Source organism: Dyella sp. SG562 (genome assembly GCF_011759495.1).
In the GTDB taxonomy this organism is placed as follows: Bacteria; Pseudomonadota; Gammaproteobacteria; order Xanthomonadales; family Rhodanobacteraceae; genus Dyella_D; species Dyella_D marensis.
On record NZ_JAAOYS010000001.1, the window covers coordinates 1 to 461,373 of the forward strand.

Genomic DNA, 461,373 nt, shown 5'->3' on the forward strand with positions numbered 1-461,373 from the left:
CTTTGGTTACTTTCTCTTTGGGCCAGCAAAGAGAAAGTGACCCGGGCGCCGGCAGGCGCACGGAATGCCCGCTGCATAAGCGGCCAGTTCGCGGCACCGCAAAAACCAGGCGTGGTCGCCACTGGATCCCGGCCTACACCGGGATCACAACCATCACCCCAACATGAAATCCACAGCGGCCGCTGCATGCAACGCAGCCGTATCAAACAGCGGCACCGGGCTATCCTCCCGCCCAACCAGCAACCCAATCTCGGTACACCCGAGAACCACCCCCTGCGCCCCGCGCGCAGCACAATCCACCATCACCTCCCGATAAAACTGCCGCGAGGAATCGAGCACCACCCCCGCGCACAACTCCTCGTAGATGATGCGATGCACCTCGCGCCGCTGCCCTTCGTCAGGCACCAGGCACCGAATGCCATACCTCGCGCGCAAGCGCTCCCGATAGAACTCCTGTTCCATCGTAAAAGCGGTACCCAGCAACGCCACTTGATGGCAACCCGCCGCGCGCAGCGCCGCCCCCGTCGGATCCGCGATATGCAAAAACGGCAACGGCGTCGCCGCCATTACGGCATCAGCCACCTTATGCATCGTGTTGGTCGCCAGCACGATGGCCTCGGCGCCGCCGGCCTCCAGCCGCCGCGCCGAGGCGGCCAGCAGCTCCCCCGCGTGATGCCAGTCACCTTGCCGCTGCAACGCCTCGATCTCACCGAAATCCAGGCTGTCCAGCAGCAGCCGCGCCGACCGCAGCGGCCCCAGCCGCTCCCGCACGCCGCGGTTGATCAACTGATAGTAGGCAAGCGTCGATTCCCAACTCATGCCGCCGATCAGGCCAACCGTGCGCAGGCGGCGTTCCATCCTCATGCCGCCTGCGGGCCGAGCGCGCGCATCCGCGCACCGATGCCGAGAAACCGGTAGGCCAGCGACAGCAGCACCACCCAGCCGGCGCCCACGTACAGCGCCACCCGCGTGTCGGGGCTGTAGCCGAGCATGAACAGCACGAAGGCCAGGAACACCAGGCACACCACGCTGGTCAGCGGCCACGCGCGCAGCGGGAACTGCGTGGCGCCGTAGCGGCGGCGGAAGCTGAAGTGGGCGATCAGCACCATCATCCAGGTCCACACCGTGTTGAACGCCAGGATCGACATCATCATGGCGAAGATGCGCTCCGGCAGCAGGTAGTTCAGCACCACGCCCAGGACCAGGCACGCCAGCGTCACCAGCACCGCGCGCACCGGCACGCCGTGCTCGCTCACCTTGCCCAGGAAAGCCGGCGCCTGCGCCTTGGTCGACAGGCTGTACAGCATGCGGCTGCCGCTGAAGGTGGTGCTGTTGAAGCCCGACAGCGCCGCGGTGATCACCACGAAGTTGATCAGGCCGGCCGCCTGCGGAATGCCCAGCTTGCCGAAGGTGGTGACGAAGGGGCTGCCCTGCGTGCCGAGCTGGTTCCACGGGTAGATCGCCATGATCACGAACAGCGCGCCCACGTAGAAGATCAGGATGCGCCACAGCACCGAATTCACCGCGCGCGGAATGGTGCGCTCCGGCTGCGCGGCCTCGCCCGCCGCCATGCCGATGGTCTCGATGCCGCCGAACGCGAACACCACCACCGGCAATGCCAGCACCATGCCGGTAAAGCCGTGCGGGAACCAGCCGCCATGCCCCCACAGGTTGGACAAGCCCACCGGCTGGCCGCCATTACCCCAGCCCAGCCAGATCATGCCGGCGCCGCCGAGGATCATCAGCACCACCGTCACCACCTTGATCAGGGTGAACCAGAATTCCATCTCGCCGTAGACCTTCACCGCCATCAGGTTCAGGCCGCCGATCATCGCCACGCTGCCGAACACCCAGATCCACTGCGGCAAGTCGGGAAACCACTGGCGCATGTAGATGCCCACCGCCGTGCTCTCGGCCATGCCGACGCCGACCATCAGGATCCAGTAGTTCCACCCGGTGAGATAACCGGCGAACGGACCCAGATAACGGTGCGCATAGGTGCTGAAGGACCCGGCCACCGGATCGTGCACGGCCATCTCGCCCAGCGCGCGCATGATGATGAAGATCATCGCGCCGCCGAACAGGTAGGCGAACAGCACCGAGGGGCCGGCCAGGTTGATCGCATTGGCCGAGCCCAGGAACAGGCCGGCGCCGATCGCCATCCCCAGGGCCATGAAGGTGATATGGCGCGGGGTGAGCCGGCGCTGCAGGTGCTGAGTCATGAAGAAGAACCGCGAGGTGGAAAGGTCAGCGCATCAAGCGCCGCTTCGGTTTGACCGGCAGCTTGCCGCGCCAGTACTGCAGCAGCACGAAGCCGCCGAGCATGCCGCCCAGGTGCGCGAAGTGGGCGATGCCCGGCGCCCAGCCGGTGGCGCCGGAGATCAGCTCCAGCGCGGCGTAGCCGGAGACGAACAGCCAGGCGGGGATCTGCGCCGGGATCGGGAACAGGATCAGCTTCTCGTGCGGCCACAGCATGCCGAAGGCCAGCAGCAGGCCGAAGATCGCGCCCGAGGCGCCCAGCGTCGGCGTCTGGAAATCCTGCTCGATAAAGCGCAGCCACAGCAGCTGCAGGAGCGAGGCGGTGATCAGGCAGACGAAGTAATAGATGGTGTAGTTGCGCGTGCCCAGCAGCCGCTCGATCTGGCTGCCGAACATGAACAAGGCGTACATGTTGAAGAACAGATGCAGGAAGCCGCCGTGCATGAAAGCGTTGGTCACCACCTGCCAGGGCTGGAAGTAGCCGCTGCCCAGGGGCCACAGCGCCAGGGGCACCAGCAGCGAAGGCATCAGCTGCTGCAGCAGGAAGACCGCCACGTTGGCGATCAGCAGGTTACGGGTTACCGGAGCGAGGTCGTAGAACATGGGCGGTTCCGTGGGCAACGGCCAAGGGTAGCGGCTGAGCCGGGGCGCCGCCATCGGCGCCCGATGGCGCGGCGCAACATCCTGCGACAACTCGCCGCACCCATCCGGGGAACCTTGCGGGGCGCGGCCCGGCCGCGTGCCGGCAGCCGTTTTGCGCCGCCGGCGGCGAACGCGCATCGTCACCTCGGGTTGACATCGCCGCGCGGCGATGCACAAATAGCCGTCCATACGGCCGAACCCCCAACGCGCCGTTCCGTCCCCAGCAGGAATGCCACCGCTCGTGACCATCCAGGGTTATCGCCAGCTCGCCAGCACCACGCATCGCATGTGCGCGATGTGTTGCTGCTGTTGTTGTTGCTGATCGCGCGCTTTCCCTGTTGCCGGGCGCCAGTCCGGAATCCCCAAGCAAGCCAGCGTCCACCGGACGCCGCCGGGCCGGATATCACGATGCACTTCCCGCTGTTCTCCTCTTCGCCACGACACCGCCATGCCATCGCCGGCACGGGCTGCTGTTGTCGTTGCTGTCGAATGTGTCGCTGCGGCTGATCCCGCGACCCTAGGCGTTTTCCCGCGCCGCCATTGACGCCATCCCCACGGCGATCCCACGAACGCAGCTCCCCCGCTGCATCCCGCGCATCCATCGCACCTGGCCAGGAGCCGGGACGGCTGCGCCTACAGGAATGCTTCCCGCCATGAACACGATCCGCCTGCTTCCCTTCACCATTGCCACGGCGCTCGCGCTGTCCCCGCTGCACGCGGAGGAGGCCGACGACAAGAAGGCCACCCAGCTCGAAGCCGTCAGCGTCACCGGCTCCAATATCAAGACCACCGACCTGGAAGGCCCCAGCCCGGTGCAGGCCATCACCGCCGAACAGATCCGCAGCAGCGGCAAGACCACCCTCCCCGACCTGCTGCGCTCGATCTCCGCCAATACCGGCAACAGCGTCAACGAACAGCTCACCGGCAGCTTCTCCGCCGGCACGGCCGGCATCTCGCTGCGCGGCCTGGGCCAGAAGAACACCCTGGTGCTGGTGGACGGCAAGCGCGTGGCCAACTACGCCACCGCCTACGAACTGCAGGACACCTTCGTCGACCTCAACGCGCTGCCGCTGGCCGCGGTGGAGCGCATCGAAGTGCTGAAGGACGGCGCTTCCGCGGTGTACGGCTCCGACGCCATCGCCGGCGTGGTCAACATCATCCTCAAGCAGAACTACCAGGGCGCCGAAGTCGGCGCCAACGTCGGCGGCAGCACCGAAGGCACCGGCCAGCGCTCGAATAATTTCCATCTGCTGCTGGGCCAGGGCGATCTGAAGAAGGACGGCTACAACGTGTTCTTCGCGCTGGACGGCACGCGCAGCTCGCAGCTCAACCAGGACGACGTGAGCTGGCTGCGCGACAACGACTTCCGCGACAAGCCGGGCGGCCGCCTCAACTGGACGCCGACCAACTACTACAACAACGATCCCACCCAGGGCTTTGCCAGCGCCGTCGGCCCGGTGCGCAAAGTGCCTTACGGCGCCATCACGCCCGGCAAGAGCGGCGACACCTGGGCCTACAACCCGGCGCAGTACACCTCGCTGATTCCCGGCGTGGAGCGCTACCACGCCGTGCTGAAGGCGACGGTGAAACTCACCGACCAGATCGACGCCTACGGCGAGGCGATCTACAGCCGCAGCCACGCCGCTTTCGTGTTCAGCGGACCGCTGGCGATCGGCAGCGGCCTGCGCGCCTGGGACAACGCGAACCAGAAGCTGGTGAACATCGACACTACCTTGCCGGCCGGCAACCCAGCCAATCCCTATGGCGTGCCGACACCGGTGAACACCAACCTGTGGGACGTGGGCCAGCGCAACAAGCGCGACCGCACCATTTTCACGCGCTTCCTCGGCGGCGTTAAAGGACGTACCGGCGCATGGGACTGGGATGTCTCCGCCGAGCATTCCGAGAGCAGCCTGAAGGAATACGTCACCAACTTCGGCAACCGCTATGCGTTCCAGTCGCTGCTGGCCAATGGCGGCTACAACTTCGCCGCCAACAACCATTCGCAGCAGGCGATCGATGCGCTGCGCCTGTCCACCATCCGCCCCGCCGTATCGCGCCTCACCGCGGTGAATGCCACCGCCAGCACGCAGCTGTTCGACCTGCCCGCGGGCACGGTGGGCTTTGCCGCGGGCTACGAGTTCCGCAACGAGTCGATCAATTCGCGCACCTCGCAGGCGGTGCTGTCCGGCTCCGAGCTGCGTCCGGCCATCGACGTGATCCGCGGCTCGCGCGACGTGCACGCCGGCTATGCCGAATTCAACGTGCCGATTCTCGCCACGCTGGAAGCCGGCATCGCCGGTCGCCTGGACCACTACAGCGATTTCGGCAATGCCTTCGCGCCGAAGTTCTCGCTGCGCTACCAGCCGCTGGACTGGCTGCTGCTGCGCGGCTCGTACTCGCGCGGCTTCCGCGCGCCGTCGCTGCCGGAAATCACCCACAGCACCGCGGTGAGCTACAGCACGGTGGTCGATCCCTACGATCCGGTCACGCCCGGCCAGCGCCGCGGCTATACCGATGTGTTCGCCGCCAACCCGAAGCTGCGGCCGGAGCGCTCGGAGAACTACAACGGCGGCTTGGTGATTTCGCCCAGCGCCGACACCAGCTTCGGCGCGGACTACTACCACATCGTGCAGCGCGGCATCATCGGCCCCGACGACGACGCCACCCTGGTGCAGCGCAAGGACCCGCGCGTGCAGCGCGACGCACAGGGACGCATCAGCATCATCACCAACCAGTACCGCAACCAGCAGAGCCTGACCACCGACGGCGTGGACCTCAGCTTCCACCAGGCACTGCACACGGCGAACGCGGGCGACTTCGCGCTCGACGGCAACTGGACGCGCCTGCTCAAGTACAGCCAGCCGCGCGTGGCCGGCGATGCACCGGTGAACGGCGCGGGCACCAATATCTTCGGCTCGCTGCCGAAGTGGCGCGGCAGCACCGGGCTGACCTGGAGCTACCGCGACTTCGCCAGCACGCTGACCTGGTACTACGTGGGCGGCTACCAGCAGAACCCCGATAACCGCCTCACGCCGGCGTATCCGGAGCGCGTAAAAGCATGGAGCACCTTCGACCTGAGCATCGCCTACACCGGCCTGCCCAAGACCACGCTCACGCTCGCCCTACAGAACCTGCAGAACCGCCGGCCGCCGTGGGATCCATCCAACACCTACTACGACCTGACGCAGGCTGATCCGCGCGGACGCTATGTCTACCTCGGTGCGGACTATCGTTTCTGACCGGCTCGCATAGCGCAGAAAAGGCGTGCAGGCAGGCATCGGAGCGATGTCGTCCTGCACGGCCGTCCCGATTCAAAGATGGCCCGGCGCCCGCGCATGAATCGACACGATGCTCGCGGGACGAGGGCATCAAGCGTCAGAAATTTGCGCGCACATTGAAGTTGTAACGCGTGTCATTGCGGAAGAAACCCTTGGGCACGCTCAATCCTTCGGTGCTGATGATTTCCCGGGTACTGAATGTCGAATTCAAGATGTTGGCCGCTTGCAGCGATACCTTCAAATGATCATTGATCGCATAGATTAACGAAGCGTCCAACTGGCCTTGCGAGGCTGCCATGACGGGAAGGAAAGGGTAGATCGCCTCCCTGCCGGTAATCAGGTATTTCGAACGCCAGTGATAGGCGATGCGCGCGGACAGCGCACCATGCTCGTAGTACGCGCTGAAATTGTACGTATGACGCGATAGCTCATATGGCGGCAGCTTGAGCTGATTGATGCATTGCGTGGCCGGCGCATAACCGACGGGACAATAGCTGGCGGCGCCATGGCTCAAGTTGCGGTGCTCAATGTACGTGTAATTCAGCTGAGTGCCAAAGCCGGAAAGCCAGCCGGGCAGAAATCCATATTTCTGTGCATAAGCGAGCTCCATGCCACTTATGCTGCCCTTCTTCTTCAAATTCGCCAGACCGATGGTGTACTGCTCAGGATAGGTCACGCCATTGTTCGTGACCGTCGTTTCGACCACGCGCGTAATGGTCTGAATGGTGTCGTCCAACTGTTTATGGAACAGCATGGCGGACATCGCGCCCGTGGCGCCGAAGTACCATTCCAGGGCTAGATCGAGACTGTTTGCGGTAACAGGCATCAGATACGGATTACTGCCGCTATACCCATTCCCGACCGTCGGCACAGAGCTGCCATGGGTGCCATAGGGCAGCAATCCGCTGATCGACTGCCCTGCCCGCAATTGGTCCAGCGTAGGCCGATAAATCGACTTGGAGAACGCCAACCGGGTGATCAGATCGTCTGCCCAGCCGATGGACAGGTTGAAGCTCGGCAGCCAGTGGCTATAGGAGTTGCGCGCCTTGATCGGGGTGTATCCGCCATTGGCGAAGTCCATATACCGCCGCTGCTGCGCTGGTGTCAGCGCGCAGAACGTTCCCGGAGACGGTGCCATGCCTCCCCTCCCCTGGTCGAGGCAGTACTGTTCGACGCCGATGCCGTTGAGGATCGCCGCCTGGTTCGGCAGCACCAGGTAGCCCGCCGCCTCATCCCGGGTATGCACGTAGCGCATGCCGATATTGCCGCTGATCTGCGCGCCGTCAAGAAAATCGATGTAGCCATTGCCGAAATTTACGCGAAGGTAGGCCGCACGGGTCTGCTCCTGGTTGGAGGCAATCTCCTGCGGGAGGTAGTACGTACCCGGAACAAAGACATCGCCCGGGACGTATCGCGTGCGCTGACCGAGGGTGTAATACGGCCCTACCATGCCCGGCGGATTCAGGACCATGGCCCGCCGATTGACCTGCCTGATGATGGCCGCGGCCTGTTCGAACTGCATCAGGGGATGCAGCTTGAAATACGGTGCAACGAAGCCTGCAAAGTTGCCGCTGCCGAAACCCGGGAGCGTGAGTTTATGCAATGCCGCGATATCGGGCGTATCGCCGACAGTTACTGCGCTCTGCCCGTATGGAGAGCTGATGGTCTTGTAGTTGTAGGCCGAGTTCCGCGTCACTTCGCTCCGGCTGGAGTTACGGACGCCGAACTGGAGACTGTCGAGAAAACCGGCATCCACGCCGAATGTGCCGTCGAGGCGAAAAGCATGCTGGTCGCCGCGGGACTCCGCAAAATGGTCCTGCGCTGCCGCCCAATACATGTTGTCGGGGTTTGCGTAATACCGGGCCGCCGTTACACCGGGGTCAGGCGAAAGCAGGCTGACCCGGGGTGCCTTGCTGCGGTGCAGGGTAATCCTCCAGTCAGCCTGGGTCGTTTGGCGGATGTAGTAATAGAAATTCCTGAATGTAGAACGCGTGGCCTGCAGCTCGGCGCTCAAGCTCAGCCTCTCGTTGACCTTCCACTTCATGCCCAGGCTGTAGTCATCGGTGAGATAACGGTTCCTGAAAGCCGTACTGTTCAATAGCGTCGGCACGCCGCCGTGAGTGATCGGCGGGAAGTCCGATGAACGCGGCGCGCCCGAGATGACGCCCGACCGCAATACGCCGTTGGAATCGTACGTGGGTGCCGTACCTGCCAGAGGCACCGCGCAACCGGCAAGCGAAACGGAAAAGGCGCAGCCATCCGCTGCGGCTTGCAAAGTGCGCTCGTAGGTGGTCTCGGTGTCCGAGGCGCGATGCCACTCCAAACTGGCCTGCCAAGCCTTGCCTGGGCTTTCCCATTGCGTGGAAACGACATGGCCGAAGCGGGTGCTGGTCCGAGCCTGCACGCGCAGATCGGCGCCCACAGGTACGTAGACATATTGACCGGGCGCCAGCCCTGGATAGCCGTCAGTCCTTCCGCCAGGAAGCGAGCAACCTGCGCAACGCCGCTGAAAGTCGACCAGCGAGATCGCGTTTGCCTGCTGATCGGTGCGATCGTAGGCCAGGTTGAGCAGCACGCCCAAGCGGCCGATGCCGACGTCGCGGTTACGCCTGAACAAGGCGGAGATCTGCGGCGTAGCCCGCTGGTCCAGGCTGCCCCAGTAATTGCCAAGCATTGCCGATAGTTCCGTATCCTTGCTGCTGTCCAAGGGCTGACGTGTCCGGAGGTCGATCGAACCGGCGATACCACCTTCGATCATGTCCGCCGTCTGGTTCTTGCTCACCACAACCGAGCCGATCAGTTCCGGCGATACGGTGAAGAAATTCAAACCCTGACCACCGGCGGAGAACACTTCACGGCCATTGAACAGTGTGCTGACGTACGGCAGGCCCTGCAGGCTGATGTTCGAGCCCTGGACGGAGAAATGATCCGGGTCGGCAGCGACGCCAAAAGCGCTGACCGCTACGCCCGGCAGGCGCTTCAAAGCCTCGGTGACCGAGATGTCCGGCAGGGCGACTGCGTCCTGCGCATGAAGCGCATCGACCACCGTATCGGCGTGGCGCTTGATCTGCAGTGAGCGCCCCAGGCTCTTCGAATAGCCCTCCACGGTCACGCCATCGAGGAGCTTCGCTTCCTTTTCGTCGGTCTCTGGGGATACAGCTTCCTCTCCGTATCCCGGTTTCGCGACCGGCACTCCCGCGAATGGGGCCTGATCGCCCGATCGCGGCCGGAGAGGTTCGGACTGCGCATGCAAACGCTCCGTGGCGATCAACGCCATCGCAAGCGCGAGCAGCAATCGGCTCGACGGGATGACCCCGCGTACATGCGGATGGATTGGCGGCCCCATTCCTTCCTGCCTCCCAACATTCGGTACGCGCTGGTCGGCGCGTACTTTGGCCGCCTCCTGTCATGGAGGCCGCGGGAGCACAGCAAAGCGCACGGAAGCCTCCCTGATCTATAAGGAAAGCTCCCAAATTTCCTTACCATCGTGCGCTGCGGTGTGCCGATCGGCATGGCCAGCGGAACCGGCGCACGTGGACTTCTTTATTCCAGTGAGCGCTCGACGAGCACGCCGTACGAAAGGTCGGCGCGATGGCCGCTCCTGAGTCTTTCACGGTCGATCGCATGAAGCTGCCGCGCCCGCTGCTGAACGCGAAAACTTGCGCGTTTTCAGCGGGCCGCGGCGCGGTTACAGTCCTGCCGGTCCCTTACAGGGAGCCGGGGGAATGCGCCGTTTTCTATCCATCGTTGTGCTAAGCACCATGCTTGCTGCCTGCCAGCAGCATGCGTCGTCGTCGCGCGACGGCGAGATCGCGGCGAACTTTTCACCCGGCATCATGCCGGAGGATTTGGCCGTCCATTTTCACGCGCTGTCCGCGCCCGCGCTGCGCGACCGTTCGCCCGGCAGCGCTGGCGAGCGGCATACCGTCGATTACCTGATCGCGCAGTTCCAGCGCATGGGCCTGCAGCCCGGCGCCGATGGCAAGTGGACGCAGGACGTGCCCTATGTGCGCGGCAGCGTGATCCATCCCGAACGGATGACCCTGCAGATCGAAGGCGGCGCGCAGCCGCTGTCGCTCGCCTACGGCATCGACATGGTGGCCAACTCGCCCGCACAGCATACGAACGCGGCGATCGAACATGCACCGGTGGTGTTCGCCGGCTACGGCATCGACGACCCCGCGCAGGACTGGGACGACTACGCCGGCGCCGACGTCAAGGGCAAGACCGTGGTACTGCTGGCCAACGACCCCGGCTGGGGCAGCCAGGATCCGGCGCTGTTCCACGGCCGCACGCCCACCTTGTTCGGTTCCTGGCGCTACAAGCTGGAGCAGGCCGCGCGCCACGGCGCGGCGGCGGTGTTCGTGGTGCATGACGAAGCGGCGTCGGGCTATCCATGGACCGCGGTGCGCCAGCACTGGAGCAGCCCCTGGTACACCCTGCCCGGCGATGCGAATGCAGCGCCCGCCATCGCCGGCTGGCTGAGCGATGCCGCCGCGCGCCGGCTGTTCGCCAGCGCCGGCCAGGATTTCCAGGCGCTGCGCGCCGCCGCGCACCGGCGCGGCTTCCGCGCGCTGACGCTGGCGGCCAAGGCCAGCCTGGCATTCCAGAGCAGCATCAGCCAGGGCATGTCGCCCAACGTGATCGCGCGCATGAACGGCAGCAAGCAGCCCGGCGATGCGATCGTCTACACCGCGCACTGGAACCACCCCGATGCGCGCGACAGCCAGTCGCTGCACGGCGTGGCCGAGAGCGCGGCGGGCCTGGCCGGCCTGCTCGAACTGGCCGAGGCCTTCGCGCACCGCGCACCCAAGCCGCATCGCAGCGTGCTGTTCGTCGCGCTGACCATGGAGGAATCCGGCCAGCTCGGTTCGCGCTGGTACGTCGACCATCCGCCGGTGGCGCTGGAGCACACGGTGGCGGAAATCCAGCTCGACGCCTTGCCGTGGCTGGGGCCGAGCCGCGACCTGGACGTGCTCGGCTATGGCCAGTCGCAGCTGGACGATTACCTCGCCGATGCGCTGCAGAGCCAGCACCGCCGCATGCGCTCGGGCGACGAGCGGGCCGGCATGGAACTGTTCCGCTCCGACGCGCTGAGCTTCGCCACGCGCGGCGTGCCGGTGCTCTACGCCCGCTCCGGCCTGGACCTGCGCGACGGCGGCGACGCCGCCGGCCGCAAGCGCTACGGCGACTACCTCGCGGCCAGCGCCAGCGCCCCGCCCGCCGGTACCGCGCCGAGCTGGGACCTGCGCGGCCTGGTGGAAGACCTGCGCGCGCTGTTCATGGTCGGCGGCAAGCTGTCGACCGAAACCACCTATCCGCAGTGGAAGCCGACCGCGAGTTTCCACCGCCCTGTGACGGTGGTCGCGCGCTAGCGTTTCGGTCCGCTCGCGTTACGCGCAGCAAAGATGCGGCGTGGCAAGCTGTGCGCGTCAGGTCTCCATGCCGCACCCATGACCGCTGCGCCCCTCCACGTCCTGCTCGCCGGCGCCACCGGCCTCACCGGCGGCGCCGTGCTGCGCGAACTCCTGTCCGACCCCGCCGTCGCCCGCGTGCTCGCCCCCACCCGCCACGCCCTGCCACGCGCCCCCCGGCTGGAAAACCCCATCGGCATGCTCCACCGCACCCTCCCCACCCTGCAGCCGCCGCTGGACGTAGCCCTTTGCTGCCTCGGCACCACCATCGCCCAGGCCGGCTCCCGCGAAGCCTTCCGCATGGCCGACTACGACCTGCCCCTGGCCGTGGCGCGACGCGCACGCAAGCTTGGAGCGCGGCATTACCTGGTGATGAGTTCGCTCGGCGCGAGCGCCACGTCGCGCACGTTCTACACGAAGGTCAAAGGCGAGCTGGAACAAGCATTGATCGAACATGACTGGCCACAGCTGACCATCGTCCGCCCATCTCTGCTGCTGGGACCACGCAAGGAGTTCCGCTTAGGCGAGGCAGTCGCGGGACCGCTGTCGCGCCTGTTGCCCGGACGATGGCGCGGGATTCACGTGGAGACGGTTGCGCGCGCGTTGTGGAAATTGGCGCGAGAAGCGGGCGAAGGAGTGCGGATTGTCGAGTCGGATGAGTTGCGGCGCTTGGGTCGGGCAAGCTGACCTGCGTCATCGCGGGCGAATAGCGCCCAAGCGGCCCAAGGAATAACAGGCGTTACGCTCCGCCCGGCCCCTCACCCTGCCCTCTCCCCGGAGGGGAGAGGGGTGATGGCGTGAGGTAAGCAGGAACGAAGAACAAAAGCTGGCCTCAGTCCTTGAACATCCTCTTCGCCACGGCACGTTGAAGCACCCGCTACGTAAACGCACTGCCGTTTCGTGTAGACCCAGGTTAATCAGACTACCGCAGCCGCCCACTGCTCCTTCTAGTCGCGTCGCGAGCCGTTGCTCTCAGGCCATTCTCTCTTTGGTTACTTTCTCTTTGGGCCAGCAAAGAGAAAGTGACTCGGGCGCCGGCAGGCGTCCGAAATGCCCGCTGCATAAGCGGCCAAATCGCGACAACCGCCCCTAGTCGCTACTGGATCCCGACCTACACCGGGATGACGAATACAGCACAAATAAAAAAGGCCGCCCTGCAGGCGGCCTCAAACTGCCGAAAGCGCTAACGCTCAACCGTTCTGCGCCATGCCCTCAGGCCGCTTGGCGCCAGCGAACCGCTTAGCCCAATAACTCTCATCGAGACTATCGACCCGCACCGTCTTCCCCCGCGAAGGCGAATGAATAAACTGCCCATTGGCAATATAAATGCCCACATGCGAAATGCGCCCACCACCCCGGCGCCCGCCGGCAGTGCGGAAAAACACCAGATCGCCAGGCTGCATCTCGGTACGGTTGACCTTCAGCCCCGCAAGAAACTGCCCCGCCGAATTGGTCGGCAGATCCAACCCCACCGCATGCGAAAACACGTAACGGACAAAGCCGCTGCAATCGAAGCCGGTCGACGGATCGTGCCCGCCGCGCACATAGCGGATATCCCGCAGCTGCATCGCCAGATCGATCAGCGTCTTGCGCAGATCGTCCGCATTGCTGGCCTGCTCCTCGATCGCCGGAGCGGCCGGCAGAGCCGACTGGGAAAGGGCCTGGGCCGGAGCGAGCGCGGCGAACTGGCTCATCAGCGGCGGAGTGATGGTGGCGACAGCAGGGGCGGCCTTGGCCTGTCCGCTGGGGCTGGCGAGCACGGGACCGGAGACGAGCGCGGCGGCGGCCAGCACGGAGAGGACGGTCAATCGCTTGATTGGCATGCGGGAAAAATCCCCTTGCTGTTCACGGGATTGGCCGTCGGATGTGTCGACGACCGTGACGAAGCCGTGAACTTAGCAAAGCGATATAGGCCGTATGTTCGATCCGGGTTAACTAAACCCCGCGGTTTCGAAAAGCTGAAGGGATCAGCAACGTCCGGCATCCCCATGAAAGCAGTGGGAAATCACTGCAAGCACCTGGCCTGGCTAGGAAAATTTCCTAGAAATAACCGTGGCGGAAGTGTGACGGAGGTCCGTAACAGGTCTGCAAGGTAGCTGAAGCGCAATTCAGCCGCGGCGGCCGAAAATCGCCGTCCCGATACGCAGTTCCGTAGCACCCTCGGCCACCGCCAGCGGGAAATCCCCGCTCATGCCCATGGACAGCCGCGGCAGTGCGTGGCCCTCCCCCGCCATGCGGTCGCGCAGCTCGCGCAGCAGGCGGAAGCAGGCGCGCACGGGAGCGGGGTCGCCGGACTGCACGGCCATGGTCATCAGGCCGCGCACGCGCAGGGTGTCCAGGCCGCGCAAGCGGGCCAGGAAGGCCGGCAGCTCCGCCGGATCCAGCCCCTGCTTGCTCTCTTCCGGGGAGGTCTTCACCTGCACCAGCACGTCGATGGCGCGGCCTTCGGCCTGCAGGCGGCGGTCCAGCGCCTCGGCCAGCTCCCAGCGGTCCAGCGACTGCACTTCGGCGGCGAGCCGGGCCACGTCCTTGGCCTTGTTGGTCTGCAGGTGGCCGATCACCACCCAGTCGATGGCGCAGTCGGCCAGCGGGCCGGCCTTCTCGCGGATCTCCTGCACCTTGTTCTCGCCGAAGCGATGCAGCCCCAAGGCGGTGGCGGCGCGGATGGCGTCCGCGCCGAAGGTCTTGCTCACCGGCAGCACGTCCACCTCGGCCGGCGCGCGGCCCGCCTCGCGGCAGGCCGCGTCGACGCGCTCGCGCACGGCGGCCCAGTGGGCCGCGAGATAGCCGTAGTCGTCGCTCAAGCCTTGCCGCCCTGCGCGTAGTGGCCCGCCACCACCTCGGCCACCACCATCGTCACCTTCTTGCCGGTGGGGATGTGCAGGAATTCGTTCGGGCCGTGCGCATTGGAATGCGGGCCGAGCACGCCGGTGATCAGGAACTGCGCCTGGGGGAATTTCTCGCCGAGCATGCCCATGAAGGGAATGCTGCCGCCTTCGCCCATGTAGGCCGCCGGCGCACCGAAATGGTTCTGCGAAGCCTGCGCGACGGTCTGCTCCAGCCACGGCGACAGCTGCGGCGCATGCCAGCCGCCGCCGTCCTTCTCCAGCTTGAAGCTGACCCTGGCGCCGTAGGGCGGATCCTTCTCCAGCAGCTGCTTGACGAACTGCCCGGCCTGGCTGCCGTTGAGCGTGGGCGGCAGGCGCAGGCTGAGCTTCACCGAGGTCTTCGGGCGCAGCACGTTGCCGGCGCTTTCCAGCGGCGGCAGGCCGTCCGCGCCGGTCACCGCCAGCTGCGGGCGCCAGGTGCGGTTGAGCACCAGCTCGGTGAGGTCGTCGGTGACCGGATGCATGCCTTCGACGAAGGGAAACTTCTCGTAGATGGCCTTGCCCAGCACGTGCGAGGCCTGCTTCGCCTGCTCGATGCGCTGCGCGGGAATCTCCACGTACAGTTCCTTCGGCTTGACCGTGCCGGTCCGCGGGTCCTCCAGGCGCGTCAGCAGCTCGCGCAGGATGCGGAAGCTCGACGGCACCACGCCGGAGGCGTCGCCGGAATGCACGCCTTCCTCCAGCACCTGCACGCTCAGCTCGCCGCCGGTCATGCCGCGCAGCGAGGTGGTCAGCCACAGCTGGTCGTAGTTGCCGCAGCCCGAATCCAGGCACACCACCAGCGAGGGGCTGCCGATGCGCGTGGCCAGGTGGTCCACGTAGTACGGCAGGTCGTAGCTGCCCGATTCCTCGCACGCTTCGATCAGCACCACGCAGCGCGCGTGCGGGATGCCCTGCTCGCGCAGCGCCAGCAGCGCGGCCAGCGAGCCGAAGATGGCGTAGCCGTCGTCGGCGCCGCCGCGGCCATAGAGCTTGTCGCCCTTGAGCACCGGCGTCCACGGACCCAGGCCCTCGGCCCAGCCGGTCATTTCCGGCTGCTTGTCGAGATGGCCGTAGAGCATCACGGTGTCGTCGCCCTGGCCGGGCACGTCGATGTAGATCAGCGGCGTGCGGCCCTCCAGGCGCACCACTTCCAGCGTGGCGCCGGGCAGCGACGGCAGCTTGGTGCGCGCCCAGGTCTCCATCAGCTTGACCGCCGCATCCATGTAGCCGTGTTCCACCCACTTGGGATCGAACATCGGCGACTTGTTGGGAATGCGGATGTAGTCCATCAGCTGCGGCACGATCTCGTCATCCCACAGGCCGCTGACGAAATGCGAAAGACGGGCGGTATCCATGGGCGAGCTCCGGCGATGGGGAAAGCGCCGATTGTATCAGCGCAGGCCGAAACGCCGCCGACAGCGCGTAGGCGCGCACCCACGCCACGCGGCGATGCAGGCGCACCGCAGCGCGATGGGAGCGCCGACTGCGGCGCCTTCGCGCCGGCGGCATCGTGGCTGGGCGGCGCACGGACGCCGCGCTGTCCCATCGCTGAAGCCCATCACTGAAGGAGCATCCCCATGCTGCGCAAGCTCGCTACTTTCATGTCCGGCCTGGCCGTGTGCCTGTCGCTGCACGCCGCCACGCCGGTCAACGTCAACACCGCCGACGCCGCCACTATCGCCAAGGCGCTCGACGGCATCGGCCCGGCCAAGGCCGCCGCCATCGTGGCCTGGCGCGAGGAACACGGCCCGTTCAAGACCGTGGACGAAGTCGGCCAGGTCAAGGGCGTGGGCGCCAGCACGCTGGACCGCAACCGTGCCGCCATCCTGATCACCGAGGAAGGCGCCAAGCCCGAATCCGGCGCCACCAAGGCCAGACCCAAGGCCAAAAAGGACGAGGACTGAGCTCCAGTCCGCTCGCCGGCCCGCGCCGGCGCGGCCCTGGCAGGTCGCGCCGGTTGCGCCTACACTCCGCGTTCACGACCGCCCGGTCACCGCCTTCACGACCCAGGCCGGAGCCGTCACAGGGGCCATGTACCTGATTCAGCAGCACAAACATTTGCGTTCCACGCCATGATCCTGCCACGTTACCGCATCGCCGCCTCGGGTATCGGAGGCGCCGGCAAGGGGCTGTTCCTGGAGGAAGACGTCGCCGCCGGTCGCATCGTGACCGCGCCGGATGCGATCGACCGCACCTGGAGCCTCGCGCAGATCACCGCCTCGCCCGAGCTGCAGGTGCAGCTCTATGCGGCTGCGCGCTGGTTCGAGGACCGCTACACGCTGTCCCCCGACTGGCCCGACGAGTGCTACATCAACCACAGCTTCGAGCCCAGCGGGCTGTGGCACCTCGGTTTCGTGTTCGCCGCGCGCGACCTGCCCACGGGCACCGAGATCACCGTGGATTACCGCCACCTGCTCGCACCCGGGCAGGAAGAAGATTTCATCGATTCGGCCACCGGCGAGAAAATCATCGGCCTGTCCTGGGCCGACAGTCTCGCCACCAGTACCCGTGCCCTCGCCAGCCTGCTGGCCGGCGCCGCCATCTGACACTGCAATGTTCGACATACCCACCCTCGAAACCGCGCGCCTGCGCCTCACCGCTCTCTCCGCCAGCCATTTCGACGACTACGCCGCGATGCTCGCCGACCCCACCAGCACGCGCTGGGTCGGCGACGGCGAGCCGCTGGACCGCGGCCATGCCTGGCGTTCGCTGGCGATGCTGCTGGGCCATTGGCAGTTGCGCGGCTACGGCATGTGGGCGCTGGAACTGAAGGACAGCGGCGTCTTCGCCGGCCGCGCGGGATTGATGTATCCGGAAGGCTGGCCCGATATCGAACTGGGCTGGATGCTGAAGTCCGAGTACCGCCACCATGGCTACGCCACCGAAGCCTGCCAGGCCATCCTCGATTTCGCCTGGAACCAGCTGCGCGCGCAGCGCGTGATCAGCCTGGTGCGCGTGGGCAACGAAGCTTCCGACCGCCTGGCCGAGCGCCTCGGCGGCGAGCACATCGAAGACATGGATTTCTGCGGCAGCTACAACCACGTGTTCGCGTACTACCCGCCGTACCGCGAATCGCGCCGCGCGGCCTACGCCTGAGCGCATGAGCGCCTTCCACCGCGTGCCAGCGGAAAGCCTGCGCGCGGAGCCCTGGGCCAACGGCGCCGGCACCACCATGGTGCTGGCCAGCGGTCCGGATTCTTCTGCATGGCAGTGGCGCCTGAGCATCGCGCAGATCGACCGCGATACCGATTTTTCCGCACTGCCCGGCGTGCGCCGCCAGTTCACCGCGCTCGACGCTTCGCTCGCGCTGCGCTTCGCGGACAGCGAACGACATGCATTGCGCCTGGCCGTGATCCGCTTCGACGGCGCCGACGCCCCGCACGCGCGGCTCACCGACGGCCCCACCCGCGCCTTCAACCTGATGCTGCGCGATGGCGCGGAAGGCGAACTGATCGCACGTCCCTTGAACGGCGCCATGCTGCTGCCACCGTCGGCCGGCGCGCACTGGTTCCTCTATCTGCTCGCCGGACACGCCGAACTGCGCAGCGGCGGCGAAAACCTGGCGATGACGCAGGGCGAATCGGTGTGGATCGAAGCGGCGGGCACGCTGCGCATCGAAGGCGGCGGCGAAGTGGTGCTGGCGCGCATCGAGCCCTGAGCACGCCGCGGCATCGCATCGCCGATTCTGCCGGACACAAAGACACCGCACGCACGGATCGCCGAATGCCACTCGTCAAATAGGGGCATTCGTAATCTCCCGCACTTGCTTGACGCGTCATGCGGGTGGCGCCGGGGATATGTGGCGGTGGCGCCATGGAGCGAAAAGCATCGGCGCTTCGGGCAGACAGGGATGGCTATATCCGGAATGTCGCTGGCTTGCTTGCGACGTTGTTTGCGCTTGGGATCAATGTGGGTGGGGCTGGATCTGCTGACTGCAGTATCGAGCGATATCGCTAGAGCGGCCCCTCACCCCAACCCTCTCCCCGGAGGGGAGAGGGGGATGCAGGGCGCGGCGAAAATCGAGCGCAGAGCTCGCGGCGCAGCCGCGGCGTTCCGCTGGCGCGCTTTTGACGTTGCTCTTGATCTACCGGGTCCCCTTGGCGCCGGCGGTGAGGGCTGGACGAAAAGGCCCCCGCAAGGGGGGCGAGGACAGGAGTCCTCGCCTTTTTGATCAGGGCATGGATGCCCTGTCAAAAAGCCCGGCCAGCCCTCACGTACCCTCAGCAGCTGCGCTGCTGAGGGCGCCAAGCAGGGTGCCCTTTCTTCTTGGTTACTTCTTCTTTGGGCAACCAAATGATATCCAATATAGACTTCATAACTTGCTCAAGGATCGATGCTTCACGTGGACGCAAACATCAAGGTTTATAGCTATTTACGCTTCAGTGACGCTCGACAGTCCACCGGCAGTAGTGCCGATCGCCAGACCGAGTATGCGGCCAACTGGGCCAAGCGCCAGCAGCTACAGCTCGATGATTCGCTCTCCCTCCGCGACGAAGGATTGAGCGCCTACCACCAGCGTCATGTAAAGCAAGGCGCCTTGGGCACCTTCCTCCGTGCCGTGGACGAGGGCCGCATTGGCGCCGGGTCCGTGCTGGTCGTGGAGGGCCTGGATCGCTTGAGCCGTGCCGAACCGCTCCAGGCCCAGGCACAGCTCGCCCAGATCATCAATGCCGGTATCACGGTGGTGACCGCCAGCGATGACCGGGAATACAACCGGGAGGGACTCAAAGCCAACCCCATGGAGCTGGTCTACAGCCTGCTGGTGATGATCCGGGCGTATGAGGAAAGCGATACCAAGAGCAAGCGGGTCAAGGCGGCCATTCGTCGTCAGTGCGAGCAGTGGGTGGCCGGCGCCTATCGCGGTCGCATCCGCAATGGCCAGGATCCCCAATGGCTCACCTGGCAGTCGGGTAGCTGGCAGCTCATCCCGGAACGGGTCGACGCTGTCCGGATGGCCATCGACTTGTTCCGGGCCGGGCATGGGGCGGTGGCCATTGTCGATCGTCTCAATGCTGCGGGACTCTCCGTCTCGGACAAAGGGACCCGGGCGACGCACCTGTATAAGGTGTTTCGCCTACCCGCCCTGCGAGGTACGAAGACCCTGTCGGTCGATGGCGTCGAGTACGCGCTGTCCGACTACTACCCAGCCATCCTGAGTCCGGAAGCCTTCGACGAACTGCAAGGCCAGATCCGGCAGCCTGGTCGGCGCAAGGGTAAAGGCGAACTGCCGGGCATCATTACTGGGCTACGCCTCACCCAGTGCGGGTATTGCGGGTCGGCCATGGTGGCCCAGAACCTCATGAGCCGGAAAAAGGACGACGACGGCCGGGTCCATGACACCTATCGCCGCCTGTCTTGCGGCTCCGGGCAGGCTTATCGTCGTTGTTCGGTGGGTGGCAGCACGAGCATCGCACCGATCGAACGGGCGCTGCTGGAGTTCTGTTCGGACCAGATCAACCTGGATGCCCTATTGGATCGCGGCTCCGTCGATCCGCCAGCTCGTCAGAAGCTCACCGCCGCCAAAGCACGCGTCGCCGACATGGAGACGCAACTCAAGCGCTTGACCGATGCTTTGATGCAGGATGACGGTGCAGCGCCGGCGATCATCCTTCGCAAGGTCCGCGAACTGGAGGATGAAGGGGAGCGCCTGCGGCAGGAGATGGCCGAGGCCGACGCGGAATGGGCGGCTGTGTCTCGAAAGGCACCGACGACCGCCGATGCTTGGCGTGAACTGGTGATCGGCGTGAAGAGCCAGGATTACGATGCACGGCTGAAAGCACGGCAACTCGTGGCCGATACCTTTGCTCGCATCGTGGTGTATCGCGTGGGTGTCGAGCCCGGCGAGGCTGCCAACTCTGCGCTAGACCTGGTCCTCATACCGCATGGCGGTCACCCTCGTGCGCTAAGCATTCACCGCAAGACAGGGCAATGGCTGGGCGCGGAAGAGGTAAGTACCCAAGCGTTAGGCTACTGATCTGCATAGTCGCTACGTCACGAAACGCAGTCGACTCGAAGTCAGGTGCACGTGTAGATGGTCACCGTGGGTATCATGATCCTCATCAGTAAGGCGGCCATTGTCATGATCAGCGGTCGCCTTGCCGTGCCAGTGAACATCAATAATAAGCCATGCCATCTTCAGCAGCTGCTTTCGGTCCGCTGATCACAGAAACCCGGCCCTCGCGATCAACTTCATCAGTGCACGCAGGCGGAAAGCCGAATACGTCCGGCCCATCTGCCCAGGCATCTATGGAGACGATCGACATGACGGTTTTTAGCGAAATACCGCGGCAACGCTAGTCCTATGGGGGGGCTTCGGCGTGAATCGGCGCCGAAACTCAATCCTATGCTCCTTGCCGTCATCCACCAGCGTGATTCCCTGCCCAGCTTGCGCCTTGCCGTCGAGACTGACTTGATCGCCCGGCTCAAGGCTCTCTTCTTGCAGGATGGCAATGTGATAGTCCGTTTCGCGAAACCGGTAGTCCATCGTGAATGAGCGCCACACCGCAGGCAGAACGGGCCTGATGTGCAGGCGCTCACCCTCCAGTTGCAAGCCAAGCAGCGACTCCACGATGAGCCGGTACATCCAGCCAGCCGATCCGGTGTACCAGCTCCAGCCTCCGCGTCCGGTGTGCGGAGCTACGCCATAGACGTCGGCGGCTACCACGTAGGGCTCGATCTTATAGATATCTACGGCCTCGGCCGTCAGGCAGTGGTTGACCGGATTGATCATCCGCAGCAGCTCCCATGCACGCTCGCTGTCACCCAGCTTGGCAAATGCCATCGTTGCCCAGATCGCTGCGTGGGTGTACTGACCTCCGTTTTCCCGAACGCCGGGCACATAGCCCTTGATATAGCCCGGATCAAGCGCGGACTTATCGAATGGAGGCTCCAGCAGCTGCACCAGTCCAATATCCCGCCGCACCAGGTGCCGATCCAGTGAATCCATCGCTTGGTGCTGACGTTCCGCGTTGCCCGCCCCTGACAGCACCGACCAGCTTTGCGCAATGGAATCGATCTGGCACTCCTCATTGGTGGCCGCCCCCAAAGGGGTGCCATCGTCGAAGTACGCGCGCAGGTACCAGGCGCCATCCCAACCATCCCGCTCGATGTTGTCGCGCAGCGTGGCCGCCTCGGCCTCGCAGCGCTCCGCGAATGCCTCGTCGGCGTGCAGGCGCGCCACAGGCGCGAACTGCATGAGCACGTCGTAGAGGAAGAAGCCCAGCCAGACACTCTCGCCATCGCCATGCTCACCAACACGATTCATTCCATCGTTCCAGTCTCCGCTACCCATGAGTGGAAGTCCGTGACTACCACGAGGCATGCTGCGTTCGATGGCGCGCACGCAATGCTGATAGAGCGTCTCTTGCAGGCCCGAACGCGCCGGCAGATCGTAATAGGACTCTTCGTCGAGTCCGACCTGGCGCCCCTCCAGGTAACCCACCATTTCATCGAGCACACCGTAGTCGCCCGTGGCGACCACATGGCGGCAGGTCGCCAGCGGGAGCCATAGATAATCGTCCGAGCAGCGCGTGCGTACGCCATGATCCAGTGGCGGGTGCCACCAATGCTGGACGTCGCCTTCGACGAACTGATGCGAGGCACACAGCAGAAGATGTTGGCGCGAGCTATACGGCGAGGCATGAGTCATCGCCATGGAGTCCTGCAGCTGATCGCGGAATCCGTAGGCTCCGCCCGACTGGTAGTAGCCGCTGCGCGCCAGGAAGCGGCAGGCAATGACTTGATACATCAGCCACCCATTGGCAAGAACATTGATCGCCGGGTCCGGCGTCTGCACTTGCACCTTCCCAAGCGTCCAGCGCCAGTGCATGCGTATGGCCTCCAGGGTATTGGCGGCGGTGCCACGGCCACGGAACCTTTGCACCATAGTGCTTGCCGCCTTGGCGTCACTGGCCACGCCAAGGCGGAAAATGATTTCGTGTTCATCGCCATCGTCCAGGTCGAAGCCGAGCTGGATGGCGCCACAAGGGTCCAGTCCTGCTCCCACCCTCCCCGACAAACGCGCCTGCGACATGGCCGCTGGAGCCCGCAAGCTGTTATTGCGCCCAAGGAACTCGCTGCGGTCGCAACTGACCGTGCGGGCGGGGTTGTCGACATCGAAGAAGGCCACCCTTCCCGGGAAGTCCGAGCTGTAGGCATTGCGGGCAAACAATGCTCCGGTCGCCGGATCCGACTCGGTCACTACATGCATGGCCGTTTTGCTGCGCAGCTCACCCAGCACCCACTCGACATAGCCCGTGGCGGAAAGGCGGCGCGTGCGTCCGGATACGTTGTGCACCTTGAGCACCGATAGTTTCACCGCCGAATCCGGCGAAACGTAAACCCAAAGTTCGGTGCGAAGGCCTTCCTCCGTGTGTTCAAATACCGAGTAGCCGAAGCCGTGGCGTGTCACATAGAGCCCTTTGCCGCGACATGGCAGCGGTGTAGGCGACCAGTAGTGTCCGGTTTCCTCATCGCGCAGGTATATCGCCTCACCACAGCTGTCGGTCACCGGGTCGTTCAGCCATGGGGTAAGTCGGAACTCATGCGCATTCTCGGCCCAGGTATAGGCGCTTCCGCTTTCGGAGACCACGGTACCGAACTGTGCGTTTGCCAGCACGTTGACCCAGGGCGCGGGCGTCGTCTCTCCTGCCTCGAGCGCGATGACGTACTCGGTGCCATCCGCGCTGAAGCCGCCATAGCGATTGCTCAGCAAAAGCGGGGCGGCCGACTGTTCTGTTACGACGCTGTCGAAGTTCTCGGCGAATGCAAGTCGGCCCGCCGTTGGAGTGAACGGCATCGGTGAGGACCTCACCCGCCGTCGATTGACTTGCTCGACCAGTGAGCCGCGGTTGTCGTCGATGATCAGGCGCGCGACGGCCTGCACCAGAATACGGTCCTCTTGGGAAATCTGCTGCGCGGGTCGTACGAAGATGCCGCCGGGTCGATCCAGCAGGCTCGCCTCAACGCCGGACGCGATCAGGCCCATGATCATGTCCTGCAGTTGCTGTCGATAGCCGGCACGATCCTCATTCCATATCACCAGGTCAACTGCCAGCCCCTTCAATCGCCAGTAGGCGTGAGCCTGCACCAGCTGACGTACCAGATCGATATTGGCCAGCTCCGCGATGTGCAACAGCACAATGGGCAAGTCGCCAGAAATAGCTTGTGCCCATAGCCCCGATTGGCCGCGCCGATTCGCCATAAGAATCCTGGCGTCGGCGCGCATCGACGCATTTGCGTAAATAATGGACGCAGCCATGCGTTCGTACAGTTGCGCGTCCGTCAAGCGTGCATTCAATTGGCTCAGCAGTACCTGGCTGTGTGTCCACGCCAGGTCGAACACGCGATCGGCCAGGTGGCGATCGCGATACTTCGCCAAGAGATGCATGCACGCATCGCGGCTATCATCGATACCGGTCACCAGATCGACCACGGCCGACTGCTCGGCTTGCAGCGTGATCCGGCAGCGGATGGCAACGATCGGGTCGAGCACCGAACCTTCGCTATTCGAAAGGCGGCGATAGGCATCGGCGCTATCCATGACTTGAGGTGACGCGGCGCTGCGGCCTCGGCCAATAAATCGGGCGCGATCGGTGTCGTAAGAGATTTCGTCGATATGGGCATCATGCACGGCCAGCAGATGGCACAACCATGGCGACGTCTCCTGACTGGAGCGAGCGCGCCGGGTGCATACGATGGCCTGCAATGAGCGCACCAATTCGGTTTGCACGAACAAATTGCTGAAAGCCGGATGTACCGCATCGGCCGTCGGTGGCGCCAGCACCACCTCAGCATAGCTGGTGATTTCGATGACCCTCTCCGTGCGTCCGCGATTGGTGATGCGGAGACGACGAAGTTCGATGTCGTCTTCGGGCGACACCACGATTTCGGTATGAGCGACGAAATCACGTTCGCGCACGCGAAACTCAGCGCGCGCCTCGGAGAAGATCGCTTCGTAGAACTCGGGCTTCTTCAGGGTCGGCTGGTAAGCGCAAGACCAGAAGTCACCGCTGGCGACATCGCGCAGATAGCAGAACGTGCCCCAGTTGTCAGAACTAATGTCCTCGCGCCATCGAGTCACCGCCATATCGCGGTAACGGCTGTATCCGCCACCGGCACTGCTCACCATGACGTGGTAGCGTCCATTGGAAAGCAGCTGTACAGCGGGATCCGTACGATTTGGTTCGGTAAAAACACGCAACCGAGGCTCGGGCACCAGTGACGACGCTTCCAGTGAAGCAAGTCCTGTGGCGTGCTGATATTCCGTCGCTATTCGTGGCACTCGCTCCTGCAGCAATAGCAGCGTGGCCTGAAAACCTGGGTCCGCCTCGAAGCGCTTCTGCATCGGGCGTCGTCGCAATACGTAGTTGAAAGCCAGGAGATTCATGCCCTGGTGATGCGCCATGAAAGAATAGATAACGGCTGAACTCTGTCCGCGTGGCAGGCGCGAGGGGGTGTAGTCGACCGCCTCATAGAGACCGAAGCGTCCCTCCATGCCCTCGTCCGCGAGGCGTTGCAGATTTTCGCAAGCCGCTTCGGGTGCGACCATTAGTGCCAGGGCCGATGCATAGGGCGCAACGATCAGCTCCTCGCCCAGGCCGCGCTTGAGGCCAAGGCCCGGGACGCCAAAGGCCCGGTACTGATAGTTGTAATGGATATCGCGCGCGTTATACCCGCACTCGGAAACGCCCCAAGGGATATTCAGCTGACTACCGTACTCAATCTGCCGATTGACGGCAGTGCGGCAAGTCTGGTGCAGCAACGTGCCTTCATAGCTTGGCATCACCAGCAGTGGCATCAGGTACTCGAACATCGAGCCTGTCCATGACAGCAGCGCCGGCTCGCCTCCGACGCTCGTCAGCAAGCGCCCGAGCGTGAACCAGCTTTCCTGAGGCAGCTTCTGCTGGGATATCGCCACAAAATTCGTGAGTCTCGCCTCTGATGCCAGCAAGTCGTAGAAGCCCGTATCGAGCCGACGCTCGTCCACGTTGTAACCGATGGAAAGCAGGTGGCGATGGGAGTCATAGAGAAGCCCGTAATCCATCTCGGCCCGCTCGGCGGCCTGCTGAGCCAGCCGGGTGAGCGCAAGGACCAGCTCTATGGCCCGTCGCTTCGCTACGACGGCCGTCGCCTGTGCACGGACGGCTTGCTCTGCGTCGATTGGCATATTCGCCGCCTGTCGAAGCGTTGGAATGCCTTTCTTTCCGCCCCCTTCTCTCGCGTCGGACAATCCGGCAAACACGGCTAGGTAGTCCGAGGCGTCACGACATTGCAACAGCAGCAGTTGCAACCAGAAACCGACGTCATCGCCCACAACGCCACCCAGCCCGATCGCCACTTTCTCGACTCTGTCCAGCATTTTTTTCACGCTATCGGCTGCAGCTGGCAGCGTTACCGGTGGCGTGGTGATGGCAGCATCGAGTTCGGCCACGATGGTCAACAGCATATCTGTGTTCTCGGGCTGCTCCGTGGTCACCGCTTCGCGCAGAAGCTCCAGCGTGTCATGCAGGCCGTCGAACATGCGCTTGTCATATACCGGATCATCCGGCAGTGCGATCAGGCCGGAACGAAGGGTCAGCAAATGCCCTGCAAGATTGCCGCTATCTACCGCGGACACGTATCGAGGCCGCAAAGGTTCCAGCGATCGCGTGTCGTACCAGTTATAGAAGTGCCCCCGATACCTTTCCATCCCTTGCATGGTTTGCAGCGCCGCAGCGGTGCGATCCACCAGTCGTGCGGCGGTCAAGTAGCCAAGATCATACGCCGCAAGGTTTCCCAGGAGTGCCAGCCCCATATTGGTCGGCGATGTGCGGTGCGCAATCGCGATCTCTGGCTGCTCTTGCATGTTGTCAGGGGGAAGCCAGTTCTCCTGTGGCCCGACATGCACTTCAAAAAATGCCCAGGTTCTGCGCGACAGGCGGCGGAGCAAGCGCTGCTCGTCCGGCGAAGGGGTGAACACGTTGAAAAGAGGCGGCTTGCTTATCCACCATGCGACGACGGGCGAGGCGAGCCAAAGCAGCAAGAGCGGACCAGCAATCGCCAATGCATCCGGTCGCCGCCATCCGAGAATTACCAGGGTCGTGATGGCGACGAGCGGTCCGATCCACATCGATCTCAGCAGCGCCAATACGCCATTGGCGACGGCGCGGCCCGCTTCTCTTGATGGGTTCCATTGCAAGAGCCGCCGCCTACTGATGATGACGCGCCAAAGCGTGCGCAGTATCGCGTCCAGGCTATAGAGCGCCTCGTGCGGCAGCCATATCAAAGCCAACATAGCACGAACGAAGTGTTGGCCTATGGAGTACATGGTACCGTGCAGATGCCGGCCAAGCATGATCTCGGATGGCTTCCGGAGCAGGTCCAGCAGTGACGCGAGAATCGGCGGTACGAGCACGACAGCCAAGACTGCGAACGTCCACGATGTCACTCGCGACACGTTCATCCAGCCGATCAGAAGAAGCGCAATCAGTGACGGTGGAACCAGGCTTCGACGGAGGTTGTCGATGATCTTCCAGTGCGACAGTGCAGAGAGTGGGTTGCGTTCGCGGCGCTTGCCCCGCAAAGGAACCCACGGCAGAAGCCACGGCAGCAACTGCCAGTCGCCGCGTATCCAGCGACGACGACGCTTTACATCAGCGTCGTAGCGAGATGGATATTCCTCATAGAGCTGGATATCGCTGATAAGCCCGGAACGGGCATAGCAACCTTCGATCAGGTCGTGGCTCAGGATACTGTTGTCAGGAAAACGCCCGGCGATCGCCTGCTCGAAGGCGTCGACATCGTAAATACCTTTACCGATGAATGAACCTTCGTGAAAGAGATCCTGATAGACGTCCGATACTGTTCGAGTGTAAGGATCGACACCGGCTTCGCTACCAAAGATTCGCGCATAAGACGACCGCGTCGCGCTGGTCAGACTGATACCGACGCGCGGCTGCAAAATGGCGTAGCCGGATACGATGCGACGCTTGCGTGGATCATAGACAGCGCGATTGAGCGGGTGCGCCATCGCCCCGATGAATAGCCGGGCGGAATCTCTCGGAAGCTGCGTATCGGCGTCCAGCGTGATGACGTATTTGACCTCCCGCAGGATTTCCGTGCGCCCCACCACAAGCATGAATCGCTCTCGACCGATGCCACGCAGCAATGCGTTGAGCTCGGTCAGCTTGCCTCGCTTTCGTTCGAAACCCATCCATATCTTATCGGCCGCATTCCAGCAGCGTGGCCGGTGAAGCAGAAAAAACCGGTCCGCGGTTGCATTGGGATAGGCGGCATTGAGGCTATTGATACGTTGCTTGGCAAACAGCAGCAAGGCGGCGTCCTGTTCCAGCGTCTCGATTGGCGCATCCGTGAAATCCGTCAGCAGGCAGAAGTGAATATGTTCGTCGCGATTGGCGAGAAAACGCACTTCGATACTTTCAACTAGTTCGTCAATGTCTTGAAAGCTTGAGAACAATGAAGGAACGACCACCAACGTGCGAGCTTCTGCAGGCACGCCCTTGCTGAAATCCATGCGCGGCAACATCTCGGGAGGTAGAGCGATGGTCGCCAGCCAGTTCACCAGGCTGGTTGCCAGCTGGCTGGTCATCAACACTATGGGCACGGCGATCAGTGCGGCCAGCCAGCCGTGCAGGCCATTGCGCCCGATATCCAGCACCAACGGACGAGCAAGCAGGAGAGTTAGCAGCGCGATCAGGCCGAGATAGATCTCCAGCGGGGCCGCTAAGATGAGCCGCCGAAGCCTTTGCGCAAAGGGTGCTCGGACGAGCATGTTGCGCTCCAGGGTCACCGCCCCTTTGCCCACTAGATAGAAGCCGACGTGCGACTGCGCACCTCCTTGCTTAACTCCGCCACGGGCTAACTCGACGGCCGCTCGGGCGACCTCCGTTTCAGAGTGGCCACTGTACTTGGAAAAGGCTTCGACCACATGGCGATAGCGGTCGCGCGTATCGAAATCCATGGTGGAGTGGACACCAGCCGGGTCCTCGCGAAGGGTGTTCTCGACCGAACTGGTGCTCTCGACGAAATCGCGCCAATTCATGGCTGACAGCGTGCGAAGACTGCCGATACTGTTGCCGATGGATACTTGGTCCGCTGCTTGCTGCTGCGCCTCCAGTTGCACCAGATGTTCGACGCTCAGCCCGGACTCCGAAAGCCGTTGCTCGATCCATGTCAGTGGCAGCGCCAAGGCTGCGCCCTGCCCTTGCAGTCGCCGCGTCAGTTCTGCGACGAAGGAGCAGGCCATCGGCGGATCGGATCGCGCCATGTCTGCTACCGCGAGCACCACATTCTTGGGGTCGCGCTCGGCGATATCCGCCATTATGTTGGCCCACTCGTCTGCCAACTTGCGATCACGCCAGTGAGTCATGACGCGCATCGCTATGCGACGAAGATTGTCGATGAGGGCGAGCCGGAGCATGATTGGGATGGCCCATAGCTCGCCAAGCGTGAGGGGGGACACCGTTTGATAAGAGGCCACGAAGCGTCGCAGGCCTTCGCTATCCACCCTGCCGTCGGAATGACAGATCGTTTCCAGGGCAATGTCGTAGACCCGCGGAAGTCCTGCGGACGGCCCGCCGCGAAGATGCGTAAGTTCGTGGCTGTAGCCCTTCGGGAAGTGCTTCTGTGCAATGCGGATCTGCTCTTCGACCAGATAGAAATTATCGAGGAGCCATTCGCCCGCCGGCGTGATGCGCAGTCCGTCTTTCAGGGAGCGCGTGAGCATTTCATAGGCTCGCGAAAGGATGGCTTCGTTGTCGGCCAGACGCGCCAGCAAGGTATTGGCTTTGACGTGCTGGCTCGCGTGATGTCGACTTGCCAGATCCGCCCCGTACAGTTCCATCTGCTCCGCGCCATACAGCTCCGAACGCAACGTCGGCTCAAGCACGTGGCTGGCGCGGCGCGGCATGATCCGCTTGCGAAAGGCCGCCTTCAGGAGATGTAAGCTCCGCAAAGCCAAGCGTCTTTGTATGGTCAAAAGCGTGGCCTTCCGGTTGTAGTGTAGGCTGTGTCTGCCAGACCCAGAGCCGATCACGCTGGGCTTTTCGCCATATGGTTTTACGCCAATCCGTGAGGCAGTGACGTGAAGGTGGATGAGAGGCGGCGCGACGCCGCCTACCGCCAGATGCCCGACTGATCTCGCCTCGGCAGGCATTCCATGCCGGAAGCTGTTGGTCTTTATCCGGTCGCGCAGAAATGGGGGTATGCCATGCAGATAGGTATCATCGGGCGCAAGCCGGCCAGTGCCCTCGTCGCCAAACGATGGCTACAGGCCGGATACCAGGTCGTCGGCTTCGATCCACATCACGAACCGGGCAAAGTGGCCTGGCCTACGGGCGCGACGCCGGTCGATCGTTTCGACGATCTGGCTATCGTTCTTTCACCGCCTCGCACTCTGTGGATGGCGATGCAGAGCCGCGCGGAGACCGAGTGCGTCTACAATACTTTGCTGCCTCTTCTCGACAGGGGCGACACGGTTATCGATGCAGGTCGCTCCTATTACAAGGACACGCTTCGTCGGGCGCTTGTGTTCTCCCGATTTCAGTACTGGCTCATCGATGTAGGCATATGCGGAGCATGGCCGCTGACAGACGGCTGCTGCCTGGCCATTGGCGGAGACCGGTCGATGGTTGAGCGGCTTAGCGGCTTAGCGGTATCTTCGATGCGCTCGGAGCTTCGGGCGCACAAAGCTGGGGCAGGATCGGCCGGGAGGGAGCGGGCCATTTCGCAAGGATGCTCCATCAAGCCATGAAGTGGGCCATGGTGCAGGTGGCCGACGAAGGTTTCACGATCCTTGGCCTTAAGGCTGAACCTGCCGTCGATCTTCGGTAATTGGCGACGCTCTGGGACCATGGCGATAAGGCGCGTAGTTGCTTTTTGAATCTGGCGGCCCCTGACCGCGTGACGAAGCGTGGTCGAATGGGTGCGCAGGATGCGGCGCTCGATGAAGCTCCCGACGCCAGATGGGTCCTTGAGGAAGCATCTGAGCTGAGGGTGGCCATACCCCTGCTTGCGGGGTCGTTGCTCAGTCTTCTGCGCGAGACCTCCCCCTGATCCGTGCAGGCGCGCCAGCTTGTCAAGTCGCGACCCGCGCTCCACTGAGTTAAACAAAATATTCACAGCAGGATCGCTGTAGATGGGTTAACCCGTTTGTGCAGTTTTCTGGAACCCGATCCGGGACCTAAGATGTATCGAGCCGTAGAGGAGAAGCCTATGCCCCAGGCATATGGTCCGCGACAGAATCGCCTGCTCGCCGCATTACCTGAAGCGGAGTTGGCGCATTGGCTACCGCATCTTGAGGCGGTGGACATGCCACTCGGCAAAGTGCTTTATGAACCTGGTAGCCGATTGGCTCATGTGTACTTTCCAACCACCTCGATTGTGTCATTGCTATACGTGATGGAAGACGGGGCCTCGGCGGAGATTGCCGTCGTCGGCAACGAGGGGATTGTCGGCATTTCGCTCTTCATGGGAGGGGAGTCGACGCCGAGTCGTGCCTTAGTGCAAAGCGCGGGCCAGGGATATCGGCTTAAGGCCGACCTCATGCTGCAGGAATTCAGTCGCGCCGGTGCCGTCATGCACCTCCTGCTTCGTTACACCCAGGCCCTTATAACGCAGATGGCGCAGACGGCAGTATGCAATCGCCATCACTCCCTAGATCAACAACTGTGCCGATGGCTCCTTCTGAGTCTGGATCGACTGCACTCCAAAGAACTGGTGATGACGCAGGAGCTGATTGCCAACATGCTAGGCGTTCGTCGTGAAGGTGTCACGGAGGCCGCTGGCAACCTGCAGCAAGCCGGGCTGATCCGGTATCAGCGCGGCCATATCACGGTGCTCGATCGCGAAAAACTGGAGCGTCGAACTTGTGAATGCTATGCCGTGGTCAAGAAGGAATACGACCGCCTCCTTCCCCCGATGGCGATTTAAGGGATGCGCCAGCATCGCCTATTTGTAGTCGATGCCCGGGTTGGCGATCCGCCGCACCAAGCCGGCTCGACCTCCTGCCTGGAAGCCAGTCGTTTTATGCAGCGCTTCAGCCACGGTAAGAGCCTTGAATGCCCTTCATTGTCGGGACCTCTAGCGGCAAGCATGGATTGATGCATGAGATACGCCTGGGAAACGCTATCTACCCACGTCAATCTTTTCCGAGAGGCTCACTATTGGCTGACAATCCATCGGATTCGGTGGAACCGGTCTGCCGGTATGCCCGGCCCAAAGAGCGTTCCACGGATCGAATCTGCAGAGCGCCGGACGGATGCCGTAACAACGCCTGCCTCAACAGCGCGTTCTCTTTCATGATGCGCTGATTCTGATCGAGAAGGGTGTCAAAACGCCCTTCCAGACCGGTGACGTGGGTATCGCCGGATATCGTCATAAGTATTCCGATGGATGTAATCAGTAAACCGACTTGGTGTCATCGCATATTGCCTTTCACGTTAGCATCTTACGTCGCTCTGACGACCGCGTCAGTACGGTGGCGCACCGACGACAAACCTCGGCATGCGTACGATTTCCATTGAAAGCCACGCCGGAAGGAAAGCAGACGTTCCTTCCGGCCGGTAATCACTGAAGTTACCCAGACGCTTTCCGAAGATGGCATATCACGCTGTCAGCGCCTGTACAGACCAGCACTACGCTTATAGCGTGGCGGACACCCTCGGCTGCCACAGGGTTCATCATGCTTTATTACGCACTCATTTTTCTTGTCATTGCGTCGATATTCGGCACCCTTGGCTTTACGGGTATCGCCGGAGTCGCCACTGGTGTCGCCGAATTCATTTTCTTCGCGTCCTTGGCCTTGTGCATTACGTTGCTCACCTTCAACAGGCACGGGAACGAAGTCACGACCACGCACCCTGTTGACGGCAAGTCATAATCCTTTCTGGCACACGTTTGCGTGACGTGTAAGGTACAGCTCATGTGCCAGTGCGTCCCACTGAAGAGTCACCGCATATCAGGAGACGAATATGAATGGCCATCGAGCAGAGCTTCAGCGGACTCTAGAACAGTTGGAACGCTCTGTTTCCAGATTGCGTAGCGAGAGCCTGGACGATCTCGACTTTTGGTGCAGGTATGCGCCTCTAGCTCGTCAAGCCCTTGCATGCGCCAGCGCTTCTGACAATCAATGGATGCGCGATCGCATTGCCGACATCGAAGGCATCAGTGGCATCATTAACCCCAACTGGAGCCGACCAAGCCATAGTTGGCCAACGCTACCTGGTAGCGAGCAGTGACATAGCCATAGCCAGGGAATTCATCATGTATGTCATGGATAAGTGCCACCAATCGGGCGTCGCCCAGCCCCACGGCTTTGGCGGTTGGGCGACGGTAGAACGTACTGCGGGCGAGGCCGATCACTTGGCAAGCCCTTCGAATGGAACAGGCCGCGGGCCGCTGACGACGAAGAAGTCGTCGTCGCTGCTCGAGTGATCGCGTTTTTGCGTTTTTTTGAGCAGATCCGCTTCCATGGTCAGCTGGCCAACTTTCCGTTCCAACTGGCTTTGGGCGTCACTTTATTCATTTTCAGTAGGCACGGGCGCTCCGTTGCGGCTAGCGTGCATAACATTGACGACAAGTCATAGCCCCTCATGGACACCCCATCTACTTCTCGCGGATAGCACTTATGGGGCTGACCAATGAGTCTCACCCCATGAATGGCACGACGCCAGGCAATGATGCGATCACCGAACAAGGGCGGCAATGCCCCCATAAGCCGCTTGGCCCTAGCGCTTGGAAATACGCAACTAGGTAGGCTGGACATGCCGCGCAAGCCTGAGACGCGTGTCGATAGCTAATGCATCAAGCTTTGCTGACCCAGGCACATTCAATATCGTCCTTAATGACCTGCTGAAGATCGGTTATCGACAGTTCCGAGACCTCGAAGACTCTCCCATGCCGTGCTCCCCGATAGTCGCCATCAAGGCGAAACGTCGCCGCCCAGACAACACTGTTCAGGACAGCTGCGACATACATGGCGGTGTAGTCGAAACCGTCGCTCGTCGTCCCTGCAATGTCAGACATGGTTGCAACCTCTTCGGGTGAGATGCGGATAGATAGCCTCGCGGTCTTAGAGGTTTGGCTCACGGACTGCGGCACTGACTCAAAGCATCGACTCCCAAACCTCAGCGTGCGTAGCAGCTAGGTCGCCGATTCCCTTTCGTGTAATGCCCACACCAAGACTCTTCATGCCGATCACCTTGGTGATCATCAAGTGTGTCGAGCGGCTCAAATGTCGGCTTGACAAGGCCGCGCGCATTATTCGATCAATGTTCGGCATGGACATGTTCGTCAGCTCGAAGTGGCTAATATGCCGAGCTTAACTTCGCTGACCAGCAGCGTCGCCCCCCCCGAAAGCTATGCTTCAGTTAGATGCGGTGTGCTGGTTCGATATAACGTTGGCCGGCGAACGACAGAGCGTCTTCCAGTCATTGTCGCTATGACAAGCTAGTCGCCAAAGCAGGCTGCTTGCCAGCTATACGTACCGTGCATATCAGAGCTCCTTGACCGAGACCGCTTATCCGGGCTTCGCGGATATCTGGCTTAGTCTAGGCGGCACCACCTCATCGTCAGAAGCAAGTGCATGACCGCCCTCTGACACAAGGTCATTCAACGCGCTGGCCAGGCTCCACTCCGCCGTCTTAATAGCTCTAGGATTGTCTTCGGCCTTGGTGTCAACTGGGGCATGGATTGAAGTCGATTCATCGGCGTCGCCATGGCTTTCATCCGCATGCACGGTCGCGCGATGCGCGCCTAGCGCCCATGCGAGCGCTGATACAGGGTTCATGCTATCGACCATTGAACTAGGAATGAGGATGGTGGTTCCGCGCTCCTTCGTCGTCTCATAGATGATATTCATAGCGCGCAACTGGAGTGCAGTCGGCTGATCGGAATAGACCTTCGCCGCGCTGACGAACTTGCTCGCAATCTCGGCCTCGGCTGACCCAAGGATAATGCGAGCCTGCTTCTCTCGTTCGGCTTGAGCCTGCCTCGACATAGCGTCCTGCAGCGCCACGGGAATAGCCACATCGCGTATTTCCACTGATCGCACCGTCAACCCCCATTCGGTGGTCTTATTTCCGATTTCAGTGCATAGCGCTAGGTCGGCGGATTGGCGGTCCGATAGCAGGGACGCGAGCATCGATGAGCCAATCATTTCGCGCAGTGAGGTTTGAGCTACACGGGCGATGGCCTGCTGGTAGTCGGTAATGGCCAGTGCAGCCTTCCTGGCATCGTGCACGTGCCAGAAGATAATGGCATCCACGTTGACAGGCACCGTGTCGCGCGTGAGCGCCTGCTCAGCGTTGAAGGCGGTGGTCTGAATACGCTCATCAACGACCGCGACCACTCGATCGATCACCGGAATGATGAGAAATAAGCCAGGCCCACGCACCCCCAGTAGTTTTCCTGCGCGCAGAACAACAAACTTCTGCCACGTGTTGGCCATTTTAAGCGATTGCGAAACGATTGCGGCGGCGCCCCAAAAACCAATCGCCACGCCTATATTGCCGCGATACATAAACAGGCCGCCCACGGCAGTCAAGGTGGCGACGATGAATAGGGTAATAGTGTTCACGACGTCACCCCGCTTGCCAGTGGCGAATGAATGGCGATGACTCACATTGGGGTCGAAGCGGTTCCGTGTCGGTGCGTTGGCGCACGCACGCGATTTCTCTTGCATCGATTCAAATAGATCGTGTCACGGCCTCGGGTTATTGCCCCCCTCCTCGCCGTTGCACTTATCCGATGCATCAAGCCCGGTGACTGCATCGGCCATCCGAGTGAGAAATCATCCTCACCACCCTTGACGGATGGTGGTCCTTCAATGACTACAAGGGACTCGCTATAAACCAAACGCATTCACCTCGCCCATGGAACTGAGGACGTGAACGTCCACATTGGCCACTGAGGAGAGTCAACAGCGCTCGATCGGTAGAGCCTGCAATCGATGCTCAGCAAGGTACTGCACTTCGTCTAATTGGTACGGACCCAGACAAGCTCGATGTCCTCCATGACGGCTTCTCGAACCTCATTCAGCGATACGCCGAGAAGTTCATTGATGCCGCCATGTCGCATGCCAAAGAATATTCCATCACGCCGATAGGTGGCGCTCCACCTGACACGATCCGAGCGAGTGAGTTCGTAATCGCCGTCGTACGTAAAGCCATTCGTAGTTTTGCCAGATATATTGGTCATGATGACTTCCTTCGACGGTGATCACCAATGCCCTCAGATTCTCTCGACAGGTGCGGGCGCAATGATCAACCATCGTATGGGGATGCGAGCGCTCATCGATCACGATGAGCCACGGGTTGTGTTGGTCGCTCCATCATTGTCCGTGCGATCCGAATCGATACAATCTCGATCACTGAACGATTCCGACAGGTCGAGCTTGAGTGCGCCGTCATCTTGTCGAGGCAGCGGCAGAGGCTTTTCTGGAGAATGTGCCGCCCACACCGAATGGCCCGAAAATCGCTGAGTACAGCGATCACTGTGAGCAACATCGGCGGCCGGCGAGAAGCGCATCTTGTGAGGGTAAAAATAGAGCAAGTTGAGCTGATTGAGGATGTACATGGAAAGGCCTCGAGTGCGAACCTGCATCCTGCAGGGCGTGCGCGTGCATCACCCACAACTCCGATCAGTGCGGAGGAGGCTCAGAGAGCTTGGAAGAAAAGTCACGGATAGTCTGAGGCGCCGGAGGCATGATCACTTGAGCCGCGGCGCCTCCCCAACATGCGCCTTCTTTCGTTACGCCGCCGTAACGTGTCGTCAAACCCTTGCGTCCGAAGCCCCCGACAGGCATCCGAATACGACCGGGTTAGATATTGTGTCCGCCTCGTCTTCTCGCGTTACCCCCACCTAACAACCGCAGGCGCATGCTGCGTTGGCGCCAGGAATAAAGCCTTCTCTTGGCAGGCGCCTCAGTCACGCGGTCCTATCCCTAACGCCACCTGAGTACTTCTCCGACTCTTATCGGAGTTGCGGCTTCGGCCGCCCCAGATCCGCCACTCGGATCACCACTCAAGGCACATATATGTCCAACCATGACGCCAATACTACCCACGCCCCTGGCAAGAACATCATCGAGACAGCGGCTGCGAATGGATCCTTCCATACGCTAGGCAAGGCCCTCGAAGCAGCGGACCTCACCCAAACCCTGAAGGAATCAGGCCCCTATACCTTCTTTGCGCCGACGGATGCGGCGTTCAAGAAGCTGCCGGAAGGCACCCTGGAGAACTGGCTGAAGCCAGAGAACAAGGCGGAGCTTATCTCCGTACTGAAGTACCACGTGATGCCCGGTCGAGTACCGGCGGTTGACGTCGAGAAGCTGACCACACCCAAGATGATGCAGGGCCAGACGGCAGCGGTCACGAAAGACGGCGACAAGCTCCGCATCGGCAGCGCAATCATCACTGGGCGAGACATCACCTCGAGCAACGGCATCATCCATGCCATCGATGCGGTGAACGTGCCCGCCAAGAAGTAACTACCAGGAACTTGTGGTGGGGCCATCCCCGCCACCGGTTTCATCACACACCGGCCTACCGTTTGACTTCGACTGCTGTTTCGACTTGTAGAGGCTCATTATTTGAGGCGACCGCTATGATCACCCTTCTTTCACACATCGCCCATCGTCCTGTGTCACTGCTTGGCAAATGGATAACACACCTAAGTGATCTGTTCGATCATCTTATCAAGACACCTCCTTTGAAGCCCTTGCAAGTGATGTCTCGAAGGCAAAAGCTCGCTGCAGCAGTAGACGCCGCGAAGCATATAAAACGAGGCATGCGTCGATGATTCTTGGCACGTTTGCGAGATTCATCTACTTCTTCCGCCCTTTCCGGCGGGGCGCATACCGCCACGCGCCATCCATCGAAGAGTTAGCTCTGATGCATCAAGAGCACACGGGATGGATGCGTCGGGCGATTCGCATGTATCAATCACTATGGCGCCGGCCACCTTTAGATTCCGTGCGCTTCGTGAAATCGAATCGCGAATGAGAACAAAGGAAGGCTTAGTTCAGTCGAAGGTGCTTTAAGGGAAAGACGTCGCCATGCTAAGTCATTTCTACTCGATGCCATCCAGATGAATCGTCATAGTTCTTCCGGCTGATATCTGCACTTGACCGACCTGTCATGCGCCATCTTTATAATGCCAGGTGTCCAGATCGTTAGCTGGTTCGTCCCCACGGCGGATGGAGGCCTCTATGAACGGCAATCCACTGATTGATTGGTGTGAAAAGGTGGCCGCACCGGTCCTGGAGGCGGCGGCGGCCGGGCAGCCGATTAACTTTGCAGCGAAGCAAGCACTTCTTCGCCTATCGGACATACTGGCATCGCCAGGTATAAACGAAGGCGAATCATCCGCCGCAAACGATCAACACCCGATTGATCAGCTTAGTGCTCTAGAGCGGGTATCTGGCACCTGCAAAAGCTGAGTGGCCTGCGGACTTAACACGCGACACATGTCGATAGGACTACACCAAGAAAGGGCTTGACGCCTACGGGCCACCTGTCACGCGCATGATCAATAACTGGGATGCCTGACTCGTCTTTGCTTCAGTCACTGGAGGTATCGATCATGACAGGCATTCAAGGCTCTTACCGAGGATTGATCTACATCGCCATCTACCGCCGTGAAAGGGACACCGTGAGCTGGTCGGCGAGTCTTGAAGACGATGACGGGGAAGTGACGTTTGTCGCAAACCATTTCCCCTGTAGCCTTGGGACAGTCGACTGCGAGAGTGCCATTCGACAACGAATTCTGACAAGCATCGACGATTACCATCGCCGCCACGAGACGCCGATCCTTCACTAGTGCCAGAGCCGAAGGTCGGCAATGCTTCGCGCGGCGGTGACATCACCAGCATCATTCTCGTGGACGGCATGGTTGACCACGAGGTCACCCTGAGCGAAACCGCAATGTATTATTTACTTGGTGGCCAATGCTGAGTTCCAGACCGGTGGAATAGGTTGGTGCGCCCCCGGTTTCGTCGTCGGGGCGACACTCCCGCCTTCAGTAGCGGGACGAATTAGGATCCATGGTCACTTTAGCTGCTTCGCATAGTCAGCGGGCGTGAGCCCGCCCAAGGCCTTCTTTGGCCGCTCTTCGTTGTAGTCCCGACGCCAGGTTTCGATCTCAGTGCGTGCCGCAAGTTCGGAAGCCAGTGTTCGTTGAGGCACTCATCACGCAGTGCGTCCGTTGAACGATTCGATGTAGGCGTTCTGATTGAGTTTTCCTGGCTCGATCAACCTCAGTTGCACGCAGCGCTCATGGCGCTGCGCCAGGCCGACGATGCGATCGCGGAGCACCACATTGCGATCGGGACGACCTTTATAGTGATAGACGCTTGCGCTCATGCCGACGATGACCAGTGCTCGACGCTCGCTAAGTTCGTTGCCCACCATGTAGCGCACAAGCTCTGCTCTAGGCGTGCGCAGTGGTTTCCCGCAAGCCTCGCATGGCGGGCCGAACAAGCTGGCCCGGTGATGCAGCAACGCTTCGGGATCTGACTCTTCTTCACCAGTTAATTCTTGATAGCGCGACAGAGCGTCAGCACCGAACCGCTGATCGAGCGCCTGGGCCACCGAGGCGCCTTCTACTCGCCGAAACTCCTGGATCCTGGACACCATCGCAGAGAGTAGGGACGCAATCTCGGCCCATTCTTGCTCATCGAGCATTGGCGCGTTCCGCTTGCATCTCCAGCAGTAGAGTGTCCTTGCCATAAGCCCCTGCTCCTTGGTCAGGGAGCGGCCATCAGCCGCCCTGTCTATCCATCGACTAGCTCAACTTCGCGAGACACGGCGTACCTAGCGACTTAGTCCGGCATGTCTGCTTCGGGTCGAAAGCGGACTTTACTGAACATCTGGACTAGCCAGGAAAAATGGTCACCACGCCGAGTTCTGACCTTCTGCCATGGCTCCGGAAGAGGTCGTGTGTCATGCCATGCCCGCCGACACTTAAATAGGTCGCCAGGGGGCTTATCGGGCAACCGTTACACTTGCCGATGGCCTTTCCTTTAAGGTGGCTCACTGGCGTGCTCCCTAGATCCCCAGACACGCCCCCCTTCGCCGGAACCGGCAGCACGGCGCCGACCTTCCCGCCGTCACCGGTACCCGACACAGCATGCGCAAGCACGTATCCGACGATATCTGGCAGCAATTCCAACAAGAGCTGGCCGCCTTAGACAGAAAGCCGGCCGAGCCATTGAACTCTGAGGAATTGGCCATGCTGACGCCGGCGCAACGGCTCGCACTGGCCAAAACCGAGTTCCGCGATCTGCAGCGAAAGCACCGACTTCACCTCGATGACGTGCTGACCTTCTTTCCTGAAGAGGAAGTGGTTTCGTTCCTGCAGAGTCTTATGAACTAAGGCATGGTGCTTTGGGCTTACTCTCCCTCGCAGATGAGCACGACCTGCGGCGAGCGCCAGATGATCTGCCTGGCATTTGAGCGGATTTGGCGGCGCTCGGTCCAGCCCCAGGGACTCACTTCTGGCGCGCATCAATCCGCATCACTTGCCACTCCACAGAAATCCTTCCTCGGACCAAGCAGGGCGCGGCTCGACGCCCTTGCATCTATTGCATCAAAAGTGCGGAGAGAAGTGCCCTGGCGAGGAGGGGGGACGACCGCGCGCGCTGAGGGCAAACCCTCTTTGCTCATGCACTGACCAGGGCCGTGGCCGCGACAAGCGCCCGTCTGGGCGCCGCACGCCGAGCCCCTGCTCGGATCCCATTTCAACCGCCGGAGAACGCCCCGAGCGACCGGCGAGGCCTGCTCATGCCACTTTCACACCTCAGTGCTAGATTTCGGTATCCGTTGATCGGTCGATTTCATCCACCCAATAAAGGGTCGCGTTATATGCACCTGCTCTCACGTGCAATCCTCGGCGTCGGCCTCGTCGCCGGCCTTTCCGGCACGGCCATGGCCGCGTCACCCAGCAACGGGCTTGGCCAGGCTTGGCCCAATGCACCCGACGTGAGCACGAACCCCAACTTCCATGTCTACGTCTTCGACTTTGGCGGGGTTCGGTACATCCAGGTCAATGACGCCAACGGAAACGTACTCGGCAGCGTCGGTAGCGCTGGAGGCATCTTCCTTACACTTCCCATTGGCCGGTACGCGAATCTCGTCGACACGCCATCCCAACCGACCGCCCTTCCGGCAGCAACGCAACCAGCTGCCGCACCCAAGCCGGTCTACAACGATGGCACCACGGCCATCACGGCGACGCCACTGTCCAACGGCGCCATGCAGTTGCGCGCCGCCGATGCCTGTGGCGACCCGGTCACCTGCAATATCAAGGTGCAGTAAAAGGACGGGCTAACTCCACCTAGGCGTGGGGTTGGCCGGGATGCTGTAGCGAGATCATGAGCCGCCGACCGTGAGGCAATGGGCGCTCACGCGTTGAACCTTGATAGGTCGCTGCGCGGTCCTCGATAGCACGGCGGCCCAGGCCGCTGGACAGCAGCCGCAGGGACGGCAGCAGCTTCTCCCAACCAATGTGCGCCAGGCGCTCCACGTCACCGACCGTTTGCACCAGCAACGTCATGCGTAGTGGGCGATGCGTCCCGCAGCGGACCTTGACCAACACTTCGCTGACGTTCTGTTCCATGCAGGCGTCCGTGACGGCATCGCAGATGAGGCGATAAGCAGCGAGGTGCATCGCTGGGGGAAACACGCTGGCCGGTCCCCGGACATCACACCAGAAGGCGATCCCGGCCGCCTCAAGGTGTCTCGCTAAGACACCCTGCGCTACCATCCCCGGCAGTCCTCTATCGCGGTACATCAGCGGATGCATGGCGTCGCTCAGGAGGTGGAGTTCGCCTTTCGCCGCCTCGGCAAGCCGACGATAACGACGATCCTCCGCCGCCGGCAGGTAGAAACTCACTCGGGAAAAAAGGTGGCTCAACATCACATCAAACGCTTCGCGCGTACGCTCAAGCGAGACCGCCGCACTGCGCAGCTGCGATTCACCCAGCTCCACGTTCCGCTGCGCGAGCGCCATCGCCGTGCGTGAGTCCACGCGCTCCTGCTCGGCCCGCCGATGAAGTCCCGCCACATGCTCGCCGACGAGCAGCATGGTGGCGATAGCCAGTGCCACCAGAACCTCCGCTTGAAGCGTGTTCGGATCATCCTGCGTCGGCATCAACAACATGATCCCCACGCTGGCGAGCGTCCCGGCCAATGCCGCGCCCCTCCAACCATGGCGGAGCGCCAAAAACACGACCGGCAGGAACATCGCCATCTGAGCGACCGGACGACTTTGTGCATCCTGGAGACCCGCCCACCCGACGAGCAGCATCACGGGAATAGCCACGAACACGGTCTCGAACAGGAGCCGACTATCCGCCACCTCGTGAAGCCAGGCATGCCATTGGCCGCGGGCCTCACTCGCTAGCTGGGCGAGGACCATCGCCGTAGGTGCAATCGTCAGCACGCCTAGCAGATTACCCAGCACCAGCCGCGGCACCACCTGGCTGTAGTCAAGGACATAGTTTGGTGGCAGCGGAGTAAAGAGCAACTGGCCAAGCGTGATGCCCGTGGCCATCGTCGCCACCACGAAGGAGCACAGGACAAGGCCAACGACCTGAAACGTCCCCTGCTTTGGAAAAAGCAGCCCGCGCTGACGGAAGGCCCAAACGACGGGCATGTAATACGCAATCGCCGGCACCAAGTTTATCGTTGCCCATACAGCGCCATATTGCGGATAGCAGTCGATACTCACGTAGACCATGCGCGCCAAACCGCCGAGTGCCAGCGCCGGCCAGTAGCGATACCGCGCCAGAAGCAGCGCACTCAGATGAAAACCGGTAACGATGATCCAGTGGGTAAAAGTCACTTTGCTAATGAGAAACAGCGCAGCGCAATACAACGCGCCGAGTGCAAAGTGTCGAATCAGGGCGTCCGCCCTTGGCCCAACCCGCATCGTTCTTCCCCTTGCCCAATCCTTGTGGTGTACCGCTCGAAAGCCGGGATCACACCGAGCCCAGCGTGAAACGCCTGTGAATCCTACTCGAAGGTCCGGAAGACGCGTAGGCGGCTTCGCCACACACTTGGTATCGATGCCGGTCAGCCTATTCGATATGCTTTCAGCACAGGAAAATGGAACTCACACAGGGAATCTATGAGCGGCATATGGGAGAAGGTCGGCTTTGGCGTGGTGTGGACGATCGTAGGTGCCGGCGCAACAGCCTTGGGATCAAGTACCTAATTTCACGGAAAGGCATAAAGGCGATACGGACGAAATTACCTATCTGAGCGGCCGTGTCCACGATCTCGAAAATAAGAATGATGAGCTTCGCAAAGAAGCCGGGGACTCCAAAGCATCGAGCCAAGCCGCCAGCGATCTAGTTACGTGCCGCGCGCAGCTGGAAGATATGCGACGCGTCCAGAACACGGCAGTGATCCAAGAAATACGACGACTTGAAGAAGCCGTAACTCAGGATGAGCGTCGTCTACCGGGCTTTGTTATTTATAACTGGACGGACGGTCAACCGAGTAAAGATAACGAGTCGTCAAGCGCCTATGTATTGAAGGAACGACTGACCAGAGAACGCTCAGACCTTTCAGCCATGCGTTTAAAGCTGGTATGCGCGCCCTAACCTTCTTCCACATTGGTCGTCTCATTTAGACGTCTAAATCCAGGCCAAAGCGCCCCTGCCAAGTCTTCACATTTCCTTGACATGATCTCCTGAGATGCTGCTGTGCTGGTCCGCGGCTTGCCCGACCGGAAGCATGCACACGGCTTTACGGATGACGCCGCGCCGCTGATGGACCGCAGCGCGAACTTAGGATCGAGACAACAACGGCGAGGGAACAAGGATGGCCGCTAGACAAAGGTGTCATAGCCGCACGCGCCGCGTGTGGTTTTCAGCGTGGGCGCTAGCCCTGTGTTTGGGATGGGTGGGCGCGACTAGCGCCACGACCTACTACGCCATCCCGTTCTACATAAAAGACTTCGATACGAACAACAACCCCGTACAGTATTCGTGGGGGGAAATCAGCCTAGCGCTCGATGGGACGAAACAGTTCCTCGCTGCCCGCTACCCCGCCGGCACGAATTGCCAAGTCGCCTCAGCCTATGAGAACGCGACACAGCAGGCCCAGGGCAACGTCGCGAAGGTCTACTACGTATCGACCGACCCGAGCAGCTTCGTCTGCCCAAGCCATGTCATCGAGATTCAGTTGTCGGCCTACGACAACAATCCCGAAAAGAACACCGGTGATGCGGGCAACTGCAACGGCGGCGACGGCGTGCAAGGCGGCGACGGCATCGTCACCTGCCCTGGCACCCCCTTGGTCTTGGACCCGATCAATCTGGCGACGGGTAATAAGTACGACCAAGAATCCGATTTCGATGCCCTGCCCTGGCTGACCTTTCGGCGCTTCTACAACAGCCAGGCCAGCGTGCGACCGGCGAGCATGGGGCCACAATGGCGCCACTCCTTTGACCGCTCCCTGCTGTTCCAGAACACGCTCGTGGGCGGCGGCGGCACGTCGTATATCCAACTACTCCGGGCTGACGGCCGCAGCGAGCGTTTCATGCCTACGGCCAATGGCGGTTGGGCAGCCGACCCCAATATCCCGGACACGTTGACGGCCGACAGCACGGGCTTCACCGTCTACGTGGCCGGCCCGAATCAGTTCGAGCGCTACTCGACCTCGGGCCAGTTGCAATACATCGCCGACGCCACCGGCCAAACGACGACGCTCACCTACAGCGGCGGCAAGTTGCAGACGGTGACCGACCCGTTCGGTCGCACCCTGCAGTTCGCCTACGACGGCGCCGGCTTGCTGCATACGGTGACACTCCCGGACGGCGGCGTGCTGACGTACGGTTACACCAACGGAACGCTGACCTCCGTCCAGTATCCGGATAGCAAGACCAAGCAATACGTCTACAACGAACCGACCTACACCGGCGGAGCCAACTTACCCTACGCCCTGACCGGCGTCATTGATGAAGCGGGCGTTCGCTACGACACCACGGGCTACAGCGCCACCAATGGTCGCGCGGTGTCGTCGTCGCATGCCGGTGGCGCCAATGCGGGAAGCGTGACAGGCGGCAGCAGCTCGTTCGCCACCATGACGTTTCCGCTGGGCGCGTCGGGCAACGTCTCCATGAAAGACGATGGCTATGGCGCCATCAAGCTGACGGGTACGTTTGCGGCCTGCAACACCGACTGGTGCAAGCAGAAGTATCAGACGATTCAGTACGACACGAACGGCTATCCCAGCCAGTACACGGACTTCACCTTCAACGTCACCAAGCTCACCTACAACACGGCGGGCCTGGAAACGCAGCGGATCGAAGGCTACAACCTGGCGTCGCTCGGGCAACAACGCACGATCAATACCACCTGGGACACCACGCTTCGCAACCCCTTGACGCGAATCACGCTCGACAGCAACAACAATCCCATCACGCAAAGCGCCTGGGTGTACAACAGCACCGGCCAAGTCACTGCGCGTTGCGAGGTTGATCCGGCTGTCAGCGGCGCATCTAGCTATACCTGTGGGAGTAACGCGCAGGCGCCCGGAGGCGTGCGTCAGTGGACTTACACCTACTGCACCAGCGTGGACGGCACCCAATGCCCCGTCGTCGGCCTAAAGCTGACGGAAGACGGCCCGCGCACCGATGTCTCCGATATCACGCATTACAGCTATTACCTGACGACGGATACGTCTGGTTGCGCCACTCCGGGCGGCGCGTGCCATCGGGCGGGCGACCTCTATCAGGTCGCCGACGCGCTGGGCCACGTGACCACGAACACCGCCTACGACCAAGCGGGGCGGCCGACCCGTCTGATTGATGCCAATGGGGTGATCACCGATCTGACCTACACACCCCGCGGCTGGCTCAAGACGCGCACGGTTGCCGGAGCGACGACAACGTATACCTACAAGCCTTATGGCGCCGTCGAATCCATTACCGATGCCGATGGCGTGACGATCACCTACGGCTACGACAACGCGCATCGGCTGACCGACATCACCGATGCCCAAGGCAACCACATTCACTACACGCTGGATGCCGCGGGCAACCGTACGGACGAAGCGACCTATGCCGTGGGCAGCTCCACCCCGAGCCGCCACCTGTCCCGCACGTTCAATAACCTGGGCCAGCTCACCAAGATCATTGACGGCTTGAACCACACCATCTTCGACGCCAGTGCCAGTGGCGGCTACGATGCGAACGGCAACCTGGTGACGTCGGTCGATGCGCTCGGCGTAACCCAGACCCGGAGCTACGATGGCCTGAATCGCTATTCGGGCCTCCAAAGCAGCGCCACAGTCAACGGTTCGACGGTGGTGTCGTCCACCAGCTACACCTACGACGTGCTGGACAACCTGACCCAGACCCTCACGCCGGACTACAAGTACACGACCAGCGCGTACGACGGCCTGAGCAACCGGAAGACGTTGACCAGCCCCGACACGGGCACAACCTCCTCCACGTTCGATGTCGCTGGCAACGTGCTGACCCGAACGGACGCCAAGAACGTTGTCGCCACGTCCAGCTACGACGCGCTCAACCGCGTGACGGCGACCACGTACGTCGATACCAGCCTCAATGTCGCTTACCACTACGATGAGGCCGACAGTGTTACCGGCTGCGTGGGCTCGTATCCGGTGGGGCGCTTGACCCGCATGGTCGAAGCCAGCGTCACCACGGTGTACTGCTACGACGCCCGCGGCAATGTCACGCAGAAGAGCCAGACCGAGGGTTCGGTGACCGACGTGACGGGCTACTCGTATACCTCGGCGGACCGGCTCGCCAGCGTCGTCACGCCGAGTGGCACGTCCGTCCAGTACCAGCACGACACCGTGGGTCGCATCAGCGCCATCACGGCGCTCCCGCCCGGCACGACGGGCGCCGGCACCGGCAACATCGCGACCAGCATCACCTATCTGCCCTTCGGCCCCGTTGCGAGCTACACCCTGGGGAACGGCCAAACCGTCACGCGCACCTACGACCTGAACTACCAGGTGACGGACGCCACCAGCCCGGCGCTCAACCTGCACTTCGCCCGTGATGCCATGGGGCGCATCACGGCCCTGGGCAATGTGCCTGGCGCCAACCCCGCCACGGAGACCTACGGCTACGATTGGTTGTCGCGACTCACCGGCGTGAACAACGCGGCTGGCACGAGCGTGGAGTCCTATACGTACGACGCCATCGGCAATCGCACGGGCAAAACCGGTAGCGGCCTCGCCACAGGCACATATAGCTACTACCAGTATCCCCACAACTGGCTGAGCTACATTGGCAGTGCCGCCCGCACCTACGACAACAACGGCAACACGACCGCTAGTTCGGTGGGTGGCGAATCGTTCGGCTTCGGCTACAACGGCCGGAATCGGATGACCATCGCGCAGCGCAATGGCAGCACCGTCGGCACCTATACCTATAACGCCCTGGGCGAGCGCGTCGCTAAGGTGGCCACGCTGCCGGCGTCGCTGAGCCAGCGCTTCGCTTATGACGAGAGCAGTCAACTCATCGGCGAGTACGGTGGGACCACCCGCGATTACATCTGGCTGGAAGATCTCCCGTTGGCCGTCATCGATACGCAAGGCACGGTGAGCACCACCAATTACGTGCATGCCGACGGCCTCAACACGCCGCGGGCGGTCGCCGACAGCACTGGCGCAACGGTATGGCAATGGGCGTATCAGTCCAATCCATTCGGCGAGGCTCAACCCAGCTCCACCAGCGGCTATACGCTTAATGTGCGCTTCGCAGGGCAATACTACGACGCCGAATCCCGCATCGCCTACAACATCAATCGTCACTATGAGGCGGCGACAGGTCGCTACCTCCAAAGTGATCCGACCGGACTGGACGCCGGCCCGAGCACGTATGGTTATGCCAATCTCAGCCCCCTGACTTTCACTGACCAGCTTGGCTTGCTCCCGACACCCCTACCTAAGCAACGTCAGCGAACCGTGCCATGCAAAACAGCGGAATTGGAACAGTGCCAAGAAATGTGTGCTCAGAATGGCACTACCGTCCAAAGTTGCAGAATGAATGAACTATTTAAGGTGACGAGAATAGTGGATGACAAATCCCTCTATGGATGGGTACCAAGCAAGCTAAGTTGCTCCTGCAAAGAACCGCCGCGGAGACCTTGGATCGTGCCCGAGCCCGAGCCAACTCGCTCTCCCGCCGCCGTCTCACCGAAATGCGACTGCACCGACCCGATAGAATGTGCAACTCACTAGGAAGCATCCCGTGATCACCTTTGATAAGCGCGAATTGCCGGAAGGCGCAGACTCAGTCAATCCCGAAAAACTGACTATCGGAGACACCTATTTCAAGGTTTCGTATGCCGATGAAGGCATGACCATTCCTTTGATGGATTCCGTGACTTATATCGGTCGAAATTTGGTTGATGATGATGAAGACACCCTCTACTTCCAAGACGTGGAATCCTATCGCGAAGGAGTTCGTTTCTCCGATACCGATGTGGAACCGGGTTCGGCCATGTTTTACGCTAACCCTGCCGAAGAGCTTCGATCGATGTTCGACTTTGAGGGTGCGCTCGAGGAACTAATGAGATGCTCTATTCGCCGAAAGAATAGGTGAGCGCGACACATCTCGAAGAGAAGGCGGTTAGTGGCCGCCTTCTCTATTGCATGAACCCGTCAATGACTTAAGCAGCTCACACACGCAGGCTGACAAACACCACCAAAGCTAATGACGATCACTTTTGATAAACGCGAGATACCTCCGTATGGCCAGTTCGTCAGCAATGACAAGCTGGTCATTGGCGAAACCTACTTCCATGTCACCTACGTCGATCAAGACATGTTGATCCCCACAGTCAGCTCACTGGTATACATCGGAAGGAATTTGGGCAATAACGAAGTAAACAGGCTCTACTTTCAGGACGTCGATTCCTACTTCGATGGCTTGCGAATCACCGACGAGAACCCTGACCCCAATAGCATGCGGCTCGAAAGCTTCCCCGAAGATAGTCCTTCCGTCTTTGAATTCGACTATGCACTCGAAAGCTTGATGCTCTGCTCCCTTCGTCGAAAAGCAAAGTAAGCAGCGTCCTCCTGCATCCAGGTGCTTTCTCTAAACAGAGTGATATGCCGTTCAGGATTTCTCGCGACTAATGACCCAACGCCACCGGTTTTGAGTAGCGCTTCGATTTGGAGTCCAATCCCTCAGCCGAAGGAGATTGGACGTGAAGAAGCGTTTTACCGAAGAGCAGATCATCGGGTTCCTGCATGAAGTTGACGCGGGCATGCCGGTCAAGGAGCTGTGTCGCAAGCACGGAGCTGCGTGCGGGTCTTCATGGTTCTCAAGAATGGCTGCTGTCTTATTCGGGCTCGTCAATCTGCTCCAGACGCAGAAACCCTTCCCTATCCTCGCCAAGACTGCGCAGGCGATTGCGTCGCCCACAGACCGGGCACATAAAGTGCAGGCCGAAGCTGTCGAGGTTGGCCTCGGCACCTCCCGTGAACTCCGGGAATTCGGTATGGCAGCGGATGCAGATCCACATGCCGGCGAGCATACGCCAGCCGAGCGTCAATGGTGATAGGTCGATCGCCACAAAACGACGTGGCCCGTCGTCATTTGGGGTCCAGCGGGACCATGCCTACGAACAGGTGTAGGCCTCCGCGCTGCAGAAGGCGAGACCCGTTTATCGGCGTTGATAGACGACGCCTTGAATCAAGACCTGATCCGGCTCCGGTTCCTCGTCAAAACGTTTATGCGCTTCGGCAATGGCGAGTTGGTTCTTGTTTGCCCAGTTAACCAAAGCCATGACCGGCTCCAGCAGCGTTCTTCCCATGTCAGTGAGTTCGTAATCAACGCGCGGAGGAATGGTTGGGAACATCGTTCGCGTCACCAGTCCATCGCGCTCCAACCCGCGCAACGTCAGCGTCAGCATCCGCTGGGAAATGCCGTCGATGCCGCGCTTCAATTCGTTGAAGCGCCGTGGGCCATTAGCCAGCATGACGACGATGTAGAGGCTCCACTTGTCGCCGATGCGATCCAATATTTGGCGGGTTGCCACACAGCCGCCGGCATTCGGTGCAGGCATATCGGTGGGCAGCTCGATGTGACCAGGTGACATGCGTGTGCCTTCTTGTGAGGACAGGGCAGAAGGCACCATCCTAGGTATGAATTAGTAAGTCAGGACAATTAGCTGACTTAGTTCTTATTTTATACTTAGGAGCCATCATGAGCCATACCCTGCTTGTCACCTCCAGCCCGCGCGGGGCTGACAGCCTGTCCACTCGCTTCGCCACCGAAATCGCAGAGGGCATCCAGGCCCGCTCGGGCGGCCCGCTGACCGTGCGCGACCTTGCCGCGAATCCTCCGCCCCATATCGCACCGGCCTATATCCAAGGCAGGACCACCTCGCCCGGAGAGCGCACGCCGGAACAGGCAGAGGCAGTGAAGGTCGCGCAAGCGTTGGTCGATGAGTTGAAGGCCGCCGATGTGATTGTGCTCGGTTCGGGCATGATCAACTTCGGCCTGCCCTCGCAGCTAAAGGCTTGGTTCGATCACGTCACCTGGCCGGGTGTCACTTTCGGCTACGGCGATACTGGGCCGAAGGGGCTTCTGACCGGCAAGAAGGTCTATCTCGTTACCGCTGCCGGCGGCGTGTTCTCGGAAGGTGCTTGGGCACCGTTCGACTTTCAGACCAGCTATTTGCTGCACCTCCTCGGTTTCATCGGCCTAACCGACGTTGAAGTGGTGCGTGTCGAAGGCACAGTTCTGGCCCCCGATGTGGCGAAGGCCGCCATCGCCAACACGGAAACAGCCATCAAAGCTTTGATGACGAAGGCTGCCTGACCTCATGGCCGGGGAAAAACCATCGCACTGTGCAGCGCGACCGGGCCGACCGGGAGGCACATCATCGAGGAAGCCTTGAAGCAGGGCTACAACCTGTCGGTCTATACGCGCGACGCCAAGAAACTCGCGCCGTTCGCAAGAAGGGTCGAAATCGTTGTCGGTAGCGCGAAGATCAGATCACGAGATGGTTATGCAAATAGATCTCTATACTGAAATCTCATGTCCGTGGTGCATCGTCGGACATCACCGTCTCGACAAAGTGCTGGCGGAGCGTTTTCCCGACTTGGTTGTTGATATCAGGCAGCACCCCGTCCTGCTGCTGCCTGATGCGCCGGCAGGTGGCCTTTATATTCCCGACTTGCTGCGTTCGCGCTACGGCATAACCGATCCGAAGGCCGCCTTTGCTCGCCCCGAGGGAGAGGCTCGCGCTTCGGGCTTCGACTTGGATCTTAGTCGTCAGCTCTGGGCCTATCCGACCCAGGCAGCTCATGCCTTGATTCTGGCAGCCACTGGGCGTAACACGCAGCATAGGCTTGCGGTTGCAATCACCGATGCTTACTTCATCGCAGCGAAGAATATCTCCGATGCGAATGTGCTGGCCGACATCGCAGCCGACTACGGCTTCGACCGCGATCAGGCGCGTGCCATTGCACTTGATCCCGAACAGCACCGCCGCGTCGAGCAGGAAGCGGCCAAGTCGGCCGATGCCGGTGTCCGTTCGGTTCCTCACTTTGTCTTTGGAGGAGGCATTGCCATCAATGGAGGGCGCAGCGAAGACGAAATTGCTGCGGCAATACATGCTGCTTTTGGCGCAATCTCTCTCTGACGCGGCTTCCCCAAATCCAATGACTCGGAACTTGGCGCAGGTCAAGTCGATAAGGTCCGGCAGTGCCGTCATACGTTCTCTAGCAGGCGCCTCACGCGAGTTCCAATATCGTCTCGCACAGCGCGATAGCCGGCATCGTCCATATGCTTAGGATCGGGCAGGTTCCAATCCTCACGTCGCTTGGCAGGAACCCACGGACAGTTGTCGCCGCAATCCATGGTTACCACGGCGTCGAACTCGCCGCCGACCTGATCTAGCGATTTGGAGGCGTGCGTGCATAGGTCGTAGCCAAGCTCCGCCATGAAGCGAACCGCCTTCGGATTGATGCCCGGATAGCTACCCCTGGTCGTCAGAGTCACAAGAACCCGGGCGGCTGCGAAGAGGAGTGATCCAGCAGGCTTCTCCTCCAAGCGCGGAACTGTACCTTCGGGATGGCACCCGTCCGCCCTGAGGCATTAAGACCTGCGCACTTACTAGACCGGCTATAAACGACTATTGGTCCGGCTGGATGACTTACATCCAAAAACCAGCCAACGGCGTACAGTGACACTGCCCTCCGAGGCGACCATGGAAGGCGCCGTCACAGAGTAGGTATAATGAGCGCAGAATCACCCAATGCCGATATCGGTGACCAGCAACCTCCTAGGCCGCGGGTGCTGGTGGTGGAAGACCAAGACGACGTTCGAGCCATACTTTGCGCGATGCTGGAAGAGCTTGGCTTTGAGGTCATGAGCGCGATCAACGCCGATGTCGCCCATGCTCTGCTTGCCGCTGGCGGTCGCTTTGACTTGTTGCTTACTGACGTCAACATGCCCGGCTCTTTCGACGGAGCGCAGTTGGCCTTCCTAGCACGGGAGATCGATCCAAACATGATGATCGTCGTCGCCTCTGGACGCATTGATGAGGCGGCTGGAAGGCTACCAGCCGACTTGTCGATCTTGAGAAAGCCATTTGGCCTGGAAGAGCTAGTCGCCGTGGTCGGAAACCGACGTCACCGCCCCGACGAGCAAGCGAGCGACGTCGTTGCCTAGAAGACTCCCGAAGCGTTACAGCAGGTCTGCTAGCGTCGTCACCTCACCAGCACACGCCACCGCGGCGATCAACTGCCGAATGCTGATATTAGCGAGGAAGTTGGCGTCCCAGCGCATCATCGACATCGTTTCGCCGGGCTCGCCATCGGGTACGGGAACCTGTGTGGTCCCCTCCCCCAGCACGGCGAGGACATGCTCCTTCGTGAGCGCGTCGGCACCGTAGTTCTGGATGGCTAGCGAACTTATAGGAGTAGTAGCCGGTCACTTCACTGCGCGAGAAGCTGGTGTCCGCGGCTTTCTCGCGATAGTTGTAGAAAACCTCGATGTAATCGAACAGGTCGCTACGTGCTTCCTCGCGACTGCCGTAGACGCGACCTCGTACCCTCTCCTTCTTCGAGCTGCTGAAGGACGACTCTGCCACGGAGTTATCCCAGCAATTGCCACGCCGGCTCATGCGGACCTCCAGACCATGCTCGCGACAGAATCGACGCCAATCGTCACCACCGTATTGCACGCCTTGGTCAGAGTGGATCACTACGCCTGATGGGGGATGTCGCCTCCAGATCACCATCAACAGCGCATCCATCGCCAGCTCACGTGCCAGACTGGGTTTCATTGACCAGCCAACGGATGCACGTCCACATGAAGGCAAGCATGCGCCCACGCCTGCCAAGCTAGTAGACATACCTAGTTATTTGCTTCCCACCGTCCTGGTGACAGCTCTACTCATGCCCCATTCCAAGTCCATGGCTATTTGGACTGGGCAGGAGGGTCGAAATGACCTTCAGCCACTGTCATTCGAAGCAAGCAACCTACGCGCGAATTTGCTGGCGTACTCAGAAAGAGCCTCTCTGTCGACACTGTGTCCGGTGTCAAGACACCAAAGCGCGAAAGATTCGGATTGCACCTCCACCTTAAATGCGAGGACGCCAGCACGTCGTTGTTGATCCAGAACCTTCGTAGCGGCGGCCTCCCACTGACCGAACGTGGTGTGCCAACTGCGCTGGGGAACGAGCCGGCGAAATGCCTCGTAATCCTCCTTTATGAACCAAGGAATGCCAACCGGGTGGCGCATTTTGTTCATGTCCTGCTCCAGCAGCGAACGCCAATCGCGCATGCGTTCCCACAAGATGAGGCGTGAGAGAACTTAAATGCGCGCTTGGCAGCGACGCCCCGCTACGTTATAAGCCTCCGCGTGAGCCTCCCGTGCTCGATAACCTACAGCATGTGGTAGCCGGACTTGCGCCTTCTGACCCATAGGACTAACGTCGAATAGGTCTGCTGTTAGGAATCCCTGTGCCGACGATCACAATCGATGCCTGGGCAGACGGTCCCAACGCCTTTGGTCTATGGCGTGGACACTGGCGGCTGTTACGCGACGGCCTGGCGATCAAAGGGCGCTTTGGTGTCACCGGAGAGCGCTTTCTTACCCGGGTTGATGCTGTAGATGCCGCCATTAGGTGTGGTGTCTCGGATCAGCGAAACGTCCCTGAGGGTCAGCCAAATCATGGATGGTGATCGGGACACACATCCTTCGACTCCGCATCAGTCATAACAGCGCTCCTTGAAGGAAACGCAGTCTGCCGATTGACTTTCTCAAACAACAAAGTCAACAAGCGGCGTGTCATATTCAACCATGAGCGGGTGGCAAGGATCACCACCTTTGGTGATGCCAAGGCATTTCACGGGCTTGCCGCTAGCCAGCAGCAACCCAGACAGCCATGCCACGCGTGGACGGAGGCGCTCCGGCAACTTCGATCGCGTCCCCCAGCACGGAACGAGCACATCGGCGCACTGGATGATGTTTTCCAGCTCGACCGCATTGCGCGGCCCAAATGGGTCAGCACACTTGCCAAGAACTGACACACTAGCAGTACGAAACGCAAAGATGCTCCCGGCAACGCACTGCGATCCGCCCCAGCGCCTCGTAAATCCAATTTTCTTACGCATGCCGGCATCGCCAGCTTCCGCATCGGCGACAGAAGGATAGACCCCAAAGAACGCGAAGACCGGCCCGCTCGCCGCCAACTTCTGAGTGAGGCAGTAGCGGTATCGGCCGCAATCGGAAATGATGGCCACGCTCGGCATATGGAACTGGATTACCGCCTCGCTGGCTCATTTGTCACGTGACCGCTTTCCGGTGACGCGATAAAGAAGTCATCGACATGATCCGACCGGCCTCTATTCCTCACCAATGAATTCCCTGCCAGCGGTCCATGCCGCCGCCTTAGACAGAAAGCGGCGTGCATGCTCGCCAATCTCTTTCGTGAAGCGACCACCACCAAGTGACATTCGCGCACCGAATCGATATGCAGTCACTCTCGCATTTGCGGGATGTTTGATCTCTGTAAGAGATAATTCCCAGCCCCCGATCATCTCACGACGAACGATACTGCTCACGACGCCACCCTCATAAGTCTGGATTGTGACCGACGCTACGGCCTATGAACGAGACTGCCATGAAAGCTTCGCTTCGCACCGCATCGACATAGTTCCTCGGCCTTCTTTTATCCTGGTCAAAGATGAGCACTACAAGACCGCCGGGTACGGGACGCTCTGGCGCGTGCATATCTGGTCGATCAAATTGAAAAGCCAATCATCGTCTTCGTGCGCGCACTGCGTTCGCACACCGTGAAATACGCCATCCGTCCACCGGAAGAAATCCGGTTCGCTGGGGTTGCTGGAATGCAGTTGCACTATCCCCGCTTCAATGCGGCTCAGCATGCTTCGTAGCTCTTGTCTCGATTTCAACATGACGTCGTCTCCCGGTCAGTGCAAAGGGCGAACCTTGAGCAGCCCATGCCGTAACTCCGAAACGAATCGGGGAAGTGCTCGGGTAGCGTCAGGAACAAAGCCGCGTGACTGAGGCACTTGCCAAGACTGGAATGTCTTCATGCCCCAACGCAGCATGCGCCTATAGTTGTTAGGTGGCGGTAACGCGGAGGACGACGGAGGCATGTATTGTGTAGTGATCGCCTCGGATGCCCATCGCAGCTGCAAGCGCGATAGCTTTACGACATGCTACGGTAGCGTAACGGAGGAAAGCGCATGCTTAGGGAACATTCTGCTCGGACGGCAATGTTCCGACATCTCAGACCATTCGCAACCTCTCCTCCAAGACCCTGTGACCCGGCTCTCTAACAGAGATCGCTGATGATGCGTATGCGCCACGCATCCTTGCCTCTGTGACGCCAAGTCGTGCTCGGCATCTATGCACTTTAGTCTTCGAGAGATCGTGAAGTGCACCACTGCGCTCTCACCAAGGAGGTCGCCATGACCAATATATCCGGCAAAACCACGAATGGCTTTACGTACGAAGGCGAGTACGAACTTATCCACGCGGATCGCGTCAGATGGAGCGCAACCTACCGACGCGATGGCATCTTCTTCGGGATGCGTCATGGCGGCATCAACGAACTTCTAGGCGTGTCGCCCGGAGAGGTTCAACAGGTCGTCATGGACGATATCGAGTTTACATGGACCCAAGCGGGCTAAAAGCATGGCCCTTTGGCAGCAACGCTCATATATCTGAGCTCGATGATGGATCTTAGGATCAACCGCTTGTCCTTGACGCACGACGTACGACGATCGCTCTACGGAGCCGATGCCCCATCACCACAACTGAGAACGCTCCATTGGTAAAGACCAACTACTCTTTCGAAAAACGCCAGCGGGAAATTGCAAAGAAGAAAAAGCAAGGCGACAAGCAGGCCAAGAAAGTGGCATCCCGCGATGGCGCCAGGATGGAGCCCATGGCTGGAACAGCAAATGCCAAGAGCATCTGATCCTGCCGCCGTTCCAGGAATGCGCTGAGCACCGCAAGTGCGCTTAAGGCAAAAAGCCCGGCACAAGGCCGGGCTCTTTTCCTTCAGGCAAGGATCCTTAGATCGCCTGCACCTGTTCCGCCTGCAAGCCTCGCTGGCCTTTGGTCACGGTGAAGGACACCTTCTGACCCTCGGCCAGGCTCTTGAAGCCTGCAGACTGGATCGAGCGGAAGTGGACGAACACATCGTCACCACCCTCGTCTCGGCTGATGAAGCCAAAACCCTTGGCATCGTTGAACCACTTGACGGAACCAGTTTCAGTCTGGGCCATGTCTATTTCTCCTTGAAACGAGTAAGGCCGCATCGCGGCGGAAAAGCTGGTCGCAAGGAGGAAGGGGAACAACGGTGTAGTGAAAAGCTATCTACAGCATCAGGCCACAATTCATGGTGACCCTCGAAACTCAGCCGCTTCACACTACAGGGTAATTCGCCAAAGAGCAAAGCGCGCATACGCCCCGCTCAGACTGAGTGTCTTCCGTTACCACAGCATGAGGGAGCTGAGTCGATGCCATCATTCAAGCAAGCGCAAGCCTGCGGTGCTGATTGCCAGGCTTGAAAACGGCAACTCCCTCATCGATGGGTGCGAGCAAGTCGCCTCGCCGGCCTTACGGGTAACAGCAGTGGGGAAGCCGATACGCTATGCTGGCCCAAAAGCGCTATTCCGCCTGTCAGAGGTGCTCGCGTCGCCAAGCGTATACGAAGGTCATTCTCGACCTGAAAAGCAGATTCCGCCTGCTGTATCCGAGTAGCCATCCCCGGCTCGGCGATTTGTCCCCGGCATTCGTTGCCGGCACCCTCCTTACTCAGAGAATCCCATGACGCACCCTCCGAAGCCCTTCACGGCGGCAGATATTCATGCCGTCTACGCCACTGTGCCGGCGAAAAAAGACAATTCCGGCGAAAACGATGCGTCGAAGTACACCCGGTCACCGCACTTCAAGCGTGATCCGAACCACCCTGGAAGAGCACCGAACAAACTGGATCTCGTTCCTGGATCGCGCCGAGAGTAGACGAGCGATCAGGGGCAGTTGTCCCTTTCCATGTCGATGCCATTACTGGACTTAACATTCTTCATATGCTCCTAGGGCTACACCACGTGAAGCCATGAAGCACATCGGCCACCTGTCACGCGCATGACCTGCGACTGGGTCCCTGACTCGTCTTCGCTCCAGTCGCAGGAGATCGCCATTGTGTCCGACGAAATCAGAGGTTCGTATCGAGACTTGATCTACATCGTTGCTTACCAGCAAGAAAGCGGCAACGTGAGCTGGTCGGCGAGCCTAGAAGATGATGAGGGGTCAGTGACTTTCATCACCAGCCACTTCATTTGCAGCCTCGGAAAGGTCCATTGCGAGAAGCTGATCCGACAACGGGTCTTCGCGAGCATCGACGAATACCATCGCCGCCATGAAACCCCTACGCTTCACTAAACCAGGGAGACAGCGCCGATCTCATTCCGCGCCAAAGACCTCACATACCAACTCGAACAGCTAGTCCGCCGGCATGGCCTCGCATGATCGCCGCTGCGCATTGCTCGTCATGTGACGCGGCCTGCTGCCGTCGCACGGTCGTTCTTCGACCAGACGACACCGTTCCCGCGCATCTCACCATGGATCTCGCCAATGGGCTGCGCGTCATGTAGCGGAATGAAGAAGCCTGGTGTGTGGCCCTGAATAACGGCCGCATGAACTGCGGCATCTATGAAAGCCGCCTGGCGGAACGCGGTCGATTTGTCATGGGCGGCCCTATTGCAAAGCGGTTTGCGCTGACTCTTTCAAACAGGCAGGGAATACGTAGAGCTTGCGCCACGAATGGCTGCGAAGAAATACCGGCGCCCCCTGGCCACCGCCCAGCGCACACTCTGGCCTCATGTCCAGTTGCCACGTGCACGAGTCGAAGCGTTCTTGCTCATTTGACCTTGACGACGACCTTGCCCCTGGCGTGCCCCGCTTCGACGTAGGCCAAGGCCTCGCTGACCGATTCGAATAGGAACACCCGATCCATGACGGGGCGGATGACCCCAGCCTCGACAAGCCGGGTGATCTCTCGCAACTGAGGCCCGTTGGACCGCATGAATAAGAACGCGTATCCCAGATCACGGCGGGCTGCCTTCCTCCTGACACCAGAACTCAACAGGCGGGCAATGAGCACGACGAACCATGGCGCCTCGATACCTTTTGCGAATGCTGGATCGGGAGGGCCGGAGATCGAGATGAGATTTCCGCCGGGCTTCAGCACACGCAAGGACTTCTCCAGCGCTTCCGCGTTCTGGCTATGCATGACCAGGTCGTAATCCTGCAACACGTTCTCAAAATCGTCTTTCCGGTAGTCGATGACGACATCCGCCCCAAGGCTCTTCACCAGCTTTGCATTCGCGCTGCTCGTGGTGGTCGCCACGGTGGCTCCCATATGCTTGGCCAATTGAATGGCGAAGCTGCCTACGCCACCGGATCCAGCCTGGATGAATACGTTCTGGCCCTTTTTCAGGTGAGCTTTTTCAACCAGGGCTTGCCAAGCGGTCAGGCCGACCAATGGGATCGACGCCGCCTCTTCCATGGTGAGATTCCCGGGCTTGGGCGCGACATCGTTTTCGTTCACGGCGATGAATTCCGCGAATGTGCCGATGCGGTGATCGGGCGCCCGTGCATAGACTTCGTCGCCTATGTTGAATTGCCGAACGCGCGATCCAACTTGAACCACGATGCCGGCCACGTCATGGCCCAATACCAGTGGCATGCGATAGGGCAGGATGAGCTTGAACTCGCCGCTCTTGATCTTGAAATCCAGCAGGTTCACACCCGCGGCGTGGACTTCGATCAACACATCGTCATCCCCGAGCAAGGGCTTCGGCATGTCGCCGAGCCGCATCGTCTCGGTTTTGCCGTATCGGTCTACGATGAACGCTTTCATGGTGTACGCCTTGCCCGCACAGCATCGAGCTGAAGATCTTTTCGAATCCCGGCGTCCATCACGCTGGCGGGTGCGTATTTGCGAAGGAGCTGCAGGCCGCGCGCTCGGCCGCCGGCGGTGTACCGCAGCTTCGGATGGGGCGCCAGAGCAGCTTTCAACACAGTATCGGCAACAACATCGGGTTTATCTCCCGCCTCGACGAGTTTCTTCGTTCTTTCGGCCAGTGCCGCACGAATCTCACGGTACTCGTCGAGCTTGGCATCGGGCTCCAGAAAGTTGGCCTCGAATTGCGTCTTCGTGTACGCAGGCTCGACGACGGAGACCCGGATGCCTCGCGTGCGCAGTTCGTGGTCGAGTGATTCCGAGTAGCCTTCGACCGCGTGCTTGGTGGCCGCATAGAGCGCCCCGTATGGCATCGGCAGGAAACCAAGCACGGAGCCAATATTGATGATGCGACCGCCGCCTTGGCGTCGCATGTGAGGCACGACGGCGCGAGTCATACGGATGAGACCGAAAAAGTTGGTATCAAAGATCGCCTGCGCCTGCTCGATCGAACTTTCCTCCGCTCCGGCGGGAGCAACGCTGAAGCCGGCATTGTTGACGAGTAGATCGATGCGGCCTTCTCGCCGGATCACTTCTCCGACTGCGGCTTCCGCCGACTCGTCCCGCGTCACGTCCAGCGGCAGCATCGCAAAGGGCAGCTGACCGACCTGCGCTACGCGTCTACTGGTGCCGTAGACCGTATAGCCGGCGGAGGCTAGGCGCTCCGCCGTCGCCTTGCCGATGCCCGAGGAGGCACCCGTGACCAGCGCGATAGATTTCTTAGGTTTCATGGGAATGCCTTTTGACGTGTAGCCGTGAACTCGATGAGGTGAAGCGGTGCGTTATCAGGTCGACGCGGTATTGCCTTCCAATGCTCTGATTATGATGTTCATCATATTCATGCTCACAAAAAGGCTCAGCCGCGGCGCCGCTCAGGCTGTGGCCGGGACGAGGTGATTCAACGCAGCCTTCAATAACGCATCGGAGAGCGTGGAATCATCCACAGCACGAGCCATGACCAGGGCGCCAACCATCGTGGCTGCGGTGACCAGGGCATGCTCATGCGCGCCCGGCTGCCCCCAATCGGGCGATTGACGAGCAATCACATCGATCATCTCCTTGATCCGGCGCGTGGCGGCTCGACGCACCTCCTCCGCCTGGCGCGGCATCTCCGAACCAAGCGCCGCGACGGGACAGCCCATTTCTGGACTTTTAACGTGCTCTTTTGACAGGTAAGCGCTCAGCAACCGCTGCAATGCCTGCTCCGGCGGCACAGAGGCAGCGATCTGTGCCGAGGCGGCGACAGCCTCGGCGCCTGCGCGATCCGCCGCCTCAGCCAGCATCGCCTCACGTGAAGTGAAATGAGCGTAGAACCCACCGTGCGTCAGGCCAGCTTCCTTCATGATGTCGGCAACGCTAGTGCCGTCATACCCGCTGCGGCGGATGGCGCGCGCGGCAGTTTCGACGATGCGCTCGTGCGTCGCTGCCTTGGATCGAGTGGCAGTTCGTCTCATATGATCGTCATCATATTATTTCTCGACTGAAATGCAAGAGATGCCTGATCGGGGATGCGCTTGCCCCCTGAGCTGCGCAGTTACCCCCGCCTCACCCGCGCACCCTTTAGAGGTCGATTTCGACGCAGCTATTCACAGCCCTCCAGGGTCCGTCTGACGCGGTCTGGCGGGCATGAAAAGTGAGGCGGCAGCGACGCGCTTTGACGCACGCCAACAGGTCCCGTGTGATCGCTCGCGACGGTGGATGCCCTGGCTTATGCACGCGCCAGCGAAAGCGGCCACGTTGAGGGAGCGTATCGAGAAGCGGAGCCCCAGCACCGCCCAGCACTAACTCTGCGGTGGCGGGTTTTCTATGCCCGCCAGCTCCTACCTTCCGCTGGAAAGTCCGGCTATACCGGAGACAGGTAATCGAGGTAATCCGTCGCTTTTTGGCGTCCAAGTCATTGATCTTACGAAGATCAATGGTTACCTCAAAAAGTGATCAAAGGTAACCCTAAAGGTAATCACCTCCTAAGTCATTGATTTTTCGTGGCCGGCTCCGTCCGCGCCATTACCTTCTAAGGAGGTAATCAGTGACCTTCTCATCACCTCAAAGATTACCGTGGGGATCAACCTCTATGGCATTGATCCAGCGCGAAAAACATATCTATGAAAAAGCATGATGACCGTGATTACCTTTTTCCGATGGGGCCAAACATTTTCGAGCCCAAGAGCGACACGTCCCTCTCCATTGGGATCGACAATCATCTCCATGATCGCGCAGCTGCGTGCCGGCGTTGGTGCATCGGATAGTGCTCGTCAAAACGCCGCCGCACATTGCACCAGCCCAGTCGGTCGTGTAGCCGCTCTCTTGGGTGGCTGTTTGTACCTATAGCCCGCCCCGCTATGGACAGAGGCTTGCCTTCGTCTCCATCGCAGAGCCGTCGCTTGTGTACTCGTCCACTCATACACCACGACAAGATTGCTCATGTGCCCCGCCTTGCCGACGATAGTGGCCTCTTTCGCCACGCTTGGCCGCCTATGCAGCACCCACGTTGTTCTGCGAGACCTCGTTCAGAACGGCCTCTCCTTGCCCAACCTCAAGACGAGCGTGATGCTGCTGATCGTCGCCATGACCACGCTCGTGGATATCTCCGCACCGTCTTGGCGACCTTCTCCGAAACGCTCGCGTCCCATCCCTTCCTCTTGCTGGAGCATGCATGATTGGTATTCCCTCAACCGGCGGCCTGACTCAGGCCACCCTTACCGCGGTCTGCTTCGAAGGCCTTTCTGCTGAGACCCGAGAGGGGCAGAAGGCGACGTTCGCTATCATCGATGAGAACGAAAAGGTCATCGAAAGAGGCCCCGTCGTTGCCCGGGAGGCCTGGAATGTCATGCTCGCTTCCTACAAGAATTTCCTTGTAGGACAAGGACACCTTCGTGTGTTCTCCGGTCCGCCAAGCACGATGAAGTGAGACACTACCAAGCGGCCTAACGGCCGCTTTTTTTCGCACATGCGAGAAGTTTATATAGGCTTGACTTAGGGCACGCAAAGAAGAAGTAACTCGCCCCGCGGCAGCGGGGCGAAACCCTCGCCAAAGGCGAGACCCATACGCGCCAACGCAACAACCAGGCGATACCGCCACTGGATTCCGGCCTACGCCGGAATGACGATCAAAAAGCGGCGCGCCGCCCACCACCACCAAGTGAGCGCCCCACCTCCGCCAACGCAAACACCCTCCCCACCCGCGCCCAAGCCATCGCCATCACCGCCACCTGCATCAGCAGGAACCCCAGCAAAACGCCACCCCCCACCGCAGTGACATGCACCCGCGCCACCCCCAACGCAAACGCAACCCCAAACCCCACCACCGTCACCACCACATAAACCAGCAAACTGCTGAAAGGCCTGCGCACCAGTTGCACAAACCCGCGCCACAACGCCTTGGTCGCCGAGCGCAAGCCAACGTCGGCGATAAACGCCGCGCGCCCCGAATCAGCGATCACCTGCGCCAGCACCACAAACAACACCGCCAGCGCCAGCAGCCAATGCGTCGACGCCTGCGCCTGCGACTCCAGCACCGCCACCTCGGTCTTGTCGTCCAGCAGATCCATGCTCCACTTCACGGCCCACAGCGCCGCGGCATACGGCAGCGCCGTCCACAGCATCAGCCGGAACATGCGGCCGTACTCCACCACCCCGCTCTGCAGCAGATGGCCGAAACCCAGCGGCCGCCCGGCGCGGCCGGCGCCCACCGCCATGCCGTTGAGCAGCGGCGCCAGCAGCACGGTCAGCACCGCACCGGCGATAAAACCGCCCTGCACGCCGCTGCCGTTGTTCATCACGCTGCGCACGGTGTCGCCGAACATCAGCGCATCGAAGTGCTGCGCCCAGGCCTCGGCATGCACGGAGTGATCCAGCAGTTGACTGAGCGTGCGCAGCAGCGGCAGCGCCGCCACCACGGTGGGCAGCAACAGCAGCAGCGTCCATAGCAGCAACAGCCGCCACTGCAGCGCGGCCACGGGAGCGCCGAACAAGGCGCCCAGGGAAACCCGACGGGAGTTCTTGAAGGCCATCACAGCGTCACCAGGAAGGAGTAGAAAGCCTGCAGCAGCGCTGCCATGTCGGACGTCCAGCGGCGCGAGGCCGCGGCGTTCGCCTTGGTGGTGCGGCTGTCGTTCAATTTGTCGGCGTCGAGCAGGATCTTGTGTTCCGGATCGAGCTCGGCCGAGACCAGCTTCGACGGCTTGTCGAACACGAAGCGCGCCCAGCGGCGGTTGTCGTTCCAGCGCACGTCCTCGTGGCTGCCGTCGGCAAACGTCACCCGCAGCAGCTGCGGCACCGGTGCGCCCTCGCGCACCACCGTCACCGTGCCGCGCCAGGGGAACGGCCCCTCCCACGACTTGGCGTTCTTATGCGCCTTCTCCCAGCTCTCGCGCTGCTTGTCGAGCTGCTTTTCCAGGTCGTCCGCGACGACTTCGTCGCGCTTGCCGTCCTTGTCGAACACGCCGGCCTGCGGCAGCACTTCGTCGTTGTCGATCGAGGCGATGCGGTCGTCGATGAACGAGGTGCCGTAGACGTACTGGTCGAAGATCTCATTGACGTTCTTGGCGTCGCCGGACACATCGATCAGCACGGCACGCAGATCCGCCACCGACGGATGGCGGAAGTGCCAGCGCCGGTAGTACTCGCGGAAGGCCTTCTCCATCACCGGCTTGCCCAGGCGCTCTTCCAGGTCGTGCATGGCCGTGGCGGTGCGCGAATACACCGTGCCGTAGCTGCTGCTGGAGAAGCGGTTCCACGCGTTCTCCGACAGCGGGTCGTACGGCGACTTCAGCCCGGCGCCGAGGCGCTCCTGCACGAACACGTCCATCGACGGATGGATGCCGATGCGCGCGGCGAAGGAGCTAGGCACCAGGATCGGCTGGTTGCGTTCGCGCAGCATGCGCTCGTCCCAATACTCGTTGAGGCCTTCGTCGAGCATCGGCTCCTCGAATTCGTTCGAGGCGAGCAAGCCGTAGAAATAGCCGTGGCCGAATTCGTGGATGGTGACGAAGTCGATTTCCCACTGGTCCGAGGTCTGCGCGTCGATCTTGGAATAACCTTCCGCGGTGAAGAAGGTCGGGTATTCCATGCCGCCCGCTTCGGCGCCGTTGTACGGCGGCACCACCGCGGTGACGGTGCGGTACGGATACGCGCCGAGCGTGCGCGAGAAGAACTCGAGCGAATCGGTGGTCGCCTTCAGCACCGGCTGCGCGCTGGCCTTGTATTCCGGCGGATAGATCACGCGCACGGCAACCTTGGGCACGCCCGGCCCGGTGAAGCTGCCGTCCAGCGTCTGATAGCCCTTGGCGGCGACCCAGGCGAAGTCGTGCACGTCGCCCTGCACGAAGTGATAGGTGCTCTTGCCATTGGCCTGGGTCGGCGCACCCTGCTGTTCGCCAACCGCGCCGACGGTGTAGTCGGAGGGCACGGTGAGGCGCACGTCGTAGCTGCCGAAGTCGGCGTAGAACTCGCTATTGAAATGGAATTCGTGGGCGTTCCAGCGCACTTCCCCGGCGCCGCGCTCGCCCGGCAGTTCCAGCACCGCGATCTTCGGGAACCACTGCGCAACCAGATTGAAATCGCCCCACCAGCCGGTGCGCTCGACCACACGCGGCAACTGGCTGAGGAAGTCGATATCGAGGGTAAGCGTTTCGCCTGCGCCGACCGGCTGGGCCAGGTCCACACGCACCACGGTCTGGTCGGTCTTCGGGCCGCCGTCCGGCTGCACGAAGCTCCACTTCAGCACCGCGCTGCCCTGCTGCACGCGCTTGAGATCGATATAGCCCCACTGCCCTTTCTTCAGCGTCGCCGCGCCGCGCGAGCGGCCGTGTGCGGTAAGCACGTGGCGTTCGGTGAAGAAGGTGCTGCCCTCGTTCTTGAAAGCGTTGAGGTACAGATGCAGGTAGACGCTGCGCACCGGACGGTCGCTGCGGTTGCGCCAGGTCATCTGCTCGCTGCCGGTGACGGCGTGCTTGGTGGCATCGAGCTCCGCGTCGATGCGGTAGCCGACCACGCGGTCGGACAGCGTCGGCTCATTCCCGCTGCGTTCGCCACCCCATGCATTCGGCGCGCTGGCCTGGCGCGCACCGGCGGCGTTGGCGCCGGCGAGCGGAACCTCCGCTGGCGCGGCGGGTGCCGGCGCCGCTGCCGGCTGCGCTGGCGGGCTGCTGCTCGCCGGTGCCGGTGCGTCCTGTGCGAGCACTGCCCATGCGGCGGCCAGCGCCAGCAGCAGTCCTATGGTCCTGCCCCCTCGTCCCACCATCTTTGTTTCTCCCCAGGTGATACGGCAGGTTGCGCCATGGGCACGGGTCGAGGCATAGGCCAAAGGTCACGCTTAAGACACGCAGGTTGGGGTGAGCCACAGGCGAACCCCAACAGGCCCACCCTTGGCGCATCGCATGATTGGGGTTCGCCTGCGGCTCACCCCAACCTGCGCCTTCAGTAGACGTCTCTTCGGTAGCGTCCATCCATGCGCATCTGCTCGAGCCGCTCGTCGCCCAAGACCTCGCGCAGGGCTTCGTCCACGGCCGGCGCCATGCCGGCGAGGCTGCCGCATACGCGGATCGCTGCGCCTTGTTCGACCCAGCTCCGCAATAGCGCGGCGGACTCGCGCACGCGTTGCTGCACATAGACCGGCGCCGCCGGTTCGCGCGACCAGGCCAGGTCCAGCCGTTCCAGCCAGCCTTCGCGCTGCCAGCGTTCGAGTTCGTCGCGGTGAAAGAAATCGCGATCGGGCTGGCGCTCGCCGAACAGCAGCCAGTGGCGCCGCGCGCCAGCGGCGATGCGCGCCTTCAGCAGTGCGCGCAGGCCGGCCAGGCCGGTGCCGTTGCCGATCAGGATGAGTGGCAACTCCGCGGCCGGTGGGCGGAACGAGGGGTTGGCGCGGATGCGCAGTGCGATGGGCGAAGCCAACTGCGCATGTTGCGTCAGCCAACCGGAGCCCAGGCCCGCGCGCCCGTCGCCGTGTTGCATCCGGCGCACCAGCAGGTGCAGCGCACCGTCGGCGGGAATCGAGGCGATGGAGTATTCGCGATGCGGCAGTGCCTGCAGTTGCGCGGCGAGGCTTGCCGCGTCGAGGCCGGCGACGTCCGCGGGTTCGGGGAGATGGCTGCGCGCGAGGCGGTCGAGCAAGGTTTCGTTGCCGGCCACGGTCGTGCCATCGAATCCGGTGGCGGCCAGCCATCGACACACCGTATCCGCGGCATGGCGCGGTTCGATCTCCGCGATGTCGCCGGCTTCCCATGCCAGCGCGCCATCTTCCGGCCGCAAGGCGAGATGGAAGCAAGGGCCACCCAGGCTGCCCGGATTGAGCAACCGGCGCTCGGCCAGCCGCCAAATTCCATACGGCGCCCGTTGCCAATCGGGCATCTCGGTGGCGCCGCTGAGCATGGCCAGATGGTGTTGCCAATGGCGCAGCGCGCCGGCGTCGCCGTTGTCCACTTCCACCGGATCGAACAGCGGCTGCGCGCCGGATTGCGCCAGCCAATGGCGCAGGCGGCGGCCGAAGCCGCAGAAGTCGGCGTAGTCGCTGTCACCCAGGGCGAGCAGGCCGTAGCGCAGGCCAGCAAGATTGCCGATATGGGAGAGGCAGCCACGTTCGAAGGCGGCTGCTTCGTCCGGTGCGTCGCCCTCGCCCGTGGTGCTGACGATGAACAACGCGCGACCGGCGCTGCGCAATGCTGCTTCGTCGAGCGTGCCCAGCGGCACCAGACGCGCCGGCATGCCGGCAGTGCGCAAGCTTTCCGCGGTCTGGCTCGCCAGCTGCGCGGCGAAGCCGGTCTGGCTGGCGCAGGCGATCAAAAGCGCGTCGGCGCTTGCCGCATCGTTGGCATGCGGCTTGCGGCGATGCCAATGCAGCGCAGCGATCAAAGCCAGCCATGCGAGCACGCTCGCCGATGCTTCCAGCCAGCGCCGCGCTCCGGGATCACGCCACTGCAGCGCGCCGGCATGCAACGAAAACAACCACGCCGCCAGCGCGAGCAGCGGCAGCAACACCAGCGCATGGCCTAGCGCCTCGCCCCGGCTGGCAGCCACCGGCTTCGTCACGCGCGCAGTGCCGCTTCGAAGGCCGGCGACATGCGCGTCTGCCAACCGCGCTCGCCATGCAGCACGAACAGCACGGCCAGCTCGCGCTCGCGTGCGAATGCCAGGCCGTCGTCCGGCCCCAGCAAGGTCATGGCCGTGCCGAGCGGATCGGCATCGATGGCGCATGCGGCGAGAATGCTCACCGACGCCACCGCGCTCGCCACCGGATAGCCGGTGCGCGGATCGATATGATGCGAGCGCAGCGCGCCGTCATGCCTGTAGCTGCGCCGATAGTTGCCGGATGTGGCGATGGCGCCTCCACGCAAGGCAATCACGTGATCGTAGGCGCCGGAACCATCCGGACGCTCGATGCCGACACGCCAAGGCGATCCGTCAGGCTTTGTGCCGCGCGCCTTCATCTCGCCACCGACTTCCACCAGCCACGCCTGTGCGCCGGCCTGGTCGAGCCAGTCGCCGATGCGATCCACGCCATGGCCCTTGGCGATCGACGAGAGATCGATATAGACGCCGCCGGGCTGGAAGATCTGCCGCGCCGCTTCGTCGAGTTGCGGTTTCCACCAGCCGATGCGTTCGCGCGCGGCGGCGATGGCTGCGTCGGATGGCGTCTGCCCGGGCTGCGCGTCCGGACCGAAGCCCCAGAGATTGACCAGCGGTCCAACGGTCGGGTCGTAGGCGCCTCCTGTCGCCTGCGCCAGCCGCAAGGCATGCGCGATCACCGCGAAGCACTCCTCCGGCAAGGCCTGCCAGGTGCCGGCTGGCGCCGCGTTGTAGCGCGACAGCGCGGAGTCCGGCTTGTAGGTGCTCATCTGCGCGTCGACGCCATCGAGACAGCGCTGCACGCCGTCCTGCCACTCGCGCATGGGCAGACCGGCCGGCGCGACGACGCGCGCCGACCAGGTGGTGCCCATGGTGTGGCCGTGCAGCTCGTGCACGGCGTGCGCCGCTACTGTCATGGCGCGGTTTACTGCGGCAGCACTTCCAGCGTCGCCGTATACGACAGGCGGCGCTGCTTGGCCTGCTTCACGCTGGTCTTGTCGTCCTGCGTGCTGGCGTTGATCCAGTACATGCCGGCCTTGGGCCAGGTCAGGGTGAACTTGCCGTCCTTGCCCGTGGTGGCGTCGAACTCGTCCTGCGCGTTGCGGTAGCGCGTGGCACCCGCGATGGCGGTGACCTTCACGTCGCCGGCCGGCTTGCCGTCCAGCAGCAGCTGGAAAGTGGCGCCTTCGCCCGCGACGAGGTCAGTGACGTGGGTGACCGGCACCAGCTCCAGGCCCTTGCCGCCGGGCTTGAGCGCGGCGTCGCTGGGTTTGCCGTTGGTGACGAAGGTTTCCACGCGGTTGACCGATTCGTTCACTTCCACATTCTTCGCACCGGCGGGAAGCTCCTTCGCCAGGTTCGCCGCGTCGCCGCGCCAGCGCTTCTTCTCGCCGCCCAGCTCGTAGCTGGCGAACACGCCGGCGTTCACCAGGGCCAGCTTGTAGGTGCCCTGCTGGGTCAGATGCACATCGAACACGCTGCGGTACTTGCCGGTGACGCTGTTCTCGGGCTTGGCCATCTGGCCGTCCGGCGCGGTGATGACCAGGCGCGACAGGTCGCCCGGCACGTGGTCGGGAAAGAACAGGTCGTTGGATACGGCGGCATCCACCGTCACCCACGGATCGGCGCCGGAGACATTGGTGGCCGAGGGCAGCATCCACATCTTGTGCGCCTGCGCAGCGAATGGCAGGCAGAGAGCCAGGGCGAGCGCGGACAGGGAGAACGAACGAAGCGACATGAGTGACTCCTTGCAATGAAGAGGGAAACGCCGCGCTCAGGGCGCCAGATCGAGCTTGACCGCGCCCAGTTCGGCGCTGCCCCTGGCATCGAGGTGCTGCGGCGCGGCGGCCGGCCAGGTGAACGGCACGCGCACCACTTCGCGGCCACCGACTTCGCGCGCCGCTTCCACCACCAGCTCGTACTTGCCGGGCGCCAGCTCGCCCAGCGGCGCCTTGCCCTGCTTGAACTTCAGCTGCTGCGCGCCGGCCGGGCGCGTGGCGCCGGAGACGCCGTCCACCGGCATCTGCAGCTCGCGGCCGGCGCGGCGCCACCACTGGCGCAGTTCAGGCAGCCACTTGGTGCCGGCGCCTTCCTTGCTTTCCTTCTGCGCGTACCACACGGCCAGCTGCGCGGCGACGCTGTGGTCCTCGCGCTCGATCCACACCGCGGTGTAAGGGCGGTGGTACTCGGCGACGTCCAGTTGCGGGATCTGCACGGTGACGTCGAGATCGGCCGCCGCCGCCGGCGCGGCGAGCAGCAGGACGGGCATGGTGTAGAGCAGGCGGCGCATCGGGCGCTCCTTCGGTGTCAGTGAATAAAGATGAGGGCCAGCACCAGCGGCAGCACCAGCCCGAACGCGATCAGCGGCCAGGTGGCGCCGCGCTGGGCGGCATGCATTTTCAGCAGGAGCAGGCCGGTGACGGAGAACACCACGCAGGCCAGCGCGAACAGATCGATAAACCAGCCCCACACCGGGCCGGCGTTGCGGCCCTTGTGCAGGTCGTTGAGATAGGAGATCCAGCCGCGCGTGGTGCGCTCGTATTCCAGCTTGCCGCTGGCGCGGTCGATGCTGAGCCAGGCGTCGCCGCCGGGGCGCGGCATGGACAGGTAGATCTCGTCGGCGGACCAGTCGGCGGGGCGGCCGGCGACGTCGACGTCCACCGCGCCGCGGACCCAATCGGCCACGACGACGGGCAGCACGGCGCCCTTGCGTTCGTCCTCGCCGGCCAGCGCGCGCAGCAGCGGCGCGGGCAGTTGCGCCGCGCGATGTTCGGTGCGCGGCTTCGCCTCGATGCGGGCGGCGTGATTGAGGGTGATGCCGGTGACGGCGAACAGCAGCATGCCGACCAGGCACATGGCGGAACTGATCCAGTGCCAGCGATGCAGTTGCTTGAGCCAGAACGAACGTCCCGCCCGATCCTGTGAGACCCGGCTCCGCCCGTCGTGTGCCCCTGTTGCCGCCTGCCTGCCCATGCGTGTGCCCGTAAAGAAGTGCGGGTATCGCTGGCCGGCGATGAACGGCGCCGCGTGCGATCTGTCCCAGTGATCGGTCCGGGCGCTAAGCTGCCGGGCGATCGGGCCGCCGAGATGCGGCCGGGCACGGATACTGTCACAGATGAGAATGACTCGCAATTCACTCAAGCCCCCGCGCCGCCCGGCGCATGCCGACAGGAGCCCCGCATGCGCATCCTGATCGCCGAGGACGACCCCGCCATCGCCGCCGGCGTCTGCGCCTCGCTGCGCCAGAGCGGCCATGCGGTGGACCACGTCAACGACGGCGCGCGCGCCGACAGCGCCTTGCGCGACACCCCCTACGATCTGCTGATCCTGGACCTGGGCCTGCCCAACCTGGATGGCAGCGAAGTGCTGCAGCGCCTGCGCAAGCGCGGCGCCAGCCTGCCGGTGCTGGTGATCACCGCGCGCGAAGGCCTGCGCGAACGCGTGCGCGTGCTGGACCTGGGCGCCGACGATTACCTGGTCAAGCCCTTCGCCCTGGCCGAATTCGAAGCCCGCGTGCGCGCCCTGCTGCGCCGCTACACGGCGCAGGGCGCGCCGGAAATGAGCATCGGCCGGCTGCGCCTGGACCTGCCCGGCCATCGCGCCTGGGTGGACGACGCGCCGCTGGAGCTGACCGCGCGCGAATTCGGCCTGCTCGAAGCGCTGGCCGCGCGTCCGGACCGCGTCACCAGCCGCGCGCAATTGGTGGAAGCGCTGTGCAACTGGGACGAGGAACTGACCGACAACGGCCTGGACATCGCCATCTACCGCCTGCGCCGCAAGCTTTCCGGTTCCGGCACCCAGGTGCGCACCATCCGCGGCCTGGGCTATCTGCTGGAGGAATCGAAGGAAGGCGCCGAGTGAGCGAAGCGCCCGACGCGCAGCCCTGGCTGTACCGCCTGCTGGAGCCGGATGGCCGGCAGAGCCTGCGCCGGCGCCTGCTCGCGTTCCTGCTGGTGCCGCTGATGCTGATGCTGCTGCTGGAAAGCCTGGTCACCTACACCGGCGCCCTGGTCTATTCCAACCACGTGCACGACCGCGACCTGGCCGGCGGCGCCGAAACCGTGGCGCGCATGCTGCAGATGGGCATGGACGGGCCGATCTCGGAGCAGGCCAAGTTCCTGCTGCAGTACGACCCCGAGGGCCACAACAACATCAATTACTTCAGCATCGTCAGCGAGCACCACGGCCTGATCGCGGGTACCTCGACCCTGGTGCCGCCCTCGCGCCTGTCGCTGGCGGTGAACGGCGAGCCGAAGCTGTTCGATGCGGTGGTGGACCGCCGCAAGCTGCGCGCCGCCAGCGTGGTGATCGACAGCACGCACGAAGCCGGCGACACGCTCACCGTCACCCTGGCCGAGACGCTGCGCGATCGCCGCCAGAATGCGCGTGAGATCCTGCTGCTGAGCATTCCCGCGCAGGCGCTGCTGATCGCGTCGGTCTTCGTGCTGGTGTGGTTCGGCGTGCGCATCGGCCTGCGCCAGCTCGACCCGCTGACCGCGCGCCTCGCCGCGCGCGAGCACGATCTGGCGCCAATCGGCGATGCCGACGTGCCGGTGGAGATCCTGCCGCTGACCCGCACCATCGACGGCCTGTTCGCGCGCCTGCGCGCCATGCTCACGTTGCAGGAGCGCTTTATCGCCGACGCCGCGCATCAGCTGCGCACGCCGCTGGCGGGCCTGCGCGTGCATGTGGAGCGCGCGCAGGCCGACCCGTCGCGGGAAACGGTCAACGATGCGCTGGACCACATCCTGCGCCTGACCCAGCGCGCCACGCGCACCTCGGGACAGCTGCTGGCACTCACCCGGGCGCAGTCGCCCGATCAGACCGGCGACCCGCACGGCTTGATCGATCTCTGCCGCCTGATGCCGGAACTGCTGGCCCTGCGCGTGCATGAAGCGCTGGCCGCCGGTGTGGACCTGGGCTACGACGGCCCGCAAGGTCCGGTGTGGATCGACGGCGACCGCATCACCCTGCAGGAGCTGCTCGACAACCTGCTCGACAACGCACTGCGCTATGCCGGCCGCGGCAGCATGGTGACGGTGGGCGTGGCCGACGACGAGGACAGCGCCTGCCTCAGCGTGGAGGACAACGGCCCCGGCGTACCGCCGGCCTTCCTCGCGCGGCTTGGCGAGCGTTTCTTCCGTGTGCCGGGCTGCAACGAGGAAGGCACCGGGCTCGGGCTGGCGATCGTGCAGCGCATCGCCCAGCGCCATCGCGCGCAGGTGCGCTACATGGCGGGCAACGAAGGCGGCCTGCGCGTGGAGGTGCGGTTTCCGCATGCACGCACCGCGAGGAAGGACGGCGACGCCTGAGGCCTCGCCGTCCCGTTCCTGGCCGTGGCCGCGGCTACCAGGTCATCGCCGCGCCCATGCCCACACCGACATCACCCTGCGTATTGCCGCTCAAGCTGCCTTTGAACACCCAGCGGCCGCCCGGCGTGATCGTCGACAGGCCTACCGCCAGCGCCGACTGTCCCTTGAAGCTGCCGATGCCAGCACCTAGCGCGCTTTGATCGGGCGCATAGGCCTGCGGCACGTTGGTCGCCGCCAGCGCCGCTGCCGTACCGGCATTGGCCAGCCGGCTCGCCTGCCGGAAGCGGTCGCGCACCCAGTGCTGCACTTCACTCACGGCGTCCTGGACCTGGCCCCAGTTCGCCGCGTCGGTGCGCGCCGTGCCGGCGGCCACGTTGGCGATCTGGCGCTCGTTGCCGGCGGAGCCGACCGAGACGGTGTTGTCGCGGTCGGCCACCGCGTGGGCGCCTACCGCCACGGCACCATTGCCGCTGGCGGTGCTGTTCGAGCCGAGCGCCGTGCTGTCGGTACCCGTCGCGCTTGCGCCCGTGCCCACCGCGGTGCTGCCGCTTCCGGTAGCGCCGGCGCCGGCGCCGACGGCGGTACTGCCAGGTGCCGTGCCCGGCGCGATGGCGGGTTCGTTCCTGCCCCCGGCAACCGGGTCCTTAACCAGCACCGGATGGAGCGCGTCGACTTTCACGTTGAGCGTATCGACGCGGCCATTCAACACGCCGATCTGATCGCCCAACTCCACCCGCAGGTCGTAGAGCTGGCCGCCGTTGACGGCCTCCATGCTGCCCAGCGCCACCGTGCCCGACGCGAGATTGCGGATCACCGTGCCATGCGTGCCGCCCAGGGTGGCGCTGCCCAGCGCGAGGTCGTCGTACAGCAGTGCGGCCAGCGTGTTGCCCTCCGGGCCGACCAGGCCTACCGCCTTCAATTGAGCGATCGTCACCGCATCATGATCAGCTTTGCCGTCGGCGACGCCGCTGAGCACGCGCACGCCGTCGGTGCCAGTGAAGTCGACCGCGCCGCCATCGCTGGCGGCAGCCACGGTGACGGTTCGCGTGGCTGCGTCCTGCAGCACCAGGCCGGCGAGGCCGTTATCGATGCGGTTCTGCAGCAGGCTGATGTCGCTGCGGTTGCCGGCGACGTTCTGATTGGTGGCGTGGAGCTGGGCGCCGGTCACCGCATCCGTGCTGATGCTCGACAGGGCGCCTTCGGACAAGCCGGTCAACTGGCGTGTCTGCGTCCTGCCGCCGCTCTTGCTGGACAGGTCGACCGCGTTGCCGCCCAGCGTCCCGCCCAGGCGGATCGTCCCGCTGAGCGCATCCTGCGCGATCAGGCTCTGCAAGCCGGTGATGTTGTCCTTGTTGTCGGTGATGGCGCCATCGAGCCCGCTCAAGGCACCGCCTACCGTGGTGCGCGTGCCGCCATTGGCCAGTACATAGGCGGGACCGGACACTGCACCGCTGGAGGTATCGAGCTTCGCTCCGCCGCCGAGCGCATCCACCATCGGCGACAGCTGGCCGACATTGGCGGCGTCGGTGGCCAAGGTGCCGGCCTGCAGGGCGTGGATCTGGTTCGACCCCACATCGAACGCGCCGCCGATCGAAAGCCCGCCGTTGACGAACGTACCCTTGCTGTTGACGACCATCGCCCCGACCACCACGCCCTGCGCGCGCAGCTCGGCAAGGCTGCCGATATTGCAGACCGCGCTGGCTATCTGGCTGCCGAGGGATTCGTTGAACACGCCGCAGCTGGTGTCGTCGTTGTCGTTGATATAGAGCATTTCCCTCGCGCGGCCAGCGGGCGCATGCGCTGCCAGCGCGGCCCCGATGAGCCACAGGCCTGCCCCTGCCAAGGGAAGGCGCCGTCGCTGCCGAAAACCTCTTCGCCGGTCTCCCTGCCCTCGCTGTGCCGGCGCAAGCATGCTCCGTGTATTTCTTGTATATCGAAAAGCGCGATAAAACCCATTCATTCCAGATCTCCCGTTATTAGCGTGCACAACTCCACATCCGGCCTTTTTGATGGACCGGTGCAACCCCGCCGTGGAAACAGATATCGCGCCCCTCCGCGCATCCCGGCGCATGTGGAGACTCGATGCTAGGTGGGAAAGGAACGGGAAAAAATCAGAAAACCGCTCACCGAATGCGAATTCGGATAATTAGTAAAAACGCGCCCATGCGATGGACGAATTCACATATCGCTCTCAGCGAGAAAACTCGCCATGGAAAATAAGGCGTCCACTCGCGCACAAAAAAAGGCGGCACCGAAGCGCCGCCTTGCTTGCCAGCTTCCCCTGCATGGGAAATATCGACAAAAAAACTTCTCACCCACCGTCGCGGACGCGCATGGCGCATCCGCGGCGGCAAAGCCTTACATCGACTTCTTGGCCTTGGTCAGCAGCTGATCCAGCAGCGCGATGGCCAGGTCGATCTCTTCGTGCGTGATGTCCAGCGAGGGCGCGAAGGTGATCACGTTCTTGTACCAGCCGCCCACGTCGAGCACGAGGCCGATCTTCTTGCCGTTGTGCTCCAGGTCGCCGGCCAGGCCGATGTCGACCATCTTGTCCAGCAGCGCCTTGTTCGGGGTGAAGCCGTCGTCGGTGCAGATTTCCGCGCGCAGCGCCAGGCCAAGACCGTCGACGTCGCCGATTTCCTTGTGGCGCTTCTGCAGGTCCTTCAGCGCGTCCAGGAAGTGCGCGCCCTTCTTCGCCACGTTGGTCTCGTAGTCGAGCTCGTAGCCCATCTTGATGACTTCGAGGCCCAGCGACGTACCGAGCGGGTTGGAGTTGAAGGTGGAGTGGGTGGAGCCCGGCGGGAAGATCTCCGGATTGATCATCTCCTCGCGCGCCCACAGGCCGGACAGCGGATTCAGGCCGTTGGTCAGTGCCTTGCCGAACACGATCACGTCCGGCGTCACGCCGAAGTGCTCGATCGACCACAGCTTGCCGGTGCGCCAGAAACCCATCTGGATTTCGTCGACCACCATCAGGATGCCGTACTTGTCCAGCACCTTCTTCAGGTCCTTGAAGAAGTTCTTCGGCGGAATGACGTAGCCGCCGGTGCCCTGGATCGGCTCCACGTAGAAGGCGGCGTATTCGGCCTGGTTGACCTTGGGGTCCCACACGCCGTTGTATTCGGTCTCGAACAGGCGCTCGAACTGGCGCACGCAGGCGTCGGAGTATTCCTCCGGCGTCATGCCCTTCGGGCGGCGGAACGGATACGGGAACGGGATGAACATCGCGCGCTCGCCGAAGTGGCCGAAGCGGCGGCGGTAGCGGTAGCTGGAGGTGATCGACGACGCGCCGAGCGTGCGGCCGTGGTAGCCGCCCTCGAAGGCGAACATCAGGCTCTTGCCGTTCTTGTAGTTGCGCACCAGCTTGAGCGAATCCTCGACCGCCTGCGCGCCGCCCACGTTGAAGTGCACGCGGCCCTTCAGGCCGAACTTCTGCTGCGCGTCGACGGCAATCGTCTTGGCCAGCTCGATGCGGGTCTGGTGCAGGTACTGGCTGGCCACCTGCGGCAGGGTGTCGATCTGCGCCTTCAAGGTGTCGTTGAGGCGCTTGTTGCCGTAGCCGAAGTTGACCGCGGAGTACCACATCTGCAGGTCGAGGAACGGCACGCCGGCGGTGTCGTACATCCAGCTGCCCTGGCCGTGGCGGAAGATCTTCGGCGGGTCCACATAGTGCACGGTGTCGCCGAAGGAGCTGTACTGGGCCTCGTCGGCCAGCAGCTGCGCGTCGGGAATCACACCGGTGGCGGCGTTGGGGTCGTAAGCGTTCATCGAGAAATCCGGAATGGGGAAAGGCAGGGTCTTGCTAAGTCAATGACGGGCGCAACCGCGGGCCTCAGCCCGCGGCGACGGCCGGCGCCGGACGGGCATGCTCGGCGAGCAGGCTGCCATCGAGCAGACGCGGCAGCAGCTCCAGCGCGTCTTCGAAACCGGTGATCGGCACGTAGGGGATGCCGGCGGCGCGGCAATGCTCGATCAGGCGGTGCTTGGCGAATACGAAGTCGACGCGGTCGGCCGCGCAGAAGTCGGAGGCGCCGTCGCCGATCAGCAGGGTCTTGGCGCCGCCGCTGCGGGCCTGGGCCACGCAGGCGCACTTGCAGGTGCCGCTGCGGCAACCCTCGGCCTGGAACGGCGAGGTCAGCTGCCACTGGCGCGGCGGCTCGGCCGGGGCCAGGTGGTTGGCGGCCAGCGGCAGGTCGTCCAGGCCGTAGCGGCCGAGAATCTTGTGGATGGCGTAGTCGAGGCCGTCGCTGACCACGCGGATCGGCGTACCCAGCTCGCGCGTCCTGGCGACGAAGGCCGGAAAGGCGTGGTCGATCCACAGGCCTTCCAGGTGCTTGTCCAGCTGCGCGCGGCTCATGTCCAGCAGGTCGACCTGGCCGCTCATGCACTCGCGCGAACCGATGCGGCCCGCACGCCAGTCCTGCTCCAGCGCTTCCCAGCCGGGACGGCCGAAACGGTCCAGCAGCGAGTCGATCACGTCCTCGACGGAAATGGTGCCGTCGAAGTCGCAGAGGATGTTCCAAGCCGTCACGCGGTGACTCCAGGGTTCACGATACCTGAACCTTAGGCGTGCACCCCTTTCGGCCCCCTTTCCGGATTCACCCCGCCGGAAGTCTTGTATCCGAAGCCCAACATAAGACACCGGACGTTATGCTCGCCGCTCATGCCATTGCTGTCTGTCACCATAGGCCGATACCCTGCACGGCTTGGCTCGCCGGCCCCACCCGGCCGGGCCGCCAGGCGCGGGTTCCCAGGCGGCCGCGACCAGGCAGCCACCCTCCGCCGATGACCGGGAAAGACGTGTTCTCAACCGCTATTCCACCGTCGAACGCGCGTATCGGACGCCTCGCGCCGGTGCTGCTTTGCGCGCTTCTCGGTACCTTGCTGGCCGGTTGCTCGGTCGCGCCCGTGCCGGCGCTGAAACCGTCCCTGCCCGAGGCCTGGCGCAACGCCCCCGCCAACGTGGCGCCGCCCGCAGCCGACCTGCGCGGCTGGTGGCAGGCGCTGGGCGATCCGGCGCTGGACGGGCTGATCGACCGCGCGCTGGCCAACAACCTCGACGTGGCCCAGGCCGCCGAACGCCTGCAGGCGGCCCGCCAGCTCAACGGCCACTCGCGCGACGGCTACCTGCCCAACCTCCACGCGCGCACCAATGACGTGGTGAATCCGGACACCAGCGCCTCCTATTTCATGGTCGGCTTCGACGCCAGCTGGGAATTCCCGCTGTTCGGCGCCTGGCAGAGCAGCAGGCGCGTCGCCGACGGCCAGCTCAACGGCACCCAGGCCGCGCTGCGCGGCGCCCAGGTCTCGCTGGTGGCCGAAGTCACCCGCCGCTGGGTGGAACTGCGCTCGGCGCAGCGCCAGGAAGCCCTGCTGCTGGGCATCCGCGACGCGCAGCAGGAAAAGGCCCGCCTGCTGCAGACCCGGGTCGACCTGAAGCTGGCGCCGCCCATGGAAGCGGCGCGTGCGTCGGCCGAGCTGGCCCGCGCCGAGGCCGCGCTGTCCGAGCCGCGCCAGGCGATCAACGCCAGCGCGCAGCAGCTGGCCGTGCTGCTGGGCCAGAACGAACCCGACCCGGCCTGGCTCGAAGCCGGCACGCAGCCGCGCCTGGGCGCCTGGCAGCTCACCGCCGCGCCGGCCGACCTGCTGCGCGCGCGGCCGGAGATCGCCGGCGCCGAGGCCGAGGTACTGCGCGCCGCCGGCGAGCTGGGCCTGGCGCGCAAGGACATTTACCCGCACATCGGTTTCGGCTCGTCGATCCAGTGGTCGATCAACATCGCCACCAACCACCGCGCGCGCAACCACGAAGGCATCTTCTCGGCCGGCCCGGTCATCGACATTCCGCTGTTCGACTGGGGCCAGCGCGTGGCCTTGGCGCACGCCAAGGACCACGAACTCAACGCCGCCCTGCTGGCCTACCGCCAGGCCGTGCTGCAGGGCGTGGCCGAAACCGAAGTGGCGCTGGGCGACCTGGAGCAGCTGCGCGGCCGCGAACAGGCGCTGCAGCAGGCCGCCGACGCCTCGCGCGGCGGCGGCGACGCGGTGCGCAAGCGCGCCGAGCTCGGCCTGGGCAGCAAGCTGGACGTGCAGGACAGCCTGATCGAAGGCCACCGCGCCGAGCTGGAACTGGCCAGCGCGATCGCCGCGCGCGACCTCGCCTACGTCTCGCTCTACAAGGCCCTGGGCGGCGCGCCGATGCCGCCGCCCCCGCCGCCGCGGAGCACCAACTGATGGTGGCGCTGGCCCGCAAGACCCTGGTCTACGAATGGCGCCGCTTCCTGCCCGCCATCCTCGCGGTCGGCTTCGCCGGCCTGCTGCAGCTGCTGCAGGCGGCCCTGGTGCTGGGCATCTTCGGCAGCGCCAGCGTGTACATCACCGGCTCCTCCGCCGACCTGTGGGCCGGCTACCCGGGCACGCAGAGCGTGAACCTGGGACGGCCGATCGACGCCGGCGTGGAAATGCGCCTGCGCATGGATCCGGCGGTGACCCAGGTCGAGCCTTTCCACTGGGTCGACGCCGACTGGCGCGGCCCCAGCGACACCGGCGGCGTGTCCGTCTTCGTCTCCGGCATCGACACCCGCGCCGACGGCATGATGTTCGCGCACGCCCTGCCCGCCGCGCTGCGCGCGCGCCTCAACGAGCCCGGCGCGGTGATCGTCGATCGCGCCGACCTCGGCAGCCTCGGCGTGCAGGTGGGCGACAAGGCGGTGATCAACGGCCACCGCGTGCGCGTGGTCGGCGTCAGCAGCGGCCTGCGCGCGCTGGGCGGCGTCAACGTGGTGGCCTCGCTGGCCACCGCCGCCGAGCTCGATACCGACCCGGCCAATGCCACCCGCATGACCTACTTCGTGGCCAAGGTGCACGACCCCGACCAGGCCGCCGCGGTGGCCGCGCGCCTGCGCGGCACCACCTCGTTCGGCAGCTACGACGTGTGGACCGCGCGCGATTTCGCCCGCCGCTCGCAGCTCTACTGGATGTTCGACACCGGCGCCGGCGCCGGCGTGCTGTTCCTGGCCGGCATCGTATTCCTGGTCGGCGCGGTGATCACCAGCCAGACCCTGGTCGCGGCGGTGATCGGCTCGGTGCGCGAATACGCCACGCTCAACGCGCTCGGCGTCGGTGTCGGCGCGCTGCGCAAAGTGGTGATGGAGCAGGCGTTCTGGGTGGGCGCGATCGGCCTGGTCGGCAGCGCGCTGCTGGGCGGCATCTTCTTCGCCTTCGCGCGCAGCCGCAGCGTGCCGGTGGCCTTGGACCCGATCACCGTGGCCGCCTGCCTGCTGCTGGGCATGGGCCTGGCCATCGTGTCGGGCCTGGCGGCGATGCGCAGCCTGCGCCGCGCCGATCCGGCGAGCCTGCTGCGATGAGCATGGGCACGCCCTCCCCCACCATCTCGCTGCAGGCGCGCGGCGTCAGCAAATCGTTCGAATCCGGCCGCGTGCGCAGCACCGTGCTGCACGACCTCACGCTGGACATGCGCTCCGGCGAACTCACGCTGATTTCCGGCCCGTCCGGCTGTGGCAAGAGCACCTTGCTGGCGATCCTCAGCGGCCTGCAGCGTCCGGACAGCGGCCGGGTCACCGCACTGGGCCAGGACCTGGGCCAGCTCGACATCCGCGCGCTGGAACGCTTCCGCCTGCTGCATACCGGCTTCGTGTTCCAGGGCTTCAACCTGTTTCCCGCACTCAACGCGGTGGAACAGGTGGAGCTGCCGCTGAGCTATCTCGGCCTGGCGCCGCACGAAGCACGCCGCCGCGCCATCGCCTCGCTGGAAGAAGTGGGCCTGGGTCCGCGCATGCGCCTGCGCCCGTCGGAACTCTCCGGCGGCGAGAAGCAGCGCGTGGCGATCGCCCGCGCGCTGGCCAAGGAACCGGAGCTGCTGTTCGCCGACGAGCCCACCAGCGCGCTGGACGCCGCCAACGGCCAGACCATCATCGACATCCTGCACCGCATCGCCCGCGCGCACGGCACCACCGTGCTGTGCGTCAGCCACGATCCGCGCCTGGTCGGCCATGCCGACCGCGTCCTCGCCATGGAGGACGGCCGCATCCTCAGCGACCGCAGCCAGCCCTCGCTGCCGGACGCCGTTCCGGGCCTCAAGGAATCCGCATCATGAGTTCGCGCCCGCTCTTTTCGAGCTCCCTCCCCCTGCTCGCCCTCGCCGCCGCGCTCGCGCTGGCCGGCTGCTCGCGCGACGACGCCGACACCGGCAAACCGGCGCCGGCCGTCTCGCCGTATGCCGCGGTGGCGCGCGGCAAGATCGATATCGAAGGCGGCCTGCTCAAGCTGAGCATGCCGCGCGACGGCGTGGTCGCCGAGATCAAGGTGCACGAAGGCGACCGTGTGAAGAAGGGCCAGCTGCTGGCCATGCTCGACACCGAACCGTCGAAGCTCGCCGTCACTTCGGCCGAGGCGGAACAGAAGCAGGCCCAGGCCCAGGCCGACCTGCTCGAATCGCGCATGAAGGCCGCCGACCAGCGCGCCGAGCGCCTGGAAGCCGCCGCCAAGGCCGGCGCCGGTGACGCGCAGAGCGCCGACGATGCGCGCGAAGCCTCGCGGCAATTGCAGGGCGAGCTGACCAATGCGCGCGCCAATGCCGCGCTGGCCGCGCAGAAGCTGGCCGGCGCGCGCTACGAGCTGGCCCAGCGCAGCCTGCTGGCGCCGGTGGACGGCGAGATCGTGCAGCGCCTGATCCAGCCCGGCGCCACTGCTTCGCCGCAGGGCGGCCCGGCCTTCGTGCTGCTGCCGGAGCAGCCGCGCCTGGTGCGCGCCGAGCTCAACGAATCCTTCGTGCGCGCGGTGAGCACCGGCATGCGCGCCGAGGTGGTGGACGACAGCGGCAGCGGCATGCCCAACCTCAGTGCGCACGTGCTGCGCATCGGTACCGTGTTCGGCGCCAGCGCGCTGGAAGACGACCCACTGGTGCGCGCCAACACGCGCACGGTGGAATGCGTGCTCGCCTTCGACCAGCCGCCGCCGGCCTCGGCGCGCATCGGCCAGCGCGTGCTGGTGCGTTTCAGCGCGGGCGATGCGGGCGCGAAGAACGCGGAGCCGAAACAGCCGTGAGTGCGTTCGCCCGCTGGCTCGCGGCGTCCGCCTGCGCCGCCCTGCTCGGTATCGCCGCGCCCTGCCGCGCGGACGACGCCGTCGCCTCGGCCAGCGACGCCGACCTGGTCGGCGCCGGCTTTATCCGCCTGCCGGCCTGGCAGGGTTCGCGCGCGCACCGCGACCAGCTCGCGCCCTACGTGCAGGCCAAGCTCGGCGACCGCATCACGCTGTCCACCGACGACGGCGCCACGCTCGACCTGATCATGGGCGAGCATCTGCACGGCGGCCTGTACGGCAACTACCAGTGGGGCCGCAGCCACGAGGATCTCGGCCGGCTCGGCGGCAAGGTCACTTCGCTGTCGCCGCGGCTCAACGCGGGCGGCTATGCGGAATACGACTTCAGCGAAGCGCAGAACGTTGGCATGAATGCCGCGCACGACACGCTGGGCGCCGGCGCTTATTTCAATCTGTACGCCTTTACCGCGCTGCCGCCGATCGGCCGCTACGAGCACGGCCTGCAGTTGCAATGGCAGTGGATGAACGGCCCGGCGATGCGCCGCTTCTTCGGCCTGTCGGCGGTGGAAGCCGCCGCGCTGGGCGTGGCGCCGTGGCAGCCGGGCGGCGGCAGCCAGCAGATGGGGCTGGAATACGACGGTCTGATTCCGCTGGGCCGCCATCTGGCCACGGTGTTCTCGCTCTCTTATGCGCGCCTGCTCGGCAACGCGGAAGACAGCCCGCTGGTGCGCGGCTTCGGCACGGCCGACCAGTTCACCGGCTCGATGGCCCTGGTCTACCGCTTCGCGCCGTAGGTTCAGGCCGACGGCTGCCACAGGCGCGTCAGCGCACCATCGCTTCCCTGCACCGGATCGGACGCGGGAAACGGCAAGGCCGCGATACGGTGCAGCATCACGTCCGTGGCCGCCTCGCGGCAGATATCCCAATCCTGCTGCGGCGGATACGCGCCGACCACCAGGAAATCCTCGCTGCCGGACATCTTGCAGTGCCCGGTGCCGGCGGGCAGCACCGCGACGTCGCCTGCCTCGACATCCACTTCGCGCGCACCCGGGCCGCCCAGCAGCAGCCGCGCGGAACCGCGGGCGAAACCCAGCACTTCGTGCGCGGTGGAGTGGTAGTGATGGAAACCGTATACGCCGTTGCGCCAGCGCGGCGGCCAGCCGTGGCGGCTGAACATCGCCTCGAACGCGGCGGCGGCGGCCTCGCCATCCATCGCTTCCAGCACACTGCGATAAATCAACACCGGCAGGCGCGGATGGTTGGGCACCCAGTCGTGCGGGTCGAGCATGAAGCTGTCGGGTTCGCGCATGGATCGCTGCTCCTGCTGCGGAGTGTCGGCCCATGCTAGGCAGCGCGCGGACAAGAGCGCATGAAAGAAACGCCAGCGCGGCGTGGACGCGCTTATCCGCGGTCGCCGCCCATGTTGTATTCACGCCGTAGGTTGGGGTGAGCGCAGCGAACCCCAACACCATGCCTGGCAGCGCCGCGCAACGTTGGGGTTCGCTGCGCTCACCCCAACCTACGCCAGCTTCGAAGCGTAAACCTCACTCGCGGTCGTCGCGCGTCCAGATCCCGCCGAGGGCTTCGCGTACCGGAAACTTCGCGATCGGCTCATAGGCCGGCGGGCACAATGCCGCGCCGGTACGCAGGTCGAAGCGTGCGCCGTGGCGCGGGCATTCCACTTCGAAGCCATGCACGTCGCCGCCGGCGAGGTCGCCGCCATCGTGCGTGCACAGGTCCTGCACCGCGTAGAGCTCGCCATCGATGTTGTAGATGGCGATCGGTTCCTGGGTGACTTCGTCGTACACGACCTTGAACTCGCCGGGCAGCAGTTCCGCGCGCGTGCCAACGTAGGTCCAGCCGCTGACGTCCTCGCTCACGCCGTGCCTCCGGCGAGCGTCTTGACCAGCCATTCGAAGCGCAGGTCGTCGCGGCGTGGAATGCCGAAGCGCTCGTCGCCGTAGGGGAACGGACGGTATTCGCCGGTGCGCTGGTAGCCGCGGCGCTCGTACCAGGCGATCAGTTCCGCGCGCTGCTCGATCACCGTCATGCGCATGGCCAGGCACTGCCAGCACTCACGCGCGTGGCGCTCGGCCTCGGCCAGCAGGGCCTTGCCGATGCCGCCATTCTGCAGCAGCGGATTGACCGCGAACATGCCGAAATAGCCGGCCTCGCCCTGGCGCTCCACGTGGCAGCAGGCCAGCAGCTCGCCGTCGCGCTCGGCCAGCAGCACCACGCTGTCGGCCTGCACCAGCAGCTCGGCCACGCCTTCCACATTGGTGCGGCGGCCGTCGAGCAGGTCCGATTCGGTGGTCCAGCCGAGCCGGCCCGAATCGCCGCGGTAGGCGGATTCGACGAGGGCGACGATGGCGGGAACGTCGGCCGCGAGGGCCGGGCGGAACACGGGGGGAGAGGTCGTGGGCATGAGCGGAATCATAATGCCGCGACGCCCTCTCCGGCCATGGCGCCGCGCTCAGTGCGGCGCGGCGACCAGCACCTGAAAGCCCTCCACCGGCTTGCCCTTGCCGCTGGCTGTCGCCGCGGCGAGATAGACCTCGTGGGTGGACGGATCCAGCACCATGGTGCGCGCGCTTTTCTGCGTGGGCAGGTTGCCGAGCAGGCGGTAATGATCGGCATCGTCCTGCGCCACCACGCTGAGCACGCCGTCCTCGCCCGCCGAACCCAGCACGGTGTGGCGCGCGGCATCGTAGATCACCGCGTCGGGGCCCTTGCCCATCTCCACCTTCGCCACCTGGTGGCCGTCATGCGCGTCGGTGACGATCAGCCAGCCGTTGTCGCATACCGAGAACAGGCGTCCATGCGCCGCATCGAGCGCAAGGCCAGTCGGCCCGTCGCACGGCGCCATCGCCCATACCGCGGTGACCTTGCCGGCCTTGAGGTCCACGCGCGCCAGCGCGTTCTTGTCTTCCAGATTCAGATACAGCAGGCCGTTACCGTCGGCCACCGCGAATTCCGGCCGGCCCGGCAGCGCGACGGTGGACAGCTCCTTGCCGGCCTGCGCGTCGATCACGCTGAGGTTGTTGCTGCGGCCGTTCATGGTCAGCAGATGGCCGGAAGCGCTGTCGAACAGGATCGCATCCGGGTTCTTGCCGCTGACCGCGATATGCCGGGTGACTTTGAGCGTCTGCGTATCGAACACGGTGACTTCGTCGCCGCGCCCGCTGCTGACGAAGGCCTCGTGCGTGGACGGCGACAAGGCCACGCCGTGCGCATGCTGCATGCCGGCCACTTCGCCGGCCAGCTTGCCGCTGGCGGTATCCATCACCATCACCCGGTCGTCGCGGGCGATATAGAGGCGGTGCGCGGCGGCATCGAGGCTGAGGTAGTCCCAGCCGCCCGGCCCGCCCAGCGCATGGCGCGCGGCGACGGCATACGGCGCTTCGGAAGGCGCGGCCAGCGCGGGCAGCACGGTGGCGGCGAGCAGCAGCGGCAGCAGGCGGATGGACGGCTTTTTCATGCGCAAAGTCCCGGCAAGGTGGCGGTCGACGGCTGAGCGTAGCGACCGCACCTTATGGTTCTTTTAGCGTGTGGTTTTCTTGGTGTGTAGTTTTCCCGGCGCGCCGCTCAGGCCAGGTTGTCGGCCGCGAACTCCCAGTGCACCAGCTGCCAGAACGCCTGCAGGTAGTTCGCGCGGGCGTTGCGGTAGTCGATGTAGTAGGCGTGTTCCCACACGTCGGCCACCAGCAGCGGGCGGTCGGCGCCGGTCAGCGGCGTATCGGCGTTGGCGGTGTTGACGATGGCCAGCTGGCCTTCCGGCCGCTGCACCAGCCAGGTCCAGCCCGAGCCGAACTGCGCGGCGCCGGACTTGGCGAACGCTTCCTTGAACGCGTCGAGCGAACCGAAGTCGCGCGCGATCAGGTCGGCCAGCAGGCCGTGCGGCGCGCCGCCGCCGCGCGGGCTCATCGAGTTCCAGTAGAAGCTGTGGTTCCAGGCCTGCGCGGCGTTGTTGAAGATCGCGCCGGAGGCGCGGCGCACGATCTCCTCCAGCTCCAGATTTTCGAGTTCGCTGCCGGCGATCAGCATGTTGAGGTTGGTGACGTAGGCGCGGTGGTGCTTGCCGTAGTGGTATTCCAGCGTTTCCGCGGAAATATGCGGCGCCAGGCCGTTGAGCTCGTAAGGCAGCGGCAGCAGTTCGATAGCCATGCGTAGCGTTCCTTGGGGTGCTTCGTTGGGGGAGGAATTCAGGCGCGGGCCGGCGCCGCGCGCCGCGCGACCGGCAGGCCCAGCGCGACCAGCAGCGCGAAGCCGCCGAGCAGCCACAGCGCCGCGGCGCGCGCACCGGGCACGCCGCCCGGCTCGCTGAGGCCGGCGGCATTCGCCACCCAGCCGGCCACCGCAGCGCCAAGCGACATCGCATAGAGCTGCACGGTCGAGATCGACGAAGAAGCCAGCGCGCCCTCTTCCGCCGGCGCCGCTTCCAGCAGGCGCGTGAGCAGATGCGGCCAGGCCATGCCGATGCCGAGTCCGACGCAGGCGAGGAACACACAGAGCGCGCCGAAACCGATGCCTTGCGCCGCAGCGGCCGGCCGCTGCAGCTGCCAAGCGAGCAAGGCCAGCGCCATGGCCATCAGCAGCGGCCCGAAGCGGATGCAGCGCGCGCCGAACGCACGGTCGCGGCCGGCGCTGAGCATGGAACCGAAGCTCCAGCCGGCCGCCATCACCGCGGTGAGATAGCCCGCTTCCAGCGGCTCGTGGCCGAGGATGGTCTGCAGGAAATACGGCACGAAGATCTCGACCGTGCTGCCGATCACCAGCAGCGCCATCACCAGATAGAGCGAGCGCAGACGCGAAGGCGCATACGAGCCGGTCGGCAGCAGGCGTACCTGCGCATGTCGATCCGCGCGCACGATCAAGGCCGCCAGCGCGAGGCTGATGCCGATACCCAGGCATTGCAGTGCGCGCGACGCGGCGAGGCTGGCCATCGACACCGCCAGCACCGACAAGGCGAGCAACGCCAGGCGCCCGCCCGGCACCGCCGCGCGCTCGCCGCCCGCCGGCGCGGAGGGCAGCCAGGCCAGCACGATAGCGCCCAGCACCGCCACCGCCGGCAGCAGGCTCCAGAACGCCCAGCGCCATTCGCCCAGCTGCGCGAACACGCCGCCGATCGCCGGCCCCGACAAGGTGGCGATGCCCCACATCGCCGAAACCAATCCCATCGCGCGCGGCCACAGCGCCGGCTCGAACACCTGGCGGATCAGCACATAAGCCAGCGACACCAGCACGCCGCCACCCAGCCCCTGCAGGCTGCGGCCCGCCAGCAGCCACGGCATCGACGGCGCGACCGCGCAGACCAGCGCGCCGACGGAGAACACCGCCAACCCGAGCAAGTACGCGCCCTTTCCGCCCAAGCGCCCCGCCAGCGCCGCCGCCAGCGTGGCGCCGATGATCGAAGCGACCACGAACAGCATGGTGTTCCAGGCGTAGTACGCCAGCCCGCCGATGTCGCGCACGATCGACGGCATGATCGTGGTCACCACGTAGATATTGACCGCATGCAGCGCCGTGCCGCCCGCCAGCGCCACCGAACGGACGCCGTTGCGCCCCGAAAGAAGATCCGCCCAGGAGGCGGAAGCCGCAGCCGTTGCCATGCTTTCCTCGACAATGCGCGCCGGGCGCGCCAATATCCAAGTTATGACTTGGGATATTAAACCCGACCACGGGAATTAAACAAGCATGAACTTGGATAATATCGAAACCAGCGAACGCATCCTGCGCCAGCTCAAGACCTTCGGCCCGCAAGGCAGCACCGCCCTGGCCGAAGCCCTGGGCGTCAGCACCGAGGCGATCCGCCAGCAGGTGCAGAAGCTGCTGGACGAGCAACTGATCGCCGGCGAACAGGAACGCTCCACCGGTGCCGGCCGCCCCCGCCAGCTGTGGTCCCTCACCGCCACCGGCCACGCCCGCTTCCCCGACGCCCATGCACAACTGGCCGTCGACCTGATCGCCTCCGTCCGCGCCCTGTTCGGCGAAGCCGGCGTCGACCAACTGGTCGACGCCCGCCGCGAAGAAAACCGCCGCCAGTACCTGCAGACCACCGCAAGCGCACGCACCCTCGCCGACCGCATCCGCCGCCTCGCCGCCATCCGCGATCGCGAGGGCTACATGGCCCGCGCGGAAAAAGACGGCCGCGACTGGCTATTGATCGAAGACCACTGCCCGATCTGCTCCGCCGCGCGCGCCTGCCAGGGTTTCTGCCGCGCGGAGCTGGAGCTGTTCCAGGAAGTGCTCGGCGAAGAAGCAAGCGTGAAACGCGAACAGCACCTGCTCGCAGGCGCCCGCCGCTGCGTCTACCGCATCAGTCCGCGCAAGCCAGTGCTGACGCCAGTCAAACTCAGCTAATTCATCTGCAGCCGCTTGCCGCGACCTTCAGCGCACCACTCCGCCCGGCCCCTCACCCTGCCCTCTCCCCGGAGGGGAGAGGGGGGAAAGCGTGAGGTAGGCAGGGACGAAGAGCCAAAGCTGGCCCCGGTTCTTGAACGTCCTCTCGGCAACGGCACGTTGAAGCACCCGCTACGTAAACGCACTGCCGTTTCGTGTAGACCCAGGTTAATCAGGCTACCGCAGACGCCCACTGCTCCTTCTAGTCGCGTCGCGAGCCGTTGCTCTAAGGCCATTCTCTCTTTGGTTACTTTCTCTTTGGGCCAGCAAAGAGAAAGTGACCCGGGCGCCGGCAGGCGCACGGAATGCCCGCTGCATAAGCGGCCAAGTCGCGGCATCGCGACAATCACGCGTGGTCGCCACTGGATCCCGGCCTACGCCGGGATGACCAGCGTGAGTGACCTTCGACACTGTCGAACACTTCCCCAGGCTGCCTAGCCTGCGCGGCTAGCCGCGCCCTCCCGCCGCACCCGCCACCCAAGGGGACCCACCATGAAACACATCAAGCTGGCCCTGGCCATCTCCCTGGCGCTGTCCACCGTCGCCATCGCCGGCCCCGCCGGCAACCTCGACATCAAGGAACTGGACAAGAAAATCGCCCCCTGCGCCGACTTCAACGGCTTCGTCAACGCCAAGTGGGTCGCCGCCCACCCCATCCCGCCGGACCGCACCCGCTGGGGCTCCTTCGACGCCCTGCGCGAAGACAGCCTGAGTGCGCAGCGCACCATCGCCGAAGCCGCCGCCAGGCATCCGGCCCAGGCCCAGGCCGGTTCGATCGAACAGAAGATCGGCTACCTCTACGCCTCCGGCATGGACGAAGCGGCCATCGAGAAAGCCGGCTACGACCCGATCAAGCCGCAGCTAGCGCGCATCGATGCGCTGAAGAACAGCGCCGACGTCGCCGCCTATATCCGCGACAGCTACGCGCGCGGCGACGGCGTGGCGTTCCGCTTCTCCGGCAGCCCGGACTTCAAGGACTCCAGCCGCCAGATCGCCTACGCCGGCCAGGGCGGCCTGGGCCTGCCCACCGCCGAGTACTACAGCAAGCCGGACTTCGCCAGGATCCGCGAGGCCTATGTCGCCCACGTCGCGCGCACGCTGCAGCTGGTCGGCGTGAACGCCGCCGATGCGCAGGCGCAGGCCAAGGCGGTGATGGCGTTCGAGACACGCCTGGCCTCGGCCTCGCTGCCGCCGGTGGAACTGCGCAAGCCGGAAAACCGCTATCACTACGTCAGCTTTGCCGACGCCGGCAAAGTCACGCCGCACTTCGACTGGGCCGCGTTCTTCCAGGCCCAGGGCGCCAACGTGAAGGACGGCTTCTCGCTGTCGCATCCGAAGTTCTTCGCCGAGTTCGACCAGATGCTGGCGCAAACGCCGGTAGCCGACTGGCAGGCCTACCTGCGCTTCCACGCGGTGGACAGCGCCGCACCCTACCTGTCCACGGCCTTCCAGCAGGAAGACTTCGACTTCAACGCCAGGACGCTCAACGACCAGAAGGAAATGAAGGCGCGCTGGAAGCGCACGCTAGACGCGGTCAACGACAGCATGGGCATGGCGCTGGGCCAGCTCTACGTGGCGCGCTATTTCTCGGCCGAATCCAAGCAGCGCGCGCAGGGCCTGGTGGACAACCTGCGCGCCGCCTACAAGTCGCGCATCGAGAACCTGGAATGGATGAGCGCCGAGACCAAGCGCAAGGCGCTGGAGAAATGGGCCAGCTTCACGCCGAAGATCGGCTATCCGGACCAGTGGCGCGACTGGAGCGGCCTCACGCTGAAGCCCGGCGATTACTTCGGCAATGTGCAGGCGGCGGCCAAGTTCAACTACGACTACATGGTGGGCAAGATCGGCAAGCCGGTGGACCGCAGCGAATGGGGCATGACGCCGCAGACGGTGAACGCCTACTACAACGCGCAGAAGAACGAGATCGTGTTCCCCGCCGCCATCCTGCAGCCGCCGTTCTTCGACGCCAAGGTGGATGACGCGCTGAACTACGGCGGCATCGGCGCGGTGATCGGCCACGAGATGGGCCATGGCTACGACGACCAGGGCAGCAAGTTCGACGCCCAGGGCAACAACGTCAACTGGTGGACCGACTCCGACCGCAAGGCCTTCGACGAGCGCACCGCCAAGCTTGCCGCGCAGTTCAACGGCTACGAGGCGCTGCCCGGCAAGTTCGTCAACGGCCAGTTGACCATGGGCGAGAACATCGGCGACCTGGGCGGCCTCAACGCCGCCTACGATGCGCTGCAGATGGCACTGGCAAAGAACCCGGCCGAAGCGAAGCGGAGCATCGACGGCTACACCCAGGAGCAGCGCTTCTTCCTCAACTGGGCGCGCGTGTGGCGCGGCACCATCCGCGATGCCGCGCAGCTGACCCTGCTCAACACCGATCCGCATGCGCCGGCGAAATTCCGCGCGATCGGCGCGCCGTCGAACATGGCGGCGTTCGCGCAGGCGTTCCAGTGCAAGCCGGGGGACAAGATGGTGCGGTCGGGCGAGCAGCAGGTGAAGATCTGGTAAGCCCGAACGGCATGCATATGAAAACCCCGCAGGTGCGAGCCTGCGGGGTTCTCTTTATCGACTGGCGGAATCGCCCGAAGCGTCGTCATCCCGGCGCAGGCCGGACGAGCGCGTAGCGCGAAGAATTCCCGAAGGGTGGCCCCGAAGGGGTGAGCGAAGCGAGTCATCCGGTAGCGAGGCGCTACAACGATGCGTGGCGCGAAAAGGCACTGCCTTGGAGCGTTGGCATATCACCGGGCACTTCCGCCACTGGATCCCGGCCTGCGCCGGGATGACGAGCGAAATGCGCAGCGCCATTTCTCCTCGCATTACAGCAGCAGCTTGCGCACCTTCAGCAGCGCGGTGATGAAGGCGTCGATCTCTTCGCGCGTGTTGTAGAACGCCAGCGAGGCGCGCAGCGTGGCCGGCACGCCGTAGAACTGCATCAGCGGATGCGCGCAGTGGTGGCCGGAGCGCACGGCCACGCCCTGCAGGTCCAGCAGGGTGGCCAGGTCCGTCGCCTGCGCGCCGTCGATCAGGAACGAGATCACCGGCTCCTTCTCCCGGGCCTCGCCGAAGATGCGCAGGCCGGGAATCTCGCGCAGGCGCTCGGTGGCATAGGCCAGCAGTTGCTGTTCCCACGCGTGGATGGCTTCGAAGCCGACCGAGCCGTAGTAGTCGATCGCCGCCGACACGCCGGCGAAGCCCGCGATATTCGGCGTGCCCGCCTCGAAGCGGTGCGGCGGCTCGGCGAAGGTGGTGCCGCTGAAGCGCACCTCGCGGATCATCTCGCCGCCGCCGAAGAACGGCGGCATCGCCTGCAGCAGTTCCTTGCGCGCCCACAGCACGCCGGTGCCGGTGGGCGCCAACATCTTGTGGCCGGTAATCGCATAGAAATCGCAGCCCAGCGCCTGCACGTCCACCGGGCGGTGCGGCACGGCCTGCGAGCCATCCACCAGCAGCGGGATGCCGCGCTTGCGGCATTCGCGCGCCAGCTCGCGCACCGGGTTGACCGTGCCCAGCACGTTGGAGACATGGCCCACGCAGGCCAGCTTCACTTCGGGCGTGAGCAGCTTGAGGTATTCCTCCACGATCAGCTCGCCGCGCTCGTCGATCGGCGCCGGCTTCACGGTGGCGCCGCTGCGCGCGGCCACGATCTGCCACGGCACGATATTGGCGTGGTGATCCATCACGGTGGTGACGATGGCGTCGCCCGGCTGCAGCTGCGGCAAGGCGTAGCTGTAGGCCACCAGGTTGATCGCCTGGGTGGTGCCCGATGTCAGCACGATCTCGTTGCGCGAGCCGGCATTGAGGAACGCCGCCAGCTTGTCGCGCGCGCCCTCGTAGGCGGCGGTGGCTTCCTCGCCCAGCAGATGCACGGCGCGCGAGACATTGGCGTTGTGCAGCCGGTAGTGCTGGTCCACCGCCTCGATCACGCTGTGCGGCTTCTGGCTGGTGTTGGCGTTGTCGAAATACACCAGCGGCTTGCCGTGCACGCTGCGCGCCAGCAGCGGGAAGTCGGCGCGGATGCGCTGCACGTCGAAGGCGGTGGGAAGCTGGGCTTGGGCGTTCATCGGCTGGGGATCCGGTGGCGTGGGCTTCATTCGGCCGGCAGGTGGGCCAGCAGCAGCTGCGAGACGTGCTCGCGCAGCGCCTCGTTCGGCATCGCCTGCAGCACCGCGCGGCAGAACGCGGCGGTAAGCATGGCGCGCGCCTCGGCGTGCGGGATGCCACGCGAGCGCAGGTAGAACAGCGCGCGCTCGTCGAGCTGGCCGACCGTGGCGCCGTGCGCGGCCTTCACTTCGTCGGCGTAGATTTCCAGTTCCGGCTTGGTGTCGATCTCGGCCAGCGCGGACAGCAGCAGGTTCCTGCTGCTGAGCGAGGCATCGCTGCCGTCGGCGCCTTCGGCCACCACGATGGCGCCGCGGAACACGCCGCGCGAACGCTGGTCGGCCACGCCGCGCCAGATCGATTCGGAAACCGTGTTCAAGGCCGCGTGGCGCACCGCCAGCTGGGTGTCGACGTGCTGGCGGCCGTGCAGCGCGAACACGCCATGGGTGGCGAGGCGCGCTTCGTCGCCGGCCAGTTCCGCGCGCAGGTCGTGGCGCACCAGGGCGCCGCCGAGTTCCTGCACGTGCATGGCCGCCTGCGCACGCGCGCCGAGGCGGAGCTGGCTGCGCCGGATCAGGGTGGCGTCTTCGGCGGCATCCTGCACGATGGCATAGTCGAGCCGGGCGCCGTCGCGCAGCACCACGTCGCTGACCACGGTGGCCAGCTGCTTCTGCGCGCCGAGGGAAACGTGGTGTTCGACCAGGGCCAGTTCGGCGCCCTCTTCCAGCTCGACGATGATACGCAGGTGCCAGGCCAGGTCGCCCTCCGCGGGCGCGCCGGCGAACAGCAGATGCACCGGCCTGGCGATCGCTTTACCAGCGGCGACGCGCAACACCACGCCATCGCCGGCCAGCGCCGCATTGAGCCGCGCGAACGCGTCGCCGGCTTCGCGGTAGCGATGCGACAGCGCGAAACGCAGGCCTTCGGCATCCTCGCCCAGCGCCTGCGACAGCGGACGCAGGCTCAGGCCCGCGGGCAGCGCGGCCAGCGAAGAGAGATCGGCGCGGAACGCACCGTTGACGAACACCAGCCGCGGACCGTCCACACCCGGCAAGGCCAGCGTCGCGGCATCGACCGCACGCGTGGCCGCCTGCGCGTCGCCATGCGCGAAGCGGCGCTGCGCCAGCGCGCGCAGCGCGGTGTATTTCCAGGCTTCCACGCGGGTGTCGGGCAGGCCGGCAGCGGCGAAGGCGTCGAGGTTCTCGCGCCGCGCCGCGTCCAGCCAGGCGACGCCGCTGCCGGGCAGGCGCTCGAGCGCCTCGGCGGCGGGCAGCGAGGCGACGAACGGCGTGCGCGCCGGCTCGCTCATGCCTGCGCTCCGGCGGGGCTGCGCTCGTTGACCCAGGCGTAGCCGTGTTCTTCCAGCTTCAGCGCGAGCGACTTGTCGCCGCTCTCGACGATGCGGCCGTCGGCCAGCACGTGGACGAAGTCCGGTTCGATGTAATGCAGCAGGCGCTGGTAGTGGGTGATCATCAGGAAGGAGCGCTCGGCCGAACGCAGCGCGTTCACGCCCTGCGCCACCTGCTTGAGCGCATCGATGTCCAGGCCGGAGTCGGTCTCGTCCAGGATCGCCAGCTTCGGTTCCAGCACGGCCATCTGGAAGATCTCGTTGCGCTTCTTCTCGCCGCCGGAGAACCCTTCGTTCACCGCGCGGTGCAGCAGCTCGTCGGAGATCTGCATGATCTTCAGCTTCTCGCGCACCAGCTTGAGGAACTGCATGGAATCGAGTTCCGCCTCGCCGCGCTGCTTGCGCTGCGCATTGAGCGCGGCGCGCAGGAAATAGGTGTTGTTCACGCCGGGGATTTCCACCGGATACTGCAGCGCCAGGAACACGCCGGCGGCGGCGCGCTCTTCCGGCTCCAGCGCCAGCAGGTCGCGGCCTTCGAAGCTCACCGAGCCTTCGGTCACCTCGTAGCCGTCGCGGCCGGAGAGCACATTGCCCAGGGTGGACTTGCCGGCGCCGTTCGGGCCCATGATGGCGTGCACCTCGCCGGGGTTCACGGTAAGCGTGAGGCCCTTGAGGATGGACTTGCCCTCGACGCGGGCGTGCAGGTTCTCGATCTTCAGCATGTCACTTCAAATCCGCGGAGTTCTTGATGGAGCCGGAGCAGGTGTCGCCTTCCTGGGCGCCGTCCAGCCAGACCTTGAGTTGTTCGGTGCGCTGGCGGGTGAGCTTCGCCTTGGCGCCGGTGTAGCAGGTGGGATACATGCTGCCGTACTGGACGCGCGCGTCCTGACCCTTGGCCACCGGATAGAGCGCTTCCAGCTCGGCGTCGCGGAACTGCAGCCACAGGCGCTGCGAGGCCTTGAGCTTGTCCAGGAACTGCGGCTGGTCCTTGTACTTGGCCAGGATGCTTTTCCACACGCTGTTGAGTTCGGCGTCGGCCTTGCTGAAATCGGCGCCGGCGCAGGCGTCGATCTCCAGCTGCGTACCCGGCGCCTTGCAGTCGGGCTGCTGGGCCACGGCCGCCAGCGGCAGCGCGGCGCAGAGCAGGAAAACCAGCGCGCGCTTCATCCGACGGCTCCTTCCAGCGATACCTCCAGCAGCTTCTTCGCTTCCACCGCGAATTCCATCGGCAGCTCGCGGAACACCTGCTTGCAGAAACCGTCGACGATCATCGACACGGCGTCTTCCTCGCTGATGCCGCGGCTGCGGCAGTAGAACAGCTGGTCGTCGGAGATCTTCGAGGTGGTGGCCTCGTGCTCGACGATGGCGCTGGGGTTCTTCACTTCCATGTACGGGAAGGTGTGCGCGCCGCAGCGCTTGCCGATCAGCAGCGAATCGCACTGGGTGTAGTTGCGCGCGCCCTCGGCGCCCTTCTCCACCTTGACCAGGCCGCGGTAGGCATTGGAGCTGCGGCCGGCGCTGATGCCCTTGGAGACGATCTTCGACTTGGTGTGCTTGCCGATGTGGATCATCTTGGTGCCGGTGTCGGCCTGCTGGCGATGGTGGGTGAGCGCCACCGAATAGAACTCGCCCACCGAGCGGTCGCCGCGCAGCACGCAGCTGGGGTATTTCCAGGTGATCGCCGAACCGGTTTCCACCTGGGTCCAGGAGATCTTCGAATCCGCGCCGCGGCAGTCGCCGCGCTTGGTCACGAAGTTGTAGATGCCGCCGACGCCGTTCTCGTCGCCCGGATACCAGTTCTGCACCGTGGAGTATTTGATCTGCGCGCGTTCCAGCGCCACCAGTTCCACCACCGCGGCGTGCAGCTGGTTCTCGTCGCGCATCGGCGCGGTGCAGCCTTCCAGGTACGACACGTAGGCGTCGTCCTCGCACACGATCAGGGTGCGCTCGAACTGCCCCGTGTTCATCGCATTGATGCGGAAGTAGGTGGACAGCTCCATCGGGCAGCGCACGCCCTTGGGCACGAATACGAAGGAGCCGTCGGAGAACACCGCGGAATTGAGCGCGGCGAAGTAGTTGTCGCCGGTGGGCACCACGCTGCCCAGGTATTGCTGCACCAGGTCGCCGTGCTCGCGGATCGCCTCGCTCATCGAGCAGAAGATCACGCCGGCCGCGGCCAGCTCCTTGCGGAAGGTGGTGCCGACGGAGACCGAGTCGAACACCGCGTCCACCGCCACGCCGGCCAGCTTGGCGCGCTCGTGCAGCGGCACGCCGAGCTTGTCGTAGGTTTCCAGCAGCTTCGGGTCGACTTCGTCCAGCGACTTGGGGCCGGCCTTGGGCGCGGCGTAGTAGCTGATCGCCTGGTAGTCGATCGGCGCGAGGTTCAGCTTGGCCCAGTCCGGCGACGGCATGGTCAGCCAGTGGCGATAGGCCTGCAGGCGCCACTCGGTCATCCATTCGGGCTCCTGCTTGATCGCGGAGAGCTGGCGGATGATGTCCTCGTCGAGGCCGGGCGGCAGGCTGGTGGTTTCGATGTCGGTGACGAAGCCGGCCTCGTAGCGGCGGCCTAGCGCTTCCGCTACTTCGGCGTTGTCGCGCAGCAGCGTGGCGGCGCTGGCTTCGACGGCCGTGTTGCTGGGTTCGTGAGTCATGCGGTGGTCCTGCTTTTCAGGGTGCTGAGTGCGACGGTCGCCACCGGCGGCGCGGGTTGCGGCTTGAGCATGTCGGCGAGGCTGACGGCGCGCAGGGCGTTGTCCACCACGTGGCTCACCAGCCGCCAGCTGCCGCGCACGTTGCATTGCGATTCGCGCTCGCACTGCCCCGTGGCGACGCCGCATTCGGTCATGCCGATCGGTCCTTCCATCGCTTCCACAATCTGCGCCAGCGAGATGGCTTCGGCCGGACGCGCCAGCCGGTAGCCGCCGTTGACGCCGCGGAACGATTCGACCAGCCCCGCGTGGCTCAGCGACTTCAGCAGCTTGCTCACGGTGGGCAGCTCCAGCCGCGCCTCGTCGGCGATCTGCGCGGTGCTGAGCACGTCGTGCGGATGCACGGCGATGCAGGTCATCACCACCGTGGCGTAATCGGTAAGGCGGCTGACGCGGAGCATGGGGACGGAAGGCGGCGGGGATCGGGGAATCGGGACCAAAATGGTACGGATTAAGCGGGTTCGGGTCAATCGAGCGGCGTTGCACCAAACACGGGCAGCCGGCGTCGCGGACGCGCCAAGGCGGAGCTTGATCGGAGAAGCCGCTGCTCTAAGTCATTGAATCTGCGCATGCCGATATTGCTGATCCGGCTGGCACGCAACGTGCTGCGCTGCCACATATCAATCCGCCATGGGGAAAGCGCCGGATGAAGTGGCTTACCGCGATCATCAAACCCTTCACGCTGGACGACGTCCGGCAAGCCCTGTCCGAGGCCGGCGTCGCCGGCATGACAGTCACCGAGGTCAAGGGCTTCGGCCGCCAGCACGGCCACACCGAGCTGTACCGCGGCGCCGAGTACGTGGTGGATTTCCTGCCCAAGCTGAAGATCGAAGTGGCGGTGGCCGACGAGCAGCTGGAGCAGGCGATCGAGGCGATCAGCGGCGCGGCGCGCACCGGCAAGATCGGCGACGGCAAGATCTTCGTCAGCGAGCTGGAACAGGCGATCCGCATCCGCACCATGGAGGTCGACACCGATGCGCTTTGAGAGGCGGGTAACGGGGAATGGGGAACGGGGAGCGGGACGCCTCCTCGCGCTGGGAGCATTGCTCGCATCGGTCGCGCTGCCGGCATGGGGGCAGGCCGCCGCGCCTGCGCATATCGACAGCGGCGACACCGCCTGGATGCTCACCGCCACCGCCCTGGTGCTGCTGATGACCATTCCGGGCCTGGCGCTGTTCTACGGCGGCATGGTGCGCGCGAAGAACCTGCTGTCGGTGCTGATGCAGTGCTTCGCCATCACCGCGATGGTGACGGTGCTGTGGATCGTCTACGGCTATTCGCTGGCCTTCAGCACGGAGGGCATGCAGGCCGGCAGCATCGGTTGGCATTCCATCATCGGCGGACTCGATCGCGCGATGCTGGCCGGCCTCAAGCCCGACTCGCGCTACCAGACGGTGCCCGAGGCGGTGTTCGTGATGTTCCAGATGACCTTCGCCATCATCACGCCCGCGCTCATCGTCGGCGCCTATGCGGAGCGCATGAAGTTCAGCGCCATGCTGTGGTTCAGCGGCCTGTGGCTGACCTTCGTCTACCTGCCGGTGGCGCACATGGTATGGAGCGGCCCCGGTTCGCTGCTGGGCGACCTGGGCGTGCTGGATTTCGCCGGCGGCACGGTGGTGCACATCAATGCGGGTATCGCCGGCCTGGTCGCCTGCCTGGTGATCGGCAAGCGCCGCGGCTTTCCGCACGTGCCGATGCCGCCGCACAACCTCGGCTACACGGTGGTCGGCGCCAGCCTGCTGTGGCTGGGCTGGTTCGGCTTCAACGCGGGTTCCGCGGTGGCCGCCAACGGCAGTGCCGGCATGGCCATGCTGGTGACGCAGATCGCCACCGCCGCCGCCGCGCTGGGCTGGCTGGTGGCCGAGTGGGTGGTGCATGGGCGGCCCAGCGTGCTGGGCATCGTCTCCGGCGCGGTGGCGGGACTGGTGGCGGTGACGCCGGCGGCCGGCACCGCGGGGCCGGGCGGATCGCTGGTGCTGGGCTTTGCCGCCGGCATGGTGTGTTTCTTCAGCGCCACGCGGCTGAAGCACAAGTTCGGCTATGACGACTCGCTCGACGTGTTCGGCGTGCACGCGGTGGCGGGCATTCTCGGCGGCCTGCTCACCGGCCCGCTGGCTTCGCCGGCGCTGGGCGGCTTCGGCACAGTCACCTCGCTGTGGGGCCAGCTGTGGATCCAGGCCAAGGGCGTGGGCTTCACCATCGCCTGGAGCGCCGTGCTGAGCTTCGTGCTGCTGAAGCTGATCGACAAGACGCTGGGCCTGCGCGTGGATGACGAGCAGGAAATGGTGGGGCTGGATATCGCGCTGCACGAAGAGAAGGCTTACAACCTCTCCTGATTAACCAGCTGGCCTCGGTCTACAAACTGGAATCCTTCTCCCTCCGGCGACCCGAAGGTAGTCCCCGTGGGAGAGAAGGTGGCGGCAGCCGGATGAGGGTACGGGCGGAGCGATACACATCACTCCTACGCTCCGACCGCACCCTCACCCCAACCCCTCTCCCGAGGGGAGAGGGGCTTAATAGTTGCGATGCGTTGGGTTCGCTGCGCTCACCCCAACCTACGCGGCTTGTGGCTTGGCGAGGTCCGGCGGCGGCCGCTAAGCTGCCCGCCATGACCGACCGCTCCGCCGCCCGCCTCGCCTGGGCCCGCTCCGTTCTCGACGATGCCACGCTCACGCTGGAATCGGCTTCCTCCGACGCCAGCTTCCGCAGCTACTGGCGCACGCACCATCAGGGCAGCAGCTGGATCGTGATGGACTCGCCGCCGGACCGCGAAGACCCGCGCCCCTGGCTGGCCATCGGCGAACGCCTCGCCGCCGCGGGCCTGCATGTGCCGGCGGTGCGCGCGAAGGATCTGCAGCAGGGTTTCCTGCTGATCGAAGACCTCGGCCACCGGCTGTACCTGTCGGCCTTGAACGAGCGCAACGCCGACGCGCTGTACGGCGATGCGATGGATGCGCTGCTGCGGATGCAGACGCGCATGGACTACCGCGACCTGCCGCCGTTCGACCGCGAGGTGCTGGTGCGCGGCCTGGAAGTGATGCCGGAGTGGTTTCTCACCCGCCACCTGGGCCATACGCCCAGCGGCGAAGAACGAGAGGTGCTGCAAGGGGCGTTCGAACTGATCGTCGGGAACGCACTGGAGCAACCGCGCTGCTTCGTGCACCGCGATTACCACAGCCGCAACCTGCTCGTCGTCGAACGCAACAATCCCGGCGTGATCGACTTCCAGGGCGCACTCGCCGGCCCCGTCACCTACGACCTCGCCTCGCTGCTGCGCGACGCCTACATCGTGTGGCCGCGCGAACGCATCGAAGCCTGGGTGGAGTCGTACCGCCAGCGCCTGCTCGGCGCAGGGATGATCGATGCGGGCGTGGATGCCGCGCGCTTCCTGCGCTGGTTCGATCTCACCGGCCTGCACCGCCACGTGCGCGTGCTCGGCCAGTTCTATCGGCTGTGGTATCGCGACGGCAAGCCGGGCTATCTCGCCGACGTGCCGACGGTCTATCGCTACGTCAGCACGGTGGCGCGCAGCTATCCGGAACTGGCCGGCTTCGCCGCACTGCTGGAACGCCACGCGGCCGGCCGCGACCTGACCCAGGTGGCCGCATGAGGCACGCGCTGATCTTCGCCGCCGGCCTGGGCGAGCGCATGCGCCCGCTTACCGACCGCACGCCCAAGCCCTTGCTCATGGCGGGTGGCAAGCCGCTGATCGTGTGGCACCTGGAAAAGCTCGCGGCGATGGGCGTGCACTACGTGGTGATCAATACCTCGCATCTGGCGGACCAGTTCCCGGAGGCGCTGGGCGATGGTTCGCGCTGGGGCCTGCGCATCCGCTACGCCTACGAAGGCCCCACCCCGCTGGAAACCGGCGGCGGCATGCTCAATGCGCTGCCGCTGCTGGGGCCGGAACCGTTCATCGCGGTCAGCGCCGACATCTACTGCGATTACGACTACGCGAGGTTGCCATGGGAACCCGCCGGCCTCGCCCATCTGGTGATGGTGCCGAATCCGGATTGGCATGCCGCGGGCGACTTCGTGCTGCACGATGGCCAGTTGCAGGAACAAGGCGCGGGCGAGCGGCTCACCTTCGGCAATATCGGCGTGTACCGGCCGCAGTTCGTGCACGGCCATGCGCCCGGGCGCTTCAAGCTGCTGCCGCTGTACCAGCAGGCGATGCGCGATGGACAGCTCAGCGGCGAACGCTACGACGGTTTCTGGCGCAACCTGGGCAACCCGGCCCAGCTGGCGGAGCTGGACGCGCACTTGCGCCGCGGCTGAACCTGGCGTGCCCGCAAAATCCTGCCGGCCTTGGAGGGCGCCGCCGCCGGGCGCTATTCTGTACTGACCGGTTCTGTAGCAAGTCCGCATTCCACCTGCAGGATCGTCCGTCTTTTCTTGCAAGGTTTCGCCGATGGCCGAACTCTGGTCCCGTCTCGTCGATTGGTTCGCCGGGCATGGCGTGCTCCCCGTGCTGCAGCTGCTGCATCTGCAGGGGCTGGCGGGCGACCCTAAGGACATCGCCGAATCGCTGCTGATCGCCACCTTGCAGCTGGGCATCATCGGCCTGGTCTTCCGCCCGCTGGAAACCCTGCTGCCCGCCGAGCGCTGGGCCGACCGCAAGCTCACCCGCGTGGATTTCCAGTACACGCTGATGATGCTGGTCGGCATCTTCCCGGTCTTCAGCTTCCTGGTGCTGACGCCGATCGCCAATTACTTCGGCGGCCCGGACACCGGCCCCTCCGACGCCAGCGTCTCGCCACTCGCCATCACGCACTGGGTGCCGTGGCTGAAGCAGCATCCGTGGCTGCTGTTCGGCTGCTATTACGTGGCCTACGACTTCGTCTATTACTGGATGCACCGCCTGCAGCACGCCCTGCCCTGGTGGTGGGCACTGCACAGCATGCATCACAGCCAGCGCCAGATGAGCTGCTGGACCAACGACCGCGGCAGCCTGGTCGACGGCTTCCTGCAGTCGATGGTGCTGGCCACGGTCGGCATCGTGATGGGCGTGGAGCCGGACCAGTTCGCATGGCTGGTGCTGCTGGGCGAACTGGTGCAGAACTTCTCGCACGCGAACGTGCGCATCGGCTTCGGACCGGTACTCGGGCGCGTGTTCGTCGATCCGAAATTCCACCGCTTGCACCATATGCTGGTGGATCCGGAACGCCCGGGCCTGCACAACTGCAACTTCGGCCAGGTGCTGTCGGTGTGGGACGTGCTGTTCGGCACCTCGCTCTACGGCATGGCGCCGCGGCCGACGGGCGTGGGCGACCCCACCGTCGATGCCGACAACGAGCATGGCCTGATCGGGCTGCACTGGGCCGCGTTCAAGCGGTTCTGGGGTGCGGTGCGGCGGCCGGCGGGATGGAGGCTGGGCGAGGTGGCGTTCGGGCCGGGGTATGAGCCGATACCGGTGGAGCAATGGGACGGCCATATGCGTGACCATGCCCACCCGTCGGAGCCGCCTGCCGATCCGCTGCCGGGCGACACACGGCCGGTTCCAAGCACCAGCTGAAACCGGTGCTGAGAAAAAAGCCCGCCGAAGCGGGCTTTTTTAGTGCAGCGAGTTACTGGATCAACCAGGAAAGGCAATCGCCGCCTTCCGCCTGGCAATCATGTTCGTTCGGCGGATAACTTTCGCTGCCGGCGACATGCACGCTGGACTGCAAGGCCGGAAGGAACGTTGGCGTGGGATTGCCGCAGGCGGCCAGAGAACAGGAAACCGCATCCGTCATGCCGGGCGGCAGATGGTCGATGCGGGTATTGCGCACCCCGCCCGGCTGCGTGGCGATCTGTTGGGGCACGCACACCCAGCCAGGGCCGTCCGTACCGCTGTAGCACAGCTCACCGACGATCTTGACGGTCGTCATGCACAGGGTGACGTCTTCACGCCAATAAATGCTTGTAACGCCCGCAGCCTTGCGCGGAGTCGCCGTACTGCAGCTGAGCAGCGATTGTCCGACCACATTGCCGGAGGCATCGAAATACGTGAAGTTCTCAGCGTACGCCCAGGCGGCGAAAGCGCTGCTAGTGAAGAAGGTAAAGGCCAGGCCGCACAAGATGCTTATCACACGAAGCTTCATCGCTTATCCCTCTGCTGATGTTTCTGTGATGGGGGGACGCCCGATTGATCAGTGAGCCGTATAGCCGTCTATTCGAGCCGTTCGACTCTAGTCGCGACCATGGGCAACAGCAAGCCACGACATTTACTGCACCGCCACCCATGGCCCGGGCAATAAAAACGTCGAACTAATCGACTGCACAAAAAAAGCCGCCGGGATTTCCCCGGCGGCTTTGTGTTGCTGCAACTGATCGCTCGATCAGAAGTCGTACGTCACACCGAAGCGGACATAACGCGGGGTCTGCGAGCTGATCGGACGCAGGTAGCTCGAGCTGGTCGAGATCGCGTAGACCTGCGTGGTGGTCTGCTTGTTCAGCACGTTGTAGACCATCACGTTGAAGCCCAGCTTCTTGTCCGCCCATTCCGGACGGTACTCGGCGCTGACGCTCAGCAGGTAGGTCCACGGGTTGCGGGTGGTGCCAGGCGACCACGGCTTGCCGTCGCAGAAGTGGTAGTACGGACCGTAGCCCAGACCCGGATTGGTCTCGTCCGCGCCGTACAGGCCAAGGCAGGTGCGCGGCGTGCCGGACAGGATCGCGAGGTTACCGGAAACCATCCACTCCGGAGCGATCTGATACGAGCCGTAGGCCTTGATCTGGTGACGGCGGTCGTTCGAGAGCGAGCCGTTGGCGTAGTCCATGACCTGGGCGTAGTCCCAGTCCACCGTCGCCGAGACGTCGGTCTGGCCGATATCCGAACGCACCTGGCCTTCCGAGTTGCCGAAGCTATGCGACCACACGTAGTCCACGCGGCCGTACCACTTGCCGTCGAACGGATGCTCCAGGAACAGGTTCAGGCCGTAGTACTTGCGCTTCATCGTGGTGTTGAAGCCGAAGTCCTTCTGCCAGTCCATCGGGACGCTGTAATAGCCGCCGGCGAGCTTCGGAATCAGGAAGGTCGCGCTCTTGCCCGGATTGATCAGGATGCTGCCCGGCACCTGGGTGGCGTCGTAGGTGGCCGGATCGATGCCCAGCTCGTTCATCTTGCGGATGATCGAAACGTTGTCGCCGATATCGTCGATCGCGTTGCGCAGCTTGCGGTAGGTGGCCTTGGCGCCGTAGACCCACGAGTCGCCCAGCTTCTTGTCGAAGCCGAGGATGAACTCGTCCTGGTACTCGGACTTCAGGTCACGCGCGGAAGCGACGTTCGGATCGCGCGGCTGGCCGTACTCGCCGTTGGCGGAGAACGGAGCGCCCGCGCCGCGGCTGGTGTCGATCGGGGTCAGGCCGGTCGGCACGCCGTTGGCGTCGATACCCGTGTAGGTGAAGTACTCGCGGGTGTACAGCGAGGAACCCGCCGAACGCAGGGCCACGCTGGTCGGCATCGCCAGGTAGTAGCGGCCGGCGTTGCCGTAGACCTTGAAGCTGGAGTCGCCGTAGACGTCCCAGCTGAAGCCCACGCGCGGAGCCCACTGCGGCTTGGTCAGGCGCAGGTAGGGCGCACCGGAAGCACCGAAGTTGGTGAACTGGTCGTTGCGCAGGCCGATCTTGACCAGCCAGCGGTCGTTGATCTGCCAGTCGTCCTGCAGGTACTGGGCGCGCTGCTGCACGCGGACCGAAGCGTTGTCGTGGTAGCGGTAGCGGGCCACGTAGTAGCCGGTTTCACCGCCCGGCTGCGAGCCGGTGTTGGCCACCCACGGCGAGTTGTGCCAGTCGGCACCCGGCTGAGCGGTACCCGGGCCACCGATGATGTAGGTGTCCGGATCGCCGTCCATGGTGTTGTATTCCCACGCATAGCCGAGGCCAGCGGCGGGGAATTCGGTACCGGCGTCGGTGTTGCGCACGTCCTGGTTGTCGATACCGCCGGTGATGGTGTGGTCACCGAGCTTGTAGGTCAGGTCGACGCGCAGGTTGGTGTTGGTGGTCTTGTGACCCGGCAGGTTGATCGTCGAAACCGTCTGGTTGTTCGTGATCGGATTGCCGCCCGTGATGTCCGGGTTCTGGTTTTCCGTGGTGAACAGGTACGGGTTGGTCGGATCGTAGCCCGGGGTGTTGGTGTAGTACTTGCCCTTCATCTTGCCGTACTGCACCGACAGGGTCAGGTCATCGGTGATGTAGCTGGTGAACTTGGTCGTGTACAGATCGAACGAGTTCTTGACCGACGTGTCGTAGCTGTTGAAGGAGCCTTCCTTCAGCGTGCCGTAGTCGAAGTTGTTCAGCGTGCCGTTGTACGACGTCTTGTTGGAGACGCCGGTCACTTCGAGGATGTTGCTGTCGGTGATGTTCCAGTCCAGCTTGCCGTACCACTTCGGGCTGTTGATCTTGCCGTGGTCGACGAACGGAGCGGTGTTCGGGCCGACGCCGGCAGCCGAGCTCAGGCTGGTGTTCTTGCCCTGCTCACGCTCGTATTCGGCGGCCAGGAAGAAGAACAGCTTGTCCTTGACCAGCGGACCGCCGACATAGGCGGAGTACGTGGTGGTCCAGGACTTGTTGTCGTTGCGGTACTGGCGGAGCTTGCCGTTCGAACCGTCCTTGTTGACGTAGTAGTAGTTCTTCGGGTCGCTCTCGAGCGAGGTCGGGGTCCACAGGACCTGGCCGCCGAAGTGCCACTCATTGGTGCCGCGCTTGCCGACCTGGCTGATCACGCCGCCGTCCGAACGGCCATAAGCCGCGCCGTAGCCGCCGGTGAGGATTTCCTGCTGGTCGATCGCGCCGTAGGGCAGGCTCAGGCCGCCCAGGCCGCTCAGCGGGTCGGTGGTGTTGAAGCCGTTGATGTAGTACGCGTTCTCCGTCACCGACGAACCGCCGAACGAAACCAGCGGGCCGCCCATGTTGCCGGAGAAGTAGCTGCTGCCCTGGACCACGCCCGGGGCCAGCAGCGCGATCGCTTCGGCGCTGCGCGCGAGCGGCAGGCGAGCCAGCTGCTGGGAGGTGATCACCGTGCGCGAGTCGACGCCGGAGACGTCGATGGCCGGCAGCGCGTTGGCCGTCACCGTCACGGCGGACAGCGACGAGGCGTTGTTGGCCGAGGCGAACGAGACTTCCGTGGTCGAACCGACGGTCAGGGTGACGTCCTTGCGGGTGTCGACCGTGGAGCCGCCCTTCTGCAGGGTGACGGTGTAGGAACCGACCGGCAGGTTGGTGGCGCTGTAGCGGCCGCTGGCGTCGACCGTCACCTGGCGGTTCAGGCCGGTGGCGCTGGTGATCGTCACGATGTCGCCGGCTTCAGCCTGACCGGTGATGTTGCCGGTGGTGGCCTGGCCGAACGCAACGCCGGACACGCCGGCCATGATCAGCGCAGCGGCAAGCGCCGTATGACGCAGATAGCCGCGATTCAAGGAACGAAAACTCATTTGGATCTCCCCGAAAACGCCCACGTGGGGTGTGGGCAAAATTGAGCAAAACCGCCCGCAATGCGGGCGATAGGCCAAAAGTTTGCAAAGACTGCGCCTGTAGGTAACTCCCCCTGCAGACTGCCCCTCTGCGTTCCCCTCTGCGGCGACGATTTCTTGCGGGCCTCCCGTGGCTGTAAGCAAGCTGTCGTCTGACTGTCGCATCAGGAACATCCCGAAAATAACGTCGACCGTTACATCAAGTCAACATTTACTTAATGAATCGCACAGCGCTGCGGTTTTCAAGCCATCGCCATTCCCCTCTTCCGCGCCCGAATCTGCGAACGCCGGAAATAGCGCCCGCAATACATTGAGCCGCTTCGCAATATCTTGCGTGGCAATGCGGCAAGTAATCGCGACTCAGCGATTAATCTCAATTGGGAATAGGCAATCGGGGATTAAGCCGCTAATCGAATGGCCGCACTCAGCGCCAGTGCCGCGCATAAAAAAAGCCCGGCGCGAGGCCGGGCTTTCCGAGGATGCTGGCGCCATGCCTTACGGGCGCCGCGCCAGCTCCGGGTTCTCCCTGGTCTGCGGCATCAGGTCCTGCTTGGACACGCCCAGCCACAACAGGATCGGGCTGGCCACGAAGATGGACGAGAGCGTACCGACCAGGATGCCGATCAGCATGGTGATGGCGAAGCCCTGCACCACCGCGCCGCCGATGAAGTACAGCGCGGCCATGGTGATGGCGGTGAACAGCGAGGTGATGATGGTTCGCGACAGCGTGCTGTTGATCGAGCGGTTCAGCACTTCCACCGGCTCGGCCTTGCGCGCCAGGCGGAACAGCTCGCGGATACGGTCGAACACCACCACCTTGTCGTTGATGGAGTAGCCGATCACCGCCAGCACCGAGGCCAGCACGGTCAGGTCGAACTCGCGGCCGGTGATCACCAGCACGCCCAGGGTCACCAGCACGTCGTGCACCTCGGTGGCCAGCGCGGCGATGGCGAAGCGCCGCTCGAAGCGCACCCACAGGTACAGGCCGATGCCCAGGATGACCAGGCCCGCGGCCATGGTGCCGTCGCTGCGCAGTTCGTCGCCGACCTGCGAGCTGACCGAGGAGCGGCTCTTGAGCTGGGCATCGGGACGCGCGGCCTGCAGCGCCCCGCTGACGACGGCCGAGACCTTGTCCAGGTTAACCTTGCCCTGGTCCAGCATGGCCGCGGTGGGCTGCATGCGGATCGAGACTTCCTTGGTGCCGCCCAGGCTTTGCACCACGGCGTGCTCCATGCCCGCCTTGGCCAGCGCCTCGCGCACGTCGGCCACGGCCACCGGCTGCTGGTAGCTGATCTCGGCGGAAATGCCGCCGGTGAAGTCCAGGCCGTAGTTGAGGCCGCGGGAAGCCAGCAGGGCGATCGACACGAGCATGAGCAGCACGGCGATGCCGATGCTGACCTTGCGCATGCCCAGGAAGTTGACGTTCGCGTTGTGGTTGAAGATTTCCATGATTGCCAGTTCCTCTTCAGACCGACAGCGTCTTGAGTTTGCGGTGGCCGTGGATCAGCAAGGTGATCGCATGGGTCAGGGTCACCGAGGTGAACATCGAGGTCAGGATGCCGATCAGCAGCGTCACGCCGAAGCCGCGGATCGGGCCGGAGCCCATCGTGGTCAGCGCCAGCGCGGCGATCAGGTGGGTGACGTTGGCGTCCAGGATGGTCGCCCAGGCCTTCTCGTAGCCGGCGCGGATCGCGGCGTGCGGCGAGGAACCGTTGCGCAACTCTTCGCGCACGCGTTCGCAGATCAGCACGTTGGCGTCGATCGCCATGCCCAGCGTCAGCACGATGCCGGCGATGCCCGGCATGGTCAGGGTCACCCCGACCAGCGACATCACCGCCACCAGGATCACCAGGTTGAAGAACAGCGCGATGTCGGCCACCAGGCCGAACAGCTTGTAGTAGATGGCCGCGGCCAGCAGCACCAGGCCCAGGCCGATCAGCACGGCCTTCATGCCCTTGGCGATGTTGTCCTGGCCCAGGCTCGGGCCGATCACGCGCTCCTCGACGATGTCGATCGGCGCGGCCAGCGAACCGCCCTTCAGCAGCAGGGCCAGCTCGGAAGCTTCCTTGGCGCTGCGCAGGCCGGTGGTCTGGAAGTTCTTGCCGAACACGCCGTTGACGGTGGCGTAGTTGATCACTTCCTCGGTGATCTTCGGCGTGCGCACTTCCTTGCCGTCCACCACCTTGGTCTCGACCACGCGCTCGACGTACACCACGCCCATCGGCTTGCCGACGTTGCTGGTGGTGAAGTCGAGCATCTTCTTGGCGCCGGCGGCATTGAGCGTGACCGACACCATCGGCGAGCCGCTGGTCTGGTCACTGCCCGAGGACGCATCGACCAGCTGGTCGCCGGTGACGATGATCTTCTTGCTCAGCAGCACCGGGTTGCCGCGGGTGTCCTTGTACAGGCGCGCGTCCGGCGGCACGCTGCCGGTGTTCTTGGCATCCACCGCCTGCTGCGGGGTGCCGTAGCCGGCGCGGTATTCCAGGGTGGCGGTGGCGCCGATCAGCTTCTTGGCCTCGGCGGTGTCCTGCACGCCGGCCAGCTCGACGATGATGCGGCTGTCGCCCTGCTGCTGGATGATCGGCTCGGACACGCCCAGCGCATTGATGCGGTTGCGCAGGGTGCCCAGGTTCTGGCGCACGGCGTTGAGCGAGAGTTCGCGCAGCTTGTCCGGGCGCAGCACGGCGTTGAGCACGAAGCGGTCGCCGGTGACCTGGCCGTCCTGGGTGCTGAGGTCCGGGTATTCGGTGGCGATCGCATTGGCCGCCGCGGTGCGGTCGGCGGCGGAGCGCAGCACCACGGCCACGCCCTGGCCGCGCACGGCATTGCGGCTGACCGAGTCGTAGCGGATGTTCTTCTCGCGCAGCATGCTGCGGATGTCGTCGGCGTAGCGCGTTTCCTGCTTGTCGACCACGTCGTTCTGGTCCACTTCCATCAGGAAGTGCACGCCGCCCTGCAGGTCCAGGCCCAGCGGCATGGAGCGCGCATGGATCATGGACAGCCAGCCCGGCACGGTGGACTTGAGGTTGAAGGCCACGGTGTAGTCGTCGCCCAGCGCCGCCTTGATGGCATCGCCGGCGCTCTTCTGCACGTCGGGGTTGCCGAAGCTCACCAGCAGGTGGTCGTTCTGCAGCTCCACGCTCTGGTAGGCGATGTTCTGCTGCTTCAGCGCGTACAGCGCCTTTTCCTGCAGCGCCTGGTTGACCACGCCGTTGCGGTTGGCCGTGACCTGCACCGCCGGCTGCGGCAGGAACGCGTTAGGCAACGCGTAGACGATGCCCAGCACCAAAACGATGGCGACCAGGAAAAATTTCCAGCGAGGAAAATCACTCATGCCTTGCATCCGTCAAAAGCCGCGGCACGGGGGCCGCGGCGGTAGCATCGTTCGCGTTGCGGCGAGGCCGTCCGCCCCCGCGGGACGGCCTGCGGCGGGGCATCCCGCCGGATGACCTCAGGACGACTTCAGCGAGCCCTTCGGCAGCACCTGGGACACGGCGCCCTTCTGCACCTTGATCTTCACGTTCGGCGCGATCTCGAGGGTGATGAAGGACTCGCCCACCTCGTCCACGCGGCCGGCCAGGCCACCGTTGGTCACCACTTCGTCGCCCTTGGCCAGGGCCGTGACCATGGCGCGGTGCTCCTTCTGCCGCTTCATCTGCGGGCGGATCATCAGGAAGTAGAACACCACGAACAGCAGGATCAGCGCACCGAAGGTCATCAGCGGGTTCGGCGCCTGGGCACCGGCGGCCGGCGCGGCCTGGGCGATCAGGAAAGTGCTGGGAAAGTTCATCTTCTTGTCTCGTAAGTAGCGGTCCCGGCTGAAATTTCTGCCAGAGGCCTGAAAAAGATCGTGGATTATGCCATGCGCCCCGGTGCTCACGCACACGGGCCGGATGGCCCTGGCTCGGACAGGAGCAGGGTTTATGGGGTTCCCCAGGGGCCGCTTGCAAGCGGGCCGGCGCGTTTTACCCCGCCCTCTTGTTCCAAATGAGATTCGCGCCACGGTGCCGCGTAGGTTGGGGTTCGCCTGCGGCTCACCCCAACCTACGCCGCCATCAGGTGCTGCCGTTCGGCCGCGCCCGCTTCGCATAGAACTCCACCACGAACTCCTCCAGCTTTCCGGCGGCGATCGCCTCGCGCAGCCCCGCCATCAGCCGCTGGTAATGCCGCAGGTTGTGCATGGTGGCGAGCTGGCTGGCCAGGATCTCGTTGCAGCGGTCCAGGTGGCGCAGGTAGGCGCGGCTGAAGCCGCCGGCGCAGGCGTAGCAGTCGCAGCCTTCCTCGATCACCCGCGTGTCCATCGCGTACTTGGCGTTGCGGATGCGCAGGGTGCCTTCGTCGGTGAACAGGAAGCCGTTGCGCGCGTTGCGGGTGGGCATCACGCAATCGAACATGTCGATGCCGCGGCGCACCGCCTCGACGATGTCCTCCGGCCGGCCCACGCCCATCAGATAGCGCGGCTTGTCCTGCGGCAGCAGCGGCACGGTGAAGTCCAGCGTGTGGTTGCGCTCGGCCTCCGGCTCGCCCACCGCCAGGCCGCCCACCGCGTAGCCGTCGAAGCCGATGCCGACCAGGCCCTCGGCGGAGCGGCGGCGCAGGTTCTCGTACACGCTGCCCTGCACGATGCCGAACAGCGAATTGGGGTTGCGCAGATCGTCGAAGGCGCGGCGCGAGCGCTCGGCCCAGCGCAGGCTCAGCTCCATCGAGGTGGACGCCACCTGCTCGGTGGCCGGATACGGCGTGCACTCATCGAAGATCATCACCACGTCCGAATCCAGCGTCTTCTGGATGCGCATGGATTCCTCAGGCGAGAGGAACACTTTGGAACCATCCACCGGCGAGGCGAAGGTCACGCCCTCTTCGGTGATCTTGCGCTTGTGCGCCAGCGAGAACACCTGGAAGCCGCCGGAGTCGGTGAGGATGGGCTTGTCCCAGCCGATAAAGCGGTGCAGCCCGCCAAACTGCTCCACGATCTCCAGCCCCGGCCGCAAATACAGGTGGAAGGTGTTGCCCAGGATGATCTCGGCGCCGATCTCCACGATGTCGCGCGGCGTCATCGCCTTGACCGAGCCATAGGTGCCCACCGGCATGAAAGCCGGGGTTTCCACCGTGCCGCGGTCGAAAGTAAGCCGGCCACGCCGGGCCGCGCCGTCGGTGGCGGAGATGTCGAAACGGAGGGAAGTCATCGGGGGATTATCGCTGGTTTGGCCTCAAGCTCCCAATCAGGAGCCCTTCTCCCTCCGGGAGAAGGTGGCGGCAGCCGGATGAGGGTTCGGCCGGAGCAGTGCGCATCACTCTTGCGCTCCGCCCGCACCCTCACCCCAACCCCTCTCCCGGAGGGAGAGGGGCTCAAGCGTCAGCTGCGGGGCAGGATCATCATGGCGTCCCCATACGAGAAGAACCGATACCGCTGCGCCACCGCATGCCGGTACGCCTGCAGCACGAACTCCCGCCCCGCCAGCGCGGACACCAGCATCAGCAGGGTCGACTGCGGCAGGTGGAAGTTGGTGATCAGGCCGTCGATGCTGCTGAACTTGTAGCCGGGGAAGATGAAGATCTGCGTCTCGCCCGCGAACGGGCGCAGCTCGCCGTCGCGGCAGGCGCTCTCCAGCGCGCGCACCACGGTGGTGCCCACCGCGATCACCCGCCCGCCGCGCGCCCTGGTGCGGCGCACCTGTTCCACCAGCCCCGCGCCGACGTTGAGCCATTCGCGGTGCATCTGGTGGTCCTTGATGTCGTCCGCGCGCACCGGCTGGAAGGTGCCGGCGCCGACATGCAGGGTCACATAGCCGAACTCCACGCCCAGCTCGCGCAGCTGCGCCAGCATGGCCTCGTCGAAATGCAGGCCGGCGGTGGGCGCGGCCACCGCGCCGGGCTCGCGCGCAAACACCGTCTGGTAGCGCTCCAGGTCGCTGGCATCGGCATGGCGCTCGATATACGGCGGCAGCGGCATCTCGCCCAGGCGGCGCAGCAGGCGTTCCAGCGGCTCGGGCGATTCGAAGCGCAGGCGGAAGAACTGGCCGTCGCGGCCCAGCACCACCGCGTGGCTGCCGTCGGCCAGCTCGATGCGGCCGCCCTCTTTCGGCTTCTTGCTCACGCCCAGCTGGGCGATCGCCTCGTGCGCGCCGGTGACGCGCTCCAGCAAAATCTCCACCGCGCCGCCGCTTTCCTTGCGCCCGTACAGCCGCGCCGGCAGCACGCGGGTGTCGTTGAGGATCAGCAGGTCGCCCGCGCGCAGCAGCCCGGGCAGGTCGCGGAACATGCGGTCCTGCAGCGACTGCGCCTGGGTATCCAGCAGCAGCAGGCGGCTGGCCGTGCGCTCCGGCAGCGGGGCCTGGGCGATCAGTTCGGGCGGCAGCTCGAAATCGAAATCTGACTTCTTCAACGGTGGGCTCGGCAGGGGCCGCGGGCGGCGGGAAACGCCGCATTATCCCGCAGCCCGGCCGCGCCGGCACGCTTCAGGCGGTTCGGGCCGCCTTTTTACGGCGGCGCACGATGGCAAAACTGGCGATGCCGATCAGCAGCACCAGGCCGCCGGCAAGCAACGGCACGTTATGCCGCAGCGCGCGCCTGGCCTTCATCACATAAAGATGCCGCTGCATCACCCGGGCGCTGGCGAAATCCGGCTCCGGGCAGCTTTCGCCGAAGTTCTCGGCCCAGGGCACGTACGGCCCCTGCTTCACGTAGCGGTCGTACAGCGCCTTGGCCTTGAGCAGCCGCTGCGGCACCACCGGCGGCGTGCCGTCGCCGTTATCGCCGTAGTCCGGCGGGCCTTCCAGCATCCAGCCGCTGGCTTTGCACAGCACCGCGGCGAAGGCCTGCGAGCGCGGCGGCAGCAGGTCGGCTGCAGTAGCCGCGCGGTCGGCGGCCAGATAGCGGTAGTGGAAACGGCGGTCCGGCTTGGGCGCGGTGTCGGCGTAGCGCTGGCGCTCGCCGTCGGTGACGAAGGACTGCTTCAGGTCGTCCGCGCTGTGCCCGCTGCCGCCCTGGAAGCCGCCGCCCATGTCGTTGTAGTCCGGCCCCTGCTCATAGCCGAACAGCTCCATGCCCAGCTCGCGCTGGATCGCCGCCGCGCGGTAGCGCGCCTCGGCCTTGCCGATATCGGTCCAGGCGTGCTCGGCGTCGTGCAGGTCCTGGGCGAACTCGCGCGCCTTGGCGCGCAGGTCGTCCTTGCCGAAGCGCTCGTCGCCGCTGGCCGGGAGATAGTTCTGCGCTTCGTCGTAGCGGCCCGCGCGCATCAGGCGCCGCGCCAGCGTCCAGCGCAGGGTGTCGCCGAACGGCGCCGAGCCGGGGTAGTAGCTGGGCGCGGCGGAGCCCGCCTTGGCCGGGGCCGGGGCCGGCGGCGCGGACGCCGGCACGCGCGCGTCGACGAAGCTCTTCAGCTCGTCGATGGTGAGCACGCGCTCGGCCAGGTAAGTCACGTCGTTGCCGAAACCGATGCCGCTGGTTTCGTCGTCGGGATAGAACACGTTGCCGCTGCCGCCCACCGCGATCGCCGCGTCGTACAGCCGCCCCATCGCCTCGACGTATTCGCCGCGCGCCAGCGCCAGCACGCCCTGCTCGCCGACCAGCAGATGGGTGTTGTCCGGGTCGATGCTGGCCTTCGGGTCGTTCGCCTTGGGGAAAGCCTTCACCGCTTCGGCATAGGCCGCCGTCGCCGCGGCGAGGTCGCCCTTCTGCAACGCCAGCTTGGCGCGCACCCAGCTCGACAGCGGGCCGGGCGCCTTGTCGACCAGCTTGGCGGCGAGGTCGTAGCGGCCCGCGCGATAAGCCAGCGCGGCCAGGCGGTCGGCGCCTTCCACATGCTCCAGCCCGCGCTGCTCGATCGCCGCCACCAGCGCCACCAGGTTGGGATTGGGCTTGGTGGTCATGCTCTTGCCGTCGGCCGCTTCGCTGACCACGTCGTCGACGCGCGCCAGCGCATAGATCACCAGCAGGCGCTGCGCGATCGGATGGTCGATCAGGGCGGCGGCGAGCGTGTCGTCGCGCAGCGCCGTATTGGCCAGGATCGACAGCGACTGCACGGCGCTGCCCGAGCCATGCCCGGCCTGCGCGGCATACAGCGTGATGGCGTGCTTCAGATCGTCCGGCGCAAGACGCACGCCGCAGTCGTTGTCCGGCCCCGCGATCTCGTTCCAGCCGCAGCGCTTGCCGTCGACGAACAGATGCAGGCGCGCCTCTTCGCCGAAGCTGGACAGCGCCAGCCCCTGCGTGTCGCTGCCGCCGTCCAGCGCACGCGCGCGCGCCTGCTGGAAGGCCTTGGCCGCGGCCTCGCGCTCGCGCTTGAACGCAGCGGCATCGCCGGCCTGGTCGAGCGCGCGCTCGGCATGGATGCGGCCGAGCATGTAGGCCGCCCACACCGAGCGCAGCTTCGCCTGCTCCGGCGGCAGGGCCAGCACTTTTTCGAAGCTGGCCACGGCCTGGTCCATCGCCGGGCCGCTGGACACCATGCAGTGCGCGGCGGCCGGCGGCGCGTCTTCGCTCGCCGCACCGTCGCCTTCGCAGGCGCCCTGCGCGATCTCGAAATCCGCGGCACCCGCGGCGTACAGACGCAAGTCCTCCGGCAAGCCCTTGCCCTTCTCGTAAACCTCGGCGCCGCTCTGCAACTGGCGCAGCTCAGCCAGCTGCTGCCACTGCGCCGGCGCCAGGCCCAGCCACCTGGCCATGGCCGCCGCGTCGTCGGCCTTGGGCGCCTCGCCCTGCTCGTCGCCCGGTAGCTTGTCGGTGGCCGGCAACAGGCTGGCCGCCTCGAAGGCGAAGCTGTTCTGCGGCGTGGCCTTCAGGGTGAGCTCGCGATGGTCCAGCAGCTGGCTGGGGAAATCCGGGCCGCAGGCCCATACCGTGGCGGCGGCGATGCCGGCGAGCAGGCCGGCGGCAATCCATTGGCGCTTGTACATCGGAACTCCGTCCCCTCAAGTAGACGGTGAATGATGCGGGGAAAGACGCCGCAGCGGAATAGCCGGATCAGGGCGCCAGCGTGGGTTGTTCCGAAACGCCGCCGCAGCGCGCCCAGCCGATTGCGCGCTGGTAATGCGCGCGCAGCCAGCCGTCGCGCTCGCGTCGCAAGAAAGGGCGGCCGTCGCGGCGATCCAGCACGTAGCCGTTGACGCCGTCGGCGATGCTGCAGGCCGCCGGCAGCTCGATGCGCGCCGGCAGGCGCGCATCCACTTCGCCGTCATTGCGCAGCACGACGTCGGCCGCGCCCGGCGCGGCGCCGGGCTGGAAGAACACCGCCAGCATTTCCTTCAGCGGCGCGCCGGCCATCACCGCACGCCAGGTCGGCAGGCTCCAGGCGCGCGCGTCCTGCACGGTGGGCAGGCGGAACCAGACGATGCCGGCCATGCCCTTGGGCGGGTCGCCGCGCAGCCCCGCCAGCAGCTTCGCCACCTCCGCCGGCGCGGCGACCAGCTCGCTCGCCTCCATGCCGCCGGCGAGCAGCGGTGTTTCGCTTTCGATGGCGACGACGCGGCCGTTCTCGTCCCAGGCCACGCGCGAGCCGTAGGTGGGCAGCGCGACGCGGAACGGCTTGCTGGCGCGTGCGGCGTAGCGGTCGATCCAGGCGCGGGCGAGCGCCGGATCGAACAGGCCGGCGCGGGGCGATTGCACGGCGTGGACTTGCAGCACCACTTCGTCGACTTGCGCCGTGACATGTTCCAGCTGATCGGAGGCGAGCCACGCAGGCAAGGCGGTGATCGACAGCGGCGTGATGCCAAGTGCGTGCTTCAGTCGAGCGAGAAATTCCGCGTATGCAGGAAGGCGCGCCGTGCCGCAGTCGTGGTCGATCTCGATGCCGGCCAGCGGCACGCCATTCCACGCAGCGCGCAGCGCCAGCGTCTGCGCCAGCAGCTTGTCCGCATCCCACTGCGGCAGCTGCCCATCGATACGCACCACCAGCACCACCGGCCGCTGCGTTGCCGCGAGCGCGGCGCGATCGATCGTCACCGGCTGCAGCTCGCCGCGCGCATCGGTCTGCGCCGCGAGCACGCGCCATTCGCGAATGACGTCGGCCGATTGCGCCAGCGCAGAAGTGACGGCGGGGTTCCATTGGCGTTGCCAGACGTAGGCGTCGTGCTGCAGCGGCGTGGACGGTTGGCAGGCAGCAAGCGCGCCAGCAAGCAAGGCTGCCATCAGCCAATGCCCTGCCCTTGTCCAATTCAAATGCATCGAACGCTCCTCACCATCCCAAAGGCACCCCACGCAGCAAGTGTGCGCACACCTTCCTACTCCGTCATTCCGGCGCAGGCCGGAATCCAGTAGCAGGGCGCCACATCGAGCGCCATGTCCCAAGGCATATTCTTATGCGCTTTTGCGACAACCGGACGTTGTCGTCACTGGATGATTCGCCCTGCGCCGGAATGGTTGGGGTGAGCCAAAGGCGAACTCCAACACCAGCACATCGACGCGCCACGCATTGTTGGGGTTCGCCGATGGCTCACCCCAACCTACGCCACATGTTAGCAAGCAGGACGAAAACCAAACGTAGGTTGGGGTGAGCCGAAGGCGAACCCCAACACCGGCACCGATACGCCACGCCATGTTGGGGTTCGCCGATGGCTCACCCCAACCTGCCGGGCTGGCGATCGGCCCTACCCCTTCACACACAACACCTGCCGCAACGTATGCACCACCTCCACCAGGTCGACCTGCGCGGCCATCACCGCATCGATCGACTTGTACGCCGCCGGCGATTCGTCGAGCACGCCGGAGTCCTTGCGGCATTCCACGTGCGCGGTGGCCTCGCGGTGCTGGGCCAGGGTGATGCTCTGCTTGGCCATGCCGCGGCTCATCACGCGGCCGGCGCCGTGGCTGCAGCTGTGGAAGCTGTCCGCGTTGCCCTTGCCGCGCACGATGTAGCTCTTGCTGCCCATGCTGCCGGGGATGATGCCCAGCTCGCCCGCACGTGCGCTGACCGCGCCCTTGCGGGTGACCAGCAGCGATTCGCCGAAGTGCGTCTCGCGCTGCACATAGTTGTGGTGGCAGTTCACCGCCTGCTTGTCGAGCTGGAACTTCGGCAGGCGGTGGCGCAGTTCGTTCAGCACCCGCGCCATCATCGCCTCACGGTTGTGGCGGGCGTAGTCCTGCGCCCAGGACACCGCTTCCACGTAATCGTCGAACAGCGGCTCGCCTTCCATGAAGAAGGCCAGGTCGCGGTCCGGCAGGTGGAAGCCCAGCACGCGATGCGCCAGCTGTTCGCGCGCCCGCTCGATAAAGTACGTGCCGATCAGGTTGCCGGTGCCGCGCGAACCGGAGTGCAACATCACCCACACGCGCTCCTCTTCGTCCAGGCACAGCTCGATGAAGTGATTGCCGCCGCCCAGCGTACCCAGTTGCCGCTCGATCTTGTCGGTGCGGATCTTGCGGTGCTTCGCCTTGATCAGCTCCAGCCGCTGCGCCAGCCCGGACTGCACCAGCCGCGTGCCGATGCCGTCCGGTATCCTGCGGTGCTCGCCATTGCCCACCGGCACGCCGCGCTCGATGCTCGAACGCAAATGGGCCAGGTTGTCGGGCAAGTCCGCTGCGCGCAGCGTGGTCCGCACTGCGGCCATGCCGCAGCCGATGTCCACGCCGACCGCGGCCGGAATGATGGCACCGCGCGTCGGCACCACCGAACCCACCGTGGCGCCCTTGCCCAGGTGCACGTCGGGCATCACCGCCACCCACGGACCGACGAACGGCAGCGCCGCGATGTTGCGCAGCTGCGCATGCGCCTGCGCTTCCAGCGGCACGCCGTCGACCCAGCCCTTGATCGGCTTGGCACCTTCGGCGTGCAGTAATTGATATGAAGTTCCGCTACTCATGCTTATCGTTCCTTAAGGGCCGCTGCGGCGATTCCTTTCGCCGCACCGGCTGTTTTACTCCTTGAGGGTCACCAGCTGTTTCAGCACGCCATCCAGGCCGCCGAACACGGTCAGCTTGTCGATCTTCTCGGTGACCTTCTCCAGCGCCTCCAGTTCTTTCAGGCGCATCAACACCGGGCTTTCCTCGATCAGCCTGGCGGTGTTGAGCAGGGAACGCGTGGCGTTCGCCTCCTCGCGGCGGCGGATCACGTTGGCCTGGGCCGCCTTCTCCGCCTGCACCACGCTGTTGAGGATGTCCTTCATCTCGCCCGGCAGGATCACGTCCTTGATGCCGACGCCCAGCACTTCCACGCCCAGCTCGGCCACGCGGCTGTACACGTAGGCGAAGATGTCGGCATCGAGCGAGGCCTTGTCGCCGAGCAACTCGTCCAGCGTCTTGGACGACACCGCCTTGCGCAAGCCGTACTGCAGCTCGCGATAAATGTAGTCGCCGTACTTGGCCACCTTGGTACGCGCGGCGACCGGGTCGGTCACGCGCAGGCTGGCGGCCAGGTTCACGCGCAGGCTCACCTTGTCGCGGGTCAGCAGTTCCTGGCCCGACACTTCCAGCGACTGCACGCGCAGCTCGATCACCTCGGCGGCCACGTTCTTCCTGAACTGCCAGAACGCGTAGCTGCCCGGCGCCAGCGTGCGCACCAGCTTGCCGTCCAGGAACAGCAGGCCCGCCGATTCCGCCGGTACCTCCACCACCAGGGCGATCTTCGACAGCACGCCGAGCTGGCGCAGGCGGTTGGCCACGTCGGCCGGAACCTCCAGCGTGCCGGCCAGCGGCAGCAGGCGCACTTCCACCGGCACCAGCTCCTTCCAGTACAGCTTGCGGGTACCCGGCGCGAGCACGTCTTCCAGCTTGCCGTTCTTCAGCACCAGGCCGACCTGGTCCACGCCGACGTCGGCGATCAGGAAGCGCGGCGCCAGCCGCGTATCCATCCCCGCCATCAGCACCTCGGCGTCGCTGCCGGCGTATTCGGCCCGCGCCACGTTGTGCAGCACCACAGCCACACGGTTGAGCGGATCGAAATAGCGGTACAGGCCCGGGGCGAGCACGCGCTGCAGTCGACGGTTGCGGTACAGCAAACCGCGCTCGCCGTCGCCGACCACGATTTGCTTGATCCAGAACATGGGAATGACTCCTTTATCCCTTAATGCGGGCCGCCTTCGATTAATGCCTTTCGCACGGACGGACCGGGGCGCGCGAAAATCCTGTTTGATAATCCGCGGGGCGTAGAAAGCCCTCCCTCGCGGGATAATCGGCCATAAACCTTTTCATGGCCGATGTCATTAATAGGGTGGAAGCACCCCTGGCGCTGGCGACGCGGGACCGTCGCGCCTCCTTCGGGGCGACGGACACCGTCCGCGGCACGGCGAACCGGCCGCTTGCCGGCGGCCATCGGCCCGTTATCGGGACGACGGTCCGGCGTGGCTGGCGCTGCGGCGCCGATGGCTCATCGTCCTTGATGAAACCATCCGCGCCGCGCGGGGCGCTTCCTGGTGAGGGAGCTTGCGCTCCCGTGGTTTTGGAGCGGGATTCGAACCCGCGACTACCGACATCTGTTGTCAGTGCTCTATCCCGACTGAGCTATCCAAATCAGCGACGTACCGGATTCGAACCGGTGTCACATGGCAACCGAAGCCACTGCTCTACCCGACTGAGCTAACGTCTTTGCGAAACACCGAACGTGCAGGCCCGGCATACGCTGCCGGCATAGCCGCGCGCACCGGACGGGGCTTGGAACCCGTACCGCTGGAGCCTGTCGTGGCGATGCTTCGTATGGCCGGCTGTCGCCAACCGGTCATGCGTGTGGGTGCCACGCACCCGAATGCTGTTGAGACCTTGCCGATCACCCGTCCGCCCGTGCCGAAGCATCAAGGCACAGCGCATCCTGAGCGCCGCTCGCGGCCGCCCCTGCCTCGGCCGGGGCGCGGCCGGATGCTTCAGGGCGGAAGTGGTCTTCCGATGATCAGTGCCGTCATCACCTTTCGGTGCATGAACGCTTCCTTGCGAACGCCGAAAACAAAACGCCCCCGGGTATGGACCCGAGGGCGTTCGCCTTGCCTCGGGAGATCGGGGTGACCGATCTCCGCGCAAGCGTGGGATCAGTCGGTGTGGATGAAACGGCCTTCCTTCGTCCGCACGCACGGCAGCGCGCCGCGGCGATCGCGCGAGGGCAGCTGGCGGTGAATGACGTGGAACGACATGGTTTGATCCTGGCCTTTTCAGTTAATGCTTGTCGCCGGTATTGGCGAGGCGCGAACATTACGCGAGCAAGATTATTCGTGCAAGCACTTTTTTAATGCGTACGAATAATTCTTACAGCCAGCCTTTCTGGCGCGCGAGGCGATACGCCTCGATGCGATTGGCCACGCCTAATTTGCCGATCGCTTCGGAAAGATAATTGCGCACCGTGCCGTGCGAGAGATTCAGCTGCGCGGCGATCTCGCTCGCCGACTGCCCCTCGCCCGCCAGGCGCAGCACCTGCCGCTCGCGGTCGTTCAAGGGATCCGCTTCGGACCACGCTTCCAGCGCCAGCTGCGGATCGATCGCGCGGCCGCCGCGGTGAACCATGCGCAGCGCCTCGGCGAGGTTTTCCGCCGGCGCGTCCTTCAGCAGATAACCGGACACACCCGCATCCAGCGCGCGGCGCAGAAAGCCCGGACGCGCAAAGGTGGTCACGATGATCACCTTCATCGGCAGCTCGTGGCGCTGGATGCGCTGCGCCAGTTCCAGGCCGGTGATGCCGGGCATCTCGATATCGGTGACCAGCACGTCGGGCTTCAGGCGCTGCACTTCGCGCCACGCCGCCTCGCCGTCCGGGGCGGAACCGAGCACCTCGATATCCGATTCCAGATTCAAGAGCGCCGTCAGCGCGCCGCGCACCATCGCCTGGTCTTCGGCCAGCAGCACGCGGATCATGCGGCGCCCTCCGGCAGTCCCCGCGGCGCGGCCACGGCGGCTTTCGCCAGCGGCACGTCGATGCGCAAGGTGGTGCCGTGCCGCCGCGGCGAGTCGATCTCCAGGCTGCCGCCCAGTGACCGCACGCGCTCGCGCATCCCGCTGACGCCGTTGCCGTGCGCGGCGAGTCCGCCGCAACCGTTGTCGCTGATCTGCATCTGGAACCTTGTCTTGTCATGGACGAAACGCACGCTCGCCGCGGTGGCGCGGGCGTGGCGATGGATATTGGTGACTGCTTCGCGCAGCACCAGGGACAGCGGCGCCTCGACGGCGGCAGGCAAGGCGATGCCTTCCGGCCACTCGCCTTCGAAGCTGACGCCGGAGGCTTCCAGCATCAGCCGCGCGGAAATGATTTCCGAGGCCAGGTCGCTGCGGCGCATGCCGGTGACGGCCGCGCGCACTTCGGCCAGCGCGTGGCGCGCGACGCGCTCCACTTCGCTCATTTCCTGCTGGGCGCGCGGCGGATCTTCCAGCGCCAGGCGGCGCGCCAGCTCGGACTTGATCGCCACCAGCGACAAGGTATGGCCGAGCAGGTCGTGCAGGTCGCGGCCGATGCGTTCGCGCTCGGCCAGGGTGGCCAGGCGGCGTACTTCGATCTGCGACAGGCGCAGGTCGGCGTCCTTGCGCAGGTTGTTGATGTAGTGAAAGTTGCTGAGGCCGCCGAGCACGCCGGCCACGACCACCACCAGCATGATCCACAGCGGTGCATCCACCCATAGCCACGCCATCGTCATGGACAGCACGGTCAACAGCGCGACGCCGCGCAGCCACAGGCGGAAGTTCGGCGTGGCCGACAAGGCCGTGCAGGCGGTGATCACATAGCCGAAGCCCATGGGATTGACCATCCACAGGCCCAGCCCCATCGCCGCCATGCCCGCCACGTACCAGGGCAGGCGCTGCGGCGGCCCGAAATACACGTGCAGGTGCAGATAGAGAAAGACCAGCACGCTCAGCAGCGTGGGCGCGAACCACGACCAGGCGAAGCCCTGCAGGCCCAGGGGGATCAGCGGCAGCATCACGATCCACGCCGCCTGGCCCAGCGCCGAGCGCGCGATGAATACCGGCGAGCGCAGCTGCACGTACAGCGAATCCGGCGCGGGCTGGAACGGCAGGCGCATCACACGCGCGTCGGCTGGCGCGGCGCCGTTTCCGGCGCGGCGGTGGGCAGCAGCTTCGGCTGCGGCAGGGGCACGGTGACCAGCAGCACGGTACCGCGGCCGCGCGGCGATTCGATGGTCAGATGCCCGGCCAGCGCGCGCACGCGCTCGCGCATGCCGCACAGGCCGTTGCCGTCCTCGCCCACGCCGCCGCGGCCGTCGTCGCTCACGCGCAGGCGCAAGGTGTAGGCGTCGCGTTCGAACTCGATCCGCGCCTTGCTCGCATGCGCATGCCGGGCGATATTGGTGGCCGCCTCGCGCAGGACCAGCGACAGGCCGCGCTCGATCTCCGTCGGCAGATCGGCCGGCGGCGCCACGTAGTCCAGGTGCACGCGGGAGGACTCCAGCAGCAGGCGCGCCGAGGCCAGTTCCGCGGCCAGGTCGGTGGCGCGGATGCCGGTGACCGCCGAACGCACTTCGGCCAGGGCATGGCGCGCGACGCGCTCGGCTTCCGCCACTTCGCGCTTGGCCGCGTCCGCATCGCGGTCGAACAGCTTGCGCGACAGCTCCAGCTTCAGCGTGATCAGCGAAAGCGTATGCCCGAGCAGGTCGTGCAGGTCGCGGCCGATGCGCTCGCGTTCGGCGGTGGCGGCCAGCCGGCGCACTTCTTCCTGCGACAGCTTGAGCGCTGCGTCCTTCTCGTGCGCGATGCGTTCGACGTGGGTGATGATGGCGATGATGATGGTCATGCACGGCACCGACACCAGCGCCTGCCACGGATAACCCACGGTGCTGGCCACCGCGACATAGACCACGTTGACCAGCATCAGGCGCAGCAGCAGCGGCCCCACCCGCTTGGCGCTGGCCATGCTGTACGACACGCAGCCGTAGATGAAGTACGCCATGCCGCTGGGGTACCACGGCGCCAGCGCGATGCTCATCGCCACCAGCCCGAGCGCGTAGCGCGGGGCGACCCGGCGCGAGGCGAGCATCGACTTGGCGAACATCAGCAGGAACAGCGGATACGACAGCAGGGTCAGCAGCACCCACCGGAGGTCGTAGTGGCTGCCCATGGCCGGCGTGATGAACACCCACACCGACCACAGCAGGTGCACGCCCTCGGCCCACACCGACTTGCCCTGGCGCTGGATCGCGGCGACGCGCGAATCCGGCGCCGGCGTCAGCCAGGAGCGGAGCAGTTGGAGCATGGCGGTGACCCTCCCCGCAGGTCGCGTGACAACGAACGTCTTCATGGCATCCGGCTGCGCAACCGGCGGTTGCGCAGCCCTTCGCATGCTACTTCAACCGTGGCGCCGCAGGCGGCGCACGGCGATGGCCAGGAACACCGCCGTGAAGGCCGCCAGCGCCGCCACGTGCGGCCACACCGGTTCCAGCCCCAGCCCTACCACGTTCAGCGCCACCTGGTTGAGGTGATACGGCGGCAGCACCAGCGCGATCTGCTGCACCGCCTTGGGCATCAGCGACAGCGGAAACCACAGGCCCGACATGAAAGCCATCGGCAGGTAGATCAGGTTGACGATGCCAGGCCCGCCGGTGCCCTTGATGAACATGCCCAGCATCAGGCCCATCGCGCAGAACGGCAGCGCGCCGAACAGGTTGGTGGCGAACAGCCCGGCCGTCTGCGCCGCCGACAGCTGCACATGGGCCACCAGCGTGGCCAGCAGCACCAGGATGCAGGACACCACCGCCGCCGCGAAGATCGACATCACTACCTTGCCCAGCAGATACGCGCCCGGCGGCATCGGCAAGGCGCGCTTCAAGGTCAGCAGACCGTTGTCGCGCTCCATCGACAAGGCCACGCCGAAGCCGAACAGGCCGGGCGACATCACGCCGAAGGTGCCATACGCGGCGAGCAGATAGCGCGGCGCATCCGGGCCATTGGCGCGGCCGATCAGAATGCCGAACATCAGATAGAACGCGGTGGGCAGGATCAGGGTCGGGATCATGAAGCCCGGGTTGCGCAGATAGCGCAGGCATTCGGCGCGCGCTTCCTGCAGGTAGGCGCCGAGCACCCGGCTGAAACCCATCTCGCGCGAGGCGGATGCGGCAGGCATGGCGGAAGAGACGGCGTTCATCAGGCGGCCTCGCGGTTGTCTTCGGTGGGCGCCTCGGCGGCGCGAGTCAGTTCGGTAAAGGCTTCGGCCAGGCCGGCGCGCTGGACTTCCAGTTCGCCCAGCTGCGCGTCGGCGTCGAGCAGGCGGCGCACCACGATCTCCGCGCTGTCGGTGGACAGCCACAGGCGTTCGCCTTCGTCGCGCGCCTCGGCCACTTCCGGCCAGGCGGCGACGTCGGCCGCGCGCAGGCGGGTGATGCAGCGGATGCGCTTGAGCGCCACGCGTGCGCGCAGGTCGTCCACGCTGCCCTCGCTCAGCACACGTCCGCGCGCCATCACGCAGACGCGGCTGGCCAGCGCTTCGGCTTCTTCCAGGTAATGCGTGGTGAGCACCACGCCGGCGCCCTCGGCGACCAGGTGGCGCACCGCGGTCCACAGCTTCTGGCGCGCTTCCAGGTCCATGCCGACGGTGGGTTCGTCCAGGAACAGCAGCTCCGGGCGGCCGCACAGCGCGAGCGCGAACTGCACGCGGCGCTGCTGTCCGCCCGAAAGCGCGGCGTAAGGACGCTTCAGCAAGTCGGTGACGCCGGCCAGTTCCGCCGTTTCGTGCAGGTCGCGCGGCGCCGGGTAATAGCTGCCGGTCAGCCGCAGCAGCTCGCCGACGCGCAAGGTCGGCGGCAGCGCCGCGCTCTGCAGCATCACGCCGATGCGGCGGCGCGCCACGAGCTGCTGCGGATCTTCGCCGAACAGTTCGACGCGGCCCGCATCGGGCCGCACCAGGCCGAGCAGCATCGAAATGGTGGTGCTCTTGCCGGCGCCGTTGGGGCCGAGCAGCGCGAAAATTTCGCCGCGATGCAGCATCAGATCCAGGCCGTTGACGGCGGTGTGATTGCCGTAGCGTTTCACCACGGACGACAGGCGTGCGATGGGTGAAGCATTCGTGTTCATGGGTCTCCCTCCTTTGCCCGGAATGCTAGGCATCGCAAGGGCTGGCGGGCATTCGCCAACGTCAGCCCGCGCACGTGACAGCCGTCATCCGGCCCCTCCCCCCGGGGTTACGGCGCTGACGAAGGCGGGTTATCCTCGGTGAATCGCTGGCGCAGAAACATGCGCGGCGCGCTCGACTGAGCGGGAGTTTCCGATCGCCGCAAGATGATCGTCATCGGCTCCCGCCAGAGCATTCATCGCGATGTTGGCAGGAAGCGCCATCCCCGACGGCGCTTGCGTACCTTGAGGAGGAGTCATCATGGGTGTGATCGATCAGCTGCGCGAATTGCGCGATTTCGGCGGCGCGCCGCAGACCACCGGCCTGGACGACGCCACCGTCGAACGCTTCGCCGCCAGCCACCCCGAACTGGCGCAGGCCATCGGCGAAGCGCTCGAACAGCATCGCGCGCTGCGCGCGGAGCTGGCCGACTTCCTCAAGCTCGACGAAGCCGAGCAGCTGCAGGTGGCGCAGGCGGGCTTCGTCAATTTCTATCCCGACGACGGCATCAACCGCTATCTGCCCGCCGCCGCGCGCGGCCCGTGGGTGGTCACGCTGAAGGGCGCGGTGATCCACGACAACGGCGGCTACGGCATGCTCGGTTTCGGCCACAACAACGAGGCGATCCGCACGGCGATGAGCCGTCCGCAGGTGATGGCCAACGTGATGACGCCGAACGTCTCGCAGATGCGCTTTGCCAAGGCGCTGGACCGCGAGCTCGGCCGCCACCGCGGCGGCAATCCGTATGCGCGCTACCTGTGCCTGAACTCCGGTTCCGAATCCGTTTCGCTGGCCTGCCGCATCGCCGACGTCAACGCCAAGGCGATGACCGAGCCGGGCGCACGCTACGCCGGCCGCACCATCAAGCGCCTCGCGGTGAAGGGCGCGTTCCACGGCCGCACCGAGAAACCCGCGCTGTATTCGGATTCCACGCGCAAGACCTACCAGCAGCACCTGGCCAGCTATCGCCACGAGGACACCCTGATCACGGTGGCGCCGTACGACGTGGCGCAGCTGGAAGCCGCGTTCGCCGATGCCGACCGCCACGGCTGGTTCATCGAGGCGATGTTCCTGGAACCGGTGATGGGCGAAGGCGATCCCGGCCGCGCCGTGACGCCGGAGTTCTACAAGGCCGCGCGCGAACTCACCGAAGCGCACGGCTCGATGCTGCTGATCGATTCGATCCAGGCCGGCCTGCGCGCGCACGGCGTGCTGTCGCTCACCGACTATCCCGGCTTCGAGAAGCTGCCGGCGCCGGACATGGAAACCTTCTCCAAGGCGCTCAACGCCGGCCAGTATCCGCTGTCGGTGCTGGCGGTGAACGAGCGCGCCGCCGGCCTGTACCGCAAGGGCATCTACGGCAACACCATGACCGCCAACCCGCGCGCGCTGGACGTGGCGCTGGCCACGCTGCACGAACTCAACGACGAGGTGCGCGCCAACATCCGCGAGCGCGGCAAGGAATTCGTCGACAAGCTCAACGCGCTGAAGGGCGAGCTCGGCGGCCTGATCACCAAGGTGCAGGGCACCGGCCTGCTGTTCTCCTGCGAGCTGTCGGCGGAGTTCAAGTGCTACGGCGCGGGTTCGATCGAGGAATACATGCGCGAGCGCGGCGTCGGCGTGATCCACGGCGGCGTCAACTCGCTGCGCTTCACCCCGCACTTCAAGGTGACCAGCGCCGAGGTGGACCTGGTGGTCGCCCACGTGCGCCAGGCGCTGCAGCAGGGCCCACGCAAGCTGAAGGCCGAAGCGGCCTGAGCTTGCCGCATGAACGCCGGGCGCGGAGCCCGGCGTTCCCCCTCTACCCAAGCGCGGCAAGCGGCATAGACTTGCGCCCACCGGCACTCGCCGGTCCATTCCAGGAGGGTACCCGCATGTTCTTGCGTTTCAGCCTGACCGCCGCCAGCCTCGCCCTGGCCCTCGCCATTTCCGCCACCGCTTTCGCCGCCCCGCAGGCCAAGAAGGAACTGACCCCGCAGCAGCAGCGCATGGCCGACTGCAACAAGCAGGCGACCGGCAAGAAGGGCGACGAGCGCAAGGCCTTCATGAGCAGCTGCCTGAAGGGCGAAGCCGCCGCACCGGCGAAGATGACCCAGCAGGAAAAGATGAAGGCCTGCAATGCGGATACGAAAGCCAAGACCCTGAAGGGCGACGACCGCAAAAAGTTCATGAGCTCGTGTCTGAGCGGCGGCGCCGCGGCGAGCCCGTAAAACTCCTGCACCGGTGTATCGCCGCAAGGCGCCGCTTCGAGGAAGCGGCGCCTTTGCTTTTTGGGGGAAACGAATCATTCCCGCTGCGCCATAATCCCCGCATTCCGCCAAGCAGGACGCCCCCATGAAGCTCGTCGAAGTCCGCCACCCGCTCATCCAGCACAAGCTCGGCCTGATGCGCCGCGCCGGCATCAGCACCAAGGAATTCCGCGAACTCGCCTCCGAAGTCGCCGCCCTGCTCACCTATGAGGCGACCAAGGACCTGGAGACGGTGGACAAGCACATCGACGGCTGGGCCGGCCCGCTCACCGTGCACCAGATCAAAGGCAAGAAAATCACCATCGTCCCGATCCTCCGCGCCGGCTTAGGCATGCTCCCCGGCGTGCTGGACCTGATCCCCGCGGCGAAGGTGAGCGTGGTCGGCCTGCAACGCGACGAGGAAACCCTCAAGCCCATCGCCTACTACGAAAAACTGACCGGCCGCATGGACGAACGCATCGCCCTGATCGTCGACCCCATGCTCGCCACCGCCGGCACGCTGGTCGCCACGGTAGACATGCTCAAGGCCGCCGGCTGCAAACGCATCAAAGGCCTGTTCCTGGTCGCGGCACCGGAAGGCCTGAAGCGCATCGAGGCCGCCCACCCCGACATCGAGATCTACACCGCCGCCATCGACGACCACCTCAACGAACACGGCTACATCCTGCCGGGCCTGGGCGATGCGGGCGACAAGATTTTCGGCACCAAGCAGCTGCCAGCGGGTTGAAAGGAAAAACGCGAACGCTTTTGCTCAATAAAAATCTGGGCGAGCCCCGGCCCCTCCCCCTGCCCTCTCCCCGGAGGGGAGAGGGGTGATGGCGTGAGGTAGGCAGGAACGAAGAGCCAAAGCTGGCCGCGGTTCTTGAACGTCCTCTTCGCAACGGCACGTTGAAGAGCGCGTCACGTAAACGCGCCCTGGCCCGTGTCGACTCTGGTTAATCCGGTTACCACAGACGCTCACTGCTCCTTCTAGTCGCGTCGCGAGCCGTTGCTCTAAGGCCATTCTCTCTTTGGTTACTTTCTCTTTGGGCCAGCAAAGAGAAAGTGACCCGGGCGCCGGCAGGCGCACGGAATGCCCGCTGCATAAGCGGCCAGTCCGCGGCACCGCAAAAACCAGGCGTGATCGCCACTGGATCCCGGCCTGCGCCGGGATGACGAGCAAGAGGCACCCCTCCCTACTGAGACCCCCATTAGCAATTCTGTCGCAATAAATTGCTATTTTCCCCGGAAGGATCCATCCGGATCCTTCAACAAGGGAGTGGGTCAATGGAAGCAAAGCACGCCCGGCGCGCCCTATGGGCCGCGTTGCTAGCAATCGCGTCGATCGCCACCGCCCAGGCGGCCGACCTCAGCATCAGCCAGTTCCGCGTCCGCGGCCCTGCTGGCGGCAATGACGAATTCGTCGAACTGTTCAACGCCGGCGCCACCGCGCTGGACGTCTCCGGCTACAAATTCAATGCATCGAACGCGAGCGGCACCACCGGCACGCGCCTGACCTTTCCGAGCGGCACGTCGATCGCGCCGGGCTGCCACCTGCTGCTGACCAACAGCGCGAGCGGCGGCTACTCCGGCAGCGTCGTGGGCGACCTGAAATACAGCACCGGCGTCACCGATGACGGCGGCCTGGCCCTGCTCGACGCCAGCGGCCAGCTGGTCGACCAGGTCGGCCTCTCCGCCGGCTCCGCCTACAAGGCCGGCACGCCGCTGACCTCGCTGGGCAGCACCAATGCGGACAAGGGCTACGGCCGCAAGACCAATGGCGCCGGCCTGCCGCAGAACACCGGCGACAACCAGTCCGACTTCGTGGTGGTCACGCCCACCGCGCCGCACAACGCGGCCAGCGCCTGCGCGGTGATGAACCTGTCGCTGTCGATCGCCGACTCCAGCGCCACCGTGCACGGCGCCGCCAACGTCACCATGCCGTTCACCGTCACGCTCAACCAGCCGGCCCCGGCCGGCGGCGTGAGCGTGCATGCGGCGACCCAGGACGACAGCGCCACCGTCGCCGCCGGCGATTACGAAGCCGTCGACACCACGCTGAACATCGCCGCGGGCCAGACCCAGGCCAGCTTCAACGTGCTGGTGCACGGCCGCAGCACCGGCTCGCCGGACAAGGCCTTCCTGGTCAAGCTCGACCAGGTCACCGGCGGCGCCACGCTGGCGCGCGACAGCGCGATCGGCGCGATCCTGTACGACATCCCGGTCGCCGCGGAAATCTGGCAGATCCAGGGCCGCGAGCAGAGCTCGCCGCTGCTGGGCAAGTCGGTGATCACCAGCGGCAACATCGTCACCGCGGTGGGCCCGGCCGGCTTCACCATGCAGACGCCGGACAACCGCGTGGATGCCGATCCGCTCACCTCCAACGGCGTGTACGTGTTCACCTCGTCCAAGCCGGCGGTCGCTGTGGGCGACGTGGTGGACGTGGCCGCCAAGGTCGACAACTACTACCACCTGACGGAACTGAAGAACGCTACCGTCACCGTGACCGCACATGGCGCGCGGCTGCCGAAGGCGGTGATCTTCGGTGCGCGCACGCCGTCGTCCGATCCGAACCAGCTGTCCTGCGGCGCCACCAACTTCCAGTGCTTCGTGGGCATGCGCGTGGTGATCGAGGACGGCATGATCAACACGGGCAACAAGCGCTTCAGCACCGAGCCGTTCGCCGAGGTGAGCATCACCGCCAACGGCAAGCGTTCGCTGCGCCAGCCGGGCGTGCGCTTCGGCGTGCCGGTGCCGGCCGGCGTCAGCCTGCCCAACTGGAGCGGCAATCCGGAAGTGTTCAAGATGAACACCGACGACTTCGGCGCCGTGCCGGTCAACACCCCGTTCGTCGCCGGCACCACCTTCCGTGCCGAGGGCATCATCTCGTACGACTTCGGCGCCTACACCTTCATCCCGACCAGGATCGAAGTGAAGCGCGCCGCGCCGATGCCGCGCCCCGTGCTGCCGAAGCCGCCGTTCGCGCTGCGCATCGGCGCGTTCAACATGGAGCGCTTCTGCGACAGCGAGTTCAACACCACCTTCACCTGCAGCGGCGACAGCAAGGAGCCGACGCCGGACCAGGTGGCGCTGAAGACCCGCCGCCTGTCGGCCTATGTCGGCAGCGTGCTGAAGCTGCCGGACGTGCTGTCCACCGAAGAGGTGAAGAGCCTGGCCGTGCTGCAGGGCCTGGCCAAGCAGCTGGGCGACGACTATCCGGTGAAGTACGACGCCTACCTGCTGCCGGGCCATGACCCCAGCGGCATCAACGTCGGCTTCCTGGTGCGCGCCGACCGCGGCATTCGCGTGCAGTCGGTGCGCCAGCTCGGCGCGGACGAAACCTGGAACGACAACGGCAGCACCGCGTTCGTCCACGACCATCCGCCGCTGCTGCTGACGGCCGAAGTGCGCGGCATGCGCTTCCACGTGATCTCGGTGCACCCGAAGGCCCGCACCAATGTAGACAAGGACAACGCCACCGCCGTGCGCGATCGCCTGAAGCGCTACACGCAGGCGGTATCGCTGGCCAAGCAGGTGCAGGAACTGCAGACCCGCTATCCCTCGCAGCCGCTGCTGGTGGTGGGCGACTTCAACGCCTACCAGTTCAGCGATGGCTGGGTGGACGTGGTCGGCCTGGTCTCGGGCAAGTACAAGGACAGCGAGAACCAGCTCAAGCTGGGCCAGAACATCGTGCGCCCGGCGCTGTGGAATGCGGTGGAATCGGTGCCGGAGAACGATCGCTACTCGTTCCTGTTCACCGAGAACTTCGGCGAGATCCAGGGCTATACGCAGGCCGGCAGCGGCAACTCCGGCCGCGAAGTGCCGACCGTGCAGGTGCTCGACCATGCCCTGCTGAACCGCGCCGCGCAGTTCCGCTTCCTGCACATGCAGTACGGCCGCGCCGACCTCGACGCACCCGCGCAGACCGAAGCCGACGCCGCGAACGCCCCGGACTGGACCAAGGCGATCGGCGCCTCGGACCACGACGGCTTCGTACTCGACCTGTTCGCGCCGGCGATGTTCGATCCGCATGGCGATCACGATCATGGGCATGACGACGACCATGGCCATGACGGCCACGGCAAGCAGCACTGAAAATGCAGGTTGGGGTGAGCCACAGGCGAACCCCAACGATGCGATACGCGTGACGGCGGTCGATGTTGGGGTTCGCTGCGCTCACCCCAACCTACGCTGCCGGCAATAACGGAAAGGCCACGCCCGGCGAAGGGCGTGGCCTTTTTCTTTTGTGGCCGACTGAATGGCCAACCGCACACGTGGCTTCCGCCCTACCTACCGCCGTCATTCCGGCGCAGGCCGGAATCCAGTAGCGACGCGCTCGGGCAAGCGTGAGCGCCCAAAAAAGCGCCTTTAAAGTTTCGCGACAATCAAACGGTATCGTTACTGGATTCCGGCCTGCGCCGGAATGACGAGCATTAGTGGCGGAAGCGGTCGGTCGCCTCCAGCAGCTCATGCGCGATCCCCGGCTCCAGCGCCGAATGCCCCGCGTCCGCCACCACGCGCAGGTCCGCTTCCGGCCACGCACGGTGCAGGTCCCAGGCGCTGCGCATCGGGCACACCACGTCGTAGCGGCCCTGCACGATCACCGCGGGAATCTTGCGGATGCGCTCGACGTTGCGCAGCAGCTGGTCGTCGTGCTCGAAGAAACCGCCATGCACGAAGTAATGGCATTCGATGCGCGCGAAGGCCAGCGCGAATTCGTCCTCGCCGCTGGATTCGATATGCGCCGGGTCCTGGTACAGATGGCTGGTGGCCGCTTCCCACACCGACCAGGCGCGCGCCGCTTCCACGCGCACCTTGGGATCGGTGCTGGTCAGGCGGCGATGGTAGGCGCTCATCAGGTCGCCGCGCTCGGCCTCGGGAATCGCTTCCAGATAGCTTTCCCAGGCATCCGGGAACAGCGCGTCGCAGCCCTTCTGGTAGAACCACTCCAGCTCCCAGCGCCGCAGCATGAAGATGCCGCGCAGCACCAGCTCGGTGACCTTGTCCGGATGCGTCTGCGCATAGGCCAGCGCCAGCGTCGAACCCCAGGAGCCGCCGAACACCTGCCAGCGATCGATGCCCAGATGCTCGCGGATGCGCTCGATATCGGCCACCAGATGCCAGGTGGTGTTGTCGGTCAGCTCCGCATGCGGCGTGGACTGGCCGCAGCCGCGCTGGTCGAACAGCACGATGCGGTAAACCTTGGGATCGAAGAAGCGGCGGTAATTGGGATTGATGCCGCCGCCGGGGCCGCCATGCAGGAACACCACCGGCTTGCCGTTCGGGTTGCCGCACTGCTCGTAGTACAGCGTGTGCAGCTCCGACACCTTGAGCATGCCGCTGTCGAACGGCTCGATCTCGGGGTACAGCTGGCGGCGTGGCTGGGTCATGCGGGCATCTCCGGCGATTCAAAGCGCCGAGGATACCGCAAGCCCCTAAAACAGCTTGCCGGGGTTGAGGATGCCGCTCGGATCGAACACCTGCTTCACGCCCCGCATCAGCGCGATTTCCGCCGCGCTGCGCGTGCTCTCCAGATACGCCTTCTTCACCAGGCCGATGCCGTGTTCGGCCGAGATGCTGCCGCCATGGCGCTTGAGCGCTTCGGCCAGCAGCTTGGTCACCTGCTCGCACTGGGCGATGAACTCGGCATCGGCCAGGCCTTCGGGCTTGAGCACATTGATATGCAGGTTGCCGTCGCCGATATGGCCGAACCACACCACCTCGAAGTGCGGATAGGCCTGCCCCAGCAGGGCCTGGATCTCGTCCAGGAAAGCCGGCAGCGCGCCGATGCGCAGGGAGATGTCGTTCTTGTAGGGCTTGTGCGGCGCCAGGCTTTCGGTGATGCCTTCGCGCAGGCGCCACAGCGCGGCGGCCTGGGCCTCGCTCTGCGCGATCGCGCCGTCGGCGATCCAGCCCTCGTTGACGCCGTGCTCGAACGCGGCCAGGGCGGCGTCCTGCGCGGCTTCGTCGGCGGCGTCGAATTCGGTGACCACGTAGAACGGATGCTCGCCGTCGAGCGCGCGCTGCGCTCCGTGCGCCAGCACGTGGCGCAGCGCGACGTCGGTGAAGAATTCGAAAGCCTGCAGCTTCAGCCGCGCGCGGAACAACGCGAACACCTGCATCAGCGCGGCCATGTCCGGCAGCGCCAGCAGCATCACCTGCGAAGGCGGCGGCGGCTCGGCCAGGCGCAGGGTGGCTTCCACCACGATGCCCAGCGTGCCCTCGGAGCCGATGGTGAGATGGCGCAGGTCGTAGCCGCTGGAATTCTTGATCAGGCCGCGATTGAGTTCGAGCAGCTCGCCGTTGCCGGCGATCACCTTCAGGCCCGCGATCCATTCGCGCGTATTGCCGTAGCGGATCACCCGGATGCCGCCGGCATTGGTGGCGATATTGCCGCCGATGGAGCAGGAGCCGCGCGCGGCGAAGTCGACCGGATAGATCAGCCCGTGCGTGCGTGCGGCGTCGTGCACGGCCTGCAGCGCGATGCCGGCCTGCACGGTGAGAGTGCGGTCGATCGGGTCGAAGCCGAGCACGCGGTTCATGCGCTCCAGGCTCAGCACCAGCTCGCCCTTCGCGGCCACCGCGCCACCGGAAAGGCCAGTGCGCCCGCCCGAGGGCACCAGCGCCACGCCATGCTCGTTGGCCCAGCGCACCACGGCCTGGGCCTCTTCCACCGTGGCCGGCAGGGCGATGGCCAGCGGGGCCGGCGTCCAGCGGCGGGTCCAGTCGCGGCCGTAGTGCTCCAGATCGGCCGGCTCCGTGAGCAGGCGCAATTCGGGCAGGCGGGCGGCCAGGTCGGCGAGAGCGGGTGCGGTCATGGCGACTCCGTGAGCGAGTTCCCCAGCCTGCCAGCCGCGGCCGTTGCGGTCCAGTGCTGCGCTGCCGCATAGTGTGGCTTTGGCGGGAATCGGGAATAGGGAATAGGGAATAGTAAAAGCGCGGCGCGACAAGCTCGTAGGGCGCTGCTTTTACTATTCCCTATTCCCGATTCCCTATTCCCGTATCCCCCATACACGCCGGCGGCCCATGAAAACCTCGTATCCGAAAGCAGACATCAAGGTCCTCCTGCTCGAAGGCGTCAGCCAGAGCGCCGTGGACGTGTTCCGCCGCGCCGGCTACAGCCAGATCGAGTTCCACGAGAAGTCGCTGCCGGAAGCGGAACTGAAAGCGCGCATCGCCGAGGCGCATATCGTCGGCATCCGTTCGCGCAGCCACCTCACCGCCGACGTGCTGGAACAGGCGCGCCGGCTGATCGCGGTGGGCTGCTTCTGCATCGGCACCAACCAGGTGGACCTGGAAACCGCGCGCGTGCAGGGCGTACCGGTGTTCAACGCGCCCTACTCCAATACGCGCAGCGTGGCCGAGCTGGTGATCGCCGAGGCGATCATGCTGTTGCGCGGGATCCCGCAGAAGAATGCGCTGTGCCACCGCGGCGGCTGGACCAAGTCCGCGGCGGGCAGCTTCGAGGCGCGCGACAAGGTGCTGGGCATCGTCGGCTACGGCCATATCGGCACGCAGATCGGCGTGCTGGCCGAATCGCTGGGCATGCGCGTGATCTTCCACGACATCGAGACCAAGCTGTCGCTGGGCAACGCGCGCGCCGCCGGCAGCCTGGACGACCTGCTGGAACGCGCCGACGTGGTGACCCTGCACGTGCCGGAAACGCCGTCGACCAAGCTGATGATCGGCGCCACGGAGCTTGCCAAGATGCGCAAGGGTTCGGTGCTGATCAATGCCTCGCGCGGCACCGTGGTGGACATCGACGCGCTCGCCGCCGCGCTGCGCAGCGGCCATATCGCCGGCGCCGCAGTGGACGTATTCCCGGTGGAACCCAAGGGCAACGACGATCCGTTCGTGTCGCCGCTGGTGGGCATGGACAACGTGATCCTCACCCCGCATATCGGCGGCAGCACGCTGGAGGCGCAGGACAATATCGGCATCGAGGTGGCCAGCAAGCTGGTGCGCTACAGCGACAACGGATCGACCCTGTCGGCGGTGAACTTCCCCGAAGTGACCTTGCCGGAGCACCCGAACAGCCGCCGCCTGCTGCATATCCACCGCAATGTGCCGGGCGTGCTGTCGCGCATCAACGAACTGTTCTCCGCCGGCAACATCAATATCGACGCGCAGTTCCTGCAGACCGATCCGCAGGTGGGCTACGTGGTGATCGACGTGTCGGCCGACGAAGCGCAGGCCGGTGCGCTCAAGGACCGGCTGGCGGAGATTCCGGGCACCTTGCGCAGCCGCGTGCTGTACTGACGCGCGGGCATGTCCCGCTGAACGGAAGACGCGCCGCCTTACGCGTCTTTCACCGCCCGCCGGGTAAACGAAGCGGACCCCGTGGAAGGATGCGCGCGCCATGAGCAAGGTCTTCCTGCCGGACCGGATGATCGAGATCGGCATCGACACGCCCGGTCCGCCGGACGTGCTGCAACCGCGCACCGTGCCCCTGCCCGAACCGACGCGCGACGAAGTGCTGGTGCGGGTGCAGGCGGCGGGCGTGAACCGTCCCGACGTGATCCAGCGCCAGGGCCGCTATCCGATGCCGCCGGGCGCGCATCCCACGCCGGGGTTGGAGATTGCCGGCGAGATCGCGGCGCTGGGCGCCGACGTGCAGGGCTTCGCCCTCGGCGACCGCGTGTGCGGGCTGACCAACGGCGGCGGCTACGCCGAGTACTGCGTGCTGCCGGCGGGACAAGCCCTGCCTATTCCCGACGGCATCGATTCGATCCACGCCGCGGCCATTCCGGAAACCTTCTTCACCGTGTGGGCCAACCTGTTCCGCATCGGCCGCGCGGTGCCGGGCGAGCGGGTGCTGATCCATGGCGGCACCAGCGGCATCGGCACCACCGCGCTGATGCTGTGCCGCGAGTTCGGCATCGCCGCCTTCGCCACCGCCGGCAGCGAGCACAAATGCGCGGTGGTGCGGCATCTGGGCGCCGAGGCGATCAACTATCACGAAGAGAACTTCGCGCTGGCCGTGCTGAGCAAGACCGACGGGCATGGCGCGGATGTGATCCTGGACATCATGGGCGGCTCGTATTTCGAGCGGAACGTGGCCGCGCTGGCACGCGACGGGCGGCTGGTGGTGATCGGCTTCCTCGGCGGCATCCACGCGGAACAGGTCGACCTGCAGGCGCTGGTGCTCAAGCGCGCCACCGTCACCGGCTCCACCATGCGTGCGCGCAATGGCGCGGAGAAAGCGGAGATCGCCAACGACCTGCGTGCGCATGTGTGGCCGGTGCTGGCCGCCGGCCGCTGCCTGCCGATGGTGCACGAGGTGTTTCCGCTGGTGCGCGCGGAGGATGCGCACCGGCTGATGGAAAGCGGCGAGCACGTCGGCAAGATCGTGCTGAAGGTGGCCTAGTCCAGCATGGCGTGCAGCAGCGCCAGCCAGCCCGCGGGGGCTGCGAACGCCAGGTACAGCGCCAGCCCCTGCCCCGCCATCACGCACGGCAGGCCGATCGCATAAGCCCGATGGATGCGGCCTTCGACGATAAGGTCGCGCAGCAGGCCCAGCCCGATCAGCAGGTCCACCCAGGCGTACCAGGTATTGGCCGGCACCAGGGCGCGCGGGAAACGCGCGAATGCGGCCACGGTCAACGCGCAGGTGGCGATCAGCATCAGCCGGCGGTGGAACTGCGGTTGCCGCCGCCAGCGCACCGCCAGGCCGAAGGCCAGCGCGAAGGTCAGCATGTCGTTGAAGGAGATGGCCAGGAAGGCGTCGTGCACCGCTCCCTGGCGCGCATGCCACTGGCGCATCGCCAGTGCGGTGGCCACGCCCAGCACCGGCAGCAGCGTGCCCAGGCCCGCGCCGAACAGGCCCAGCCGCCGGTGCAGGCGTATCGCGTGCCCGCTCACCAGCCCGGTCTGCACCAGAAACAGCAGCACCCAGCCCGCGAACACCAGCACGTGGACGTGCAGGATCCACGGCAGCGCCTGTGCCGGGTGCAGCAGCCGCTCGCCCAGGCCGCGGCCGAAGCCGTAGCCCACCACCAGCAGCACCAGCCAGGCCATGCCGAAGTAGAACCAGCGTTCCAGCGCGCGGCGCAGCCGGTAGAGCTGGCTGTCGCCGAAACCGATGGGTGCATGCGCGGGGATGGGTGCGAGCGTCTTCATGTAGCCTCTCGATGGGCGGGGGATTCCCCGCACCCTCGCCAGGCGGCGCGTTCGAGTCCTGAAACACGCCTGAAAAAGCCTTGAAGAACTCTGAAAGCGCATGGCGCGGCCGATCGCAAGCGCCTGCCCACCCCAAGGAGAGCGCGATGAAAGCCAGCTGCAGCCATCTCGACGGCATCCGCGACGTCACCCCCAGTGCCGCCGGTTGCGAGGAATGCCTGAAGACCGGCAGCCCGTGGGTCCATCTGCGCATCTGCCGCAGCTGCGGCCACGTGGGCTGCTGCGACGACTCGCCCAACCGGCACGCCACCAAGCATTACCGCGCGACGGGGCATCCCATCATCGAGGGCTACGATCCGCCGGAGGGCTGGGGCTGGTGCTACGTGGATGACGTGATGTTCGATCTCTCGGACCGGAAGACGCCGCATCCGGGGCCGATACCGCGTTTCGTCGACGAGTAGGAAGGCGCTGGCGCATTTGCCTGGGGGGCAAATGCGCGCACAAAAAGAAAGGCGCCCAAGGGCGCCGACATACCTAAAAAGAAAGGCGCCCAAGGGCGCCGACATGCCCAAAAAGAAAGGCGCCCAAGGGCGCCTTTCGCATCCATCACCGTAATTGGTCGGGGCGGCCGGATTCGAACCGACGACCCTTTGCCCCCCAGGCAAATGCGCTACCAGGCTGCGCTACGCCCCGACGCTACGGCAAGTGGGCAAGTCTAGCAGCTAGGGCAGGACTTGCGAAAGCTTGCAGCCTGCGCGCTCAGCGGCGCAGCAGGCTCAGCACTTCTTCCAGCTCCATGCGCACCTGGCGCACGATCTGATGCGAAATGCTCGACTCCATGCGCGCCTGCGGGCCTTCCAGCCGGGCGCGGGCGCCGGTGATGGTGAAGCCTTCGTCGTACAGCAGGGCGCGGATCTGCCGGATCATCAGCACGTCGTGGCGCTGGTAGTAGCGGCGGTTGCCGCGGCGCTTGACCGGGTTGAGCGCGGGGAATTCCTGTTCCCAGTACCGCAGCACATGCGGCTTCACCCCGCACAGCTCGCTGACCTCACCGATGGTGAAGTAGCGCTTGGCCGGGATGGCCGGGAGCTCGGTGTTATTCCCTTGGTCCAGCATAGCTCTCCACTCTCACCTTGAGTTTCTGCCCCGGCCGGAACGTCACCACGCGGCGGGCGGAGATCGGGATCTCCTCGCCGGTCTTGGGGTTGCGTCCCGGGCGCTGGTTCTTCTGCCGCAGGTCGAAATTGCCGAACCCCGACAGCTTCACCTGCTCGCCCTTTTCCAGCGCTTCGCGGACCACCTCGAAATAGGCGTCCACGAATTCTTTCGCCTCACGCTTGTTGAGGCCCACCTCGAGAAAGAGGCGCTCGGCCATCTCCGCCTTGGTCAGCGCCATGTCATCCTCGCCATCTTGCCTTGCATGAAGTCTCCAACGCAGCAAACGCCTCGCGCACGAAGCGGTCTGCGTCGTCGTCAGTAAGCGTGCGTGAAGCGTCCTGCAAAATCAAGCCCATAGCGAGACTCTTTCGGCCAGTCTCGACGCCTTTGCCGGCGTAGCGGTCGAACAGGCGCAGCTCCGCCAGCGCCCCGCCGACGGCCGCGCGGACGCTCTGCTCGACCTGCGCCCAGCTCACTTCCTCGGGCAGGTCCACGGCGATATCGCGGCGCACCGAAGGGAAACGCGGCACGGCGGCGGCCTTGGGCAGGCGGCGGGCGAGCAGCGGTTCCAGGGCCAGTTCCAGCACGTGCACGTCCGGCCCCAGGTCCAGCGCCTTGGCCAGCTGCGGATGCAGCGCGCCGAGGTAGCCGACGGTCTGGCCGTCGCGCGCGACGCGGGCGCCGCGGCCCGGATGCAGCCAGCCCGGCAGGCCGTCGGCATGCACCGACCAGCGCTGCGGCTCGCCGCCCCAGGCCACGATGGCGTCGAGTTCGCCCTTGAGATCGTGGAAATCCAGCGGCCGGCTCGCCTCGCCCCACTGCTCCGCGCGGGCGGAGCCGCAGGCGACGATGGCCAGGCTGGGCGTCTCCACCGGCGGATCGCCGGCGGCGAACACGCGCGCCACCTCGAACAGGCGCACCCGCTCCTGCTGGCGCGCGCGGTTGTGGCGCAGCGCTTCGACCAGGCCCGGCAGCAGCGAGGGGCGCATCACCGCAAGGTCCGCCGAGAGCGGATTGGCCAGCGGCACCAGCCGCTCCGTCATGCCCCAGCGCTGCAGCACGTCGCTGCCGATGAAGGAGAGGTTGACCGCCTCGTAGTAATCGCGCGCCGCCAGCTGCTCGCGCAGGGCCAGCTCGCCCAGCCGCGCTTCCGGCTCGACCGCCAGGGTCAGCGCGCCAGCGGGCGTATGGGTCGGGATGTTTTCGTAGCCGTGGATGCGCGCGACCTCTTCGATCAGGTCCTCTTCGCGCTCGATGTCGAAACGGCGGCTGGGCGCGGTGACGCGCCAGCCGTCGGCCTGCGGCTCCACCTGCATGCCGAGCGCGGTGAAGATGCGGGCGACTTCGTCGTCGGCCACGGCCAGCCCGAGCACCCGCCCCAGCCGGGCGCGGCGCAGCAGGATCGGCTCCGGCGCGCGCAGATGTTCCGGCAAGGTGACGTCGACCAGCGGCCCGGCCACGCCGCCGGCGATGTCGAGAATCAACCGGGTCGCGTACTCGACCGCGACGCCCGGCAACTGCGGATCGACGCCGCGCTCGAAACGATGCCCGGCATCCGTATGCATGCCCAGCTTGCGGCTGCGGCCGATGATCGCCGAGGGAATCCAGTGCGCCGCCTCGAGGAACACGCTGCGGGTCGCCTCCGTGACGCGCGTGTCCTGGCCGCCCATGATGCCGCCGAGCGCCACCGCCCGCGCGGCCCTGCCGCCGCGGCTGTCGGACACCACCAGGAAATCGTCGTCCAGCTCGACCGTGCGGCCATCCAGCAGGGCCAGCGGCTCGCCCGCGCGCGCCGGGCGCACCACGATCTCGCCTTCCAGCTTGGCCTTGTCGAACGCATGCATCGGCTGGCCAAGTTCCAGCATGACGTACTGCGTGACATCCACCAGGAAGCTGATCGGACGCAGGCCGCTGCGGCGCAGCCGCTCGGCCATCCACACCGGGGTCGGGACCGACGCATCGACGTTATCGATGACGCGCCCTGCGAAACGCGGAACGCGCTCACCCGCCTCGAGCGCGACCTTCATCGCGGCATCGCTCTGGGCCGGCACGGGCCTGGCATCGAGTTCGATCACCCTTCCGTCCAGCGCGGCCGCCACATCGAAGGCGATGCCGCGCACGCTGAAGCAGTCGGCGCGGTTGGGCGTGAGCTTGATCTCGATGGTGGCGTCCGGCAGGCCCAGATAGGCAGCCAGCGGCGTGCCCACCGGCGCATCGGCGGGAAGCTCGAGCAGGCCCGACGCGTCCGGATCGATGCCCAGCTCCTTGGCCGAGCACAGCATGCCGAACGACTCCACCCCGCGCAGCTTCGCTGCCTTGATCGCGATGCCGCCGGGCAGCTGTGCGCCGACCATCGCCAGCGGGGCGACCAGACCGGCGCGCGCATTCGGCGCGCCACAGACGATCTGGACGACGCCGTTGCCCGTGTCGACCTCGCACACCTGCAGGCGGTCGGCCTCGGGATGTTTCTGCGCGCTGACGATGCGCGCGACGATCACGCCGTCCAGCGATTCACCCAACGCGGCGACGTCCTCGACTTCCAGGCCGATCGCCGTCAGCGTCGCCGCGAGCTCGTCGCGCGACGCGTTCGTCGGCACATGGTGGCGCAACCAGTTTTCCGAAAATTTCATGCGTATCGGTTCCCGCGGCGATTAGGCGAATTGCTTGAGGAAGCGCAGATCGTTCTCGAAGAACGCGCGCAGGTCGGACACGCCATAGCGCAGCATGGCGAAGCGTTCCACGCCCAGGCCGAAGGCGAAGCCGGTGTAGCGCTCCGGATCGATGCCGCAGTTCTTCAGCACGTTCGGATGCACCATGCCGCAGCCCAGCACCTCCAGCCAGCGGTTGGAGCCGTCTTCCGCGTCCCAGCGGATGTCCACTTCGGCCGAGGGCTCGGTGAAGGGGAAGTAGCTGGGGCGGAAGCGCATCTCGAAATCGCGCTCGAAGAAGGCGCGGATGAATTCGGCCAGGGTGCCTTTCAGGTCGGCGAAGCTGGAAGTCTCGTCGACCAGCAGGCCTTCGATCTGATGGAACATCGGCGAATGGGTCTGGTCCGAATCGCTGCGGTAGACCTTGCCCGGCGCGATCACGCGGATCGGCGGCTGGCGCCCCTGCATCGAACGGATCTGCACCGGCGAGGTATGCGTGCGCAGCAGGCGCCCGTCGCCGAAATAGAAGGTGTCGTGCATGGCGCGCGCCGGATGGTGCGGCGGGAAGTTCAGCGCCTCGAAGTTGTGCCAGTCGTCCTCGATCTCCGGACCGTCGGCGCGCTGGTAGCCCAGCCGGCCGAAGATCGCCGAGATGCGCTCCAGCGCACGGGTGATCGGATGGATGCCGCCGCGCTCGCCGTCGCGGCCCGGCAGGGTGATGTCGAGCTTCTCGGAGGCCAGGCGGCGGTCCAGCTCGGCCTGCTCCAGCACCTGCTTGCGCGCGCCGAGGGCGTCGGCGAGGCGCTCCTTGATGCGGTTGACCTCGGCGCCGCGCGCCTTCTTTTCTTCCGGCGGCAGCGCGCCCAGCGTCTTCAGCGCGGCGGTGACGATGCCGCTCTTGCCCAGCAGGCCCACGCGCAGCGCTTCGAGCGCATCGAGCGTGTCGGCGGCTGCGATCTCGGCCTGGGCTTGCGCGGCCCGGGTGTCCAGGTCGTCCATCGGTGCGGTTCCTGTGTTCGGCAGGGACAAACGAAAACGGGGAGGAGGCGTTAAGGCCTCCTCCCCGCGGATGTTCGCTCTTCATGGAAGAGTGCGGCCATGGATGGCCGCTCCTTGATCTTCGCGATCAAGGATGAGCGCACAAATTATGCCGCCAGACTGGCCTTCGCTTTTTCCGCGATGGCACCAAAAGCCTTGATGTCGTGCACGGCGATGTCCGCCAGGACCTTGCGGTCGACGGTGATGCCGGCCTTGCTCAGGCCATTGATCAGGCGGCTGTAGGACAGGCCGAACTGACGGGCGGCAGCGTTGATACGCACGATCCACAGGGCGCGGAACTGGCGCTTCTTCTGCTTGCGGCCGATATAGGCGTACTGACCGGCCTTGATGACGGCCTGGTTAGCTACGCGGAAGACCTTGCGGCGGGCGTTGTAGTAGCCCTTCGCGCGGCCGATGATCTTCTTGTGACGACGACGGGCGGTAACGCCACGCTTTACACGAGCCATGGTTCAGTCCTCCGCCTTAGACGTACGGCAACATGCGAGCGACGGCCTTCGTGTCGCAAGCTTTGACGTGATTGGTGGCGCGCAGGTTGCGCTTACGCTTGGTCGACTTCTTGGTCAGGATGTGCGACTTGAAGGCGTGACCGGCCTTGAACTTGCCGGAAGCGGTCTTGCGAAAACGCTTCGCCGCCGCCCGGTTGGTCTTGATCTTGGGCATGGAATGCTCCGTATCTCGGTTTCTGACTGATCTGGCGGCAACCCGGGGGCTGCGCTTTCCGTCCTGCCACGATCGGTTCACGACCCGTCCCGGTGGGTCGAACCGGCGATTGTACGGGGATCGGGGGCGGTTTGCCAGTGGTGCGGTGCAGCGGGTTCCCGGCCCCCGGCCGGGCCGGGAAACGCAAACGGCGGCCCAGGGCCGCCGTTGCGGGAGATCGGACCGGGGCTTACTTCTTCTTCGGGCCGATCATCATGACCATCTGGCGGCCTTCCAGGCGGGGGAAGGACTCCACCACGCCGTTCTCGCCGACGTCTTCCTGGATCTTCTTGGCCAGGTTCTGGCCCAGGTCCTGGTGCGACATCTCGCGGCCGCGGAAGCGGATGGTGACCTTGACCTTGTCGCCCTCCTCCAGGAAGCGAAGCATGTTGCGCAGCTTGATCTGGTAGTCGCCCACGTCCGTGACCGGACGGAACTTCACTTCCTTGATCTCGACCTGCTTCTGCTTCTTCTTGGCCGCCTGGGCCTTCTTCTGGGCTTCGAACTTGAACTTGCCGTAATCCATGATGCGGCAGACCGGCGGGTCGCCGTTGGGCTGGATCTCGACCAGGTCCATCCCGGCCTCTTCAGCCAAGCGCAAGGCCTCGTCACGCGTGAGGATGCCCAGCTGCTCCGAATCCGCACCGATCACGCGTACGCGCGGGACGCGGATCTCATGGTTGCGGCGATTGCCCTTATTGTCGGTGGTAGCGATACCACTATCCTCCAGAAGAATTGTCGATTGGCCGGGCGGCGGTCAGCGCCGCGTCTCGGCCTCCAGGCGCTCGATGAAGGCGGCCAGCGGCATGCTGCCCAGGTCTTCACCGGCACGGGTACGCACGGAAACAGCCCCCGATTCCTTCTCACGGTCACCGACCACGAGCAGGTACGGGACCTTTTGCAACGTATGTTCGCGGATTTTATAACCGACCTTTTCGTTGCGCAAATCCGCCTTGACTCTGAAACCTTTCTCGACAAGGGCTTGCGTGATTTCGCGCACGTAGTCGGCCTGGGCGTCGGTGATGCTGAACACCTGGGCCTGGACCGGGGCCAGCCAGGGCGGCAGGTGGCCGGCGTGGTGCTCGATCAGGATGCCGATGAAGCGCTCCATCGAGCCCACGATGGCCCGGTGCAGCATCACCGGGTGCCGGCGCTGGCTGTGCTCGTCCACGTACTCGGCGCCCAGGCGCTCGGGCATCATGAAATCGACCTGCATGGTGCCGACCTGCCAGCCGCGGCCGATCGAGTCCTTCATGTGGTACTCGATCTTGGGGCCATAGAAGGCGCCCTCGCCCGGCAGCTCCTGCCACTCCACGCCGGCCGCGCGCAGGGCCGCGCGCAGGGCGTCCTCGGCGCGGTCCCATACGGCGTCGGTGCCGATGCGCTTGTCCGGGCGCAGGGCGATCTTGAGCGCGATGTCCTCGAAGCCGAAGTCCCCGTACACCTTCATCGCCTGCTGGTGGAAGGCCGTGACCTCGGATTCGATCTGATCTTCCGTGCAGAAGATGTGGCCGTCGTCCTGGGTGAAGGCGCGCACGCGCATGATCCCGTGCAGCGCGCCGGAGGGCTCGTTGCGGTGGCAGCCGCCGAATTCGCCGTAGCGCACCGGCAGGTCGCGGTAGCTGTGCAGGCTGGTGTTGAAGATCTGCACGTGGCCCGGGCAGTTCATCGGCTTCAGCGCATAGGTGCGCTTCTCCGACTCGGTGAAGAACATGTTTTCCTGGTAGTTGTCCCAGTGGCCGGACTTCTTCCACAGGCTCACGTCCATGATCTGCGGGCCGCGCACTTCCTGGTAGCCGCTGGAGCGGTACACGCCGCGCACGTACTGCTCCACCGCCTGCCAGATGGCCCAGCCGTTGGGATGCCAGAACACCATGCCGGGCGCTTCTTCCTGCTGGTGGAACAGGTCCAGCGCCTTGCCGATCTTGCGGTGGTCGCGCTTCTCGGCTTCTTCCAGCTGGTGCAGGTAGGCCTTCAGGTCCTTGTCGTTGAGCCAGGAGGTGCCGTACACGCGGGTCAGCATCGCGTTGTTGGAATCGCCGCGCCAATAGGCGCCGGCCACCTTCATCAGCTTGAACGCGCGCAGCTTGCCGGTGTTGGGCACGTGCGGGCCGCGGCACAGGTCGGTGAATTCGCCCTGCGTGTACAGCGAGAGTTCCTCATTGGCGGGAATGCTCTCGATGATCTCGGCCTTGTATTCCTCGCCGATGCCGCGGAAGAACGACACCGCGTCGTCGCGCGACTTCACGCTGCGCGTCACCGGCAGCGCTTCCTGCACGATCTTGTGCATTTCCTCTTCGATCTTCGCCAGGTCGTCCGGCGTGAAGGGACGCTCGTAGGCGAAGTCGTAATAGAAGCCGTTGTCGATCACGGGGCCGATGGTGACCTGCGCGCCGGGATACAGGCGCTGCACGGCCTGGGCTAGCAGGTGGGCGGTGGAGTGGCGCAGGATGTCCAGCGCCTCGGGGCTTTTCTCGGTGACGATCTCGAGGCGGGCGTCATGCTCGATCGGGAAGCTGGCGTCGACCAGCTTGCCGTCCACCTTGCCGGCCAGGGTGGCCTTGGCCAGGCCGGCGCCGATGGAGGCAGCCACGTCCTGCACCGTGACGGGGTGGTCGAAGGGGCGCTTGCTGCCGTCGGGTAGCGTGATTTCGATCATGGGAAACACCTGTGCAGTGCCCGATCAACGGGCGTGCTTTATTTGAAGAGTCCGGCCATGGATGGCCGGTTTTGCCTTTGCCCGCCCGGACGGCGGGCAAAAATAAAGAGCGCCACGGCGCCCTTTGTGGATTCACAAGGCGTGGCGGGATTCAGAGTTGGCGCTGGGTAGTTGCCATGTCGCACGCTCGGCCGGCACTTTTGGCGCGGGCCACCTTGGTTTCCGTTCGATAGGAAGGACGAAACGCTAGTTTAGCGCCGTTCCTGTGTCAATTCAGCGCCGATAGAATTTGTGGGCATCTTTTTCAGAGTAAAGCCCCATGCGCATCCTGGTCACCGGCACCGCCGGCTTCGTCGGCTCCGCCCTCGCCGAGCGCCTGCTCGCCCGCGGCGACGAGGTGTACGGCATCGACAACCACAACGACTACTACGACCCGGCCCTGAAGGAAGCCCGCCTGGCCCGCTTCGCCGCGCATCCGGGCTACACGCACCTGCGCGCCGATCTGGCCGACGGCGAGGCCATCGAGCAGGCCTTCGCCAGCTTCCAGCCGCAGCGCGTGGTGAACCTGGCCGCCCAGGCCGGCGTGCGCTATTCGCTGAAGAACCCGCAGTCGTACGTACGCAGCAACCTGGTCGGCTTCACCCACATCCTGGAGGCCTGCCGGCATCACGGCGTGGAGCACCTGGTCTACGCCTCGTCCAGCTCGGTCTACGGCGCCAACCGCAAGCTGCCGTTCTCGGTGGAAGACCCGGTCGACCATCCGGTCAGCCTGTATGCGGCCAGCAAGAAAGCCAACGAGCTGATGGCGCACACCTACAGCCACCTGTTCGGCCTGCCCACCACCGGCCTGCGCTTCTTCACCGTGTACGGCCCCTGGGGCCGGCCGGACATGTCGCCGATGCTGTTCGCCGACCGCATCAGCCGCGGCGAGCCGATCGACGTGTTCAACTTCGGCAACCACAGCCGCGACTTCACCTATATCGACGACATCGTCGAAGGCGTGATCCGCACGCTGGACCACGTCGCCCGGCCCGACCCGGCCTATGACGCGGAGCAGCCGAATCCCGGCAGTTCCTCAGCGCCGTATCGCGTCTACAACATCGGCAACGACCAGCCCGTGCAGCTGCTGCGCTTTATCGAGCTGATGGAACAGCACCTCGGCCGCAGCGTGGAAAAACGCCTGCTGCCGATGCAACCGGGCGACGTGCCGGACACCTGGGCGGATGTCTCCGCGCTGCGCCGCGACGTGGGCTATGCGCCGGGCACCACGATCGAGGAAGGCGTGCGCCGCTTCGTCGCGTGGTACCGCCAATACCACGGGCTCGCCTGAGCCCGCGGCATCGGCGCGATATCAGAACGGCTTGGCGATCACCAGGAAGATGATCAGCAGCAGCACCAGCACCGGCAGCTCGTTCATGATGCGCAGGGTGCGCGCGCCGGGCAGCGCGCCGCCCTTGGCGCTGCGCTTCACCAGCCGGCCATTCCATACGTAATAAGCCAGCAGCAGCAGCACCAGCGTCAGCTTGGCCTCCAGCCAGTGAGCCGCGCCGAAGTTCGGCAGCGTGCCTGGAAACAGCCGCCAGCCCTGCCACAGCGTGGCGCCGAACAGCAGCGCCATGCCGAACATGCTGTGCCCGAAGCGGTACAGCCGCAGCCCCATCAGTTCCAGCCGGGCTTTTATCGCCGGCTCGCTGCCGGCCTCGGCGATGTTCACCAGGATCCGCGGCAGATAGAAGATCGAGGCCACCCAGGCCATCACGAACAGCAGGTGCAGGCTCTTGATCCACAGATAGGTCATGGCGATTCGCTCGGCGGGGGCAACCGCGCGATGGTACGTCGATCCATGCCGGCCGTCAGTGCGTGCGGCTGCAAATCACATCGTTCGCAGGTCCATCGCCCGCGGGCGCGGCGTCGAGCACCGGCTCCACTGCGCCCGGGGCAATCACCCGGACCATAATCAGCCGTCCACTGGCGCCGCTGCGCACGCGCACCAACCCGTCGCCCTTCTCCATCGCCGTATCAACGATTTCCGGGCAGGACGCCGGGCCGCTCAGGCGATCAGCCATAGCGTGGGCGTGATCGCCACCAGGCGGATTTTCTCGCCGTCCGCCAGGGCTACCGAAGCGGAACCGGAAATGCTGTCGCCTGGCGCGGCATAGACGACGATCGCCGTGCCGGCATGATTCCAGATGACCCATTCCTCTCCAACCCGGCCGGCATTGGCCGGAAGCGCCACGCCTGCATTGGCTTCGCCCGCCGCGATGAAACTGTAGGGCGTGGCGAGAGCCAGCGCCGTCGCCTGATCGGTGCCCGCGGCAACCAGCGCATAGCCCGCCTCCTGGCGAACCGACGGCGCCTGGATCGGCTGGCGGTACCGCCACAATCCATTGGCCGTGTCCTGGTCCAGCTGCAACGCGGGCGCGGTGGCGCCACCGCCCTGGTTCTGGTTGATCAGATACATGCCTGCACCGGCCATATCGTTGGGCCCGACCACGGTCGACGGCGAATTGACCGCGATGCCGAAACCACCCTCGGCCGTACTGCCGATGGCGCGGTTGTCCTGCACCTTCGAACGGGCTCCATAGACCTGGATATAGGCGGTTGAACCGATCGCGCTGGCCAGGATCGTATTGTCCGTGACATCCGCGGTATCGCCGTAACCGAAATCATCGAGGCCAACGAGGATGGGCGCCGTGGCCGCCGGCATGCGCGACAAGGTGTTGCCGCGAATCTCCACCACCGTTGAACGCAGCACGACGATGCCGCCCCAGGTGGCGCCCCGCGGAACGCCAAAAACGCCTTCGGCCTGGTCGATCAGATTGTTGGTGATCTTGATATGCGTGCAGCTGGAACTTTCGTTGAGCGGCGCCACATAGATTCCGCCCGCGGGGCAGTTGAAGAATCGGCAGCCGTCGATCAGCAGGCTGTCCGCCACCAGCCCAAGCGTCACGTGGGTGTCCGTGGCGTTGAAATTGACGCCCGCATTGACGTCGTAGCCCGTGCAGTTGAGCACCGAAATACGCTTCGAGCCCTCCCAGAAATCGTAGGCGCAGTTGCTGATCGCCTGGCACCAGCCATCCCGCACGATCACGTCGCAGCAACCCATGTTCGAGACCACGTCCGCCATATTCGTGCAGTACGAACCGATGACCTGCAGGTTGCCGAACATGCGCGCACCGATGAAATGGCCATCCCACGCGAAAGGAGGCGTGCATCGCGTGTTGATGAAGGTGGCGTGCCTGTCGGTGATGGCGTCGGCCTGCCAATTGACGTTCATGAAAATGGCATAGCCCCAATTCCGGCCGTGAAGCCGCAAGCGCTGGAACCAGTCCAGCGGCACGGGAACGATGGAAGCGCCGTGATCGAACTCGATCACGATGTCGCCGGGATAGAACAGCGTTTTCGAAACCAGGCAAGTCCCCACGAAACGCAGGCGTGAAGTGCCGGAGGCCAGGGCGCGGTTGATCGCTTCGGTGTCGTCGTGTTTGCCGTCGCAGACCGCGCCGAAGTCCTTGATGGTGACGACGTCGCCCAGTTTGTCCTGGACCGTGCGTGCCTTCGCGTCGGGCAGCGCCGTTTGGTGGCCCACGAGCGCCGATCCGCCCGCTGCCGCCAGATCGTCCTGAAGCGACTTGCCGATACTCATGGCGATACCCCTGTCCTATGTTTTATGGGCGGCGGAGGCCCGCCTCGCGGACGGCCTGCCATGGCGCAGCCACACCGAAACCGGCGGGATTCGCCGGACAGTCTTGCGGATGAACCGTGATGGCGAGGTCTGCCGGGCCCGGCACGCGGGCAAAGAAAAAGCCGGAACCCCAGGAGAGCCAAGCTCTTGAGAATTCCGGCTTTTGAAGATGGTGGGCGGTACAAGGATCGAACTTGTGACCCCTTCCATGTCAAGGAAGTGCTCTACCGCTGAGCTAACCGCCCACAGCCGCACCGCAGGACGGCGCGAGCCGCGTAGCATACACGAGCCGCCGGACAGCCACAACTGCCGCCCCCCTCCACCGGGGACTCAGCGCAAAGCCTTCTCGCGCAGCTGGTGGATCTGGTCGCGCAGGCGGGCGGCGTCCTCGAACTCCAGGTTCTCGGCGTGCTTGTACATCTGCGCCTCCAGCTTCTTGATCATGGCGCTGGCCTGCTCGGCGCTGAGCGCCTTGTAGTCCGCGCCCTGCTCCGCCACCGCGGCGGCCTTCGCGCCCTTGGCGCCGCGGCCGCGGGTAGGCACCGCGCTGCGCGCGCCTTCCATGATGTCGGCGATGCGGCGCACCACCGACTGCGGCACGATGCCGTGTTCCTCGTTGTAGGCCACCTGCTTCTCGCGGCGGCGCGCCGTCTCGTCCATCGCCACCTGCATGGAGCGGGTGATGTTGTCGGCGTAAAGGATGGCCTTGCCGCGCACGTTGCGCGCGGCGCGGCCGATGGTCTGGATCAGCGAGCCGCTGGAACGCAGGAAGCCTTCCTTGTCGGCATCCAGGATCGCCACCAGCGACACCTCCGGCATGTCCAGGCCTTCGCGCAGCAGATTGATGCCGACCATCACGTCGAACTCGCCCAGGCGCAGGTCGCGGATGATTTCCACGCGCTCCACCGTTTCGATGTCCGAATGCAGGTAGCGCACCTTGATCTTGTGCTCGCTCAGGTATTCGGTGAGGTTCTCGGCCATGCGCTTGGTCAGCGTGGTGACCAGCACGCGATCGCCCATCGCCACGCGCTCGTGGATCTGGCTCAGCAGGTCGTCCACCTGGGTGCGCACCGGACGCACTTCCACTTCCGGGTCGATCAGGCCGGTCGGACGCACCACCAGCTCCACCACCGAGTCGTCGGACTTCTCCAGCTCGTACTTGCCGGGCGTGGCCGACACATAGATGGTGCGCGGCGCGCGGCGCTCCCATTCCTCGAAGCGCAAGGGACGGTTGTCCATCGCCGAGGGCAGGCGGAAACCGAATTCCACCAGGGTTTCCTTGCGCGAGCGGTCGCCTTTGTACATGGCGCCGAGCTGCGGGATGGTCACGTGCGATTCGTCGACCACCAGCAGCGCATCCGCCGGCAGGTAATCGAACAAAGTCGGCGGCGGCTCGCCGGGGCCGCGGCGGGTGAGATGGCGCGAGTAGTTCTCGATACCCTGGCAGTAGCCGACCTCGGCCATCATCTCCAGGTCGAAGCGCGTGCGCTGGTCCAGGCGCTGCGCCTCGACCAGCTTGTTTTCCTTGTACAGGTATTCCAGGCGGTCCTTCAGCTCGACCTTGATGGTCTCGATCGCGTTGAGCACGCTCTCGCGCGTGCTGGCGTAATGCGTACGCGGATAGACCGTGTAGCGCGGCACCTTGCGGATGGTCTCGCCGGTGAGCGGATCGAACAGCGAGAGGTTTTCCACCTCGCCGTCGAACAGCTCGATGCGCAGCGCCTCCGTTTCCGATTCGGCCGGGAACACGTCGATGATCTCGCCGCGCACGCGGTAGGTGCCGCGGCGCAGCTCCAGCTCGTTGCGGGTGTACTGCAGCTCGGTCAGCTGGCGGATCAGCGCGCGCTGCTCGATGCGCTCGCCGCGCGCCAGGATCAGCCGCAGCGAGAGGTAATCCTCCGGATCGCCCAGGCCGTAGATCGCCGACACGGTGGCGACGATCAGCGAGTCCTTGCGCGACAGCAGCGCCTTGGTCGCGGCCAGGCGCATCTGCTCGATATGGTCGTTGATCGAGGCGTCCTTCTCGATGAAGGTGTCGGACGCGACCACATAGGCTTCCGGCTGGTAGTAATCGTAGTAGCTGACGAAGTACTCCACCGCGTTGTGCGGGAAGAACTCCTTGAACTCGCCATACAGCTGCGCGGCGAGCGTCTTGTTGTGCGCCATGACGATGGTCGGGCGCTGCACCTGCTGGATCACATTGGCGATGGTGAAGGTCTTGCCGGAGCCGGTCACGCCCAGCAGGGTCTGCGCGGCGAGACCCGCGTCGAAACCTTCCACCAGGCGCTGGATGGCCTGGGGCTGGTCGCCGGCGGGCTGATAGGGGGAGACGAGTTCGAAACGGTCGGTCATGGAAGTCACATGCGGTCGTTTCCGGACATTTTAAATTGCTCCTGCTGACAGGGTTTGTCAGCAGGTTCTGACAGGATGCGGCGTGAAGGGCCGGCAGGCAGGTGCCGGGCGTCGGCCTAGCATGGGCCTTGGTTTCCAGGGAGTTCCGAGCATGCCAGGGCTGCCGCCACGCCATCTGCCGCCGCGGGGAGTGACGCTGATCGAGCAGTTGTTCGTGCTTGCGGTCGCCGCGGTCCTGGCCTGCATCGGCCTGCCTTCGCTGCGGCGCCTGCAGGCCAACACCGAACTGCGCAGTGCGCAGACCGGGCTGATCGCCCTGCTTAACCACACCCGGGCGCTGGCCGTGCAGACCGGCCGGGTCGCGCTCGCCTGCCCCACCCGCGACGGCGACCGCTGCAGCGACGAAGCGGGCTGGGATGGAGGCTGGCTGATCGGCCTGCGCGGAGACCGGCCGGGCCAGCTCGAAGGGCCGCCGAAAGTCCGCCGCGTCAGCCCTTCCGGCCAGCTGAGCATCCGCAGCCCGCAAGGCCGCCGCAGCGTGCAGTTCCAGGCCGATGGTTCGGCGGGCGGCAGCAATATCAGCTTGCTGATCTGCCATCGCGGCATCGACGGCCGGGCGTTGAGCGTGAAGGTGTCGAATGCGGGGCGTGTGCGTGGCGGCAAGGCCACGCCGGCGCAATTGCACCAGTGCGCGGGCGCATAAAGCCAGCGGCTATGATGCGGCTTTACTTGGACGAAGGAAGGTCATGAACCTCTCGCATCGCACCTGGTTGGCCGCAGCCCTGACCGCAAGTCTGGCTGGCTGCCATCACGGCCCCACGGCACCGTCCGCCGATGGCGGCACGCTCAAGGAAGGGCTGACGGTCTACGCCAGGCACGCAACCATTGGATGCAAAGCGAAGGAGGACCTGGAGACAGCGGCGGGCTTTGCCAAGCAAGGCGACAAGGCCGGGTTCTTCAACTACATCAACGGACGCTGCGCCGCTTTCGACAAGCCCGAGGCGGTAAAGATCGCCCGCATCGAGCAGGGCACGAGCGAGCAGCTGGTGCTGGTGAAGGGGCTCGATGAGCCTTCCGATCCTTCTCAGCCGAGCGAGCTCTGGATGCGCAACACGTCGTTGACGGTGAACAAGCAAGTCCAGCCTTAGGACCAGCCGGGCGATCTTCGCCGGCGGGCTTGCGGCGATCCGAATGCAAAAGGACTTGCCACGAGGCAAGTCCTTTTGTCCGGCGCCCGATGGCAGCGTACGGCCACAGTGCCCGCCCGAAGCAGCCCGCGCTACTTGCCGCGGGTCAACGGCAGCACACTCTCGCGCAGCACCTTGTACTCGGCGTCCACCACTTCCTGGTTCGGATCGTGCCCGGAATGCTCCAGCAAGACCCAGCCCTTGTGCGGCGCGGTGATCGACTCGTAATACCGGCGCGCCATCTCCGGCGGCGCCAGCAGATCGTGCGCGCCTTCGATGAAGTAAACCGGGATGGCGAAGTCCGTGCCCAGCTTGGGCAGGTCGACCTGCGACAGCATGCCGTCGCCGTGCATGCCGACAAAGTTGAGGAAGGAATAGTCCTCGCCGGCTTCGTAATCCGCTTCCGCCTTAGGCGTGGTGTAGGCAGGCGCGCGATGCCAGCTGTCCGGTGGCGGCAGCGTGACCTTCGCCTCGTACTTGCGGATGATCCGCCGCACCTTTCCGAAGCTGCGCGGGTCGGTCCACGGAGGCGTTCCGACCTGTTCGAGTACGGCCAGTGATTCCTTGTCGTTCGCGCTGGTCGCCAATGCAAGGAGCTTCTTGTAGCTCTCGCCCTGGGTTTCCACGGAATTGACGACCTGCGACGTGCCCACGTAGGCGTAGAACAATTCCGGATGCGCCTTGGCCATATGCACGGCGAGGATCGAACCCCACGAACTGCCCCACAGAATGACCTTCCGCTTGCCGTAGCGCTTGGCGAGATAAGCGGCCAGCTCGTTGCCATCCTCGGCCATGCGCTCGATGCTGAGCTTCTCATCCGGCGCCGGAGGACTGCGCCCAAAGGTCATGCCGGAACCGCGCTGGTCCCACTGCACGACGATGAAGTCGCGCTGCCCGGCACCGTAGACGCTGTCGGAAATGCCGCTGAGCGGATTGCCGGGGCCGCCACTGATGAAGAGCAGCACGGGACTGGCGCAGCTATCGCCCTTCGCCGTCACCCACTGCTCGATGCCGCCGATGACGACGAAGCCTTCGTCGTCGACCTTGGCCGGCTTGCCCTGGCACGAAGGCGAAAGGCTCACCTTCTGCTGCGAGCCCTTGCCCGCCACCTCGGCACAACCCGCCTGCGGCACCCACGCCAACACCGCCAGCCCCAGGGCCAGCACACTCCACTTCGTCATCGTCTACTTCCCCTGTAATGGCTGATGTGCCAGCTCAGCGGGAATATACCGTGCGGCGCAAGGCACGCGCGGCGCACCGGGGCATCAGCGCGAGCCAAGCCAGAGCTTGTTTGGATCTATCGATCGCAGACAAAAACAAAGGGCCGCGATTACTCGCGGCCCTTTGCGGTATATGGCGCCCGATGTTGGACTCGAACCAACGACCCCCTGATTAACAGTCAAGTGCTCTAACCGGCTGAGCTAATCGGGCGGGGTGAGTCGCGTAGTTTGAAGTCAGCTGTCCGGGCTGTCAAGCCTGACAGCCCGGGGCTGGAAACTTCCTGCTCAGTGGGAGAGCACGCGATAGCACGGCACGTAGGCCGCGCCGCCGGGCAGCTTCATGCGGTGCTGCACGACGAAGGCCTGCAGCAGTTCGTCCAGGGCGCGCATGATGTCGGCCTCGCCGTCGATGTCGAAGGGGCCGTGCTGTTCGATCGCGCGCACGCCCTCCTCCTTCACGTTGCCGGCGACGATGCCGGAGAAGGCGCGGCGCAGGTCGGCGGCCAGTTCGTGGCGCGGGCGGTCGCGGTGGATGGCCAGGCCGCGCATCGCCTCGTGGGTGGGGCGGAACGGGATCTGGAACGAGTACGGGATGCTCAGCGCCCAGTTGAAGAAGAACGCGTCCTTGTTGTCCAGGCGGTGGTTACGCACCTTGTCGATGCCGCGCACCATGGCGTGCGCCACGGCGGCAGGGTTGTCGACGATGATCTGGTAGTGCTGCGCCACGCTGTCGCCCAGGGTGAGGCGGAGGAACTTGTCGATCTGCTCGAAATACGCAGCCGACTGGCGCGGGCCGGTGAACACCAGCGGGAACGGAATGCCGGCGTTGTCCGGATGCAGCAGGATGCCCAGCAGGTAGAGGATTTCCTCCGCCGTGCCCACGCCGCCCGGGAACACGATGATGCCGTGGCCGATGCGGACGAAGGCCTCCAGGCGCTTCTCGATGTCCGGCATGATCACCAGGTTGTTGACGATCGGGTTCGGCGATTCGGCCGCGATGATGCCCGGCTCGGTCACGCCGATATAGCGGTTGCCGCGGCGGCGCTGCTTGGCATGCGCGATGGCGGCGCCCTTCATCGGGCCCTTCATGGCACCCGGGCCGCAGCCGGTGCAGATGTCCAGGCCGCGCAGGCCGAGCTGGTAGCCCACCTGCTTGGTGTATTCGTACTCGTCGCGCGAGATCGAATGGCCGCCCCAGCACACCACCAGGTTCGGGTCGATCTGCGGCTTGAGGATGCGCGCGTTGCGCAGGATCTCGAACACCGCGTGGGTGATGCCGACGGTGTCGTCCAGGTCGAAGCCGCCCTGCTCCAGCTGGGTGGACACGTAGACGATGTCGCGCACCACGGCCACCAGCAGCTCGTTGATGCCGCGGATGATCTGCCCGTCCACGAAGGCCTGGGCCGGCGCGTGCTGCAGCTCGATCTTGATGCCGCGATCCTGCTGCAGCACCTGGATGTCGAAATCGGGGAACTGCTCGAACATCGAGCGCGGGTCGTCGCTGATGTTGCCCGAGGTCAGCACCGCCAGCGCGCAGCGGCGCAGCAGCGCGTGCATGCCCGAACCGCTGGCGTCGCGCAGGCGCGCCACCTCGTTGCGGGACAGGATGTCCAGGCCGCCGGCGGGCGAAATGCGCGCGCTGACGGTGGCCTGCTTGCCGGACTTGCCGGCGTGAACGTCGTTCATCGAATCTCCTTCGGCCGCGGAACCGCGGCTACACACCGCCCAAGCTGGGGCGGCCGGCTAGCTTGGCCCCGGCGAACCGGGCCGGTCAACCTCCCCCCATAAAAAAACCGGCGCCCCGAGGGACGCCGGTTTTCTGTCTGCAACGAGCAGCTTGGCTTGAAACGTCCGGCTTAGAACGTGTAGCGCAGGCTGAGCATGGCGGACCAGCGCGAGGCCGGGTTGACCTTGGTCGCGCTGTTGTCGGTGGAGCTGTCGTAGATCGTCTTCTGGCCCGGCTGGTAGTTGCCGTTCGGGTCGGTGGGAAGGGTGTAGATGTACTTGCCGGTGGCCTTGTCGACGCCCGCGAAGTTCGCCAGCGTGCGGGTGTAGGGGAAGCCGACGTAGTTCTGCTGGCCCCACTTGTCGTTCACCAGGTTCAGGACGTTGTAGATGTCCAGGCGGATCTCGCCCTTGTTGCCCTTGAAGATGCCCGGCACTTCCTGGCTGAAGCTCAGGTCGAGCTGGTTGACCCAGGCCGACTTGGCGGCGTTGCGGCCGGCGATCTTGCCCTGGTGGTCGCGCAGGTAGTCGTCGCTCTTGATGAACGCGTAGAACTGCTGCTCCAGCTTCGCGGCCTGGGCCGGGGTCGGCGCCGAGATGATCACCTGGCCCGGGTTCGGGATGAAGACCAGGTCGCTACGCGAGTAGGAGTCGCCATTGGCGTCGTTGCCGAACACCCAGCTGTAGGGCACGCCCTTGTGGCCGTCGTAGAACAGGCTGACGGTGGTGGCGTAGTTGCCGAAGAAGTTGTGCGACCAGGCCACCGAAGCATTCACGCGCAGCGGCACGTTGGTGTTCGAGGTCGAGGCGACGTCTTCGTTCGGGTTGGTCCAGGCGCTGTTGCTGAAGTTCGAGGTGGCCTGGCTGGAGGTGCCCGGGTTCACTTCGGTGGCGTGCGAGCCGGTGACGCTCAGGCTGGCGGCCCAGCTGTCGGAGAACGGCTTGCTCAGCGACAGGGTCAGCGACTCGGCCTTGCCCTTGCTGGTGTTGGTCAGGTAGGTCACGCCCTGGGCGAAGCGGGCGTCGGAACGGATGCGCGAGTTGTTGACGATCGCGCCGCCGGTCACCGTGCCGTTCGGGTTGGTGCCGCAGTTGGCGCCGGTACCGCCGCCGACCGACTGCGCACCGCCGATGCAGCCGTAGTACGTGAAGCGGCCATCCGGCAGCACGCCCGACGGAGCGCCGATGTTGAGGTTCTGGTACAGGATGCCGTTACGCGTCTCCAGGCGCTGGTATTCCGCAGTGGCGATCACGCCCCACCACGGCAGCTCGCGGTCGATCGCCAGCGAAGCCTTCCACACGCTCGGCAGCTGGAAGTTCGGATCGATCGAGTCCACCGCCATCTGCGGGGTGACGCCGGCGCCCGAGGTGTTCTGCTGCAGCGGGTTGGAGCTGAACGGCGGGCACGGCACGTTGTTGTTGTTGCCGAAGCGGCACAGGCCCGAGGTCTGGCGGTCGTACTGGTAGGTGACGATGTTGATGCCGTTGTTCTGGTACGGGTTCGTCATCCACACGGTCGGCGGGCTGGACTGGAACAGGCCCACGCCGCCACGCAGCTGGGTCTTCAGCTCGGTGTCGAAGGTGTAGTTGAACGAGAAGCGCGGCTGCACCAGGGTGCTGCCATTGATGGTGCCGGCATTGCTGAAGCCGAAGCGCTGCTGGAACGTGGCGTTGTACAGCGGCTTGTCGTCGGTCATGTAGTGATTGACGCGGAAGCCGTACTGCACCGACAGGTTGTTGTTGACCTGCCAGGTGTCCTGCAGGAACACGTCGCGCTCGCGCAGTTCCCACTTCGCCGCGATGCCGTTGATGTCGTAGCCCGGCGCCGGCTGGTACAGGCTGTAGCTGGAGTACAGGCCCTGCTCGATCGCCGGGATGCTGTTGAAGGTGTACGCGCCGAACTCGGTGCGGCCGAACAGGTTGTAGATGCGGTTGCGGCTGTAGTCGATGCCGCCCTTCACCGTGTGGTCGCCCAGGTACAGCGTGCCGGCCCAGAAGCCGCCCAGGTTCTTCACCTTGGCCGAGTTGTAGTGGCTGAACTGGTCTTCGCCCAGGTTCACCGTCGGCGCGGAGGTGCTGGTGACGTTGCTCGCGCGCACGGTGATCTGCGGCTGCTGGGTCGACACCGTGCGGTGCAGGTAGAAGTCGCTGTACGAGAGCTTGGTCTCGGACGAGAAGATGTCGCTCCAGTCGTCGAAGAACTGCAGCGTGTAGTTCTTGTTGTCGGTGGCGACGTTGTACCAGTAGCTGCTCAGGCCGATCGAGTTGGTGCTGTTGCCCTGCGGGTTCGGCTTGAATTCCTTGGTGCGCTGGTAGGCGAAGCTGGCACGGTGGTGGTCCGTGATGTTCCAGTCCAGCTTGGCCAGGTAGCGCTTGTCGTCCAGGGTGCCGGCGTCGGCGCCGAGGCTGCCCGGGGTCAGGCCGAGGCGGGTCGCGGCATTGGTGATGCGCGCCAGGTCGCTGGGCGAGATCTTGTTGCTGGTGGAGCCGCCGGTCAGCGTGCTGTCGAGGCCGTTGGCGGCGCCCGAGCTCAGGCCGGTGACCTTTTCCTTTTCGTAGCTGGCGAAGAAGAACAGCTTGTCCTTGATGATCGGACCGCCGAAGGTCACACCCGCCTTCCAGTTGGTGTCGAACTCGGTGTAGTCGCGGTTCTTCTGCAGCCAGCCGGCCTTGCCGACCATGTCGTCGGTGTTCTTGTAGGTGTAGTACACCGAGCCGTGGAAATCGTTGGTGCCGCTCTTGGTGACGGCATTGATTTCGGCGCCGACGGAGTCGGAGGTCACGTCATAGTTGGCGGTGGAGATCGAGTATTCCTCGATGGTGTCCATCGCGATCGGCGAACCGACGGTCGGCAGGCCGCTGCCGTTCAGGCCGAAGGGGTCGCCCACGCCGAGGCCGTCGACCTTGATGCTGTTGAGGCGGGCGTTCTGGCCGTTGGCCGAGATGGCGCCGGTGACGTGGTCCACGTTCACGCGCGGATCGAGGCGGGCGATGTCGGCGATGTTGCCGCTCGGCGCCGGGGTCATCTTGAGCTGGCGCTGCGACACGTTGGTCGACAGGCCCTTGTTCTCCGAGGTGAAGAGCTGCGAACCGGCCGTGGCGGAAACGGTCACGCCCTCCAGGTTCTTGGCGGCGACGGCGGCGCCGACGGTCAGGTTCACCGCGGTGTCCTGCGACAGCTGCAGGAAGACGTTGTCCTGCTCGGTGGTCTGGCCGTCCTTGGTCACCTTGACGTCGAACGGACCGCCCACGCGCAGGCCCGAGGAGGCGTAGCGGCCGTTGGCGTCGGTGGTGACGGTCTTGGTGGTGCCCGACGGCTCGTGCACGATCTGCACGGTGGCGCCGGCAACCGGCTGGCCATTGCCATCGAGCACGCGGCCGCTGATGGAGGAGGACGTGTCCTGGGCGATCGCCGGCACCGACATGGCGAGCATCGACGCGATCGCAAACGGCAGGACCTTGGCACGAATTCGGCTATTCACTGTGATTGACCCCTTGGGCGCGCAACTTAAAAAAACTGACGAGCGGAAACCAAAAATGCCGATGCCCGGCTCCAGCCAGGCAGTGATTCCACGCAGATTGGTTTCCCCGGAATGTTTTGTAGCTGTCCGAAGCTTTGCTTGGTGCTGCTTTCTTGTGGCGAGACCGCCCCGCCTGCCAACAAAGTGTTAAACGGACTTTAACGGCATTCTATGACACTTATGTAACGGTTTCACGTTCTTTTTATCTCTGCGCCGCCCCATACCACTGCAGTGGAGTGCGACACAAGTGACGATAAAACAGTTACTTGACCACGGAGGTACTTAAACCACCAGCCTTCGTCCCCTGGGGTCCGGCACGGCCGCGGCACATGACGGACCAACGAAAGCTTAAGTCAGGCTAGCAGCCTGACTTGGGCTACGGCATAAGAACTTTCCCTAGGATTTACCCAGGTAACGCGCCCGCTTGGCGGGCTTCAAGGTGGCCAGGTCCAGCATGACCAGGCCATCGACGCAGCCCGAGAAGCTCGGGTCTTCGCCGAAATCGAGGAACTGCACGCCTTCCGGCTCCACCAGGTCCACGTACTGGCGGTACAGCACCGGCAGGCTGACGCCCAGCGCATCCAGATGGTGCTTGAGCTTGCCCAGGCCGGCGGCCGGATCCAGGCCTTCCAGCGCAGCGCGCACCAGGTCGATCACCGCCGGCGAAATCACGAACGGCTGGCGCGCGGCGGCCAGGCCGGTCACGCCGAAATAATGCTGGTGGGCCGCGGCGATCCACTCGCGCGCTTCGCGCGGCAGGCTCACCGACATGCTGACCGGACCGAACAGGTAGCGCAGGTCCGCGTGGCGCTGCAGGTACAGGCCGATGCCCTGCCACAGCTGGTCCAGCGCACGCGAACGCCAGTAAGCCGGCGCGATGAAGCTGCGGCCCAGCTCCAGGCCCTGTGCCAGGCGCGATTCCAGCGCCGGCGAATAATTGAACAGGCTGGAGGTGTAGAGACCCTTCATGCCGCGCTCGGCGATGATCTTGCCGCCGTGGCCGAAGCGATACGAGCCGACGATGCGCAGCGCCTTCGGATCCCACAGCACCAGGTGCTCGTAATGCGGGTCGTAGACGTCCAGGTCGCGCCGCGCGCCGGTGCCCTCGCCGACCCGGCGGAAGGTGAGCTCGCGCAGGCGGCCGATCTCGCGCAGCGCCGCGCTGTCGGTGGCGCCCTGCAGCAGCAGCACCTGCTTGCCGTCGTTGAGGTCGGCGAGTTTTTCGGCGCGCGCGGCGAGATCCGCCACCACGCGCTCGGTCGGTTCCGGATGCGCGATCGGCGCCTGCCCGCCGAAGATCAGCCCGCGATGGCGGCCCACGCGGTACACGTGGCGGCGCATCAGCTTGGCGGCGCGCTGGGTCGAGCCCTCGCTGCGCTGTTCGAGCTCGTCCGCGCTCACCAGGGCGCCGACGCTGAAGCCGATGCGGCGCTTGATCGGCGCCACCGCTTCGCGCGGCAGCATCGCGGTGCTCAGCGGCTTGGCCAGCATGGACAGGCCATAGAACATGGTGGAATTGCGCGCGGCGACGTGGATCGGCAGCACCGGCGTCTTGCTGCGGAAGGCCAGGCGCGCGAAACCGTCGGACCAGCGCCCGTCGCGCACGCCGTCCGGGCGCATCCGCGAGACTTCGCCGGCCGGGAACACGATCAGCGCTTCGCCGCGGTCCATCGCGCGGAAAATTTCGCGCATGCGCGACGCCGCGCCCTTGCCGAACACGTCGACGTGCAGCATCAGGCGATTGAGCTGCGGGATCGAAGCCAGCCAGTCGTTGCCGAGGATCTTGACGTCGCTGCGCACCGAACCGACCAGGTGCAGCAGGGTCAGCGCATCGACCATGCCCAGCGGATGATTGGCCACCACCAGCACGCCACCCTCGACCGGGATGTTCTCGCGCTCGCGCGGATTGACGTAGTAGTTCGCGCCCAGCACTTCCAGCGACTTCTCCACGAAGTCGAAACCCTCGGCTTCGCCGATGGCCGTGAGGACACGATTGAAACCGCCTTCATCGGCGAGGCGGCCCAGCAGGCCCGCCGCCGAACGCAGCAGACCGGGATGCTGAGCCAGCCATGGCAGACGTTCAGTGAGGGTCTGTTCGACGCTTAGCATGATCGTCTCCTTAACGACTTCGCCCATGCTCGCCGCGGATTATGACAGCAAGGTGATCCCGGGAGGGCAAGCCGTTCGGCACGGGTGTTTGTATCGAGGGAATCGTACCGAGCAAATCTGCCCGGATCGTTTCAAACGGCGAGATGCAGATACGCCGCCAGCCCGCCCAGGAACATCTGCACCGACAGCGCGATCAGCAGCATGCCCATCACCCGCTCCAGCGCGGTGAGCACGCTCTCGCCGAGCCAGCGGAACAGATAAGTGGAGCACAGCAGGATGACCGCGGTCGCCAGCCAGGCGCCGAGCAGCGCGATCGCCCAGTCGGCGGTGCGGCCGGGCTGCGTATTGGTGAGCAGCAGCAACGCGGCCATCGCCGACGGGCCGGCCACGCCGGGGATCGCCATCGGCACGATGAAGGGTTCGCCTTCGCCGGACTTGCCGAAAATGCCGCCGCCGTCCGCCGGCGGAAACACCATGCGGATGCCGATCAGGAACAGCACGATGCCGCCGGCGATGCTGATCGATTCCTGCCGCAGCTGCAGCAGCTTGAGCAGGTGCTGGCCGCCGATCAGGAAACCCAGCAGCACGCCCAGCGCGATCAGCAGCTCGCGCACCATCACGCGGCGCCGGCGCTTGGGCGCCACATCCTTGAGCAGGCTGAGGAAGATCGGGATGTTGCCCAGCGGATCCATGATCAGGAACAGCAGGATCGCCGCCGACAGCGTGGTCATCTGCGTTTCCATTTCAGCTCCCCTGTACTGCGCACATGCGTTCAATCATGGCGCAGGTCGAGCATGCCGCCGCGCGCCGCCGCGCCCTGCGGGCTGAGCAGATAGACCGCAGCTTCCGCGGTGGCATCCGGCAGCGGCAGCTTGCTGGTGTCTTCGCCGAAATACGCCTGGCGGCGCAGCGCGGTGCGCATCGGCGCCGGCAGCAGCGCGTGCGCGCGCAGCGGCGTGTGCTCGGTTTCCTGGTGCAGGATCTCGACGAAGCGCTCGGTCGCGGCCTTCGACACGCCGTACGCGCCCCAGTGCGCCTTGCGCACCAGCTCGGGGTTGTCCAGCACGAACACCACGGCGCTGTCGGACGCGGCGGTGAGCAGCGGCATGCAGGCCTGGGTCAGCGCGAACGGCGCGGACACATTCACGTGCAGCGCGCGCAGCCATTCGTCCGGCTTGTGCATGCCGATGGGCGTGAGGCCGTCGAAACTGGCGGCGGCATGCACGATGCCGTCGAGGCGGCCGAAGTCGCATTCGAGGCCGTCGGCGACGGCCTGGTAGTCGTTCGGCGTGGCGGCTTCGAGGTCCAGTGGATGGATCACCGGCTCGGGCAACTGCGCGGCCACCATCGCGTCGTAGAGCTGTTCGAGCTGGCGCTTGCGCCGGCCGGTAAGCACCACGGTGGCGCCCGCGCGCGCCGCGGCATGCGCCACCGCGCTGCCCAGGCCGCCGTAGGCGCCGGTGACCAGGATCACGCGATGCGCCAGCGAACCCGGCTGCACCGACCAGCCGGCGGGAAAGCGAACACTGGCCAGCGTCATGCCTGCGACGCCCCGCTGACGTCGAGCACCATGCGCGCCAGCTCGCCGGAGGCCTTGAGGTCTTCGACGATGTCGCAGCCGCCGATCAGCTCGCCCTGGATGAACAGCTGCGGGAACGTGGGCCAGTTGGCGTAGTGCGGCAGCGCGGCGCGCACTTCCGGATCGGCCAGCACGTTGACGGCATGCACCTCGGCGCCCGCCTCCTTCAACGCCTGCGCGGCGCGGCTGGAGAAGCCGCACATCGGGAACTGCGGCGTGCCCTTCATGAAGAGCACGATGGGGTGCTCGGCGAGCACGGCCTTGATTCGCTCGTTAACGTCCATAGCTCGGGGATTCATCATTACAATGCGGCAAGATCGGTAGTGTATCAGTCGCGCACCGGCCCGCCGTCCCGCGGCGCCCGCCGCGACTTTCCTTAGCCAACCGCCCAGGAGCCTCCCATGGCGTTCGAACTCCCCCCCCTGCCCTACGAAAAGAATGCGCTCGAGCCGCACATCTCCGCCGAGACGCTGGAGTACCACTACGGCAAGCACCACCAGGCCTACGTGACCAACCTCAACAACCTGATCAAGGGCACGGAGTTCGAGAACGCCTCGCTGGAAGACATCATCAAGAAGTCGTCCGGCGGCGTATTCAACAATGCCGCCCAGGTGTGGAACCACACCTTCTACTGGAACAGCCTCAGCCCCAAGGGCGGCAACGAGCCCAGCGGCAAGCTGGCCGACGCCATCAACAAGGCCTTCGGCTCGTTCGAGAAGTTCAAGGAGGAGTTCTCCAAGTCGGCCGTCGGCAACTTCGGTTCCGGCTGGACCTGGCTGGTGCAGCGCCCGGACGGCTCGCTCGGCATCGTCAACACCTCCAATGCCGCCACGCCGATCACCGGCAGCGACAAGCCGCTGCTGACCTGCGACGTGTGGGAACACGCCTACTACGTGGACTACCGCAACGCCCGCCCGAAGTACGTGGAAGCGTTCTGGAACCTGGTGAACTGGGACTTCGCGGCCAAGAACCTGGCCTGATCCCTCCAGGGTCCGCATGAAAAAACGGAGCCGGCGACGGCTCCGTTTTTTTGTGGTGCCTGCCGCGCGGCCGGTCAGCCCAGCACGCGCACCGCGGGTTCCGCCTGCGCTTCGCGCTCCAGCGCGCCGGCCAGGTCGGCCAGCCGCTGCGCCATCGACTGCGCATCCGTCGCGCACACCGTCGCATGCCCCACCTTGCGGCCCGGGCGCGGCTGCTTGCCGTAGTCGTGCCAGTGGCCATCGACCGCGCGCAGCACCGGCGCGGCGTCGGGCAGCTCGCCGATCCAGTTGAACATCGCCGACAGGCCGCGCGCGCCGGTGTCGCCCAGCGGCAGGCCGAGCACGGCGCGCACGTGGTTCTCGAACTGGCTGGTGATGGCGCCTTCGATGGTCCAGTGGCCGGAGTTGTGCACGCGCGGCGCCATCTCGTTGCCGAGCAGCTGGCCGTCCTTGACGAACAGTTCCAGCGCGAACACGCCCACGTATTCCAGCCGCTCGGCCAGCGTGCGGGCCAGCGCGGTGGCGCGCTGCTGCAGGCCGCCGACGGCGGGCGCCGGGGCCAGGCTGAGCGAGAGCACGCCGTCGGTGTGCCAGTTCTGGGTCAGCGGCCAGGTACGGAAATCGCCGTCGCGGCCACGCACCGCCACCACCGAGAGCTCGCGCTCGAACGGCACGAAGGCTTCCAGGATCAGGCCATGCGCGGCGGCCTGCGCGCCCAGCGCGGCCCAGGCCGCGTCGGCGTCGGCCGTGCTGCGCAGGCGGAACTGGCCCTTGCCGTCGTAGCCGAGGCGGCGCGTCTTGAGGATGGCCGGCGCGCCGACCGTGGCCAGGGCGCGATCGAGATCGGCGCGGGTGTCGACCGCCATGAAGGCCGGCGTGTCCAGGCCGCACTCGCGGAACAGGGTCTTCTCGGCCAGCCGATCCTGCGCCACTGCCAGCGCGCGCGGAGCGGGAAACACCGCCACGCGCTCGGCCAGCCAGTGCGCGGTTTCGGCCGGCACGTTCTCGAAATCGAAGGTGACCACGTCGACCTGGCGCGCGAAGCCTTCCAGCGCGGCGTAGTCGGTCCAGTCCGCCGCCAGCAGCGGCGCGACCTGGGCGGCGCAGGCGTCGGGCGCGCTGTCCACCACCAGAGTCTTCACGCCCAGCGGCGCCGCCGCCAGGGCCAGCATGCGCGCCAGCTGGCCGCCGCCGAGGATGCCCAGCACGGGTTGGCGGCGCGCGCTCATTGGCGGGGGTCCGGGTTGTCCAGCACGGTCTGCGTCTGGCGGGCGCGGAAGGCGTCCAGCGCGGCGGCGAGTTCCGCGTCGTGCAGCGCCAGCACGGATGCGGCGAGCAGCCCGGCATTGGTGGCGCCGGCGCGGCCGATGGCCAGGGTGCCGACCGGGATGCCGGCCGGCATCTGCGCGATGGAAAGCAGGGAATCCATGCCGTTCAAGGCCTTGGACTGCACCGGCACGCCCAGCACCGGCAGCCGCGTCTTGGCCGCGAGCATGCCCGGCAGATGGGCGGCGCCGCCGGCGCCGGCGATGATCACCTGGATGCCGCGGCCCGGGGCCTCTTCGGCGTACTGGAACAGCAGGTCCGGCGTGCGGTGCGCGGAGACCACGCGCACTTCGTGCGGCACGCCCAGCTCGGTCAGCACGCTGGCCGCATGCTCCATGGTTTCCCAGTCGGAACGGGAGCCCATCACTACGCCCACCAGCGGCGCCTTGCCTGTCGAAGTCATGGTCCGGCCATCCAAAAGGGGCTATTGTACGGACCTTTCCGCGTCACCACACGACTCCCTACATGGACAAGCGCCTGCTCGACATCCTCTGCTGTCCGGTCAGCAAGACCCCGGTGCGGCCGCTCGGCAAAAGCGAGCTGGACGCCCTCAACGCCGCCATCGCCCAGGGCCAGGTCGACAACGTGGCCGGCGCCCGGGTGGAAGCCTCCCTGCAGGAAGGCCTGATCACGGTCGACCGCAAGGTCATCTACCGCATCGACGAAGGCATCCCCGTGATGCTGCCCGAGGAGGGCATCGGCACCACCCAGCTGCGGGATTTCCCCGCGGCGGCCTGAGCCAGGCCGGATGGTGGGTTGCGGGACGGCGGCAATGTCCCCAGATGCGAACCTGAGCATGACATGACAGTGATCTTTCGCGTATCGTTTCCGGTCATGCGGTCGGCGTAGCCGCCTCGGAACGACGGCAGCACATCACACAGGGGTGTGGCGATGAACAACGCCAGTGAGCCATCGAACATCGTCAGTCTCAGTCAGCGCCTGGATCCTTCCAGCGAGCGCGGCGGTGCCCTGTTGAATACGGTCCGCGACATCGCCTCGCGCCGCCTGCAGCTGCTGGTCAACGGCATGTTCGAGCATGTCGACGACGCCCTGTTCGATCTGGCCGAGAAAGCCGAGAACAACGCCGCCCAGATGCACTACTTCGACGGCATGCGCGAAGTGCGCAAGCGCCGTCCCGCGGTGGAGCGCGCCTTCCTGGCCGCGGTCACCCGCGCCATCGCCGATTTCGCCACCCAGCAGCGCGCCAACGCCAACCCCGCCGCCGGCGCGCCGCTGCCGATCGGCTCGGTCGAGCTGACCCTGGTCGCCGACAACGAGCTGGAAGAATCGCTCGCCATCACCAGCATGATCGGCAAGAACGAGACGCGCCTGACCCGCGACCTGTACGCGGTGAACCAGCGCCTGTCGGTCATCTACGGCGGCATCCGCGTCGAGGATGCGAACAATCCGGTCGCCCCGGCCTCGCTCACCCAGGCCTTCCGCCTGGCGATGCGCGAGCTGTCGGCGGAAATGCGCGTCAAGCTGATCATCTTCAAGCTGTTCGACCGCTACGTGCTGGCCGCGCTCGACGAGCTTTACCAGGAAATCAACACCGAGCTGGTGCGCGCCGGCGTGCTGCCGCAGCTGCGCCACGAAGTGCAGCGCAGCGGCGGTGCGGCGGCTCCTTCCGGCGTCGCCGCGGCCGCGGCCGCCCAGGGCGCCGCGCAGATCGGCGACGTGCCGCTGGCCGACGACGCCACCTCCACCGAGTTGCTGCAGACCCTGCGCACGCTGTTCAGCGCCCGCCGCGGCGGCATGCCGGAAAACCTCCCGGTCGGCGGCCCGCTGCAGGTGCCCACGGTCAACGAACTGATCGGCGCGCTCAGCGTGCTGCAGAGCCAGGCCGCCACCGTGGGCAGCCCGCTGCCGCTGCGCGGCGGTACGTCCACCACGGCGGTGATGCAGGAAGTCGCCCACCTCAAGGAACAGCTGCTCACGCAGATCGGCTCCTTGCGCGGCGAGCGTCCCGGCCAGGTCGCCACCATGGACGAGGACACCATCGACCTCGTCGGCATGCTGTTCGAGTTCATCCTCGAGGACCGCAACCTGCCCGCCGAGATGCAGGTGCTGCTGGCGCGCCTGCAGATCCCGTACCTGAAGGCCGCGATCCTCGACCGCCGGCTGTTCGCCCATCGCCAGCATCCGGCCCGCCGCCTGCTGGACAGCCTGGCCGACGTCGCCAAGGGCTGGTCGCCCGAGTCCGATCGCGACCACCGCCTGCACGACAAGGTCAAGACCATCGTCGATGCCCTGCTGCAGGAGTTCGACGACGACCTGACCATCTTCGACCGGCTCAACCTCGACCTGCAGGATTTCCAGGACCAGAGCCGCCGCCGCTCCGAACTGGCTGAGCAGCGCGTGGCCGAGTCCACCCGCGGCCGCGAGAAGCTGGAGCAGGCGCGCCGCCGCGCCGCCAAGGAAATCCTCACGCGCATCGGCGACCATTCGCTGCCGCCGCTGATCCACGGCATCCTGTCGCGCGCCTGGGCCAACTACATGGTGCTGACGATCCTGCGCCAGGGCGAGGAATCCTCGGAGTTCCGCGACTCGCTGCGTTTCGTCAACGACTTCATCGCCAGCACGCGCCCCGCGCGTTCGCTGGACGACCGCCGCATCCTGCGTCAGATGCTGCCCGGCATCGAGCGTTCGCTGCGCCGCGGCCTGGCCAACGTGGCCTTCCAGGAAAGCGACATCGAGCGCCTGCTGGCCCAGTTGCACACCTACTACCGCCACCAGCTCGGCGAGTCGATCCCGGCGGCCGAGGTGCAGGCGGCGGAAGAATCCGCGGCGCTGCCGATCCCGGACAACATCCAGCCGATCACCGAGACCGAAGCCGCGCTGCAGGCCGAGGAAACCGTGCCCGAGGCGGAAGAAGACACGCCGGAACTGCGCATGGTGCACGAGCTGAAGCCGGGCATCTGGCTGGAGTTCGCCACCGAAGGCGACACCATCGAGCGCGCCAAGCTGTCCTGGGTCAGCCCGATGAGCGGCCGCTATCTGTTCGTCAACCGGCGCGGCCTGAAAGTGGCCGACTACGCACCGTACGAACTGGCCCGCGAGATCATCGCCGGTCGTGCGCGCGTGCTCGAATCCACCGCGCTGTTCGATCGCGCGCTCGACGCCATCGTGGGCCGCCTCAGCCAACCGGCCACCGCGGCGCCCTGATAACATCGGGCTGATCACATCAGCCTGATGATATCGGCATGCCCTCATCCCCTTCGCTAGTCCCGCCGCCGGCCGAACTCGTGCTGGCCGATGTCGAACGCGCCTTTGCCGAAGATATCGGCAGCGGCGACGCCACCGCGCAACTGCTGCCCGCCGACGCGAACGCGAAGGCCACGCTCACCTGCCGCGAAGACGCGGTGATCGCCGGCACCGCATGGTTCGACGCCTGCTTCAGGCACCTCGACCCCTCCGTGCGCATCGACTGGCAAGCCAGCGACGGCACGCGCGTGGCGCCGGGCTCGGTGATCTGCCGGCTCGAAGGCAAGGCGCGCGCGCTGGTGAGCGCGGAGCGCTCGGCGCTCAACTTCCTGCAGCTGCTTTCCGGCACGGCCACCGCCACCGCCACCTACGTGCAAGCGGTCGCCGGCACCCGGGTGCGCGTGCTGGATACGCGCAAGACCGTGCCCGGCCTGCGCATCGCGCAGAAATATGCGGTGCGCTGCGGCGGCGGCCATAACCATCGCGTCGGCTTGTACGACGCGATCCTGGTCAAGGAAAACCACATCATCGCCGCGGGCGGCATCGCCCAGGCGGTGGAAGCGGCGCGGCGGCTGCATCCGAAGCTGCTGCTCGAAGTGGAAGTGGAGAACCTGGACGAACTGCAGCAGGCGATCGACGCCGGCGTCGACCGCATCATGATCGACAACTTCACCCCGCCGCTGATGCGCGAAGCCGTGGCCATCGCCGCCGGCCGCGTGCCGCTGGAGATCTCCGGCAACGTGGACCTCGCCACCATCCGCACCTATGCGGAAACCGGCGTGGATTTCATTTCGGTGGGCGCGCTGACCAAGCACGTGCGCGCCGTCGACCTGTCGCTGCGCCTGCAGCTGGACTAAGCCTGCAGGCGTGGCGCGCCAGGCGCCACGCTTTCCCACCCAAGTGGACCTTGCGGGCGGCCCCGGCCGACCACACACTGGCGTGCATGGGCCGATTCGACGACATGTTCCTGCTTCTGCTCCTGGCAAGCATCATCGTGGCGTGGCTGAAACTCAGCCGCCTGCGCGAGATCGCCACGGCCGAAGCGCGCCGCCAGTGCGAGCGCCACGGGCTGCAGCTGCTGGACGAAACCGTGGGGCTGCGCAGCGTCCGCCTGCGCAAGCTCAATGGCATGCGCGTGTTCGAACGCTGCTATGCGTTCGAGGTGAGCATCGACGGCGACGACCGCGAACCCGGCCGCCTGTGGATGGCGCTGGGCCGGCTGACCGGCCTGAGCCTGCCGACCATCGAGACGCGCATCCCCGAGCATGACGGCGACGCGCCGGAGACGGACAACGTCGTGCCTTTGCGTCCACGCCTGGACGGCAGGAAGTCAGGCGATACCCGGCTGCATTGATCGATCGGGCGTGGCGGCGGCTGTCGCCGCCACGGCTCACGTCAGCGGCTCATTTCACGACGCGCAGGAACGGCGCACCCTTGCGGGGTTTCTCGCCAGTATCCGGACCGCTATCCGGCGGCGGCGTGTCGTCCGACGGCGGTTCCGGCGGCGGCTGGTCGCCGCCTTCGTCGGCGGGAAACATCATGCCCTGCCCGTTCTCCTGCGCGTACAGCGCCAGCACGGCGTGCACCGGGATCAGGATGGAATGACTCACGCCGGAGAAGCGCGCCTGGAAACTGATCCACTCGTTGCCGAGATCCAGGTTGGCGACGGCGCGCATCGCCAGGTTCAGCACCACCTGCCCGTTCTTGACCACCTGCGGCGGCACGCGCACGCCTTCGCGCGCGGCGTCGACGAGGATGTAGGGGGTGAGGTTGTTGTCGGTGATCCAATCGTAGATCGCCCGCAACAGGTACGGGCGATTGGAACTCATCGGTACATGCGGATCGTTACTGCTCATCGATCTTTACTGCTCTTCTTTGATCTTCAAGGCCGCATGGCCTTTTCGTCGGTGGTCATACTGCGCGCAAAGCCCTGGCTATGGAATAGGCGTTCGCCGTAGTCCAGGATCGGCTTGCCTTCGCGGCCCAGGTCCACGCCCAGCCAGGGCAGCCGCCACACCACCGGCGCCACCAGGCAGTCGGCCAGGCTCATTTCCGGGTTGAGAAAGAACTTGGATGCCTTGAACAGCGGCAGCGAGGCCAGCAGGTGTTCGCGCAGCCGCTTGCGCGCGGCGTCGGCAGGGCGGCCGCCGGCGCGGATGGTGTCCACTTCGGGCAGCCAGTCCAGCTCGATGCGCAGCGACGCCAGGCGCAGGCGCGCGCGCGACAGCGGATCGATCGGCATCAAGGGCGGATGGGGATAGCGCTCGTCCAGGTACTCGCAGATGACCGAGGTGCCATAGAGCGTGAGGTCGCGGTCGACCAGGGTGGGCGTGGAAGCGTAGGGGTTGAGGTCGAGCAGATCCTCCGGCGGCTTGCCGGGATCGACGATCACTCTTTCGTAGCTGACGCCCTTGGCCGCGAGCACCAGGCGGGTGCGGTGGCACTGGATGTCATCCGCGGTCGAGTACAAGGCCAGTACGGATCGCGAACGTGCGCTTTGAACCATGCGCGGTCTCCCCATCGACTAAGCGCATGCGGCGGCCTAGGCCGCCGCATGCTGGGCCAAGGAGCGACGTCTCAGTGGACGTCCTTCCAGTATTCCTTCTTCAGCGCATACGCCAGCAGGGTGAACCCGGCCAGGAACAGCAGCACCCAGATGCCGTAGTGCTGGCGCTGCAGGGCCGCCGGCTCCGCGGCATATTCCAGGAAGGTGGTGAGGTCGCGCGTGGCCTGCTGGTATTCGGCCGGGCTCAGCTTGCCCGGGCGCGAGAGCTCCAGCTTCTCGACCGCTTCCTCGCCGTCGACCTTGTGCATCACCGCGGTCTGCAGGCCCTGCAGTTCCCACAGCGGATTGGGCATGGAGGCGTTCGGGAACACCGTGTTGTTCCAGCCCACCGGACGGGTCGGGTCCAGGTAGAAGGAGTTGAGGTAGCCGTACACCCAGTCGGCGCCCTTGGCGCGCACTTCCAGCGAGAGATCCGGCGGCGCCTTGCCGAAGAAGGTGGCGGCCGAATCCTCGGGCATGTGCGAGATCACCGGATCGCCGAACTTCGCGCCGGTCATGTTGAGGTTGCCCATCACGTCCTGCTCGCTCAGGCCCAGGTCCTGGGCGATGCGCGAGTAGCGCACGAACTTCAGCGAGTGGCAGCCGACGCAGTAGTTGAAGAACAGCTTGGCGCCGCGCTGCAGCGCCGCCTGGTCGTGCACGTTGGTGCCGGCCGAGGGCAGGCCGCCCTCTTCCGAGGCCATGGCCGAGGTGGTGCTGCCCAGCAGGAGGCCGGCGGCAAGGGCGATCGACGAGAGAGTGCGCATCATCAGGGATTGCCGCTTAGTCATGGTCATACACCACCCGCCCCGGGATCGGCTTGGTCTTTTCGCGGCCGCCGCGCGTGTAGACCCACATGAACACGAAGAAGCCGAAGTAGACGATGGTCCACAGGCGGCCGAACGAGTTCTCCCAGAACGTCACGTCGACATTGCCGAACCAGGCCGGGATCACCTCGGCCACCACGCCCGCGCCCACCGCGCCCAGCGCGATGAAGGACAGCACGAACAGGCCCAGCGCCACCTTGAAGCCGGTGCCGCGGTAGCGGATCGAGCGCACCTTGCCGGCATCGATCCAAGGCAGCAGGAACAGCAGCACGATCGCGCCGAACATGCCCAGCACGCCCCAGATGGCGGTGCTGAACAGCGACGGGATCATGCGCAGGATCGCGTAGAAGGGCGTGAAGTACCACACCGGCTTGATGTGGGTCGGCGTCACCAGGTTGTTCGCCGGCACGAAGTTGTCGTGCTCGAGGAACCAGCCGCCGAAGGTCGGCGCGAAGAAGATGATGAAGGCCGCGATGATCAGGAAGAAGCCCACGCCGACCAGGTCCTTCACCGTGTAGTACGGATGGAAGGGAATGGCGTCGGCCGGCTTGTTGGCGTCCCAGCGGTTGCCCTTCGGGCCGTGCTTGACGTCGACGCCGTCCGGATTGTTGGAGCCCACCTCGTGCAGCGCGGCCAGGTGCAGCACCACCAGCAGCAGCAGCACCAGCGGCAGCGCGATCACGTGCAGCGCGAAGAAGCGGTTGAGCGTGGCGTCGGCCGGCAGGTAGTCGCCCATGATCCACTCCACCAGGGAGTTGCCGACCACGGGGATGGTGCCGAACAGCGAGATGATCACCTTGGCGCCCCAGAACGACATGTTGCCCCACGGCAGCACGTAGCCCATGAAGGCCTCGGCCATCAGCACCAGGAAGATCAGCATGCCCAGCAGCCACACCAGCTCGCGCGGCTTCTGGTACGAGCCGTACATCAGGCCGCGGAACATGTGCAGGAACACCACCACGAAGAACAGCGAGGCGCCGGTGGAGTGCATGTAGCGGATCAGCCAGCCCCATTCCACGTCGCGCATGATGTACTCGACCGAGGCGAAGGCTTCCGCCGCGCTGGTCTTGTAGTTCATGGTGAGGAAGATGCCGGTGACGATCTGGTTGACCAGCACCAGCAGGGCGAGCGAACCGAAGTAGTACCAAAGATTGAAATTCTTCGGCGCGTAGTACTCGGTCATGTGCTTGCGATAGGTCGGCGCCAGATTCGGCGCGCGCTCATTGACCCAATCGCCGATGCGCGAGAACACAGTAGCCATCAGCCGGCCTCCTTCGGGTCCACGCCGATCTGGATGTGCGTGTCATCCACGAAGTGGTACGGGGGAATCAGCATGTTCTTCGGCGCCGGCACGCCGGCGTAGACGCGGCCGGCCAGGTCGTAGCGCGACTTGTGGCAGGGGCAGTAGAAGCCGCCCTTCCACTCCGGATCGAACGGCTCGGGCTTCATCACCGGGACGAAGTCGGGCACGCAGCCGAGGTGGGTGCACAGCGCCACCATCACCAGCCACTCGGGCTTGATCGAGCGGGTGCCGTTCTGCGCGTACTTGGGCTGCTGCTCGGCGGAGCTGCCGTCGGACTTGGCGTCCACCAGGCGGCCGTCCTGCTTGGGCAGGGCGTCCAGCTGCTCCTTGGTGCGATTGACCACGAAGACCGGAAGGCCGCGCCACGGATAAGTGACCTTCTGGCCCGCCTCGATCTTGCTGATGTCGACCGTGACGGGGGCACCGGCGGATTTGGCGCGAGCGCTCGGTTCCCACGACTTGATGAAGGGCACGGCTGCCGCGATGACTCCTACACCACCGACCACAGCCGTGGTCGCAGTGAGGAACCGTCGGCGGCCATGATCGACGACTTCGTTCGCCATCAGGCTCTCCGGTACTTATGCCATTGAGGTGCGACTTTGGGGGTCGCAAAAATCGCGTTAGTGTAGCGTCAGCCCCTGCCACGTACAATAAAACCGGACTGGCGTCGGCGTCGATCCGGGCGCGCTTTCCGTCCCCTCCTCCCGTCCACCGTCCAGCGTTTCGCCAAGGCCCTCCTCCCGCATGAAACAAGCCGTCGGCACGCTAGCCTTCATCGCCCGATTCGTCGTCCTGGGGCTGGCGGTCGCCTTCGTCATCGGCCTGGTGTGGCCCGGCGTGGGCGACCGGCTGCGTGCCGGCGTGGGCCTGCACAGCGCGCAGGCGCCGAGTTCCGGCGCGTCGGCCCCGACCATTCGCGGGCGTTCGCGCGGACCGGTCTCCTACGCCGACGCGGTGGCCAGGGCCGCGCCCTCGGTGGTCAATATCTACGCAAACAAGATGGTCACCGAGCAGGGCGTGCAGATGTACTCCGACCCGGTGCTGCAGCGCCTGTTCGGCGGCCGCCCCGCCATCTACAAGCGGCGCGAGCAGAGCCTGGGCTCGGGCGTGATCGTCAGCGGCCAGGGCTACGTGCTCACCAACAACCATGTGATCGCCAAGGCCGACGACATCCAGGTGCTGCTCTACGACGGCCGCGTGGCCAAGGCCCAGCTGGTCGGCGCGGATGCCGAGACCGACCTTGCCGTGCTGAAGATCGACGTGTCGAACCCGCCCGTCATCCCCTTCGCCGACGAGCACCCCGCGCGCACCGGCGACGTGGTGCTGGCCATCGGCAACCCGCTCGGCCTCAACCAGACCGTGACCATGGGCATCATCAGCGCGATCGGCCGCCAGCTGAGCAGCTCCAGTCCGGAAGACTTCATCCAGACCGACGCGGCGATCAACCTGGGCAACTCCGGCGGCGCGCTGGTCAATACCGACGGCGAGCTGGTCGGCATCAATACGCTGCTGATCGGCAAGGCCGCCAATGCCGAGGGCATCAGCTTCGCCATCCCCGCCAGCAGCGCGCGCAAGGTGCTGGAGCAGATCATCGACACCGGCCATGTGGTGCGCGGCTGGCTCGGCGCCGACTACAGCTTCGTGCCGGTGGCCGCCGACAGCGGCCTGCCCGCCGCGGCGCGCGGCGCGCAGGTGAGCGACGTCTATCCCGGCGGCCCGGCCGCGCAGGCCGGCATCCAGCCGCACGACATCCTGCTGCGCATCGGCAAGGACGACATCGTCGACCCGGCCGACCTGCGCCGGCGCGAAGCCGCGCTGCCGCCGGGCAGCAAGGTGGAGGTGTCGGGATTGCGCAACGGCACGCCGTTCCATACCGAAGTGACGCCGGCGCAGCGGCCGCCGCTGACGGCCACCGCCTCGCTCGACAGCTGAGCGCTCAGCCGCGTCCCGGCCCCGTGGCCTGCGCCGTGGCCACCGGCGGACGCACCACCGCGCCGTAGCGCTTGCGCAAGGTGCCCACGCGTTCCACGTAGACCTGCGTTTCCGCGTACGGCGGCACGCCGCTGTAGCGCTGCACCGCGCCGGGGCCGGCGTTGTACGCGGCGGCGGCAAGGCGTTCGTCGCCGTTGAAGTTCTTCAGCAGCAGGGAGAGATAGCGCGCGCCGCCGCGGATGTTCTGGTCCGCGTCGAAGGCATCGCGCACGCCCATGTCGCTGGCCGTGGCCGGCATCAGCTGCATCAGGCCCTGCGCGCCCTTGAGCGACAGCGCGCGCGGGTTGTAGGCGCTTTCGGCGTGGATGATCGCGCGCAGGAAAGCCTCGTCCAGGCCGAACTCGCTGCTGGCCAGGCGGATGGTGTCCGCATAGGCGGTGAGGTTGAGCTCCACGCTGTTCCACCGGATCGGCGAGTGCAGATTGCAGGCCACGCAGGTGGAGATATAGGTGAACAGCATGGTCACGGCGTGCGTGCCCGGACCGGCCGGCTTCATATTGGTGTATTCGACAGTGCCGTCCGGGCGCGTCACGCGGTACACCGCGCCGCGCAGCACGCGGTCGCCTTCGGGGGCCGCCGGCGCGGCCGCCGCCACCGTGTCGCCGGCAGTCTTCGATTCGCTGTACGTCCACTGCCCCGGCTTGCCCTTGGCCGCCGCGGACGCCGGCGGCAGCGCATGGCCCGAGGTGGCCACGTCGCCGTGCACGCCGACCAGGGAGGGCTCGGGCACCACCTTCGCCGAGGTCTGCACCGCGCCCTGCACCCAGGCCAGCGAACTCACCGGAGGGGCGGGCGTCACCGGCTTGGGCGCGGCGGCCTTCGGCCTGGCCGCGCGCGGCGCGACGTCGGCCACGGTGGCGATCTTCTGGCAGCCCTGGTAGCCCTGGACGCTGTTGCTGTAGACGGTCTCGCCCGACGAACCGGTGCAACGGTACAGCGAACCCGCCTGCACCGGCGCCAGCCACAGCAGCCCGCCCAGCAGCGCGCACGCGGCCGCGGCCCGGCTCAAGGCCGGGGCCATACGGAAAGCCCGCGAAGACGAGCCGAAGCTTTCCCCTTGTCGCTCGGCGTCAGACATGGCGCGCAGTGTGCCCCCGGGCAGAACCCAAGCCAAGCGCCGGCTCGCCGTTTCGTGCGCCGCGCCAAACTCCCCGCGCGGCCTGCCCCAGGGATTCACGCAAGTCCCTGATCGCACTGGCCCTTCGCTGGCATGCCCGGCGGCGGGCGCGTAAACTGTGCGGTTCGGCGCCCAGCGCCCCTCCTTACACCGGTACCAGCGCCATGAGCGGCAAGCTTTTCATCAAGACCCACGGCTGCCAGATGAACGAGTACGACTCGGCCAAGATGGCCGACGTGCTCAAGGCATCGCATGGCCTGGAGCTGACCCAGGACGAATCCGAAGCCGACGTCATCCTGGTCAACACCTGCTCGATCCGCGAAAAGGCGCAGGAAAAGGTCTTCAGCCAGCTGGGCCGCTGGAAGGCGCACAAGCAGGGCGGCAAGCCCGTGCTGATCGGCGTGGGCGGCTGCGTCGCCTCGCAGGAAGGCGAGGCCATCATCAAGCGCGCCCCGTTCGTGGACCTGGTGTTCGGCCCGCAGACCCTGCACCGCCTGCCCGAGCTGATCGAGGCCAAGCGCGCCACCGGCAAGCCGCAGGTGGACATCAGCTTCCCCGAGATCGAGAAGTTCGACCGCCTGCCGGAACCGCGCGCCGAAGGCCCTACCGCCTTCGTCTCGATCATGGAAGGCTGCTCCAAGTACTGCTCTTACTGCGTGGTGCCCTACACCCGCGGCGAGGAGATCAGCCGCCCGTTCGACGACGTGGTAGTCGAAGTGGCCCAGCTCGCCGCGCAGGGCGTGCGCGAGGTGAACCTGCTGGGCCAGAACGTCAATGCCTACCGCGGCGCCACCCACGACGGCGGCACCGCGGACCTCGCCGTGCTGATCCACGCCATCGCGCAGATCGAAGGCATCGGCCGCATCCGCTTCACCACCTCGCATCCGCTGGAGTTCTCCGACTCGCTGGTCGAGGCCTACGCCAACGTGCCGCAGCTGGCCAACTTCCTGCACCTGCCGGTGCAGGCCGGCTCAGACCGCATCCTGGCCGCCATGAAGCGCGGCTACACGGCGCTGGAGTTCAAGCAGAAGATCCGCAAGCTGCGCGCGGTGCGCCCGGACATCTGCATCTCCTCGGACTTCATCGTCGGCTTCCCCGGCGAGACCGACGAGGATTTCGACAAGACCATGAAGCTGATCGAAGACATCGGCTTCGACCAGAGCTTCTCCTTCATCTTCTCCTCGCGCCCCGGCACGCCGGCCGCCAACCTGGCCGACGACACGCCGATGGCGGTCAAGCACCAGCGCCTGGAGCGCCTGCAGGCGGCGATCAATGCCAATGCGCGGCAGATCAACCAGGCCATGGTCGGCAGCGTGCAGCGCGTGCTGGTGGAAAAGCCCAGCAAGAAGGACCCGAACGAATTCACCGGCCGCACCGAGAACATGCGCTTCGTGAACTTCCCGGGCCACGCGCGCATGATCGGCCAGTTCATCGACGTGGTGATCACCGAGGCCATGGCCAATTCGCTGCGCGGCCGCGTGCACACCGCATGACGCAGGTTGGGGTTCGCCTGCGGCTCACCCCAACCTACCCTTCAATCCAGCCGCTTGCGGAACCGCAGGATCGCCGCCGTCATCATCACGGCGGTGAACGCCGCCAGCGCCGCCACCTCGCGCCACAACTCCCACAGCCCCGCCCCGCGCAGCATGATGCCGCGGATCAGCCGCAGGAAATGCGTCAGCGGCAGGATCTCCGCCAGCCACTGCGCCACCTGCGGCATACCTGCGAACGGGAACATGAAGCCCGACAGCAGGATCGACGGCAGGAACACGAAGAAGGTCATCTGCATCGCCTGGAACTGCGATTGCGCGCGGGTGGAGATCAGCAGGCCCATGGTGAGATTGGCCAGGATCAGCAAACCCGCCGCGAGATAGACGTCCAGCAGGCTGCCGTGGATCGGCACGGTGAACAGCCAGCGCCCCAGCGCCAGGATCACCGTGACCTGCAGCAGGCCGATGCCGATATACGGCAGCACCTTGCCCACCATCAGCTCGGCGCTGGTCAGCGGCGTGGCGATCAGCAATTCCATATTGCCGCGCTCGCGTTCGCGCACGATCGCGATGCCGGTGAACAACACCATGGTCATGGTCAGGATCACGCCGATCAGCCCCGGCACGATGTTCACCGCCGAGCGCCGCTGCGGGTTATAGAAACTGACGATGCTGATCGGCCCCGCCGCCGGCGTGCTGACCAGCGGCGCGCGCGTATCGGGCACGGAGCTGTCGACCGGCACCTGCGCCAGCTGAGTCGCGGCGCTCTGCACCACGTTGTCGCTGCCGTCGACCATGATCTGCGCCACCTGCCGGCCGTCGTAGCGGCGGCGCTCGAAATCCGGCGGCAGCACCAGGCCGATGCTGATTTCGCCACGGCGCAGCATGGCCACCAATGCTTCGGGCGTATCGGCATGCGCCACCGGCGAGATCACGCCGGTGGCCAGCATGTCCATCACCAGCGCGCGCGAGCCGGCGCTGTTGGCCTGGTCGACGATGCCGGCATCGAGGCCGCGCAGGTTGGTATTGATCGCATAGCCGAACAGCACCAGCTGGATCACCGGAATGCCGACGATCATGGCCAGCGTGATGCGGTCGCGGCTCATCTGCCGCAGCTCCTTCAGCACGATCGCCCATAGCCGCCGCCAGTTCATGCAGCGCGCTCCTGGCCCGGACGCTGCTGGCGCGTCACCGCCACGAACACGTCTTCGAGATTCGGCTTGACCGCTTCGATGCGCGCCTGCGGATCGCGTTCGGCCAGCACCTGTTGCAGGCGCGCCAGCGCTTCGTCGCCATCGGCCAGGCCTTCGCGCACGATCACGCGCAGCTCGTTGCCCACCTGGGCCACGCCGAGCACGTCCTTCGCCTCCGCCAGCGGCTGCTGCGCACGCCGCGGCTGCGCGCTGGCGACGACGAAGGTGCGGCCTTGCAGCCGGTCCGTCAGCTCCGCCGGCGTGCCGTCGGCCACCAGCACGCCGCGGTCGAGCACGGCCAGGCGGTGGCAGCGCTCGGCTTCGTCCATCAGGTGGGTGGAGACCAGCATGGTGGTGCCGGCGTCGGTCAGCTCAAAAAGCTTTTCCCAGAAATCGCGGCGCGATTCCGGATCCACCGCGCTGGTCGGCTCGTCGAGGAACAGCAGCTCCGGATCGTGGATCACCGCGCAGGCGAGAGCCAGGCGCTGTTTCTGGCCGCCGCTCATGGTGCCGGCCAGTTGCTTCTGGCGATCGCCGAAGTGGTATTGCTCGATCAGCTCGTCGATGCGCCTGGCGGTGCGCGCCTTCGGCACGCCCTGCACCGCCGCCATGAATTCCAGGTTCTCGCGCACGCCCAGGTCGTCGAACAGCGAGAACTTCTGCGTCATGTAGCCGATGCGCTTGCGCAGCGCTTCCGCTTCGCGCGGCACGCTCAAGCCGAGCACGTCGATCTCGCCGTCGCTGGGCGTAAGCAGGCCGCACAGCATGCGGATGGTGGTGGACTTGCCGGAGCCGTTCGGGCCGAGGAAACCGTAGACATGCCGCGCCGGCACTTCCAGATCGACGTGATCGACCGCGGTGAAATCGCCGAAGCGCTTGGTGAGGCCGCGCGCACGGATGGCGAACTCGCCGTTGCCGTTCCCGGTGCTCACGGCTTCGCCTCGGGATAATCGACACGTACCGGCATGCCGACCGGCAGGTCCGCCGCATCCGGCCCCAGCGTCACTTCGGCCAGATAGCTGAGGCGTGCCGCGTCCTCGCCGATCAGCGCGTAGTACGGCGTGAACTCCGGCTCGCTGCGGATCAGGCGGACCTTGCCCTGGTAGACCTTGTCGCGGCCGTCCACGTGCACGCGCACCGTGTCGCCCACGCGCATGCGTGCGCGCTGCGGTTCCTGCAGATAGATGCGTGCATACGGTGCATCGCCGGCAAGCAGCACCACCAGCGGCGCGCCCACGGGCGCCTGGTCGCCGAGCTTGTACGGCAGGCTGTCGATGCGGCCCGCACGCGGCGCCACCAATGCCAGCTTGCCCAGCAGCACCTTCTGCGCCGCGGCCTGCGCCTGCGCCGCGGCAAGCGCGGCTTCACCCTGCGCAACCTGCTCGGGACGCGTGCCGTGCAGCAGCGTGTCGAGCGAGGCTCTTGCGGCGGCCACCTGGCCATCGGCATTGCCAGCGGCGGCGCGTGCGCGATCGATATCGGCGGCGGCCGCGTAGTTGTCCTTCTGCAGCGGCAGCAGGCGCTGGTAGTAGGCACGTGCATCGCGGGCTTGCGCCTCGGCGGCGGCCAGGTCGGCGCGCGCCTTGGCGATGTCTTCCTGGCGCGGGCCTACGCGCAGTTCCAGCAGGTTCGCCTGCTGCTGCCGCGCCTGCGCTTCGGCCGCGGCGAGGTCGGCCTGGGTGTGGGTGGGGTCGAGTTCGAGCAGCGGCTGTCCCGCCGCTACCTGTTCGCCTTCGCGCACCTTGAGCGCCACCACGCGTTCCGCGGCGGGTGCGGGCATGCCGATGCGGTCGTATTCCAGCGTGCCCAGCGCCTGCGGCGGCGCCTTGCCGCAGGCGGCGAGCGTGCAGGCCAGCATGAGGGCGAACAGGTATCGGCTCATCGTGAAGCTCCGGACGGCGGTGCGCCCAGGCCGCCTTCCAGCAGGGCCAGGGTGTGGTTGACCAGGGCCTGCTGGTCGAGATCGTCGGCCTCGAACACGCGCCGCCAGATCGGCGCACCGGCAGCGGGAAACAGCGTGAGTCCCACCAGCGACACCACCAGCAGGCGCGGGTCCAGCGCGGGATTGAGCGTGCCGGCCTGCTTCGCCGCGGCGAAGCGCTGCGCCAGCAGCCGCGGCAGGTTCGGCAGCAGGTGATGGAACAGCACCTCGCGCAGCTCGCCGCCCTCGCACAGCACCTCGCGCACCCACAGCGGCGGCAGCCAGGGATGGCTCGCCACCACCTCGCCGATGCCGCGCACGAACAGGCCGGCCAGCGCCGCCGGCTCGCTGTCCGCCTGCGCCAGGCGGTCGCGCATCGGCGCCAGCGCGGGCAGCAGGCGCTCGTCGATCACCGCCTGCTTCAACTGCTCCTTGTCGCCGAAGTAGTAATGCAGCATGGCCGGCGTCACGCCGGCCTCGGTGGCGATCGCGCGCAGCGGCGTGGCGCCGATGCCGTCGCGGGCGAACCGCGCCAGGGCGACATCGAGCAGGTGCGCGCGCAGGTCGCGGTCTTCCCTGGCGGGACGGCCGGCAGAGCGGCGGGGCTTGGCGGGGGCTTTGGTTCGGGCCATGCCGCGTAAATTAATTAAACAATTAATTATTGGCAAGCGCGGCCATGCCGGCCGCTTCGTCCGGGTAGCCCTGATGCCGCCCCCGCGCTAATCTCGCGCGCCTATGACTGAGCTCAATCAGCGCGACTTCGCGCTAGACCCCGAAGACAACGCCCGCCTCGCCAACCTCTGCGGTCCCTTCGACGAACACCTGCGCCAGATCGAGCTGCGCCTGGGCGTGGAAATCGACCACCGCGGCACGCTGTTCCAGGTGATCGGCGAGGACGCCGCCGCGCGCGCGGCGGAAAAAGTGCTGCGCGCGCTGTACGCCGCCACCGAGCACGAAGCCCTCACCGGCGCGCGCATCAACCTGCACCTGGCCGAATCCGGCATCGACGCGCTCACCGCCGAAGCGGCCGAAGGCGCGCAGGAAGTGGTGATCAAGGTCAAGCGCGGCGTGATCAAGGGCCGCGGCCCGAACCAGGCGCGCTACCTGCACGCCATCACCACCCACGACATCAGCTTCGGCGTAGGCCCGGCCGGCACCGGCAAGACCTACCTGGCCGTGGCCAGCGCGGTGGAAGCGCTGGAAGCGAACCGCGTGCAGCGCCTGCTGCTGGTGCGCCCCGCGGTGGAAGCCGGTGAAAAGCTGGGCTTCCTGCCGGGCGATCTCTCGCAGAAGGTGGACCCGTATCTGCGCCCGCTGTACGACGCGCTGTACGAAATGCTCGGCTTCGAGAAGGTGGCCAAGCTGATCGAGCGCAACGTGATCGAGATCGCGCCGCTGGCCTATATGCGCGGCCGCACGCTCAACGATTCGTACGTGATCCTGGACGAGGCGCAGAACACCACGGTCGAGCAGATGAAGATGTTCCTCACCCGCATCGGCTTCGGCTCGGTGGCGGTGATCACCGGCGACGTCAGCCAGGTCGACCTGCCGCGCAACGTGCGCTCGGGCCTGCGCCATGCGATCGAGGTGCTGCGTGGCGTGGACGGCATCAGCTTCACCTTCTTCACCTCGCGCGACGTGGTGCGCCACCCGCTGGTGGCGAAGATCGTGCGCGCCTACGAGGCCTTCGAGCAGAAGCCCGAGGAGACCCGGTGAGCGCTGCCGCCGCGTCGAATCTGGCGCTGTCGGTGGGCTACGCCGCGCCGCGTGCCGGCGTGCCCGCCTCCGCCAGCTTCCGCCGCTGGGTGGAAGCGGCGCTGCGCGGAGCGAAGCGGCGCAAGGCGACCGAGCTGTCCATCCGCATCGTGGACGCCAAGGAAGGACGCGCCCTGAACCGCGACTACCGCGGCAAGGACTACGCCACCAACGTGCTGTCCTTCCCCGCCGAACTGCCGCCCGGCGTGGCCCTGCCGCTGATCGGCGACCTCGCCATCTGCGCCCCCGTGGTGGCCCGCGAGGCCGCCGAACAGGGCAAGGCGCCGCGCGACCACTGGGCCCACATGACGGTGCACGGGGTGCTGCACCTGCTCGGCTACGACCACCTCGAAGATGCTGAAGCCGAGGCCATGGAAGCCCTGGAAACCCGCATCCTGGCCGGCCTGGGCATCGCCGACCCGTACGCCTGAAGCTCGCGCGGGCGTGGCTTGCGCCCTGAATCGTCACAAGTTTTGGGCTAGACTCGCCATTCCGCCCTGGCAATGGGCACACCCGCAAGCGTAATGAACGAGGACCCTGGCAGTACCAGCGGCCCGGCCCACCGCAAATGGTGGGATCGACTGGGCCATCTGTTTTCCGGCGAGCCGCGCAATCGCGAAGAGCTGATTGAAGAGCTGCGCTCGGCCCAGGCCAACGGCCTGATGTCCAACGACACCCTCACCATGGTCGAGGGCGCGATCAAGGTCACCGAGCTGAGCGTCGACGACGTGATGGTGCCGCGCGCGCAGATCGTGATGGTCTCCGCCGAAGCCCCGTTGAGCGAGATTCTCGCCATCGTGGTCGAATCCGGCCACTCCCGCTTCCCCGTGCACGGCGAGGACAAGGACGAGATCCTCGGCATCCTGCTGGCCAAAGATCTGCTGAAGTTCGTCGGCGACGGCCGCGATTTCAGCCTGGCCACGGTGCTGCGTCCGGCGGTGCTGATCCCCGAGGCGATGCGCCTGAACGTGCTGCTGGCGGAGTTCCGCCACACGCGCAACCACATGGCCCTGGTGGTGGACGAGTACGGCGGCGTCGCCGGCCTGATCACCATCGAGGACGTGCTGGAGCAGATCGTCGGCGAGATCGACGACGAGCACGACGACGAGGAAGAACCCCAGCTGATGCACGAGCAGGCCGGCGGCGGCTGGCTGGTCAGCGCGCTGACGCCGATCGCCGACTTCAACGAGCAGGCCGGCGCCGCGTTCTCCGACGAGGAGTTCGACACGGTCGGCGGCATGGCCACCTCCGAGTTCGGCCACCTGCCGGAAGTGGGCGAGGAAGTCGCCATCGGCGGCTATCTGTTCCTCGTCACCGAGGCGGACGACCGCCGCGTGCAGCAGTTCCGCGTCACCCGCCTCGCCGAAGGCTGAGCCGTTCTTCACCCTTTAGGAAACGCCCGCCGATGAGCCTGATCGCTCGCACCCTCCTGTTGTTTGCACTGCTGGGGGCTGCGTTCGCCCAGGCTCGGGCGAGCGTGGCCAATGCGCCGGGCGCGAACCTCGAAGTCTCGCTGATCACCTACGGCCCCGGCGAAACCTATTGGGAGCGCTTCGGCCACGACGCCATCCAGCTGCGCGACACCGTCAGCGGCGAATCGGTCGACTTCAACTACGGCGTGTTCGACTTCGACGAAAGCGGCTTCCTGCTCAACTTCGCGCGCGGCCGCATGCATTACCTGATGGATGCCGCGTACACGGCGCAGGACCAGCGCTACTACATCGAATCCGGCCGCTCGGTGACGCGCCAGCCGCTGGCGCTGACGCCGGACCAGGCCGCCGCCTTGCGCGACTTCCTGCTGTGGAACCTGCGCCCCGAAAACGCGCGCTACGACTACGACTACTACGCCGACAACTGCACCACCCGCGTGCGCGACGCGCTGGACCGTGCGCTCGGCGGCGTGATCCGCAAGCAGCTGCAGTCGCGCGCCGGCCTGATGACCTACCGCCAGCAGACCGCGCGCCTGATGAGCGCGCAGCCGTGGCTGATGCTGATCCTCGATCTGGGTCTTGGCCCCTATGCCGATCAACCGCTCACCGCATGGCAGGAAAGCTTCCTGCCGATGGTGCTGGAGCGCGAACTCGCTGCAGTGAAGGTGGACGACGGCGCTGGCGGCACGCGCAAGCTCGCGGGCGACAGCACGCTGGTGTCGCCGAACCGGCTCGACGTGCCACCGGAACACGCACCCGACCTGCGCATGCCGCTCGCCATCGCGGGCCTTGCCTTCGCCGTGCTGCTGATCCTCGCCGCGCGCCGGTGGCCGACCGGCCTCGCGCTGCTCGGCACGCTCTACCTGGTCGCGGCCGGCATCGTCGGCCTGTTGCTGCTGGTGCTGTGGACGCTCACCACGCACCGCTCCGCCTGGGCCAACGCCAACCTGCTGCTGTTCAATCCGCTGGCCTTCGTGCTGCTGCCTTCGCTGTGGCGCGCGCGCCGCGGGCTGGCGGCGTCGCGCCTGGCGGACCGCGTCATCCTGCTGCAACTGATCGCGCTCGCCGTGGCACTGGGCCTGCACGCGTGGCCCGGCACCGTGCAGCAGAACCAGCCCTGGCTGCTGTTCGCGATCCCATGCTGGCTGGCGCTGTCGTGGAGCCTGCGGCGCGGGCTGCGCCGCCTGCGCTGAACCGCAGGAACTTGCTATTGAACCGTGCGTGAGGCCCTGGGCATCATGCGCGCCATGACTCTGAGTCCCCGCCCCGCCCCTGCGCCCGACGACGCCAAACCCGCCATGGTGGTGAACTGCGTCGCCTACAACACCCGCGACGGCAAGCGCATCGGTGACGTTACCCTGGATGCGATCAGCGACGTGCTGAAGCAGCCGGACACCTTCGTCTGGGTCGGCCTGCACGAGCCCGACGAGTCGCTGCTGCTGAAGCTGCAGGAAGAATTCGACCTGCACGATCTTGCGATCGAGGACGCCCAGGCGGCGCACCAGCGCACCAAGATCGAGGCCTACGGCGAGTCGCTCTTCATCGTGGTGCAGACCGCGCAGCTGGTGAACGGGCACATCGCCTTCGGCGAAACGCATATCTTCCTCGGCGCGCGCTACCTGGTGACGGTGCGCCACGGCGCCTCGCTCTCCTACGCACCAGCGCGCCGCGCCTGCGAGCACACGCCGGACCTGCTGGCGCTGGGCCCCAGCTATGGCCTGTACGGCGTGCTCGACTTCATCGTCGACAACCTGCTGCCGATCGTGCGCGAGTTCAAGGAAGAGCTGCAGGAGCTGGAAAAAGACATCTTCGGCGACACCTTCAAGCGCCGCACCGTGCGCCGCCTGTACGACATGCAGCGCGACCTGATGACCCTGCGCCTGGCGGTGGCGCCGCTGCAGGACATCATCAGCCAGCTGGTGCGCATGCATCCGCACCTGATCCAGGACGAGCTGCGCGCGTATTTCCGCGACGTGTACGACCACGTGTTCCGCGTCAACGAGTCGATCAGCGCCATGCGCGAAATGCTCGCCGCGGCGATCAACATCAACCTCTCGCTGGTCACCTTCAACCAGAACGAAGTGATGAAGAAGCTGGCCGGCTGGGCCGCGATGCTGGCCGCGCCCACCCTGATCACCAGCTGGTACGGCATGAACTTCCACCATATGCCGGAGCTGGAGCAGACCTGGGCATATCCGGCGATGATCTGCCTGGTGATCGGCGTGGTGGCCGGCATCTATGCGTGGCTGAAGCGGTCGCGCTGGCTGTAACTGCCGATCACGACCGCCGTAGGTTGGGGTGAGCCGCAGGCGAACCCCAACGCAGGCATCTACGAAGCGCATGTTGGGGTTCGCCTCTGGCTCACCCCAACCTACGCCGCATTACTTAGATGGCGCCGTCCATTGCTTCAGCCAGGCGTTGACCGTCTCGTGCCACTGCACGCTGTTCTGCGGCTTCAGCACCCAGTGGTTCTCGTCGGGGAAGTGCAGGAACTGGCTGGGAATGCCGCGGCGCTGCATCGCGGTGAACGCGCCCAGGCCCTGCGTATCCGGAATGCGGAAGTCCTTGCCGCCGTGCACCACCAGCATCGGCACGCGCCAATCCTTCACGTGGTTCAGCGGATTGAACTTCTCGTAGTTCTCCGGATGGTCGTAGGCCGTGCCGCCGTTTTCCTTCTCCTCGAACCAGAGTTCTTCGGTGGCGTAATACATCGAGCGCGTATCGAACACGCCATCGTGGTCGACCAGGCACTTCCACGGCTCGTTCCACACGCCGGCGATCCAATACACCATGAAGCCGCCGTAGCTCGCACCCAGCGCGCAGGCACGGTTGCCATCGAGGAAGCTGTACTTCGACAGTGCGCTCTTCCAGCCCGCCTTCAGGTCGTCCAGCGGCTTGCCGCCCCAATCGCCCGAGATCGAATCGGTGAACGCCTGGCCGTAGCCGGTAGAACCGTGGAAGTTGATGGTGACCACGGCGAAACCCTGGCCCGCATAGGTCTGCGGATTCCAGCGATAGCTCCATGCGTTTTCCATGGCGCCCTGCGGGCCACCATGGATGATGAAGGCCACCGGATACTTGCGGCCGGATTTGTAATTGGCCGGCTTCACCACATAGCCCTGCACCGGCTCGTTGTTCCAGCCCTTGAAGGTGAAGAACTCGGCATCGCCCATCTGCGCATTCTTCAGGCGCTGCTCGTTGTAGCGGGTCACCTGCTTCAGGCCCTTGCCCTGCAGGTCGGCGGTGTAAAGGTCGGCCGGATGCTTCAAGTCGTCGCGCTGCAGCAGCAACCTGGACTTGCCCAGCGAATAGCCGCCGACGGCGCCGTCGGTGACCAGGGTGCGCACCTTGCCGGTAGCCGCGTCGATGGCGAACAGCGGATGCTGGCCGTGGTCGTCGGCGCCGGCGTACAGCGTCTTGCCGTCGGCGGAAATCTTCAGCGCGCCGGCGGAGCGGTCCCAGTCGGGCGCGACTTCGCGCTTCTGGCCGCTGTCCAGGTCCAGCGCGGTGATGGCGAAGCGGTCCGCTTCGAAACCGGGTTCTTTCATGGCCAGGTAGTACAGCGTCTTGCCGTCGGGCGACGCCACCGGGAACGCATCCCAGGCCAGGTTCGCGGCGGTGAGGTTCTTCGGCGCGGCGGAGCCGTCGGCCGGCACGCTGTAGACGTCGAAGTTGGTCGACCACGGCTCGGTCTTGCCGGCGATGCGCGCATCGAAATACACGGTGCGGCCGTCGGGCGAGAAGCTGAATTCGTCGTCGCCGCCGAACGGCTTGCTGGGCACGTCGCCGTCGATGCCGCGGCTGAGCAGGCGCGGCGCCTCGTCGCTGCCCAGGTCCGCGATGTACAGCTGCGCGCAGCGGCCGTCGGCCCAGGTATCCCAGTGGCGCACGAACAGCTTGTCGTACACCGTGCCGGTGGACTTGTCGGCTTCGCGGCCGTCGAGCCGCTCCTTGGTGCAGGCCAGGTCGTTGCAGTCGGTGAAGACGTCGAAGCTCATCAGCGCCTGCTTGCCGTCGGGCGACAGCACGAAGGCATTGACGTCGACCGGCGTGTGCGTCACCTGCGTCGGCGCCGGCGCGGTCTTGCCGAGCAGCCCCGCCTTCGATTCGCTGGAACCCCAGCGCCACAGCTGCGACACGCCGTCCTTCGCCGCCAGGTAATAGAACGACGCGCCATCCGGCGCCCAGCGCGGCGAGGAACCCTTGTCCACCATCTTGCGCGGCTTGCCGCCCTGCTGCAGGTCCAGCAGGTAGATGGCGGTGACGCCCTTGTTCGCGGCGTAGTCGGTGCTGCGCACGGTGTACAGCGCGTAGCGGCCGTCCGGCGACAGCTGCGGATCGCCGACACGGTCCATCATCACCAGGTCGCGGATATTGAACGGATGCGGCGAGTGGTTCTCGACTTCGGCCGCCACGGCGGAGGACGCCGCCAGCGACAAGGCCAGCGCGGCAAACAGGGGCTTCATGGGCAGGATTCCCTCGGTGGAACGAAGCGCAGACGGTACAGAGGCCCCGCCACGCGACGCAAGGAATAACGCAGCACGACGGGTACTTGCAGCGGGCACCGGGCGGCCCGCGCTCGCTATACTCGGCGTTTTTGCAGTCCGGCACGCCCATGGCATCCACCCATCCCGCCCTTGCGGCCACGCTCGATCGCGACGAGCTGTTCGGCCATCCCAAGGGCCTGTACGTCTGCTTCTTCACCGAGATGTGGGAGCGTTTTTCGTTCTACGGAATGAAGGCGCTGCTGGCGCTGTACCTGATCAAGCACCACGGCTTTACCGACGCGGAAAGCCTGTCGGTGCTCGGCGCCTACGGCGGCCTGGTCTACGCCACGCCGGTGCTGGGCGGCATCCTGGCCGACCGCTACCTGGGCATGCGCAAGGCGGTGCTGCTCGGCGGCGTGCTGCTGTGCCTGGGGCATCTGGGCATGGCGGTGGAAGGACATGCGGCCACGGTGGGGCCGGATGGCGTGGTGCATCGCGACCTGTTCGCGCTGAGCGTGTTCTATCTGTCGCTCGCGCTGATCATCAGCGGCGTGGGTTTTCTCAAGCCGAATATTTCCACCGTGGTGGGCAAGCTGTATGCGGACGGCGATCCGCGGCTGGATTCGGGTTTCACGCTGTTCTATGCCGGCATCAATGTGGGCGCGCTGTTCTCGGCGCTGATCTGCGGCTATCTGGGCGAGCGCTATGGCTGGAGCTATGGCTTCGGCGCGGCGGGCATCGGCATGCTGGCGGGCCTGGCAGTGTTCCTCACCGGCCAGAAATACCTGCAGGGCCATGCGGAGCCGCCGGATCCGGCAGCGCTGCGGCGCCGTCTGTTCGGCCCGCTGACGGTGGAATGGACGATCTATCTGTGCGCGGCGCTCGCCTTGCCGGCGCTGTGGGCGCTGATGCAATTGGGCAACGCCGTGCTGTGGCTGCAGGTGGCCACGATGGTAGCGTGGCTGGGCTGGCTGGCCTGGTACGTCACCGCGCGCTGCACCAGGGTGCAGCGCCAGCACATGCTGGCCTGCGTATTCTTCGTGGCGGTGTGCCTGCTGTTCTTCACCCTGTACGAGCAGACCTACGGCTCCTGGGTGCTGTTCAACGACCGCATGCTGACCAAGGACCTGTTCCCCGCCCTGGTGATCCGCGAAGGCCACCCGGTGCCGTGGTCCACCCTGCCCCTGGTGCTCAGCCCCTTCCTGGTGGCGCTCGCGCTGCGCCTGCGCGGCGGCCGCCTGCCCGGCCTGCTGCTCGGCGGACTCACCCTGATGGGCGTGGTCTTTATCGTGCGCGACTGCATCGTGCTGCCGCAGACGGCCAGCTCGCTCACCTATCTGGGCCCGCTCTTTATCGTGCTGCTGGCGCCGATTGCCGCCTGGCTGTGGCCGTTCCTGGAACGCCATGGACTCAATCCGTCGAAGCCCGCCAAGAGCGCGATCGGCCTGGCCTTCGCCGGCCTTGCCTTTATCCCCTTGCTGATGGGCAACCCGGACCCGGCTTCCGGCGCGCTCGGCAGCGTGTGGTGGATCGCGCTGGCCTATCTGCTGATCGAGATGGGCGAAGTAGCCCTTGCCCCGATCGGCCTCTCGGCCGTCACTGAGCTGTCCGTGCCGCAGGTAGCCGGCCTGATGATGGGCGCGTGGTGGCTGGGCACCTCGTTCTCCGAACAGCTGGCCTCGATCCTGGGCAAGCTCGCCGCACTGGACGTGCCGGCGGACGGGCAGATCGACATGGCGGTGGCGGCGGCAAAGTATGGGTCGCTGTTCCAGCAGATGGTGTGGCTGGGGTTGGGGGCTGCCGTGGTTGCGCTGGTTGTGACGCCGGTGGTCAAGCGGTGGATGCTGGGGGTCAGGTGATTTGCGTTTTGGGGGCTGAGCGCTGAGGATCGTGGGTTCTCAGGGTGTGGACAGGGGCGGCACAGGCATGAAGGCAGCGATGGGCATGACCCGGGCATCCTCGCGCGCATGGATTCTTCTGCTGGCCGGCATCGGGCTGCTTGCCTTTGTGTTGCGCTGGTATTACGTGACGCACGCTATCGTCTATTCGCCGATACGCGGCGATGCGATCGAGTACTACAGCTATGCATGGAACCTGCTGCATCACGGCGTGTTTTCGCTGGCCAAGCCCAATGTCGCGCAGATCGTCAGCGACAGCTTTCGCGATCCTGGCTATCCGGTGTTCCTGGCTGCATGGATCGGCGCGCTGGAAGAGTTTCCCGACTGGTATCTATCCCTGCTGATCGGCCAGGCGGTGCTGGGTGCGCTGACCGTGGTGCTGCTGATGGACGCTGCGCGCGGCTGGCTGCCGCCGCGCTGGATCGGCGGCGCCGGTGTGCTCATGGCGATCTGGCCGCATAGCATCACCATCGCCGGCTATGTGCTTAGCGAAACGCTGTTCGGCTTTCTGATGGCGCTGGCGCTGTATGTGCTGAGCGTGGCGCTGCGCCGTTCCAGTACGTGGCTGATGGCTGCAGCCGGCCTGGTATTCGGCATGGCTGCGCTCACCAATGCCGTGGCGATTCCGCTGGCGCCGCTGCTGGCCCTGCTGCTGTGGCTGATGAAGCGCGTGCCGAAGCGCCTACTGGCTACGCTCGCGCTCGCAGCCTTGCTGCTGCCGCTCTGCTGGATGCTGCGCAATGCTCATGTGGGTGGCGCCTCTTCCGGCGGCCGCGCGGCGATGAACCTCGTGCAAGGTTCCTGGCCGGAATACCACGACAGCTTCTATCGCAATGCCATGTATGGCGATGCGGAGGCGAGGCAGAACCTGGAGAAGATGAGCGCTGAATACCGACTGGTGCAGGAACACCCCGCACAGGGCCTGGGCGCGATAGCGCAGCGCATGTCCGCCGCGCCGGGCCGCTATATCGGCTGGTATCTGGGCAAGCCCCTGCTGCTATGGGACTGGAACATACGCGTCGGGGCGGGCGATATCTATGTCTATCCCACGCCCTACTCGCCGTTCTACGACAAGCTGCCGCTGCGTGTGATCGTCGCGCTATGCCATGCGCTCAATCCGGTGCTCATGCTGTTCATGCTGATCGGCTGGATCGCGGCATGGCTGCGGAGGCGGCAGGCGGAGCCGATGGCGATCGTCATGGCGGCCACTGCCATGTTCGTCACTGCGGTCTATTCCGTCTTGCAGGCGGAACCCCGCTATTCGATTCCGTTCCGGGGCATCGAACTGCTTCTTGCTGCCTATGGCGCTTGGCAACTGGTGGGTTTTGCCATAGCTAGACGCGTAGCCGTCCAAACTGGCCCAGCGTGACGCCAATCACAGCTCCAGCTGACATTGACTGACCACATCAAGATTGGTACGGGACGTGCTATCCCCGGAGTGCATCCATAGGGGGATTTACCATGTCTCGCACGACAGCCAAGGGCTTTACCCTGATCGAACTGATGATCGTGGTCGCGATCATCGCCATCCTGGCGGCGATCGCTATTCCGGCGTACCAGGATTACGCCATCCGTGCCCAGGTGGCTGAAGGCATAAATCTTTCGGCCGGTGCGAAGTCGGCCATTTGGGATTACGTCTCCAATACTGGTCAGTTCCCGCCGAGTAATGCGTCCGCCGGCTTGGCGCTGCCTGCGCAGATCACCGGCAAATACGTATCGAGCGTCGACGCTACCGGTGGCGCCATCCATGTTGCCTACAACGGCGCGAGCGCCAATGCCGCCATCCGTAGCCAACAGCTGGTGCTTTCGCCGATCACGCATGCGGGAAGCATCACCTGGACTTGCAGCCAGAGCACGCTCGACAAGCGCTACCTGCCGTCATTGTGCCGCTGATCACACTGTGACTGGGGCGGCCGGGACAACGACAAAAATTGTCACTTTCCGCCCCATTTCGGCTGGTAATCCGCAGGTTATCGAGATCACGTTTTCAGGCATTCGGATAGCCCAAGAACCTTCGCTTGTGACTATTCGTGATGCCTTGCACAATCCCTGACCCTGGCTGTATGCGGCAATACCGCCGCGGTAAAAATGGCATGCAAGCTGCATCCATCTACCGCGAGCTTCCTGGTCGTTCCTGACCGCAAGTTATGGGGACCAATCCCGCCTAGGGGGATTCGGGACTGGGGCTCAGGGGGCATCACTACGGTTAGCTAACCAAAACAGAGGAACCACCATGAAGAACGTGCAGAAGGGCTTTACCCTGATCGAACTGATGATCGTGGTTGCGATCATCGCCATCCTGGCCGCCATCGCCATCCCGGCCTACCAGGACTACACCATCCGTTCGCAGGTTTCTGAAGGCCTGAGCCTGGCCGACGCTTCCAAGACCTCGTTGGCCGAGTACTACAGCAACTACGGCGACTTCCCGACCAACCAGACGTCCGCTGGTCTGCCGGCCCCCACTGCGATCTCGGGCAACTACGTGAAGCAGGTCGATGCCACCGGCACCAAGGGCCAGATCCAGATCACCTACGGCAACAAGTCGAACACCAAGATCACCGGCAAGATCCTGATCCTGTCGTCGTCGACCACCGCCGGCAGCACCACCTGGAAGTGCAAGTCGACCACCGTCGACCCGAAGTACCTGCCGTCCAGCTGCCGCAACTAATCGCTGCGCGCTGTTGCATGTGTTGTCGAAGGGCCGCCTCGCGCGGCCCTTCGCTTGTCTGTAAGCTGCGACGCCACCGCTGGGTGCCGTCCGCGACGAACGAATCCCTACGCCTGCCGTGAGCGCTCCCATTTCCAGCCGACACTCTCCCGCCAGGCTGCAACGCCTTTCCACGCTGCTCGCCCTCGTCGCCTTGCTCGCCGCGGCGTGGCTGGCCTATCGCCCGGGATTGAGCGGCGATTTCCTGTTCGACGATTTCGGCAACCTGCCGGATATCGGTGCCACCGGACCGATCCACCGCGCCGACACCCTCGCGCGCTATCTCACCTCCGGCACGGCTGACCCGACCGGCCGGCCGCTGACGCTGGCCTCGTTCCTGATCGATACGCGCGAATGGCCGGCACCGCCGTATCCGTTCAAGCGCACCAATGTACTGATCCATCTGCTGAACGGCCTGCTGCTGTACCTGGCGCTGGCGCGGCTCGGGCGCGAATTCAAGCTGGCGGTGACGCCTGCACGCGTGGCCGCGTTGATCGGCGCCGGCGCATGGCTGCTGCATCCGCTGCTGGTGTCGACCACGCTCTATGTGGTGCAGCGCGAAGCAATGCTGCCGGCGACGTTTACGCTGCTCGGCCTGCTCGGCTGGATGCAGGCACGCAGCGCCCTGCAACAAGGGCATATCAAGCGCGGCACGCTCGGCATGCTGCTCGCGATCGGCGGCGGCACCCTGCTTGCCACGCTGGCCAAAGGCAACGGCGCTCTGCTTCCGCTGCTGGTGCTGCTGGTGGAGTGGCTGGTGCTGGCGCCTGCACAGCCGATGCCTTCGGAACCTGCGCGCCGCCGCCTCAAGCTCGGCGTCGCCGTGCTGCTCGCCCTGCCTTCAGCCGCTCTGCTGGCATGGATGATCGCGGGCATTCCCGGCTATATCCACGGCACGCCGCTGCTGCGCAGCTGGACCATGGGCCAGCGGCTGCTCTCCGAAGCCCGCGCACTCGGCGACTACCTCGGCATGCTGGTGCTGCTCAAAGACTCCACCCTGGGCCTGTTCACCGATGCCTTCGCTCCATCCACCGGCTGGCTGCAGCCGTGGACCACCCTGCCCTGCATACTGCTCATCGCGGCGCTGATCGTCTTCGCGATCGCCACACGCAGGCGCTGGCCGGCGCTCTCGCTCGCCATCCTGTTCTATTTCGCCGGCCATCTGCTCGAAAGCACCTGGCTGCCGCTGGAGCTGTACTACGAGCACCGCAACTACCTGCCCGCGCTGCTGCTGTTCTGGCCGCTGGGCGTGGCGCTCGGCATGCCGGGTCCGCTGCCATGGCTGCGCCGTTGCGCCGGCATGGCGATATTGCTTGCGCTGGCAACACTCACCTACCAGCGCGCCGGCATCTGGGGCGACGGCTATCTCCAGGCACAGATCTGGGCCGCCTTCAATCCGGCGTCGGCCCGCGCCCAGGCGGCAGCTGCGCAGTACCAGATGGAGCATGACAAGCCCCACCTGGCCGCGGCGCGCCTGACCATGGCCATGGCCACGCACCCCGACGATCTGCAGATACCGGTAAACCTGATCGGCGCGCAATGCCGCTTCGGCCCCGCCAGCCCCGCCGCGCTGGACGGTCTGCGCCGCGCGCTGTCCACCGCAAAAAATGGCGGCACGCTCGGCTTCGACTGGCTCAATACCGCCATTGACATGGCCGCCAGCCACAGCTGCGAAGGCCTGGATCTCGACGCCGCGCAAAGCTTTATCGACGCCGGCCGCCGCAACCCCAACTGGTCCGTCATCCCTGGCCGCCGCCAGGACATGCAGCACCTCCAGGGCATGCTCGAGCTGGCCCGCCAGGACCCCGACGCCGCCCTGCAAGCCTTCAACCATGCCCTGGCGGAAGAACCCGGCCCCGCCACCGCGCTCGAACAGGCCGCCACGCTCGGCGCCCACGGCTACGCCCGGCAAGGCCTGGCGCACCTGGATTATTGGCAGACGCTTCCGGCACCATCCCAGCCTTCCCGCGGCATGCCTAAACTGCATGCCTGGGTGCTGGCGCACCAGCATTACTGGGAGCACGAAATGGCGCACCTGCGGGCCACCCTCGCCGCCGACGCCGCCACGCAGGCCCGCCCGCCATCACCGTCTTCACGCGATTGAGCCATGCCCACGGATACGCGCTACAAATACCTGCTGCTGCTCGCCCTCGCCCTGCTGGCGACCGCGGCGATCTATATCCCCGGCATGACCGGCGGCTACGTGTTCGATGACTTCCCCAACATCATCGACAACACCGCCATCCACGTTACCCAGTCCAGCTATACGGCCTGGATCAATGCCGCGCTGTCCTCGCCCGCCAGCGCGCTGCACCGTCCGCTGGCCTCGCTGACCTTCGCCGCTAACTGGCTGTTCACCGGCTCCGCGCCGGGGCCGATGAAGGTCACCAACCTGATCATCCATCTGCTCAACGGCGCGCTGCTGTACGGCATGCTGGTGGAGCTGCTGCGGCTGTACGCGATCAACCGCAAGAGCCGCGGCGACGTCGACGAGCCGCGCGCGCGCTGGCTCGCCTTCGCCGTCACCCTCGCCTGGCTGCTGCTGCCGATCAATCTGCAGGCCGTGCTCTACGTGGTGCAACGCATGGAAAGCCTGTGCCAGCTGTTCGTGCTGGCCGGCCTGTGGGGCTATCTGCGCGAGCGCCGCCGCATGCTCGAAGCGGACAGCATCAAGCAGGAAACCAGCGCCTGCGTCCGCGCCGCGGCCTATCTCGCCGTGGGCACCGTGCTGGGCGTGACGGCGAAGGAATCCTCGGTCCTGCTGCCGCTGTATGCCTTCCTCGCCGACCTGATCCTGTTCGGCCTGCGCCGTGCCGACGGCAAGCCGCAGCGCAGCCTGTGGCTGCTGTACACGCTGATGCTGTTCGTGCCGGCGGTGCTGGGGCTGGTGTGGCTGATGCCGCACGTGCTGCCGGCGCAGGCCTGGGCCAACCGCACCTTCACCCTCGGCTCGCGCCTGCTGACCGAGCCGATGGTGCTGATGGAATACCTGCGCTGGACCCTGCTGCCGACACCGGGCTCGCTCAGCCTGTATCACGACGAGATCAAGGCCTCCACCGGCCTGCTGCAGCCGCCGGCCACGCTGGCCGGCTTCGTGGTGATGTTCGCGCTGATGGCGCTGGCGGTATGGCAGCGGCGCGAACGTCCGCTGCTGTCGCTGGGCATCGCATGGTACTACGCCGCGCACGTGCTGACCGCCACCATCATTCCGCTGGAACTGGTCTACGAACACCGCAACTATTTCGCCGCGATCGGCACGCTGCTGGCGGTGTTCTCGCTGCTGATCGGCACCGCGCGCGAGATCGCGCTGCCGATCGTGCGCGGCGCCATCGCCGCCCTGCTCATCGTGTGGTTCGCCGGCCTCACCCTGCTGCGCGCGCAGGAGTGGTCCGATCCGCTGCACCTGGCCATGATCGAGGCCGACCGCCGCGACCAGTCGCCACGCGCCAACTACGAAGCCGCCCGCCTGCTGATCGTCGTCTCCAATTACCAGGCCTCGCCCGCGCTGGACAAAGCCTGGCATTACCTGCGCCGCTCCGCCGCAATCCCGGGTTCGTCCACCCTGTCCGAACAGGCCATGCTGATGGTGGCCGACCACGATGCGCAGGGCGACGACGCGGCGATTTGGCAATCCATGCTGGCCAAGCTGCGCGCGCAACCGATCAGCGAGGAAGATATCTCCGGCCTGATCTCGCTTACGCGCTGCCGCGTGCAGACCTCCTGCATGTTCGATCCCGCCAACCTGCAGCAGGCTTTCCTCGCCGCGCTGTCGCAGCCCGCACCGACGGGACGCCTGCTCGCTGCCTATGCGATGTTCGCGCGCGAACTGCTCAACGACATCCCGCTGACCGAGGAATACCTGCGGCGCGCGGTCGAGAAGTCGCCGGGCGAAGCGGCGTATCGCCTGGATATCGCGCGCATCTACGCCTCGCAGGGCAAGCTGGAGCTGGTGGTGCAGCAGATCGACGCGCTGCGCCGGCTGAACAAGTACGGCCAGCTCGATGCGCAGATCGCCGCGCTGGAGCAGCTCGCCGAGCGCGGACCGAAGACGCCGTGAGGAGGCTTCGCTTGCCCGCGCCGCAATCATGAAGCCGCTGTCCGGCCTGATCGCGCGATGGCGGCACAGCGTGCTGGCGCGCAATGCCAGCCTGGCGGTCGCGTGGCAAGGACTGCGCGTCGCAGGGCAGGCCTTGTGGATGATCGTGCTGGCGCGCCAGGTCGGTCCGTCCAGCTATGGCCTGTTCGCCGGCATGGCAGGCCTTGCCACGGCGCTGGGCACGCTCACCGGTTTCGGCTTCGGGGTGCTGATGCTGCAGGACACCTCGCGCGCCCCGGAACGCTTCGCCGCCACCTGGAAGAATGCACTGGGCATGGCCCTGCTTACCGGCGCGGGACTGCTGCTGGTGTTTATCGGCGCAGCGTTCGCGCTGTTCCATCGCGAAGGCACGCTGGCGATGTATGTCGCCATCGGCATTCCGGAACTGTTGTGCGTGCCGCTCACCATCGTCTCCAGCTACGCGTTCCAGGCGCACGAGCGCATGGGCTGGGCCGGCGCACTGTTCTCGCTGGTGCCGCTGGGCAATCTCGCCGCGGTGGCGGCGTTTTCGTGCATGCCGGGCGCGGCGAGCATCGGCGCCTATCTGCCCTTCCATGCGGCCTCGTCGATCCTCGCCGCGCTCACCGCCGTGATGCTGGTGCGGCGCAAGCTCGCGCCGGCACCGGAGCGCTTCGCGCTGCAGCCGCGCGATGTGCGCGAAGGCGCCGCGTTCTCGCTGATGCGGCTGGCCGATACCGGCATGACCTCGCTGGACAAGACCCTGGTGCTGCAGCTGGCCGGCAGCGAGATCGCCGGCATCTACGGCTCCGCTTATCGATTGGTCGCCGTGCTCGCCATGCCCGCCACCGCGGTGGGCGCCGCCGCCCTGCCCCGGCTGTTCCGCGCGGATCTCGAACAATCCGGCTCGAACCCGCACCTGCTGCGCACGTTGATCGGCGTGAACGTGGCCTGGGGTGTGCTCGCGGCGTTCGGCGCCTTCGCCGCCGCCTATCTGCTGCCGCTGCTGCTCGGGCCGGGTTTTGCCGGCGCCACGCGCCTGGCCTGGTGGCTCGCGCCATGGCCGCTGCTGTACGGCTTGTACACGCTGGGCTGTAACGTCCTGCTCACCAGCCAGCGGCGCCATCTGCGCACCGGCGTGCAGGCGCTGGGCATGGGCGTGATGGCGGTCGCGGCGGTGCTCACCATGCCGCGCTTCGGCCTGGCCGGACCGGCCGCGATGCTGCTTTCCACGCAGGCGCTGCTGGTGCTGCTGGTGTGGGGCCTGATCTGGCGGCAACGCCGCCGCGGTGTCAGTCCGGCTTAGCGTCGAAGCGCACTACGCGCACGCCGAAACCTTCGAACAGTTCCGCCAGCGTCGACGGACGTCCATCGATGGTGATCGGCACGGCGTCCGCCGCCGTGGCGTGGCAGGCGATGTCCGGATACGCCACCACGATATTCGCCAAGGCCGACGTGAAGTAGCTGACCACCTGGTTCACGCCCAGCTTCGCCACCACTTCTTCCGCCGGCAATGCCGCAAGCGCCTCGTCGAGCATCCGCCACCGCGGCGGCGGCGCCACCGCTTTCTGCGTGTAGTGCGGCTTGTAGATCACCTTGCCGCCGAGACGCTCCACGTAGGCAAACGTGCGCGCGCGCAGGAACGCTGCCTTGTCATTGCCCACCACCTGCTCGATGGGCTGATCGAGAAACAGCACGCCGCCTTCGGCCGGCCGATCGGGCGCGGCTGCCGCGGCCAGCCGCAAGCGCTTCACCAGCGGAAACCGCGCGGCGCGCGCGATCATGTCCGGATGCGTGAAGTACCCGCCGGCGACCGGCAATGCATCTACGCCGCTCAGATGCCCCTGGTAGACCGTATACGGCATGCCCGCCAGCGCGGCCTTGGCCTTCTGCCGCAGCCGCCACTTCCACGACGCCAGCGGGCTGCGCGCGTCGTAGTAGTTGAGAATGCCGTCCTGGTAGATGTAGCGGCGCCCCGCCTGCGGATGGAACAGCGCGTAGTTCGCCAGCGGATTGAACGGATGCGGCGCATACAGCGCCACGTCGTCGTACTCGCGCAGGATGCGGTCGATCTCGCGCCCGGCGCGCCGATAGCGCAGTACCCGCGGCCCGCGCGGCGCATCGCAGCCGCCCAGATACGAAACCTTCGGCCCCAGCGCGTGCAGCACGTCCGCGCGCAGATCGGGATGGAACAGATGCAGCTCGCCCTGCGCCTCGCCCGCCAGTTCCAGCATCGGCAGCAGGTGGAACGGCGTGAAGCCGATCAGGATGGAAGCGATGCGCGCCACGTCAGCGTTCGATGCTATCCCAGCCGACGGGGCTGTTGGCGTGCACCGCCTTGAGCACCGTCTTGCCGATCACCTCGTCCAGGAATTTCGGCGCCAGGCCGTAGCCCGGCCGCACCGAACGCACCGCATCGGCGCCGATCACGTCGCCGGGCTGCAGGTCCTTGACGAAGTACAGCGAGCGGCGGAATTTCAGATTGCCGCGCTCGCTGGACTTGCGGCCGTAGTCCACCCGGCCCAGCGCTTCCCACGCCACCTTGGTGTCGCGGCACAGCGCGCGCAGTTCTTCCGGCTCCAGCGAGAACGCATCGTCCGGGCCGCCACCGCTGCGGTCCAGGGTGAAGTGCTTTTCGAGCAGCACGGCGCCCATCGCGATGCTGGCGATGGCCGTGGCGTTGCCCAGCGTGTGGTCGGACAGTCCGGTGAGCACGCCGTAGCGCCCGGCCATGTCGCCGATGGTGCGCAGGTTGTAGTCGCCTGCCGGCGCCGGATAGCCGCTGACGCAATGCAGGATGCACAGCTCCTTGCAGCCGCCCGAGCGCGCGGCGTCGATCGCCTCCTGGATCTCGTCCTGGTCGGCCAGGCCGGTAGAAATGATCATCGGCTTGCCGGTGCGCGCCACATAGCGGATCAGCGGCAGGTCTACCGCTTCGAACGAAGCGATTTTGTAGGCCGGCGCGCCCAGCGATTCGAGCAGGTCCACCGCGGTGGCATCGAACGGCGAACTGAAGATGGTGATGCCCACCTCGCGGGCGCGCGCGAACAGCGCCTCGTGCCAGGCCCAGGGCGTATGCGCTTCCTGGTAGAGATCGTGCAGCGTGCGGCCGGCCCAGGGGCCGTCCTTGATCTGGAAATCCTCGGCATCGCTATCGAGCGTGATGGTGTCGGCCGTGTAGGTCTGCAGCTTGATCGCATCGGCGCCGCAGGCCTTGGCCTCTTCCACCAGGCGCAGCGCGGTATCGAGCCTGCCATTGTGATTGGCCGACAGTTCGGCGATCACATACGGCGGCTGGTCGGCGCCGATGCGGCGCCCGGCAATGGTGATATGCATCTGACTCATCCTTACCTCGATACCGGAGCCCGTTCGCGCCATTGGCGGGCGGTCAGGCCAAAACCGACGCTGTCCACGGGATGGCCCGGTTCCGGCAGCGCCTCGCCGGTGAAGCCCAGCGCGCGGTGCATGGCCTGCGAGCGTTCATTGGACAGCAGCGCCTGGCCACGGACCTTGCGCAGGCCAAGGGTACCAAACGCGTGATCGAGCGCCGCGGCGCCCAGCCGGCGGCCGGTGCCGGGCGGCGCGCCCGGCACCGCATAGAAGCCCCAGTCGGCGACATCGTCGGTGGCGGCTTCGGTGAAATGCACGAAGCCCAGCGGCTGGCCGGCCTGCTCGACGATCAGCAGATGGCGGCGCGGATCGGCCGCGCTGCGTTCGTACCAGGCGCGGTGTTCGGCGATGCCGATCTCGTGCGTGGTGTACATGTGGCGGCGCACGTCGGGGTGGTTGCGCCAGGACAGTACGGCGTCGAGGTCGTCGGGGCGCATCGGCCTGACGGTGGCTTCGTGCGAGGAGGATGGGCGTAATGCCAGGTCCTCGATGCAGATGCGTACGCGCTGCAGGCCAAGGCCATCGCATACATTGGAGGCCGCCGATGACATGGCGCGCCAGGTGTCTTTCGCCAACACGTCCTGGATGACCCCGGGAATGGCATCGGCAATCTCGTCAGGACCGCCCAACACGATCGCTGCACCACGCTCCGCCAGCGCCTGAGCTCCCGCACGCTGATTGTCGGCGAGGACGACGAGCAAGGAGGGCAGCCCGAGGCAGCAGCGCTCCAGCGCGGAGACCCCTGCGGCGCCAATGGCCAGATCGCATGCCGCGAGCGGAGAGGCAAGATCCTTCACATCGTGAAGAAATGCGCTCGGCCAAGGACTGCGCCTGGCCTGCGCCCGCACACGTGCGCCCGAGGTGGCCTGAGCGCCAAGCACTACCACCACCAGGCAATCATCCGGCAGCTCGGCCCGGCCCAGGCCTTCCAGCGCATGCAGCGTGGCATCGGCTGGATCGCCGCCGCCCATGCTGATCACGATCTTGCGCATCGACGCATCACGTCGATGCGCGAGACTGAACTCGCGCTGCCGCCGGAACTCCTCGCGCAACATTGCGTAACGCGGGCCGGCCAACACGCGGCAATCGGCAGGCACCAGCCCCGCATAGTGTTCGGCGCGGCGCCCGACATTCTGGTCAATCAACATCTGCACAACGTGCGGCCGGTCGGCGAGATCGTCAATCGCCACAAGTTTCCCGGCGTGGGGCTGCAAGGCCTGTTCCCACCGGGCATCCAGTGCGTAGTGATCCACGATCAGCACGTCGACGCTGCCGCCGAGCGCCTCGATCGTCGCCTCGGCATCGCCACGCTCATCCATGGCAGCCGCTTCGCCATCGGCCGGCAGCAAGGCCAGCTCGAAACCTTCCGCAGCAATCCGCGCGCCCAGATGCCCCGGCAACTCGCGGCAAACGAACCGGCACGAAGCTCCCTCCTCGCGCAGCGCACGCGCCAGCGCCAGGCAACGCATCACATGCCCGCTGCCCAGCTGGAACGACGCATCGGCGCGAAAGGCTGCTTTCATGCCATCGCCCGCTAGGCGGTCTTTTCGAGCAGGAACCAGGTGATGTCGTCCTGCGGGAAGCTGGAGCCGCGGCGATAGGCGAAGCCGTAGTCGATCAGGCGCAGGTCCGGATAACGGCCCATGATCTCGCCGCAGAACGCTTCCTGCCCGGTCTTGTAGGTCATGCCTGTTCCGCCTCGTGATTGCCTTGCGCCGCACGCTGGGCGCGGAACATCCATTCCGCGCGGATCCAGTCTTCTTCCGTATCGATGTCCTGCACGCGGTGCCGCGGAATCGCCAGCCCCGCGCCCGATGCATAAATGCCCACGCCATCCAGCCAGGCCTGCACGCGGCCCCAGTAGAACTGGCCCGCGTCGTGCCAGGCTTCTTCCAGGTCCTGCGAGCGCGTGCCGGCATGCTCCGGCACGAACATCGCCACCCGCCCTTGCGCCGACAAGCGCAGGGCGCGCTGGATCGGGAACGGGAAGGTGGTGACCGGGAAAACGTAATCGCAGTCGCCCGTATCGAGCATGTGCAAGCCACGCTCGATATCGCCGGCTTCGACGAACGGCGCGGTGGCGTAGATGCAGCACACGTTGCGCGGCGCGTCGCCTGCCCGCTGCAGCTCGCCCACGGCGTGGCGGATGACCGACACCGTGTCGGCGTGATCGCCGGCCAGCTCCGCGGGACGCAGGAACGGCACTTCGGCACCGAACGAGCGCGCCACCGCGGCGATCTCCTCGTCGTCCGTCGACACCACGACCCGCTCGAAGCACCCGCTGCGCCGCGCCGCCTCGATCGACCAGGCGATCACCGGCTTGCCGCAGAACGCACGGATGTTCTTGCGCGGAATGCGCTTGCTGCCGCCGCGCGCGGGGATCACCGCGAGATTCATACGCCCAGCGCCCGGCGCAGCGACGCGATCACTTCGTCCTGCGCCGCATCGGTAAGCATCGGATACAGCGGCAGCGTGATTGCCTCCGCGTAGTAGCGCTCCGACTCGGGGAACTCGCGCCCGGCCATGCCGTGCTCGCGGTAGTAAGGCTGCGTATGCACCGGGATGTAATGCACGTTGATGCCTATGCCATCCGCGCGCATCGCTTCGAATACTTCCAGGCGCGTGCGCGGGATGCGGTCCAGCTGCAGCCGCACGGTGTACAGGTGCAGGCCGGAATAGCCGTCCGGATGCTGCCACGGCAAGGTCAGCGGCAGGCCGGCCAGCAGGCGGTCGTAGCGTGCGGCCAGCTCGTGCCGGCGTTCCAGGTAAGCGTCGATCCTTCCCAGCTGGCTGATGCCCAGCGCCGCCTGCAGATCGTTCATGCGGTAGTTGTAGCCCAGCTCCACCTGCTGGTAGTACCAGGGGCCGTCGGAAGCGTGCGTCATGCGCGCCGGATCGCGCGTGACGCCGTGCGCGCGGAACAGCGCCATGCGCTCGGCCAGCGCGGCATCGTTAGTCATCGCCATGCCGCCTTCCACGGTGGTGATGATCTTCACCGGATGGAAACTGAAGATGGTGATGTCGCTGTAGCGGCTGTTGCCGATGCGCTCGCCCAGATAGCGCGCGCCGATGGCGTGCGAGGCGTCCTCGACGATCTTGAAGCCATAGGTCTGCGCCAGCGCATGGATGGCGCGCATGTCGCAGGGCTGCCCCGAGAAATGCACCGGCACCACCACCTTGGGCAAACGCCCTTCGGCTTTGGCCTGGATCAGCTTCTGTTCGAGCTTGACCGGGCAGAGGTTGTAGGTACGCTCGTCGATATCGACGAAGTCCACCTGGGCGCCGCAATAGAGCGCGCAGTTGGCCGAAGCGACGAAGGTGATCGGCGTGGTCCACAGCCAGTCGCCTTCGCCCAGCCCCAGCGCCAGGCAGGCCACGTGCAGGGCCGAGGTGGCGCTGTTCGCGCCCACGCCGAAGCCGGCGCCGACATAAGCTGCGACGGCGGCTTCGAACTTCGGCGTCATCGGACCCTGGGTGAGGAAGTCCGAATGCAGCACTTCGATCACCGCGTCGACGTCGTCCTGGGTCACGTCCTGCCGGCCGTAGGGAATCATGTTCAGATCCCCGCCTCGCGGTGCAGCTGCAGGATGCCGTCGTTATCGAGGAAATGCGGGTTGGTGCCGGAGTTGTATTCGAAACCCTGCGGCACCGGGGTGCCCGTTTCGCCCAGCCCGTTGACGGCGAAATCGTTGGGCCGGTTGAAGAAGGTGATGGTGGGGCGGATCACGTAATGGTCGTCGAACTCCAGCGTGAGATGCGAGTCGTCGGCCGGGCACATGATCTCGTGCAGCTTCTCGCCGGGGCGGATGCCGACGATCTTGTGCGCCATCTGCGGCGCCATCGCGCGGGCCAGGTCGACGATGCGCACCGAGGGGATCTTCGGCACGAAGATTTCGCCGCCGTGCATGCGCTCGAAATTCTTCAGCACGAAGTCCACGCCCTGCTGCAGCGAGATCCAGAAGCGCGTCATCGCCGCGTCGGTCAGCGGCAGCGCATCGCAGCCTTCGGCCAGCAGCTGCTTGAAGAACGGCACCACCGAGCCGCGCGAGCCGATCACATTGCCGTAGCGCACCACCGAGAAGACGGTGCGGTGGCCGCCGGCCATATTGTTGGCGGCGACGAACAGCTTGTCGGAGGCCAGCTTGGTGGCGCCGTAGAGGTTGATCGGATTGGCCGCCTTGTCGGTGGACAGCGCGATCACCTTGGCGACCTCGTTCTCCAGCGCCGCGTGGATCACGTTCTCCGCGCCGTGGATATTGGTCTTGATGCATTCGGTGGGGTTGTACTCCGCCGCCGGCACCTGCTTGAGCGCGGCGGCGTGGATCACGTAGTCCACCCCGCGCATGGCCTGCACCAGGCGGCCGCGGTCGCGCACGTCGCCGATGAAGTAGCGCATGCAGGGCGCGTCGTACTGGCGCTGCATCTCGTACTGTTTCAGTTCGTCGCGCGAATAGATCACCACGCGCCGCGGCTGGTAGCGGCCGAGCAGGGTCTGCACGTACTGCTTGCCGAAGGAGCCGGTGCCGCCGGTGATCAGGATGGACTTGCCGTCAAACATGGGATGCAACCTCAGCGGAATTCGTGGAATGGGACGGCTCAGCGGATATGCGGAATGCCATAGCGCCCCAGCATGCTCAGTTTTCGCGGAAACAGCACGACGTCGCGCAGATAGGCCGCCAGGCTGGCCCGGCGCATGCCCTGGGCGACGCGCCGGCGCTGGCGCAGCGCGCGGAAGTCGCTGGCGATATAGCGCAGGGTCGGCAGGTAGATCTCGCTCCACACGCGCGCATCGCGCTTGACCAGCGCCAGCGCCAGCCCTTCGAGCAGCAGCGCGGCGGCGTGCAGGGTCAGCAGCGGCCACACCGCGATCGTCGGCGTGCAGACCACCATTACCGCGGTCTTGTTGCGCTCGCTCAGGCGGCGGCGGCGGAAGGTGGTGTTGAGGCGGCCGGCGTCCACGCGGTTGCCGCCGAAGCTGGCGCCCTGGCGATGGATATAGCCGCTTTCCTGCGCCACCAGCACCGGCACGCCGCGCAGGCGCGCCAGGCAGCACAGGTACATGTCTTCGGCGAGGGAGCCCATCCACTCGGGGAAACCGCCCAGTTCTTCCCACAGGCTGCGCGGCAGGAACAGGCAGGCGCCGATGGTGATCGCCACCTGGCGGCGCGCCACGTCGAGGTTCGGCACGGGGTTGTAGAACAGGTCCAGCCGGCAGCCGCGATCGACCAGTTCGCCGGAAGCCCAGTCGTACTGCGGCAGCGTGGCAATGCAGGGCGTGGCCTGCTGCGCGGCCACGCCGAGCAGGGCGCGCAGCGCGCCGGGCTGCAGCGCGGCATCGTTGTTCAGCAGCAGCACGTAGCGGCCGCGTGCGTGCGCGACCATCCGGTTGTTGCCGATGCAGAAGCCGACATTGCTGCGCGCCGCCAGCAGTTCCACCTGTGGATAGCGCTCGCGCAGCCACTCCACCGAGCCGTCGGTGGAAGCGTCGTCGTGCACCAGCACTTCGAGTGCGATCTCGGCCGCCTGGGCAAAGATCGAATCCAGGCATTCGGCCAGCAGTCCGGTGCCGTTGTAATTGGCGATACAGATGGAGCAAACCGGATCGGCCACGCGCTCCCGCGCCGGGTAAAGCTCGACGTCAGAGGCGCTGCCAGCCATTCAGCGGCCCTCGCCGGGCGCTTTCAGCAGCAGCCAGCGATGCAGCGCCAGCGGCGAATAGCCGCCGGCGCGCGGCCTCTGCCGGCCGGCCAGCCGGCTGGCCAGGCCCCAGCCTACGCGGCCGCCGGCGGTGGCCAGCAGCAGCGCGCTGTCGCGCGGATTGCCGCCCTTGCCCAGCACCTCGAAACCGGCCGCGCGGGCCAGGGCGATGTATTCCTCGCGCCGGAAACCGCGTCCGCCGGTGGCGGAGGCCACGCGGTTGCCGGCCAGGCGGCCGATCAGCGAACGCAGTTCCTCGCCCGGGTCCACGATCAGCAGCGGCGCGCCAGGCCGCAGCATCGCCGCGATCTGCGCGAAGGCCGCGCCGACTTCGGGGCGGTCCAGATACATCAGCGAGGTGACGGCCATGGCGCCGGCCATGCTGCGCGGGCGGAACGGCAGCGCGCGCAGGTCGGCCAGCACCGCTCCACCGCCGGCTTCGGCCATGCGCTGGCAGTACCAGCCGCTGATGTCCTGGCCGACCACGAACAGATCCGGGCGGGCCGTGGCCAGGGTTTGCGACAGGCGGCCGTAGCCGCAGCCCAGGTCCAGCACGGCGCCGCCTTCGGCGCCGATCGCCGGGGCGAACATCTCGCGCACCAGCCAGGCGTGCCAGTCGTGCAGGCGGCCGTTCGCCTCGTCGGTGAAACCTTTGAACAGCACGCCGCGGCGCGTGGCGCCGAGGGCCCGCGCCCGTTCGTCCCAGGTCTGGCGGTTGTCGTTCATATGCGGAGCAAAGCCTGTCTCAATGCAGCCGGTCTCAGTGCAGCAAGGTGCGGGCGATGGCCCGCAGGTCGAAGCGGGCGGCGGCTTCGGTGCCTGGCAGGAAGCGTCCGGTAGGCGCCGCCACGGCGGCGGCCAGCGCCCGCGCGTAATCTTCGGCGGACACGGCCTGGGCGACAACACCGCAGCGCAGTTCCTCCACCAGCCGCGGCAGGTCGCCCACCGGCATCGACACCACCGGCCGGCCCAGTTTCATGGCGTCGGAAAACACCACCGGGATGCTTTCGATGCGCGAGGGGATCAGCAGCCAGTCGGCCCGTGCGATGGCGGCTTCGGCCTGGTCCTTCGAAAGAAAGGCACCGAGCAGCACCGGCCTCCCGGCGCGCTGCAAGGCCTCGACGGCCTCGCGCACGGCCGGCTCCAGCGGGCCGCCGCCCTGGATTTCCACCTGTTCGATGCGCTGCCAGTCGGCATCGCCGAGCAGGCCCAGCGCCTGCAGCAGCAGGTCCACGCCCTTGTTCGGATGCCAGCGGCCCAGGAACAGCAGCCGATATGGCGCCTGCGCCCGCGGCGGCGGCGGCTCGCCGGCCGTGCCGATGGAGCGGGTGCTGGGCAGGAAGTCGACCGGGATACCGGCGATCCTGCGGGCGTCGTCGGCCAGCACGTAGCCGTCCGCATAAGCCTTGCCGGCCTGCCGGATCACCCGCCCCAGCATGCCGCGCAGCACCGGCACGCGGCCCAGCGACCACACGTCGCTGCCCAGCAGCCACACGGTGTAGGCCAGGCCGCGGCTGGCGGCGACGCGGCGCGCCCACTCGCCGCAGGGCAGGCCCCACAGCGCCAGCACGCGCGGCTTGCCGCTGCCGACGGCCGCGCGCGCGGCGCGCATGCCGCCGCGCAGCACACGGGCCAGCCAGTAGAGGTCGCCCGGGCGCCACGGCTTCAGCGTGGACAGCGGCTTCGCCGGCGCCGCGTAGCGAATCACTTCGATATTCGGCGCGTACTGCTCGCGCTCGTCGCGCGGACCCGGCGCCACCACGCGCACCGCGGCCTGCCGCGCCAGTTCCTCGACCAGGTCGGCCACGAAGGCGCCCGCCGCCTCGCTGCCGTCTCCGCGGATCGGAAACGAGCTGGTGATCACGACCATCGATTCAGCCATGCGTGGTCACCGCTGCGGCCGGCCGGCAAGCGCGGGCATGCGTCAGTCCCGCGCCTTGTAGGTCAGCGCGGTGATCTGCTCGGACACCAGCCCGATCAGGAACACGATCACCGAGGCGCTCCACAGCAGCGTGCTCATGTTGGTGAGGCGGCCTTCGTGCAGGAAAGTCCAGGCGTAGTTGATCAGCCCGAGCAGGAAGAACACCGCGCTGGCCGGCGCGAACAGCTTCAGCGGCGAGTACAGCGTGGCGATCTTGAAGATGATCAGCAGGAAGCGCACGCCGTCGCGCAGCGGCCGGATATGGCTGTGCCCGATGCGCTTGGCCGCCTTGATCGGCATGTAGGCCACCGGATAGGCGCTGCGGAAGAACGCCATGGTGCTGGTGGTCGGGTAGGAAAACCCGTTCGGCAGCAGGTGCAGGAATTCGCGGAACTGCCTGGCCTTCACCGCGCGGAAGCCGGAGGTGAGGTCCAGGATGGCGTGGCCGGTCATGCGCGTGGCCAGCCAGTTGTAGATGGTGTTGGCCACGCCGCGGCCGACGCCGGCCTGGCTTTCCCAGTCGCGCGCGCCCACCACCATGTCGTAGCCCTGCTCCAGGTGCTGCAGCAGGCGGGCGATGTCGGCCGGATCGTGCTGGCCGTCGCCGTCCATGAACACCAGGATGTCGCCGCCGGCGGCGCGCGCGCCGCGCTTGATCGCGGCGCCGTTGCCCATCGAGTACGGCGAGGACAGGCAGGTGATGGCATGGCTGGCGCACAGCTCACGGGTGTCGTCCGTGGAGCCGTCGTCGACCACGATGATTTCCGCGTCCGGCGCGGCCTCGCGCAGCCTGGGCAACAGGCCGCGCAGTGCCGCGGCCTCGTTCTTCGCAGGCAGGATGATGCTCAGTGATTTCATGCGCCCCTCTCGTAATGGCAATCATAGCCTGCCCGGGGCGGGCGGGCTGCGCGGGAATCGACGGATTCCGGCGCCTGGAGGCCCCGGCGCGGCCTCAGCCGCGCTTGCGCGCCTGGCCGCGGGTGGTGATCTCGGTGACCGCCTCGATCACCCGTTCGGCGTCCGCGTCGCTCATCGCGGGCGAAAGCGGCAGGCTCGCGGTCTGCCGGCCGATGCGCATGGCATGCGGCCACTGCTCCGGGCGCCAGCCGAAGCGGTCCTGGTAATAGGGGTGCTCGGGCACCGACAGATAGTGCACGCCGGTGCCGATCCGCCTGGCGTTCATGGCTTCCAGGAAATCGTCGCGGCTGATGCCGCAGCGCTGCTCGTCCAGCATCACCGTGTAGAGGTGATAGCCGTGGCGGGTATTGGCTTCCGGCGCGGCCGGCAGGCCGATCGGCAAGTCCGCGAAGGCTTCGTCGTAGCGGCGCCACAGCTGCTGCCGGCGCTCCCAGCTGCGCTCCACGCGGGCCAGCTGGTGGATGCCGATGGCCGCCTGCAGATCCATCATGTTGTATTTGAAGCCGCACTCCACCACCTGGTAGTGCTTGTAGCCCTTGTCGCCGAAGCGGTGCCAGGCGTCCTTGCTCATGCCGTGCAAGGCCAGCATGCGGGCACGGGCGATCTGTTCCTCGCTGCGGCCCAGGATCATGCCGCCCTCGCCGGTCACCACGTTCTTGGTGACGTAGAAGCTGAAGCAGCCGAAGTCGCCGAAGGTGCCGGCCGGCTGGCCGTGGAACTCGGTTTCGATGGCGTGGGCGCAGTCCTCGATCACCATCAGCCCGTGCTTCCGCGCGATGGCCATGATGCGGTCCATCGCGCAGGGGCGGCCGGCGAAGTGCACCGGCAGGATGGCCCGGGTGCGCGGCGTGATGGCCGCTTCGATGGCATCCGGGTCCAGGTTCTGGGTGACCGGGTCCACGTCGGCCAGCACCGGGGTCAGGCCGGCGTGCAGGATCGCATTGACCGTGGCGCAGAAAGTCAGCGGCGTGGTGATCACCTCGCTGCCCGGCTCCAGTCCCGCGGCGACCATGCTCACGTGGATGGCCGCCGTGCAGGAATTGACCGCGGCCACCTGCGAGGGGCGCACCCCGCGCCACTGCGCGAAATCCTGCTCGAAACGCGCCACCCGCGGCCCCGTGCCCAGCCAGCCCGAGCGCAGGCAGGCCTCGACTTCCGCAATTTCTTCCTCGCCGATCTGGGGTGCTCCGAAGATCAGGAACGGCTGCATGGGTTCGGCGTTGGACACGATGGCGACCACTGGGGAAAGGCCGCTTTTGTATACGAACTTTCACGGCGGCGTCCATGGCGGCGTCACAACCCTGACGGACGCCACGCTTATGGGAATCCAATGTGCTGGATTTCACGCAAATGGGCCGGGCACGGGTGTACTGGCGCGGCTTCTGCGGTAAATTCCCCGTCAATCAGGGGGCTGGGCGACATTCAGGTTATGGCGACGCAAATGCAACCGTCACTGGCAGGGCTGTCCGGCATGGCCCGGCGCCTGGTATCCGAAGGGGTGCTCCCCGAGCCGGACGTGCGCAAGGCGGTACTCGATTCCGCCCAGGCCAAGACCACGCTCACCGCCTGGCTGCTGGACCACGGCCTGATCGACAGCAGCCGGCTCACCCAGCTCGCCTCGGCCGAATTCGGCATGCCGGCGATGGACGTCTCCTCGCTGCAGCCGGCCAGCATGCCGCTGAACCTGATCAGCGAAGCGCTGATCAACAAGCACCACGCCCTGCCCCTGTTCCGCCGCGGCAAGCGCCTGTTCGTCGGCATCGCCGACCCGATGCAGTCGCATGCGCTGGACGAGATCAAGTTCCACTCCAACTGCATGGTGGAACCGATCCTGGTCGAGCGCGCCCAGCTGCACCGGGTGATCGAGACCGCGCTCAGCGCGATGAGCTCCAGCGTGCCGGACCTCGGCGGCGACGACCTCGACGAACTCGCGCTGGAAGCCGGCGACGACGACGGCGACACCACCGGCATCGACGCCAACGCGAACGACGACGCGCCGGTGGTGAAGTTCGTCAACAAGATCCTGGTCGACGCGATCAAGCGCGGCGCCTCGGACATCCACTTCGAACCATTCGAAACCAACTACCGCGTGCGCCTGCGCATGGACGGCATGCTGCGCGCGGTGGCCAGCCCGCCGATGAAGCTGTCCACGCGCATCTCCTCGCGCCTGAAGGTGATGGCCGGCCTGGACATCGCCGAGCGGCGCGTGCCGCAGGACGGCCGCATCAAGCTCAATCTTTCCAAGAGCCGCTCGGTCGACTTCCGCGTCAGCACGCTGCCCACGCTGTTCGGCGAGAAGATCGTGCTGCGTATCCTGGACGCCTCCACCGCCAAGCTCGGCATCGACAAGCTCGGCTACGAGGAAGTCCAGAAGCAGCTCTACATCGAAGCCATCCACAAGCCCTACGGCATGGTGCTGGTCACCGGCCCGACCGGCTCGGGCAAAACCGTGTCGCTGTACACGGCGCTGAATATCCTCAACACCAACGAGCGCAATATCTCCACGGTGGAAGACCCGGTCGAAATCCGCGTCGAGGGCATCAACCAGGTCCAGCAGAACACCAAGCGCGGCATGACCTTCGCCGCGGCCCTGCGCTCCTTCCTGCGCCAGGATCCGGACGTGATCATGGTCGGCGAAATCCGCGACCTGGAAACCGCCGAGATCGCCATCAAGGCCGCGCAGACCGGCCACATGGTGCTGTCCACCCTGCATACCAATGACGCGCCGCAGACCATCTCGCGCCTGATGAACATGGGCATCGCGCCCTACAACATCACCTCGTCGGTCACCCTGGTGATCGCCCAGCGCCTGGCCCGCCGCCTGCACGACTGCAAGAAGCCGCTGGACCTGCCGCCGGCCACCCTGCTCGCCGCCGGCTTCACCCAGGAAGAGATCGACGCCGGCCTGACCCTGTACGAGGCGGTCGGCTGCGACAACTGCAACGAAGGCTACAAGGGCCGCGTGGGCATCTATCAGGTGATGCCCATGCTCGAGGAGATCCAGAAGATCGTGCTGCAGGGTGGCAACGCCATGCAAATCGCCGAGGTGGCACGCGGCGCCGGCATCAACGACCTGCGCGCCTCGGCCCTGCTGAAAGCCAAGCAGGGCGTGACCAGCCTGGCCGAGATCGACCGCGTCACCAAGGACTGACGCGGCTCCTGCGGCGGCCTGAGACGCCGCCCGCACTGGAGTTGCGTGCCAAGGCACGGATTGCCTGAGAGATTTGCCATAAGCTGCACCAAATTTGCCGCCGGCCCCTGGCCGGCAAGCTCGAAGGGGGAGTTTCCGCATGGCCACAGCAATCACGGCAGCCAAAGACGCTCGCGCCCGCGGCGCAGAGCGCGCCGCCGTCACCCAGATGTCCATGTACGACTGGGTCGCGCTGGACAAGCGCGGCAAGCGCATGAAGGGCGAGATGCCGGCGAAGAACGCTTCGCTGGTGAAGGCCGAGCTGCGCCGCCAGGGCATGAACCCGCAGACGGTGCGCGAGAAGTCCAAGCCCCTCTTCGGCGCTGCCGGCAGCACGGTCAAGCCGCGCGACGTGGCCATCTTCAGCCGCCAGATCGCCACCATGATGGCGTCGGGCGTGCCGATGGTGCAGTCCTTCGAGATCATCGCCGACGGCCAGAAGAACGTCCGCTTCAAGAACATGCTGGTCGACGTCAAGCAGGGCATCGAGGGCGGCGCCGCGCTGCACGAGGCGCTGGCCAAGTATCCGGTCCAGTTCGACGAGCTCTACCGCAACCTGGTGCACGCGGGCGAATCCGCCGGTGTGCTCGACACGGTGCTGGACACCGTGGCGACCTACAAGGAGCGGATGGAAGCGATCAAGAGCAAGATCAAGAAGGCCCTGTTCTACCCCGTGATGGTGCTGGCGGTGGCGCTGCTGGTCAGCATGATCCTGCTGCTGTTCGTGGTGCCGGTGTTCCAGCAGACCTTCAAGGACGCCGGCGCGGAACTCCCGGCGCCGACCCAGATCGTGATCTCCGCCTCGCAGTTCATGCAGAGCTACTGGTACGTGGTGATCGGCGTGATCGTCGGCAGCATCGTCGCCCTGGTCATGGCCAAGAACCGCTCGCAGAAGTTCGCGCACTTCCTCGACCGCGTGATGCTGAAGCTGCCGGTGATGGGCGCCATCCTCCGCCAATCCGCCATCGCCCGCTTCGCCCGCACCCTCGGCGTCACCTTCCGCGCCGGCGTGCCCCTGGTCGAAGCCATGGACGCCGTGGCCGGCGCCACCGGCAGCATCGTCTACGGCGACGCGGTCCGGCAGATGCGCGACGACGTCGCGGTCGGCCACCAGCTGCAGCTGGCCATGCGCCAGACCGGCCTGTTCCCGAACATGGTGGTGCAGATGACCGCCATCGGCGAGGAATCCGGCGCCCTGGACAACATGCTGTTCAAGGTGGCCGAGTTCTACGAGGAAGAGGTCAACAACGCGGTCGACACCCTGTCCACCCTGCTCGAGCCGCTGATCATGGTGATCCTCGGCGTGCTGGTGGGCGGCATGGTGGTGTCGCTGTACCTGCCGATCTTCAAGCTCGCGGGCACCGTGTAAGCTTCCGCATCCGAGCCCCTCTCTCCCCCGGGAGAGGGGGGCTTTTTTTATAGCTATCGAGACGACGCATGCCTGAGCTTCCTCTTTGGGCCTGGATCACCGTGGCAGGCGTGCTCGGCCTGCTGGTGGGCAGCTTTCTCAACGTGGTGATCCTGCGCCTGCCCGAGCGCATGGAAGCGGCCTGGCGCGAACAGGCGCTGGACACGCTCAAGCTGCCCCCCGACGAAACCACGCCCCGCCCGCCCGGCATCGTGCGCGAGCCCTCGCACTGCCCCAGGTGCAAGCACCGCCTGTCGGTGTTCGACAACGTGCCGCTGTTCGGCTGGCTGCTGCTGCGCGGACGCTGCCGCTACTGCAAGGAGCCGATCTCGATCCAGTACCCGCTGGTGGAACTGCTGAGCGGCGTGCTCAGCGCCATCGTGGTGTGGAAGTTCGGCCCCACCCTGCCTGCGCTGGCCGGCCTGGCCTTCACCTGGCTGCTGATCGCGCTGGCCGGCATCGACTTCCGCACCCAGTACCTGCCGGACGAACTCAACTACCCGCTGCTGTGGATCGGCCTGCTGCTTACCCTGCTGCCGATGTTCGTCACGCCCACCGCCGCGATCGTCGGCGCGGCGATCGGCTACCTCAGCCTGTGGAGCGTGTACTGGCTGTTCAAGCTCGCCACCGGCAAGGAAGGCATGGGCTACGGCGATTTCAAGATGCTGGCGGCCATGGGCGCCTGGATGGGCGCCGGCGCGCTGCTGCCGATCGTGCTGCTGTCCTCGCTGGTGGGCACGGTGATCGGCGGTTCGCTGATCCTGCTGCGCCGGCATAAGGCCGAGGTGCCGATCCCGTTCGGCCCGTTCATCGCCATGGCCGGCTGGCTGTGGTTCGTGGCCGGCGACTGGATGCTGCACACCTACATGCAGATCACCGGGCTGCGGTGATCGCGCCGCGCCCTTACGTCGTCGCGCTCACCGGCGGCATCGCCTCCGGCAAGAGCGCGGTGGCGCGGCGCTTCGAAGCGCTGGGCATCGCGGTCTACGACGCCGACGTGGCCGCGCGGGAAGTGGTCAGGCCCGGCAGCGAAGGGCTGGCGGCCATCGTGCAGACCTTCGGCGCCGGCGTGCTCGACGGCGAGAGGCAACTGGACCGCGCCGCCATGCGCCGCCGCGTCTTTGCCGACGACATGGCCCGGCGCCAGCTGGAAGCCATCACCCACCCGCGCGTGCGCAGCTGGCTGCGCGAACGCGCCGGCGCCGATCACGGCCCGTACTGCCTGCTGGCGATTCCGCTGCTGGCGGAGAACATCGCGCATTACCGCTGGGTCGACCGCGTGCTGGTGGTGGACAGCACCGAGGCCGCGCAATTGGAGCGGCTGATGCGCCGCGACGGCATCGACGAGGCGCTGGCACGCCGCATGATCGAACGCCAGGCGCGCCGCGAGGAACGCCTCGCCATCGCCGACGACGTGATCGCCAATACCGGCGAAGAAGCCGCGCTGGATGCTGCAGTAGCCGCCCTGCACCAGCGCTATCTGGCGCTGGCCAAAACCAGGACCTGAGCGCGCCTCAGCCGCCCCAGAAGCCGCGGATGCCCGCGATGCCCTGCCCGCCCGACGTGCGTGCCTGCTGCACGTCTGCCTGACTCATGCCGCCGAGCGCGTAGACCGGCAGCGCCGCCGCCTCGGCCAGTGCCGCGAAAGCGGCCCAGCCAAGCGTAGGCACCTCCGGATGGGTCGCGGTGACGGCCACCGGCGACACGGTCGCGAAGTCCGCCCCCAGCGCCAGTGCCCGCGCCAGCTCGGCGGCATCGTGGCAGCTCGCGCCGACGGGCTGGTTCCAGGGCAAGGGCCGTTCGCTGCCGCTCAGCTGCGCGGCCTTCAATTGCACGCCGACACCCAGGGCCAGTGCGCCTTCGATATCGCCGTTGAGCAGCAGCCGCGCACCGCGGCTGCGCGCTTCCGGCAGCAGCTGCCCGGCCAGCGCTCTCACCTGCTCCATCGGCCATAGCGGCAGGCGCAGCTGCAGCAGCCGCTCGCCGCGGCCCAGGGCATCGCGCAGCATGGCGGCGCAGGCGTCATGGGCCGCGGGCGGCAGGTCCGCCGGTGTGATCGGATAACGATGCGGCAGGCGCAGCGCCTGCAGGATGGCGCGGTCAGCCGGCGCCAGCAGCGCCAGATCGACCGCATCGGGATCGGCCCATTGCAGCGCGGTGTGCTCCAGCGGCCGCGGCTCGCTGTCCCAGCACCGCACCACCCAGGCATCCAGCAGCAGGCGCTTGGCGCCATAGGCCCAGGGCACCCGCGTCAGCGGCTCGCCCGGGCCGATCGCGATGCCCAGCTCTTCGGCCAGCTCGCGCGCCAGCCCGTCGCCGGCCGCTTCGCCCGGCTCCAGCTTGCCGCCGGGAAACTCCCACGCGCCCGCCAGGTGCTTGCCCGGCGGCCGCTGCGCCAGCAGCACGCGTCCGGCCGGGTCGACCAGGACGCCGGCCATGACGTGGATGGCGCCGCTAGGGGGAACGGGGCTCAAATGCTGCTGCGGACGTACTCGACCATGTCGAAGTCGTAGGCGTGGTCGGCGTCTTTCTTGTGATGGGTGCGGCTGAGTTCGGTCCAGTCGCTGAAATGCACGCCGGGAAAGAAGGTATCCGCACCGTCCACCGCCGCGTTCACCCAGGTCAGGAACAGCCGCTGCGCCTTCGGCAGCGCCGCCTTGTAGACCTCGCCGCCGCCGATCACCATCAGTCCGGTACCGCCGGCGCGGGCCAGGCCCTCTTCCAGCGAACGCACGGTGACCTGGCCCGGGAACGGCGCTTCGTGCTTGCGCGTCAGCACCAGGTTGGTCCGGCCCGGCAGGGCGCGGCCGACCGACACCGCCGTGTTGTAGCCCATCAGCACGAACTTGCCGAGCGTGAGCTCCTTGAACCAGCGCAGGTCGTCCGGCAGGTGCCAGGGCAGCTGGCCCTTGCGGCCGATGGCAGAGTTCTCGTCGAGCGCGGCGATGAGCGAAATGGCCATGAAGACTCCAGATGAGCGAACCGTATGGGGACGCACGGGCGGCCATATGGGGGTCGGCGCGCGCTAGCCGCGCATTGTACTCACGAACACCGCCGGGGCGGTGGCCGCCGGCCCAGGGCAATTCACACGGCGACCGGCGCCTTGATGGCCGGGTGCGGGGTGTAGCCCTCGATCGCCACGTCCTCGAAGCGGAAGTCTTCCAGCGCGCGCACGTCCGGGTTCAGCCGCAGCGTGGGCAGCGGGCGCGGCTCGCGGCTCAGCTGCAGGCGGGCCTGCTCGACGTGGTTGCTGTACAGGTGGGCGTCGCCCAGCACGTGCACGAAGTCGCCCACGCCCAGGCCGCAGACCTGCGCCACCATGTGGGTGAGCAGCGCGTAGCTGGCGATATTGAACGGCACGCCGAGGAAGATATCGCCCGAGCGCTGGTACAGCTGGCAGCTGAGGCGCCCGTCGGCCACGTAGAACTGGAACATGGTGTGGCACGGCATCAGCGCCATGCGCGGCAACTCGCCCACGTTCCAGGCGTTGACGATGAGCCGGCGCGAATCCGGATTGCGGCGGATCTCCTCCACCACCCAGCGGATCTGGTCCACCGTGCCGCCGTCGGCCGTGCGCCAGGCGCGCCACTGCTCGCCGTAGACCGGGCCGAGCTCGCCGTTCGGGTCGGCCCACTCGTCCCAGATACTGACGCCGTGTTCTTTCAGGTAAGCGATGTTGGTCTCGCCGCGCAGGAACCAGATCAGCTCGTGGATGATCGACTTCAGGTGCAGCTTCTTGGTGGTGACCAGCGGAAAACCTTCGCGCAGGTCGAAACGCATCTGCCAGCCGAACACGCTGCGCGTGCCGGTGCCGGTGCGGTCGGCCTTGATCGTGCCGTGCTCCAGCACGTGGCGCAGCAGGTCGAGATAAGCGCGCATGGTTACTCCTTCGCCGGCAGCGCCACGGTATACGGCCGCAGCGTCGGCGCCTTGCGGGACATAAAGATCAGCACCAGGCCCACCAGGATGAGCGGCAGCGACAGGATCTGCCCCATGGTGAGCCAGCCGAAGGCCAGGTAGCCGAGCTGCGGGTCCGGCAGGCGCACGAATTCCACCGCGAAGCGGAAGCAGCCGTACAGCAGCGCGAACAGTCCCGAGAGCAGATAGCGCGGGCGCGGCTTGAGCGACACCAGCCACAGCACGGTGAACAGCACCACGCCTTCCAGCAGCATCTCGTACAGCTGCGAGGGGTGGCGCGGCAGGCGGTCCGGCGCGTTGGGGAAGATCATCGCCCACGGCACGTCGCCGGGCTTGCCCCACAGCTCGCCGTTGATGAAGTTGCCCAGGCGGCCCAGGCCCAGCCCGATCGGTACGATCGGCGCCACGAAATCCACCGTGTCGAAGAACGCCACCTGGTGCCGGCGCGACCACCACAGCCCCGCGGCGAGCACGCCGAGCAGGCCGCCGTGGAAGCTCATGCCGCCGTCCCACACGCGGAACAGCGCCACCGGGTCGGTCCAGATCCAATGGATGTCGGCATAGAACAGCATGTAGCCGATGCGGCCGCCCGCGATCACGCCCATCATCGCGTAGAACAGCAGGTCGCCCAGCGCATCGCGCGTCACCGGCAGGCGGCCATGGCGGCGGCGGTATTCGGCCAGCAGCCAGGCGCCGAAGAAGCCGCCCAGGTACATCAGGCCATACCAGTGGATCGGGAAGGAACCGAGGCGGAAGGCCACGGGGTCGATGGCGACGGTATAGGGCAGCGACATGAGTCCGATCGGGGAAGCCGGCAAAGTCCAAGTGTAGCGACACCGGCACCGCTGCCGACAGGCAGGGTCGACGGCCGTGCCGGCTTGGCTATACTCGGCCGCGAACGCGATGCGGGCCCGGGGAGGCGCCCGCACGGCGCGCCGCCGGAAAGCGGCATGCGTCGCGGCGTTCGGCACGGTGGGGGTGTTGCTCCCAGCCACCGGCCCGGCAAGGGAGCCACCAAACAGGGGAAAATACATGTCGCTTCATTTCGCGCGGACCGCGCTGTCCGTGCTTTGCCTGCTCGCGCCCGCGGCCGCCTTGGCCGCCGACCTGATCCCGGTCGAGGATTTCGCCCGCCATCCGCAGATCTCCATGCCGCGCCTGTCGCCCGACGGCAAGTACGTGGCCGTGCGCGTGGATACCGACGACGGCGACAACCACGCGCTGATGGTCTACCAGGTCAGCGACATGAGTAACCCTGTGAGCATGCTGCGCATGCCCAAGTACGAGCTGCCGACCAGCATCGTCTGGGTCAGCCCCACCCGCCTGGTGATCGAGAAGGGCAAGCAGTTCGGCTCGATCGACAAGCCGCTGTCCACCGGCGAGATCATCGCCACCGACTTCAACGGCAAGAACCAGGACTACCTCTACGGCTACGACAGCAAGGCCAGCAGCCGTTCCGCCACGCGCGGCACCGACCGCGGCTGGGGTTCCATCGACGGCCTGCCCGAGCGTGCCAACGGCCATTTCTACATGGGCGCGCAGGACTGGGACGTGCAGAACCAGAGCTCGCTCTACGACGTCAACGCGCAGAAGAACACGCGCCAGCTGATCGGCGACATCGGCGTGGGCGACATGACCTTCATGACCGGCGCGGACGGCCTGGCGCACTTCGCCTACGGCCGCGACGAGAACTACAACTTCGTCGTGTTCCACCGCGAGAACAATGCCTGGGCCAAGCTCGGCAGCCAGGCCACCGGCGCCAGCTTCGCGCCGATCAGCTTCGCGCCGGACCGCCAGCGCATCTACGCCAGCTTCAGCGCCGACGGCGGCCCGGGCAAGCTGGTCGAGCAGGACGAGAACGGCGGCGGCCGCCACGACCTGGCCAAGGACGACTTCGGCAGTATCGGCACCCTGCAGTGGACCGCCCTGCCCAACCAGCCGTTCGCGGCCACCCCGATGACCGGCCTGCCCAAGCCGATCTACATCGACCCGAACCTGCCGGCGGCCAAGCTGCATATGGCGCTCAGCCAGAAATTCCCGGGCCAGGTGGTGGATTTCATCAACTACAGCGAGGACGGCAGCCAGCTGCTGTTCTCGGTCAGCAGCGACCGCAGCCCAGGCTCGTACATGCTGATCGACACGCAGACCTTCAAAGTGCGCAAGCTGTTCGACGCCGCACCGTGGATCGACCCGGGCAAGATGGCCGAGCGCCGCCCGGTGCGCTTCAAGGCCAGCGACGGGCTGGAGCTGGAAGCGATCCTGACCTTCCCCAAAGGCTCCAAGGAAGCCAACCTGCCGATGGTGCTGGTGCCGCACGGCGGCCCGCACGACGTGCAGGACACCTGGTTCTACGACGACGACGCGCAGTTCCTGGCCAGCCGCGGCTACCTGGTGCTGCAGGTGAACTACCGCGGCTCCGGCGGGCGCGGCGCGAACTTCAAGGAAGCCGGTTACCTGAAGTGGGGCACGCGCATCCAGCAGGATCTGATCGACGGCGTGAAGTGGGCGATCGAAGAGCGCTATGCCGACCCCTCGCGCATCTGCGTCTACGGCGGCAGCTTCGGCGGCTACTCGGCCATGATGGCCACCATCCGCGCGCCGGGCCTGTTCAAGTGCGCGGTCGGCTACGCCGGCATCTACGACCTGGACATGATGTACAACAAGGGCGATATCGGCTCCAACAAGCGTGGCCGCAACTATCTGCGCACGGTGATCGGCAAGAACGACGCCGACCTGGCGGCCAACTCCCCCGACAAGCTGGCCGACAAGATCGACGTGCCGGTACTGCTGGTGCACGGCGAGGACGACCAGCGCGCCCCGTTCGCCCAGGCCAAGGCCATGCGCGCCGCGCTCGAAGCCGCGCACAAGCCGTACCAGTGGCTGTCCAAGCCCGGCGAGGGCCACGGCTTCTACACCGAGAAGAACAACATCGAGTTCTACAACACGTTGCAGTCCTTCCTGGACAAATACATCGGCCCGAAGGCCGACGTGGCCGCCAAATAGCTGTCGCGGAACTGACGAAAGCGGGACACGGGAAAGGGCGCCACGGCGCCCTTTCCTCGTTTTGGCCCGGCCCAAAACGAATGTCTGCAATTACTTACGAAGACAAAGCTGACGCGACAGTAAGGTTGCAGGAAGCTGTCACCTTGTTTTAACTTCGGGCTTACATCGCCTGCTCCCCGGCTTCGGCGATGCCAGGGCACGTCCACTCCCCCCGTGGGACGCGCCATCCCAGATATCCAGGCGACCAGCGCTAAGTAGCTGGCGGCTGGCTATTTTTTGTTCGGAGTTCCTATAACAATGAAGCAAAAGACCCTGCTGGCTACCGCCATCGCCGCAGCGCTCCTGCTGCAGACCTGGTCCATCGCCGCCCAGGACGCCCCCGCTCCCGCCGCCGACCAGTCCAAGGCCAAGAGCCTGGACACCATCACGGTCACCGGCTCGCGCATCCGCAGCGTGGACGTCGAGACCTCGCAGCCGATCTTCACCATGGACCGCCAGGCGATCCAGTCGACCGGCCTGACCAATGTCAACGACATCCTGGCCCGCATGCCGTCCGCCGGCACGCCGGACATCACCCCGCAGGACACGCTGTCGTCGGGCGCCGACGTCGGCGGCCGCTACGTGAACATCCGCAACCTGGGTTCGACCCGCACCCTGGTGCTGGTCAACGGCCGCCGCTGGAGCACCAGCCTGGGCGGCCTGACCGACGTGTCGACCATCCCGGTCTCGATGATCGAGCGCATCGAAGTGCTGAAGGACGGCGCGTCTTCCGTCTACGGTTCCGACGCCATCGGCGGCGTGGTGAACATCATCACCCGCGACCGCTTCGAAGGCGCCGAAGTCAACGCCTACTACGGCCAGAACGAGAAGGGCGACGGCCAGCAGAAGAACGTCGACTTCACCTGGGGCCACAACACCGAGAACAACTCGCTGATCCTCGGCGCTGCCTACCAGGACAGCAAGCCGATGTGGAACCGCGACCGCGCCGAAACGCGCTACTCCAACAGCCCGCGCCATATCGACGACAGCCTGGGCGGCGGTCCGTGGGGCCGCGTGACCAACCCGGCCGACGGCCAGGATTACATCCTGAACCGCGGTGGCAATCCGGCGAACTTCGCCGACTACCACCCGTTCACCGGCGCGCCGAGCGACCTGTACAACACGCAGGCCGACATGACCTTCCGCGCCGGCACCAAGCTGAAGAACCTGTTCCTGCAGGACCGCTACAAGCTCACCGACAACGTGACCCTGCGCGGTTCGGCCAGCTACAGCGTGCGCGACACCGAAAGCCAGCTGTCCGGCTACCCGCTGCAGACCGGCAACACCGGCCTGACCATCGACCCGAACAACGCCTACAACCCGTTCCCGGGCCAGGCGACCAGCTTCTACCGCCGCACCGTCGAGCAGCCGCGCGACACCTGGAGCAAGTCCAAGCTCGCGCACATCGACGTCGGCGCCGAAGGCTTCTTCAACTTCCTCGGCCACGAGTGGAACTGGGACGCCACCTACACCTACTCGCAGACCAAGGTCCGCCAGGTCTCCTCCGGCAACTTCTACCTGCCGAACGCGCAGAAGGCGCTGGGCCCGACCACGATCGTCGATGGCCAGGTCGCCTGCGCCAGCGCCGCCGACCGCGCCGCCGGCTGCGTGCCGTGGAACATCCTGGCCGGCCCGGGCGGCACGCCCGCCTCGGTGTGGAACTACATCAACTACATCGGCACCGCGCGCCAGACCAGCAAGACCGACGACTTCAGCGCCAACCTCACCGGCGGCCTGTTCGACCTGCCGGCCGGCACGGTCAGCATCGCCGGCGGCATCGAGCACCGCGGCGAGAAGGGCAGCTTCCGGCCCGACGCGGGCGACTCGGCCGGCCTGACCACCAACCTGGCCAGCAACCCGACCAACGGCGCCTACATCGTCAACGAGGCCTACCTCGAACTCGACGTGCCGCTGCTGCGCGACCTGCCGGGTGCGCAGGAGCTGGGCGTGAACGTGGCCAGCCGCTACTCGCACTACAGCAACTTCGGCAGCACCACCAACAACAAGTACAGCTTCCGCTGGCGCCCGTTCGAGGACCTGCTGGTCCGCGGCACCTACGCCGAAGGCTTCCGCGCGCCGACCATCGACAATCTCTATGCCGGCAGCGGCCAGAGCTTCGAGAGCTTCGTCGACCCGTGCGATTCCGTGATCGGCGCCGCCGGCAGCAATGCCACGGTGGCGGCCCGCTGCGCCGCCGCCGGCGTGCCGGCGAACTATCGCCAGATCGACAACGGCACCGGCAAGCCGATCACCGACAACACCGGCGGCCAGACCGCGACGCCCTTCATCTCGGGCTCCAACCCGAACCTGAAGCCGGAGCAGTCGATCACCCGCACGATCGGCTTCGTGTACAGCCCGCACTACGTGTCCGGCCTGGACTTCACCGTGGATTACTACAACATCTACGTGAAGAACATCATTACCTCGGTCACCGCGTCGAGCATCCTGAACTACTGCTACGTGCAGAACGATTCGTCCTTCTGCGACCGCTTCAGCCGCGGCGCCAACGGCGTGATCACCAACCTCAACGAGAGCCTGTCCAACCTGGGCACGCTGAAGACCGAGGGCTACGACGTCGGTATCCACTACCGCCTGCCGCAGACCAGCTTCGGCACCTTCCGCATCGCCTCTGACAGCACCTACCTGACCAAGTACGAGACGGTCAGCGGCCCCGGCGCTCCGGCGGTGAACGCGGTCGGCTTCATGACCGACGGCGCCGGCAACCTCAACGGCGGCATTACCGGCCTGTACCGCCTGCGCTCGAACCTGCAGCTGGACTGGGACTACAAGCAGTTCGGCGCGAGCTGGACGGTGCGTTACTTCTCCGGCCTGAAGGACAGCTGCTACACGTCGACGGTGGAGTGCAACATGCCGACCTACGTGGCCCCCGGTCTGGTGGGCGTGGGCGTGAGCCGCAAGGGTTCGCTGGCGTTCAACGATGCGCAGGTGCGTTATACGGCGCCGTGGAAGGGTGTGTTCACGGTTGGCGTGAACAACATCTTCAACAAGAAGAGCCCCTACTACTACAACGTGACGAATTTCGGCAGCGGCAGCCCGCCGTACAATCCGGCGTTCGATATCGATCGTTATTTCTACGTGTCGTATAACCAGAAGTTCTGATCGCTTAGGCGGATGGAATTTTTGTTTTGTGGGGGTGGGCCTTCGGGTCCACCCCTTTTTTTTGGGCGCGCGAGGCGCTCTTTGCTCGTCATCCCGGCGTAGGCCGGGATCCAGTAGCGACTAGGTGGGGTTGTCGCGACTTGGCCGCTTATGCAGCGGGCATTCCGTGCGCCTGCCGGCGCCCGGGTCACTTTCTCTTTGCTGGCCCAAAGAGAAAGTAACCAAAGAGAGAATGGCCTTCAGAGCCAAGGCTCGCGACGCGACTAGAAGGAGCAGTGGACGGCTGCGGTAACTTGATTAACCTGGGTCTACACGAAACCACAGTGCGTTTGCGTAGCGGCTGCTTCAACGTGCCGTTGCCGAGAGGATGTTCAAGAACTGAGGCCAGCTTGAGCGGTGCGTTTTACCTCAGCTTCTCAGGTTGAACCCTTCTCCCTCCGGGAGAAGGTGCCGGCAGGCGGATGAGGGTTCGGGCGGAGCGCGGCGTTACACCCCGCCACCCCAACGTGGCGAGGCGCGGGAAGGTGCGGGTGTTGGGGTTCGCCTGCGGCTCACCCCAACCTACGCCGTACGCTTACGCAATGAACAGAGCTAAGCCTAAAAGCTGGCCTCAGTCATTGAACGTCCTCTCGGCAACGGCACGTTGAAGCACTCGCTACGCAAACGCACTGCCGTTTCGTGTAGACCCAGGTTAATCAAGTTACCGCAACCGCCCACTGCTCCTTCTAGTCGCGTCGCGAGCCTTTGACTTGAGGCCATTTCTCTTTGGTTACTTTCTCTTTGGGCCAGCAAAGAGAAAGTGACTCGGGCGCCGGCAGGCGTCCGAAATGCCCGCTGCATAAGCGGCCAGTCCGCGGTAACGCAAAAACCAGGCGACACAGAAACTGGATCCCGGCCTACGCCGGAATGACGAGCAAAGAGCGAGCGACCACATCGCGCCCACGCGAAACCCACTAAAGCAACACAGGCCGATCCGGCAACTCATCCGGCCTCCCGGCGCCATCCCCCGGAAAATGCCGCGCCAACAACTCATGCGCAGCCCCAATCCCCCCGAGACTCCCCTCGCGCCACTCACCCCGCGCAAAACACTCGCGCATCCGCGCACAGATCGCATCCCATTCCGCCTGCGGCACCGCAGCCGCAATCCCGCGATCGGCAACAATCTCGATCCGATGCTCAGCGAGCAGCACATAAAACAACACGCCGCAGTTGTGCTCGGTATCCCACACGCGCAACTGCGCAAACACCTGCTCCGCGCGCCGGCGCGCGTCCAGCCCCTCCAGCACATCCCACGGCGACAGCCGCGCCTCCACGGCGAAACACACCTCGCCCTTGTGGCGCCGCTCGCCGTCGGCGATAGCGCGGGTCATCTCATCCAGCACGGCAGGCGCGAACGCCCTGCGCAGCAGGAACCACGCACCGCCCAGATTCGCGAAGAAACGTTGGGCGCGTCCCATCACCAGCTCCCCGAGGAGCCGCCGCCGCCGAAGCTGCCGCCGCCCCCGCTGAAACCGCCGCCACCACCGCTGCCGAAGCCGCCACCGCCACCACCGAAACCGCCACCGCCGCCCCAGCCACCGAAACCGCCCCACCCGCCGCCGCCGATGGAACGCCCGGCGCCAGCCGGCAGCAGCATCAGTACGCCGCCGATGATCGCGCCCAGCGCCGCGGCGCCCAGGCTGGCCGCCAGCAGCCACAGCAGGCCGCCGATCAGGCCGGCGCCGAGCGGCGTGCGCAGCCAGATGCGGGCGCGGCCGAAGATGCCGCGCAGGAACAGGCCGGCGAAGATGCCGATGAAGAGCATGTCCTGGAAACCCAGGCCGCTGCGGCGCTCGCGGTGCGCCGGCTCGATCGGCGGCGGCAAGGCCTCGCCATCGATCAATTGAGTGAGCGCGCCGACCGCGTCGCTGATGCCGCCGAAGTAATCGTTGCTGCGGAATTTCGGCGCGATGTACTCGCGCGTGATGCGCGCGGTGGCGGCATCGGGAATGGCGCCTTCCAGGCCGTAGCCCACTTCGATGCGCACGCGCCGGTCGTTCTTGGCGATCAGCAGCAGCAGGCCGTCGTCGGTGCCTTTGCGGCCGATCTTGTTGGCCTCGGCCACGGCCAGCGAATAGCTCTCGATATCCTGCGGCTGCGTACTGCCCACCATCAGCACCACCAGCTGCGCGCCCTTGCGCTGCTCCAGCGCCACCAGCTGCGCGTCGAGCTGGTCGACCTGCTGCGCGGTGAGCGTACCGGTGAGGTCGGTGACGTGGCGCGCCAGCCTGGGCGGCGCGTCATCCGCATGCAGCGGCGCCAGCCCTGCGGCGAGCAGCAGCAGGGCCAGCAGCAACAAAGGCAGGCGCGAAAGGCGCCGCACGCTCACCTCAGTGCGTCGTCGCGGCCGGAGCCGGCGCCGCGCTGTTGCCGAAGTCGACGGTCGGCGCGGTGGAAATCGCCTTCTCGTTCTCCACGGTGAAGTTCGGCTTGACCTGGTAGCCGAAGATCTTGGCGGTGAGGTTATTCGGGAAAGTGCGGATCATCGAGTTGTATTCCTGCACCGACTGCACGTAGCGGTTGCGCGCCACGGTGATGCGGTTCTCGGTGCCTTCCAGCTGCGCCTGCAGATTCTGGAACAGGCCGTCGGCCTTCAGCTGCGGGTAGTTCTCGCTCACCACCATCAGGCGCGACAGCGCGCTGGACAGCTGGCCCTGCGCCTGCTGGAACTGCTGCAGCTTCTGCGGATCGTTCAGCGCGTCCGGGCTCAGCTGCATGGTGCCGACCTTGGCGCGCGCATTGGTCACTTCGGTCAGCACTTTTTCCTCGTGCTGCGCGTAGCCCTTCACCGTATTGACCAGGTTGGGCACCAGGTCGGCGCGGCGCTGGTACTGGTTGATCACTTCGGACCAGGCGGCCTTGACCGCTTCGTCCTGGCGCTGCATGGCGTTGTAGCCGCAGCCGGAGAGGCCGAGGACGAGCAGCAGCAGGGCGATCGCGCGAAGGAATTTCATGGGCGTGGACTCCGATCCGGTGGACGCCACATTGCAGCACCCCGCAGGAAACTGCGCAATCGTGCCTGGCGGAGCACGCCGGAAGTCACACCATCCAGCGCGGCGCCAGGATCAGCGCCCAGCTCAGCACCGTCATCATCAGCAGCAGGAACACCGCGGCCGAACCCATGTCCTTGGCGCGGCCGGCCAGTTCGTGGAATTCCGGGCTGACCTTGTCGACCACCGCTTCCACCGCCGAATTGAGCAGCTCCGCGGAAAGCACCAGCACCGCCGGCAGCACCAGGGCGATCTTTTCCAGCGGGCCGTTGCCCAGCCACAGGCCCAGCGGCACCAGCACCACCGCCAGGCAGGCCTCCAGGCGGAACGAGGCCTCGTGCTGCCAGCCGGCGCGCAAGCCCTTCATCGACCACTTGAAGGCGTTCCAGATTTCTTTGGGTCCGCGGATGCCGCTGGCTGCCATAGCTGTAAGTCCGTGCTCATGGGCGTCCCGGGGCGGCGGGCTGCCGGCCGGGTGCTGCCACAAACGCGGCATGATGCCATAGCGCCCCGGCGCTTCGGGGGCGGCCGCTAGAATGGCGGTCATGAGACGTTCCCTCGCCCAGCAGCGCATCGGCCCCACCGCCCTCACCCGCACCCTGGCCTGGCTGCGCATCTGCGCCATCGCCGGGCAGAGCGTGGCGGTGCTGGTCTGCGCGTTGTGGATGAAGCTGGATATCCCGCTGCTGCCGCTGCTGGTGGGCATCGGCACGCTGGCGGTGTTCGCCGTCTATGCCGCCTGGCGGCTGTCGCAGCCCACGCCGCTGCGCGAATGGGAAACCATCCTGCACGTGGCCGCCGACACCCTGGTGCTGGGTTATCTGCTGTATTTCACCGGCGGCGCCAGCAATCCCTTCATCACCCTGCTGCTGGTGCCGATCGCGCTCACCGCGGCGACGCTGTCGGTGCGCGCGATCCTCGCGGTGGCGATCCTGGCCGGCGTGGCCTACGTGGTGCTGCTGGGCTGGTACGTGCCGCTGCCGATGCCGGAGCACGCGTTCGGGCCCAACGGCTTCAGCCTGCACGTGGCCGGCATGGGCGTGAACTTCGTGATTTCCGCCTTGCTGCTGGCCTTCTTCACCAACCGGCTGGCGCGCGCGGTGCGCCTGCAACAAGTGGAGATGCAGCGCGTGCGCGAACGCGCGCTGCGCGACGAGGGCATCCTGGCCATCGCCACCCAGGCCGCCGGCGCGGCGCACGAGCTCAACACGCCGCTGTCGACCATGCGCACCCTGCTGCCGGAACTGCGCCGCGAGCACGCCGCCGACACCGTGCTGGGCGAGGACCTGGCCCTGCTCGAAGGCCAGGTGGAGCGCTGCCGCACGATCCTGCGCGAGATGGTCGCCTTCGGTAAGGCGCAGCTGTCGCAGGTGCCCGAATGCACCACGCTGGACGGCTTCGTTCACGGTGCGCTGGAACGCTTCCAGCTGCTGCGCCCGGAAGCCGACCTGGAACTGCAGATGGACGACGACGCCGGCGAGATCGTGCTGCGCACGCCGCCGGGCCTGCGCCACGCGCTGCTGAACCTGCTCAACAACGCCTTCGAGGCGTCCGCGCTCAACCAGTCGCAGGCGGTGGACCTGATCGCCCACCGCGAAGGCGGCTGGCTGGAGTTCGTGGTGCGCGACCACGGCCCCGGCTTCACGCCCACCGGCGCGCCGGCGGTGGTGGGCCAGTCGCACAAACCCACCGGCCTGGGCATCGGCATCGCCCTGGCCGAAGCCACCGCCGAACGCCTGCACGGCGAGCTGACCGCCGCCAACACCCCCGACGGCGGCGCGGAAATGCGCCTGCGCCTGCCGCTGGCGGTGGTGGAAGCCAGGGACGGCTGACGGGACACTTCGCCGCGCCCCCGGCCCCGCCGGTCAGGCTTGCGCGACAATACGTGCGGCCAATCCCCCGGGAACCGCATTCATGACCGACCAGCAGCCCCTGCTCATCATCGACGACGACGCGACCTTCGCGCGCGTGCTGGCCCGGGCGCTGAGCTCGCGCGGCTTCGAGGTGCTCACCGCCGGCAACGCCGACGAGGCGCGCGCCCTCACCCGCCGCCATCATCCGCGCTACTGCGTGCTGGACCTGAAGCTGGGCGACGAAAACGGCCTGCGACTGATTCCAGAACTGCGCTCCCTGGTGCCGGAGATGCGCGTGCTGCTGCTCACCGGCTACGCCTCGATCGCCACCGCGGTGGAGGCGATCAAGCGCGGCGCCCACGACTACCTGGCCAAGCCGGTCGATGCCGACGCCGTGGTGCGCGCCCTGCTGGAAGGCGACGCCCCGAGCGCCGACGACGAACTGCTGGACGCCCCGGAAGCCCCGCTGGCCCTGCGCCGGCTGGAGTGGGAGCACATCCAGCGGGTGCTGACCGAGTGCGACGGCAATATCTCCGAGACGGCACGCCGGCTGGGCATGCACCGGCGCACCCTGCAGCGCAAGCTGAGCAAGCATCCGGTGCGGGAACGCCCGGACCAGGAATAAGCCGGGCGACAAACGGGTAAACGGAAACACGGCCTGCGACAACGCGTCGCCTTTTTCCTCACGGGAGCGCGGCTATCCTCGCAACCCTTGACCTGGGTCCAGGGTACGACTTTGAACCGACCGCTCCGCCTCCGCGTCCTCCCCCTGGCCCTGTTCGCCGCGCCTGCCTTCGCGCAGCAGGCCAGCACGCTGGAAGCCGTGCACGTGCACGCCAGCGACACCCAGGTGACCGAAACGCCCGGCGTGCAGGTGCGCGTCAGCCGCGAGCAGTTGCAGAAGCACAACGTCACCGACAGCTCCGACGCGCTGAAGTACGCGCCGAACCTGCAGGTGCGCAAGCGCTATATCGGCGACCCCAACGCGGTGATCAGCGGCCGCAACGCCGGCACCCTGCAGAGCGCGCGCAGCCTGGTCTATGCGGACGGCCTGCTGCTGTCCAACCTGATGACCAACGGCTACGACGGCGCGCCGCGCTGGGGCATGGTGGCGCCGGAGGAAATCGGCGCGGTCGACGTGCTGTACGGGCCTTATTCGGCGCTGTATCCCGGCAATTCGATGGGCACCACGGTGCTGATCCACACCCGCCTGCCGCAGACCTTCGTGGCCAGCGCCAGCGCCCAGGTGATGAGCCAGCATTTCACCGACCACTACGGCGCCGGCGGCCATTACAACGGCCGCAACTTCAACGCCACGCTCGGCAACAAGCAGGGCCGCTGGAGCTGGATGCTCGCGCTCAACAAGCTCGACAACGACGGCCAGCCGATGCAGTACGCCACCGCCACCGCGGGCGGCAATGCGGCGCGCGCGGTGCCGGTGCAGGGCGCCACGCTGGACCGCAACCCCAACGGTTCGCCGCGCCTGGTCTACGGCGCCAACACCATCGAGCACACCGAGCAGACGCAGGCGAAGCTGAAGGTCGGCGTGGATGTCACCGACAAGATCTCGGCGCTGTTCACCCTCGGCTACTGGCACAACCATGCGGACGACCGCACGCGCAGCCTGATCCGCGATCTCTCCGGCCAGCCGGTCTACAGCGGCGCGATCAGCGCCTATGGCCGCACCTGGAGCTTGCCCGCCAGCGGCCTGGCGCCTTCGGCCACGCGCGAGACGCATGCGCTGTACGGCGTGGAGTTGAACGGCCGCTTCGATAACGGCTGGCGCTGGACCGCGGTGGGCAGCAAGTACGACTTCGTGCGCTCGCAGACGCATACCGCCAGCCTCGCCCCGCCAGTCGGCCCGCTCGGCGGCCCGGGCACAGTGGCGGACCTCGGCGGCTCCGGCTGGGAAACCGCCGACCTGCGCAGTTCCGGCCCGCTGGGCGAACACCACACGCTGTACGCCGGCCTGCATGGCGACCGCTACGTGCTCGATTCGCGCGTGCGCCAGGCCAGCGACTGGCGCGGCGACGCCAACGGTGCGCAGACCAGCGCCTTCGGCGGCCGCACCCGCACTTACGCGGCGTATCTGCAGGACGTGTGGGGCTTCGCGCCGGCGTGGACGCTCACGCTCGGCGGCCGCTGGGAACAATGGCGCGCCTACGACGGCCTGCGCGCCAACGCCACAGCCACGCTGCGCTACGCCGAACGCCAGCGCACCGACTTCTCGCCCAAGGCGGCGCTGGCCTGGGACTTCGCGGACGACTGGCAGCTGCGCCTGGCCGGCGGCAAGGCGGTGCGCTACCCCACGGTGAACGAGTTGTTCCAGGGCAGCATCTCGGCCAACGCCATCGTCAACAGCAATCCGAACCTGCGGCCGGAGCGCGACTGGTCCACCGACCTGACCCTGCTGCGCACGCTGGCCAACGGCCACTGGCGCGTGTCGCTGTTCCAGGACCGCATCGCCGATTCGCTGTATTCGCAGACCGACATCACGGTCACGCCGACGGTCACCAATATCCAGAACGTGGACAAGGTACGCGTGCGCGGCATCGAGGGCGAGCTGGCGCTGAAAGACGTGTGGATCGCCGGACTGGATCTGCAGGCCAGCGTCGCGTTCAACAACGCCAAGACGCTGAGCGATCGCCAGTATCCGCTGGCCGACGGCAAGTGGTTCCCGCGCATCCCGAAGGTGCGCGCCACCTTCGTCGCCGATTACCGCATCACGCCCGAATGGGACGCCTCGCTGGCCATACGCCATTCCGGCCGCCAGTACGGCTCGCTCGACAACAGCGATTTCGTGAATACCTACGGCGCGGTCAGCCGCTTCACCGTGGCCGACGCCAGGCTGCGCTGGAAATTCGCGCCGCAATGGACGGCTTCGGCCGGCGTGGACAACCTCACCAACGAGCATTACTGGGTCTACCATCCCTATCCCGGCCGCACCTTCTTCGGCGAAGTGCGCTGGGACTACTGATACCGGAGCCGCGCCATGCGCCTAGCCCTCACCCTGTTGTTCGGCCTTGCCGCGAGCGCCGCCGCGGCGCATGACATGGCGGGCATGCCGATGCCCAAGGGGCCGGACCTGGGCGCCAGCGCAGCGCTCGACGGCAAGGGCCGGCTGTGGGTGGTGGATGCGGCGGACGGCCACGTGCGCCTGCGCCATTCGGACGATTTCGGCCGCACGCTGAGCGCGCCGGTGCCGGTCAACGCGCAGGCCGAGCCGATCTACGCGGAAGGCGAGAACCGGCCCAAGATCGCCTTCGGCGCCAAGGGCGAGCTGTATGTGAGCTGGTCGCAGCCGCGCGCCAGGCCGTGGACCGGCTTCGTGCGCTTCGCGCGTTCCACCGATAACGGCGAGCATTTCTCCGCACCGCTCACCGTGCATCACGACCGCGCCGAGATCACCCATCGCTTCGATGCGATGGCGGTGGACAGCAAGGGCCGCATCGTGATGGCGTGGATCGACAAGCGCGATCTGGAAGCCGCCACCGCCAAGGGCAAGCCGTACCAGGGCGCAGCGATCTACACCAGCGTTTCCAGCGACGGCGGCAACAGCTTCTCCGCCGAACGCAAGCTCGCCGACGAAACCTGCGAGTGCTGCCGCATCGCGTTGGCCAGCACGCCGCAGGGCGAGATCGCCGCGTTCTACCGCAGCATCTTCCGCGACAACATCCGCGACCATGCCTATGCGGTACTGCACGCGGATGGCCGTCCGCTCGAACCGCGGCGCGCGACCTTCGACGACTGGCATATCGCCGGCTGCCCGCATCACGGCCCGGGCCTGTCGATCGGCGCCGACGGCGTGCGCCATGCGGTGTGGTACGAGGCGAAGGACAAGCCGGCCATCCATTACGGCCAGCTCGATCCGGGCAAGGCGCCGGCGCATCTGCAGACCATCGCCACCGCCGGCGCCAGCCATGCCGACGTGGCGGCGAGCGGCAAGCAGGTGTGGGTGGTGTGGAACCAGGTCAATGCGCAGGGCTTCGCGCTGATGCTGCGCGAATCGCGCGACGGCGGCGCCAGCTTCGGCGAGGCGCGCGAGATCGCCAATCAAAAGGGCGCCGCCGCCGCACCGCAGCTGCTGCTGTGGCAGCACCGCGCGTTCGTCGCCTGGAATACCGCCGGCGGCTTCCGCGTGGTGCCGACGGAGGCGTTGTGATCCGGCGCGCGCTGCTCGCCCTGTGCCTGGCCTTGCCGTTCGCGGCGCAGGCCGGCGCACCGGTCGCCTTGACCGCGGAAGACGTGCCCGCCCTGCTGAAGCCGCCCGCTCATGGCGTGCGCGTGCTGGCGCTGTGGGGGCTGGATTGCGCGTATTGCGAATCGAATCTGCAGGCGTTGCAGAAGCTGCAGCGGGCGCATCCGCGCGAGATCGAACTGATCGCCGTCGCGACCGACAGCGTTGCCGAAAGCGCCGCGCTGGAACAGCGCCTGCACGCGGCCGGCGTCGATATGCTCCCCTCGCGCGCTTATGCCGATGCCACGCCCGAGCGCATCAACTACCTGATCGACCCGAACTGGGGCGGCGAGCTGCCGCGCACCTTGATCATCCGCGCGGACGGTTCGCGCAAGGGCATCAGCGGGCAGCTGACGCCGGAAAAGCTCGCCACGATTCCGTAGGTTGGGGTGAGCCGCAGGCGAACCCCAACATCGCCAGCGCCAAACGCCGCGTCTTGTTGGGGTTCGCCTGCGGCTCACCCCAACCTACGCCAGGCGGTGCGCTTTACTCCGCGCTGCTCTCCGATGCCGGCAGCGGATCGTGCGTGCCGTCATCCTCATCGCCATAAATGGCCACGTGCGGCTTCCCATCCTCGCCGATCCACCCGCGGAACATCCCGTCGGTATTGAACGGCATCGCCACATTCCCCTGGGCATCCAGCGCGATCGCGCCGCCATTGCCGCCCATCGAGGGAATCTCCTGGTTGATCACCTCGGCCGCCGCGCGCTTCAGCGGCACGCGCATCTGCGTCACGCGCATGCAGATCTCGTGCGCCGCCACCGTGCGGATATAGAACTCGCCCCAGCCGGTGCCCGACACCGCGCAGCCGTTGTTGGCATAGGTGCCCGCGCCGATCAGCGGCGAATCGCCGATGCGGCCCCAGCGCTTGTTGGTCATGCCGCCGGTGGAAGTGCCCGCGGCGAGGCGGCCCTGCGTATCCAGCGCTACCGCGCCGACCGTGCCGAAATGCCTGGCGGTTTCCATGTCCTCGTGCTGGCGATGCTCGGCGTCTTCCTTCAGCGCCTTCTGCAACTGCTGCCAGCGCTCCTCGGTGCGGAAGTACGAAGGATCGACCAGTTCCACGCCCACTTCTTTGGCGAAGGCCTCGGCGCCGTCGCCGGCGAGCATCACATGCGGGCTCTTGTCCATCACCGCGCGCGCCAGCAGGATCGGGTTCTTTACGCGGTGCACGCCGGCGATCGCGCCGGCCTTGAGGGTGAAGCCGTCCATCACCGCGGCATCGAGTTCGTTCTTGCCGTCGTGGGTGAACACGGCGCCCTTGCCGGCGTTGAAGTTGGGGTCGTTCTCCAGCACGGTGATCGCCGCCGTTACCGCATCCATCGCCGGCTTGCCGGCCTTGAGCTGGCCGTAGCCGTTCTGCAGGGCCTGGGCCAGCGCGGCGCGCACGGCCTTCTCGCGGGCGGGATTCATATCGCGCTTGATCACGCCGGCGCCGCCGTGGATGACCAGCACCGGGGTCGTGGCATGGCTCATGGCGGACGCTCCCAGCAGCGCGAAGGCGGCAAGCAGGCAAGGCAACTTCACGGTCGTTCTCCCCGAATGGTCGAGGCGAGTATAGCCAGCGGAATGGCCGTACTCAGCCGAATGTGCCCTGTCCGCTGGCATGTCGCGGCAGCCGCCGCAAGCGTCCTGGACCTTGGTACAGCATGAGCCGGCGCCGATCCGTCGTATCCTTGGCAGCTGGCTCTCCCTGCTAGAAGGCATCGCAATGGACAAGGTTTATGCAAGCGCGGCGCAGGCCCTGGACGGTCTGCTGTTCGACGACATGACCATCGCCGCCGGCGGCTTCGGCCTGTGCGGCATCCCCGAGAACCTGATCGCCGCCCTGCTCGCCAAGGGCACCAAGGGGCTGACCATCGTCGGCAACAACGCGGGCGTGGACGATTTCGGCATGGGTCCGCTGCTGAAGACCCGCCAGGTCAAGCGCGTGTATGCCTCGTACGTGGGCGAGAACAAGGAATTCGAGCGCCAGGTGCTGGCCGGCGAACTGGAACTGCACCTGGTGCCGCAGGGCACCCTGGCCGAGAAGCTGCGCGCCGGCGGCGCCGGCATTCCCGGCTTCTACACGCGCACCGCGTTCGGCACCAAGCTGGCCGAAGGCAAGGAAACCAAGATCTTCGACGGCAAGGAATACGTGCTGGAAGAAGCCATCCACGCCGACCTTTCCATCGTCAAGGCGTGGAAGGGCGACCGCCTGGGCAACCTGGTGTTCCGCAAGACCGCGCGCAACTTCAATCCGATGATCGCCACCTGCGGCAAGATCTGCGTGGCCGAGGTGGAAGAGCTGGTCGAAGTCGGCATGCTGGAGCCGGACCAGATCCACGTGCCGGGCATCTACGTCGACCGCATCATCCAGGGCCCCTCGTACGAGAAGCGCATCGAGTTCCGCACCGTCGCCGGCGCCAACACCGGCAAGGAAAGCCCGCTGCGCACCGCCATGGCGCAGCGCGCGGCGAAGGAACTGCGCGACGGCTTCTACGTGAACCTGGGCATCGGCATTCCAACCCTCGTCGCCAACTTCATTCCGGAAGGCATCGACGTCACCCTGCAGTCGGAGAACGGCCTGCTCGGCATCGGCCCGTTCCCGGACGACGCGCACGTCGACCCCGACCTGATCAACGCCGGCAAGCAGACCATCACCACCCTGCCCGGCTCGAGCTTCTTCTCCAGCGCCGAATCGTTCGCGATGATCCGCGGCGGCCATATCGACCTGTCGATCCTGGGCGGCCTGGAAGTCTCCTGCACCGGCGACCTGGCCAACTGGATGGTGCCGGGCAAGATGGTCAAGGGCCCCGGCGGCGCCATGGACCTGGTCAGCGGCGTCAAGCGCGTGGTGGTGCTGATGGAGCACACCGCGAAGGACGGCACGCCGAAGATCAAGAACGAATGCGATCTGCCGCTCACTGGCAAGCAGGTGGTGGACCTGATCATCACCGACCTGTGCGTGTTCGAAGTGGAGAAAGGCAAGGGCCTGACCCTGATCGAACTGCAGGAAGGCGTGACGGTGGAAGAGGTGAAGGCGAAGACGGGCTGCGATTTCGCGGTGGCGTCGACCTTGGGCTGATGCTCCGCCGGCGTAGGTTGGGGTGAGCCGCAGGCGAACCCCAACGATACGCAACGCACCGATATACCGATGTCGGGGTTCGCCTGCGGCTCACCCCAACCTACGCGGCGCTCGCCGGCAGCGGCTGCGGAAAGCGGATGCGCGCCACGTGCTGGTTGCCGTCGCGCGTCTGCAGTTCCAGCGGCCAGGCGAAGCGCTCGCTGATGCGCTGCGCGATGGCCAGTTCGAAACCGTGGCGGTCCACGCCATCCGGCCCCATCTCCACGCGGTTGGTCACCGTCACCGCGCCGGGATGCACGGTGATCACGATGGTGCCTTCCTCCGCCTGCTGGCAGGCATTGCGGATCAGCTGCCAGCACAGCACGGCGAATACCCGCGGCGAACCGTGCAGGGCGAAGCGCGCGGGCTCGTCCAGGCGCAGCGTCACCGGGCGGCCTTCCAGCAGTTCGCGCACGTCGCGCAGTTCGCGTTCCAGCACGTCGTTGACCACGAAGTCTTCTTCGGTCAGGCCCTTGTCGGACTCGCGCGCCAGGATCAGCAGGGCTTCCACCAGCGCTTCCATCTCGCGCGTGGCGCGCTTGATGCGCTGCACGGAGCGCTGGCCGAACTCGCCCAGGGTGGGTTCGTCCGCCAGCATGTCGGCCGACATCTTGATCACCGTGAGCGGGCTGCGCAGCTCGTGGCTGGCGTCGCGGGTGAAGTTGCGCTCGCGCTGGTTGTAGCCGGCGATGCGGTGGGCGAAGCCGTACAGGCCTTCGGCCAGCGCCGCCACGTCCGCATCCGCGCGGCTGGGCAATTCGCCCGGCGTCCATTCGCCGATATCGGCCTTGCGCTCGTCCCAGCTGCTCACCGCCTTGGCCAGCCGCCGCACCTGGCGCCACTGGCGCCGCGCGATCAGCCAGCCCAGCGCGCCGAGCACCACGATCAGGCCCAGCACCGCCAGCGCCGGCAGAACCTGGGTCACGCCCAGCACGCACAGTGCGGCCACCGCCACCGTCTGCAGGCCGAAAAGCCAGGCCATGCGGCGATGGAAGGCGCCGCGGCGGGAGCCTTCCGTCGCTGGTGGTGAAAACGATGCGGCCATCGGGTTACTTCAGGAAGGCCACCTGGTTCTTGGACGAATGCCCTTCCGCATCCAGCGGCGAACGCGGCAGGTCCAGGCCGGACTTCGAGCCCGGGGTTTCCGCATCCAGGTCGGCCAGGCGATAGCCGGCGGAATGGATGGTGTGCAGCAGCGCGCGGTCGAAGGGTTTGTCGATCACCCGGCGCAGGTTGTACAGGTGCGAGCGCAGCGTGTCCGAATCGGGCAGCGTGTCGCCCCAGATCTCGCGCTCGATGTCGCGGCGGCTCACCACGCGCGGCGATTCGCGCATCAGGATCGCCAGCAGCTTCAGGCCGATCGGCGAGACGGTCAGTTCCTTGCCCGCGCGGGTCAGGCGCAGCGTGGCGGTGTCCAGCGTCATGTCGCCGACGGTGAGCACTTCGGTGGAAACCTGGCGGCGGTCGCGGCGGATCAGGGCGCGCAGGCGCGCTTCCAGTTCGCGCACTTCGAAGGGCTTGACCAGGTAATCGTCGGCGCCGGATTCCAGGCCGACCAGCTTGTCCTCGAGGGTGTCGCGCGCGGTCAGCATCAGCACCGGCGTCGACTTCTTCGCTTCCTTGCGCAGCTTGCGGCACACCTCCAGGCCATCCATGCCCGGCAGCATCAGATCCAGCACCACCACGTCGTAGCTGTTGGTCACCGCCAGATGCAGGGCGCTGACGCCGTCGGAGGCGTAGTCGACCGAGTAGCCACGGCGCTCCAGGAATTCGCCGACCATTTCGGCGATCTGCCGGTTGTCCTCTACCAACAGGATCAGACCAGATTGTTCGTCGCGAGAACTCATCCTTTACCTCCTAGCACTTCACATTGGTGAAAGCTAACTTCGCGGCCGGTGAGTAGGGTGTGAAACGTTTTCGTATTCGTTCAGCGAATGACGCAAAAAGGCTACAGGTTCACTTTTTGGGACTTCCCTGCAGCAGCGGATGCAAGGCTTTCCAGACGTTGTCCAGCACCTTCGGCTCGCCGGCGGCGGTGGGATGCAGGCCGTCATCCTGCATCAGCGACGGATCGAGGGCCACGCCTTCGAGCAGGAAAGGCACCAGGGCGGTGTGCTTGTCCCGGGCCAGGTCCGCATAGATCGCACGCAGCCCGTCGCGGTACTGCGGCCCATAGTTCACCGGCAGCTCGATGCCCAGCAGCAGTACGCGGGCGCCGGACTTCTGCGCCGCGTCGACCATCGCCGCCAGGTTTTCCCGCAGCGCCGGCAGCGGCAGGCCGCGCAGGCCGTCGTTGGCGCCCAGTTCCAGCACCACCACGCCCGGGTGGTATTTCTCCAGCAGGGCCGGCAGGCGGTTGCGGCCGCTGAGCGAGGTTTCGCCGCTGATGCTGGCATTGATCGCCGTCCAGCCCGGCTCCATGTCGCCCAGACGTACTTCCAGCAGATGCACCCAGCCCTGGGCCGCCGCAATGTTGTGCGCGGCGGAGAGCGAATCGCCCAGGACCAGCACCGTACCGGGCTTGTCTGCCGCCATTGCGGCGCCCGCGCAGCCCAGCCACAGCAGCACCAGCCAAAGGATCCGACGCATGAGCGAAATTTCCCGTCCGCTTCTCGAAGCCCGCGATGTTAGCAAGTCGGTGCGCGGCCCCGAGGGGCAGCTGGACATCCTGCGCGGGGTCAGCCTGCAGGTGCGCGGCGGCGAGAGCTTCGCCATCGTCGGCGCCTCCGGCTCCGGCAAGACCACCCTGCTGGGCCTGCTGGCCGGCCTGGACGTGCCCAGCAGCGGCCACGTCGGCCTGGACGGCAACGCGCTGGAAAGCCTGGACGAGGAAGCCCGCGCCGACCTGCGCCGGCGCCTGGTCGGCTTCGTGTTCCAGTCGTTCCACCTGCTGCCGGCGCTGACCGCCGAGGAAAACGTGATGCTGCCGCTGGAGCTGGAAGGCCGCGACGACGCCCGCCCGCGCGCCCGCGAGGCGCTGGAAGCCGTCGGCCTGTCGGCGCGCCGCCGGCATTACCCGGCGCAGCTCTCCGGCGGCGAGCAGCAGCGCGTGGCGATCGCGCGCGCCTTCGTGCACGGCCCGCGCCTGCTGTTCGCCGACGAACCCACCGGCAACCTGGACCAGCGCACCGGCCACCACGTCAGCGACCTGCTGTTCGCGCTCAACCGCGACCACCGCACCACCCTGGTGCTGGTCACCCACGACCCGCTGCTGGCCGAACGCTGCCAGCGCCGGGTGGAACTGCACGAAGGCCGGGTGATCGCCCGCGGCCCGGCGGAGCTCACCGCATGAGGCTGCTGCGCCTGGCCCTGCGCAGCCTGGTGCGCGAATGGCATCTGCCGGAACTGCGCACGCTGGCCGCTTCGCTCACCCTGGCAGTGGTGGCGCTGGGCGTGGTGGCCACCCTGGCCACGCGCATCGAGCGCGGCATGCTGGCCAATGCGGCCGAGCTGATCGGCGGCGACCTGGGCATCGGCTCGCCGCAGCACCTGCCGGACACCTACGCCGCGCAGGCCCGCGACGAGGGCCTGTCGATCACCCAGGGCGCCGGCTTCCCCAGCGTGGCCTTCGCCCACGAACAAAGCCAATTGCTCGATGTGCAGGCCGCCGACGCGGCCTACCCGCTGCGCGGCCAGCTGGAACTGCGCGCCGCCCGCGGCGACTACATCGGCCATGGGCCGGCGCAGGGCGAGGTGTACCTGGACCACCGCGCCCTGGTCGCGCTCAGCCTGAAGCCCGGCGACAGCGTGCAGGTCGGCGGACGCGACCTGCGCATCGCCGCCGAACTGCTGCGCCAGCCCGACGGCGGCGAGCTGTTCGCGCTGGCTCCGCGCGCCATCATGAATCTGGCCGATGCCGAACAGGCCGGCCTGCTCGGCGCCGGCAGCCGCGCGCGGCATCGCCTGCTGGTGGCCGGCGAACCCTCCCAGGTGGCGCGCTGGCGCAGCTGGGCGCAGGCGCAGAAGCTGCCGCAGGGCGCCGAGCTGATCACCCCGGAGCAGACCCAGGAACGCATGCGCAGCGCGTTCGACCGCGCCAGCGCCTTCCTGCGCCTGACCGCCTTGCTCTCGGCCCTGCTGGCCGGCGTGGCGATCGCGCTGGCCGCGCAGCGCTATGCGCGGCGCAAGACCACTGAAGTCGCCCTGCTGCGCGCCCTGGGCACGCCGCGCCGGCGCGTGCTCGGCCTGCTGCTGGGCACGCTGGGCGCGCTGGCGGTGCCGGCTTCGCTGCTGGGCGTGGCGCTGGCGCTGGGCATCGCGCAGGCGGCGTGGTCGTTCGCCAGCACGCTGTTCACCAGCGTGCCGGTGGAACTGCCGCTGGGTCCGGCCTTCGCCGCCGCGGCGATGGGCGTGGCGGTGCTGGCCGGCTTCGCCCTGCCGCCGCTGGCGCGGCTGGCCGAAGTGCCGCCGGTGGCGGTGTTCCGCGAGAGCATGGCGCGCCGCGTGCGCCGCTTCGACGCGCTGTATTTCATCCCCGTGCTGGTGGCGCTGGCGCTGATCTGGAGCCAGAGCGGCTCGGCGCGCATGGCCGGCATCCTCGCCGCCAGCCTGGCCGGCGTGGCCGCGGTGGCCGCGCTGCTGGCGGCGGCGCTGCTGTGGTTCGCGCGGCGCGTCGCGCCCGGCGCGCATCCGGCCCTGCGCCTGGGCCTGGCCGCGCTGGCGCGCCGCCGCGGCATGAGCCTGCTGCAGGCCACGGCGCTGAGCCTGGGCCTGGTCGCGCTGCTGCTGCTGGCGATCGTGGCGCCCGCGCTGCTGGAAGGCTGGCGCCGCGAGCTGCCGTCCGACACGCCGAACTGGTTCGTACTGAACCTGCAGGACGACCAGCGCCCTGGCTTCGAGCAGGCGCTGGGCAAGCTCGGCGCGCAGCAGCTCAACATGCTGCCGCTGGCGGTGGGCAAGCTCACCGCCATCAACGGCCGCCCGATCGACCAGCTGAAATTCCAGGACGAGCGCGCCAAGGACTGGAGCGACCGCCAGCTGCGCCTGTCGTGGACCGACGAGCTGCCGCCTTCCAACCGCGTGGTGGCCGGCGCGTGGAACGGCCCCAGTCCCGCGGTGGCCGAAGTCTCCGTCGACACCATGTGGCGTGACATGTTCGGCCTGAAGATCGGCGACACCATGAGCTTCAACGTCGGCGAAGGCACGGTGCAGGCGCGCGTGGCCAGCGTGCGGCAGGTGGACTGGAGTTCGTTCCGCGTGAACTTCTTCCTGCTGCTCGACCCCGCGCACGCGAAGGAGCTGCCGCACACCTGGATCGCCAGCTTCTACGTGCCGCGCGGCAACACGGAAGCGATGGCCCGGCTGTCGCGTGATTTCGGCAACCTCAGCCTGATCGACGTGGACGCCCTGCTCGACCGCGTGCGCGACATCGTCGACCGCGTGAGCCACGCGGTGCGCTGGGTGCTGGCCTTCAGCCTGCTGGCCGGCGCGCTGGTGCTGGCCGCGGCCCTGGCCGCCAGCGCGGCGGAGCGGCGCCACGAAGCGGCGCTGCTGCGCACCCTGGGCGCGCGCCGCGGACAGCTGCGCGCGGCGGCGGCCTGCGAGTTCGCCCTGCTCGGCCTGGTCGCCGGCCTCACCGCGGCGTTCGGCGCCGCCGGCGCTGGCTGGTGGATGGGGCGCGCGGTGTTCCGCATCGAAGGCTTCGTGCCGCCGCTGGGGCCGCTGCTGCTGGCGGCGCTGGCCGCCGCCATCGCGGTGATGCTGCTGGGGCTGGCCGGCACGCGCAAAGTCACGCGTACCTCGCCGATGCAGCTGTTGCGGGAGTCGTGACGGCGCATGACGTAGGTTGGGGTGAGCCGCAGGCGAACCCCAACATGCGATGCGTCCCAGCGTGGCCATGTTGGGGTTCGCCTTTGGCTCACCCCAACCTACGGTGAGCGCTGGCGGCTAAGATCGCAGGGTCCACATCAGGGCCTTCCCATGTACACGCTCTACTACTCCCCCGGCACCGCCAGCATGGTCGTGCATCTGGCCCTGCTGGAAATCGGCGCGCCGTACCATCTGGAGCTGGTCGATTTCGAGCGCGACGCGCAGCACTCGCCCGAATACCTCAAGCTCAATCCCGGCGGCACCGTACCGGCGCTGACCATCGACGGCACCGTGCGCTTCGAATCCGGCGCGCTGCTGCTGATGCTGGCCGAGCGCCACCCGGAAGCGAACCTGATCCCGCCCGCCGGCACGCCCGAGCGCGAGGCCTGGCAGCAGTGGGTGGTGTATCTGAGCAATACGCTGATGTCGGCCTACCGGCTGTGGTTCTACCCGCACGAGCTGGGCTACGACGAACACCCGGCGGCGATCCGCGCGGCGATCCAGCGGCGCATCGAAAGCGTGTGGGACCGCCTCGACGCGCAGCTCGCGGCGCACGGGCCATATCTGCTCGGCGAGCAGTTCAGCGGCGCCGACCTGATGCTGACCATGCTGCTTCGCTGGTCGCGCAACATGCCGCGGCCGGCCACCGGATGGCCCGCGCTCAAGCGCCTGGCCGACCTGGTGCGCGCGCGTCCGAGCTGGAAAAAACTCTACGAGCTGGAAGGCCTCACCGAATGGCAGTAAGCGCCGGCAAAACCTGGCGCCAGCGCCTCAAGGACGAATGGCTGCTCGTCGCCTTCACCCTGCTGGCGCTGCTGCTGGCGCTGGCCGATCCGCAGCCGTGGAGCAAGTACGAACGCTGGCTGCAGCTGCCCACCATCGCCGGCCTGCTGGGTTTGATGATTGCGATTCAGGGCATCCGCGACAGCGGCCTGGTGCAGCACCTGGCCGGCCTGCTGGTGGCGCGCATGCATTCGCAGCGTGCACTGGGCCTGCTGCTGGTGAGCATCACCGCGCTGCTGTCGATGGTGCTGACCAACGACGTGAGCCTGTTCCTGATCGTGCCGCTCACGGTGGCGGCCGGCGGCATCTCCAACCTGCCGGTGCTGCGGCTGGTGATCCTGGAAGCGCTGGCGGTCAACGCGGGCTCCACGCTCAGCCCGATCGGCAATCCGCAGAACCTGCTGGTATGGCAATACCTGCGCCTGCCCTTTATGCAGTTCGTCGGCAGCATGCTGCCGGCCGCGGCCACCATGTTCGCCCTGGTGGCGCTGCTGGCCTGGTGCTGGCTGCCGCGCGAAAAGGTGGAACTGCACGCCGAGCAGGTCGACGGCCATGCCGTGTCCGCCACGCAGGCGGGGCTGTCGATCGTGGCGCTGGCGATGATGGTGCTGATGATGGAGCACGGCCACGCCACCATCGGCGCCTTGTTGCTGCTGATTCCGTTCGCGCTGCTGGACTGGCGCCTGCTGCTGCGCATCGACTGGCTGCTGCTGGCCACCTTCGCCGCGATCTTCCTGGGCCTGGGCCATTTCGCCGCGCTGCCCTGGGTGGGGCAGCTGATGAGTGCGGTGGACTTGAACCAGCCGCTGCATCTCTACGCCAGCGGCATCCTCGCTTCGCAGCTGATCAGCAACGTGCCCGCCACGGTGCTGCTGCTGGAACGCGCACCGGATGCCATGGCGCTGGCGGTGGCGGCGAACGTGGGCGGCTTCGGCGTGGCGATCGGTTCGCTGGCGAACCTGATCGCCTTGCGCCTGGCGAAACAGCCGCAGGGGCTGCGGCTGTTCCATCGGGTGTCGATCCCGTTTCTGCTGGTGTGCGCGCCGCTGGTTTACCTCGCGGCGCGCTGGTTCAGCTGACGCGCTGTTTCAGCTGACGCGCTGGTTCAGCTGATCAGTCGTCGCCGCGATCGCGCGGCACGTTGACCTTGCCGCGCACGCCCGAGTAGTTCACGTCGCCGCTGCCCTTGGCGCCCAGCGAGAGATCGCCACCCACGTTGCGCGCGGTGAGGTCGCCGGAGCCGATCGTGTCCACGCGCACACTGCCGCCGACGTTGTTCACCGACACGTCGCCGGAGCCGATGCTGCCCACGCGCACGTCGCCCTTGATGTCCTCGCCCTTGAAGTCGCCCGAACCCACGGCGCCCAGCTCGATGCTGCCGACGTGGCTGGCATCCAGGTCGCCCGAGCCGATGCTGGCGCTGAGCGGGCCGTCCAGATCCTTCACGTGCAGGTCGCCCGAACCGACGTGGGCGTCGAGCCGCTTCATCCCTTCGACCCAGGCGTCGCCGGAACCGCCGTTCAAGGTGACCGGGATGGCCGGCGGCAGCTTCAGGTTGACCTCGAGGTTCGAGTAGCTGTGGCCGATGCTCCAATGCGTGTGCTCGCGACCCAGCTCCACGATCAGCACGTCGCCCTGGCGGCGCTGGCTGACCACCAGGTCGTCCAGCAGCTCCTGGCTGGACGCGCAGGCGCGGCCGGTGAGTTCGCCGCCGCGCGCGCCGCTGTCGCCGCGCAGGTGCAGGTCGTGGCTGCGCAGGTCGATCTGCACCGAGCGCACGCCGCCCAGATCGAGCTGGAGATTGCGCGGGGCCTGGAATTTGCAGTCGTCGGCCTGCGCGGCGAGCGGCAGCAGCAGGAGGCAGGCTAGGAAGAGGTGACGCATGGGGTGGCTCCTTGATGGACGTTCGGCCTTCTGATGCGGCCGCCGGCCAAAAGGTTGCAAGGGCGCCCCGGCGGGTCAACCGCCAGTTGGCATGGGCGTTCTGCCAGCGCAATAACAACGAAAACGCAAGAACCGCTGTTTGCCCAGCGAGATGGAACTTGAGGCGCGAGGACCCCAGAACCTCGCGCCTCTTTATTTTGCGGACCCGGCCGCCCGGTCGTAGGTTGGGGTGAGCCGCAGGCGAACCCCAACACCGGCACCTTCATACGCCTCGCCACGTTGGGGTTCGCCTGCGGCTCACCCCAACCTACGCGGTGCTTTCGCCAGCCTTTACGCGTTGCCAAAGCGCCTCTTGCGCATCCAGGTCACGCCCCGCCAGCGGCACGCCGTCGTCGCGCGCGAGATCTTCCATGGCGCGGAAGCGCCGCTCGAACTTCGCGTTCGCATGCCGCAGCGCCTGCGAGAAATCGACATCCGCATGCCGCGCCAGATTCACCAGCACGAAAGCCACGTCGCCGATTTCATCCTGCAGGCGCGCATTGTCCGCGCCGGCGGCAAATTCCGCCCGCACTTCCTCGAGCTCTTCGGCCAGCTTGTCCAGCACCGGCTGCTCGTCCGGCCAGTCGAAGCCGACCTTGGCCGCGCGCTGCTGCAGCTTCAGCGCGCGCTTCCATTCCGGCAGGCCGCGCGACACGCCGGCCAGCGCGCTGTCGTCATGCGACTCGCCCTTGGCCGCGCGCTCCCCGGCCTTGATCGCCTCCCACGCGTCCTTCTGCGCTTCGACGTCTTCATAGCTCACGTCGCCGAACACGTGCGGATGGCGGCGGATCATCTTGTCGCTGATCGCATGCGCCACGTCGGCGAAATCGAACAGCCCCTGCTCCTGCGCCATGCGCGCATGGAACACCACCTGCAGCAGCAGATCGCCGAGCTCGTCGCGCAAGTCGTGCCAGTCCTTGCGGTCGATCGCGTCGGCCACTTCGTAGGCCTCTTCGATGGTGTACGGCGCGATGGTGGCGAAGTCCTGCTGCACGTCCCACGGACAGCCGGTCTGCGGGTCGCGCAGGCGGGCCATGATGGCGAGCAGGTCGTCGAGGCTGTGGCGCTTGGCTGTGTTCATGCGGTCAGACGTCCGCCGCGCGCAGGCGCGCGGTCCAGTCGATGGCCGTGTCGCCCACGGCGAGGAATTCGGGATTGAGCAGGGAATCCTTGCGGTTGTAGCGCAGCGGCTGGCCGGCCAGGTCCAGCACCGCGCCGCCGGCCGCCTCCAGCACGCATTGCGCGGCGGCGGTGTCCCACTCGCTGGTGGCGCCGCGGCGCAGATAGACGTCCGCCGTGCCGCGCGCGAGCAGGCAGAATTTCAGCGAGGAACCCATCGGCGTTTCCACGAAATCGGCGCCGAGCAGTTCGCGCAGCAGGGGGGCGCCGTGGCCGCCGTGCGAGCGGCTGCCGGCCACCACGGGCGGCTCGGTGATGGCGCGCGTGGCGATGGATGTCCAGGCGGCGTCCGCGCTTTCCTGCCGCCACGCGCCGCCGCCTTGTTCGGCGGCGTAAAGATCGCCGGTCACCGGCGCCAGCACCACGCCGAGCACCGGCTGGTGCCCGTCGATGAGCGCGATGTTCACGGTGAACTCGCCGTTGCGCTTGACGAACTCGCGCGTGCCGTCGAGCGGATCGACCAGCCAGTAGCGCGGCCAGCGCTGGCGTTCGCTCCACGGCGCGATGCGCGATTCCTCGGACAGCACCGGCAGTTTTTCTTCCAGCGCGTCGAGCCCGGCCACGATCACGCGCTGCGCGGCGAGGTCCGCATCCGTTACCGGCGAGTGATCGGCCTTGCGCTGGACTTCGAACTCCTGCGCGTACACGGCGAGGATCGCCGCCGCCGCATCGCGCGCGATCGCCGCGACCTGCCGCAGCAGCGGGGAAACCAGCTCGCTCATGCGGGCTTGAACCGGCCGGCGAGATACTCGCGGGCCATGAACAACGCGGCGATGGAGCGGCCTTCGGTAACGTCGTCGCGCACGATCAGCTCGTGCAGGTTGGACAGCTTCCACGGCACCACTTCGAGCTCTTCCGGCTCGTCGCCTTGCAGGCGCTCCGGATAGAGATCCTGCGCCAGCACCACGTGCGCCATATGCGTCATGTACGAAGGCGACAGCGACAGGTTGTGCAGGATCTTCAGCTTGCGCGCGCCGAAGCCGATTTCTTCCTTCAGCTCGCGGTCGGCGCCCTGCTCCACCGTCTCGTCCTGGTCCAGGCGGCCCTTGGGCAGGCTCAATTCGTAGCGGCCGACGCCGGCGCCGTATTCGCGTACCAGCAGCACGGTGTCGTCGTCCTGCATCGGCACGATGATGACCGCGCCCAGGCCGCTGCCTTTCAGGCGCTCGTAGGTGCGGCGCTCGCCGTTGGAGAATTCGAGGTCCAGCTGTTCGACGCGCAGGAAATGGCTGTCGTGGACGTCGCGGGTGGCATGGATGATGGGTGGCTTGGGCATCGTTCGATTCTAGCGCTCTAAGGTTGCACGGAACCGCGCCAGCACCGGCGCATGCAGGGCCGGCGTGCCGGCCAGCACGCTGCGCGTATCCAGCGTGAGCGGCTGGCCGTCCAGGTCGGTGAACACGCCGCCGGCCTCGCGCACGATCGCGGCCAGTGCGGCCACGTCCAGGATGTTCACGTCCGACTCGATCACCAGATCCAGCCCGCCGCGCGCCAGCAGGTGGTAGTGGCAGAAATCGCCGTAGCCGCGGATGCGGTTGCTGTCGCGGATCAGCGCGCCGAGCTCCGTCCAGCGCGCATCCAGCGTCAGCGTCTTGATGTTGCCGGTGGAGATCGAAGCCTGCGCGATGCTGTCGGTGGCGGCCACCTGCACGCGCTCGGGTCCCTCCTCACCCTGGAACCAGGCGCCATGGCCGGCGCTGGCCCACAGCGTTTCGCCGTAGATCGGCGCGCTGGACACGCCCAGCACCAGTTCGCCGCGGTATATCAGCGCGATCTGGGTGGAGAAGAACGGCGTGCGCCGCACGAAGCTCTTGGTGCCGTCCAGCGGGTCGACCAGCCACAGCAGCTCGCGCGCGCTGTCGTCCAGGCCGAATTCCTCGCCGTAGATCGCCGCTTCCGGCAGCGCCGCCTGCAGCACCTTGCGGATGGCCAGTTCCGCTTCGCGGTCGGCGATGGTGACCGGAGTGGCGTCGCTCTTGATCTCCACGTCCACGCCGCGCCGCCAGTAGTGGCGGATCACTTCCGCCGCCGCTTCCGCCGCTTCGCGCGCCGCGGACAGGGCCCGCGCCAGATCGGGTGCAGTCATTGTTTCCCCTTGCCCATGATGGCGGCCAGGCCGCCGCTGCGTTGCAGATGCATGCTGCCGTCGGCCGCGAGGCGGCCGAAACCGGAAAGCCAGTCGCGCAATGCCGGATCCGGCTCGCGCGGTCTGGCCTTGATGTCGTATTTCCAGCCCAGCGGACTCAGCGCCAGATGGCCGGTCAGCTGCAGCGGGCCGTTGCCGTCGTCTTCCAGCGTGGCGTTGACCACGCCGGCCGTGCCGCTGGCGCGCAGCTGGAGATTGCCGAAGACGAGCTCGCGCTGCGCGCCCTGCAGGCGCGCGCCGGTCCACTGCGCGGCGGCGTCCAGCTCCACCGGCCAGCGGCCTTGCAGCACGATGCGGGCGTTGTCGATGCTGAGGCGGCCATCGAGCCGGGCGGCCTGCGGCGCCAGGCGGGCGGACAGCGCAGCGAGGTCGCCGTCCAGCTGCACCTGGCTCCATTCCTCGCGCTTGCCTTCGAGCTGGCGCAGCTGGCCGCTGAGATGGCCCCACGGACCGCGGAAGGCGACGCCCAGCCGGGTCTCGCCCAGCAAGGCACGGCGCGACAGCTGCCAGTCGAACTGGCCGAGGTCGCCGCCGCTCGGGGCCAGCACGCGCTCGGCATGGCCGTCCCACAAGGTGCCGCTCAGCCCTTCCAGGCGCAGGCCGTGCAAGCGCGCCTCCAGCTGCGGCCGCACCCAGCTTGCCGGCAGGTACGCCACCAGCCAGGCCAGGGCACACAGCAGCAACAGGAACAACAGAACGGTGCGCAACCGGATCAACAAATCTGACTCCAGGGGGAGCTCCAACGGACAGGCGGGCTTGAGGCAGCCGGCGCCGAACCCCGATCATACCCGGATGAGCCCGAACGAAAGCCGCAACCAGACCCTCGCCGCGCGCGACCTCCGCCATCTCTGGCACCCCTGCACCCAGATGCACGACCACGCCGGCGCCGTGCCGCTGCTGCCCATCGTCCGCGGCGAAGGGCCGTGGCTGGTGGATGCGGACGGGCGGCGCTATCTGGATGGCATCAGCTCGTGGTGGACCAACCTGTTCGGGCATGCGAACCCGCGCATCGGCGCGGCGCTGAAGGAACAGCTGGATACGCTGGAGCACGTGATTTTCGCCGGATTCACGCATGAGCCGGCGATTCAACTGGCGGAACGGCTGGCGGCGATCACACCCGCCGGATTGGAGCGGGTGTTTCTGGCCGATAACGGTTCGGCGGCGATCGAAGTCGCGCTGAAAATGAGTTTCCATTATTGGCTGAATCAGGGCCGCGGGCAGAAAACGCGGTTTATCGCGCTGAGCGGGAGTTATCACGGCGAGACGCTGGGGGCTTTATCGGTCAGCGACGTGGCGCTTTATCGCAAGACGTATGCGCCGCTGCTGCTGACGCCGATCCTGGCGCCGTCGCCGGATGCGTACGAAGCGGAAGCCGGGGAAAGCGCGGAAGCTTATGCGGCGCGGCGGCTCGGCGATCTGCGGGTGTTGCTGGAACGGCATGCGCATGAAACCTGCGCGGTGATCGTGGAGCCGCTGGTGCAATGCGCCGGCGGCATGCGGATGTATCACCCGTCGTATCTCAGCGGGCTGCGTGCGCTGTGCGATGAGTTCGGCGTGCATTTCATCGCGGATGAAATCGCGGTGGGGTTCGGGCGTACCGGTACTTTGTTCGCGTGCGAGCAGGCCGGTGTGTCACCGGATTTCATGTGCTTGTCGAAAGGGCTTACCGGCGGCTTTCTGCCGCTGTCGGCCGTGCTCACCACGGAGCCGGTGTACGAGGCGTTCTACGCCGAATACAACGCCGGCAAGGCGTTCCTGCATTCGCACAGCTATACCGGCAATCCGCTGGCCTGCCGCGCGGCCTTGGCGACGCTGGATATTTTCCGCGACGAACCGGTGCTGGAGCGCAACCGGGTGCTGGCGGCGCATCTGGCGCGCCGGCTGGCGCCGCTGCGTGAGCACGCGCATGTGGCCGACGTGCGGCAGACCGGGATGATTGCGGCGGTGGAGCTGGTGCGGGACAAGGCAACGCGTGCGCCCTATCCGCCGGAGGAACGGCGCGGCCTTGGCGTATATCTGCATGGGCTGGAACATGGCGCGCTGCTGCGGCCGCTGGGCAACGTCGTCTACTTCATGCCGCCTTATGTGGTGAGCACGGACGAGCTGGATCACCTGGTCGACGTGGCCATCGCCGGCATCGAGCGCGCCATCGCCCAGCCTTAGTGCCCGCCCACGCCCGGATCGAGCTTCCGCAGCGCCGGCCCAAGCTTCTGTTCGCCCGTGCGGTCGATATCCTGCTTGTTGTAAGTCCGGCCCGGCGCGGGAATGCACTGGCCCTGCTTCGGCGGGATATGGCTGCCGGTCTGGCGCAGGCAGTTGTGATCGATACCTACCTGCTGGCCGCCATGGGCGCTGCTCGCCGGTGGCGGATACGGCATGGTTTCCAGACCCTCGATGCGCCGGGTGCGGGCATCCTGGGCGGGCGCCTTGGCGTCCTGCGCCGAGGCTGAACTTGCCAGCATGGCCAGCAAGGCGACGATAAGCAGGGGGGACTTGGACATGATTCGGCCCTCAGGAAGCCGTGGGTTCAACGATGCTGCGCCTGCCGGACGCCATCGGCAACCGCCTGGAGCCGGAGGGCGATACCGTCGTTCAGCTCCATGGTCGTGGGTAAAATGGCGCTTTCCCGAAAGCTTCCCGCCATGCGCACCATCCGCATCCACGTCGACCAGCCCCTCGCCATCGATACCGAATTCGCCCTGCCCGCCCAGGCTGGCGAACACGTGGCGCGCGTTCTGCGCATGACGGTTGGCGACGCGCTGGTGCTGTTCAATGGCGATGGGCAGGACTATGCGGCCGTCATCGTTGCGGTGGGCAAGCGCGAAGTGAGCGTGCGTGTGGCATCCGGCCAGCGCGTGGATAACGAATCGCCGTTGCGGCTGACGCTGGCGCAGGGCATTGCGCGTGGCGAGAAGATGGATCTGATCGTGCAGAAGGCCACGGAACTGGGCGTGGCGCGCATCGTGCCGCTGCATACGGAGCGGTCCGAGGTGAAGCTCGATGCGGCGCGGGCGGAGAAGCGCCTGGCGCATTGGCGTGCGGTGGCGCAGAGCGCATGCGAGCAGAGTGGGCGCGCGGTGGTGCCGGAGATTGTGCCGGCGTTGTCGCTGGAAGCCTGGTTGCGGGATCTGCCGGCGGATGATGGGGCCTTGCGTCTGGCGTTGTTGCCGGAGGGTACGGTGCAGGCGCGGGCGTTGGATTTTCCGGCGAGTGGTGGGGTGTTGGTGGTTGGGCCGGAAGGTGGGTTGGGAGAGCGCGACGTGGGGACGCTAAGTACGGCTGCGTTTCAGGGGTTGCGGTTGGGGCCGCGGATTTTGCGGACTGAGACGGCGGGGTTGGCGGCGTTGGCGGCGTTGCAGGCGTTGCATGGGGATATTTGAAGCGGCTCAGAAAAACGACGCGCCAAGATGGCGCGCCGCAATCGAGTCGGTGCATCAATACCTTCGCTTTACCGCACGTGGTAAAGCACCGCGGCACCCGGCTTCGCCTCGAACGCAGGCACGGTGCGCTGCTTCAACGCATTGCCCTTCGCATCCCACACCAGCGTGTCCTGCGGGTAATCGTCCTTGCGCGTCATCGCATCGATCTGCTTCACGATCACGACCGAACCTTCCTTCACCTCGGGGTTCCAGGTGAACACGCCTACGCGGCCATAAAAGGCGGCGGGCGCATCGGCGTCGAGGCGGCGATCGGGACACATCACCAGCCCGCGCTCCAGCATCACGCGCAGTGCGCCGACAGGCACGGACCTTACGGTGGGAGTGGTGCGGTCGGCGCTATGCCCAGGACAGACATTGGCGGAGCGCGTGACCATGTCTTCGACGACTTCGCGATCCGATTGGGCGAAGGCCGGCATGGCGGCGACGGAGAGAACCAGCAGGGCGGCGGTGGATATCCTTTGCATATGTCTTGCTCCTTGGCTGTTGGTCGGGGCGAGAGTAGCAAGGGTGTGTTAACACTTGGTGATCCCGTTAGCTCTCTGCCCCGACGTGATAGTTGCTGAGTACAACAGCAACGCCGAAGTCCGCGAGATCGCCGAGCAACGCAGGCGAGAGAGTGGGACCTCCATCAAACGATTGCTGGAAGTGACCGCACCACCAGCAAACGTCGAAGCGCTCCGCATACGATGCGATAAGCGCCTTCTTCGGACGAAGAATCTCCATCAAGCTCACCAGCCCAGCTTCAAGCGAGGGCCATTCATCCGCATGAGTGCCCGCATATGACCAGACGCCGCTCTCGAATGTGCTCGATGCACCTCGCCGCTCTCCCTTGCTTCTTACATGCGTGGGCTGGATGTCCATCGCCTTCGTGATCTCAGAAGGCGACAGTTCCATTCCGGAAATGCGAAGTTCCACCGTGTAGCGATCTGCAGTATGCGGCATGGAAAATTACTCACGCGGATCGTGCGGATTTACAAGCCGGTCACGGCCTCATATCGGGCGAAACGATAAGTCAGTACACCCTTCCCTGTCGCCCGCGCCCCGTATTGAACTCCATGGCGAACGAATCATCCCGCCCTTCGACCAGAGCCACCAACCCCTCCGCCAATGTGGACAGCTGCGCGTAGTCGGTGGCTATTTCAACGAAGGTATAGCTGCGAATGGTCTTCCCATCATCCGACGGCTCCGCCACCGCCGCCCGCAAGCCGATTTCACCCAGGAATCCCGTGGAGCGCACCGATAGATCGACGTGCCGCCACCTCAGTTTCGTCAGATCATTCGCATCCAGATACCCACCGAAAAATTCCACCCCATGCTCCGGCAGAGGATAAACCGCCATTTCCTTGGCCTTTTCCAGAAGGAACCTGGGGTCGAAATACGCAGAGCCACGCCCCGCATAGAGACCGGATTGAAGTTCCATGCACAACTGACACGAGCCATCGTCGTCATGCTTTATCTCGAAACCGATTAATTCCCTCATAAAGCCCTCAAATTTCCAAATGTCAGGTCTACGGCGCGAGAGATCGCGTCGCTCGAAGTAGCAGCGGCCGTCCGGTTCCGCGCGCAGGACTTTGCATGCTGCATATGCCTGCATAGCCGTGGTTGTAACAGCAACCAGGCCGTGCTCGTAGTGTTCTACGACGGCATGATTATCAGATGTGACGAAGCGCCCAATCGTCGTCGGCGCCGTATAGGCGCAGTCTGAAAATTAAAGAGGAAGGAGTGACCGGGCTGTTGGCGACTGATTGAGGAGCAGAAATTTTGTCGCGTAGAAGACTTTTAGGAGTTCAATCCAAGGGGGCGCAACAAGCGCGCGCAGCTATCGCAAGGCTTCGGACTTTTCTAGCGACTCCAAGGAGAACGGCTCCGACGGAATATTGCACTTGGCAATATCCACAAGGATTAGTCTGAATAACTGAGTTCGGCTCGCACCGCTGCCGATCACTTCATCCAGTAAATAGAGGAACTGCCACTCGTCAGTGGTGTGAATGATGACCGTCTTGCTGGGCCTAGCGTACTCGGATAGCGATCCGACGTAGTCCTTCCACTCTCCATCCACATCCCGCTGCAGCACGATGGAATTGGGATGGACCATCCAATACTTCTCCGCCCTGACATCCGCATACAGACTGACAGGCTTACTTGCCCCGTTCGATATGACGAAGACGCCATAGGAGAACTTGCCTCCTTCAATGTCCAGCTCTTGCCGGGCGACAGGCTTGATGCTTACTCGCGATTCGCGATCCGCGCAGTCAACAGCGCTCGATGGAGCAGCAACCGCGGATCCGCAGGCCAGAAGGACGAGGCCAATAAAGGAGGATGGCAGGATTGCTCTCATAGACTCAGCCACAAAGGGAGAGGCCGACAGAGGCGACAAGAAACTTGTCCCACCCCCATCCATAGCGCATCTAGCATTCTTAATTCTTAACTCTTCATTCTTCTTTCTGAAGAGCTACATCATTCTCCTCCAGATGAACTAGCCCAATTTCTACCGTTTCTATGAGCACTCCATGCTTCAAGTATGAAGCCCATTGATCTCTCGGATACTTTTCCATGTGCTCGCTCGTATCCACAGAGCAAACTACGACTCCAGTGAGATTAGGTTCAAATCTCACTCGATCACCGAGTCTAACCATGTTCCCGTTTGCGTACTTCATGCGATGTCCTAAGGCAATACGAACGGCCTCGCGTTTGAACTCAGCACCGAACCTCTGGCGCTTCTCCATCGAACACCTCCGTGCGAGGATTGTCCCCGCTTTTAGGTGTCCGTGAAATCAGGGGGAGTCCAATCCGGCGCTCGAACAACGCTAGGTCAGCCCGCCAACTCCAACATCTCCGTCAATTGCTCCTCAATCCCCTCAAGATCCGGAATCACCGCCACGTCATCGCGCACCAGCACCTGCGCCTTGACACCCGGCGGCAACTCCGTCCCATCGTGGGTCGGAATGATCAGCTCCGCATTCAACGTCGTCAGTCGCGGAAAACCCTGCGTGACCACCGCCACAAATGGCAGCTTCGGATTGCCGCCCACGTCTTCAGCACTACTAAGCACATCACCAGCGACGGATCACCCACGCAGCCCAGCGTCTCGATGAGCGCAAACGGATGATGCAGGCCTGGGCTGACTACTTGGCTGGCTTAAGAGCCAGCGGCAACGTCGTGGCACTTAAGCGGAAGGGTTAAGAGCTATTCTCCTACGACGGCGACGTCACTCCTCCCCAACTCTTGATCACTTACATGCAATGCCCGCTGCGCTCTTGGCTTTGCCAGATGCATCAAAGGGAACCATTCCTCCGACGACGTGCGAATTCCCACCAGCGATTAGGCTCAAGTCGTACTCCCAAAATATAAGCAGATTACCGCGCCCCTCGTAGCGGGAGATGCCGAGAAACCGGGAATCCAGATCGACTCGACCTTCAACGTGATCCTTGGCTTGGATCCTAACCTTGGTGCTGGGGAAGTCGACAGCAGGAATACTCTCCTTCAAAGGCTCTCCCGCTAATCGGCCTGCAGGATAAAGCACCAACCCTAATGTGCTCTGTCCCCAGGGAAGATCTGCGAGAGGAACCTCGACATCGCGACCTGTGCAGTTCCATACCTGCACATTGAAGTAGTGCCTGCCGTTCTCTACGACTACCCCCACGGGCCGAACCAAGAAAGCCTGGCCGTAAGCGGAAGTCATCGAGAGAATGAATAAAATCAGCGCGTATACGAATCTATTCATAAAAATTCGTCTTAAGCCAGTTTTCATATCGTGCCTTCATACCTTCTTCGCGGGCAATTCGCTCCTCAATGGCCTTGCGGCACTGATCGCACGACTTCAGTGCAGCCTTCTTCTTCCGCAAGCAATCCAGCTCCTTGCTATGGGCCTTGACTTCGGATTTGTAGGTCTCCGCCACTGAACCTACATATACCTGAGTTCCGGCTGGCTGGTTACGGCATACAGTCGGGTTAGACCTAAGTGCATCGGCTCGATGGACCCCCTCGTGCTCCTTCACACAATCATCCCAACACGGATTCTGCTTAAATAGCCAAATGGCGATCGCGCCGAGTCCATCGCAGTAGATGGTTGAGGCCCCCTTATTCAAAGGGCCTTCCGCGAAGGCCTGGGTGCCATCGACATCATCGAAATGAAGTGGGGACTGGTTGGCGTATGCATACGTGCTCGGGCCGCCTTCGAGTCCAATCGGATCGCTCTGCACATACCTACCTATCGCAGCCTCATAGTCGCGATTAACGTTGTAGCTCAGCTTCGACTCCTGATCATAGTATTGACCGGTAAAGCGGAGGTTGAGCGTACCTACGCCCACCGACGGATCTTTTTCGCCAAACGGATTTGCCTGGTAACTCCACTGCCAAGCCACTGCCCCCGCGCTATCGGTAACCGCGCGCGGCGTGCCTAACCCATCGGAATGCACATAGCTCACCACACTCGCGGCGCCGTTCGTATCGACTACTGCTACCGGCAATCCATCCAGCCAAATATAGCTCCGGCTCGTTGCTCCGTACTCACCGATGAGTTGACTACCTTCGTCATACGCAAAGCGCAGACTCGCCGCAGACACCTTGGCAATCCGCTGTCCGATCGCGTTGTAGGTATAGCTCGCAACGGTCTGGCCATTGCGCTGAACCACCGTCATACGATTGCGATCATTGTAGCCGTAGCCGAAGGTGTCGCCACCGGTTGAATTACCCGTCATATTGCCGTTGGCGTCATACATCCGAGCGCTACTACCGATGCTCGTCAGCCGGTGCGTGCCAGCCTGATAGCCGTAGGTGCCCGTCGCCAGCCCATTGCTCGTCTTGCTTAGACGATCGCCGGTCTTGTTGTAGGTGTAGGCTTCGATCGCCTGGCCCTGGGCATCCTTAAGCCCAGTCAAACGATACAGCGGGTCGTAGCTGTAGGTTTCGATGGCAGGATTGGCACCGGATACGTTACCCAGCGCGGTGATATTGCCGGTTGCATCGCGGGCGAAATGCAGGTTCAACACCGGACTCACGACATCCGTCACCGCATAGTTAGCGTCGTAGGTAAGGGTCAGGGTCTGGCCATTGCCCAGGGTGTAGCTGGCAATGGGACCGAAGGGGAGATAGCTGACGTTGGTGACCACGTTGCCGACATTGCTGCTGGCCGGCAACTGAGCAGTGACGCTGTTGATGCGACCGCCGCCGTCGCGGCTGTACTGGATTAGGGTGCCGTCCGGGGTGCGGGTACTGGCGAGACGGTCAGCCAGGGTGTAGCTATAGCGCACTGTGTCAATGTTGGTGCCCTGAGTCTGACGCTTCTGCAACATGTTGCCACGAGCGTCGTAGCAGTAGACCGTGGTGACGGCGGTTTCCACCACGCTGGTCAGGTGACCTATAGGGTACGAGTCCGTGCAGCCGGTGACGTTGTCGGCCTCGTCATAGCGGTAGCTAACGTTGGCGTCGCTGGTCGGATACGTTGTGGTGGTAATGCGATTCAGCGCGTCGAAGGTGCTATGGCTGACCACGCCGCGCGCATCGGTGCCCTGGATGCGGTTGCCGGTCGCGTCGTAGACGTAACTGGAGGTGCCTGTGTCCGGGCTATGCACCGCTTTGGTGTTACCCAGGCCATCGTAGTCGTACGTAGTGTTGAGGCCGTCCGGGTCACTGACGCCTTGCAGCTGATCCTTAGCGTCATAGGCGAACACGCTCTGGGTGTTCTGCGTGGAGGTATCGATACCATTGTAGTTGTCGATGGTGCTGACCAAGCGGTTAAGAGCGTCGTAGCCCTGTTTGCGTTGGATCCCTAAGGCATCGGCGCTTCGCACTAAATTGCCGTTGCCGTCGTAGCTGTCGGTGAAGCTGGCATCGAACACAGTGCGGCTGAGACCATCCTTGATGGCGGTCAACTGACCCAGGGGGTTGTAGCTTCGGGCCAGCGTGCGGCGAAGGGAGTTACCCGCGTCAAAAGTCTCTTCCTTAGTCTTATTGCCCGCCACATCCAGCGTGTAATGAATGCGGTTGCCGAGGGCGTCGGTGATATCAGTGAGGCGATGGGCGGCATCATAGGTGTAGCTGACCTTGATGTTATCCGGATCAGTAACCCCGATCACATTCCCCACGCCATCGTAATCGAGCGTCGTGACCGCGCTGCCGATCGTGCGCGTTTTCAACCACCCGCGGGGCGTATAGGTAAAGGATGTTGTTACGCCGTTGGCATCGACCATTCCAGTGACGCGTCCTGCCCCGTCATAGGACGTGTAGGTCGTTACATGGCCCATTGGATCAATCGTTTTATAGATATCACCCGCTTTCGCGGAAGCACTGCTCGTTGTGTAGTACTGGATGCTTCTGACCTGACTGAGGTCAGTTCGCGGACCCGCTTCACTCAAACGCAATCCCACGAATGGACAGCCCGTCCCGATGGTGTCGCAGTAACTGTACTGGCGCTGCCGCACGCCGTCAGGAGCCGTCGCCGCGCTGCCACACACATAGCTAAGTGCTGCGGACTTGGATGCGTCAATCTCGCAGTCCGCCGTGATTTGGCCTCTTCCGTTGTACGACCACGTGAATTTCTCTATGAGGTTATAGTTGTAGTCATAGATGCGCCGCTCTGTCGGAAGATGAAAAACGTTGTTCCAATCCGTTTGGATGAGTCGCGGATTCTGGCTTCCGTAATTGTCTACGCTCCCCGTGAGTAACCCCTCACTATTGTGCTGGTAACTCGTAATGTTGCCGTTGAAATCGGTAGTTTTGCTGACCAATCCAGTGATGTCGTACTCGCGAGCACTTACCGTGCCACACGTCTTGCATGTCCCATCCAGGCCCACTGCCTTTGGTACGCCCTGTATGACCGTGAAGGTGTGAACCCGCATCACGCCAAGCGAATCAGTGACACTGGCTGAGCCATCGCCGTTGTATGTGATAGCGAAAGTATCCACACCGCCAGCCAGTTCGTTTTCTATGGCTTTTCCGTTCACGTCGTAGCTATAGCTGACATATCTGGCTTGGTTCTCATCAATGATGCCAGTCAGCAGGCCTGACACCTGTGATCCACTTACACGCGATGGCTCGTTGTATAGGTAGGCACGCTGCTTTCCGTCGGGAAAGCTTGCCGTGGAGAGATTGCCGGAAGCATCGTAGGCGTAGCTGATGGTCTGGCCATCAGGACTCGCCACTGCTGCGAGGCGACCTGATGCCCCATAGGTAAGGTTGATGGCACGCTGGAAGGGGTCCGTCACGGAAATCAGGTAGCCCGGTCCTGGGGCAATGCTAGTTGGAGTTGAAGCATTGCTATACGCCAGAGAGACGACGAAGCCTTCGGGGTCTTGAATGGCAATTAGCTTGCCAGTGGTGTCGAACTGCTCCGTGCTGCGGGTATCGACCCGCTTGAATAGCCAGCCAGTTCGATTCCCAGAGCCGTCCTTTTGCTCGACCAGTTCATCGAAGACATCCGGTTCTCCGGACCAAACGCCGGCGAGAAGCCTATAAATGACGACCCGACCGTCTTCTCGTGTGACCGCAACCGTATCGGGGTTCGGCGCCGTGCCCGCAACGAAGTTGACCGAGCGCAGATAGGTATGCCGCCAGCGCAGACCTAGTTGCCCGGCACCGGCGCTAGGGGCGCTGTTGTAGTAACGGTTGAAAACCAGCCATCGGCCAGCGGCAAACTCCTCTTCTCGCCGGAAAACATTGCCAGTGCCCGCGTTGATGGGATCACCAACGCAGTTCGGGCATGGCGGCTCGCCGTTGCTCTTGCCCGGATCCGGGGTGATGGGAGCTGGGCACTCCCACTGATTCCCGACCCCGTAGTCATAGCTGCCCAGGCCATTCACGTTGTTGTGCAAGCCAAATACCCAGGAGCCAATGAGTCCGGTCTGGGACGAGTTATTCCATTCAATGCAGCACGTATGGCATGACGCGGTAACGACCAGATCGGGATACTGCGACATAGCGTTTGGCACCATCACATTCGTGCAGTGATCCTCGGCTTGGCTATACGTTGGCCAGCCGAAGAGGCCAGGCGGACACCAATGACTGTCAGCGAGCGCCGCCGTGGTATGGGTGGCGCCCGCCAGGAGCAATCCCAGGCATAGTCCAACACGCACGAGTCCAGAGGGTGCTGCATCAGACCGGCTCGATAAGAAACGGACAACCCGTCCCCAGACCCCTGCTTTCGCAAGACAACGAATCAGACAGCCCGCGAATTCCATGTTCATCCCCAGATTGAACGGCCGACCCGATCTACTGCTCGGGTCAAGCCACGATCCTGTGTGGCCAAGCGATACCATCCATCGCTCGATTTTTACCCACAAAAAAGCCGAGGTTGCACGCAACCTCGGCTCCTTTCGAAATCTTCCACGACAGCCTCGCCATCGATTGTGATCAAACCCTCATCCATGATTCCCCTTCCCTAGGGTTAGTCCCAAATCCATGGACACACAACAACGAGTAAGACCAAAGCGCCAACCAGGCGCTGCACAACCCTCGGTCAGCCCGCCAACTCCAACATCTCCGTCAACTGCTCCTCAATCCCCTCAAGATCCGGAATCACCGCCACGTCATCGCGCACCAGCACCTGCGCTTTGACACCCGCCGGCAACTCCGTCCCATCGTGAGTCGGAATAATCAGCTCCGCATTCAACGTCGTCAGTCGCGGAAAACCCTGCGTGACCACCGCCACGAACGGCAGCTTCGGATTGCCGCCCAGCGCCTTCAGCACGGCCACGCGCATCGCCAGCGACGGGTCGCCCTCTTCCGCGCCGGCCAGCTTGGTGAACGACACCAGCGGTACGCGCCAGCCGCGCCAGGCAATGCGCCCGAGCAGCCACTCCGGCGCGCCTTCCACCGTCTCCGGCGTCGGCAAGGTGATCACTTCGGCCACGGTCGCGTTGGGCAGCAACAGGCGCAGATGGCCTACCGGCACCAGTACGCAACGGATCTCGCGCGGCAACGGCTGCTCGCTCATCGCTGGACTTCCTCTTCGATCAAACGTGCCGCCAGTTCGAACGGCGTTCCGGTGAAACTTGCCAGGCGTTCGGCTTCCACGCCGTGCACCATGTCGGCGTAATGGTCGCCGGAGGCCCGCTCGACCCACACGCGGCCGCCGCGGTCGTGCACGGCTTGCGCGCCCGCTACCGCATCGGTGCCGGGGCCGGCGAAGACGATGGCCACGGCATCGCGGCCAAACACATTGGCCGCCGTGGTGAACGCGCTGTCGATGGACGGGTTCTGGAACGAAGCGACGTCCACCGCCTCGCATTCGATACGGCCATCGCGCAGCAAGCGCACCTGGCGGTTGGCAGGCACCAGCAGCACTTCGCCGGCGCGGGCGCGCTGGCCATGGCTGGCGATGCGCACGGGCAGTGCGGAATGCTTGGACAGGCGCTCGGACAACATATCGGCCGAAGCGGCGCCCTGATGCTGGGTCAGCAGCACGGCCATGCGCAGGCTGGACGGCAAGGCGGCAAGGAACGCGCAAACGGAATCCGTGCTGTCCACCGTCGCGCCCAGCAGCAGCACGCGGCCCAGCGCGCTGTCGAGTTCGCCCAGGTGCACTTCGTGCGAGTACTCCTCGCGCGGCGCGATGGCTTCCTCGATGGAGACCAGCTCCAGCGTCATGCCCGGTTCGATCAGCGGCGCCTCGTCCACCAGCTCCACGTCGGGCGCGAGGAAATCGGCTGCGCTCACTTTCTCGATGGCGAACTCCGGCGCGGGCGCTTCGGCCAGCGGGGCGTCCTCGTCGACCAGCGACCAGCTCGCATGCAACGCTTCGGCGGTGGACATCTTCTCCACCTTGATCGGCGTGTCGGCCGGCATGAAGCTGTCGTCCAGCGGCGCCAGCGCGAGATGGTCGAGCTGGAACGACGGACGCGGCGCGCTCGGCGGCGCAGCCAGCGGCTCGTCGGGAAGGCTGGCGGTGAGTTCTTCGCGCACCGGCGGCGGCACCGCGGCGACGAGATCCTCGTGCACGGGCGGCAGCGGCGCATGGCCTTGCGTGTCGGCGAGGAAGTCCGCGCCGAAGTCGGCGCCGAACATGCCGTCGTGCAGCGGCGGCGCGTCTTCGGCGATGGGCTTCAGGCCGCTGCCGAAGTCGTCGTCGGCCGGCTCGTCCGTATCGGCGGCGAGCAGTGCTTCGAGTTCGGCGGCGAGCGATTCGGAAACGTCGGCGGCTTCGCCGACCACCGGCGAAAGCAGGATCTCCGGCGCTTCGTCGATCAGCGTGAGGTCGGCCACCGGCTCGATCTCGGCCAGCGTGGCCGGCTCGGCTTCGGCTGCCGGTGCTTCAAACGTTTCTGCCAACGCTACGGCAGCGACCGGAGCCACAGCAGCCACCGCCACCGGCTCATGCACCACCGGCGTTTCGACCGCCAGGGCATCGGCCGGACGCGGCGGATCGATATCGCCGTCCGCCAGCACCTTCACCGCCAGATGGCGGGCCCAGCGCGCGCGGTCCCAGCCGTCCAGGCCGCGGCTGGCCTGGGCGTCGTTGAACACCACGCGTGGATGGTCGCCGTCGATCACGTCGTAGAGGCGGTCGATGCCGTCGGCCGCTTCGTCGTCGAGGTTCACCACCACCACCTGGGCGCCGGTGCCGTGGATCACTTCGCGGCTCAGCGTACCCAGCGCGCCTTCGTGCACGATGCGTGCACCGCGCTCGCGCAAGGCTTCGCGCAGATGCGCCCCGAGTTCCGCGTCGTCGAACAGCAGAGCGACTGCCGGGGCTTCAGCCATGGGCGGACTCCGTGGCCTGGTCCTGCAGCGCACGCTGCTCCAGCACTTCGCTGATCTGCGCCAGCAACTCGATTTCCTGGTACGGCTTGCCGAGGTAGCGGTCCACGCCGATGTCGAACGCGCGCTGGCGATGCTTATCGCCGGTACGCGAGGTGATCATGATGATCGGCACGTTGCGCAGGCGCGGGTCGGCCTTCATCTGCTCGGCCAGCTCGAAGCCGTCCATGCGCGGCATTTCGATGTCGAGCAGCATCAGGTCGGGCACGCGCTCGTGCAGTTTTTCCAGCGCATCGAGGCCGTCCTTCGCGGTGTGCACTTCGTATTCGTGGCGTTCCAGCACGCGGCCGGTGACCTTGCGCATGGTGATGGAGTCATCGACCACCATCACCAGCGGACGCACGCGCTCTTCTTCCACCACCGGCATTTCGACGGCGCTGAGGCCTTCGGCCAGGCGCTCCTGGCGGCGCACGATACCGTGGCGCACCAGCGGCGGCAGATCGAGAATGATCAGCACCGAGCCATCGCCCATGATGGTGGCGCCGAGGATGCCCGGTACCGAGCTCACCTGCGGGCCGACCGACTTCACCACGATCTCGCGCGAGCCGATCACGGCGTCGATGCGGATCGCCGCGCGCAGGTCGCCGGCGCGGGTCAGCAGCAGCGGCAGCTGCTCGTCGCCCGGATGGCCGGCGGGAATGCCCAGGAGTTCCGCCAGGTCGTGGATGCCGTACTGCTCGCCCGAATACGGGAAGCTCGGCTCGTACGCAGCCAGGCGTTCGGTAAGGTCGGCCGGGCTGATGCGGGCCACGCCCTGCACCGAAGTCATCGGGATGGCGAAGTTCGATTCGCCGATGCGCACCAGGATCGCCTGCGTCACCGCCAGGGTGAACGGCAGGCGCAGCACGAAGGTGGTGCCCTGACCGGCCTGCGATTCCACCGCGATGGAGCCGCCGAGCTGCTTGATCTCGTTGGCCACCACGTCCATGCCCACGCCGCGTCCGGCCAGCTGGGTGACGCTGCTGGCGGTGGAGAAGCCCGGCTGGGTGATCAGGGCCAGCAGCTGGTCGTCGCTGGGCTTGGCGTCGGCGCGCAGCAGGCCGCGCTCGATGCCGCGCTTGCGCACGGCCTCGCGGTCCAGGCCGCGGCCATCGTCGGTCACGCGCACCACCACCTCGGTGGCTTCGCGCGCCACGCGGATGCGCACCGCGCCTTCGGCCGGCTTGCCCGCCTTGCGGCGTTCTTCCGGCGACTCGATACCGTGCGCCACGGCGTTGCGCAACATGTGCTCGAACGGCGCCTTCAGGCGGTCCAGCAGGGTGCGGTCCATTTCGCCGTGCGCGCCTTCCACGAACAGCTGCGCGCTCTTGCCCTGCTCCTGCGCGGCCTGGCGCAGGGTGCGGCGCAGGTTCGGCACCATGGTGTCGAACGGCAGCATGCGCGTGCGCAGCAGGCCGTCCTGCAGTTCGGAGCTGACGCGCGACTGCTGGATCAGCAGCGTTTCGGCCTGGCGGGTCAGTTCGTCCAGCATGCCCTGGATGGAGACAAGGTCGGATACCGACTCGGCCAGCGCACGCGAGTACTGCTGCAGCTGCGAGTAGCGGTCCAGCTCGAGCGGATCGAACACGCTCATGCCCGCTTCGCGGTGCTCGCGCTGGAAGCGCGCGATGATCTGCGCTTCGGTTTCGATTTCCAGCATGCGCAGCTGGCTTCGCAGGCGCTGCACGGTCTGGTCCAGCTCGACCAGGTTGAAGCGGTAGCCGGCCACCTGCTGTTCCAGGCGCGAACGGTAGATCGCCACCTCGCCGGCATGGTTGACCAGGGTGTCGAGCAGTTCGGAACGGACGCGGATCTGTTCCTGCGGACCGCGCATCTCGTCGAACTGGCCTTCTTCCGGCAGCAGCTCGGGCAGATGGGCGCGATCGGCCGGTTCGGCGGCGAGGCCAGCCGGTTCGGCGTGTGCGGCCGAGGGCTTCGCTTCGCCGGCCAGGCCGAGGAAGCGGTCGATCATCGCCTGCGGGTATTCCACGCCGCGACCCTGCGACACGCGCTGCACCAGTCCGTGCAGGGCGTCGAAGCCAGCTTCGAGCGCGCGGATCAGCTCGCCCTGGCGCGCCGGATCGTGGCCGGCCGGGCTTTCCAGCAAGGTTTCGATGGCGTGGGTGAGATCGCCCACCGGCACCATGCCGGCGATGCGCGCACCGCCCTTCAGCGTGTGCAGGTCGCGCTGCAGGCTGGCCATGTGTTCCGGCTCGGCCGGCTCGGCACGCCACTGCGCCAGCACGCTGTCGGAGTGGTCGAGGATCTCGCGCGCTTCCTCGGCGAAGATCTCCAGCAGGTCCGGATCGATCTGGTCGTTGGTCCAGCTGCCGGCGTATTCGGTGCTGAGGTCGTGCTGCGGCGCGCGGGTTGCTTCGGGCGCCGGTTCTTCGATCTCTTCGGCCTTGAACGGCGCCGCCTCGATGCGCTCCGCCTCGATATGTTCCGGCTCGACATGAGCGGGCTCGGCGTGCACGGCCTCGACGTGCTCGTGTTCGACCACCGGCTCGGCATCGGCCAGCGAGGTCTCTTCGACGTGCGCCGCTGCGGCCGCCGGCTCGTCGGCCAGCCCCGCGACCGGCTCGGCGAGATTCGCCAGCGGCTCGGAACTGCCGAGGAAATCGGCCAGCTCGCTCTCGATCACGTCGCCGACTTCGATCTCTTCGATCTCGCCTTCGGCCAGCGCCGGTTCCAGCGTCGCATGCGTGAAGGCTTCGGCCGGCTGCTCCGTCCCGACCAGCGCATGGGCGTCGACCAGGTGCGCTTCGGCCGGCTCCACGGCGTCGAGCGACAGTTCGATGTGTTCGGCGGCGCCCGGATGCGTGCCGGAAAGACCGATCGGTTCGATCGCGTGGCCATCGAAGGACAGCGTGTTCTCGACCACGATCTCGTTCGGGTCTTCCACCGCTTCCGCGTGCTGCGGCTCCTCGGCGGTGAGGTCGCCGTAGAGCGCGGCGAAATCGTCTTCTTCCGCCACCGGCGCGGCGACGTGGTGCGTCGTGCCGGCTTCGTGCACCGGCAGTTCGGCGTCGAAGCTGCCCAGCGCGGCCATCAGCTCGGCGGTGAATGCATCCACCGGCGCTTCGGCCGCCGGCGCGGCGTCGTGCGGCGCGTGCGTCTCGCCCGGCTGCACCGGCATGGCGGCGTCCAGCGCGGCGGCGAGCGCGCCTTCGTCGGCCTCGCCTTCCGCGGCGAGGTCGTCGGCCAGCGGCTCGAACAGCACGTGGGCCACCTGCGGCTCCGGCTGCGCGTCGCGCAGCTCGCACAGGCGGCGGATCAGCGCGTCGAGCTCCGGCAGCTGCGGCTGCTCGGCGTCGAACTGGCCCATGATGTAGTCGACTGCATCGGCGCTCTTGCCCAGCAGGTTCACGCCCTCGGCAGAGAGCGGATGGCCGGCCGCGCGCAGGCGCTTGAGCAGGCTTTCCAGCGGCGACAGCAGCTGGGTCAGCAGCGGGATGTCGACCATCGCGATGGCGCCATGCAGAGTGTGCACGGCGCGCAGCAGGCCGTCGTCCACGCGCAGTTCGGCGTCGACGCGGTTGATCGCGTGGCGGATGGTCTGCAGGTACTGGGCGACTTCGCTGCGCAGGATTTCCAGCAGCACCGGGTCGACCGGCGGCAGCACCGGCGCGGCGATGGTCTCGTGCGCCGGCGTGTGCACCACCGGTTCCGGCGCCGGCTCGACGTGCGCGAGCGTGGCGGGCGGGATCGCCTCGGCGGCGAGCTGCGAACGCGGCACGCGGCGGCGCACGGTGCGGCGCACCGTCTCGGTGCCGGCGGGCTTGAAGTCCTCGATGCTGGCGTGTTCGCTGCCGCCGGAGAGGCGGTCGGCGGTTTCCATGATCGCGGCCAGCGGCGCGGTCGGCGCGCCCTCGCCCATCAGCGCGGCGCGCAGCTGCGGCAGCGCCTCGATGGCGTGGCGGATCAGCGCCTGCACATTGGCATTGGCGGGAATCGACTGATCGAGCACGCGGTTGAGCATGTTCTCGATCTTCCACGCGTACTCGCCCAGCGCCGAGGCGCCGACCAGGCGGCCGGAACCCTTCAGCGTGTGGAAGGAGCGGCGGATCGGGGTGAGCGCCTCGAGGCGCTCCGGATCGGCCAGCCACTTCTGCTCGGCGTCGCGCAGGTTGTCGATCTCTTCCTGCATTTCCTCCAGGAATATCTCGCGGATCTCGTCGTCGATGCCGTCCACGCTGACCTGGAAGCCGGCGTGGGCATTGATGGCGTCGGCGGAGGGCACCTGCTCCAGCACTTCTTCTTCGATCTCGACCCAGTCGTCGTCGTCGTTGGCGCCGGACGCGGCGGGCGCGGGCACGTGCTCGGTGTCGACCAGGCGCAGGCCGGCCAGCTCGTGCGCCGACGGCATCGGGGTGACGGCTTCGCCGATCACCAGGCCGCCGAGGTCGTTGCCGGTGGCGAGGCTGACGGTTTCGGTGAGTTCGTGGTCGGTGCCCAGGTCTGGCGTGAACGCGGCGGGCGCCGCTGCCGGCGCGGGCGCGGCGGCTTCCGGCTCGGCGTCGGCCAGCACGGTGCGCACCGGCGGCGGTGGCCAATAGCCGAGCGTGCTGAGGCTGTGCTCGGCCACGTCCAGGATGTGTTCCAGGCCGCCGCGGTGTTCGCGCGCGGCTTCCAGGTAGTACTCCAGCGCGGCCAGCGCGTCGGCCAGGTGGTCCATCTGCGCGCTGGTGGGCACGCGGCGGTCGCTGAGCAGTTCGTTGCCGACGAAGCGGCCGATGCCTTCGGCCAGTTCCGCCGGGCGCGGCGCGGTGAGCATGCGCATGGCGCCGGACACTTCGTCCATCAGGCCCGGCACGTCGGTCAGTTCCTGATGGCGCCAGCCGGATTCGATGAAGGCGACGATGGCGTCCTTCACCTTGCCGGTGTTGGCGGTGGCTTCCTGCATCAGGGTGGACAGGATGTGCCGCGCCTCGCTGCGCGGGAGCATGTTCACCGGCGCTTCGGCCGAGGGTTCCTCGTCGGCGCCCAGGCTCTCGATGTGGTCGTCGAGCGAGGCTTCCACGTAGAGCAGCGCGCCGGCCACGTCGAGCAGCAGCTCTTCGTCCGGGGCGCGCATGCGGTTGGCGATGTCTTCCAGCACGCGGCGCTGTTCGGTCACCACGCGGCGCGGCACGCCCAGGGCGAGCATGCCGAGGGTGTCGCCGACGCGTTCGAGCACGCCGGTCTGTTCGCTGAGCTGGGCGGGATCGGCGTTGGCCTGGCGCAGGAACAGGTCCAGCGCCTCCTTCACGCGCAGCAGGTCTTCCTTGATGGCCTTGGCCACCGAATCCAGCAGAGCGCGGTTGTGGCCGGACATGGAGCCGCGGGCGTGTTCCAGCTCGCCCTCGTCGGGCAGCAGGCGGTCCAGGCCGTAGGTGCGCACCAGCAGGTCCATGCGCGCGCTGCGCTGCCTGGACTGGGCCACCACGTAGAGCAGCTTGCGCGCCAGCTCGTCGGCGTCGCCGCCGCGCATGGACGCTTCGCCCTGTTCGATCAGCTGGCGGATGCTGCGATCGACCTTGCCGATCAGCTGGCGCACTTCGCCCGCCTGGTTCTTCAGCACGCCCTGCTGCAGGCCTTCCAGCACGCCGGCGGTGATCCACCACAGACGGCGGCCCGGCACGCTGTAGCAGCGCGCGGCGATCGCATCGAGGGTCTGCACCATGGCGCCGAGCTGCTGCTCGGCCGACTGGCCGCGGAACCACGCCAGCAGCTGCTGCTGGAACCGCAGGCGCAGCTCGGCGATGCGGCCGTGCATGCGCTCGGCCTCTTCCTGGTTGAGCGCGGCCGGCGCGCTGTCGGGCAGCGCGGCTTCGAGGTTGGGCGCGAACAGCGCCGACTCGTGCAGCGCCTGCTGCCCGCGGCTGGCGCGCAGCTCGTTGAGCAGCGGCAGCAGCACTACCGGCACGTCGCGATGGCCGCCCGAAAGGCGTTCCAGGTAGTCCGGCAGCTGCATCAGGCCGCGCATCATCGCGGCATAGGCTTCCTCGCGCTGGGTGACGTGGCCTTCGAGCAGGGCGATGGCGAGGTTTTCCATTTCCTCGGCCACCAGCGCGGCGCCGTACAGCTCGACCATGCGCAGGGTGCCCTGCACCTGGTGCAGGCTGTCGGCGCACGAGCGCATGACGGCGCGGTCGCCCGGATTTTCGACGTAGGACTCCAGCGCCTCACGGGCGATGGCCAGCGTCTCGTCAAGCTCGGGCTTGACCCACTGCAGGGTGGTGAAATCGATGTGGTCTTGAAGTCTCATGCGCCCCTCTCAGCGGCCGCGCAACGCGTGTCACGCAACCGTCGAGGTTGCCCCCCTGTCCTCGGACGCGCTCATGGGAATGCGCGCGCCCGTACCTGTTTCTTGTCGTCAGCCCGGCAGCTTGAAGTGCGCCACCGAGCGCCGCAGATCGCTGGCCAGCTGGGCCAGGTAGCCGATCGACTCGGCCGTCTGGCTCGCGCCCTGCGAGGTCTGCGAAGTGATTTCCTGGATCGCGTTCATCGACTGCGAGATGTCCGTCGCCGCGATGGACTGCTCGCGCGCCGCGGCCGAGATGTTCTGAATCAGCGCGGACAGATCGTGCGACACGCGTTCGATGTCGCCCAGCGCGCTGCCCGCGTCCTCGGCCTTGCGGGCGCCGGCCACCACTTCGGCGGTGGTCTGCTCCATGGAGTTGACCGCTTCGTTGGTGTCGGACTGAATCGCCTGCACCAGCGTTTCGATTCGCTTGGTCGCGCTGGCCGAGCGTTCGGCCAGTCGCTGCACTTCGTCCGCCACCACCGCGAAGCCGCGGCCCGCCTCGCCCGCCGAGGCCGCCTGGATGGCGGCGTTCAGCGCGAGGATGTTGGTCTGCTCGGCAATGTCGTTGATCAGTTCCACGATCGAGCCGATTTCCTGCGAGGACTCGCCCAGGCGCTTGATGCGCTTGGAGGTTTCCTGGATCTGGTCGCGGATCGAGTCCATTCCGGAGATGGTCTCGCGCACCACTTCGGCGCCGCGCGAGGCGATGCGCACCGAGCGTTCGGCCACGTCGGCCGATTCGGCGGAGTCCTTCGACACGTTGTCCATCAGGCTGGCGATCTGGTTGATCGCCGAGGTGGCCGTGCTGATGCGCGCCGCCTGGCTCTGCGCCGCGTCGGCCAGGTGGCGCGCGGTGGTCTGGGTTTCCTGCGCCGACGACGACACCTGCTCGGAGGTCTCGTTGATGGTGGTCACCAGGGTGCGCAGCTCGTCGATGGCGTAGTTCACCGAGTCGGCGATGGCGCCGGTGATGTCCTCGGTGACGGTGGTCTTCACCGTCAGGTCGCCTTCCGCGAGCGAGCCCATTTCGTCCAGCAGGCGCATGATCGCCTCCTGGTTGCGCTGGTTCAGCTCGGCCGATTCCTGGAAGCGGCGGCGCTGGTCGCGGACCAGGGTGAACACCAGCAGCACGGCGAAGGCGGCGGCGCCGCCGGCGCCCAGCACGCCCCACCACACGTTCGGGAACAGGCGGCGCAGCGGCAGCTTGCCAATCTGCTCCGAAAGTTCGTTCGCGCGCAGCAGCACGTTCTGCGAATCCAGCGAAGCCTGGTTGCCCGCGCGCTTCACTTCGGACAGGTTGCCGGCCGCGCCGACCAGCTTGGTCACCGGGTCCTGCAGGCTGTCCCACTTGATCTGCATGTCGCCCAGGATCTTGCGGGCGTTGGCGTCGTTCATCGAACGCACGCCGACTTCGGCGTTGCCTTCCTGCAGGCCCTTGAGCACGCCGCCGTAGAGCTGGCCGTCGCGGGCCAGGCCGTCGGCCGCCGGCTGCGAGGCGTCGCCGCCCTGCAGGATCTCCTGCACGCGTCGGATCATGCGGTCGGCCAGCAGCATCTGGCGCGCCGAGGTGTAGGTCTGCTCGGCGCTGCCACCGCGCTGCTGCAGGATGTTCACCACCTGCTCCATGCTGGAGTTCAGCACGGGCAGTTCGCGCGACAGGGTGCCGGCGCGCTGGGCCGAATCCAGCACCAGGGCCTTGTTCGACAGGATCTTGCCGATGTCCGCGTCCAGCTGCTTCCAGGCATTGCTCAGCGCGGCCACCGCGCGGCCGGCCGGGGAGGCGCTGTTGTCGGCATAGGCCTTCATGCCGCTCTTGGTGTCGCCGGCATTCAGGCGCTGGACCGCGGAATCGATCGCGTTGCGATTGGTTTCCAGCTCCTTGAAGGAGTCGACGTTGCCGTCCGACGCCTCCAGCGCGTACTTGGCGGTCTGCTGCGACAACACCTGGATCTGCGTGGTCAGGCCGATGGCCTGGCGGTCCTCGCCGTTCTTCGCGTTAAGCATGAAGAAGTCCAGCGCCGCGAAGCCGATCGCGACCACCAGCAAGACGATGAGGCCGGTATAGCCCCGCTCCTTGCCGACGCCCCCTGTAGTGCTCATGTGCGTTACCTCACCCGTCTACGCCACGCCGTCGTTGCGGCATCGGTTGGGAATTTCAAAGCCCGTCAATCCGGCCGCGACCCGGCACCGGTCCTACTCACTACCGGTTACTGCCTCAGGCCGCGGCCTGGCGGAAGTCCGGGGCACGCACCAGGCGTCCCATGCTGAAAACCGCCAGCCGGGGTTCTCCTACCCTTTCCTCGACGAAGCGCGACAGGCGCGGATCGTCTTCCTGCTCGGCCGCCCGGCGCGCTTCGGTATCCACCGTGCGCTGGCCGAACACCTCGTCCACCAGCAGCGCCACGCTGCCGGCGCCCTGGCGCACCACCAGCAGGCGGCTGCGCTCGGTGTGCAGGGTGCGCTCGGCGAACAGGAAGCGCCCCAGGTCCACCACCGGCACCAGGTTGCCGCGCACGTTGGCCACGCCCAGCAGCCAGGCCTGGGTGCCGGGCACGGGGGTCAGCGAAGGCACGGCGAGCAGTTCGCTGATCTCGTCGATGCCGCTGACGAACAGGCGCGAACCCACGCGGTAGCCGATGCCGCGCCACAGGCCGGGCGCTTCCAGCTTCTCGGGCGTATCCGAAGCATGGGTCAGCGACAGCCGCTCGTAGCGCGCGAGGATCTCGAACGGGGACAAGGTCTGGCTCATCGGGTAGACCTCAGGCCGCGTTGGGCAGCAGATCGTTGATGCACGCCAGCAGCTCCTTCTCGTTCACCGGCTTGGTGATGAAGGCGCGGGCGCCCTGGCGCAAACCCCACACGCGGTCGGTCTCCATGGACTTGGTGGTGATCATCACGATCGGCACATCCTTGGTCACAGGGTCGCGCGTCAGCGTGCGCGTGGCCTGGAACCCGTTCATGCCGGGCATGATCACGTCCATGATGACCAGGGCGGGCAGTTCCGAGCGCACGCGCTCGATGCCCTCCTCGGCGTTGTTGACGGAATCGACCGTATGCCCGGCGCGCTCCAGCAGCGTGGTGAACACGCGCACGTCGGTCGGCGAGTCGTCGATGATGAGAATATTGGCCACAGGTCCCCCTCAGCCCCTGTAGTCGATGGTGGTCTTACACCGTGACATGGCGATGGATGGCTCCAAGCAGTTCGTCGCGCGTGAACGGCTTGGTCAGATACTGCTCGGCGCCGACGATGCGGCCGCGGGCCTTGTCGAACAGGCCATCCTTCGAGCTCAGCATGATCACGGGCGTCGACCGGAATTGCGGATTGTTCTTGATGAGCGCGCAGGTTTGGTAACCGTCAAGGCGCGGCATCATGATGTCGACGAAGATGATGGCGGGCTTCTGGTCCGAGATCTTGGCGAGCGCTTCGAACCCGTCGACGGCCGTGAGCACGTCGCAACCTTCCTTCTTCAGCAAGGTTTCCGCCGTGCGACGGATCGTTTTCGAGTCGTCGATCACCATGACCTTCAGACCGGCCAGGCCATTTCCACTTATGTTCAAGTTCACACACCCCCCTGTGACCCGCCCCAGGCTCAGGTAGACACGAAGCCGACAGCGCCAGGGCCGTCGGCTCCATGTGGACGAAAAGAATCCCGCAAGATTGCCCACCTATTCATCCGCTCGTGGGCGGACGATTGTCCGTGCTGTTTACCGCCTGCCCGCCGTGGCGTCAAGCCAAATTCCTCGCGGTTGAGCCGTGCGGCACGACTTCACATAGCTTGCCGGCCGTGACGCGGCTCGGCGAACATGCGCGTCTTCCCACCCGATCGACCTGGTGCGCCGCCGGCCCGGCAAGAACGCGCCAGTCTACGGGGCACCCACTACCGGAGAATGACGATGGCCCTTTCGGTCGCCGTGCTGATGGATCCCATCCGCGCCATCAAGATCGCCAAGGACACCACCTTCGCCATGCTGCTGGAAGCCCAGCGCCGCGGCCATGCGCTGCTGTACATGGAACAGGGCGACCTGGCCGTGCGCGACGGCCGCGCCTGGGCCCGGCTGGCCCCGCTGACCGTGAAGGACGACCCGTCCGGCTGGTTCAGCCTGGGCGAGGCGCGCTGGCAGGAGCTGGCCGGGGTGGACGTGGTGCTGATGCGCAAGGACCCGCCGGTCGACTCCCAGTTCATCTACGACACCATGGTGCTGTCGCTGGCCCAGCGCGCCGGCGTGATGGTGGTGAACGACCCGCAGGCGCTGCGCGACTGCAACGAGAAGATGTACGCGCTGGACTTCGGCCAGTGCATGGCCCCCACCCTGCTGTCCCGCGACAAGGCCGACCTGCGCCGCTTCGTGGCCGAGCACGGCGAGGTGGTGCTCAAGCCGCTGGACGGCATGGGCGGGCGCGGCATCTTCCGCGTGCGCGCCGGCGACAGCAATCTCAATTCGATGCTGGAAACCCTGCTCAGCGGCGGCCTGCACAGCGCCCAGGCGCAGTTCGTGATGGCGCAGAAGTTCATTCCGCAGATCAGCGCGGGCGACAAGCGCATCCTGGTGGTGGACGGCGAGGCGGTGCCCTATGCGCTCGCACGCATTCCCCAGGGCGACGAATTCCGCGGCAACCTGGCCGCCGGCGGCCGCGGCGAGGGCGTGCCGCTGACCGAGCGCGACCGCTGGATCGTCGCGCAGGTGGCACCGGAGCTGCGCAGGCGCGGCCTGTGGTTCGTGGGGCTGGACGTGATCGGCGACTACCTCACTGAGATCAACGTCACATCGCCAACCTGCGCGCGCGAACTGGACAAGCAGTTCGGGCTTAATATCTGCGGCCAGCTGTTCGACGTCATCGAACACCACATCCACGGAAAGCGTTCCGCGTGAGTCAACCCGCACCCCGGGGCGCCGACCTGATCGGCGCCACCCTGCTGTTCTCGCTGTTGCTGCACGGCGTGCTGCTGCTGGGCATCACCTTCGGCTACGTGAAGCCGAAGCCGGCCCTGCCCACGCTGGACGTGACCCTGGTGGACGTGGCCAACCGCGAGAAGCCCGAGCAGGCCGACTTCCTGGCCCAGGCCAGCAACCGCGGCGGCGGCGAGCAGGACAAGGCGGCGCGCCCGTCGCAGCCGTTCTCCGGCCCGCTGCCCAAGCCGGACCCCGGCGTGGCCGAGCGCGCCCAGCAGGCCACCGCGGCGCGCCCGCAGGACGCCACCCAGGACCGCCTGCTCACCACTACCGGCAACAGCCGCTTCAGCGTGAACTCCGACAGCGCCCAGCCGCAGCGCAGCGACAGCGCGCTGCCGGCCTCCGACGCCGACCGCGTGCAGATGGAAGCCGCCCAGCTGGCGGCCGAGAAGCGGCGCATCCAGGAGGCCTACGCCAAGCGCCCCAAGAAGAAGTTCATCTCCTCCAACACCAGCGAGTACGCCTACGCCGGCTACATGCGCAACTGGGTGGACCGGATCGAGCGCGTGGGCAATCTCAACTATCCCGACGCCGCGCGCCGCCAGAAGCTGCACGGCGACGTGCTGCTCACGGTGACCCTGGACCGCGACGGCAAGGTGATGGACATCGAAGTGATCAGCAGCTCCGGCCAGGAACTGCTGGACAAGGCCGCCGAGCGCATCGTGCGCCTGGCTGCGCCGTTCCCGCCGCTGCCGCAGGGCGGCGAGCGCGTGGACGAACTGCACATCACGCGCACCTGGCAGTTCCAGGAAGACAACGTGCTGCATACGCGCTGAAACGGCCCCGCCTGTCCGCGGCTGCACGTTCCGCCAACCTCGTCCTCACCCTACCGGCACCCCCTGCGCTTACAATGCGGGGCATGAGCGCCGTCCCTCCCTCGTCTCTCGCCGGTCATTTCCTGATCGCCATGCCCAGCCTGGCCGAACCGCCGTTCTCGCGCGGCGTGGCCTTCATCTGCCAGCACGACGAAGATGGCGCGGTGGGGCTGCTGGTCAACCAGCTCTCCGAGTACCGCCTGGGCGACGTGCTCCGGCAGATGAAACTCGAATGCGACGACCCGGAAGTCTCCGACCTGCCCGTGCTGATCGGCGGCCCGGTGCAGCAGGAGCGCGGCTTCGTGCTGCATCGCGAGGAAGGCCACTGGGAATCCAGCTACCGCATCAACGACCACTGGTCGGTGACCACCTCGCGCGACATCCTCATCGCCATCGCGGCGGGCACCGGTCCGCGCCAGGCGCTGATGGCGCTGGGCTACGCCGGCTGGAGCGCCGGCCAGCTGGAGCAGGAGCTGAAAGACAACAGCTGGCTCACCGTGGAGGCGAGCGAGCGCATCGTGTTCGACACCCCGCTGGAGGAACGCTGGAGCGCCGCCGCCGGCCTGGTCGGGGTCAATCCGCTGCAGTTGCCGGGCTACGTGGGTCACGCATGAGCTGTGTGTTCGGTTTCGACTACGGCAGCCGGCTGCTCGGCGTCGCGGTCGGCAACCGTTTCACCGGCCTGGCCCGCGCCCTGGCCGTGGTGCCGGTGCGCGACGGCGAACCGGACTGGAACAAGCTCGACGCCCTGCGCCGCGAATGGCAGCCCGACACCCTGGTGATCGGCCTGCCGCTGACGCTCGAAGGCGAGGAACAGGCCGCCAGCCGCGGCGCGCGCCGCCTGGCCGAGCGGCTGGGCCAGCGCTATGCGCTGCCGGTCGCGCTGATCGACGAACGCCACAGCTCGCAGGAAGCGGCCCGCCGCTTCGCCGGCGCCCGCGCCGCGGGCCTGAAGAAACGCCGCGACGCCAGCGCCATCGACGCCGAAGCCGCCGCGGTGATCCTGGAGCGCTGGCTGGCCCAGCCAGCCGACGCCACTTCCACCCTTGCCGATCCGCCCCCGCCATGACACCTCGCCTGCGCCACCTCACCACGCTCGAAAACATGCCGCGCGCCACCATCGAGCGCCTGCTCGACCGCGCCGTCGCCATGCGCGACGCCTGCGCGCACGGCACGCGCAAGCTGGACCTGCTGGGCGGGCGCACCATCCTGAACCTGTTCTTCGAGCCGTCCACGCGCACGCGCACCTCGTTCGAGCTGGCCGCGCGCCGGCTCGGCGCCGACGTCATCAACTTCGACATCGGCTTCTCCTCCACCAGCAAGGGCGAGGAGCTGTACGACACCCTGCACACGCTGGAAGCCATGCACCTGGACGCGATCATCGTGCGCCACAAGATCTCCGGCACGCCGGACGAGCTGGTGCGCCACGCCATGAGCGGCGTGTCGGTGGTCAATGCCGGCGACGGCAACCGCGCCCACCCCACCCAGGGCCTGCTGGACATGCTGACCATCCGCCAGCACCGGCCGGAGTTCGAGAACCTGGGCGTGGTGATCTGCGGCGACGTGAAGCACTCGCGCGTGGCGCGCTCGGACGTGCACGCGCTGGCCGCGCTGGGCGTGCGCGACATCCGCCTGTGCGCCCCGGCCGCGCTCATGCCCACCGAGCACGAGATGCCGCACTGCCAGCGCTTCACCGATTTCGACCAGGCGGTGGAAGGCGCCGACGTGGTGATCATGCTGCGCCTGCAGAAGGAGCGCATGGCCGCCACCGACCTGCAGGACGAGGCCGACTACTTCAAGCGCTACGGCCTGGACGCGCGCCGCCTGGCGCGCGCCGCGCGCAATGCCCTGGTGATGCACCCGGGCCCGCTCAACCGCGGCATCGAGATCAGCTCCGAGGTGGCCGACGGGGCGCAGTCGCGCATCCTGGAGCAGGTCGGCAACGGCGTGTTCGTGCGCATGGCCGTGCTGGCCGAGATGCTGGCGCGCCCGTAAGCCCCGCGTAGGGCGCCGCCCCTCCCCGAACGCCCGGGAATGCCCACTGTTTCGCCCGCAAGTGCCGGGCGAAACGGGCATAATGCGCGGCGCTACACCTTCTTCTATCTATCTCAGGGAATCGACATGCGAGTGAGTAAGCGCTACCTGGCGCTGGCTGTCGCCGGCGTGCTGCTGGCGGCCTGCGGCCACAAGGACAAGGACGCCCCGCTGGCCTTCGTACCGGCGGATACGCCGTACGTGGTGGCCAACCTGGAGGTGCTGGACGAGGACACCCGCAATGCGCTGATCGCGCAGGCCGACGCCCAGCTGCCGGGCCAGCTGGCCCAGCTGAAGGCCGCCGCCGAGGACCTGAAGGAGAAGGACGCCGACACGGCCAACCTGCTCAAGGCCTTCATCGCCGAACTCGACGGCAAGAGCATCGGGGCGTTCGCGCAGAACGTCGGCGTGAACATGAAGGGCCATTCGGCCATCTACGGCTTGGGGCTGGCCCCGGTGATGCGCTTCGAGCTGGCCGACGGCAAGGCCTTCGACGCCTTCATCGGCCGCCTGGAAACCGCCTACGGCAAGAAGCTCGACACCGCCACCGAAGGCGGCGTCACCTACCGCAAGCATGCCTCCGCCGAGGCCGGCACCCAGGTGATCCTGGCCGTGGTCGGCAAGCAGGCGGTGGCCGCGGTGCTGCCGGCCGACGCGCCGCAGCCGCTGCTGCGCCAGGCGCTGGGCCTGGACCGCCCGGCCAAGAACCTGCAGGACGACGGCCGCCTGGAACAGCTGGCCAAGGACAAGGGCTACAAGCCCTGGGCCGTGGGCCAGGTCGACCTCGCCCGCCTGCTGCCGCTGGCCGCCAGCGGCAAGGACCCGCTGTTCGCCGCCATGTACAAGGCGCACCAGCAGGCCGAATCGGCCAAGACCGGCGAGCCGGTGGCGACCCAGCCGGGCATCTCGCCGGCCTGCGAAGCCGACGCCGTGCGCATCGCCGGCCGCGTGCCGGCGATGAGCTTCGGCTACACCAAGCTCGATCCCAAGCACCAGGACCTGCGCTGGGACGTGGCCCTGGCCGACGACGTGACCAAGGCCTTCACCGGCCTCAAGGTCGAGCTGCCGGGCCTGGGCGTAGCCGCCGACGCGCCGATGGACATGAGCCTGGCCCTGCCGGTCGGCACGCTGCGCACGTTCTGGGCCGCCCAGGCCGAGGCCGTGGCGGCCAAGCCGTTCGGCTGCGCCTCGCTGGCCAACCTCAACGAAGGCTTCGCCAAGTTGGGCCAGGTGGCGCAGCAGGCCGCGATGCCGCCGTTCGGCGACCTGCTGGGCCTGCGCGTGTCGCTGGACAGCTTCGACGCCAGCAGCGCCACGCCGAAGTTCACCGGCCGCGTGCTGGTCGGCACCACCAATCCGGCCGGCCTGGCCGCGATGGGCAGCATGGCCTCGCCGGCCCTGGCCCAGCTCAAGCTCACGCCCGACGGCAAGCCGGTGGCGCTGCCGCCGGACATGACCGCCGCGCTCGGCCAGCCGGTATGGCTGGCGATGGGCGACAAGGCCCTGGCCATGGCCATCGGCGAAGGCCAGGACGCCAAGCTCGGCGCCATGCTCAAGGCCCCCACCGGCGACGCCGGCCAGATGGGCCGCGTGCACCTGAGCGGCGACATGTACGTGTCCTGGATCAAGGCCATGGAAGAGAAGTCGGACCGCCTCAAGGAGCTGACCGATTCCATGAACCACGAGGACGGCGACGACGCCAACAAGGAAGAGACCGCCAAGGCCCAGGCCGCGGCCGAACGCGCCAAGGCGCAGTTCGAGACCATGCGCCAGCAGGCCGAGCGCATCAAGTCGATCAGCGGCGAGGTGCACGTGGAAGCCGGCGGCATGGTGATGACCACGCAGACCGAGCTGAAGTAATTCGCCATCCACCGGCGATTCGAGAACAAACGGGGCGCCTTGGCGCCCCGTTTCTTTTGGAATCCTGGGGCGCCTTGGCGCCCCGTTTCTTTTTGGAACGCCGGGCGCCTTGGCGCCCCGTTTCTGTTGGAACGCCGGCGTGCCTTGACACCCCGTTTCATTTTTCTCCGGCCGGGCGTATTTTCACCGCCATTCAACATTTGGCCCCCATAGAATCGCCGGGGCATCGCATCCACAGGGGGCGCGATCGCCACGGCAGACCAGCGCAGTTCGTCCCGGTCCATTGCACAGGAGGTGTCAGATGGTCATCGCTTTGTGGAACGACGCTCCGCCCCGCCACACCTCGCCGCACTGAACCTTACCGGCTGATTCCAGCCACCCCCTTTCACGCGCACCGCAGCGACCGCCGGCCCGTCCGGCACCGTCCGCGAATGCGCGTGCTGCACGTCCGGGGCTCATAGGAGAGCCCCGTCAACACGCAGTACAGCCGCCCGGCACCGGCTCACTCGACAGGGGTACAACATGAATCGCATTTACCGGCTCGTCTGGAACCGTACGCTGTGTGTGGTTTTCGATGGTCACGGTCAAGTCGCCTCCGAACTGGCTGATGCACCACGCGCCGCGGTTCCGCCGGGAGGAACGCGCCGCCTGCCCGCGCGCCGCCTGCTCGCGCTGTCCTGCCTCGCCGCCTGCGCCGCCGTGCCGCCGCCATCGGCCATGGCCGCCTGCTCGCCGATCAATCCCACCAACGGCGCCACCGTCACCTGCTCGGGCGCGGCCAATCCGCTGGCGCCTTCGTACGCCAGCAGCGCCGACAACCTCACCGTCAACGTCAACGCCGGCGGCTCCACCGGCGTGCTGCTCGGCCTGGGCGGCACCGCGATGTCGCTGACCGGCAACGGCACCACGCTCAACAACGCCGGCACCATCGATCCGTCCCTGCTCGGACTGCTCAGCCTCTTGTCCTCGGGCACGGTGATCGGCAATCCGAATCTCGGCGCCTCCATTCCGGGCAGCACCGTGACCGTGAGCAACCAGGGCACGATGAAGGGCACCACCGGGCTGCTCGGCCTGAACCTGGCCGACCTCACCGGCATGGCGCTGGCCGTGCGCAATGGCGGTGGCGGCACCACCACCATTACCAACTCCGGCAGCATCGGTTCCTCCGCCCTGCTCGGCGTCACCTTGCTCGGCTCCGATGCACCGGTGGTGGCTGCCTACGGCGGCGCGCAGGTCAATTTCACCAACACCGGCACCGTCACCGGCCGCACCGCGTTCGAAAGCTCCGCCGCGGGCAACACGTACATCAACGCCGGCACCATCAGCGGCAGCGTGTCGATGGGCACCAACAGCACCAATACCTTCACCGCGGTGACCGGCTCCAACGTCAACGCCGGCGGCAGCCTGGGCCTGAACCTGCTCGGCGTGCTCGGCATCAATCTCAACTTCGCGCCCACCGGGCAGATCGACGGCGGCGCTGGCGGCAACAACACGCTGACCTTGCAGAACGTGGTGGCCGGGCCGGGTTCCGGCGCCACCGGCACGGGTAGCGCCGCCTCCGGCACCTACGTCAATTTCCAGCACCTGATCGTGAACAGCGGCACCTGGAGCCTGTCCGGCGCCCTGGTCAGCGGCGACGCCGTGCTCAATGGCGGCGTGGCCCAGTTCGACGCCGACGCCAACTTCGGCAGCGCTGCCAGCATCGCTTCCAATGGCGGCGGCCTCGCCGCCAGCACCGCCGGCTCGACGCTGAGCAAGGCGGTGCTGCTCAACGCCGGCGGCCTCACCGTCACCGGCGGCAACGACTTCACCTTGTCCGGCGTGCTGTCCGGCACCGGTGCGCTGACCAAGAGCGGCACGGGCACGGTGAGCCTGAGCGCCGCCGAGATCTACACCGGCGGCACCACCATCAACGCCGGCACCCTCGCGCTCAGCGGCAACGGCGCGCTGGTGGCCGGCGGCGCGGTCAATCTGCAGAACGCAGGTTCCGGCTTCGATATCTCCGGCGCCAGCGGCAATCGCACCATCGGCATGCTGAGCGGCGGCACCGGCACCACGATCGCACTGGGCGCGCGCACGCTCACGCTCGGCGACAGCGCCAACAGCACGTTCGCCGGCGCGATCGGCGGCACCGGCGGCATCGCCAAGCAAGGCGCAGGCACGCTGACCCTGGCCGGCGCCAACACCTTTACCGGCGGCACCGCGATCAATGCGGGCACGCTGGCGCTCAGCGGGACCGGCACGCTCGCCGCCACCGGCGCGGTGGCGCTCAACAATGCCGGCAGCGGCTTCGATATCAGCGGCGCCACCTCCAGCCGGACCATCGGCGCGCTGTCCGGTGTGGCCGGCACCCAGGTCGCGCTGGGCGCAAACACGCTGACCCTGGGCGATGCGGCCGGCAGCAGCTTCGCCGGCACCATCGGCGGCACTGGCGGCATCCTCAAGCTAGGCGCCGGCACGCTGACCCTGAGCGGCGTGAACACGTACACCGGCGGCACCACCGTCGGCGCCGGCACGCTGGCGCTGGGCGCCGGCGGCGCGCTTGCGCCCAGCGGCGCGGTCAGCCTGGCAGCACCGGGCGCCACGCTCGATCTCTCCGCCGCCGGCGCGCAGAGCCTTGCCAATCTCTCCGGCGTGGCCGGCAGTTCGGTGGCGTTGGGCGCGAATGCGTTGACTCTCGCCCCCGCCGGCAGCAGCAGCTTCGCCGGCACCATCAGCGGCACCGGCTCGGTGACGATCAACGGCAGCGGCACGCAAACCCTCACCGGCGCCAACACCTATAGCGGCGGCACCAGCATCCTCAATGGCACGCTGGCGCTGGGCGTGGGCGGCGCGCTCGCCGGCGGCAGCGCGCTGACGCTGGGCGCGGGCGGCACCTTCGATATCTCCGCCGGCGGCAACAAGACCATCGGCGCGCTGGCCGGCGCCGGCGGCACCGTCAATCTCGGCACCAACACGCTCAGCGTGGGCGGCAGCGGCGGCGGCAGTTTCGATGGCGTGATCCAGGGCACCGGCGGCCTGACCAATACCGCCAACGCACTCGTGCTCAACGGCGTGAACACCTACACCGGCCTGACCACCGTGCAGGGCGGCAGCCTGACGGTCGGCGATGCCGCGCATGCCAGTGCCTCCATCGGCGGCGACGTGAGCGTGGCCAGCGGCGCTTCGCTCGGCGGCTTCGGCACCGTCGCCGGCAGCGTCACCGTGCAGAACGGCGGCCATCTCGCGCCGGGCAATCCCACCGGTTCGCTGACGGTGAACAGCAACCTCACCCTGGCGCAAGGCAGCGTGCTCGACTTCTCCTTCGGCGCACCCGGCCCGGACTTCACCACGCCCGGCACCGGCCACAACGTGGCGGTCAACGGCAACCTCGCCATCAACGGCGCCACGCTCAATCCCATCGATGCCGGCGGCTTCGGCCCCGGCTTGTACAACCTGTTCACCTACGGCGGCACGCTGACCGAAACCAATGGCGGCATCGCGCCGCCCTCGGGCTTCACCATCCAGAACCTCACCGCCAGCAAGCAGATCAACCTGATCAACACCAACGGCCTGACCTTGAATTTCTGGAACGCCAACGGCCTGGCCAACAGCACGCGCATGGGCGGCGGCAGCGGCATCTGGTCGGTTCCGCAGGCGAACTGGACGGATGCCGTGGGCGCGGTGACTTCCTCGCGCCAACCGGCCGATGCCTTCGCCATCTTCGGCGGCGACGCCGGCACGGTCACGGTCGACAACACCGGCGGCGCGGTGACGGCGCTGGGCATGCAGTTCGCCAACGACGGCTTCCACCTGGTCGGCGACGCGCTCGGCCTGGTCGCGCCGACGCCCGGTGCGCTCAGCGAGATCCGCGTCGGCGACGGCAGCGCGGCGAGTGCCGCGTGGGTGGCCACGGTCGACAACACGCTCACGGGCCTGGGCTTCAACAAGACCGGCGCCGGCACCCTGGTGCTCGGCGGCGCCAACACCTACACGCAGGGCACCATGCTGAGCGCGGGCACCTTGTCGGTCAGCACCGATGCCAACCTCGGTGCCGCCAGTGCGGACCTGGATTTCGAAGGCGGCATCCTGCAGGTGACCGGCACGGCATTCCAGTCGACCGCGCGCGCGATCACGCTCGGCGCGCCGGGCGGCGGTTTCGATATCGCCGATGCCGCCAACGTGTTCACCGTCAACCAGGCGCTCGGCGGCACCGGCGGCCTGAGCAAGCTCGGCGCGGGCACGCTGGTGCTGACCGGCGCGAACACCTACAGCGGCGGCACCACGGTCAGCGCGGGCACGCTGCAGGGCGATGCGGCCAGCCTGCAGGGCAATATCCTCGACAACGCGGCGCTGGTGTTCGATCAGGGTGCGAACGGCACGTTCGCCGGCAGCCTCTCCGGCACCGGCACGGTGACCAAGCTCGGTGCGGGAACGCTGACGCTCAGCGGCGCCAGCAGCTACACCGGCGGCACCACGATCAGTGCGGGTGCGCTGCAAGGCGATACGAGCAGCCTGCAGGGCAACATCACCGACAACGCGTCGCTGATCTTCAACCAGGGCACGGATGGCACCTTCACCGGCGCCATCACCGGCAGCGGTTCGCTCACCAAACTCGGCGCCGGCACGGTCACGCTGAGCGGTGCGAACAACTACAGCGGCGGCACCACCATCAGCGCCGGCGCACTGCAGGGCGACACCACCAGCCTGCAGGGCAACATCACCGACAACGCTTCGCTGATCTTCAACCAGGGCACGGATGGCACGTTCGCCGGCATCGTCAGCGGCAGCGGCTCGCTGACCAAGCTCGGCGCGGGAACGGTGACGCTGAGCGGTGCGAATACCTATAGCGGCGGCACCACCATCAGCGCCGGTGCGCTGCAGGGCGACACCACCAGCCTGCAAGGCAACATCACCGACAACGCCTCGCTGATCTTCAACCAGGGTACGGACGGCACCTTTGCCGGCACCGTCAGCGGCAGCGGCTCGCTGACCAAGCTCGGCGCCGGCACGCTTACCTTGAGCGGCGCGAACAGCTACAGCGGCGGCACCACCATCGGCGCGGGCGCGCTGCAAGGCGACAGCACCAGCCTGCAGGGCAACATCACCGATAACGCCTCGCTGATCTTCAACCAGGGCGCCGCCGGCAGCTTCGGCGGCGTCATCAGCGGCACCGGCTCGGTGACCAAGCTCGGCGCCGGCACGCTCACGCTGAGCGGCGCGAACAGCTACAGCGGCGGCACCACGATCAGCGCGGGCGCACTGCAGGGCGACAGCACCAGCCTGCAGGGCAATATAACCGACAACGCCTCGCTGATCTTCAACCAGGGCACGGACGGCACGTTCAACGGCACGCTGTCCGGCAGCGGTACGCTGCTGAAATCCGGCGCCGGCATGCTCACGCTGGACACGGTCAATCCATTGTCGGGCGCCACCACGGTCGCCGCCGGCACGCTGATCGTCGGCGACAACAGCCATCCCGGCGCCACCCTGGGCAGCAACGTCACGGTGAACGGCGGCGCCACGCTCGGCGGCATCGGCACCATCGGCGGGCTGGACCTGTCCGGCACGGTGATTCCCGGCAACACCACCGGCACGCTCACGGTGACCGGCAATGCGGTGTTCCATCCCGGCTCCAGCTACCAGGTGGGCGCCACGCCGCAGGGCCAGAGCAGCCGCATCGTGGTCGGCGGCACGGCCTCCATCCTCGGCGGCAGCGTGCTGGTGCTGGCGCAGCCGGGCAATTACGCGCCGCGCACCGACTACACCATCCTCACCGCCGCACAGGGCGTGAGCGGGCAGTTCGGCGCGGTCAGCGCCAACCTGACCTTCCTCACCCCGCTGCTCAGCTACACCGCCAATGCGGTGAATCTCTCGCTGCAGCGCAACGACGTCAGCTTCGAAAGCGTGGCGGACACCAAGAACCAGAAGAGCACGGCCGGCGCGCTCGATCATCTGGACCCGAGCTCGCCACTGATCGACGCCCTGCTCGGCCTGGACCCCGACAGCGCACGCCACGCCTTCGACCAGCTCTCCGGCGAGATGCACGGCAGCATCACCACCGCGCTGTTCGACGACAGCCACTACGTGCGCGACGCCATCAACAACCATCTGCTGGGCGCGAACTACGGCGGCCAGAGTGCCGAAGGCGCGACGGGCGCCGGCAACATGGTGTGGAGCTCGCTGTGGGGCCACTGGGGCGACCACGACAGCGACGGCAATGCGCACGACATGAACGCCAACGGCAGCGGCCTGCTGATCGGCGCGGATACGGAAGTCGGCGACGTGCGCCTGGGCGGTGTGCTCGGCCACGGGCAGAACAGCCTCAACGTGCGCGAACTCGGTTCGACGGCGCATGCGAAGGCCAACTATGCCGGTGTCTACGCCAGCTGGAACCTGGGCAATTTCCGCCTGCGCGGCGGCGCGGCCTATGCGTGGCAGAAGATCGACACCACGCGGCGCATGGCCTTCGGCCCGTTCTCCGGCACGGCGCAGGCCAGCTACGACGCCAACACCGCGCAGGCCTACGTGGACGGCGGCTACGTGTTCCAGTTCGGCCGCGGCACGCTGGAGCCCTACGTCAACCTGAGCCAGGTGCACGTGCGCACCGATGCGTTCACCGAGCACGGCACCATTGCCGCACTCAGCGTCGACGGCAGCTCGTCCAATCTCACCGCCGCCATCGGCGGCGTGCGCGGCTCGCTGCAGCTGGGGCCGGGCGGCCTGCACGCCTATGCCGGCGTGGGCTACCAGCACGCCTGGGGCGACACGGTGCCGGAGCGCCGCCAGCGCTTCGTCGCCGGTGCGGACAGCTTCAACGTGTATGGATTGCCGGTGGCGAACAACGCGGGCGTGCTGGATCTTGGGTTGCGCTTCCCGCTCGGCCACGCCGTGACGGTGGATCTCGGGTATCACGGGCAGTTTGCGAGCGATGCGCGGGATCAGTCGGCGCGACTGACGGTGAACGTCGCCTTCTGAGAAACGCCGGCCAGGACAGATGAGGGGTGGGTGCTCGCGACGACGCTTCCGCGAAGAGAAGAAAAGCTTTTGAGCTTTCTCGCCCCTCCGCGCATCGCTCCGCCCGGCCCCTCACCCCGGCCCTCTCCCCGGAGGGGAGAGGGGGATGCAAGGCACGGCGAAAATCGAGCGAAGAGCTCGCGGCGCAGCCGCGGCGTTCCGCTTGTAGCCGTTGCTTTTGATCTTCGGGTCCCTTGGCGCCGGCGGTGAGGGCTGGACGAAAAGGCCCCGCAGGGGGCGGGGACACGATGTCCCCGCCTTTTTGATCAGGGCATGGATGCCCTGTCAAAAAGCCCGGCCAGCCCTCACGGACCCTCAGCAGCTTTGCTGCTGAGGGCGCCAAGCAGGGTGCCCTTTCTTCTTGGTTACTTCTTCTTTGGGCACGCAAAGAAGAAGTAACTCGCCCCGCGGCAGCGGGGCGAAACACTCGCCAAAGGCGAGACCCACCAGCGCCAACGCGACAACCAAGCGATACCGCCACCGGATCCCGGCCTACAGCATGTCAGCCGCCGCGTGCCGCACGCAGTTGCGGCCATCCGACTTCGCGCGATACAGCGCCCGGTCCGCCGACGACACGAGCTGCTCAAAGCTCGCGCCACCCGCCCCGACGGTAACCCCGATACTCGTAGTCACCCGAAGGCGCTGCCCGTTCACGATCACCGACGAACCATCCAGCGCCGCGCGCAACCGCTCCGCCAGCTCGCTCGCCGCCCGCAGGTCCGCGCCCGGCAAGGTCAGCAGGAATTCCTCGCCGCCATAACGGCCCGACGCGTGCCCGGGCCACGCCACCACCTCGCGCAGCACCGCCGCGGCATGCACCAGCACCGCATCGCCGCCCTCATGCCCCCAGCGGTCGTTGATCTGCTTGAAGCGGTCCAGGTCCAGCGCCAGCACCGCGAAGGGCTGGCCGTGCAGCCCGCTCGCGGCCAAGGCGCGGCGGCCTTCCGCCAGCATGGCGCCGCGGTTGAGCAGGCCGGTCAGCGCATCGATCGAGGCCGCGCGGCGCAGGTCGACCATCAGGCGCTCGGTGATCAGCAGCAGCAGCGCGAAATAGGCGGCGAGGCTGATCACGATGCCGGCGACATAGGTCATGGTCACCGGCGCGCCGCCACGCAGCAGGTCCTGCCCCGCGTCCGGACTCAGCGGCACGAACGGGCGGATCATGAACAGCACGGCGTCCGCCGCCAGGATCAGCGCCAGGATGCGGCAGCTCAGGCGGATCTCGCGCGGCGCCTGGCGCAGCAGCAGGTAGATGGACCAGAGATTCCACATCAGCGCCTGCACGCTCGCCAGCACGATGCGCACATGCAGGTCCGGCTGCGCATAGGCGAACCAGGCGATCCCGGCGGCATAGGCCAGCACGATCGCCAGCGGCGCGCGCCAGCGCAGGCGCCGCTGCATATGCACGGCCAGGCCCTTCACCATCAGGGCGCCGGCCAGCGCGATGGCGCCGTTGGCCAGCACGATCGAGATGAAGTCCGGAATCTGTCCGCGCAGCGAGATCAGCGCGATGCCCGCGGTGGACACCCACAGGCTGGCCACCCAAACCCGCAGCGCCGCCTGTCCGCGCAGCACCAGCATCAGCGACGTGAAGCCGATCGCCGCGCTGATGGCGGCGAGGAAGCTGACGAAGATCAGGGTGGGAAGGTCCAGGTGCATGAGAGCCTCGCTCCGTCTGGCGCTTGCAGGTCGGCCGCTGTAGCGGCGGCATTGGCGGGAACTTAAAGGGAAGCGCGGCCGCTGCGCAAAAAAAAACCACCGGCGGCTGCCGGTGGCTTCGTGCTTCGGTCTGCCGAAACCGGCCCGGAGCCTTGCGGCGCCGGGCCGTTCCGTCCGCTTAGAAGTCGTAGCGGGCGGTCACGCGGAAGTAGCGCGGATCGGTGTAGTTCAGCTCACGGCCGTACAGCGGGTTCACCGTGGTGCGGTTCAGCGCGTAGCGATAGTTGTACATCGTCGCCGTCTGGCGGTTCAGCACATTGATCACGTCGAGCTGCAGGGTCAGCTTGTTGTCCAGCCAGCCCGGCGTGTAGGCCGCATTGAGGTTCAGCTGGTAGGTCCACGGCGTGGTGCCCTTGGAGCCGCGCGGCGAGATCGCATAGCCAGGCTGGCCCGGCAGGCCGCAGAACCAGTACGTGGAGCTGTTGTACAGGCCGGCGTCGGCGGTCGGGTAGAAGCTGGTGCAGTTCTTCGGGCGGCCCGAAGCGGCGACCAGGGTCGCGCCGAAGCGCCATTCCTGGTTCAGCTGGTAATAGCCGAACGCCTTCACCTGGTGCGCGCGGTGGTTCGGCAGGGTGCCGTTGGAACCGACCATCAGCTGCGGCAGGTCCCAGTCCTGGGTGCGCGACACGTCGGTCTGGCCGCCCGCGCCGGTATCCAGGTCGGAGGCCAGCTGGCCTTCGGTGTTGCCGTAGTTGCGCGAGAAGGTGTACTCGACCTTGCCGTACCAGCTGTCGGCGAACGGGTGTTCGACGAACAGATCCACCGCGTAGTACTTACGCTTCAGGTCCGGCAGGTTCAGGTCCTTCTGGCTCAGGTGCACTTCCTTCAGGCTGCCGTCCGCCTGCGCCACCATGAAGGTGTTGCCGCGGCCCGGGTTGAAGGTGAGGCACTTGTTGCCGAGCGCCTGGATGCAGGTGTCGTCGATCGCGCTCATCAGCTTGCGATAGGTCAGCTTCGCGCCCCAATTGAAGGTCGGGGAGATCTGCTGCTCCATGCCCAGGATGTACTCGTCCTGGAAGTGCGCGCGCAGGCCCTTGGCGGCCACGGTGCGCGGATCCGGCGCCTGGCCGCATTCCTTGTTGGACGACACGCCGCCGGTGCTGGCGCAGATGAACGGGCTGGCCGGGTTCACCGCGATCGGGTTCAGGCCGAGCGGCACGCCGCTGACCGGGTCCACGCCGGTGTAGGTGAAGTACTGGTTGCTGATCAGCGAACCGGACACGCTGCGCACGGCGGCGTTGTTCGGCACGGCCAGGTGGTAGCGGCCGGCATTGGCGAACACCTTCAGGCTGGAATCGCCGAACACGTCCCACGACGCGCCCAGGCGCGGCGCCAGCTGGTGGCGCTGCTTGATGTAGGCGTCGCCGTTCTTGTTGTAGTTGGTGAACTGCTCGTTGCGCAGGCCGATGGAGAGCAGCCAGCGATCGTTGACCTGCCAGCGGTCTTCGATGAACTGCGCCGCCTGGTCGGTTTCCACGCCGGCACGCTGGGTGTTGTACGCCTTGTAGACGTAGTAGCCCTGCGCGCCCAGGCCGCCCGCCGAAGCCGGCGAACCGGTCACGCCCAGGCCCGGGTCGATCGCGGTGGCCGGGTTGGTCTGCTTGGCGTACACCCAGGCGTAGCCGCCGGCGTATTCCTTGCCGGTGAACGACTTCGCGTTCTGCGCGTCGTAGCCGAAGCGGATGTCGTGGTCACCGAGGCGGTACTCGATGTCCAGGCGCCAGCCCTTGGTCTTGTCGTTCGCGCCGTCCAGCGGCAGGGTCGAGGTGACCGCGGTCTGGCAGCTGTTGTAGGTGACGCCCGGGGCCTGCGCGTTCGAGCCGACCGAGATGTACGGGCAGGCCGGATTGAAGCCGTAGTTGGTCTGGACGTGGTTGATCTTCTGCGTGCCGTACAGCGCCGACACGGTCAGGTCGTCGGTGATGTAGCCGGTGTACTTGGCGATGTAGAGGTCGCCGCCGTCCTTGGTGTAGACGCCGCCGGTCTGCGTGTTGCCGTGGCTGAGCGTCTTGTAGTCGTACGCGTAGCGATCCGAGGTGTACTCGGTCTTGTCCGACACGCCCGTGAATTCGAGGATGTGGTTGTCGGTGATGTTCCAGTCGATCTTCGCGGTCCAGCGCGGCATCTTGTACTGGTAGTCGCTGTAGCCGATCTTCGAGGCCGAGGCCGCGGAGTTCGAGAACGAACCGACGCTGGCGCCTTCCTGGCGGTTCACTTCGGCGTCGATGTAGTAGAACAGGCGGTCCTTGATCAGCGCGCCGCTGATGTACGCGCCGACGGTGGACTTCCAGTACTGGTTGCGGTTGCGGTACTGGTACAGCTTGCCGTCGGTGGCGGCGTTGGTGGCCGCGCCGGTCTGCGGGAAGTAGTTGTTGCGCGGGCTGGCGCGCAGCGCTTCCGGTTCCCAGATGGTGTAGATGCCGCCCTTGGTCTGGTTCGAGCCGCGCTTGGTGACGATGTTGATCACGCCGCCGGTGGAACGGCCGAACTCGGCGCCGTAGCCGCCGGTCAGCACCTGCTGCTGGTCGATCGCGTCGAACGGCAGCTTGGTGAAGCCGATCGAGGTCAGCGGGTTGGTCACGGCGTAGCCGTTGATGAAGTACGCGTTCTCCGACGAGGCCGCGCCGCCGAAGCTGGGCACGCCGTAGCTGGAGTTGGCGACCACGCTCGGCGCCAGCATGGCGGCGGCGGCGATGTCGCGGTCGATCGGCAGCTTGGCCAGCTGCTCGGAGGTCAGCACGGTGCGGGTGTCGACCGAGGACACGTCGATGGCCGGCAGGGCCGAGGCCACCACCGAGACGCCGTCCAGGTTCTTCGCGTCGGTCGCGGCCGCGGCGGAGGCGCCGAAGGACACTTCCGTGCCGCCGGCGATGCTCAGCTCGACGTTGTCGCGGGTGCTGACGGCGGCGCCGTTGTTCTTCAGCGTCACGCTGTAGCGGCCGGTCGGCAGCGAGCTGAAGCGGTAGCGGCCCTGCTCGTCGACGGTGACCGAACGGGTCAGGCCGGTGTCGACGCTCTTGATCTCGACGGTATTGCCCGACTGCGGGGCGACCTGGCCGAAGATCGAGCCGGTGATGTTGGACTGAGCCAGGGCGCCGGTGCCGGCCAGAGCCAGGGCAACGGCCAGGGCCAGGGACGAACGTCCCTTAGGCCGCTTGGTGAAAGCAGCGAGGTAACTCACAGGTTGTACTCCCATCAACTTGTTAGCAACGCAAGATCCGCAAGCGGGTGCGGACCGGGGATGTGGGTCGTGCGAGCCCGGGGAAGGGCCCTGCTCCGAGGAATGAAACGTGCCCCCGGATGGCTAACCAGATGCGGCTCGACGAGCCCCCCTCTCGTATCCATCCAGCCCCGAAGAGCAGCGGGCTGTATAGCGCAACAAAGTACGATTCTCAACGAATTTGTAACGCGATTTTTTTCACCCGGTCACTAATTCCGCCGCATGCGCGGGCCGGAAAACCCCGTAAATCGCTGTACAAAATGAGAATTCGCACGTGCTGCGGCGCGACATGCAAGCTTCGTGAAAGCTTGCGATTCAGCTCGCACAAGCGCACGAAACCTTCGCATTGGCGATCGCGCCCTGAACGTCTCCACGCGCTTTCGAAGCGCTGTTCACACCCGACCTGCTGGTATCGATGACGGACGTTCGAAACACCGCGTCCGGCTGTCTCCCCCGGACAGCGTCCCCTTTCTCAGGAGAGTTGCCATGCAGACTTCCAACCTGTTCCGTAAGACCCTTCCTGCCGCCGCCCTGGTCGCGCTGCTCGCCGCCTCGCCGCTGGCCCAGGTCGCCGCGCAGGATGCAGGCGCCACGCAGAAACCGACCAGCAACCAGACCGTGCCGGACAAGGCCGCCGACGGCTGGATCACTACCAAGGTGAAATCGGAGCTGGCCACCACCAAGGGCATCAAGAGCGGCGACCTGTCGGTGAACACCACCGACGGCGTGGTCACCATCACCGGCACCGCCGCCACCTCGGGCGAGAAAGCCAAGATCGAGGCGATCGCCAAGAAGGTCAAAGGCGTGAAGAGCGTGGACACCGGCGGGGTCACCGTCAGCGACAACGCGAAGTAAGCGCCGCGCCCCGCTCCCTGCCAGCGCGGGGCGCGCGGAAACGAGAAAGGAGCCCGCGGGCTCCTTTCTTTTTGCAGCGACCGGTAACGCGCCGCGTCAGCGATACAGCATGCCGCCGCCCAGCTGGTTGGTGTCGCGCGTCTCTTCCAGCTCCACGCCATCCAGGCCCTGCGACAGCGTGTGCGCGTCGCCGCCCTGGGCCAGCTTGATGCGCAGGCGCACTTCGTTGGAGCTGTCGGCGTGGCGCAGCGCGTCCTCGTAGGAGATCTCGCCGGCGTGATAGAGCTCGACCAGGCTCTGGTCGAAGGTCTTCATGCCGAGGTTGGTCGATTCCTTCATCACTTCCTTGAGCTTGTGGATCTCGCCCTGGCGGATGTAGTCCTGCACCAGCGGCGTGCCCAGCAGAATCTCCACCGCCACGCGGCGCGCCTTGCCGTCCGGCGTGGGAATGAGCTGCTGCGCGACCACGCCCTTGAGGTTCAGCGACAGGTCCATGAACAGCTGCGCGCGCCGGTCTTCCGGGAAGAAGTGCAGGATGCGGTCCATCGCCTGGTTGGCGTTGTTGGCGTGCAGGGTGCACAGGCACAGGTGGCCGGTTTCGGAGAAGTTGATGGCGTGTTCCATCGTTTCGCGCGTACGCACCTCGCCGATCATGATCACGTCCGGCGCCTGGCGCAGGGTGTTCTTCAGCGCGTTGTCCCAGCTGTCGGTGTCGATGCCCAGCTCGCGCTGCGTGATGATGCAGCCCTCGTGCTTGTGCACGTATTCGATCGGGTCCTCGATGGTGATGATGTGCCCGGTCGAGTTGGCGTTGCGGTAGCCGATCATCGAGGCCAGCGAGGTGGACTTACCGGTGCCGGTGCCGCCGACGAAGATGATGATGCCGCGCTTGGTCATGGCCAGCTGCTTGATCACCGGCGGCAGGCTCAGCTCCTCGATGGTCGGGATCTTGGACTCGATCCGGCGCAGCACCATGCCCACGCAGTTGCGCTGGTAGAAGCACGACACGCGGAAGCGGCCCACGCCCTGCGCCGAGATGGCGAACTGGCATTCGTGGGTCTTTTCGAACTCCTCGCGCTGCGAAGGCGTCATCACGTTGAGCACCATGTCGCGCGACTGCTGCGCCGACAGCGGGCTCTGCGTGATCGGCACGATGCGGCCCTGCACCTTCATCGACGGCGCGACGCCGGCGGTGATGAACAGGTCCGAGGCCTTCTTGTGGACCATCAGCTTGAGGAAGGAGGTGAAGTCGAAGTCGCTCATGGCGTGGCTCCCTTGGAGCGGGGAACGGGGAACGGGGAACGGGGAACTTGAAGGGCATCACGGAGCGCGGCGCACTGCTTCAACCGCACCTCACGGCGCGCGCGTGCCAAGGCTCGCGACAAGCACCATGTTCCCCGTTCCCCGTTCCCCGTTCCCGTTTTCACTTGAAAACCTCTTTGTTCCTGGCGTACGCCGCGGCCTGCTGGCGCGTGATCAGGCCGCGCTTGACCAGGTCCTGCAGGTTCTGGTCGAGGGTCTGCATGCCGTACTGCTGGCCGGTCTGGATGGAGGAGTACATCTGCGCCACCTTGTCCTCGCGGATCAGGTTGCGGATGGCCGGGATGCCGACCATGATCTCGTGCGCCGCCATGCGGCCGCCGCCCACCTTCTTCAGCAGCGACTGCGAGATCACCGCGCGCAGCGATTCGGACAGCATCGAGCGCACCATCGGCTTCTCGCCGGCGGGGAACACGTCGATGATGCGGTCGATGGTCTTGGCCGCCGAGCTGGTATGCAGGGTGCCGAACACCAGGTGGCCGGTTTCCGCGGCGGTCAGCGCCAGGCGGATGGTTTCCAGGTCGCGCAGCTCGCCCACCAGGATGAAGTCCGGGTCTTCGCGCAGCGCCGAGCGCAGCGCCTCGTTGAAGCCGTGGGTGTCGCGGTGCACCTCGCGCTGGTTGACCAGGCACTTCTGCGAGGTGTGCACGAATTCGATCGGGTCCTCGATGGTGAGGATGTGGCCGTATTCGTTCTTGTTGATGTGGTCGACCATCGCCGCCAGCGTGGTGGACTTGCCCGAACCGGTCGGGCCGGTGACCAGGATCAGGCCCTGCGGCTGCTCGATCAGCTCGCGGAAGATGCGCGGGGCGCCGAGGTCTTCCAGGGTCAGCACTTCGGACGGAATGGTACGGAACACGCTGCCGGCGCCGCGGTTCTGGTTGAACGCGTTGACGCGGAAGCGGGCCAGGCCGGGGATCTCGAAGGAGAAGTCGACCTCGAGGAATTCCTCGTAGTCGCGGCGCTGCTTGTCCGACATGATGTCGTAGATCAGCGCGTGCACCTGCTTGTGCTCCAGCGCCGGGATGTTGATGCGCCTGACGTCGCCGTCCACGCGGATCATCGGCGGCAGGCCGGCGGACAGGTGCAAGTCCGACGCCTTGTTCTTCACCGAGAAGGCCAGTAGTTCGGCGATATCCATGCGTTCCCCTTCGAGCGTTCACTTTGGGCGGTACGGCGTGGGGAACGGTCGCGGGCGGCCTGGCTCGGCCTGAGCGCTGCCACCCTGGCGGGTCCCCCTCGCAGCGGCCCGATACTACTCGCGGCGCGGCGACAGGAGCCAGTCTTTCGGGTGGCCGATGTTTGAAAGTGATAACCCCGTAATGGCGCCGTAGGCTGGGGTGAGCCGCAGGCGAACCCCAACGCAGCCAGGACCCGAACCCGGATGATCCGGCGGCGTCCGTTGGGGGTTCGCTGCGCTCACCCCAACCTACGGGTAAGGTATGGCCCCCACGTCCCCCAAGGAACCCGCATGACCCGCATCGCTTTCATCGGCGGAGGCAACATGGCGCGCAGCCTGATCGGCGGCCTGCTCAAGACCGGGATCGCGGCCTCCTCCGTCAGCGTGGCCGAGCCGCGCGCCGAGGCGCGCCAGGAGCTGGGCCGCGAATTCGGCGTGGCCTGCTATGCCGATGCCCGGCCCGCCGCGGCCGAAGCCGAAGTGGTGCTGCTGGCGGTGAAGCCGCAGGTGATGCCGGCGCTGCGCGCCGAACTGCAGGACGTGCTGCGCCAGCATCGCCCGCTGCTGATCTCGATCGCCGCCGGCGTGCGCATCGACCAGCTCGAACGCTGGTTCGGCGCCCTGCCGATCGTGCGCTGCATGCCCAATACGCCGGCCCTGATCGGCGCCGGCGCCACCGGCCTGTGCGCCAACAGCCGGGTCAGCCCGCCGCAGCGTGCCGTGGCGCAGCGCATCCTGGACGCCGCCGGCCTCACCCGCTGGCTGGAAGACGAGTCGCTGATGGATACGGTGACCGCGCTGTCCGGTTCCGGCCCGGCCTATTTCTTCGCCCTGGTCGAAGCGCTGGAAGACGCCGCCGTGGCCCAGGGCATGCCGCGCGAAACCGCGCGCGCGCTGGCCGCGCAGACCTGCCTGGGCGCCGGCCGCATGCTGGCCGAAAGCGGCGAGGACCCGTCCGAGCTGCGCCGCCGGGTGACCTCGCCCAACGGCACCACCCAGGCCGCGCTCGAAAGCTTCAGCGCCGACGGGCTGCCGCGCATGGTGGCGCGCGCCGTCGCCGCCGCTACCCGCCGCGGCGAGGAACTGGCCGCCGCCCTGGATGACGCCCCGTGAGCTATCTGCTGAATGCCGTTTCCTTCCTGGTCGACCTCGTCTTCGGCGCGGTCTGCACGCTGTTCCTGCTGCGCCTGCTGGCCGAGGCCACGCGCGCGGACTTCAACAATCCGCTGAGCCAGTTCCTCTACCGCTACACCAATCCGGTGCTGGCGCCGCTGCGCCGCGTGCTGCCGAACTGGCGTCGCATCAACCTGGCCTGCGTGCTGCTGCTGTGGGTGCTGATGCTGCTGCAGCGGCTGGTGACGTTCGCGCTCTACGGGCAGGCGCCCGATCCGCTCGGCCTGCTGGTGCTGGGCCTGGCCGACCTGCTCGACTTCGTGCTGCTCACCTACCTGGTGCTGATCTTCATCTGGTCGCTGCTGAGCCTGTTCCCGATGGACCAGCGCCACCCCGCGCTGCGCCTGGTCGGCAACCTGGTGGCGCCGGTGCTGCGTCCGCTGCGCGGCAAGCTGGTGGCCGGCGGACTGGATTTCTCGCCGTGGATCGCGGTGATCGTGCTGGTGCTGCTGCGCATCCTGGTGGCCGCGCCGCTTACCGCGCTGGGCGTGCAGCTCGCGCTGGGGCGCTGACGCCATCGGCGCAGGTTGGGGTAAGCGCAGCGCACCCCAACGTGGCGATGGCGTTGGGGTGCGCTGCGCTTACCCCAACCTACGCCGCTATTTCGCGGCCCAGGCGGCGATATGCCGATGCATTTCGCTGAGCCCGTCGAACAGCGCGGCCGGCCCCGGCTGCAGGATGATCGGCGACTTGATCTCCACCACGTCGCCGCTGCGCACCGCCGGGATCGCGTCCCAGCCCGGCCTTGCGGCCACGTTCTCGGGCCGGAAGCGCTTGCCGCACCACGAGCCGAAGATCACCTCCGGCGCCGCGCGCACCACCTCGCCGGGATCGGCCAGGATGCGGTGCTTGGCCAGCGACTCGCCGGATTGATGCGGAAACACGTCCTCGCCACCGGCGATGCGCACCAGCTCGGCCACCCAGCGGATGCCGGTGATCAGCGGCTCGTCCCACTCCTCGAAATAGACGCGCGGATGCTTCGGCAGCGCTTCGGCGGCCGCGCGGATCTTCGCGATATGGCGTTCGGCTTCCTGCGCATAGGCCTCGGCCTTGGCGCCCGCGCCCACCATCGCGCCGAGCCGGCGGATATAGGCCAGGATGCCGTCCACGCTGCGATGGTTGCTGATCCACACTTCCACGCCGGCCTTGATCAGCTCGCGCGCGATGTCGGCCTGCATGTCGGAGAACCCGATCACCAGGTCCGGCTCCAGCTTCAGGATCTCGCCGATCTTGGCGCTGGTGAAAGCCGACACCTTCGGCTTCTCCTTGCGCGCCCGCGCCGGCCGCACGGTAAAGCCGGAGATGCCGACGATGCGGTGCTCCTCGCCCAGCGCGTAGAGGACCTCGGTGGGTTCTTCGGTGAGGCAGACGATGCGGTGCGGAAATGCGTCGGTGGACATGGTCTCGGCGAAAAAAGCGCGGGGTGAAAGCGCAGGTGCGGCTCAGTGGCCCAGCACGGTCACGGTGACCTTGCGCTGGTGCGGATCGTGCCGGTGCTCCCACAGGTACACACCCTGCCAGGTGCCCAGCAGCAGCTTGCCGCCGTGCACCGGCAAGGTGAGGCTGACGCCGGTGAGGATGGAGCGCACGTGCGCCGGCATGTCGTCCGGGCCTTCGGCGTCATGCCGGAAGATCGCGTCGCCGTCGGGCACGGCGCGGGCAAACCAGCGCTCCAGGTCGTCGCGCACCGCGGGGTCGGCGTTCTCGCTGATCAGCAGCGAGCAGCTGGTGTGCGTGGTGAAGACGTGGGCGATGCCGGTATGCACGCCCGCCGCCATGACCGCCTCGGTCACCTTGTCGGTGATCTCGCTGAAACCGCGGCCGCGCGTATGCACGGTGAAGCCTTGCTGGGCGACGTGTCCGGCGGGCGCGGCTCGGGTCATGGCTGCAGTCTCCTCCAGGGATAAAGCTTGCGGCGCAAGCTTCAGGGATAAAGCATGCGGTGCGTCCAGGTCTGGCCGTGGCGGCTCCAGCGGACGCGTTCGTGCAGGCGGTATTGCGCGCCGTACCAGAACTCGATCATGTCCGGCTCCACCACATAGCCGCCCCAGTGCGGCGGACGCGTGACGTCGCGGCCATCGAACTCCTGCTCGTAGCGCGCCACGCGCTGTTCGAAGGTGTCGCGGTCCGGCAGGGTCTGCGACTGCAGCGAGGCCCAGGCACCGATCTGGCTCAGGCGCGGGCGGCTGGCGAAGTAGGCATCCGACTCCTCTTCCATCAGCTTGCGCGCGGCGCCTTCGATGCGCACCTGCACACCGTCGCGCAACAGCTTCCAGTGGAAGCACAGCGCCACCTGCGGATGCGCTTCGAGCTCGCTGCCCTTGTCGCTCTGGTAGTTGGTGAAGAAACGGAAGCCGCGCTCGTCGGCGCCCTTGAGCAGCACCACCCGCGAGCTCACGCGGCCGCCGGCGTCGGCGGTGGCGAGCGTCATGGCGGTGGGCTCGGGGTCGCCGCTGGCCCGGGCACCCTCCAGCAGCTGTTGGAAGGTCTCGAGGATTTCGGGTTTCAGCATGGGTCTTGAATCGTGGCCGGCGCGCGTCATCATGCGCGGATGGTTAACGATGCTATCACGCAGAATTCGACCCTGGCGGGACTCCTGCTGGATCAGTACGCCGGCCGCATCGCCCGCTCGCGGCGGCCCTACCTGCTGGGCATCTCCGGCCTGCAGGGCAGCGGCAAGAGCACCCTGGCGCGGGAGGTGAAGGCCCAGGCCGAGGCGCGCGGCCTGGCCACCGAGGTGCTGGCGCTGGACGACTTCTATTACAGCCGCAGCGAGCGCGAATCGCTCGCCCACCAGATCCATCCGCTGCTGAAGACCCGCGGCGTGCCCGGCACGCATGAGATCGAATTGCTGATGTCGGTGCTGGCCGCCCTGCCGCATGCGTCGGAGAAGCTGCCGGTCACCTATCCGCGCTTCGACAAGGGCCGCGACACGCGCATGCCGCCCTCGCGCTGGCCCCGGATTACCCGCCCGCCCAAGCTCATCGTGCTGGAAGGCTGGGCGCTGGGCATCAAGCCGCAGCTGCAGTCGGCGCTGGACGAGCCCGTCAATGCCATGGAACGCGACGAAGACCCCGACGGCACCTGGCGCCACTGGGTCAACAAGCAGCTGCGCGGCTACCAGCCGCTATGGCGCAAGCTGGACGCGCTGGTGGTGCTGCAGGCGCCGAACTGGGAAGTGGTGCGCCAGTGGCGCAGCCAGCAGGAAGAGGAACTGCTCGCCCGCCATGCGCCGCTGGCCATGGACGCGAACGCGATGGAACACTTCCTCGCCCACTTCGAACGCCTGAGCCGCCACGCCCTGGCCATCCTGCCCGCACTGGCCGACACCTGCGTGGAGTACGACACGCAGCGGCACGTCACCGGGCTCAGCCATTTCTGAAGCCGGCGGCGCGCGGGCCTGGCATGGCCCGCGCATCCGGCTCAGGACAAGGGTTCGACCATCACGGCGGTGCCGTAAGCCAGCACCTCGGTCACCCCGGCCATGACCTCGTTGGCGTCATAGCGCATCGCCACCACGGCGTTGGCACCCAAGTCCCCAGCATGTCGAAGCATCGACTCGAATGCTTCCCTGCGCGCCTTCTCGCACAGATCGGCATACAGCGAAATATTGCCGCCGATCAGCGTCTGCAGGCTCGCGCCCAAAGTACCGACAATGCTGCGCGAGCGCACGGTAAGTCCGCGCGCGATGCCCAAGGGGCGGACGACGCGGTAGCCCGGCAGATCATTGCCGGTGCTGATCAGATGCAAGCGGATATGAGACATGCGCACTCCTTTTCGATGAATGGAGCGCGGATGCTTTCATGGCCTCCAGCCGCGGGACGTATGCCAGAAGATTTTTGAACCCGGCATCCGGTCGACAGGCGACGCTTTCCGGTCGCCTGCGAACCCCGCGCGGCACCGCAGCCTCAGGTGAGCGGCTCGACCAGCACCGCCGTCCCATACGCCAGCACCTCGGTAACGCCTTCCGCCACGTCGTTGGCGTCATACCGCATCGCCACCACCGCATTGGCACCGTGCTGCCCCGCATGCTGCAACATCAGCTCGAACGCTTCCTCGCGCGCCTTCTCGCACAACTCGGTATAAATCGAGATATTGCCGCCGACCAGCGTCTGCAGCGCCGCCCCCAGATTCCCGACGATGCTGCGCGACCGCACGGTAATCCCCCGCACGATACCCATCGGCCGCACGACGCGATAACCCGGCAGCTCGTTGCCGGTGGTGACCATATTCGGAGAAACGTGTGCCATGGATCGCTCCTTGGTGGTGGTGAAGCGCCGATGTTCCCATAGCCTCGTAGGCTCGGGATGTGCCACCTGACGAGGGCCGGATTTCTATAAAAGCAGGCGAAAAAGCTTTCAGCCATCGCACCCCGCCCCACCCGGCCCCTCACCCTGCCCTCTCCCCGGAGGGGAGAGGGGTGTAGTGGTGAGGTAGGCAGGAACGAAGAACAAAAGCTGGCCCTGGTTCTTGAACGTCCTCTCGGCAACGGCACGTTGAAGCACGCGTTACGTAAACGCACTGCCGTTTCGTGTAGACCCAGGTTAATCAGGTTACCGCGGCCGCCCACCGCTCCTTCTAGTCGCGTCGCGAGCCTTTGCTCTGAGGCTATTTCTCTTTGGTTACTTTCTCTTTGAGCCAGCAAAGAGAAAGTGACTCGGGCGCCGGCAGGCGTCCGAAATGCCCGCTGCATAAGCGGCCCATTCGCGATAACGCGAAAACCAAGCGATACCGTTACTGGATCCCGGCCTACGCCGGGATGACGGGCCCTCCCCATCACGCCCCCCGCAGCAACGCGCGATACCCCTCCCGCGCATCCGGCCACCCAACCACAAACCCACTCCCCCGCAACCGCGCATTACTCAACCGCTTGCTGCCAACCCCCAGCGGCGCCCCCCCATCCGCCGGACACGGCGCCCCCATCAACCCTGCAAGGTGCTCATACAACACATGCATCGGCAACGGCGCATCGTCCACGCCGACATACACGCGCTCCGGCGCAGCCACACTCAGCAAATGCACGACCGCCCCCGCCGCATCATCCACATGAATACGATTCGACCAATGCGGCGGATCCCGCGGCACCCGCGCCTCGCCCGCGCGCAAGCGTTCGAGCAACTGCATGCGCCCCGGCCCATAGATCCCCGCCAGGCGCAGGCTGATCGACGGCACGCTCTGCGCGGCGAGCCACCGCTCCGCTTCCAGCAACACGCGGCCGTTGAAACCCGGCGGCGACGGCGGCGTCTCTTCGTCCACCCAGGCATCGCCATGCTCGCCATAGACCGCGCTGGAAGAAACAAACAGCACGCGTTCCAGCGGCGCGGCGGACAGCGCCCCGAGCAGACCCTTCAAGCCATCGACGAAGACCGCGCGATACGCGGCCTCCTCGCGCACCCCGGGCGTCGGCGCATACACCACCCGGGTGATCCCCTCCGGCAGCGCGCGCAGACTCTCCGGCTGCGTCAGATCGCCGCGCACCCAGCGCACACCATGCTCGCCGTCACGCACAGGTGAACGCCGCAGCGCCCATACCTCGTCGCCGCGCGCCAGCAGACGCTGCGCCACGCGCAGCCCAAGATCGCCGCATCCGGCCAGCAGCACCCGTCCGGTCATGCGTGGCCTGCTGTTAAAGTCGGCATATGAATCCCTCGTGCAACCTGTTCATGGTCGGTCCGACCGGCGCCGGCAAGACGTCGATCGGCCGGCGGCTGGCGGCGCATTATGGGCTGGAGTTCCTGGATCTCGACCAGGAAATCGAGCGCCATTGCGGCACCACCGTGAGCACCGTGTTCGAACTGGAAGGCGAGGCCGGCTTCCGCCGCCGCGAAAGCACCCTGCTGGATGCGTGCAGCGCGCGCCGCGGCGTGCTGCTGGCCACCGGCGCCGGCGCCGTGCTGGACCCGGCCAACCGCCGGCTGCTGGCCGAGCGCGGCTACGTGCTGTGGCTGCAGGCCACGGTGGAGCAGCAGCTCGAACGCCTGGCCCGCGACCGCAGCCGCCCGCTGCTGGCCGGCGAGGACCGCCGCGCGAAGCTTGAATCCATGGCGGGCATCCGCACGCCGCTGTATGCCGATGTCGCCGACCTGGTGATCCCCGGCGAGCACGAACTCGTGCTCGCCGCCAGCGAACGCAGCATCGCCCTGATCGACCAGCACTGGCAGCGCCAGCAGGCCGCATGAGCATGAACCACCACACCTCTTCCCCGCGCAGCATCGACGTCGCCCTCGGCGAGCGCGCATATCCCGTATGGATCGGCCCCGGCCTGCTCGGCGACCGCGCGCGCTGGCGCGCCATGCTGCGCGGCCGCCATGCGCTGGTGATCAGCAACACCACGGTGGCGCCGCTGTATCTGGAGCGCGTGGCCGCGGGGCTGGAAGGCCTGCAGTGGTCGGCCTTCCTGCTCGACGACGGCGAGGCGCACAAGACCTTCGACAACGTGGGCCGCGCACTGGACGCACTGGCCCAGCTGGGCGCCACCCGCGACGCCTGCGTGGTGGCGCTGGGCGGCGGCGTGGTCGGCGACCTGGCCGGCTTCAGCGCGGCCTGCTGGATGCGCGGCATCGACTTCATCCAGATGCCGACCACCCTGCTGGCCATGGTCGATTCCTCCGTCGGCGGCAAGACCGGCGTGAACCTGCCGGCCGGCAAGAACCTGGTCGGCGCCTTCCACCAGCCGCGCGCGGTGGTGGCCGACATCGACACCCTCGCCACCCTGCCGCAGCGCGAATACCGCGCCGGCCTGGCCGAAGTGGTGAAGGGCGCGGCGATCGGCGACCTGCCGTTCTTCGAATGGCTGGAACAGCAGGCCGACGCACTGGCCGCGCGCGACACCGCGCCGCTGGTCGAGGCGATCGCGCGCAAGGTGCAGTACAAGGCCGGCGTGGTGGCCCGCGACGAAACCGAACAAGGCGAACGTGCATTGCTCAACCTGGGCCACACCTTCGGCCACGCGCTGGAAACCGCCGGCAAGTACACCGCCCTGCTGCATGGCGAAGGCGTGGCGGTCGGCATGCTGCTGGCCGCGCGCCTGTCCGAGCGGCTGGGCATGAGCGTCGCGGCGGATACCGCGCGCCTGCAGCGCCTGCTGGAACGGCTGGGCCTGCCCACCGCGATTCCCGCCGGCATGGACCCGCAGGCCCTGCTCGCCCTGATGCGCCTGGACAAGAAGAACACCGCCGGCACGCTGCGGCTGATCCTGTGGCGCGGCATCGGGCGGGCGGAGATCGTCGGCGGGGTGGACGAAGGCGAAGTACTGGCCACGCTGCGCGAGGCGACTTCGGCCTGAGGCCCGCCTTCTGGCTAGAATGCCCAACTCGCGGCCCACCGCCCCCTATCCACCATGCAGCCCTCCATGCGCCTCTACCTGCAAACCGCGCCCAGCTCCGGCGAAGCGCCCCGCTACGTCCAGATCGTGCTGGAGCAGGATCTGCTCGGCGGCTGGACGCTGTACCGCGAGACCGGCGTGCAGGGCGGCAAGGCCAGCCTCAAGCGCGAGCAATTCCTGGAGCGCGACGACGCCATCGCGGCGTTCGAGAAGGCGCGCGACGCGCAGCTCAAGCGCGGCTACCGCCTGATGTTCAGCCAGGGCATGGACGGCCCGTACGGACGTTGAAATGAGCGAACCCCTGAAGAACGACCGCTTCCTGCGCGCCCTGCGCCGCGAACCCACCGACACCACCCCGATCTGGGTGATGCGCCAGGCCGGCCGCTACCTGCCGGAATACCGCGCCACCCGCGCCCGCGCCGGCAGCTTCATGGCGCTGGCGCAGTCGCCGGAACTGGCCTGCGAAGTGACCCTGCAGCCGCTGGAGCGCTTCGACCTGGATGCGGCGATCCTGTTCTCCGACATCCTCACCATTCCCGACGCGATGGGCCTGGGGCTCAGCTTCGCGCAGGGCGAGGGTCCGCAGTTCGCGCATCCGGTGCGCACGCGGGCCGACGTCGACAAGCTCGGCGTGCCCGACATGGACGGCGAGCTGCGCTACGTGATGGATGCGGTGCGCACGATCCGCCGCGAGCTGCACGGCCGCGTGCCGCTGATCGGCTTCTCCGGCAGCCCGTGGACGCTGGCCTGCTACATGGTCGAAGGCGAAGGCTCGCGCGATTTCGCCACGCTCAAGGCCATGTGCTGGAACGAGCCGAAGCTCGCGCACCAGTTGCTCGATACGCTGGCCCGCTCGGTGGCCGCCTATCTCGCCGCGCAGGCCGCGGCCGGCGCGCAGGCGCTGATGGTGTTCGACACCTGGGGCGGTATGCTCGGCCCCGCGCCGTACCGCGAGTTCTCGCTGCGCTATATGGCCCAGGTGGTCGATGCGCTGAAGGCCGACGCGCAGGCGCGCGAGCTGCCGGTGATCCTGTTCTCCAAGGGCGCCCACCGCCACCTGCCCGCCATGGCCGACACCGGCTGCGCCGCCCTGGGCGTGGACTGGACCATCGACCTGGCCGACGCCCGCGCCGCCGTCGGCGGCCGCGTGGCCCTGCAGGGCAACCTCGACCCCGCCGTGCTGCGTTCCAACCCCGAGACCATCCGCCGCGAGGCGCGCGCCGTGCTGGACAGCTTCGGCAACCACCCGGGCCATGTGTTCAACCTGGGGCACGGGATTACGCCGGAGGTGGATCCGGAGCACGTGAAGGTGCTGGTGGATGAAGTGCATGCCTATGGCCGCGTAGTACGCGAAAAGGTCTAAAGACGTACCCCCTCTCCCCTCCGGGGAGAGGGCTGGGGTGAGGGGTCGGCCGGAGCGCAGAAGCGGGAGCAGCAAGCCAGCCCCGCCCTGTCGATCTCCCGCCGCGAGCCCCGACCCCTCATCCCGCTGCCGCCACCTTCCTCGCTCCTCAGAGCCGGGCACATCCCTGTGCCCTCCCCGCGTACTCCCCAGCGGGAGAAGGGTTCCCATCCAGGCAGGTCCGCCCCAGCCTGTTTTTGGCAGCCCCCAGCCCCCACCCTTACAATCCAGGGTCTTTACCCCGTTCCCACCCACGCGCCCGCCCCGGCGCGCCATGACGAGCCCCCGATGGACAAGAGTTTCGAGCCCCGCCAGATCGAGTCGAAGTGGTATGCGCGCTGGGAAGCCAGTGGCGACTTCAAGCCTTCGGGACGCGGCGAGCCGTACTGCATCCTGCTGCCGCCGCCAAACGTCACCGGCACCCTGCACATGGGCCATGCGTTCCAGCAGACCGTGATGGACATGCTGATCCGCTACCAGCGCATGCGCGGCCTCAACACGCTGTGGCAGGTGGGCACCGACCATGCGGGCATCGCCACGCAGAAGATCGTGGAGAACCAGCTCGCCGCCGCCGGGCAGACCCGCCACGACCTGGGGCGCGAGGCCTTCGTCGAGCGCGTGTGGCAGTGGAAGGAGGAATCCGGCTCCACCATCACCAACCAGATGCGGCGGCTGGGCGTCGCCGCCGACTGGTCGCGCGAGCGCTTCACCATGGACGAGGGGCTGTCGTCCGCGGTGCGCAAGGTGTTCGTGGAGTGGTTCCGCGCGGGGCTGATCTATCGCGGCAACCGCCTGGTGAACTGGGACCCGGCGCTGGGCACCGCCGTGTCGGACCTGGAAGTGAACAACGTGGAGCGCGACGGCCACCTGTGGTCGATCCGCTATTACACGGTGGACAACAGCGACAGCGTCGTCGTCGCCACCACGCGTCCGGAAACCATGCTCGGCGACGTCGCCGTGGCGGTGCACCCGGAAGACGAGCGCTACGCGCACCTGGTCGGCAAGATGCTGCGCCTGCCGCTGTCGAACCGCGAGATTCCGGTGATCGCCGACGACTACGTCGACCGCGAATTCGGCACCGGCTTCGTCAAGATCACGCCGGCGCACGACTTCAACGACTACGCCATCGGCCAGCGCCACAACCTGGCGCCGATCAACATCTTCACGCTGGACGCGAAGGTCAACGAGAACGCGCCGGAACAGTACCGCGGCCTCGACCGCTTCGAAGCGCGCAAGCGCGTGCTGGCCGACCTGGAAACCGAAGGCCTGCTGGTGGAAACCAAGCCGCACAAGCTGCAGGTGCCGGTGAGCCAGCGCTCGGACGCGGTGATCGAGCCGATGCTCACCGACCAGTGGTTCGTCGACCTCACCAGCGACCACGGCCGCAAGGCGATCACCGAGCCGGCGCTGGACGCCGTGCGCTCGGGCGAGATCAAGTTCGTGCCGGAGAACTGGAGCACCACCTACACGCAGTGGCTGGAGAACATCCAGGACTGGTGCATCAGCCGCCAGCTGTGGTGGGGCCATCGCATTCCGGCCTGGTACGACGAGGCCGGCAACATCTTCGTGGGCGAGAACGAAGCCGACGCGCGCGCGCATGCCGCGGTGCCGCCGGTCGGCGCGCTGCGCCAGGACGAGGACGTGCTGGACACCTGGTTCAGTTCCGCGCTGTGGCCGTTCTCCACGCTCGGCTGGCCGGCGGATGGCCCGGTGAAGAACGAGCGCGGCGAAGTGGTGGCCGACTGGCAGGCGGACAAGATCTTCCTGCCCAGCGCGGTGCTGGTCACCGGCTTCGACATCATCTTCTTCTGGGTCGCGCGCATGGTGATGGCGACCAAATACTTCACCGGCCAGGTGCCGTTCCGCGAGGTGTACATCAACGCCATCGTGCGCGACGCCGAAGGCCAGAAGATGTCCAAGTCCAAGGGCAATACGCTGGACCCGCTGGACCTGATCGACGGCATCGAGCTGGAGCCGCTGGTGGAGAAGTCGACCAAGTCGCTGCTGATTCCGCAGGTGCGCGAGAAAGTGGAAAAGCGCATCCGCAAGGATTACCCGGCCGGTATTCCCGCGATCGGTACCGACGCGCTGCGCTTCACCTTCGCCGCGCTGGCCAGCTACAGCCGCACCATCAATTTCGACATCAAGCGCGCCGAAGGCTACAAGGCGTTCTGCAACAAGCTGTGGAACGCCGCGCGCTTCGTGCTGATGAACGTGGAGAACGGCGCCATCGCCGCGGCCGGCACGCCGCCGGCGACGGAAGCGGAGCGCTGGATTCTCACGCGCCTCAAGCAAACGCTGGGCGACGTCGAACAGCACTTCCTTACCTACCGCTTCGACCTGCTCGCGCAGGAGCTGTACGAGTTCGTCTGGAACGAGTACTGCGACTGGTTCCTGGAACTGTCCAAGCCGGCGCTCAACGGCGACGACGCGGCCGCCGCCGCTTCCACCCGCCGCACCCTGCTGGTGGTGCTGGAGACGGTGCTGCGCGCGCTGCATCCGATCGTGCCGTTCATCACCGAGGAGATCTGGCAGTCGGTGGCGCCGCTGCTGGGCCTCACCGAGGCGGCCCTGCTGCGCCGGCCGTGGCCGAAGGCCGGCGACATCGCGGCCGACGAGGCGGCCACCGCCGAAGTCGAGTGGTTCAAGAACGTGCTGAGCGGCATCCGCCGCATCCGCTCGGAAATGAATATCGCGCCGGGCAAGACCATCCCGCTGCTGCTGGCCGACGGCGACGCCGCCGATCGCGCGCGCGCGGCGAAGTTCGCCGCGCAGATCGCCTTCCTGGCGCGCGTGGATGCGCCGCAGTGGATCGACGCCGGCGTGGACGAGCCGGCCGCCGCGGCCGCGGTGGTGGGTTCGATGCGCGTGCTGATTCCGCTGGCCGGACTGATCGACGTGGGCGCGGAGAAGACGCGCCTGGGCAAGGAGATCGGCCGTATCGAAGGCGAGATCAGGAAGTGCGAGGGCAAGCTGGGCAATGCCAACTTCGTGGCGAATGCGCCGGCGGAAGTGGTGGCGCAGGAGCGTCAGCGCATTGCGGATTGGGGCACGCAGTTGAGTGCGTTGCGGGAGCAGTTGTTGAAGCTTGGCTAAGTGAACTCTTCTCCCCTTCGGGGAGAAGATGCCGGCAGGCAGATGAGGGGCGGGTGCTCGCGATAACGCTTCTACGGAGTGAGCAAAAGCTTTTTGGGCTTGTAATGACCCTCAGCTCAACGCTCCGCCCGGCCCCTCACCCCAACCCTCTCCCCGGAGGGGAGAGGGAGCAAGAAGCGCGTCAGGGCGCGGCGAAATCCAGCGCCATGACGATCGCGTCTTCCCTGCCCTGCTTCGCCGGGTAGTAATTCGGGCGGCGGCCGATCTCCTCGAAGCCGATCGAGCGGTACAAGGTCTGCGCCACCGGATTCGACGGGCGTACTTCCAGGAACACCCGCTCGGCGCCGTTCCAGCGCGCCACGTCCAGCAGGCGGCGCAGCAGGTGCCGGCCCAGGCCCAGGCCGCGGTGGTTCTGGCTGATGCACAGGTTGAGCACGTGGGCCTCGCCGGCGGCGACGGAGAGCACGCCGTAGCCGGCCATCTCGCCTTCCACCCATAGCACCCAGGCCGGATGCCCGGCTTTCAGGCAGTCGCCGAAGATGCCTTCGCTCCACGGGAAGTCGTAGGCAGCGCGTTCCAGCGCGGCGACGCCGGGCAGGTCTTCGCGGCGCATGGCGCGGACTTCGGCATGGGGCCGTGCGACCGCGACCATGGCCTCAGCCCGCGGTCTCGGCCAGGGCGCGGCGCAGGCTGCGCAGCGCCGTCCACAAGCGCCGCTTGCCGGCGCCGGAACCGTGCACCGCGCCGGGCTCGTCGGCCAGCACGATATGCGCCTGCTGCAGCATCGCCGCGGGCAATTCGCGGCCCAGCGCATGCGCCTGGGCCTCGCCGAACACCAGGTAGGCCTTGGCCAGCGGCACGGCGGCGAGGCGCCCGTCGCGCACCTCGATGCGCGCGGCACGGGCCAGCGCCGGGCCGAAGGCGGTCAGCGCGCGGCCGAGCAGGTCCAGCGCGCGCGGCTCGCAGCCGGCGGGCAGCAGCACCACGCAATGGCCGGCGGCGGTTTCCGCGGCGGGCGCATCATCCGTGGGCGTGGACGGCATCGACGGCGCGTCGCGCCGCACCCACGGGGTGACGCCCAGCGCGCGCAGCACGCGCGAACGATGCATGGAACCGGACGGCGCCATCGCGCTCATGCCGCTCCGCGGCGGCGGCGGGTGGCGCGGCCCCACAAGGTGAGGGCCGGGCCGGACAGCAGGTACAGGGTGAACACCACGAACAGCACGCGCGGCGGATCGACCAGGAACGGGATCAGGATCAGCACGCCCACGATGATCCACAGGAACGGCACGCGGTCGCGCTCGCCCATCGGCAGCGACTTGAAGCTGTAGTAGCGGAAGCGGCTGACCATCAGCAGGCCCACCAGCACCGCCATGAACGGGGTGAAGAAGCACAGCTCGTCGCCGCCCACGCCGAACTTGTCCATGCTCCACACGAAGGACATGCACACCGCGGCGGCGGCCGGGCTGGCCAGGCCCTGGAAATAGCGCTTGTCGGCCACGCCCACCTGGGTGTTGAAGCGGGCCAGGCGCAGCGCCGCGCAGGCGGCATAGATAAAGGCGGCGGCCCAGCCCAGCTTGCCCCACAGCGGGCCATAGGCTTTGAGCGTGGACAGCGACCAGGTGTACATCACCAGCGCGGGCGCCAGGCCGAAGCTGACCAGGTCGGACAGCGAGTCGTACTGCACGCCGAATTCGCTCTGCGTACCGGTGAGGCGCGCCACGCGGCCGTCCATGCCGTCCAGCACGGCGGCCACGAACACCGCGATGGCCGCGTCGCTGTAGCTGCCGCCGATGCTGGCCACGATCGCGTAGAAGCCGGCGAACATGGCTCCCGTGGTGAACAGGTTGGGCAGCAGGTAGATGCCCCGGTGGCGCGGCGGGCGGACGGGCGTGGTCTCGCTCATGGATCAATCCGTGACGGAATGCGCGCAGTGTAAACCATCGCTTGAGTCCTATCCGTGCGGGTGCTAACAAGGGCGCCGAACGTTTTTCCGCCCTGTCCCGCCTTCCAGTTTCCCCGGAGAAGACCATGCGTCGCCCGCTGATCGCCGCCGCCCTGCTGCTCGCCCCCCTGGCCTTCGCCCTGCCGGCCGCGGCCCAGCAGGTCTACAAATGGACCGACGCCAGCGGCTCCGTGCACTACTCCGACACCCCGCCGCCGAAGGGCGGCACGTCCAAGAAGATCACCCTGTCCGGCATTCCGCAGTCGTCGTCGTCCGCGCCGGCCCAGCCGGCCAAGGAAGGCAGCGGCCGCGAACAGACCACCGGCTCCGCCGAGGGGCCGGCCCAGGCGCCGGTGGCCGACACCCCGGAAAACCGCAAGAAGCTCTGCAGCACGCTCAAGGGCAACCTGGACATCCTGCGCGACAAGAAGCCGGTGGTGGTGCAGGAAGGCAACCAGGCCAAGGTGCTGGACGACGCGCAGCGCAAGCAGCAGCAGTCCACCGCCGAGGCGCAGTACAAGCAGTACTGCCCGAACGAGTAAGCCGCGCATCGATCGCCGCGACGTTGAACCCCTCTCCCCCTGGGAGAGGGGTTGGGGTTGGGGTTGGGGTTGGGGTGAGGGTGCGGGCGGAGCGCGAGATTGATGTGCACCGCTCCGCCCGCACCCTCATCCGGCTGCCGCCACCTTCTCCCGAAGGGAGAAGGGTTCGCCTTGGGAAGATCGAGGAAATCAGGCCAATCGGGAATCGCTATACTCGGCTTCTTTACCCGCCGGAACGCCCCCCGCATGCGCCTCAGCCAATACCACCTGGCCACCGTCAAGGAAGTGCCCGCCGACGCCGAGATCGCCAGCCATCAGCTGATGCTGCGCACCGGCATGATCCGCAAGCTCGCCGCCGGCCTGTACACCTGGGCGCCGCTGGGCCTGCGCGTGATGCGCAAGGTCGAGCAGGTGGTGCGCGAGGAAATGGACCGCGCCGGCGCGATCGAGCTGCTGATGCCGACCATCCAGCCGCGCGAGCTGTGGGAAGAAACCGGCCGCTGGCAGAAGTTCGGCGGCCAGCTGCTGAAGATCAAGGACCGCAAGGAGCAGGAGTTCTGCTACGCGCCCACCGCCGAAGAGGTGATCACCGACTTCGCGCGCAACGAGCTGAAGAGCTACAAGCAGCTGCCGGTCAACTTCTATCAGATCCAGACCAAGTTCCGCGACGAGATCCGCCCGCGCTTCGGCGTGATGCGCGCGCGCGAGTTCGTGATGAAGGACGCCTACTCCTTCCACCTCACGCAGGAATCCCTGGGCCAGACCTACCAGGCCATGTACGACGCCTACGCGCGCATCTTCACCCGCCTGGGCCTGAAGTTCCGCGCGGTGCAGGCCGACACCGGCGCCATCGGCGGCAATGCCAGCCACGAATTCCAGGTGCTGGCCGATTCCGGCGAGGATGCCCTGGTGTTCTCGGATGGTTCCGATTACGCCGCGAATATCGAGAAGGCCGAGGCGCTGGCGCCCGCCGCCGCGCGTCCGGCGCCTTCCGCCGAACTCAAGCGCGTGGACACGCCTGCGCAGAAGACCATCGACGAGGTGGCCGCCTTCCTCAAGGTCGAGCCCAGCCAGTGCGTCAAGACCATCCTGGTCCAGGGCAGCAAGGGCCTGGTCGCGCTGTGCGTGCGCGGCGACCACGAGGTCAACGAAGTGAAGGCCGGCAAGCTGGCCGAGATGCCGGGCGAATCGGTGCTGGCCACCGAGGCGGAGATTCTCGCCGTTACCGGCACCCGCCCCGGCTTTATCGGCCCGGCCGGCCTGCCGGCGGAGATCCCCGTGATCGTCGACCGCAGCGCCGCCGTGCTGGCGGACTTCGTCTGCGGCGGCAACCAGGACGGCACCCACTACACCGGCGCGAACTGGGAGCGCGATGCCCGCGTCACCCGTGTCGAAGACATCCGCAAGGTGGTCGACGGCGATCCCTCGCCGGACGGCAAGGGCAGCCTGCGCATGGGCCGCGGCATCGAGGTCGGCCATGTATTCCAGCTCGGCGGCAAGTACGCCGAAGCGCTCAAGGCCACCGTGCTGGACGAGAACGGCAAGGCCCAGGTGATGCTGATGGGCTGCTACGGCATCGGCGTCAGCCGCATCGTGGCCGCCGCCATCGAGCAGTGCCACGACGAGGCCGGCATCATCTGGCCGGAAGCCATGGCGCCGTGGCGCGTGGCCGTGTGCATGATCAATCCCAAGGGCCTGCCCGAGGTCACCCAGGCCGCGGAGGCGCTGTACGCGCAGCTGCGGCAGCGCGGCATCGAGGTGCTGCTGGACGACCGCGGCCTGCGCCCCGGCGCGATGTTCGCCGACATGGAGCTGATCGGCATTCCGCACCGCGTGGTGGTCAGCGAGCGCGGCATCGCCGCCGGCACGCTGGAATACCGGGCGCGCCATGAGGCGGAAGCCCGGGCGATTAATACCGAGGAATTGTTCTCCCTGCTTGGCTGATTCTTTCCGGGTGAAGTGTGCGCAGAACGGCCGCCTTGTGCGGCCGTTCTCAATTCTGTGACGCGCAAGGCATGAAAAACGACAGCCAGGCCAGGCCGTCCCGCCCAATTACGGGTTAATCATCCGCTTCCGAATTAGGAATCGGATGAATAATGCCCCCTAAAGCTGGCGCAAGTGCATTACCGGGGAATAACTCCGGTATTTTGCAATTCCCGAACGGATCATCCAGAATCCCCCGCGCAATACCGATTCGATCCATTGCACCTAAAACAACCATAATGCCGTTAATGGCTCATCACCCGGGAGTAGTCATGGCTGTCGATATCAAGAATCTCAACCATAACCAGCTCAACGACCTGATCGCCAAGGCGCAGTCGCGCCAGACTGAACTGCGCAAGGACAAGGTCGTCAAGCTGCGTGAAAAGATCCACGCCCTGATCAAGGCCGAAGGCTTCGCGTTCGACGACGTGTTCGGCCAGGGCCGCGCGGCCAAGGGCCCGCGCAAGAGCGGCGGCATCGTGCCGCCGAAGTACCGTAACCCGGCCGATCCGGAACAGACCTGGTCCGGCCGCGGCAAGCGTCCGCGCTGGTTCAACGACGCGCTGAAGGCGGGCAAGAAGGAAAAGGATCTGGCGATCTGATCGCCGCGCTCCGCGTAAAAGAAAACGCCGGCCTTGCGCCGGCGTTTTCTTTTCCATTCGCGTCATTCGAAGTGCATCGTTTATGCAACATGGAACATCTGCAACGCGTCACCGCATCCGGCATTAACCCGGCGCACCCGGCAGGTTAATCGCGGCGGCTACAGCGAACGCCGCGGCGCCACCAGCAGGTCGCCGAACAGCAAGCCGGCCACCAGCGAAATCAGCAGGGTCACCAGCAATACGCCGGTATCGAAACCCAGCACCGTATCGCGCTCCAGCAGATACGACACGCTGCGGAAACTTACGCTGCCGGGCACCAGCAGGATAATCCCCGGCTCGCGCACCACCGCGCCCGGCCGGTGCGCAAAGCGCGCATAAACATTGGACAGCGCGCCCAGCAGAAAGCCACCGAGAAACACGCCGAACGGCGCCGCCGGCAGATGCCCCGCGACCAGGCCGCCCCAGCGCGTGGACGCATAGCCCACCACCACCGCACCCATCACCACCAGCCAGTCGCGCCGCGCCGCGCGGAACGCCATGGCGAAGGCGATCGCGGCCACCAGCAGCGCGGGCAGCTCGGTCCAGGCGGGCAGCGGCGGCAAGGAGAAGTCGCGCGGATAGATACCGACCGCCGCACACAGCTGCGCGCCGGCCACGGTGCCGAAGGTCAGCTTGAGCAAGGTGGCGAGCGCGCCGCCCATCCTGGCCATGCCGGCCACCAGATGCTGGCTGGAGATCTCGCGCACCGCGGTGGTCAGCGCCATGCCGGGCATCAGCATGATCAGGCCGGCCAGGATCACCGACTTGATCGCCAGTGGCACCACCAGCGCGCTGACCAGGATCGCGAACACCGTGCCGACCAGCGCGCAGATCGCCTCGCTCGCCACCGCCAGGCGCGGGCGCGTGGCCGACAGCACGCTGATGGTGCCGATCATCAGGCCGATCACCGCGGTGGTCAGCAGGTCGGCCCAGGAGCTGTGCAGCAGCAGCGCGACGATGCTGGCGGCGGCGAGGCCATAGCTGGCGATCACGCCGGCCTGCGCGCGGCGCGTATCCGGCCGGCCCAGTTCGCGCAGCAGGCGGAAGCCTTCGCGCAGTTCGATCTGGCCGGCGATCACCTGGTCGGCGATCAGGTCGGCCTGGCACAGGCGCGCGAGATTCACGTCGCCCGGCGGCAGGCGCATCACCTGGGTCACCTGGGCCACGCCGTCGTCGCCCTGCGCCTGGTCGGAGAAGGAAATGATGATGGCGGTCGGGCTGGACCACACTTCCGCCGCCAGCCCCAGCCGCGCCGCCGAACCGGCGATGGCCATTTCCAGGCGCGGCGCCGAGGTGCCGTATTGGTGCAGGCGCCGCGCCAGCTCCACCAGGAAGGCGATGCGCGTGTTCAGCGCCGCGGTGGCGAAGTTCAGCGTGGGCGCGGCGAAGCCGGCGGGCGAGGAAGGCGGGAAGCTCATGCCCGCATTCTCACCCGGAAGGCGCCGGCTTGAATACGTTTGGCCGTCCGAATGGTGGCCTCACGCGGCCGGCTTCACCTGCAGCGTATTGCCCTCCACCGCCACCACTTCCACGGTGGCGCCGGCCGGCAGGTCCGGTCCGCTCACCAGCCACAGGCCGTCGCCCACGCGTGCCTTGCCGCGGCCGTTGACGATGGCCTCGGCCAGCACGTACTGCCGGCCGATGTTCTGCTCGCCGCGGCGGTTGAGCCGCGACTCGCTCTGGTCGGTGCGCCGCATGCGCGGGCGCACCTGGTACCAGTAGATCGCGCAGGACAGAAAGGCCAGCACCACGAAGGCGATCGCCTGCGCCAGCATCGGCAGCGGCGCCACCAGCACCAGCAGGCCGGTGGCCGCCGCGCCGATGCCGATCCACAGCAGGAAATAGCCCGGCAGCAGCACCTCGGCGCCGATCAGCACCAGGGCGACGATCCACCACAGGTAATGCGTTGCGATATCCGGAAACATGGCCAACCCCCTTCGACGATGCGGCGCTTCAGACCGGCGGCGGCGTGCGGCGCACCGTGTTCTTCTCCTGCTGCTGGCCCAGCGACTCCTTGGCCAGCTCCGCGATGCCGGCCAGCGAGCCGATGATGCCGGTGGCTTCGACCGGCAGCAGCAGCATCTTCTGGTTCGGCGAATGCGCCATCTCCTTCAGCGCCTCCACGTACTTGTTGGCGACGAAGTAGTTCAGCGCATTGACGTCGCCGTTGGCGATCGCGCTGGAAACCAGCGTGGTCGCCTGCGCCTCGGCCTCGGCCAGGCGGATGCGCGCCTCGGCTTCGCGGAACGCGGCTTCCTTCTTGCCTTCCGCGGAAAGGATCGCCGACTGCTTCTCGCCCTCGGCCTTGAGGATCGCCGACTGGCGCAGGCCCTCGGCCTCCAGGATCTGCGCGCGCTTCTCGCGCTCGGCCTTCATCTGGCGCGCCATCGAATCGACCAGGTCGCGCGGCGGCGCGATGTCCTTGATCTCGATGCGGTTGACCTTGACGCCCCACGGATGGGTGGCCTCGTCGACCACGCGCAGCAGCTGCGCGTTGATCGCATCGCGCTGGCTCAGCGATTCGTCCAGATCCATCGAGCCCAGCACCGTGCGGATATTGGTCATGATCAGCGCCAGCGCAGCCTGTTCCAGATTGGACACTTCATAGGCTGCCTTGGCCGCGTCCAGCACCTGGTAGAACACCACGCCGTCCACGCGCACCACCGCGTTATCTTTGGTGATGACGTCCTGCGAGGGCACGTCGAGCACCTGCTCCATCATGTTCACCTTGCGGCCGACGCTGTACATGATGGGAATCAGGAAATGCAGGCCCGGCGTGAGCGTATGCGTGTACTTGCCGAACTGCTCCACCGTCCATTCGTAGCCCTGCGGCACGATGCGTACCAGCTTGGCGATCATGATGACCGCGACCACCACGACCACCAGCGCTAAAAGCGAACCCATGGCCCAACCTCCTGTCCGTGACGATGGCGCGGAGTATAGGGGAGGTCCAGGCAGGGGGCGGTTACGTTATGACGTCACTGCGCGCGCGGGCCTCAGGCCAGCTTCAACGGCAACAACAAACTAACGCGCAGCCCGCCTTGCTCGCGATTGGCGAGCGTGATGCGCCCGCCATGCGCCTCGACGATTTCGCGCGCCAGGGCCAGCCCCAGGCCGGTGCCGGAACGCTTGGTGGAATAGAACGGCAGCAGCGCCTGCGCCAGCACGGTCTCGCTCATGCCGGGGCCGCGGTCGGCCACTTCGATGCGCACGTCGCGGCCGATCACCGTCAGCGACACGCTGACGCCGTCTTCGGCACTGCCGGATTCGTGCGCGTTCTTCACCAGGTTGATCAGCACCTGCTCGATCTGCGCCGCATCGAACCAGCCTTCCTGCTCGGGCAGGCTGCCCTCGACGCGGAACTTGCAGTGCAGGGCCAGGCTGTCCAGGAACGGCCGCCACGGAATCGACACCGGCTGCGGCGCCGGCAGCTTGGCGAAATTGGCATAGCCGGCGATAAAGCCATGCAGGTGCCGCGCGCGTTCGCCGATGGTGGCGAACACGCCGGGCAGGCGTTCGGTCTGGCCGCGGCGCGCCAGCTCGGCGCCGGAATGCGCCAGCGAGGAAATCGGCGCCAGCGAGTTGTTCAACTCGTGGCTGATCACGCGGATCACGCGCTTCCACGTCGCCACTTCCTGCCGCGACAGCTCGCGCGTCATGCGGCGGAACAGCTGCAGCCGGTGCGGGCGCCCCTGCAGGCGGAAGCTGCGCTGCGACAGATGGAACGTTTCTTCGCTGCCATCCATCTCCACCGTCAGCAGCGCGTCCTCGCCGCCTTCCACCGCGCGGCGCAGCGCATCGGGCGCATCGGCCAGCAGCTCGAGGAAATCCAGCCCGTGCAGCGTGCGCCCTTCGTTGAACAGATGGCGCGCGGCGATATTGGCGTAGGTGACGCGGCCGATGCTGTCGGTCAGCACCAGCGCCACCGGCGTGTTCTGCACCACCGTGTCCAGCAGCAATTCGCGCTGGGCCAGGTTCTGGCGCTGCTCGCGCAGGGTCTGGCCCAGCGCGTTGTGCATGCGGATCAGGTCGCCGAGTTCGTCATGGCGCCGCGCCGCGATGGAGAAACTGAAGTCGCCGTCGCGATAGCTGGCCACCGCGCCTTCCAGCGCGCGCAGCAGGCGGTTGAGCGGATGCATTACCCGTCCCGCCAGCCAGATCGACAGCGGAATCGCCACGCCCGCGCTCACCGCCAGCCCGCCCCACACGCCCAGGTGCGAAGGCGGCTGCACGGTCACGCCGAGATCGTGCTTCATCCATTGCAGCAGCTGCGGCAGCGGCCATTGGGTAATGCCGATATACAACAGCGCGCCCGACACATAGGCCAGGCCCAGCAGCAGCGCCAGGCGGGTCTGCAGGGTGTCGAGGCGCCGCAGCACTCAGCGGCCCTGGCCGGAACCCAGCGACCGTTCCTGCTTGCAGGCGGCGTTGGCGGAATCGCAGACCGATGGCGCGCCACGACCGCTGCGCTGCGACGACCCTTCGACCTTGAAGCGCGACTCGCCGGGCTTGTCGTCCTTGAAACGGAAGGCGCTCTGGCCATCGCGCGTACCGGCGGCCGGGCTGCTGCCATAGGCCACGCTGGACGACGGAGCCGGCCGCTGCCAGCTGTCGCTCGCCTGTGGCGCGGATTGCGCGTGCGCCGCGAAGGTTGCCGCGATGAAACCCAACATCATCCACCGACGCATGTTCGTTCCCCAGGAAGGTTCAGGATCGCGGCATCTTGATATGCGGTGGGTGCGGCGGGCAACCATCTTTAGGCATGGCCGCGCTTCTGCCCCCTCTCCCCTCCGGGGAGAGGGTTGGGGTGAGGGGCCGGGCGGAGCAGTGAGCAGAAGGTCGCGAAAACCAAAAGCTTCTGTTCTCTTCGTAGAAGTGCTGTCGCGAGCACCCGCCCCTCATCTGCCTGCCGGCATCTTCTCCCCGGAGGGGAGAAGAGCTTCGTCTTCAGGTGCCCTGAGTTGCCAGGCCATACCGCTCCATCCGCCGATACAGCGCCTGCCGCGACAGCCCCAGCGCCTGCGCCGCCCGGCTCACCACGCCGTCGGCCTTGTCCAGCGCCGCCTCCACCGCTTCGCGGCTGGGCTCGTCCAGGTTGCGGTTGGCGGCCGGCGCGGCCTGCGGCAGGTTGAGCAGTTCGGGCTGGATGCGGCCGTCGGCCGCGAGCAGTGCGGCGCGCTCGATCGCATTCTTCAGCTCGCGCACATTGCCCGGCCACGGATAGCCGAGCAGCGCCTCGCGCGCGGCATCGGTGAGTTCCGCGCGGCCGTCCAGGAAATGCTCGGCCAGCGGCAGGATGTCGTCGACACGATCGGCCAGCGCCGGCAGGTTCACCTCGATCACGTTGAGGCGGTAGTAGAGATCTTCGCGGAAGGTGCCGGCGCGGATCATCGCCTTCAGGTCCGCATTGGTGGCGCTCAGCACGCGCACCTTCACCTGGCGCGTGCGGCCGGAGCCCAAGCGCTCGAACTGCCCGGTCTCCAGCACGCGCAGCAGCTTCACCTGGCCGGACAGCGGCAGGTTGCCGATCTCGTCCAGGAACAAGGTGCCGCCGTCGGCCAGCTCGAAACGGCCTTCGCGCGCCTTGTTGGCGCCGGTATAGGCGCCGGCCTCGGCGCCGAACAGCTCGGCCTCGATCAGCTCGCCCGGCAAGGCGCCGCAGTTGACCGCCACAAAGGCACCGCGCTTCACCGCCGAGTTGGCGTGCACGATCGCCGCGATGCGCTCCTTGCCCGCGCCATTGGGGCCGGTGATCAGCACCGGCACTTCCGAGCGGGCCACCTGGCAGGCCAGTTCCAGCGTGCGCGCCATCGCCTCGGAGGAGAACACCAGGCCGGTGAGGTCGTAGCGGCGCTCCAGGTCCTCGCGGCGGCGGCGGCGCTCGTTGCGGGCGCGGTTCACCTCGCGGGTGGATTCCGACAGCTCCAGCAGGTTCTCCACCGTGGCCAGCAGCTTGGCATCGTCCCAGGGCTTGGCCAGGTAATCCGCGGCGCCGGCCTTGACCAGCTCCACCGCGGTTTCCAGGTGGGTCCAGGCGGTGAGCAGGATCACCGGCAGGTCGGTGTGGCGCTGGCGCAGGGCGCGGAACAGCGCGATGCCTTCCTCGCCGGAGGTGGTGTCCGCCGTGAAGTTCATGTCCTGGATGACCACGTCGATGCGTTCGCGCTCGAGCAGCTCCAGGCCCTGCTCCGGCGTCAGCGCGGTCAGCGGGCGGATTTCGTGCAGGGACAGCGCCAGCGAGAGCGCCTCTCCCACGGCGGGGTTGTCGTCGATGATCAGGACGGTACGCATGTGGCTCTTGGGCATGCCGGAACAGATGCATCCTGCCGGCAAAACGTTGTAATGACCATTGGCCTATTCAGCCGTCAAGGCGCCGCGGTGGGGTGGGCCGGCGCCTTGCCGGACTTCACCGCGGCGATCCAGGCGTCGGTGCGGGCCTCCAGCACGTCCAGCGGCAGCGCGCCGCCGCCCAGGATCTGGTCGTGGAAGGCGCGGATGTCGAAGCGCTCGCCCAGTTCCCTCCTGGCCCGCTCGCGCAGCTCCAGGATCTTCAGCTGACCCATCTTGTAGCCCAGCGCCTGGCCCGGCCAGGTGATGTAGCGGTCGGTCTCGGCCTGGATGTCCGGCTCGTCCTGGCTGGAATGGGCGTGGAAGAAATCCACCATCTGCTGGCGCGTCCAGTGCTTGTAGTGCACGCCGGTATCCAGCACCAGGCGGTCGGCGCGCAGCAGTTCGTCGGACAGGCGGCCGTAGTCGGAGAGCGGGTCCTGGTAGAAGCCGATGTCCTTGCCCAGCCGCTCGGCGTACAGCGCCCAGCCTTCCACGTAGGCGTTGTAGCCGGCCTGCTGGCGGAACGGCGGCAGCTTGGGCAGCGCCTGCGCGATCGAGATCTGCATGTGATGGCCGGGAATCGCCTCGTGATACGCGGTCGATTCGATGGTCAGCGTGGTGCGGTCGGCGAAGTCGCCGGTGTTCACGTAGACCTGGCCGGGACGCGAACCGTCCGGCGTGCCCTGGTGGTATTCGGCGCCGGGGGCTTCCTTCTCGCGGTACTGCTCCACCGGCATCACCTGCACCTTGGTCTTCGGCAGCAGGCCGAACAGCTTGGGCAGTTCCGGCTGCATCTGCGCGATAAAGCCGCGGTAGCGGTTGAGGATGTCCTCGCGCGACGTCGGATGCAGCTTGGCGTCGTGCTTCAGCGCCTCGCGGAAGCTGGCCAGGTCCTTATAGCCCTGCCCCTTGGCGATCGCCGTCATCTCCTCCTCGATGCGCTTCACCTCGGCCAGGCCGATCTCGTGGATGCGCTGCGGGGTCTCCCTGGTGGTGGTCATCTGCTCCACGTCGAAGCGGTAGATCGCCTCGCCATTGGCCAGCTGCCACACGCCCGGCTCGGTGCGCCCGTGCGGCGCATAGTCCTTGGCCACGAACTCGCCGAGCTTGCGGTAGGCCGGGCGCACTTCGTTGTCGATGGCGGCGACGATGGCGTCGTGCAGGCGCTTCCGGTCGGCGGCGGATACCGTCTTGGGGAAATGCTTCAGCGGCTCGGCGAAGGAGTTTTCCTCACCCGCCGGCTTGGCGATGCTGTCGATCTGCCCGACCACTTTTTCCAGCAGATAGCGCGGCGGCATCATGCCGTCCTGCAAACCCTGGCGCGCCACCTCGGTCACCTGCGCCAGCACGCGCGGCACGGCGTGCAGGCGCGCGAGGTAGTCCTCGTACTGTTTGGCGTTGTCGAACGGAATGGAGCTGACGAAGCCCGGCAGCTGCAGGTGCATGCCGTTCATCTGGTCCAGCGGCATCTCGTTGAGCTTCAGGTCGTAGCTCCGCAGCCCGTCGCGCAGCTGGCGCACCATCAGCTGCAGATTGAGCTTGTCCTCGTCGGAGAAGCCGGTGGTGTCGATCGCCTCGAAGCGCTTGAGGAAATCCGCATTGACCTTGCGCTCGGCCGCCTGGTGCGCCAGCGAGAGATCGCTCCAGCGATCGTTGTAGCGCAGGTCGCCCAGGATGGTGGCGAACTCCGGCGCGTTCTGCAGCGAGTGCTGCCACTGTTCGGCCAGCAGCTTGTTGAGCGCATCCACCCGGGCGGTAACGCTGGCGGGCGTGGCGGCGGCCACCGGCGCGGCCACGGTCACCGAGCCCAGCAGGCTCGCGCAGATCATCCAGGACACCAGCTTCATGCAAACCCCTCAGGCGGCAAAGCGATCCACGCACTGTAGCCGGTTGCGACCGGCGTGGCAGCTCTCGCCGGCCAGCACACGCCGCGCTTATCGCTGGATAACCGCAAGTTCCGGTCAGTGGCGGGGGACGGCCGCACGCTCCGCACAGTGCCGTACCGGCTGCCCGATGCGACGGCAAAGGTGCCCTTCCCGCCTCATGGTCCGGACAGTCCCGGTCTATGCCTGTCTGTTGGGGCCGATCCCATCGAGGCATCACCCTGATGACCAGACCCATCCCGATCTCCATGGCTGCACGGGCCGCCGGTGCGGCAGCCCTGCTGGCGGCCTCGCCTTGTTTTGCGTCGCTGCAGCCGGCGAAAGATGCGCCCTTGGCGCTGAAGTACACGGCATCCTGCCGTGTCCATGCTGACCTCAGCGAAGACTGCAGCAGTACGTCGCACTACGACATCCTGACCGCTGCGGGCCGGGACGCGCTCTCGCAGGTCAGCCTGCCCTCGTTGGACAACCAGACGATGTCCGGCCTCCAGGCCTATGTGATCAAGCGCAATGGCACGCGCGTCCGCCTGCCGGACAGCCAGATCGTCAGGAAATCCGGCACAGGCTCCGATCAGGGCATCGACAACAGCACCAACACGATCCTGCTGTTCCAGGGCCTGGAAGTAGGCGACGCCATCGAATACAGCACCAGGGACATCAGCAAGGCAACGAAGGGCGCGGCCGATTTCTACCGAGCCATAAGCCTCCAGCCTGCGGCTCTGCGCTATGAGAGCTTCCATCTCCAGTACAGCGCGGACAGGCCGATCATCTGGCGCGGCGAAGAACTGGAAGCCTTCAACGTAAAGCCTTCGGAAGACGGCAGGAAGGTCACCATCGACCTGGCCAAGCCGCGTTATTTCAACACCGTGAACGAAGACGGCTTCATCATGCGCAGGTTCCCGCGCATCGAGCTCGCCTTCAGCGACAAGCTCGATGACCACTACGGCAAGCTGGTCGGCATCTACAACAAGATCCTGTCCGCGCCGTTGCCGCCTCAGGCGGCCAAGGAGGTGGAGCGGCTCAGGCACAAGCCGCAACAGGAACAGGTCCAGTCCCTGATCCGGTTTCTCGGCACGCACTATCGCTACCTGGCCGATTACCGCCTCGACAGCCGCGGCCTCATACCGCTGGACCTGGCGCAGATAGAAAAGAACGGCTACGGCGACTGCAAGGACCTCGCCATGCTGCTGGCAGCCATGCTGCGCGGCCTGGACATGGCCGCGGAACCCGCCTTCGTGGTGCGGGGCGACTATGCGCCTGCCCTGCGGATACCCGGCATAGGCGCTCCCGATCATGCCATCGTGCGCGCGGTCGTCGACGGCAAGACCTGGTGGATCGATGCCACCCATCCGGTGCTGCTGCCCGGCTACACGCCGGCGGATCTGCAGGATCGCTGGGCCATCGTGGCCGGCAAAGACGGCACGCCACGGCTGGATACCATCCCCCTCGCCGAAGCCGCCGTGGCGGAGGACACCACTCAGCAGAACCGCTTCCATCCCGACGGAACGTCGGACACGGATGCCAGCGGCCTGTTCGACGGCGCGAAGCTCCTCACGATGATGCTGCTCGAGCACAACCAGGGCGCGAATGCGCTCGATCGGGCTCTCTGCGCAGGCAATGAGGATTGCAGCGTGACACGGCCCGCCATGGATCAGATGAAGGCGCCCTACGCGGTGAAGATCCATTCCCCGGGACAACCCGCATCCGCACGGCATGAAGGAAAGTACGCGGGCAACCTGGGCGACTACTTCAACCTCGACCTCGAAGAGCTGAAAAATTATCGCCGGACGGGTGGCATGGGCGACTTCAACATCGGTGTCCCCATGGTCCGCCAGATGTCGATCAAGATCAGCGGCATCGCACTCAGCCGGCCCATGAAGACCTGCCACGTGCGTTCCCGCTGGTTCGACTATGACGCCGAGGCCCGGCGGGAAGCCGACGGCATGCCGGCCTACCGGACTCGCTCCGTCGAAAAAGTGTCCTGGATCAGCCATGCCGAACTGGTGAGCGATGAATTCGGCAAATTCCTGAAGGAGGCCGAGGCTTGCTTCGAAGGCCTCACCTATTCCTACACCACCGCTCCCGCCGCATCGCGGGCCGGCAAATAGTCAATCCGAAGAGCCTGCCTCGCGCAGGCTCTTCGCCTTTTTTTTTCCTCAGCCCGACCGCGTCGCCACCACCGGCGGCACCGCCGCCGCGCGCAGGGCCGGGCCCAGCACGGCGATCTGGCCCAGTGTCCACAGCGCGGCGGCGCCGATCGGCAGGTAATGCAGCGGCAGGTGCGGCAGTTCGTAGAACTTCATCAGCGCCAGGTTGAGCCCGAAGGCCATGACCATGCCCAAGCCGATGCCGCCGCTGACGATCAGGAAGTTCTCGGTCTGGAAGTAGCGCAGGATGTCGCCGCGGGTGGCGCCGATCGCACGGCGGATGCCGATCTGCTTGCGCCGCTGCTGCACCCAGAAACTGGCCAGGCCGACGATGCCCAGCGCGGTAACCAGCAGCAGGGCGACGATCACGCCGACCAGCATGAAGGCCATGATGCGGTCCTGCTGGAAGAACTGGGCGCGCAGGTCGCCGATGGTCTGCGAGCCTTCCTGGTCGAGCACCGTGTCCGGCGCCACCTTGGCGACCAGCGCGCGCGCATCGCGCAGCACGCGGTCGAGGTCCGCCGGCGGCGCCTTGATCAGATAGCTGCCGGCCAGGCTCGGCCCCGGCTGCGCCGGCACGAAGGCCGACCAGCCCGGCGCGCTGCGCCCGGCCCAGTCCGGCGCGGGCGTGGCCAGGTGGTCGACGATGCCGACCACGCGGTACGACCACTTGTCCACCCAGATCACCTTGCCCAGCGGATCGGCGCCCGGCCACAGGTGCTCGGCCAGTTCGCGCGCCATCAGCACCGGCGCGGAGCTGGGAAACACCCCGGTGAACGGCTGGTAGTCGTCCGCCTGCAGGGCGCGGCCGGCCACCAGCTTCAGGCCCATCGCCTCCGCGCTGCCGGGGCCGCCGAGGTACAGCTCGATCACGCCGCCGAACTGCTTGCCTTCCGGGTCGGTGGTGATGCCGACGCGGCCGCGGTGCTCGCCGAACGGAATCGAGTTGAGCACGCTGGCCGACTGCACGCCGGGAATCGTGCGCAGTCCGGCCAGCATGCGCGCGTTGACGTCGCTGGCCTGCTTCTCGTCGAAGCCGCTGATCTGCAGCGTGGCCAATGACGCCTCTTCCACGCCGCTGTTCACCCGCATCGCCTCCATGCGGTTGGCGATCAGGAAGCAGGCGTTGCACAGCACCGCGCAGGCCAGCGCGATCTCCAGCGCGATCAGCAAGGTGGCGAGGCGGTGCTTGCGCAGCGCGGCCAGGATGGGTTGGATCTCCATGCGCACCTCAGAGCGTCTTCAGTTGGAGGCCGGGCGCCACCCGGCTCGCCCGCAGCGCCGGCAGGAGGCCGGCCAGCAGGCTGGTGGCGATCGCCAGCGCGAAGGTCAGCGCGAACATGCGCGCATCCAGATGCACCATGTCGGCGAACGCCACCGGCTGCCGCCGCACCAGGCTCAGGCCCAGCAAGGTGAGCAAGAGGCCGCCCAGGCCGCCGATCAGGCCGATCATCCCGGCCTCCACCAGGCACTGCTGGAAGATCGCGCCGCGGCTCGCGCCCAGCGCGCGGCGCACGCCGATCTCGCCGCCGCGGCGCAGGAACTTCGCCAGCAGCAGGCCGATGGTGTTGAACAGGCAGATCGCCAGGAAGCCGAACGCCAGCCAGGCCTGCAGGCGCACGTCGCTGGGCACCACGCCCTGGTAATCCAGCCATTCGACCAGGTTGCGCAGCCGCGTGTTCTGCGGCCGGGCGATGCGCCCCAGCGCCTGCTGCTGGGCCGCGTAGCCGTCGAGGAAACGGCGGAACGAGGCGACCTTGGCGGGGCTGTCCAGCTGCACCCACACGGCCAGCCACACGCAGGGCGCGTTCTGCAGATGCCCCGGCGATGGCGGCAGCTGCCAGCAGCTGTACTGGTAGAAGTTGCCGTCGTTGATCTCCAGCGCGCTGCTGAAGGGGGTGAACACGTCCTGCGGCCTGCCGTAGTAGTCCGCGGTCTTGCCGCCGGAGAAACGCCCGCCGGCGATGTTGTAGAAGCGCGGCGACGGCCGCCACGGCGCCAGCACGCCGACGATGCGCACGTCGGTCTCGCGCAGGCGCAAGGTGCGCCCGACGCTGTTGGCGCCGCCGAACAGCTTGTCGTTGAGATCGCTGGAGATGATCGCCACCCGCGAGCGCGCCGCGTCGTCCTCCGCGCGCCAGGGGCCGCCGTAGCGGAACGGCACGTCGAACATGGCGAAGAAATCCGCGGTGGTCGACAGCATCGACGGCATCAGCGGCGGCAAGGTGGTGTCGGGCGCGCGCAGTTTCACCGGGCTGTCCACGATGATGGTCTGGCGGTCGGCCTGGTGGGCGCTCCACAGGTCCATGGCCGACTGGTAGGTCATCACGTCCATCGGCTCGGTCTGTTTTTCCGGCAGCGGGTTGTCGTCCACCTGCGCGTAGAACAGCTTGTCGCTGCGCCCCGGCAGCGGATCGCCGGACAGCAGGTGCATCACCGTCAGCGTGGTCATGCTGGCGCCGATGCCGACGGCGATCGCCAGCACCATCAGCGCGGTCAGCACCTTGTTGCGCTTGAGGCTGCGCAGGGCAAGGTCGAGGTAGTAAGCGAACATCCTTCTCTCCTGGAAAGCGTCAGACCGAACGCGTCGCCACCACCGGCGGCACCGCCGCGGCGCGCATCGCCGGCCCCAGCACCGCGGCCTGCCCGATCAGCCACAGCGCCAGCGCGCCGATGGGGAAATACACCGCCGGCAGCCGCGGCAATTCGTAATGCACCATCAGGAACAGGTTGATGCCGTAGGCCAGCACCATGCCCAGCGCAATGCCGATCGTGGCGAGCAGGAAGTTCTCGGTCTGGAAGTAGCGCAGGATGTGCCCGCGCGTGGCGCCCAGCGCGCGGCGCACGCCGATCTGCCGGCGCCGCTGCGCCACCCAGAAGCTGCCCAGGCCGACGATGCCCAGCGCGGTCACCACCAGCAACGCCACGCACACGCCGATCAGCAGGCCGGTCATGGAGCGGTCGCCGTCGAAGAAGCGCTGGCGCACTTCGTCCCAGGTGCGCTTCTGCCAGAAGATGCGGTGCGGGTTGTTTTTCTTCATCGCCGCGATCGCCGCGGCCAGCACGCGTTCGCGCTCGCCCGGCGCGGTGCGGATCAGGTATTGGTTATCTTCCACCTGCATCGGCACCATCATGCTGTACTGCGCCTCGGCGTCGTTCCAGATCGACGGGCGCACCAGGTGCTTCACCACGCCGACGATCTGCAGCGGCACTTCCGAACCCAGCCAGATCGTCTTGCCCAGCGCCGGTTGCCCCGGGAACAGACGCTGCGCCATCGGCTCGGTGATCACCACCAGGCGCGGCAGGCCTTCGAGCTTGCCTTCCTTGAAGGCCTTGGAGGCCTCCTTGATGCTGACGTAGTCCTCCGGCTGCAGCAGGCGTCCGGCCACCAGCTGCACGCCGAGGGTCTGGCCGATGTTCTCGCCGAAATAATTGGTGGCGTTGAGCGTGGGCTTGTTCTGCTTGGGGTCCAGCTTGATGCCGCTGTTGTTGGACGAACGGCCGAACGGAATCTGGTTGACCGAAGCCACCTCGGTCACGCCGGGAATCGCGCGCAGCGCGGCCAGGTCGGTGAGCGTGCGCGCGTGTTCGTCGGGCTTGGCGCCGATCTCGGCCAGGGCGACCTGGATCAGCTCGTGCTCGGCCACGCCGCTGGGCATGTGGATGCGCTCGATGCGCTGGCTGACCAGGAACACTGCGTTGCACACGATGGCGCAGGTCAGCGCGATCTCCAGCACCACCAGCAGGGCCGTGGTCTTGTGCCGGCGCAGGGTCGACAGAATGGGTCGGATGGCCATGGCGTCTCCTTACTGGCTCTTCAGTTGCAGGGCGGGCGCGACCTGGCAGGCGCGCAGCGCGGGCAGCAGGCCCGCCGCGACGCTGGAGCCGACGGCAAGCGCAAAGGTTGCCCCGAGCATGGCCAGGTCCAGCCGGGCCAGCGAGGCGTAGTCCGCCGGCTGCTGGCGCACCAGCCACAGGCCGAGGAAGGCCAGCACCAGTCCGCACACGCCGCCGGCCAGGCCGACCACGCCGGCTTCGATCAGCAGCTGCTTGAAGATCTCGCGCTTGGACGCGCCCAGCGCGCGGCGCACGCCGAGCTCGCCGGCGCGGCGCAGGAACTTGGCCAGCATCAGGCCCACCGTATTGACCAGGCACACCACGAGAAAGCCGATCGCCAGCCAGCTCTGCAGGCGCACGTCGCTGGGCACCACTTTTTCCTGGTCCAGCCATTCCATGACGTTGCGCAGGCGCACGTTCACCGGGCGCTGGAAGCGGCCCAGGGTCTTCTGCTCGCGCGAGTAGTTCTCAAGGAAGGCCTTGTACGCCGGCGCGTCGGCGGCGCTGGCCAGCTCCACCCAGAACTGCATCCACACGCAGGTGGCGTTTTCCATGTGGTCGCCGTCGTTGCCGCCGCCGCGGCCCCAGCAGTCGGTGCTGCCGTTGCGCGGCAAGGTGAGGTCGCGCGAGGTGGACAGTGGCACGAACACTTCTTCCGACTCGGTGTAGTTGCCCACGTTGAGGTCGTAGAAGTGCGGATTCGGGCGCCAGTCGTCGAGCACGCCGACCACGCGGAACGGCGTGTCCTTCAGGCGCACCACCTGGCCGCGGCTGTCCTTGCCGCCGAACAGTTTCTCGTTGAGCTTGCGCGTGATCACCGCCACGCGCGCCTTGCTGTCGTCGTCGGCTTCGTTCCAGCCCTGGCCGTACAGGAAGGGCGCGTCGAACATGGCGAAGAAATCGGCGGTGGTGTAGCGCGAGTCGCTGAAGAACGGCTCCACGTCGGCCTGCGCCGGCTGCACCGGCACGGCGCCGCCGGTCATCAGGGCCTGGCGCCTGGCGCGCTTGGCCTTGAGCAGGTTCATGCCGTCCACCCAGGTGAGCTGCTCCGGCGGCTCCTCGCCTTCGCGGTAGCCGTCCATGTCCTGCGGGTCGAGCTGCGGATAGAACAGCCGCGCGCTCTTGGACGGGATCGGATCGCCCGACAGCACGTGCAGCACGGTCAGCGTAGTCATGCAGGCGCCGATGCCCAGCGCGATGGCGACCACCATCAGCGCGGTAAGCACCTTGTTGCGCCGGAGGCTGCGCAGCGCCAGCTCCAGGTAATACGTGAACATGCCCTCTCCCCTTTGCTTCCCTTAAGGCACCGCGCGCTCAGACCGAGCGCGTGGCCTCCACCGGCGATACCTTGGACGCGCGGATCGCCGGCGCCAGTACCGCCCCTTGTCCCAGCAACAGCAGCAGCAGCACGCCCGCCAGCACGTAGAACAGCGACAGGCGGTGCATCTCGAAACGCGTGACCAGCCACAGGTTCATGGCGATCGCCAGCAGCGCGCCGGCAACGGCGCCGCCCACGCTGATCAGCAGGTTCTCGGTCATGAAATAACCGAGGATGTCGCCGCGCGTGGCGCCCAGCGCGCGGCGCACGCCGATCTGCCGGCGCCGCTGCCCCACCCAGAAGCTGGTGAGGCCGACGATGCCGGCGGCGGTGATGGCCAGCAGCACGAGGCTGATGATGCCCATCAGCACGGCCATGCCGCGGTCGCTTTCATAGGCGGCCGAGCGCACCTCGGCGAAACTCAGGATGCCCTCGCGCTCGTCCCACACGCGGCGCGGATTGTCCGCGAACAAGGCCTTGCGCGCGGCCCGCATGGCCGGCTCCAGCTGGCCGGGCTGGGTGCGCACGATATAGAACGCGCCTTCGGCGATCGCCATGCGGCGCGGCACGATCACCGAGCGGTAGGCGAAGTTCGAGGCCCAGCGCGCCACGCTCTGCGCCTGCAGCAGGTCGACCACGCCGACGATGGTGGCGGGACCGCCGACCAGGTACACGGTCTTGCCCAGCGCGCTTCCATTCGGAAACAGTTTCTCGGCCAGCGCGCGGGTCACCATGATCACCGGCGGCGCCAGGCGGTCGCGCGTGCTCATGGGCTGGATCTCGTCGGCGCGGAAGTTGCGGCCGGCGGCCAGCTTCAGGCCGAGCGTGTCGAGGAAGCGTTCGTCGGCGAAGTAGATCGTCGCATCCGAGGTGTCCTCGATCTGCTCGGCGCTGAGCCGCACGCCATCGTCCCAGCCGCCGCCGCGCAGCGGATAGGAGTTGCTGGTGGTGGCGTCCTGCACGCCCGGCACCCGGCGCAGCACGTCGAGATCGGTGCGCAGTTTCGCGTCCGCCTCGGCGCTGGTGACCTTGCCGACCCACTCGTTCTGGATCACGAAGATGTTCGGCTCGTCGATGCCGGTGGGTTCGGACAGATGCGCGACGCGCTGCTGGATGATGAAGAGCGCGTTGCACACGATCGCCAGGGTCAGCGCGATCTGCATCGCGATGAGAATGGTGCCGGCCTTGTGCTGGCGCAACGCGGCGAGAATGGGCTTGATTTCCATGGCCTGGTCTCCCCGCCTCAGTTGGACTTCAGCTGCCAGGCGGGCTGCACCTGCGCCGCCCGCCAGGTCGGATAGAACGCGGCCAGCACCGTCGCGGCGATCGCCACCAGCAGGGCCAGCGACACCAGCGACACGTCCAGCCGCGCCAGGTGGGCGATCTCCGGCGCGAAGACCAGGCCCACGCCCAGCATGCCCACGCCGGTGAGCACCACGCCCAGCAGGCCGCCGGCGAGGCCGACCATGCCGGCCTCGGCGAGGAACTGCCGATAGATGTCCCCGCGCGAGGCGCCCAGCGCGCGGCGCACGCCGATCTCCGACGAACGGCGCATGAACTTCGCCAGCAGCAGGCCGATGGTGTTGACCAGGCAGATCACGAAGAAGCCCACCGCCACCACCAGCGCGATGCGGCTTTCCGGCGGCACCGCATGCTTGTACCCGAGCCAGCTGAGCACATCGCGCAGGCGCACGTTCGGCGCCCAGTTGAAGCGTCCGGCGCGGCGCTGGTCGTCCGCATACGAGGTCAGGAACTGCCGGTAGCGCGCCACGTCGGCCGCGCCGTCGAGCTCGACCCAGGGACTGATCCAGACGCACTGGCCATGCAGCCAGCCTTCGCGGTCGTCGCCGCGCTTGCCGCCACCGCCGCAGTTGTTGTTGCCGGCGGTCTCGATCTTCAGGTCCATCGCCCGGTTGAACGGAACGTAGACCTGCGACGGCTCGGAATAGGCGTTGCCGCTGAACATGTCGAAGAAGCGCGGCTTGGGATCCCACTGATCGGCGACGCCCACGATGCGGTACTGCTGGTCGTCCAGCACGATCTCCCGGCCCACGCTGTTGGCGCCGCCGAACAGCTTCTGGTTGAGGCTGCGGCTGATCACGATCACCGGGGCATGCGCTTCGTCGTCCGCGGCGCTCCACCCCGAGCCGTACTGGAACGGAACGTCGAACATCGGGAAGAAATCGCCCGTGGCCGCATAGCCCGGCACCTTGAACGGCGCCTTCTGCGCGTCCTCCGGCATCACCGACAGGCGCACCGCGAACAGCACCGTCTGCCGCTTCGCCTGGTGCGCCTTCATCAGCGCCACGGCGTCGGTGTAGTTGAGCGCATCCGGCGGCTCGCCGGCGTTGTTGTACTGCGGCCCGCGGTTGTCGATCATCGGCACGAACAGCCGCGAGGACTTCTGCGGAATCGGATCGCCCGACACGGCGCGGAACACCGCGTAGGTGATCATCGACGCCGCCACGCCGAAGCCGATCGCCATCACCATCAGTGCGGTCAGCACCGGGTTCTTGCGCAGGCTGCGCGCGCCGAGCCGCAGGTTGTGGGCAAACATTCCGCTCATGATTCTCTCTGCAGGGGAAGCTTCAGGGTCCACGCGCTCACACGGAGCGCGTGGCCTCCACCGGCGGCACCTTGGCCGCGCGCATCGCCGGCGCCAGCACCGCGGCCTGGCCGAGCAGCAGCAGGGCTACCACGCCGACCACCACGTAGAGCACCGACAGGCGCGCCATCTCGAACTGCGAGACCATCCACAGGTTCATGCCGATCGCCAGGCCCACGCCGATCACCACGCCGGCCACGCCGATCATCAGGTTCTCGGTGAGGAAGTAGCTGAGGATGTCGCGCTTGGTCGCGCCCAGCGCGCGGCGCACGCCGATCTGCTTGCGGCGCTGGCCGACCCAGAAGCTGGTCAGGCCGACGATGCCGGCGGCGGTGATGGCCAGCAGGATCACGCAGATCACGCCCATCAGGATCGCCATGCCGCGGTCGTTCTTGTAGGCATCGCCGCGCACCTGGTCGTAGGTGCGCACGGCGCGCTCGCCGGAGATCACGCGCATGCGGCTGGTCTTGAGCAAGGTGGCCGGCGCGCTCTTCACCACGTCGGCCAGCTGGCCCGGCTCGGCGCGGATCAGGTAGATGGTGTAGTTGCTGGTCAGCTGCACCGGCAGCAGCATGGCGTTGTCGTTGAAGTTGTCGGACCAGGTACCGTTCCACGGCACCTGCAGGCGCGCCACGATGCCGATGATGGTGCTGGGCGGGATGTCCTTGCCGCCGAGATACAGCTGCTTGCCCAGCGCATCGCCCTTCGGATACAGCTTGTCGGCCAGCGCCTTGGTGACGATCACCTGCGGCGTGGACTTGATGTCCTTCGGGTCGGCGGTGATCACTTCGTCCGCGGTGAAGTTGCGGCCGGCGATCAGCTGCGCGCCGTAGGTGGCCAGCGCATGTTCGTCGACGAAGTACAGCGTGGTCTGCGCCGCCGACTTGCCTTCGTTCTTCGGCGCCAGGTTCACCCCGGTGGACCAGCCGCCGCCGCGCAGCGGGAACGAGTTGGTGGCGAAGGCATCCTGCACGCCGGGGGTCTGGCGCAGCGCCTGCACGTCGGCCTTGATCAGCGGCGCGGTGTCCTTGCCGTCCACCGAGACCCAGCGGTTCTGGATCGCCAGCACGTTGTTCTCGTCCATGCCGGTGGGCCGCGAAATGCGGTCCACGCGCTGCTGGATGATGAACAGCGCGTTGCACACGATGGCCAGGGTGAGCGCGATCTGCATCGCGATCAGCAAGGTGCCGGCCTTGTGCCGCTTCAGGGCGGCGAGAATGGGCTTGATCTGCAGCATGGTCGTCGCCTTGGGTCAATTGGACTTGGTTTAATTGGACTTGAGCTGCCACGCCGGCTGCACCTGAGCGGCGCGCCAGGTCGGATAGAACGCCGCGATCACCGTGGCCAGGATCGCCACCAGCATGGTCAGCAGCACCAGCGGGAAATCGAGCTTGGCCAGGCGCGCCACCTGCGGGTCGAAGATCAGCGAGATGCCGTACACGCCGACGCCGGTGAGCAGCAGGCCGAGCACGCCGCCGGCCAGGCCGACCGCGCCCGCTTCCATCAGGAACTGCGTGTAGATCTCCTTGCGCGAGGCGCCCAGGGCGCGGCGCACGCCGATCTCGGAGGAGCGGCGCAGGAACTTCGCCAGCAGCAGGCCGATGGTGTTGACCAGGCAGATCACCAGGAAGCCCAGCGCGACCAGCAGCGAGATCTTCGCCTCCGGCGGCACCACCTTCTGGTAATCCAGCCACTCCACCACGTTGCGCAGGCGGGTGTTCGGCGCCCACTTGAAGCGGCCGGCGCGCTGCTGCTCGGCGGAGTAGCCGTTGAGATAGTTGCGGTAGGCATCGGCCTCGGCCTTGGTCGGCAGTTCCGCCCAGAAGCCCAGCCAGATGCATTCGGAATGCAGCCAGTTGTCCCAGCCGGTGCCGGGGTCCTTGTTGCAGTTGTTGTTGCCGTTGGTGCTGACCTTCAGCTCGATCATGCGGGTGAACGGCACGAACAGCTGGGTCGGGTCGTCGAAGCCGCCGGTGTTCACCGCGTCGAAGAACAGCGGCTGCGGATCCCAGTGATCCATCACGCCGACGATGCGGTAAGCGCGGCCGTCGAGGTTGATCTCGCGGCCGACGCTGTTCTCGCCGCGGAACAGCTTCTCGTTGAGCTGCTGGCCGATCACCGCGACCTGCGCGTGCGCGTCGTCGTCGGCCTGGGTCCAGCCGCGGCCGTACTTGAACGGGATGTCGAACATCGGGAACGCGTCGGCGTACACGCCGTAGGTGTTCTCGCGGAACGGCAGCTGGCTGGCGTCGGCCGGCACGATGGACAGGCCGGCCGGGTACAGCGCGGTCTGGCGCGCGGCCTTGCGGTCGCGCATCAGGCCGATGGCGTCGGTGTAGCTCATCGCCCGCGGCGGTTCGCCCTGGTTCTGCTGCGCGTCTTCCGGACCCCAGTTGTCGATCTGCGGCACGTAGAGCTGCGAGGACTTGTGCGGAATGGGGTTGTTGGAGGTGGCGCGGAACACCGAGTAGGTGGTCATCGACGCCGCCACGCCGAAACCGATCGCCATCACCATCAGCGCGGTGAGCAACGGGTTCTTGCGGAGACTGCGCAGGCCGAGCTGGAAGTAGTAGGCGAACATGGAGGCGTCCGATGAGTGATGCAGTGTCCGGGTTCCGATCCCTTCTCCCCTCCGGGGAGAAGGTGCCGGCAGGCGGATGAGGGGCGGGGCTTGCGGGAAAGGCTCTACAAAGCGCGACCTGCTTCAGGTCGATCCTTCACCGCTCCGCCCGTCCCCTCACCCCAACCCCTCTCCCCGGAGGGGAGAGGGGCTTCAAAAGCGTTACGCAGGCGCGCCGGCGCGCGACTGGTGCTGGTGGAAGCGCGGGTCTTCCGCCAGATCCACCACCTGGCCGTCGATCACGTGCACGTTGCGCTGGGCGCGGGTGGCCAGTTCCGGATCGTGGGTGACCATCACGATGGTGGCGCCCTCGCGGTGGATCTCTTCCAGCAGCTCCATCACGCCGCGGGCCATCTGCGTATCGAGGTTGCCGGTCGGTTCGTCGGCGAGCAGCAGGCGCGGCGAGCCGGCCAGCGCGCGCGCGATCGCCACGCGCTGCTGCTGGCCGCCGGACAGTTCGGCCGGGTAGTGCTTGGCGCGCGAAGCCAGGCCCACGCGCTCCAGCGCGTCCATGATGCGCTGCTTGCGTTCCGGCGCCTTCATGCCGCGATAGCGCAGCGGCACTTCGACGTTGTCGAACACGTTGAGGTCGGGGATCAGGTTGAAGGCCTGGAAGATGAAGCCGATCTTCTCGTTGCGGATCTTGGAGCGCGCGTTGTCGTTGAGGTTGCTCACCTCCACGCCGTCCAGGTGGTACTCGCCGCCGCTGAAGGTTTCCAGCAGGCCCGCGATGGTGAGGAAGGTGGTCTTGCCGGAGCCGGACGGGCCGGTCACCGCGACGAACTCGCCTTCCTTCACGTCGATGTTGAAGTCGCGCAGCGCGTAGGTCTCCACCACTTCGGTGCGGTAGACCTTGGACAGGTGGGTCATCTTGAGCATGGAATGGCTCCTTCGGGCCAGGGAATAGGGAACAGGGAATAGAGAATCGGTGTGGACGTCGCGGTGAGCTTTGGGCTCTTCACTATTTCCTATTCCCGATTCCCGATTCCCTCGCAATCAGCGGCTGATGGCGACGCGCGCCGCGTTCTTGAAGCTGTCGGTACCGGAAATCACGATGCGGTCGCCTTCCTTCAGGCCGTCCAGGATCTCCACCTTGTCGATGCTGCTGGCGCCGACGCGGATCGGGTGCTTCTCGGCGATGCCGTCGTGCACGATGTAGGCGTAGGCGCCGCCGGATTCGTCGACGAAGGAGCCGCGCTGCACCGCCAGCACGTTGTCGCGGCGGTCCAGCAGGATGCGCACGGACAGGCGCTGGTTCTGGCGCAGCTGCTTGGGCGTGTCGCCGTCGAAGCGCAGGCGGGCGGCCACTTCGCCGTTCACCACTTCGGGCGAAATGGCGCTGACCAGGCCCTTCCAGGTATTGCCGTTGCCGCTGATCTCGCCGCCCATGCCGATGCCGAGATCGCGGGCGAAGCTTTCCGGCACCTTCATTTCCACTTCCAGCCTGCTCAGGTCGATCACGCTGAGCAGCTGCGCGTCCTTGGCCACGGTGGCGCGTTCGGCGATGAACAGCTGGCCGACCTGGCCGTCCACCGGCGACTTCACGTTGAGTTCGTCGACCTGGCGCTGCAGGTCCTTCACCAGCAGCACCTGGCGGTCGTGGGCGAGCTTCTTGGACTTGATGTCGAAGTCCAGGCTGGCGCCATCGTTGGCGAGGTCGGCCTTGGCGTGCTCGACGGTGATGCGCGCCTTCTCGACGTCGTCCTTGGCCTTGTCCACGTTCATGCTGGGCACCGCGCCCTGCGAGAACGCCTTCTGGTAGCGCTGCAGGTCGCGCTGCGCGCTGGTCTGGTCGATCTGCGCGTTGTCGAACGCTTTCTGCAGTTCGCCGCGCTTCTTCTTGGCGTCGATCTGCGAACGCAGGAAGTCGACTTCCATCGCGTCGGCCGCGCTCTGTTCCTGCGCCAGCTTGTTGGTGAGTTCGGGGCTGACGATGGTGGCCAGCACCTGGCCCTGCTTCACCACGTCGCCGGCGTGCACCTTCAAGGTGACCGCGCCGCCGGAAGTGGCGTACAGCGTCGGGCTGACCGCCGCCACCACCTTGCCCTCGGCGGCGATGTCGCGCACGAACAGCCCGCGCTCGACCGTGCCGAAGGCAAGGCGCGAGCCGCTGACCGAGGCGTCGGCGGAAAACAGGCGGCTGGCCTGCGGCAGCACCAGGGCCAGCACGGCCACGGCGGCCACGGCGGCACCGATGAAGACCAGCCGGCGCTTGCGGCTGGGCTTGACCTCGACCAGGCGGTCTTGAGCGGAGGTATCGCGAATCATGATCGGTCCTAAGGCCACGGACATGAGTGGCCCCTGGACCTGTATCAGCAAGCGCTATGCCAACCGCTCAGGCGATCGATTCGGTTTGTTTATCAGGTAGTTGGAGGAGCCGTCCGCAGAAGACAGGCTGTCCGCGGACAGATCGACGGACAGGCGGACAAGTGTCCGGACGCCGCGGACGGACGAACCTACAGCGCCTCGGCGCGCAGCACTTCCTGGGCGATGTCGCGGCCGAGCGCGGAGAGTTGCGCGGCGTCCCTGCCGCCCAGCACGTCCATATTGCCCAGGCGCCGCTGCGTGAAATGCAGCAGGCGCGCGCCCGCGGCGCGGAACGGCCGCTGCACGCGGCGGAACGCGGGGGCGCCGGCCGGCACGGCGGCGGACAGCAGCACGTCCCAGGCCAGGTAGTCGGTGTCCGGCAGCAGATGCAGGCGCGCGCGCAGGCGGCCGGCGGCGTCCACGCATTCCAGCCATTCGCGCGGGCCGTCGGCGCCGATCACGCAGGAGGCGAGCAGCCATTGGGTATGCAGCAGCGGGGCGAGGTCTTCGCCTTCGGCCAGCCAGCCGCGCGCGGGGTGGTCGGGCGAGGCATCGCCGCGCATCGGCAGATACAGCACGGTGCCGAGCAATGGCAGGCGCGCGGCCAGCGCGGCGGGGGCCACGCGCAGCCAGCGCGGCGGGCAGGACGGCGCCTGCGAATGCGGACAGACCGCGGCAAGGGTATGGGCCAGCCAGCCGAACATGGCGCGCTCCTGGAAAGAGGAGACCCGGCTGGCGCGCTGCGGGGAGGGCAACGCGGCGCTGGCGATAGGCCTGAAGGGAAAACCGGCGAGGCGCCGGACGTGCGGGCTTACTTGGTGAGGATCAGCTTGTCGTTGCGGGTGAGCCGCAGGTGGTACTCGCTGCCCTGGTGGGTGATCACCAGTTCGCGCTCGCCGGCCAGCAGGTTCTGGCTGGAGATGCGGCGCGCGCCGGGTTCCGGCGTCACCGCCTGGGGCTTCAGGCGCAGCAGGCCGAGCGGGCGCGACAGCAGGTCGGCGGGGGTGGGCAGTACGGCAGTGGTGGACATGGGCAGGCTCCGCGTTGGTCAGAGGCGGAGTTGATGATAATCGTTCTCATTTACCTGTCAACGGCCGAAGTGTGAATCCGGCCGGGGCAGAACGCCGCGCCCTGCCCCGCGCCGCTCAGGCCACCGCCTGCTCGATCCGCGCCAGCACATCCGGCGTCAGCCGCGGCAGCAGGCGCAGCACGTCGAGGTTGTGTTCCAGCTGTTCCAGCCGGCTGGCGCCCAGCATCACCGTGGACACATGCGGATTGACCAGGCACCAGCCGATCGCCAGCTGCGCCTGGCTCACGCCGAGCTCGGTGGCGATCGGCGCCAGCCGCCGCACCTTGGCGATGCGCTCGCCGCCCTGCTCCAGCACCGCCTGGCGCAGCCATTCGTAGCCGGGCTGGGCCAGGCGCGCGTCGTTCGGCACGCCGTCGTTGTACTTGCCGGTGAGCAGGCCCGAGGCCAGCGGCGACCAGATCGTGGTGCCCATGCCGAAGTCGCGGTACAGCGGCGCGTATTCCTGCTCCACGCGCTCGCGGTGCAGCAGGTTGTATTCGGGCTGCTCCATCGTGGGTGCATACATGTGGTTCTCGCGCGCCACGCGGTGCGCCTCGGCGATCAGCGCGGCCGGCCATTCGCTGGTGCCCCAGTAGAGCACCTTGCCCTGGCGCACCAGGGTGTCCATCGCGGCGACGGTTTCCTCCACCGGCGTATCCGGATCGGGGCGATGGCAGAAGTACAGGTCCAGGTGATCCACGCGCAGCCGCTGCAGCGCCTGGTGGCAGGCTTCGAGCACGTGCTTGCGCGACAGCCCGCGCTGGGTCGGCGCGGGATTCGCCCGCGCGCCGAAGAACACCTTGCTCGACACGCAATAGCTGTCGCGCGGAAAGCGCAGATCCGCCAGCACGTCGCCCATCAGCGTCTCCGCCACGCCGTGGTTGTACACCTCGGCGTTGTCGAAGAAATTCACGCCGTGGTCGTGCGCCATCGCCAGCATGTCGCGCGCCAGCGAACGCCCCACCTGCTGGCCGAAGGTGACCCAGGCGCCGAAGGACAAGGCCGACAGCTGCAGGCCGCTTTTGCCGAGACGACGGTATTGCATGGGGAAGCTCCTTGGGGAAAGCGAACCGCGCGAGCATGCCAACTCGCCCGTGCAGCGTCCAACCGGCCTATTGACAGCGGAATTGTTTCGTTCCTACTGTACTAGTACACACAGTACAGTCAGGAACCACCGATGGCCCGCCAGCAAGCCTTGATGATCGACATCGCCACCGGCGACGTGCGCCCCATCAGCAAGCAAATCGTCGACGCCGTGCGCCTGAAAGTGGCCACCGGCGAACTCACCCCCGGCTGGCAGCTGCCCAGCGTGCGCGGCCTGGCGCAGCAGCTCACCATCAATCCCAACACGGTGGCCAAGGCCTACGCCGAGCTCACCGCCGAAGGCTGGCTGGAATCGCGCCCCGGCCTGGGCCTGTTCGTGGCCACGCCGCGCCAGCGGCTGAGCCCGCGCGAACGCGAGCGCCGCCTCGACGACGCCATCCAGCGTTTCGTGCACGACGTGGTCTCGCTCGACTACCCCGCCGACACCGTGCTGGCGCGGCTGGGCGACGAACTGCGCGCGCTCGCCACGCGCAAGAGCGCCTGAGGCCCCGCCATGAGCGACTACGTCATCGAAACCGAGCAGCTCAGCCGCAGCTTCGGCCGCAAGCGCGCGCTCAACGCCTTGAGCCTGCGCGTGCCGCGCGGACGCATCCACGCCATCGTCGGCGCCAATGGCGCCGGCAAGTCCACGCTGTTCCGCGTACTGCTGGGCTTCCTGCCGCCCAGCGACGGCGCCTCGCGCGTGCTCGGCCGCGACAGCCAGGCGCTGACGCCCGAACACCGCGGCCGCATCGGCTTCGTCAACGAAGAACACACCCTGCCCGGCTGGATGAGCGCCGAAGCGGTCACCGCCATGCAGCGACGCCACTACCCGCGCTGGAACGAGGCGATGTACCGCCACGTGCTCGGCCACTACCACGTGCTGCCCCACCAGAAAATTTCGCAACTGTCGCGTGGCGAACGCGCCGGCCTCAATCTCGCCCTGGCCCTGGCGCAATCGCCGGAGCTGCTGATCCTGGACGAACCCACGCTGGGCCTGGACGTGGTGGCCAAACGCGCGTTCCTGCAGGCGCTGCTGGATTCCAATGCCACCGAGCACTGCACCGTCATCTACTGCTCGCACCAGATGGAAGAGATCGAACGCCTGGCGGACAACCTGATCATCCTCGAGCGCGGCGAGCTGCGGCACATGTCCTCGCCGGAGGATTTCTGCGAACGCATCCGCCACTGGGTGGCCGACATCCCGTTCCGCGCACCCGACCATGCCGACGTTCCCGGCCTGCTGCTGGCGCAGAAGATCGACCAGCTCTACCACTACACGGTGCTCGACCAGGCCGAGGACTTCGGCGCCTTCCTGCGTGCGCAGGGCGCGCGCTACGTGCAAAGCATGCCGGTCAGCCTGGACAGCGCGGTCAACGGCTTCCTGGCCAAGAACCATATCGCCCCGGCGGCCTGAAGGAGCCCTCCGTGAACGAACTCTTCAAAGCCGAACTCGGCCGCTTCCTCAAGGCGGGCCTGCTCTACGGCATGCTGCACCTGTTGCTGCTGGCCTTCATGACGCGGCTGGTCGACCTGCTGCAGCAGCCGCTGCTGGTCTATCGCGTGGCCGCGCTGGTGTTCGCCTTTACCGGCCTGCTGCTGGCCGCGTATCAGATGAGCCAGCACCGCAAGCCGGGCGCCTGGGTGTATCTGCTGCATCGCCCGCTGCATCCGGCGCGCATCGCCATGGCGCTGGCCGGCGCCGCGGCGGTGCTGCTGTTCATCGCCGTCGCGCTGCCGCTGCTGCTGGACATCGGCGGCGTGGCGCTGTTCTCCGCGCGCATCGTCGACACGCGCCACTGGCTGCTGCCGCTGTGCGCCTGGGCCATCGCCTTCGGCGTCTATCTATGCGGCGCCTGCGCCATGCTCGCGCCGCGGCGCGGCATGGCGCTGCTGCTGTGCCTGCCCCTGCTGAGCCTGGCCGCGCCGGCCAGCGGCGGCGGCGCATTGGCGGTGCAACTGCTAGTGGTGCTGCTCGCGGCAGGCCTGCTGCTGACCTTGTTCCATCCGGACCTGACCAGCCTGCCGCGCGCCGCGGCGGCGCGCGTGGCGATCGTGCTGGTGATGCAGGTCGGCCTGTCGTTCGCGCTGTACTGGGTGCTGACGCTGGGCGTGGAGTTCGGCCTGATGGCACTGGGGCGCCATCCCTTGAACGGCATTCCTCCCGCCGGCGGCTATGCGGAGGCCGAACGCGCCGACAGCGCCGCGCTGCTGCGGGCGGGGCTCGGCAACGACGCGCGCTTCGCCCTGCTGCGCGAACAGGCCGGCGTGGCGGAACAGGCCGCCTGGGGGCCGGGCGCCGCGGATTATCCGCGCTACGGGCAGCTGACCAGCCCGATGCCGCTCGAATTCGACGACGCCACCCGGCACCTGCGCTGGAGCTTCAGCCATGACCGCGGCCTGTTCCATGGCGTGGACCTGGCCACGCGCAAGGACGCCGGCTGGCTCGGCCGGCGCGGCATCGTGCAGGGCGCGGCCGCCGCGGCGGACCGTTTCGAACAGCCGCCGCTGGTGTTCGACGAACGCTACCTGGTCACGCCGCACCGCCTGTACCAGTTCAACGCGATCGACCAGAGCGTGCACCTGCGCATCGCGCTGCCGGAGGACGAGTACTTCACCGCCGCGCCGCGCAAGCTCGGCACGCGCGTGCTGGTACTGGGTTCGCGCCGCCTGCACGTCTACAACGGCAGCGAATTCCTCGCCGGCACCAGCCAGGTCAAGGACCTCCACACGCTGCCGCTGGACGGCGCCATCGACAACATCGGCCGCATCGATGCCGCCGAGCTTCTGGACGGCTATCTGGTTTCGCTGCTGCACGGCCGCCAGAGCTATCACCAGGACGTGCCCGCCTGGCAATCGGTATTCCGCCTGCACGAGGATGGCCGCGTCGAAGCGCTCGCCCGGCGCGAGATCGGCCGCGATTACCCGCTGCTGTTCCGCCACCTCGGCTGGGTGGTGACGCCGTTGTGGTACGCGCTGCAGTACCGCCTGGGCTGGATCGTCTCGGGCGATGCCGAAGGCCTGCCGCGCGCGGCCTGGATCGCCATCGCGGCATTGGCCGTCGCCTGCATGCTGATCACCGCGTGGCAGGCCAGGCGCGCCGGCCTGCGTCCGCGCGAACGCCTGCTGTGGATCCTTGCCAACGGCGTCACCGGCCTGCCCGGGCTGCTGAGCTTCCTGTTGCTTTATCCGCCCGCCGTGCAGCCGCGCAAACGCGGCATGACGGTGCTGCACACCACCGCCTGATCCTCCACGCACCGGCACCGCCGGTGCCTTTTCGAGAAACGACATGCGCAAGCAACCGACCTCCCGGAGGGCGGCGGCCTCGCTCGCCCTGGTGCTGCTGACGCTCACCGCGGCGGCGCGCGGCGACGATACCTTCCGCTCCCGCGTCACCGCCTCAGAACGCGCGGCCGCCGCACCGCTGCTGCCGCGCGACGATTTCCAGACCCGCACCGGCGTGCGCGCCATGCGCCTGGCGCCCGACGGCAGACACCTGGCATGGCTGTGGGTGCAGCCGGAGCGCACCAGCCTGTGGCTGCTCGACACCGCCAGCGGCGAACGCAGGCAGGCGCTCGCCGCCATCCAGGCCACCTCGCTGGACTGGAGCAGCGACGGCCGCTGGCTGCTGATCGAACAGCGCAGCCGCATCGCCGCGCTGCCCCTGGATGGCGGCGAAGCGCGCCTGCTGGCGGCGCTGGACGAAGCGCGCGGGCAAGCCTTCCTCGGTGCCGATCCGCTGTTGCCCGCGCGTTACCTGCTGCGGGACAAAGATCCGGCGAGCCACCGCTTCCGCCTGCTGCGCAAACGCATCGATGGGGCGGACGAACTGCTGTACGAAGGCAATGCCGCTCCCACCGACGTGGCCTTCGACCGCCAGGGCCAGGCGCGTTTCATCGGCACCGCCGGCAAGGGCGGCCGCGATCTGCTGCAGCGGCGCGATGGCCGATGGCAACTGTTCCAGCACTGCGGCGCGCTGATCCGCTGCACGCCGCTGGCGGTGCGCGACGATGGCCGCCTGGTGATGCGCGGCGGCGGCGCCAATCTGCAGCAACTGGTCGCCATCGACCCGGCGACACATGCCACGCAGACCTTGCATGCCGACCCCGAAGGCATCGCCGATCTCGCCGACGCCCTGCTCGATCCCCGCACCGCGCAAGCGCTGCTGGCCGCGTACGACACCGACCGCCACCACGTCTATGCCGTCGATCCCGCCCTGCGCGCGCCGGTAGCCTGGCTAGACCGGCGCTTCGCCAACGCCAACCTGGACCTGGACGTCGCCAACAACGGCCTGATCCTCGTCACCGAGCGCAGCGATCGCCTGCAACGCGAACGCTACTGGCTGCTCGATCCACGCAAGCTTCCCGGCGCCGATGCACTGAGCGGCATTGCCGAAGACCAGCAGGCTCCTTCGCGCAGGCTTCCCGAGAGCATGCTGGCCCAACGCATCCCCGTCAGCTGGCGCGCCAGCGACGGCATGCGCCTGTACGGCTTTCTCAGCCTGCCGCCGGGACGCGATGCGGCAAAGCTGCCGCTGGTGCTGCGCCCGCATGGCGGCCCCAAGGCGCAGACGCGGCCCGGCTACGACATGCTCACGCAGTTCCTGGTCAATCGCGGCTATGCGGTGTTCGAACCGAACTACCGCACGTCCACCGGCTACGGCCGCGCCTATCTGTTCGCGGCCAGGGGCGACTATGCGCACGGCCGCGTCTATCGCGACATGCTCGACGGCATGGACTGGCTGCTCGCGCACGGCGTCGGCGATGCCGCGCGGCAAGCCATCACCGGCCATTCCTACGGCGGCTTCGCCACCCTGCTGGGGCTCACCTACGACAGCGCGCGCTTTCGCGTCGGCGTAGGCATGGCCTCGCCGCCCGATCTTGCGCTGGCGTTTGAAACGATTGCCGACAACCCGGTGCAAGATGCCACCGTGCCGGTAGCGGAAGAACTGGCCGCGTTGCACGCCAACGATGCGGCCACCCTGGCGCGCCTGCGCGAGCAGGCGCCCGCGCGCATGCCGCAACGCATCGCGCAGCCGCTGGTGCTGATCGCCGGCGCCAAGGACGAACGGGTGCCGGTCCGCAGCGTCGCCAGCTATGCGGCCTCGCTCAAGGCGCTGGGCAAGCCGGTCAGCTTGCTGGTCGATCCGGACTCCGGCCACCAGCTCGAAGCGCCGATGGCGCGCCTGGCCACGCTGTATCTGCTGGAGACCGCGCTGCAAGGTCCGCTCGGCGGCCGCGCGGACGCCGCGCGCAGCGCCGAGCTGCAAAGCTATCTGCAGCGCAACCTGCGCCTGGATACGACGCAATCACCCGGCGCTGCGCAATAATCGCCGCGCCTCCGCCACGAGACCTTGCCCATGAGCCACTCTCGCAGCCCGCTCGCGATCTGGCAGAAGCTTTCCGCCCGCCCCGGCGGCGCCTGGCTGTTCTCGCGCCTGATCTGCCTGAAGGCGCCGTACTTCGGCAGCATCAAGCCGCGCTTCGAGGAACTGCGCCCCGGCTATTGCCGCATCCGCATCGCCAAGCGGCGCGCGGTGCTCAACCATATCGGCACGGTGCACGCCATCGCGATGTGCAACCTGGCGGAGCTGGCCGGCGGCACCATGACCGAAGTGACGATCCCGCCGACGCACCGCTGGATCCCCAAGGGCATGACGGTGGAATACCTGAAGAAGGCGACTACCGGTGTGGTCGGCATCGCCGAACCGGTGGCGCCTGAAATAAGCAGCGAGGCGGCGGATTATCCGGTGCGCGTGACGGTGGCCGATGCGAACGGCGAAGCCGTGTTCCGCGCCGTCATCACCATGTGGGTCAGCCCCAGGCGGTAAGGCTTAGCCCGACGCCGAGCACGATGGCGGCGAACACACCCGCCACCACGTCGTCGACCATCACCCCGAGACCGCCCTTCAAGCGGCGGTCCAGCCAGCCGATCGGCCAGGGCTTGGCCACGTCGAACAGGCGGAACAGCACGAAGCCCGCCAGCACCGCCCACCATGGCGCGAATAAGGCCGGCACCAGGGCGATCCATTGCCCGACGAATTCGTCCCACACCAGGCTGCGATGATCGTCCACGCCCAGCGCGCGCCCGGCGACATTGCAGGCCCATACGCCCAGTGCGAAGGCCAGCACGATCACCAGCGCATACAGCGGCAGCGGCAGATGGCGCAGCAGCAGCCACGGCAGCAGCGCCGCCAGCGAACCGAAGGTGCCCTGCGCCTTGGGCGCCAGGCCGGAGCCGAAGCCGCAGGCGATCCAGCCGGCGAAGGAAGACGTCAGCACGCGGCGCTGTTCGGGGGTAAGGATTTTTTTGTCGCTCATGCGGCGAAATGATCCCAGCCCTGGTGCGCCGGTTCCAGCCAGGTGCCGTCTTCCGCGCGCACCCGCACGCCCTCGCCTTCCACGATGCGGCCGATGCGCGCCGCGCCGCAGCCCAGGCGCGCGAGATCGGCCTGCACTTCGGCGGCGCGCGCGGCGGGCACGGTGAAGCACAGTTCGTAGTCGTCGCCGCCGCTCAGCGCGAAGTCGCGGGCGGAGGCGTCGTCGAACAGGTCGAGCAAGGCTGGCGAACGCGGCAGCAACGCGCTTTCGATTTCCGCGCCGACGCCGCTGGATGCGCAGATATGGCCGAGATCCGCGGCCAGGCCATCGGATACGTCCAGGCATGCGCTGGCCCGTTCGCGCAACGCCAGGCCCGCGGCTATCCGCGGCGTGGGTCGATGCAATCGCTCCACCAGATACGCCGCCTGCGCACCGTCCACGCCGCCACGCTGCAGCAGATGTAACCCTGCCGCGGCGTCGCCGAGCGTGCCGGTGACCATCACCACGTCGCCCGGCTTCGCTCCCGCGCGGCGCAAGGCCTTGCCCGGCGGCACGAAGCCATGCACCGCCACGCTGATCGTGAGCGGGCCGCCGGTGGTATCGCCGCCCACCAGCGCCAGCCGGTGCGGCTGCGCCAGCTGCGCGAAGCCTTCGGCGAATGCGTCGACGAAACGCTGCCGCGCCTCCGCCGCGCCGCTGCGCGGCAAGGTCAAGGCGAGCAAGGCCCACGCGGGCGTGGCGCCCATCGCGGCCAGATCGGAAAGATTCACCGCCAAGGCTTTCCAGCCCAGGTCCGCCGGCGCGGTATCGCGCGGAAAATGCACGCCCTCGACCATGGTGTCGATCGCCACCGCCAGCTCCTGCCCTTCGGGCACGGCCAGCAGCGCGGCATCGTCGCCGATGCCTAAGCGCACGTCGTCGCGCCCCTGCGCGGTGCGCTCGCGGATGCGGTCGATCAGGCGGAATTCCATGGCGTTCCTGCGGCGGGCGACAGCGGCAAGCAGACCATCCGTGGACGCGTCATGCAAGGTCGGGCCACATGCAAGCGCCGCCCCTGCCGCCAGTCATGCGGGCGGCCGCGGCATGCCTGGCTAGAATCGGCGGACTACAGCCCACGGAGGTCCGTTCATGCACGTCCGCCGATCCTCGCTGTTCCTCGCTGCCTGCGCCGTGCTGGCCATGGCCCCGGTACACGCCGCGACTCCCGAAGAGAAAGCCGTGCTCGCCCCGTTCCAGACCCTGCTCGACGGCATCGGCAAGCGCGACCACGACATGATGCGCTCCGCCCTGCTGCCCGGCGGCATGATCACGCTCACCCGCGCCGACAAGACCCAGCAGCTGCACTACGACGCGTTCATCGAGCACATTCCCGCCACCGGCACGCAGAAGCTGGAAGAGCGCATCCACGATCCGCTGGTGAAGATCGACGACAACATCGCGATCATCTGGGCGCCGTATGAGTTCCTGGTCGACGGCAAGGTCGACCATTGCGGGACGGATATCGCGCATCTGGTGAAGCAGAACGGGAAGTGGTTGATCGCGGGGATTGCGGACAATGGGCGGAAGGAGTGTGGGGCGAGCAAGTAGCGTCTCGCTTCGCCCGGCCCCTCATCTGCCTGCCGGCATCTTCTCCCCGGCGGGGAGAAGAGTTCGAACTGGGAAGCTCACCCTCACGATCACCTCAACGTACCCCCTCTCCCCTCCGGGGAGAGGGCTGGGGTGAGGGGCCGGGCGAAGCGAAACCTCCACGCCCGAAAAACCCCGCTCTTACCCTTCGCGCCTGAACACAATCGTCGGCTCACCATGATAAACGCTGCGCTTCCATTCGCGGAATCCAGCTCTCTCGGCAACTCGGATCGACGCCAGATTCCCCGGCGCAATGATGCACACCGAGCGCATCCCGGGCAGCTGCTCCGCCGCCCATGCCGTGGCCGCCGCCACCGCCTCGCTCGCATAACCCTTGCCATGCGCGGACGGCGCCAGGATCCAGCCGAATTCCAGCATGCCGCGCAGCGAAGGATCGAGCTCGCGGCGGAAATCGGCAAAACCGATATCGCCGACGTAGCGCCCGCCGTCCTTCTCTTCCACCGCCCAGAAGCCGTAGCCGAGCATGCTCCACAGCCCGCGCCACGACAGCATGCGCCGCCAGACTTCCTCGCTGGTAAACGCACGTCCGCCGAGAAAACGCGTGACCTCCGCATCGCCCCACACCGCCGCGCAGGCGGCGTGGTCGTCCGGGCGATGGCCGCGCAGCCGCAGCCGCGCGGTTTCCAGCACCGGCACGTCATGGGCCGGCGCGGCGGCCATCAGCCTTTCTTCTCCACCGCGCGCAGCTGCATGGCCAGCTTGTCCAGCACGCCGTTGACGTAGCTGTGGCCGTGGTCGGCGCCGAAGCGCTTGGTCACTTCGATGGCCTCGTTGATGATCACGCGGTACGGCACATCCGGGCGGTACTTCAGCTCGTAGGCGGCCATGCGCAGCGCGGCGCGCTCGATCGGGTCGATCTGCTCGATCTCGCGGTCGACGTAGGGCTTCAGGCTCTCGTCGATGGCGGCGAGGTTGCGCTCCACGCCGTGCAGCAGGTCCTCGAAGTAATCGAGGTCGGCTACTTCCATGTCCTGCTCGTGCTGGAACTGCTGGATCACCGCATTCATGCCGCTGCCGCTGACCTGCCAGGCGTACAGCGCCTGCAGCGCACGGCGGCGGGCGCGCGAGCGCGCGGCCAGGTCGATGCCGTCGGGACGCGGGCTCATCACAGCTTTCCGTACAGGTTGACCATCTCCAGCGCGGCGATGGCGGCGTCGGCGCCCTTGTTGCCGGCCTTGGTGCCGGAGCGCTCGATCGCCTGCTCGATGCTGTCGGTGGTCAGCACGCCGAACGACACCGGCACGCCGGAACCGTAGGCCGCGCCGGCCAGGCCCTTGGCGCATTCGCCGGCGACGAAGTCGAAGTGCGGGGTGGAACCGCGGATCACCGCGCCCAGCGCGATGACGGCGGCGTACTTGCCGGAATGGGCCAGCTTGTGGCCGGCCAGCGCGATCTCCCAGGCGCCCGGCACGCGGATCAGGTCGATCGCCTCGTCCTGCACGCCGTGGCGCACCAGGGCGTCGCGCGCGCCGGCCACCAGGGCCTCGACCACGAAGCCGTTGAAGCGGCCGGCGACGATGGCAAAGCGGCCCTTGGGCGTGGAGAAATCGCCTTCGATGATGTTCATGGGTATGCGGTTCCTGGGGCGTGCGGCCCATGTGGGCCGGTCATTTTACGGGATTTGGGGCAGCGTGCCCGGATCCGGCCGCGGCTGGGGCCCGGCCAGGTGGGGATAAGCGCCGAACGACAGCTCGGCCGTGCCGCCGGCCACGCGCAGGCGGGCCGCGGCGCCGAACGGCAGGGTGAACTTGTCCGGCTCGTGGCCGAACGGCAGCCCGCGCACCACCGGCACGCGCGCCACCCGGCCGATCTGCTCGAACGCGGCGGGGACGTCGTAGCCGTTGTCGTAGGCGGCCGGGCGGCAATGGGTGAAGTGGCCCAGCACCAGGGCGCGCTGGCGGTCCAGCACGCCGGCCAGGTGCAGCTGGTACAGCAGGCGCTCGATCCGGTACGGCGGCTCGCCCACGTCCTCGACGAACAGGATGCCGCCGTCGATGCGCGGGAAATACGGCGTGCCCAGCAGGCTGCACAGCACGGCGAGATTGCCGCCCCACAGCGGGCCTTCGACGTCCAGCTCGCCCTCGGTGGGCGTGGACCAGGCCGCGGTCGACCGCGGCGCGGCCACCGTGCGCCAGAAGTGTTCCCACATCAGCGTGTTCAGTTCCGGCGCGCCGAAATCCGGCCCCAGCATGGGGCCGCCGAAGCTGGTCAGCCCGCACCGGGTGTACAGCGCCAGCTGCAGCGCGGTGAAGTCGCTATGCCCGACCAGCACGGTGGCGCTGCCGGCCAGGCGCTCGCGCAGCGCGCCGTAGTCCAGCTGCTCCAGCAGGCGCGTGGCGCCGTAGCCGCCGCGGATGGCGAGCACGATCTCCGGCAGCGTGTCCGCATGGGCCAGCGCATTGAGCTCGGCCGCGCGCTGCGCGTCGGAACCCGCATAGCGCAGCTCGGTGCGCTCGAGGGCTTCGAGGCCGTCCAACGTGCAGCCGGCGGCGTGCAGGCGCGCCACGCCGCGCTGCATGGCGGCGCGGTCGTGGGGGTAGCCGGAGGGAGCGATCAGGCGGATCGAAGTCATGGCGTCGGTTAAGGAGTTGAGCGAAGCCGGCAGTATGCCGCGCGCGCCCTGGCCGCCAGAGGGCGGCGCCCGGGCGCGCGGCGGATCACACGTGCTCGACCACCTCCAGCCCGAAGCCGCCCAGGCCGACCAGCTTGCGCGGCGTACCCAGCACGCGCAGGCGCTGCACGCCCAGGTCCGCCAGCATCTGCGCACCCAGGCCCAGCTGGCGCCATTCCTGCTGCTGCGCTTCTTCCGGCGCCTGCGCCGAAGGCTGGCGGTTGAGGCGGCGCAGCAGGGCGTCGGCGGTGTCCTCGCCGGACAGCACCAGCAGCACGCCGCGGCCTTCGTCGGCGATGCGGCGCAGCGCGGAGGTCACCGTCAGGCCCAGGTCGTCGCGCTGCAGATGCAGCACGTCGGACAGCGTGTTGCGCACGTGCACGCGCGTCAGCACCGGCGCACCGTCGTCGACCTTGCCGCGGGTCAGCGCGAAATGCAGGCCGTGGTGGATGGCATCGCGGTAGGCGACCAGATGGAACGGACCGAACTCGGTGTCCACCTGTTCCTCGTGCACGCGCTGCACCGTCTTCTCGGTTTCCAGGCGGTAGCGGATCAGGTCGGCGATGGTGCCGATCTTCAGGCCGTGCTTCTGCGCGAATACTTCCAGCTCCGGCCGGCGCGCCATCGAGCCGTCCTCGTGCAGGATCTCGATCAGCACCGCCGACGGCTCCAGCCCCGCGAGCGCGGCGAGATCGCAGCCCGCCTCGGTATGGCCGGCACGCGTCAGCACGCCGCCCGGCTGCGCGGTGAGCGGGAAGATATGGCCGGGCTGCGACAGATCCTGCGGCCTGGCATCCGACTTCACCGCCACCTGGATGGTGCGCGCGCGGTCGTGCGCCGAAATGCCGGTCGTGACGCCTTCGGCCGCCTCGATCGAGACGGTGAAGTTGGTGTGGTACGGCGAGGTGTTGTCGCTGACCATCGGGCGCAGGCCGAGCTGGCGCGTGCGCTGCTCGGTCAGCGTGAGGCAGACCAGGCCGCGCGCTTCGCGCACCATGAAGTTGATGTCCTCCGGCCGCACCATCTGCGCGGCCATGATCAGGTCGCCTTCGTTCTCGCGGTCCTCGTCGTCGAGGATCACGACCATGCGGCCGGCGCGGATGTCTTGGAGGATTTCGGGGATGGTGTTGAAGCTCATAAAGAGGTCTCGATGAAATTTGTTATTACCGCAACCTGCAAAGGCGAACCCTTCTCCCTCCGGCGACCCGAAGGTAGTCCCCGTGGGAGAGAAGGTGGCGGCAGCCGGATGAGGGTTCGGGCGGAGCGGTGCACATCATCCTTGCGCTCCGACCGTACCCTCACCCCAACCCCTCTCCCGGAGGGAGAGGGGCTAAAGCCGTCACGCGAAGCCGTGCTTCTTCAAAAAATCCTCGTCCAGCCGCGGCGATCCACCGCCGCCGCCCATCAGCCTTTCCACATAGCGCGCCACCACGTCCACCTCCAGGTTCACCGCATCGCCCGGGCGGCGCGCGTGGAATACCGTGTGTTCCACCGTGTGGGGGATAAGGTTCACGCCGAAACGCAGGCCTTCGACCTCGTTCACGGTGAGGCTGGTGCCTTCGATGCAGATCGAGCCCTTGGCGGCGATATAGCGCGCCAGATTGGCCGGCACTTCGAAGGTCCAGCGCTGCGAGCGGCCGTCGGGCGCGATCGAGACCACCTTGCCCACGCCGTCGACGTGGCCGGAGACCAGGTGCCCGCCGAGGCGGTCGGCCAGGCGCAGCGCCTTTTCCAGGTTCACCGGGTCGCCGGCCTTGAGCTTGCCCAGGGTGGTGAGCGACAGGGTTTCGTTGGAGACGTCCGCGCTGAAGCCGCGCGGTTCCAGCGTGACGGCAGTGAGGCAGACGCCGGAGACGGCGATGCTGTCGCCCAGCTGCACGTCGGCGAGATCAAGTTGGGCGGTGTCGACATATAGGCGCACGTCGCCGCCGCGCGGTTCGAGCCGCGCGATGCGGCCCACGCTCTGGATGATCCCGGTGAACATCAGCGCACCTCCGGCACGGAGGCGGCGTTGGAACGGTCGAGGTTTTTCATGAAACGTTTCCCGCATCGAAGGTCAGCGAAAAACGCCCCAAGGCGCATGGCAGGCGCACACCGCGAGGGCGCACGCCGTACCGTCTTCTCTCATCCGGACTTTCCGGAGATGTCGCTGCAAAAAAGCAGGAAATCCCCGACCGTCGGCTCCGGCATCGGACCGGATCTGCTGACCTTCCGCACTGGGAGCGGAAGCGCTCGCGGGCTTGTCTCGGAGACCCTCGCAGGCCTCGTCCACCTACCGCCGGTGGGGAATCGCACCCCGCCCTGAAGACGTCGTAATGGTTGTCGCCGGGTCGCCCCGGCCGCGGAAGTCTAGCACCGGCCGGCGTTTCCCGTGGCGCACGCTGCGTGCGCTTTTCGGACGCAACCTAGAGTTCGGACGACAGGAAATCGATCAATGCGCGCAGTGCGGGCGCCCGGTCCGCGCCCGGCAGCCAGACCAGCTGGATCGGCGAAGTGCTCAGCTCCCACTCCGGCAGCACCCGCACCAGCTTGCCGCGTTCCACCAGCGGGTCGGCCATGTAGTCGCCCTGGATGCCGATGCCCACGCCGGCCAGCAGCGCATCGCGGGTGGCCATGGAATCGTTGCAGGTCAGCACCGGGTCGATGCGCACCGAGCGGCGGCGGCGGCCCTGGCTGAACTGCCACAGCGTGCCGGTGCGCAGCCCGCTGAAGGCGACGCAGCGGTGCGCTTTCAGCCCGGCCGGATCGGCCAGCGCCGGCGCGGAGGCCAGATACCCCGGCGCCGCGCACAGATAGCGCCGCATGCTGCCCACGCGCCGCGCCACCAGCTGCGCATCGGCCAGGCGGCCCACGCGCAGGGCCAGGTCGATGCGGCCGGCGACCAGGTCCGCATAAGCGTCGTCGTATACGGCCTCGATGCGGATCTGCGGATGCCTGGCCATGAAGCGCGCCAGCACCGGCGCCACCCGCAGCCGCCCGTACGAACCCGGCAGATGCACGCACAGGCGCCCCGCCGGCTCGCCGCCCCGCGGCCGCAGTTCCGCCGCCATCGCCAGCATCACCGCGTCCAGCCGCTCGCAATGCGCCAGCAGCTGCTCGCCGCGCGGCGTCAGCGTCACCCGCCGCGTGGTGCGCAGGAACAGCTTGCCGCCTACGGCCTGCTCCAGCGCCGCGATGCGCCGGCTCAGCACCGACGGCGTGCAGCCGGCCTCGTGCGCCGCGCGCGAGAAGTTCAGCAGCCGCGCCGCGATGGCGAAGCCGCGCAGCTCGCGCAGGCGGTTCGGGGTGAGCTCGAAGGATTGATTCATGGGACGAACAAAAGATATGCGATATCGATGGATTATCGCCACTGCATCCGCGGCCCACCATGGCACCCATCACCCATCACCCATTCCCCATCCAGGAGCCCGCCATGCGCGCCTACCAGCTCAACCAGTTCGGCACCGAGCATCTCGCCATCGTCGACCAGCCCGCCCCGCGTCCCGGCCCCGGCCAGGTACTGGTGAAGATGGAAGCGGCCTCGCTCAACTTCCGCGACCACCTGATGGTCAACGGCCAGCTCTACCGCGACGTGGCGCTGCCGATGACGCCGGTGTCCGACGGTGCCGGCACCGTGCTGGAGGTCGGCGAAGGCGTCACCCGCTTCAAGCCGGGCGATCGCGTCAGCACCTTCTACAAGGCGCGCTGGCTGGCCGGCGGCATGCGGCCCGAATGGGAAGGCGCCGACCTGGGCGGCCCCGGCCCCGGCGCGATGCGCGAGCTGGCCTGCTACGACGCCTATGCGCTGGCCCATGCGCCCGCGCATATGAGCGCCGTGCAGGCGGCCACGCTGCCGATCGCCGCGCTTACCGCATGGACGGCGCTGGAGCAGGCCCGGCTCACCACCGGGCAGAGCGTGCTGCTGCTCGGCACCGGCGGCGTGTCGCTGTTCGCGCTGCAGCTGGCGAAAGCGCGCGGGGCGAAGGCGATCCTGCTGTCGTCCAGCGACGAGAAGCTGGAGCGCGCCAAGGCGCTGGGCGCCGATATCGGCATCAACTACGCGAAGCTGCCGGAGTGGGGCGCGGCGGTGCGCGAAGCCAATGGCGGGCGCGGCGTGGATGCGGTGATCGAAACGGTGGGCGCGTCGACGTTCGCGCAGTCGGTGGACGCGGTGGCGATGCATGGCTTTATCGGCATCGTCGGTTTCATGGGCGGCCGCGAGGCGGCGCTGCCGCTGGTGCCGGCGATTCTCAAGCGCGTGCATCTGCAGGGGATTTCCGTCGCCTCGCTGGAGGAGCACGAGCGGATGGTGCGGGCGCTGGAGGCGATGCGGCTGGAGCCGGTGGTCGATGCGGTATATGGGTTTGGGGAGTTGCGCGAGGCGTTCGAGGAGATGGCCGGAGGGAAGCACTTCGGCAAGATTGCGATCGATTTCGCGAGGTGAGACGTAGGTTGGGGTGAGCGCAGCGAACCCCAACATGCACCACCGTCAGCCGTGCCGATGTTGGGGTTCGCTGCGCTCACCCCAACCTACGCCGCTCGAATGAGGCGGGCGCTACTCGCCGATCGCCTGCCCCGTCTTCCGCCGATACGCCCGCAACACCTGATCCATCACCCACGTCGTGCGCGCGCCGCTCTCGGCAGTCGACGGACACACGCCTTTCTCCCCCCGCAGCTCCCGCACGATCGTCTCGATCAACGGCTGCTGGATATGCGCAGGATTCGCTACGCGATACTCGCGCACGCCCTCCTTCGTCTCCACCACGATCGGCCCGTCGCCGAAGGTGGCAAAGCGCATGCTGCCCTTGTCGCCGATCACCTCGATGCAGTCGTGGTGCTTGTAGCTGTCGAAATTCCACAGCCCCGTGCCCAGCACGCCGCTGTCGAAGGCGAACGACATCGCCACCGTATCCTCCGGCGGATACGCGCCCAGCTGGTTGCCCGCACGCCCTTCCGCCGACACGATCGGCCCGAACAGCCAGTCGAGGATGTCCAGCGTGTGGCAGCCGATATCCATGAACACGCCGCCGCCGGAAATCGAAGGCACCACGTGCCAGGGCAGGTTCGCGCTGTCGTGGTAGCGCGGATGGTGCGGCTCGTACAGCACGGTGTTGACCACGCGCGGCGCGCCGATGGCCTGCTCGCCGAACAGCAGCTCGCGCACCTTGTGAAAGCGCGGCAGCATGCGGCGGTAGTAAGCGACGAACACCGGCACCTTCGCTTCCGCACCGGCGCGCAGGATCGCCTCGCACTCCGCGTGATCCAGCGCCATCGGCTTTTCCACATACACCGGCTTGCCCGCGGCGATGCTCATCAGCGCGTACTGCTTGTGCGTCGACGGCGGCGTGGCGACATAGACCGCATCCACTTCCGGATCGGCTATCAGCGCCGCCGCATCGTCGTACCAGCGCGGCACGCCGTGGCGCTGCGCATAATCCCTGGCCTTGGCGCCATCGCGGCGCATCACCGCCACCAGCGCGGAATGCGGCGCCTGCTGAAAACCGGGGCCGCTCTTGACCTCGGTGACGTTGCCGCAGCCGATGATGCCCCAACGGATCATGTTTGCTTCGCCGCTCATCGGATTTCGAATTCCTTGCTGATGAATTGCTGGTGCCAGGCGTGGTACTGGTCTACTTCCGGGTGGCGCGCGCGTTCGGCGATATGCGCTTCCAAGGCGGCGCGCACATCCGGCGCCAGGCTCGCCAGGTAATCCGGCGTGTACTGGCGATGGTCGAGCACGCCGAAGTGGCAGGTCGGCGCATGCGCGCTGGAATGGAAGCCCAGGTGGATGGTGATGCGCCGCTGCCGCAGCACGCCGGCATAGCCGCGATGCACGGCGTAGTTGTTGTAGAACACCGCCTGCCCGGGCTGCAGCACCAGCTGCATGCCCTGCGCCAGTTCCGGCTGCGCATCGACCGGCGCGATGCGCGGATCGGCGCCGAAGATGCGCCGCTCCGCTTCGTCGTACGGGCGGCGATGGCTGCCGGGCACGATCCACAGGCAGGGGTCGCGGGTGAGCGGGATATTCACCTGCACGTAGTTGTAGCGGTACGCGTCGCTGAACCAGCGCGGGTCGATCTGCTCATCCGGCACCTGCATCAGGTCGCGGTGCCAGCCCTGGCGGTAGTCCACGCCCGCATCGGCGTAGAACAGCGAAGCGCCGTCGATCACGATGCCGTCGCCGAGCAGGTCCGCCGCGATGGCGCGCAGGGCCGGATGGCAGATCACGTCCTGGATCGCGCGCACGTCCTTGCCCGGCTGCAGGAACTGCAGGTTCATCATGCGGCCGCGCTCGCCGCGTTCGGCGCGCGCGCGTTCCACGCCGCCGACGTAGCGCGCGACGTCGTCCGCGCTCAAGGCGTCGCGGATCAGATAACCCTGGCTATGGAACTGTTCGCGCTCCGCCGCGGTGAGCATGCAGCGCACTCCTGGAAAGACTTGCTGGGCGCCTCGGCGCCGTACTGGCCGGCGATTCTGGGCGCGGGCTCCCGCAGGGTCAATCGCGCAGCGGTCAATCGCGCGCCGGACGCAGGCGCAGGCGCAGGTCCTGGCCCAGCATGCGCTGGTCCTGCACGCGCAGGTTCCAGCGCGCGCCCATGTCCTGCAGCGTGGGCAGGTGCAGCAGCGGACGCGCGCTGTCGCCCAGCAGCATTGGCGCGACATAGAGCAGCAGCTCGTCCGCCAGGCCCGCCGCGAACAGCGCGCCGCACAAGGTGGGGCCCGCTTCGACATGCACCTCGTTGCAGCCGCGCGCGGCGAGCAGGGCCAGGGCGGAGGACAGGTCCAGGCCGCCGTCGGCTGCCGGCACGGCGGCCAGATCCACGTTCTGCAGATGCGCCGGCACCGCGGCGCCTTCCGCATGCAGCAGCAGGGTCGGCGCGCTGCCGTCCAGCACGTGGCTGCCGGCCGGCGTGCGCAGGCTGCGGTCCAGCACCACGCGCAGCGGCGGCGCGAACGGCGCATCGATGCGCGCGGTGAGGCGCGGATCGTCCGCCAGCACGGTGCCGCTGCCGGCCAGGATGGCCGAGCTGCGCGCGCGCCAGCGCTGCACGTCGGCGCGCGCGGCTTCGCCGGTGATCCACTTCGATGCGCCGTTGGCCAGCGCGGTGCGGCCGTCCAGGCTCATCGCCAGCTTCACGCGCACCCACGGGCGTCCACGCTCGATGCGGCTGAAAAAGCCGACGTTCAATTCGCGCGCAGCCTCGCGCATCAGACCGAGTTCGACCGCGATACCGGCATCGCGCAGCTTGCCGATGCCGCGGCCGGCCACCTGCGGGAACGGATCCTCGGCCGCCACCACCACCCGCGCCACGCCTGCGGCCACCAGCGCATCCGCGCAGGGCGGCGTGCGGCCATGGTGGGCGCAGGGTTCCAGGGTGACGTAGGCGGTGGCGCCGCGGGCGCGTTCACCGGCGGCGCGCAGCGCGAACACTTCGGCATGCGGCTCGCCGGCGCGCGGGTGAAAGCCCTCGCCCACCACCGTGTCGCCATGGGCGATCACGCAACCCACGCGCGGATTCGGCTGGGTGGTGAACAGCCCGCGCTCCGCCAGCCGCAGGGCCTGCGCCATCAGGGTGTGATCGGTGGGGGTGAAGCTGGACATGGCGTCCCCTTGTGCGTGGGACGAAAGAGTCTATGCGAAGCCGCGCCGGCGCCGCGCCGTCATTTCTTGCCGCGGCGCACGCCCGCCTCGCCCAGCAGCGAGAGCTGCAGGCTTTCCAGCCCCGGCAGGTCGCGCTCGAGCTTTTCGATTTCCTCGCGGAAGGCCTGCACGTCCTCGAACTTGCGGTAGACCGAGGCGAAGCGCACGTAGGCCACCTGGTCGAGCTTCTTGAGCTCGCGCATCACCAGCTCGCCCACCTGGCGCGAAGGCACTTCGCGCTCGCCGCTCTTGCGCAGGTCGTTGACGATGGTGCGCACCGCCACGTCCACCGCGTCGCTGGCCACCGGCCGCTTCTGCAGGGCGCGCTCGAAGCTCACGCGCAGCTTGCGTTCGTCGAAGGTCTCGCGGCGCTCGCCGCTCTTGACGATGGCGGGGAGCTTCAGCTCGGCGGTTTCGAAGGTGTTGAAGCGCTCGCCGCACTGGGGGCATTCGCGTCGCCGGCGCACCGTGGTGCCGTCGTCGGCCAGACGCGAATCGATCACACGGGTGTCTTCATGCTGACAAAAAGGGCAATGCATGGGGCGCCATTAGACGTTCAGTTGAGCCGCCGTACAACCCGGCGCGCTTCCGGCGAGGCCGGAAGCGCGCGGGATGCGGGGACTTTTACGACGATCGGCCCCTTTTCCGGATCGTCGCAAAGCGCCCGCTGGCGGCGAGGATGTCAGCCGTAAACCGGGAACTTATGGCACTGCGCCGTGACCTGCTCGCGCACCTTGGCCAGCACCGCCTCGTCGTTCGGCGCGTCCAGCACGTCGCAGATCCAGCCGGCCAGCGCGGCCACGTCGGCCTCCTGGTAGCCGCGCGTGGTGACCGCCGGCGTGCCGATGCGCAGGCCCGAAGTGACAAACGGCTTGCGCGGGTCGTTCGGCACGGCGTTCTTGTTCACCGTGATGTGCGCCTTGCCCAGCGCTTCTTCCGCGTCCTTGCCGGTGACGTCGCGGCCGATCAGGTCGACCAGCATCAGGTGGTTCTCGGTGCCGCCGGACACGATCTTGTAGCCGCGCTCGATAAAGGTGCGCGCCATGGCCTTGGCGTTCTTCACCACCTGCTGCTGATAGCTCTTGAACGACGGGTCCAGCGCCTCCTTGAAGGCCACCGCCTTGGCGGCGATCACGTGCATCAGCGGGCCGCCCTGGATGCCGGGGAATACGATCGACTGCAGCTTCTTTTCGATTTCCTCACCCGCGTCCTTCGCCACGATGATGCCGCCGCGCGGGCCGCGCAGGGTCTTGTGGGTGGTGGAGGTGACCACGTGCGCGTGCGGCAGCGGGCTGGGATACACGCCCACGGCGATCAGGCCGGCGACGTGGGCCATGTCCACGAACAGGTAGGCGCCGACCTTGTCGGCGATGGCGCGGAAGCGCGCCCAGTCCATCACCTGCGAGTAGGCGCTGAAGCCAGCCACGATCATCTTGGGCTTGTGCTCCAGGGCCAGGCGCTCGACTTCGTCGTAGTCGACCAGGCCGTGCTCGTTCACGCCGTACTGCACGGCGTTGAGGATCTTGCCGGACAGATTGACCTTGGCGCCGTGGGTAAGGTGGCCGCCATGGGCCAGGCTCATGCCGAGGATGGTGTCGCCCGGGTTGAGCAGGGCGAAGTACACCGCCTGGTTGGCCTGCGAGCCGGAATGCGGCTGCACGTTGGCGTAGGTGGCGCTGAACAGCTCCTTCAGGCGCTCGATGGCGAGGCGCTCGGCCACGTCCACGTATTCGCAGCCGCCGTAGTAGCGCTTGCCCGGGTAGCCTTCGGCGTACTTGTTGGTCAGCACGCTGCCCTGGGCCTCCAGCACGCGCGGGCTGGCGTAGTTCTCGGAGGCGATCAGCTCGACGTGGTCTTCCTGCCGGCGCGCCTCGTCGGCCATGGCCTGGGCCAGCTCATCGTCGAAGCCGGCGATCGTCTCGTTCTTGGCAAACATCCTGACCTCTGCGGGTGGCGGCGGGGAGTGGAAGCCAGAAATTGTAGCGCCCGGGGGGTTGGGGGGCCACCGTAGGAAGGGTCGGAAACCGCATACCGGCGCCAACCTCCGGGGGGAATCCTTCTCCCTCCGGCGACCCGAAGGTAGTCCCCGTGGGAAAGAAGGTGGCGGCAGCCGGATGAGGGTACGGGCGGAGCGGAGCACCTCACTCTTGCGCTCCGCCCGCACCCTCACCCCAACCCCTCTCTCCCACGGGGACTACCTACGGGTCGCCAGGGGGAGAGGGGCTTTACGGCGGGCTACCGCCGACACCATCACGTAGCTGATGATCATCAGCAGCAGCCAGGAGCCGAGCTTGCTCAGCGGGACCACGCTCCAACCGTCCCGCTGGGCCGGATAGCGCCAGGCCGCGGCGAAGGTGCCCACGTTCTCGGCCAGCCAGATGAACGCGGCCACCAGCACGAAGCCCAGCAGCAGCGGCATGCGGCGGTGCTCATGGCGCACGCGGAAATGCACCCAGGTGCGCCCGAACAGCACCGCCACCGCGCCGAACAGCAGCCAGCGCAGATCCGCCGCGAAGTGGTGGGTAAAGAAATTGACGTAGATCGCCAGCGCCAGCCACGCCGTCGCCGCGAACGGCGGATGCCGCACGAAGCGGAACTCGAACAGCCGCCAGGCCCGCGCGATATAGCTGCCGACCGCGGCGTACATGAAGCCGGTGAACAGCGGCACGCCGCCGATGCGCAGCAGCGAGGGCTCCGGGTATTCCCACGAGCCCATGGCGGTCTTGAACACTTCCATGGCGGTGCCGGTGAGGTGGAACAGCAGGATGACGGCCGCTTCCTCGCGCGTCTCCAGCCGCAGCGCCAGCAGCAGGCACTGCAGGGCGAACGCGGCCAGCACCAGGAAGTCGTAGCGGGCCAGCCAGGCGCCGGCCGGGTAGCACGCCCAGGTCAGCAGCAGCAAGGCCAGCATGCAGGCGCCGAACAGGCAGGCCCAGGCCTGCTTGAGGCCGAAGCAGACCAATTCGTGCAGCGCCAGCGCCCAGGCGCCGCGCGGCGCGGCCCAGCCCTGCGCCCAGGCGTCCAGCCGCCACAGGCCGCGGGGTGCGGCCGATACCAGGGAATCCATGCGGGCGCGCTCCATAGCGGGTGATGGCGCGCCAGCCTGCGGGCCGGGCATGGCCCTGGTGCGCCAAGGCATGGCGCGGGGCGGGCGCGGCGCGGGCCGTCACCGGGACGACGCGCCGACCGGCTATAATCCCGGGTTTCACCCAACGCCCTAGCGCCTCCGTCCGCCTCGCGGGCCGGCGGCGCACGCCTCCGGAGGCTCCATGCAGTACATCTACACCATGAACGGGGTCAGCAAGATCGTTCCCCCGAAGCGCCAGATCATCAAGGACATCTCCCTCTCGTTCTTCCCCGGCGCCAAGATCGGCCTGCTGGGCCTCAACGGCGCGGGCAAGTCCACGGTGCTGCGCATCATGGCCGGCGTCGACACCGATTTTCAGGGCGAGGCCCGCCCGCAGCCGGGCATCAAGGTCGGCTACCTGGCGCAGGAGCCGCAGCTGGACGCCGAGAAGACCGTGCGCGAGGCGGTGGAAGAAGGCGTGTCGGTGATCATGGACGCGCAGAAGCGCCTGGAAGAGGTCTACGCGGCCTATGCCGAGGAAGGCGCCGACTTCGACAAGCTCGCCGCCGAGCAGCAGGAGCTGGAGAACATCCTGGCGGTGAACGACGCCCACGCGCTGGAGCGCCAGCTCGAAGTGGCCGCCGACGCGCTGCGCCTGCCGCCGTGGGACGCCAAGATCGGCCCGCTGTCGGGCGGCGAGAAGCGCCGCGTGGCGCTGTGCCGCCTGCTGCTGTCCAAGCCCGACATGCTGCTGCTGGACGAGCCTACCAACCACCTGGACGCCGAGTCGGTGGACTGGCTGGAGCAGTTCCTGCAGAACTACCCCGGCACCGTGGTGGCGGTCACCCATGACCGCTACTTCCTGGACAACGCCGCCGAGTGGATTCTCGAGCTGGACCGGGGCCGCGGCATTCCGTGGAAGGGCAACTACACCGAGTGGCTGGAGCAGAAGGACGCCCGCCTGAAGCAGGAAGCCAGCCAGGAGAAGTCGCGCCAGAAGGCGATCGAGAAGGAGCTGGAGTGGGTGCGCTCGGCCGCCAAGGGCCGCCAGTCCAAGGGCAAGGCGCGCCTCAACCGCTTCGAGGAGCTGAACTCGGTCGAGTACCAGCACCGCAACGAAACCAACGAGATCTTCATCCCGCCGGGCGAGCGCCTGGGCCAGGAAGTGATCGAGTTCAAGAACGTCTCCAAGGCCTTCGGCGACCGCCTGCTGATCGACGACCTGTCGTTCAAGGTGCCGCCGGGCGCCATCGTCGGCGTGATCGGCCCGAACGGCGCCGGCAAGTCCACGCTGATGAAGCTGATCACCGGCAAGGAGCAGCCCGACTCCGGCGAAGTGAAGCTCGGCCACACCGTCAAGCTGGCCTACGTCGACCAGTCGCGCGGCATGCTCGATGCCAAGAACAACGTATGGCAGGAAGTGTCCGGCGGCCTGGACATCCTCAGCATCGGCAACTTCGAGATCCAGTCGCGCGCCTATATCGGCCGCTTCAACTTCAAGGGCACCGACCAGCAGAAGATCGTCGGCAACCTGTCGGGCGGCGAACGCGGCCGCCTGCACCTGGCCAAGACCCTGCTGCAGGGCGGCAACGTGCTGCTGCTCGACGAGCCGTCCAACGACCTGGACGTGGAAACCCTGCGCGCGCTGGAAGACGCGCTGCTGGAATTCCCCGGCTGCGCGATGGTGATCTCGCATGACCGCTGGTTCCTGGACCGCATCGCCACGCACATCCTGGCGTTCGAGGGCGACTCGCACGTGGAGTTCTTCCCTGGCAACTACAACGAGTACGAGGCGGACAAGAAGCGCCGCCTGGGCGACGAGGCGGCCAAGCCGCATCGTGTGAAGTACAAGAAGCTGGCGTAAGCGCTCCGACTCCCTCTCCCCTCCGGGGAGAGGGTTGGGGTGAGGGGCCGGGCGGAGCGTAGAAGCAGAAGCAGCAAGCAAGCCGCACCCTGCTTATCCTTCCCAACAAGCCCATACCCTCAAAAAGAACCACGCTCCAAACACCCGTTACCGCAAGACCCGCCCCTCACCCTGCCCTCTCCCCGGAGGGGAGAGGGGTGAGAGGATGAGGCAAGGGAGTAAAGACATGCACTTCATGCAATCCCTGCAAGCCGCATGGCATCGCCACCGCTCCCTGGTCTGCGTCGGCCTCGACCCCGAGCCGGCAAAATTCCCCGCCCATCTGCGTGGCGACGCCGACGCCGTCTTCAAGTTCTGCGCCGCCATCGTCGACGCCACCGCCGACCTGGCCTGCAGCTTCAAGCCGCAGATCGCGCACTTCGCCGCTCTCCGTGCGGAAGACGCGCTGGAACGCCTGATCGCGCACATCCACGCCAGACACCCCGGCGTGCCGGTGATCCTCGACGCCAAGCGCGGCGACATCGGCAGCACCGCGCAGCATTACGTCACTGAGGCGTTCGAGCGCTACGGCGCCGATGCGGTGACGATCAACCCGTACATGGGCCGCGATTCGGCGCAGCCGTTCCTGGACCGCGCCGACAAGGGCGTGATCCTGCTCTGCCACACCTCCAATCCCGGCGCGTCGGACCTGCAGGATCTCGACGTCGGCGGCCGCCCGCTGTACCAGCGCGTCGCCGAAATGGTCGCGCGCGAGTGGAATACGCACGGCAACTGCGCCCTGGTCACCGGCGCCACCTGGCCGGAGCAGCTGGCCGAAGTGCGCGCGCTGGTGGGCGACGTGCCGCTGCTGGTGCCGGGCATCGGTGCGCAGGGCGGCGACGTGGAAGCGGTGGTCAAGCATGGCCGCAGCGCCGACGGCACCGGCCTGATGATCAGCTCCTCGCGCGCCATCCTGTATGCCGGCCAGGGCGAGGACTTCGCCGACGCCGCGCGCAAGGCCGCGCAGGAACTGCGCGACGGCATCAACCGCTACCGCTGAGCGCTTTTCCCGCCGCGCGCCGCGCGGCATAGTCGGGTCTTTCTTTCCGCAGGGAAAAACGCATGCGCGCTTTCGATCCGAACCGGCGCCAGTGGCTGCGCGCCGCCGGCTTCGGCCTCGCCGCCACCGCCGTCGGCGCCCTGCCCTTCGCCGCTCGCGCCGCCGCGCGCTCCCGCCTGATCCTGCTCGGCACCGCCGGCGGCCCCACGCCGAAGCCCGACCGCGCCGCGCCCGCCAGCGCCGTGGTGGTGGACGGCGTCATCTACGTAGTCGACTGCGGCAACGGCGTGGCGCGGCAGATGGTGCAGGCGAAGCTCGACCTCGGCGCGATCCGCCACGTCTTCCTCACCCATCAACATTCCGACCACGACGCCGACTACGGCAACCTGCTGTGGCTGGCCTGGGCCGCGCGCCTGCATACGCGCGTGGACACCTGGGGACCGCCGCCGCTGGCGGCGATGACACGCGACTTCCTGCGCATGAACGACGTCGACATCCAGATCCGCATCAAGGACGAGGGCCGCCCGCCGCTGGCGCCGCTGATCGTGCCGCATGAACTGAATAAGGGCGGCGTGGTGCTGCAGGACGAGCACGTCAAGGTCACCGCCGCGCTGGTGGCGCATCCGCCGGTGGTGCCGGCGTTCGCCTATCGCTTCGACTGCCCGGATCGCTCGATCGTGTTCTCCGGCGATACGCGCCCCACGCCCGCGCTGATCGAACTCGCACGCAACGCCGACGTACTGGTGCACGAGGTGATGTATCAACCGGCGCTGGAAAAGCTGATCGCCTCCGAACCGAACGCCGCCCGCCTGCGCGAACACCTGCTGGCCAGCCACACCACCACCGAGCAGGTGGGACGCGTCGCCACCGAAGCCGGCGTCAAGACGCTGGTGCTGAATCACTTCGTGCCGGGTGGCGATGCGTCGCTCACCGATGAGGTCTGGCGCGACGCCGTGGCGCCGCACTTCAAGGGCCGGCTGGTGGTGGGCCGCGACCTGATGGAGCTGTAAGTCAGTCAGCCGTGGCCACGGCCGCACCGATAGCCGGGCGGGGACGCTGCAGCCGCGCACGCAACCACCGCTCGCACGGCGCCGACAGATAGCGCTCCACCGCCACGCCGAGCAGCCAGCACAGCAGCAGCGCGGGCACATACCACAGCCACCCGCGCGACATGTCGCCGCCACTGGCGCGGAACAGGCGCACCGCGCCGTACACCACGAACATATGGGTGAGGTAGATCTCGTAGCTCAGCTGCCCCCAGCGGCGCAGCCAGCCGAAGCCCGGCCGCGGCCGCGCCGCCCCGCGCTGGCGGCAGGCCACCAGCACGCACAGCGTGGAGAAGGTAAGCAGCAGCATCACGCCGTCCTGCAACAGCGGCCACCAGAACGGCATGGCGATAAACACCGCGAACAGCCCGCTGGCACCGAGGATGCCCAGCGCCAGCGTGGCCCAGCGCGGCGCCTTCCAATGCGCCACCGCCAGCGCGCCGAGCAAGCCGGTGCCGATCGCGGACATGCCGGGCAGATAGGCCTTCTCTTTCCAGATCTCGCTGGCATCGTCCAGCGACGACAGCAGCCACGGCAGCGCCATGGCCAGCGCGCACAGCAGCAGCGCCATCAGCGCATCGCGGCGCAGCAGCAGGCAGGCCAGCGGGAAGCCGAGGTAGAACACTTCCTCGATCGACAGCGACCACAGCACGTCCCAGTTGCCCGGCAGATAGCCGGTCTGGCCTTCGTACCAGTTCAGATGCAGGCCCAGCGCGGCCAGCACCGCGCGCGGCAGCGACTGGCCTTCGCGGTTGATCGCGTAGTCCTGCGCGCCGACCAGATGCAGCACGCTCAGCACGCCGACCAGGGCCAGCAGGCAGGGCACGATGCGCGCGAAACGCCGCGCATAGAAGTCGCGCAGATCGATGCGCTCCAGCGCGCCCCAGCGGCGGATCGCATTGCCCGCGATCAGGAAACCGGAGATCACGAAGAACACGAATACCGCTTCGTAGCCGTTGAAATTCAGCGCGCTCAGCAGCCGCGCCGGCAGCACCTCGGCCAGCGCGGTCTTCTTCAGCGGTATGCGCAGGCCGAGGTGGTGCAGCACCACCAGCAGGATGGCGATGCCGCGCAGCAGGTCGATGCCGGGATTGCGTTCAAGAGGCGAAGGCTTTGACGATGGCATCGACGGGTTTGCGCAACAGGGATTCGTTGAACATTAGCATCAGGCGGCCGTCGCGCGGCTCGACGATCATGATGTCGGCCTTGGCCAGGCGTTCCCGCAGGCCTTGCCGCCGCGGCTCGGCGATCTCGACGAAATGGATATTGGTGCCGTGCTCCACGCGGCGCACGGTGTAGCCGTCCAGCTTCGCCAGGCCGTCGAGCAGGCGGTCGCCGGCGGCGCGCACCCTGGCGAAGCGCTCCTCGAAGCCATGGAGCGCATCCAGCGCCAGCAGCGCGGGCTGCCAGCCGTGGTAGATGGTGCCGCCGAAGATGTGCCGCGTATCGCGCGCCTTGGCCACGTTGGCCTTGGTTCCGGCGAGGATGGCGCCGAACGGCGCGCCCAGGTATTTGTAGAGCGACACGTAGACCGTATCGAACGGCGCCGCGTACTTCGCCGCGCCGAAGCCTTCGGCGCCGCTGTTCAACAGCAGGCGCGCGCCATCCAGATGCATGCCGATGCCCTTGGCGCGGGCCCGCTCGGCGATCGCCTGCACCACCTCGAACGGCACCATCGCGCCGTCGGCGCGGCGCACCGGGCTTTCCAGCGAGATCGCGCCGATCGGCAAGGGATAGGCGGCCTTCTCCGACACGGCGATGGCCGCGTTCACTTCGTCCAGCGTCGGCGCCGCGCGGTCCGGCGCCAGCGGCACCAGGTTGATCGCGCTCAGCGTGGTCACCGCATCGCTTTCGTCGCAGTAGACGTGGCTTTCCTGCTGCACCAGGGCGCGCTTCTTGTCGCCGCACAGCAGGCGGATGGCGACCTGGTTGGCCAGCGTGCCGGTGGGCATGAAGGCGGCGTCTTCCTTGCCCAGCAGCTGGGCGAAGCGCTGCTCCAGTTCTTCCACCGCGCCGCGTTTCAGATAGGCATCGCCGGCCTTGTCGCGGGTCTGCAGGATGGCATCCATGCGGGCCAGCACGTCGCGCCCGTAATGCGGCAGGTCGTCGCCCATCAGGATCACGCTGCGGTTGATGTGCTCCGGGTCCTGCGGACTCTTCGGCGAAGCGGCGGCCCATGCGGTTGGCGCGGCGGCCAGTGCGGCGAGCGAGCCCGCGGTCAATGAGGAACGGAGAAAGTCCCGACGGTCCATTGCGTGCGCCCCCGCGTGGCTGGTTGTCGGGGGGAACGTAGCACCGCGGACGCGCGGGCTGATCGGCCGAAGGTCATGTCCGGCCCCAACCTACGCCGAGGACTTATTGGGCAGGCGCCGCCGGCAGATCCGAAATCATCTGCTTCGCCAGCCCTTCATAGTCGTAATCGAAATGATGATCGCCCGTCTTGCGATACACCTTGATCCACGCCGGCAAACCGGCGGTGGCGCAGATGGTGTCGTCCTCGTCGTCCTTGCCGTAGTAGCACATCACCGGCGGATGGCCGTCCAGGGCGAGCAGCGGCGGGCGGGCGTCGTAGTGCTTCACCGGGTTGAGCAGCTGGAACAGGTTCTGCGTCTGCGTCTTGAACCAGCCCTCGACCATATAGCCCTGCATCTCGATCTCGTAGCTGACGTCCTTGCTCGGCGACAGCAGCACCAGCTGCGCGACGCGGGCGCGGTTCTCGGGCTTCAGCTTTTCGATGACCGACGGCAGCACGTCGGCGCCGAAGGAGAAGCCGATCAGCCACACGCGCTGCTTGCCCAGCCGGGCGGTGGACTGTTCGATCAGCGCGTCCAGGTCGGCAGCCGAGGCATCGGCATTGCTCTGGCGCCAGTAGTACTTGAGCAGGCTCACGCCCATCACCGGCACGCCGTGCTGGGCCAGGATGGCGCCGAGCTGCTTGTCCAGGTCGCGCCAGCCGCCGTCGCCGGAATAGAAAATGGCGACCACGTCGCCGCGTCCTTCCAGCGGCTTGGCGCCCGGCGCGGCCGGCAGTTCGACCAGGGATTCGGCCATCGTCGCGTGGTGCCAGGGCTGCCACACGAGCGCGCCCGCGGCCGCGGCGGCGAGCACGAGGCCGCCGATGATCTTGGTGATTCGTTTCATCGGCGCACCATACCCGATAGGCCGCCGGAGATCAGGCTGGCGATATTGGCCAGCACCAGCGGCAAGGCGATGCCGGCGGGGACCGCGAGATAGCGCGGCTCCCACTCGGGATCGAATTTGTCCTTGTACTTGTGCAGGCCGCGGAAGTTGTAGAAGCGTTCGCCGCGGCCGAACACCAGCGCGCCCAGGCGGCTCCACAGCGGCGCGGTGCGCCGGTTCTGCAGGCCGGAGAACGGCGCCATGCCGAGGTTGAACCAGACGTAGCCTTCGGCGCGCGCCCACTGCATCAATTCGATGAACATGAAATCCATCACGCCCGAGGTGCCGTCCGGCAGGTGGCGCATCAGATCCACCGAGGCTTCTTCCTTGCTGTCGGTGAGGAACAGGTTGGCGAAGGCCACCAGCTCTTCGCCCTTCCACACCAGCGCCATCGGCGTGCGCGCCAGGTAGGCCGGGTCGAAGGTGCCGAGCGAGAAGCCTTTTTCGCGCACGCCCTTGTCGCGCATCCAGGCATCGGAGATCGGCTTCAAGCGCGGGATCAGCGCGCCCACTTCGTGCGCCGGCACGATCTGCAGGCGCATGCCTTCGCGGGTGAGCTTGTTGATGGTGTTGCGCAGCACCTTCTTGGACTTGCCGTCGAGGTTGAAGCCGTCCAGCTTGACGCGCGCCTCCTCGCCGATCTTCAGCAGGTTCATGCCCACTTCCAGATACAGGTCCAGGTCCTGCGGCCGCACCTGGTAGAACAGCGGCCAGCCGCCGGCGCGTTCGCATTGCTCGCGGAAGGTCCACACCAGTTCGCGGCGCGCGTCTTCGTCCTCGCCGACCGGATCGCCCATGGCGACCCAGCTGCGGCCTTCCACGTCGTACATGATGAAGGCCCTGGCCTCGGCATCGAACAGCAGGGTCTTGTCGCCCATCAGCGCCAGGTGCGCCTGCGCCGAGGAATAGTGCTTGATCAGCGGCAGCGCGCGCGCCAGTTCCTCTTCGCCGGGCAGGTGCAGGTCGGGCCGCGCGGGGCGGATCAGATTGGCCAGCGCGAACAGCATGCCCACCGCCGCCGCGCCCACCAGCGCACGCAGCGCGCGCGGCGCACCGCCGTGATAGAAACTGAATTCCCACCACAGGTTGGTGCTGTACTCGACGTGCTTGTAGCTGAAGGACACCAGCCAGCCCGCGCAGCCGAGCACGGCGAGGATGGCGATGATCCAGCCCACCGAGAAGGTGGCGCTGAACAGCGAGGCGCGGCGATAGAACAGGCGGTGCGCCGGCGCCAGGCCCAAGGCCAGCAGCGAGAGCAGCGTGGCTTCCTCGTAGTCGATGCCCTTGAGCAGCGACAGCACCGCGCCGAGCAGCAGCAGCACCAGGGTCAGCACGTAGGCCGCATCCAGCCGGCGCTGCAGGCCGCGCGCCAGGATCAGCAGCAGCATGCCGACCATGCTGGCCAGGAAGTGCGAGAACTCCAGCACCGGCAGCGGCAGCACGTGGCGCAGAATCTCCATGCGTCCCGGCAATGCGGACGTCGCACCGGAGAACAGCAGCACCGCGCCGGAGACCAGGGTGAGGCCGGCGAAGAACGGCGGCAGCAGGCCGGTGAACCACGGCGCCAGCGGCACCTTGCCGGCCACCCCGCGCGCCTCGCGCGCCAGCACCACCACGGTGGCGGCGCACAGCGGCAGGAAGTAGTAGATCAGGCGGTACGCGGCCAGCGCGCCGAGGATCGGCGCCTCCAGGCCTTCGTTGCCGGTGGCGCCGAAGCCGGCCAGCATCACCGCCTCGAACACGCCCAGGCCGCCGGGCACGTGGCTGACCAGGCCGGCGATCTGCGCCAGCACGAAGATCGCCATGAAGTGGCCGAAGCCGGTGTCCACCGCATTCGGCATCAGCAGGTACAGCACCCACGCGGCCAGGCCCCAATCCACCGCGCCGGTAAGAATCTGCCGCGCCGCCGTGGGCGTGGACGGCCAGCTCACGCGCCAGCGCCACAGGCGCAGCGGCTGGCGCAGCACCTGGCTGCCGGCCAGCCACAGCACGGGAATGAGGGTGAGCACGATCGCCACCGGAATGCGCAGGCTGGCCATCGGCACCGTCGGCGGCACCGGCACCAGCAGCAGGGTCACGCCGGTGAGCGCGAACAGGCCGAGCCAGAAACTGGCCGTGCAATACAGCACCACCTTGGCCACCTCGGCGGTGGACAGGCCGGCCTGGATATAGAAGCGGTAGCGGATCGACCCAGAGATCAACAGGGCCATGCCCAGCGCGTTGCTGAAGGCGTAGCTGATGAAGGAGATCAGCGTGACCTGGGCGCGCGGCAGCTTGCGGCCGATCGAGGCCAGGCCGAACCAGTCGTACAAGGTCATCACGCCGTAGCTGGCCGCGGTGAGCAGCATGGCCAGCACGATGCGGTGGTTTTCCAGGCCGTGCACGTAGCGCGCGACTTCGCGGTAGCTGACCTGGCTGGCCAGCGAGCGCAGCGCCCACAGCGCCAGGCAGAGCATGCCGACCGAAAGCAGCGGACCGGCGAGCCGGCGCAGCCACGCCCCGCGAGGGCGCGTCAGGGCTTCTGCCGGCTCTGGAGCGTCCGCCCCTCTCTGCTCCACCACTCGACCCAAGGCCTCCACGAATGATTCAAGGCATGCGCCTGCACGCCGGGCGTTACTGCCACCGGTCCGCGCGCCATGCGCCTGGCGGCCGCGAGCACGAAGCCTCGTCCACCACGGTCGGCAAGCATAGCGTGTCGAACCTGTCTGCGGTCCGTCGTTTCCCGGCTGTCCCCCTGGCCGCCGCGCAGCGCGGGCATGGAGCACATGCGGGTGCGCGGCCGCGGAGCGGTCGCGCCAGTGTAAGACGAACAACGCAGCGGAAAATGACAACGGCCGGACAGGCCGGCCGTCGTCTTCCCGGCCGCCGGTTCACCGGCGGTATGGGCAAGGAATTACGCGTTCGCGCTGCCGCGCGCCAGGCGGGCCACCCAGCGGTACAGCACCACCACGATCGCGATGAAGGCCAGGCCGCCGAGGACCTCCGCCGTATTGGCGAACGAGGGCGATACCAGGGCCAGCGGCGCGCCCTTGCCGGAGAACGCCACGATCGCGGCAATCACCACGCCGATGATGCTCTCGCCCACGATCAGGCCGGAGGCGAGCAGCACGCCCAGCTGCTTGGTGGCCTCGGGCTTCGGACCGCGGTCGGCGCGGCGATCGAACAGCCAGCCCACCACCGAGCCGACCACCACCATCAAGGTGCTGGCCGTGGGCAGGTAGATGCCCAGGCCCACCGCCAGCGGCGGGATGCGCATCCTGGTGGTGCGCGCCAGGATGGCGTCGACCACGATCACCGCCACGCCGATGCCGATGCCGGTGGTGATCAGGCCCCAGTCGATGTTGTTGGTGATCACGCCCTGCGCCAGCGCCGAGATCAGGCCGGCCTGCGGCGCGGGCAGCGCGGCGGGGCCGGCGCCGGGCACGCCGGCGAAACCGTAGGCCTTGTTGAGCAGGTCCAGCACCGGCGGGATCACCGCGGCGCCGGCGATCACGCCGATCACCAGGGCCACCTGCTGGCGCCACGGCGTGGCGTCGACCAGCTGGCCGGTCTTGAGGTCCTGCAGGTTGTTGTTGGCGATGGCGGCCACGGTGAAGATCACCGCGGTGGTGAACAGCGCGAACGCCACCAGCGCCTTGCCGGCCTCGGCCGGCACGTAGGGCTTCACGCCCGCCACCAGCAGCAGCGCGGCGCCGATCACCACCAGGATGCCCACGCCCGACAGCGGGCTGTTGGACGAACCGATCAGGCCGGCCATGTAGCCGCATACGGTGGACACGAAGAATCCCATCAGCACCACGTAGGCCACGCCGCCCACCGCCAGCACGGCGAGGTGGTCGCCCAGGCCGCTGCTGTTGGCGAAGTAGCCGAGCAGCCAGGCGATCGGCACGAAGCAGGCCAGGGTGATCAGGCCGACGATGCCGATCGGGATGTCCTGCTCGGTGCGCGGCAGCGAAGCGGCGTTGCCGGCCTTGCGCACGCGCGAGGCGGCCATGGCCGAGGTAAGGCCGCTGATCACCGGCTTGACCAGCTTGGCCAGGGTCCAGATCGCGGACACGCCGATGGCGCCGGCGCCGACGTAGCGCACCTTGTGGCTCCAGGTGGCCTGGGCCAGCTCGGCCACGCCGCCGGCGACGTGCTCGAACGGCGAATAGAACGGCACGCCCCAGCCCCAGCCGATCAGCGCGCCGACCAGCATGGCGATACCGACCGACAGGCCGACCAGGTGGCCGATCGCGAACAGCGCGAAGGAAAGATTGAAGTCGAAGCCGCTGACCGAGCCCTTGTCGCCGACGCGGAAGTAGCTGATCACGTCCGAGGCGAACACCTGGGTGGCCACCACCACGGCGAACACCGCCGAGACCACCGAACCCCACAGCACCGCCAGCAGGCCGGCCCTGCCCTCTTCCACGCTGCCGCCGGCCTCGTGCTCGCCGCTGCCGACCTTCAGCACTTCGGCGCAGGCGATGCCTTCCGGATACGGCAGGTCGGAATTGGTGACCAGGGCGCGGCGCAGCGGGATCGAATACATCACGCCCAGGATGCCGCCGAGCGCGCATACCGCGAACGAGGTCCAGAACGGGAAGCCGGTCCACCAGCCGATCATGATCATGCCGGGCAGCACGAAGATGATCGAGGACAAGGTGCCGGCCGCCGAGGCGATGGTCTGCACCACGTTGTTTTCCTGGATGGTGGATCCGCGCATCGCGCGCAGGATCGCCATCGAGATCACCGCCGCCGGAATCGAGGTGGCGAAGGTGAGGCCGGCCTTGAGGCCGAAGAAGACGTTGGCGGCGGTGAACACCAGGGTGAGCAGTACGCCGAGGATCACGCCGCGTACGGTCAATTCCTTGCGCACGTCGGCGACAGCCGGCAGCGCGCTCACGAGTGCTTTCCTTTCATGCTGGAGTTCTCCCCATGGAGTAGTAGTTCGGTTTTATCGGCGGCATTGGAATGAGACGGCGGCCGCTCGCCGATCGCTGTCCTGAATCGTCCTAGATTTGCCACATTTTCGCCCTGGAGCAAAGAGCGTGTGCGGCAAAAGGCCGTACCGTGGCCTGTCGCCGCCTGCATCCGAACCATCAGGAAAAAGCCCAACGTCCCGGAAAATCGGAAACTGCCTACCAGAAAACTTGATTCTCCCTTGCCGGGCGCCGCCGCATACTCGCGGCTCCCCATGGACCCGAGGTATCCCCATGCCCGCCCCGCATCCCGACGCCATCGACGGCCTCGACACGCACTTCGCGCCGGAACATCCGCTGGCCGCGCTGAGCGGCTTCTACCGCGCCTTCAACCAGCGCGACCTGGAGGCGATGGCGCGCAACTGGTCGCACGACGAGGCGGCGTCGATGAGCAATCCGCTGGGCGGCATCGAGCGCGGATGGTCGCGCATACGCGCGGTGTACGAGCGCATCTTCCTGGGCGAGGCGCACGTGCGCGTGGTGTTCCACGACTACACCTTGCATGAATTCGGCTTGCATGAATTCGGCGACGCCTTCCTCGCGGTGGGGCGCGAACGCGGCGTGCTGGAGCGTGGCAATACCAAGCTGGAACTGGCCATCCGCACCACGCGCCTGTACCGGCGCGTGGACGGACAGTGGCGGCAGTTCCATCACCATGGGTCGTTCGAGGATCCGGCGCTGCTGGAGGCCTACCACGAGGCGGTGCGCTGAGCGCTCAGCCCGCACCGGCGCTGCTGCGGCTGCTCGCCACCGAGATGCGCCCCGGGAATTCGCCGCCGGCCCTGCTCTGTTCGAACCATTGGCGGCCATGCAGGCTGGCCAGCTGCGGGTGCGCGAGGTAGCGCCCCGCGTAGTCCGCCAGCTGGCGCCAGCGCTGCGCGTCCTGGCGCAGCTGGGTGAGGTGGGCGCGCAGCTGGCCGCCGGACGGCGTGCCCAGCCAGCCGGCGCCGGCCCATTCCCGTACGAACTGGCGCAGTGCGACCGCCGCGGTCCAGGCTGCGGATGCCTGCGCCAGCGCGTTGGCGCGGATCGCCTGCAGGCGCTCGGGCAGGAAGCGCGCCAGCCCTTCGTCCTCCAGCGCCAGCGGGCTGTTGCCCTGCAGGTCGTTGAGCAGGCGGTCGAGCTGGGTGTTGGGATAAATCCGCGAGGTATCCGCCTCAGGATTGCTCCGTACTCCGAAAATTGCCTTCTCCATCTTGCTTTCCTCGCACTTTGCTACTAGCGAATAAATCTAATAAATACAAGGAAATACCATCACAAGTTGACAATCTAAACAATTAGAAATTGCCTACTCGGCGGGTCAGATCATCAACAATGGCGCTCGTCTTACGTGCTCGACCACCGTTGTTTCCGACCCCCGCGCAACGTGCCGCCCAGGCCGTCCGCGGCACCGCGAGAAGGAGCCTCTTTTGGCAATGAACGGGTTTTCCCAGCGTCTGCATCTGGCCATGGACCTGATCGGCATGAGCAAGGGCCGTGGCCGCACGACCCGCCTGGCCGACATGTTCGGCGTATCGCGCGAGACGGCACGCAAATGGCTCAGCGACATGGCCCGCCCCGAAACCAAGCGCATGACCGAAATCGCCGGACGCTTCGGCGTCAGTTTCGAATGGCTGGCCACCGGGCGCGGCGAGCCGAAGGGCTTCATGAAAGTGCAGGACGCCGCGGCGCCCTACCGGGTGGACCATCGCGAGCAGGCGCGCCTGTTCGGGCTGATCGGCCGGCTTACGCGGGATCAGCGCAAGGCCTTGCTGGTGATCCTGGAGCAGATGGTGAAGAAGGAATAAGGCCTGGCACGGTGCATGAAAAAAGCCCGCTCGTTCGAGCGGGCTTTTTTCTTATGCAGCAATGCGCGGGCGATCAGTGCGCGTTGACCACGATGTCCACGATCAGGCCGGTGGCGACGGCGGTGAGGAAGATCTGGCCGTCGTCGTCGCGCACGTAGCGATAGCCCGGTTCCGGACGGCGCAGGTGGTAATGCTCGTAGTCGGTCACGTAGTAGGTGCGCTCGTAGTAACGGTCCGGCAGGCGCTCGCCGCGGCGGTAGGCGTGCTTCTCCCAGCCGCGGTGCTGGCCGTTGTCGTGGCGGCCTTCGTCCTTCGGATTGTGGCCGCGGCCATGATCGTGGTCGTGATCCCAATCGTGGTCCTGCGGCGCGGCCCAGGCGGCGGCGCTGGTGACGAGCAGTGCGATGGCGGTGGTCAGACCCAGCAGGCGTTTCATGGCGGCTCCGTACCCTCGAGGGGCGTTGATGGCATGCGGCTGCGTGGCAGCCGGGAGCGATGCTAGCGCCGGCAAGCTGAATTGCCCTGGCTGCCGCGCGCAACCGCGGCTGAACCGGATTGTGGATTGGGCAAAAAATAAGGATCCGCGTCGCCGCGGATCCTTCGATTGGTGGGCCGTGACAGATTCGAACTGTCGACCAACGGATTAAAAGTCCGCTGCTCTACCGGCTGAGCTAACGGCCCATGCGCTCAAAAAGCCAAGCGCGCGATTTTAAGGTCAGCGCGCCTGGGGCACAAGCAAACCGCCTCAGGCGTAGCGCGTGGGATCGGGCAGGCCGGCTTCGCGGAAGCCCTGCGCGCGCAGGCGGCAGGCATCGCAATGGCCGCAGGCGCGGCCCTGCGCATCGGCGTTGTAGCAGCTCACGGTTTCCGCGAAATCCACGCCCAGGCGCGCGCCTTCGCGCGCGATGTCCGCCTTGCTCATGCGCATCAGCGGCGCGTGCACGCGGATGCCGGCGCCTTCGACGCCAGCCTTGGTGGCCACGTTGGCAAGCTGCTCGAAGGCCTCGATAAAGGCCGGCCGGCAATCCGGATAGCCGGAATAATCGACCGCATTGACGCCGCACCAGATGTCGCTGGAACCGAGCACCTCGGCCCAGCCCAGCGCGATCGACAGCATGATGGTGTTGCGCGCCGGCACGTAGGTAACCGGGATGCCGCCGGCTTCGCCGTGCAGGTCGGCGTCGAGCGGCACGTCGATGTCGGCGGTGAGCGCCGAGCCGCCGATCGAGCGCAGGTCGACCTGCACCGTCTTGTGTTCCACCGCGCCGAGCAGGCGCGACACGCGCGCCGAGGCTTCCAGTTCCGAACTGTGGCGCTGGCCGTAAGCCACGCTCAGCGCGTGCACCTGGTAACCCTGTTCGCGTGCGATGGCGATGGTGACGGCGGAATCCATGCCGCCGGAGACGAGCACGACGGCCTTGCGGGGAGAACTTTCAGACATGGCGACATCCACTTCAGAGTCAGGCCGGTCACCGGCCGGAGAGCGCCACCGGCAGCACAGGCCGGCGCGCGGAAACTGCTATGCGCCAGCGCGCCACGGCGCGCGGACGATCAATGCCCCGGCACGTCGTTCCACAGCAGCTTGTGCAGCTGCAACTGGAAGCGCACCGGCAGCTTGTCCTCGATGATCCATTCGGCGAGCTCGCGCGGGTTCACCTTGCCGTGCACCGGCGAGAACAGCACCATGCAGCGCCGGTCGATGGCGTGCGTGGCGACCGCTTCGCATGCCCATGCGTAGTCCGCGCGGCTGGCCAGCACGAACTTCACCTGGTCGTGCGGCAGCAGGTGGTCCAGGTTGGACCACAGGTTGCGCGCGCTCTCGCCGGAGTCCGGCGCCTTCAGGTCCATCACCTTGCGCACGCGCGGATCGACCGCGGCCACGTCGAGCGCGCCGGAGGTTTCCAGCGATACCTCGTAGCCGGCATCGCACAGCCGCTGCAGCAGGATCAGGCAGCGCTTCTGCGCCAGCGGCTCGCCGCCGGTGACGCAGACGTGCTTGGCGCCATGCGAGGCCACCTCGGCGAGGATGTCGTCGATGTCGCGCCAGCCGCCGCCGTAGAACGAATACTCGGTGTCGCACCATACGCAGCGCAGCGGGCAGCCGGTGAGGCGCACGAACACGGTGCGCCAGCCGATCGCATCGGCCTCGCCCTGGATCGAGTGGAAGATCTCGGTGATGCGCAGCCGCTCGGCCATGGCCGGCGTCGACGTGGTGGACGCCACGTTCGCGTTGCCTTCGCTCACCGCCGGAACCTCAGTTGGCCGGCTGCTGCTGCAGTCGGCGCAGCCGCTCCTGGGCCAGGCTGGCGGCCTTGGAACCCGGATACCTGGTGGTCACCGACTTCAGCGTGGCCTTGCCCTGCTCGGCCTGCTTCAGTTCCAGCTGGCTGTAGCCGAGCTTGAGCATCGCATCGGGCGCCTTGTCGCTCTGCGCGTACTGCGAGAGCAGGCGCTGGAAGGTCTCGGCCGCGAGCGGGTAGTTCATGGTCCCGTAGTAGGACTCGCCCAGCCAGTAGAACGCATTCGGCATCAGCGGGCTGTCGGGGTACTGCTGGATGAAGCCGCGGAAACCGCGCGAGGCGGCCACGAAGTCGCCGTTGCGCAGCGACTTGAAGGCGGTGTCGTAGGCGGCCTGCGCACCGGCCTGGTCCGCCGGCGCGGCGGCAGGCGCCTTGGTGTCGCCGGGCTTGCCCTTGGTGTCGGCAGCTGCAGCCGCCGCGGCGGGCGCGGCATGGGTGCTGCCGGCGGAGGCAGGCGCGGCGTTCGCGTCGCTGCCGGTGGCGGCGGCATGGTTGCCGGCGCCGCTTTCGAGGCGGCCGATACGCGAATCGAGATCCGTGTACTGCGCCTTGTTGGAATCCTTCAGTTCCTGCAGCTGGTGCTGCAGTTCTTCGATCTGGCCCTGCATCTGCCGCATCTGCGCCTGCAGTGCCTGCATCTGGTTGACCATGCCGACGCCGCCCTGGTCCTGGTTCTGCGCCTGCTGCTCGAGCCGCGCGACGCGGTCGGCAAGGCTGAGGCGGGAATCCTGCGCCAGTGCGGGAACGGCAAAAAGCATGGCGGACGCTATCGCGCCCGCCATGCCGAGCCGCCTGGCCGTGTAGCTGTTAGCCAGTCGCTGCTTCATGCTTACTTCGCCGTGTAGACGATCTCGACGCGGCGGTTCTTGCCCCAGCAATCCTCGTTGTGCTCACGGCACACCGGCTTCTCCTTGCCGTAGCTGATCACGTTCAGCTGGCTGGCCGAACCGCCGGCGGCGGTCAGGGCGCTGGAGACAGCGTTGCCGCGGCGCTCGCCGAGGCCCAGGTTGTACTCGCGGGTGCCGCGCTCGTCGGTGTTGCCTTCCAGGCGGATCTGGGCGGTCGGGCGGTCCTGCAGGTACTTGGCGTGGCACGCCATGATCTGCTGGAACTCCGGCTTGATCTCGTCCTTGTCGAAATCGAAGTACACGACGCGCTGACGCAGGCAAGCGTCACGGTCGAGATCTTCCGGGGTGTACTTGCCCGAGGTCGGCTGCTGGCTGGTGGCCACCGGGGTGGTGTCCGCCGGGGTCTGCGGCTTGACTTCCTGCTTCTTCGAGCATGCGGCCGCGCCAACGCAGAGCAGGGCGACCAGGGCGACGCGAACGGTCTTATTCATGGTGGACGTTCCTTCAAACGGGTTTGAGTTCCGACAGTCAATAGCGATTGCGGTTACAGGACAGTGATCGCCGGTGGACCGGCTGTTATTGTGACACCTTGGTACCGGCGCCGCGGCTGGCCGCTGCGCCGGCCACCCGCCAGGCCCAGGGCCCGAAGGGCGACCGGGCCGGCAGCAGGATCTTTGCCCCACCACCGCCCCTGATCTTGCGGGCCGCTGCGCCTCGAGGCGCGCGGCCGCTCATTCAACGCTGCCGGTACGGACCCCAGGACGGTTCGCGCACGTCGCCATCGGCAAGCACGAGGCGCTGGCGAACCTGACCATCCGCCGAAACGGCATAAAGCACGCCGCGCCGTCCTTCGGTAGCGGCATACAGCAGCATGCTGGCGTTGGGCGCGAAGCTCGGGGACTCATCGATCGGGCCCGGCGAGAGCGGACGCACCTGCCCACCCAGACTGCGGTCCATGACCGCAATACGATACACGTTCCCGTTGCCCTGCACCATGGCGACCTGCTTGCCGTCGTAGCTGACGTCGGCGCTGAGGTTGTTCTGGCCCTGGAAGCTGATGCGGTTGGCGCCGCCGCCGGAAGCCGGCATCTGGTAGATCTGCGGGCGGCCCGAGCGGTCCGAGGTGAAGTAGATGCTCTGGCCGTCCGGCGACCACACCGGCTCGGTATTGATGGCCAGGCTCTTGGTCAGGCGGGTCTCCTGGCGGCTGGCCACGTCCATCACGTAGATCTCGGGGTTGCCCGAATAGGACAGGGACACCGCCAGCTTGGTGCCGTCCGGCGACCAGGCCGGGGCGCTGTTGATGCCGCGCGGACGAGCCGAGACCAGCTGGCGCTGGCCGGTGGTGATGTCCTGCACGTAGATGGCCGAGTTGCCGCTTTCGAACGAGACGTAGGCGATCTTCTTGCCGTCCGGCGACCAGTGCGGCGACAGCAGCGACTCGCGCGAGCGCGCCACCACCTGCGGGTTGAAGCCGTCCGAATCGGCCACGATCAGCGAGTACGTGGTGTTGTTGCCCAGGCCCACCGCGGTGATGTACGCGATGCGGGTCCAGAACGCGCCGCGCACGCCGGTGATCTTTTCGTAGATCTGGTCGGCGATCTGGTGGGCCACGCCGCGCAGGTCGCCGGCCGGGGCGGTGAAGGCCTGGGCCAGCAGGCTCTGCTGCTTGTTGACGTCCCACAGCTCGTACTCGACGCGCAGCATGCCGCCGCCGGCGTCGCTGATGCGGCCGATGGTGAGGAAGTCCTGCTTGAGCAGGCGCCAGGTCGGGAACTTGATGTCCGCACCCTTGGACGGCGTCTCCACGATCTCGCTCTTGGCCAGCGAGCGGAACTTGCCCGAGCGGTTGAAATCGTTGCGGATCACGTCGGCCACGTCGGTGGGCAGCGGTGCGCCGCCGGCCTGCGCGAACGGCACCACCGCGATCGGCGTGGCGGTCTTGAGGCCACCGACGATGTCGACGTTGAGCGACTGGGCTGCGGCCTGGCCGGCGAAGAGACCGGACAAGGCCAGCAGGACGATGGCGAAAGCTGAGCTCAATTTGCGCATGGGCTTGGTCACTGCGGCCTGAAAGTGAAGTCGATATTGCGTTTGAACACGCTCTCGAACCCCTTGTAAGGCAGGGGCTGGGCGCGAAGGACGGCGTTCTCGATGGAGCGCTTGCCGGCCTCGTCGTAAGGACAGGAGGCATCGACCTTGGCACTCATCACGTCGCCGCCGGGCAATTGCACGATGTGCACGACGCACGGAGCGTTCGGCATGTTATCCGGGCGGAGCCAATTCTGAGTGACGGCGTTCTGAATCGCGGCTTGATACTGGGCCAGCAGGCTGTTGTCCGGGCCGTTCTGGCCGGTCTGGCGCTGGTCGGCGCGAGGCAGGTCGGCCTGGCCGTTGTCCTTGGCGTCCTTGATGTCTTCCAGCTGCTGCTTGGCCTGCTTAGCCTTGTTTTCCAGCTTCTGGCGCGCCTGGTCGGCCTTGTCCATCTGGGCGAACAGGTCGTCCAGCTTCTTCTTTTCTTCCTTCTGCTTGGCCGCCTGGGCGTCCAGCTCGGCCTGCCGCTGGCGCTGGCGCTCTTCCTGTTCGCGCTTGGCGTCCTCGGCCTTCTGCAGGGCGTCGGCCACCACTTTTTCCTGGTCCTTGATGTCGGGACGCTCGGGCGGCGGCGGCAAGGTCTTCACCACCGGGGCTTCCTGCGGCGGAGTCGGCGGCGTCACCGTGGGCGGCGGCGGCGTGGTGTCCGGGATCGGCTTGGCCTTGGTGGCCTTCGGCGGCGGTGCGCCGGTGGGGCCGATCAGGGTGGCTTCGATGATCTGGCCCGGCAGCGCGATCGGCTTCGGGCAGGCCAGCAGGTTGAGGCTGGGCGGCAGGTGCAGGGTCTCGAACACTTCTTCGTAGAACGAGCAGGGCACGATGGCGAGGGCCAGAAAGCCCACCAGGCCCAGATGCAGGATGGCGGAAAGAACGACCGCCTTGGGCGTGCCTTTACGGTCGTCCATGCTTCCCGCTCGACTCGGGCTGGCTCATCAGGCCGATCTTCGACACGCCCGCTTCCTGCAGCACCGGCAGGATCAGATAGACCTTGCCGTAGTTGGCCCGCTCGTCGCCGGCCACCAGCACCTGCAGGTCGGGGTTTTCCTTCTGGAACGCGGTGATCTTGGCCTTGAACTCCTCGGCGCTGACCGGCTCGCGCTTGGAGCCCTGCGAGCTGAGATAGATCTGGCCGCTCTCGTCGACCGAGACCACCACCGGGTCCTTCTTGTCCTGCAGCGACTTGGCCTGGGTCTGCGGCAGCTGGATGTCCACGCCGAGATTCATCATCGGCGCGGTCACCATGAAGATGATCAGCAGCACGAGCATCACGTCGATGTACGGCACGACGTTGATCTCGGACTTGAGCTTGAAGCGCTTGTGGCGCGCGGAACTACGCATGAGGAAGCCCTTAGAGCCTGTTCATGGTCTTCCCGTGCCCCGCGCCGGGATCGGTTTGCGCGCAGGGCAAGGAAGAGTGAAGGAGTGTACGTCCGTACACGACTGAGCGATGACGCCGCCATGCGGGCAAACCGACCCGGCCCGAAGGGTTGCCGTTGAGTGGCCGCCATGCGGCAGCGCGCGGCTTGGCCTGGCGGCCAGCCAGGCCGGCGCTGCGCACTACCACCTGACAGCCACTCAACGGCAACGCGGGGTACGGGAAGACCATGAACAGGCTCTCAGCTCAGGCCGCGTCGTCGGTCTGGATCTGGCGCTGCAGGACGGAGGAGAACTCCTCCTGGAACACCTCGTAGCGCGACGCCACCCGATCGACCTTGTTGGCGTAGCGGTTGTAGGCCCACACCGCCGGAATGGCGGCGAACAGGCCCATGGCGGTGGCGATCAGCGCCTCGGAGATGTGCGGCGCGACCACGGCGATGGTCACGTCTTTCATCTCGCCCAGGCCCTGGAACGCGCCCATGATGCCGATGACGGTGCCGAACAGGCCGACGTAGGGGCTGATCGAACCGACGTTGGCGAGGAACTCCAGGTTGCGTTCCAGGCGACCGATCTCGCGGGTGCCGGCCACGCGCATGGCGCGCTCGGTGCCCTCGATGACGATGCGCAGGTCGTGCGTGCGGCGCTGGCGCTGGCGGGCGAATTCGCGGAAGCCCGACTCGAACACCGTCTCCAGGCCGCCGTTGTTGCCGGCGCCGCGCCCGCTCACCTCGCGGAACAGCTGGGCCAGGTCGGCGCCGGACCAGAAGCGCTCCTCGAAGCTCTCCGCCTCGTCCATCGCGGACTTCAGCTGCTGGTGCTTGCGGATGATGATCACCCACGACAGGAAGGAGAACACCAGCAGCACCAGCATCACGGCCTGCACCAGGATGCTCGCTTCCGCGACGAGCTTGAAAATGTTCAATCCACCGTTCATTGCTTGAGCGTTCTCCGCCGCGGGTTACTTGATTGGGGGTAGGCCGGGGATCAGGCCGGCGGGGATCTGGGCCGGGCGCATGCGTTCCAGGTCCACGCATGCCACGCGCACCTGCGCGCGGATCAGCGTGGTGCCATCTGCCCGGCTGATCGTCTGGCCGAACAGGATACTGGCAGCGCGCCGTTCTTTGACTTCGACCGTTACGCTCAGTTCATCGTCCAGCACGGCGGCCTTGAGGAACTCGATGTGCAGGTCGCGCACCAGAAAGGCCAGGCCGGTGGCCGCCCGCACCGCCGACTGGTCCACGCCCTGCCCGCGCAGCCATTCGGTGCGGGCGCGCTCCAGGAAGCGCAGGTAGCTGGCGTGGTACACCACGCCGCCGGCGTCGGTGTCTTCCCAATAGACGCGGACCGGCCAGCGGAAGCTGCCCGGGTCGAAGGCCGGCGCGGCGTCAGACATCGGTATCGCCCGTGAACAGGTCGGCGGCCTGCGGCTGGCGCGGCGGCGGGGTCAGGCCCAGGTGGCGCCAGGCCTTGGCGCTGGCCATGCGGCCGCGCGCGGTGCGCACCAGGAAGCCCTGCTGGATCAGATACGGCTCGACCACGTCCTCCAGGGTGCCGCGGTCCTCGCTGAGCGCGGCGGCCAGGGACTCCACCCCGACCGGGCCGCCGTCGAAGTTCTCGACGATGGTGGCCAGCAGGCGCCGGTCCAGTTCGTCGAAGCCCTCGGCGTCCACCTTGAGCATGTCCATCGCGGCCTGGGCCGCGGCGCAGGTGATCTGGCCGCCCGCGCGCACTTCGGCATAGTCGCGCACGCGGCGCAGCAGGCGGTTGGCGATGCGCGGGGTACCACGCGAGCGGCGCGCGATTTCCTGCGCGCCTTCCAGCTCACAGGGAATGCCCATGATGCGCGCCGAGCGGCGCACGATCGCGGTGAGCTCGTCCGGCGAATAGAACTCCAGCCGCTGCACGATGCCGAAGCGGTCGCGCAGCGGCGCGGTGAGCAGGCCGGCGCGGGTGGTGGCGCCGATCAGGGTGAACGGGGGCAGGTCCAGCTTGATCGAGCGGGCCGCGGGGCCTTCGCCGATCATGATGTCGATCTGGAAGTCTTCCATCGCCGGATACAGCACTTCCTCCACCACGGGGGACAGGCGATGGATCTCGTCGACGAACAGCACGTCGTGCGGTTCCAGGTTGGTCAGCAGCGCGGCCAGGTCGCCGGCGCGCTCCAGCACCGGGCCGGAGGTGGAGCGCACGTTGACGCCCAGCTCGTTGGCAATCACGTGCGACAAGGTGGTCTTGCCCAGGCCCGGCGGCCCGAAGATCAGCACGTGGTCCAGCGCACCGCCGCGCTTGCGCGCCGCTTCGATATAGATGGAAAGCTGTTCGCGCACCGCCTGCTGGCCGAGGTATTCCGCCAGCCGCTTGGGGCGGATCGAAGCCTCCAGGGCCTCGTCGTCCAGCTGGGCGGCGGACGTGATGATGCGGTGATCGGCCATGGGGTTGGAATAGGTCCGGGAACAGGCGGCAAGCGCGATTCGCCGGGCATTCTACCGGACGTAGGTTGGGGTGAGCGCAGCGAACCCCAACAGAACGGCCATCGGGCGAGGTCCGTTGGGGTTCGCCTGCGGCTCACCCCAACCTACGCCGAGACGGGGCTCAGATCTCCACCTGCGCGCCCAGCTCGATCAGCCGGTTGCCCGGGATCTGGAAGAACGCCGTGGCCGGCAGCGCGTTGCGGGCCATGAAGGCGAACAGCTTGTCGCGCCACAGCGCCATGCCGGGGCGGCGCTCGTCGGCGATGATGGTTTCGCGCGACAGGAAGAAGGTGGTGTCCATCATGTCGAACGGCAGGCCCACCTTGGAGCAGCGCAGCAGCGCCTGCGGGATGTTCGGGTCCTCGGCGAAGCCGAAGCGCAGCCCCAGGCCGTAGAAGTTGCCGCCCAGCGGGGTGAGCTGCACGCGCTCGTCGTACTCGGCCACCGGCGTTTCCAGCATTTCCACCGTCAACAGCACGTTGCGCTCGTGCAGCACCTTGTTGTGCTTGAGGTTGTGCAGCAGCGCATGCGGCACCGCGTGCTGGTTGGCGGTGAGGAACACCGCCGTGCCCGGCACGCGCAGCGGCGGATGCTCGCCCACGTTCTCGATGAAGGGCTCCAGCGCCAGGCCCGACTGCTTGATCTCGCGCACCACCAGCTCGCGGCCGCGGCGCCAGGTGGTCATCACCACGAACACCGCCACGCCCAGCACCAGCGGGAACCAGCCGCCGTACTCGATCTTGATCACGTTGGCGCTCAGGAACGACAGGTCGATGGTGAGCAGCAGCACGCCGGCCAGGATCACCGTCAGCCGGCTCCAGTGCCACTGATAGCGCGCCACCACCAGGGCCAGGATGGTGGTCACCGTCATGGTGCCGGTCACGGCGATGCCGTAGGCGGCGCTCAGGTTCTCCGAGCTGCGGAAGCCCAGCACCGCGATCAGCACCATCACCAGCAGGAAGGTGTTCACCCAGGGCACGAAGATCTGGCCGGACATCTCGCGCGAGGTGTGCACGATCGGCATGCGCATCGAATAACCCAGCGACATCGCCTCGCGGGTCATCGAGAACGCGCCGGAGATCACCGCCTGCGAGGCGATGACGGTGGCGATGGTGGCCAGGCCGATCATCGGATACAGCATGACCTTGGGCACCAGCTTGAAGAACGGGTTGTCGATGGCTTCCGGATGGTTGAGCAGCAGCGCGCCCTGGCCGAAGTAGTTCAGCACCAGGGCCGGCAGCACGAAGCCGAACCAGGCCATGCGGATCGGCTTCTTGCCGAAATGGCCCATGTCGGCGTACAGCGCCTCGGCGCCGGTCAGCGCCAGCACCACGCCGCCCAGGGCGATGAAGGCCTGCATGCCGTGGCTCATGAAGAACTTCACGCCGTACATCGGGTTCAGCGCCAGCAGCACGTGCGGATTGAGCGCGATCATCTGCACGCCCAGCCCGGCGATCACGATGAACCAGATCACCATCACCGGCCCGAACAGCTTGCCCACGCGCTCGGTGCCGTGGCGCTGCAGCGCGAACAGGAAGAACAGGATCACCACCGAGGTCACCGGCACCACCCAGTGCGGCAGGTCCGGCACGGCCACCTTCATACCCTCGACCGCCGACAGCACCGAGATCGCCGGGGTGATCACGCCGTCGCCGTAGAACAGCGCCGCGCCGAAGATGCCCAGGATGGCCAGGATCCAGCGCATGCGCGCATCGCCGCGCGAGCTGCGCAGGGCCAGCGCGAGCAGGGCCATGATGCCGCCCTCGCCCTTGTTGTCCGCGCGCATGATGAAGACCACGTACTTCAGCGAGACCACGATGATCTGCGCCCAGAAGATCAGCGACAGCACGCCGAAGATGCTCTCCGGCGTGGGCTTCATGCCGTCGTGGCTGAGCGTGGTCTGCAGCGTGTACAGCGGGCTGGTGCCGATGTCGCCGTACACCACGCCGATCGCGCCCAGCGCGAGGGCGGCGAGGCGCCGCTTGGTGTCGGCATCGACGCCGTGAAGGTTGTCCTGGCTCACGGGCTCAAGCTCCTAATGCGGCGCGCAGCGCCTTGCGGATGATGGCTTCGGCGTTGTCGCCGTCGGCGGCGACCTTCTGCACCAGCCGCGTGACTTCGGCGGGTTTGTAGCCGAGCTGCTGCAAGGCCACGGTGGCCTCGCCGGCGGGATCCAGCGGCGCCGCGCCCTTGCCGGCGGTGCCGGGCAGGCTCACCGCCAGGCCGTCCACGCGGTCGCGCAGCTCCACCACCATGCGCTCGGCGGTCTTCTTGCCGATGCCGGGGATCTTGGTCAGCGCCACCACGTCGCCGGCCTGCACCAGGCGCGCGAAGTCGTTGGTGGAAACGCCGGACAGCACGGACAGCGCGATCTTCGCGCCGATCCCGCTGACCTTCTGCAGATTGCGGAACAGCGCCCGCTCGGCCTCGTGCAGGAAACCGTACAGCGCGACGCTGTCCTCCTTCACCGCGTAGTGGGTGAGCAGGGTCACTTCCTTGCCGGTGGGCGGCAGGTCGTAGATGGTGGACATCGGCGCTTCCAGCTCGTAGCCGACGCCGCCGACTTCCACCAGCAGCCACGGCGGCTGCTTGGACACCAGCACCCCGCGCAGGCGGCCGATCATCGGCGCCTCCAGGCGGTGCGCGGAATGCCGACGCGGGCGAGGCTGGCGCGGGTGTGCGCGTGGGTGACGGCGATGGCCAGCGCATCCGCGGCATCCGCCTGCAAGGGGCCCTTGAGGCCGAGCAATACGCCGATCATGTGTTGCACCTGGGTCTTGTCGCCACGGCCGCTGCCGACCACCGACTGCTTCACTTCCGTCGCCGCATATTCGTGCACCGCGATTCCCCGGCTGACCACCGCGCAGATCGCGGCACCCCTCGCCTGCCCAAGCTTCAGCGCCGAATCGGCGTTGCGCGCCATGAACACGCGTTCGATGCCGCACTCCTCCGGACGATGCTCGCCGATGATGTCACACAGCTCGTCAAAGATGCGTTTCAGGCGCAGCGGAAAACTGGCTTCGCCGGCCACCGCCAGCGCGCCATGGAATACGTGCGAGAGCTTGCCGCCGCCGTCCACGTCGATGATGCCCACGCCGGTGCGCTGGCTGCCGGGGTCGATGCCGATGATGCGTGTCATGACCGCGGCGTTACGGATCGCGTGAATGCGTAAAGTCCGTAGCGGACCTTACGCATCCCCGGCCGGCAGCACGGCGTTGTGATAGACCTCGTCGACGTCGTCCAGGCCGTTCAAGCGCTCCAGCAGCTTCTCGAACTGCTCCAGCGCTTCGCCGGACGGAGTGACCAGCGGGCCGTTCGGACGCATCACCACGTCGGAGCTGTCCACCTCGAAACCCGCGCCGGCCAGCGCCTTGCGCATGGCTTCGACGGCGATCGGATCGGCGGCCAGCAGCACGTAGCCCACGCCGTTCTCGATCACGATGTCCTCGGCGTTGTTCTCGATCGCCGATTCTTCCAGCTTCGCTTCCAGCGCGGCGTCGCCGCCGGTGTGCACCACCACCTGGCCCACGCGGGTGAACTGGAACGCCACCGAGTTGGTGGTTCCCATGTTGCCGCCGTTCTTGTTGAGCGCGGCACGCACGTCGGCCACGGTGCGGGTCTGGTTGTCGGTGACGCAGTCGACGATCAGCGCGGTGCCGGCGGGGCCATAGCCCTCGTAGCGCACCTCGTGCATGTCCGCGCCGCCTTCGGCACCGGAGCCGCGCTTGATCGCGCGCTCGATGGTGTCCTTGGTCATGTTCGCCGCCAGCGCCTTGTCGACCGCCGCGCGCAGGCGCGGATTGGCCGCCGGGTCGGGCGCGCCGCCGCGCGTGGCGATGGTGATTTCGCGGATCAGCTTGGTGAACACCTTGGCGCGCTTGGCGTCTTCGGCGTTCTTGCGACCTTCGATGGACGGGCCTCTACCCATGACGTGTTCCTGGATGATGCGGGCGGAAAGTGGCGAATTTTATCCCTTCCGCATGGCGCGCTGGCAAGGCGGCCGCTTCCGTGCCCCCGGCGATACCGCGCAAAGCGCGCCGTGGCGCGGCTTCTCAGGCCTGCTCGCGATCCGCCGGGACGCGGCCGAAATGGCCCTGGCGCAGGAAACCGGCGATCAGGCGTCCGGTTTCCACCGAAAACAGCAGGCCCGTATGGTTGGCTTCCACCACGCAGTGGTCGGCGATGCCGGGCAGGCGCGTTTCGTCCACCGCCACGCTGCCGTCGTGCTCGCCGTCGAACTGGCCCAGCACGTGGCCCAGGCCGAACGGACTGCGGCCGGCGATCACGCCCACTTCGCGCGCGCCGGTCCACTGGTCGAAACCGTCTTCCAGCAGGGCACGGTTATGCCCCAGCAGGGCACCGCCGCCGCGCCCGCCCAGGTTGGCGAACGCACGCGCCGCCGCACTGCCCTTGAGCGGGGAACCGAGGCAGACGATGCGCCCTTCCGGCAGGCCGCGATCGTCCAGGCAGGCGCGCAGCGCCAGCAGGCCGCCCAGGCTGTGCCCGACCAGGTGCACCGCACCGCCTTCCGGCGCCGCCTCGCGCATGCGCGCATGCAGGCGGCCGATGGTCTGTTCCTGCGTGGCCGCCACGCTCATGTAGTCGAAGCGATGCACGCGAAAACCCGCTTCCATCAGGCGGCGATGCAGCATCAGCAGCGCGAAGCCGCGCATCCACAGGCCGTGCAGCAGGATTACGTGATCGGTCATCGGCGACAGCGCGGGTCCGCAAAAAGCCAGGCAACGATAGAACGGATCAGCCCTGAGGCGCTGACCCGCCCATCACACATCACGGTCATCACACATCAGAGCATGGGACCGCGAAAGCGCTCAGCCGTTCGCCGGCTCCGCCGCCACCTTCACGTGCAGCTCCTTGAGCTGCGCGTCCGGCACCAGCGAAGGCGCGTCGGTCATCAGGTCCTGCGCGCTGGTGGTCTTGGGGAAGGCGATCACGTCGCGGATCGACTCGGTGCCCGCCATCAGCGCCGCGATGCGGTCGATGCCGAAGGCCAGGCCGCCGTGCGGCGGCGCGCCGAACTTCAGCGCCTTGAGCAGGAAGCCGAACTTCGCTTCCGCCTCGTCCGCGCCGATGCCGAGCAGCTCGAACACCGCGCTCTGCATGTCCGGGCGATGGATACGGATGGAGCCGCCGCCGATCTCGGCGCCGTTCAGCACCATGTCGTAGCCGCGGCTCACCGCATTCGCCGCGTTGGCGCGCAGGTCGGCGATGTCGTCGACCTTCGGCGCGGTGAAGGGATGGTGGAGCGCGACGAAGCGCTGTGCTTCCTCGTCGTACTCGAACATCGGGAAGTCGGTGACCCACAGCGGCTTCCAGGCGTTTTCCACCAGGCCGCGGTCCTTGCCGAGCTTCAGGCGCAGCGCGCCCATGAAGTCGGTGACGGTCTTCCACTTGCCGGCGCCGACGAACACGATGTCGCCGCTCTGCGCGCCGGTGGCCTTGAGCAATGCATCGAGCGCGGCGTCGTCGAGGAACTTCGCCACCGGCGAATTGATGCCGTCGCGGCCCTTGGCCAGGTCGTCCACCTTCAGCCAGGCCAGGCCCTTGGCGCCGTACCGGGCCACGTATTCGGTGAGCTGGTCGATCTCCTTGCGGCTCAGGCCCGCGCCTTCCGGCAGGCGCAGCGCGGCGACGCGGCCGGCCGGGTCGTTGGCCGGTTCGGCGAAGACCTTGAATTCCACGTGCTTGAGCGCGTCGGCGACGTCGGCCAGTTCCAGCGCGATGCGCAGGTCCGGCTTGTCCGAACCGAAGCGGCGCATGGCTTCGGCCCAGGTCATGCGCGGGAAGGCAGCGTCCAGTTCCACGCCCTGCACTTCCTTGAACACGTGGCGGATCAGCTCCTCCACGAAGTCCTGCACGTCCTTTTCTTCGACGAAGGCGAATTCCAGGTCGAGCTGGGTGAATTCCGGCTGGCGGTCGGCGCGCAGGTCTTCGTCGCGGAAGCAGCGGGCGATCTGATAGTAGCGGTCGAAGCCGGCCATCATCAGGATCTGCTTGAACAGCTGCGGCGACTGCGGCAGCGCGTAGAACTGGCCCGCATGCACGCGGCTGGGCACCAGGTAGTCGCGCGCGCCTTCCGGCGTGGCCTTGGTCAGGATCGGCGTCTCGATGTCCTGGAAGCCGCGCGCATCCAGATAGCGGCGCAGCGCCTGCACCAGCTTGATGCGGGTGCGCATCATGCGCTGCATCTCGGGGCGGCGCAGGTCGAGGTAGCGGTAGGTCATCCGCATGTCCTCGTTGGGATTCTCGTGCAGCGCGAACGGCAGGTCCTTCGCGGCGTTGAGGATCTCCACCTGGTCGGCCAGCAGCTCGACCGTGCCGGTCTTGAGCTTGTCGTTGGCCGCCAGGCGCTTGCGGATGGTGCCGGTCACGCGCAGGCAGTACTCGTAGCCGATCTGGCCGGCCACCGCGAACGCATCGGCATTGTCCTTGTCCACCACCACCTGGGCGATGCCCTCGTGGTCGCGCAGGTCGACGAAGGCGACGTGGCTCTGCAGGCGGATGGTGTTGACCCAGCCGCACAGGGTGACGGTCTGGCCGACCAGGGCCTCGTCGATGAGGCCGCAGTAATGCGTGCGCATGCGCTTGGAACTCCGGGCCGCCCGGGGCGGCGTGAGACGTGGAAAAGACCGGGAATGGTAGCAGGGCCGGCCGCGCGCCCAAAGGAAAGGGCCGGGCCCCGCTCGCGCGAAGCCCGGCCCTCGATCATGCGGACTTACCAGCGGCGATCGATCTGGAAGATGCCGCGGCAGCCGTCGTCCACCCACACGCCGCGGCGATCCCAGCCCCAGGTATCGCCTTCGCGGCAAGGCGAGTCGGACAGGCGGCGCACCAGGCGGACCCGGCCGCCGCGCCCCAGATCCACCGGGCAGTACTGGCGGCGGCCGCCGTTGCTGTCGCAGCGCACCTGGGCGGAATCGTCGCCCCAGCCCGGGCGGTCGTCGCCCCAGCCGGGCCGGTCGCCACCCCAGCCGCCGCCCCAGCCACCGCCGCGCGCCGGTTCGAAGATGGCGCGGCAGCCGCGGTCGACCCACACGCTGCCGCGGTCGTTGCCCCAGGTCTGGCCATAGACGCAGCGGGTATCCGACAGCTGCCGGGCCAGCTGCGAGGCCGGCCACGGCGTGCGGCAGCGGGTGAAACGCCCGTCGTTGCTGGAACAGCCGATCGAACCCTGGTCCCACTGGGCATGCGCGGTCGGCGCCGCCATGGAAGCCATTCCCGCGGCCAGTACCACGGCCGCCCACATCCCCTTGCCGATCGCGCTCATCTTGATGTCCACCCGGTGTTGAAGGTGGCGCCAAGCTACCGCAGGCAGGGCAACCGCACTTGAATATTTTGCGATCCGATCGCCGGAAATTTCGAGGCAGGCGGCGGCGGTTCAGTCGCTGCTGGCGGGGGCCGGCGCGGGTGCGGGGGCGGGCGCCGCCGCCGGGGCAGCCGCGGCATTGTCCCCGGCCAGATTGCGCTTCTTGTCGCCGTCCTTCTTGAAGTCGGTCTCGTACCAGCCGCCGCCGGCCAGGCGGAACTGGGGCGCGCTCAGGCGGCGGTGGACGGTGCCATCCGCCGCGCACTGCGGGCAGGCGCTGGGGTCGGCGTCGGACATCTTCTGCAGGCGGTCGAAACGATGGCCGCAGCCGCCGCATTCGAATTCATAGATAGGCATGGTGGCTCCGTATTCCGGGCCGGCGCGGACGCCGGCAGGCCGTCATTATCGAGACGAATGGCAGGATTTCAATGTCCGGCGCGGGCGTGCATGCTGGCCCCAAGGGGGAGGCGACGGCCTCTTTCCGCCGCCCGCGCCAACGGGACATGCGGATGGTATGGACGTCTAGACGGCTATTGACGTAGCGCCGACGCGGGGTCTAGCCTGCATTGACGCGTCGCAACAAACCATATCGAAGAAGGGAACTCAGATGCATCAGCGATACAGCACGCTCGCGTCCGCCCTGCTGCTGGCCCTGTCCGCCAGCGCCGCCGCACAGGACGCCGCGCCCGCGGCCAGCACCGACAAGGCCAAGAACCTCAGCACGGTGATCGTCACCGGCACGCGCGCCGACAACCGCACCGAAAGCAGCTCGCTCACGCCGATCGACGTGGTCTCGGCCAAGGTGCTGCAGCAGACCGGCACTACCGAGCTCTCCACCGCGCTGTCGCGCATCATCCCCTCGCTCACCTTCCCGCGCCCCGCCGCCGCCGATACCGCCGATTCGCAGCGCCCCGCGCAGCTGCGCGGCCTGTCGCCCGACCAGGTGCTGGTGCTGGTGAACGGCAAGCGCTGGCATCCCGGCGCCATCCTGCTGACCAACGGCGTGCTCGGCCGCGGCTCGCAGGCGGTGGACCTCAACACCATCCCGATGGCGGCGATCGACCATATCGAAGTGCTGCGCGACGGTGCTTCCGCGCAGTACGGCTCCGACGCCATCGCCGGCGTGATCAATATCGTGCTCAAGGGCGGCGCCGACGGCGGCGCGGTGGAACTGAGCGGCGGCCAGTATTCGGCGGGCGACGGCCGACAATGGAAAGGCTCGGCCAGTTTCGGCCTGCCGCTGAACCACGACCAGGGCTGGCTGCGCTTCACCCTGCAGGACGGCCACCAGGACTACAGCAACCGCGCCGGCCCCAACCGCACCCGCGCCTGGGAAGGCACCACCCAGCGCTACGGCGATCCGGAAGTGGGCGACCACAACCTGTTCCTCAACGGCCAGTACAAGCTCGGCGAAGCGGCGGAGCTGTATACGTTCGGCCACATCGGCAAGCGCGACAGCACCTCGCCGGCGTTCTTCCGCAACCTGGCCAACAGCAACTCGGTGCCGTCGCTTTACCCGAACGGCTACCTGCCGCTGGAGAACGCCGACTCGCTCGACCAGTCCCTGGTGCTGGGCGTGCGCGGCAAGACCGCCGGCGGCTGGCGCTGGGACGTCAGCGCCAACTACGGCGGCAACCGCGTGTCGTACGCCACCAACAACAGCGTGAACCGCGCCTTCCTGCACGACTTCGGCAGCAGTCCCACCAGCTTCCACGACGGCATCCTGTCGGCCTCGCAGCAGGCCTTCGACGTGGACCTGGCCAAGGAGTTCTCCACCGGCTGGCTGCCCAATCCGGTGACGCTCGCCTTCGGCGCCGAATACCTGCGCCAGACCTACAAGATCGACGCCGGCGACCTGGCCTCGTACTACACCGGCACCTCGGGCACATCCGGCGGCGCGCAGGGTTTCGGCGGCTTCCAGCCGGCCAATGCCGGCTCGCATGCGCGCCATGACGTGGCCGAATACGTCAGCCTGGAAACCAACCTCACCGACAAGCTCGGCGCCTCGCTGGCCGGACGCCACGAGCACTACAGCGATTTCGGCAACACCACTTCCGGCGCGCTGGCGCTGCGCTACGACTTCACCGACCGCTTCGCCCTGCGCGGCAGCGCCTCCACCGGCTTCCGCGCGCCGTCGCTGGCGCAGCAGAACTACTCGTACGTGTCCTCGCTGTTCTTCGGCGCCGGCAATTCGCTGGGCCTGCCGCAGGGCATCTACAACACCGGCATCGTGCCGGCCACCAGCAAGGTGGCCACCCTGCTGGGCGGCGAGCCGCTGAAGCCGGAGAAGTCGCGCAACCTCACCGTGGGTGCGGTGTGGAATCCGATCGATCCGCTGAACCTCAGCATCGACGTGTACCAGATCAAGATCGACAACCGCATCGTGCTGTCCAGCAACCTCGCCACCAGCTCGGCCACGGTGCACAACTACCTGGTGGCCAACGGCGTCACCGATCTCAACTACAGCGGCATCGCCTACTTCACCAATGCGGTGAACACGCGCACGCGCGGCGTGGACCTGGTCGGCAGTTACCTTTTCGATTTCGGCAACGCCGGCACCCTGCAGGCCACGCTCAGCTACAACTACAACAAGAACAAGGTCACCGACCTCAAGGCCAATCCCGCCGCGCTCAACGCGCTGGGCCTGAACCTCAAGCGCATCGACCGCCGCGACCAGTACGGCCTGCTGGCGGACACCACGCCGCGCAGCAAGCTGATTCTCAGCGGCCTGTACAGCGTGGACCGCTGGAGCCTGAGCGGCGCGCTGACCCGCTACGGCAGCTTCGTCTCCTACAACTCCACCACCGCCACGCTGGACCAGAAGTTCGACAGCAAGTGGCTGCTCGACCTGGCGGTCAACTACAACCTCGACCGCTGGACCTTCACCCTGGGCGCGGACAACGTGTTCAACACCTATCCGGACCGTGTGATCCCCGCCAACGACAACAACGGCACCCTGCCCTACTCGGTGTTCTCGCCGTTCGGCTTCAACGGTGCGTATGTGTACGGGAAGCTCGCCTACCGCTGGTAACCCGCTCTTGCAGGTTGGGGTGAGCCGCAGGCAAACCCCAACCATGCGAGGCGTCTGAGGTTGGCCATGTTGGGGTTCGCCTGCGGCTCACCCCAACCTAGGCCGTTGCCGCGGCGAGCAGCACCGCGGCTTCGGTCAGTTCCGCCAGGGCGCCGCAGGTGTCGCCGGTCATGCCGCCCAGGCGCCGCAGGCAGGCGCGGCGCCACAGCGCGAACAGCGCGATGGCGACGAGCAGCGAGGCGATGCCGCGACGTCCGGCGCAAGCGCATCCCGCGGCCACCAGCATCAAAACGACTAGGTCGATCGCGCGCGACGAACCGGCCAGCCCCTCGCCCAGGCCGCCCGCGCGCACATAAGGCACGAACAGGAACGCCGCCACCAGCGCGGCGCGCGCCAGCAGCGGCGCAAGCAGCAGGCCCGGCCACGCCGGCGCGCTCGCCAGTGCGGCGAACTTCAGCAGCAAGGTCAGCACCAGCGCGACCACGCCCATCGGACCGCAATTCGGATCCTTCATGATCGCCAGCGTGCGCGCGCGGTCGCCGATGCCGCCCACCCACGCGTCCGCGCTGTCGGCCAGGCCGTCCAGATGCAGCGCACCGGTCAAGGCCACCCATGCCGCCAGGATCACCGCGGCCGACAGCAGCGGCGGCCAGCCATGGATCGCCCACGCCAGCAGGTAAAGCAAGGCGCCGATCAGCACGCCCACCAGCGGATACCAGGGCAGCGAACGCACGCGCGCGTCCGCATCGCCGAACACGGCGTGCGGCACCGGAATGCGCGTGAGAAAACCGATGGCCACCAGCAGGCCGCGCATCACGCGTCCGCCTCCACGCGCCACGGCAAGCGGTGCAGCGAAGCATGCGGCACGTCGATATTCGCCATCTCGCCGAAATCGCGCCCTTCCGCGCGACAACGCAACAGGCGGATCGCGCCGCCGTGCGTCACCACCAGCACGTCGCGTCCGTGCGCTTCGGCGGCGACATCGTCCAGCGCCGCGCCAAGCCGCGCATGGAACTGCGCGAACGTCTCCGCCTGCGGCGGCGGATGCGCCACCGGGTCGGCCCAGAACTTGGCCAGCGCCTCGCCCTGCGTTTCCGCCAGCGTCTCGATCGGCACGCCCTGCCAGGCGCCGAAGTGATATTCGGCCAGGCGCGGATCGATGCGCAGCGGCAACTCGCGCGCCGCCGCCAGTTCGCGCGCGAAATCCGCGCAGCGCCGCAGCGGCGAGGAAACGACCATGGCCCATGCGCGCTGCGCCACCGCCGCGCGCAGCTGCGCCCAGCCCAGCTCGCTCAGCGGATCGTCGAGCTGGCCGCGATAGCTGCGCTGCCCGGTATCGCCATGGCGCAGCAGGTCGATGCTCATGCCTGCGCCACTCCCGCCTCGGCAAACGTCGCCATGTCCGCATGCAACGCGCAGGCCAGCCGCAGCAGCGGCACCGCTACCGCGGCGCCGCTGGCTTCGCCCAGGCGCAGCTGCAGGTCGAGCAGCGGTTCGGCCTCCAGCGCTTCGAGCAGGCGTGCATGGCCGCGTTCCTGCGAGCGGTGCGAGAACAGCATCCAGGGACGGCAGGCCGGCTGCAGGCGCGCCGCCACCAGAGCCGCGGCGCTGGTGATAAAGCCGTCCACCAGCACCGGCATGCCGCGCTGGGCGGCGGCTATGTAGGCACCTGCCAGCGCGGCCAGCTCGAAGCCGCCGACACAACGCAGCCAGGCGATCGGCGCAGCCTGTTCACCATGCAAGGCGAGCGCCCGCTGCACCACCGCGGCCTTGCGCGCGACACCGGCTTCATCGAGTCCCGTCCCCGCACCGGCCAGCGCATCGGGCGCCTCGCCGAGCAAGGCGCAAGCCAGCGCCGTGGCGGCGGTGGTGTTGCCGATGCCCATCTCGCCGCCGATAAACAGTTGCGCGCCCGCTTCATCGGCGAGCCGCACGCTCTGCGCACCTGCCTGCAAAGCCAGCGCGAGCTGCGCGGTCGACATCGCCTCGCCCCGCACAAAGTTCGCCGTCTGCGCGGCAATCCACGCGCGCCGCACGCCGGGCAGCTCGCCCACGTCGTTGACCGTGCCCAGGTTCACCACTTCCAGCGAAGCGCGCAGCTCGCGCGCCAGCACGCTGATCGCCGCGCCGCCCTGCGCGAAGTTCGCCACCATCGCGCCGGTCACCGCCTGCGGGAAGGCCGACACGCCTTCCTCCGCCACGCCGTGGTCCGCCGCGAACACGCTGATCCACACTTTTTCCAGCGACGGCTTCACCGCGCCCTGCAAGGCCGCCAGCTGCACCGCCGCGGTTTCCAGCGCGCCCAGCGAACCCGGCGGCTTGGTCAGTTGCGCCTGCCGTTCCAGCGCGGCCACGGCCGCCACCGCATCCGGCGCGCGGCAAGGCAGGTCCAGCCAATCGAGAGTTTCCATGGTCATGCAAGATTTCCTTTGAGAGCCAGCGGCAGGCCTGCCGCGACGAACAGCACGCGTCCGCACACCGCGGCCAGCGCTTGATGCAGGCGGCCGGCTTCGTCGACGAAGCGCCGGCTCAGTTCGCCCATCGGCACGATGCCGAGGCCGACTTCGTTGCTCACCAGCAGGATGGTGCCGGGCAGATCGGGCAGCACGTCGAGCAGGGCCTGCCGCTCGCGCGCGAAGCGTTCGCCATCGGCATCGCCGAGCAGGTTGCTCAGCCACAGCGTGAGGCAGTCCACCAGCACGCAGCGATCCGCCCGCGCATGCGCGCGCAACGCATCGGCGAGCGCCAGCGGCTCCTCCACGTCGTGCCAGTGCGGCGGCCGGCTGGCGCGATGGTGCGCGATGCGCGCCGCCATCTCCGCATCCAGCGCCTGCGCCGTAGCGAGATAGAGCACATCGAGCCCGCTCTCCGCCGCCATGCGCTCGGCCAGCGCACTCTTGCCGGAACGGGCGCCACCGAGGATCAGGCTGCGCATGCGTCGTTCACTCCCAGCAGCGCGGCCAGGCGCGCGGTATCCAGATGCGTTTCCACCGCGTCGGCGAGCCGCTCCAGGCTCGCTTCGCGCAAGGCGCGCACGTCGACGGCGAGGGGCGCGTGCAGGCCGGCCCAGCGCAGCAGCGCCTGCAGCGCGGCGGGCTCGTCGAACAGGCCGTGCAGATAGGTGCCGAGCACTTGGCCGTCGGCGGAGATCGCGCCGTCGGCGCGGCCATCGGCCAGCAGGCAAGCCGGCGCATCGAGCGCGGGGCCGGTGCTGCGGCCGCAATGGATCTCGTAGCCGGCGACGTCCGCGTCGTCCAGCGCGAGCTTGCCTTGCGCGCGGCGCAGCTGCTTCTCCGGCTCCAGCACCGTCTCCATCGCCAGCCAGCCCAGGCCCGCGCTGGAACCCGCTTCGCCTTCGATGCCGTGCGGATCGTGCACCGCCTGTCCCAGCATCTGGAAACCCCCGCAGATGCCGATCAGCTTGCCGCCATAGCGCAGGTGCCGCGCGATCGCTTCGGCCCAGCCCTGTGCGCACAGCCACTCCAGGTCGGCGCGCGTCGCCTTCGAACCCGGCAGCACGATCAGGTCGCACGGCGGCCACGCCTCGCCCGGCCCCACCAGGCGCACGTCCAGCTGCGGATGCGCGCGCAGCGCGTCGAAATCGGTGTGGTTGCTGATGCGCGGCAAGGCCGGCACCGCCACGTGCAGCAGTGCGTCTTCGCGCCGGCCCGCATCGCGCGGCAGCGCGTCCTCCGCCTCCAGCTGCAGGCCATGCAGATACGGCAGCACCCCGAACACCGGCTTGCCGGTCTCGCGCTCCAGCCAATCCAGGCCCGGCTGCAGCAGCGCCAGATCGCCGCGGAAGCGATTGATCACGAAACCGGCCACCCGCGCCCTTTCGCTCGCCGACAGCAAGGCCAGGGTGCCGACCAGATGCGCGAACACGCCGCCGCGGTCGATGTCGGCCACCAGCAGCACCGGGCAGTCCACGGCTTCCGCGTAACCCATATTGGCGATATCGCGGTCGCGCAGATTGATCTCGGCCGGACTGCCCGCGCCTTCGACCACCACCGCCGCGTAGCGCTGCGCCAGGCGCCCATGCGAAGCGAGCACCGCTTCCATCGCCACCTGCTTGTAGCGGTGGTAGTCGCGCGCATCCATGTTGCCGACCGCGCGGCCATGCACGATCACCTGCGCGCCGGTATCGCTCTGCGGTTTCAGCAGCACCGGATTGAAATCGGTATGCGGCGGCACGCCTGCCGCCTGCGCCTGCACCGCCTGGGCGCGGCCGATCTCGCCGCCGTCCTCGGTGACGGCGGCATTGAGCGCCATGTTCTGCGGCTTGAACGGCGCCACCGCCACGCCGCGCCGGCGCAGCCAGCGGCATAGCGCGGCGACCACGGTGCTCTTGCCGGCGTCGGAGGTGCAGCCCTGGATCATCAATACGCGTGCGCTCATGGCGCGACCTCCTGCTTTCGATCGATCGAACGCCAGCCGGCCAGCGCCGCATCGAGCCGCGCGAACGCCGCGTCGTCGCCGGGCAGGCCGAAGCGCAGGCTGTGCGGCTGCTCGAAGCGGCGCACCAGCACGCCCTGCCGTGCGAGCGCGCGTTGCAGCGCCGCCGCGCGGTCGTCGCGGCGCCAGTGAAAGAACGCGCAGCCGGCATGCGGAGCCAGGCCATGGCGTGTGAGCAGCTTCGACAGGCGCGCGGCGGTGGCGTGCAAACGCTCGCGCTGCGCCGACTGCCAGGCCGTATCGGCCAGTGCCAGCTTCAACACGTGGCGCGCCGGACCGCTCAAGCTCCATGGCCCCAGGCGCTCGCGCAGCGCCACCAGCAGCGCGGGTTCCGCGCAGACGAAACCGGCGCGCGCGCCTGCCAGGCCGAAGAACTTGCCCACCGAGCGCAGCACGATCAGGCCGGGCAGCGCATGCGCCGCGCACAGGCTGCGTTCGGGCGTGGCGTCGATAAACGCCTCGTCGACCACCAGCCAGCCGCCGCGGCGGGCCAGCGTGGCGTGCAAGGCAAGCAATGTGTCGAGCTCGAAACGTTCGCCGCCGGGGTTGTTGGGATGGATCAGCACGACCACGTCGTAGCGCGCCGCACGGGCGAACAGCGCATCGGCGGCGGCGCGTTCCACCTTGTGTCCCGCGCGCTGCCAGGCATGCGCGTGTTCGGCATAACCAGGATCGAGCACGCCTACGCGCGAGCGCTCGCGCAGCGACGGCAAAGCCTGGATCGCCGCCTGCGAACCGGCCACCGGCAGCAGCGAAGGATGCCCGTAATAAGTGCGCGCGATATCGATCAGGCCGTCATCGTCTTCCGGCAACCGCTGCCATGCGGATACGGGCAGCGGCGGCACGGGCCATGCGTACGGGCTGACGCCAGTGGAAAGGTCGAGCCATTGCTCCGCGGGAATGCCGTACTCGTGCGCGGCGCGCAGCAGGCGTCCACCATGTTCAAGCATGATGATCTCCGAGGATGGGCACGAGACACCAGATCGCCGCCAGCCACAGCAGCACGCTCCGGCGCACCAGCCGCAGCGCGCGGCGGATCGCCGCGGCATCGGGCGCAGCGCCTTCGCCCAGCACGGGACGCTGCTCCCACACGCCTGCATAAGGCGCGGCGCCACCAAGTCGCACGCCCAGCGCACCCGCGCCGGCCGCCATCACCGGCCCCGCATTCGGGCTATCCCACGCCGGCGCCTGCCGGCGCCAGCCATGCCATGCGCGCAGGAAGTCGCCGAGCAGCGCATAGCTCAGCGCCGTCAGCCGCGCAGGCACGAAGTTCAGCACGTCGTCGATCCGCGCCGCGGCCCAGCCGTAGCGCTCATAGCGCACATTGCGATAGCCCCACATCGCATCCAGTGTATTGGCCAGCCGGTACAGCACCGCGCCCGGCGCGCCCAGCAGCAGAAACCAGAACAGCGCTCCGAACACCGCATCGCTGCCGTTCTCCAGCACCGATTCCGTGGCGGCTGCCGCCACTTGCCGCTCATCCAGCAAGGCCGTGTCGCGGCTCACCATGCGCCCCACCGCCGTGCGCGCCGCGGCCAGATCGCCGCGCTCCAGCGCATCCGCCACCGGCAGGGCGTGCTCGCCCAGGCTGCGCAAACCTACGGCGAGATAAAGCATCGCCGCACCGAACAGCAGGTCGCCCCAAGCCGGCAATACCCTCGCTATCGCCCACGTCGCCACTACCCACGGCAACACCGCCACGCACCACGCCAGCACACCCGACCCACGCTTGTCGCGGTGCAGCCGCGCCTCGATCGCCCGCGCCCAGCCGCCGAACGCCACCAGCGGATGCGCGCGGCGCGGCTCGCCGAGCAGCGCGTCCAGCAGCAGCGCCAGGGTGAGCGCCAGCGCGCTCATGGCAGGAACAGACGCAGGGCCGCTTCCGTTGCGGAGGGAAAGTACAGATGCACGAAGCTCGCCGTGAGCCGTGCACGCCGGTATACCGCTTCCTTGGCGGGGCCACCGTCGGGGTTGCTCGCATGTACCAGCGGCGGCTGGGTGATCTCCGCATGCGCGTAGTGGAAGGTGTGGCCGCGCAGCGTGCCTTCCGGCAACTCGACGGATTGCATGCCCAGCTCCGCCAGCCGCTCGCGCACCACCGCCCAGCCGGGCAGCAGCCCCGCCATGGTGTGCGCATCGCTTTCGCGCGTGGCCAGGGCGTCGAGCAGGCTGAGCATGCCGCCGCATTCCGCCAGCAAGGGCTTGCCCGCATCGACGTGCGCGCGCAGCGCGGCGTGCAGGTCCTTGCGCTCGGCGAGCCGCGCCAGATGCAGTTCGGGATAGCCGCCGGGCAGCCAGGCCGCATCGCAATCGGGCAAGGCATCGCCGGCCAGCGGCGAGAACCAGCACAGTTCCGCGCCGGCCTGGCGCAGCACGTCCAGGTTGGCGGGATACAGGAAACAGAACGCGTCGTCGCGTGCGATGGCGATGCGCCGGCCTTCGAGCAGGCGCGGCACCTGCGTTGCTTCGACCGCGCTGAACGCCACTGGCGGCGGCAAGTCCGGTCCGGCGTGCAGCTCCATCGCATCGGCCAGCGCATCCAGGCGCGCATCCAGGTCGGCCAGCTCGCCCGCGGCGACCAAGCCGAGATGCCGTTCCGGCAAGGCCAGCGCCGGATCGCGCGGCAAGGCGCCGAACCAGCGCAGCTCCGGCGGCAGGCTCCCGGCCAGCAGCTTCGCGTGGTAAGCGCCACCGATGCGGTTGGCGGCCACGCCATACACCTGCAAACCTTCGCGATAACGCGCCAACCCCGTCGCCACCGCGCCGAAGGTCTGCGCCATCGCCGAACCGTCGATCACGGCCAGCACCGGCAGGCCGAAACGCTGCGACAGGTCGGCGCTGGAGGTGCCGCCGTCGAACAGGCCCATCACGCCTTCGACCAGGATCAGGTCGGCCTCGCCCGCCGCTTCATACAGCCGCGCGCGGACGTCCGCCTCGCCGCACATCCAAAGATCGAGCTGATACACCGGCGCGCCGCTCGCGCGCTCCAGCACCATCGGATCGAGAAAATCCGGCCCGGTCTTGAACACCCGCACGCGCCGTCCGCGCCGCGCATGCGCGCGTGCCAGCGCCGCGGTGAACGAGGTCTTGCCCTGCCCCGAAGCCGGCGCGGACACCAGCAACGCGGGCACCTGCCGCACGGCGTTCACAGCTCGACTCCCAGCTGCGCGCGGATGCCCGCCTCGAACGCATGCTTGACCACGCGCATCTCGGTCACCGTATCGGCCACCGCCACCAGCGCATCGGGCGCGCCGCGGCCGGTGATCACCACGTGCTGGCCGGCCGGACGCGCGGCCAGCGCGGGCAGCACCTGCTCCAGCGTCACGTACTGCTTGACCAGCGCGATATTCAGCTCGTCCAGCAACACCAGCCGGTAGCGCTCGTCCGCCAGCATGCGCGCGGCGATCTGCCAGGCGGCCTGCGCGGCGGCGACGTCGCGCGCCTTGTCCTGGGTTTCCCAGGTAAAGCCCTCGCCCATCACGTGGTAGTCGACCATGTCCGGAAAGCGGCGGAAGAACGCTTCCTCGCCGGTGGAGAAGCTGCCCTTGATGAACTGCACCACGCCGCAATGAAAGCCGTGGCCGAGCGAGCGCGCCAGCATGCCGAAGCCCGACGAGCTCTTGCCCTTGCCGTTGCCGGTGTTCACCACCAGCACGCCGCGGTCGATGGTGGCGCGGGCGATCTTGCGGTCGACCAGCTCCTTCTTGCGCTGCATGCGCTCGCGGTGGCGCAGTTCTTCGTCGCTCATGCCCGGGTTCCTGCCTGGCGGGTGGAGTTCACGCGCGCCAGCGCCCAGTACGCCGCCAGCGCCACGATCACATAGGTCAGCGTGGTGCGCACGAACAGCGGGCCCCACTGCCACAAGCGGGCAACGTACTCGCCCAGGTGCGGATTCGCATAGCGCCCGCCCAGCCAGTAGAACGCGCCGTTGGAAATGGCGAACGAGACCGAAGCCGCCACCAGCGCCACGCCGAACGCACCGGCCAGCGCCAGCGGCGCCGGCGCCATCCGCGCTGACCACAGCCGCCCCGCGTACCACAGCACCGCATACGCGGGCAGCAGGAACGAGTAGGCCGGCGTCACGCAGAAATCGCTGACGCCGGCATACGACACCGACACCCAGTCCAGCACCACCGCCAGCGCCATGAACGCGGCGAAGGCCAGGTGCCGCCGCAGCCACAGGCCGCCCAGGAAGAACAGCGCCATCGAGGCATCGGGCAGATGCAGCGCGGTGCCGAAGTGATGGAAGCGCGTGGCGATCATCACCGCGGCGAACACGATGGCGAGCGGTACGGAGAAGCGTGGCATGGCGGTGGACATGGTGCGGTCCTCGGGGCGGAAGGGATTCACTGCGCGGGCCGGTAGCTCACGCTGAGCATCGCGGTGCGGCCGGGCTGGTTGTAATAGGCCGCGGTCTCGTAGTGCTTGTCGAAGGCGTTGCGCACGCTCAGCTGCACTTTCCAGTCGCGGTCCAGCGCATAGGCCAGGCGCAGGTCGGTGAGCGCATAGCCGCCCAGGCGATAGCCGTTCGCCAGGTCGTCGTAGCGCTTGCCCGCCGCGTACACGCTGGCGCCGATGCTGAAGTCGCCGAAGCCGCGGTCCGCATCCACGCGCGCGCTGCGCGGGGCACGGCGCGGCAGCAGCTTGTCGCGGTAGGTGTCGCTGCGGTTGCGCGGATCCAGCCAGGTGGCGGTGCCGCGCAAGGTCCAGCCGGCCAGCGTGGTGGACGCCACCGCTTCGGCGCCGCGGATGCGCGCGCGGTCGACATTGCCCGGCACGCCGCGCGAGGCGTCGTAGGCGATCAGGTCGCGGATGCGGGTTTCGAAGGCATTGAGCGACCACAGGCCCCAGCCCGGCGTGCCGCGCAGGCCCAGCTCGTAGCTGCGCGAGCTTTCCGGCCGCAGCGCGGTGTTGCCGTAGCCGGGGTAGTACAGCTCGTTGAAGGTCGGCGCCTTGTAGGCGGAACCGGCGCTGGCGGTGAGGCGCATGCCCGGCGTGAAGTCCCAGCCCCACAGCAGGCTGCCGGTGGTCTTGCCGCCGAACTGCTGGTTGTCGTCGTGGCGCAGGCTGGCCTGCAGCGACTGCGCGCCGAACGCCTGCTGCCACTGCGCGAACAGGCCGCGGTTGAGGCGCTGGTCGCGCGCATAGCTGGTGTTGCTGTCGACGCGGTCGCGCTGCCAGTCGTAGCCCAGGCTCCACAGGCCGCCGCCGAGATTGAGGTCGCCCTGCAGCGAGCCGAGATCGCGGTGCGTATCGAAGGTGCTGGTGTAGCGGCCGTTGAGGTAGTTGTCGCCGAGGTCGGCGCTCTGGCCGGCGCTCGCGGTGAGCGTGAAATCGCGGCTAGGCCGCCAGTGCACGCGTGCACCGTAGACCTGCTGCACCACGTCGGACTGGTTGCTGGTGGAGCCGTCGTAGGCGTTGTAGCCCCAGCTGCGCAGCCACTGCGCGTCGGCGTCCCAGGCGTCGCTGAAGCGATAGCCGCCCTTGAGCGAGACGGAGCTGTCGCGGAAGCCGTCGCGGTCCGGTTCGTTGACGAAGCAGCCCGCGCCGCGCGGCGACGGCTTGCCGCGGCAGGCGTTGATGCCGTCGGTGTCCTCGTGCGTGGCCTGCACCGCATACCAGCCCTCGCCCACCTTGCCGGCCAGGCCGGCGGCGCCGCGGAAGCTGTCGTTACTGCCGTAGCCCAGCTCCAGGTTCGGCTCGAAGGCGCCGCTGGGGCGTCGGGTAAAGATCTGGATCACGCCGCCCAGCGCTTCCGAACCGTAGAGGCTGGAGAACGGACCGCGCACGATCTCGATGCGCTCGATCTGCTCCACCGGGATGTTCTGGATCGAAGGCTGGCCCAGCGTGGCTGAGCCGATCTTCACGCCATCCACCAGCACCAGCACGTGGTCGGCCTCGGTGCCGCGCAGGAACAGCGAGGTGGCTTTGCCCGGGCCGCCGTTGTTGGCCATCGACAGGCCCGGTGTGCCTTGCAGCAGGTCCGCCACGGATTGCGGCTGCAGGCGCTCGATCTCGGCGCGGTCGATCACGGTGACGGCGGCGAGCGTGGCCGATTCGCTCTGCTCGGTGCGGGTGGCGGTGACCACCACGCCCTTGAGGTCCTGCGAAGGCTCGTCGGCCTGCGCGGCGGTGGAAAGCAAGACAAGGGAAAACGCGGCCGCAAACGCGGACCGGCGCAAGGACGGAACATGCAATGACACTGGTGGCTCCTGGACCGCGCCTGCCCGCGCGGAATCGCTTCGGTTGCAGGACAGGCGGAAGGAGCTCCGGACGGACGCACGACGAGGGCGCGCTCGCCAGGAGCACGCCCACCGCATGTCCGGTTCACCTCGAGGCCGGTCTCCGGGCTCGCGAGCGAAGGCTGATGCCTCCCCGACCGGCGCCTTCCCATGCTTCGCAGCACAGTGGCTTCCGCCGATCGTGTCTCGCCTACCGTTGCGGGGGCAGCTCCGGAATAGCCGTCAATACGGCGCACCGGATTCCCGTTTCAACCACCGGCCAGGCCAGCGGTCACCTCAGGCCCGGGCATCTTAGCAGTACGACAAGGGGGTGCTCGTCATGACGAGTAGGAGGTGTCATGGCGAGCCCCGGCCCCTCACCCCGACCCTCTCCCCGGCGGGGAGAGGGGGATGACGGGTGGGGCGAAAATCGAGCGAAGAGCTCGCGGCGCAGCCGCGGCGTTCCGCTGGTGCGCTTCTGCTCTTGATCTACCGGGTCCCCTTGGCGCCGGCGGTGAGGGCTGGACGATCAGGCCCCGCAGGGGGCGAGGACAGGAGTCCTCGCCTTTTTGATCAGGGCATGGATGCCCTGTCAAAAAGCCCGGCCAGCCCTCACGGACCCTCAGCAGCTTTGCTGCTGAGGGCGCCAAGCAGGGTGCCCTTTCTTCTTGGTTACTTCTTCTTTGGGCACGCAAAGAAGAAGTAACTCGCCCCGCGGCAGCGGGGCGAAACACTCGCCAAAGGCGAGACAACCAAGCGTCAACGCGACAACCAGGCGATACCGCCACTGGATTCCGGCCTACGCCGGAATGACGAGCAGAAGGGCGCCCAGCCTCCCCCTTTCACAGGGACTGCACCACGTGTCTCCCCACTGACGCACAGCTGGCAAGGCACTGCAACACCACTGCGATTAGCTAGGCACAGCCCGCAATCAGGCAGCACCCGAGCGCCCCCATGAGCGAAATCGACCCCAAGCGACGCCGATTCCTGCAGATGACCGCCGCCTCCGCCGGCGGCCTCGCCGCAGCCTCCCTGCTCCCCGAAACCCTGCGCCAGGCCCTGGCCGCCCCCTCCCCGACCGGCACCGGCAACCTCACCGACGTCAAGCACGTGGTGATCTTCATGCAGGAAAACCGCTCCTTCGATCACTACTACGGCAGCCTGCGCGGCGTGCGCGGCTTCGGCGACCGCGTGCCGGCGCCGCTGCCCGGCGGCGCGCGCAGCGTGTGGCAGCAGCCCTACACGGGAAATACGGACGGCTATCTGCTGCCGTTCCGCATGAACACCGCGACCACCAGCGCGATCTGCGCCAATGCGCCGGCGATGAACTACCCGGTGGACACGGCGATCTTCAACAAGGGCAAGTTCGACGCCTGGAACACCGCACGCGCGGCCGGCCTCGGCATGGGCCATTTCGAGCGCGCCGACCTGCCGTTCTATTACGCGCTGGCCGACGCTTTCACCATCTGCGACCACTACTTCGCCGCCACCCTCACCCAGACCAACCCCAACCGCCTGCATGCGATGACCGGCAGCAACGGCCTGTCGGTGGGCCAGGCGGCGGTGCTGGACAACACCGAGCCGAGCGCGGGCTTTACCTGGACCACCTATGCCGAGCGCCTGGAAAAGGCCGGCGTGAGCTGGAAGGTCTACCAGGAGAGCAACAACTTCGACGACAACGCGCTGGCCTGGTTCAAGAACTTCAAGCAGGCCAAGCCGGGCACGCCGCTGCATGACAAGGGCATGGCGACGCAGGCGGACATGGTCGCCGCGTTCGCCCAGGACGTGGCCAACGACACGCTGCCGCAGGTGTCGTGGATCGTGGCCGCCGATTACCTGTCCGAACACGCCAGCTTCAAGCCGGCCTACGGCGAGGACCTGAGCGCGCGCCTGCTCGCCGCGCTCGCCGCCCATCCGGCGGTGTGGGCCAAGACCGCCTTCATCCTCAACTACGACGAGAACGGCGGCTTCTTCGACCACGTGCCGCCGCCGACGCCGCCAGCTTCGTCCAACGACGGCTTGTCCACGGTGAGCGTGACGGGCGAGATCAGCAATGGCCAGCCGATCGGCCTGGGCTTCCGCGTGCCGCTGATCGTGGTGTCGCCGTGGACGCGCGGCGGCTGGGTGTGTTCGCAGGTGTTCGACCACACCTCGGTGCTGCGTTTCCTGGAGCAGCGTTTCGGCGTGATGGAGCCGAATATCAGCGCCTGGCGCCGCGCGGTGTGCGGCGACCTGCTCAGCGCCTTCGATTTCAGCGGCAGCAACAGCGGCTGGCCCGGCTTGCCCTCCACCACCGGCTACACCGCCGCGGCGGACCAGCAGTGCAAGAACCTGCCGGCGCCGAGTATTCCCTCCACACAGGCGATGCCGGCGCAGGAAGCGGGTACGCGGCCGGCGCGCGCGCTGCCTTACACGCTGCGTGCGGATGGCCGGGTGGATGCGGCGGCGGGGCGCTACTGGATCGACTTCCATAACGACGGTGCGGCCGGCGCGGTGTTCCAGGTGTATGCGGCGAACCGCAGCGACGGGCCATGGCGCTACACGGTGGAGGCGGGCAAGCAGCTGTCGGATTACTGGAGCGCGGCGCGTTACACCCAGGGCGTGTACGACCTGGAGGCGCATGGGCCGAATGGTTTTCTGCGGCAGTATCGCGGCAGCGTGGCGACCGGGATGGGTGCGGCGCCGGAAGTGGCGGCGAGCTACGACGCCGCAGGCAATCGCCTGCGGCTGGCCGTAACCAATAACGGCGGCGCGGCATGCACCGTGACGGTCAGCAATGCTTATGTGGAGGGCGATGTGCGGATTTATTCGGTCGCCGCCGGGGCTACGGTGAATGACAGTTGGGCACTGGGTGGCCATGCCAACTGGTACGACTTGAGCGTGACGGTTGCTGAGCTGGCGGGTTATTGGCGGCGGTTGGCGGGGCATATGGAGAATGGCTTGCCAAGCCAGAGCGAGCCGCGCTGACAAACCAGACGGCGTAGGTTGGGGTGAGCCGCAGGCGAACCCCAACGTTCACCCTTGATGCGCATCGCAACGTTGGGGTTCGCCTGCGGCTCACCCCAACCTACGCCTTGCGGAACGGACAAAAAAAGGCGCCTCCTCGGCGCCTTTTCTTTTAATGCTTGCGAAACACCAACTGCCCGCCTTCCGCATCCACCCCGATGACATCGCCCGGCGCGTACCGGCCTTCGAGAATCTCCTTCGCCAGCGGATTCTCCAGCTGCTGCTGGATCGCCCGCTTCAGCGGCCGCGCGCCATACACCGGATCGAAGCCCACATTGCCCAGCAGGTCCAGAGCCTTCTCGCCGATCTCCAGGCGCAGCTGGCGTTCGGCCAGGCGCTTTTCCAGGTGGATCAGCTGGATCAGGGCGATCTTGCGGATCTGCTTCTTCTCCAGCGGGCGGAACACCACCAGCTCGTCCAGGCGGTTGATGAACTCCGGACGGAAGTGCGCCTGCACCACGCCCAGCACCGAGGCCTTCATCTGCAGGTAGTCCGCTTCGGAATCGCCGGCCTGCTCCTGGATCAGCTGCGAGCCCAGGTTGGAGGTCATCACGATCACGGTATTGCGGAAATCCACCGTGCGGCCCTGGCCGTCGGTGAGGCGGCCATCGTCGAGCACCTGCAGCAGGATGTTGAACACGTCCGGATGGGCCTTCTCCACCTCGTCCAGCAGGATCACGCTGTACGGACGGCGGCGCACCGCCTCGGTGAGATAGCCGCCTTCCTCGTAGCCGACATAGCCGGGGGGCGCGCCGATCAGGCGGCTTACCGAGTGCTTCTCCATGAACTCGCTCATGTCGATGCGCACCATCGCGTCCTGCGTATCGAACAGGAATTCGGCCAGCGCCTTGCACAGCTCGGTCTTGCCCACGCCGGTAGGGCCCAGGAACAGAAAGGAGCCATACGGGCGGTTCGGATCGGACAGGCCGGCACGCGCGCGGCGGATCGCGTCGGACACCGCGCGCACCGCTTCGTCCTGGCCGACCACGCGCTTGTGCAGCGCCTCTTCCATATGCAGCAGCTTCTCGCGCTCGCCTTCCAGCATCTTGCTGACCGGGATGCCGGTCCAGCGCGATACGACCTCGGCGATCTCCTCGTCGGTGACGCGGTCCTGCACCAGCTTGAACTCGTGCTTCTCGGCGGCCTGCGCGGCGGCGAGCTGCTTTTCCAGTTCCGGCAGGCGGCCGTACTGCAGCTCGCTCATCTTGGCGTAGTCCTGGCGGCGCTGCGCGGCTTCCAGCTGCACGCGGGCCTGCTCGATCTGTTCCTTGATCTTGGTCGCGCCCTGCAGCAGCGCCTTCTCCGACTTCCACACTTCGTCGAGGTCGGAGAACTCGCGCTCGAGTTTTTCGATATCGCTTTCCAGGTCGGCCAGGCGCTTCCTGGACGCCTCGTCGGTTTCCTTGCGCAGCATTTCGCGCTGGATCTTCAGCTGGATCAGGCGGCGCTCCAGGCGGTCCAGTTCCTCCGGCTTGGAATCGATCTCCATGCGGATGCGGCTGGCCGCCTCGTCCATCAGGTCGATCGCCTTATCCGGCAGCTGGCGGTCGGTGATATAGCGGTTGGACAGCGTGGCGGCGGCGACGATGGCCGGATCGGTGATCTCCACGCCGTGGTGCACCGAATAGCGTTCCTTGAGGCCGCGCAAAATCGCGATGGTGTCTTCCACGCTGGGCTCGCCCACGAACACCTTCTGGAAGCGGCGCTCCAGCGCGGCGTCCTTCTCGATGTACTTGCGGTACTCGTCCAAGGTGGTGGCGCCGATGCAGTGCAGCTCGCCGCGCGCCAGCGCGGGCTTGAGCATGTTGCCGGCGTCCATGGCGCCGTCGGCCTTGCCGGCGCCGACCATGGTATGCAGCTCGTCGATGAACAGGATCACCCGGCCTTCCTGCTTGGACAGGTCGTTGAGCACGCCCTTCAGGCGCTCCTCGAATTCGCCGCGGAACTTGGCGCCGGCGATCAGCGCGCCCATGTCCAGCGCCAGCACGCGGCGGTCGCGCAGGCCTTCGGGCACTTCGCCGTTGACGATGCGCTGGGCCAGGCCTTCGACGATGGCGGTCTTGCCCACGCCGGGTTCGCCGATCAGCACGGGGTTGTTCTTGGTGCGCCGCTGCAGCACCTGGATGGTGCGGCGGATTTCCTCGTCGCGGCCGATCACCGGATCGAGCTTGCCGCTCTCGGCGCGCGCGGTCAGGTCGACGCAGTATTTCTCCAGCGCCTGGCGCTGGTCCTCGGCATTCTCGCTCTGCACCTTTTCGCCTCCGCGAATCTTGTCGATCGCCTGTTCCAGGTTGGCTTTGTGGGCGCCCGCGGCCTTCAGCGCCGCGCCGAGATCGCCTTTGTCCTCCAGCGCCGCGAGCACGAACAGCTCGCTGGCGATGAACTGGTCGCCGCGCTGCTGCGCGAGCTTGTCGGTGAGGTTGAGCAGGCGCGTGAGGTCGTTGCCGATATGCACGTTGCCTTCGTCGCCTTTGACGCGCGGCAGGCGGTCCAGCGCTTCGCCCACGCGCTGGCGCAAGGTGGGCACGTTGACCTGGGCCTGGGTCAGCAGCGGCGCGGTGGTGCCGCCCTGCTGGTCGAGCAGCGCGGCCATCACGTGCACCGGTTCGAGCATGTTGTTGTCGCGGCCCACCGCCATGGATTGCGCGTCGGCCAGCGCTTGTTGGAAGCGCGATGTCAGTTTGTCCATCCGCATAGATAGAACCCCGCAAAGATAAAGATTCGGCAGCCCCGAGGCCGCTCACTGCCCGATGAGATGCGGTCCGCCCCCAACGATTCAAGTAGGTTGGGGTGAGCGCAGCGAACCCCGATGCGGCGGCACCGTTGGGGTTCGCTGCGCTCACCCCAACCTACGTTGATTCATGCAGACACATCCAAAGCTGATCTTCACATTCGCCCTGCTAGGCTCGTTCTGATGTCTTTTTCCCCCGCCTTCCCCCGCATGCCTGCTGCGACCCCGCTTCCGGCACCGCCCCTGCCCGGCACCGGCGACCGCTGGGCCCTGTTCCTGGACGTCGACGGCACCCTGCTCGAGTTTGCCGAGCGCCCCGGCGACGTGCGCGTCGATCCCGAGCTGTACGCGCTGCTGGCCGAACTCTACGCCTATCTCGATGGCGCGCTCGCGCTGGTGAGCGGACGCAGCCTGGTCGGCCTCGACGCACTGTTCGGTTCGCCACCGTGGGCGATGGCCGGCCTGCACGGCCTGCAGCTGCGCCACGCCGACGGCGAGCGGCGCGAGACGCGCGTCAGCGCCAGCCGGCGCACCCTGGTGCTGCATGCGGCGGAGTCGATCGCGCGCGCGCATCCCGGCGTGCTGGTGGAGAACAAGGACCTGGCCGTGGCCCTGCATTGCCGCGCCGCGCCGGCCGCATACGAAACGCTGCGTGAAGCCGTGCTGGCGCTGCTGCCGGGCCTGCCCGGCTACGAGCTGCAGGCCGGCAACCTGGTGCTGGAACTCAAGCCCGCCGGCATGGACAAGGGCAAGGCGGTGACCGAGCTGCTGGAACGCCCGCCGTTCGCCGGCCGCCTGCCCGTGTACCTCGGCGACGACCTCACCGACGAACACGGCTTCGCCGCCACCAATCTGGAGAACGGGATCAGCGTCCGCGTCGGCGAACGCGAACCCACGCTCGCCCAATACACCCTGCCGGGCCCGTCGTCGGCACAGGCCTGGCTGCAACGTGTCTTGAACGTGCTCAAGCAAGGAGTCGAACCCCATGCCCATGCCCTTGGAGGGAATGCCTGAACCCCGCACCAGGTCCGACGACACCGGACCTGGCGGCAGCGATACCCGGGCCAATCCGCAGACATTGGCTCTGGGTGTGATCGGCAACGGCAGCGTGGCCGCGCTGATCGACGGCATGGCCCGCATCGTGTGGTGCTGCCTGCCGCGCTTCGACAGCGACGCCAGCTTCTGCGCCCTGCTCTCGCCCGCGCGCGAGGGGGGCGACTGGAGCGTCGAGCTGGAACATGTCGAACGGGCCGAGCAGGAATACCTGCCGAACACCGCGGTGCTGGTCACGCGGCTGTACGACCGCCACGGCAACGCCATCGAGATCACCGATTTCGCGCCGCGCCACCGCACCCGCGGGCGCTTCTACCATCCGGTGATGCTGGCCCGGCGCATCCGGCCGATCCAGGGCAATCCGCGCATCCGCATCCTGCTGCGGCCGCTGTGCGACTACGGCGCGCGCCAGCCCGACACCACCTCCGGCAGCAATCACCTGCGCTTCCTGCTGAGCGACGTGGTGCAGCGCCTGACCACCGACGTGGCGGTGCCGCTGATCGAGCGCGGCCTGTTCTTCCACCTGGACCGGCCCGCCAACCTGGTGTTCGGCCCCGACGAAACGCTCGCTACCAGCCCCGCGGATTTCATCCACGGCACGCTGGAATACACCATCGCCTACTGGCGCGACTGGGTGCGCTACCTGTCCATTCCCTACGAATGGCAGGCGCCGGTGATCCGCGCCGCGATCACCTTGAAGCTGTGCCAGTACGAGGCCACCGGCGCCATCATCGCCGCGCTGACCACCTCGATTCCCGAAGCGCCGGGCACCAGCCGCAACTGGGACTACCGCTACTGCTGGCTGCGCGACGCCGCCTTCGTGGTGCGCGCGCTCAACCGGCTGGGCGCCACGCGCAGCATGGAGGAATACATCCGCTACGTGTTCAACATCGTCTCCGCCGAAGGCGATCATGAAGTCGGCCCGGTGTTCGGCATCACCTTCGAGCGCGAGCTGCCCGAGCGCGAGGCGGAAGGCCTGGCCGGCTACCGCGGCATGGGACCGGTGCGCATCGGCAACGACGCCTGGCGCCAGCGCCAGAACGACGTGTACGGCTCGGTGGTGCTGGCTTCCGCGCAGCTGTTCTTCGACCAGCGCCTGGAGAATCCGGGCGATGCGCGCACCTTCGAGCGCCTGGAAAGCATGGGCCGTATGGCCCTGCGCATGGCGGAGGAACCGGATGCCGGGCTGTGGGAATTCCGCGGCCGCGCCGCCGTGCACACCTATTCGGCGGCGATGTGCTGGGCCGCCTGCGACCGCCTGGCGCATATCGCCACCGAGCTGGGCCTGACCGATCGCGCGCGCTACTGGCACGACGAGGCGGTGGCGCTGCACGAGCGCATTTCCGCGCGCGTCTGGAACGAACGGCTGGGGCATTTCGTCGACGCCTACGACGGCGAGCACCTGGATGCCAGCCTGCTGTTGCTGGCCGATATCGGCTTCGTGCGCGGGCGCGATCCGCGCTTCATCGCCACGGTGGATGCGATCGGCAAGGCACTCGGCCGCGGCGATTACCTGTTCCGCTATATCGCGCCGGACGACTTCGGCACGCCGGAAACCAGCTTCAATATCTGCACCTTCTGGTACATCGAGGCGCTGGCCGCCACCGGCCGCAAGCGGCGCGCGCGGCAGATGTTCGAGCACATGCTGTCGCAGCTCAATCCGCTGGGCCTGCTGTCGGAGGATCTGGCGCCGGGCACCGGCGAGCACTGGGGCAATTTTCCGCAGACCTATTCGCTGGTGGGCCTGGTGCAGACCGCGATGCGCTTGTCGCGCCGCTGGGAGGACGAGCTATGAGCGTGGTGCCGTCACGCACCGGCCGCCTGATCGTCGTCTCCAACCGGGTCGCATTACCTAAGCAGACCGCCACCGGCGGCCTCGCCTCGGCCATGCGCGCGGCGCTGCAGGAAGCCGGTGGCTTATGGTTCGGCTGGAGCGGCAAGATCGCCGGCGAGACCGCGGCCACCGTGCACCACCTGTACGACGGCCCGGTGCACTACGCCACCATCGACCTGTCGCGCGACGACCACGACCATTTCTACGACGGCTTCGCCAACCGCACCCTGTGGCCGCTGCTGCATTACCGGCCGGACCTGGTCGACTACAACCGCGGCCATCTGGACGGCTATCTGCGCGTCAACCGCGTGTTCGCCGAGCGCCTGGCCGCGCTGGTCGAGCAGGACGACGCGATCTGGATCAACGACTACCACCTGATCCCGCTGGCCTCGATGCTGCGCGAGCGCGGCGTGCGCAACCGCATCGGCTTCTTCCTGCATACGCCGCTGCCGCCGGCCGGCCTGCTGATCGCGCTGCCGCGCCATCGCGAGCTGCTGGAAACGCTGGCCGCCTACGACCTGGTGGGCGTGCACACGGCGCGCGACCTGCGCGCGCTGGAGGAGTACTTCGTGCACGAAACGGGCGCCCGCCTGCGCGGCGGCCATCGCCTGCGGCTGGGCCACCGGCGTTTTCACGCGGGCGTGTTCCCGATCGGCATCGACACGCGGCAGGTGGCCGAGGCGGCGGCGAAAGCCGGTACGCTGGATCCGATCGAAGACCTGCGCAGCAGCCTGGAAGGCCGCGCGCTGATCATCGGCGTGGACCGGCTGGACTACTCCAAGGGCCTGCCGCAACGCTTCGACGCCTACGCGCGCCTGCTCGAACGCATGCCGGACTGGCACCGCCGCGTGAGCTTCCTGCAGATCGCCCCGCCATCGCGCAGCACCGTGCCGGAGTACCGGCAGATCCGCCGCGACCTCGAACGCAAGGCCGGGCACATCAATGGCGTGTACGCGGCGCCGGACTGGGTGCCGATCCGCTACGTCAACAAGTCGTTTCCGCACAGCGTGCTGAGCGGGTATTACCGCAATGCCAAGGTGGGACTGGTGACGCCGATGCGCGACGGCATGAACCTGGTGGCGAAGGAATACGTGGCGAGCCAGAACCCGGAGGATCCGGGGGTGCTGGTGTTGTCGCGGTTCGCCGGCGCGGCGCAGGAGCTGGACGAGGCTTTGCTGGTGAATCCCGCGGATACCGAGGAAGTGGCCGATGCGCTGGAGCGCGCGCTGGCGATGCCGCTGGAGGAAAGGAAGATGCGCTGGCGGGCGATGATGGATGTGCTGGAGCGGCAGGACATTACGGCGTGGCGGAGGAGTTTCCTGGCGGCGCTGCGGGAGTGAACTCTTCTCCCCGCTGGGGAGAAGATGCCGGCAGGCAGATGAGGGGCGGGTGCTTGCCGCAACAGATCGACGAAGCGTCGCCCGCTTTTCCCATCCCGCTTCTACGCTCCGTAGGTCCCCCTCACCCCAACCCTCTCCCCGTTGGGGAGAGGGGGCAGAAGCGCGCTACGCCAGCCAGATCAGCGTGGCGAAGCGGCCGCTGCGTGCGGCGTCGCGGCGGTACGAGTAGAAGCGCGGATCGGCCAGGGTGTCGAAGCCGCCGCCGTAGATGGCGCAGACGCCGGCGCGCTCCAGCCGGCGGCGCGCCAGTCCCGCGAGGTCGCACAGCCAGTGGCCCGGGCGGGTCGGAACGAAGCAGGCTTCTGCCCCCGCATCGTCGGCGATAAAGGCCTCGCGCACTTCCGCACCGACTTCATACGAAGCCGCACCGATGCACGGCCCCAGCCACGCCATCACTGCGCCGGGCCGGGCGCGCAGATGCCCCAGCGTCGCCTCCAGCACACCGGCCGCGAGGCCGCGCCAACCGGCATGAGCCGCGGCGACTTCGCCGCCGTCCGCCGCGCAGAACAGCACCGGCAGGCAATCGGCGGTGAGGATGGCCAGCGGCTCGCCGCGCGTGCGGGTCACCGCGGCGTCCGCTTCCGGCTCGTCTTGCGCGCCGGTGTCGGCCACCGCGATGCCATGCACCTGCCGCAGCCAGCGCGGCGGCGCCGGCAAGTCGAGCATGGATGCCAGCGCCGCCCGGTTGGCGGCTACCGCCTCGGCCGCGTCGCCGCAGCGGCTGCCGAGGTTGAAGCGCTCGAACGGGGATGCCGAGGCGCCGGGCACGTCGCGGGTGCTCACCGCCGCATGCACGCCGGCCGGCGCCGGCCAGTCCGGGCGCAGCCAGCCCTCAGTAGTCATCGTAAGGATCCGCGTGGGCGGCATCCTCGCGCAGGGTGTTGATCAGCGCGTCCAGGTCCGCCGGCCGCGCGGCCGTGAACGACAGCGGCTCGCCGCTGACCGGGTGCTCGAAGGCCAGCCGCTCCGCATGCAGGGCCTGGCGGCGGAAGCCGCGCAGCGCCGCCACCAGCTCGGGCGAGGCGCCCTTGGGCAGGCGCAGGCCGCCGCCGTACAGCGGGTCGCCGACCAGGGGGTGGCCGATATGCGCCATGTGCACGCGGATCTGGTGGGTGCGGCCGGTCTCCAGGCTGCATTGCAGCAGGGCATGGGCGCGGAAGCGTTCGCGCAGGCGGTAGTGGGTGACGGCGCGCTTGCCGTCCTCCTCGTCGCGCACGGCCTGGCGCAGGCGGTCGCCCATATGGCGGCCGATCGGCGCGTCCACCGTGCCGCCGGCCACCAGCAGGCCCATCACCACGGCCTCGTACTGCCGCTCCACCTCGTGGCGGGACAGCATGTCGACCAGGGCGGTATGGGCCGCCAGCGAGCGGGCCACCACCATCAGGCCGGAGGTGTCCTTGTCCAGGCGGTGCACGATGCCCCCGCGCGGCAGCTCGGCCAGCTTGGGGTCGTGGTGCAGCAAGGCGTTCAGCAAGGTGCCGGCCGCATTGCCGGCGCCGGGGTGGACCACCAGGCCGGCCGGCTTGTTCAGCACCAGCAGGTGCTCGTCCTGGTGGACCACCTCCAGCGCGATATCTTCCGGTTCCAGCTCGACCTCGGCCGCAAGCTCCGCCTCCAGCCGCACCTGCTCGCCGCCGCGCAGCAGGTGGCGCGGGGGCGCGGCGGCGCCGTCCAGGGTCACCGCCCCGGCCTTGATCCACGCCGCCAGGCGGGATCGCGAGTAGTCCGGGAACATCTCGGCCAAGGCCCGGTCGAAGCGCCACCCGGCTGCCGACAGCGGCACGGTGGCCTCGTGGCGGATGGTCGTCATGGCCGGCCGCCCGGGTTTCCGGTGGTTTCGGCTATCATCCCTTTTCGATCAAACATCTGAACCCTTTCCCATGCGCGTAACCAAGCTGCAGGTCTTCAAAGTACTGGTGGTGCTCGCCGTCGTCGCCACGATGAGCGCGTGCTCCATGTTCCGGAGCAAGAAGGAAACCATCGACACCATGCCGGTGGAGAAGCTGTACAGCACCGCGCACGACTCTCTGGTCCATTCCGACTACGCCGCCGCGACCAAGGCCTACCAGCGACTGATCGCGCGCTTCCCGTCCGGCGACTTCAACGAACAGGCCCAGCTTGACCTGGCCTATTCGCAGTACAAGGACAACCAGCCGGACGACGCCTACTCCACGGTCAACCGCTTCATCAAGACGTATCCGACCCACAAGCATGTGGATTATGCCTATTACCTGCGCGGCCTGATCAATTTCGATCGCACCGGCGGCTTTATCGAGCGCGTGTTCCAGCGCACCGAGAGCCAGGCCCGCCGCGACCAGGGCTACAACCTGCAGGCCTTCGACGACTTCTCCGAGCTGACCCGCCGCTTCCCGGACAGCGCCTACTCGGCCGACGCCCGCCAGCGCATGATCTACCTGCGCAACGTGCTGGCCCAGTTCGAGGTCAACGTGGCCGAGTTCTACCTGCGCCGCAAGGCCTACATCGCCTCGGCCGACCGCGCCCAGTACGTGATCGAGCACTACCAGCAGGCGCCGCAGACCGGCGACGCGCTGGCCATCCTCACCCGCAGCTACATCGGCCTGGAGCGTCCGCAGCTGGCCGAGCAGACCCGCAAGGTGCTTGCGCTGAACTACCCGAACCACCCCTACCTGACGGACGAGAAGTGGCCGCACGCCCCGTCCACGCTGCGCAAGATGGTGCCGTTCTCCGGCCACCACTAAGCCGCATCGCCAAAGCCGGGATCAACCCCCGCATCCGAAAACGCCACGGCCAGCGCCGTGGCGTTTTCGTTTGCGCGGCCGCTCACCGCGTTACACCGATCAACTCGCCGAAACGATGGAACCCGGCCCGCGCATACACGCGGTGTTCGTTGCCGGCCGCCGTCATCAGGAACGGCAAGCTCACGCCCTGCACGAACGCGTGGTCCGCCAGCAGCGCGGTGACCGCGCCGCCGATGCCGCGGCCACGCGCGTCCTCGCGCACGCCGATCGCCGCGATCTCGGTAACACCCTCCAGCGGGGGCGAATACAGCCCCGCGCCGAGCGCATCGCCGCTGTCGCGGCAGCGGGCCAGGGCGACCGCGCCGCCCTTTTCCACCACGCCGGCCAGCCGCTCCACGTCGGCCGCGCAGGTGCCGGATACGCCGTAGGCGGCGTTCTGCACCTCGGCGGCCGCGTGCAGTTCGTGCTCGCCTTCGGCCAGCAGCCACTCCACGCCGTCGAGATCGCCATCGGCGGCCAGGCTGTCGGGCGTGCAGGTCATCAGCGCCAGCGGCTCCTCGCGGAAGAAGCCGGCGTCGAGCAGGCGCGGCAGCACCTCGGGAGCCATGTCGTGGATGTATTCCAGGCGCGGCTTGCGCTGCTTGCGGTCGAACAGGTCGATCAGCGAGGCCAGTTCGTGCGCATTCGGCGCGGCGCCGTCCACCGGCGTGGCGTAGTTCCATCCGGGTTCGCTGCTCGCCGCGTCGAGCGTGACGTGGAACGGTTGCAGGCAACGGTTGCCCTGCTGCAGCGCCATGCGGGCGCGCAGATAGGCGGAGACACGGCTGAGCGCCGTGCGGTCATGCATTGTCATGGATTGAGTACTCAGTCTCGTCCCGGCGCGGGCAGCGACAGGACATGCCGGATCGCCCGAACCGCCAGGCTCGGGTACGGATGCGGGGGCCGCCAGCGCGGCCGTCAGAACGAACTAAAGTGAACGGTCCAGCGGAGAAAACCGGTGGACGGCGTCAGCAGGCAGCGATCTGCGCGGCAGCGGCGACGGCGGACTTGCGTGAGGCGATGACAATCATGGCGCACCTCCATTTCCGGAAGGCCGCGGATCGTTCCAAAGACTGCCCTGCGCTGTCAAGCGCAGGATGCAAAAACGTGACATCGACAGCTGCGTGAGCCTCAACGCCACCCGGATGTAATCGGATAACGACGCTCGCGCCCGAACGCACGCGTGGTCACGCGCGGCCCCGGCGCCGACTGCCGGCGCTTGAATTCGTTGAGCAGCACCAGCCGCACCACGCGGCGCACGGTGTCGCAGTGGAAACCCTGCGCGGCGATCTCGGCCTGCGACAGCTCGCCTTCGATAAAGCGCTCGAGAATCGCATCGAGCTCGTCGTACGGCGGCAGCGAATCCTGGTCGGTCTGGTTGTCGCGCAGCTCGGCCGACGGCGGACGCTCGATCACCGCCGGCGGAATCACCTCGCCGCCGCCGAAGCGCTCGGCATGCGCATTGCGCCAGCGCGACAGGCGGTAGACCACGGTCTTGTAGACGTCCTTCAGCGGCGCATAGGCACCGCACATGTCGCCGTACAGCGTGGCGTAGCCCACCGCCATCTCGCTCTTGTTGCCGGTGGCCAGCAGCAGGCGGCCGTGCTTGTTGCTCAGCGCCATCAGCATGGCGCCACGGGTGCGCGACTGCAGGTTCTCTTCGGTGAGGTCCGCCGGCTTGCCGCCGAAGGCGGGCGTCAGCGCCTCGATAAAGCTCTGGAAGGTCTGCTCGATCGGAATGATGTGGTACTCGACGCCGAGCTGCTCGGCCTGCGCGCGCGCGCCGTCCAGCGACAGCTGCGAGGTGTAGCGCGAAGGCATCATCACCGCCGTCACGCGCTGCGGCCCGAGCGCATCGACGGCCAGCGCCAGCGTGAGCGCCGAATCGATGCCGCCGGACAGGCCCAGCAGCACGCCGCCGAAGCCGTTCTTCTCGATGTAGTCGCGGATGCCGCGCACCAGCGCGGTGTACAGCGTGGCTTCCGGCGCGTCGTCCAGCCGCGCGGGCCAGGCGTCGGCGCGGAGCGTGCGCGACTGCGCGTCGAAATCCGCCCACAGCAGCGCTTCGGTAAACGCCGGCGCGCGCGCGGCGATGCTGCCGTCGCCGTTGACCAGCAGCGAGCCGCCGTCATACACGACTTCGTCCTGCCCGCCGACCAGGTTGAGATAGACGATGGCGCAGCCGGTTTCCTGCGCGCGGGCGCGCAGCACCGCTTCGCGCTCGGCCTGCTTGGCGCCGTCCCACGGCGAGGCATTGATCACGACGATGAGTTCGGCGCCGGCACGCGCGGCCTGCGCGGCGGCTTCCGGCTGCCAGATGTCCTCGCAGATCAGCAGGCCGACGGTGACGCCTTCGATGGTGCTCACCGCGGTCTCGTGGCCGGGCCGGAAGTAGCGCTTGTCGTCGAACACGCCGTAGTTCGGCAGTGCCTGCTTGTGCGCGGTCAGTTCGATGCGCCCTTCGCGCAGCAGGCTGGCGGCGTTGTACACCTCGCCCTCGCTATGCGGATGGCCGACCAGCGCGGCCACGCCGTTGGTGGCGGCGGCCAGCGCGTGCAGCTCGCTGTCGCAGGCGGCCAGGAAGCTGGGGCGCAGCAGCAGGTCTTCCGGCGGATAGCCGCTCAGGGTGAGCTCCGGATACACCACCAGGTCAGCCCCGCCGTCGCGCGCCTGCGCCAGCAGGTCGCCCACGCGGGCCGCATTGGCGGCGACCGCCCCTACCGGAAAATCGAACTGGGCGAGGGCGAGGCGCAGGGTGGTCATGCCTGGGAATCCATGGGGAATGGCCGCTCATGATACTCGCAGCCCTTCCCCGCCGGCGCGGGTCAACCCAGCGGCCGGGTCAGCAGCAGCACCGCCAGTGTCACCATGAAAGCCGCCACCAGCACGTCGAACACGCGCCACGCCATGGGGCTGCGGAACACCGGCAGCAGTGCGCGCGCGCCATAGCCCAGCGCGGTGAACCACAGCACGCTGGCCGTGCACGCGCCGCCCGCGAACGACCAGCGCCCGGCGCCTTCGTAATGCGTGGACAGGCTGCCCAGCAGCACCACCGTGTCGAGATAGACGTGCGGATTGAGCAGGGTGAAGGCCAGGCAGGCCAGCAGTGCGCGGCGGCGGCCGGCGGAGCCGTCTTCCGACGGCTGCAGGCCGCTCTCGCCGTTCCAGGCGCGGCGCAATGCCAAGGCGCCATAGGCGAGCAGGAAGGCCGCGCCGGCATAGCGCAGCACCTGCAGCAGTGCGGGCATCTCCCTCACCAGCAGGCCCATGCCGGCCACGCCGAGCAGGATCAGCGCCGCGTCGGCCACGATGCACACCAGCACCACCGGCCCGACGTGCCGGCGCTGCAGGCCCTGGCGCAGCACGAAGGCGTTCTGGGCGCCGATGGCGATGATCAGGCCTGCGCCAGCGGCGAGGCCCGCTAGATAAGCGGAGGTGTGCATGAAGATTTCGACGGTTGGTGATGAAAGAACGTGGGATAGGCCGCGACGTAAAGCCCCTCTCCCTCCGGCGACCCGCAGGTAGTCCCCGTGGGAGAGAGGGGTTGGGGTGAGGGTTCGGGCGGAGCGCAAGAGTGAGGTGCACCGCTCCGCCCGTACCCTCATCCGGCTGCCGCCACCTTCTCCCGGAGGGAGAAGGATTCGGGCTTGGGGACTGAGTCCATCAAGGATGCGATACGCCCTCATTTCAGTAAAACTAAATCGACTTATCCTGAATTAGATTTTCTTCATCGCAGGAATCCCGCCATGACCCTGCTCAACCCCCAGCTCGCCGCCTTCGCCGCCGTGCTCGGCGAAGGCAGTTTCGAAGGCGCCGCGCGGCGGCTGTCGGTGACGCCGTCGGCGGTGTCCCAGCGCATCAAGGCGCTGGAGGACCGGCTGGGCCAGGTGCTGATCCTGCGCCAGGCGCCCTGCCGCGCCACCGCCGCCGGCGAACACCTGCTGCGCAGCGTGCAGCAGATGCAGCTGCTGGAAGCGGAAACCCTGCAGGCCTTCGCGGTGGAGCGCGCGGCTGACCAGGCGCCGGCCACGCTGGCCATCGCGGTGAACGCCGACTCGCTGGCCACCTGGTTCCTCGGCGCGCTGGCCACGCTGCACGAACGCCACGGCCTGCTGTTCGACGTGCGGGTGGAAGACCAGGACCACTCGCTGGACCTGCTGCGCGACGGCAGCGTGCTCGGCGCGATCACCGCCGACGCGCATCCGGTGCAGGGCTGCACCGCGCGTCCGCTGGGCGCGATGCGCTACCTGCCGATCGCCTCGCCCAGGTTCGTGGCGCGCCACTTCGCGCATGGCGTGGATGCCGCCGCGCTGGGCAGCGCGCCGATGGTGGTGTTCAACCGCAAGGACGCGCTGCAGCGGCGCTTCATCCGCAAGATCACCCGCGCCCGGCTGGCCCCGCCTACCCACTACCTGCCCTCCTCCACCGGCTTCGTCGATGCCGCGGGGCTGGACCTGGGCTGGTGCATGGCGCCGGAATCGATGCTGCGCAAACCGCTGCGCGAGGGCACCGTGCAGGCCATCGCGCCCGGGCGCTGGCTGGACGTGCCGCTGTACTGGCAGCACTGGTCGGTGCGCTCGGCCACGCTGGAGCGGCTCACCGCCGCCCTGCTCGCCGCCGCTGCCAAACAGCTGCGCCAGCGCGACGGCGCTTAAAGAACGGGCCGGCTCCGCCGATCAAGGAGGGAGATCCCATCACGTCTCCGCCGCATGCCCCGTCCGCTCCTGCTCGCCCTGCTGCTGTTGCCCTGCGCCAGCCTTGCCGCCACCGAATCCACCACGCTCGAGGTCAGCCTCATCATCCAGGAAAGCTGCCGGATCGACCGCCGCGGACAGGAGCGCGAGCCGCCGGAGGTGAACTGCGCGCTGGATTCCCCGTACCGCGTGCAGGCAAACGATCCCAAGCGCGCGCCTTCGTCGACGCGCCGCCTCGCGCCGGCCCGCTGGGAAATAACCTTCTAGAACTCGATCGTCGCCGTCACCGTATCGCCGTAGCTCCCGGGCCTCGGCGTCGCCTGCGACGGCACGCGCCCGTACACCGTGACGCTTTGCGCCAGCCCCGTGCCGGTGCCGGTGGCGCGCGTGGTGCCGCCGGTGCCGTCGCCCCAGGCCAGGGTGCGCGCGCTGTCGGTATACAACTGGTAGTTGACGGAACCTCCCCCGCCCGTCCGCTGCATCACGCGCGCCGCCACGTTGCCGCTGCCGCCGCCGTTGATCGAGATGCGCCAGGCGTCGTTATTGGTGCAGGTCACGCTCAGGCTGCTGGTCGCATTGATGCCCGCGCCGATCAGGCCGGCGGTGCCGAAGCTGAGGTTGGTCGCGCTGATATTGCAGTTGTTGGTCACCGTCGCGCTGACGGTGAACGGAAAGCTTCCGGCCGAACTGAGCGAAGCGCAGCTCGGCGCCGTCAGCAGGTAGTAGCCGTAGGACAGCACCGTCTCCGCATTGAAGCTCTGGCTGTACACCGTGCTGGCATTGCCGGTGGTGGGCACCGTGGTCTGGCCGGCGGTGATCTGGCCGTAGTAGTTCACCGTCGCATTGCCCGCGGTGCCGATCAGCGGCTTGGCGATGGACACCGAGATCGGCGTATTGCCGCTGACGGTGGAGCCCCAGGTCTGCGTATTGCCCGCGTCCTGGAACAGGCCGTACTGCATGGTGCTGGCGCCGTTGGCCATGGCGCGCGTGGTCGCGGTGCTCAGATTGAGGCAGACCAGCGCATTGGGCTGCAGCGAGATCAGCGTCCAGTTGCAGGTGACATTGATGGTGCCGGTGCGCGCCACCGCGGCGCCGGCGATCGGGTTGACGTTGCCGAAGTCGAGATTGCTCGGCGTGGCGGTGCAGGTCTGCGCGCGCGAAGCACCGCACCACGCCAGAGCGCAGCCGAACAGCAGCAAGGCAAGCCAGCGTGTCATCGCGCGGACTCCGGCTGCTTCGGGCAGCTCAGCGGCCCGATGCGCGGCAGCGAGCCGTCCGCCGGGCGGCGGTAGTCGAAGGCCACGGCGCAATGCCAGCCATCGCCATCGAGCTGCAGCCGGTTGCGCTCGCGCAGGCCGCTGACGAAGGTGATGCCGTCGTAACCCACCACGGTGTCCATGCCGCTTTCCGCATGATGCACGCGCGTGCCCGCCGGCAAGGGCTGGCCGGTCCCATCCACCAGCACGATCGACGCCGCCGCATAGCGCGACAGCGGGAAATGCGCGAGCACGCCCGAACGGGCCTGCGGCACCACATCCTGGGCGACCGAATCCACCTGCGTATCGGCCGGCAGCGACAGGCTGTCGATGGCCAGGCGGTTCGCCTGGTAAGCGTTGAGATCCGGCACCAGCAGATGGCCGCCCTGGTCGGTGCGGCCGATCGGGCGGTTTTCGTGCAGCACCGGCACGCCGGGCACGCCGTCGGTGGAGACCAGGGCGAAGCCGTCGTAGATGCGGCGCGCCGGCTGCAGGCTGCCGTCCATCCAGACCAGGGCGCCGTAGGCATCGAGCGACGCGGTGCGATGGCCATCGGTGTCCTGCACCAACGCGGTGAGCTGGCCCGCGCTGCCCAGGTATTGCAGCTGCGCCTGGCGGAAGTTCAGCCCGCCGCTGCGCCCGTCCTGCACGCCCCAGCCCCAGCCGCCGCTGTAGTCGGCCGGACGCAGCGCCTGCAGGTTGCGGTACGGCTGGCCGCCCTGGCTGCCGCCGAGCGCGCTGGCCGTGATGCGCCCGTCCAGCGAGAGATTGAGGCTGAGAAACGCGCCCTGGGACGAAGGCCGCGCGAAGTCGCGGTAGGCGCTCAGGTTGAGCGAAGCCCAGCGCGCCACCGACCAGATCCAGGTCAGTGCGCCGATGCGCGAAGGCGAGGCACCCGGCGAGCGCAGGGCGATATAGCTGAGCGCCACGTTCTGGCCCGGCGCGAACGGCAGCGACACGGTGAACCGCGCCAGCCGCCGCGGCGCGGGCGCGCCTTCGCGCGAGGCGAGGTCGGCGTAGTCCGGCGTGCGCTCGGTCAGTTCCGCATCGATCGCCACGTCGGGCCGGATCCACTGGTAGCCGAAGCTGGCCTGCCGTCCCGTCTCGCGGCCGCCGCTCAAGGACAGCGAACCGCTCAGCACGCCGGCCTGCCCGAGCCGCACCAGCGCGCCGCCGCCGGCATTGGCCAGGCCCGCGCTCGCTTCGCCATGCACTTCGACAGTGAACGCATCGCTCACGCCGTGCCGCCACGAACCGCTGGCGGAAGGATGCGAGGCGTAATCGAACGAAGCCAGCCCATAGCGCCGCCGCACGAAACCCGCCTCGACGCCGTAGCTGTCCAGCCCTTCGGCGAGCATGCGCGCATCGATATACAGCGGCAGCGCGGTGGTCACCGTGCGGCCCAGCGCATCGCGTGTCACCAGCGTGGCCTGGCCCGCGCCGCTGATGCCCGGCGCCTGGTTCAGCACGAACGGGCCGCTGGGCACGTCCACGCTGGCGCGCCGCACGTTGTTGACGTACAGGTCTACCGCCGACGGCACCGCCGCCGAGCCGCCCAGCGACGGCAGCGGAAAAGTGATCAGGTCCGGCCGCAGGCCGAAATCGCTGCGCCACTGCACGCCGGCGAAGCGCACGGGACGCGACCAGTTGAGCGCGGAGGTGATGCTGTCGCCGAGCTGCAGCACGCTGGTGGTGGCCGGGTCCGAGCGCGTCCACGCAGTGTCGTAGCGCAGGTAGCGGTGCTGGCCGCCGCCGTCGTAGTACGTGCCGGTGTTATCGAACACGCCGGAGGGCGCGAAGTAGCGCAGCTCGGACCAAAGCGCCAGGCGCGCGTCGCTGCCGCTCTGCACGTAGGCGTCGTAGTTGATCAGCAGGCCGCGCCCGCTCTGCGCCGGCGGCGTGCGGCCGAGCTGGCGCGCGTCGGCCACGAAGGGCAGGCGCAGGCTGTCGGCGGCGGTCAGTTCCACCCGCTGGGTGGCGGCGTCGTAGTGGTAGGACAGGCCGGGCACGTCGTCCAGCGGCACCTCGCCGGTGCGGCCCAGGCGTGCGGGGTCCAGCCCCAGCGAGGCGAGTTCCGCCGCGTCGCAGGCCAGGCGCTCGCCGGTGGCGCGGAAGCGCAGGATCCGTCCGCTGGGCTGGCCGTCGAGGATCACGTCGAGGAAGACCTCCTGCGGTTGCGCCATGTCGAGCGCGGCGGGCAGCGGCAGGTCGTCGGCCCGCGCCGGCAGCGCCAGGGCCAGTGCGCAGCAAAGGAGGCAGCGGCCCACGCCCGTCCGGCGTTCATCCGTTCGCGCCGTTCCATCGGGGCAGCGCGCCGGATGCATGCGTCATGGCCGCGCGGCGACGCTCAGCTCCGTCTCGATGGGCTGGGCGTTGAGGTTGGCGCGGAGCTTCAGCGGCCCGTGGGCCGCCAGCTTGTCGTCCAGCGCGATCGTCCATTGCCGCGTCCTCCCCGCCAGCACGTAGCCGAGCAAGCCCGGGTTGATTTCCTGCGCCGCGCCGTCGGCGCCCACCACCCGCACGGCGGCGAGCTGGGCGCGGCGTCCGCCCGTATTGCTTACGCGCAGCTGCCATTGCGTGCCTTCGCGGCGCAGCTCCCAGCTGAGCTTGGGCAGCGCGGGCGCGCCGGCGGGTTCGAGGAACACGGGCACGGAATAGCGCAGGCGGATGTTCACGCCGTTGCCGGGCGCGGCGTCCAGGTTGGGCACCTCGTCGACCAGCACGCGGTAGTAGCGCTCTTCCGCCACGGCGGAGCCGTCGCGGCGCACCAGCCGCACCAGCTGCTCGCCCTGCGGCTCGATGCGGATCAAGGGCGGGCTGGCGACCAGGTCGTCGCTGGGTTCCAGGCGGTCGTCGTCCGGTGCCTGGTCCCAGCGGAACACGCGCACCTGGCCGTAGACCGGCTCCTTGCCCGGGTTGCGCAGGGTCAGGGCGGAGGCGTTCTGGCCGGGCGGCAGCTCCACCGTCACCGGCGAGATCTGCAGCGACGAGGCATGCGCCGCCAGGGCGGCGCCGGCAGCCAGCGCGGCGGCGGTCAGGCGCCGCATGGCCTCAGAAATAGACCGTGGCGGTGACGGTGGTCTGGTAGGTGTCCGGCTTCGGCGTGGCCTGGGCGGGCACCTGGCCGTAGACATTGATCGACTGGGCCGAGCCGCTGCCGGTGCCGGCGACGGTATCCGTCCCCTGCGTATTGCCCCAGATCGTGCTGTGGCCGGCGTCCTGGTAGAGCTGGAAGCCGACGGTGGTGCTGGTATTGCCGGCGGTGGTGCCGGCCATCAGCCGCGCGGCCACGGTGGAGCCGCTCACCCCGCCCGCATCCAGGCCCACGTTGTAGGGCGTGGTGTTGGTGCAGGTCACCTGCACCGTAGTCTGCTGGTTGATGGCCGAACCCAGCACGCCGTAGCTGCCGAAGGCCAGCGCGCTGGCGCCGATGGTGCAGTTGGCCTGCAGCGTGAGCGAGACGGTAAAGACCGCGGGGCTGGTGCCGTTGTTGTAGACGGCGGCGGGTGCCGCGTAGGCGGCCCCGGCAAGGATCAAGGCGGAACACAGCTGCTGCGAGCGCTTCATGACGACCCCCTGAGGTACGTGAGCGATGCGAGTGCTGTCCGGGCGGTGCCGCCGTCCCGGGCGTGCGCGGCGCTATGTGTAGACCCGAACCAAACGTTTAGTCAAATGCCGGGGATCGGGGGGCAGGGATCGGGGAACCCCGCCCTCCCCGTTCCCCGATCCCTATTTCCCGTGCCCCAAAGAAAAAGGCCGCGGAAACCGCGGCCTTTTTCGCCACCCAGCAAGGATGACTTAAGCAAGGATGACTTACTTCTTCAGCAGCCCCGCCAGGGTCTTGCCCAGGTCGGCCGGGGACTTCACCGTGGTGACGCCCGCCTTCTCCAGCGCGGCGAACTTCGCCGCGGCCGTGCCCTTGCCGCCGGAGATGATCGCGCCGGCGTGGCCCATGCGCTTGCCGGCCGGAGCCGAGGCGCCGGCGATGAAGGACACCACCGGCTTGGTCACGTACTCGCCGATGAACTCGGCGGCGTCTTCCTCGGCGCTGCCGCCGATCTCGCCGACCATGATGATGCCTTCGGTCTGCGGGTCGTCCTGGAACAGCTTCAGGCAGTCGATGAAGTTCAGGCCGTTGATCGGGTCGCCGCCGATGCCGATGCAGGTGGACTGGCCCAGGCCTTCGTTGGTGGTCTGGAACACGGCTTCATAGGTGAGCGTGCCGGAGCGCGACACGATGCCGACCTTGCCCGGCTGGTGGATGTGGCCCGGCATGATGCCGATCTTGCACTCGCCCGGGGTGATGATGCCGGGGCAGTTCGGCCCGATCAGCACGGTTTCCGGATGCTGCGCCAGCACGTTCTTGACGCGCAGCATGTCCAGCACCGGGATGCCCTCGGTGATGGCCACGATCACCTTGATGCCGGCGTCGATCGCTTCGAGGATCGAGTCGGCCGCGAACGGCGGCGGCACGAAGATCACCGAGGCGTCGGCGCCGGTGTCGTCGACCGCTTCGGCCACGCTGTTGAAGACCGGCAGGCCGATGTGCTCGCTGCCGCCCTTGCCCGGGGTGACGCCGCCGACGACCTTGGTGCCGTAGTCCAGCGCCTGCTGCGCGTGGAAGGTGCCCTGCTGGCCGGTGAAGCCCTGCACGATCACCTTGGTGTTCTTGTTGACGAGAACGCTCATGCTCGATTGCTCCTCACTTCGCGGCGGCCACGGCTTTCTGCGCCGCGTCGTTGAGATCGTCGGCCGGCGTGATCGCCAGGCCGGAGTTGGCCAGCAGCTCGCGGCCCAGCTCCACGTTGGTGCCCTGCAGGCGCACCACCACGGGGATCTTCAGGCCCACTTCCTTCACGGCCGCGATGATGCCCTCGGCGATCATGTCGCAACGAACGATGCCGCCGAAGATGTTGACCAGGATGGCCTTCACCTTGTCGGAGGAGGTGATCAGCTTGAACGCCTCGGTCACGCGCTCCTTGGTGGCGCCGCCGCCGACGTCGAGGAAGTTGGCCGGCTCGCCGCCCGCCAGCTTGATCACGTCCATGGTGGCCATGGCCAGGCCCGCGCCGTTGACCATGCAGCCGATGGTACCGTCCATGGTCACGTAGTTGAGGTTGTGCTGCACGGCAGCCGCCTCGGCCGCGTCTTCCTGGCTCAGGTCGCGCATGGCGGCCAGGTCGGCGTGGCGGAATTCGGCGTTGTCGTCGGAGTTGACCTTGCCGTCGAGCGCGGCGAGGTTGCCGTCCTCGAGGATGGCCAGCGGGTTCAGCTCGACCAGGGCCAGGTCCTTCTCGTTGAACAGCTTGTACAGGCCCAGCATGATCTTGGTCAGCTGGCCGACCTGCTTGGCGTTGAGGTCCATGGCGAAGCCGAGCTGGCGGCACTGGTACGGCTGCAGGCCTTCCACGAAGTCCACCACGATGGTGTGGATGTCTTCCGGGGTGTCCTTGGCCACCTGCTCGATGTCCACGCCGCCGTGCTTGGAGGCGATGAAGGACACGGACTTGGTGTCGCGGTCCACCAGGATCGACAGGTACAGCTCCTTGGCGATGTTGGTGGCGTCGGTGACCAGCACCAGGTTCACCGGCAGCGCGCGGCCGGCGGACTGGTAGGTCTCCATGTGGGTGCCCAGCATGCCCTTGGCCGCTGCGCGCACGTCATCGAGGCTCTTGCAGAACTTCACGCCGCCGGCCTTGCCGCGGCCGCCTGCGTGGATCTGAGCTTTGACCATCCACTGCGAACCACCAAGGTGCTTGGCGGCGTCGACAGCGGCATCGGGAGAGTTGGCGACCTTGCCCGGGGGCACGGCGATGCCGTACTTCGCGAACAGTTCTTTGGCCTGGTACTCGTGGAAATTCATTCGATACCTCGAGCGAACGGGGAAAAACATGGCGCCCGTGCGGGGAAGACCGGACGGGCTTGAGGGGGACGGACGGCGACGGCGTCGAATGCAGGCGCTACCGGGGGTTGCAGTGCGCCGCCATGTCTCGACATGGCGAAAACCGCGCAATACGGCCCGGTATTTTCGCGGAAGGCGGGCGGGATGGCAATGTAATGCCCCTTTTCCGCCGGGGGGAGGGGGTGGGAGGGGGGCGGAATCCGCTTTTGCTCGGTCATCCCGGCGTAGGCCGGACGAGCGCGTAGCGCGAAGAACGCCCGTAGGGCGGCCCCGAAGGGGTGAGCGAAGCGAATCATCCAGTAGCGACTAGGTGGGGTTGTCGCGACTTGGCCGCTTATGCAGCGGGCATTCCGTGCGCCTGCCGGCGCCCGGGTCACTTTCTCTTTGCTGGCCCAAAGAGAAAGTAACCAAAGAGAGAATGGCCTGAGAGCCAAGGCTCGCGACGCGACTAGAAGGAGCAGTGGGCGGCTGCGGTAGCCTGATTAACCTGGGTCTACACGAAACATCAGTGCGTTTACGTAGCGGCTGCTTCAACGTGCCGTGGCCGAGAGGATTTTCAGGGACTGGGGCCGGCTTTGGTTCTTCGTTCCTGCCTACCTCACGACTTCACCCCTCTCCCCTCCGGGGAGAGGGCAGGGTGAGGGGCCGGGCGGAGCGCAAGCGTGACGTGCACCGCTACGCCGTTCCCGCGAACTCCCGGCGGGAGAAGGACTTGAACGTCAGAACTGAGGATTGACCTGAGTCGCACCTATACTGCGCACCGACCCGCCCGCCGAGAGTGCCAGGCCCCGTGCCCCATACCGCGCCGCCCGCCTTCGCCCCCTCCCGCGCCGCCACCGAGGCCGTGCGCCACGAGCTGTTCTTCCTCAACTACTTCCGGCTGGCGCAGGCCCTGGTCTATGCCGGCCTGGCCTTCAGCCCGCCCGCCCTGGGCTGGCCGCACCTGAACGACACGGACGCCGCCCGCGTGGTGGCGCTGTGCTTCCTGGGCTTCGCCATCGCGGTGGCCGCGCTGACCCGGCGCACCATGCCGTGGACCCGGCTGGTCACCTCGGCCTCGCTGGTGATCGATATCGTCGCCGCCGTGCTGGCCACCGGGGCCATGCAGGACGCGCGCATCGGCATCGCCATGATGCTGGCGGTGAACCTGGCCGCCGGCGCCCTGCTGCTGCCGCTGCGCCTGGCGCTGTTCTTCGCCGCGCTGGCCACCTTGGGCATGCTCGGCCATTCGCTGCTGAACCCGCAGGGCGACGCCGGCGTGGCCGACCGCCAGCTGCTGGAGGCCGGCCTGTTCGGCCTGGCCTATTTCGCCATCACCATGCTGTGCTACGTGCTGAGCCGCCAGCTGCGCGCCAGCGAGGCGCTGGCCGAGCAGCGCAGCATCGACCTGGCCAACCTGGCCCAGGTCAACGAGCTGATCATCCGCCGCATGAAGACCGGCGTAATGCTGGTGGACGACGCCAACCACATCCACCAGATCAACGAATCGGCCTGGATGCTGCTGGGCAACCCCAGCGCCGACCAGCGCGACCTCGGCCGCGTGGCGCCGGAGCTCTCGCGCCGCCTGTACCACTGGACCACCTCGGGCAAGCTCGATGAGACCGCCACCCAGCTCGCCGACGGCGTGCCGGAGGTGATCCCGCGCTTCAGCCGGCTGGCGCCGAACGACGACGCGCTGGTGCTGATCTTTCTCGACGACACCTCGCTGGTCTCGCGCCGCGCCGAGGAACTCACGCTCAGCTCGCTGGGCCGCCTCTCCGCCTCGATCGCGCACGAGATCCGCAACCCGCTGGCGGCGATCCGCTATTCGGCGCAGCTGCTGGCCGAGTCGCGCGACCTAGGCGGCACCGACCTGCGCATGGTGGAGATCATCAACAACCACTGCGTGCGCCTGAACGACATCATCGAGAACATCCTGCAGCTGTCGCGGCGCGAGCGCTCGCGCCCGGAAACGCTGGACCTGGGCCGCTGGGCCGAGAACTTCGTCGAGGAATACCGCCAGGGCAACGACCTGGGCAACGACACCTTGCGGGTGATCAGCAACGGCAGCGAGCCGGTGGCCGCGGTGGCCGACCCGCAGCAGCTGCAGCAAGTGGTGTGGAACCTGGTGCAGAACGCGCTGCGCTACGGGCGCATGCCGGGCGAGCCGGCACGGGTGATGGTGGTGGCGCGCCACGGCGAGCACGCGGTGCCGATCCTCGAAGTGATCGACCGCGGCCCCGGCATTGCGCCGAAGGTCGCCGCGCAGATTTTCGAGCCGTTCTACACCACGCACGAATACGGCACGGGCCTGGGGCTGTACCTGGCGCGCCAGATGGCCGAGGCGAACCAGTCCTCGCTGGAATACGTGCGCGTGGCCGGCGGCGGCAGCTGTTTCCGCCTGGTGCTGACCCCGCCGGCGCGGGTGCCGGGCAGCGATGCCATCGCGGCGGCGTAGGTTGGGGTGAGCGCAGCGAATCCCAACATCGCCACCTTCAAACGCATCGCATTGTTGGGGTTCGCTGCGCTCACCCCAACCTACGTCCACTACGTCGCGCGGACGATCAGGCTCACCGGCAGCACTTCGGACTGCGCGGCCTCGTCATGGATCATCGCCAGCATCTTGCGCGCGAGCAGGCTGCCGCCTTCCTGCCAGTCCTGGCGCACGGAGCTCAACGGCGGCTGGAAGCTGGCCGCCAGCGGCATGTCGTCGTAGCCCACCACGGAGACATCGCGCGGCACGCGGCGGCCCAGTTCCTGCAGCGCGCGCACCGCGCCCATCGCCAACAGGTCGCTGCAGGCGAACAGCGCATCGAACGTCACGTGGCGCGCGGCCAATGACTGCACCGCATCCATGCCGGAGGCGAGGGTGAATTCGTCGCGGCGGATCAGCAGCGGCTTCACGCCGTGCTCGGCCAGCGCATCCACGAAGCCGCTCAGGCGCTCGAAGATTTCCGGATGCCCGGGATTGCCGACGAAAACCGGATTGCGCCGCCCCAGCCCGATGAAATGCGCGGCCACCGCACGGCCGCCCTGGCGGTTGTCGCTGCCCACCACCACGTGGTCGTCGTGGTCGCCCTGCGCGCCCCACACCACCATCGGCAGGCCGAGCTTGTCGAAACGGCGCACCGCGTCCTGCCGCACGCCCTGGCCGAGCAGGATCATGCCGTCGGCGGCCTGCACCGCCGCGGCGCTGGCGCCCTGGCGGGTGGTCAGCAGCACGCTGTAGCCGGCGGCGGTGAGCTCCTGCGAGATGCCGCCCAGCAGCATCAGCGGGTAGGGGTCGAACATGGTGCGGTCGTTGCTGGGCTTCATCTCCACGATCACCGCCACCGTGTGGCTGCGGCGCAGGCGCAGGTTGCGCGCGCTGACGTTGAGCTTGTAGCCCTGCTCGCGCGCCAGGTCCTGGATGCGCTCGCGGGTTTCGCGGTTGACCAGCGGACTGTCGCTGAGCGCGCGCGAGACGGTGATCTTGGAGACCCCGGCCAGCTTGGCCAGGTCGGCCATGGTGAGGTTGGCCGGCGTGCCCGCTCGTGGAGGTTTTCGTTTGCTTCGACTCACGACCGGACCTCGGCCACTTCCATCGCTGTGCTCCAGGGATTGCGCGTCCGCAGCAGCGCGCAGTGTGTCGATTTGCGCCCGGTGCGTCCAACGGATGGCCGAGACGCTGTCCCGCTCCCGCCTGTCCGCGATGCCGCCGGCGAGGCTGCGGCAGCCCGGCTCAAAGCCGCGTGATTCCGCGCCGCAGCAAATGATATCGATATCTTGATATCGATATCATTTGCTGCGAAGCTCCGCCCCCAACGGACCGGCAGCGCCCGCAGGCGCCCCGCCGAGAACAACCAAAAGATTGCTGGGGACTTCATGCTCGACCGTCTTGCCACCGCGCCCGCCGCGGCCGTCAACGTCGTGCCCACCTCCGTGGTGGGTGCCGCCGGCGTGCCGGATCCCTGGACGCTGATCCGCCGCGGCACCGACCCGGCCGGCTTCGCGCAGGACGAAAGCCTGTTCGCCCTGGCCAACGGCGCGCTGGGCGTGCGCGGCGGGCTGGAAGAAGGCGACAGCCCCAGCCAGGCCAGTTTTCTGTCGGCGGCGTGGGAACGTACGCCGATCGACTACCACGAGCGCTTCCCCGGCTTCGCCGCCAGTACCGACACGCGCATTCCGGTGGCGGACGCCACCCGCATCCAGCTGCGCCTGGGCGACGTGCCGGTGCGGCTGAGCGAGGGCGAATGGCTGGATTTCGAACGCCGCCTGGAACTGCGCGATGGCTGCTACCGCCGCTTCCTGCGCTGGCGCTCGCCGGCGGGCGAAACACTGGAGATCGAAGCCCAGCGCATCGTCAGCCTCGACGAACCCGGCCTGCTGGCGCTGCGCTACCGCGTGCGTTCGCTGGACTACAGCGGCCCGATCACCCTCGAATCCTCGATCAGCACCGCGCGCGACGCCGCCGAACAGGGCGACGACCCGCGCATCGGCACGCGCCTGGACGGCGGCCTGCACACCGTCGACGCCGCGGCCGAAGCCGACGTCGCCTGGGTCACCCAGCGCAGCACCCACAGCGGCATCCGCCTGGCCTGCGCGCAGACGCACCGCGCACAGGACGGCAGCCTGGACTGCCACCTCGCCAACCTCGCCCAGCACGGCGTGGTGCAGACCTATACCGGCACGCTCGCGCCGGGCCAAGCGGTGACGCTGGAAAAATACGTCGCCTACGCCTGGACCGAACCGTACGGCGACGATGCGGACGAAGCCCTGCTCGCCCGCACGCGCAGCATCCTGGCCGCCGCCACCCACCTCGGCTACGCCAACCTGCTGGAACGCCAGCGCCAGGCGCTGGCCCCGCTGTGGGACGCCGCGGATCTGGCCATCGACGGCGACGCCGCCACCGAACAGGCGCTGCGCTTCAACCTGTTCCACCTGTTCCAGTCCAGCTGCCGCGACGGCCACGGCAGCGCGGCGGCCAAGGGGCTTACCGGCGAAGGCTACGAGGGCCACTACTTCTGGGATGCCGAGGCTTTCATCCTGCCGGTGCTCGCCACCGTCGCGCCGGAACTGGCGCGCGGCATGCTGCTGTACCGCCACCGCATCCTGGAGCGCTCGCGCCTGCATGCGCGCGAACTCAATCATCCGCGCGGCGCCTTGTACGCCTGGCGCACGATCAGCGGCGACGAATGTTCGGCCTATTACCCCGGCGGCTCGGCGCAGTACCACATCAATGCGGCCATCGCCTGGGCGATCCGCCTGTACGTGGATGCCAGCGGCGACACCGATTTCCTGCGCGACCACGGCGCCGAGATCCTGTTCGAGACCGCGCGGGTGTGGCTGGACATCGGCCATTTCAACGCGCGCCGCGGCGGCGCGTTCTGCATCCACGAAGTGACCGGGCCGGACGAATACTCCGCCCTGGTCGACAACAACCACTACACCAACCGCATGGCGCAACGGCATCTGCGCGACGCCGCCGACACCGCGCTGTGGATGGCCGGCGCCGCACCGGTGGCCTACGCCGCGCTGTGCGCGCGCATCGGCCTGGGCGAGGACGAAGTGGCGCAATGGCGCCGCGCCGCCGACGCCATGTATCTGCAGGAAGACCCGCGCCTGGGCGTGTTCGCGCAGGACGACGGTTTTCTCGAGCGCCCGCGCCTGCCCGCGCACCTGGCCGCCAAGCCGGGCGAAGGCAAGCATCCGCTGCTGCTGCGCCTGCATCCGCTCACCATCTATCGCCACCAGGTGTGCAAGCAGGCCGACACCTTGCTGGCCCTGATGCTGGCCGGCGACGGCGTCGATCGCGCAGCCAAGCGGCGCAACTTCGACTACTACGAAGGCGTGACCGTGCACGACTCCACCTTGTCCGCCTCCACCTTCGGCGTGATCGCGGCGGAAGTGGGCCTGGCCGGCAAGGCCTGGCGCTATTTCCAGGACAGCCTGCGGGTGGACCTGGACGACTCGCACGGCAACGCCGCGCACGGCGTGCACATGGCCGCGATGGCCGGCAGCTGGCTGGGCCTGCAATGGGGCTTCGGCGGTTTCCGCGTGATCGACGGCCAGCCCGCGCTTTCGCCAAGCCTGCCCGCCGCCTGGCACGGCTACCGCTTCGGCCTGCGCTGGGGCGGCGCGCAGCTGCGTGTGGAAGTGGACCGCTCCGGCGTGCGCTACACGCTGCCGCGCGGCGATGCGCTCAGCTTCCGCCACGATGGCCGCGCATACACCTTGCATGCGGGCGAAACGCTGCAGTTGCCGCGCGCCGGCGCCACGCCGGGCCGCGGCGCGCAGCCGCCGCTCGCCGCCGTGATCTTCGACCTCGACGGCGTAATCGCCGACACCGCCGTGGTGCACGACGCCGCGTGGCGCCGCCTGGCCGAAGAAGCGGGCCTGCCGTTCGACGCTTCGATCGGCGAGCGCCTGAAGGGCGTCGACCGCATGGGCTCGCTGGAAATCCTGCTGGAACGCGCCGGCCGCACCTACAGCGACGAAGAAAAACACGCGCTCGGCGAACGCAAGAACGACTACTACCGCGAACAGATCCAGCGCTTCGGCCCGGACCAGCTGCTGCCCGGCGCGCGCGAGGCGATCGCCGCAGTGCGCGCCGCCGGCCTCAAGGTCGGCCTGGCCTCGGCCAGCCGCAACGCGCCGCTGCTGCTGGAGCGGTTGGGCGTGGCGCACCTGTTCGACTACATCGTGGACGCCGCGCGGATCCAGCGCTCCAAGCCGGACCCGGAGATCTTCCTGGCCGCGGCCGCGGGCCTGGGCGTGGCGCCCGCCGCCTGCCTGGGCGTGGAAGACGCCGCGGCGGGCGTCGCCAGCATCCACGCCGCCGGCATGGCCGCCGTCGGCATCGGCCAGCCAGCCGCGCTGGCCCAGGCGGACACCGTGCTGCCGGGACTGAGCGCGTTCCGCATCGAGGATTTCATCAGCAGTGAAGAAGCGTCGCACGCCGCCTGAAGGGGAAGCGGCCAGCGATTTCGCCACATAAAGCCCGACAACATGGGTGGGGAGGTTCGACCATGCATCGCCAAGGCATCACTCGACAGTTGCTCGCCGCGGCCATCGCCGCGGCGCTAATGCTCGGCACCGCGCACGCGCAGGACACGGCGCCGAACAGCGCATCGTCCAACGCACAGCAGCAGCCCCCGGCGGCGCCCGCGCCGCCGGCTCCGGCGCCGCCGCAGGGCAAGAAAGACACCAAGACGCTGGAACAGGTGGTGGTCACCGGCACGCCGACCATCGGCGGCATCCGCAAGATCGACGCCGCGTACTCGATCACCGCGGCCGACGCCGAGGCGATCAAGCAGGCCAATCCGAAGAGCACCGCGGACCTTCTGAAGATCTCGCCAGGCCTGTGGCCGGAATCCACCGGCGGCCAGACCGGCGCGAACATCGAGATCGCCGGCTTCCCGGGCGGCGGCGATGCGCCCTACTTCACCACGCAGATCATGGGCTCGCCGCTGTACGGCATGCCCACGCTGTCGTTCATGGAAACCACCTCGATGTTCCGCCTCGACGACACCGTCGAGCGCGTGGAAATCCTGCAGGGCGGCCCGTCCGTGGTATTCGGCGACGGCCAGATCGGCGCCACCGCCAACTTCATGCTGAAGCAGGGCACGGCCAAGCCCTCGGGCAGCATCGGCCTCACCTACGGCAACGAAGGCCTGTGGCGCGCCGACGGCTTCCTCGGCTTCAAGGTGGCCGACGACTGGTTCGGCAGCGTGGGCGGCTTCTGGCGCAAGTCCGATGGCGTGCGCGATCCGCAGTTCGCCGCGGACAAGGGCGGCCAGTTCACCGCCACTCTCTCGCACACCATGGAGAAAGGCTCGCTGGTGCTGTGGACGCGCGTGCTCAACGACCGCAACCAGTTCATCACGCCGATCCCGCTGCTGCAGCACGGCAGCGACAATTTCTCGGCCTATCCGGGCTTCGATCCGCTGACCGACACCTACAACAGCAAGTACATCCAGCACGTCAACCTGCCGGGGTATCCGGGCGGCGGCACCAGCGCCAACCTGGCCAACGGCCGCGGCGCGAAGATGCGCTTCTTCGGCGGCAACTTCGACTACGACCTGGACGGCGGCTGGAGCATCTCCGACAAGTTCCTGATCGACCAAGGCGACATGGACACCAATGCCCTGTTCTCCGGCTCCAATCCGGACACGCTCAACGGCACGCTCTACACCACCTCCAAGGATCTCGGCGGCCTGCAGATCGCGCCGGGCGCCACCGCCACCTATATCAACGGCGGCGGCGTGGTGGATCCGAACCAGAGCGTGATCCACCAGGGCTGGTGGTACATCCACAAGCGCCTGAAGAACATGAACAACGATTTCCGCCTGAGCAAGGAACTGTTCGAAGGCAATACGCTCACCGCCGGCCTGTACCTGGCGCACTACACCATGAACGACAAGTGGGCGCTGGGCAACCAGATGCTGATGACCAACACGCCGAACGCGCGCCCGATCAAGGTCGTCGCCGCCAATGGCGACCAGGTCACCGACTACCAGGGCTTCCTCGACTACGGCGCGTACAACATCGCCGAGAACGGCACTTCCACCAACAAGGCGTTCTATCTGTCCGACGTGTGGAAGCTCGACCGCTGGATCTTCGACGTGTCCGCGCGCCTGGAAAACCAGGACTCCACCGTGCACGTGTGCAACCTGCACAACGTGAACCTGGACGGCAACAACGCCACGCTGTACGACAACGCGGTGCCGGTGTGCGACGGCACCTTCGCCACCACCAAGTATGACAAGACGCATACCTCGTGGACGGTCGGCGCCAACTACGAGCTGGCCGACAACATGAGCGTGTACGGCCGCGTCAACAAGGGCGTGCATTTCGGCGACTTCGACAACGCGCTGCGCGGCAACACCACCGGCAACACGCCGCCGCTGCAGAAGGTGCAGAACTTCGAAGCCGGCTTCAAATACCAGTCCAAGCTGCTGTACGCCGACATCAGCGTGTACCACCGCCAGTTCAACGGCCTGCCCTACCAGCCGACCAATGCGGCCGGTGCGCCGGTGGGCGCGCAGCTGCTGTACGGTTCGGATTCGAAGGGCATCAACCTCAGCGGCGCGGTGATGCCCATCGACAACCTGAAGCTGGCGGTGGTGGCCAATTATCTGGACGGCCACTACTCGCACTATTCGGCCTGCATTCCCTACGTCAACCAGGTAGCGGGCAACGGCTGCGCCTTCATCAACGGCAAGCAGCTGCAGCGCCAGCCGAAGGTGCGCTACATGTTCACGCCAAGCTACCGCTTCCTGTTCCCGTGGGGCGACATCACCGCCTTCGTGACCTACACCCACGTCGGCGACCACACCCAGGACCTGTCCGGCCTGCAGCAGCTGGGCTCGTACGACACGCTCGATTTCGGCGTGGTGGCCAATGTGCAGGACCACTGGGAACTGCGCCTGCAGGGCACCAACATCACCAACGAACTGGGCCTGACCGAGAGCAACTCGCGTATCTTCGGCTCGGCGGCCGGCGCGGGCGGCGTGATCCTGGCGCGTCCGCTGGAAGGGCGCGAGGTGAATTTCCAGGTGAAGTACAACTTCTGATGCTTTCGTTTTTCCCTGAAGGCGGTCCGGGCGCGCGACAGCCCGGACCGCCCTTTTTTGCCGTATGACCCGACCCGCAAGCGAGTGGCCATGAACCGATTCCGCATGATCGCTGCGCTCGCGCTGATCTACATGATCTTCGCGATCCTGCTCAACAGCGTCGGCACGGTGATCCTGCAGACGATCCACACGTTCGGCATCGACAAGCCCCAGGCCAGCCTGCTGGAGCTGTTCAAGGACCTGCCGATCGCGGTCACTTCCTTTCTGGTCGCCTCCTTCCTGCCCATGCTGGGCTATCGCCGGGCGATGATGATCGCGCTGGCCATCGTCGGCTGCGCCTGCGCACTGATGCCGCTGTATCCCTCTTTCCACACCACCGAGCTGCTGTTCACCTGCGTGGGCGTCGCCTTCGCGCTGACCAAGGTCTCGGTGTATTCCTCGATCGGCCTGCTCACCCGCGGCCGCGCCGAGCACGGCCGCCTGACCAATACCATCGAAGGCCTGTTCATGCTGGGCGTGCTGCTCAGCGGCTGGATCTTCAGCGCCTTCATCGACCATGCGGATCCGGCCAACCCGGTGTGGTTCCGCGTGTACTGGCTGCTGGCGGTGCTGTGCGTGCTGGTGTTCGTGCTGCTGGCCGGCACCCGGCTGGACGAATCGGCCGCGCATGGGGGCGGCGTGCAATCGCTGGGCGGTTCGGCCGCCGCGATGTTCAAGCTGATGCTGCGGCCGCTGGTGAACGTGTTCCTGATCTCGGCCTTCCTGTACGTGCTGATCGAGCAGAGTTTCGGCACCTGGCTGCCTACCTTCAACAACGAGATCCTGCACCTGCCCAATGCCATGAGCATCCAGCTCGCCAGCATCCTGGCCGGCTGCACCGCGCTGGGCCGCATCGCCGCCGGCCAGGTGCTGCGGCGCATGCCGTGGCACACGCTGCTGAATCTGTGCGTGATCGGCATGGGCGTGCTGGTGCTGCTGGTGCTGCCGCTGGCGCAGCACACCGTGGCGCGGCCGGATATCGGCTGGCTCAATGCGCCGCCGGCGGCCTATCTGCTGCCGCTGATCGGGCTGCTGATGGCGCCGATCTATCCGGTGATCAATTCGGTGGCGCTGAGCTCGCTGCCCAAGCCGCTGCATGCGGCGATGACCGGCCTGATCGTGATCTTCTCCGCGCTGGGCGGGACCCTGGGTTCGCGCATCACCGCGGTGGTGTTCGCCAGCTTCGGCGGCATCCACGCCTTTTATTTCTCGCTGGTGCCGATGAGCCTGGTGCTGGTGGCGCTGTTCTTCTTCAAGCGCGAGGCCGACCGCGCGGGCGCGCTGCCCGCGCCGTCCGACCTCGCTCCGGAATAAGCCCTGCAAGGATTCGATGATGGGAGTAGCCATGCCAATACGCTGTCGCCGCCTGGGCCTTGCCGCCCTGCTCATGCTCGCCGCCGCCGGCCCCGCCCTGGCACAGGACGCGAACAGCGACCCGAGCTTCGTGCTCACCGGCACCTCGGCCGACTTCGACAGCTACTTCCCCGGCTACCTCGCCAACGGCTATTTCTCCAGCATGACCACCGCCCGCGGCACCGAGCCCGCGATGGGCTATATGGTCGCCTTCATGGACTACGCCCGGGACGACATCGCGCGCCCCGCCGCGATACCGGGCTGGAGCGAGATCGACTACAACCCCGGCGGCGGCTGGCTCAATTCCACCCGCCTGGGCAAGGAAATCTTCACCGGCTACGCACAGACGCTGGACATGCGCGACGCCACGCTCGCCACCAGCTACCGCTTCGTCTATGCGAACAAGTCCACCGACGTGAAGGTCACGACGTTCGTCAGCCAGGATGCCAGCCACCTCGCCGCGACGCGGCTGACGATCACGCCGCAGTTCGACGGCAGCGTGCAGCTGACTTTTCCCATCCGCCTATGGTCCGAGCACCAGCCGCGCTTTCCCATCGGCAAGCTCACCGGCGACCAGATGATCGAGTCGGTGATCGCCAGCGGCCAGAACCTCAACAACAAGCCGGTGCCCACGCCGGACCGCGCCGCCGTGTGGTACCACGGCGTGACGCGCATCGGCGCCAGCGACGGCGACAGCAAGGACCTCACGCTGTGGCTGGACGGCCGCGCCGAGCAGGGCCTGGAGATGGCCGAAGCGATTGCCGTCAGCCTGCCCGCCGGTTTGAACGTGGAAGACGTGAAGCTGGAGAAGACGCCGTTCCGCCTCTCGCTCAACGTCACCGCGCGCGTGCAGAAGGGCCGCACCTACGCCTTCACCAAGTATGCCGCCTTGTCGCGCCAGGGCTGGGGCGGCGATGCGAAGGCCACGCTGGCGCTGGCCAAGCAGGCGCGCGCCACCGGCTTCGACCAGCTGCTGGCCGCGCACAAGGCCGCATGGCATGAGCTGTGGAAGTCGGACATCGTGGTCGACGGCGATCCGGCCGTGCAGAAGGCCGTGCATTCCGACCTCTATTACCTCTTGGCCAATTCCACCGTCGGCACCGCCTGGCCAATGGGCGCCTGCGCGCTGACCCCGGGCTATGCCGGCCATGCGTTCTGGGACAGCGATTCCTGGGTGTTCCCGGCGCTGCTGCTGCTGCACCCGGAGCGCGCCAAGCCGATCGTGATGTTCCGCCACCGCACCATGCAGCCGGCGCGCGAACGCGCCAAGCAATACGGTGCGAGCGGCACCATGTATCCGTGGGAAGCGGATCCGGAAACCGGCAAGGACTACACGCCGCATTTCGCCTACGACGTGTACCGCGAGATCCACGTCAACGCCGACGTGGCGATCGCCCAGTGGCAGTACTACCAGGCCACCGGCGACGAGGCCTGGCTGAAGCAGTACGGCTGGCCGGTGATCCGCGAGGTGGCCGAGTTCTGGGTCAGCCGCGTCACCTACGATAAGGCGCACGACCGCTACGAGATCCACCACGTCACCTCGCCCGACGAGGCTTATAACGACGTGCCTAACGACTCGTTCACCAATGCCGCCGCGGCCAAGACGCTGCGCATCGCGCAGGAAGCGGCCAGGAAGGTGGGCGAGACGGCGGACCCGAAGTGGGGCGAGATCGTCGCGAAGATGTATATCCCGTTCGACCAGCAGAACCAGCGCCATCTCGATTTCGACGCTTCGGTGCCGCACGACAAGATCACCTGGATGGGTTCCTCGCTGATCTGGCTGATGTATCCCAACCTCGACCTGCCGATGACGCCGGAGATCCGCCGCAACAACTTCGACTTCCAGCTGCACGAGCTGAAGGTGCATGGCGACGATCCCAACGAGATGATGATGGTGATGCTTGCGGTGGGCGCCGCCGAGCTGGGCGATGGCAAGACCGCGGGCGAGTGGATTCATCGCAACCTGGCCGGGTTCCTGAAACCGCCGTTCAATGTGCGCACGGAGACCGTGGCGAATAACGCGGGGTACATTCTGTCCACCTCGGCGGGCTTCGTGCAGAGCTTCGTGTATGGCTTGAGCGGATTGCGCATCGACGACAACGGGCTGAGCGAGGCCTACGCGCCGGTGCTGCCGCCGGCGTGGAAGTCGGTGAAGCTGCAGGGCGTGCATTACCGCGGGAAGGTGTTCGACATCGGCATCGAGCATGGTGCGGATGGGAAGGCGAAGCTGACGCGTGTCGCGCGGCCCGATTGATCGCGGCCTGAAGCCCCTCTCCCCTTGGGAGAGGGGTTGGGGTGAGGGTACGGGCGGAGCGCAAGTGTGATGTGCACCGCTCCGCCCGGACCCTCATCCGGCTGCCGCCACCTTCTCCCGGAGGGAGAAGGGTTCGAGTTTGAGGACTGAGGACAAGCAATTCCCGAAGCGAGGACCCCACCCATGACCCGCTCTCCCCACTTGCTACGTGTCGCGCTGTTCGCAACTATTTTCACCACAGCTACTGCGTACGCGGCCACGCCCGACGCGGCCAAAACCCGCACCTACATCGACAAGGCCTGGACCACGCTCACCCGCTCCCAGAACCAGTGCAACGCCCTGACCGACCCCAAGATCGTCGGCCACCCCGTGCTCTACGTCCCGGCGGAAATGAAAGTGACGCCCGCCCTCGCCGACATCGGCAAACGCTGCGGCGTCGACATCCACCCGCTGCCGCGCGTCATCCAGCAACTGGGCGACATCGACGCCACCAAGCTCCCCGCGCAGGGCCTGCTCTACCTCCCGCACCCCTACGTCGTGCCCGGCGGCTTCTTCAACGAGATGTACGGCTGGGACAGCTATTTCATCGTGCTGGGCCTGGCCGCCGATCAGCGCGGCAAGCTGGCGCGCGACATGGTGGACAACGCGCTGTTCGAAGTGGAGCACTACGGCGCGGTGCTCAATGCCAACCGCACCTATTACCTCAGCCGCTCGCAGCCGCCCTTCCTCACCGCGATGATGGCCACCGTGCTGGACGACCCGGACGCCTTCGCCTCCGACGCCGAGCGCAACACCTGGCTGGCGAACGCCTACCCGCTGGCGGTACGCAACCACGACGTGTGGACGCGCGAGGAACACCGCGCCGGCGATACCGGCCTGGCGCGCTACTACGACCTGGGCGACGGCCCGGTGCTGGAAGCGCAGAACAGCGACGACTTCTACGTGAAGGTGATCAAGTGGCTGCGCGCGCATCCCAAGGACGATCCGGGCTATCTGCTGAAGGGCGCGCAGAGGCCGGACGATGCCGAAGCCGCGCGGCTGGCCAGGGAAAGCTGCGACGTGCGCGCTTCGAAGGTGTGCCTGGGCAACTGGTACGACGGCTACCGCCTCACGGCCGACTACTACCATGGCGACCGCGCCATGCGCGAATCCGGCTACGACACCAATTTCCACTTCGGCCCGTTCGGCGGTTCCACCCATCACTACGCTTCGGTCGATCTCAACAGCCTGCTCTACCGCTACGAGCTGGACCTGGCCGCCTTCGCCAAACGCCTGGGCAACGCCAAGGACGCCGAACGCTGGACGGCTGCCGCCGCGGCGCGCAAGCAGGCCATGGACAAATACCTGTGGCGCGCCGAAGACGGCATGTACCGCGACTACGACTTCGTCGCCGGCAAGCCCTCGCCCACGCCCTATCTCAACACCTACTACCCGCTATGGGCCGGTGCCGCCTCGCCGCAGCAGGCCGAAGCCGTGCGCGGCAAGCTGCCGGTGTTCGAGCGCCGCGGCGGGCTATCGATGGACAACCAGCCCGCCGGCGTGCAATGGAACGATCCGTTCGGCTGGGCGCCGACCAACTGGCTGGCGATCAAGGGCCTGGACGACTACGGTTTCCACGACGACGCGCGCCGCCTCGCCGGCAAGTTCACCGCCACGGTGGACCGCGGCCTCGCCGACGACGGCACCATCCGCGAGAAATACAACATGGCCAAGGGCAATGCCGACGTGCGCGTCAGCGCGGGCTACAGCGAGAACGTGATCGGCTTCGGCTGGACCAACGGGGTGTATCTGAAGCTGCAGGAGATCCTGCAGAAGAACGCGCCGGCGCAGAAGCAGCGCGCCACCGGAACCGCACCATGAAGCGGGGAGCCTTCGCCATGCGCACGTTCCGGCTTGCCTGCGTCGCCGCCGCGCTGCTGTCCGGCGCCAACCCCGCGAGCGCCCAGGCCGCGCCGCCGGCCACCGGCTACAAAGCCGACGCCAGCATCTTCATCGGCAATGCCACCGTGCCGTATTCCGTGTTCGCCTCCCCCGAGTCGCGCGCGTTCTTCCCGAAAATGCTGGCCGAAGGCGACAAGGCGCCGCCGCTGACCGCGCCGATCGAGCAGAACCGCGCGTTCTACGACCGCATGAACAGCGCCCGCGCTGCGCGCATGCAGCAGATCTACCCGGTGAAGATCGCCGCGGGGCGCATCGCCAACGTGGCGGTGGACGTGGTGCTGCCCGCGCAAGGCGTGGCGCCGGCGAACCAGGCGCGGGTGCTGATCAACCTGCACGGCGGCGCCTTCCTGTGGGGCGCGCACAGCGGCGGCCTGGTCGAGGCGATCCCCATCGCCGGCGTGGGGCGCGTGAAGGTGGTGACGGTGGATTACCGCGAAGGACCCGAGCACGTCTTTCCCGCCGCCACCGACGACGTGGTGGCGGTGTACCGCGAGCTGCTCAAGCACTACCAGCCGGCCAACGTAGGCATTTACGGCTGCTCCGCCGGCGGCATCCTCACCGGCGAGGTCACCGCCAGGCTGATCCACGATCGGCTGCCGCTGCCCGGCGCGATCGGCATGTTCTGCGCCGGCGTCACCCCGCTGGGCGGCGACGAGAGCTATATCGCCTCGCCGCTCAACGGCAAGCCGATTCCCCCGCGATCGATGCAGCTCGGCGACCTGCCCTACTTCAAGGGCGCCAGCGCGGACGATCCGCTGGTATTCGCGGCCAACTCGCCCGCGCTGCTGGCGAAATTCCCGCCTACCCTGCTGATTTCCGGCACGCGCGACATGGCCATGAGCGCGGTGATCCACAGCCACACGCTGCTGGACCGGGCCGGCGTGGAAGCGGAACTGCACGTGTGGGACGGCATGTGGCATTCGTTCTTCTCCGACCCCGACATGCCGGAATCCAAGGATGCATACCGCGTGATCTGGCGTTTCTTCGACCGGCACCTGGGACACTGAAAACGCGCCGGACGGACAGGCTTTGCCCCTCGGGGAGGGGGCGGGTATCCTAGCCCGCACCTGAAAGCCAGCTGGATGACATGAGCCAACAGACCGTCCTCGTCATCGACGACGAGCGCGATATTCGCGAACTGCTGACCATCACCCTGGGTCGCATGGACCTGCAGGTCGATGCGGTGGGTACGGTGGCGGACGCGCGTCGCGCCCTGGAAGAGCGCACCTACGACCTCTGCTTCACCGACATGCGCCTGCCCGACGGCACCGGCCACGAGGTGATCGAGCTGATCGCCGCCAAGCACCCCGACATGCCGGTGGCGATGATCACCGCCTACGGCAACGTCGACGCCGCGGTGAGCGCGCTGAAGGCCGGCGCCTTCGACTTCGTGTCCAAGCCGGTCGACATCCAGATGCTGCGCCAGCTGGTGCGCACCGCGCTGCGCCTGGCCGAGGAAAAGCGCGCCGGCGGCGGCGCGGCCAAGGCGCCCAATGCCGGCGACCGCCTGATCGGCGACTCCCCCGCGATGGCGCAGGTGCGCGCCACCATCGGCAAGCTGGCGCGCAACCAGGCGCCGGTGTACATCGCCGGCGAATCCGGCGTCGGCAAGGAATTGGTCGCCCGCCTGATCCACGAGCAGGGCCCGCGCGCGGCCGGCCCCTTCGTGCCGGTGAACTGCGGCGCGATTCCGTCCGAGCTGATGGAGAGCGAATTCTTCGGCCACCGCAAGGGCAGCTTCACCGGCGCGGTGAGCGACAAGGAAGGCCTGTTCCAGGCCGCCAACGGCGGCACCCTGTTCCTCGACGAAGTGGCCGAACTGCCGCTGCACATGCAGGTGAAGCTGCTGCGCGCGATCCAGGAAAAGGCCGTGCGCCCGATCGGCGCGCGCGAGGAGATCCCCGTCGACGTGCGCATCCTGTCGGCCACGCACAAGAATCTCGCGGCCCTGGTCGAGCAAGGCCAGTTCCGCCAGGACCTGTTCTACCGCATCAACGTGATCGAACTGCGCGTCCCGCCCCTGCGCGAACGCCGCGGCGACGTCCCCCTCCTCGCCGGCTACATCCTGCGCCAGCTCTCCATCAAGAGCGGCGGCAACCCCGGCCGCCTGCTGCCCGCCGCGCAGCAGGCCCTGGACGGCTACGACTTCCCCGGCAACGTGCGCGAACTGGAAAACATCCTCGAACGCGCCATGGCCATGTGCGAAGGCGACGAAATCGACGTAGCCGACCTGATGCTGCCCCAGCGCACGGCACGCGCAGCCGATACAGCAGTTCCACCCCCACCCGGCGCCCCCGCATCCGGCCCCACCCAACCGGCACCATCGCCCACCGCCGACGGCGGCCTCGACGACTACATCAGCAACATCGAGCGCACGGCGATCATCAAGGCGCTGGAAGAGTCGCGGTACAACAAGACCGCGGCCGCGAAGAAGCTGGGCATTACGTTCCGCGCGTTGCGGTACAAGCTGAAGAAGCTCGGGATCGACTGACCCCACCTCCTCGCTCCGCCCGGCCCCTCACCCTGCCCTCTCCCCGGAGGGGAGAGGGGTGTAGTGGTGAGGTAAGCAGGAACGAAGAACAGAAGCTGGCCCCGGTTCTTGAACGTCCTCTCGGCCACGGCACGTTGAAGAAGCCGTTACGTAAACGCACTGTCGTTTCGTGTAGACCCAGGTTAATCAGGCTACCGCAGACGCCCACCGCTCCTTCTAGTCGCGTCGCGAGCCTTTGCTCTTAGGCCATTCTCTCTTTGGTTACTTTCTCTTTGGGCCAGCAAAGAGAAAGTGACTCGGGCGCCGGCAGGCGTCCGAAATGCCCGCTGCATAAGCGGCCAAGTCGCGACAACCACACCTAGTCGCTACTGGATCCCGGCCTACGCCGGGATGACGGGTAGGAGAGGCCCGCCTCAACCCTCTCCATCCAGCGCCTCGCGCAAAGTCCCCAACAACTTGAAAGTAGCCACCGGCTTATCCACCAGATAGAGGCGCTCCACTTCAGGCATCTCGTCGAGATCCGGCGGCGCATCCGGCCGCGTCAACAACACCACCGCCCGCCGATACCCATGATCGATCAACGCCGCCAGCGTCCGCACCCCGGTAAACAGATTCATATCGGCATCCATCAGCACCAGATCCGGCACCCCATGCGCCTCGATCCACTGCAACGCCGCCGTACCGCTCTGGCTGGCATGCGCCAGATATCCCCACGCATCCAGCGTATCCACCAGCAGCGACAGCTGGGCCGCCTCCTCCACCACCACCAGCACGCGCTCGGCATTGCCCAGCAGATGCTCGTCGTCCTCGCCCTCGGGCATCTCTTCGAGCTGCGCGCCCAGCGGCAGATAGAGATGGAACCCCGTGCCCTGCCCCAGCGCACTCTCCACGCGCATCGCGCCGCCGTGGCTGGCCACGATGCGCTTGCACGAGAGCAACCCCAGGCCGGTGCCGCCTTCCTTGGTGGTGTAGAACGGCTCGTACAGATGGGCCAGCGTGGCCTCGTCCATGCCGCAGCCGGTGTCGATCACGCTCAGGCGCAGATAGCGGCCTTCTTCCGCGCTCTCGCCTTCCTGGAAGAAATCGGCCGCCAGCAGCTGCTGCCCCGCCTCGATGCGCAGCTCGCCGCCGCCGGGCATGGCCTGGATCGCGTTGAGGCTGAGGTTGAGCAGGCATTGCTGCAGCTCGGTATGGTTGCCCGAGAAGCTCAGCTCCGGATCGTCCACCGCCAGCTCCAGCGCGACATTGCGCGGCACGCTGCCCTGCAGCAGCAGGTTGAGCGCATCCAGCAGCGCGCCCACCCGCACCTGTTCGGCGCGGCGCGCGCCGCGGGCGAACGACAGCATCGACTGCACCATGTCCAGGCCGCGCCGTCCGCAATCGCGCACCAGCTTGCCCAGGCGCGCGAGGCGCGGGTCGTCCTGGTAATCCTGCAGGCTTTCGCCAGCCAGCAGCAGCGGCTGCAGCAGGTTGCGCAGGTCGTGGCTCAAGCCGCCGGCCAGCATGGCCAGGCTTTCGAAACGCTGCGCGCGAATCAGCTCCGCCTCGGCGCGCCGCTGCGCCTTCTGCGCTTCGTGTTCGCGCAGGGCGCGGCGCACGGCGCTGGCCAGGCGCGCGGGGTTCTGCTTCAGGATGTAATCGGTGGCACCGTTGCGCAGCGCCGCGATCGCCGCTTCCTCGCCGAGGGTGGCCGAGACATAGATGAAAGGCAGGTCGCGGTCGTGCTCGCGCAGCAGTTCCAGCGCGCGCTCGCCGGAGAAGCCGGGCATGCTCAGGTCCGACAGCACGATATGCGGCTTGAAATCCTCCAGCTCGCGCAGATAGCCGGTCTCGTCGTCGACCAGGCGCACCTCGAAGTCGATCGCGTCGGCTTCGAGTTCGGAGATCACCAGCTCGGCGTCGGGCAGGCTGTCCTCGATCTGCAGCACGCGGATGCGCGGAAACGGCGGCGGCTGGGGAATGTTCGGTTTATCTGGCATGTAAGCAATACCTTCGCGGCGCGGCGCCTTCAATCCGGCGCCTGGTTCAGCACCGCCCAGAACTGCCCGAGCGTGCGCACCGCTTCGAAAAACTGGTCGACGTCGACCGGCTTGATCACATAGGCATTCACGCCCAGGTCCCAGCTGCGGGCCAGGTCGCTTTCTTCGCGCGAGGACGACAGCACGACCACCGGGATGCGCCGCAGGCGTTCGTCCGCGCGCATCTCGGTGAGTACTTCCAGGCCGTCCACGCGCGGCATCTTGATGTCCAGCAGCACCACCGCCGGATCCAGCGGCGGGCGTCCGGCCCAGGCGCCGCGGCCGTGCAGGTAATCCAGGCAGTCCACGCCGTCCTCGACGTGCACGATGGGATTGGCCAGATTCGCGCTGCGCAGCGCCTCCAGCGCCAGCTCGGCATCGGCGGGGCTGTCCTCGGCCAGCAGGATGCTGCGCAGGACACCGTGCGCCGGCGCGTTGCGGGTGACCGTACCCAGGCTCATTGCCGTTCCTGCGCGAACGCGTCGGCCAGGTCGGAGGCCGGCAGGGTGAAGTGGAAACGCGCGCCCTCGCCCGGGCTGCCCTCGGCCCACACCTTGCCGCCGTGGCGCTGCACGATGCGCCGCACATTGGCCAGGCCGATGCCATTGCCGGGGAATTCCGAAGCGCGGTGCAAACGCTGGAACACGCCGAACAATTTTCCGGAATACTGCATGTCGAAGCCGGCGCCGTCGTCGCTGACCACGAACTCGTAGTCGCCGTTGTCGCCGCGGCGCATCTCCACGCCGATATTCGCCACCTCGCACTTGCCGGTGTACTTCACCGCATTGCCGAGCAGGTTCTGCCACACCGTGCGCAACATGTTCTCGTCGCCGATCACGATCGGCAGCGGCGCGATCGACCACAGGATGCGCCGGCCGTGCACCTCGGATTCGGCCAGCACGCGCGCCTCTTCCGCCAGCGACTGCATGTCCACCGGCTGCAGCCGCAGCGCGCCGCGGCCCAGGCGCGAGAACACCAGCAGGTCGTCGATCAGCTGGGCCATGCGGCGGGCGGCGTCGCTGATCACGTCGATATAGTGCTGCGACTTGTCGTCCGCGCCCTCGCCCAGATGCTGTTCCAGCTTGCTGGCGAAGCCGGCGATATGGCGCAGCGGCGCGCGCAGGTCGTGCGAGACCGAATAGCTGAAGGCTTCCAGCTCGCGGTTCACGTCGGAAACCTGGGCCACCTTGCCCTCGAGCTGGCGGTTCAGTTCCTTCACCTGCTGCTCGACCAGGGCGCGCGCGGTGACGTCGCTCACCGTAAGCAGCAGCACCGGCTCGCCGCCGTCGTCCTGCTGCAGGCGGCGGGCGTTGATCACCACGTGGCGGTCGACGCCGTCGACGGTGCGCTGAAGCAGTTCGTAGTCCCACAGCTCGCGGTCCAGCAGCAGCACGTCGTTGAGGCGCTGCTGCAAGGCGCTGTCGCGCCAGGCGCCATCGCCGATCTCCACCAGCGGCAGCGAATGCCGGTTCGACGGCGGAATGCCATAAAGCTCGCCGAACGCCGCATTGACCAGCAAGGTGCACAGCTTGCTGTCCAGCAGCGCGATCGGCTCGCGCACCGCCTGCACGATCAGCTGCGAGCGCTGCACCGCCTGGCCTTCGCGTTCTTCCGCCTGCAGGCGCCGGCTGATCTGCCGCTCGGACACGATCACCACGATGGCCAGCAGCAGCACCTGCGCGCTGGCGGTGATGGTCAGCGCCAGGCTGCTGTTGGACGAAGCGGCGCGCGCCTGGCTGCGCCGCGCCAGCAAGGTGTCGTCCTCGCTCTGCACGATGCCGTCGATCAGGTCGTCCATCTTGAACAGGGTGCCGGAATCGCGCAGCGCATCGTTGGCGGCGCGCACGTCGCCCTGGCGATAGCGCAGCATGGCCTGGTCGAGCAGGGCCAGGCGGCCGCTGACCATGCTGCCGAGCGCGCCGATGCGCGCCTGCTGGTCGGCGTTGTCGCGGGTCATGTCGCGCAGCTGCGCGAGCAGGCCGGGAATCTCCTTGCTGGCCCGGCCGGCGCGCACGCGCACCTGCGGGTTGTCGTCGCCGTCCAGCAGCCGGTACAGCGCCGCCTCGCCGTCGCGGGTGACGTAGGCGATGCGGTAGGTCAGCGATTTCACTTCCGAGGAATGGGTGACGCGGGCATTGGCGTCCAGCGCGTCGCGCGAGCCGCTGCGGGTCACCATGTAAGGCAGCGCCACGATCACCAGCACCGCGAACAGCAGGCCGCCCAGGCGCCAGCGCAGCGCCACGCGATCCCGCATCCGGGGTCGGGTGACCGGCGTAAGTTTCCACGGGGAGTGCGGCATACGCCGATGGTTACAGAATCATCTGATGCCTGCCAGCGGGGATGTCACGGCGCGGCGATTTGCCTGCGGCTTTGCTCCCTCTCCCCTTCACGCTAACTCCCTCTCCCCTCCGGGCGACCCGAAGGTAGTCCCTGTGGGAGAGAGGGTCGGGGTGAGGGGCCGGGCGGAGCGTGGCGCGGAGGTTCGCGACAAGCTCAAAAACTCTTTACTTCGCCCCGTTGATACGTTGTGGCGAGCCCCGGCCCCTCATCCGCCTGCCGGCACCTTCTCCCCGGAGGGGAGAAGGTTTCTTTTCTTTTACTTCCCGTAAGCACTCATCGCCGCCGGCCTCGCAGCAGCCGCCTGCCCCCAGCTGCGGTCCGGCTGCGCCTGCATGCGGAAGTGCAGCTCACCGCCGGCCAGGATCTCGCCGTGATGGAGGAACACGCGGTCCAGCGGCTTGCCGTTGAGGGTCACCTCGCCCACGTAAGGATGGGCGTCGTCCAGCGGCTCGGCGGACACCGTGAAGGTCTTGCCGCCATGCAGATGCAGCGTGGCCTTGCGCACGAACGGACGGCCGATGGCGTACTCGTCGCTGCCGGGCGCGACCGGATAGAAACCCAGCGCGGTGAACACGTACCAGGCCGACATCTGGCCCAGGTCGTCGTTGCCGGCCAGGCCGTCCGGGCGCGGTGCGTACTGGCTGTCCATGATCTGCTTCAGGCGCTGCTGGGTCTGCCACGGCGCGCCGGCATAGTCGTACAGGTAGGCCAGGTGATGGCTGGGCTCATTGCCGTGGGCGTACCAGCCGATCAGGCCGGTGATGTCCTCCACATGGGCGAACTGCTTGGGATCGACCTTGGCGTCGAACACGCTGTCCAGCTTCCGCACGAAGGCCTGGTCGCCGCCCATCGCCGCGATCAGCCCGGCCACGTCCTGCGGCACGTACCAGCTGTACTGCCAGGCATTGCCCTCGGTGTAGTCGCTGCCGTAGCCGGCTACGTCGGGATTGAACGGTTCGCGGAACTGGCCGTCGGTCTTGCGCGCGCGCATGAAGCCGGTCTTGGCGTCGTAGGCGTTGCGCCAGTTGCCCGCGCGCCTGGCGAACTGCGCGGCCACGTCCTGGCGGCCCATGGCCTTGGCCATCTGCGCGATGGTCCAGTCGTCGTAGGCGTATTCCAGCGTCTTGGAGGCGCCTTCCGGCTCCTTGTCGATCGGCACGTAGCCGCGCTGCATGTATTCGCCCAGGCCCCCGTACGGCGCATAGGTGGCGCTGGCCACCATCGCGTCCAGGCCGGCCTTGGCGTCGAAGCCGCGGATGCCCTTCACATAGGCGTCGGCGATCACCGGCACCGCGTGGTAGCCGATCATGCACCACGTCTCCAGGCCCTGGTACGCCCATACCGGCAGGATGCCGAACGGGCTGGCCTCGCGCGCGGCGATCAGCGACTGCACGAAGTCCACGCTGCGCTGCGGCTGCAACAGCACCATCAGCGGCTGCTGCGCGCGGTACACGTCCCACAGCGACCAGGTGGAATGGAACTCGAAACCCTGCGCGCGATGCACGGCGTTGTCCGGGCCGCGGTAGTCGCCGTTGACGTCCATGCTCAGCGTCGGCGACAGCATGGCGTGGTACAGCGAGGTATAGAAGCTGGTGCGCTGCTCCTTCGGCGCGTCCACGTCGACCACGCCCAGCACCTGGTTCCACGCGTTGCGCGCCTCGGCGCGGCGGGCGTCGAAGTCCCAGCCCTTGCCGTCGGTGTCCAGGTTGGCCAGCGCATTGGCCTCGCTTACCGGCGAGATCGCCACCTTCACCTGCAGCGGCTGCTTGAGCTGGCCGAAGTCGAACACACCGACGATGGCGCGGCCTTGCTGCGCGTCCTGGTCTTCCGGCTGGTGGCCCGGGCCCTTGAAGCCCTTGTAGGCCACGTCGGTCTCGCGGTCGTACAGATGCCGCGCGGCCAGCGGCTGCGAGAAGCGCATGGCGAAGCACAGCTCGCGGCCCGGCGCCCAGCCGCGGGTCTGGCGGCAGCCGGTGACGGCGCCGTCCTTGTGCACGCGCAGCGACGACCACAGCACCTTGCCGGCGTAGTCGTAGATGCTCGGGCGCAGGTCCAGCAGCAGATGCGCCGGCTGCCCGGCGGGAAAGGTGTAACGGTGCCAGCCCACGCGGCGGCCGGCGGTGAGTTCGGCGCGCACCTGGTAGTCGCTGAGGGTGACGGCGTAATAGCCCGCTTCCACCTTTTCGCTGTCGTGGCTGAAGCGCGAGCGGTAGCCGCTGCCGGGCTGGGCCGGGTCGCCCGGTTCCAGCTTCGGCTCGCCGGCCACCGGCATCACCAGCACATCGCCCAGGTCCGAATGGCCGGAACCGGAGAAATGCGTATGGGAGAAGCCGAGCAGGCTGGTGTCCCCGTACTGGTAGCCGGCGGCCCACTTATAGGCGTGCTTGAAATCCGGCATGGCCGTGTCGGGCGAGAGCTGGATCATGCCGAACGGCACCGTGGCGCCCGGGAAGGTATGGCCGTCGCCGCCGGTGCCGATGCGCGGGTCGACGTCCGCGGCGTGGCCCGGCTCGGCGGCGTGGCCGGCCCCCGCCGCCAGCGACAAGGCCAGTGCCAGCAGGGCCGGCGCGAAGCCCGGCTTAAACGAAAACTTGACCATCGGCATCTCCCCAGGACGTGGTTTGCGGCGCAATTCCGGTCGACCGAGGTGCCTGCTGCTTGGTCGACCGTCCTGGCCGGCAAGTTTGGATCGTTCCAAACCGGGGAAGCTAACACCCCACCGATGGCCGGTGCATGCTGCAGTGCGAGATCACTATCCTTATGGAATCGACTACTTTTGGATCGTTCTAATGGCCGCGAGAACCATGGAAAGCTCGACCTCGATCCGCCGCAAGATCACCCTGAACGACATCGCCGCCGGTTGCGGCGTGTCGCGCGCCACTGTGTCCCTCGTGCTGCGCGGCAGTCCACTGGTGAACAAACACACCCGGGCGCGGGTGGAAGAAGAACTGCGCAAGCAGGGCTACGTCTACAACCGCGCCGCGGCCAATCTGCGCCGCCGCACCTCGTCGAGCATCGCGCTGGTGCTCAACGAACTGGGCAATCCGTTCTTCGCGGAATTCGCCGCGGGCGTGGATGAAACGCTCGGCCAGGCCGGCTTCGTCACCTTGCTCGGCAGCACCGGCGAATCGGTGGAGCGCGAGCAGGCGGTGCTGAGTTCGCTGATCGAACATGGCCCGGGTGGAATCATTCTCTCCCCCGCCGAAGGCAGCGCCGCCGAGCGCGTGCTCGCCGCGGTGGGCGCGCAGACGCCGGTACTGCTGTTCAACCGCGAGCTCGGCGGCAACCTGCCGGAGTACGCGCACTGGGACCGCCTGATGCTGGACAACCAGCGCGGCGCCAGGCTCGCCACCGAACACCTGATCGCCCAAGGCCACAAGCGCATCGCGTTCTTCGGCGGCCATGGCGATTCCAGCTCGTGCCGCCAGCGCCATGCCGGCTATGTCGAAGCGATGAACGCGGCCGGCCTGCCGATCGCGCCGCGCTGGCGCGTGGAAACGCTGCCGACGCGCATGGACGCCGCGCGCGCCTGCGCCGACCTGTTTGCCGCCAAGCCCGCGCCCACCGCGGCGGTCTGCTACAACGACGCGGTCGCGCTGGGCCTGATGCTCGGCCTCAATCAGCGCGGCATCCAGCCGGGCCGCGATTTCGCGCTCACCGGCTTCGACGACGTGGCCGAGGCGGCCTTCAGCATGCCGCCGCTCACCACGCTGGCCACCGATCCGCGCGCCCGCGGCCGCCAGGCCGCGCAACTCCTGCTCGCGCGCCTGCGCAAGCCGCAGGCCGATGCCACCACCACGGTCGCGCAGGTGACCCTGGTGGTGCGCGAAAGCAGCGGCGCACCGCGCACGACCTGATTCCTACTCCGAGGAAACCACCCATGGCTTTCGCCTCACCACCCGCCCCGTCGAACACTGCGCTCCCCGGGGCGGCCAAGGAGCGCTACACCGATTACCCGATGGCGATGGGGGTGCTCACCAGCATCTTCTTCATGTGGGGCTTCCTCACCTGCCTCAACGACATCCTGATTCCGCATCTGAAGGCGGTGTTCCAGCTCAATTACGCCGAGGCGATGCTGGTGCAGTTCACCTTCTTCGGCGCGTATTTCCTGATGTCGCTGCCGGCGGGCCGGCTGGTCGCGCACCTGGGCTACAAGAAGGGCATCGTCGCCGGCCTGGCTATCGCCGGCGTCGGCGCGGCGGGTTTCTGGCCCGCCGCGGCGATGCATTCCTACGACGCCTTTCTCGGCGCGCTGTTCGTGCTGGCCACCGGCATCACCGTGCTGCAGGTGGCCGCCAATGCGTATGTCGCCCTGCTCGGTCCTGAGAAAACCAGTTCCAGCCGCCTCACCCTGGCGCAGGCGCTCAATTCGCTCGGCACCTTCCTGGCGCCGAAGTTTGGCGGCCTGCTGATCCTCTCGGCCGCGGTGCTGAGCGCCGAGCAGATCGGCAAGCTCTCGCCCGCCGAACAGCTGGCCTACCGCGCGCAGGAAGCGCAGACCGTGCAGGGCCCGTACCTGGGCCTGGCCGTGGTGCTGTTCCTGCTGGCGATCTTCGTCTACCTGTTCCGCCTGCCCACGCTGAAAGAAAGCACCGAGCAGGCCGACACCGGCCATCACACGCTGATCGATGCGCTGCGCCACCCGCACGTGCTGTTCGGCGTGCTGGGCATCTTCTTCTACGTGGGCGGCGAGGTGGCGATCGGCAGCTTCCTGGTCAATTACCTGTCGATGCCGGACATCGGCAACATGAGCGAACAGGCCGCCGCGAACTGGGTGGCCTATTACTGGCTGGGCGCCATGATCGGCCGCTTCATCGGCTCGGCGCTGCTGGCCAGGCTGTCGCCGCGCAAGCTGCTGGCGATCTTCGCCGCGATCAACATGGCGCTGGTGCTGACCACCATGTCGACCAAGGGCGCGGTCGCGATGTACAGCGTGGTGTCGATCGGCCTGTTCAACTCGATCATGTTCCCCACCATCTTCTCGCTCGGCATCGAACGCATGGGCCCGCTGACCGGCAAGGCGTCCAGCCTGCTGATCATGGCCATCGTCGGCGGCGCGCTGGTGCCTTACGTGCAGGGCCTGTTCGCCGACCGCATCGGCGTGCAGCACGCGTTCTTCCTGCCGCTGCTGTGCTACGCCTACATCGTTTTCTACGGCCTTTACGGCTCGCGCATCAAGAGCGACACCCCAGTCGCCGCCACCCACTGAGATCCCCATTCGATGGCACGCAATATCCTGTGCTTCGGCGAAGCACTGATCGACTTCCACGCCGAGGGGCGTGACGCGCAGGGTTTCCCGCGCAGCTTCATTCCTTTCGCCGGCGGCGCGCCCGCCAATGTCGCCGTGGCCGTGGCGCGGCTGGGCGGCCCGGCCGCCTTCGCCGGCATGCTGGGCCAGGACATGTTCGGCGACTTCCTCCTGGACAGCCTGCACCGCGCCGGCGTCGACACCGGCGGCGTGGCGCGCACCGGCGAGGCCAACACCGCGCTGGCCTTCGTCGCGCTGGACAGCCATGGCGAGCGCAGCTTCAGCTTCTACCGCCCGCCCTCGGCCGACCTGCTGTTCCGTCCCGCACATTTCCGCGAGGAAAGCTTCCGCGACGCAGCGGTGTTCCACGTCTGCTCCAACAGCATGACCGAAGCCGCGCTGGCCGAAGCCACCCGCGAAGGCATGCGCCGCGCGCATGCGGCCGGCGCGTGGGTGAGCTTCGATCTCAACCTGCGCCCCGCGCTGTGGCCGCAGCAGAGCGCCTCGCACGACGAACTGTGGCCCGCGCTGCACCTGGCCGACGTGGTGAAACTGAGCGCCGAGGAATTCCACTGGCTGGCCGGCGACGCCGGCGAGGAAGCCGCGCTGGAACGCCTGTGGGCCGGCCGGGCGCGCCTGCTGGTGATCACCGACGGCTCGCGCACCTTGCGCTGGTTCCATCCCGACGCTTCCGGCGAAATGCCGGTCTACGCCGTGCCCACGGTGGACAGCACCGCCGCGGGCGACGCCTTCGTCGGCGGCCTGCTGCATCGACTGGCCACGGTGGAGAAAGGCGACGGCCAGCTCGACCATCTCGTCGCCGAACTGCCGCGGCTGCACGCCATGCTGCGCTTCGCCGCCGCCTGCGGCGCCCTCACCGTTACCCGCCTGGGTTCGTTCGCCGCCATGCCGGACGAAGCCGAGGTGCTCGCTTTCATGGACGCCCACGCATGAATTCCCCCGTTAACACCCCGAATTTCGGCAGCGAAGCCTTTCTGCGCGCGCATATCGCGCACACCATGGCCTTCTACCATCCGCACGCGATCGACCCCGCCGGCGGCTTTTTCCATTACTACAAAGACGACGGCACCATCTACGACCGCAGCCACCGCCACCTGGTGAGCAGCACGCGCTTCGTCTTCACCTACGCCATGGCCGCGCGCGAATTCGACGACAAGCGCGCCGAATACCTCGACGCCGCCCGCCACGGCCTGCGCTACCTGCGCGAAGTGCATCGCGACGCCGCCAGCGGCGGCTATGCCTGGACCATCCGCGACGGCAAGCCGGAAGACCGCACCTATCACGCCTACGGCGTGGCCTTCGTGCTGCTGGCCTACTCCACCGCGCTGAAGGCCGGCCTCACCGAAGTGCGCCCGTGGATGGACGAAACCTGGGAGCTGCTGGAAAAGCGCTACTGGGACGCCGACTTCGGCCTGTACCGCGACGAGGCCGACGAGCACTGGAACTTCAGCGGCTACCGCGGCCAGAACGCCAACATGCATATGTGCGAGGCGATGCTCGCCGCCTACCAGGCCAGCGACGAGCCGCGCTATCTCGAACGCGCGCTCACCCTGGCCGACAACATGACCCGCCGCCAGGCCGCCAAGGCCGAAGGGCTGGTGTGGGAGCACTACGACGTCGACTGGAATATTGACTGGAAATACAACCTCGATAATCCCAAGCACCTGTTCCGCCCCTGGGGTTTCCAGCCCGGCCACCAGACCGAATGGGCCAAGCTGCTGCTGATCCTCGAACCGCTGCTGCTGGAGCGCAACCGCGAGGAGAAGTGGCTGGTGCCGACGGCGCAGCATCTGTTCGACACCGCGCTGGATCGCGCCTGGGACAAGGAATACGGCGGCATCGCCTACGGCTTCGCGCCGGATGGCAGCGTGTGCGACGACGACAAGTATTTCTGGGTGCAGGCGGAATCGCTGGCCGCGGCGGCGCTGTTGCATGCGCGCACGGGCGAGGCGAAGTACGACGAGTGGTATCAGAAGCTGTGGGCTTACTCGTGGGAGCACTTCGTCGATCACAAGTACGGTGCGTGGTTCCGCATCCTCACGCGTGACAACCGCAAGTACGACGATGAGAAGAGCCCGGCGGGCAAGGTGGATTACCACACCATGGGGGCTTGCTATGAGGTGATGGAGCTTATCCGCGCGGGCGGCAAGCCCTGACCTGGCACCCATCTGGCGTAGGTTGGGGTTCGCCTGCGGCTCACCCCAACCTACGCCGCCAGCACCAGTTGTTACAGATCGAGCACCGCCTGCGGCGTATTGCGGAAACTGATCGCCATCCGGTTGTACGTATTCATCAAGCCAATGGCGATAGTGAGATCCACCAGCTCCCGCTCATCGAACACCTTGCGCACCGCCGCATAATCCGCATCGGGCACCCCGGTTTCCGCCACCCGCGTCACCGACTCCGCCCACGCCAGCGCCGCACGCTCGCGCTCGTCGAACAGCTCGCCGGCTTCATGCCAGGCCTGCAGCAAGGCCAGCTTCTCCACCTTCACGCCCTTCTTCAGCAGATCCCGCGTATGCATATCCAGGCAATACGCGCAGTTGTTGATCTGCGAGACGCGCAGATAAACCAGGTCGACCAGCACCGGCGGCAAGCTGCTCTGCGTCACATAGCCATACACACCGCCCAGGGCTTTGACGCCGCCCGGCGCGACCTTGCTGTAATCCAATCGGTTGCTCATCTGCGGTTCCTCAGGTTGATGTCGAATTATCGGCGCCGGCCAGAACCAGCGCGGCAAAACATTGCGATAGCGGCGGAGCGGCTCTTGGCCGCGGGTCTCCTCGGGACCTGCGCAGTGTGAGCCGCCCCTGGGCCATCGCACAGAACCAAGAATCAACTTTCCGTGTGTACCATGACGCCATGGCCAAGCCCCTGCAGATAGCGCTGGACCGGTCCGCCCGGACGCCGCTGGCCGAACAGATCCGCGCCGCCATCGCTGCCGCGATCGAAGCCGGCCTGCTGGCCCCGGGCGCGCGCTTGCCGTCGTGGATCGACCTGGCCACGCAACTGGGTGTTGCCAGGGGCACGGTGCGCCAGGCCTACGAGCGGCTTGCCGATGCGCAATTGATCGAAGCCTCGCGCACCAGCGGCACCCGCGTCGCCGACCGGCCGTCCAGCCCGCCGAAAAAACTCGAACAACCCTCCGCCGGCCCCTTCATGGAGATGTACGAGGAACTCACCGCGGGGCCGGCGATTTTCCAGATGGGCGTGCCCGCGCAGGAAACGCTGCCGGCCAAGCTGTTCACCAACGTGCGTTCGTTTGCGCTGCGGGCGGAATCCAATGCGTCGGTGGTTTATCCCGACCCGCGCGGCGAACAGGAACTGCGCCGCGAGATTGCCGCCTACCTGGCCATTGCGCGCGGCATCCATTGCCTGCCGGCGCAGATCGTCATCACCAGCGGTTTCAGCGGCGGCCTTGGCCTGACGCTGCGTGCGCTGGGGCTGGACGGCAAAAAGGTCTGGATGGAGAACCCCGGTTTTCCATTCACCCGGCACGGCCTGGAACTGGCGAAGCTTCAGATCGCACCGGTGCCCGTCGATGCCGAAGGGCTGAATGTCGACGCCGGCATCGAGCGTGCGCCGGATGCGGCCCTGGTGGTGGTGACACCCGGACAACAAGCACCACTCGGCCCCACGCTTTCATTGGCCAGGCGTCTGCAATTGCTCGACTGGGCCGGACGGCAAGGCGCCTGGATTATCGAAGACGATTATCTGAGCGAACTGCAGCTCGCCTCGCGCGCCGCACCGGCACTCGCCTCGCTGGATCACGGCCAGCGCGTCATTCACCTCGGTTCGTTCAGCAAGACCATCAGCCCTGCCCTGCGCCTGGGCTTTATCGTCGTCCCGCTCCCGCTGGTCGCGCAGTTCGCCGAAGTGGCCGCCTGCCTCGCACCGGCGCCGTGGCCGGTCGTGCAATTGGCGGCCGTGCACTTCATCCGCGACGGCCACTACATGCGCCATCTGCGCCGCATGAAGAACCTCTATTCCGCCCAACGCAACGCCTTGCTGGCCTGTCTTGCCGAACGCGATTTCGAAGTATCGACAGCGGGCCTCGCCGTACTGCTGCACCTGCCGGACGGCACGCCGGATATGGCGATCATCAAGGCCATGCTGCCGTTCGGCCTCGCTCCCGCACCGCTGTCGCCGTGGTATGCGCAACCGGATGCGGCGAAGTCAGGGCTGCTGCTGGGCATTGCAACGTCGCCGCAAAAACATGTGGCGCGATCGTGCGACCGCATGGAAGAAGTCATCCGCCGCTTCGTCTGAGCGCCAACGAAAAACAACGATGCCGGGAAGGTTTGCGGCCGGAGCCGCGGGTACAGGACGCTGCCCGCAAACCCGACCCGTGGCCTCCGGTCGCAAGCCTTCCCGGCATCGAAGCGGGAATGATGCGCCGCATGCTTGTAAAGAAGCGATGCGGCGCGGGTGGTTAGGTATATAGATGCCGTAAAAGTTCAAGCCAACGAAATGCTTGCTACAGAGTCCCTTCTCCCCTCCGGGGAGAAGGTGGCGGCAGCCGGATGAGGGGCGGGTGCTCGCGACGACGCATCTACGAAGAGAAGAAAAGCATTTAGGTTTTCTCGACCCTCAGCGCATCACTCCGCCCGGCCCCTCACCCCAACCCTCTCCCCGGCGGGGAGAGGGGGATGGAGGGTGTCGCTCGAAGGTTCACCCATCGCCTGATACAACGCCGCCGTATCCACCAACCGCTGCGCCGTCGCCTGGATCTCCTGCAAACGCGCATTCTGCCAACGCTGCTCGCCGGCCAGCGTCATCGGATACGACACCGAACCCAGCCGATACCGACTACGCGCATCGTCGAACGACTGCTTCGCCGACACCGCCCCGCTCTGCGCCGCCTGCAACGCCAGCGCATCCTGCTCCAACGCCGTCAAGGTATCGGCCACATTCTGGAACGCACCCAGCACCGTCTGCCGGTACTGCGCCAGCGACGCATCGTAAGAAGCGATAGCCGCCTTACGCTGCGCCCACAGCGCACCGCCGTGGAAGATCGGCTGCGTCAGCGAAGCGGTGGCACCCCAGATCGTGCTGGCTCCGGTAAACAGCTTCGAACGGTCGAACGCCGCCGAACCCAGCGAAGCCGACAGCGACAGGTGCGGAAACAGATTGCCAGTCGCCACGCCCACTTCCGCGGAGGCCGCACGCACCGCCGCTTCCGCCGCCAGCACATCCGGCCGCTGCTGCAGCAGCTCCGAAGGCACCGACACGGGAACCTCCGCCGGCAACTTCAGTTCCGCCAGCGGAAACACCTCCGGCGCCTGATCCGGCGTACGCCCGAGCAGCACCGCCAGGGCATGGCGCTCGCGCAAGGCCTGCGCACGCAGACCCGGCAGGCTGCCCTCGATGGCCGCCGCATTGCGCTGCGCCGCGAGCAGATCCTCGTTCGCCGCCGCGCCCAGCCGATACGCCTTGCCGGTCAGCTCTACCTGCTCGCGCGCCAGGGCCGCCAACCGCTCCGTGGCCTCGACCTGCTCCGCCAAGGCCGACGCCGTCACCGCCGAGATCACGATATTCGCCGCCAGCGCACGCCGCGCCGCATCGAACTGATACGACTGCGCATCCACCTGCGCCGCCGCTTGCTTCACTTCATTGCGCGATACGCCGAACAGGTCGAAGTCGTAGCTCAGCTGCAGCTGCCCGGCATACACGTTGTAGATATTGGTGGGCTTGCCGACATTCGGCAGCCCCAGCGCACGCTCGCGTGTCGCCTGGCCACCCGCATCGAGCGATGGCCACAGCGCATCGCCCACCACCGCCCGATACTGCTGGCGTACCGATTCCAGCGTATGCCGCGCTGCTTCCAGCGAAGGACTGCGCTGCAGGCCTTCATCCACCAGCGCATCGAGCTTGGTTGATCCGTAAGCCTTCCACCACTCCGGCACCGCGCGCTGGCCAAGGCTGAAGCGCTGCGCCACGCCACCGGCTTCCGCGGTGGACTCCGGCGTCGGCGCCACCGCGTAATGCTCCGGATCAGCCATCTTCGGCGGCTTCGCCGGCGGCGCGAACGAACACCCCGCCAGCGCAACCACCACACCCATCGCAGCCACATGGGCCCAACGCATGCGCATCATGGCCGCACCTCCTTCGACACTTCATCCGATTTGACGCGATACCAGGCCGCATACAGCGCCGGCAGATAGAACAAGGTGAGGATGGTCGCCACCGTGATGCCGCCCATCAGCGCCGTCGCCATCGGCCCGAAGAAGTTGCTGCGCAGCAGGGGAATCAGGGCCAGCACCGCCGCGGCCGCGGTCAAGGTAATCGGCCGGAAACGCCGCACCGTGGCACCGACGATCGCCTCCCAGCGCGGATGCCCTTCGCGGATATCCTGCTCGATCTGGTCCACCAGGATCACCGAGTTGCGCATGATGATGCCGAACATGGCGATCGTGCCCAGCATCGCCACGAAGCCGAACGGCTGGCGGAACACCAGCAGCGACACGATCACGCCGATCAGCCCCAGCGGCGCGGTGAGCACCACCATGAAGGTACGGCCGATGCTCTGCAGCTGGATCATCAGCAAGGTGAGCACCGCGATCACCATCAGCGGCATCTGGTCATTGATCGAACCCTGCGCCTTGGCGTTCTGCTCCACCGAACCGCCCACTTCGATGCGATAGCCCACCGGCAGGCCCTTGCGCAGCTCGCCCAGCTTGGCATCGATCGCATTGGTCACGTCCAGGCCCTGCGCGCCGTTGCGCGTATCGGACTGCACGTTGATCGAGGCCTGGCGGTCGCGTGCCCAGATCACGCCGTATTCCAGGCCGTAATGCACCTTGCCCAGTTGCGCCAGCGGAATGGCCGCGCCACCCGGGGTGGGCAAGGCCAGCCGCTCGATCTGATCCGGATGCACGCGCTCATTCTTCGGCGCACGCAGATCCACGCCGATCAGCTTGTCGCGCTCGCGGTACTGCGTGATGGTGGTGCCGGACAGCGACATGGCGAGGAAGTCGGCCACGTCCTGCGAACTCACGCCCAGGCGGCGCGCCGCGGTCTGGTCGATCTCGAAGCGCACCGAGCGCTCCGCCGGCTCGTCCCAGTCGAACTGCACGTTGCGCGTGCGCGGGTCGGCGCGCATCACGCCGGCGATCTTCTCGGCGATGCCGCGCACGGTGGCGATATCGTCGCCGCTGACGCGGAACTGCACCGGGAAGCCCACCGGCGGTCCGTTCTCCAGCCGGCTGACACGCGTGCGCACGGCGCTGAAGTCGCGGGCCAGCACGCCGTCGAGCACCTTGGCCAGCGCCTCGCGGTTCTCCACGTCTTTCGCCGTGACCACGAACTGCGCGAAGTTAGGCTGCGCCAGCTGCTGGTCCAGCGGCAGGTAGAAGCGCGGCGCGCCGCTGCCGACGAAGCTGACGTAGTTCGCCACTTCCTTGCGGTCCTTCAGCACGTTCTCCATGCGCTTGACCTGTACGAGGGTGGCGTCGAACGAGGCGCCTTCGGGCAGGCGCAGGTCGACCAGCAGCTCGGAGCGGTCGGAGCTGGGGAAGAACTGCTTCGGCACCAGGCCGAAACCCGCCATCGACACCACGAACAGCGCCACCGTCACCACCAGCACCAGCACGCGGTGCTTCAGGCAGTAATCGAGCATGCGGCGGAAGCGCTGGTAGAACGCGGTGTCGTAGATCTCGATATCGCCGCCATGCTCCGGCCGCGTCTTCGCCTTCGCCCGCCGCGCCTCGTTCCAGCGCGCCGGCATGAAGCGCGCCCACCACTCGCTGCCCGGCTGCACACGCGCGTGGTGCTCCGGCAGGAAGTGATAACCGAGCAGCGGGATCACGATCACCGCCGCCAGCCAGGACAGCAGCAGCGCGATCGCCGATACCTCGAAGATCGAACGCGTGTACTCGCCCGTGCCCGACTTGGCCAGCGCGATCGGCAGGAAGCCCGACACCGTCACCAGCGTGCCGGTGAGCATCGGGAACGCGGTGCTGGTATAGGCAAAAGCGGCGGCACGCGCCCGGCTCCAGCCCTGCTCCAGCTTCACCGCCATCATCTCGACCGCAATGATCGCGTCGTCCACCAGCAGGCCCAATGCCAATACCAGGGTGCCCAGCGAAACCTTGTGCAGGCCGATGCCCATCAGCTCCATGCACAGCGCGGTGGCGGCCAGCACGAAGGGAATCGAGATCACCACCACCATGCCGGTGCGCAGGCCCAGGCTGAGCAGGCTGACCAGCAGCACGATCGCCACGGCTTCGGCCACCGACTCCAGGAAATCGTCCACCGAATGCGCCACGGCGTGCGGCATGCT

The 461,373-nt window shown here is 66.9% G+C and carries 386 protein-coding genes, 5 tRNA genes, 5 pseudogenes and 2 riboswitches (1 of these 398 only partly in view); of the genes and pseudogenes, 141 read left to right on the forward strand and 255 right to left on the reverse strand.

Features of this window, described 5'->3' with window-relative positions; all coding sequences use genetic code 11:
• Positions 1–153: 153 nt before the first annotated feature.
• The 3 genes from FHW84_RS00005 to FHW84_RS00015 are packed head-to-tail and all read right to left on the reverse strand — an operon-like array spanning position 154 to position 2,862.
• Positions 154–846 (reverse strand): aspartate/glutamate racemase family protein, encoded by a 693-nt coding sequence (locus FHW84_RS00005; protein ID WP_167252716.1) that lies wholly within the window; start codon positions 844–846, stop codon positions 154–156.
• Positions 847–860: 14 nt separating this feature from the next.
• The gene (locus FHW84_RS00010; protein ID WP_167252087.1) at positions 861–2,222 is read right to left on the reverse strand and encodes an amino acid permease; all 1,362 of its coding nucleotides are present in this window, start codon (positions 2,220–2,222) and stop codon (positions 861–863) included.
• Positions 2,223–2,247: 25 nt separating this feature from the next.
• A complete protein-coding gene (locus FHW84_RS00015) occupies positions 2,248–2,862 on the reverse strand; it encodes a rhomboid family intramembrane serine protease (protein WP_167252088.1) in 615 nt (204 codons plus the stop codon).
• A gap of 692 nt (positions 2,863–3,554) precedes the next feature.
• On the opposite strand from FHW84_RS00015, the gene FHW84_RS00020 reads away from it, so the two are divergent.
• On the forward strand, positions 3,555–6,143 hold the full coding sequence (locus tag FHW84_RS00020) for a TonB-dependent receptor (RefSeq protein ID WP_208399555.1): 2,589 nt from the start codon (positions 3,555–3,557) through the stop codon (positions 6,141–6,143).
• Positions 6,144–6,279: 136 nt separating this feature from the next.
• Here FHW84_RS00020 and FHW84_RS00025 read toward each other — a convergent pair whose 3' ends face one another.
• Entirely contained in the window at positions 6,280–9,528 is a 3,249-nt protein-coding gene (locus FHW84_RS00025; protein ID WP_167252090.1) for a TonB-dependent receptor, read from the reverse strand.
• A gap of 379 nt (positions 9,529–9,907) precedes the next feature.
• Between FHW84_RS00025 and FHW84_RS00030 the strand changes: the two genes are divergently transcribed.
• The gene (locus FHW84_RS00030) at positions 9,908–11,557 is read left to right on the forward strand and encodes a M28 family peptidase (protein WP_167252091.1); all 1,650 of its coding nucleotides are present in this window, start codon (positions 9,908–9,910) and stop codon (positions 11,555–11,557) included.
• 78 nt (positions 11,558–11,635) lie between these two features.
• Positions 11,636–12,283 (forward strand): oxidoreductase, encoded by a 648-nt coding sequence (locus FHW84_RS00035; RefSeq protein WP_167252092.1) that lies wholly within the window; start codon positions 11,636–11,638, stop codon positions 12,281–12,283.
• 503 nt (positions 12,284–12,786) lie between these two features.
• Here the strand turns inward: FHW84_RS00035 and FHW84_RS00040 are convergent.
• From FHW84_RS00040 to FHW84_RS00050, 3 genes are all read right to left on the reverse strand, one after another.
• Positions 12,787–13,419, reverse strand: a complete 633-nt coding sequence (locus FHW84_RS00040) for a C40 family peptidase (RefSeq protein WP_167252093.1) — start codon at positions 13,417–13,419, stop codon at positions 12,787–12,789.
• A gap of 285 nt (positions 13,420–13,704) precedes the next feature.
• The gene (locus FHW84_RS00045; protein ID WP_167252094.1) at positions 13,705–14,400 is read right to left on the reverse strand and encodes a YggS family pyridoxal phosphate-dependent enzyme; all 696 of its coding nucleotides are present in this window, start codon (positions 14,398–14,400) and stop codon (positions 13,705–13,707) included.
• Positions 14,397–15,821 (reverse strand): M20 family metallopeptidase, encoded by a 1,425-nt coding sequence (locus FHW84_RS00050; protein ID WP_167252095.1) that lies wholly within the window; start codon positions 15,819–15,821, stop codon positions 14,397–14,399. The genes FHW84_RS00045 and FHW84_RS00050 overlap by 4 nt, the downstream gene beginning before the upstream one ends.
• 222 nt (positions 15,822–16,043) lie before the next feature.
• Here FHW84_RS00050 and FHW84_RS00055 point away from each other — a divergent pair, with 222 nt between their 5' ends.
• The 5 genes from FHW84_RS00055 to FHW84_RS00075 all read left to right on the forward strand — a co-directional run bounded on the left by FHW84_RS00055 (position 16,044) and on the right by FHW84_RS00075 (position 20,440).
• Positions 16,044–16,370 carry a helix-hairpin-helix domain-containing protein gene (locus FHW84_RS00055; RefSeq protein WP_167252096.1) on the forward strand — a complete coding sequence of 109 codons (327 nt, stop codon included), beginning with the start codon at positions 16,044–16,046 and terminating at the stop codon, positions 16,368–16,370.
• 168 nt (positions 16,371–16,538) lie between these two features.
• Entirely contained in the window at positions 16,539–17,012 is a 474-nt protein-coding gene (locus FHW84_RS00060; protein ID WP_167252097.1) for an SET domain-containing protein, read from the forward strand.
• 7 nt (positions 17,013–17,019) lie between these two features.
• Positions 17,020–17,562: a GNAT family N-acetyltransferase gene (locus FHW84_RS00065; RefSeq protein ID WP_167252098.1), complete on the forward strand. Its 543-nt coding sequence runs from the start codon at positions 17,020–17,022 to the stop codon at positions 17,560–17,562.
• Positions 17,563–17,566: 4 nt separating this feature from the next.
• Positions 17,567–18,124 carry a HutD family protein gene (locus FHW84_RS00070; protein ID WP_167252099.1) on the forward strand — a complete coding sequence of 186 codons (558 nt, stop codon included), beginning with the start codon at positions 17,567–17,569 and terminating at the stop codon, positions 18,122–18,124.
• A gap of 684 nt (positions 18,125–18,808) precedes the next feature.
• Positions 18,809–20,440 carry a recombinase family protein gene (locus tag FHW84_RS00075; protein ID WP_343203536.1) on the forward strand — a complete coding sequence of 544 codons (1,632 nt, stop codon included), beginning with the start codon at positions 18,809–18,811 and terminating at the stop codon, positions 20,438–20,440.
• Between the two features lie 139 nt (positions 20,441–20,579).
• Here FHW84_RS00075 and FHW84_RS00080 read toward each other — a convergent pair whose 3' ends face one another.
• Both FHW84_RS00080 and FHW84_RS00085 read right to left on the reverse strand, forming a co-directional pair.
• Entirely contained in the window at positions 20,580–20,729 is a 150-nt protein-coding gene (locus tag FHW84_RS00080) for a hypothetical protein (protein ID WP_167252101.1), read from the reverse strand.
• An 8-nt stretch (positions 20,730–20,737) separates the two neighbouring features.
• On the reverse strand, positions 20,738–29,374 hold the full coding sequence (locus tag FHW84_RS00085) for a glycoside hydrolase family 94 protein (protein WP_167252102.1): 8,637 nt from the start codon (positions 29,372–29,374) through the stop codon (positions 20,738–20,740).
• Positions 29,375–29,623: 249 nt separating this feature from the next.
• Here FHW84_RS00085 and FHW84_RS00090 point away from each other — a divergent pair, with 249 nt between their 5' ends.
• Positions 29,624–30,217: an NAD(P)-binding domain-containing protein gene (locus FHW84_RS00090; protein ID WP_167252103.1), complete on the forward strand. Its 594-nt coding sequence runs from the start codon at positions 29,624–29,626 to the stop codon at positions 30,215–30,217.
• 461 nt (positions 30,218–30,678) lie between these two features.
• Entirely contained in the window at positions 30,679–31,395 is a 717-nt protein-coding gene (locus FHW84_RS00095) for a Crp/Fnr family transcriptional regulator (protein ID WP_167252104.1), read from the forward strand.
• 208 nt (positions 31,396–31,603) lie between these two features.
• Here FHW84_RS00095 and FHW84_RS00100 read toward each other — a convergent pair whose 3' ends face one another.
• A complete protein-coding gene (locus FHW84_RS00100; RefSeq protein WP_167252105.1) occupies positions 31,604–31,843 on the reverse strand; it encodes a hypothetical protein in 240 nt (79 codons plus the stop codon).
• 303 nt (positions 31,844–32,146) lie between these two features.
• On the opposite strand from FHW84_RS00100, the gene FHW84_RS00105 reads away from it, so the two are divergent.
• Positions 32,147–32,344 (forward strand): DUF1328 domain-containing protein, encoded by a 198-nt coding sequence (locus tag FHW84_RS00105; protein ID WP_167252106.1) that lies wholly within the window; start codon positions 32,147–32,149, stop codon positions 32,342–32,344.
• A gap of 923 nt (positions 32,345–33,267) precedes the next feature.
• Here the strand turns inward: FHW84_RS00105 and FHW84_RS00110 are convergent.
• The 4 genes from FHW84_RS00110 to FHW84_RS00125 form a co-directional block, all read right to left on the reverse strand.
• Positions 33,268–33,489 carry a TonB-dependent receptor gene (locus FHW84_RS00110; protein ID WP_167252107.1) on the reverse strand — a complete coding sequence of 74 codons (222 nt, stop codon included), beginning with the start codon at positions 33,487–33,489 and terminating at the stop codon, positions 33,268–33,270.
• 493 nt (positions 33,490–33,982) lie between these two features.
• A complete protein-coding gene (locus FHW84_RS00115) occupies positions 33,983–35,041 on the reverse strand; it encodes a slipin family protein (protein WP_343203537.1) in 1,059 nt (352 codons plus the stop codon).
• A 398-nt stretch (positions 35,042–35,439) separates the two neighbouring features.
• The gene (locus tag FHW84_RS00120; RefSeq protein WP_167252108.1) at positions 35,440–35,661 is read right to left on the reverse strand and encodes a TonB-dependent receptor; all 222 of its coding nucleotides are present in this window, start codon (positions 35,659–35,661) and stop codon (positions 35,440–35,442) included.
• A 99-nt stretch (positions 35,662–35,760) separates the two neighbouring features.
• Positions 35,761–36,039: a hypothetical protein gene (locus FHW84_RS00125; RefSeq protein ID WP_167252109.1), complete on the reverse strand. Its 279-nt coding sequence runs from the start codon at positions 36,037–36,039 to the stop codon at positions 35,761–35,763.
• Positions 36,040–36,499: 460 nt separating this feature from the next.
• On the opposite strand from FHW84_RS00125, the gene FHW84_RS00130 reads away from it, so the two are divergent.
• Together FHW84_RS00130 and FHW84_RS00135 are read left to right on the forward strand one after the other, a co-directional pair.
• Complete coding sequence (locus FHW84_RS00130; protein ID WP_167252110.1) at positions 36,500–36,952, forward strand: fasciclin domain-containing protein; 453 nt, start codon at positions 36,500–36,502, stop codon at positions 36,950–36,952.
• Between the two features lie 720 nt (positions 36,953–37,672).
• A complete protein-coding gene (locus tag FHW84_RS00135; RefSeq protein ID WP_167252111.1) occupies positions 37,673–37,903 on the forward strand; it encodes a hypothetical protein in 231 nt (76 codons plus the stop codon).
• Between the two features lie 607 nt (positions 37,904–38,510).
• Here FHW84_RS00135 and FHW84_RS00140 read toward each other — a convergent pair.
• A pseudogene (locus FHW84_RS00140) lies at positions 38,511–38,729 on the reverse strand (transposase); the annotation flags it as partial.
• Positions 38,730–39,591: 862 nt separating this feature from the next.
• Here FHW84_RS00140 and FHW84_RS00150 point away from each other — a divergent pair.
• Complete coding sequence (locus FHW84_RS00150) at positions 39,592–39,837, forward strand: 2-hydroxyacyl-CoA dehydratase (protein ID WP_167252112.1); 246 nt, start codon at positions 39,592–39,594, stop codon at positions 39,835–39,837.
• A gap of 488 nt (positions 39,838–40,325) precedes the next feature.
• Positions 40,326–40,778, forward strand: coding sequence for a hypothetical protein (locus FHW84_RS00155; protein ID WP_243867792.1), 453 nt, complete (start codon positions 40,326–40,328; stop codon positions 40,776–40,778).
• 19 nt (positions 40,779–40,797) lie between these two features.
• Here FHW84_RS00155 and FHW84_RS00160 read toward each other — a convergent pair whose 3' ends face one another.
• Positions 40,798–42,393 (reverse strand): MASE1 domain-containing protein, encoded by a 1,596-nt coding sequence (locus FHW84_RS00160; RefSeq protein ID WP_167252113.1) that lies wholly within the window; start codon positions 42,391–42,393, stop codon positions 40,798–40,800.
• A gap of 250 nt (positions 42,394–42,643) precedes the next feature.
• Here FHW84_RS00160 and FHW84_RS00165 point away from each other — a divergent pair, with 250 nt between their 5' ends.
• From FHW84_RS00165 to FHW84_RS00185, 5 genes and pseudogenes are all read left to right on the forward strand, one after another.
• Positions 42,644–43,069, forward strand: a complete 426-nt coding sequence (locus FHW84_RS00165; RefSeq protein ID WP_167252114.1) for a hypothetical protein — start codon at positions 42,644–42,646, stop codon at positions 43,067–43,069.
• Between the two features lie 220 nt (positions 43,070–43,289).
• Entirely contained in the window at positions 43,290–47,690 is a 4,401-nt protein-coding gene (locus FHW84_RS00170; protein WP_208399556.1) for an RHS repeat-associated core domain-containing protein, read from the forward strand.
• A gap of 10 nt (positions 47,691–47,700) precedes the next feature.
• Entirely contained in the window at positions 47,701–48,054 is a 354-nt protein-coding gene (locus tag FHW84_RS00175) for a hypothetical protein (protein WP_167252116.1), read from the forward strand.
• Positions 48,055–48,165: 111 nt separating this feature from the next.
• The gene (locus FHW84_RS00180; RefSeq protein ID WP_167252117.1) at positions 48,166–48,519 is read left to right on the forward strand and encodes a hypothetical protein; all 354 of its coding nucleotides are present in this window, start codon (positions 48,166–48,168) and stop codon (positions 48,517–48,519) included.
• A gap of 142 nt (positions 48,520–48,661) precedes the next feature.
• Positions 48,662–48,754 (forward strand): annotated as a pseudogene (locus FHW84_RS00185) (transposase); the annotation flags it as partial.
• Between the two features lie 366 nt (positions 48,755–49,120).
• Here the strand turns inward: FHW84_RS00185 and FHW84_RS00190 are convergent.
• On the reverse strand, positions 49,121–49,555 hold the full coding sequence (locus FHW84_RS00190) for a helix-turn-helix domain-containing protein (RefSeq protein WP_167252118.1): 435 nt from the start codon (positions 49,553–49,555) through the stop codon (positions 49,121–49,123).
• A 107-nt stretch (positions 49,556–49,662) separates the two neighbouring features.
• On the opposite strand from FHW84_RS00190, the gene FHW84_RS00195 reads away from it, so the two are divergent.
• Positions 49,663–50,280, forward strand: a complete 618-nt coding sequence (locus FHW84_RS00195) for an NAD(P)H-dependent oxidoreductase (protein WP_167252119.1) — start codon at positions 49,663–49,665, stop codon at positions 50,278–50,280.
• A gap of 190 nt (positions 50,281–50,470) precedes the next feature.
• Complete coding sequence (locus tag FHW84_RS00205; RefSeq protein WP_208399558.1) at positions 50,471–51,106, forward strand: DsbA family protein; 636 nt, start codon at positions 50,471–50,473, stop codon at positions 51,104–51,106.
• Positions 51,107–51,174: 68 nt separating this feature from the next.
• Here the strand turns inward: FHW84_RS00205 and FHW84_RS00210 are convergent, their stop codons facing one another.
• Positions 51,175–51,465, reverse strand: a complete 291-nt coding sequence (locus FHW84_RS00210) for a hypothetical protein (protein ID WP_343203538.1) — start codon at positions 51,463–51,465, stop codon at positions 51,175–51,177.
• A 237-nt stretch (positions 51,466–51,702) separates the two neighbouring features.
• Between FHW84_RS00210 and FHW84_RS00215 the strand changes: the two genes are divergently transcribed.
• Positions 51,703–52,137 (forward strand): response regulator, encoded by a 435-nt coding sequence (locus FHW84_RS00215; RefSeq protein ID WP_167252121.1) that lies wholly within the window; start codon positions 51,703–51,705, stop codon positions 52,135–52,137.
• 307 nt (positions 52,138–52,444) lie between these two features.
• Here the strand turns inward: FHW84_RS00215 and FHW84_RS00220 are convergent.
• From FHW84_RS00220 to FHW84_RS00240, 5 genes and pseudogenes are all read right to left on the reverse strand, one after another.
• Positions 52,445–52,801 (reverse strand): annotated as a pseudogene (locus tag FHW84_RS00220) (DDE-type integrase/transposase/recombinase); the annotation flags it as partial.
• A 120-nt stretch (positions 52,802–52,921) separates the two neighbouring features.
• Positions 52,922–53,254, reverse strand: coding sequence for a hypothetical protein (locus tag FHW84_RS00225; RefSeq protein ID WP_167252122.1), 333 nt, complete (start codon positions 53,252–53,254; stop codon positions 52,922–52,924).
• Positions 53,255–53,508: 254 nt separating this feature from the next.
• Positions 53,509–53,646 (reverse strand): hypothetical protein, encoded by a 138-nt coding sequence (locus tag FHW84_RS00230; RefSeq protein ID WP_167252123.1) that lies wholly within the window; start codon positions 53,644–53,646, stop codon positions 53,509–53,511.
• Between the two features lie 87 nt (positions 53,647–53,733).
• Positions 53,734–54,216, reverse strand: coding sequence for a DUF1643 domain-containing protein (locus FHW84_RS00235; protein ID WP_343203539.1), 483 nt, complete (start codon positions 54,214–54,216; stop codon positions 53,734–53,736).
• Positions 54,217–54,318: 102 nt separating this feature from the next.
• The gene (locus FHW84_RS00240) at positions 54,319–54,537 is read right to left on the reverse strand and encodes a hypothetical protein (protein ID WP_167252125.1); all 219 of its coding nucleotides are present in this window, start codon (positions 54,535–54,537) and stop codon (positions 54,319–54,321) included.
• A gap of 873 nt (positions 54,538–55,410) precedes the next feature.
• Between FHW84_RS00240 and FHW84_RS00245 the strand changes: the two genes are divergently transcribed.
• Together FHW84_RS00245 and FHW84_RS00250 are read left to right on the forward strand one after the other, a co-directional pair.
• Complete coding sequence (locus FHW84_RS00245; protein WP_167252126.1) at positions 55,411–55,632, forward strand: TonB-dependent receptor; 222 nt, start codon at positions 55,411–55,413, stop codon at positions 55,630–55,632.
• 140 nt (positions 55,633–55,772) lie between these two features.
• A complete protein-coding gene (locus FHW84_RS00250) occupies positions 55,773–55,922 on the forward strand; it encodes a hypothetical protein (protein WP_167252127.1) in 150 nt (49 codons plus the stop codon).
• A gap of 97 nt (positions 55,923–56,019) precedes the next feature.
• On the opposite strand, the gene FHW84_RS00255 is transcribed toward FHW84_RS00250, so the two are convergent.
• Entirely contained in the window at positions 56,020–56,232 is a 213-nt protein-coding gene (locus FHW84_RS00255; protein ID WP_167252128.1) for a cold-shock protein, read from the reverse strand.
• Between the two features lie 919 nt (positions 56,233–57,151).
• On the opposite strand from FHW84_RS00255, the gene FHW84_RS00260 reads away from it, so the two are divergent.
• A complete protein-coding gene (locus tag FHW84_RS00260; RefSeq protein ID WP_167252129.1) occupies positions 57,152–57,391 on the forward strand; it encodes a hypothetical protein in 240 nt (79 codons plus the stop codon).
• A 478-nt stretch (positions 57,392–57,869) separates the two neighbouring features.
• Here the strand turns inward: FHW84_RS00260 and FHW84_RS00265 are convergent, their stop codons facing one another.
• The 3 genes from FHW84_RS00265 to FHW84_RS00275 form a co-directional block, all read right to left on the reverse strand.
• Positions 57,870–58,871, reverse strand: a complete 1,002-nt coding sequence (locus FHW84_RS00265) for an NADP-dependent oxidoreductase (RefSeq protein ID WP_167252130.1) — start codon at positions 58,869–58,871, stop codon at positions 57,870–57,872.
• Positions 58,868–59,704 carry an oxidoreductase gene (locus tag FHW84_RS00270; protein ID WP_167252131.1) on the reverse strand — a complete coding sequence of 279 codons (837 nt, stop codon included), beginning with the start codon at positions 59,702–59,704 and terminating at the stop codon, positions 58,868–58,870. Before FHW84_RS00270 ends, FHW84_RS00265 begins: the two co-directional genes overlap by 4 nt.
• A gap of 141 nt (positions 59,705–59,845) precedes the next feature.
• The gene (locus tag FHW84_RS00275) at positions 59,846–60,427 is read right to left on the reverse strand and encodes a TetR/AcrR family transcriptional regulator (protein ID WP_167252132.1); all 582 of its coding nucleotides are present in this window, start codon (positions 60,425–60,427) and stop codon (positions 59,846–59,848) included.
• 1,199 nt (positions 60,428–61,626) lie between these two features.
• Between FHW84_RS00275 and FHW84_RS00280 the strand changes: the two genes are divergently transcribed.
• Positions 61,627–61,881, forward strand: coding sequence for a hypothetical protein (locus FHW84_RS00280; RefSeq protein ID WP_167252133.1), 255 nt, complete (start codon positions 61,627–61,629; stop codon positions 61,879–61,881).
• A gap of 199 nt (positions 61,882–62,080) precedes the next feature.
• Here FHW84_RS00280 and FHW84_RS00285 read toward each other — a convergent pair whose 3' ends face one another.
• The 7 genes from FHW84_RS00285 to FHW84_RS00315 all read right to left on the reverse strand — a co-directional run bounded on the left by FHW84_RS00285 (position 62,081) and on the right by FHW84_RS00315 (position 70,007).
• Positions 62,081–62,929, reverse strand: a complete 849-nt coding sequence (locus FHW84_RS00285; RefSeq protein WP_343203540.1) for a hypothetical protein — start codon at positions 62,927–62,929, stop codon at positions 62,081–62,083.
• Between the two features lie 53 nt (positions 62,930–62,982).
• Positions 62,983–65,214: a M1 family metallopeptidase gene (locus tag FHW84_RS00290; protein WP_167252135.1), complete on the reverse strand. Its 2,232-nt coding sequence runs from the start codon at positions 65,212–65,214 to the stop codon at positions 62,983–62,985.
• Positions 65,215–65,390: 176 nt separating this feature from the next.
• Positions 65,391–66,986 (reverse strand): sulfite reductase flavoprotein subunit alpha, encoded by a 1,596-nt coding sequence (locus FHW84_RS00295; protein ID WP_343203541.1) that lies wholly within the window; start codon positions 66,984–66,986, stop codon positions 65,391–65,393.
• A gap of 8 nt (positions 66,987–66,994) precedes the next feature.
• Positions 66,995–67,951: an FAD:protein FMN transferase gene (locus tag FHW84_RS00300; RefSeq protein ID WP_167252137.1), complete on the reverse strand. Its 957-nt coding sequence runs from the start codon at positions 67,949–67,951 to the stop codon at positions 66,995–66,997.
• An 8-nt stretch (positions 67,952–67,959) separates the two neighbouring features.
• Positions 67,960–68,772: a DUF4198 domain-containing protein gene (locus FHW84_RS00305; protein WP_167252138.1), complete on the reverse strand. Its 813-nt coding sequence runs from the start codon at positions 68,770–68,772 to the stop codon at positions 67,960–67,962.
• Between the two features lie 36 nt (positions 68,773–68,808).
• A complete protein-coding gene (locus FHW84_RS00310) occupies positions 68,809–69,324 on the reverse strand; it encodes a DUF2271 domain-containing protein (protein WP_167252139.1) in 516 nt (171 codons plus the stop codon).
• 17 nt (positions 69,325–69,341) lie between these two features.
• On the reverse strand, positions 69,342–70,007 hold the full coding sequence (locus FHW84_RS00315; protein WP_167252140.1) for a PepSY-associated TM helix domain-containing protein: 666 nt from the start codon (positions 70,005–70,007) through the stop codon (positions 69,342–69,344).
• A gap of 207 nt (positions 70,008–70,214) precedes the next feature.
• Here FHW84_RS00315 and FHW84_RS00320 point away from each other — a divergent pair, with 207 nt between their 5' ends.
• Both FHW84_RS00320 and FHW84_RS00325 read left to right on the forward strand, forming a co-directional pair.
• Positions 70,215–70,895, forward strand: coding sequence for a response regulator transcription factor (locus FHW84_RS00320; RefSeq protein WP_167252141.1), 681 nt, complete (start codon positions 70,215–70,217; stop codon positions 70,893–70,895).
• Positions 70,892–72,346, forward strand: a complete 1,455-nt coding sequence (locus tag FHW84_RS00325; protein WP_343203542.1) for an ATP-binding protein — start codon at positions 70,892–70,894, stop codon at positions 72,344–72,346. The genes FHW84_RS00320 and FHW84_RS00325 overlap by 4 nt, the downstream gene beginning before the upstream one ends.
• A 34-nt stretch (positions 72,347–72,380) precedes the next feature.
• Here FHW84_RS00325 and FHW84_RS00330 read toward each other — a convergent pair whose 3' ends face one another.
• The 3 genes from FHW84_RS00330 to FHW84_RS00340 all read right to left on the reverse strand — a co-directional run bounded on the left by FHW84_RS00330 (position 72,381) and on the right by FHW84_RS00340 (position 76,877).
• A complete protein-coding gene (locus FHW84_RS00330; RefSeq protein WP_167252142.1) occupies positions 72,381–74,117 on the reverse strand; it encodes a YadA-like family protein in 1,737 nt (578 codons plus the stop codon).
• A gap of 587 nt (positions 74,118–74,704) precedes the next feature.
• The gene (locus FHW84_RS00335) at positions 74,705–76,114 is read right to left on the reverse strand and encodes an aminotransferase class III-fold pyridoxal phosphate-dependent enzyme (protein ID WP_167252143.1); all 1,410 of its coding nucleotides are present in this window, start codon (positions 76,112–76,114) and stop codon (positions 74,705–74,707) included.
• Positions 76,115–76,178: 64 nt separating this feature from the next.
• Positions 76,179–76,877, reverse strand: coding sequence for an MtnX-like HAD-IB family phosphatase (locus tag FHW84_RS00340; protein ID WP_167252144.1), 699 nt, complete (start codon positions 76,875–76,877; stop codon positions 76,179–76,181).
• Between the two features lie 269 nt (positions 76,878–77,146).
• On the opposite strand from FHW84_RS00340, the gene FHW84_RS00345 reads away from it, so the two are divergent.
• From FHW84_RS00345 to FHW84_RS00365, 5 genes are read left to right on the forward strand one after another with little or no spacing between them, the layout of a single operon-like run.
• Entirely contained in the window at positions 77,147–78,577 is a 1,431-nt protein-coding gene (locus tag FHW84_RS00345) for a TolC family protein (protein WP_343203543.1), read from the forward strand.
• Complete coding sequence (locus FHW84_RS00350) at positions 78,577–79,710, forward strand: FtsX-like permease family protein (RefSeq protein WP_167252146.1); 1,134 nt, start codon at positions 78,577–78,579, stop codon at positions 79,708–79,710. Before FHW84_RS00345 ends, FHW84_RS00350 begins: the two co-directional genes overlap by 1 nt.
• Before the next feature lie 2 nt (positions 79,711–79,712).
• Positions 79,713–80,459 carry an ABC transporter ATP-binding protein gene (locus FHW84_RS00355; protein ID WP_208399561.1) on the forward strand — a complete coding sequence of 249 codons (747 nt, stop codon included), beginning with the start codon at positions 79,713–79,715 and terminating at the stop codon, positions 80,457–80,459.
• The gene (locus FHW84_RS00360; RefSeq protein WP_167252148.1) at positions 80,456–81,409 is read left to right on the forward strand and encodes an HlyD family efflux transporter periplasmic adaptor subunit; all 954 of its coding nucleotides are present in this window, start codon (positions 80,456–80,458) and stop codon (positions 81,407–81,409) included. Before FHW84_RS00355 ends, FHW84_RS00360 begins: the two co-directional genes overlap by 4 nt.
• Entirely contained in the window at positions 81,406–82,200 is a 795-nt protein-coding gene (locus tag FHW84_RS00365) for a MipA/OmpV family protein (RefSeq protein ID WP_167252149.1), read from the forward strand. Before FHW84_RS00360 ends, FHW84_RS00365 begins: the two co-directional genes overlap by 4 nt.
• A gap of 2 nt (positions 82,201–82,202) precedes the next feature.
• Here FHW84_RS00365 and FHW84_RS00370 read toward each other — a convergent pair whose 3' ends face one another.
• The 6 genes from FHW84_RS00370 to FHW84_RS00395 all read right to left on the reverse strand — a co-directional run bounded on the left by FHW84_RS00370 (position 82,203) and on the right by FHW84_RS00395 (position 87,015).
• Positions 82,203–82,715, reverse strand: a complete 513-nt coding sequence (locus FHW84_RS00370) for a cupin domain-containing protein (protein ID WP_167252150.1) — start codon at positions 82,713–82,715, stop codon at positions 82,203–82,205.
• A gap of 235 nt (positions 82,716–82,950) precedes the next feature.
• Positions 82,951–83,286, reverse strand: a complete 336-nt coding sequence (locus tag FHW84_RS00375) for a non-heme iron oxygenase ferredoxin subunit (protein WP_343203544.1) — start codon at positions 83,284–83,286, stop codon at positions 82,951–82,953.
• Positions 83,283–83,831 carry a GNAT family N-acetyltransferase gene (locus FHW84_RS00380; RefSeq protein WP_167252152.1) on the reverse strand — a complete coding sequence of 183 codons (549 nt, stop codon included), beginning with the start codon at positions 83,829–83,831 and terminating at the stop codon, positions 83,283–83,285. The genes FHW84_RS00375 and FHW84_RS00380 overlap by 4 nt, the downstream gene beginning before the upstream one ends.
• A 48-nt stretch (positions 83,832–83,879) precedes the next feature.
• On the reverse strand, positions 83,880–84,884 hold the full coding sequence (locus FHW84_RS00385) for a YncE family protein (protein ID WP_167252153.1): 1,005 nt from the start codon (positions 84,882–84,884) through the stop codon (positions 83,880–83,882).
• A 107-nt stretch (positions 84,885–84,991) separates the two neighbouring features.
• Positions 84,992–85,570 (reverse strand): Fe-Mn family superoxide dismutase, encoded by a 579-nt coding sequence (locus FHW84_RS00390; protein WP_167252154.1) that lies wholly within the window; start codon positions 85,568–85,570, stop codon positions 84,992–84,994.
• A 38-nt stretch (positions 85,571–85,608) separates the two neighbouring features.
• Complete coding sequence (locus FHW84_RS00395) at positions 85,609–87,015, reverse strand: MFS transporter (protein ID WP_167252155.1); 1,407 nt, start codon at positions 87,013–87,015, stop codon at positions 85,609–85,611.
• Between the two features lie 85 nt (positions 87,016–87,100).
• Between FHW84_RS00395 and FHW84_RS00400 the strand changes: the two genes are divergently transcribed.
• Together FHW84_RS00400 and FHW84_RS00405 are read left to right on the forward strand one after the other, a co-directional pair.
• Positions 87,101–87,766 carry a transcriptional regulator gene (locus tag FHW84_RS00400; protein ID WP_167252156.1) on the forward strand — a complete coding sequence of 222 codons (666 nt, stop codon included), beginning with the start codon at positions 87,101–87,103 and terminating at the stop codon, positions 87,764–87,766.
• 531 nt (positions 87,767–88,297) lie between these two features.
• Entirely contained in the window at positions 88,298–90,325 is a 2,028-nt protein-coding gene (locus FHW84_RS00405) for a M13-type metalloendopeptidase (protein WP_167252157.1), read from the forward strand.
• Between the two features lie 308 nt (positions 90,326–90,633).
• On the opposite strand, the gene FHW84_RS00410 is transcribed toward FHW84_RS00405, so the two are convergent.
• Genes FHW84_RS00410 through FHW84_RS00435 form a run of 6 tightly spaced genes read right to left on the reverse strand, consistent with a single transcriptional unit; the run spans position 90,634 to position 96,372 of the window.
• Complete coding sequence (locus tag FHW84_RS00410; protein ID WP_167252158.1) at positions 90,634–91,878, reverse strand: cysteine desulfurase; 1,245 nt, start codon at positions 91,876–91,878, stop codon at positions 90,634–90,636.
• Positions 91,879–91,904: 26 nt separating this feature from the next.
• The gene (sufD, locus tag FHW84_RS00415; RefSeq protein ID WP_167252159.1) at positions 91,905–93,224 is read right to left on the reverse strand and encodes a Fe-S cluster assembly protein SufD; all 1,320 of its coding nucleotides are present in this window, start codon (positions 93,222–93,224) and stop codon (positions 91,905–91,907) included.
• Positions 93,221–93,985, reverse strand: coding sequence for a Fe-S cluster assembly ATPase SufC (gene sufC, locus FHW84_RS00420; RefSeq protein ID WP_167252160.1), 765 nt, complete (start codon positions 93,983–93,985; stop codon positions 93,221–93,223). The genes sufD and sufC overlap by 4 nt, the downstream gene beginning before the upstream one ends.
• Before the next feature lies 1 nt (position 93,986).
• Positions 93,987–94,430 carry a lysozyme inhibitor LprI family protein gene (locus FHW84_RS00425; protein WP_167252161.1) on the reverse strand — a complete coding sequence of 148 codons (444 nt, stop codon included), beginning with the start codon at positions 94,428–94,430 and terminating at the stop codon, positions 93,987–93,989.
• Positions 94,427–95,914, reverse strand: coding sequence for a Fe-S cluster assembly protein SufB (sufB, locus tag FHW84_RS00430; RefSeq protein ID WP_167252162.1), 1,488 nt, complete (start codon positions 95,912–95,914; stop codon positions 94,427–94,429). The genes FHW84_RS00425 and sufB overlap by 4 nt, the downstream gene beginning before the upstream one ends.
• A complete protein-coding gene (locus tag FHW84_RS00435; RefSeq protein ID WP_167252163.1) occupies positions 95,911–96,372 on the reverse strand; it encodes an SUF system Fe-S cluster assembly regulator in 462 nt (153 codons plus the stop codon). The genes sufB and FHW84_RS00435 overlap by 4 nt, the downstream gene beginning before the upstream one ends.
• A 245-nt stretch (positions 96,373–96,617) precedes the next feature.
• Here FHW84_RS00435 and FHW84_RS00440 point away from each other — a divergent pair, with 245 nt between their 5' ends.
• The 5 genes from FHW84_RS00440 to FHW84_RS00460 all read left to right on the forward strand — a co-directional run bounded on the left by FHW84_RS00440 (position 96,618) and on the right by FHW84_RS00460 (position 101,486).
• Entirely contained in the window at positions 96,618–96,956 is a 339-nt protein-coding gene (locus FHW84_RS00440) for a P-II family nitrogen regulator (protein WP_167252164.1), read from the forward strand.
• Complete coding sequence (locus tag FHW84_RS00445) at positions 96,946–98,307, forward strand: ammonium transporter (RefSeq protein ID WP_167252165.1); 1,362 nt, start codon at positions 96,946–96,948, stop codon at positions 98,305–98,307. Before FHW84_RS00440 ends, FHW84_RS00445 begins: the two co-directional genes overlap by 11 nt.
• 263 nt (positions 98,308–98,570) lie before the next feature.
• Positions 98,571–99,581: a phosphotransferase gene (locus FHW84_RS00450; protein ID WP_167252720.1), complete on the forward strand. Its 1,011-nt coding sequence runs from the start codon at positions 98,571–98,573 to the stop codon at positions 99,579–99,581.
• Positions 99,578–100,249 carry an N-acetylmuramate alpha-1-phosphate uridylyltransferase MurU gene (gene murU, locus FHW84_RS00455; protein WP_167252166.1) on the forward strand — a complete coding sequence of 224 codons (672 nt, stop codon included), beginning with the start codon at positions 99,578–99,580 and terminating at the stop codon, positions 100,247–100,249. Before FHW84_RS00450 ends, murU begins: the two co-directional genes overlap by 4 nt.
• A gap of 133 nt (positions 100,250–100,382) precedes the next feature.
• Entirely contained in the window at positions 100,383–101,486 is a 1,104-nt protein-coding gene (locus FHW84_RS00460; RefSeq protein WP_167252167.1) for a sterol desaturase family protein, read from the forward strand.
• Positions 101,487–101,538: 52 nt separating this feature from the next.
• Here the strand turns inward: FHW84_RS00460 and FHW84_RS00465 are convergent, their stop codons facing one another.
• From FHW84_RS00465 to FHW84_RS00545, 17 genes are all read right to left on the reverse strand, one after another.
• Positions 101,539–102,054 carry a hypothetical protein gene (locus FHW84_RS00465; RefSeq protein WP_167252168.1) on the reverse strand — a complete coding sequence of 172 codons (516 nt, stop codon included), beginning with the start codon at positions 102,052–102,054 and terminating at the stop codon, positions 101,539–101,541.
• A 237-nt stretch (positions 102,055–102,291) separates the two neighbouring features.
• Positions 102,292–105,384 carry a TonB-dependent receptor gene (locus FHW84_RS00470; protein ID WP_167252169.1) on the reverse strand — a complete coding sequence of 1,031 codons (3,093 nt, stop codon included), beginning with the start codon at positions 105,382–105,384 and terminating at the stop codon, positions 102,292–102,294.
• Between the two features lie 534 nt (positions 105,385–105,918).
• Entirely contained in the window at positions 105,919–106,872 is a 954-nt protein-coding gene (gene secF / locus FHW84_RS00475) for a protein translocase subunit SecF (protein WP_167252170.1), read from the reverse strand.
• Positions 106,873–106,888: 16 nt separating this feature from the next.
• On the reverse strand, positions 106,889–108,760 hold the full coding sequence (secD, locus tag FHW84_RS00480; protein WP_167252171.1) for a protein translocase subunit SecD: 1,872 nt from the start codon (positions 108,758–108,760) through the stop codon (positions 106,889–106,891).
• Positions 108,761–108,877: 117 nt separating this feature from the next.
• Positions 108,878–109,216: a preprotein translocase subunit YajC gene (gene yajC / locus FHW84_RS00485; RefSeq protein ID WP_167252172.1), complete on the reverse strand. Its 339-nt coding sequence runs from the start codon at positions 109,214–109,216 to the stop codon at positions 108,878–108,880.
• 265 nt (positions 109,217–109,481) lie between these two features.
• Positions 109,482–110,612 carry a tRNA guanosine(34) transglycosylase Tgt gene (gene tgt, locus FHW84_RS00490; RefSeq protein WP_167252173.1) on the reverse strand — a complete coding sequence of 377 codons (1,131 nt, stop codon included), beginning with the start codon at positions 110,610–110,612 and terminating at the stop codon, positions 109,482–109,484.
• Between the two features lie 170 nt (positions 110,613–110,782).
• A complete protein-coding gene (gene queA / locus FHW84_RS00495; RefSeq protein WP_167252174.1) occupies positions 110,783–111,811 on the reverse strand; it encodes a tRNA preQ1(34) S-adenosylmethionine ribosyltransferase-isomerase QueA in 1,029 nt (342 codons plus the stop codon).
• A gap of 73 nt (positions 111,812–111,884) precedes the next feature.
• Positions 111,885–114,323, reverse strand: a complete 2,439-nt coding sequence (locus FHW84_RS00500; protein WP_167252175.1) for a hypothetical protein — start codon at positions 114,321–114,323, stop codon at positions 111,885–111,887.
• A gap of 67 nt (positions 114,324–114,390) precedes the next feature.
• Positions 114,391–115,554 (reverse strand): DUF3142 domain-containing protein, encoded by a 1,164-nt coding sequence (locus FHW84_RS00505; protein ID WP_167252176.1) that lies wholly within the window; start codon positions 115,552–115,554, stop codon positions 114,391–114,393.
• A gap of 458 nt (positions 115,555–116,012) precedes the next feature.
• Positions 116,013–117,224 carry an RtcB family protein gene (locus tag FHW84_RS00510; protein ID WP_167252177.1) on the reverse strand — a complete coding sequence of 404 codons (1,212 nt, stop codon included), beginning with the start codon at positions 117,222–117,224 and terminating at the stop codon, positions 116,013–116,015.
• Between the two features lie 54 nt (positions 117,225–117,278).
• Positions 117,279–118,403 (reverse strand): slipin family protein, encoded by a 1,125-nt coding sequence (locus FHW84_RS00515; RefSeq protein ID WP_167252178.1) that lies wholly within the window; start codon positions 118,401–118,403, stop codon positions 117,279–117,281.
• 471 nt (positions 118,404–118,874) lie between these two features.
• A tRNA-Pro gene (locus tag FHW84_RS00520) sits at positions 118,875–118,945 on the reverse strand.
• A gap of 647 nt (positions 118,946–119,592) precedes the next feature.
• The gene (locus FHW84_RS00525; protein ID WP_167252179.1) at positions 119,593–120,195 is read right to left on the reverse strand and encodes a response regulator transcription factor; all 603 of its coding nucleotides are present in this window, start codon (positions 120,193–120,195) and stop codon (positions 119,593–119,595) included.
• Complete coding sequence (locus tag FHW84_RS00530; RefSeq protein ID WP_167252180.1) at positions 120,192–121,352, reverse strand: sensor histidine kinase; 1,161 nt, start codon at positions 121,350–121,352, stop codon at positions 120,192–120,194. Before FHW84_RS00530 ends, FHW84_RS00525 begins: the two co-directional genes overlap by 4 nt.
• Positions 121,352–122,539: a sensor histidine kinase gene (locus FHW84_RS00535; protein WP_167252181.1), complete on the reverse strand. Its 1,188-nt coding sequence runs from the start codon at positions 122,537–122,539 to the stop codon at positions 121,352–121,354. The genes FHW84_RS00530 and FHW84_RS00535 overlap by 1 nt, the downstream gene beginning before the upstream one ends.
• A gap of 93 nt (positions 122,540–122,632) precedes the next feature.
• Positions 122,633–123,427: an ABC transporter permease gene (locus tag FHW84_RS00540; RefSeq protein ID WP_167252182.1), complete on the reverse strand. Its 795-nt coding sequence runs from the start codon at positions 123,425–123,427 to the stop codon at positions 122,633–122,635.
• On the reverse strand, positions 123,427–124,353 hold the full coding sequence (locus FHW84_RS00545) for an ABC transporter ATP-binding protein (RefSeq protein WP_167252183.1): 927 nt from the start codon (positions 124,351–124,353) through the stop codon (positions 123,427–123,429). Before FHW84_RS00545 ends, FHW84_RS00540 begins: the two co-directional genes overlap by 1 nt.
• A 298-nt stretch (positions 124,354–124,651) precedes the next feature.
• Between FHW84_RS00545 and FHW84_RS00550 the strand changes: the two genes are divergently transcribed.
• The 4 genes from FHW84_RS00550 (at position 124,652) to FHW84_RS00565 (ending at position 130,713) form a co-directional block, all read left to right on the forward strand.
• A complete protein-coding gene (locus FHW84_RS00550) occupies positions 124,652–126,148 on the forward strand; it encodes an aminotransferase class III-fold pyridoxal phosphate-dependent enzyme (RefSeq protein WP_167252184.1) in 1,497 nt (498 codons plus the stop codon).
• Between the two features lie 116 nt (positions 126,149–126,264).
• A complete protein-coding gene (locus FHW84_RS00555; protein ID WP_167252185.1) occupies positions 126,265–126,600 on the forward strand; it encodes a PsiF family protein in 336 nt (111 codons plus the stop codon).
• 124 nt (positions 126,601–126,724) lie between these two features.
• A complete protein-coding gene (upp, locus tag FHW84_RS00560; RefSeq protein ID WP_167252186.1) occupies positions 126,725–127,366 on the forward strand; it encodes a uracil phosphoribosyltransferase in 642 nt (213 codons plus the stop codon).
• A 539-nt stretch (positions 127,367–127,905) separates the two neighbouring features.
• On the forward strand, positions 127,906–130,713 hold the full coding sequence (locus FHW84_RS00565) for a lamin tail domain-containing protein (RefSeq protein ID WP_167252187.1): 2,808 nt from the start codon (positions 127,906–127,908) through the stop codon (positions 130,711–130,713).
• 338 nt (positions 130,714–131,051) lie between these two features.
• Here the strand turns inward: FHW84_RS00565 and pip are convergent, their stop codons facing one another.
• Both pip and FHW84_RS00575 read right to left on the reverse strand, forming a co-directional pair.
• Positions 131,052–132,008 (reverse strand): prolyl aminopeptidase, encoded by a 957-nt coding sequence (gene pip / locus FHW84_RS00570; RefSeq protein ID WP_167252188.1) that lies wholly within the window; start codon positions 132,006–132,008, stop codon positions 131,052–131,054.
• A gap of 45 nt (positions 132,009–132,053) precedes the next feature.
• Entirely contained in the window at positions 132,054–133,436 is a 1,383-nt protein-coding gene (locus tag FHW84_RS00575) for an FAD-binding oxidoreductase (RefSeq protein ID WP_167252189.1), read from the reverse strand.
• A gap of 208 nt (positions 133,437–133,644) precedes the next feature.
• Here FHW84_RS00575 and serA point away from each other — a divergent pair, with 208 nt between their 5' ends.
• Together serA and FHW84_RS00585 are read left to right on the forward strand one after the other, a co-directional pair.
• A complete protein-coding gene (gene serA / locus FHW84_RS00580) occupies positions 133,645–134,877 on the forward strand; it encodes a phosphoglycerate dehydrogenase (RefSeq protein ID WP_167252190.1) in 1,233 nt (410 codons plus the stop codon).
• A 100-nt stretch (positions 134,878–134,977) separates the two neighbouring features.
• Entirely contained in the window at positions 134,978–135,985 is a 1,008-nt protein-coding gene (locus tag FHW84_RS00585; RefSeq protein ID WP_243867796.1) for an NAD(P)H-quinone oxidoreductase, read from the forward strand.
• Here FHW84_RS00585 and FHW84_RS00590 read toward each other — a convergent pair.
• Positions 135,982–136,737 carry a hypothetical protein gene (locus tag FHW84_RS00590; RefSeq protein ID WP_167252191.1) on the reverse strand — a complete coding sequence of 252 codons (756 nt, stop codon included), beginning with the start codon at positions 136,735–136,737 and terminating at the stop codon, positions 135,982–135,984. The two genes, FHW84_RS00585 and FHW84_RS00590, sit on opposite strands and share 4 nt — an antisense overlap.
• A gap of 146 nt (positions 136,738–136,883) precedes the next feature.
• Between FHW84_RS00590 and FHW84_RS00595 the strand changes: the two genes are divergently transcribed.
• Positions 136,884–137,198, forward strand: coding sequence for a UBP-type zinc finger domain-containing protein (locus FHW84_RS00595; RefSeq protein ID WP_167252192.1), 315 nt, complete (start codon positions 136,884–136,886; stop codon positions 137,196–137,198).
• Between the two features lie 155 nt (positions 137,199–137,353).
• Here FHW84_RS00595 and FHW84_RS00600 read toward each other — a convergent pair.
• From FHW84_RS00600 to thrS, 9 genes are all read right to left on the reverse strand, one after another.
• Positions 137,354–137,430, reverse strand: a tRNA-Pro gene (locus tag FHW84_RS00600).
• Between the two features lie 66 nt (positions 137,431–137,496).
• A complete protein-coding gene (locus FHW84_RS00605) occupies positions 137,497–137,853 on the reverse strand; it encodes a MerR family transcriptional regulator (protein WP_026635112.1) in 357 nt (118 codons plus the stop codon).
• Positions 137,834–138,133, reverse strand: coding sequence for an integration host factor subunit alpha (gene ihfA / locus FHW84_RS00610; RefSeq protein ID WP_026635111.1), 300 nt, complete (start codon positions 138,131–138,133; stop codon positions 137,834–137,836). The genes FHW84_RS00605 and ihfA overlap by 20 nt, the downstream gene beginning before the upstream one ends.
• A gap of 1 nt (position 138,134) precedes the next feature.
• Positions 138,135–140,525 carry a phenylalanine--tRNA ligase subunit beta gene (gene pheT, locus FHW84_RS00615; RefSeq protein WP_167252193.1) on the reverse strand — a complete coding sequence of 797 codons (2,391 nt, stop codon included), beginning with the start codon at positions 140,523–140,525 and terminating at the stop codon, positions 138,135–138,137.
• Positions 140,526–140,546: 21 nt separating this feature from the next.
• Positions 140,547–141,542 (reverse strand): phenylalanine--tRNA ligase subunit alpha, encoded by a 996-nt coding sequence (gene pheS / locus FHW84_RS00620; protein ID WP_167252194.1) that lies wholly within the window; start codon positions 141,540–141,542, stop codon positions 140,547–140,549.
• Positions 141,543–141,688: 146 nt separating this feature from the next.
• Positions 141,689–142,048, reverse strand: a complete 360-nt coding sequence (gene rplT, locus FHW84_RS00625) for a 50S ribosomal protein L20 (protein WP_026635108.1) — start codon at positions 142,046–142,048, stop codon at positions 141,689–141,691.
• A gap of 16 nt (positions 142,049–142,064) precedes the next feature.
• Positions 142,065–142,262 (reverse strand): 50S ribosomal protein L35, encoded by a 198-nt coding sequence (gene rpmI, locus FHW84_RS00630; protein ID WP_167252195.1) that lies wholly within the window; start codon positions 142,260–142,262, stop codon positions 142,065–142,067.
• A gap of 229 nt (positions 142,263–142,491) precedes the next feature.
• Entirely contained in the window at positions 142,492–143,016 is a 525-nt protein-coding gene (gene infC / locus FHW84_RS00635) for a translation initiation factor IF-3 (protein ID WP_343203554.1), read from the reverse strand.
• 42 nt (positions 143,017–143,058) lie between these two features.
• Positions 143,059–144,960: a threonine--tRNA ligase gene (gene thrS, locus FHW84_RS00640; RefSeq protein WP_167252196.1), complete on the reverse strand. Its 1,902-nt coding sequence runs from the start codon at positions 144,958–144,960 to the stop codon at positions 143,059–143,061.
• A gap of 319 nt (positions 144,961–145,279) precedes the next feature.
• Here thrS and FHW84_RS00645 point away from each other — a divergent pair, with 319 nt between their 5' ends.
• On the forward strand, positions 145,280–146,290 hold the full coding sequence (locus FHW84_RS00645) for an NAD-dependent epimerase (protein WP_167252197.1): 1,011 nt from the start codon (positions 145,280–145,282) through the stop codon (positions 146,288–146,290).
• A 21-nt stretch (positions 146,291–146,311) separates the two neighbouring features.
• Here FHW84_RS00645 and FHW84_RS00650 read toward each other — a convergent pair whose 3' ends face one another.
• The 5 genes from FHW84_RS00650 to uvrB all read right to left on the reverse strand — a co-directional run bounded on the left by FHW84_RS00650 (position 146,312) and on the right by uvrB (position 150,997).
• The gene (locus tag FHW84_RS00650) at positions 146,312–146,758 is read right to left on the reverse strand and encodes a CopD family protein (RefSeq protein ID WP_167252198.1); all 447 of its coding nucleotides are present in this window, start codon (positions 146,756–146,758) and stop codon (positions 146,312–146,314) included.
• A 55-nt stretch (positions 146,759–146,813) separates the two neighbouring features.
• Positions 146,814–147,026 (reverse strand): hypothetical protein, encoded by a 213-nt coding sequence (locus tag FHW84_RS00655; RefSeq protein WP_167252199.1) that lies wholly within the window; start codon positions 147,024–147,026, stop codon positions 146,814–146,816.
• Positions 147,011–148,606: a hypothetical protein gene (locus FHW84_RS00660; protein ID WP_167252200.1), complete on the reverse strand. Its 1,596-nt coding sequence runs from the start codon at positions 148,604–148,606 to the stop codon at positions 147,011–147,013. Before FHW84_RS00660 ends, FHW84_RS00655 begins: the two co-directional genes overlap by 16 nt.
• Before the next feature lie 209 nt (positions 148,607–148,815).
• Positions 148,816–148,890 (reverse strand) — tRNA-Val (locus FHW84_RS00665).
• Between the two features lie 85 nt (positions 148,891–148,975).
• Positions 148,976–150,997 (reverse strand): excinuclease ABC subunit UvrB, encoded by a 2,022-nt coding sequence (gene uvrB / locus FHW84_RS00670; protein WP_167252201.1) that lies wholly within the window; start codon positions 150,995–150,997, stop codon positions 148,976–148,978.
• Between the two features lie 151 nt (positions 150,998–151,148).
• Here uvrB and FHW84_RS00675 point away from each other — a divergent pair, with 151 nt between their 5' ends.
• Together FHW84_RS00675 and FHW84_RS00680 are read left to right on the forward strand one after the other, a co-directional pair.
• Positions 151,149–151,700, forward strand: a complete 552-nt coding sequence (locus FHW84_RS00675) for a GspH/FimT family pseudopilin (protein WP_167252202.1) — start codon at positions 151,149–151,151, stop codon at positions 151,698–151,700.
• Positions 151,701–151,743: 43 nt separating this feature from the next.
• On the forward strand, positions 151,744–152,145 hold the full coding sequence (locus tag FHW84_RS00680) for a hypothetical protein (protein ID WP_167252203.1): 402 nt from the start codon (positions 151,744–151,746) through the stop codon (positions 152,143–152,145).
• A gap of 131 nt (positions 152,146–152,276) precedes the next feature.
• On the opposite strand, the gene FHW84_RS00685 is transcribed toward FHW84_RS00680, so the two are convergent.
• The 8 genes from FHW84_RS00685 to grxD form a co-directional block, all read right to left on the reverse strand.
• On the reverse strand, positions 152,277–153,365 hold the full coding sequence (locus FHW84_RS00685) for an alpha/beta hydrolase (protein WP_167252204.1): 1,089 nt from the start codon (positions 153,363–153,365) through the stop codon (positions 152,277–152,279).
• Between the two features lie 173 nt (positions 153,366–153,538).
• A tRNA-Asn gene (locus FHW84_RS00690) sits at positions 153,539–153,615 on the reverse strand.
• A gap of 74 nt (positions 153,616–153,689) precedes the next feature.
• Complete coding sequence (ppnN, locus tag FHW84_RS00695) at positions 153,690–155,090, reverse strand: nucleotide 5'-monophosphate nucleosidase PpnN (RefSeq protein WP_167252205.1); 1,401 nt, start codon at positions 155,088–155,090, stop codon at positions 153,690–153,692.
• Between the two features lie 170 nt (positions 155,091–155,260).
• A complete protein-coding gene (locus FHW84_RS00700) occupies positions 155,261–158,611 on the reverse strand; it encodes a carboxypeptidase regulatory-like domain-containing protein (RefSeq protein WP_167252206.1) in 3,351 nt (1,116 codons plus the stop codon).
• Positions 158,612–159,046: 435 nt separating this feature from the next.
• Entirely contained in the window at positions 159,047–160,759 is a 1,713-nt protein-coding gene (locus FHW84_RS00705; RefSeq protein WP_167252207.1) for a lysophospholipid acyltransferase family protein, read from the reverse strand.
• Between the two features lie 131 nt (positions 160,760–160,890).
• The gene (locus tag FHW84_RS00710; protein ID WP_167252208.1) at positions 160,891–161,490 is read right to left on the reverse strand and encodes a YhgN family NAAT transporter; all 600 of its coding nucleotides are present in this window, start codon (positions 161,488–161,490) and stop codon (positions 160,891–160,893) included.
• A 41-nt stretch (positions 161,491–161,531) separates the two neighbouring features.
• Positions 161,532–162,299 carry an SDR family NAD(P)-dependent oxidoreductase gene (locus tag FHW84_RS00715; RefSeq protein ID WP_167252209.1) on the reverse strand — a complete coding sequence of 256 codons (768 nt, stop codon included), beginning with the start codon at positions 162,297–162,299 and terminating at the stop codon, positions 161,532–161,534.
• Positions 162,296–162,622, reverse strand: a complete 327-nt coding sequence (gene grxD, locus FHW84_RS00720) for a Grx4 family monothiol glutaredoxin (RefSeq protein ID WP_026633449.1) — start codon at positions 162,620–162,622, stop codon at positions 162,296–162,298. The genes FHW84_RS00715 and grxD overlap by 4 nt, the downstream gene beginning before the upstream one ends.
• Before the next feature lie 117 nt (positions 162,623–162,739).
• On the opposite strand from grxD, the gene sodB reads away from it, so the two are divergent.
• Complete coding sequence (gene sodB / locus FHW84_RS00725; protein WP_167252210.1) at positions 162,740–163,318, forward strand: superoxide dismutase [Fe]; 579 nt, start codon at positions 162,740–162,742, stop codon at positions 163,316–163,318.
• A 74-nt stretch (positions 163,319–163,392) separates the two neighbouring features.
• On the opposite strand, the gene FHW84_RS00730 is transcribed toward sodB, so the two are convergent.
• Both FHW84_RS00730 and purE read right to left on the reverse strand, forming a co-directional pair.
• Positions 163,393–164,547 (reverse strand): 5-(carboxyamino)imidazole ribonucleotide synthase, encoded by a 1,155-nt coding sequence (locus FHW84_RS00730; protein ID WP_167252211.1) that lies wholly within the window; start codon positions 164,545–164,547, stop codon positions 163,393–163,395.
• Positions 164,544–165,047: a 5-(carboxyamino)imidazole ribonucleotide mutase gene (purE, locus tag FHW84_RS00735; protein ID WP_167252212.1), complete on the reverse strand. Its 504-nt coding sequence runs from the start codon at positions 165,045–165,047 to the stop codon at positions 164,544–164,546. The genes FHW84_RS00730 and purE overlap by 4 nt, the downstream gene beginning before the upstream one ends.
• 62 nt (positions 165,048–165,109) lie before the next feature.
• On the opposite strand from purE, the gene FHW84_RS00740 reads away from it, so the two are divergent.
• The 4 genes from FHW84_RS00740 to FHW84_RS00755 all read left to right on the forward strand — a co-directional run bounded on the left by FHW84_RS00740 (position 165,110) and on the right by FHW84_RS00755 (position 169,202).
• Complete coding sequence (locus FHW84_RS00740; RefSeq protein ID WP_167252213.1) at positions 165,110–165,382, forward strand: Trm112 family protein; 273 nt, start codon at positions 165,110–165,112, stop codon at positions 165,380–165,382.
• A 153-nt stretch (positions 165,383–165,535) separates the two neighbouring features.
• A complete protein-coding gene (locus FHW84_RS00745; protein WP_167252214.1) occupies positions 165,536–167,809 on the forward strand; it encodes a DUF1631 domain-containing protein in 2,274 nt (757 codons plus the stop codon).
• Positions 167,810–167,847: 38 nt separating this feature from the next.
• On the forward strand, positions 167,848–168,705 hold the full coding sequence (gene nadC, locus FHW84_RS00750) for a carboxylating nicotinate-nucleotide diphosphorylase (RefSeq protein ID WP_167252215.1): 858 nt from the start codon (positions 167,848–167,850) through the stop codon (positions 168,703–168,705).
• 104 nt (positions 168,706–168,809) lie between these two features.
• The gene (locus tag FHW84_RS00755; protein WP_243867798.1) at positions 168,810–169,202 is read left to right on the forward strand and encodes a DUF3301 domain-containing protein; all 393 of its coding nucleotides are present in this window, start codon (positions 168,810–168,812) and stop codon (positions 169,200–169,202) included.
• 49 nt (positions 169,203–169,251) lie between these two features.
• Here FHW84_RS00755 and FHW84_RS00760 read toward each other — a convergent pair whose 3' ends face one another.
• The 5 genes from FHW84_RS00760 to petA all read right to left on the reverse strand — a co-directional run bounded on the left by FHW84_RS00760 (position 169,252) and on the right by petA (position 173,086).
• A complete protein-coding gene (locus tag FHW84_RS00760; RefSeq protein WP_167252217.1) occupies positions 169,252–169,677 on the reverse strand; it encodes a ClpXP protease specificity-enhancing factor in 426 nt (141 codons plus the stop codon).
• A gap of 53 nt (positions 169,678–169,730) precedes the next feature.
• A complete protein-coding gene (locus FHW84_RS00765) occupies positions 169,731–170,354 on the reverse strand; it encodes a glutathione S-transferase N-terminal domain-containing protein (protein ID WP_167252218.1) in 624 nt (207 codons plus the stop codon).
• 71 nt (positions 170,355–170,425) lie between these two features.
• Entirely contained in the window at positions 170,426–171,163 is a 738-nt protein-coding gene (locus FHW84_RS00770) for a cytochrome c1 (RefSeq protein ID WP_167252219.1), read from the reverse strand.
• A 13-nt stretch (positions 171,164–171,176) separates the two neighbouring features.
• Positions 171,177–172,481, reverse strand: a complete 1,305-nt coding sequence (locus FHW84_RS00775) for a cytochrome bc complex cytochrome b subunit (RefSeq protein WP_167252220.1) — start codon at positions 172,479–172,481, stop codon at positions 171,177–171,179.
• Positions 172,481–173,086, reverse strand: coding sequence for a ubiquinol-cytochrome c reductase iron-sulfur subunit (petA, locus tag FHW84_RS00780; protein ID WP_167252221.1), 606 nt, complete (start codon positions 173,084–173,086; stop codon positions 172,481–172,483). Before petA ends, FHW84_RS00775 begins: the two co-directional genes overlap by 1 nt.
• Before the next feature lie 181 nt (positions 173,087–173,267).
• On the opposite strand from petA, the gene FHW84_RS00785 reads away from it, so the two are divergent.
• Complete coding sequence (locus FHW84_RS00785) at positions 173,268–174,455, forward strand: trypsin-like peptidase domain-containing protein (protein ID WP_167252222.1); 1,188 nt, start codon at positions 173,268–173,270, stop codon at positions 174,453–174,455.
• 4 nt (positions 174,456–174,459) lie between these two features.
• Here the strand turns inward: FHW84_RS00785 and FHW84_RS00790 are convergent, their stop codons facing one another.
• Positions 174,460–175,524, reverse strand: a complete 1,065-nt coding sequence (locus FHW84_RS00790) for a lytic transglycosylase domain-containing protein (protein ID WP_243867800.1) — start codon at positions 175,522–175,524, stop codon at positions 174,460–174,462.
• Between the two features lie 272 nt (positions 175,525–175,796).
• Between FHW84_RS00790 and miaB the strand changes: the two genes are divergently transcribed.
• The gene (gene miaB / locus FHW84_RS00795) at positions 175,797–177,125 is read left to right on the forward strand and encodes a tRNA (N6-isopentenyl adenosine(37)-C2)-methylthiotransferase MiaB (protein WP_167252224.1); all 1,329 of its coding nucleotides are present in this window, start codon (positions 175,797–175,799) and stop codon (positions 177,123–177,125) included.
• Positions 177,126–177,166: 41 nt separating this feature from the next.
• Here miaB and FHW84_RS00800 read toward each other — a convergent pair whose 3' ends face one another.
• The 4 genes from FHW84_RS00800 to FHW84_RS00815 are packed head-to-tail and all read right to left on the reverse strand — an operon-like array spanning position 177,167 to position 180,868.
• Complete coding sequence (locus FHW84_RS00800) at positions 177,167–178,276, reverse strand: ABC transporter permease (RefSeq protein ID WP_167252225.1); 1,110 nt, start codon at positions 178,274–178,276, stop codon at positions 177,167–177,169.
• Complete coding sequence (locus FHW84_RS00805) at positions 178,273–179,214, reverse strand: ABC transporter ATP-binding protein (RefSeq protein WP_167252723.1); 942 nt, start codon at positions 179,212–179,214, stop codon at positions 178,273–178,275. The genes FHW84_RS00800 and FHW84_RS00805 overlap by 4 nt, the downstream gene beginning before the upstream one ends.
• A 29-nt stretch (positions 179,215–179,243) precedes the next feature.
• Positions 179,244–180,197, reverse strand: a complete 954-nt coding sequence (locus FHW84_RS00810) for an HlyD family efflux transporter periplasmic adaptor subunit (protein ID WP_167252226.1) — start codon at positions 180,195–180,197, stop codon at positions 179,244–179,246.
• Positions 180,194–180,868 carry a TetR/AcrR family transcriptional regulator gene (locus FHW84_RS00815; protein ID WP_167252227.1) on the reverse strand — a complete coding sequence of 225 codons (675 nt, stop codon included), beginning with the start codon at positions 180,866–180,868 and terminating at the stop codon, positions 180,194–180,196. The genes FHW84_RS00810 and FHW84_RS00815 overlap by 4 nt, the downstream gene beginning before the upstream one ends.
• Before the next feature lie 103 nt (positions 180,869–180,971).
• On the opposite strand from FHW84_RS00815, the gene FHW84_RS00820 reads away from it, so the two are divergent.
• The 5 genes from FHW84_RS00820 (at position 180,972) to corA (ending at position 185,691) form a co-directional block, all read left to right on the forward strand.
• Positions 180,972–181,952, forward strand: a complete 981-nt coding sequence (locus tag FHW84_RS00820) for a PhoH family protein (protein WP_167252228.1) — start codon at positions 180,972–180,974, stop codon at positions 181,950–181,952.
• The gene (gene ybeY / locus FHW84_RS00825) at positions 181,949–182,422 is read left to right on the forward strand and encodes an rRNA maturation RNase YbeY (RefSeq protein WP_167252229.1); all 474 of its coding nucleotides are present in this window, start codon (positions 181,949–181,951) and stop codon (positions 182,420–182,422) included. The genes FHW84_RS00820 and ybeY overlap by 4 nt, the downstream gene beginning before the upstream one ends.
• 93 nt (positions 182,423–182,515) lie before the next feature.
• Entirely contained in the window at positions 182,516–183,364 is an 849-nt protein-coding gene (locus FHW84_RS00830; protein WP_167252230.1) for a transporter associated domain-containing protein, read from the forward strand.
• Positions 183,365–183,396: 32 nt separating this feature from the next.
• On the forward strand, positions 183,397–184,614 hold the full coding sequence (locus FHW84_RS00835) for a DUF4105 domain-containing protein (protein ID WP_167252231.1): 1,218 nt from the start codon (positions 183,397–183,399) through the stop codon (positions 184,612–184,614).
• 45 nt (positions 184,615–184,659) lie between these two features.
• Positions 184,660–185,691 (forward strand): magnesium/cobalt transporter CorA, encoded by a 1,032-nt coding sequence (corA, locus tag FHW84_RS00840; protein WP_167252232.1) that lies wholly within the window; start codon positions 184,660–184,662, stop codon positions 185,689–185,691.
• Between the two features lie 111 nt (positions 185,692–185,802).
• On the opposite strand, the gene FHW84_RS00845 is transcribed toward corA, so the two are convergent.
• Positions 185,803–187,887, reverse strand: coding sequence for a S9 family peptidase (locus FHW84_RS00845; protein WP_167252233.1), 2,085 nt, complete (start codon positions 187,885–187,887; stop codon positions 185,803–185,805).
• 149 nt (positions 187,888–188,036) lie between these two features.
• Here FHW84_RS00845 and FHW84_RS00850 point away from each other — a divergent pair, with 149 nt between their 5' ends.
• The 7 genes from FHW84_RS00850 (at position 188,037) to FHW84_RS00880 (ending at position 197,873) form a co-directional block, all read left to right on the forward strand.
• Positions 188,037–189,767: an oligopeptide:H+ symporter gene (locus tag FHW84_RS00850; RefSeq protein WP_167252234.1), complete on the forward strand. Its 1,731-nt coding sequence runs from the start codon at positions 188,037–188,039 to the stop codon at positions 189,765–189,767.
• Between the two features lie 79 nt (positions 189,768–189,846).
• On the forward strand, positions 189,847–191,175 hold the full coding sequence (locus tag FHW84_RS00855) for a hypothetical protein (RefSeq protein WP_208399562.1): 1,329 nt from the start codon (positions 189,847–189,849) through the stop codon (positions 191,173–191,175).
• A 92-nt stretch (positions 191,176–191,267) separates the two neighbouring features.
• The gene (locus FHW84_RS00860; protein WP_167252236.1) at positions 191,268–191,699 is read left to right on the forward strand and encodes a pilin; all 432 of its coding nucleotides are present in this window, start codon (positions 191,268–191,270) and stop codon (positions 191,697–191,699) included.
• A 340-nt stretch (positions 191,700–192,039) separates the two neighbouring features.
• Positions 192,040–192,474 (forward strand): pilin, encoded by a 435-nt coding sequence (locus FHW84_RS00865; protein ID WP_167252237.1) that lies wholly within the window; start codon positions 192,040–192,042, stop codon positions 192,472–192,474.
• A gap of 118 nt (positions 192,475–192,592) precedes the next feature.
• Positions 192,593–194,617, forward strand: a complete 2,025-nt coding sequence (locus FHW84_RS00870; protein WP_343203545.1) for a tetratricopeptide repeat protein — start codon at positions 192,593–192,595, stop codon at positions 194,615–194,617.
• 3 nt (positions 194,618–194,620) lie between these two features.
• Positions 194,621–196,570 carry a hypothetical protein gene (locus tag FHW84_RS00875; protein WP_167252238.1) on the forward strand — a complete coding sequence of 650 codons (1,950 nt, stop codon included), beginning with the start codon at positions 194,621–194,623 and terminating at the stop codon, positions 196,568–196,570.
• A gap of 28 nt (positions 196,571–196,598) precedes the next feature.
• A complete protein-coding gene (locus FHW84_RS00880; protein WP_167252239.1) occupies positions 196,599–197,873 on the forward strand; it encodes a lipopolysaccharide biosynthesis protein in 1,275 nt (424 codons plus the stop codon).
• Here the strand turns inward: FHW84_RS00880 and FHW84_RS00885 are convergent.
• The 12 genes from FHW84_RS00885 to FHW84_RS00940 form a co-directional block, all read right to left on the reverse strand.
• Positions 197,860–198,855 (reverse strand): hypothetical protein, encoded by a 996-nt coding sequence (locus FHW84_RS00885; RefSeq protein ID WP_167252240.1) that lies wholly within the window; start codon positions 198,853–198,855, stop codon positions 197,860–197,862. The two genes, FHW84_RS00880 and FHW84_RS00885, sit on opposite strands and share 14 nt — an antisense overlap.
• Position 198,856: 1 nt before the next feature.
• The gene (pseI, locus tag FHW84_RS00890; RefSeq protein WP_208399563.1) at positions 198,857–199,903 is read right to left on the reverse strand and encodes a pseudaminic acid synthase; all 1,047 of its coding nucleotides are present in this window, start codon (positions 199,901–199,903) and stop codon (positions 198,857–198,859) included.
• An 11-nt stretch (positions 199,904–199,914) separates the two neighbouring features.
• A complete protein-coding gene (pseG, locus tag FHW84_RS00895) occupies positions 199,915–201,480 on the reverse strand; it encodes a UDP-2,4-diacetamido-2,4,6-trideoxy-beta-L-altropyranose hydrolase (protein WP_167252242.1) in 1,566 nt (521 codons plus the stop codon).
• A gap of 11 nt (positions 201,481–201,491) precedes the next feature.
• Positions 201,492–201,644, reverse strand: coding sequence for a hypothetical protein (locus FHW84_RS00900; RefSeq protein WP_208399564.1), 153 nt, complete (start codon positions 201,642–201,644; stop codon positions 201,492–201,494).
• Complete coding sequence (gene pseF, locus FHW84_RS00905) at positions 201,641–202,354, reverse strand: pseudaminic acid cytidylyltransferase (protein WP_167252243.1); 714 nt, start codon at positions 202,352–202,354, stop codon at positions 201,641–201,643. The genes FHW84_RS00900 and pseF overlap by 4 nt, the downstream gene beginning before the upstream one ends.
• Positions 202,351–203,511, reverse strand: a complete 1,161-nt coding sequence (gene pseC, locus FHW84_RS00910) for a UDP-4-amino-4,6-dideoxy-N-acetyl-beta-L-altrosamine transaminase (protein WP_167252244.1) — start codon at positions 203,509–203,511, stop codon at positions 202,351–202,353. The genes pseF and pseC overlap by 4 nt, the downstream gene beginning before the upstream one ends.
• A 2-nt stretch (positions 203,512–203,513) precedes the next feature.
• Positions 203,514–204,515, reverse strand: coding sequence for a UDP-N-acetylglucosamine 4,6-dehydratase (inverting) (gene pseB / locus FHW84_RS00915; RefSeq protein WP_167252245.1), 1,002 nt, complete (start codon positions 204,513–204,515; stop codon positions 203,514–203,516).
• Between the two features lie 38 nt (positions 204,516–204,553).
• Positions 204,554–205,615 carry a glycosyltransferase gene (locus tag FHW84_RS00920; RefSeq protein WP_167252246.1) on the reverse strand — a complete coding sequence of 354 codons (1,062 nt, stop codon included), beginning with the start codon at positions 205,613–205,615 and terminating at the stop codon, positions 204,554–204,556.
• Positions 205,616–206,380 carry a class I SAM-dependent methyltransferase gene (locus FHW84_RS00925; RefSeq protein WP_167252247.1) on the reverse strand — a complete coding sequence of 255 codons (765 nt, stop codon included), beginning with the start codon at positions 206,378–206,380 and terminating at the stop codon, positions 205,616–205,618. It lies immediately after the preceding gene.
• A gap of 34 nt (positions 206,381–206,414) precedes the next feature.
• A complete protein-coding gene (locus FHW84_RS00930) occupies positions 206,415–207,536 on the reverse strand; it encodes a glycosyltransferase (RefSeq protein WP_167252248.1) in 1,122 nt (373 codons plus the stop codon).
• A 42-nt stretch (positions 207,537–207,578) separates the two neighbouring features.
• Positions 207,579–208,433, reverse strand: coding sequence for a glycosyltransferase family 2 protein (locus tag FHW84_RS00935; RefSeq protein WP_167252249.1), 855 nt, complete (start codon positions 208,431–208,433; stop codon positions 207,579–207,581).
• A gap of 94 nt (positions 208,434–208,527) precedes the next feature.
• Positions 208,528–209,721, reverse strand: coding sequence for a DegT/DnrJ/EryC1/StrS family aminotransferase (locus tag FHW84_RS00940; protein ID WP_343203546.1), 1,194 nt, complete (start codon positions 209,719–209,721; stop codon positions 208,528–208,530).
• A gap of 201 nt (positions 209,722–209,922) precedes the next feature.
• Between FHW84_RS00940 and pilB the strand changes: the two genes are divergently transcribed.
• The 4 genes from pilB to coaE all read left to right on the forward strand — a co-directional run bounded on the left by pilB (position 209,923) and on the right by coaE (position 214,598).
• Entirely contained in the window at positions 209,923–211,644 is a 1,722-nt protein-coding gene (gene pilB / locus FHW84_RS00945; RefSeq protein ID WP_167252250.1) for a type IV-A pilus assembly ATPase PilB, read from the forward strand.
• Positions 211,645–211,783: 139 nt separating this feature from the next.
• Positions 211,784–213,052, forward strand: coding sequence for a type II secretion system F family protein (locus FHW84_RS00950; RefSeq protein ID WP_167252251.1), 1,269 nt, complete (start codon positions 211,784–211,786; stop codon positions 213,050–213,052).
• 68 nt (positions 213,053–213,120) lie between these two features.
• Positions 213,121–213,981 carry an A24 family peptidase gene (locus FHW84_RS00955; RefSeq protein ID WP_167252252.1) on the forward strand — a complete coding sequence of 287 codons (861 nt, stop codon included), beginning with the start codon at positions 213,121–213,123 and terminating at the stop codon, positions 213,979–213,981.
• Positions 213,981–214,598: a dephospho-CoA kinase gene (gene coaE / locus FHW84_RS00960; protein WP_167252726.1), complete on the forward strand. Its 618-nt coding sequence runs from the start codon at positions 213,981–213,983 to the stop codon at positions 214,596–214,598. Before FHW84_RS00955 ends, coaE begins: the two co-directional genes overlap by 1 nt.
• Before the next feature lie 7 nt (positions 214,599–214,605).
• On the opposite strand, the gene FHW84_RS00965 is transcribed toward coaE, so the two are convergent.
• The 4 genes from FHW84_RS00965 to lgt all read right to left on the reverse strand — a co-directional run bounded on the left by FHW84_RS00965 (position 214,606) and on the right by lgt (position 217,803).
• Complete coding sequence (locus FHW84_RS00965) at positions 214,606–215,529, reverse strand: Nudix family hydrolase (RefSeq protein WP_167252253.1); 924 nt, start codon at positions 215,527–215,529, stop codon at positions 214,606–214,608.
• A 32-nt stretch (positions 215,530–215,561) separates the two neighbouring features.
• Positions 215,562–216,053 carry a dihydrofolate reductase gene (locus FHW84_RS00970; RefSeq protein WP_167252254.1) on the reverse strand — a complete coding sequence of 164 codons (492 nt, stop codon included), beginning with the start codon at positions 216,051–216,053 and terminating at the stop codon, positions 215,562–215,564.
• Between the two features lie 122 nt (positions 216,054–216,175).
• The gene (locus FHW84_RS00975; protein WP_167252255.1) at positions 216,176–216,970 is read right to left on the reverse strand and encodes a thymidylate synthase; all 795 of its coding nucleotides are present in this window, start codon (positions 216,968–216,970) and stop codon (positions 216,176–216,178) included.
• Positions 216,971–216,972: 2 nt separating this feature from the next.
• The gene (gene lgt, locus FHW84_RS00980) at positions 216,973–217,803 is read right to left on the reverse strand and encodes a prolipoprotein diacylglyceryl transferase (RefSeq protein WP_167252256.1); all 831 of its coding nucleotides are present in this window, start codon (positions 217,801–217,803) and stop codon (positions 216,973–216,975) included.
• 238 nt (positions 217,804–218,041) lie between these two features.
• Here lgt and FHW84_RS00985 point away from each other — a divergent pair, with 238 nt between their 5' ends.
• The gene (locus FHW84_RS00985) at positions 218,042–220,012 is read left to right on the forward strand and encodes a prolyl oligopeptidase family serine peptidase (RefSeq protein WP_167252257.1); all 1,971 of its coding nucleotides are present in this window, start codon (positions 218,042–218,044) and stop codon (positions 220,010–220,012) included.
• Between the two features lie 297 nt (positions 220,013–220,309).
• Positions 220,310–223,171, forward strand: coding sequence for a TonB-dependent receptor (locus FHW84_RS00990; RefSeq protein WP_167252258.1), 2,862 nt, complete (start codon positions 220,310–220,312; stop codon positions 223,169–223,171).
• Positions 223,172–224,124: 953 nt separating this feature from the next.
• Here FHW84_RS00990 and FHW84_RS00995 read toward each other — a convergent pair.
• The 4 genes from FHW84_RS00995 to FHW84_RS01010 all read right to left on the reverse strand — a co-directional run bounded on the left by FHW84_RS00995 (position 224,125) and on the right by FHW84_RS01010 (position 226,624).
• Complete coding sequence (locus tag FHW84_RS00995; protein ID WP_167252259.1) at positions 224,125–224,628, reverse strand: TPM domain-containing protein; 504 nt, start codon at positions 224,626–224,628, stop codon at positions 224,125–224,127.
• Positions 224,628–225,533, reverse strand: a complete 906-nt coding sequence (locus tag FHW84_RS01000) for a TPM domain-containing protein (RefSeq protein ID WP_167252260.1) — start codon at positions 225,531–225,533, stop codon at positions 224,628–224,630. The genes FHW84_RS00995 and FHW84_RS01000 overlap by 1 nt, the downstream gene beginning before the upstream one ends.
• Before the next feature lie 7 nt (positions 225,534–225,540).
• Entirely contained in the window at positions 225,541–226,164 is a 624-nt protein-coding gene (locus tag FHW84_RS01005) for a LemA family protein (protein WP_167252261.1), read from the reverse strand.
• An 85-nt stretch (positions 226,165–226,249) separates the two neighbouring features.
• Positions 226,250–226,624: a diacylglycerol kinase gene (locus FHW84_RS01010; protein WP_167252727.1), complete on the reverse strand. Its 375-nt coding sequence runs from the start codon at positions 226,622–226,624 to the stop codon at positions 226,250–226,252.
• Positions 226,625–226,745: 121 nt separating this feature from the next.
• On the opposite strand from FHW84_RS01010, the gene FHW84_RS01015 reads away from it, so the two are divergent.
• From FHW84_RS01015 to FHW84_RS01035, 5 genes are all read left to right on the forward strand, one after another.
• Positions 226,746–228,032, forward strand: coding sequence for an ATP-binding protein (locus tag FHW84_RS01015; protein WP_167252262.1), 1,287 nt, complete (start codon positions 226,746–226,748; stop codon positions 228,030–228,032).
• Positions 228,033–228,114: 82 nt separating this feature from the next.
• Positions 228,115–228,678 carry a response regulator transcription factor gene (locus FHW84_RS01020; RefSeq protein ID WP_167252263.1) on the forward strand — a complete coding sequence of 188 codons (564 nt, stop codon included), beginning with the start codon at positions 228,115–228,117 and terminating at the stop codon, positions 228,676–228,678.
• A 111-nt stretch (positions 228,679–228,789) separates the two neighbouring features.
• Positions 228,790–231,030, forward strand: coding sequence for a TonB-dependent receptor (locus FHW84_RS01025; protein WP_167252264.1), 2,241 nt, complete (start codon positions 228,790–228,792; stop codon positions 231,028–231,030).
• A 15-nt stretch (positions 231,031–231,045) separates the two neighbouring features.
• The gene (locus tag FHW84_RS01030; protein WP_167252265.1) at positions 231,046–232,215 is read left to right on the forward strand and encodes a sialidase family protein; all 1,170 of its coding nucleotides are present in this window, start codon (positions 231,046–231,048) and stop codon (positions 232,213–232,215) included.
• Positions 232,212–232,673 (forward strand): hypothetical protein, encoded by a 462-nt coding sequence (locus FHW84_RS01035; RefSeq protein WP_343203547.1) that lies wholly within the window; start codon positions 232,212–232,214, stop codon positions 232,671–232,673. Before FHW84_RS01030 ends, FHW84_RS01035 begins: the two co-directional genes overlap by 4 nt.
• A 103-nt stretch (positions 232,674–232,776) precedes the next feature.
• On the opposite strand, the gene FHW84_RS01040 is transcribed toward FHW84_RS01035, so the two are convergent.
• Positions 232,777–233,766 (reverse strand): isoaspartyl peptidase/L-asparaginase, encoded by a 990-nt coding sequence (locus FHW84_RS01040; protein WP_167252266.1) that lies wholly within the window; start codon positions 233,764–233,766, stop codon positions 232,777–232,779.
• A gap of 235 nt (positions 233,767–234,001) precedes the next feature.
• On the opposite strand from FHW84_RS01040, the gene FHW84_RS23435 reads away from it, so the two are divergent.
• Complete coding sequence (locus FHW84_RS23435) at positions 234,002–235,357, forward strand: 3-oxoacid CoA-transferase (protein ID WP_167252267.1); 1,356 nt, start codon at positions 234,002–234,004, stop codon at positions 235,355–235,357.
• Between the two features lie 100 nt (positions 235,358–235,457).
• Here FHW84_RS23435 and FHW84_RS01050 read toward each other — a convergent pair whose 3' ends face one another.
• From FHW84_RS01050 to FHW84_RS01060, 3 genes and pseudogenes are all read right to left on the reverse strand, one after another.
• Entirely contained in the window at positions 235,458–236,378 is a 921-nt protein-coding gene (locus tag FHW84_RS01050) for a HAMP domain-containing sensor histidine kinase (RefSeq protein ID WP_243867802.1), read from the reverse strand.
• 166 nt (positions 236,379–236,544) lie between these two features.
• Positions 236,545–237,243, reverse strand: a pseudogene (locus tag FHW84_RS01055) (response regulator transcription factor); the annotation flags it as partial.
• Positions 237,244–237,352: 109 nt separating this feature from the next.
• Positions 237,353–237,985, reverse strand: coding sequence for an arylesterase (locus tag FHW84_RS01060; protein ID WP_167252269.1), 633 nt, complete (start codon positions 237,983–237,985; stop codon positions 237,353–237,355).
• On the opposite strand from FHW84_RS01060, the gene FHW84_RS01065 reads away from it, so the two are divergent.
• From FHW84_RS01065 to FHW84_RS01080, 4 genes are all read left to right on the forward strand, one after another.
• Positions 237,984–238,688, forward strand: a complete 705-nt coding sequence (locus FHW84_RS01065) for an ATP-binding cassette domain-containing protein (protein ID WP_167252270.1) — start codon at positions 237,984–237,986, stop codon at positions 238,686–238,688. The two genes, FHW84_RS01060 and FHW84_RS01065, sit on opposite strands and share 2 nt — an antisense overlap.
• Complete coding sequence (locus FHW84_RS01070; RefSeq protein ID WP_167252271.1) at positions 238,685–241,165, forward strand: FtsX-like permease family protein; 2,481 nt, start codon at positions 238,685–238,687, stop codon at positions 241,163–241,165. Before FHW84_RS01065 ends, FHW84_RS01070 begins: the two co-directional genes overlap by 4 nt.
• Positions 241,166–241,315: 150 nt before the next feature.
• Positions 241,316–241,948, forward strand: a complete 633-nt coding sequence (locus FHW84_RS01075) for a glutathione S-transferase family protein (protein ID WP_167252272.1) — start codon at positions 241,316–241,318, stop codon at positions 241,946–241,948.
• Positions 241,939–243,066: an SLC13 family permease gene (locus tag FHW84_RS01080; protein ID WP_167252273.1), complete on the forward strand. Its 1,128-nt coding sequence runs from the start codon at positions 241,939–241,941 to the stop codon at positions 243,064–243,066. Before FHW84_RS01075 ends, FHW84_RS01080 begins: the two co-directional genes overlap by 10 nt.
• A gap of 34 nt (positions 243,067–243,100) precedes the next feature.
• Here FHW84_RS01080 and FHW84_RS01085 read toward each other — a convergent pair whose 3' ends face one another.
• From FHW84_RS01085 to FHW84_RS01110, 6 genes are all read right to left on the reverse strand, one after another.
• Positions 243,101–243,871 (reverse strand): DUF4097 family beta strand repeat-containing protein, encoded by a 771-nt coding sequence (locus FHW84_RS01085; protein WP_167252274.1) that lies wholly within the window; start codon positions 243,869–243,871, stop codon positions 243,101–243,103.
• Between the two features lie 307 nt (positions 243,872–244,178).
• Positions 244,179–244,991, reverse strand: a complete 813-nt coding sequence (gene mazG, locus FHW84_RS01090; protein ID WP_167252275.1) for a nucleoside triphosphate pyrophosphohydrolase — start codon at positions 244,989–244,991, stop codon at positions 244,179–244,181.
• Between the two features lie 4 nt (positions 244,992–244,995).
• Positions 244,996–245,811 (reverse strand): 3'(2'),5'-bisphosphate nucleotidase CysQ, encoded by an 816-nt coding sequence (gene cysQ / locus FHW84_RS01095; protein ID WP_167252276.1) that lies wholly within the window; start codon positions 245,809–245,811, stop codon positions 244,996–244,998.
• Positions 245,808–246,365, reverse strand: coding sequence for an ADP compounds hydrolase NudE (gene nudE, locus FHW84_RS01100; RefSeq protein ID WP_167252277.1), 558 nt, complete (start codon positions 246,363–246,365; stop codon positions 245,808–245,810). Before nudE ends, cysQ begins: the two co-directional genes overlap by 4 nt.
• Before the next feature lie 9 nt (positions 246,366–246,374).
• Complete coding sequence (locus FHW84_RS01105) at positions 246,375–247,175, reverse strand: inositol monophosphatase family protein (protein WP_167252278.1); 801 nt, start codon at positions 247,173–247,175, stop codon at positions 246,375–246,377.
• Positions 247,172–247,954, reverse strand: a complete 783-nt coding sequence (locus tag FHW84_RS01110) for a type II secretion system protein N (protein ID WP_167252279.1) — start codon at positions 247,952–247,954, stop codon at positions 247,172–247,174. Before FHW84_RS01110 ends, FHW84_RS01105 begins: the two co-directional genes overlap by 4 nt.
• Before the next feature lie 73 nt (positions 247,955–248,027).
• Between FHW84_RS01110 and FHW84_RS01115 the strand changes: the two genes are divergently transcribed.
• Complete coding sequence (locus FHW84_RS01115) at positions 248,028–249,398, forward strand: adenosylmethionine--8-amino-7-oxononanoate transaminase (RefSeq protein ID WP_167252280.1); 1,371 nt, start codon at positions 248,028–248,030, stop codon at positions 249,396–249,398.
• Here FHW84_RS01115 and FHW84_RS23140 read toward each other — a convergent pair.
• Positions 249,395–249,736 carry a hypothetical protein gene (locus tag FHW84_RS23140; RefSeq protein WP_243867805.1) on the reverse strand — a complete coding sequence of 114 codons (342 nt, stop codon included), beginning with the start codon at positions 249,734–249,736 and terminating at the stop codon, positions 249,395–249,397. The two genes, FHW84_RS01115 and FHW84_RS23140, sit on opposite strands and share 4 nt — an antisense overlap.
• A gap of 141 nt (positions 249,737–249,877) precedes the next feature.
• Here FHW84_RS23140 and FHW84_RS01125 point away from each other — a divergent pair, with 141 nt between their 5' ends.
• Entirely contained in the window at positions 249,878–250,615 is a 738-nt protein-coding gene (locus FHW84_RS01125) for a 16S rRNA (uracil(1498)-N(3))-methyltransferase (RefSeq protein WP_167252281.1), read from the forward strand.
• Between the two features lie 68 nt (positions 250,616–250,683).
• On the opposite strand, the gene FHW84_RS01130 is transcribed toward FHW84_RS01125, so the two are convergent.
• The 15 genes and pseudogenes from FHW84_RS01130 to FHW84_RS01200 form a co-directional block, all read right to left on the reverse strand.
• Entirely contained in the window at positions 250,684–251,115 is a 432-nt protein-coding gene (locus tag FHW84_RS01130) for a hypothetical protein (protein WP_208399590.1), read from the reverse strand.
• A gap of 91 nt (positions 251,116–251,206) precedes the next feature.
• A complete protein-coding gene (locus FHW84_RS01135) occupies positions 251,207–251,617 on the reverse strand; it encodes a DUF4279 domain-containing protein (protein ID WP_167252283.1) in 411 nt (136 codons plus the stop codon).
• Between the two features lie 70 nt (positions 251,618–251,687).
• Positions 251,688–252,155 carry a hypothetical protein gene (locus FHW84_RS01140; RefSeq protein WP_167252284.1) on the reverse strand — a complete coding sequence of 156 codons (468 nt, stop codon included), beginning with the start codon at positions 252,153–252,155 and terminating at the stop codon, positions 251,688–251,690.
• 339 nt (positions 252,156–252,494) lie between these two features.
• Entirely contained in the window at positions 252,495–253,013 is a 519-nt protein-coding gene (locus tag FHW84_RS01145; protein WP_167252285.1) for a hypothetical protein, read from the reverse strand.
• A 94-nt stretch (positions 253,014–253,107) separates the two neighbouring features.
• Positions 253,108–253,401, reverse strand: coding sequence for a hypothetical protein (locus FHW84_RS01150; protein ID WP_167252286.1), 294 nt, complete (start codon positions 253,399–253,401; stop codon positions 253,108–253,110).
• Between the two features lie 86 nt (positions 253,402–253,487).
• Positions 253,488–253,717: pseudogene (locus tag FHW84_RS01155) on the reverse strand (chemotaxis protein CheW); the annotation flags it as partial.
• Positions 253,718–253,904: 187 nt separating this feature from the next.
• Positions 253,905–254,399: a hypothetical protein gene (locus tag FHW84_RS01160; protein ID WP_167252287.1), complete on the reverse strand. Its 495-nt coding sequence runs from the start codon at positions 254,397–254,399 to the stop codon at positions 253,905–253,907.
• The gene (locus FHW84_RS01165; RefSeq protein WP_167252288.1) at positions 254,392–258,591 is read right to left on the reverse strand and encodes an RHS repeat-associated core domain-containing protein; all 4,200 of its coding nucleotides are present in this window, start codon (positions 258,589–258,591) and stop codon (positions 254,392–254,394) included. The genes FHW84_RS01160 and FHW84_RS01165 overlap by 8 nt, the downstream gene beginning before the upstream one ends.
• Positions 258,592–259,130: 539 nt before the next feature.
• Positions 259,131–259,607 carry a chemotaxis protein CheW gene (locus tag FHW84_RS01170; RefSeq protein WP_167252289.1) on the reverse strand — a complete coding sequence of 159 codons (477 nt, stop codon included), beginning with the start codon at positions 259,605–259,607 and terminating at the stop codon, positions 259,131–259,133.
• Complete coding sequence (locus FHW84_RS01175) at positions 259,604–261,373, reverse strand: chemotaxis protein CheB (protein WP_167252290.1); 1,770 nt, start codon at positions 261,371–261,373, stop codon at positions 259,604–259,606. Before FHW84_RS01175 ends, FHW84_RS01170 begins: the two co-directional genes overlap by 4 nt.
• Positions 261,366–267,659, reverse strand: a complete 6,294-nt coding sequence (locus tag FHW84_RS01180) for an Hpt domain-containing protein (RefSeq protein ID WP_167252291.1) — start codon at positions 267,657–267,659, stop codon at positions 261,366–261,368. The genes FHW84_RS01175 and FHW84_RS01180 overlap by 8 nt, the downstream gene beginning before the upstream one ends.
• 108 nt (positions 267,660–267,767) lie before the next feature.
• A complete protein-coding gene (locus tag FHW84_RS01185) occupies positions 267,768–269,798 on the reverse strand; it encodes a methyl-accepting chemotaxis protein (protein WP_167252292.1) in 2,031 nt (676 codons plus the stop codon).
• Positions 269,799–269,913: 115 nt separating this feature from the next.
• The gene (locus tag FHW84_RS01190; protein WP_167252293.1) at positions 269,914–270,447 is read right to left on the reverse strand and encodes a chemotaxis protein CheW; all 534 of its coding nucleotides are present in this window, start codon (positions 270,445–270,447) and stop codon (positions 269,914–269,916) included.
• A gap of 10 nt (positions 270,448–270,457) precedes the next feature.
• Complete coding sequence (locus FHW84_RS01195) at positions 270,458–270,829, reverse strand: response regulator (protein ID WP_167252294.1); 372 nt, start codon at positions 270,827–270,829, stop codon at positions 270,458–270,460.
• 34 nt (positions 270,830–270,863) lie between these two features.
• On the reverse strand, positions 270,864–271,262 hold the full coding sequence (locus tag FHW84_RS01200) for a response regulator (RefSeq protein ID WP_269320406.1): 399 nt from the start codon (positions 271,260–271,262) through the stop codon (positions 270,864–270,866).
• 330 nt (positions 271,263–271,592) lie between these two features.
• Here FHW84_RS01200 and gshB point away from each other — a divergent pair, with 330 nt between their 5' ends.
• From gshB to FHW84_RS01235, 7 genes are all read left to right on the forward strand, one after another.
• Entirely contained in the window at positions 271,593–272,570 is a 978-nt protein-coding gene (gene gshB / locus FHW84_RS01205; RefSeq protein ID WP_167252295.1) for a glutathione synthase, read from the forward strand.
• Entirely contained in the window at positions 272,567–273,427 is an 861-nt protein-coding gene (locus FHW84_RS01210; protein WP_167252296.1) for an energy transducer TonB, read from the forward strand. Before gshB ends, FHW84_RS01210 begins: the two co-directional genes overlap by 4 nt.
• 83 nt (positions 273,428–273,510) lie before the next feature.
• Positions 273,511–274,080 carry a YqgE/AlgH family protein gene (locus FHW84_RS01215; RefSeq protein WP_167252297.1) on the forward strand — a complete coding sequence of 190 codons (570 nt, stop codon included), beginning with the start codon at positions 273,511–273,513 and terminating at the stop codon, positions 274,078–274,080.
• Positions 274,077–274,535: a Holliday junction resolvase RuvX gene (ruvX, locus tag FHW84_RS01220; RefSeq protein ID WP_167252298.1), complete on the forward strand. Its 459-nt coding sequence runs from the start codon at positions 274,077–274,079 to the stop codon at positions 274,533–274,535. The genes FHW84_RS01215 and ruvX overlap by 4 nt, the downstream gene beginning before the upstream one ends.
• A complete protein-coding gene (locus tag FHW84_RS01225; RefSeq protein ID WP_167252299.1) occupies positions 274,532–275,461 on the forward strand; it encodes an aspartate carbamoyltransferase catalytic subunit in 930 nt (309 codons plus the stop codon). Before ruvX ends, FHW84_RS01225 begins: the two co-directional genes overlap by 4 nt.
• A 126-nt stretch (positions 275,462–275,587) precedes the next feature.
• Entirely contained in the window at positions 275,588–277,360 is a 1,773-nt protein-coding gene (locus FHW84_RS01230; RefSeq protein ID WP_167252300.1) for a hypothetical protein, read from the forward strand.
• A gap of 522 nt (positions 277,361–277,882) precedes the next feature.
• Positions 277,883–284,317 (forward strand): autotransporter-associated beta strand repeat-containing protein, encoded by a 6,435-nt coding sequence (locus FHW84_RS01235; protein WP_167252301.1) that lies wholly within the window; start codon positions 277,883–277,885, stop codon positions 284,315–284,317.
• Between the two features lie 531 nt (positions 284,318–284,848).
• On the opposite strand, the gene FHW84_RS01240 is transcribed toward FHW84_RS01235, so the two are convergent.
• On the reverse strand, positions 284,849–286,015 hold the full coding sequence (locus FHW84_RS01240) for a GGDEF domain-containing protein (protein ID WP_167252302.1): 1,167 nt from the start codon (positions 286,013–286,015) through the stop codon (positions 284,849–284,851).
• Positions 286,016–286,193: 178 nt separating this feature from the next.
• Complete coding sequence (locus FHW84_RS01245) at positions 286,194–289,256, reverse strand: TonB-dependent receptor (RefSeq protein WP_343203548.1); 3,063 nt, start codon at positions 289,254–289,256, stop codon at positions 286,194–286,196.
• A gap of 525 nt (positions 289,257–289,781) precedes the next feature.
• On the opposite strand from FHW84_RS01245, the gene FHW84_RS01250 reads away from it, so the two are divergent.
• Positions 289,782–290,150, forward strand: coding sequence for a BON domain-containing protein (locus tag FHW84_RS01250; protein ID WP_167252304.1), 369 nt, complete (start codon positions 289,782–289,784; stop codon positions 290,148–290,150).
• A 96-nt stretch (positions 290,151–290,246) separates the two neighbouring features.
• On the opposite strand, the gene FHW84_RS01255 is transcribed toward FHW84_RS01250, so the two are convergent.
• Together FHW84_RS01255 and FHW84_RS01260 are read right to left on the reverse strand one after the other, a co-directional pair.
• On the reverse strand, positions 290,247–291,413 hold the full coding sequence (locus FHW84_RS01255) for a PilT/PilU family type 4a pilus ATPase (protein WP_167252305.1): 1,167 nt from the start codon (positions 291,411–291,413) through the stop codon (positions 290,247–290,249).
• Positions 291,414–291,573: 160 nt separating this feature from the next.
• Positions 291,574–292,611 carry a type IV pilus twitching motility protein PilT gene (locus FHW84_RS01260; RefSeq protein ID WP_167252306.1) on the reverse strand — a complete coding sequence of 346 codons (1,038 nt, stop codon included), beginning with the start codon at positions 292,609–292,611 and terminating at the stop codon, positions 291,574–291,576.
• Positions 292,612–292,941: 330 nt separating this feature from the next.
• On the opposite strand from FHW84_RS01260, the gene proC reads away from it, so the two are divergent.
• Positions 292,942–293,763: a pyrroline-5-carboxylate reductase gene (gene proC, locus FHW84_RS01265; protein WP_167252307.1), complete on the forward strand. Its 822-nt coding sequence runs from the start codon at positions 292,942–292,944 to the stop codon at positions 293,761–293,763.
• Entirely contained in the window at positions 293,760–294,335 is a 576-nt protein-coding gene (locus tag FHW84_RS01270; RefSeq protein ID WP_167252308.1) for a YggT family protein, read from the forward strand. Before proC ends, FHW84_RS01270 begins: the two co-directional genes overlap by 4 nt.
• 87 nt (positions 294,336–294,422) lie before the next feature.
• On the opposite strand, the gene FHW84_RS01275 is transcribed toward FHW84_RS01270, so the two are convergent.
• The 3 genes from FHW84_RS01275 to pdxH are packed head-to-tail and all read right to left on the reverse strand — an operon-like array spanning position 294,423 to position 296,335.
• Positions 294,423–295,223, reverse strand: coding sequence for a cobalamin-binding protein (locus tag FHW84_RS01275; RefSeq protein WP_167252309.1), 801 nt, complete (start codon positions 295,221–295,223; stop codon positions 294,423–294,425).
• Positions 295,224–295,265: 42 nt separating this feature from the next.
• The gene (locus FHW84_RS01280) at positions 295,266–295,706 is read right to left on the reverse strand and encodes a secondary thiamine-phosphate synthase enzyme YjbQ (RefSeq protein ID WP_167252310.1); all 441 of its coding nucleotides are present in this window, start codon (positions 295,704–295,706) and stop codon (positions 295,266–295,268) included.
• A gap of 41 nt (positions 295,707–295,747) precedes the next feature.
• Entirely contained in the window at positions 295,748–296,335 is a 588-nt protein-coding gene (pdxH, locus tag FHW84_RS01285; protein WP_167252311.1) for a pyridoxamine 5'-phosphate oxidase, read from the reverse strand.
• Positions 296,336–296,374: 39 nt separating this feature from the next.
• On the opposite strand from pdxH, the gene FHW84_RS01290 reads away from it, so the two are divergent.
• Positions 296,375–297,205 (forward strand): kinase, encoded by an 831-nt coding sequence (locus FHW84_RS01290; protein ID WP_167252312.1) that lies wholly within the window; start codon positions 296,375–296,377, stop codon positions 297,203–297,205.
• A gap of 41 nt (positions 297,206–297,246) precedes the next feature.
• Here FHW84_RS01290 and FHW84_RS01295 read toward each other — a convergent pair whose 3' ends face one another.
• The 3 genes from FHW84_RS01295 to FHW84_RS01305 all read right to left on the reverse strand — a co-directional run bounded on the left by FHW84_RS01295 (position 297,247) and on the right by FHW84_RS01305 (position 299,436).
• Positions 297,247–297,588 carry a YbjQ family protein gene (locus tag FHW84_RS01295; RefSeq protein WP_167252313.1) on the reverse strand — a complete coding sequence of 114 codons (342 nt, stop codon included), beginning with the start codon at positions 297,586–297,588 and terminating at the stop codon, positions 297,247–297,249.
• Positions 297,589–297,731: 143 nt separating this feature from the next.
• Complete coding sequence (locus FHW84_RS01300; RefSeq protein WP_167252314.1) at positions 297,732–298,073, reverse strand: heavy metal-binding domain-containing protein; 342 nt, start codon at positions 298,071–298,073, stop codon at positions 297,732–297,734.
• Between the two features lie 526 nt (positions 298,074–298,599).
• A complete protein-coding gene (locus FHW84_RS01305) occupies positions 298,600–299,436 on the reverse strand; it encodes an SDR family oxidoreductase (RefSeq protein ID WP_167252315.1) in 837 nt (278 codons plus the stop codon).
• Positions 299,437–299,462: 26 nt separating this feature from the next.
• Here FHW84_RS01305 and FHW84_RS01310 point away from each other — a divergent pair, with 26 nt between their 5' ends.
• The 5 genes from FHW84_RS01310 to FHW84_RS01330 all read left to right on the forward strand — a co-directional run bounded on the left by FHW84_RS01310 (position 299,463) and on the right by FHW84_RS01330 (position 305,645).
• Positions 299,463–300,002, forward strand: a complete 540-nt coding sequence (locus FHW84_RS01310) for a shikimate kinase (protein WP_167252316.1) — start codon at positions 299,463–299,465, stop codon at positions 300,000–300,002.
• The gene (aroB, locus tag FHW84_RS01315) at positions 299,999–301,108 is read left to right on the forward strand and encodes a 3-dehydroquinate synthase (RefSeq protein ID WP_243867807.1); all 1,110 of its coding nucleotides are present in this window, start codon (positions 299,999–300,001) and stop codon (positions 301,106–301,108) included. The genes FHW84_RS01310 and aroB overlap by 4 nt, the downstream gene beginning before the upstream one ends.
• Before the next feature lie 66 nt (positions 301,109–301,174).
• Positions 301,175–301,435, forward strand: a complete 261-nt coding sequence (locus FHW84_RS01320; RefSeq protein WP_167252317.1) for a WGR domain-containing protein — start codon at positions 301,175–301,177, stop codon at positions 301,433–301,435.
• Position 301,436: 1 nt separating this feature from the next.
• Entirely contained in the window at positions 301,437–302,510 is a 1,074-nt protein-coding gene (gene hemE / locus FHW84_RS01325; RefSeq protein ID WP_167252318.1) for a uroporphyrinogen decarboxylase, read from the forward strand.
• A gap of 327 nt (positions 302,511–302,837) precedes the next feature.
• The gene (locus tag FHW84_RS01330) at positions 302,838–305,645 is read left to right on the forward strand and encodes a valine--tRNA ligase (protein ID WP_167252319.1); all 2,808 of its coding nucleotides are present in this window, start codon (positions 302,838–302,840) and stop codon (positions 305,643–305,645) included.
• 181 nt (positions 305,646–305,826) lie between these two features.
• Here the strand turns inward: FHW84_RS01330 and rimI are convergent, their stop codons facing one another.
• The 3 genes from rimI to FHW84_RS01345 are packed head-to-tail and all read right to left on the reverse strand — an operon-like array spanning position 305,827 to position 307,551.
• Complete coding sequence (rimI, locus tag FHW84_RS01335) at positions 305,827–306,297, reverse strand: ribosomal protein S18-alanine N-acetyltransferase (RefSeq protein ID WP_167252320.1); 471 nt, start codon at positions 306,295–306,297, stop codon at positions 305,827–305,829.
• Between the two features lie 4 nt (positions 306,298–306,301).
• Positions 306,302–306,781: a hypothetical protein gene (locus FHW84_RS01340; protein WP_167252321.1), complete on the reverse strand. Its 480-nt coding sequence runs from the start codon at positions 306,779–306,781 to the stop codon at positions 306,302–306,304.
• A complete protein-coding gene (locus FHW84_RS01345) occupies positions 306,778–307,551 on the reverse strand; it encodes a phosphatidylcholine/phosphatidylserine synthase (protein WP_167252322.1) in 774 nt (257 codons plus the stop codon). The genes FHW84_RS01340 and FHW84_RS01345 overlap by 4 nt, the downstream gene beginning before the upstream one ends.
• Positions 307,552–307,676: 125 nt before the next feature.
• Here FHW84_RS01345 and FHW84_RS01350 point away from each other — a divergent pair, with 125 nt between their 5' ends.
• The 3 genes from FHW84_RS01350 to FHW84_RS01360 all read left to right on the forward strand — a co-directional run bounded on the left by FHW84_RS01350 (position 307,677) and on the right by FHW84_RS01360 (position 310,717).
• On the forward strand, positions 307,677–308,132 hold the full coding sequence (locus FHW84_RS01350) for a DUF4124 domain-containing protein (RefSeq protein ID WP_167252323.1): 456 nt from the start codon (positions 307,677–307,679) through the stop codon (positions 308,130–308,132).
• Positions 308,133–308,378: 246 nt separating this feature from the next.
• Positions 308,379–310,076, forward strand: a complete 1,698-nt coding sequence (locus tag FHW84_RS01355) for a proline--tRNA ligase (protein WP_167252324.1) — start codon at positions 308,379–308,381, stop codon at positions 310,074–310,076.
• 311 nt (positions 310,077–310,387) lie between these two features.
• Positions 310,388–310,717 carry an H-NS histone family protein gene (locus FHW84_RS01360; protein WP_167252325.1) on the forward strand — a complete coding sequence of 110 codons (330 nt, stop codon included), beginning with the start codon at positions 310,388–310,390 and terminating at the stop codon, positions 310,715–310,717.
• A gap of 158 nt (positions 310,718–310,875) precedes the next feature.
• On the opposite strand, the gene FHW84_RS01365 is transcribed toward FHW84_RS01360, so the two are convergent.
• From FHW84_RS01365 to FHW84_RS01395, 7 genes are all read right to left on the reverse strand, one after another.
• Positions 310,876–312,174 (reverse strand): threonine/serine exporter family protein, encoded by a 1,299-nt coding sequence (locus FHW84_RS01365; protein ID WP_167252326.1) that lies wholly within the window; start codon positions 312,172–312,174, stop codon positions 310,876–310,878.
• A gap of 60 nt (positions 312,175–312,234) precedes the next feature.
• Positions 312,235–312,681: an NfeD family protein gene (locus tag FHW84_RS01370; protein WP_167252327.1), complete on the reverse strand. Its 447-nt coding sequence runs from the start codon at positions 312,679–312,681 to the stop codon at positions 312,235–312,237.
• Positions 312,682–312,709: 28 nt separating this feature from the next.
• Complete coding sequence (locus FHW84_RS01375; RefSeq protein WP_167252328.1) at positions 312,710–313,660, reverse strand: SPFH domain-containing protein; 951 nt, start codon at positions 313,658–313,660, stop codon at positions 312,710–312,712.
• A gap of 92 nt (positions 313,661–313,752) precedes the next feature.
• Positions 313,753–315,135, reverse strand: a complete 1,383-nt coding sequence (locus FHW84_RS01380) for an ATP-binding protein (RefSeq protein WP_167252329.1) — start codon at positions 315,133–315,135, stop codon at positions 313,753–313,755.
• The gene (locus FHW84_RS01385) at positions 315,136–315,444 is read right to left on the reverse strand and encodes a hypothetical protein (RefSeq protein WP_167252330.1); all 309 of its coding nucleotides are present in this window, start codon (positions 315,442–315,444) and stop codon (positions 315,136–315,138) included.
• A 259-nt stretch (positions 315,445–315,703) separates the two neighbouring features.
• Complete coding sequence (locus FHW84_RS01390; RefSeq protein WP_167252331.1) at positions 315,704–317,047, reverse strand: sigma-54 dependent transcriptional regulator; 1,344 nt, start codon at positions 317,045–317,047, stop codon at positions 315,704–315,706.
• A gap of 74 nt (positions 317,048–317,121) precedes the next feature.
• Complete coding sequence (locus FHW84_RS01395) at positions 317,122–318,933, reverse strand: DUF885 domain-containing protein (protein ID WP_167252332.1); 1,812 nt, start codon at positions 318,931–318,933, stop codon at positions 317,122–317,124.
• Positions 318,934–319,193: 260 nt separating this feature from the next.
• Here FHW84_RS01395 and FHW84_RS01400 point away from each other — a divergent pair, with 260 nt between their 5' ends.
• Entirely contained in the window at positions 319,194–321,077 is a 1,884-nt protein-coding gene (locus tag FHW84_RS01400) for a DUF3857 domain-containing protein (RefSeq protein ID WP_167252333.1), read from the forward strand.
• A gap of 48 nt (positions 321,078–321,125) precedes the next feature.
• Here the strand turns inward: FHW84_RS01400 and FHW84_RS01405 are convergent, their stop codons facing one another.
• The 13 genes from FHW84_RS01405 to FHW84_RS01465 form a co-directional block, all read right to left on the reverse strand.
• Positions 321,126–322,340: an FtsX-like permease family protein gene (locus tag FHW84_RS01405; protein ID WP_167252334.1), complete on the reverse strand. Its 1,215-nt coding sequence runs from the start codon at positions 322,338–322,340 to the stop codon at positions 321,126–321,128.
• A gap of 7 nt (positions 322,341–322,347) precedes the next feature.
• Positions 322,348–323,670 (reverse strand): ABC transporter permease, encoded by a 1,323-nt coding sequence (locus FHW84_RS01410; RefSeq protein WP_167252335.1) that lies wholly within the window; start codon positions 323,668–323,670, stop codon positions 322,348–322,350.
• A 19-nt stretch (positions 323,671–323,689) separates the two neighbouring features.
• Positions 323,690–324,913, reverse strand: coding sequence for an FtsX-like permease family protein (locus FHW84_RS01415; RefSeq protein WP_167252336.1), 1,224 nt, complete (start codon positions 324,911–324,913; stop codon positions 323,690–323,692).
• Positions 324,914–324,922: 9 nt separating this feature from the next.
• Positions 324,923–326,230, reverse strand: coding sequence for an ABC transporter permease (locus FHW84_RS01420; protein WP_167252337.1), 1,308 nt, complete (start codon positions 326,228–326,230; stop codon positions 324,923–324,925).
• 37 nt (positions 326,231–326,267) lie between these two features.
• On the reverse strand, positions 326,268–327,497 hold the full coding sequence (locus tag FHW84_RS01425; protein WP_167252338.1) for an FtsX-like permease family protein: 1,230 nt from the start codon (positions 327,495–327,497) through the stop codon (positions 326,268–326,270).
• A gap of 17 nt (positions 327,498–327,514) precedes the next feature.
• The gene (locus FHW84_RS01430) at positions 327,515–328,828 is read right to left on the reverse strand and encodes an ABC transporter permease (RefSeq protein ID WP_167252731.1); all 1,314 of its coding nucleotides are present in this window, start codon (positions 328,826–328,828) and stop codon (positions 327,515–327,517) included.
• Between the two features lie 46 nt (positions 328,829–328,874).
• Entirely contained in the window at positions 328,875–330,113 is a 1,239-nt protein-coding gene (locus tag FHW84_RS01435) for an FtsX-like permease family protein (protein ID WP_208399565.1), read from the reverse strand.
• 30 nt (positions 330,114–330,143) lie between these two features.
• Positions 330,144–331,457, reverse strand: a complete 1,314-nt coding sequence (locus tag FHW84_RS01440; protein ID WP_167252339.1) for an ABC transporter permease — start codon at positions 331,455–331,457, stop codon at positions 330,144–330,146.
• 201 nt (positions 331,458–331,658) lie between these two features.
• Entirely contained in the window at positions 331,659–332,375 is a 717-nt protein-coding gene (locus FHW84_RS01445; protein WP_167252340.1) for an ABC transporter ATP-binding protein, read from the reverse strand.
• A 117-nt stretch (positions 332,376–332,492) separates the two neighbouring features.
• Entirely contained in the window at positions 332,493–333,764 is a 1,272-nt protein-coding gene (locus FHW84_RS01450) for an efflux RND transporter periplasmic adaptor subunit (protein ID WP_167252341.1), read from the reverse strand.
• A gap of 188 nt (positions 333,765–333,952) precedes the next feature.
• A complete protein-coding gene (locus FHW84_RS01455; RefSeq protein ID WP_167252342.1) occupies positions 333,953–334,507 on the reverse strand; it encodes a hypothetical protein in 555 nt (184 codons plus the stop codon).
• Positions 334,508–334,614: 107 nt separating this feature from the next.
• Positions 334,615–334,833 carry a hemin uptake protein HemP gene (locus tag FHW84_RS01460; protein WP_243867809.1) on the reverse strand — a complete coding sequence of 73 codons (219 nt, stop codon included), beginning with the start codon at positions 334,831–334,833 and terminating at the stop codon, positions 334,615–334,617.
• Between the two features lie 115 nt (positions 334,834–334,948).
• Positions 334,949–335,917: an aldo/keto reductase gene (locus tag FHW84_RS01465; RefSeq protein WP_167252343.1), complete on the reverse strand. Its 969-nt coding sequence runs from the start codon at positions 335,915–335,917 to the stop codon at positions 334,949–334,951.
• 132 nt (positions 335,918–336,049) lie between these two features.
• Between FHW84_RS01465 and FHW84_RS01470 the strand changes: the two genes are divergently transcribed.
• The 5 genes from FHW84_RS01470 to FHW84_RS01490 are packed head-to-tail and all read left to right on the forward strand — an operon-like array spanning position 336,050 to position 341,785.
• Positions 336,050–336,460 (forward strand): GntR family transcriptional regulator, encoded by a 411-nt coding sequence (locus FHW84_RS01470; RefSeq protein WP_167252344.1) that lies wholly within the window; start codon positions 336,050–336,052, stop codon positions 336,458–336,460.
• Positions 336,461–336,469: 9 nt separating this feature from the next.
• On the forward strand, positions 336,470–337,372 hold the full coding sequence (locus FHW84_RS01475; RefSeq protein ID WP_167252345.1) for an ABC transporter ATP-binding protein: 903 nt from the start codon (positions 336,470–336,472) through the stop codon (positions 337,370–337,372).
• A gap of 11 nt (positions 337,373–337,383) precedes the next feature.
• The gene (locus tag FHW84_RS01480; protein WP_167252346.1) at positions 337,384–339,201 is read left to right on the forward strand and encodes a hypothetical protein; all 1,818 of its coding nucleotides are present in this window, start codon (positions 337,384–337,386) and stop codon (positions 339,199–339,201) included.
• A gap of 43 nt (positions 339,202–339,244) precedes the next feature.
• Entirely contained in the window at positions 339,245–341,284 is a 2,040-nt protein-coding gene (locus FHW84_RS01485) for a prolyl oligopeptidase family serine peptidase (RefSeq protein ID WP_167252347.1), read from the forward strand.
• A 30-nt stretch (positions 341,285–341,314) separates the two neighbouring features.
• A complete protein-coding gene (locus FHW84_RS01490; protein ID WP_167252348.1) occupies positions 341,315–341,785 on the forward strand; it encodes a hotdog fold domain-containing protein in 471 nt (156 codons plus the stop codon).
• On the opposite strand, the gene FHW84_RS01495 is transcribed toward FHW84_RS01490, so the two are convergent.
• Together FHW84_RS01495 and thiL are read right to left on the reverse strand one after the other, a co-directional pair.
• Entirely contained in the window at positions 341,769–342,275 is a 507-nt protein-coding gene (locus tag FHW84_RS01495; RefSeq protein ID WP_167252349.1) for a phosphatidylglycerophosphatase A, read from the reverse strand. The genes FHW84_RS01490 and FHW84_RS01495 overlap by 17 nt on opposite strands.
• The gene (gene thiL, locus FHW84_RS01500) at positions 342,272–343,246 is read right to left on the reverse strand and encodes a thiamine-phosphate kinase (RefSeq protein WP_167252350.1); all 975 of its coding nucleotides are present in this window, start codon (positions 343,244–343,246) and stop codon (positions 342,272–342,274) included. The genes FHW84_RS01495 and thiL overlap by 4 nt, the downstream gene beginning before the upstream one ends.
• A gap of 157 nt (positions 343,247–343,403) precedes the next feature.
• On the opposite strand from thiL, the gene FHW84_RS01505 reads away from it, so the two are divergent.
• Complete coding sequence (locus tag FHW84_RS01505; RefSeq protein ID WP_167252351.1) at positions 343,404–343,862, forward strand: nuclear transport factor 2 family protein; 459 nt, start codon at positions 343,404–343,406, stop codon at positions 343,860–343,862.
• Between the two features lie 180 nt (positions 343,863–344,042).
• On the opposite strand, the gene FHW84_RS01510 is transcribed toward FHW84_RS01505, so the two are convergent.
• The 7 genes from FHW84_RS01510 to FHW84_RS01540 form a co-directional block, all read right to left on the reverse strand.
• On the reverse strand, positions 344,043–344,582 hold the full coding sequence (locus tag FHW84_RS01510; protein ID WP_167252352.1) for a GNAT family N-acetyltransferase: 540 nt from the start codon (positions 344,580–344,582) through the stop codon (positions 344,043–344,045).
• Entirely contained in the window at positions 344,582–345,028 is a 447-nt protein-coding gene (gene nusB, locus FHW84_RS01515) for a transcription antitermination factor NusB (protein WP_167252353.1), read from the reverse strand. Before nusB ends, FHW84_RS01510 begins: the two co-directional genes overlap by 1 nt.
• The gene (ribE, locus tag FHW84_RS01520) at positions 345,028–345,495 is read right to left on the reverse strand and encodes a 6,7-dimethyl-8-ribityllumazine synthase (protein WP_343203555.1); all 468 of its coding nucleotides are present in this window, start codon (positions 345,493–345,495) and stop codon (positions 345,028–345,030) included. Before ribE ends, nusB begins: the two co-directional genes overlap by 1 nt.
• Positions 345,496–345,534: 39 nt before the next feature.
• A complete protein-coding gene (gene ldcA / locus FHW84_RS01525; protein WP_167252355.1) occupies positions 345,535–346,494 on the reverse strand; it encodes a muramoyltetrapeptide carboxypeptidase in 960 nt (319 codons plus the stop codon).
• A gap of 85 nt (positions 346,495–346,579) precedes the next feature.
• A complete protein-coding gene (ribBA, locus tag FHW84_RS01530) occupies positions 346,580–347,671 on the reverse strand; it encodes a bifunctional 3,4-dihydroxy-2-butanone-4-phosphate synthase/GTP cyclohydrolase II (RefSeq protein ID WP_167252356.1) in 1,092 nt (363 codons plus the stop codon).
• Between the two features lie 201 nt (positions 347,672–347,872).
• Complete coding sequence (locus FHW84_RS01535; protein WP_167252357.1) at positions 347,873–348,517, reverse strand: riboflavin synthase; 645 nt, start codon at positions 348,515–348,517, stop codon at positions 347,873–347,875.
• A gap of 128 nt (positions 348,518–348,645) precedes the next feature.
• Positions 348,646–348,846: riboswitch (FMN riboswitch) on the reverse strand.
• A 92-nt stretch (positions 348,847–348,938) separates the two neighbouring features.
• The gene (locus tag FHW84_RS01540; RefSeq protein WP_167252358.1) at positions 348,939–349,841 is read right to left on the reverse strand and encodes a LysR family transcriptional regulator; all 903 of its coding nucleotides are present in this window, start codon (positions 349,839–349,841) and stop codon (positions 348,939–348,941) included.
• Between the two features lie 104 nt (positions 349,842–349,945).
• Here FHW84_RS01540 and FHW84_RS01545 point away from each other — a divergent pair, with 104 nt between their 5' ends.
• On the forward strand, positions 349,946–350,956 hold the full coding sequence (locus tag FHW84_RS01545) for an NAD(P)-dependent alcohol dehydrogenase (RefSeq protein ID WP_167252359.1): 1,011 nt from the start codon (positions 349,946–349,948) through the stop codon (positions 350,954–350,956).
• 111 nt (positions 350,957–351,067) lie between these two features.
• Here the strand turns inward: FHW84_RS01545 and FHW84_RS01550 are convergent, their stop codons facing one another.
• The 6 genes from FHW84_RS01550 to FHW84_RS01575 all read right to left on the reverse strand — a co-directional run bounded on the left by FHW84_RS01550 (position 351,068) and on the right by FHW84_RS01575 (position 357,221).
• On the reverse strand, positions 351,068–352,090 hold the full coding sequence (locus FHW84_RS01550) for a Gfo/Idh/MocA family oxidoreductase (RefSeq protein WP_167252360.1): 1,023 nt from the start codon (positions 352,088–352,090) through the stop codon (positions 351,068–351,070).
• Complete coding sequence (locus tag FHW84_RS01555) at positions 352,087–352,929, reverse strand: phytanoyl-CoA dioxygenase family protein (RefSeq protein ID WP_167252361.1); 843 nt, start codon at positions 352,927–352,929, stop codon at positions 352,087–352,089. The genes FHW84_RS01550 and FHW84_RS01555 overlap by 4 nt, the downstream gene beginning before the upstream one ends.
• A 94-nt stretch (positions 352,930–353,023) precedes the next feature.
• Positions 353,024–354,115: a bifunctional diaminohydroxyphosphoribosylaminopyrimidine deaminase/5-amino-6-(5-phosphoribosylamino)uracil reductase RibD gene (ribD, locus tag FHW84_RS01560; protein WP_343203549.1), complete on the reverse strand. Its 1,092-nt coding sequence runs from the start codon at positions 354,113–354,115 to the stop codon at positions 353,024–353,026.
• Positions 354,116–354,174: 59 nt separating this feature from the next.
• On the reverse strand, positions 354,175–354,693 hold the full coding sequence (gene nrdR / locus FHW84_RS01565; protein WP_167252362.1) for a transcriptional regulator NrdR: 519 nt from the start codon (positions 354,691–354,693) through the stop codon (positions 354,175–354,177).
• 143 nt (positions 354,694–354,836) lie between these two features.
• Positions 354,837–356,090: a serine hydroxymethyltransferase gene (glyA, locus tag FHW84_RS01570; protein ID WP_167252363.1), complete on the reverse strand. Its 1,254-nt coding sequence runs from the start codon at positions 356,088–356,090 to the stop codon at positions 354,837–354,839.
• Positions 356,091–356,348: 258 nt separating this feature from the next.
• A complete protein-coding gene (locus tag FHW84_RS01575; protein ID WP_167252364.1) occupies positions 356,349–357,221 on the reverse strand; it encodes a DUF817 domain-containing protein in 873 nt (290 codons plus the stop codon).
• Positions 357,222–357,423: 202 nt separating this feature from the next.
• On the opposite strand from FHW84_RS01575, the gene ettA reads away from it, so the two are divergent.
• The 3 genes from ettA (at position 357,424) to FHW84_RS01590 (ending at position 361,134) form a co-directional block, all read left to right on the forward strand.
• Complete coding sequence (gene ettA, locus FHW84_RS01580) at positions 357,424–359,085, forward strand: energy-dependent translational throttle protein EttA (RefSeq protein WP_167252365.1); 1,662 nt, start codon at positions 357,424–357,426, stop codon at positions 359,083–359,085.
• A 226-nt stretch (positions 359,086–359,311) separates the two neighbouring features.
• Entirely contained in the window at positions 359,312–360,124 is an 813-nt protein-coding gene (gene pyrF / locus FHW84_RS01585) for an orotidine-5'-phosphate decarboxylase (RefSeq protein WP_167252366.1), read from the forward strand.
• A 62-nt stretch (positions 360,125–360,186) separates the two neighbouring features.
• Positions 360,187–361,134 (forward strand): MBL fold metallo-hydrolase, encoded by a 948-nt coding sequence (locus FHW84_RS01590; RefSeq protein ID WP_167252367.1) that lies wholly within the window; start codon positions 360,187–360,189, stop codon positions 361,132–361,134.
• Position 361,135: 1 nt separating this feature from the next.
• On the opposite strand, the gene FHW84_RS01595 is transcribed toward FHW84_RS01590, so the two are convergent.
• The 5 genes from FHW84_RS01595 to FHW84_RS01615 all read right to left on the reverse strand — a co-directional run bounded on the left by FHW84_RS01595 (position 361,136) and on the right by FHW84_RS01615 (position 369,235).
• Positions 361,136–362,296, reverse strand: a complete 1,161-nt coding sequence (locus tag FHW84_RS01595) for an acyltransferase (RefSeq protein WP_167252368.1) — start codon at positions 362,294–362,296, stop codon at positions 361,136–361,138.
• The gene (locus tag FHW84_RS01600; RefSeq protein WP_167252369.1) at positions 362,268–363,422 is read right to left on the reverse strand and encodes a low specificity L-threonine aldolase; all 1,155 of its coding nucleotides are present in this window, start codon (positions 363,420–363,422) and stop codon (positions 362,268–362,270) included. Before FHW84_RS01600 ends, FHW84_RS01595 begins: the two co-directional genes overlap by 29 nt.
• Positions 363,423–363,525: 103 nt before the next feature.
• Positions 363,526–364,311: an AcvB/VirJ family lysyl-phosphatidylglycerol hydrolase gene (locus FHW84_RS01605; protein WP_167252370.1), complete on the reverse strand. Its 786-nt coding sequence runs from the start codon at positions 364,309–364,311 to the stop codon at positions 363,526–363,528.
• Positions 364,308–366,866 carry a bifunctional lysylphosphatidylglycerol flippase/synthetase MprF gene (gene mprF, locus FHW84_RS01610; protein WP_343203556.1) on the reverse strand — a complete coding sequence of 853 codons (2,559 nt, stop codon included), beginning with the start codon at positions 366,864–366,866 and terminating at the stop codon, positions 364,308–364,310. Before mprF ends, FHW84_RS01605 begins: the two co-directional genes overlap by 4 nt.
• A 377-nt stretch (positions 366,867–367,243) precedes the next feature.
• The gene (locus tag FHW84_RS01615) at positions 367,244–369,235 is read right to left on the reverse strand and encodes an oligopeptide transporter, OPT family (protein WP_167252372.1); all 1,992 of its coding nucleotides are present in this window, start codon (positions 369,233–369,235) and stop codon (positions 367,244–367,246) included.
• A gap of 310 nt (positions 369,236–369,545) precedes the next feature.
• Between FHW84_RS01615 and FHW84_RS01620 the strand changes: the two genes are divergently transcribed.
• Positions 369,546–370,022 carry a nuclear transport factor 2 family protein gene (locus FHW84_RS01620; protein WP_167252373.1) on the forward strand — a complete coding sequence of 159 codons (477 nt, stop codon included), beginning with the start codon at positions 369,546–369,548 and terminating at the stop codon, positions 370,020–370,022.
• A 4-nt stretch (positions 370,023–370,026) separates the two neighbouring features.
• On the opposite strand, the gene FHW84_RS01625 is transcribed toward FHW84_RS01620, so the two are convergent.
• Positions 370,027–370,506, reverse strand: a complete 480-nt coding sequence (locus FHW84_RS01625; protein WP_167252374.1) for a hypothetical protein — start codon at positions 370,504–370,506, stop codon at positions 370,027–370,029.
• A 220-nt stretch (positions 370,507–370,726) separates the two neighbouring features.
• On the opposite strand from FHW84_RS01625, the gene FHW84_RS01630 reads away from it, so the two are divergent.
• Positions 370,727–371,098, forward strand: a complete 372-nt coding sequence (locus FHW84_RS01630) for a transcriptional regulator (RefSeq protein ID WP_167252375.1) — start codon at positions 370,727–370,729, stop codon at positions 371,096–371,098.
• 73 nt (positions 371,099–371,171) lie between these two features.
• On the opposite strand, the gene FHW84_RS01635 is transcribed toward FHW84_RS01630, so the two are convergent.
• The 20 genes from FHW84_RS01635 to FHW84_RS01730 form a co-directional block, all read right to left on the reverse strand.
• The gene (locus FHW84_RS01635) at positions 371,172–371,534 is read right to left on the reverse strand and encodes an RcnB family protein (RefSeq protein ID WP_167252376.1); all 363 of its coding nucleotides are present in this window, start codon (positions 371,532–371,534) and stop codon (positions 371,172–371,174) included.
• 169 nt (positions 371,535–371,703) lie between these two features.
• A tRNA-Lys gene (locus tag FHW84_RS01640) sits at positions 371,704–371,779 on the reverse strand.
• A gap of 64 nt (positions 371,780–371,843) precedes the next feature.
• A complete protein-coding gene (gene queC, locus FHW84_RS01645; RefSeq protein WP_167252377.1) occupies positions 371,844–372,539 on the reverse strand; it encodes a 7-cyano-7-deazaguanine synthase QueC in 696 nt (231 codons plus the stop codon).
• Between the two features lie 110 nt (positions 372,540–372,649).
• Positions 372,650–373,294 carry a 7-carboxy-7-deazaguanine synthase QueE gene (gene queE / locus FHW84_RS01650; RefSeq protein ID WP_167252735.1) on the reverse strand — a complete coding sequence of 215 codons (645 nt, stop codon included), beginning with the start codon at positions 373,292–373,294 and terminating at the stop codon, positions 372,650–372,652.
• A gap of 58 nt (positions 373,295–373,352) precedes the next feature.
• On the reverse strand, positions 373,353–374,225 hold the full coding sequence (gene ybgF / locus FHW84_RS01655; RefSeq protein ID WP_208399567.1) for a tol-pal system protein YbgF: 873 nt from the start codon (positions 374,223–374,225) through the stop codon (positions 373,353–373,355).
• A 2-nt stretch (positions 374,226–374,227) separates the two neighbouring features.
• Entirely contained in the window at positions 374,228–374,737 is a 510-nt protein-coding gene (gene pal, locus FHW84_RS01660; RefSeq protein WP_167252378.1) for a peptidoglycan-associated lipoprotein Pal, read from the reverse strand.
• A gap of 244 nt (positions 374,738–374,981) precedes the next feature.
• Positions 374,982–376,298, reverse strand: coding sequence for a Tol-Pal system beta propeller repeat protein TolB (gene tolB / locus FHW84_RS01665; protein ID WP_167252379.1), 1,317 nt, complete (start codon positions 376,296–376,298; stop codon positions 374,982–374,984).
• An 8-nt stretch (positions 376,299–376,306) separates the two neighbouring features.
• Positions 376,307–377,245 carry a cell envelope integrity protein TolA gene (locus FHW84_RS01670; RefSeq protein ID WP_167252380.1) on the reverse strand — a complete coding sequence of 313 codons (939 nt, stop codon included), beginning with the start codon at positions 377,243–377,245 and terminating at the stop codon, positions 376,307–376,309.
• Positions 377,232–377,678, reverse strand: coding sequence for a protein TolR (tolR, locus tag FHW84_RS01675; protein ID WP_167252381.1), 447 nt, complete (start codon positions 377,676–377,678; stop codon positions 377,232–377,234). The genes FHW84_RS01670 and tolR overlap by 14 nt, the downstream gene beginning before the upstream one ends.
• A 283-nt stretch (positions 377,679–377,961) precedes the next feature.
• Positions 377,962–378,651: a protein TolQ gene (gene tolQ / locus FHW84_RS01680; protein ID WP_167252382.1), complete on the reverse strand. Its 690-nt coding sequence runs from the start codon at positions 378,649–378,651 to the stop codon at positions 377,962–377,964.
• Positions 378,652–378,675: 24 nt separating this feature from the next.
• The gene (gene ybgC, locus FHW84_RS01685; protein WP_167252383.1) at positions 378,676–379,110 is read right to left on the reverse strand and encodes a tol-pal system-associated acyl-CoA thioesterase; all 435 of its coding nucleotides are present in this window, start codon (positions 379,108–379,110) and stop codon (positions 378,676–378,678) included.
• Positions 379,103–380,149 (reverse strand): Holliday junction branch migration DNA helicase RuvB, encoded by a 1,047-nt coding sequence (gene ruvB, locus FHW84_RS01690; protein ID WP_167252384.1) that lies wholly within the window; start codon positions 380,147–380,149, stop codon positions 379,103–379,105. Before ruvB ends, ybgC begins: the two co-directional genes overlap by 8 nt.
• A gap of 160 nt (positions 380,150–380,309) precedes the next feature.
• Positions 380,310–382,211 carry a potassium transporter Kup gene (locus FHW84_RS01695; protein WP_167252385.1) on the reverse strand — a complete coding sequence of 634 codons (1,902 nt, stop codon included), beginning with the start codon at positions 382,209–382,211 and terminating at the stop codon, positions 380,310–380,312.
• A gap of 4 nt (positions 382,212–382,215) precedes the next feature.
• Positions 382,216–382,812 (reverse strand): Holliday junction branch migration protein RuvA, encoded by a 597-nt coding sequence (gene ruvA / locus FHW84_RS01700; RefSeq protein ID WP_167252386.1) that lies wholly within the window; start codon positions 382,810–382,812, stop codon positions 382,216–382,218.
• Positions 382,809–383,327, reverse strand: coding sequence for a crossover junction endodeoxyribonuclease RuvC (gene ruvC, locus FHW84_RS01705; RefSeq protein ID WP_167252387.1), 519 nt, complete (start codon positions 383,325–383,327; stop codon positions 382,809–382,811). Before ruvC ends, ruvA begins: the two co-directional genes overlap by 4 nt.
• Positions 383,328–383,375: 48 nt before the next feature.
• Positions 383,376–384,116 (reverse strand): YebC/PmpR family DNA-binding transcriptional regulator, encoded by a 741-nt coding sequence (locus FHW84_RS01710; protein WP_167252388.1) that lies wholly within the window; start codon positions 384,114–384,116, stop codon positions 383,376–383,378.
• Between the two features lie 124 nt (positions 384,117–384,240).
• Positions 384,241–384,897 (reverse strand): alpha/beta hydrolase, encoded by a 657-nt coding sequence (locus FHW84_RS01715; RefSeq protein WP_167252389.1) that lies wholly within the window; start codon positions 384,895–384,897, stop codon positions 384,241–384,243.
• Positions 384,898–385,017: 120 nt separating this feature from the next.
• Positions 385,018–386,787, reverse strand: a complete 1,770-nt coding sequence (aspS, locus tag FHW84_RS01720) for an aspartate--tRNA ligase (RefSeq protein ID WP_167252390.1) — start codon at positions 386,785–386,787, stop codon at positions 385,018–385,020.
• Between the two features lie 134 nt (positions 386,788–386,921).
• The gene (locus tag FHW84_RS01725; RefSeq protein WP_167252391.1) at positions 386,922–387,473 is read right to left on the reverse strand and encodes a DUF3011 domain-containing protein; all 552 of its coding nucleotides are present in this window, start codon (positions 387,471–387,473) and stop codon (positions 386,922–386,924) included.
• A 111-nt stretch (positions 387,474–387,584) separates the two neighbouring features.
• Complete coding sequence (locus tag FHW84_RS01730) at positions 387,585–387,869, reverse strand: zinc ribbon domain-containing protein (RefSeq protein ID WP_167252392.1); 285 nt, start codon at positions 387,867–387,869, stop codon at positions 387,585–387,587.
• Between the two features lie 250 nt (positions 387,870–388,119).
• Between FHW84_RS01730 and FHW84_RS01735 the strand changes: the two genes are divergently transcribed.
• On the forward strand, positions 388,120–390,543 hold the full coding sequence (locus FHW84_RS01735; RefSeq protein WP_167252393.1) for a TonB-dependent receptor: 2,424 nt from the start codon (positions 388,120–388,122) through the stop codon (positions 390,541–390,543).
• Positions 390,544–390,640: 97 nt separating this feature from the next.
• On the opposite strand, the gene FHW84_RS01740 is transcribed toward FHW84_RS01735, so the two are convergent.
• The 11 genes from FHW84_RS01740 to btuB are packed head-to-tail and all read right to left on the reverse strand — an operon-like array spanning position 390,641 to position 401,195.
• Entirely contained in the window at positions 390,641–391,360 is a 720-nt protein-coding gene (locus tag FHW84_RS01740; protein WP_167252394.1) for an adenosylcobinamide-GDP ribazoletransferase, read from the reverse strand.
• A complete protein-coding gene (locus tag FHW84_RS01745) occupies positions 391,357–391,908 on the reverse strand; it encodes a histidine phosphatase family protein (protein WP_167252395.1) in 552 nt (183 codons plus the stop codon). The genes FHW84_RS01740 and FHW84_RS01745 overlap by 4 nt, the downstream gene beginning before the upstream one ends.
• The gene (gene cobT / locus FHW84_RS01750) at positions 391,905–392,954 is read right to left on the reverse strand and encodes a nicotinate-nucleotide--dimethylbenzimidazole phosphoribosyltransferase (protein ID WP_167252737.1); all 1,050 of its coding nucleotides are present in this window, start codon (positions 392,952–392,954) and stop codon (positions 391,905–391,907) included. Before cobT ends, FHW84_RS01745 begins: the two co-directional genes overlap by 4 nt.
• A gap of 2 nt (positions 392,955–392,956) precedes the next feature.
• Positions 392,957–393,478, reverse strand: coding sequence for a bifunctional adenosylcobinamide kinase/adenosylcobinamide-phosphate guanylyltransferase (gene cobU / locus FHW84_RS01755; RefSeq protein WP_167252396.1), 522 nt, complete (start codon positions 393,476–393,478; stop codon positions 392,957–392,959).
• Positions 393,466–394,941: a cobyric acid synthase gene (locus tag FHW84_RS01760; protein WP_167252397.1), complete on the reverse strand. Its 1,476-nt coding sequence runs from the start codon at positions 394,939–394,941 to the stop codon at positions 393,466–393,468. The genes cobU and FHW84_RS01760 overlap by 13 nt, the downstream gene beginning before the upstream one ends.
• The gene (gene cobD / locus FHW84_RS01765; protein WP_167252398.1) at positions 394,938–395,948 is read right to left on the reverse strand and encodes a threonine-phosphate decarboxylase CobD; all 1,011 of its coding nucleotides are present in this window, start codon (positions 395,946–395,948) and stop codon (positions 394,938–394,940) included. The genes FHW84_RS01760 and cobD overlap by 4 nt, the downstream gene beginning before the upstream one ends.
• Complete coding sequence (cbiB, locus tag FHW84_RS01770) at positions 395,941–396,855, reverse strand: adenosylcobinamide-phosphate synthase CbiB (protein ID WP_167252399.1); 915 nt, start codon at positions 396,853–396,855, stop codon at positions 395,941–395,943. Before cbiB ends, cobD begins: the two co-directional genes overlap by 8 nt.
• Entirely contained in the window at positions 396,852–398,147 is a 1,296-nt protein-coding gene (locus FHW84_RS01775) for a cobyrinate a,c-diamide synthase (protein WP_343203550.1), read from the reverse strand. The genes cbiB and FHW84_RS01775 overlap by 4 nt, the downstream gene beginning before the upstream one ends.
• Positions 398,144–398,746, reverse strand: coding sequence for a cob(I)yrinic acid a,c-diamide adenosyltransferase (gene cobO / locus FHW84_RS01780; RefSeq protein WP_167252400.1), 603 nt, complete (start codon positions 398,744–398,746; stop codon positions 398,144–398,146). Before cobO ends, FHW84_RS01775 begins: the two co-directional genes overlap by 4 nt.
• Positions 398,743–399,318, reverse strand: a complete 576-nt coding sequence (locus FHW84_RS01785; RefSeq protein WP_208399569.1) for a hypothetical protein — start codon at positions 399,316–399,318, stop codon at positions 398,743–398,745. Before FHW84_RS01785 ends, cobO begins: the two co-directional genes overlap by 4 nt.
• Before the next feature lie 26 nt (positions 399,319–399,344).
• Positions 399,345–401,195, reverse strand: a complete 1,851-nt coding sequence (gene btuB / locus FHW84_RS01790) for a TonB-dependent vitamin B12 receptor (RefSeq protein ID WP_243867839.1) — start codon at positions 401,193–401,195, stop codon at positions 399,345–399,347.
• Positions 401,196–401,316: 121 nt separating this feature from the next.
• Positions 401,317–401,534: riboswitch (cobalamin riboswitch) on the reverse strand.
• Between the two features lie 639 nt (positions 401,535–402,173).
• On the opposite strand from btuB, the gene FHW84_RS01795 reads away from it, so the two are divergent.
• Positions 402,174–404,186: a phospholipase C, phosphocholine-specific gene (locus FHW84_RS01795; RefSeq protein WP_167252402.1), complete on the forward strand. Its 2,013-nt coding sequence runs from the start codon at positions 402,174–402,176 to the stop codon at positions 404,184–404,186.
• 151 nt (positions 404,187–404,337) lie between these two features.
• On the opposite strand, the gene clpB is transcribed toward FHW84_RS01795, so the two are convergent.
• Positions 404,338–406,920: an ATP-dependent chaperone ClpB gene (gene clpB, locus FHW84_RS01800; RefSeq protein WP_208399570.1), complete on the reverse strand. Its 2,583-nt coding sequence runs from the start codon at positions 406,918–406,920 to the stop codon at positions 404,338–404,340.
• 246 nt (positions 406,921–407,166) lie between these two features.
• Here clpB and otsB point away from each other — a divergent pair, with 246 nt between their 5' ends.
• The 3 genes from otsB to otsA are packed head-to-tail and all read left to right on the forward strand — an operon-like array spanning position 407,167 to position 411,183.
• On the forward strand, positions 407,167–407,970 hold the full coding sequence (gene otsB, locus FHW84_RS01805; protein WP_208399571.1) for a trehalose-phosphatase: 804 nt from the start codon (positions 407,167–407,169) through the stop codon (positions 407,968–407,970).
• The gene (locus FHW84_RS01810) at positions 407,963–409,804 is read left to right on the forward strand and encodes a glycoside hydrolase family 15 protein (RefSeq protein ID WP_167252404.1); all 1,842 of its coding nucleotides are present in this window, start codon (positions 407,963–407,965) and stop codon (positions 409,802–409,804) included. The genes otsB and FHW84_RS01810 overlap by 8 nt, the downstream gene beginning before the upstream one ends.
• Positions 409,801–411,183 carry an alpha,alpha-trehalose-phosphate synthase (UDP-forming) gene (gene otsA, locus FHW84_RS01815; RefSeq protein ID WP_167252405.1) on the forward strand — a complete coding sequence of 461 codons (1,383 nt, stop codon included), beginning with the start codon at positions 409,801–409,803 and terminating at the stop codon, positions 411,181–411,183. Before FHW84_RS01810 ends, otsA begins: the two co-directional genes overlap by 4 nt.
• 165 nt (positions 411,184–411,348) lie before the next feature.
• Here otsA and pgeF read toward each other — a convergent pair whose 3' ends face one another.
• Both pgeF and rluD read right to left on the reverse strand, forming a co-directional pair.
• Entirely contained in the window at positions 411,349–412,086 is a 738-nt protein-coding gene (pgeF, locus tag FHW84_RS01820; protein ID WP_167252406.1) for a peptidoglycan editing factor PgeF, read from the reverse strand.
• Positions 412,076–413,053 carry a 23S rRNA pseudouridine(1911/1915/1917) synthase RluD gene (gene rluD / locus FHW84_RS01825; RefSeq protein ID WP_167252407.1) on the reverse strand — a complete coding sequence of 326 codons (978 nt, stop codon included), beginning with the start codon at positions 413,051–413,053 and terminating at the stop codon, positions 412,076–412,078. The genes pgeF and rluD overlap by 11 nt, the downstream gene beginning before the upstream one ends.
• 70 nt (positions 413,054–413,123) lie before the next feature.
• Between rluD and FHW84_RS01830 the strand changes: the two genes are divergently transcribed.
• Positions 413,124–413,963 (forward strand): outer membrane protein assembly factor BamD, encoded by an 840-nt coding sequence (locus FHW84_RS01830; protein WP_167252408.1) that lies wholly within the window; start codon positions 413,124–413,126, stop codon positions 413,961–413,963.
• Positions 413,964–414,045: 82 nt separating this feature from the next.
• Here FHW84_RS01830 and FHW84_RS01835 read toward each other — a convergent pair whose 3' ends face one another.
• From FHW84_RS01835 to FHW84_RS01845, 3 genes are all read right to left on the reverse strand, one after another.
• Complete coding sequence (locus tag FHW84_RS01835) at positions 414,046–414,816, reverse strand: GNAT family N-acetyltransferase (protein ID WP_167252409.1); 771 nt, start codon at positions 414,814–414,816, stop codon at positions 414,046–414,048.
• Positions 414,817–415,133: 317 nt separating this feature from the next.
• The gene (locus FHW84_RS01840) at positions 415,134–416,765 is read right to left on the reverse strand and encodes an NAD+ synthase (protein WP_167252410.1); all 1,632 of its coding nucleotides are present in this window, start codon (positions 416,763–416,765) and stop codon (positions 415,134–415,136) included.
• A 62-nt stretch (positions 416,766–416,827) separates the two neighbouring features.
• The gene (locus FHW84_RS01845; protein WP_167252411.1) at positions 416,828–417,445 is read right to left on the reverse strand and encodes a LysE/ArgO family amino acid transporter; all 618 of its coding nucleotides are present in this window, start codon (positions 417,443–417,445) and stop codon (positions 416,828–416,830) included.
• 303 nt (positions 417,446–417,748) lie between these two features.
• Here FHW84_RS01845 and FHW84_RS01850 point away from each other — a divergent pair, with 303 nt between their 5' ends.
• Positions 417,749–418,657 carry a LysR family transcriptional regulator ArgP gene (locus tag FHW84_RS01850; protein ID WP_167252412.1) on the forward strand — a complete coding sequence of 303 codons (909 nt, stop codon included), beginning with the start codon at positions 417,749–417,751 and terminating at the stop codon, positions 418,655–418,657.
• A gap of 54 nt (positions 418,658–418,711) precedes the next feature.
• On the forward strand, positions 418,712–418,963 hold the full coding sequence (locus FHW84_RS01855; protein ID WP_167252413.1) for a hypothetical protein: 252 nt from the start codon (positions 418,712–418,714) through the stop codon (positions 418,961–418,963).
• Here FHW84_RS01855 and FHW84_RS01860 read toward each other — a convergent pair.
• The 6 genes from FHW84_RS01860 to sucC form a co-directional block, all read right to left on the reverse strand.
• Positions 418,960–419,913 (reverse strand): spore coat U domain-containing protein, encoded by a 954-nt coding sequence (locus tag FHW84_RS01860; RefSeq protein WP_167252414.1) that lies wholly within the window; start codon positions 419,911–419,913, stop codon positions 418,960–418,962. The two genes, FHW84_RS01855 and FHW84_RS01860, sit on opposite strands and share 4 nt — an antisense overlap.
• Complete coding sequence (locus FHW84_RS23440; RefSeq protein WP_167252415.1) at positions 419,910–422,219, reverse strand: fimbria/pilus outer membrane usher protein; 2,310 nt, start codon at positions 422,217–422,219, stop codon at positions 419,910–419,912. The genes FHW84_RS01860 and FHW84_RS23440 overlap by 4 nt, the downstream gene beginning before the upstream one ends.
• A gap of 60 nt (positions 422,220–422,279) precedes the next feature.
• Complete coding sequence (locus tag FHW84_RS01870) at positions 422,280–422,999, reverse strand: molecular chaperone (protein WP_167252416.1); 720 nt, start codon at positions 422,997–422,999, stop codon at positions 422,280–422,282.
• A gap of 4 nt (positions 423,000–423,003) precedes the next feature.
• Entirely contained in the window at positions 423,004–423,519 is a 516-nt protein-coding gene (locus tag FHW84_RS01875) for a spore coat U domain-containing protein (protein ID WP_167252417.1), read from the reverse strand.
• A 246-nt stretch (positions 423,520–423,765) separates the two neighbouring features.
• Positions 423,766–424,641: a succinate--CoA ligase subunit alpha gene (gene sucD / locus FHW84_RS01880; RefSeq protein ID WP_167252418.1), complete on the reverse strand. Its 876-nt coding sequence runs from the start codon at positions 424,639–424,641 to the stop codon at positions 423,766–423,768.
• A gap of 13 nt (positions 424,642–424,654) precedes the next feature.
• Positions 424,655–425,815: an ADP-forming succinate--CoA ligase subunit beta gene (gene sucC / locus FHW84_RS01885; RefSeq protein ID WP_167252419.1), complete on the reverse strand. Its 1,161-nt coding sequence runs from the start codon at positions 425,813–425,815 to the stop codon at positions 424,655–424,657.
• 829 nt (positions 425,816–426,644) lie between these two features.
• On the opposite strand from sucC, the gene FHW84_RS01890 reads away from it, so the two are divergent.
• The gene (locus FHW84_RS01890; RefSeq protein WP_167252420.1) at positions 426,645–428,291 is read left to right on the forward strand and encodes a HAMP domain-containing sensor histidine kinase; all 1,647 of its coding nucleotides are present in this window, start codon (positions 426,645–426,647) and stop codon (positions 428,289–428,291) included.
• Positions 428,292–428,380: 89 nt separating this feature from the next.
• On the opposite strand, the gene FHW84_RS01895 is transcribed toward FHW84_RS01890, so the two are convergent.
• A complete protein-coding gene (locus FHW84_RS01895; protein WP_167252741.1) occupies positions 428,381–429,340 on the reverse strand; it encodes a LacI family DNA-binding transcriptional regulator in 960 nt (319 codons plus the stop codon).
• Positions 429,341–429,697: 357 nt separating this feature from the next.
• Here FHW84_RS01895 and pgmB point away from each other — a divergent pair, with 357 nt between their 5' ends.
• The 7 genes from pgmB to FHW84_RS01930 all read left to right on the forward strand — a co-directional run bounded on the left by pgmB (position 429,698) and on the right by FHW84_RS01930 (position 443,465).
• On the forward strand, positions 429,698–432,778 hold the full coding sequence (gene pgmB / locus FHW84_RS01900) for a beta-phosphoglucomutase (protein ID WP_167252421.1): 3,081 nt from the start codon (positions 429,698–429,700) through the stop codon (positions 432,776–432,778).
• A 62-nt stretch (positions 432,779–432,840) separates the two neighbouring features.
• Positions 432,841–435,387, forward strand: a complete 2,547-nt coding sequence (locus FHW84_RS01905; protein WP_167252422.1) for a TonB-dependent receptor — start codon at positions 432,841–432,843, stop codon at positions 435,385–435,387.
• 90 nt (positions 435,388–435,477) lie between these two features.
• The gene (locus tag FHW84_RS01910; protein ID WP_243867810.1) at positions 435,478–436,740 is read left to right on the forward strand and encodes an MFS transporter; all 1,263 of its coding nucleotides are present in this window, start codon (positions 435,478–435,480) and stop codon (positions 436,738–436,740) included.
• Between the two features lie 31 nt (positions 436,741–436,771).
• Complete coding sequence (locus FHW84_RS01915; protein ID WP_167252423.1) at positions 436,772–439,033, forward strand: glycoside hydrolase family 65 protein; 2,262 nt, start codon at positions 436,772–436,774, stop codon at positions 439,031–439,033.
• A gap of 183 nt (positions 439,034–439,216) precedes the next feature.
• Positions 439,217–440,893 (forward strand): trehalase family glycosidase, encoded by a 1,677-nt coding sequence (locus FHW84_RS01920; protein WP_167252424.1) that lies wholly within the window; start codon positions 439,217–439,219, stop codon positions 440,891–440,893.
• A gap of 17 nt (positions 440,894–440,910) precedes the next feature.
• Positions 440,911–441,981: an alpha/beta hydrolase fold domain-containing protein gene (locus FHW84_RS01925; protein WP_167252425.1), complete on the forward strand. Its 1,071-nt coding sequence runs from the start codon at positions 440,911–440,913 to the stop codon at positions 441,979–441,981.
• An 80-nt stretch (positions 441,982–442,061) separates the two neighbouring features.
• The gene (locus FHW84_RS01930) at positions 442,062–443,465 is read left to right on the forward strand and encodes a sigma-54 dependent transcriptional regulator (protein ID WP_167252426.1); all 1,404 of its coding nucleotides are present in this window, start codon (positions 442,062–442,064) and stop codon (positions 443,463–443,465) included.
• 413 nt (positions 443,466–443,878) lie between these two features.
• Here FHW84_RS01930 and FHW84_RS01935 read toward each other — a convergent pair whose 3' ends face one another.
• From FHW84_RS01935 to FHW84_RS01950, 4 genes are all read right to left on the reverse strand, one after another.
• A complete protein-coding gene (locus FHW84_RS01935) occupies positions 443,879–445,444 on the reverse strand; it encodes a response regulator (protein ID WP_167252427.1) in 1,566 nt (521 codons plus the stop codon).
• A 29-nt stretch (positions 445,445–445,473) separates the two neighbouring features.
• Positions 445,474–445,944, reverse strand: coding sequence for a response regulator (locus tag FHW84_RS01940; RefSeq protein WP_167252428.1), 471 nt, complete (start codon positions 445,942–445,944; stop codon positions 445,474–445,476).
• Positions 445,941–447,737: an ATP-binding protein gene (locus tag FHW84_RS01945; protein ID WP_167252429.1), complete on the reverse strand. Its 1,797-nt coding sequence runs from the start codon at positions 447,735–447,737 to the stop codon at positions 445,941–445,943. The genes FHW84_RS01940 and FHW84_RS01945 overlap by 4 nt, the downstream gene beginning before the upstream one ends.
• Positions 447,738–448,079: 342 nt before the next feature.
• Positions 448,080–450,422 (reverse strand): GH92 family glycosyl hydrolase, encoded by a 2,343-nt coding sequence (locus FHW84_RS01950; protein ID WP_208399572.1) that lies wholly within the window; start codon positions 450,420–450,422, stop codon positions 448,080–448,082.
• A 205-nt stretch (positions 450,423–450,627) separates the two neighbouring features.
• Between FHW84_RS01950 and FHW84_RS01955 the strand changes: the two genes are divergently transcribed.
• The 4 genes from FHW84_RS01955 to FHW84_RS01970 all read left to right on the forward strand — a co-directional run bounded on the left by FHW84_RS01955 (position 450,628) and on the right by FHW84_RS01970 (position 455,248).
• Positions 450,628–451,680: a LacI family DNA-binding transcriptional regulator gene (locus FHW84_RS01955; protein ID WP_167252431.1), complete on the forward strand. Its 1,053-nt coding sequence runs from the start codon at positions 450,628–450,630 to the stop codon at positions 451,678–451,680.
• A gap of 101 nt (positions 451,681–451,781) precedes the next feature.
• Positions 451,782–453,032 (forward strand): L-fucose:H+ symporter permease, encoded by a 1,251-nt coding sequence (gene fucP / locus FHW84_RS01960; RefSeq protein WP_243867845.1) that lies wholly within the window; start codon positions 451,782–451,784, stop codon positions 453,030–453,032.
• Positions 453,033–453,044: 12 nt separating this feature from the next.
• Positions 453,045–454,025: a carbohydrate kinase gene (locus tag FHW84_RS01965; protein ID WP_167252433.1), complete on the forward strand. Its 981-nt coding sequence runs from the start codon at positions 453,045–453,047 to the stop codon at positions 454,023–454,025.
• Positions 454,022–455,248, forward strand: coding sequence for an AGE family epimerase/isomerase (locus FHW84_RS01970; protein ID WP_167252434.1), 1,227 nt, complete (start codon positions 454,022–454,024; stop codon positions 455,246–455,248). The genes FHW84_RS01965 and FHW84_RS01970 overlap by 4 nt, the downstream gene beginning before the upstream one ends.
• Before the next feature lie 71 nt (positions 455,249–455,319).
• On the opposite strand, the gene FHW84_RS01975 is transcribed toward FHW84_RS01970, so the two are convergent.
• Positions 455,320–455,775 (reverse strand): carboxymuconolactone decarboxylase family protein, encoded by a 456-nt coding sequence (locus tag FHW84_RS01975; RefSeq protein ID WP_167252435.1) that lies wholly within the window; start codon positions 455,773–455,775, stop codon positions 455,320–455,322.
• A gap of 179 nt (positions 455,776–455,954) precedes the next feature.
• Between FHW84_RS01975 and FHW84_RS01980 the strand changes: the two genes are divergently transcribed.
• On the forward strand, positions 455,955–457,361 hold the full coding sequence (locus tag FHW84_RS01980) for a PLP-dependent aminotransferase family protein (RefSeq protein ID WP_167252436.1): 1,407 nt from the start codon (positions 455,955–455,957) through the stop codon (positions 457,359–457,361).
• Between the two features lie 329 nt (positions 457,362–457,690).
• On the opposite strand, the gene FHW84_RS01985 is transcribed toward FHW84_RS01980, so the two are convergent.
• A complete protein-coding gene (locus FHW84_RS01985; RefSeq protein ID WP_243867811.1) occupies positions 457,691–459,187 on the reverse strand; it encodes an efflux transporter outer membrane subunit in 1,497 nt (498 codons plus the stop codon).
• Positions 459,184–461,373: the 3' portion of an efflux RND transporter permease subunit gene (locus tag FHW84_RS01990; RefSeq protein ID WP_167252437.1), read on the reverse strand. 1,008 nt of this gene lie beyond the right edge of the window; the window shows 2,190 of its 3,198 coding nt (coding positions 1,009–3,198); the start codon falls outside the window, past its right edge; its stop codon occupies positions 459,184–459,186. Before FHW84_RS01990 ends, FHW84_RS01985 begins: the two co-directional genes overlap by 4 nt.

Excerpts from the sequence above, each read along its gene's own strand:
- FHW84_RS00435 (WP_167252163.1), bottom strand. The coding sequence starts at position 96,372 with ATGCTCCGCGTCAGCCGCCTTACCGATTACGCCACGGTGGTGATGACC.
- FHW84_RS01255 (WP_167252305.1), bottom strand. The coding sequence starts at position 291,413 with ATGAGCGACTTCGACTTCACCTCCTTCCTCAAGCTGATGGTCCACAAG.
- FHW84_RS00565 (WP_167252187.1), top strand. The coding sequence starts at position 127,906 with ATGGAAGCAAAGCACGCCCGGCGCGCCCTATGGGCCGCGTTGCTAGCA.
- FHW84_RS01600 (WP_167252369.1), bottom strand. The coding sequence starts at position 363,422 with ATGGACCGTCGGGACTTTCTCCGTTCCTCATTGACCGCGGGCTCGCTC.
- FHW84_RS01365 (WP_167252326.1), bottom strand. The coding sequence starts at position 312,174 with ATGAGCTTCCCGCCTTCCTCGCCCGCCGGCTTCGCCGCGCCCACGCTG.
- mazG (WP_167252275.1), bottom strand. The coding sequence starts at position 244,991 with ATGAACACAGCCAAGCGCCACAGCCTCGACGACCTGCTCGCCATCATG.
- FHW84_RS01785 (WP_208399569.1), bottom strand. The coding sequence starts at position 399,318 with ATGTCCACCGCCATGCCACGCTTCTCCGTACCGCTCGCCATCGTGTTC.
- queE (WP_167252735.1), bottom strand. The coding sequence starts at position 373,294 with ATGGCCGAGCGGCTGCGCATCACCGAGATCTTCCACTCGATCCAGGGC.
- FHW84_RS00355 (WP_208399561.1), top strand. The coding sequence starts at position 79,713 with ATGGGCACGCCCTCCCCCACCATCTCGCTGCAGGCGCGCGGCGTCAGC.
- FHW84_RS01475 (WP_167252345.1), top strand. The coding sequence starts at position 336,470 with ATGAGCGACTACGTCATCGAAACCGAGCAGCTCAGCCGCAGCTTCGGC.
- FHW84_RS01850 (WP_167252412.1), top strand. The coding sequence starts at position 417,749 with ATGACCCTGCTCAACCCCCAGCTCGCCGCCTTCGCCGCCGTGCTCGGC.
- FHW84_RS00090 (WP_167252103.1), top strand. The coding sequence starts at position 29,624 with ATGCCGGAAGCTGTTGGTCTTTATCCGGTCGCGCAGAAATGGGGGTAT.
- FHW84_RS01425 (WP_167252338.1), bottom strand. The coding sequence starts at position 327,497 with ATGGAAATCAAGCCCATTCTCGCCGCGTTGCGCCAGCACAAGGCCGGC.
- FHW84_RS01840 (WP_167252410.1), bottom strand. The coding sequence starts at position 416,765 with ATGACCACCCTGCGCCTCGCCCTCGCCCAGTTCGATTTTCCGGTAGGG.
- FHW84_RS01930 (WP_167252426.1), top strand. The coding sequence starts at position 442,062 with ATGAGCCAACAGACCGTCCTCGTCATCGACGACGAGCGCGATATTCGC.
- FHW84_RS00310 (WP_167252139.1), bottom strand. The coding sequence starts at position 69,324 with ATGCGCCGCCTGCTCTACACCATGCCCGTCCTGCTGCTCGCCGCGCCG.
- secF (WP_167252170.1), bottom strand. The coding sequence starts at position 106,872 with ATGGAAATCTTCAACCACAACGCGAACGTCAACTTCCTGGGCATGCGC.
- FHW84_RS00160 (WP_167252113.1), bottom strand. The coding sequence starts at position 42,393 with ATGCGGGTTGGGCCAAGGGCGGACGCCCTGATTCGACACTTTGCACTC.
- FHW84_RS00605 (WP_026635112.1), bottom strand. The coding sequence starts at position 137,853 with ATGCTGGACCAAGGGAATAACACCGAGCTCCCGGCCATCCCGGCCAAG.
- pseC (WP_167252244.1), bottom strand. The coding sequence starts at position 203,511 with ATGATTCCCTACGGCCGGCAGGACGTGACCCAGGACGACGTCGACGCG.
- FHW84_RS00830 (WP_167252230.1), top strand. The coding sequence starts at position 182,516 with ATGAACGAGGACCCTGGCAGTACCAGCGGCCCGGCCCACCGCAAATGG.
- FHW84_RS01420 (WP_167252337.1), bottom strand. The coding sequence starts at position 326,230 with ATGTTCACGTATTACCTGGAGCTGGCGCTGCGCAGCCTCCGGCGCAAC.
- FHW84_RS01290 (WP_167252312.1), top strand. The coding sequence starts at position 296,375 with ATGGTTAACGATGCTATCACGCAGAATTCGACCCTGGCGGGACTCCTG.
- FHW84_RS00335 (WP_167252143.1), bottom strand. The coding sequence starts at position 76,114 with ATGAACGCTTACGACCCCAACGCCGCCACCGGTGTGATTCCCGACGCG.
- FHW84_RS00820 (WP_167252228.1), top strand. The coding sequence starts at position 180,972 with ATGACTGAGCTCAATCAGCGCGACTTCGCGCTAGACCCCGAAGACAAC.
- FHW84_RS01485 (WP_167252347.1), top strand. The coding sequence starts at position 339,245 with ATGCGCAAGCAACCGACCTCCCGGAGGGCGGCGGCCTCGCTCGCCCTG.
- FHW84_RS01745 (WP_167252395.1), bottom strand. The coding sequence starts at position 391,908 with ATGAGCATCGACCTGCTGCGCCATGGCGATACCGGGCAGCGCAGCTAT.
- FHW84_RS01340 (WP_167252321.1), bottom strand. The coding sequence starts at position 306,781 with ATGAGCGCGATGGCGCCGTCCGGTTCCATGCATCGTTCGCGCGTGCTG.
- ruvX (WP_167252298.1), top strand. The coding sequence starts at position 274,077 with ATGAGCTGTGTGTTCGGTTTCGACTACGGCAGCCGGCTGCTCGGCGTC.
- FHW84_RS01435 (WP_208399565.1), bottom strand. The coding sequence starts at position 330,113 with ATGCTGCAGATCAAGCCCATTCTCGCCGCCCTGAAGCGGCACAAGGCC.
- FHW84_RS01360 (WP_167252325.1), top strand. The coding sequence starts at position 310,388 with ATGGCTGTCGATATCAAGAATCTCAACCATAACCAGCTCAACGACCTG.
- FHW84_RS00330 (WP_167252142.1), bottom strand. The coding sequence starts at position 74,117 with ATGCTCTATATCAACGACAACGACGACACCAGCTGCGGCGTGTTCAAC.
- FHW84_RS01440 (WP_167252339.1), bottom strand. The coding sequence starts at position 331,457 with ATGTTCGCCTACTACTTCCAGCTCGGCCTGCGCAGTCTCCGCAAGAAC.
- FHW84_RS00025 (WP_167252090.1), bottom strand. The coding sequence starts at position 9,528 with ATGGGGCCGCCAATCCATCCGCATGTACGCGGGGTCATCCCGTCGAGC.
- FHW84_RS00585 (WP_243867796.1), top strand. The coding sequence starts at position 134,978 with ATGAGCAAGGTCTTCCTGCCGGACCGGATGATCGAGATCGGCATCGAC.
- rplT (WP_026635108.1), bottom strand. The coding sequence starts at position 142,048 with ATGGCTCGTGTAAAGCGTGGCGTTACCGCCCGTCGTCGTCACAAGAAG.
- FHW84_RS00080 (WP_167252101.1), bottom strand. The coding sequence starts at position 20,729 with ATGTCGATCGTCTCCATAGATGCCTGGGCAGATGGGCCGGACGTATTC.
- FHW84_RS01895 (WP_167252741.1), bottom strand. The coding sequence starts at position 429,340 with ATGGCCGACCTGGCCAAGCTGGCCGGGGTCTCCAAGATCACCGTCTCG.
- FHW84_RS00970 (WP_167252254.1), bottom strand. The coding sequence starts at position 216,053 with ATGGCCATTTCGCTCATCGCCGCGCTCGACGAGAACTCTGCCATCGGC.
- FHW84_RS01795 (WP_167252402.1), top strand. The coding sequence starts at position 402,174 with ATGAGCGAAATCGACCCCAAGCGACGCCGATTCCTGCAGATGACCGCC.
- FHW84_RS00730 (WP_167252211.1), bottom strand. The coding sequence starts at position 164,547 with ATGAGCGCGCGCCGCCAACCCGTGCTGGGCATCCTCGGCGGCGGCCAG.
- FHW84_RS01925 (WP_167252425.1), top strand. The coding sequence starts at position 440,911 with ATGCGCACGTTCCGGCTTGCCTGCGTCGCCGCCGCGCTGCTGTCCGGC.
- FHW84_RS00540 (WP_167252182.1), bottom strand. The coding sequence starts at position 123,427 with ATGAACGCCGTCTCTTCCGCCATGCCTGCCGCATCCGCCTCGCGCGAG.
- nudE (WP_167252277.1), bottom strand. The coding sequence starts at position 246,365 with ATGCCCAAGCCACCCATCATCCATGCCACCCGCGACGTCCACGACAGC.
- FHW84_RS01135 (WP_167252283.1), bottom strand. The coding sequence starts at position 251,617 with ATGCCGCATACTGCAGATCGCTACACGGTGGAACTTCGCATTTCCGGA.
- FHW84_RS00575 (WP_167252189.1), bottom strand. The coding sequence starts at position 133,436 with ATGACCGCACCCGCTCTCGCCGACCTGGCCGCCCGCCTGCCCGAATTG.
- FHW84_RS00120 (WP_167252108.1), bottom strand. The coding sequence starts at position 35,661 with ATGACCAATATATCTGGCAAAACTACGAATGGCTTTACGTACGACGGC.
- FHW84_RS00385 (WP_167252153.1), bottom strand. The coding sequence starts at position 84,884 with ATGAAAAAGCCGTCCATCCGCCTGCTGCCGCTGCTGCTCGCCGCCACC.
- FHW84_RS01040 (WP_167252266.1), bottom strand. The coding sequence starts at position 233,766 with ATGAGCCATGCCACGACCCCGGTGCTGGTCATCCACGGCGGCGCCGGC.
- FHW84_RS00055 (WP_167252096.1), top strand. The coding sequence starts at position 16,044 with ATGCTGCGCAAGCTCGCTACTTTCATGTCCGGCCTGGCCGTGTGCCTG.
- FHW84_RS00770 (WP_167252219.1), bottom strand. The coding sequence starts at position 171,163 with ATGATGCGCACTCTCTCGTCGATCGCCCTTGCCGCCGGCCTCCTGCTG.
- FHW84_RS00760 (WP_167252217.1), bottom strand. The coding sequence starts at position 169,677 with ATGAGTTCCAATCGCCCGTACCTGTTGCGGGCGATCTACGATTGGATC.
- FHW84_RS00975 (WP_167252255.1), bottom strand. The coding sequence starts at position 216,970 with ATGCGCGCTTATCTCGACCTGCTGCGCCACGTGCTGGAGCACGGCACG.
- FHW84_RS00315 (WP_167252140.1), bottom strand. The coding sequence starts at position 70,007 with ATGGGCAGGCAGGCGGCAACAGGGGCACACGACGGGCGGAGCCGGGTC.
- gshB (WP_167252295.1), top strand. The coding sequence starts at position 271,593 with ATGGCCCTTTCGGTCGCCGTGCTGATGGATCCCATCCGCGCCATCAAG.
- FHW84_RS00370 (WP_167252150.1), bottom strand. The coding sequence starts at position 82,715 with ATGCGCGAACCCGACAGCTTCATGCTCGACCCGCACGACTGGGTGCCC.
- FHW84_RS00100 (WP_167252105.1), bottom strand. The coding sequence starts at position 31,843 with ATGACGATATCCGGCGATACCCACGTCACCGGTCTGGAAGGGCGTTTT.
- FHW84_RS00995 (WP_167252259.1), bottom strand. The coding sequence starts at position 224,628 with ATGGGACGCGCCCAACGTTTCTTCGCGAATCTGGGCGGTGCGTGGTTC.
- FHW84_RS00930 (WP_167252248.1), bottom strand. The coding sequence starts at position 207,536 with ATGGCTGAATCGATGGTCGTGATCACCAGCTCGTTTCCGATCCGCGGA.
- FHW84_RS01070 (WP_167252271.1), top strand. The coding sequence starts at position 238,685 with ATGAGGCTGCTGCGCCTGGCCCTGCGCAGCCTGGTGCGCGAATGGCAT.
- FHW84_RS01510 (WP_167252352.1), bottom strand. The coding sequence starts at position 344,582 with ATGGCCGCCGCGCCGGCCCATGACGTGCCGGTGCTGGAAACCGCGCGG.
- FHW84_RS01630 (WP_167252375.1), top strand. The coding sequence starts at position 370,727 with ATGAACGGGTTTTCCCAGCGTCTGCATCTGGCCATGGACCTGATCGGC.
- FHW84_RS01250 (WP_167252304.1), top strand. The coding sequence starts at position 289,782 with ATGCAGACTTCCAACCTGTTCCGTAAGACCCTTCCTGCCGCCGCCCTG.
- FHW84_RS00275 (WP_167252132.1), bottom strand. The coding sequence starts at position 60,427 with ATGAGACGAACTGCCACTCGATCCAAGGCAGCGACGCACGAGCGCATC.
- fucP (WP_243867845.1), top strand. The coding sequence starts at position 451,782 with ATGGCGATGGGGGTGCTCACCAGCATCTTCTTCATGTGGGGCTTCCTC.
- FHW84_RS01735 (WP_167252393.1), top strand. The coding sequence starts at position 388,120 with ATGCATCAGCGATACAGCACGCTCGCGTCCGCCCTGCTGCTGGCCCTG.
- pseI (WP_208399563.1), bottom strand. The coding sequence starts at position 199,903 with ATGCATATCACCATTGCCGGGCGCCGCATCGGCGCCGACCAGCCGCCG.
- rimI (WP_167252320.1), bottom strand. The coding sequence starts at position 306,297 with ATGGTCGCGGTCGCACGGCCCCATGCCGAAGTCCGCGCCATGCGCCGC.
- FHW84_RS01275 (WP_167252309.1), bottom strand. The coding sequence starts at position 295,223 with ATGTCCACCGACGCATTTCCGCACCGCATCGTCTGCCTCACCGAAGAA.
- FHW84_RS00405 (WP_167252157.1), top strand. The coding sequence starts at position 88,298 with ATGAAACACATCAAGCTGGCCCTGGCCATCTCCCTGGCGCTGTCCACC.
- FHW84_RS00040 (WP_167252093.1), bottom strand. The coding sequence starts at position 13,419 with ATGCCAATCAAGCGATTGACCGTCCTCTCCGTGCTGGCCGCCGCCGCG.
- FHW84_RS01175 (WP_167252290.1), bottom strand. The coding sequence starts at position 261,373 with ATGGCTGAAGCCCCGGCAGTCGCTCTGCTGTTCGACGACGCGGAACTC.
- FHW84_RS01115 (WP_167252280.1), top strand. The coding sequence starts at position 248,028 with ATGAGCCCGAACGAAAGCCGCAACCAGACCCTCGCCGCGCGCGACCTC.
- FHW84_RS00230 (WP_167252123.1), bottom strand. The coding sequence starts at position 53,646 with ATGATTTGGCTGACCCTCAGGGACGTTTCGCTGATCCGAGACACCACA.
- ribBA (WP_167252356.1), bottom strand. The coding sequence starts at position 347,671 with ATGAGCTTCAACACCATCCCCGAAATCCTCCAAGACATCCGCGCCGGC.
- FHW84_RS00990 (WP_167252258.1), top strand. The coding sequence starts at position 220,310 with ATGAAGCAAAAGACCCTGCTGGCTACCGCCATCGCCGCAGCGCTCCTG.
- FHW84_RS01635 (WP_167252376.1), bottom strand. The coding sequence starts at position 371,534 with ATGAAACGCCTGCTGGGTCTGACCACCGCCATCGCACTGCTCGTCACC.
- FHW84_RS01310 (WP_167252316.1), top strand. The coding sequence starts at position 299,463 with ATGAATCCCTCGTGCAACCTGTTCATGGTCGGTCCGACCGGCGCCGGC.
- FHW84_RS00350 (WP_167252146.1), top strand. The coding sequence starts at position 78,577 with ATGGTGGCGCTGGCCCGCAAGACCCTGGTCTACGAATGGCGCCGCTTC.
- sucD (WP_167252418.1), bottom strand. The coding sequence starts at position 424,641 with ATGAGCGTTCTCGTCAACAAGAACACCAAGGTGATCGTGCAGGGCTTC.
- yajC (WP_167252172.1), bottom strand. The coding sequence starts at position 109,216 with ATGAACTTTCCCAGCACTTTCCTGATCGCCCAGGCCGCGCCGGCCGCC.
- FHW84_RS00920 (WP_167252246.1), bottom strand. The coding sequence starts at position 205,615 with ATGGCTGGCAGCGCCTCTGACGTCGAGCTTTACCCGGCGCGGGAGCGC.
- FHW84_RS00060 (WP_167252097.1), top strand. The coding sequence starts at position 16,539 with ATGATCCTGCCACGTTACCGCATCGCCGCCTCGGGTATCGGAGGCGCC.
- pdxH (WP_167252311.1), bottom strand. The coding sequence starts at position 296,335 with ATGCTGAAACCCGAAATCCTCGAGACCTTCCAACAGCTGCTGGAGGGT.
- FHW84_RS00550 (WP_167252184.1), top strand. The coding sequence starts at position 124,652 with ATGGGTGTGATCGATCAGCTGCGCGAATTGCGCGATTTCGGCGGCGCG.
- FHW84_RS01150 (WP_167252286.1), bottom strand. The coding sequence starts at position 253,401 with ATGGAGAAGCGCCAGAGGTTCGGTGCTGAGTTCAAACGCGAGGCCGTT.
- cobO (WP_167252400.1), bottom strand. The coding sequence starts at position 398,746 with ATGAGCGACGAAGAACTGCGCCACCGCGAGCGCATGCAGCGCAAGAAG.
- FHW84_RS01955 (WP_167252431.1), top strand. The coding sequence starts at position 450,628 with ATGGAAAGCTCGACCTCGATCCGCCGCAAGATCACCCTGAACGACATC.
- corA (WP_167252232.1), top strand. The coding sequence starts at position 184,660 with ATGCGCGCCATGACTCTGAGTCCCCGCCCCGCCCCTGCGCCCGACGAC.
- queC (WP_167252377.1), bottom strand. The coding sequence starts at position 372,539 with ATGTCTGAAAGTTCTCCCCGCAAGGCCGTCGTGCTCGTCTCCGGCGGC.
- purE (WP_167252212.1), bottom strand. The coding sequence starts at position 165,047 with ATGACTTCGACAGGCAAGGCGCCGCTGGTGGGCGTAGTGATGGGCTCC.
- FHW84_RS01190 (WP_167252293.1), bottom strand. The coding sequence starts at position 270,447 with ATGAGCCAGACCTTGTCCCCGTTCGAGATCCTCGCGCGCTACGAGCGG.
- FHW84_RS00065 (WP_167252098.1), top strand. The coding sequence starts at position 17,020 with ATGTTCGACATACCCACCCTCGAAACCGCGCGCCTGCGCCTCACCGCT.
- nusB (WP_167252353.1), bottom strand. The coding sequence starts at position 345,028 with ATGAGCCCGCGTCCCGACGGCATCGACCTGGCCGCGCGCTCGCGCGCC.
- FHW84_RS00010 (WP_167252087.1), bottom strand. The coding sequence starts at position 2,222 with ATGACTCAGCACCTGCAGCGCCGGCTCACCCCGCGCCATATCACCTTC.
- FHW84_RS00225 (WP_167252122.1), bottom strand. The coding sequence starts at position 53,254 with ATGCGCGATTGGCGTTCGCTGCTGGAGCAGGACATGAACAAAATGCGC.
- FHW84_RS00510 (WP_167252177.1), bottom strand. The coding sequence starts at position 117,224 with ATGAGTAGCGGAACTTCATATCAATTACTGCACGCCGAAGGTGCCAAG.
- rluD (WP_167252407.1), bottom strand. The coding sequence starts at position 413,053 with ATGACGACCATCCGCCACGAGGCCACCGTGCCGCTGTCGGCAGCCGGG.
- FHW84_RS00875 (WP_167252238.1), top strand. The coding sequence starts at position 194,621 with ATGCCCACGGATACGCGCTACAAATACCTGCTGCTGCTCGCCCTCGCC.
- FHW84_RS01950 (WP_208399572.1), bottom strand. The coding sequence starts at position 450,422 with ATGGTCAAGTTTTCGTTTAAGCCGGGCTTCGCGCCGGCCCTGCTGGCA.
- ruvC (WP_167252387.1), bottom strand. The coding sequence starts at position 383,327 with ATGACACGCATCATCGGCATCGACCCCGGCAGCCAGCGCACCGGCGTG.
- FHW84_RS00130 (WP_167252110.1), top strand. The coding sequence starts at position 36,500 with ATGTCCAACCATGACGCCAATACTACCCACGCCCCTGGCAAGAACATC.
- thiL (WP_167252350.1), bottom strand. The coding sequence starts at position 343,246 with ATGGAATTCCGCCTGATCGACCGCATCCGCGAGCGCACCGCGCAGGGG.
- aroB (WP_243867807.1), top strand. The coding sequence starts at position 299,999 with ATGAGCATGAACCACCACACCTCTTCCCCGCGCAGCATCGACGTCGCC.
- FHW84_RS01835 (WP_167252409.1), bottom strand. The coding sequence starts at position 414,816 with ATGACAATGCATGACCGCACGGCGCTCAGCCGTGTCTCCGCCTATCTG.
- FHW84_RS01495 (WP_167252349.1), bottom strand. The coding sequence starts at position 342,275 with ATGAGCGACAAAAAAATCCTTACCCCCGAACAGCGCCGCGTGCTGACG.
- FHW84_RS01550 (WP_167252360.1), bottom strand. The coding sequence starts at position 352,090 with ATGAGCGGCGAAGCAAACATGATCCGTTGGGGCATCATCGGCTGCGGC.
- FHW84_RS01320 (WP_167252317.1), top strand. The coding sequence starts at position 301,175 with ATGCGCCTCTACCTGCAAACCGCGCCCAGCTCCGGCGAAGCGCCCCGC.
- glyA (WP_167252363.1), bottom strand. The coding sequence starts at position 356,090 with ATGTTTGCCAAGAACGAGACGATCGCCGGCTTCGACGATGAGCTGGCC.
- ybgF (WP_208399567.1), bottom strand. The coding sequence starts at position 374,225 with ATGAAGCAGCGACTGGCTAACAGCTACACGGCCAGGCGGCTCGGCATG.
- FHW84_RS01455 (WP_167252342.1), bottom strand. The coding sequence starts at position 334,507 with ATGTTCGGCTGGCTGGCCCATACCCTTGCCGCGGTCTGTCCGCATTCG.
- FHW84_RS01445 (WP_167252340.1), bottom strand. The coding sequence starts at position 332,375 with ATGCTCAAGATGACCCACCTGTCCAAGGTCTACCGCACCGAAGTGGTG.
- tgt (WP_167252173.1), bottom strand. The coding sequence starts at position 110,612 with ATGACTTCCCTCCGTTTCGACATCTCCGCCACCGACGGCGCGGCCCGG.
- FHW84_RS01295 (WP_167252313.1), bottom strand. The coding sequence starts at position 297,588 with ATGTCTCATATCCGCTTGCATCTGATCAGCACCGGCAATGATCTGCCG.
- FHW84_RS01020 (WP_167252263.1), top strand. The coding sequence starts at position 228,115 with ATGACCGACCAGCAGCCCCTGCTCATCATCGACGACGACGCGACCTTC.
- pilB (WP_167252250.1), top strand. The coding sequence starts at position 209,923 with ATGGCGACGCAAATGCAACCGTCACTGGCAGGGCTGTCCGGCATGGCC.
- FHW84_RS00020 (WP_208399555.1), top strand. The coding sequence starts at position 3,555 with ATGAACACGATCCGCCTGCTTCCCTTCACCATTGCCACGGCGCTCGCG.
- FHW84_RS01920 (WP_167252424.1), top strand. The coding sequence starts at position 439,217 with ATGACCCGCTCTCCCCACTTGCTACGTGTCGCGCTGTTCGCAACTATT.
- FHW84_RS01240 (WP_167252302.1), bottom strand. The coding sequence starts at position 286,015 with ATGCACCTGGACCTTCCCACCCTGATCTTCGTCAGCTTCCTCGCCGCC.
- FHW84_RS00660 (WP_167252200.1), bottom strand. The coding sequence starts at position 148,606 with ATGAGTATCGGCAAGTCGCTTCAGGACGATCTGGCGGCAGCGGGCGGA.
- FHW84_RS01460 (WP_243867809.1), bottom strand. The coding sequence starts at position 334,833 with ATGTCCACCACTGCCGTACTGCCCACCCCCGCCGACCTGCTGTCGCGC.
- FHW84_RS01730 (WP_167252392.1), bottom strand. The coding sequence starts at position 387,869 with ATGCCTATCTATGAATTCGAATGCGGCGGCTGCGGCCATCGTTTCGAC.
- FHW84_RS01830 (WP_167252408.1), top strand. The coding sequence starts at position 413,124 with ATGCGCGTAACCAAGCTGCAGGTCTTCAAAGTACTGGTGGTGCTCGCC.
- FHW84_RS01625 (WP_167252374.1), bottom strand. The coding sequence starts at position 370,506 with ATGGAGAAGGCAATTTTCGGAGTACGGAGCAATCCTGAGGCGGATACC.
- FHW84_RS01160 (WP_167252287.1), bottom strand. The coding sequence starts at position 254,399 with ATGAATAGATTCGTATACGCGCTGATTTTATTCATTCTCTCGATGACT.
- FHW84_RS01390 (WP_167252331.1), bottom strand. The coding sequence starts at position 317,047 with ATGCGTACCGTCCTGATCATCGACGACAACCCCGCCGTGGGAGAGGCG.
- FHW84_RS01375 (WP_167252328.1), bottom strand. The coding sequence starts at position 313,660 with ATGGGTTCGCTTTTAGCGCTGGTGGTCGTGGTGGTCGCGGTCATCATG.
- FHW84_RS01430 (WP_167252731.1), bottom strand. The coding sequence starts at position 328,828 with ATGTTTGCCCACAACCTGCGGCTCGGCGCGCGCAGCCTGCGCAAGAAC.
- FHW84_RS01855 (WP_167252413.1), top strand. The coding sequence starts at position 418,712 with ATGCCCCGTCCGCTCCTGCTCGCCCTGCTGCTGTTGCCCTGCGCCAGC.
- FHW84_RS00710 (WP_167252208.1), bottom strand. The coding sequence starts at position 161,490 with ATGACCACGCTGTCGGCGGCGATCCTGCTGTTCCTGATCATGGATCCG.
- cysQ (WP_167252276.1), bottom strand. The coding sequence starts at position 245,811 with ATGAGCGAGCTGGTTTCCCCGCTGCTGCGGCAGGTCGCGGCGATCGCG.
- FHW84_RS01125 (WP_167252281.1), top strand. The coding sequence starts at position 249,878 with ATGCGCACCATCCGCATCCACGTCGACCAGCCCCTCGCCATCGATACC.
- pgeF (WP_167252406.1), bottom strand. The coding sequence starts at position 412,086 with ATGACTACTGAGGGCTGGCTGCGCCCGGACTGGCCGGCGCCGGCCGGC.
- rpmI (WP_167252195.1), bottom strand. The coding sequence starts at position 142,262 with ATGCCCAAGATCAAGACCAACCGGGCGGCGGCGAAGCGTTTTCGCAAG.
- FHW84_RS01935 (WP_167252427.1), bottom strand. The coding sequence starts at position 445,444 with ATGCCAGATAAACCGAACATTCCCCAGCCGCCGCCGTTTCCGCGCATC.
- FHW84_RS00380 (WP_167252152.1), bottom strand. The coding sequence starts at position 83,831 with ATGCCCACGACCTCTCCCCCCGTGTTCCGCCCGGCCCTCGCGGCCGAC.
- FHW84_RS01185 (WP_167252292.1), bottom strand. The coding sequence starts at position 269,798 with ATGAGCACTACAGGGGGCGTCGGCAAGGAGCGGGGCTATACCGGCCTC.
- FHW84_RS01555 (WP_167252361.1), bottom strand. The coding sequence starts at position 352,929 with ATGCTCACCGCGGCGGAGCGCGAACAGTTCCATAGCCAGGGTTATCTG.
- FHW84_RS00095 (WP_167252104.1), top strand. The coding sequence starts at position 30,679 with ATGCCCCAGGCATATGGTCCGCGACAGAATCGCCTGCTCGCCGCATTA.
- FHW84_RS01345 (WP_167252322.1), bottom strand. The coding sequence starts at position 307,551 with ATGAGCGAGACCACGCCCGTCCGCCCGCCGCGCCACCGGGGCATCTAC.
- FHW84_RS00925 (WP_167252247.1), bottom strand. The coding sequence starts at position 206,380 with ATGAACGACAACCGCCAGACCTGGGACGAACGGGCGCGGGCCCTCGGC.
- FHW84_RS00595 (WP_167252192.1), top strand. The coding sequence starts at position 136,884 with ATGAAAGCCAGCTGCAGCCATCTCGACGGCATCCGCGACGTCACCCCC.
- FHW84_RS01670 (WP_167252380.1), bottom strand. The coding sequence starts at position 377,245 with ATGGACGACCGTAAAGGCACGCCCAAGGCGGTCGTTCTTTCCGCCATC.
- FHW84_RS01300 (WP_167252314.1), bottom strand. The coding sequence starts at position 298,073 with ATGGCACACGTTTCTCCGAATATGGTCACCACCGGCAACGAGCTGCCG.
- FHW84_RS01860 (WP_167252414.1), bottom strand. The coding sequence starts at position 419,913 with ATGACACGCTGGCTTGCCTTGCTGCTGTTCGGCTGCGCTCTGGCGTGG.
- FHW84_RS01060 (WP_167252269.1), bottom strand. The coding sequence starts at position 237,985 with ATGCGTCGGATCCTTTGGCTGGTGCTGCTGTGGCTGGGCTGCGCGGGC.
- FHW84_RS01410 (WP_167252335.1), bottom strand. The coding sequence starts at position 323,670 with ATGTTCGCTTACTACCTCGACCTTGCCCTGCGCAGCCTCAAGCGCAAC.
- FHW84_RS00525 (WP_167252179.1), bottom strand. The coding sequence starts at position 120,195 with ATGATCCGCGTGCTGCTGGCCGAAGACCAGGCGATGGTGCGCGGCGCG.
- FHW84_RS01165 (WP_167252288.1), bottom strand. The coding sequence starts at position 258,591 with ATGTCGCAGTATCCCGATCTGGTCGTTACCGCGTCATGCCATACGTGC.
- ppnN (WP_167252205.1), bottom strand. The coding sequence starts at position 155,090 with ATGAACGACGTTCACGCCGGCAAGTCCGGCAAGCAGGCCACCGTCAGC.
- FHW84_RS01945 (WP_167252429.1), bottom strand. The coding sequence starts at position 447,737 with ATGCGGGATCGCGTGGCGCTGCGCTGGCGCCTGGGCGGCCTGCTGTTC.
- FHW84_RS00270 (WP_167252131.1), bottom strand. The coding sequence starts at position 59,704 with ATGAAACCTAAGAAATCTATCGCGCTGGTCACGGGTGCCTCCTCGGGC.
- FHW84_RS00555 (WP_167252185.1), top strand. The coding sequence starts at position 126,265 with ATGTTCTTGCGTTTCAGCCTGACCGCCGCCAGCCTCGCCCTGGCCCTC.
- FHW84_RS01505 (WP_167252351.1), top strand. The coding sequence starts at position 343,404 with ATGCACGTCCGCCGATCCTCGCTGTTCCTCGCTGCCTGCGCCGTGCTG.
- otsA (WP_167252405.1), top strand. The coding sequence starts at position 409,801 with ATGAGCGTGGTGCCGTCACGCACCGGCCGCCTGATCGTCGTCTCCAAC.
- FHW84_RS01545 (WP_167252359.1), top strand. The coding sequence starts at position 349,946 with ATGCGCGCCTACCAGCTCAACCAGTTCGGCACCGAGCATCTCGCCATC.
- FHW84_RS00105 (WP_167252106.1), top strand. The coding sequence starts at position 32,147 with ATGCTTTATTACGCACTCATTTTTCTTGTCATTGCGTCGATATTCGGC.
- FHW84_RS00530 (WP_167252180.1), bottom strand. The coding sequence starts at position 121,352 with ATGCGCCTGCCGTTCCAGCCCGCGCCGGATTCGCTGTACGTGCAGCTG.
- FHW84_RS00755 (WP_243867798.1), top strand. The coding sequence starts at position 168,810 with ATGTTCCTGCTTCTGCTCCTGGCAAGCATCATCGTGGCGTGGCTGAAA.
- FHW84_RS00400 (WP_167252156.1), top strand. The coding sequence starts at position 87,101 with ATGAACTTGGATAATATCGAAACCAGCGAACGCATCCTGCGCCAGCTC.
- FHW84_RS01595 (WP_167252368.1), bottom strand. The coding sequence starts at position 362,296 with ATGCCATCGTCAAAGCCTTCGCCTCTTGAACGCAATCCCGGCATCGAC.
- FHW84_RS00255 (WP_167252128.1), bottom strand. The coding sequence starts at position 56,232 with ATGGCCCAGACTGAAACTGGTTCCGTCAAGTGGTTCAACGATGCCAAG.
- FHW84_RS01980 (WP_167252436.1), top strand. The coding sequence starts at position 455,955 with ATGGCCAAGCCCCTGCAGATAGCGCTGGACCGGTCCGCCCGGACGCCG.
- FHW84_RS01065 (WP_167252270.1), top strand. The coding sequence starts at position 237,984 with ATGAGCGAAATTTCCCGTCCGCTTCTCGAAGCCCGCGATGTTAGCAAG.
- pal (WP_167252378.1), bottom strand. The coding sequence starts at position 374,737 with ATGAATAAGACCGTTCGCGTCGCCCTGGTCGCCCTGCTCTGCGTTGGC.
- FHW84_RS01535 (WP_167252357.1), bottom strand. The coding sequence starts at position 348,517 with ATGTTCACCGGGATCATCCAGAGCGTGGGCCGCATCGCGCGGCTCGAA.
- miaB (WP_167252224.1), top strand. The coding sequence starts at position 175,797 with ATGAGCGGCAAGCTTTTCATCAAGACCCACGGCTGCCAGATGAACGAG.
- secD (WP_167252171.1), bottom strand. The coding sequence starts at position 108,760 with ATGAGTGATTTTCCTCGCTGGAAATTTTTCCTGGTCGCCATCGTTTTG.
- FHW84_RS00110 (WP_167252107.1), bottom strand. The coding sequence starts at position 33,489 with ATGTCTGACATTGCAGGGACGACGAGCGACGGTTTCGACTACACCGCC.
- FHW84_RS00650 (WP_167252198.1), bottom strand. The coding sequence starts at position 146,758 with ATGACCTATCTGTGGATCAAGAGCCTGCACCTGCTGTTCGTGATGGCC.
- FHW84_RS00775 (WP_167252220.1), bottom strand. The coding sequence starts at position 172,481 with ATGGCTACTGTGTTCTCGCGCATCGGCGATTGGGTCAATGAGCGCGCG.
- FHW84_RS00015 (WP_167252088.1), bottom strand. The coding sequence starts at position 2,862 with ATGTTCTACGACCTCGCTCCGGTAACCCGTAACCTGCTGATCGCCAAC.
- pheT (WP_167252193.1), bottom strand. The coding sequence starts at position 140,525 with ATGAAATTTTCGGAAAACTGGTTGCGCCACCATGTGCCGACGAACGCG.
- FHW84_RS01575 (WP_167252364.1), bottom strand. The coding sequence starts at position 357,221 with ATGGATTCCCTGGTATCGGCCGCACCCCGCGGCCTGTGGCGGCTGGAC.
- FHW84_RS01280 (WP_167252310.1), bottom strand. The coding sequence starts at position 295,706 with ATGACCCGAGCCGCGCCCGCCGGACACGTCGCCCAGCAAGGCTTCACC.
- FHW84_RS00445 (WP_167252165.1), top strand. The coding sequence starts at position 96,946 with ATGCGCTTTGAGAGGCGGGTAACGGGGAATGGGGAACGGGGAGCGGGA.
- FHW84_RS01010 (WP_167252727.1), bottom strand. The coding sequence starts at position 226,624 with ATGGCAGCCAGCGGCATCCGCGGACCCAAAGAAATCTGGAACGCCTTC.
- FHW84_RS00360 (WP_167252148.1), top strand. The coding sequence starts at position 80,456 with ATGAGTTCGCGCCCGCTCTTTTCGAGCTCCCTCCCCCTGCTCGCCCTC.
- clpB (WP_208399570.1), bottom strand. The coding sequence starts at position 406,920 with ATGCGGATGGACAAACTGACATCGCGCTTCCAACAAGCGCTGGCCGAC.
- FHW84_RS01725 (WP_167252391.1), bottom strand. The coding sequence starts at position 387,473 with ATGAGCGCGATCGGCAAGGGGATGTGGGCGGCCGTGGTACTGGCCGCG.
- FHW84_RS00715 (WP_167252209.1), bottom strand. The coding sequence starts at position 162,299 with ATGACGCTGGCCAGTGTTCGCTTTCCCGCCGGCTGGTCGGTGCAGCCG.
- pseB (WP_167252245.1), bottom strand. The coding sequence starts at position 204,515 with ATGTTTGACGGCAAGTCCATCCTGATCACCGGCGGCACCGGCTCCTTC.
- FHW84_RS01180 (WP_167252291.1), bottom strand. The coding sequence starts at position 267,659 with ATGAGACTTCAAGACCACATCGATTTCACCACCCTGCAGTGGGTCAAG.
- aspS (WP_167252390.1), bottom strand. The coding sequence starts at position 386,787 with ATGCGCACGCATTACTGCGGCCTCATCGACGAGGCCCTGGTCGGCCAG.
- FHW84_RS00155 (WP_243867792.1), top strand. The coding sequence starts at position 40,326 with ATGCACCTGCTCTCACGTGCAATCCTCGGCGTCGGCCTCGTCGCCGGC.
- lgt (WP_167252256.1), bottom strand. The coding sequence starts at position 217,803 with ATGTCGCTGCCCTATACCGTCGCCATCGACCCCGTGGCCTTCCGCCTC.
- FHW84_RS00280 (WP_167252133.1), top strand. The coding sequence starts at position 61,627 with ATGATTGGTATTCCCTCAACCGGCGGCCTGACTCAGGCCACCCTTACC.
- ihfA (WP_026635111.1), bottom strand. The coding sequence starts at position 138,133 with ATGGCGCTGACCAAGGCGGAGATGGCCGAGCGCCTCTTTCTCGAGGTG.
- FHW84_RS00880 (WP_167252239.1), top strand. The coding sequence starts at position 196,599 with ATGAAGCCGCTGTCCGGCCTGATCGCGCGATGGCGGCACAGCGTGCTG.
- FHW84_RS01330 (WP_167252319.1), top strand. The coding sequence starts at position 302,838 with ATGGACAAGAGTTTCGAGCCCCGCCAGATCGAGTCGAAGTGGTATGCG.
- FHW84_RS00180 (WP_167252117.1), top strand. The coding sequence starts at position 48,166 with ATGACGATCACTTTTGATAAACGCGAGATACCTCCGTATGGCCAGTTC.
- FHW84_RS01540 (WP_167252358.1), bottom strand. The coding sequence starts at position 349,841 with ATGAATCAATCCTTCGAGCTCACCCCGAACCGCCTGCGCGAGCTGCGC.
- FHW84_RS01620 (WP_167252373.1), top strand. The coding sequence starts at position 369,546 with ATGCCCGCCCCGCATCCCGACGCCATCGACGGCCTCGACACGCACTTC.
- FHW84_RS00395 (WP_167252155.1), bottom strand. The coding sequence starts at position 87,015 with ATGGCAACGGCTGCGGCTTCCGCCTCCTGGGCGGATCTTCTTTCGGGG.
- FHW84_RS00950 (WP_167252251.1), top strand. The coding sequence starts at position 211,784 with ATGGCCACAGCAATCACGGCAGCCAAAGACGCTCGCGCCCGCGGCGCA.
- FHW84_RS00800 (WP_167252225.1), bottom strand. The coding sequence starts at position 178,276 with ATGAACTGGCGGCGGCTATGGGCGATCGTGCTGAAGGAGCTGCGGCAG.
- nrdR (WP_167252362.1), bottom strand. The coding sequence starts at position 354,693 with ATGCATTGCCCTTTTTGTCAGCATGAAGACACCCGTGTGATCGATTCG.
- FHW84_RS01905 (WP_167252422.1), top strand. The coding sequence starts at position 432,841 with ATGCATCGCCAAGGCATCACTCGACAGTTGCTCGCCGCGGCCATCGCC.
- FHW84_RS00685 (WP_167252204.1), bottom strand. The coding sequence starts at position 153,365 with ATGACGAAGTGGAGTGTGCTGGCCCTGGGGCTGGCGGTGTTGGCGTGG.
- FHW84_RS00410 (WP_167252158.1), bottom strand. The coding sequence starts at position 91,878 with ATGAACGCCCAAGCCCAGCTTCCCACCGCCTTCGACGTGCAGCGCATC.
- FHW84_RS00835 (WP_167252231.1), top strand. The coding sequence starts at position 183,397 with ATGAGCCTGATCGCTCGCACCCTCCTGTTGTTTGCACTGCTGGGGGCT.
- FHW84_RS00390 (WP_167252154.1), bottom strand. The coding sequence starts at position 85,570 with ATGGCTATCGAACTGCTGCCGCTGCCTTACGAGCTCAACGGCCTGGCG.
- otsB (WP_208399571.1), top strand. The coding sequence starts at position 407,167 with ATGCCTGCTGCGACCCCGCTTCCGGCACCGCCCCTGCCCGGCACCGGC.
- FHW84_RS00070 (WP_167252099.1), top strand. The coding sequence starts at position 17,567 with ATGAGCGCCTTCCACCGCGTGCCAGCGGAAAGCCTGCGCGCGGAGCCC.
- sucC (WP_167252419.1), bottom strand. The coding sequence starts at position 425,815 with ATGAATTTCCACGAGTACCAGGCCAAAGAACTGTTCGCGAAGTACGGC.
- FHW84_RS00320 (WP_167252141.1), top strand. The coding sequence starts at position 70,215 with ATGCGCATCCTGATCGCCGAGGACGACCCCGCCATCGCCGCCGGCGTC.
- FHW84_RS01710 (WP_167252388.1), bottom strand. The coding sequence starts at position 384,116 with ATGGGTAGAGGCCCGTCCATCGAAGGTCGCAAGAACGCCGAAGACGCC.
- FHW84_RS00590 (WP_167252191.1), bottom strand. The coding sequence starts at position 136,737 with ATGAAGACGCTCGCACCCATCCCCGCGCATGCACCCATCGGTTTCGGC.
- FHW84_RS00935 (WP_167252249.1), bottom strand. The coding sequence starts at position 208,433 with ATGAAATCACTGAGCATCATCCTGCCTGCGAAGAACGAGGCCGCGGCA.
- FHW84_RS00740 (WP_167252213.1), top strand. The coding sequence starts at position 165,110 with ATGGACAAGCGCCTGCTCGACATCCTCTGCTGTCCGGTCAGCAAGACC.
- FHW84_RS01260 (WP_167252306.1), bottom strand. The coding sequence starts at position 292,611 with ATGGATATCGCCGAACTACTGGCCTTCTCGGTGAAGAACAAGGCGTCG.
- FHW84_RS01225 (WP_167252299.1), top strand. The coding sequence starts at position 274,532 with ATGACACCTCGCCTGCGCCACCTCACCACGCTCGAAAACATGCCGCGC.
- FHW84_RS00845 (WP_167252233.1), bottom strand. The coding sequence starts at position 187,887 with ATGAAGCCCCTGTTTGCCGCGCTGGCCTTGTCGCTGGCGGCGTCCTCC.
- grxD (WP_026633449.1), bottom strand. The coding sequence starts at position 162,622 with ATGGACGTTAACGAGCGAATCAAGGCCGTGCTCGCCGAGCACCCCATC.
- FHW84_RS01140 (WP_167252284.1), bottom strand. The coding sequence starts at position 252,155 with ATGAGGGAATTAATCGGTTTCGAGATAAAGCATGACGACGATGGCTCG.
- ybgC (WP_167252383.1), bottom strand. The coding sequence starts at position 379,110 with ATGTCTGACGCCGCGCCGGCCTTCGACCCGGGCAGCTTCCGCTGGCCG.
- upp (WP_167252186.1), top strand. The coding sequence starts at position 126,725 with ATGAAGCTCGTCGAAGTCCGCCACCCGCTCATCCAGCACAAGCTCGGC.
- FHW84_RS01465 (WP_167252343.1), bottom strand. The coding sequence starts at position 335,917 with ATGCAATACCGTCGTCTCGGCAAAAGCGGCCTGCAGCTGTCGGCCTTG.
- tolB (WP_167252379.1), bottom strand. The coding sequence starts at position 376,298 with ATGCGCAAATTGAGCTCAGCTTTCGCCATCGTCCTGCTGGCCTTGTCC.
- FHW84_RS00305 (WP_167252138.1), bottom strand. The coding sequence starts at position 68,772 with ATGTCGCTTCGTTCGTTCTCCCTGTCCGCGCTCGCCCTGGCTCTCTGC.
- FHW84_RS01450 (WP_167252341.1), bottom strand. The coding sequence starts at position 333,764 with ATGATTCGCGATACCTCCGCTCAAGACCGCCTGGTCGAGGTCAAGCCC.
- ribD (WP_343203549.1), bottom strand. The coding sequence starts at position 354,115 with ATGTCCAGCTTCACCCCCACCGATCACACCCTGATGGCGCAGGCCCTG.
- FHW84_RS01940 (WP_167252428.1), bottom strand. The coding sequence starts at position 445,944 with ATGAGCCTGGGTACGGTCACCCGCAACGCGCCGGCGCACGGTGTCCTG.
- FHW84_RS01050 (WP_243867802.1), bottom strand. The coding sequence starts at position 236,378 with ATGGCCTGGCTTTTCGGCCTGCAGACGGTGGCGGTGGCCGCACTGTGC.
- FHW84_RS00855 (WP_208399562.1), top strand. The coding sequence starts at position 189,847 with ATGGGCATGACCCGGGCATCCTCGCGCGCATGGATTCTTCTGCTGGCC.
- FHW84_RS01400 (WP_167252333.1), top strand. The coding sequence starts at position 319,194 with ATGACCAGACCCATCCCGATCTCCATGGCTGCACGGGCCGCCGGTGCG.
- cobT (WP_167252737.1), bottom strand. The coding sequence starts at position 392,954 with ATGGAAACTCTCGATTGGCTGGACCTGCCTTGCCGCGCGCCGGATGCG.
- FHW84_RS01080 (WP_167252273.1), top strand. The coding sequence starts at position 241,939 with ATGGCAGTAAGCGCCGGCAAAACCTGGCGCCAGCGCCTCAAGGACGAA.
- FHW84_RS00245 (WP_167252126.1), top strand. The coding sequence starts at position 55,411 with ATGACCAATATATCCGGCAAAACCACGAATGGCTTTACGTACGAAGGC.
- sufD (WP_167252159.1), bottom strand. The coding sequence starts at position 93,224 with ATGAGCGAGCCGGCGCGCACGCCGTTCGTCGCCTCGCTGCCCGCCGCC.
- FHW84_RS01085 (WP_167252274.1), bottom strand. The coding sequence starts at position 243,871 with ATGCGTCACCTCTTCCTAGCCTGCCTCCTGCTGCTGCCGCTCGCCGCG.
- cbiB (WP_167252399.1), bottom strand. The coding sequence starts at position 396,855 with ATGAGCGCGCTGGCGCTCACCCTGGCGCTGCTGCTGGACGCGCTGCTC.
- uvrB (WP_167252201.1), bottom strand. The coding sequence starts at position 150,997 with ATGACCGACCGTTTCGAACTCGTCTCCCCCTATCAGCCCGCCGGCGAC.
- pip (WP_167252188.1), bottom strand. The coding sequence starts at position 132,008 with ATGACCCAGCCACGCCGCCAGCTGTACCCCGAGATCGAGCCGTTCGAC.
- FHW84_RS00545 (WP_167252183.1), bottom strand. The coding sequence starts at position 124,353 with ATGAACACGAATGCTTCACCCATCGCACGCCTGTCGTCCGTGGTGAAA.
- FHW84_RS00470 (WP_167252169.1), bottom strand. The coding sequence starts at position 105,384 with ATGAGTTTTCGTTCCTTGAATCGCGGCTATCTGCGTCATACGGCGCTT.
- FHW84_RS00215 (WP_167252121.1), top strand. The coding sequence starts at position 51,703 with ATGAGCGCAGAATCACCCAATGCCGATATCGGTGACCAGCAACCTCCT.
- FHW84_RS01145 (WP_167252285.1), bottom strand. The coding sequence starts at position 253,013 with ATGAGAGCAATCCTGCCATCCTCCTTTATTGGCCTCGTCCTTCTGGCC.
- pseG (WP_167252242.1), bottom strand. The coding sequence starts at position 201,480 with ATGAAAGCAGCCTTTCGCGCCGATGCGTCGTTCCAGCTGGGCAGCGGG.
- FHW84_RS01355 (WP_167252324.1), top strand. The coding sequence starts at position 308,379 with ATGCGCCTCAGCCAATACCACCTGGCCACCGTCAAGGAAGTGCCCGCC.
- FHW84_RS00135 (WP_167252111.1), top strand. The coding sequence starts at position 37,673 with ATGAACGGCAATCCACTGATTGATTGGTGTGAAAAGGTGGCCGCACCG.
- FHW84_RS00465 (WP_167252168.1), bottom strand. The coding sequence starts at position 102,054 with ATGAAGCTTCGTGTGATAAGCATCTTGTGCGGCCTGGCCTTTACCTTC.
- FHW84_RS00810 (WP_167252226.1), bottom strand. The coding sequence starts at position 180,197 with ATGAGCCGATACCTGTTCGCCCTCATGCTGGCCTGCACGCTCGCCGCC.
- FHW84_RS01975 (WP_167252435.1), bottom strand. The coding sequence starts at position 455,775 with ATGAGCAACCGATTGGATTACAGCAAGGTCGCGCCGGGCGGCGTCAAA.
- FHW84_RS00900 (WP_208399564.1), bottom strand. The coding sequence starts at position 201,644 with ATGACCTACAAGACCGGGCAGGAAGCGTTCTGCGGCGAGATCATGGGC.
- FHW84_RS01370 (WP_167252327.1), bottom strand. The coding sequence starts at position 312,681 with ATGTTTCCGGATATCGCAACGCATTACCTGTGGTGGATCGTCGCCCTG.
- FHW84_RS00865 (WP_167252237.1), top strand. The coding sequence starts at position 192,040 with ATGAAGAACGTGCAGAAGGGCTTTACCCTGATCGAACTGATGATCGTG.
- FHW84_RS01870 (WP_167252416.1), bottom strand. The coding sequence starts at position 422,999 with ATGCGGCGCCTGACCGCCGCCGCGCTGGCTGCCGGCGCCGCCCTGGCG.
- tolR (WP_167252381.1), bottom strand. The coding sequence starts at position 377,678 with ATGCGTAGTTCCGCGCGCCACAAGCGCTTCAAGCTCAAGTCCGAGATC.
- FHW84_RS01965 (WP_167252433.1), top strand. The coding sequence starts at position 453,045 with ATGGCACGCAATATCCTGTGCTTCGGCGAAGCACTGATCGACTTCCAC.
- FHW84_RS01845 (WP_167252411.1), bottom strand. The coding sequence starts at position 417,445 with ATGCACACCTCCGCTTATCTAGCGGGCCTCGCCGCTGGCGCAGGCCTG.
- FHW84_RS00985 (WP_167252257.1), top strand. The coding sequence starts at position 218,042 with ATGTCGCTTCATTTCGCGCGGACCGCGCTGTCCGTGCTTTGCCTGCTC.
- FHW84_RS00440 (WP_167252164.1), top strand. The coding sequence starts at position 96,618 with ATGAAGTGGCTTACCGCGATCATCAAACCCTTCACGCTGGACGACGTC.
- FHW84_RS01760 (WP_167252397.1), bottom strand. The coding sequence starts at position 394,941 with ATGAGCGCACGCGTATTGATGATCCAGGGCTGCACCTCCGACGCCGGC.
- FHW84_RS00190 (WP_167252118.1), bottom strand. The coding sequence starts at position 49,555 with ATGTCACCTGGTCACATCGAGCTGCCCACCGATATGCCTGCACCGAAT.
- FHW84_RS01810 (WP_167252404.1), top strand. The coding sequence starts at position 407,963 with ATGCCTGAACCCCGCACCAGGTCCGACGACACCGGACCTGGCGGCAGC.
- FHW84_RS00030 (WP_167252091.1), top strand. The coding sequence starts at position 9,908 with ATGCGCCGTTTTCTATCCATCGTTGTGCTAAGCACCATGCTTGCTGCC.
- FHW84_RS01305 (WP_167252315.1), bottom strand. The coding sequence starts at position 299,436 with ATGACCGGACGGGTGCTGCTGGCCGGATGCGGCGATCTTGGGCTGCGC.
- FHW84_RS01470 (WP_167252344.1), top strand. The coding sequence starts at position 336,050 with ATGGCCCGCCAGCAAGCCTTGATGATCGACATCGCCACCGGCGACGTG.
- FHW84_RS00170 (WP_208399556.1), top strand. The coding sequence starts at position 43,290 with ATGGCCGCTAGACAAAGGTGTCATAGCCGCACGCGCCGCGTGTGGTTT.
- FHW84_RS01075 (WP_167252272.1), top strand. The coding sequence starts at position 241,316 with ATGTACACGCTCTACTACTCCCCCGGCACCGCCAGCATGGTCGTGCAT.
- FHW84_RS01005 (WP_167252261.1), bottom strand. The coding sequence starts at position 226,164 with ATGAAATTCCTTCGCGCGATCGCCCTGCTGCTGCTCGTCCTCGGCCTC.
- FHW84_RS01170 (WP_167252289.1), bottom strand. The coding sequence starts at position 259,607 with ATGAGCGAGCAGCCGTTGCCGCGCGAGATCCGTTGCGTACTGGTGCCG.
- pseF (WP_167252243.1), bottom strand. The coding sequence starts at position 202,354 with ATGAATCTCGCGGTGATCCCCGCGCGCGGCGGCAGCAAGCGCATTCCG.
- FHW84_RS23435 (WP_167252267.1), top strand. The coding sequence starts at position 234,002 with ATGGACAAGGTTTATGCAAGCGCGGCGCAGGCCCTGGACGGTCTGCTG.
- pgmB (WP_167252421.1), top strand. The coding sequence starts at position 429,698 with ATGCTCGACCGTCTTGCCACCGCGCCCGCCGCGGCCGTCAACGTCGTG.
- ruvA (WP_167252386.1), bottom strand. The coding sequence starts at position 382,812 with ATGATCGGCCGCCTGCGCGGGGTGCTGGTGTCCAAGCAGCCGCCGTGG.
- FHW84_RS00265 (WP_167252130.1), bottom strand. The coding sequence starts at position 58,871 with ATGAAAGCGTTCATCGTAGACCGATACGGCAAAACCGAGACGATGCGG.
- murU (WP_167252166.1), top strand. The coding sequence starts at position 99,578 with ATGAGGCACGCGCTGATCTTCGCCGCCGGCCTGGGCGAGCGCATGCGC.
- FHW84_RS00965 (WP_167252253.1), bottom strand. The coding sequence starts at position 215,529 with ATGGCCGGCGTCCTGGTCGACCCGGCCGGACGCGTGCTGCTGGCGCAG.
- proC (WP_167252307.1), top strand. The coding sequence starts at position 292,942 with ATGACCCGCATCGCTTTCATCGGCGGAGGCAACATGGCGCGCAGCCTG.
- FHW84_RS00680 (WP_167252203.1), top strand. The coding sequence starts at position 151,744 with ATGAACCTCTCGCATCGCACCTGGTTGGCCGCAGCCCTGACCGCAAGT.
- FHW84_RS01970 (WP_167252434.1), top strand. The coding sequence starts at position 454,022 with ATGAATTCCCCCGTTAACACCCCGAATTTCGGCAGCGAAGCCTTTCTG.
- FHW84_RS00425 (WP_167252161.1), bottom strand. The coding sequence starts at position 94,430 with ATGAAGCGCGCGCTGGTTTTCCTGCTCTGCGCCGCGCTGCCGCTGGCG.
- FHW84_RS00850 (WP_167252234.1), top strand. The coding sequence starts at position 188,037 with ATGGCATCCACCCATCCCGCCCTTGCGGCCACGCTCGATCGCGACGAG.
- FHW84_RS00460 (WP_167252167.1), top strand. The coding sequence starts at position 100,383 with ATGGCCGAACTCTGGTCCCGTCTCGTCGATTGGTTCGCCGGGCATGGC.
- FHW84_RS00125 (WP_167252109.1), bottom strand. The coding sequence starts at position 36,039 with ATGTACATCCTCAATCAGCTCAACTTGCTCTATTTTTACCCTCACAAG.
- FHW84_RS00500 (WP_167252175.1), bottom strand. The coding sequence starts at position 114,323 with ATGTACAAGCGCCAATGGATTGCCGCCGGCCTGCTCGCCGGCATCGCC.
- FHW84_RS00195 (WP_167252119.1), top strand. The coding sequence starts at position 49,663 with ATGAGCCATACCCTGCTTGTCACCTCCAGCCCGCGCGGGGCTGACAGC.
- FHW84_RS01385 (WP_167252330.1), bottom strand. The coding sequence starts at position 315,444 with ATGCGTCGGTGGATGATGTTGGGTTTCATCGCGGCAACCTTCGCGGCG.
- FHW84_RS00150 (WP_167252112.1), top strand. The coding sequence starts at position 39,592 with ATGCGCAAGCACGTATCCGACGATATCTGGCAGCAATTCCAACAAGAG.
- FHW84_RS01405 (WP_167252334.1), bottom strand. The coding sequence starts at position 322,340 with ATGGAGATCCAACCCATCCTGGCCGCGCTGCGCAAGCACCGCCTCGCC.
- FHW84_RS00535 (WP_167252181.1), bottom strand. The coding sequence starts at position 122,539 with ATGCTCCAACTGCTCCGCTCCTGGCTGACGCCGGCGCCGGATTCGCGC.
- FHW84_RS01715 (WP_167252389.1), bottom strand. The coding sequence starts at position 384,897 with ATGACCGATCACGTAATCCTGCTGCACGGCCTGTGGATGCGCGGCTTC.
- FHW84_RS00745 (WP_167252214.1), top strand. The coding sequence starts at position 165,536 with ATGAACAACGCCAGTGAGCCATCGAACATCGTCAGTCTCAGTCAGCGC.
- FHW84_RS01350 (WP_167252323.1), top strand. The coding sequence starts at position 307,677 with ATGCGTCGCCCGCTGATCGCCGCCGCCCTGCTGCTCGCCCCCCTGGCC.
- FHW84_RS00705 (WP_167252207.1), bottom strand. The coding sequence starts at position 160,759 with ATGCTAAGCGTCGAACAGACCCTCACTGAACGTCTGCCATGGCTGGCT.
- FHW84_RS00675 (WP_167252202.1), top strand. The coding sequence starts at position 151,149 with ATGCCAGGGCTGCCGCCACGCCATCTGCCGCCGCGGGGAGTGACGCTG.
- FHW84_RS00290 (WP_167252135.1), bottom strand. The coding sequence starts at position 65,214 with ATGGTGGGACGAGGGGGCAGGACCATAGGACTGCTGCTGGCGCTGGCC.
- FHW84_RS00655 (WP_167252199.1), bottom strand. The coding sequence starts at position 147,026 with ATGGCTGATCGCCTGAGCGGCCCGGCGTCCTGCCCGGAAATCGTTGAT.
- FHW84_RS01030 (WP_167252265.1), top strand. The coding sequence starts at position 231,046 with ATGCGCCTAGCCCTCACCCTGTTGTTCGGCCTTGCCGCGAGCGCCGCC.
- FHW84_RS00300 (WP_167252137.1), bottom strand. The coding sequence starts at position 67,951 with ATGACAGTAGCGGCGCACGCCGTGCACGAGCTGCACGGCCACACCATG.
- FHW84_RS23140 (WP_243867805.1), bottom strand. The coding sequence starts at position 249,736 with ATGTCCAAGTCCCCCCTGCTTATCGTCGCCTTGCTGGCCATGCTGGCA.
- ruvB (WP_167252384.1), bottom strand. The coding sequence starts at position 380,149 with ATGGCCGATCACCGCATCATCACGTCCGCCGCCCAGCTGGACGACGAG.
- FHW84_RS01215 (WP_167252297.1), top strand. The coding sequence starts at position 273,511 with ATGAGCGCCGTCCCTCCCTCGTCTCTCGCCGGTCATTTCCTGATCGCC.
- FHW84_RS00205 (WP_208399558.1), top strand. The coding sequence starts at position 50,471 with ATGCAAATAGATCTCTATACTGAAATCTCATGTCCGTGGTGCATCGTC.
- pyrF (WP_167252366.1), top strand. The coding sequence starts at position 359,312 with ATGCACTTCATGCAATCCCTGCAAGCCGCATGGCATCGCCACCGCTCC.
- FHW84_RS00085 (WP_167252102.1), bottom strand. The coding sequence starts at position 29,374 with ATGCCGCGCCGCGCCAGCCACGTGCTTGAGCCGACGTTGCGTTCGGAG.
- FHW84_RS00505 (WP_167252176.1), bottom strand. The coding sequence starts at position 115,554 with ATGGCAGCCTTGCTTGCTGGCGCGCTTGCTGCCTGCCAACCGTCCACG.
- tolQ (WP_167252382.1), bottom strand. The coding sequence starts at position 378,651 with ATGAACGGTGGATTGAACATTTTCAAGCTCGTCGCGGAAGCGAGCATC.
- FHW84_RS01590 (WP_167252367.1), top strand. The coding sequence starts at position 360,187 with ATGCGCGCTTTCGATCCGAACCGGCGCCAGTGGCTGCGCGCCGCCGGC.
- FHW84_RS01490 (WP_167252348.1), top strand. The coding sequence starts at position 341,315 with ATGAGCCACTCTCGCAGCCCGCTCGCGATCTGGCAGAAGCTTTCCGCC.
- FHW84_RS00050 (WP_167252095.1), bottom strand. The coding sequence starts at position 15,821 with ATGGATACCGCCCGTCTTTCGCATTTCGTCAGCGGCCTGTGGGATGAC.
- FHW84_RS01395 (WP_167252332.1), bottom strand. The coding sequence starts at position 318,933 with ATGAAGCTGGTGTCCTGGATGATCTGCGCGAGCCTGCTGGGCTCGGTG.
- FHW84_RS01875 (WP_167252417.1), bottom strand. The coding sequence starts at position 423,519 with ATGAAGCGCTCGCAGCAGCTGTGTTCCGCCTTGATCCTTGCCGGGGCC.
- sodB (WP_167252210.1), top strand. The coding sequence starts at position 162,740 with ATGGCGTTCGAACTCCCCCCCCTGCCCTACGAAAAGAATGCGCTCGAG.
- petA (WP_167252221.1), bottom strand. The coding sequence starts at position 173,086 with ATGGCGAACGAAGTCGTCGATCATGGCCGCCGACGGTTCCTCACTGCG.
- nadC (WP_167252215.1), top strand. The coding sequence starts at position 167,848 with ATGCCCTCATCCCCTTCGCTAGTCCCGCCGCCGGCCGAACTCGTGCTG.
- FHW84_RS00815 (WP_167252227.1), bottom strand. The coding sequence starts at position 180,868 with ATGGCCCGAACCAAAGCCCCCGCCAAGCCCCGCCGCTCTGCCGGCCGT.
- FHW84_RS01235 (WP_167252301.1), top strand. The coding sequence starts at position 277,883 with ATGAATCGCATTTACCGGCTCGTCTGGAACCGTACGCTGTGTGTGGTT.
- FHW84_RS01915 (WP_167252423.1), top strand. The coding sequence starts at position 436,772 with ATGCCAATACGCTGTCGCCGCCTGGGCCTTGCCGCCCTGCTCATGCTC.
- pheS (WP_167252194.1), bottom strand. The coding sequence starts at position 141,542 with ATGGACGACCTGGACACCCGGGCCGCGCAAGCCCAGGCCGAGATCGCA.
- FHW84_RS01015 (WP_167252262.1), top strand. The coding sequence starts at position 226,746 with ATGAGACGTTCCCTCGCCCAGCAGCGCATCGGCCCCACCGCCCTCACC.
- ettA (WP_167252365.1), top strand. The coding sequence starts at position 357,424 with ATGCAGTACATCTACACCATGAACGGGGTCAGCAAGATCGTTCCCCCG.
- FHW84_RS00515 (WP_167252178.1), bottom strand. The coding sequence starts at position 118,403 with ATGTTCTGGATCAAGCAAATCGTGGTCGGCGACGGCGAGCGCGGTTTG.
- FHW84_RS00035 (WP_167252092.1), top strand. The coding sequence starts at position 11,636 with ATGACCGCTGCGCCCCTCCACGTCCTGCTCGCCGGCGCCACCGGCCTC.
- cobU (WP_167252396.1), bottom strand. The coding sequence starts at position 393,478 with ATGCGCAGCCTGATCCTCGGTGGCGCCCGTTCCGGCAAGAGTGCGCTG.
- FHW84_RS00645 (WP_167252197.1), top strand. The coding sequence starts at position 145,280 with ATGCGCATCCTGGTCACCGGCACCGCCGGCTTCGTCGGCTCCGCCCTC.
- FHW84_RS01415 (WP_167252336.1), bottom strand. The coding sequence starts at position 324,913 with ATGGCCATCCGACCCATTCTGTCGACCCTGCGCCGGCACAAGACCACG.
- FHW84_RS01985 (WP_243867811.1), bottom strand. The coding sequence starts at position 459,187 with ATGATGCGCATGCGTTGGGCCCATGTGGCTGCGATGGGTGTGGTGGTT.
- thrS (WP_167252196.1), bottom strand. The coding sequence starts at position 144,960 with ATGATCGAAATCACGCTACCCGACGGCAGCAAGCGCCCCTTCGACCAC.
- FHW84_RS01105 (WP_167252278.1), bottom strand. The coding sequence starts at position 247,175 with ATGACTGCACCCGATCTGGCGCGGGCCCTGTCCGCGGCGCGCGAAGCG.
- FHW84_RS01605 (WP_167252370.1), bottom strand. The coding sequence starts at position 364,311 with ATGAAACGAATCACCAAGATCATCGGCGGCCTCGTGCTCGCCGCCGCG.
- serA (WP_167252190.1), top strand. The coding sequence starts at position 133,645 with ATGAAAACCTCGTATCCGAAAGCAGACATCAAGGTCCTCCTGCTCGAA.
- FHW84_RS00955 (WP_167252252.1), top strand. The coding sequence starts at position 213,121 with ATGCCTGAGCTTCCTCTTTGGGCCTGGATCACCGTGGCAGGCGTGCTC.
- FHW84_RS01910 (WP_243867810.1), top strand. The coding sequence starts at position 435,478 with ATGAACCGATTCCGCATGATCGCTGCGCTCGCGCTGATCTACATGATC.
- FHW84_RS00860 (WP_167252236.1), top strand. The coding sequence starts at position 191,268 with ATGTCTCGCACGACAGCCAAGGGCTTTACCCTGATCGAACTGATGATC.
- FHW84_RS01230 (WP_167252300.1), top strand. The coding sequence starts at position 275,588 with ATGCGAGTGAGTAAGCGCTACCTGGCGCTGGCTGTCGCCGGCGTGCTG.
- sufB (WP_167252162.1), bottom strand. The coding sequence starts at position 95,914 with ATGACTCACGAACCCAGCAACACGGCCGTCGAAGCCAGCGCCGCCACG.
- sufC (WP_167252160.1), bottom strand. The coding sequence starts at position 93,985 with ATGCTGAAGATCGAGAACCTGCACGCCCGCGTCGAGGGCAAGTCCATC.
- hemE (WP_167252318.1), top strand. The coding sequence starts at position 301,437 with ATGAGCGAACCCCTGAAGAACGACCGCTTCCTGCGCGCCCTGCGCCGC.
- ldcA (WP_167252355.1), bottom strand. The coding sequence starts at position 346,494 with ATGACTTCGATCCGCCTGATCGCTCCCTCCGGCTACCCCCACGACCGC.
- cobD (WP_167252398.1), bottom strand. The coding sequence starts at position 395,948 with ATGCTTGAACATGGTGGACGCCTGCTGCGCGCCGCGCACGAGTACGGC.
- FHW84_RS00785 (WP_167252222.1), top strand. The coding sequence starts at position 173,268 with ATGAAACAAGCCGTCGGCACGCTAGCCTTCATCGCCCGATTCGTCGTC.
- FHW84_RS00765 (WP_167252218.1), bottom strand. The coding sequence starts at position 170,354 with ATGGTTCAAAGCGCACGTTCGCGATCCGTACTGGCCTTGTACTCGACC.